The organism is Pseudomonas sp. 14A (assembly GCF_018132745.1).
Classification (GTDB): Bacteria; Pseudomonadota; Gammaproteobacteria; order Pseudomonadales; family Pseudomonadaceae; genus Aquipseudomonas; species Aquipseudomonas mercuritolerans.
Window position 1 is genome coordinate 341914 of sequence record NZ_JAGRQJ010000018.1, and the last position, 457217, is coordinate 799130.

Annotated in this window: 418 protein-coding genes, 1 other RNA gene, 6 pseudogenes and 2 riboswitches (2 of these 427 only partly in view); of the genes and pseudogenes, 176 read left to right on the forward strand and 249 right to left on the reverse strand. The window is 59.5% G+C overall.

The genetic code is table 11. The annotated features are described in order from the left end of the window. From PS14A_RS24145 to PS14A_RS26675, 7 genes and pseudogenes are all read right to left on the reverse strand, one after another. Window positions 1-136 carry the start of an ABC transporter permease subunit gene (locus PS14A_RS24145; protein ID WP_178083722.1) on the reverse strand. 746 nt of this gene lie to the left of the window's left edge, so the window shows 136 of its 882 coding nt (coding positions 1-136); the start codon lies at window positions 134-136; its stop codon lies beyond the left edge, outside the window. Between the two features lie 35 nt (window positions 137-171). Then, window positions 172-1314 carry a polyamine ABC transporter ATP-binding protein gene (gene potA / locus PS14A_RS24150; RefSeq protein WP_016772662.1) on the reverse strand — a complete coding sequence of 381 codons (1143 nt, stop codon included), beginning with the start codon at window positions 1312-1314 and terminating at the stop codon, window positions 172-174. A 63-nt stretch (window positions 1315-1377) separates the two neighbouring features. Next, complete coding sequence (locus tag PS14A_RS24155) at window positions 1378-2475, reverse strand: polyamine ABC transporter substrate-binding protein (protein ID WP_212617397.1); 1098 nt, start codon at window positions 2473-2475, stop codon at window positions 1378-1380. Between the two features lie 186 nt (window positions 2476-2661). Then, a complete protein-coding gene (locus PS14A_RS24160) occupies window positions 2662-3774 on the reverse strand; it encodes a polyamine ABC transporter substrate-binding protein (protein ID WP_039757472.1) in 1113 nt (370 codons plus the stop codon). Between the two features lie 171 nt (window positions 3775-3945). Then, window positions 3946-5310 (reverse strand): aspartate aminotransferase family protein, encoded by a 1365-nt coding sequence (locus PS14A_RS24165; protein WP_071172173.1) that lies wholly within the window; start codon window positions 5308-5310, stop codon window positions 3946-3948. 56 nt (window positions 5311-5366) lie between these two features. Continuing rightward, window positions 5367-6725: a glutamine synthetase family protein gene (locus PS14A_RS24170; RefSeq protein WP_016772658.1), complete on the reverse strand. Its 1359-nt coding sequence runs from the start codon at window positions 6723-6725 to the stop codon at window positions 5367-5369. A gap of 333 nt (window positions 6726-7058) precedes the next feature. Next, window positions 7059-7175 (reverse strand): annotated as a pseudogene (locus PS14A_RS26675) (gamma-glutamyl-gamma-aminobutyrate hydrolase family protein); the annotation flags it as partial. A 278-nt stretch (window positions 7176-7453) separates the two neighbouring features. On the opposite strand from PS14A_RS26675, the gene PS14A_RS24175 reads away from it, so the two are divergent. Next, window positions 7454-8830, forward strand: a complete 1377-nt coding sequence (locus PS14A_RS24175) for a glutamine synthetase family protein (protein ID WP_039757469.1) — start codon at window positions 7454-7456, stop codon at window positions 8828-8830. 301 nt (window positions 8831-9131) lie between these two features. After that, window positions 9132-9764, forward strand: coding sequence for a TetR/AcrR family transcriptional regulator (locus PS14A_RS24180; protein ID WP_095181294.1), 633 nt, complete (start codon window positions 9132-9134; stop codon window positions 9762-9764). A 160-nt stretch (window positions 9765-9924) separates the two neighbouring features. On the opposite strand, the gene PS14A_RS24185 is transcribed toward PS14A_RS24180, so the two are convergent. The 8 genes from PS14A_RS24185 to PS14A_RS24220 all read right to left on the reverse strand — a co-directional run bounded on the left by PS14A_RS24185 (window position 9925) and on the right by PS14A_RS24220 (window position 17277). Next, complete coding sequence (locus tag PS14A_RS24185; protein WP_003229256.1) at window positions 9925-10140, reverse strand: TOBE domain-containing protein; 216 nt, start codon at window positions 10138-10140, stop codon at window positions 9925-9927. Between the two features lie 106 nt (window positions 10141-10246). Then, the gene (gene ssuB, locus PS14A_RS24190) at window positions 10247-11053 is read right to left on the reverse strand and encodes an aliphatic sulfonates ABC transporter ATP-binding protein (RefSeq protein WP_130912673.1); all 807 of its coding nucleotides are present in this window, start codon (window positions 11051-11053) and stop codon (window positions 10247-10249) included. Continuing rightward, window positions 11050-11832 (reverse strand): aliphatic sulfonate ABC transporter permease SsuC, encoded by a 783-nt coding sequence (ssuC, locus tag PS14A_RS24195; RefSeq protein WP_003229260.1) that lies wholly within the window; start codon window positions 11830-11832, stop codon window positions 11050-11052. Before ssuC ends, ssuB begins: the two co-directional genes overlap by 4 nt. A gap of 9 nt (window positions 11833-11841) precedes the next feature. Then, window positions 11842-12990 carry an FMNH2-dependent alkanesulfonate monooxygenase gene (ssuD, locus tag PS14A_RS24200; RefSeq protein ID WP_024014723.1) on the reverse strand — a complete coding sequence of 383 codons (1149 nt, stop codon included), beginning with the start codon at window positions 12988-12990 and terminating at the stop codon, window positions 11842-11844. A 25-nt stretch (window positions 12991-13015) separates the two neighbouring features. Next, window positions 13016-13990, reverse strand: a complete 975-nt coding sequence (locus tag PS14A_RS24205; RefSeq protein ID WP_130912671.1) for a sulfonate ABC transporter substrate-binding protein — start codon at window positions 13988-13990, stop codon at window positions 13016-13018. 89 nt (window positions 13991-14079) lie between these two features. Then, window positions 14080-14673, reverse strand: a complete 594-nt coding sequence (gene ssuE / locus PS14A_RS24210; protein WP_212617398.1) for an NADPH-dependent FMN reductase — start codon at window positions 14671-14673, stop codon at window positions 14080-14082. 314 nt (window positions 14674-14987) lie between these two features. Then, the gene (locus PS14A_RS24215; protein WP_024014725.1) at window positions 14988-15626 is read right to left on the reverse strand and encodes a peroxiredoxin; all 639 of its coding nucleotides are present in this window, start codon (window positions 15624-15626) and stop codon (window positions 14988-14990) included. 292 nt (window positions 15627-15918) lie between these two features. After that, a complete protein-coding gene (locus PS14A_RS24220; protein WP_137214357.1) occupies window positions 15919-17277 on the reverse strand; it encodes an OprD family porin in 1359 nt (452 codons plus the stop codon). Between the two features lie 364 nt (window positions 17278-17641). Between PS14A_RS24220 and tauA the strand changes: the two genes are divergently transcribed. Further along, window positions 17642-18631: a taurine ABC transporter substrate-binding protein gene (gene tauA, locus PS14A_RS24225; RefSeq protein WP_212617587.1), complete on the forward strand. Its 990-nt coding sequence runs from the start codon at window positions 17642-17644 to the stop codon at window positions 18629-18631. Between the two features lie 137 nt (window positions 18632-18768). Here tauA and argA read toward each other — a convergent pair whose 3' ends face one another. Together argA and argE are read right to left on the reverse strand one after the other, a co-directional pair. Beyond that, window positions 18769-20070, reverse strand: coding sequence for an amino-acid N-acetyltransferase (gene argA, locus PS14A_RS24230; RefSeq protein ID WP_016772647.1), 1302 nt, complete (start codon window positions 20068-20070; stop codon window positions 18769-18771). 256 nt (window positions 20071-20326) lie between these two features. Continuing rightward, window positions 20327-21472 (reverse strand): acetylornithine deacetylase, encoded by a 1146-nt coding sequence (gene argE / locus PS14A_RS24235; protein ID WP_137214359.1) that lies wholly within the window; start codon window positions 21470-21472, stop codon window positions 20327-20329. A 156-nt stretch (window positions 21473-21628) separates the two neighbouring features. Here argE and PS14A_RS24240 point away from each other — a divergent pair, with 156 nt between their 5' ends. After that, window positions 21629-22999, forward strand: coding sequence for a CYTH domain-containing protein (locus PS14A_RS24240; RefSeq protein ID WP_039757448.1), 1371 nt, complete (start codon window positions 21629-21631; stop codon window positions 22997-22999). Between the two features lie 157 nt (window positions 23000-23156). On the opposite strand, the gene PS14A_RS24245 is transcribed toward PS14A_RS24240, so the two are convergent. Further along, window positions 23157-23621 carry an Lrp/AsnC family transcriptional regulator gene (locus tag PS14A_RS24245; protein WP_024014730.1) on the reverse strand — a complete coding sequence of 155 codons (465 nt, stop codon included), beginning with the start codon at window positions 23619-23621 and terminating at the stop codon, window positions 23157-23159. 126 nt (window positions 23622-23747) lie between these two features. Between PS14A_RS24245 and PS14A_RS24250 the strand changes: the two genes are divergently transcribed. The 3 genes from PS14A_RS24250 to PS14A_RS24260 all read left to right on the forward strand — a co-directional run bounded on the left by PS14A_RS24250 (window position 23748) and on the right by PS14A_RS24260 (window position 26348). After that, window positions 23748-24086: a hypothetical protein gene (locus PS14A_RS24250; RefSeq protein WP_212617399.1), complete on the forward strand. Its 339-nt coding sequence runs from the start codon at window positions 23748-23750 to the stop codon at window positions 24084-24086. Between the two features lie 92 nt (window positions 24087-24178). Then, on the forward strand, window positions 24179-25963 hold the full coding sequence (locus PS14A_RS24255; protein WP_024014732.1) for a GspE/PulE family protein: 1785 nt from the start codon (window positions 24179-24181) through the stop codon (window positions 25961-25963). Between the two features lie 64 nt (window positions 25964-26027). Further along, complete coding sequence (locus PS14A_RS24260) at window positions 26028-26348, forward strand: DUF2388 domain-containing protein (protein ID WP_172667868.1); 321 nt, start codon at window positions 26028-26030, stop codon at window positions 26346-26348. A 186-nt stretch (window positions 26349-26534) separates the two neighbouring features. Here PS14A_RS24260 and gcvP read toward each other — a convergent pair whose 3' ends face one another. From gcvP to PS14A_RS24305, 9 genes are all read right to left on the reverse strand, one after another. After that, window positions 26535-29408 carry an aminomethyl-transferring glycine dehydrogenase gene (gene gcvP / locus PS14A_RS24265; protein WP_212617400.1) on the reverse strand — a complete coding sequence of 958 codons (2874 nt, stop codon included), beginning with the start codon at window positions 29406-29408 and terminating at the stop codon, window positions 26535-26537. Window positions 29409-29608: 200 nt separating this feature from the next. Next, window positions 29609-29992, reverse strand: coding sequence for a glycine cleavage system protein GcvH (gene gcvH / locus PS14A_RS24270; protein WP_125916753.1), 384 nt, complete (start codon window positions 29990-29992; stop codon window positions 29609-29611). 47 nt (window positions 29993-30039) lie between these two features. Beyond that, window positions 30040-31122, reverse strand: coding sequence for a glycine cleavage system aminomethyltransferase GcvT (gcvT, locus tag PS14A_RS24275; RefSeq protein WP_137214362.1), 1083 nt, complete (start codon window positions 31120-31122; stop codon window positions 30040-30042). 155 nt (window positions 31123-31277) lie between these two features. Then, a complete protein-coding gene (locus PS14A_RS24280) occupies window positions 31278-32894 on the reverse strand; it encodes an iron ABC transporter permease (protein ID WP_212617401.1) in 1617 nt (538 codons plus the stop codon). Between the two features lie 244 nt (window positions 32895-33138). Next, window positions 33139-34143 (reverse strand): extracellular solute-binding protein, encoded by a 1005-nt coding sequence (locus PS14A_RS24285; RefSeq protein WP_122506180.1) that lies wholly within the window; start codon window positions 34141-34143, stop codon window positions 33139-33141. Between the two features lie 220 nt (window positions 34144-34363). Next, window positions 34364-35581: a 2-octaprenyl-3-methyl-6-methoxy-1,4-benzoquinol hydroxylase gene (locus tag PS14A_RS24290; RefSeq protein WP_212617588.1), complete on the reverse strand. Its 1218-nt coding sequence runs from the start codon at window positions 35579-35581 to the stop codon at window positions 34364-34366. Window positions 35582-35690: 109 nt separating this feature from the next. Next, window positions 35691-36878 (reverse strand): 2-octaprenyl-6-methoxyphenyl hydroxylase, encoded by a 1188-nt coding sequence (gene ubiH / locus PS14A_RS24295; protein ID WP_212617402.1) that lies wholly within the window; start codon window positions 36876-36878, stop codon window positions 35691-35693. Beyond that, complete coding sequence (gene pepP, locus PS14A_RS24300) at window positions 36875-38209, reverse strand: Xaa-Pro aminopeptidase (protein WP_212617403.1); 1335 nt, start codon at window positions 38207-38209, stop codon at window positions 36875-36877. Before pepP ends, ubiH begins: the two co-directional genes overlap by 4 nt. A gap of 27 nt (window positions 38210-38236) precedes the next feature. Next, window positions 38237-38797: a YecA family protein gene (locus PS14A_RS24305; RefSeq protein ID WP_016772633.1), complete on the reverse strand. Its 561-nt coding sequence runs from the start codon at window positions 38795-38797 to the stop codon at window positions 38237-38239. Between the two features lie 125 nt (window positions 38798-38922). On the opposite strand from PS14A_RS24305, the gene PS14A_RS24310 reads away from it, so the two are divergent. From PS14A_RS24310 to PS14A_RS24325, 4 genes are all read left to right on the forward strand, one after another. Then, a complete protein-coding gene (locus PS14A_RS24310) occupies window positions 38923-39132 on the forward strand; it encodes a TIGR02449 family protein (protein WP_007911197.1) in 210 nt (69 codons plus the stop codon). Then, complete coding sequence (locus PS14A_RS24315; RefSeq protein ID WP_042607079.1) at window positions 39129-39446, forward strand: cell division protein ZapA; 318 nt, start codon at window positions 39129-39131, stop codon at window positions 39444-39446. The genes PS14A_RS24310 and PS14A_RS24315 overlap by 4 nt, the downstream gene beginning before the upstream one ends. Window positions 39447-39476: 30 nt before the next feature. Continuing rightward, window positions 39477-39655, forward strand: a non-coding RNA gene (gene ssrS, locus PS14A_RS24320) — 6S RNA. Window positions 39656-39735: 80 nt separating this feature from the next. Next, window positions 39736-40341 carry a 5-formyltetrahydrofolate cyclo-ligase gene (locus tag PS14A_RS24325; protein ID WP_212617404.1) on the forward strand — a complete coding sequence of 202 codons (606 nt, stop codon included), beginning with the start codon at window positions 39736-39738 and terminating at the stop codon, window positions 40339-40341. Between the two features lie 35 nt (window positions 40342-40376). Here PS14A_RS24325 and PS14A_RS24330 read toward each other — a convergent pair whose 3' ends face one another. Continuing rightward, the gene (locus PS14A_RS24330) at window positions 40377-40532 is read right to left on the reverse strand and encodes a hypothetical protein (protein ID WP_024014743.1); all 156 of its coding nucleotides are present in this window, start codon (window positions 40530-40532) and stop codon (window positions 40377-40379) included. Window positions 40533-40729: 197 nt separating this feature from the next. Here PS14A_RS24330 and PS14A_RS24335 point away from each other — a divergent pair, with 197 nt between their 5' ends. Then, window positions 40730-41203 (forward strand): EVE domain-containing protein, encoded by a 474-nt coding sequence (locus PS14A_RS24335; RefSeq protein WP_130911325.1) that lies wholly within the window; start codon window positions 40730-40732, stop codon window positions 41201-41203. A 119-nt stretch (window positions 41204-41322) separates the two neighbouring features. Here the strand turns inward: PS14A_RS24335 and PS14A_RS24340 are convergent, their stop codons facing one another. Next, the gene (locus PS14A_RS24340; RefSeq protein WP_056791694.1) at window positions 41323-41730 is read right to left on the reverse strand and encodes a flagellar basal body-associated protein FliL; all 408 of its coding nucleotides are present in this window, start codon (window positions 41728-41730) and stop codon (window positions 41323-41325) included. Window positions 41731-41880: 150 nt separating this feature from the next. Between PS14A_RS24340 and PS14A_RS24345 the strand changes: the two genes are divergently transcribed. After that, window positions 41881-42858, forward strand: a complete 978-nt coding sequence (locus PS14A_RS24345) for an NADPH:quinone oxidoreductase family protein (protein WP_212617405.1) — start codon at window positions 41881-41883, stop codon at window positions 42856-42858. A 257-nt stretch (window positions 42859-43115) separates the two neighbouring features. Then, window positions 43116-44465, forward strand: coding sequence for a glycerol-3-phosphate transporter (gene glpT / locus PS14A_RS24350; protein WP_024014747.1), 1350 nt, complete (start codon window positions 43116-43118; stop codon window positions 44463-44465). On the opposite strand, the gene PS14A_RS24355 is transcribed toward glpT, so the two are convergent. The 6 genes from PS14A_RS24355 to PS14A_RS24380 all read right to left on the reverse strand — a co-directional run bounded on the left by PS14A_RS24355 (window position 44441) and on the right by PS14A_RS24380 (window position 50746). Further along, window positions 44441-45109, reverse strand: coding sequence for a gamma-glutamylcyclotransferase (locus tag PS14A_RS24355; protein WP_042607082.1), 669 nt, complete (start codon window positions 45107-45109; stop codon window positions 44441-44443). The genes glpT and PS14A_RS24355 overlap by 25 nt on opposite strands. A 298-nt stretch (window positions 45110-45407) precedes the next feature. Then, window positions 45408-46376 (reverse strand): CDP-6-deoxy-delta-3,4-glucoseen reductase, encoded by a 969-nt coding sequence (locus PS14A_RS24360; protein WP_212617406.1) that lies wholly within the window; start codon window positions 46374-46376, stop codon window positions 45408-45410. Beyond that, window positions 46376-47842, reverse strand: a complete 1467-nt coding sequence (ubiD, locus tag PS14A_RS24365; protein WP_212617407.1) for a 4-hydroxy-3-polyprenylbenzoate decarboxylase — start codon at window positions 47840-47842, stop codon at window positions 46376-46378. Before ubiD ends, PS14A_RS24360 begins: the two co-directional genes overlap by 1 nt. A gap of 238 nt (window positions 47843-48080) precedes the next feature. Then, the gene (gene rho, locus PS14A_RS24370; RefSeq protein WP_003229334.1) at window positions 48081-49340 is read right to left on the reverse strand and encodes a transcription termination factor Rho; all 1260 of its coding nucleotides are present in this window, start codon (window positions 49338-49340) and stop codon (window positions 48081-48083) included. Between the two features lie 248 nt (window positions 49341-49588). Further along, entirely contained in the window at window positions 49589-49918 is a 330-nt protein-coding gene (gene trxA / locus PS14A_RS24375; RefSeq protein ID WP_003206727.1) for a thioredoxin TrxA, read from the reverse strand. A gap of 120 nt (window positions 49919-50038) precedes the next feature. Then, window positions 50039-50746 carry a FadR/GntR family transcriptional regulator gene (locus tag PS14A_RS24380; protein WP_073471078.1) on the reverse strand — a complete coding sequence of 236 codons (708 nt, stop codon included), beginning with the start codon at window positions 50744-50746 and terminating at the stop codon, window positions 50039-50041. A gap of 256 nt (window positions 50747-51002) precedes the next feature. On the opposite strand from PS14A_RS24380, the gene PS14A_RS24385 reads away from it, so the two are divergent. The 5 genes from PS14A_RS24385 (at window position 51003) to ppx (ending at window position 55559) form a co-directional block, all read left to right on the forward strand. After that, window positions 51003-51788, forward strand: coding sequence for a transporter substrate-binding domain-containing protein (locus tag PS14A_RS24385; RefSeq protein WP_016772623.1), 786 nt, complete (start codon window positions 51003-51005; stop codon window positions 51786-51788). Window positions 51789-51809: 21 nt separating this feature from the next. After that, window positions 51810-52478 carry an amino acid ABC transporter permease gene (locus PS14A_RS24390; protein WP_212617408.1) on the forward strand — a complete coding sequence of 223 codons (669 nt, stop codon included), beginning with the start codon at window positions 51810-51812 and terminating at the stop codon, window positions 52476-52478. Beyond that, window positions 52475-53125: an amino acid ABC transporter permease gene (locus PS14A_RS24395; RefSeq protein WP_016772621.1), complete on the forward strand. Its 651-nt coding sequence runs from the start codon at window positions 52475-52477 to the stop codon at window positions 53123-53125. Before PS14A_RS24390 ends, PS14A_RS24395 begins: the two co-directional genes overlap by 4 nt. Then, on the forward strand, window positions 53112-53849 hold the full coding sequence (locus PS14A_RS24400; RefSeq protein WP_212617409.1) for an amino acid ABC transporter ATP-binding protein: 738 nt from the start codon (window positions 53112-53114) through the stop codon (window positions 53847-53849). Before PS14A_RS24395 ends, PS14A_RS24400 begins: the two co-directional genes overlap by 14 nt. 207 nt (window positions 53850-54056) lie before the next feature. After that, window positions 54057-55559 (forward strand): exopolyphosphatase, encoded by a 1503-nt coding sequence (gene ppx / locus PS14A_RS24405; protein WP_212617410.1) that lies wholly within the window; start codon window positions 54057-54059, stop codon window positions 55557-55559. A 261-nt stretch (window positions 55560-55820) separates the two neighbouring features. On the opposite strand, the gene ppk1 is transcribed toward ppx, so the two are convergent. Beyond that, window positions 55821-58046 carry a polyphosphate kinase 1 gene (gene ppk1, locus PS14A_RS24410; protein ID WP_016772619.1) on the reverse strand — a complete coding sequence of 742 codons (2226 nt, stop codon included), beginning with the start codon at window positions 58044-58046 and terminating at the stop codon, window positions 55821-55823. Window positions 58047-58064: 18 nt separating this feature from the next. After that, entirely contained in the window at window positions 58065-59078 is a 1014-nt protein-coding gene (gene hemB / locus PS14A_RS24415) for a porphobilinogen synthase (RefSeq protein WP_016772618.1), read from the reverse strand. A gap of 207 nt (window positions 59079-59285) precedes the next feature. Between hemB and PS14A_RS24420 the strand changes: the two genes are divergently transcribed. Both PS14A_RS24420 and elbB read left to right on the forward strand, forming a co-directional pair. Then, window positions 59286-59945 carry a DedA family protein gene (locus PS14A_RS24420; protein ID WP_212617411.1) on the forward strand — a complete coding sequence of 220 codons (660 nt, stop codon included), beginning with the start codon at window positions 59286-59288 and terminating at the stop codon, window positions 59943-59945. A 167-nt stretch (window positions 59946-60112) separates the two neighbouring features. Further along, window positions 60113-60781 carry an isoprenoid biosynthesis glyoxalase ElbB gene (elbB, locus tag PS14A_RS24425; RefSeq protein ID WP_016772616.1) on the forward strand — a complete coding sequence of 223 codons (669 nt, stop codon included), beginning with the start codon at window positions 60113-60115 and terminating at the stop codon, window positions 60779-60781. Window positions 60782-60908: 127 nt separating this feature from the next. Here elbB and PS14A_RS24430 read toward each other — a convergent pair whose 3' ends face one another. Both PS14A_RS24430 and PS14A_RS24435 read right to left on the reverse strand, forming a co-directional pair. Next, a complete protein-coding gene (locus tag PS14A_RS24430) occupies window positions 60909-61364 on the reverse strand; it encodes a YaiI/YqxD family protein (RefSeq protein ID WP_042607095.1) in 456 nt (151 codons plus the stop codon). 102 nt (window positions 61365-61466) lie between these two features. Further along, window positions 61467-63365, reverse strand: coding sequence for an FTR1 family protein (locus PS14A_RS24435; RefSeq protein ID WP_212617412.1), 1899 nt, complete (start codon window positions 63363-63365; stop codon window positions 61467-61469). A gap of 168 nt (window positions 63366-63533) precedes the next feature. Here PS14A_RS24435 and PS14A_RS24440 point away from each other — a divergent pair, with 168 nt between their 5' ends. The 5 genes from PS14A_RS24440 (at window position 63534) to PS14A_RS24460 (ending at window position 68300) form a co-directional block, all read left to right on the forward strand. Next, on the forward strand, window positions 63534-64937 hold the full coding sequence (locus PS14A_RS24440) for a hypothetical protein (protein ID WP_212617413.1): 1404 nt from the start codon (window positions 63534-63536) through the stop codon (window positions 64935-64937). 206 nt (window positions 64938-65143) lie between these two features. After that, window positions 65144-66538: a hypothetical protein gene (locus tag PS14A_RS24445; RefSeq protein ID WP_056791673.1), complete on the forward strand. Its 1395-nt coding sequence runs from the start codon at window positions 65144-65146 to the stop codon at window positions 66536-66538. Window positions 66539-66554: 16 nt separating this feature from the next. Next, window positions 66555-66926, forward strand: a complete 372-nt coding sequence (locus PS14A_RS24450) for a YcfL family protein (RefSeq protein ID WP_016772611.1) — start codon at window positions 66555-66557, stop codon at window positions 66924-66926. A gap of 36 nt (window positions 66927-66962) precedes the next feature. Continuing rightward, entirely contained in the window at window positions 66963-67550 is a 588-nt protein-coding gene (lpoB, locus tag PS14A_RS24455) for a penicillin-binding protein activator LpoB (RefSeq protein WP_016772610.1), read from the forward strand. A gap of 3 nt (window positions 67551-67553) precedes the next feature. Then, on the forward strand, window positions 67554-68300 hold the full coding sequence (locus tag PS14A_RS24460) for a penicillin-binding protein activator LpoB (protein WP_212617414.1): 747 nt from the start codon (window positions 67554-67556) through the stop codon (window positions 68298-68300). 218 nt (window positions 68301-68518) lie between these two features. Here PS14A_RS24460 and rhtB read toward each other — a convergent pair whose 3' ends face one another. From rhtB to PS14A_RS24475, 3 genes are all read right to left on the reverse strand, one after another. Further along, window positions 68519-69151: a homoserine/homoserine lactone efflux protein gene (gene rhtB, locus PS14A_RS24465; RefSeq protein ID WP_212617415.1), complete on the reverse strand. Its 633-nt coding sequence runs from the start codon at window positions 69149-69151 to the stop codon at window positions 68519-68521. A gap of 192 nt (window positions 69152-69343) precedes the next feature. Next, window positions 69344-69925, reverse strand: a complete 582-nt coding sequence (locus PS14A_RS24470; RefSeq protein ID WP_024014760.1) for a mechanosensitive ion channel family protein — start codon at window positions 69923-69925, stop codon at window positions 69344-69346. Further along, window positions 69925-71835: an ATP-binding cassette domain-containing protein gene (locus tag PS14A_RS24475; RefSeq protein WP_212617416.1), complete on the reverse strand. Its 1911-nt coding sequence runs from the start codon at window positions 71833-71835 to the stop codon at window positions 69925-69927. Before PS14A_RS24475 ends, PS14A_RS24470 begins: the two co-directional genes overlap by 1 nt. A gap of 50 nt (window positions 71836-71885) precedes the next feature. Here PS14A_RS24475 and PS14A_RS24480 point away from each other — a divergent pair, with 50 nt between their 5' ends. Continuing rightward, the gene (locus tag PS14A_RS24480) at window positions 71886-72347 is read left to right on the forward strand and encodes a TIGR02444 family protein (protein WP_130910604.1); all 462 of its coding nucleotides are present in this window, start codon (window positions 71886-71888) and stop codon (window positions 72345-72347) included. On the opposite strand, the gene PS14A_RS24485 is transcribed toward PS14A_RS24480, so the two are convergent. Further along, window positions 72344-73537 carry an AlgP family protein gene (locus PS14A_RS24485; RefSeq protein ID WP_212617417.1) on the reverse strand — a complete coding sequence of 398 codons (1194 nt, stop codon included), beginning with the start codon at window positions 73535-73537 and terminating at the stop codon, window positions 72344-72346. The genes PS14A_RS24480 and PS14A_RS24485 overlap by 4 nt on opposite strands. Window positions 73538-73729: 192 nt before the next feature. Here PS14A_RS24485 and PS14A_RS24490 point away from each other — a divergent pair, with 192 nt between their 5' ends. Next, a complete protein-coding gene (locus tag PS14A_RS24490) occupies window positions 73730-74395 on the forward strand; it encodes an FKBP-type peptidyl-prolyl cis-trans isomerase (RefSeq protein ID WP_016772603.1) in 666 nt (221 codons plus the stop codon). A gap of 58 nt (window positions 74396-74453) precedes the next feature. On the opposite strand, the gene PS14A_RS24495 is transcribed toward PS14A_RS24490, so the two are convergent. The 8 genes and pseudogenes from PS14A_RS24495 to PS14A_RS26690 all read right to left on the reverse strand — a co-directional run. After that, on the reverse strand, window positions 74454-74912 hold the full coding sequence (locus PS14A_RS24495; protein WP_016985889.1) for an Rsd/AlgQ family anti-sigma factor: 459 nt from the start codon (window positions 74910-74912) through the stop codon (window positions 74454-74456). Between the two features lie 180 nt (window positions 74913-75092). Then, on the reverse strand, window positions 75093-75644 hold the full coding sequence (locus PS14A_RS24500) for a disulfide bond formation protein B (protein ID WP_137214377.1): 552 nt from the start codon (window positions 75642-75644) through the stop codon (window positions 75093-75095). A gap of 216 nt (window positions 75645-75860) precedes the next feature. Further along, complete coding sequence (locus PS14A_RS24505; protein ID WP_212617418.1) at window positions 75861-77099, reverse strand: heme biosynthesis protein HemY; 1239 nt, start codon at window positions 77097-77099, stop codon at window positions 75861-75863. Beyond that, window positions 77096-78238: a uroporphyrinogen-III C-methyltransferase gene (locus PS14A_RS26680; RefSeq protein WP_349251729.1), complete on the reverse strand. Its 1143-nt coding sequence runs from the start codon at window positions 78236-78238 to the stop codon at window positions 77096-77098. Before PS14A_RS26680 ends, PS14A_RS24505 begins: the two co-directional genes overlap by 4 nt. Before the next feature lie 36 nt (window positions 78239-78274). Further along, window positions 78275-79021, reverse strand: a pseudogene (locus PS14A_RS26685) (uroporphyrinogen-III synthase); the annotation flags it as partial. After that, window positions 79018-79959 (reverse strand): hydroxymethylbilane synthase, encoded by a 942-nt coding sequence (hemC, locus tag PS14A_RS24515; protein ID WP_137214380.1) that lies wholly within the window; start codon window positions 79957-79959, stop codon window positions 79018-79020. The pseudogene PS14A_RS26685 and the gene hemC, both read right to left, overlap by 4 nt. A 137-nt stretch (window positions 79960-80096) precedes the next feature. After that, a complete protein-coding gene (locus PS14A_RS24520) occupies window positions 80097-80843 on the reverse strand; it encodes a LytTR family DNA-binding domain-containing protein (protein ID WP_016772598.1) in 747 nt (248 codons plus the stop codon). Then, window positions 80840-80992: pseudogene (locus tag PS14A_RS26690) on the reverse strand (sensor histidine kinase); the annotation flags it as partial. The pseudogene PS14A_RS26690 and the gene PS14A_RS24520, both read right to left, overlap by 4 nt. A gap of 320 nt (window positions 80993-81312) precedes the next feature. On the opposite strand from PS14A_RS26690, the gene argH reads away from it, so the two are divergent. Continuing rightward, the gene (gene argH, locus PS14A_RS24525; RefSeq protein ID WP_137214382.1) at window positions 81313-82707 is read left to right on the forward strand and encodes an argininosuccinate lyase; all 1395 of its coding nucleotides are present in this window, start codon (window positions 81313-81315) and stop codon (window positions 82705-82707) included. A gap of 130 nt (window positions 82708-82837) precedes the next feature. Here the strand turns inward: argH and PS14A_RS24530 are convergent, their stop codons facing one another. Further along, entirely contained in the window at window positions 82838-83497 is a 660-nt protein-coding gene (locus PS14A_RS24530; RefSeq protein ID WP_212617420.1) for a glutathione S-transferase, read from the reverse strand. A gap of 123 nt (window positions 83498-83620) precedes the next feature. Between PS14A_RS24530 and PS14A_RS24535 the strand changes: the two genes are divergently transcribed. The 3 genes from PS14A_RS24535 (at window position 83621) to PS14A_RS24545 (ending at window position 87373) form a co-directional block, all read left to right on the forward strand. Next, window positions 83621-83908: a hypothetical protein gene (locus PS14A_RS24535; protein WP_130912466.1), complete on the forward strand. Its 288-nt coding sequence runs from the start codon at window positions 83621-83623 to the stop codon at window positions 83906-83908. A gap of 200 nt (window positions 83909-84108) precedes the next feature. Continuing rightward, on the forward strand, window positions 84109-84354 hold the full coding sequence (locus tag PS14A_RS24540; protein WP_016772594.1) for a TIGR02647 family protein: 246 nt from the start codon (window positions 84109-84111) through the stop codon (window positions 84352-84354). 181 nt (window positions 84355-84535) lie between these two features. Continuing rightward, window positions 84536-87373, forward strand: coding sequence for a class I adenylate cyclase (locus tag PS14A_RS24545; protein WP_212617421.1), 2838 nt, complete (start codon window positions 84536-84538; stop codon window positions 87371-87373). 9 nt (window positions 87374-87382) lie between these two features. Here the strand turns inward: PS14A_RS24545 and rnk are convergent, their stop codons facing one another. From rnk to cyaY, 3 genes are all read right to left on the reverse strand, one after another. Further along, on the reverse strand, window positions 87383-87802 hold the full coding sequence (gene rnk / locus PS14A_RS24550; protein ID WP_039757397.1) for a nucleoside diphosphate kinase regulator: 420 nt from the start codon (window positions 87800-87802) through the stop codon (window positions 87383-87385). A gap of 254 nt (window positions 87803-88056) precedes the next feature. Further along, complete coding sequence (locus PS14A_RS24555) at window positions 88057-88278, reverse strand: DUF1289 domain-containing protein (protein ID WP_130912469.1); 222 nt, start codon at window positions 88276-88278, stop codon at window positions 88057-88059. Between the two features lie 3 nt (window positions 88279-88281). Next, on the reverse strand, window positions 88282-88614 hold the full coding sequence (cyaY, locus tag PS14A_RS24560) for an iron donor protein CyaY (RefSeq protein WP_041476930.1): 333 nt from the start codon (window positions 88612-88614) through the stop codon (window positions 88282-88284). 313 nt (window positions 88615-88927) lie between these two features. Between cyaY and PS14A_RS24565 the strand changes: the two genes are divergently transcribed. The 6 genes from PS14A_RS24565 to PS14A_RS24590 are packed head-to-tail and all read left to right on the forward strand — an operon-like array spanning window position 88928 to window position 93534. Then, window positions 88928-89098 carry a lipoprotein gene (locus tag PS14A_RS24565; protein ID WP_016772589.1) on the forward strand — a complete coding sequence of 57 codons (171 nt, stop codon included), beginning with the start codon at window positions 88928-88930 and terminating at the stop codon, window positions 89096-89098. Between the two features lie 9 nt (window positions 89099-89107). After that, the gene (gene lysA / locus PS14A_RS24570; protein WP_056791636.1) at window positions 89108-90355 is read left to right on the forward strand and encodes a diaminopimelate decarboxylase; all 1248 of its coding nucleotides are present in this window, start codon (window positions 89108-89110) and stop codon (window positions 90353-90355) included. A 3-nt stretch (window positions 90356-90358) separates the two neighbouring features. Then, on the forward strand, window positions 90359-91189 hold the full coding sequence (gene dapF, locus PS14A_RS24575; RefSeq protein WP_212617422.1) for a diaminopimelate epimerase: 831 nt from the start codon (window positions 90359-90361) through the stop codon (window positions 91187-91189). A 13-nt stretch (window positions 91190-91202) separates the two neighbouring features. Next, window positions 91203-91928: a DUF484 family protein gene (locus PS14A_RS24580; protein WP_212617423.1), complete on the forward strand. Its 726-nt coding sequence runs from the start codon at window positions 91203-91205 to the stop codon at window positions 91926-91928. Window positions 91929-91930: 2 nt separating this feature from the next. Next, entirely contained in the window at window positions 91931-92830 is a 900-nt protein-coding gene (xerC, locus tag PS14A_RS24585; protein ID WP_024014773.1) for a tyrosine recombinase XerC, read from the forward strand. Continuing rightward, window positions 92827-93534, forward strand: a complete 708-nt coding sequence (locus PS14A_RS24590) for an HAD family hydrolase (protein ID WP_212617424.1) — start codon at window positions 92827-92829, stop codon at window positions 93532-93534. Before xerC ends, PS14A_RS24590 begins: the two co-directional genes overlap by 4 nt. A 189-nt stretch (window positions 93535-93723) precedes the next feature. Here PS14A_RS24590 and sutA read toward each other — a convergent pair whose 3' ends face one another. The 4 genes from sutA to glnK all read right to left on the reverse strand — a co-directional run bounded on the left by sutA (window position 93724) and on the right by glnK (window position 96506). After that, on the reverse strand, window positions 93724-94050 hold the full coding sequence (gene sutA / locus PS14A_RS24595; protein ID WP_016772583.1) for a transcriptional regulator SutA: 327 nt from the start codon (window positions 94048-94050) through the stop codon (window positions 93724-93726). Between the two features lie 101 nt (window positions 94051-94151). Then, window positions 94152-94577 (reverse strand): secondary thiamine-phosphate synthase enzyme YjbQ, encoded by a 426-nt coding sequence (locus PS14A_RS24600; RefSeq protein ID WP_130912471.1) that lies wholly within the window; start codon window positions 94575-94577, stop codon window positions 94152-94154. 215 nt (window positions 94578-94792) lie between these two features. Then, window positions 94793-96130, reverse strand: coding sequence for an ammonium transporter (locus PS14A_RS24605; RefSeq protein ID WP_041476939.1), 1338 nt, complete (start codon window positions 96128-96130; stop codon window positions 94793-94795). 37 nt (window positions 96131-96167) lie between these two features. After that, window positions 96168-96506 (reverse strand): P-II family nitrogen regulator, encoded by a 339-nt coding sequence (glnK, locus tag PS14A_RS24610; protein ID WP_002555808.1) that lies wholly within the window; start codon window positions 96504-96506, stop codon window positions 96168-96170. Window positions 96507-96900: 394 nt separating this feature from the next. On the opposite strand from glnK, the gene PS14A_RS24615 reads away from it, so the two are divergent. The 3 genes from PS14A_RS24615 to PS14A_RS24625 all read left to right on the forward strand — a co-directional run bounded on the left by PS14A_RS24615 (window position 96901) and on the right by PS14A_RS24625 (window position 100069). Next, window positions 96901-97161: an accessory factor UbiK family protein gene (locus PS14A_RS24615; protein ID WP_007920416.1), complete on the forward strand. Its 261-nt coding sequence runs from the start codon at window positions 96901-96903 to the stop codon at window positions 97159-97161. Window positions 97162-97433: 272 nt separating this feature from the next. After that, complete coding sequence (locus PS14A_RS24620; protein WP_349251725.1) at window positions 97434-97979, forward strand: N-acetyltransferase; 546 nt, start codon at window positions 97434-97436, stop codon at window positions 97977-97979. Window positions 97980-98575: 596 nt separating this feature from the next. Then, window positions 98576-100069: a YifB family Mg chelatase-like AAA ATPase gene (locus tag PS14A_RS24625; RefSeq protein WP_212617425.1), complete on the forward strand. Its 1494-nt coding sequence runs from the start codon at window positions 98576-98578 to the stop codon at window positions 100067-100069. On the opposite strand, the gene PS14A_RS24630 is transcribed toward PS14A_RS24625, so the two are convergent. From PS14A_RS24630 to PS14A_RS24640, 3 genes are all read right to left on the reverse strand, one after another. Continuing rightward, window positions 100066-101280 carry an aldose 1-epimerase family protein gene (locus PS14A_RS24630; protein ID WP_212617426.1) on the reverse strand — a complete coding sequence of 405 codons (1215 nt, stop codon included), beginning with the start codon at window positions 101278-101280 and terminating at the stop codon, window positions 100066-100068. The genes PS14A_RS24625 and PS14A_RS24630 overlap by 4 nt on opposite strands. Window positions 101281-101475: 195 nt before the next feature. Next, on the reverse strand, window positions 101476-103452 hold the full coding sequence (locus tag PS14A_RS24635; protein ID WP_016772578.1) for a methyl-accepting chemotaxis protein: 1977 nt from the start codon (window positions 103450-103452) through the stop codon (window positions 101476-101478). A gap of 187 nt (window positions 103453-103639) precedes the next feature. Beyond that, window positions 103640-104560: a LysR substrate-binding domain-containing protein gene (locus PS14A_RS24640; RefSeq protein WP_024014781.1), complete on the reverse strand. Its 921-nt coding sequence runs from the start codon at window positions 104558-104560 to the stop codon at window positions 103640-103642. A gap of 159 nt (window positions 104561-104719) precedes the next feature. Here PS14A_RS24640 and PS14A_RS24645 point away from each other — a divergent pair, with 159 nt between their 5' ends. Further along, on the forward strand, window positions 104720-106114 hold the full coding sequence (locus tag PS14A_RS24645) for a NorM family multidrug efflux MATE transporter (protein WP_130912476.1): 1395 nt from the start codon (window positions 104720-104722) through the stop codon (window positions 106112-106114). Window positions 106115-106192: 78 nt separating this feature from the next. On the opposite strand, the gene PS14A_RS24650 is transcribed toward PS14A_RS24645, so the two are convergent. After that, entirely contained in the window at window positions 106193-107863 is a 1671-nt protein-coding gene (locus tag PS14A_RS24650) for a bifunctional diguanylate cyclase/phosphodiesterase (RefSeq protein WP_016772575.1), read from the reverse strand. A 272-nt stretch (window positions 107864-108135) separates the two neighbouring features. Between PS14A_RS24650 and rep the strand changes: the two genes are divergently transcribed. Both rep and PS14A_RS24660 read left to right on the forward strand, forming a co-directional pair. Next, complete coding sequence (rep, locus tag PS14A_RS24655) at window positions 108136-110145, forward strand: DNA helicase Rep (protein ID WP_016772574.1); 2010 nt, start codon at window positions 108136-108138, stop codon at window positions 110143-110145. 57 nt (window positions 110146-110202) lie between these two features. Then, window positions 110203-110775 (forward strand): xanthine phosphoribosyltransferase, encoded by a 573-nt coding sequence (locus tag PS14A_RS24660; RefSeq protein WP_016772573.1) that lies wholly within the window; start codon window positions 110203-110205, stop codon window positions 110773-110775. Between the two features lie 132 nt (window positions 110776-110907). On the opposite strand, the gene PS14A_RS24665 is transcribed toward PS14A_RS24660, so the two are convergent. Next, window positions 110908-112830, reverse strand: coding sequence for an acetyl-CoA hydrolase/transferase family protein (locus PS14A_RS24665; RefSeq protein WP_212617427.1), 1923 nt, complete (start codon window positions 112828-112830; stop codon window positions 110908-110910). 296 nt (window positions 112831-113126) lie between these two features. Between PS14A_RS24665 and PS14A_RS24670 the strand changes: the two genes are divergently transcribed. The 3 genes from PS14A_RS24670 to PS14A_RS24680 are packed head-to-tail and all read left to right on the forward strand — an operon-like array spanning window position 113127 to window position 115602. Beyond that, window positions 113127-114005 carry an ABC transporter ATP-binding protein gene (locus PS14A_RS24670; RefSeq protein WP_212617428.1) on the forward strand — a complete coding sequence of 293 codons (879 nt, stop codon included), beginning with the start codon at window positions 113127-113129 and terminating at the stop codon, window positions 114003-114005. Window positions 114006-114032: 27 nt separating this feature from the next. Next, window positions 114033-114890: an ABC transporter ATP-binding protein gene (locus tag PS14A_RS24675; protein WP_212617429.1), complete on the forward strand. Its 858-nt coding sequence runs from the start codon at window positions 114033-114035 to the stop codon at window positions 114888-114890. After that, a complete protein-coding gene (locus PS14A_RS24680) occupies window positions 114883-115602 on the forward strand; it encodes an AAA family ATPase (RefSeq protein WP_130912482.1) in 720 nt (239 codons plus the stop codon). Before PS14A_RS24675 ends, PS14A_RS24680 begins: the two co-directional genes overlap by 8 nt. 54 nt (window positions 115603-115656) lie before the next feature. Here PS14A_RS24680 and PS14A_RS24685 read toward each other — a convergent pair whose 3' ends face one another. From PS14A_RS24685 to dadA, 5 genes are all read right to left on the reverse strand, one after another. Continuing rightward, on the reverse strand, window positions 115657-116070 hold the full coding sequence (locus PS14A_RS24685; RefSeq protein ID WP_130912302.1) for a c-type cytochrome: 414 nt from the start codon (window positions 116068-116070) through the stop codon (window positions 115657-115659). A gap of 181 nt (window positions 116071-116251) precedes the next feature. After that, window positions 116252-116800 carry a cupin domain-containing protein gene (locus tag PS14A_RS24690; protein WP_016772566.1) on the reverse strand — a complete coding sequence of 183 codons (549 nt, stop codon included), beginning with the start codon at window positions 116798-116800 and terminating at the stop codon, window positions 116252-116254. Between the two features lie 88 nt (window positions 116801-116888). Further along, window positions 116889-117962, reverse strand: coding sequence for an alanine racemase (alr, locus tag PS14A_RS24695; protein WP_212617430.1), 1074 nt, complete (start codon window positions 117960-117962; stop codon window positions 116889-116891). 92 nt (window positions 117963-118054) lie between these two features. Continuing rightward, window positions 118055-118408, reverse strand: a complete 354-nt coding sequence (locus PS14A_RS24700; RefSeq protein ID WP_016772564.1) for a RidA family protein — start codon at window positions 118406-118408, stop codon at window positions 118055-118057. Then, window positions 118380-119684, reverse strand: coding sequence for a D-amino acid dehydrogenase (dadA, locus tag PS14A_RS24705; RefSeq protein WP_071172120.1), 1305 nt, complete (start codon window positions 119682-119684; stop codon window positions 118380-118382). The genes PS14A_RS24700 and dadA overlap by 29 nt, the downstream gene beginning before the upstream one ends. 153 nt (window positions 119685-119837) lie before the next feature. Here dadA and PS14A_RS24710 point away from each other — a divergent pair, with 153 nt between their 5' ends. Further along, window positions 119838-120326, forward strand: a complete 489-nt coding sequence (locus PS14A_RS24710; RefSeq protein ID WP_010465173.1) for an Lrp/AsnC ligand binding domain-containing protein — start codon at window positions 119838-119840, stop codon at window positions 120324-120326. A 113-nt stretch (window positions 120327-120439) separates the two neighbouring features. Here the strand turns inward: PS14A_RS24710 and PS14A_RS24715 are convergent, their stop codons facing one another. Beyond that, window positions 120440-120793: a YkgJ family cysteine cluster protein gene (locus PS14A_RS24715; RefSeq protein ID WP_123441968.1), complete on the reverse strand. Its 354-nt coding sequence runs from the start codon at window positions 120791-120793 to the stop codon at window positions 120440-120442. Window positions 120794-120939: 146 nt separating this feature from the next. Between PS14A_RS24715 and PS14A_RS24720 the strand changes: the two genes are divergently transcribed. Then, entirely contained in the window at window positions 120940-122250 is a 1311-nt protein-coding gene (locus PS14A_RS24720) for an FAD-binding oxidoreductase (RefSeq protein WP_212617431.1), read from the forward strand. A gap of 133 nt (window positions 122251-122383) precedes the next feature. Here PS14A_RS24720 and PS14A_RS24725 read toward each other — a convergent pair whose 3' ends face one another. Further along, the gene (locus tag PS14A_RS24725; RefSeq protein ID WP_130912043.1) at window positions 122384-122626 is read right to left on the reverse strand and encodes a DUF1127 domain-containing protein; all 243 of its coding nucleotides are present in this window, start codon (window positions 122624-122626) and stop codon (window positions 122384-122386) included. 175 nt (window positions 122627-122801) lie between these two features. Between PS14A_RS24725 and PS14A_RS24730 the strand changes: the two genes are divergently transcribed. Both PS14A_RS24730 and PS14A_RS24735 read left to right on the forward strand, forming a co-directional pair. After that, a complete protein-coding gene (locus PS14A_RS24730; protein WP_137214396.1) occupies window positions 122802-124223 on the forward strand; it encodes a PLP-dependent aminotransferase family protein in 1422 nt (473 codons plus the stop codon). 61 nt (window positions 124224-124284) lie between these two features. Further along, on the forward strand, window positions 124285-125853 hold the full coding sequence (locus tag PS14A_RS24735) for a phospholipase D family protein (protein WP_212617432.1): 1569 nt from the start codon (window positions 124285-124287) through the stop codon (window positions 125851-125853). A gap of 104 nt (window positions 125854-125957) precedes the next feature. On the opposite strand, the gene PS14A_RS24740 is transcribed toward PS14A_RS24735, so the two are convergent. Both PS14A_RS24740 and PS14A_RS24745 read right to left on the reverse strand, forming a co-directional pair. Further along, window positions 125958-127103, reverse strand: a complete 1146-nt coding sequence (locus PS14A_RS24740; RefSeq protein ID WP_130912046.1) for an MFS transporter — start codon at window positions 127101-127103, stop codon at window positions 125958-125960. Between the two features lie 260 nt (window positions 127104-127363). Continuing rightward, window positions 127364-128857 carry an aldehyde dehydrogenase gene (locus PS14A_RS24745; protein WP_016772556.1) on the reverse strand — a complete coding sequence of 498 codons (1494 nt, stop codon included), beginning with the start codon at window positions 128855-128857 and terminating at the stop codon, window positions 127364-127366. 236 nt (window positions 128858-129093) lie between these two features. Here PS14A_RS24745 and PS14A_RS24750 point away from each other — a divergent pair, with 236 nt between their 5' ends. Continuing rightward, window positions 129094-129456, forward strand: a complete 363-nt coding sequence (locus PS14A_RS24750) for a cupin domain-containing protein (protein WP_016772555.1) — start codon at window positions 129094-129096, stop codon at window positions 129454-129456. A 160-nt stretch (window positions 129457-129616) separates the two neighbouring features. Here PS14A_RS24750 and rpmG read toward each other — a convergent pair whose 3' ends face one another. Together rpmG and rpmB are read right to left on the reverse strand one after the other, a co-directional pair. Beyond that, window positions 129617-129772, reverse strand: a complete 156-nt coding sequence (gene rpmG / locus PS14A_RS24755) for a 50S ribosomal protein L33 (RefSeq protein WP_016772554.1) — start codon at window positions 129770-129772, stop codon at window positions 129617-129619. An 11-nt stretch (window positions 129773-129783) separates the two neighbouring features. After that, a complete protein-coding gene (rpmB, locus tag PS14A_RS24760) occupies window positions 129784-130017 on the reverse strand; it encodes a 50S ribosomal protein L28 (RefSeq protein ID WP_007920377.1) in 234 nt (77 codons plus the stop codon). A gap of 446 nt (window positions 130018-130463) precedes the next feature. Here rpmB and PS14A_RS24765 point away from each other — a divergent pair, with 446 nt between their 5' ends. Then, window positions 130464-132050: an ABC transporter substrate-binding protein gene (locus tag PS14A_RS24765; RefSeq protein ID WP_212617433.1), complete on the forward strand. Its 1587-nt coding sequence runs from the start codon at window positions 130464-130466 to the stop codon at window positions 132048-132050. Between the two features lie 146 nt (window positions 132051-132196). Here the strand turns inward: PS14A_RS24765 and radC are convergent, their stop codons facing one another. Then, window positions 132197-132871: a DNA repair protein RadC gene (radC, locus tag PS14A_RS24770; protein ID WP_042608121.1), complete on the reverse strand. Its 675-nt coding sequence runs from the start codon at window positions 132869-132871 to the stop codon at window positions 132197-132199. A 133-nt stretch (window positions 132872-133004) separates the two neighbouring features. Between radC and coaBC the strand changes: the two genes are divergently transcribed. The 7 genes and pseudogenes from coaBC (at window position 133005) to PS14A_RS24805 (ending at window position 138649) form a co-directional block, all read left to right on the forward strand. Next, a complete protein-coding gene (gene coaBC, locus PS14A_RS24775; protein WP_130912053.1) occupies window positions 133005-134213 on the forward strand; it encodes a bifunctional phosphopantothenoylcysteine decarboxylase/phosphopantothenate--cysteine ligase CoaBC in 1209 nt (402 codons plus the stop codon). 5 nt (window positions 134214-134218) lie between these two features. Then, a complete protein-coding gene (gene dut, locus PS14A_RS24780) occupies window positions 134219-134674 on the forward strand; it encodes a dUTP diphosphatase (protein WP_016772550.1) in 456 nt (151 codons plus the stop codon). Window positions 134675-134913: 239 nt separating this feature from the next. Beyond that, window positions 134914-136317: pseudogene (locus tag PS14A_RS24785) on the forward strand (phosphomannomutase/phosphoglucomutase); the annotation flags it as partial. Window positions 136318-136334: 17 nt separating this feature from the next. Beyond that, complete coding sequence (gene argB / locus PS14A_RS24790) at window positions 136335-137240, forward strand: acetylglutamate kinase (protein ID WP_016772548.1); 906 nt, start codon at window positions 136335-136337, stop codon at window positions 137238-137240. Between the two features lie 208 nt (window positions 137241-137448). Then, complete coding sequence (locus tag PS14A_RS24795; RefSeq protein WP_016772547.1) at window positions 137449-137679, forward strand: hypothetical protein; 231 nt, start codon at window positions 137449-137451, stop codon at window positions 137677-137679. 18 nt (window positions 137680-137697) lie between these two features. Beyond that, window positions 137698-138270, forward strand: coding sequence for a hypothetical protein (locus tag PS14A_RS24800; protein ID WP_016772546.1), 573 nt, complete (start codon window positions 137698-137700; stop codon window positions 138268-138270). Further along, window positions 138257-138649: a hypothetical protein gene (locus PS14A_RS24805; RefSeq protein WP_212617434.1), complete on the forward strand. Its 393-nt coding sequence runs from the start codon at window positions 138257-138259 to the stop codon at window positions 138647-138649. Before PS14A_RS24800 ends, PS14A_RS24805 begins: the two co-directional genes overlap by 14 nt. 88 nt (window positions 138650-138737) lie before the next feature. Here PS14A_RS24805 and pyrE read toward each other — a convergent pair whose 3' ends face one another. Further along, the gene (gene pyrE / locus PS14A_RS24810) at window positions 138738-139382 is read right to left on the reverse strand and encodes an orotate phosphoribosyltransferase (RefSeq protein ID WP_027616815.1); all 645 of its coding nucleotides are present in this window, start codon (window positions 139380-139382) and stop codon (window positions 138738-138740) included. 82 nt (window positions 139383-139464) lie between these two features. On the opposite strand from pyrE, the gene PS14A_RS24815 reads away from it, so the two are divergent. Next, window positions 139465-140244, forward strand: a complete 780-nt coding sequence (locus tag PS14A_RS24815) for an exodeoxyribonuclease III (protein ID WP_016772543.1) — start codon at window positions 139465-139467, stop codon at window positions 140242-140244. A 65-nt stretch (window positions 140245-140309) separates the two neighbouring features. Here the strand turns inward: PS14A_RS24815 and gltS are convergent, their stop codons facing one another. The 3 genes from gltS to rph form a co-directional block, all read right to left on the reverse strand. Then, window positions 140310-141518: a sodium/glutamate symporter gene (gene gltS, locus PS14A_RS24820; RefSeq protein ID WP_122506223.1), complete on the reverse strand. Its 1209-nt coding sequence runs from the start codon at window positions 141516-141518 to the stop codon at window positions 140310-140312. A 370-nt stretch (window positions 141519-141888) separates the two neighbouring features. Next, window positions 141889-142257: a DUF4870 domain-containing protein gene (locus PS14A_RS24825; protein ID WP_016772541.1), complete on the reverse strand. Its 369-nt coding sequence runs from the start codon at window positions 142255-142257 to the stop codon at window positions 141889-141891. A gap of 24 nt (window positions 142258-142281) precedes the next feature. Beyond that, window positions 142282-143004 (reverse strand): ribonuclease PH, encoded by a 723-nt coding sequence (rph, locus tag PS14A_RS24830; protein ID WP_024014799.1) that lies wholly within the window; start codon window positions 143002-143004, stop codon window positions 142282-142284. Window positions 143005-143272: 268 nt separating this feature from the next. On the opposite strand from rph, the gene PS14A_RS24835 reads away from it, so the two are divergent. The 6 genes from PS14A_RS24835 (at window position 143273) to PS14A_RS24860 (ending at window position 148574) form a co-directional block, all read left to right on the forward strand. Then, on the forward strand, window positions 143273-144136 hold the full coding sequence (locus PS14A_RS24835) for a YicC/YloC family endoribonuclease (protein WP_016770639.1): 864 nt from the start codon (window positions 143273-143275) through the stop codon (window positions 144134-144136). Between the two features lie 11 nt (window positions 144137-144147). Then, window positions 144148-144768, forward strand: a complete 621-nt coding sequence (gene gmk, locus PS14A_RS24840; RefSeq protein ID WP_039757364.1) for a guanylate kinase — start codon at window positions 144148-144150, stop codon at window positions 144766-144768. A 168-nt stretch (window positions 144769-144936) separates the two neighbouring features. Continuing rightward, window positions 144937-145200: a DNA-directed RNA polymerase subunit omega gene (gene rpoZ / locus PS14A_RS24845; protein ID WP_008030604.1), complete on the forward strand. Its 264-nt coding sequence runs from the start codon at window positions 144937-144939 to the stop codon at window positions 145198-145200. Window positions 145201-145257: 57 nt separating this feature from the next. Further along, the gene (spoT, locus tag PS14A_RS24850) at window positions 145258-147363 is read left to right on the forward strand and encodes a bifunctional GTP diphosphokinase/guanosine-3',5'-bis pyrophosphate 3'-pyrophosphohydrolase (protein ID WP_007920338.1); all 2106 of its coding nucleotides are present in this window, start codon (window positions 145258-145260) and stop codon (window positions 147361-147363) included. A 24-nt stretch (window positions 147364-147387) separates the two neighbouring features. Continuing rightward, complete coding sequence (locus PS14A_RS24855) at window positions 147388-147768, forward strand: RidA family protein (protein WP_014340863.1); 381 nt, start codon at window positions 147388-147390, stop codon at window positions 147766-147768. A gap of 65 nt (window positions 147769-147833) precedes the next feature. After that, on the forward strand, window positions 147834-148574 hold the full coding sequence (locus PS14A_RS24860) for a hypothetical protein (RefSeq protein WP_071172109.1): 741 nt from the start codon (window positions 147834-147836) through the stop codon (window positions 148572-148574). A 140-nt stretch (window positions 148575-148714) separates the two neighbouring features. Here PS14A_RS24860 and PS14A_RS24865 read toward each other — a convergent pair whose 3' ends face one another. Next, window positions 148715-149572, reverse strand: coding sequence for an SDR family oxidoreductase (locus tag PS14A_RS24865; RefSeq protein WP_073470912.1), 858 nt, complete (start codon window positions 149570-149572; stop codon window positions 148715-148717). Window positions 149573-149760: 188 nt separating this feature from the next. On the opposite strand from PS14A_RS24865, the gene exbB reads away from it, so the two are divergent. The 6 genes from exbB to PS14A_RS24895 all read left to right on the forward strand — a co-directional run bounded on the left by exbB (window position 149761) and on the right by PS14A_RS24895 (window position 156664). Then, window positions 149761-150714, forward strand: a complete 954-nt coding sequence (exbB, locus tag PS14A_RS24870; protein WP_024014803.1) for a tonB-system energizer ExbB — start codon at window positions 149761-149763, stop codon at window positions 150712-150714. Window positions 150715-150720: 6 nt separating this feature from the next. Beyond that, window positions 150721-151149 carry a TonB system transport protein ExbD gene (gene exbD / locus PS14A_RS24875; RefSeq protein ID WP_016772535.1) on the forward strand — a complete coding sequence of 143 codons (429 nt, stop codon included), beginning with the start codon at window positions 150721-150723 and terminating at the stop codon, window positions 151147-151149. Continuing rightward, entirely contained in the window at window positions 151146-151892 is a 747-nt protein-coding gene (locus PS14A_RS24880) for an energy transducer TonB (RefSeq protein WP_024014804.1), read from the forward strand. The genes exbD and PS14A_RS24880 overlap by 4 nt, the downstream gene beginning before the upstream one ends. 277 nt (window positions 151893-152169) lie before the next feature. Next, on the forward strand, window positions 152170-153099 hold the full coding sequence (locus tag PS14A_RS24885; protein ID WP_016772533.1) for a hydrogen peroxide-inducible genes activator: 930 nt from the start codon (window positions 152170-152172) through the stop codon (window positions 153097-153099). 9 nt (window positions 153100-153108) lie between these two features. After that, entirely contained in the window at window positions 153109-155184 is a 2076-nt protein-coding gene (gene recG / locus PS14A_RS24890) for an ATP-dependent DNA helicase RecG (protein WP_137214408.1), read from the forward strand. A 79-nt stretch (window positions 155185-155263) separates the two neighbouring features. Then, entirely contained in the window at window positions 155264-156664 is a 1401-nt protein-coding gene (locus PS14A_RS24895; protein WP_212617435.1) for an aminoacyl-tRNA deacylase and HDOD domain-containing protein, read from the forward strand. Window positions 156665-156723: 59 nt separating this feature from the next. On the opposite strand, the gene PS14A_RS24900 is transcribed toward PS14A_RS24895, so the two are convergent. Then, the gene (locus PS14A_RS24900) at window positions 156724-158067 is read right to left on the reverse strand and encodes a hypothetical protein (protein ID WP_212617436.1); all 1344 of its coding nucleotides are present in this window, start codon (window positions 158065-158067) and stop codon (window positions 156724-156726) included. A 153-nt stretch (window positions 158068-158220) separates the two neighbouring features. Then, window positions 158221-158607, reverse strand: a complete 387-nt coding sequence (locus PS14A_RS24905) for a helicase (RefSeq protein ID WP_212617437.1) — start codon at window positions 158605-158607, stop codon at window positions 158221-158223. A gap of 368 nt (window positions 158608-158975) precedes the next feature. On the opposite strand from PS14A_RS24905, the gene PS14A_RS24910 reads away from it, so the two are divergent. Next, the gene (locus tag PS14A_RS24910; RefSeq protein ID WP_186568800.1) at window positions 158976-159338 is read left to right on the forward strand and encodes a DUF6124 family protein; all 363 of its coding nucleotides are present in this window, start codon (window positions 158976-158978) and stop codon (window positions 159336-159338) included. Between the two features lie 57 nt (window positions 159339-159395). Here the strand turns inward: PS14A_RS24910 and PS14A_RS24915 are convergent, their stop codons facing one another. From PS14A_RS24915 to PS14A_RS24955, 8 genes are all read right to left on the reverse strand, one after another. Next, a complete protein-coding gene (locus tag PS14A_RS24915; RefSeq protein ID WP_095119799.1) occupies window positions 159396-159827 on the reverse strand; it encodes a hypothetical protein in 432 nt (143 codons plus the stop codon). Between the two features lie 66 nt (window positions 159828-159893). Continuing rightward, entirely contained in the window at window positions 159894-160967 is a 1074-nt protein-coding gene (locus PS14A_RS24920; RefSeq protein WP_212617438.1) for a tetratricopeptide repeat protein, read from the reverse strand. Window positions 160968-161134: 167 nt separating this feature from the next. Next, window positions 161135-161680 carry a hypothetical protein gene (locus tag PS14A_RS24930; RefSeq protein WP_186568797.1) on the reverse strand — a complete coding sequence of 182 codons (546 nt, stop codon included), beginning with the start codon at window positions 161678-161680 and terminating at the stop codon, window positions 161135-161137. Between the two features lie 4 nt (window positions 161681-161684). After that, complete coding sequence (locus tag PS14A_RS24935; protein WP_212617590.1) at window positions 161685-162140, reverse strand: hypothetical protein; 456 nt, start codon at window positions 162138-162140, stop codon at window positions 161685-161687. Window positions 162141-162226: 86 nt separating this feature from the next. Then, on the reverse strand, window positions 162227-162736 hold the full coding sequence (locus PS14A_RS24940; protein WP_349251726.1) for a hypothetical protein: 510 nt from the start codon (window positions 162734-162736) through the stop codon (window positions 162227-162229). Continuing rightward, window positions 162733-165183 carry an alpha/beta fold hydrolase gene (locus PS14A_RS24945; RefSeq protein WP_212617439.1) on the reverse strand — a complete coding sequence of 817 codons (2451 nt, stop codon included), beginning with the start codon at window positions 165181-165183 and terminating at the stop codon, window positions 162733-162735. The genes PS14A_RS24940 and PS14A_RS24945 overlap by 4 nt, the downstream gene beginning before the upstream one ends. A 9-nt stretch (window positions 165184-165192) precedes the next feature. Beyond that, entirely contained in the window at window positions 165193-166587 is a 1395-nt protein-coding gene (locus PS14A_RS24950) for a TIGR01777 family oxidoreductase (RefSeq protein ID WP_212617440.1), read from the reverse strand. 86 nt (window positions 166588-166673) lie between these two features. Then, entirely contained in the window at window positions 166674-167138 is a 465-nt protein-coding gene (locus PS14A_RS24955; protein ID WP_130911199.1) for a hypothetical protein, read from the reverse strand. Window positions 167139-167282: 144 nt separating this feature from the next. Here PS14A_RS24955 and PS14A_RS26695 point away from each other — a divergent pair. Then, window positions 167283-167536: pseudogene (locus tag PS14A_RS26695) on the forward strand (hypothetical protein); the annotation flags it as partial. A 3-nt stretch (window positions 167537-167539) separates the two neighbouring features. On the opposite strand, the gene PS14A_RS24960 reads toward PS14A_RS26695, so the two are convergent. From PS14A_RS24960 to tssA, 26 genes are all read right to left on the reverse strand, one after another. Further along, window positions 167540-168964, reverse strand: a complete 1425-nt coding sequence (locus PS14A_RS24960; RefSeq protein ID WP_330221310.1) for a lysozyme inhibitor LprI family protein — start codon at window positions 168962-168964, stop codon at window positions 167540-167542. Further along, on the reverse strand, window positions 168954-170081 hold the full coding sequence (locus PS14A_RS24965; RefSeq protein WP_130911198.1) for a hypothetical protein: 1128 nt from the start codon (window positions 170079-170081) through the stop codon (window positions 168954-168956). Before PS14A_RS24965 ends, PS14A_RS24960 begins: the two co-directional genes overlap by 11 nt. A 109-nt stretch (window positions 170082-170190) precedes the next feature. Then, window positions 170191-170877: a hypothetical protein gene (locus PS14A_RS24970; protein ID WP_349251727.1), complete on the reverse strand. Its 687-nt coding sequence runs from the start codon at window positions 170875-170877 to the stop codon at window positions 170191-170193. 83 nt (window positions 170878-170960) lie between these two features. Further along, window positions 170961-174125, reverse strand: a complete 3165-nt coding sequence (locus tag PS14A_RS26700) for a glycoside hydrolase family 19 protein (RefSeq protein ID WP_249121398.1) — start codon at window positions 174123-174125, stop codon at window positions 170961-170963. Window positions 174126-174143: 18 nt separating this feature from the next. Further along, window positions 174144-175163: a sel1 repeat family protein gene (locus tag PS14A_RS24980; protein ID WP_130911196.1), complete on the reverse strand. Its 1020-nt coding sequence runs from the start codon at window positions 175161-175163 to the stop codon at window positions 174144-174146. A gap of 5 nt (window positions 175164-175168) precedes the next feature. Next, entirely contained in the window at window positions 175169-177205 is a 2037-nt protein-coding gene (locus PS14A_RS24985; RefSeq protein ID WP_212617442.1) for a type VI secretion system tip protein VgrG, read from the reverse strand. Window positions 177206-177233: 28 nt separating this feature from the next. Next, window positions 177234-178235, reverse strand: a complete 1002-nt coding sequence (locus tag PS14A_RS24990; RefSeq protein WP_212617443.1) for a serine/threonine-protein kinase — start codon at window positions 178233-178235, stop codon at window positions 177234-177236. After that, window positions 178232-178960, reverse strand: coding sequence for a PP2C family serine/threonine-protein phosphatase (locus PS14A_RS24995; RefSeq protein ID WP_042608097.1), 729 nt, complete (start codon window positions 178958-178960; stop codon window positions 178232-178234). Before PS14A_RS24995 ends, PS14A_RS24990 begins: the two co-directional genes overlap by 4 nt. Then, window positions 178960-182499, reverse strand: coding sequence for a type VI secretion system membrane subunit TssM (tssM, locus tag PS14A_RS25000; RefSeq protein ID WP_016772512.1), 3540 nt, complete (start codon window positions 182497-182499; stop codon window positions 178960-178962). The genes PS14A_RS24995 and tssM overlap by 1 nt, the downstream gene beginning before the upstream one ends. A gap of 14 nt (window positions 182500-182513) precedes the next feature. After that, window positions 182514-183389, reverse strand: coding sequence for a type IVB secretion system protein IcmH/DotU (gene icmH / locus PS14A_RS25005; protein ID WP_016772511.1), 876 nt, complete (start codon window positions 183387-183389; stop codon window positions 182514-182516). Between the two features lie 5 nt (window positions 183390-183394). Next, window positions 183395-184726 (reverse strand): type VI secretion system baseplate subunit TssK, encoded by a 1332-nt coding sequence (gene tssK, locus PS14A_RS25010; RefSeq protein ID WP_212617444.1) that lies wholly within the window; start codon window positions 184724-184726, stop codon window positions 183395-183397. A 2-nt stretch (window positions 184727-184728) separates the two neighbouring features. Next, window positions 184729-185229, reverse strand: coding sequence for a type VI secretion system lipoprotein TssJ (gene tssJ, locus PS14A_RS25015; RefSeq protein ID WP_122603446.1), 501 nt, complete (start codon window positions 185227-185229; stop codon window positions 184729-184731). Between the two features lie 5 nt (window positions 185230-185234). Then, window positions 185235-186431: a type VI secretion system-associated FHA domain protein TagH gene (gene tagH, locus PS14A_RS25020; protein WP_016772508.1), complete on the reverse strand. Its 1197-nt coding sequence runs from the start codon at window positions 186429-186431 to the stop codon at window positions 185235-185237. An 18-nt stretch (window positions 186432-186449) separates the two neighbouring features. Then, entirely contained in the window at window positions 186450-186590 is a 141-nt protein-coding gene (locus PS14A_RS25025) for a hypothetical protein (RefSeq protein WP_003229566.1), read from the reverse strand. Window positions 186591-186887: 297 nt separating this feature from the next. Continuing rightward, complete coding sequence (locus PS14A_RS25030) at window positions 186888-188408, reverse strand: sigma 54-interacting transcriptional regulator (protein WP_212617445.1); 1521 nt, start codon at window positions 188406-188408, stop codon at window positions 186888-186890. Window positions 188409-188418: 10 nt separating this feature from the next. After that, entirely contained in the window at window positions 188419-191076 is a 2658-nt protein-coding gene (tssH, locus tag PS14A_RS25035; protein WP_076564577.1) for a type VI secretion system ATPase TssH, read from the reverse strand. An 11-nt stretch (window positions 191077-191087) separates the two neighbouring features. Then, window positions 191088-192095: a type VI secretion system baseplate subunit TssG gene (gene tssG, locus PS14A_RS25040; RefSeq protein ID WP_056790879.1), complete on the reverse strand. Its 1008-nt coding sequence runs from the start codon at window positions 192093-192095 to the stop codon at window positions 191088-191090. Beyond that, a complete protein-coding gene (gene tssF / locus PS14A_RS25045; protein WP_039757337.1) occupies window positions 192059-193846 on the reverse strand; it encodes a type VI secretion system baseplate subunit TssF in 1788 nt (595 codons plus the stop codon). Before tssF ends, tssG begins: the two co-directional genes overlap by 37 nt. A gap of 69 nt (window positions 193847-193915) precedes the next feature. Further along, entirely contained in the window at window positions 193916-194338 is a 423-nt protein-coding gene (locus PS14A_RS25050) for a hypothetical protein (protein ID WP_042608089.1), read from the reverse strand. A 7-nt stretch (window positions 194339-194345) separates the two neighbouring features. Further along, window positions 194346-194759 carry a hypothetical protein gene (locus PS14A_RS25055; RefSeq protein ID WP_064365134.1) on the reverse strand — a complete coding sequence of 138 codons (414 nt, stop codon included), beginning with the start codon at window positions 194757-194759 and terminating at the stop codon, window positions 194346-194348. 52 nt (window positions 194760-194811) lie between these two features. Continuing rightward, on the reverse strand, window positions 194812-195741 hold the full coding sequence (locus tag PS14A_RS25060; protein ID WP_064365135.1) for a DUF6402 family protein: 930 nt from the start codon (window positions 195739-195741) through the stop codon (window positions 194812-194814). Window positions 195742-195753: 12 nt separating this feature from the next. Then, entirely contained in the window at window positions 195754-196278 is a 525-nt protein-coding gene (locus PS14A_RS25065; protein ID WP_212617446.1) for a PAAR domain-containing protein, read from the reverse strand. 11 nt (window positions 196279-196289) lie between these two features. Next, entirely contained in the window at window positions 196290-196697 is a 408-nt protein-coding gene (gene tssE, locus PS14A_RS25070) for a type VI secretion system baseplate subunit TssE (RefSeq protein WP_007920274.1), read from the reverse strand. Between the two features lie 9 nt (window positions 196698-196706). After that, a complete protein-coding gene (gene tssC / locus PS14A_RS25075) occupies window positions 196707-198182 on the reverse strand; it encodes a type VI secretion system contractile sheath large subunit (RefSeq protein ID WP_016772499.1) in 1476 nt (491 codons plus the stop codon). A 25-nt stretch (window positions 198183-198207) separates the two neighbouring features. After that, window positions 198208-198711, reverse strand: a complete 504-nt coding sequence (tssB, locus tag PS14A_RS25080) for a type VI secretion system contractile sheath small subunit (RefSeq protein ID WP_016772498.1) — start codon at window positions 198709-198711, stop codon at window positions 198208-198210. 32 nt (window positions 198712-198743) lie between these two features. Continuing rightward, entirely contained in the window at window positions 198744-200306 is a 1563-nt protein-coding gene (tssA, locus tag PS14A_RS25085; RefSeq protein ID WP_056790892.1) for a type VI secretion system protein TssA, read from the reverse strand. A gap of 700 nt (window positions 200307-201006) precedes the next feature. Here tssA and tssI point away from each other — a divergent pair. The 6 genes and pseudogenes from tssI to PS14A_RS25115 form a co-directional block, all read left to right on the forward strand. Further along, on the forward strand, window positions 201007-203031 hold the full coding sequence (gene tssI, locus PS14A_RS25090; protein WP_212617447.1) for a type VI secretion system tip protein TssI/VgrG: 2025 nt from the start codon (window positions 201007-201009) through the stop codon (window positions 203029-203031). Next, the gene (locus tag PS14A_RS25095) at window positions 203028-203876 is read left to right on the forward strand and encodes a DUF4123 domain-containing protein (protein WP_212617448.1); all 849 of its coding nucleotides are present in this window, start codon (window positions 203028-203030) and stop codon (window positions 203874-203876) included. The genes tssI and PS14A_RS25095 overlap by 4 nt, the downstream gene beginning before the upstream one ends. Beyond that, entirely contained in the window at window positions 203873-204664 is a 792-nt protein-coding gene (locus tag PS14A_RS25100; RefSeq protein ID WP_212617449.1) for a hypothetical protein, read from the forward strand. Before PS14A_RS25095 ends, PS14A_RS25100 begins: the two co-directional genes overlap by 4 nt. Further along, window positions 204661-206991 carry a lipase family protein gene (locus tag PS14A_RS25105; protein WP_212617450.1) on the forward strand — a complete coding sequence of 777 codons (2331 nt, stop codon included), beginning with the start codon at window positions 204661-204663 and terminating at the stop codon, window positions 206989-206991. The genes PS14A_RS25100 and PS14A_RS25105 overlap by 4 nt, the downstream gene beginning before the upstream one ends. Before the next feature lie 26 nt (window positions 206992-207017). Then, window positions 207018-207638, forward strand: a complete 621-nt coding sequence (locus tag PS14A_RS25110; protein ID WP_130910094.1) for a hypothetical protein — start codon at window positions 207018-207020, stop codon at window positions 207636-207638. Window positions 207639-207682: 44 nt separating this feature from the next. Further along, window positions 207683-207844, forward strand: a pseudogene (locus PS14A_RS25115) (phosphatidate cytidylyltransferase); the annotation flags it as partial. Window positions 207845-207947: 103 nt separating this feature from the next. Here PS14A_RS25115 and PS14A_RS25120 read toward each other — a convergent pair. The 3 genes from PS14A_RS25120 to PS14A_RS25130 form a co-directional block, all read right to left on the reverse strand. After that, window positions 207948-208223, reverse strand: coding sequence for an HU family DNA-binding protein (locus PS14A_RS25120; protein WP_003213368.1), 276 nt, complete (start codon window positions 208221-208223; stop codon window positions 207948-207950). Between the two features lie 190 nt (window positions 208224-208413). After that, window positions 208414-209562 carry an FAD-dependent oxidoreductase gene (locus PS14A_RS25125; RefSeq protein ID WP_212617451.1) on the reverse strand — a complete coding sequence of 383 codons (1149 nt, stop codon included), beginning with the start codon at window positions 209560-209562 and terminating at the stop codon, window positions 208414-208416. A gap of 20 nt (window positions 209563-209582) precedes the next feature. Continuing rightward, complete coding sequence (locus PS14A_RS25130) at window positions 209583-209750, reverse strand: rubredoxin (protein ID WP_003177199.1); 168 nt, start codon at window positions 209748-209750, stop codon at window positions 209583-209585. 201 nt (window positions 209751-209951) lie between these two features. On the opposite strand from PS14A_RS25130, the gene PS14A_RS25135 reads away from it, so the two are divergent. Together PS14A_RS25135 and ubiA are read left to right on the forward strand one after the other, a co-directional pair. Then, window positions 209952-210512, forward strand: a complete 561-nt coding sequence (locus PS14A_RS25135) for a chorismate lyase (RefSeq protein ID WP_212617452.1) — start codon at window positions 209952-209954, stop codon at window positions 210510-210512. Next, window positions 210512-211402 carry a 4-hydroxybenzoate octaprenyltransferase gene (gene ubiA / locus PS14A_RS25140; protein WP_212617453.1) on the forward strand — a complete coding sequence of 297 codons (891 nt, stop codon included), beginning with the start codon at window positions 210512-210514 and terminating at the stop codon, window positions 211400-211402. The genes PS14A_RS25135 and ubiA overlap by 1 nt, the downstream gene beginning before the upstream one ends. Window positions 211403-211519: 117 nt before the next feature. On the opposite strand, the gene PS14A_RS25145 is transcribed toward ubiA, so the two are convergent. Next, window positions 211520-211903: a hypothetical protein gene (locus PS14A_RS25145; protein WP_130910098.1), complete on the reverse strand. Its 384-nt coding sequence runs from the start codon at window positions 211901-211903 to the stop codon at window positions 211520-211522. Between the two features lie 151 nt (window positions 211904-212054). Between PS14A_RS25145 and phoB the strand changes: the two genes are divergently transcribed. The 3 genes from phoB (at window position 212055) to PS14A_RS25160 (ending at window position 215633) form a co-directional block, all read left to right on the forward strand. Then, a complete protein-coding gene (gene phoB, locus PS14A_RS25150; RefSeq protein ID WP_007896474.1) occupies window positions 212055-212744 on the forward strand; it encodes a phosphate regulon transcriptional regulator PhoB in 690 nt (229 codons plus the stop codon). Window positions 212745-212882: 138 nt separating this feature from the next. Beyond that, window positions 212883-214169 carry a phosphate regulon sensor histidine kinase PhoR gene (gene phoR, locus PS14A_RS25155; protein WP_221264854.1) on the forward strand — a complete coding sequence of 429 codons (1287 nt, stop codon included), beginning with the start codon at window positions 212883-212885 and terminating at the stop codon, window positions 214167-214169. Between the two features lie 123 nt (window positions 214170-214292). Beyond that, on the forward strand, window positions 214293-215633 hold the full coding sequence (locus PS14A_RS25160; RefSeq protein WP_016772486.1) for a hemolysin family protein: 1341 nt from the start codon (window positions 214293-214295) through the stop codon (window positions 215631-215633). A gap of 172 nt (window positions 215634-215805) precedes the next feature. Here PS14A_RS25160 and PS14A_RS25165 read toward each other — a convergent pair whose 3' ends face one another. From PS14A_RS25165 to PS14A_RS25200, 8 genes are all read right to left on the reverse strand, one after another. Next, window positions 215806-216702: a M23 family metallopeptidase gene (locus PS14A_RS25165; protein WP_122506249.1), complete on the reverse strand. Its 897-nt coding sequence runs from the start codon at window positions 216700-216702 to the stop codon at window positions 215806-215808. 208 nt (window positions 216703-216910) lie between these two features. Continuing rightward, complete coding sequence (locus PS14A_RS25170; protein WP_130910101.1) at window positions 216911-217843, reverse strand: response regulator; 933 nt, start codon at window positions 217841-217843, stop codon at window positions 216911-216913. A 177-nt stretch (window positions 217844-218020) separates the two neighbouring features. Further along, window positions 218021-218782 carry a phosphate signaling complex protein PhoU gene (phoU, locus tag PS14A_RS25175; RefSeq protein ID WP_016772483.1) on the reverse strand — a complete coding sequence of 254 codons (762 nt, stop codon included), beginning with the start codon at window positions 218780-218782 and terminating at the stop codon, window positions 218021-218023. A gap of 119 nt (window positions 218783-218901) precedes the next feature. Beyond that, the gene (pstB, locus tag PS14A_RS25180; RefSeq protein ID WP_016772482.1) at window positions 218902-219735 is read right to left on the reverse strand and encodes a phosphate ABC transporter ATP-binding protein PstB; all 834 of its coding nucleotides are present in this window, start codon (window positions 219733-219735) and stop codon (window positions 218902-218904) included. A 114-nt stretch (window positions 219736-219849) separates the two neighbouring features. Further along, complete coding sequence (gene pstA, locus PS14A_RS25185) at window positions 219850-221520, reverse strand: phosphate ABC transporter permease PstA (RefSeq protein ID WP_212617454.1); 1671 nt, start codon at window positions 221518-221520, stop codon at window positions 219850-219852. A gap of 16 nt (window positions 221521-221536) precedes the next feature. After that, entirely contained in the window at window positions 221537-223822 is a 2286-nt protein-coding gene (locus PS14A_RS25190; RefSeq protein ID WP_212617455.1) for an ABC transporter permease subunit, read from the reverse strand. Window positions 223823-224074: 252 nt separating this feature from the next. Beyond that, window positions 224075-225073, reverse strand: coding sequence for a phosphate ABC transporter substrate-binding protein PstS (locus PS14A_RS25195; protein WP_016772480.1), 999 nt, complete (start codon window positions 225071-225073; stop codon window positions 224075-224077). Window positions 225074-225308: 235 nt separating this feature from the next. Then, complete coding sequence (locus PS14A_RS25200; protein ID WP_073470879.1) at window positions 225309-226607, reverse strand: MFS transporter; 1299 nt, start codon at window positions 226605-226607, stop codon at window positions 225309-225311. Window positions 226608-226984: 377 nt separating this feature from the next. On the opposite strand from PS14A_RS25200, the gene PS14A_RS25205 reads away from it, so the two are divergent. Next, a complete protein-coding gene (locus tag PS14A_RS25205) occupies window positions 226985-227389 on the forward strand; it encodes an acyl-CoA thioesterase (RefSeq protein WP_003229628.1) in 405 nt (134 codons plus the stop codon). Window positions 227390-227446: 57 nt separating this feature from the next. Further along, window positions 227447-228346 carry a D-hexose-6-phosphate mutarotase gene (locus PS14A_RS25210; protein WP_212617456.1) on the forward strand — a complete coding sequence of 300 codons (900 nt, stop codon included), beginning with the start codon at window positions 227447-227449 and terminating at the stop codon, window positions 228344-228346. A gap of 83 nt (window positions 228347-228429) precedes the next feature. Here PS14A_RS25210 and PS14A_RS25215 read toward each other — a convergent pair whose 3' ends face one another. From PS14A_RS25215 to PS14A_RS25235, 5 genes are all read right to left on the reverse strand, one after another. Next, on the reverse strand, window positions 228430-228966 hold the full coding sequence (locus tag PS14A_RS25215) for a DUF3299 domain-containing protein (RefSeq protein ID WP_130909917.1): 537 nt from the start codon (window positions 228964-228966) through the stop codon (window positions 228430-228432). Window positions 228967-229059: 93 nt separating this feature from the next. Then, a complete protein-coding gene (locus tag PS14A_RS25220) occupies window positions 229060-229305 on the reverse strand; it encodes a GlsB/YeaQ/YmgE family stress response membrane protein (RefSeq protein WP_016772475.1) in 246 nt (81 codons plus the stop codon). 111 nt (window positions 229306-229416) lie between these two features. After that, on the reverse strand, window positions 229417-230499 hold the full coding sequence (locus tag PS14A_RS25225) for a 5-(carboxyamino)imidazole ribonucleotide synthase (protein ID WP_041476593.1): 1083 nt from the start codon (window positions 230497-230499) through the stop codon (window positions 229417-229419). Between the two features lie 10 nt (window positions 230500-230509). Then, a complete protein-coding gene (purE, locus tag PS14A_RS25230; RefSeq protein WP_007920220.1) occupies window positions 230510-231001 on the reverse strand; it encodes a 5-(carboxyamino)imidazole ribonucleotide mutase in 492 nt (163 codons plus the stop codon). Between the two features lie 334 nt (window positions 231002-231335). Then, window positions 231336-232244, reverse strand: a complete 909-nt coding sequence (locus PS14A_RS25235; protein WP_073470875.1) for a LysR substrate-binding domain-containing protein — start codon at window positions 232242-232244, stop codon at window positions 231336-231338. A gap of 180 nt (window positions 232245-232424) precedes the next feature. On the opposite strand from PS14A_RS25235, the gene aspA reads away from it, so the two are divergent. The 7 genes from aspA to PS14A_RS25270 all read left to right on the forward strand — a co-directional run bounded on the left by aspA (window position 232425) and on the right by PS14A_RS25270 (window position 245211). After that, window positions 232425-233849 (forward strand): aspartate ammonia-lyase, encoded by a 1425-nt coding sequence (gene aspA, locus PS14A_RS25240; protein WP_016772472.1) that lies wholly within the window; start codon window positions 232425-232427, stop codon window positions 233847-233849. A 484-nt stretch (window positions 233850-234333) separates the two neighbouring features. Beyond that, on the forward strand, window positions 234334-235782 hold the full coding sequence (locus tag PS14A_RS25245; protein ID WP_016772471.1) for an alanine/glycine:cation symporter family protein: 1449 nt from the start codon (window positions 234334-234336) through the stop codon (window positions 235780-235782). A 171-nt stretch (window positions 235783-235953) separates the two neighbouring features. Then, complete coding sequence (locus PS14A_RS25250) at window positions 235954-236958, forward strand: asparaginase (protein ID WP_212617457.1); 1005 nt, start codon at window positions 235954-235956, stop codon at window positions 236956-236958. 245 nt (window positions 236959-237203) lie between these two features. Further along, window positions 237204-238196, forward strand: coding sequence for an AraC family transcriptional regulator (locus PS14A_RS25255; RefSeq protein WP_212617458.1), 993 nt, complete (start codon window positions 237204-237206; stop codon window positions 238194-238196). A gap of 153 nt (window positions 238197-238349) precedes the next feature. Then, window positions 238350-239375: a histone deacetylase family protein gene (locus PS14A_RS25260; protein ID WP_212617459.1), complete on the forward strand. Its 1026-nt coding sequence runs from the start codon at window positions 238350-238352 to the stop codon at window positions 239373-239375. Then, a complete protein-coding gene (locus PS14A_RS25265) occupies window positions 239372-240466 on the forward strand; it encodes a polyamine ABC transporter substrate-binding protein (protein ID WP_122705509.1) in 1095 nt (364 codons plus the stop codon). Before PS14A_RS25260 ends, PS14A_RS25265 begins: the two co-directional genes overlap by 4 nt. A 140-nt stretch (window positions 240467-240606) precedes the next feature. Beyond that, a complete protein-coding gene (locus PS14A_RS25270) occupies window positions 240607-245211 on the forward strand; it encodes a DUF6543 domain-containing protein (protein WP_130912147.1) in 4605 nt (1534 codons plus the stop codon). Here the strand turns inward: PS14A_RS25270 and PS14A_RS25275 are convergent. Then, a complete protein-coding gene (locus PS14A_RS25275; RefSeq protein WP_212617460.1) occupies window positions 245168-246721 on the reverse strand; it encodes a PLP-dependent aminotransferase family protein in 1554 nt (517 codons plus the stop codon). The genes PS14A_RS25270 and PS14A_RS25275 overlap by 44 nt on opposite strands. A gap of 93 nt (window positions 246722-246814) precedes the next feature. Here PS14A_RS25275 and PS14A_RS25280 point away from each other — a divergent pair, with 93 nt between their 5' ends. From PS14A_RS25280 to PS14A_RS25290, 3 genes are read left to right on the forward strand one after another with little or no spacing between them, the layout of a single operon-like run. Continuing rightward, window positions 246815-247438 (forward strand): FMN-binding negative transcriptional regulator, encoded by a 624-nt coding sequence (locus tag PS14A_RS25280; RefSeq protein WP_130888957.1) that lies wholly within the window; start codon window positions 246815-246817, stop codon window positions 247436-247438. A 10-nt stretch (window positions 247439-247448) separates the two neighbouring features. Further along, window positions 247449-247895, forward strand: a complete 447-nt coding sequence (locus PS14A_RS25285; protein WP_212617461.1) for a GNAT family N-acetyltransferase — start codon at window positions 247449-247451, stop codon at window positions 247893-247895. A 12-nt stretch (window positions 247896-247907) separates the two neighbouring features. Further along, complete coding sequence (locus tag PS14A_RS25290; RefSeq protein WP_212617462.1) at window positions 247908-248579, forward strand: GNAT family protein; 672 nt, start codon at window positions 247908-247910, stop codon at window positions 248577-248579. A gap of 106 nt (window positions 248580-248685) precedes the next feature. On the opposite strand, the gene PS14A_RS25295 is transcribed toward PS14A_RS25290, so the two are convergent. After that, window positions 248686-249588: a homocysteine S-methyltransferase family protein gene (locus PS14A_RS25295; RefSeq protein ID WP_212617463.1), complete on the reverse strand. Its 903-nt coding sequence runs from the start codon at window positions 249586-249588 to the stop codon at window positions 248686-248688. A gap of 113 nt (window positions 249589-249701) precedes the next feature. Between PS14A_RS25295 and PS14A_RS25300 the strand changes: the two genes are divergently transcribed. Together PS14A_RS25300 and PS14A_RS25305 are read left to right on the forward strand one after the other, a co-directional pair. After that, window positions 249702-250520: an ABC transporter substrate-binding protein gene (locus PS14A_RS25300; protein WP_212617464.1), complete on the forward strand. Its 819-nt coding sequence runs from the start codon at window positions 249702-249704 to the stop codon at window positions 250518-250520. Beyond that, entirely contained in the window at window positions 250517-251353 is an 837-nt protein-coding gene (locus PS14A_RS25305; RefSeq protein WP_016772457.1) for an amino acid ABC transporter permease, read from the forward strand. The genes PS14A_RS25300 and PS14A_RS25305 overlap by 4 nt, the downstream gene beginning before the upstream one ends. A gap of 7 nt (window positions 251354-251360) precedes the next feature. Here PS14A_RS25305 and PS14A_RS25310 read toward each other — a convergent pair whose 3' ends face one another. Both PS14A_RS25310 and PS14A_RS25315 read right to left on the reverse strand, forming a co-directional pair. Then, window positions 251361-251639 (reverse strand): helix-turn-helix transcriptional regulator, encoded by a 279-nt coding sequence (locus tag PS14A_RS25310; RefSeq protein ID WP_122506266.1) that lies wholly within the window; start codon window positions 251637-251639, stop codon window positions 251361-251363. Further along, window positions 251636-252985 carry a HipA domain-containing protein gene (locus tag PS14A_RS25315; RefSeq protein ID WP_212617465.1) on the reverse strand — a complete coding sequence of 450 codons (1350 nt, stop codon included), beginning with the start codon at window positions 252983-252985 and terminating at the stop codon, window positions 251636-251638. Before PS14A_RS25315 ends, PS14A_RS25310 begins: the two co-directional genes overlap by 4 nt. 368 nt (window positions 252986-253353) lie before the next feature. Here PS14A_RS25315 and PS14A_RS25320 point away from each other — a divergent pair, with 368 nt between their 5' ends. Further along, entirely contained in the window at window positions 253354-255591 is a 2238-nt protein-coding gene (locus PS14A_RS25320; protein ID WP_249121399.1) for an autotransporter outer membrane beta-barrel domain-containing protein, read from the forward strand. Window positions 255592-255801: 210 nt separating this feature from the next. On the opposite strand, the gene oadA is transcribed toward PS14A_RS25320, so the two are convergent. Together oadA and PS14A_RS25330 are read right to left on the reverse strand one after the other, a co-directional pair. After that, window positions 255802-257610, reverse strand: coding sequence for a sodium-extruding oxaloacetate decarboxylase subunit alpha (gene oadA, locus PS14A_RS25325; RefSeq protein WP_130888962.1), 1809 nt, complete (start codon window positions 257608-257610; stop codon window positions 255802-255804). Between the two features lie 101 nt (window positions 257611-257711). After that, window positions 257712-259127: an acetyl-CoA carboxylase biotin carboxylase subunit gene (locus PS14A_RS25330; protein WP_024014853.1), complete on the reverse strand. Its 1416-nt coding sequence runs from the start codon at window positions 259125-259127 to the stop codon at window positions 257712-257714. Window positions 259128-259316: 189 nt separating this feature from the next. Here PS14A_RS25330 and PS14A_RS25335 point away from each other — a divergent pair, with 189 nt between their 5' ends. Continuing rightward, the gene (locus PS14A_RS25335; protein WP_130911480.1) at window positions 259317-260279 is read left to right on the forward strand and encodes a LysR family transcriptional regulator; all 963 of its coding nucleotides are present in this window, start codon (window positions 259317-259319) and stop codon (window positions 260277-260279) included. On the opposite strand, the gene PS14A_RS25340 is transcribed toward PS14A_RS25335, so the two are convergent. The 3 genes from PS14A_RS25340 to PS14A_RS25350 form a co-directional block, all read right to left on the reverse strand. Then, the gene (locus PS14A_RS25340) at window positions 260221-260424 is read right to left on the reverse strand and encodes a hypothetical protein (RefSeq protein WP_081932351.1); all 204 of its coding nucleotides are present in this window, start codon (window positions 260422-260424) and stop codon (window positions 260221-260223) included. The genes PS14A_RS25335 and PS14A_RS25340 overlap by 59 nt on opposite strands. 231 nt (window positions 260425-260655) lie before the next feature. Further along, window positions 260656-261522 (reverse strand): transcriptional regulator HexR, encoded by an 867-nt coding sequence (gene hexR / locus PS14A_RS25345; RefSeq protein WP_007962240.1) that lies wholly within the window; start codon window positions 261520-261522, stop codon window positions 260656-260658. Window positions 261523-261649: 127 nt separating this feature from the next. Then, entirely contained in the window at window positions 261650-264523 is a 2874-nt protein-coding gene (locus tag PS14A_RS25350; protein WP_212617466.1) for a GGDEF domain-containing phosphodiesterase, read from the reverse strand. Between the two features lie 257 nt (window positions 264524-264780). Here PS14A_RS25350 and uvrD point away from each other — a divergent pair, with 257 nt between their 5' ends. From uvrD to PS14A_RS25365, 3 genes are all read left to right on the forward strand, one after another. Then, a complete protein-coding gene (gene uvrD, locus PS14A_RS25355) occupies window positions 264781-266964 on the forward strand; it encodes a DNA helicase II (RefSeq protein ID WP_064365169.1) in 2184 nt (727 codons plus the stop codon). A gap of 300 nt (window positions 266965-267264) precedes the next feature. Continuing rightward, a complete protein-coding gene (locus tag PS14A_RS25360; RefSeq protein WP_016772449.1) occupies window positions 267265-268140 on the forward strand; it encodes a Tim44 domain-containing protein in 876 nt (291 codons plus the stop codon). A gap of 136 nt (window positions 268141-268276) precedes the next feature. Continuing rightward, the gene (locus PS14A_RS25365; protein ID WP_038359443.1) at window positions 268277-268684 is read left to right on the forward strand and encodes an SMI1/KNR4 family protein; all 408 of its coding nucleotides are present in this window, start codon (window positions 268277-268279) and stop codon (window positions 268682-268684) included. A 21-nt stretch (window positions 268685-268705) separates the two neighbouring features. Here the strand turns inward: PS14A_RS25365 and PS14A_RS25370 are convergent, their stop codons facing one another. Beyond that, on the reverse strand, window positions 268706-270469 hold the full coding sequence (locus PS14A_RS25370; protein WP_212617467.1) for a cation:proton antiporter: 1764 nt from the start codon (window positions 270467-270469) through the stop codon (window positions 268706-268708). A 278-nt stretch (window positions 270470-270747) separates the two neighbouring features. On the opposite strand from PS14A_RS25370, the gene PS14A_RS25375 reads away from it, so the two are divergent. Continuing rightward, on the forward strand, window positions 270748-271230 hold the full coding sequence (locus tag PS14A_RS25375; protein ID WP_016772447.1) for an acyl-CoA thioesterase: 483 nt from the start codon (window positions 270748-270750) through the stop codon (window positions 271228-271230). A 101-nt stretch (window positions 271231-271331) separates the two neighbouring features. Here the strand turns inward: PS14A_RS25375 and pdxY are convergent, their stop codons facing one another. After that, on the reverse strand, window positions 271332-272204 hold the full coding sequence (gene pdxY, locus PS14A_RS25380; RefSeq protein ID WP_042608042.1) for a pyridoxal kinase PdxY: 873 nt from the start codon (window positions 272202-272204) through the stop codon (window positions 271332-271334). A 117-nt stretch (window positions 272205-272321) separates the two neighbouring features. On the opposite strand from pdxY, the gene PS14A_RS25385 reads away from it, so the two are divergent. Further along, window positions 272322-272735 carry a DUF3301 domain-containing protein gene (locus tag PS14A_RS25385; protein WP_038861179.1) on the forward strand — a complete coding sequence of 138 codons (414 nt, stop codon included), beginning with the start codon at window positions 272322-272324 and terminating at the stop codon, window positions 272733-272735. 67 nt (window positions 272736-272802) lie between these two features. On the opposite strand, the gene PS14A_RS25390 is transcribed toward PS14A_RS25385, so the two are convergent. Then, on the reverse strand, window positions 272803-273774 hold the full coding sequence (locus tag PS14A_RS25390; RefSeq protein WP_212617468.1) for a CobW family GTP-binding protein: 972 nt from the start codon (window positions 273772-273774) through the stop codon (window positions 272803-272805). Window positions 273775-273815: 41 nt separating this feature from the next. Between PS14A_RS25390 and PS14A_RS25395 the strand changes: the two genes are divergently transcribed. After that, complete coding sequence (locus PS14A_RS25395) at window positions 273816-274172, forward strand: NADH:ubiquinone oxidoreductase (protein WP_212617469.1); 357 nt, start codon at window positions 273816-273818, stop codon at window positions 274170-274172. Window positions 274173-274176: 4 nt separating this feature from the next. Here PS14A_RS25395 and PS14A_RS25400 read toward each other — a convergent pair whose 3' ends face one another. Together PS14A_RS25400 and zigA are read right to left on the reverse strand one after the other, a co-directional pair. Next, complete coding sequence (locus tag PS14A_RS25400) at window positions 274177-274827, reverse strand: DUF1826 domain-containing protein (RefSeq protein ID WP_212617470.1); 651 nt, start codon at window positions 274825-274827, stop codon at window positions 274177-274179. After that, complete coding sequence (gene zigA / locus PS14A_RS25405) at window positions 274827-276032, reverse strand: zinc metallochaperone GTPase ZigA (protein ID WP_212617471.1); 1206 nt, start codon at window positions 276030-276032, stop codon at window positions 274827-274829. Before zigA ends, PS14A_RS25400 begins: the two co-directional genes overlap by 1 nt. Before the next feature lie 207 nt (window positions 276033-276239). On the opposite strand from zigA, the gene PS14A_RS25410 reads away from it, so the two are divergent. From PS14A_RS25410 to PS14A_RS25430, 5 genes are all read left to right on the forward strand, one after another. Then, on the forward strand, window positions 276240-276617 hold the full coding sequence (locus PS14A_RS25410) for a glutamine synthetase (RefSeq protein WP_212617472.1): 378 nt from the start codon (window positions 276240-276242) through the stop codon (window positions 276615-276617). Between the two features lie 83 nt (window positions 276618-276700). Next, complete coding sequence (gene folE2 / locus PS14A_RS25415; RefSeq protein ID WP_212617473.1) at window positions 276701-277597, forward strand: GTP cyclohydrolase FolE2; 897 nt, start codon at window positions 276701-276703, stop codon at window positions 277595-277597. Beyond that, window positions 277594-278262, forward strand: a complete 669-nt coding sequence (locus PS14A_RS25420; RefSeq protein WP_212617474.1) for an ATP-binding cassette domain-containing protein — start codon at window positions 277594-277596, stop codon at window positions 278260-278262. Before folE2 ends, PS14A_RS25420 begins: the two co-directional genes overlap by 4 nt. Then, on the forward strand, window positions 278262-279131 hold the full coding sequence (locus PS14A_RS25425) for a metal ABC transporter permease (protein WP_071171361.1): 870 nt from the start codon (window positions 278262-278264) through the stop codon (window positions 279129-279131). Before PS14A_RS25420 ends, PS14A_RS25425 begins: the two co-directional genes overlap by 1 nt. 11 nt (window positions 279132-279142) lie before the next feature. Next, window positions 279143-280018, forward strand: coding sequence for a metal ABC transporter substrate-binding protein (locus tag PS14A_RS25430; RefSeq protein ID WP_212617475.1), 876 nt, complete (start codon window positions 279143-279145; stop codon window positions 280016-280018). A gap of 84 nt (window positions 280019-280102) precedes the next feature. Here the strand turns inward: PS14A_RS25430 and PS14A_RS25435 are convergent, their stop codons facing one another. Continuing rightward, window positions 280103-280621 (reverse strand): DUF3617 domain-containing protein, encoded by a 519-nt coding sequence (locus PS14A_RS25435; RefSeq protein WP_016772436.1) that lies wholly within the window; start codon window positions 280619-280621, stop codon window positions 280103-280105. 131 nt (window positions 280622-280752) lie between these two features. On the opposite strand from PS14A_RS25435, the gene cls reads away from it, so the two are divergent. After that, the gene (cls, locus tag PS14A_RS25440) at window positions 280753-282192 is read left to right on the forward strand and encodes a cardiolipin synthase (protein WP_137214463.1); all 1440 of its coding nucleotides are present in this window, start codon (window positions 280753-280755) and stop codon (window positions 282190-282192) included. 10 nt (window positions 282193-282202) lie between these two features. Here the strand turns inward: cls and cfaB are convergent, their stop codons facing one another. From cfaB to PS14A_RS25465, 5 genes are all read right to left on the reverse strand, one after another. Then, the gene (gene cfaB / locus PS14A_RS25445; protein ID WP_212617476.1) at window positions 282203-283390 is read right to left on the reverse strand and encodes a C17 cyclopropane fatty acid synthase CfaB; all 1188 of its coding nucleotides are present in this window, start codon (window positions 283388-283390) and stop codon (window positions 282203-282205) included. A gap of 177 nt (window positions 283391-283567) precedes the next feature. Continuing rightward, a complete protein-coding gene (locus PS14A_RS25450; RefSeq protein ID WP_212617477.1) occupies window positions 283568-285478 on the reverse strand; it encodes a cation-translocating P-type ATPase in 1911 nt (636 codons plus the stop codon). Further along, window positions 285475-286524 carry a protease modulator HflK gene (locus PS14A_RS25455; RefSeq protein WP_212617478.1) on the reverse strand — a complete coding sequence of 350 codons (1050 nt, stop codon included), beginning with the start codon at window positions 286522-286524 and terminating at the stop codon, window positions 285475-285477. The genes PS14A_RS25450 and PS14A_RS25455 overlap by 4 nt, the downstream gene beginning before the upstream one ends. After that, window positions 286521-287561, reverse strand: a complete 1041-nt coding sequence (locus PS14A_RS25460; protein ID WP_137214467.1) for a protease modulator HflC — start codon at window positions 287559-287561, stop codon at window positions 286521-286523. The genes PS14A_RS25455 and PS14A_RS25460 overlap by 4 nt, the downstream gene beginning before the upstream one ends. After that, window positions 287558-289519 carry a protease modulator HflK gene (locus PS14A_RS25465; protein ID WP_212617479.1) on the reverse strand — a complete coding sequence of 654 codons (1962 nt, stop codon included), beginning with the start codon at window positions 289517-289519 and terminating at the stop codon, window positions 287558-287560. Before PS14A_RS25465 ends, PS14A_RS25460 begins: the two co-directional genes overlap by 4 nt. Before the next feature lie 202 nt (window positions 289520-289721). On the opposite strand from PS14A_RS25465, the gene lpdA reads away from it, so the two are divergent. Further along, complete coding sequence (gene lpdA / locus PS14A_RS25470; RefSeq protein WP_137214469.1) at window positions 289722-291122, forward strand: dihydrolipoyl dehydrogenase; 1401 nt, start codon at window positions 289722-289724, stop codon at window positions 291120-291122. An 86-nt stretch (window positions 291123-291208) separates the two neighbouring features. Here the strand turns inward: lpdA and PS14A_RS25475 are convergent, their stop codons facing one another. Continuing rightward, window positions 291209-291682 (reverse strand): Lrp/AsnC family transcriptional regulator, encoded by a 474-nt coding sequence (locus PS14A_RS25475; RefSeq protein ID WP_024014870.1) that lies wholly within the window; start codon window positions 291680-291682, stop codon window positions 291209-291211. A gap of 145 nt (window positions 291683-291827) precedes the next feature. On the opposite strand from PS14A_RS25475, the gene PS14A_RS25480 reads away from it, so the two are divergent. After that, window positions 291828-292457 (forward strand): LysE family translocator, encoded by a 630-nt coding sequence (locus PS14A_RS25480; protein WP_212617480.1) that lies wholly within the window; start codon window positions 291828-291830, stop codon window positions 292455-292457. On the opposite strand, the gene PS14A_RS25485 is transcribed toward PS14A_RS25480, so the two are convergent. From PS14A_RS25485 to PS14A_RS25510, 6 genes are all read right to left on the reverse strand, one after another. Continuing rightward, on the reverse strand, window positions 292454-294589 hold the full coding sequence (locus tag PS14A_RS25485) for a hypothetical protein (protein WP_212617481.1): 2136 nt from the start codon (window positions 294587-294589) through the stop codon (window positions 292454-292456). The two genes, PS14A_RS25480 and PS14A_RS25485, sit on opposite strands and share 4 nt — an antisense overlap. Beyond that, on the reverse strand, window positions 294576-295760 hold the full coding sequence (locus PS14A_RS25490) for a DUF3142 domain-containing protein (RefSeq protein WP_212617482.1): 1185 nt from the start codon (window positions 295758-295760) through the stop codon (window positions 294576-294578). Before PS14A_RS25490 ends, PS14A_RS25485 begins: the two co-directional genes overlap by 14 nt. A 141-nt stretch (window positions 295761-295901) precedes the next feature. Beyond that, window positions 295902-296741: a class I SAM-dependent methyltransferase gene (locus PS14A_RS25495; RefSeq protein WP_212617483.1), complete on the reverse strand. Its 840-nt coding sequence runs from the start codon at window positions 296739-296741 to the stop codon at window positions 295902-295904. Beyond that, on the reverse strand, window positions 296735-297889 hold the full coding sequence (locus PS14A_RS25500; RefSeq protein ID WP_212617484.1) for an acyltransferase: 1155 nt from the start codon (window positions 297887-297889) through the stop codon (window positions 296735-296737). The genes PS14A_RS25495 and PS14A_RS25500 overlap by 7 nt, the downstream gene beginning before the upstream one ends. Continuing rightward, window positions 297886-299187 (reverse strand): glycosyltransferase, encoded by a 1302-nt coding sequence (locus tag PS14A_RS25505; RefSeq protein WP_212617485.1) that lies wholly within the window; start codon window positions 299185-299187, stop codon window positions 297886-297888. Before PS14A_RS25505 ends, PS14A_RS25500 begins: the two co-directional genes overlap by 4 nt. After that, window positions 299181-300758: a glycosyltransferase gene (locus tag PS14A_RS25510; protein WP_212617486.1), complete on the reverse strand. Its 1578-nt coding sequence runs from the start codon at window positions 300756-300758 to the stop codon at window positions 299181-299183. The genes PS14A_RS25505 and PS14A_RS25510 overlap by 7 nt, the downstream gene beginning before the upstream one ends. 427 nt (window positions 300759-301185) lie before the next feature. On the opposite strand from PS14A_RS25510, the gene PS14A_RS25515 reads away from it, so the two are divergent. Genes PS14A_RS25515 through PS14A_RS25550 form a run of 8 tightly spaced genes read left to right on the forward strand, consistent with a single transcriptional unit; the run spans window position 301186 to window position 310174 of the window. After that, on the forward strand, window positions 301186-302100 hold the full coding sequence (locus tag PS14A_RS25515) for a GDP-mannose 4,6-dehydratase (protein ID WP_212617487.1): 915 nt from the start codon (window positions 301186-301188) through the stop codon (window positions 302098-302100). Then, window positions 302097-303068, forward strand: a complete 972-nt coding sequence (gene gmd, locus PS14A_RS25520) for a GDP-mannose 4,6-dehydratase (protein WP_041476547.1) — start codon at window positions 302097-302099, stop codon at window positions 303066-303068. The genes PS14A_RS25515 and gmd overlap by 4 nt, the downstream gene beginning before the upstream one ends. A gap of 3 nt (window positions 303069-303071) precedes the next feature. Continuing rightward, the gene (locus tag PS14A_RS25525; RefSeq protein WP_212617488.1) at window positions 303072-304514 is read left to right on the forward strand and encodes a mannose-1-phosphate guanylyltransferase/mannose-6-phosphate isomerase; all 1443 of its coding nucleotides are present in this window, start codon (window positions 303072-303074) and stop codon (window positions 304512-304514) included. Continuing rightward, window positions 304515-305312, forward strand: a complete 798-nt coding sequence (locus PS14A_RS25530; protein WP_130911456.1) for an ABC transporter permease — start codon at window positions 304515-304517, stop codon at window positions 305310-305312. Then, window positions 305312-306565 carry an ABC transporter ATP-binding protein gene (locus tag PS14A_RS25535; protein ID WP_212617489.1) on the forward strand — a complete coding sequence of 418 codons (1254 nt, stop codon included), beginning with the start codon at window positions 305312-305314 and terminating at the stop codon, window positions 306563-306565. The genes PS14A_RS25530 and PS14A_RS25535 overlap by 1 nt, the downstream gene beginning before the upstream one ends. Beyond that, window positions 306562-307929: a glycosyltransferase family 1 protein gene (locus tag PS14A_RS25540; RefSeq protein WP_212617490.1), complete on the forward strand. Its 1368-nt coding sequence runs from the start codon at window positions 306562-306564 to the stop codon at window positions 307927-307929. Before PS14A_RS25535 ends, PS14A_RS25540 begins: the two co-directional genes overlap by 4 nt. Further along, window positions 307913-309043, forward strand: a complete 1131-nt coding sequence (locus PS14A_RS25545) for a glycosyltransferase family 1 protein (protein WP_137214479.1) — start codon at window positions 307913-307915, stop codon at window positions 309041-309043. Before PS14A_RS25540 ends, PS14A_RS25545 begins: the two co-directional genes overlap by 17 nt. Continuing rightward, window positions 309044-310174, forward strand: a complete 1131-nt coding sequence (locus tag PS14A_RS25550; protein WP_212617491.1) for a glycosyltransferase family 4 protein — start codon at window positions 309044-309046, stop codon at window positions 310172-310174. A 54-nt stretch (window positions 310175-310228) separates the two neighbouring features. Here the strand turns inward: PS14A_RS25550 and PS14A_RS25555 are convergent, their stop codons facing one another. The 5 genes from PS14A_RS25555 to PS14A_RS25575 form a co-directional block, all read right to left on the reverse strand. Continuing rightward, complete coding sequence (locus PS14A_RS25555) at window positions 310229-310855, reverse strand: glutathione S-transferase (protein WP_137214481.1); 627 nt, start codon at window positions 310853-310855, stop codon at window positions 310229-310231. A gap of 104 nt (window positions 310856-310959) precedes the next feature. Further along, window positions 310960-311886 (reverse strand): LysR family transcriptional regulator, encoded by a 927-nt coding sequence (locus PS14A_RS25560; RefSeq protein WP_212617492.1) that lies wholly within the window; start codon window positions 311884-311886, stop codon window positions 310960-310962. A 261-nt stretch (window positions 311887-312147) separates the two neighbouring features. Further along, window positions 312148-312825, reverse strand: a complete 678-nt coding sequence (locus tag PS14A_RS25565) for an antitoxin Xre/MbcA/ParS toxin-binding domain-containing protein (protein WP_212617493.1) — start codon at window positions 312823-312825, stop codon at window positions 312148-312150. A 167-nt stretch (window positions 312826-312992) separates the two neighbouring features. Further along, entirely contained in the window at window positions 312993-314213 is a 1221-nt protein-coding gene (locus PS14A_RS25570) for a hypothetical protein (protein ID WP_212617494.1), read from the reverse strand. A gap of 2 nt (window positions 314214-314215) precedes the next feature. Continuing rightward, window positions 314216-315340: a nucleoid-associated protein gene (locus PS14A_RS25575; RefSeq protein ID WP_212617495.1), complete on the reverse strand. Its 1125-nt coding sequence runs from the start codon at window positions 315338-315340 to the stop codon at window positions 314216-314218. Window positions 315341-315746: 406 nt separating this feature from the next. On the opposite strand from PS14A_RS25575, the gene PS14A_RS25580 reads away from it, so the two are divergent. After that, window positions 315747-317534 (forward strand): AAA family ATPase, encoded by a 1788-nt coding sequence (locus tag PS14A_RS25580; RefSeq protein ID WP_212617496.1) that lies wholly within the window; start codon window positions 315747-315749, stop codon window positions 317532-317534. After that, entirely contained in the window at window positions 317531-318808 is a 1278-nt protein-coding gene (locus PS14A_RS25585) for an ATP-dependent helicase (protein WP_212617497.1), read from the forward strand. The genes PS14A_RS25580 and PS14A_RS25585 overlap by 4 nt, the downstream gene beginning before the upstream one ends. A 17-nt stretch (window positions 318809-318825) precedes the next feature. Here the strand turns inward: PS14A_RS25585 and PS14A_RS25590 are convergent, their stop codons facing one another. From PS14A_RS25590 to arsQ, 8 genes are all read right to left on the reverse strand, one after another. Beyond that, entirely contained in the window at window positions 318826-319653 is an 828-nt protein-coding gene (locus tag PS14A_RS25590; protein WP_212617498.1) for a winged helix-turn-helix transcriptional regulator, read from the reverse strand. A 368-nt stretch (window positions 319654-320021) separates the two neighbouring features. Further along, a complete protein-coding gene (locus tag PS14A_RS25595; RefSeq protein ID WP_212617499.1) occupies window positions 320022-320414 on the reverse strand; it encodes a hypothetical protein in 393 nt (130 codons plus the stop codon). A 102-nt stretch (window positions 320415-320516) separates the two neighbouring features. Beyond that, window positions 320517-321062: an arsinothricin resistance N-acetyltransferase ArsN1 family B gene (locus PS14A_RS25600; RefSeq protein WP_212617500.1), complete on the reverse strand. Its 546-nt coding sequence runs from the start codon at window positions 321060-321062 to the stop codon at window positions 320517-320519. A gap of 102 nt (window positions 321063-321164) precedes the next feature. Next, a complete protein-coding gene (locus PS14A_RS25605; protein WP_212617501.1) occupies window positions 321165-321875 on the reverse strand; it encodes an MIP/aquaporin family protein in 711 nt (236 codons plus the stop codon). A 69-nt stretch (window positions 321876-321944) separates the two neighbouring features. Next, window positions 321945-322994 carry an arsinothricin biosynthesis methyltransferase ArsM gene (arsM, locus tag PS14A_RS25610; RefSeq protein ID WP_212617502.1) on the reverse strand — a complete coding sequence of 350 codons (1050 nt, stop codon included), beginning with the start codon at window positions 322992-322994 and terminating at the stop codon, window positions 321945-321947. 16 nt (window positions 322995-323010) lie between these two features. After that, window positions 323011-323892: a methyltransferase type 11 gene (locus PS14A_RS25615; RefSeq protein ID WP_212617503.1), complete on the reverse strand. Its 882-nt coding sequence runs from the start codon at window positions 323890-323892 to the stop codon at window positions 323011-323013. An 11-nt stretch (window positions 323893-323903) separates the two neighbouring features. Then, on the reverse strand, window positions 323904-325178 hold the full coding sequence (arsL, locus tag PS14A_RS25620; RefSeq protein WP_212617504.1) for an arsinothricin biosynthesis radical SAM protein ArsL: 1275 nt from the start codon (window positions 325176-325178) through the stop codon (window positions 323904-323906). 72 nt (window positions 325179-325250) lie between these two features. After that, window positions 325251-326456, reverse strand: a complete 1206-nt coding sequence (gene arsQ, locus PS14A_RS25625; RefSeq protein WP_212617505.1) for an arsinothricin export permease ArsQ — start codon at window positions 326454-326456, stop codon at window positions 325251-325253. Window positions 326457-326652: 196 nt separating this feature from the next. Between arsQ and PS14A_RS25630 the strand changes: the two genes are divergently transcribed. The 9 genes from PS14A_RS25630 to PS14A_RS25670 all read left to right on the forward strand — a co-directional run bounded on the left by PS14A_RS25630 (window position 326653) and on the right by PS14A_RS25670 (window position 333989). Beyond that, window positions 326653-327150, forward strand: a complete 498-nt coding sequence (locus tag PS14A_RS25630; protein ID WP_212617506.1) for a MarR family transcriptional regulator — start codon at window positions 326653-326655, stop codon at window positions 327148-327150. Window positions 327151-327242: 92 nt separating this feature from the next. Beyond that, window positions 327243-328889 (forward strand): TniQ family protein, encoded by a 1647-nt coding sequence (locus PS14A_RS25635; protein WP_212617507.1) that lies wholly within the window; start codon window positions 327243-327245, stop codon window positions 328887-328889. A 182-nt stretch (window positions 328890-329071) separates the two neighbouring features. Beyond that, window positions 329072-329494, forward strand: a complete 423-nt coding sequence (locus PS14A_RS25640; protein WP_212617508.1) for an arsenate reductase ArsC — start codon at window positions 329072-329074, stop codon at window positions 329492-329494. Continuing rightward, window positions 329491-329847: a metalloregulator ArsR/SmtB family transcription factor gene (locus PS14A_RS25645; RefSeq protein WP_169858144.1), complete on the forward strand. Its 357-nt coding sequence runs from the start codon at window positions 329491-329493 to the stop codon at window positions 329845-329847. The genes PS14A_RS25640 and PS14A_RS25645 overlap by 4 nt, the downstream gene beginning before the upstream one ends. A 26-nt stretch (window positions 329848-329873) precedes the next feature. Further along, the gene (locus PS14A_RS25650) at window positions 329874-331157 is read left to right on the forward strand and encodes an arsenic transporter (RefSeq protein ID WP_212617509.1); all 1284 of its coding nucleotides are present in this window, start codon (window positions 329874-329876) and stop codon (window positions 331155-331157) included. A 15-nt stretch (window positions 331158-331172) separates the two neighbouring features. Continuing rightward, the gene (locus PS14A_RS25655) at window positions 331173-331643 is read left to right on the forward strand and encodes an arsenate reductase ArsC (RefSeq protein WP_212617510.1); all 471 of its coding nucleotides are present in this window, start codon (window positions 331173-331175) and stop codon (window positions 331641-331643) included. A 29-nt stretch (window positions 331644-331672) separates the two neighbouring features. Then, window positions 331673-332386 (forward strand): arsenical resistance protein ArsH, encoded by a 714-nt coding sequence (gene arsH, locus PS14A_RS25660; RefSeq protein ID WP_212617511.1) that lies wholly within the window; start codon window positions 331673-331675, stop codon window positions 332384-332386. Window positions 332387-332396: 10 nt separating this feature from the next. Next, window positions 332397-332885 (forward strand): cyclin-dependent kinase inhibitor 3 family protein, encoded by a 489-nt coding sequence (locus PS14A_RS25665; RefSeq protein WP_212617512.1) that lies wholly within the window; start codon window positions 332397-332399, stop codon window positions 332883-332885. A gap of 30 nt (window positions 332886-332915) precedes the next feature. Beyond that, window positions 332916-333989 carry an ArsO family NAD(P)H-dependent flavin-containing monooxygenase gene (locus PS14A_RS25670; RefSeq protein ID WP_212617513.1) on the forward strand — a complete coding sequence of 358 codons (1074 nt, stop codon included), beginning with the start codon at window positions 332916-332918 and terminating at the stop codon, window positions 333987-333989. A 333-nt stretch (window positions 333990-334322) separates the two neighbouring features. Here PS14A_RS25670 and PS14A_RS25675 read toward each other — a convergent pair whose 3' ends face one another. From PS14A_RS25675 to mnmG, 30 genes are all read right to left on the reverse strand, one after another. Continuing rightward, window positions 334323-334748 carry an EamA family transporter gene (locus PS14A_RS25675; protein WP_212617514.1) on the reverse strand — a complete coding sequence of 142 codons (426 nt, stop codon included), beginning with the start codon at window positions 334746-334748 and terminating at the stop codon, window positions 334323-334325. 108 nt (window positions 334749-334856) lie between these two features. Then, window positions 334857-335387: an inorganic diphosphatase gene (gene ppa / locus PS14A_RS25680; RefSeq protein ID WP_212617515.1), complete on the reverse strand. Its 531-nt coding sequence runs from the start codon at window positions 335385-335387 to the stop codon at window positions 334857-334859. A 357-nt stretch (window positions 335388-335744) separates the two neighbouring features. Continuing rightward, complete coding sequence (gene eno, locus PS14A_RS25685; RefSeq protein ID WP_212617516.1) at window positions 335745-337028, reverse strand: phosphopyruvate hydratase; 1284 nt, start codon at window positions 337026-337028, stop codon at window positions 335745-335747. A gap of 73 nt (window positions 337029-337101) precedes the next feature. Beyond that, complete coding sequence (locus tag PS14A_RS25690) at window positions 337102-337443, reverse strand: hypothetical protein (protein ID WP_212617517.1); 342 nt, start codon at window positions 337441-337443, stop codon at window positions 337102-337104. 103 nt (window positions 337444-337546) lie between these two features. Next, window positions 337547-337813, reverse strand: a complete 267-nt coding sequence (locus tag PS14A_RS26705; protein ID WP_249121401.1) for a hypothetical protein — start codon at window positions 337811-337813, stop codon at window positions 337547-337549. Window positions 337814-337855: 42 nt separating this feature from the next. Continuing rightward, window positions 337856-338179 carry a DUF190 domain-containing protein gene (locus tag PS14A_RS25695; protein ID WP_212617518.1) on the reverse strand — a complete coding sequence of 108 codons (324 nt, stop codon included), beginning with the start codon at window positions 338177-338179 and terminating at the stop codon, window positions 337856-337858. Between the two features lie 84 nt (window positions 338180-338263). Beyond that, the gene (locus PS14A_RS25700) at window positions 338264-338629 is read right to left on the reverse strand and encodes a hypothetical protein (protein WP_212617519.1); all 366 of its coding nucleotides are present in this window, start codon (window positions 338627-338629) and stop codon (window positions 338264-338266) included. Continuing rightward, window positions 338626-339972: a voltage-gated chloride channel family protein gene (locus tag PS14A_RS25705; protein ID WP_212617520.1), complete on the reverse strand. Its 1347-nt coding sequence runs from the start codon at window positions 339970-339972 to the stop codon at window positions 338626-338628. Before PS14A_RS25705 ends, PS14A_RS25700 begins: the two co-directional genes overlap by 4 nt. A 78-nt stretch (window positions 339973-340050) precedes the next feature. After that, a riboswitch (Fluoride riboswitch) is annotated at window positions 340051-340123 on the reverse strand. Window positions 340124-340219: 96 nt separating this feature from the next. Continuing rightward, the gene (locus tag PS14A_RS25710) at window positions 340220-340543 is read right to left on the reverse strand and encodes a DUF190 domain-containing protein (protein WP_212617521.1); all 324 of its coding nucleotides are present in this window, start codon (window positions 340541-340543) and stop codon (window positions 340220-340222) included. 10 nt (window positions 340544-340553) lie between these two features. Beyond that, window positions 340554-340937, reverse strand: coding sequence for a fluoride efflux transporter CrcB (gene crcB / locus PS14A_RS25715; RefSeq protein ID WP_212617522.1), 384 nt, complete (start codon window positions 340935-340937; stop codon window positions 340554-340556). 138 nt (window positions 340938-341075) lie between these two features. Further along, window positions 341076-341137, reverse strand: a riboswitch (Fluoride riboswitch). 212 nt (window positions 341138-341349) lie between these two features. Then, window positions 341350-343047, reverse strand: a complete 1698-nt coding sequence (locus tag PS14A_RS25720; RefSeq protein WP_212617523.1) for a TnsD family Tn7-like transposition protein — start codon at window positions 343045-343047, stop codon at window positions 341350-341352. Window positions 343048-343061: 14 nt separating this feature from the next. Then, window positions 343062-344528, reverse strand: coding sequence for an ATP-binding protein (locus PS14A_RS25725; protein WP_212617524.1), 1467 nt, complete (start codon window positions 344526-344528; stop codon window positions 343062-343064). Next, window positions 344525-346714: a Mu transposase C-terminal domain-containing protein gene (locus tag PS14A_RS25730; protein WP_212617525.1), complete on the reverse strand. Its 2190-nt coding sequence runs from the start codon at window positions 346712-346714 to the stop codon at window positions 344525-344527. Before PS14A_RS25730 ends, PS14A_RS25725 begins: the two co-directional genes overlap by 4 nt. Before the next feature lies 1 nt (window position 346715). Beyond that, window positions 346716-347573, reverse strand: a complete 858-nt coding sequence (locus tag PS14A_RS25735; RefSeq protein WP_249121402.1) for a TnsA endonuclease N-terminal domain-containing protein — start codon at window positions 347571-347573, stop codon at window positions 346716-346718. Between the two features lie 293 nt (window positions 347574-347866). Beyond that, window positions 347867-349699, reverse strand: a complete 1833-nt coding sequence (glmS, locus tag PS14A_RS25740) for a glutamine--fructose-6-phosphate transaminase (isomerizing) (protein WP_212617527.1) — start codon at window positions 349697-349699, stop codon at window positions 347867-347869. A 2-nt stretch (window positions 349700-349701) separates the two neighbouring features. Then, on the reverse strand, window positions 349702-350478 hold the full coding sequence (locus PS14A_RS25745; RefSeq protein ID WP_016772409.1) for a DeoR family transcriptional regulator: 777 nt from the start codon (window positions 350476-350478) through the stop codon (window positions 349702-349704). Window positions 350479-350683: 205 nt separating this feature from the next. After that, entirely contained in the window at window positions 350684-352051 is a 1368-nt protein-coding gene (gene glmU / locus PS14A_RS25750) for a bifunctional UDP-N-acetylglucosamine diphosphorylase/glucosamine-1-phosphate N-acetyltransferase GlmU (RefSeq protein ID WP_130911449.1), read from the reverse strand. A gap of 118 nt (window positions 352052-352169) precedes the next feature. Continuing rightward, window positions 352170-352595: a F0F1 ATP synthase subunit epsilon gene (locus PS14A_RS25755; RefSeq protein ID WP_016772407.1), complete on the reverse strand. Its 426-nt coding sequence runs from the start codon at window positions 352593-352595 to the stop codon at window positions 352170-352172. A gap of 45 nt (window positions 352596-352640) precedes the next feature. After that, entirely contained in the window at window positions 352641-354020 is a 1380-nt protein-coding gene (atpD, locus tag PS14A_RS25760) for a F0F1 ATP synthase subunit beta (RefSeq protein ID WP_016772406.1), read from the reverse strand. A 27-nt stretch (window positions 354021-354047) separates the two neighbouring features. After that, complete coding sequence (gene atpG, locus PS14A_RS25765) at window positions 354048-354908, reverse strand: F0F1 ATP synthase subunit gamma (RefSeq protein WP_007911960.1); 861 nt, start codon at window positions 354906-354908, stop codon at window positions 354048-354050. 50 nt (window positions 354909-354958) lie between these two features. Then, complete coding sequence (gene atpA / locus PS14A_RS25770; RefSeq protein ID WP_016772405.1) at window positions 354959-356503, reverse strand: F0F1 ATP synthase subunit alpha; 1545 nt, start codon at window positions 356501-356503, stop codon at window positions 354959-354961. A gap of 21 nt (window positions 356504-356524) precedes the next feature. Beyond that, complete coding sequence (locus tag PS14A_RS25775; protein WP_016772404.1) at window positions 356525-357061, reverse strand: F0F1 ATP synthase subunit delta; 537 nt, start codon at window positions 357059-357061, stop codon at window positions 356525-356527. A 12-nt stretch (window positions 357062-357073) separates the two neighbouring features. Next, window positions 357074-357544 carry a F0F1 ATP synthase subunit B gene (locus PS14A_RS25780; protein WP_016772403.1) on the reverse strand — a complete coding sequence of 157 codons (471 nt, stop codon included), beginning with the start codon at window positions 357542-357544 and terminating at the stop codon, window positions 357074-357076. A 58-nt stretch (window positions 357545-357602) separates the two neighbouring features. Then, window positions 357603-357860: a F0F1 ATP synthase subunit C gene (atpE, locus tag PS14A_RS25785; RefSeq protein WP_003097235.1), complete on the reverse strand. Its 258-nt coding sequence runs from the start codon at window positions 357858-357860 to the stop codon at window positions 357603-357605. 133 nt (window positions 357861-357993) lie between these two features. Continuing rightward, the gene (atpB, locus tag PS14A_RS25790; protein WP_016772402.1) at window positions 357994-358863 is read right to left on the reverse strand and encodes a F0F1 ATP synthase subunit A; all 870 of its coding nucleotides are present in this window, start codon (window positions 358861-358863) and stop codon (window positions 357994-357996) included. 16 nt (window positions 358864-358879) lie between these two features. Continuing rightward, entirely contained in the window at window positions 358880-359287 is a 408-nt protein-coding gene (locus PS14A_RS25795) for a F0F1 ATP synthase subunit I (RefSeq protein WP_090287824.1), read from the reverse strand. Window positions 359288-359435: 148 nt separating this feature from the next. Next, window positions 359436-360308, reverse strand: coding sequence for a ParB/RepB/Spo0J family partition protein (locus PS14A_RS25800; RefSeq protein WP_212617528.1), 873 nt, complete (start codon window positions 360306-360308; stop codon window positions 359436-359438). Window positions 360309-360317: 9 nt separating this feature from the next. Further along, a complete protein-coding gene (locus tag PS14A_RS25805) occupies window positions 360318-361115 on the reverse strand; it encodes a ParA family protein (RefSeq protein WP_016772400.1) in 798 nt (265 codons plus the stop codon). 18 nt (window positions 361116-361133) lie between these two features. Further along, entirely contained in the window at window positions 361134-361778 is a 645-nt protein-coding gene (rsmG, locus tag PS14A_RS25810) for a 16S rRNA (guanine(527)-N(7))-methyltransferase RsmG (protein ID WP_122698777.1), read from the reverse strand. Continuing rightward, entirely contained in the window at window positions 361775-363673 is a 1899-nt protein-coding gene (gene mnmG, locus PS14A_RS25815; RefSeq protein WP_212617529.1) for a tRNA uridine-5-carboxymethylaminomethyl(34) synthesis enzyme MnmG, read from the reverse strand. Before mnmG ends, rsmG begins: the two co-directional genes overlap by 4 nt. A gap of 567 nt (window positions 363674-364240) precedes the next feature. Between mnmG and PS14A_RS25820 the strand changes: the two genes are divergently transcribed. The 3 genes from PS14A_RS25820 to PS14A_RS25830 all read left to right on the forward strand — a co-directional run bounded on the left by PS14A_RS25820 (window position 364241) and on the right by PS14A_RS25830 (window position 368248). Further along, complete coding sequence (locus PS14A_RS25820; protein ID WP_212617530.1) at window positions 364241-364747, forward strand: sigma-70 family RNA polymerase sigma factor; 507 nt, start codon at window positions 364241-364243, stop codon at window positions 364745-364747. Further along, on the forward strand, window positions 364747-365697 hold the full coding sequence (locus PS14A_RS25825) for a FecR domain-containing protein (RefSeq protein ID WP_212617593.1): 951 nt from the start codon (window positions 364747-364749) through the stop codon (window positions 365695-365697). Before PS14A_RS25820 ends, PS14A_RS25825 begins: the two co-directional genes overlap by 1 nt. A 115-nt stretch (window positions 365698-365812) precedes the next feature. Beyond that, the gene (locus tag PS14A_RS25830; protein ID WP_212617531.1) at window positions 365813-368248 is read left to right on the forward strand and encodes a TonB-dependent siderophore receptor; all 2436 of its coding nucleotides are present in this window, start codon (window positions 365813-365815) and stop codon (window positions 368246-368248) included. Window positions 368249-368289: 41 nt separating this feature from the next. Here PS14A_RS25830 and mnmE read toward each other — a convergent pair whose 3' ends face one another. The 5 genes from mnmE to rpmH all read right to left on the reverse strand — a co-directional run bounded on the left by mnmE (window position 368290) and on the right by rpmH (window position 372214). Then, window positions 368290-369657 carry a tRNA uridine-5-carboxymethylaminomethyl(34) synthesis GTPase MnmE gene (gene mnmE, locus PS14A_RS25835; RefSeq protein WP_212617532.1) on the reverse strand — a complete coding sequence of 456 codons (1368 nt, stop codon included), beginning with the start codon at window positions 369655-369657 and terminating at the stop codon, window positions 368290-368292. An 81-nt stretch (window positions 369658-369738) separates the two neighbouring features. Next, entirely contained in the window at window positions 369739-371421 is a 1683-nt protein-coding gene (gene yidC / locus PS14A_RS25840; RefSeq protein ID WP_212617533.1) for a membrane protein insertase YidC, read from the reverse strand. Between the two features lie 2 nt (window positions 371422-371423). Beyond that, window positions 371424-371669 carry a membrane protein insertion efficiency factor YidD gene (gene yidD, locus PS14A_RS25845; RefSeq protein ID WP_027901580.1) on the reverse strand — a complete coding sequence of 82 codons (246 nt, stop codon included), beginning with the start codon at window positions 371667-371669 and terminating at the stop codon, window positions 371424-371426. Then, window positions 371662-372063 carry a ribonuclease P protein component gene (gene rnpA, locus PS14A_RS25850; RefSeq protein WP_024014946.1) on the reverse strand — a complete coding sequence of 134 codons (402 nt, stop codon included), beginning with the start codon at window positions 372061-372063 and terminating at the stop codon, window positions 371662-371664. The genes yidD and rnpA overlap by 8 nt, the downstream gene beginning before the upstream one ends. 16 nt (window positions 372064-372079) lie before the next feature. Then, window positions 372080-372214, reverse strand: a complete 135-nt coding sequence (gene rpmH / locus PS14A_RS25855) for a 50S ribosomal protein L34 (protein WP_003213577.1) — start codon at window positions 372212-372214, stop codon at window positions 372080-372082. A 566-nt stretch (window positions 372215-372780) separates the two neighbouring features. On the opposite strand from rpmH, the gene dnaA reads away from it, so the two are divergent. From dnaA to gyrB, 4 genes are read left to right on the forward strand one after another with little or no spacing between them, the layout of a single operon-like run. After that, window positions 372781-374304, forward strand: a complete 1524-nt coding sequence (gene dnaA / locus PS14A_RS25860) for a chromosomal replication initiator protein DnaA (protein WP_212617534.1) — start codon at window positions 372781-372783, stop codon at window positions 374302-374304. Between the two features lie 39 nt (window positions 374305-374343). Beyond that, window positions 374344-375447: a DNA polymerase III subunit beta gene (gene dnaN, locus PS14A_RS25865; RefSeq protein ID WP_016772390.1), complete on the forward strand. Its 1104-nt coding sequence runs from the start codon at window positions 374344-374346 to the stop codon at window positions 375445-375447. Between the two features lie 14 nt (window positions 375448-375461). Continuing rightward, complete coding sequence (gene recF / locus PS14A_RS25870; RefSeq protein ID WP_016772389.1) at window positions 375462-376565, forward strand: DNA replication/repair protein RecF; 1104 nt, start codon at window positions 375462-375464, stop codon at window positions 376563-376565. Between the two features lie 5 nt (window positions 376566-376570). Beyond that, a complete protein-coding gene (gyrB, locus tag PS14A_RS25875) occupies window positions 376571-378988 on the forward strand; it encodes a DNA topoisomerase (ATP-hydrolyzing) subunit B (protein ID WP_024014948.1) in 2418 nt (805 codons plus the stop codon). Between the two features lie 71 nt (window positions 378989-379059). Here the strand turns inward: gyrB and PS14A_RS25880 are convergent, their stop codons facing one another. Next, window positions 379060-380346 (reverse strand): glycosyltransferase, encoded by a 1287-nt coding sequence (locus PS14A_RS25880; RefSeq protein WP_249121403.1) that lies wholly within the window; start codon window positions 380344-380346, stop codon window positions 379060-379062. Continuing rightward, window positions 380300-381019: a response regulator transcription factor gene (locus PS14A_RS25885; RefSeq protein WP_130911441.1), complete on the reverse strand. Its 720-nt coding sequence runs from the start codon at window positions 381017-381019 to the stop codon at window positions 380300-380302. Before PS14A_RS25885 ends, PS14A_RS25880 begins: the two co-directional genes overlap by 47 nt. A gap of 164 nt (window positions 381020-381183) precedes the next feature. On the opposite strand from PS14A_RS25885, the gene PS14A_RS25890 reads away from it, so the two are divergent. Next, window positions 381184-382719, forward strand: coding sequence for a HAMP domain-containing sensor histidine kinase (locus PS14A_RS25890; protein ID WP_130911440.1), 1536 nt, complete (start codon window positions 381184-381186; stop codon window positions 382717-382719). A 170-nt stretch (window positions 382720-382889) separates the two neighbouring features. Here PS14A_RS25890 and PS14A_RS25895 read toward each other — a convergent pair whose 3' ends face one another. The 4 genes from PS14A_RS25895 to glyQ all read right to left on the reverse strand — a co-directional run bounded on the left by PS14A_RS25895 (window position 382890) and on the right by glyQ (window position 387302). Then, on the reverse strand, window positions 382890-383669 hold the full coding sequence (locus PS14A_RS25895; RefSeq protein ID WP_137214499.1) for a lysophospholipid acyltransferase family protein: 780 nt from the start codon (window positions 383667-383669) through the stop codon (window positions 382890-382892). A gap of 84 nt (window positions 383670-383753) precedes the next feature. Next, a complete protein-coding gene (gene gmhB / locus PS14A_RS25900) occupies window positions 383754-384293 on the reverse strand; it encodes a D-glycero-beta-D-manno-heptose 1,7-bisphosphate 7-phosphatase (protein WP_164488352.1) in 540 nt (179 codons plus the stop codon). A gap of 4 nt (window positions 384294-384297) precedes the next feature. Beyond that, window positions 384298-386352: a glycine--tRNA ligase subunit beta gene (glyS, locus tag PS14A_RS25905; RefSeq protein WP_212617535.1), complete on the reverse strand. Its 2055-nt coding sequence runs from the start codon at window positions 386350-386352 to the stop codon at window positions 384298-384300. Then, window positions 386349-387302: a glycine--tRNA ligase subunit alpha gene (gene glyQ / locus PS14A_RS25910; RefSeq protein ID WP_003187265.1), complete on the reverse strand. Its 954-nt coding sequence runs from the start codon at window positions 387300-387302 to the stop codon at window positions 386349-386351. The genes glyS and glyQ overlap by 4 nt, the downstream gene beginning before the upstream one ends. Window positions 387303-387383: 81 nt before the next feature. Between glyQ and tag the strand changes: the two genes are divergently transcribed. Both tag and PS14A_RS25920 read left to right on the forward strand, forming a co-directional pair. After that, window positions 387384-387941: a DNA-3-methyladenine glycosylase I gene (tag, locus tag PS14A_RS25915; RefSeq protein WP_212617536.1), complete on the forward strand. Its 558-nt coding sequence runs from the start codon at window positions 387384-387386 to the stop codon at window positions 387939-387941. Window positions 387942-387982: 41 nt separating this feature from the next. Next, on the forward strand, window positions 387983-388870 hold the full coding sequence (locus PS14A_RS25920; protein ID WP_024014955.1) for a lysophospholipid acyltransferase: 888 nt from the start codon (window positions 387983-387985) through the stop codon (window positions 388868-388870). A gap of 51 nt (window positions 388871-388921) precedes the next feature. Here PS14A_RS25920 and PS14A_RS25925 read toward each other — a convergent pair whose 3' ends face one another. The 5 genes from PS14A_RS25925 to def all read right to left on the reverse strand — a co-directional run bounded on the left by PS14A_RS25925 (window position 388922) and on the right by def (window position 393614). Further along, window positions 388922-389236: a tetratricopeptide repeat protein gene (locus PS14A_RS25925; RefSeq protein ID WP_212617537.1), complete on the reverse strand. Its 315-nt coding sequence runs from the start codon at window positions 389234-389236 to the stop codon at window positions 388922-388924. Window positions 389237-389385: 149 nt separating this feature from the next. Next, complete coding sequence (gene trkA / locus PS14A_RS25930) at window positions 389386-390762, reverse strand: Trk system potassium transporter TrkA (RefSeq protein ID WP_016772381.1); 1377 nt, start codon at window positions 390760-390762, stop codon at window positions 389386-389388. A gap of 21 nt (window positions 390763-390783) precedes the next feature. Further along, window positions 390784-392094, reverse strand: a complete 1311-nt coding sequence (rsmB, locus tag PS14A_RS25935) for a 16S rRNA (cytosine(967)-C(5))-methyltransferase RsmB (protein ID WP_130911435.1) — start codon at window positions 392092-392094, stop codon at window positions 390784-390786. Next, window positions 392091-393050, reverse strand: a complete 960-nt coding sequence (gene fmt / locus PS14A_RS25940) for a methionyl-tRNA formyltransferase (RefSeq protein WP_212617538.1) — start codon at window positions 393048-393050, stop codon at window positions 392091-392093. The genes rsmB and fmt overlap by 4 nt, the downstream gene beginning before the upstream one ends. Window positions 393051-393107: 57 nt before the next feature. Then, window positions 393108-393614 carry a peptide deformylase gene (def, locus tag PS14A_RS25945; protein WP_095182315.1) on the reverse strand — a complete coding sequence of 169 codons (507 nt, stop codon included), beginning with the start codon at window positions 393612-393614 and terminating at the stop codon, window positions 393108-393110. Between the two features lie 159 nt (window positions 393615-393773). Here def and PS14A_RS25950 point away from each other — a divergent pair, with 159 nt between their 5' ends. The 4 genes from PS14A_RS25950 to PS14A_RS25965 all read left to right on the forward strand — a co-directional run bounded on the left by PS14A_RS25950 (window position 393774) and on the right by PS14A_RS25965 (window position 397525). Then, entirely contained in the window at window positions 393774-394799 is a 1026-nt protein-coding gene (locus PS14A_RS25950) for a LysM domain-containing protein (RefSeq protein ID WP_133335465.1), read from the forward strand. Between the two features lie 84 nt (window positions 394800-394883). Further along, on the forward strand, window positions 394884-395981 hold the full coding sequence (gene dprA / locus PS14A_RS25955) for a DNA-processing protein DprA (protein WP_212617539.1): 1098 nt from the start codon (window positions 394884-394886) through the stop codon (window positions 395979-395981). Between the two features lie 55 nt (window positions 395982-396036). Beyond that, window positions 396037-396594: an L-threonylcarbamoyladenylate synthase gene (locus tag PS14A_RS25960; protein WP_137214509.1), complete on the forward strand. Its 558-nt coding sequence runs from the start codon at window positions 396037-396039 to the stop codon at window positions 396592-396594. Window positions 396595-396757: 163 nt separating this feature from the next. After that, window positions 396758-397525, forward strand: coding sequence for a hypothetical protein (locus PS14A_RS25965; protein WP_241662912.1), 768 nt, complete (start codon window positions 396758-396760; stop codon window positions 397523-397525). Between the two features lie 179 nt (window positions 397526-397704). Here PS14A_RS25965 and PS14A_RS25970 read toward each other — a convergent pair whose 3' ends face one another. Next, the gene (locus PS14A_RS25970; RefSeq protein ID WP_212617540.1) at window positions 397705-398682 is read right to left on the reverse strand and encodes a quinone oxidoreductase; all 978 of its coding nucleotides are present in this window, start codon (window positions 398680-398682) and stop codon (window positions 397705-397707) included. Between the two features lie 150 nt (window positions 398683-398832). On the opposite strand from PS14A_RS25970, the gene hemF reads away from it, so the two are divergent. Both hemF and aroE read left to right on the forward strand, forming a co-directional pair. After that, on the forward strand, window positions 398833-399747 hold the full coding sequence (hemF, locus tag PS14A_RS25975) for an oxygen-dependent coproporphyrinogen oxidase (RefSeq protein ID WP_071173933.1): 915 nt from the start codon (window positions 398833-398835) through the stop codon (window positions 399745-399747). Window positions 399748-399756: 9 nt separating this feature from the next. Next, a complete protein-coding gene (gene aroE / locus PS14A_RS25980) occupies window positions 399757-400578 on the forward strand; it encodes a shikimate dehydrogenase (RefSeq protein ID WP_212617541.1) in 822 nt (273 codons plus the stop codon). 75 nt (window positions 400579-400653) lie between these two features. On the opposite strand, the gene PS14A_RS25985 is transcribed toward aroE, so the two are convergent. From PS14A_RS25985 to betC, 3 genes are all read right to left on the reverse strand, one after another. Continuing rightward, a complete protein-coding gene (locus PS14A_RS25985; protein WP_212617542.1) occupies window positions 400654-402222 on the reverse strand; it encodes a SulP family inorganic anion transporter in 1569 nt (522 codons plus the stop codon). Window positions 402223-402476: 254 nt separating this feature from the next. Next, window positions 402477-403397: a choline ABC transporter substrate-binding protein gene (choX, locus tag PS14A_RS25990; RefSeq protein ID WP_212617543.1), complete on the reverse strand. Its 921-nt coding sequence runs from the start codon at window positions 403395-403397 to the stop codon at window positions 402477-402479. A 15-nt stretch (window positions 403398-403412) separates the two neighbouring features. Beyond that, a complete protein-coding gene (betC, locus tag PS14A_RS25995; protein WP_212617544.1) occupies window positions 403413-404927 on the reverse strand; it encodes a choline-sulfatase in 1515 nt (504 codons plus the stop codon). 114 nt (window positions 404928-405041) lie between these two features. Between betC and PS14A_RS26000 the strand changes: the two genes are divergently transcribed. Continuing rightward, window positions 405042-405992 carry a LysR family transcriptional regulator gene (locus tag PS14A_RS26000; RefSeq protein WP_212617545.1) on the forward strand — a complete coding sequence of 317 codons (951 nt, stop codon included), beginning with the start codon at window positions 405042-405044 and terminating at the stop codon, window positions 405990-405992. A gap of 23 nt (window positions 405993-406015) precedes the next feature. On the opposite strand, the gene PS14A_RS26005 is transcribed toward PS14A_RS26000, so the two are convergent. Further along, window positions 406016-406681 (reverse strand): NAD(P)H-binding protein, encoded by a 666-nt coding sequence (locus PS14A_RS26005; protein ID WP_212617546.1) that lies wholly within the window; start codon window positions 406679-406681, stop codon window positions 406016-406018. An 81-nt stretch (window positions 406682-406762) separates the two neighbouring features. Between PS14A_RS26005 and PS14A_RS26010 the strand changes: the two genes are divergently transcribed. The 10 genes from PS14A_RS26010 to PS14A_RS26055 all read left to right on the forward strand — a co-directional run bounded on the left by PS14A_RS26010 (window position 406763) and on the right by PS14A_RS26055 (window position 418015). Then, the gene (locus tag PS14A_RS26010) at window positions 406763-407089 is read left to right on the forward strand and encodes a DOPA 4,5-dioxygenase family protein (RefSeq protein WP_212617547.1); all 327 of its coding nucleotides are present in this window, start codon (window positions 406763-406765) and stop codon (window positions 407087-407089) included. Window positions 407090-407492: 403 nt separating this feature from the next. Further along, a complete protein-coding gene (locus PS14A_RS26015) occupies window positions 407493-408800 on the forward strand; it encodes a CitMHS family transporter (protein ID WP_039757164.1) in 1308 nt (435 codons plus the stop codon). A gap of 85 nt (window positions 408801-408885) precedes the next feature. Further along, window positions 408886-409653: a TerC family protein gene (locus PS14A_RS26020; RefSeq protein ID WP_071173939.1), complete on the forward strand. Its 768-nt coding sequence runs from the start codon at window positions 408886-408888 to the stop codon at window positions 409651-409653. 327 nt (window positions 409654-409980) lie between these two features. Further along, complete coding sequence (locus PS14A_RS26025; protein WP_212617548.1) at window positions 409981-411639, forward strand: Na/Pi cotransporter family protein; 1659 nt, start codon at window positions 409981-409983, stop codon at window positions 411637-411639. A gap of 175 nt (window positions 411640-411814) precedes the next feature. Next, window positions 411815-413209 (forward strand): insulinase family protein, encoded by a 1395-nt coding sequence (locus PS14A_RS26030; protein ID WP_212617549.1) that lies wholly within the window; start codon window positions 411815-411817, stop codon window positions 413207-413209. 211 nt (window positions 413210-413420) lie between these two features. Then, window positions 413421-414449: a DUF5924 family protein gene (locus PS14A_RS26035; RefSeq protein ID WP_024014974.1), complete on the forward strand. Its 1029-nt coding sequence runs from the start codon at window positions 413421-413423 to the stop codon at window positions 414447-414449. A gap of 54 nt (window positions 414450-414503) precedes the next feature. Beyond that, window positions 414504-415652, forward strand: coding sequence for an ABC transporter permease (locus PS14A_RS26040; protein ID WP_130910438.1), 1149 nt, complete (start codon window positions 414504-414506; stop codon window positions 415650-415652). Then, entirely contained in the window at window positions 415649-416452 is an 804-nt protein-coding gene (locus tag PS14A_RS26045; protein WP_122506332.1) for an ATP-binding cassette domain-containing protein, read from the forward strand. Before PS14A_RS26040 ends, PS14A_RS26045 begins: the two co-directional genes overlap by 4 nt. Window position 416453: 1 nt before the next feature. Then, window positions 416454-417392 carry an MlaD family protein gene (locus PS14A_RS26050; RefSeq protein WP_130910437.1) on the forward strand — a complete coding sequence of 313 codons (939 nt, stop codon included), beginning with the start codon at window positions 416454-416456 and terminating at the stop codon, window positions 417390-417392. Beyond that, window positions 417389-418015: an ABC-type transport auxiliary lipoprotein family protein gene (locus PS14A_RS26055; protein WP_212617550.1), complete on the forward strand. Its 627-nt coding sequence runs from the start codon at window positions 417389-417391 to the stop codon at window positions 418013-418015. Before PS14A_RS26050 ends, PS14A_RS26055 begins: the two co-directional genes overlap by 4 nt. Before the next feature lie 115 nt (window positions 418016-418130). Here PS14A_RS26055 and PS14A_RS26060 read toward each other — a convergent pair whose 3' ends face one another. The 5 genes from PS14A_RS26060 to PS14A_RS26080 all read right to left on the reverse strand — a co-directional run bounded on the left by PS14A_RS26060 (window position 418131) and on the right by PS14A_RS26080 (window position 422600). Then, the gene (locus PS14A_RS26060; protein ID WP_130910435.1) at window positions 418131-419360 is read right to left on the reverse strand and encodes a spore maturation protein; all 1230 of its coding nucleotides are present in this window, start codon (window positions 419358-419360) and stop codon (window positions 418131-418133) included. A gap of 202 nt (window positions 419361-419562) precedes the next feature. Beyond that, complete coding sequence (gltP, locus tag PS14A_RS26065; RefSeq protein ID WP_039757150.1) at window positions 419563-420894, reverse strand: glutamate/aspartate:proton symporter GltP; 1332 nt, start codon at window positions 420892-420894, stop codon at window positions 419563-419565. Between the two features lie 715 nt (window positions 420895-421609). Then, window positions 421610-422074 carry an inhibitor of vertebrate lysozyme family protein gene (locus PS14A_RS26070; RefSeq protein WP_016772356.1) on the reverse strand — a complete coding sequence of 155 codons (465 nt, stop codon included), beginning with the start codon at window positions 422072-422074 and terminating at the stop codon, window positions 421610-421612. 2 nt (window positions 422075-422076) lie between these two features. Beyond that, on the reverse strand, window positions 422077-422241 hold the full coding sequence (locus PS14A_RS26075) for a DUF1328 domain-containing protein (protein WP_003177151.1): 165 nt from the start codon (window positions 422239-422241) through the stop codon (window positions 422077-422079). A gap of 74 nt (window positions 422242-422315) precedes the next feature. Further along, window positions 422316-422600 (reverse strand): hypothetical protein, encoded by a 285-nt coding sequence (locus PS14A_RS26080; protein ID WP_212617551.1) that lies wholly within the window; start codon window positions 422598-422600, stop codon window positions 422316-422318. A 428-nt stretch (window positions 422601-423028) separates the two neighbouring features. Here PS14A_RS26080 and algB point away from each other — a divergent pair, with 428 nt between their 5' ends. Beyond that, window positions 423029-424375, forward strand: a complete 1347-nt coding sequence (gene algB / locus PS14A_RS26085) for a sigma-54-dependent response regulator transcription factor AlgB (RefSeq protein ID WP_024014980.1) — start codon at window positions 423029-423031, stop codon at window positions 424373-424375. Window positions 424376-424385: 10 nt separating this feature from the next. Further along, complete coding sequence (locus PS14A_RS26090) at window positions 424386-426176, forward strand: ATP-binding protein (RefSeq protein ID WP_212617552.1); 1791 nt, start codon at window positions 424386-424388, stop codon at window positions 426174-426176. On the opposite strand, the gene PS14A_RS26095 is transcribed toward PS14A_RS26090, so the two are convergent. The 7 genes from PS14A_RS26095 to PS14A_RS26125 form a co-directional block, all read right to left on the reverse strand. Then, window positions 426173-427786, reverse strand: a complete 1614-nt coding sequence (locus PS14A_RS26095; protein WP_212617553.1) for an EAL domain-containing protein — start codon at window positions 427784-427786, stop codon at window positions 426173-426175. The two genes, PS14A_RS26090 and PS14A_RS26095, sit on opposite strands and share 4 nt — an antisense overlap. A gap of 75 nt (window positions 427787-427861) precedes the next feature. Next, a complete protein-coding gene (locus PS14A_RS26100) occupies window positions 427862-428644 on the reverse strand; it encodes an N-acetylmuramoyl-L-alanine amidase (RefSeq protein WP_130910431.1) in 783 nt (260 codons plus the stop codon). 101 nt (window positions 428645-428745) lie between these two features. Next, a complete protein-coding gene (locus PS14A_RS26105; protein WP_212617554.1) occupies window positions 428746-430761 on the reverse strand; it encodes a GGDEF domain-containing protein in 2016 nt (671 codons plus the stop codon). After that, window positions 430758-431636 (reverse strand): endonuclease/exonuclease/phosphatase family protein, encoded by an 879-nt coding sequence (locus tag PS14A_RS26110; RefSeq protein ID WP_024014985.1) that lies wholly within the window; start codon window positions 431634-431636, stop codon window positions 430758-430760. The genes PS14A_RS26105 and PS14A_RS26110 overlap by 4 nt, the downstream gene beginning before the upstream one ends. A gap of 14 nt (window positions 431637-431650) precedes the next feature. Then, complete coding sequence (locus PS14A_RS26115) at window positions 431651-432292, reverse strand: thiol:disulfide interchange protein DsbA/DsbL (protein ID WP_137214536.1); 642 nt, start codon at window positions 432290-432292, stop codon at window positions 431651-431653. A gap of 199 nt (window positions 432293-432491) precedes the next feature. Continuing rightward, window positions 432492-433103, reverse strand: a complete 612-nt coding sequence (locus PS14A_RS26120) for a c-type cytochrome (RefSeq protein ID WP_122506337.1) — start codon at window positions 433101-433103, stop codon at window positions 432492-432494. A 30-nt stretch (window positions 433104-433133) separates the two neighbouring features. Next, on the reverse strand, window positions 433134-433439 hold the full coding sequence (locus tag PS14A_RS26125; protein ID WP_212617555.1) for a c-type cytochrome: 306 nt from the start codon (window positions 433437-433439) through the stop codon (window positions 433134-433136). Between the two features lie 191 nt (window positions 433440-433630). Between PS14A_RS26125 and yihA the strand changes: the two genes are divergently transcribed. Further along, window positions 433631-434275, forward strand: a complete 645-nt coding sequence (yihA, locus tag PS14A_RS26130; protein WP_110644670.1) for a ribosome biogenesis GTP-binding protein YihA/YsxC — start codon at window positions 433631-433633, stop codon at window positions 434273-434275. 409 nt (window positions 434276-434684) lie between these two features. On the opposite strand, the gene polA is transcribed toward yihA, so the two are convergent. After that, window positions 434685-437489, reverse strand: a complete 2805-nt coding sequence (gene polA, locus PS14A_RS26135) for a DNA polymerase I (protein WP_212617556.1) — start codon at window positions 437487-437489, stop codon at window positions 434685-434687. A gap of 74 nt (window positions 437490-437563) precedes the next feature. On the opposite strand from polA, the gene PS14A_RS26140 reads away from it, so the two are divergent. Both PS14A_RS26140 and PS14A_RS26145 read left to right on the forward strand, forming a co-directional pair. Next, on the forward strand, window positions 437564-437854 hold the full coding sequence (locus PS14A_RS26140) for a DUF2782 domain-containing protein (RefSeq protein WP_024014988.1): 291 nt from the start codon (window positions 437564-437566) through the stop codon (window positions 437852-437854). 58 nt (window positions 437855-437912) lie between these two features. After that, window positions 437913-438866 carry a homoserine kinase gene (locus PS14A_RS26145; protein ID WP_110644676.1) on the forward strand — a complete coding sequence of 318 codons (954 nt, stop codon included), beginning with the start codon at window positions 437913-437915 and terminating at the stop codon, window positions 438864-438866. A gap of 128 nt (window positions 438867-438994) precedes the next feature. Here the strand turns inward: PS14A_RS26145 and PS14A_RS26150 are convergent, their stop codons facing one another. Continuing rightward, the gene (locus tag PS14A_RS26150; RefSeq protein WP_212617557.1) at window positions 438995-439915 is read right to left on the reverse strand and encodes a zinc ABC transporter substrate-binding protein; all 921 of its coding nucleotides are present in this window, start codon (window positions 439913-439915) and stop codon (window positions 438995-438997) included. A gap of 66 nt (window positions 439916-439981) precedes the next feature. On the opposite strand from PS14A_RS26150, the gene PS14A_RS26155 reads away from it, so the two are divergent. The 4 genes from PS14A_RS26155 to PS14A_RS26170 are packed head-to-tail and all read left to right on the forward strand — an operon-like array spanning window position 439982 to window position 442781. Next, on the forward strand, window positions 439982-440464 hold the full coding sequence (locus tag PS14A_RS26155) for a Fur family transcriptional regulator (protein ID WP_024014990.1): 483 nt from the start codon (window positions 439982-439984) through the stop codon (window positions 440462-440464). Then, entirely contained in the window at window positions 440464-441249 is a 786-nt protein-coding gene (znuC, locus tag PS14A_RS26160) for a zinc ABC transporter ATP-binding protein ZnuC (protein WP_024014991.1), read from the forward strand. Before PS14A_RS26155 ends, znuC begins: the two co-directional genes overlap by 1 nt. Continuing rightward, complete coding sequence (gene znuB / locus PS14A_RS26165) at window positions 441242-442030, forward strand: zinc ABC transporter permease subunit ZnuB (protein WP_016772340.1); 789 nt, start codon at window positions 441242-441244, stop codon at window positions 442028-442030. Before znuC ends, znuB begins: the two co-directional genes overlap by 8 nt. Window positions 442031-442067: 37 nt before the next feature. Next, window positions 442068-442781, forward strand: a complete 714-nt coding sequence (locus PS14A_RS26170) for a PA5502 family lipoprotein (RefSeq protein ID WP_212617558.1) — start codon at window positions 442068-442070, stop codon at window positions 442779-442781. Window positions 442782-442875: 94 nt separating this feature from the next. On the opposite strand, the gene katE is transcribed toward PS14A_RS26170, so the two are convergent. After that, the gene (gene katE / locus PS14A_RS26175) at window positions 442876-445017 is read right to left on the reverse strand and encodes a catalase HPII (RefSeq protein WP_212617559.1); all 2142 of its coding nucleotides are present in this window, start codon (window positions 445015-445017) and stop codon (window positions 442876-442878) included. A 262-nt stretch (window positions 445018-445279) separates the two neighbouring features. Between katE and PS14A_RS26180 the strand changes: the two genes are divergently transcribed. The 3 genes from PS14A_RS26180 (at window position 445280) to PS14A_RS26190 (ending at window position 447797) form a co-directional block, all read left to right on the forward strand. After that, window positions 445280-446287 carry a methionine ABC transporter ATP-binding protein gene (locus tag PS14A_RS26180; RefSeq protein ID WP_016772338.1) on the forward strand — a complete coding sequence of 336 codons (1008 nt, stop codon included), beginning with the start codon at window positions 445280-445282 and terminating at the stop codon, window positions 446285-446287. Beyond that, on the forward strand, window positions 446287-446961 hold the full coding sequence (locus PS14A_RS26185) for a methionine ABC transporter permease (protein WP_016772337.1): 675 nt from the start codon (window positions 446287-446289) through the stop codon (window positions 446959-446961). The genes PS14A_RS26180 and PS14A_RS26185 overlap by 1 nt, the downstream gene beginning before the upstream one ends. Window positions 446962-447026: 65 nt before the next feature. Next, entirely contained in the window at window positions 447027-447797 is a 771-nt protein-coding gene (locus tag PS14A_RS26190; RefSeq protein ID WP_212617560.1) for a MetQ/NlpA family ABC transporter substrate-binding protein, read from the forward strand. 253 nt (window positions 447798-448050) lie between these two features. On the opposite strand, the gene PS14A_RS26195 is transcribed toward PS14A_RS26190, so the two are convergent. From PS14A_RS26195 to PS14A_RS26215, 5 genes are read right to left on the reverse strand one after another with little or no spacing between them, the layout of a single operon-like run. Further along, the gene (locus PS14A_RS26195) at window positions 448051-448686 is read right to left on the reverse strand and encodes an SCO family protein (RefSeq protein WP_024014996.1); all 636 of its coding nucleotides are present in this window, start codon (window positions 448684-448686) and stop codon (window positions 448051-448053) included. Next, window positions 448683-449582: a heme o synthase gene (cyoE, locus tag PS14A_RS26200; protein WP_212617561.1), complete on the reverse strand. Its 900-nt coding sequence runs from the start codon at window positions 449580-449582 to the stop codon at window positions 448683-448685. Before cyoE ends, PS14A_RS26195 begins: the two co-directional genes overlap by 4 nt. Then, window positions 449570-450649 (reverse strand): COX15/CtaA family protein, encoded by a 1080-nt coding sequence (locus tag PS14A_RS26205; RefSeq protein ID WP_125927302.1) that lies wholly within the window; start codon window positions 450647-450649, stop codon window positions 449570-449572. Before PS14A_RS26205 ends, cyoE begins: the two co-directional genes overlap by 13 nt. A 10-nt stretch (window positions 450650-450659) precedes the next feature. Then, entirely contained in the window at window positions 450660-451253 is a 594-nt protein-coding gene (locus tag PS14A_RS26210; protein ID WP_056791251.1) for a hypothetical protein, read from the reverse strand. After that, window positions 451219-451959 (reverse strand): SURF1 family protein, encoded by a 741-nt coding sequence (locus tag PS14A_RS26215; protein ID WP_212617562.1) that lies wholly within the window; start codon window positions 451957-451959, stop codon window positions 451219-451221. The genes PS14A_RS26210 and PS14A_RS26215 overlap by 35 nt, the downstream gene beginning before the upstream one ends. A 70-nt stretch (window positions 451960-452029) precedes the next feature. Between PS14A_RS26215 and PS14A_RS26220 the strand changes: the two genes are divergently transcribed. After that, window positions 452030-452233 carry a twin transmembrane helix small protein gene (locus PS14A_RS26220; protein WP_130911866.1) on the forward strand — a complete coding sequence of 68 codons (204 nt, stop codon included), beginning with the start codon at window positions 452030-452032 and terminating at the stop codon, window positions 452231-452233. A gap of 90 nt (window positions 452234-452323) precedes the next feature. Here PS14A_RS26220 and PS14A_RS26225 read toward each other — a convergent pair whose 3' ends face one another. The 4 genes from PS14A_RS26225 to coxB form a co-directional block, all read right to left on the reverse strand. Continuing rightward, a complete protein-coding gene (locus tag PS14A_RS26225) occupies window positions 452324-453211 on the reverse strand; it encodes a cytochrome c oxidase subunit 3 (protein ID WP_090287980.1) in 888 nt (295 codons plus the stop codon). Window positions 453212-453236: 25 nt separating this feature from the next. Next, window positions 453237-453788, reverse strand: coding sequence for a cytochrome c oxidase assembly protein (locus PS14A_RS26230; protein WP_071173968.1), 552 nt, complete (start codon window positions 453786-453788; stop codon window positions 453237-453239). A 126-nt stretch (window positions 453789-453914) separates the two neighbouring features. Then, entirely contained in the window at window positions 453915-455501 is a 1587-nt protein-coding gene (gene ctaD / locus PS14A_RS26235) for a cytochrome c oxidase subunit I (RefSeq protein WP_016772327.1), read from the reverse strand. Between the two features lie 82 nt (window positions 455502-455583). Beyond that, window positions 455584-456711 carry a cytochrome c oxidase subunit II gene (gene coxB, locus PS14A_RS26240; RefSeq protein WP_212617563.1) on the reverse strand — a complete coding sequence of 376 codons (1128 nt, stop codon included), beginning with the start codon at window positions 456709-456711 and terminating at the stop codon, window positions 455584-455586. 370 nt (window positions 456712-457081) lie between these two features. Here coxB and PS14A_RS26245 point away from each other — a divergent pair, with 370 nt between their 5' ends. Then, on the forward strand, window positions 457082-457217 hold the beginning of the coding sequence (locus PS14A_RS26245) for a hypothetical protein (protein WP_212617564.1). Its footprint extends 515 nt past the window's final position; only the first 136 of its 651 coding nucleotides appear in the window; the start codon lies at window positions 457082-457084; its stop codon lies off the right edge, out of view.

Genomic DNA, 457217 nt, shown 5'->3' on the forward strand with positions numbered 1-457217 from the left:
AGATCTCGGTGTATGGCGGGATCGCCACGTCGGCTTCGGCGAAACTGATCTTCAGAACGATGAAGAACGGCAGCATGAAGAACAGGAACAGCCAGATGAACGGCACCCCGATGACCATTTGCCGGCCATTGGGGATGATTCGGTTCATGCGGCGTTTGAATTTGCGCATGTTCATGAGCGAAGTACCACGCCGCTGTCGTCTTCCCACCACACGTAGACCTGATCGCCCCAGGTCGGACGCGCGCCGCGACGTTCGGCGTTGGCGACGAACGACTGCACCAGTTTGCCGCTCGGCAATTCGACGTAGAACACCGAGTGCCCGCCCAGATAGGCGATGTCGTGGACCTTGCCGCTCGACCAGTTGTATTCGCAGGTCGGCATGTCGGCAGTGACCAGCAGCTTCTCGGGACGAATCGCGTAGGTTACGGACTTGTCCTGCACCGAGGTGCTGATGCCGTGGCCGACGTAGATCTGCCGGTCGAGGTCCTTGCAGGTGATGGTCGCGTGGCCTTCGGCGTCGTCGATCACTTCGCCTTCGAAAATGTTGACGTTGCCGATGAATTCACAGACCAGACGGCTGGTCGGGGTTTCGTAGATGTCGATCGGGCTGCCGATCTGGGCGATCCAGCCCAGGTGCATGATCGCGATGCGCTCGGCCATGGTCATGGCCTCTTCCTGGTCGTGGGTCACCATCACGCAGGTCACGCCGACGCGCTCGATGATTTCCACCAGTTCCAGCTGCATCTGCGAACGCAGTTTCTTGTCCAGTGCGCCCATCGGTTCGTCGAGCAGCAACAGCTTCGGCCGCTTGGCCAGCGAACGGGCCAGGGCCACGCGCTGACGCTGGCCGCCGGACAGTTGATGCGGCTTGCGCTTGGCGTACTGGCTCATCTGCACAAGTTTGAGCATCTCGGCCACACGGGCGTCGATCTCGGCCTTGGGAATCTTGTCCTGCTGCAGGCCGAAGGCGATGTTCTGCGCCACGGTCATGTGCGGGAACAGGGCGTAGGACTGAAACATCATATTGATCGGACGGTCGTACGGCGGCATGTCGGTGATGTCGACGCCGTCGAGGAAAATCCGCCCTTCCGTGGGCCGTTCGAAGCCTGCCAGCATCCGTAGCAAGGTGGATTTGCCCGATCCCGAACCGCCGAGCAGGGCGAAAATCTCGCCCTTCTTGATTTCCAGGGACACGTCGTCCACGGCAATCGTCTCGTCGAACTTCTTCGTGACCCGGTCGATTTTGACCAGCACCTGTTTTGGTGTCTGGTCGCCCTCGAGGGCTTTCTTGTAGGCGCCGGAGGCAACTGCCATTTACGAAACTCCCAACAGAAGCAGCAGTTCGCCACGCAAGACGAACCCTGGATAGTTTGTGCGTTATTTGCCCGACTTGACCTTGGTCCAGTTGCGGGTCATCAAACGCTGAATATTGGCTGGCAACTCGGTCGACACGTAGGTCTTGTCGAGGACTGCTTGCGGTGGGTAAACCGCTTCATCGGTGCGAATGGATTGTTCCATCAGCTTGTCCGAACCCGGGTTGGGGTTGGCGTAACCGACGTAATCACTGACCTGGGCGATCACCTCAGGTTTCAGCAAATAATTGATGAAGGCGTGGGCTTCCTTGACGTTGGACGAGTCCTTGGGGATCGCCAGCATGTCGAACCACAGCGCGCCGCCCTCTTTCGGAATCGAGTAGGCGATGTTGACGCCCTTCTTCGCTTCCTCGGCACGGTTCTTCGCCTGGAAGATGTCGCCGGAGAAACCGATGGCCACGCAGATGTCGCCGTTGGCCAGATCGCCGATGTATTTCGAGGAGTGGAAATAGGTCACGTATGGACGCACCGCGAGCAGCTTGGCGGTGGCTTTTTCGTAGTCCTTGGTGTTGGTGCTGTTGGCGTTCAAGCCCAGGTAATTGAGCATGGTCGGCATCATTTCATCAGCCGAATCGAGGAACGCGACACCGCAGCTGTGCAGCTTCTTGATGTTTTCCGGTTCGAACAGCACGGCCCAGGAATCGATCTTGTCGATGCCCAGCACAGCCTTGACCTTGTCGACGTTGTAGCCAATGCCGTTGGTGCCCCACAGATACGGCACGGCGTAGAGGTTGCCGGGATCGTTCTGCTCCAGGCGCTTGAGCAGCACCGGGTCGAGGTTGGAATAATTGGGCAGCTGCGCCTTGTCGAGCTTCTGGAACGCGCCCGCCTTGATCTGCTTGCCAAGGAAGTGGTTCGACGGCACGACCACGTCGTAACCGGTGCGCCCGGCGAGCAGCTTGCCTTCCAGGGTTTCGTTGGAGTCGAAGACGTCGTAGACCGGTTTGATCCCGGTCTCTTTCTCGAAGTCGGCCAGGGTCGACTCGCCGATGTAATCGGACCAGTTATAAATATGCACCGTACCGGCGGCCTGGGCTCCGACAGCGATTGTCAGGCCGGCAGCGGCCAGCAGGGCTTTGCGCAAAGAAGAAAATACAGGCAAGTGGAGGTCCTCTAAATTGATTGGGCCCAAGTTGCCCCGCGCTGCATGACAGCCATGGCTGCCCGACAACAAAACCGGCGCGCAACTTACCCTCGAAAAACCGATCCAGCAAAACTTTCTGTCATTTAATTATCCACTGGCCGCCGTCGCGGCGACGACGGCCAGTGGTTGTGGCGACAAACCGGCTTATTTGCCCGATTTGATCTTGGTCCAGCTGCGGGTGATCAGGCGCAGCGTGGCGGCGTCCAGATCGCTGATCGCATAGAGCTGCTTCTTCACTTCAGCCGACGGGTAGATGCTCGGGTCGCTGGTGATGTCCTTGTCCACCAGAGGCGTCGCCGCCTTGTTGCCGTTCGGGAAACGCACGGCGTTGGTGATGCCGGCCATCACTTGCGGCTCCAGCAGGTAGTTCATGAACTTGTAGGCGGCTTCGACGTTTTCGGCATCCTTGGGAATGGCGACCATGTCGTAGAAAGTACCGGCGCCTTCTTTTGGAATGGTGTAGGCCAGTTTGACCTTGTCACCGGCTTCCTGAGCGCGGGTCTTGGATTGCTCCAGGTCACCCGAGTAACCGACGGCGACGCAGATGTTGCCGTTGGCAAGGTCGGAGATGTACTTGGACGAGTGGAAGTAGGCGACCGAAGGACGGATCTTCAGGAACAGGTCTTCGGCGGCTTTCAGATCAGCCTTGTCCTTGCTGTTGGTCGGCTTGCCCAGATAGTGCAATGCCGCCGGAATCATTTCGGTCGGCGCATCGAGGAAGCTCACGCCGCAGCTTTTGAGTTTCTCGATGTTTTCCGGCTTGAACACCACGTCCCACGAATCGATCTTGTCGATGCCCAGTGCAGCCTTGACCTTGGCCGGGTTGTAACCGATGCCGATCGAGCCCCACATGTACGGGAAGGCGTGCTTGTTGCCCTGGTCGCTGGCATCGCCAACGGCCTTCAGCAGGTCTTCGTCGAGGTTTTTCCAGTTAGGCAGCTTGGACTTGTCCAGCTCCTGGTAAACGCCGGCCTTGATCTGCTTGGCGAGGAAATTGTTGGAAGGCACCACGATGTCATAACCGGACTTGCCGGCCAGCAGCTTGGCTTCCAGGGTTTCGTTACTGTCGAAGACGTCGTAGACGACTTTGATCCCGGTGGCTTTTTCGAAGTTGGCCACGGTGTCCGGCGCGATGTAGTCGGACCAGTTGTAGACGTGCAGCACCTTGTCGTCCGCGTGCACCGCACCCGCCATCATGCCCGCCATGGACAGCGCGAGCAGAGTCTTGCCAGCTAGCTTTTTACCTAATGCCTTCATGCGTCATGCTCCAAATTTTTCTTTTTTGAACCACTTTGTTCAGCGGCCGAACCCGGACAACTGGAACCGCGGCTAGTCTGGCAAGATCCGAGGCGGTCTTTCAACAAAAGACCAGCCTTTCTGACAGCTTTGAGCGAGTGCGCCGCAGCTCCCCCGCTCAAAGCCTAGCACCTAGGCCTGCAGCGCACCGAGGGTCAGGTCCAGACACTTGCGTGCCTTTGTAACCAGCTCATCGATCTCCGCTTTGCTGATCACCAGCGGCGGCGCGATGATCATGGTATCGCCCACCGCGCGCATGATCAGGCCGTTGTCGAAGCAGAACTGCCGGCAGATCATGCCCACGCCCTTGCCTTCGTAACGCTTGCGCGTGGCCTTGTCCTGCACCAGTTCGATCGCCCCCAGCAGGCCGACGCCACGAACTTCACCCACCAACGGGTGATCGTTCAGCTCGCGCAGACGTTTCTGCAAATACGGTGCCGTTTCGTTGTGGGCGTTCTCGATAATTTTTTCATCGCGCAGGATGCGGATGTTTTCCAGGCCCACCGCGGCTGCCACCGGGTGGCCGGAGTAAGTGAAGCCATGGTTGAAATCGCCGCCTTCATTGAGCACGGCCACCACCGAATCACGCACGATCAACCCGCCCATCGGGATGTAGCCGGAGGTCAGGCCCTTGGCGATGGTCATCATGTGCGGCTTGAGGTCGTAGAAATCGCTACCGAACCACTCACCGGTACGGCCGAAGCCGCAGATCACTTCGTCGGCGACGAAGAGGATGTCGTACTTGGCGAGGATTTCCTTGATGCGCGGCCAGTAGGTATCGGGCGGGATGATCACGCCGCCGGCGCCCTGGATCGGCTCGGCAATAAAGGCACCGACGTTGTCGACGCCGACTTCGAGAATCTTTTCTTCGAGCTGATTGGCCGCCCAGATGCCGAACTCTTCCGGCGACATGTCGCCGCCTTCGGCAAACCAGTACGGCTGCGCGATGTGGACGATGCCCGGGATCGGCAAATCGCCCTGTTCGTGCATGTAGGTCATGCCGCCGAGGCTTGCGCCGGCCACGGTAGAACCGTGATAACCGTTCTTGCGGCTGATGATGACTTTCTTGTTCGGCTGGCCTTTGATCGCCCAGTAGTGGCGAACCATGCGCAGCATGGTGTCGTTGCCTTCGGAGCCGGAGCCGGTGAAGAACACGTGGTTCATGCCTTCTGGCGCCACGTCGGCAATCGACTTGGCCAGTTCCAGTGCCGGCGGGTGTGCGGTCTGGAAGAACAGGTTGTAGTAAGGCAGTTCGCGCATCTGTTTCGCGGCGGCATCGGCCAGCTCATCGCGACCGTAACCGATCGCCACGCACCAGAGGCCGGCCATGCCGTCGAGGATCTTGTTGCCTTCGCTGTCCCACAGATAAACGCCCTTGGCGTTGGTGATGATCCGCGGGCCTTTCTCTTTCAGTTGCTTGAAGTCGCTGAACGGTGCCAGGTGGTGATCGCTGCTCAGCGCTTGCCACTCACGGGTTTGCGGGTTGTTGCTGGTCATGCCAATTCTCCTTGTTATCGGTGAAGGCGCGACGGCTGGCCGCCGCGCCCGGCGCATCAGACGGCGAAGAGCAGGTACTCACGCTCCCAGGAACTGATCACGCGCTTGAAGTTTTCATGCTCGGCCCGCTTGACCGCGACGTAGCCGGTGATGAAGGTCTTGCCGAGGTACTTCTCGATGGTCGCGCTGTTTTCCATACGCTCCAGCGCGTCCTCGATGGTCAGCGGCAGGCGCAGGTTGCGGCGCTCGTAACCACGGCCGACCACAGGCGCGCTCGGGTTCAGGCCCTCGACCATGCCGATGTAACCGCAGAGCAGGCTCGCGGCAATCGCCAGGTACGGGTTGGCGTCGGCGCCCGGCAGACGGTTTTCCACGCGGCGGTTCTGCGGGCCGGCATCCGGTACGCGCAGGCCGACGGTACGGTTCTCTTCGCCCCACTCGACGTTTACCGGTGCCGAAGTGTCCGGGAGGAAGCGGCGGAACGAGTTGACGTTCGGCGCGAACAGCGGCAACAGCTCGGGGATCAGTTTTTGCAGACCACCGATGTGGTGCAGGAATAGTTGGCTCATCGTCCCGTCTTCGTTGGAGAAGACGTTCTTGCCGGTCTGAATGTCGATGATGCTCTGGTGCAGGTGCATGGCGCTGCCCGGCTCACCGGTCATTGGCTTGGCCATGAACGTCGCCGCTACGTCGTGCTTGAGCGCGGCTTCGCGCATGGTGCGCTTGAACACCAGAATCTGATCGGCCAGCGACAGAGCGTCACCGTGACGGAAGTTGATTTCCATCTGCGCCGTGCCGTCTTCGTGGATCAGCGTATCGAGATCCAGCTCCTGCAATTCGCACCAGTCGTAGACGTCCTCGAACAGCGGATCGAATTCGTTGGCCGCTTCAATGGAGAACGACTGCCGACCGATTTCCGGACGGCCCGAGCGACCAATCGGCGGCTGCAACGGATAGTCAGGGTCGTCGCTGCGCTTGGTCAGGTAGAACTCCATCTCCGGCGCCACGATTGGCTGCCAGCCCTTGTCGGCATACAGCTTCAAGACTTTCTTGAGGACGTTGCGCGGCGACAGCTCGATCGGGTTGCCTTGCTTGTCGTAGGTGTCGTGGATCACCTGCGCAGTCGGCTCGATGGCCCAAGGCACCAGGTACACGGCGTTCTGGTCGGGGCGGCAGATCATGTCGATGTCGGCCGGGTCGAGCAGTTCGTAATAGATGTCGTCTTCGACGTAGTCGCCGGTCACGGTCTGCAGCAGCACGCTCTCCGGCAGACGCATGCCTTTCTCGGCGATGAACTTGTTGGTCGGCGAAATCTTGCCCCGGGTAATACCGGTCAAGTCGCCGATCATGCATTCGACTTCTGTGATCTTGCGGTCTTTCAACCAATCGGTGAGCTGGTCGAGGTTGTTACTCATAAATGCCTCTGGGCTGAGTCTCCTGACGCGATGTCAGGCAATTTTGACGCTTGCGGCGTCGCGTTGAAGGGGGCTTGCTCGCGCAGTGCCGGCTTACGCCTGGCACCGCGCATAGACAATGAAAGAGGAGCTTACCTGCCCTTGACGCTGGCGTTGCATTTCCCGTGCACTTTGCAAACGTGCAGAATCACAAGCATGACGCTGAGTGCGGCACGGGCTTTGGGAGGGAAAGAGTTCTATAGTGGAAGGAGACGCCATAAAGCGGATGCTGTGCCCGACGTCCAGAATATCGGACGCTGCCGTTTTGCCGGATGTTGACGAGCGTGTCGTCGACAGGCTGCGCGCCTTGCTGGCTGCGCTACGGACGGATTGATCGCCACTGATGTGATGAGCATGCAGACCGGACTGTTGCGAGCAGTCGGTGATGCCGATTAACGGCAGGCGAGACATGAAGCACCCCGGTATTATTGCTGTTATGGGTTTGACCGGAGCTTAGCCTTGTTCATTTTTTTACACAACACCCCCGTAAAAAATACAACACGGCCTGCTCAAGCCCGCAGCTGAGCAACGTTCAAGGTTTGAAAAAACGCCCCAAAGTGCCCCATAAATGCCCTCAAAGCGCTTTTTCGGGGCAAAAAAGGCCTCGCTTGACTTCGGCAGGCCGTTCGGGTTGACTGAAACCAGAAAAGATCAATGATTGATATTTTTAACAACAAAGGTGTTGCATCATGTCGGTACCCCCGCGTGCCGTTCAGCTTAACGAAGCGAACGCGTTCCTTAAGGAACATCCTGAGGTTCTGTACGTTGACCTTCTGATTGCGGATATGAATGGTGTGGTGCGCGGCAAGCGCATCGAACGCACCAGCCTCCACAAGGTTTACGAGAAAGGCATCAACCTGCCGGCCTCTCTATTTGCTCTGGATATCAACGGCTCCACGGTGGAAAGCACCGGCCTGGGCCTGGACATCGGCGACGCCGATCGCATCTGCTATCCGATCCCCGATACCCTGTGCAACGAGCCATGGCAGAAGCGCCCGACCGCGCAGCTGTTGATGACCATGCACGAACTCGAAGGCGATCCGTTCTTCGCCGATCCCCGTGAAGTGCTGCGCCAGGTGGTGACCAAGTTCGACGAGCTCGGCCTGACCATCTGCGCCGCCTTCGAACTCGAGTTCTACCTGATCGACCAGGAAAACGTGAACGGCCGTCCGCAGCCGCCACGCTCGCCGATCTCCGGCAAACGCCCGCACTCGACGCAGGTCTACCTGATCGACGACCTCGACGAATACGTCGACTGCCTCCAGGACATTCTGGAAGGTGCCAAAGAGCAAGGCATCCCGGCCGATGCGATTGTCAAGGAAAGTGCCCCGGCGCAGTTCGAAGTGAACCTGCACCACGTCGCCGACCCGATCAAGGCCTGCGACTACGCCGTCCTGCTCAAGCGTCTGATCAAGAACATCGCCTACGACCATGAAATGGACACCACCTTCATGGCCAAGCCGTATCCGGGCCAGGCGGGCAATGGTCTGCACGTACACATTTCGATTCTGGACAAAGCCGGCAAAAACATTTTTGCCAGCGAGGATCCCGAGCAGAACGCCGCGCTGCGTCACGCGATCGGCGGTGTGCTCGAGACCCTGCCGGCGCAGATGGCTTTCCTCTGCCCGAACGTCAACTCCTACCGTCGCTTCGGCGCGCAGTTCTACGTACCGAACTCGCCGTGCTGGGGCCTGGACAACCGCACCGTGGCGATCCGCGTACCGACCGGCTCTGCCGATGCCGTACGTATCGAGCACCGCGTGGCCGGCGCGGACGCCAACCCGTACCTGCTGATGGCTTCGGTACTGGCCGGCGTGCACCACGGTCTGGTCAACCAGATCGAACCGGGCGCGCCTGTCGAAGGCAACAGCTACGAACAAAACGAGCAGAGCCTGCCGAACAACTTGCGCGATGCCCTGCGCGAGCTGGACGACAGCGAGGTGATGGCCAAGTACATCGATCCGAAGTACATCGATATCTTCGTCGCCTGCAAGGAAAGCGAGCTGGAGGAGTTCGAACACTCCATCTCCGACCTTGAGTACAACTGGTATCTGCATACCGTTTAAGCGGATTGCAGCTTCAGGAAAAACGCCGTTGGCTGATTCAGCCAGCGGCGTTTTTTTATGGCCGAACACAAAACCTGTGGCGAGGGGATTTAGCGAAACGTCGCACCGCCCCGTTCGGTTGCGAAGCAGCCCCAAATCCATCCCACTCGGTGTGTCAGGAATACCCGGCTCTCAGGGTTTACGACTGCTGCGCAGCCGAACGGGGCGGTGCGACGTTTCGCTAAAGCCCCTCGCCACGGGGTACTGGCAGACAACACCTGAACCGCCTCGTACAATGCCCGCTGCCCCGCAGGAGACTTCCATGACGCGTCCCGCCACCGTTCGCAAACCCCGTGCCCGCAGCCAGGCGCGGATCGATTCGATACTCGATGCCGCGCGCACGCTGCTGGCGGCCGAGGGCGTGGCCAGTCTGTCGATCTACAGCGTCGCCGAGCGCGCGCAGATTCCGCCCTCCTCCGTGTATCACTTCTTCGCCAGCGTACCGGCGCTGCTCGAAGCGCTGACCGCCGATGTCCACGCAGCCTTCCGCGCCTGCCTGCAAGCGCCGATCGATCACGACGCGTTACGCGACTGGCGTGATCTGTCGCGACTGGTCGAACAGCGCATGCTCGAGATCTACGACCAGGATGCGGCCGCGCGGCAATTGATTCTGGCGCAACACGGCCTGACCGAAGTGACCCAGGCTGACCGCCAGCACGATCTGGAACTGGGCGACCTGATGCACAAGTTGTTCGACCAGCATTTCGAATTGCCGAGGCTGCCGGACGATGTCGATGTGTTTGCCCTGGCGATGGAGCTGGGCGACCGGGTTTATGCTCGTTCGGTGCAGCAGCACGGGCAGATCACCCCGCGCATGGCCGAGGAAGGGATGCGCGTATTTGATGCCTATATCGGGTTGTACCTTCCGCCATATTTACCCAAAAGAAATCTCTAGCGCATGCACCGGCCCTTTCGCGAGCAGGCTCGCTCCCACATTTGAAATGCGTTCCCCTGTGGGAGCGAGCCTGCTCGCGAAAGCCGCGCCGCCGAATCCGCGACAGGCACAAAAAACCCCGCAGGGCTCACACCCTCCGGGGTTGTTTTTGCTCACCGACTTACAACTTGGCGATCGATACCTCGGTGGATTTCACAAAGGCGATCACTTCGCTGCCGACCACCAGCTCCAGCTCTTTCACAGAGCGGGTGGTGATCACCGAAGTGACGATGCCCGAAGCGGTCTGCACGTCGATTTCCGACAGCACGTCGCCGAGGACGATTTCCTTGATCGAGCCTTTGAACTGGTTGCGCACGTTGATGGCTTTGATAGTCATGGCATTTCTCCTAGGATCGAAATGAGCTGCAAGCGGCAAGCTATAAGCTGCAAGTAAAAGCACCAGGCTTGTTCTTGCGGCTTGTAGCTTGAAGCTTGCAGCTGCTTCATTGCGCCCAACGCAATTGCGCAGGCAGGGGTGAAACGGGTTCCGGCGCCGGCGGTTCGCCGGGCAGGGACAGAACACGGTTGAGCACTTCGGTTTCCAGTGCGGCGAGGCGATGCGAGCCACGCACCCTGGGGCGCGGCAGATCGACGTGCAGGTCGAGGCCAACTTCGCCGTCCTCGATCAGAATCACCCGATCGGCGATCGCCACCGCTTCACTGACGTCATGGGTCACCAGCAGCACGGTAAAACCGTGTTGCTGCCACAGCCGTTCGATCAGTTGCTGCATCTCGATGCGGGTCAGGGCATCCAGTGCGCCGAGCGGTTCGTCGAGCAGCAGCAGACGCGGCTGGTGAATCAGCGCCCGGGCCAGCGCCACGCGCTGCTTCTGGCCACCGGACAATGCCGCCGGCCACTCATTGGCGCGATCAGCCAGACCCACTGCTTCCAGTGCATCCAGCGCTTGCTGGCGCCAGTTGCCCTTGAGGCCGAGACCGACGTTGTCGATGATCCTTTTCCACGGCAGCAGCCGCGCTTCCTGGAACATCAGCCGCGTATCGTCGCGCGCCTGGCTGAGCGGCGCGGAGCCGGCCAGCAGCTCGCCGCCAGTCGGTTGATCGAGGCCGGCGAGCAAGCGCAAGAACGTGCTCTTGCCACAACCGCTGCGCCCGACCACGGCGACAAACTGCCCCGCCGGAATGTGCAGATCGATGTCGCGCAGCACCTGCCGCGCGCCGAAGGTTTTCTGCAGGTTGCGCACCGCCAGCGGAATTCCGCGCAGCAGGCGTGGAGGTTGTTGAGCGGTCATGCCGCACCTCCTTTGGCAACCTGATAGGCCGGATGCCAGCGCAGCCACACACGCTCAAGTCCACGGGCGGCAAGGTCGGCAAGTTTGCCGAGCACCGCGTAAAGCAGGATCGCCAGCACCACCACGTCGGTCTGCAAGAACTCGCGGGCGTTCATCGCCAGATAGCCGATACCGGAGCTGGCCGAGATGGTTTCAGCGACGATCAGCGTCAGCCACATGAAGCCCAGGGCGAAGCGCACGCCGACCAGAATCGACGGCAGCGCACCCGGCAGAATCACCTGCCAGAACAGGCTGAAACCGCTCAGACCATAACTGCGCGCCATCTCCACCAGCGCCGGGTCGACGTTGCGGATGCCGTGGTAAGTGTTGAGGTAGATCGGGAACAAGGTGCCCAGCGCCACCAGAAAAATCTTGGCTGATTCGTCAATGCCGAACCACAGGATCACCAGCGGAATCAGCGCCAGATGCGGCACGTTGCGGATCATCTGCACCGAGCTGTCGAGCAGGCGCTCGCCCCATTTCGACAGGCCGGTGATGAAGCCCAGCACCAGGCCGATGCTGCCGCCGATGGTAAAACCGAGTGCCGCGCGCCAGCCGCTGATCGCCAGGTGCGTCCAGATCTCGCCGCTGCGCACCAGACTGACGCCGGCCTCGATCACTGCCACCGGTGCCGGCAGAATCCGCGTCGACAACCAGCCGGCCGACACCGACAACTGCCACACCGCCAGCAGCAATACAGGCAACGCCCAGGGCGCGAGGCTGTGGATAATTTTCTTCATGGCCGCGCCTCAGCTCTGCGACGCGGCTTTGGGCAGGATGTCGTTGGCGACCATCTCGCCGAACGGGCTGACATAACCGGCGCTCTTCGGCAGTTCCGGGCGTTCAACGTCGAGGTGCGGGAACAGCAGCTCGGCCACCCGATACGACTCTTCAAGGTGTGGATAACCGGAGAAGATGAAGGTGTCGATGCCCAGATCGGCATATTCCTTGACCCGTGCTGCCACAGTCGGGCCATCGCCGACCAGCGCGGTACCGGCACCGCCACGTACCAGACCCACGCCAGCCCAGAGGTTCGGGCTGACTTCGAGGTTGTCGCGGCTGCCGCCGTGCAGCGCGGCCATGCGTTGCTGGCCGACCGAGTCGAAACGCGCCAGCGACGCCTGGGCACGCTGGATGGTGTCGTCGTCCAGATGCGAGATCAGCCGGTCCGCAGCCTGCCAGGCTTCGGCGTTGGTTTCACGCACGATCACATGCAGACGAATGCCGAAGCGCACGGTACGGCCGAGTTTGGCGGCTTTGGCCCGGACTTGTGCGATCTTCTCGGCAACCGCTGCCGGTGGTTCGCCCCAGGTCAGCACCATCTCGACCTGCTCGGCGGCCAGATCCTGCGCCGCTTCCGAAGAGCCACCGAAATACAGCGGCGGACGCGGTTGCTGGATCGGCGGATACAGCAGCTTCGCGCCCTTCACGCTGATGTGCTCGCCCTCGTAATCGACGGTTTCGCCTTCCAGCACACGGCGCCAGATGCGGGTGAATTCCACCGAGGCTTGATAGCGTTCCTCATGGTTGAGGAACAGACCGTCGCCGGCCAGTTCTTCCGGATCGCCACCGGTGACCAGATTGAACAGCGCACGCCCGCCGGACAAACGATCCAGCGTCGCTGCCTGCCGCGCGGCGACCGTCGGGGAGATGATCCCGGGGCGCAGGGCGACCAGAAACTTCAGGCGCTGGGTCACCGGAATCAGCGAGGCTGCCACCAGCCATGAGTCTTCGCAGGAACGCCCGGTCGGAATCAGCACACCGCCAAAACCCAGGCGATCCGCCGCTTGCGCGACCTGTTGTAGATAGCCGTGATCAACCGCGCGGGCGCCTTCGGCGGTGCCAAGGTAATGGCCGTCGCCGTGGGTTGGCAGGAACCAGAAGATATTGAGGCTCATGGAGTGGTCTCCTTGTGGATTCGAATTACTGGGCTTGGGAGCTTTGGGCCACAGCGGCCGGCGGGGTCCAGATCACATCCTTGATGCTCAACGGCTTGGGAATCAGCTTGAGCTGGAAGAACGTGTCGGCGATTTTCTGTTGCGCGGCGACCACTTCCGGGGTCAGGAACAGCGCGCCGTAGCCCTGGCGTTTCACCGAGGTCAGGGTGATGTCCGCCGGCAGGCCAAGCAGTGGCGCGACCTGTTGCGTCACGTCTTGCGGATTGGCTTTAGACCACTCGCCAACCGCGCGCACTTCTTCGACGAGGGTCTTGATCACCTCGGGATTTTTCTGCGCGTAAGGTTTGGTCGCCAGATAGAACTGGTGGTTGTCGACGATGCCTTTGCCGTCACGCAGGGTGTGCGCTTGCAGTTGTTTCTCGGCGGCGGCCTGGTACGGATCCCAGATGACCCAGGCGTCGACACTGCCACGCTCGAACGCAGCGCGGGCATCGGCTGGGGGCAGGAATACAGTCTGGATGTCGCTGTACTTGAGGCCGGCGTCTTCCAGTGCGCGCACCAGCAGGTAGTGAACGTTGGAACCTTTGTTCAGAGCGACTTTCTTGCCCTTGAGGTCGGCCACCGATTTGATCGGCGAGTCTTTCGGTACGAGGATCGCTTCGCTGTTCGGTGCTGGCGGTTCGTAGGCAACGTAGAGCAGATCAGCGCCGGCGGCCTGGGCGAAAACCGGTGGGGTTTCGCCGGTCACGCCGAAATCGATCGAGCCGACGTTGAGGCCTTCGAGCAGCTGCGGGCCACCAGGGAATTCCGTCCATTGCACGTCGACGCCTTGCGCGGCGAGGCGTTTTTCCAGCGTGCCTTTGGCTTTGAGCAGCACCAGCGTGCCGTACTTCTGATAACCGATCCGCAATGTCTCGGCTTGAGCTTGGGTGATGGCGCCGAAGGTGACAGCCGCAGCAAACAGAGCGACCAGACCACGACGCAAAAATACAGTGCGCATTGCGCTCTCCTTTTTGCTGTTGGGTTTTGGCTGCACCTGCTTGCCCGTTGGCGGGCGAGTAAGGCCAGTACTTCAAATTTCGATGGGACTTAAATGCTCCAGCGAGCACTCAACAAACGTTCGTTCAACAGGCCCGGCTCCAGCGGTTTCGGCCGGCGCGCCATGGCGCCGATGAACTGGTCCAGGGCCTCGTGTAACCGTTGCTCGAGGGCCGACGCCAGTTGCGCGGCGGCACTGCCTTCGCCGTAAGCGATCTGGCTGTCCTCGGCGAAAATGCCCTGAAGCATTTCCTGCGCTTTGAGTGCCGACAGCACAGGCTTGAGCGCGTAATCGACCACCAGCATGTGGGCAATGCTGCCGCCGGTAGCCATCGGCAAGACAATCTTGTGATTCAAGGCACGCTCGGGGAGCAGATCCAGCAGGGTCTTCAGCGCTCCGGAAAACGAGGCCTTGTACACCGGCGTGGCGATCAGCAGGCCATCGGCGTTTGCGATCTGTTGCAGCAGGTCGAGGACCTTCGGGCTGTCGAAGCGCGCGTGGAGCAGATCCTCGGCCGGGAAGTCCCGCACCTGATAACTCACCACTTCCACCCCTTGCTGTTGCAACCAGCGTTGCGAGCGCTCCAGCAGCACCCCGGAACGGGAGCGCAGGCTGGGGCTGCCACCGAGTGAGACGACCAGCATTGCAGATTCCTTTAAGCGTTACAGGCGATTCGCAGGCTGCGATCTCGCTTCAATGGCAGTGACCTTACCAGCTGATTTATATATCCATAAATCATATTTATTCATTTGGTTATGCGTTTAAGAGATATACCGCTGAGCAGAAGCCAGGCGAAAAAAAGGCCGTCGAAACGGCCGAAATTCCCCTGCGTTGTGATTTTGGATTCTCAAGTGCCTGGGCTGACGCCTTCGCGAGCAGGCTCGCTCCCACAGGGGAATGCATTGCAAATGTGGGAGCGAGCCTGCTCGCGAAAGCGGCAGTGACGACACCGCAAATCTTATTTGTTCGGCTGCGGCGTCAGGCGCAGGTACGGCTTCACCGCGCGATAGCCTTTCGGGAAGCGCTGCTTGATCTCGTCCTCATCCTTGAGCGACGGCACGATCACCACCTCTTCACCGTCCTGCCAGTTGGCCGGGGTGGCCACCTTGTAATTGTCGGTGAGCTGCAGCGAGTCGATCACCCGCAGGATCTCGTGGAAATTGCGCCCGGTGCTCGCCGGGTAGGTAATGGTCAGGCGGATCTTCTTGTTCGGATCGATGACGAACAGTGAACGTACGGTCAGGGTGTCATTGGCATTCGGGTGGATCAGGTCGTAGAGATCGGAGACCTTGCGATCGGCATCGGCCAGGATCGGGAAATTGACGATAGTGTTCTGGGTTTCGTTGATGTCCTCGATCCACTTGTGGTGCGAGTCCACCGGGTCGACCGACAGCGCGATGGCCTTGACGCCACGCTGGCTGAATTCATCCTTGAGCTTGGCGGTGAAGCCCAGCTCGGTGGTGCACACCGGTGTGAAGTCCGCCGGATGGGAAAACAGCACGCCCCAGCTATCGCCCAGCCATTCGTGGAAACGAATCTTGCCGGCGCTGGAGTCCTGTTCGAAATCGGGGGCGATGTCGCCGAGTCTGAGGCTCATGGTGCTGCTCCTGATGAGGGATGGGAGACAACAACTGTAGCTCGGGATCAATCAGTGTGAAAAAGAATAAATAACTAGATATCTAGATCATTAGTGAATATTAAACATCTGTTCATTGGACACCAGACGGCATCGCGACGAACATCCAACACAAGGTTCGAGAAGGCCTTGAGTTGCAGCAAAGAGGGAAATCGAGAAAGGCTTACGGGGGTGAGCCTGACTCGAAACGCAAAAGCCCCGCCCGGCGCGATGCCGGACGGGGCTTTTTTTTGCTTCAGTTGCTCAAGCGCTATTACAACAGCGGGATCGAGTAGCTGAGGATCAGGCGGTTTTCGTCCTGGTCGCGTTGACCAGCGATGTCGGTGCGCCAGGTAGCGTTTTTCCACATCACGCCGACGTTCTTCAACGGGCCTTCCGGAACAACGTACGCCACGGTCAGATCGCGTTCCCACTCGGAAGCGCCATTGGAGGTTTGCACACGGCTCGCGTAGGTATCGACGTTGTCGCCACGCAGGTAAACCATGCCTGCGGTCAGGCCAGGCACGCCAACCTTGGCGAAGTCATAGGAGTAACGTGCTTGCCAGGTGCGCTCGCCGGCACGGTTGAACTTCTGGATCTGCATGTCGGTGATGGTGTAGTTCGACGAACCATCGCCCTGGTTCAGCCAAGGGAAGTCGCTGCTACCGTTGGAAACCTGGTAACCGCCACCGAAGGTATGACCAGCAACGGTGTACAGGAACAAGCCGCTGTACAGATTGTTGTCGACCTTGCCTTTGCCGTTACCCAGCGAACTGTTGCCGTAGGCACCGTTGCTGAAATAGGCAGATTCATCGCCATTACGACCGTCGTCGGAGCTATTGAAGTAACGGAAGTCGGACTTCAGCACGCCAGGGCCGATCGACCAGTTATGCACCAGACCCAGGAAATGCTGCTTGTAGAAGTTTTCCAGGTTGCCGTAGTAGTACTGGGCCGTCAGGTCTTTGGTGATCTTGTAATCGCCACCGGCATAGATGAACTTGTTGCTGTTCGCGGTGCGCGCGTTTGCACCACCGATGGACAGCTGTTCATTGTTGCTGGAGTTACGACCTTTCACGTGCTCGATCTGGCCACCGACCAGAGTCAGGTCCTTGATCTCGCCGGAGGTGATCTGGCCACCCTGCCAGGTTTGCGGCAACAGACGACCATCGTTGGTGACGATGACCGGGTTCTTCGGCTGCAGAGTACCCAGCTTCAGTTCGGTCTGGGAGATCTTGGCCTTGGCCGTCAGACCCAGGCTGGAGAAGTTATCAACAGCTTCGCCATTGGATTCGCTTGGGAAAACAGTGCCGCCGTAAGCAGTGCCTGGGCCACCGCCGGAGGCAACGTTACCGTTGGTGCCGCCGCCCGAATCCAGACGTACGCCCAACAGGCCGATGGCATCGATACCGAAGCCGACAGTGCCTTGGGTGTAGCCGGAAATGAAACGCAGATCGAAGCCTTGGCCCCATTCTTCGTTGCGACTTGGTTCGGCGTTGCCGTTACGGTTATCAGTGTTGATATAGAAGTTACGCAGACCCAGAGTAGCCTTGCTGTCTTCGATGAAACCGGCGGCGCCTGCCTGCTGCGCCATAACCCCAACGGCCACAGCCAGGGCCAAGGTGGACTTGTTCATGTATCGCTCCTCTCGTTCTAATTCTTGTGTTCCTGGTTCGGGGTCGATTTGCCCTGAATCCTAAGATTCGCGATTAGCGCCAGACCGTGACTGCCAAGTCAATCGTAACCTTGTATGTCTACGACCATCGTCTAATCGCTAGTGATTTGGTCCCTGCAGCGTAAAGACTTCCTGATAATCCCAAAAAGAATTTATTCATTCTTTTTCATACCATTCGGGTATATGGCCCATTAATGGCCATACGCGCCGGGAAACAGCGTATCGGCGCCTAAGCTCATTCCTAAATGGTATTTGTTGACCTTTTTTTAGATCGATTAGCTTTGCCGTACTCCCAACACGGCAAATCCCATCGAAAAGGCGACGCATCATGGCGAAACGCGCACTATCAAGTCAATTTGTTACAGTTTGTGTGTCGGCACTGTTTTGTTTTTCCGCACAGGCCGCCGGTCTGACTGTGGGCTATCAAACCGGCATCGACCCGAGCAAGGTGCCGCAGGCCGATGGCGTCTACGAAAAAACCATTGGCGAGAAGATCGACTGGCGCCGCTTCAACAGCGGCCCGGAAGTCGTCACAGCCATTGCCTCCGGCGACGTGCAGATCGGCAACCTCGGCTCCAGCCCTCTGGCTGCGGCGGCCTCACGTAATCTGCCCATCGTGGCGTTCATTGTTTCGGCGCAGATCAATGCCGCCGAAGCCCTGGTGGTGCGCAACGGCAGCGGCATCGACACGCCGCAGGACCTGATCGGCAAGACCATCGCCACGCCGTTCGTGTCGACCTCGCACTACAGTCTGCTTGGGGCGCTGAAGCACTGGGGCCTGAATACTTCGCAAGTCAAAGTGGTCAACCTGCAACCGGCGGAAATCGCCGCCGCGTGGAAGCGTGGCGACATCGACGGGGCGTTTGTCTGGTCGCCGGCGCTAGGCGAGATCCGCAAGACCGGCAAGACCCTGACCGACGCCGCCCAGGTCGGCCAGTGGGGTGCGCCGACCTTTGAGGTATGGGTAGCGCGCAAGGATTTTGCCGAGAAGCATCCCGAGGTCGTGGCCAGGTTTGCCAGGGTCACCCTGGAGTCGTTCGCTCATTACGCCGCACACAAAGACAGCTGGACGGCCGACTCGGTGCCTGTGCAGAAAATCGCCAAACTGACCGGTGCCAACGCGGCAGATGTGCCGGAACTGCTGGCCGGTTCGGCGTTCCCGGATGCCAAGGCGCAGCAAAGCACGGCGCTGCTGGACGGCGGCACCGCCAAGGCCATTGCCGAAACGGCGAAATTCCTGAAGGAACAGGGCAAGGTCGAGACGGTGCTGGCGGATTATTCGCCGTACGTCAGCGCCAAATTCATCACTGACTGAATGCAACCCCGTGGCGAGGGGATTTATCCCCGCTGGACTGCGCAGCAGTCCCCTTGCGTTTCCAAGTGAAAACATAGGGGGCCGCTATGCGACCCAGCGGGGATAAATCCCCTCGCCACAGGACACCTCGCTGTTGTTCAGAGGGTCTTTTCGAAGATCTTCGAATTACGCTGATAGTTGTACAACGACGCCCGAGCCGCTGGCAGGCGTTCGACGCTGCTTGGCTCGAACCCGCGCTCGCGGAACCAGTGCGCAGTGCGCGTAGTGAGTACGAACAGGGTTTTCAGACCCTGCGCCCGCGCCCGGGTCTCGATGCGTTCGAGCAATTCGTCGCCCCGACCGCCGTGGCGGTATTCCGGGTTCACCGCCAGACACGCCAGCTCGCCGGCATCGGAATCGGCAATCTGATACAGCGCCGCACAGGCGATGATCATCCCTTCACGCTCGACCACGCTGAACTGCTCGATCTCGCGCTCCAGCACTTCCCGCGAACGGCGCACCAGAATGCCCTGCTCTTCCAGCGGACTGATCAGGTCGAGCAGGCCACCGACGTCTTCAATCGCCGCCTCGCGCACCAGTTCGAACTGCTCCTGCGCCACCAGCGTACCGCCACCGTCACGGGTGAACAGTTCGGTCAGCAGTGCGCCGTCTTCGGCGTAACTGACAATATGACTGCGCGCCACGCCGCCACGGCAGGCTTCGGCGGCGGCATCGAGCAACTCCGCTTGATAGTTGCTCATGCCCAGACGCTGCAAATGTGCCGGCACTTGCTGCGGGCGCAGTTCGCGCACCAGTTTGCCGTTCTCGTCGATCAGGCCGAGCTCGGCGCCGAACAACAGCAGCTTGTCCGCGCCCAGATCAATCGCGGCGCGGGTGGCGACATCTTCGCAGGCGAGGTTGAAGATTTCGCCGGTCGGCGAATAGCCCAGCGGCGACAGCAATACGATCGAGCGTTCATCGAGCAGGCGATTGATGCCCTTGCGGTCAACCCGCCGCACTTCACCGGTGTGGTGATAGTCGACACCTTCCAGCACACCGATCGGCCGCGCGGTGACGAGGTTGCCGCTGGCCACGCGCAGGCGCGAGCCCTGCATCGGCGACGAAGCCATGTCCATCGACAGGCGCGCTTCGATGGCGATGCGTAACTGGCCGACCGCATCGATCACACATTCCAGGGTCGCGGCATCGGTGATGCGCATGCCGTGATGGTAATGCGGGGTCAGGCCACGGGCGGCGAGGCGGGTTTCGATTTGCGGGCGCGAGCCGTGCACCAGCACCAGACGCACGCCCAGACTGTGCAGCAAGACCAGGTCGTGGACGATGTTGCCGAAATTCGGATGCTCGACGCCGTCGCCGGGCAGCATGACGACGAAGGTGCAATCGCGGTGGGCATTGATGTAAGGGGACGCGTGGCGAAGCCAATTGACGTATTCGGGCATGAACCTGGGCCTGTAATAAAGAGCAGCCGAAAAAAGGGGCGAAACGAAAAACGCACAGCGGGCTGATGGTTATCGTCGGAACAGGCTTGGCGACACGCGCGCTCTCCTCATGAATACGGGTTGGATACCCGCTAATTTAACTGTGCCCTGTAGGAGCTGCCGAAGGCTGCGATCTTTTGATGTTGCTTTGAAGATCAAGATCAAAAGATCGTCCGAACGCGGCCCGAGCCTTCGGCAGCACCTACAGGGCATGCGTTCAATCCTTCAGGCAGTAATGTTCAATCAACTGCCGAATCAGATGCACGGTAGGCTGCAAACGTGACATTTCAAGGTACTCGCCGGGTTGATGCGCGCAGGCAATGTCGCCGGGGCCGAGGACGATGGTTTCGCAGCCGAGGCGCTGAAGATAAGGCGCTTCGGTGCCGAACGCTACTGCTTCGGCGCGATGGCCGGTGAGCTTTTCAGCGATGCGCACCAGTTCGGCATCCTCGGACTGTTCGAACGGCGGCACTTCCGGGAACAGCGGCTTGTAGTCGATCTTCACCTTATGCCGCTCGGCCACCGGGTTGAGCTTGCGCAGGATTTCCGTGCGCAGCAGATTCGGGTCCATGCCCGGCAGCGGCCGCAGGTCGAACTCCAGCGAACACTGGCCGCAGATGCGATTGGGGTTGTCGCCACCATGGATGCAGCCGAAGTTCATCGTCGGTTGCGGCACGCTGAATTGTGGATTGCTGAATTCGCGCTGCCACAACAGGCGCAGGCCGCGCAGTTCGCCGATGGCATCGTGCATCGCTTCAAGGGCGCTGTGGCCCAGACGCGGATCAGACGAGTGGCCGCTCTGCCCGAGGATGTCGATGCGCTCCATCATGATGCCTTTGTGCATGCGGATCGGCTTGAGCCCGGTAGGCTCACCGATCACCGCCGCGCGGCCCAACGGTTGCCCGGCCTCGGCCAGCGCGCGGGCGCCGGACATCGAGCTTTCTTCGTCGCAGGTGGCGAGGATCAGCAGCGGTTGCTTGAACGGCTGATCGAGCAGCGGCCGTACGGCTTCGATGATCAGCGCGAAGAAGCCCTTCATGTCGCAGCTGCCCAGCCCGACCCAGCGGCCATCGACTTCAGTGAGCTTCAGCGGGTCGGTCTGCCACAACGCGTCGTCATAAGGCACGGTGTCGCTGTGCCCGGCCAGCACCAGGCCGCCGGGGCCGCTGCCGATACTGGCGAGCAGATTGAATTTGCCGGGGCTGACCTGCTGGATATCGCAGCTGAAACCCAGGTCACCGAGCCAGCCAGCGAGCAGATCAATGACGGCGCGGTTGGACTGGTCCAGGTTCGGTTGGGTACAGCTGACCGATGGCGCGGCAATCAGCGCGGCGAACTGGTCTTGCATGGACGGCAATGGCATCACTGACTCCAGGTCCCGGATTGAGGCCCACTATAGAACCATCCGGCGCGCGGAATAAACCGCCGCAGGGCGTAGGAAGTTTGACTCCTGTACACTGCACGGCCTTGGCAGCCACCCATTCCCCCGGCTGCGCTCCCGATTCTGGATGTTCCGGCCATGCAAAAAGAAACTGAAATCAAACTCCGCGTCAGCCGCGAAACCCTCGCAGCCCTGCGCGAGCACCCGCTGCTGAAGAAACGCAACAAAAGTGGCTGGGAACGCCGTGAGTTGATGAACCAGTACTTCGACACCCCCGAGCGCGACCTCGCCCAGGCCAAAGTCGCCCTGCGCCTGCGCAAGGACGGTGACGAAGTGATTCAGACCCTCAAGACCCGTGGCCAAAGCGTCGCCGGTCTGTCCGAGCGTAACGAGTACGACTGGAAACTCCCGAAAGCCAAGCTCGACGTAAAGAAACTCGACGGCGAATGCTGGCCCGAGGCACTGGCCGAGCTGGACAAGAAAACCCTCAAGCCGATCTTCACCACCGATTTCGTTCGCGAGCGCGCCGAAATCGCTTGGGGGCGTGGCAAGACCAAAGTGGTCATCGAAGCCGCGCTGGACCTCGGTCACGTCGTGGTCGGCAAGCAGAAGGAAGAAATCTGCGAGCTGGAACTGGAACTGCGCGAAGGCGAGCCTGCCGCGCTGCTGGAACTGGCTGCCGAACTGGCCGAAACCCTGGCGCTGATGCCGTGCGATATCAGCAAGGCTGAGCGCGGTTATCGTCTGCACGACGCCAACAGCTACTCGCTGAGCCTGCCGGCGCCGCAACTGACTACCGAAACCCGCCTCGACGACGCCTTCGCCGCATTGAGCTGGCATTTGCTCGGCAGCAGCCAGCGTCTGGCCGAACAATATCGTTTCAACGGCCACTGGCGCCTGTTGCAGGACTGGGTCGAGAACCTTGCGGAAATGCGCGCCCTGCTCAGCAGCCTCGGCCAGGCCGCGCCGCGTCAATCGACTCACGACCTGCGCGTGGCCCTTGATGCCTTGCTGGAAGACTGGCGTCCGCTGGTACAGGTCGGCATCGAAGACGAAGACGTGCGCAAGGCCGCGCCGGAGCAGTTCCTCGAAGAGCTGGAAGACCCGCGCTGGGGCCAGTTCTCGCTGAACGCTTCACGCTGGCTGTTGGCCCGCACCTGGACCGCCGACCGCAACACCCGTGGCAACCGTCAGGGTGACGCGCAACTGCACAGCTGGCTGCCGCGTCTGTTGGGCGAAGAAGCCACCGCTCTGCAGCTGCAACGCTATCAGCAGCAACCGGAAGACCTCGCCGAGCAACTGCCGCGTATCGAACGCATTCAGGTCTGGTTGCACCACGCGCGCAACGTGCTGGACATCCCGGAAATGGATCGCCTGTACGGTGAGCTGAACAAACTGGCGCAACTGGCCAACGAGCCGACCATCACCGACGAACTGCTCGATGCGCGCAAGCATCAGGCGATTGCGGTGTACCAGAACCGCGCCTGGAAAATCCTTCTGCGCATGTGATGCCCCTGTGGCGAGGGGATTCATCCCCGCTGGGTCGCAAAGCGGCCCCGCTCTTGAAAAAGCGGGGACTGCTGCGCAGTCCATCGGGGATAAATCCCCTCGCCACAGTAAATACCCCCGCCACAGTAAAATTCCCTCGCCACAAAGGCCATCCGCACTAGACCGGCAGGCTGGTGGTGGACTTGATCTCCGACAGCGCCACGATCGAATTCACTTCCTGTATCCCCGGGACCAGCGACAGCTTCTCGAAGAAGAATCGCTCGTACGCCTCGATGTCCGCCGCGACAATGCGCAGCATGAAATCCACCGCGCCCATCAGCACATAACACTCCAGCACTTCCGGAAAGCCGCGGATCGCCTCGGTGAACTCAGTGAAATTCGAACGCCCGTGAGCGTTGAGTTTGATCTCGGCGAAGATCTGCGTGTTCAGGCCGATCTTCTTGCGATCCAGCAAGGTCACCTGACCGCGAATGATGCCCTCCTCCTTCATCCGCTGAATCCGCCGCCAGCACGGCGATTGCGACAGGCCCACCTGCTCGGCGATCTGCGCGCTCGACAGCGAAGCGTCTTCCTGGAGCAAGGCGAGAATCTTGCGGTCGTAGGCGTCCAGCTCGCTGTGCATAAAAAATCCTCAAAGATCGACTTCAGCGAATCATATCTTTCGATATTTCGCTTTGGACGCCGATCATAGCCAAGAAATACCCCACGCCGAATGTAAAAATTTCTCCAGTGACTTTGGAGACTCGCCATGCCGCACCTTGAAGCCGTGAACAGCCCCGCCGCCCGCGCTGATGTCTGGAACGTCAATAACGCCCACTGCCGGGCGCAGTACCAGATCCTCGCCGAGGCGGAGCCGGATCTGCTGGTGCGGGTGCTGAATCTGTTCGCCTTGCAGTTTCTGACGCCGGAGCAAGTGAGCGTCCAGCGCCAGGACGATCTGCTGTCGATCGATCTGCTCATGACCGGCCTGAGCTGGCATCGTGCGCAAGTGATCGCGGAAAAACTGCGCAACCTGATCAGCGTCTGCGCGGTGGACCTGCACAACGCCGACGCGGCGTGGCAAGCGCCCGCACAGGCTGCCGGCTGACAAATCCGGCAACGGCTTCGTCGGGTAGTGGCCCAACGGTCAGCGGGGCCACGACTATCCTTTTGCGCATGACGCTTAAAAAGGAAAGCCGCATGTCCGTTCAATTTGTCACTCAGGACCGCTGGCTGGACCTCAATGATGTGTTACGGGAACTGGTCGCCCAAGGCTTCATCTGCCAGGACGCGGCGGAACAGGCGCTCAATGCCCGCCGTCGCCATGCTGCTCACGGGCAGATGCATCCGCTGGAATTCATCGCCAGCCAGCAACTCGACGACCTCAGCCGTCCGGGCAAACATCTGGATCTGGAAAGCCTGACCCTGTGGCTGGCGCAACAGGCCGGTCAGCCGTATTTGCGCATTGATCCGCTGAAAATCAATGTCGCGGCGATCACGCCGCTGATGTCCTATGCCTTCGCCCAGCGCCACAAGATTCTCGCCGTCGCCGTGGACCGCGACTCGGTCACCGTGGCCAGCGCTCAGCCCTACGTCAGCGGTTGGGAAGCTGACCTGACCCACGTATTGAAGCTGCCGATCAAACGGGTCGTGGCCAACCCGGTCGACATCCAGCGCTTCAGCGTCGAGTTTTTCCGGCTGGCCAAATCGGTCAGCGGCGCCAGCAATGCCGACGCCCAGGGCGGCAATCTCGGCAATTTCGAACAACTGCTCAATCTCGGTGCCAGCGATCAGGAGCCGGACGCCAACGACGCGCACATCGTCAACATCGTCGACTGGCTGTTCCAGTACGCCTTCCAGCAGCGCGCCAGCGATATCCACATCGAACCGCGCCGTGAGCACGGCACCGTGCGCTTTCGCATCGACGGCGTGCTGCACAACGTCTATCAATTCCCGCCGCAGGTGACCATGGCGATCGTCAGCCGCCTGAAAAGCCTTGGCCGCATGAACGTCGCGGAAAAGCGCAAACCCCAGGATGGCCGGGTCAAGACCAAGACCCCGGACGGCGGCGAAGTGGAGCTGCGGCTATCGACCTTGCCGACAGCGTTCGGCGAAAAAATGGTCATGCGGATTTTCGACCCGGAAGTGCTGCTGAAGAATTTCGACCAGTTGGGTTTCAGCGCCGACGACCTGCGCCGCTGGCAGGACATGACCCGCCAGCCCAACGGCATCATTCTGGTCACCGGGCCGACCGGTTCGGGCAAGACCACGACCCTGTACACCACGCTGAAAAAACTGGCGACGCCGGAGGTCAACCTCTGCACCATCGAAGATCCGATCGAAATGGTCGAGCCGGCCTTCAACCAGATGCAGGTGCAGCACAACATTGAGCTGACTTTCGCCGCCGGGGTGCGCGCGCTGATGCGGCAGGACCCGGACATCATCATGATCGGCGAGATCCGCGATCTGGAAACGGCCGAAATGGCGATTCAGGCCGCGCTCACCGGGCACTTGGTTCTGTCGACGCTGCACACCAACGACGCGCCAAGCGCCATCAGCCGTTTGCTCGAACTGGGCGTGCCGCATTACCTGATCAAAGCCACCGTGCTCGGCGTCATGGCTCAGCGTCTGGTGCGCACCTTGTGCCCGCATTGCAAGGCGCCGCTGACGCTCGAGGATGAAGACTGGCAAACCCTGACCCGGCCCTGGCAAGCGCCACTGCCGAGCAATGCGCAACGGGCGATCGGGTGCCTGGAATGCCGCGATACCGGTTATCGCGGCCGCGCCGGGGTCTACGAAATCATGCAACTGAGTGACAGCCTCAAGGCGCTGATCACCCCGGATACCGACCTCACCGCGATCCGCCGCCAGGCCTTCAAGGAAGGCATGCGCAGCCTGCGCCTGTCCGGCGCGCAGAAAGTTGCGGCGGGGCTGACCACGGTGGAGGAAGTGCTGCGGGTGACACCGCAAAGTGAGTTGAAATGAGTCGGCACGGAACTGGATTGGGGATCGGCTATCCAACGCCGTAGTCAATCCCAGGAGTCACCTCATCATGCGTCTCAAACTCGCTGTCGCCACCTTGGCCCTGCTGTCGCTTCCCGTTGGTTCGGCCATGGCGGACAGCTTTTGGCGTAACGTCATCTCCTCCGGTGCCACCACCGGTTCGACCTACCTGACGTTCAAGGATCACAAGCTGATCGTCGCCGCCCAGGACGACGCCGGCAGCTTCGTCGCCAGCGACGGCGGCATCCGTGGCCCGTACCTGGAAGCAGCCATGCAGAAAGTCCGCGCCGACAACCCGGGCCTGCAGGCTTCGGACATGGAACTGGCGAACGCAATCCTGGCGAAGAACGCCGTGGCTTCCGAGTAAGGCTCGCGCCATGAAAAATGCCGCTCGATCGAGCGGCATTTTTTTGCCCGGATTACCGCCTCACCACCATCCCTTGTGGGAGCGAGCCTGCTCGCGAAAGCGGTGAGCCAGTCACCGAAAATGCTGGCTGGACGATTGCTTTCGCGAGCAGGCTCGCTCCCACACGGACGGTGGTGGATTTAGAGATCAGCGGTAATCCTCCACCGGGACACAGGCGCAATACAGATTGCGATCGCCATAAACGTTATCCACCCGATTCACCGCCGGCCAATATTTGTGCAATCGAGTGTGCGCATCCGGGGTGATGCCCTGTTCGATGCTGTAGGGCCGTTCCCAGATTCCAGTGACATCGGCCAGGGTATGCGGCGCGCGTTTGAGCGGGTTGTCTTCGCCCGGCCAGTTGCCCTTCTGCACTTCATTGATCTCGGCGCGAATGCTCAGCATCGCCGCGATGAAACGGTCGAGTTCTGCCTTGGATTCGCTCTCGGTCGGCTCGACCATCAACGTACCCGGTACCGGGAAGGACATGGTCGGCGCGTGGAAGCCGTAATCCATCAGCCGCTTGGCAACGTCTTCCTCGCTGATGCCGGTCTGCGCCTTCAGTGGGCGCAGATCAAGAATGCACTCATGGGCCACGCGGCCATTGCGCCCGGTGTAGAGCACCGGGAACGCGCCGGATAAATGCTGCGCCAGATAATTCGCCGCCAGAATCGCCACCTCGCTGGCGTCCGCCAGTTGCGGGCCCATCATGGCAATGTACATCCAGCTGATCGGCAGAATGCTCGCACTGCCCCACGGTGCTGCGCTGACTGCGCCGTTCTGTGCCAGCGGTCCGTCAATCGGCACCACCGGATGGTTGGCGACGAACGGCGCCAGATGCGCGCGAACGCCGATCGGGCCCATGCCCGGCCCGCCGCCGCCATGGGGAATGCAAAAGGTCTTGTGCAGATTCATGTGCGACACGTCGGCGCCAATGTCCGCCGGCCTGGCCAGGCCGACCTGGGCATTGAGATTGGCGCCATCCATATACACCTGGCCGCCATGCTGATGGATCACTGCGCAGATTTCGCTGATGCCTTCCTCGTAAACGCCGTGGGTCGACGGATAGGTTGCCATCAGGCACGACAACTTGTTCCCGGCCTCGGCGGCTTTCAGCTGCAAATCATCCAGATCAACGTTGCCCGCCTCATCGCATTCGACAATGACCACACGCATCCCGGCCATCTGCGCCGAGGCCGGGTTGGTGCCGTGGGCCGACGACGGAATCAGGCAGATATCCCGCGCGCCCTCCCCCCGGCTCTCGTGATATTTACGGATCGCCAGGAGCCCGGCGTATTCGCCCTGGGCGCCGGAATTGGGCTGCATGCAGATCGCATCGAAACCAGTGATCGCGCAGAGCCAACGCTCAAGTTCTTCGATCATCAGTGTGTAACCGACAGCCTGCTCCCTCGGCACGAAGGGATGCAGATTGGCGAACTGCGGCCAGGTGATCGGGATCATCTCGCTGGTGGCGTTGAGCTTCATCGTGCACGAGCCCAGCGGGATCATCGATTGGTTGAGCGCCAGATCCTTGTTTTCCAGCTGTTTGAGGTAACGCAGCATCTCGGTTTCGCTGTGGTGAGCGTTGAACACCGGATGGCGCAGGTACGGTGTGCTGCGCTGAAGATGCTCTGGGATTCCACAAGCCATGTCTTCGCCATCCAGCGCATCGACGTTCAAGCCGTGATCAGCCCCGAGCAGCACGTCGAACAGCTTCGCCACGGTGTGCTCATCACAGGTCTCGTCCAGACTCAGACCGACGCGGCCGCGACCAAGAATGCGCAGGTTGATCTGCGCTGCCTGAGCGCTTTCGATGATCGCCGTTTGCGCACCGCCGACCTCCAGCGTCAGCGTGTCGAAGAACTGCTCGTTGAGCCGTTTGATGCCGTTGCGCTCGAGGCCCGCGGCGAGGAGGCAGGTCAGGCGATGCACGCGCTGGGCGATACGTTTCAAGCCCTCGGGGCCGTGATACACCGCATAACAACTGGCGATATTGGCCAGCAGCACCTGCGCGGTGCAGATGTTCGAATTGGCTTTCTCGCGGCGAATATGTTGCTCGCGGGTTTGCAGGGCCATGCGCAGCGCCACGTTGCCGCGAGCATCTTTCGACACACCGATGATCCGCCCCGGAATCGCTCGTTTGTATTCCTCGCGGCTGGCGAAGAACGCCGCGTGCGGGCCGCCATAACCCATCGGCACACCGAAACGCTGGGACGAACCGAGCACCACATCGGCACCCAACTCACCCGGCGGCGTCAGCACCAGCAGGCTGAGCAAATCGGTGGCGACACAGGCCAGCGCCTGTTGCGCGTGCAGGTGGTTGATCAAGGGTTTGAGATCGCGGATTTCGCCGTGGGTGTCGGGGTATTGCAGCAGCGCGCCGAATACCTCGTGCTGCGCCAGGTTATCCACCGCGTCGACGATCAACTCGAAGCCAAAACCTTCGGCGCGGGTCTGTACCACGGAGAGGGTTTGCGGATGGCAGTTTTCATCCACAAAGAACAGATTGCTCTTCGACTTCGCCACGCGCTTGGCCAAAGCCATGGCTTCGGCCGCTGCGGTAGCCTCATCGAGCAGCGAGGCGTTGGCCAGTTCCAGGCCGGTGAGGTCGATGGTCAGTTGCTGAAAATTGAGCAACGCTTCGAGCCGGCCCTGGGCGATCTCTGGTTGATATGGGGTGTACGCGGTGTACCAACCGGGATTTTCCAGCACGTTGCGCAAGATGACGGTCGGCGTGACAGTGCCGTGATAGCCCATGCCGATCAGGCTGGTGAACAGCTGATTCTGCTCGGCATAACCGCGCAGTTTCGCCAGCGCAGTCTGTTCGTCGAGGGCCGGCGGCAGATCCAGTGCGCGATTGAAGCGAATGCCCGGCGGCACGGTCTGCTCGATCAGCTCGGCGCGACTGCCAAGGCCAAGGCTGTCGAGCATCGCCTGCTGCTCGGCGGCATCCGGGCCGAGGTGGCGGCGCAGAAAGGCTTCGGGATCGCGTAACTGGCTCAGGGACGGCGACTGGGACATGACGGGCTCTCCTGGCTGGCGCTTGGCGTCAATCGACACGGTCAAACCAGCATAGCAGTGCCCTCGAAGATCAAAAAATCGCAGCCTTCGGCAGCTCCTACCTTTGGAATACGTTCCCCTGTAGGAGCTGCCGAAGGCTGCGATCTTTTGACTCTGAAAAAAAACCCCGACGAATCGGGGCTTTGGGTCTGGCCGGCAAGTTACTCGCCGATGGCAGCCTTGTAAGCCGCAGCATCCAGCAGCTTGTCCAGCTCGGCCTTGTCGCTTGGCTTGAGCTTGAAGATCCACGCGCCGTACGGGTCGGAGTTCAGCAGTTCGGGCGAGCCGCTCAGGTCTTCGTTGATCGCGATGACCTCACCGCTGACCGGGGCGTAGATGTCGGAAGCGGCTTTCACCGACTCGACTACGCCGGATTGATCACCGGCAGCGAACACTTTGCCGACTTCGGTCAGCTCGACGAACACCACGTCGCCCAGCGCTTCCTGCGCGTGATCGCTGATGCCCACGGTGACGGTGCCGTCGGCTTCCAGACGCGCCCATTCATGACTTTCGGCAAAACGCAGTTCGGCAGGGATATCGCTCATCTTCGGTTCCTCGGAAATTGGTCAGCGGTCATGCCCGCCAGAAAAGGTTAGATCAAGGTTTTGCCATGGCGCACGAAGGTCGGTTTGACCACCCGTACCGGGTACCACTTGCCACGGATTTCCACTTCGGCGCGGTCGGCGGTTGCCATCGGTACACGCGCCAGGGCAATCGATTTGCTCAGCGTAGGAGAGAAACTACCACTGGTGATCTCCCCTTCGCCAACATCGGCGATGCGAACCACTTGGTGAGCGCGCAAAACGCCGCGCTCTTCCAGCACCAGACCGACCAGTTTGTGCGCCACGCCGGCGGCTTTTTCCGCCTCCAGCGCCGCGCGGCCGATGAACTGGCGCGAGGCCGGCTCCCAAGCGATGCTCCAGGCCATGTTCGAAGCCAGCGGCGAAACGTCCTGGTGAATATCCTGACCGTACAGGTTCATTCCGGCCTCGACGCGCAAGGTGTCGCGAGCACCGAGGCCGATTGGCGAAATACCCGCACCGACCAAGTCGTTGAAGAAACCCGGCGCCTGACTCGCTGGCAGGCAGATTTCCAGGCCATCCTCGCCGGTGTAACCGGTACGCGCGATGAACCAGTCGCCGTCGATGGCGCCTTCGAAAGGTTTGAGTTGCTGGATCAGCGTGGCGCGCGACTGGGTGACCAGTTCGGCGATCTTGTGCCGGGCCTGCGGGCCTTGGATGGCGAGCATCGCCAACTCGGAGCGCTCGTGCAGTTGCACCTCGTAATTGCCGAGCTGGGCGTTCATCCAGGCCAGATCCTGATCGCGGGTCGAGGCGTTGAACACCAGCCGGTACGCGTCGTCGAGGCGATAGACGATCATGTCGTCGACGATGCCGCCACGCTCATTGAGCATGGTGCTGTACAACGCCCGGCCGGGGCGGTGCAGACGTTCGACGTCGTTGGCCAGCAAATGCTGGAGCCAGGCTTTGGCCTGGGCGCCGGTGACATCGATCACGGTCATATGGGAAACATCGAACACCCCGCAATCGCGGCGCACTTCGTGGTGCTCCTCGACCTGCGAGCCGTAATGCAATGGCATGTCCCAACCGCCAAAATCGACCATCTTCGCGCCGAGCGCGAGGTGCAGGTCATACAGAGGCGTACGCTGTCCCATGGGTTTCTCCTTCCGGGCGTGGCGAGGGTGCGGACCGCCGCTATACGGCTGCAAGCCTTGATGGACAAGGCTTGCAGCCGATTCCAGCGCACGGGTCTGTCAGACGAACCGCACCGAATGCCGCGCATTGTAGCCGCATGATGTAGGACTCACTACTAAGTGTTTCGGTGCGCCGAACGTCGAATCAATCCGATCACCGGCAACAACCCGACCAGCACCAGCGTCAATGCCGGCAAGGACGCCCTCGCCCATTCGCCTTCACTGGTCATTTCAAAAATGCGCACCGCCAGCGTGTCCCAGCCAAACGGGCGCATCAGCAGGGTCGCAGGCATTTCCTTGAGCACATCGACGAACACCAGCAACGCGGCGCTCAAGGTGCCGGGCAGCAGCAGCGGCAGATACACTTTGAAAAACAGTCGCGGCCCACTGACACCCAGGCTACGTGCCGCTTCGGGCAAAGATGGCCGTATACGCGCCAGACTGCTTTCCAGCGGCCCATACGCCACGGCAATGAAGCGCACCAGATACGCCATCAGCAACGCCGCGAGACTGCCAAGCAACAACGGTTTGCCCGCACCGCCGAGCCATGACGAAAGCGGAACCACCAGCTCACGATCCAGATAACTGAAGGCGAGCATGATCGACACCGCCAGCACCGAACCGGGCAAGGCGTAGCCGAGATTGGCCAGACCGACGCCGGAGTTGATGGCTGGGGTCGGCGCCAGACGCCGGGCGAACGCCAGCAACAGCGCAACGCTGACGGTGATCAGCGCCGCCATCGCGCCCAGATACAGCGTGTGCAGGATCAGCCCGGCGTAGCGCTCATCCAGATCGAAACGCCCACGCTGCCAGAACCACACGATCAATTGCAGCACCGGGATGACGAAGGCGCAGGCAAACACCAATCCACACCAGCCTGTCGCCGCGAACGCTTTGAGCCCGCGCAGGTGATACAGCGCTTTCACCCGTGGCCGCTCGTTGCCGGCCCGATTCGCCCCGCGCGCGCGGCGCTCGCCGTAGAGCACCAGCATCACCACCAGCAGCAACAGACTGGCCAGTTGCGCAGCGCTGGGCAGGCTGAAGAAGCCGTACCAGGTTTTATAGATTGCCGTGGTGAAGGTGTCGAAGTTGAACACCGACACCGCGCCGAAATCGGCCAGGGTTTCCATCAGCGCCAGCGCCACGCCCGCGCCGATCGCCGGACGCGCCATCGGCAACGCGACCCGCCAGAACGCCTGCCACGGCGACTGCCCAAGCACCCGCGCCGCTTCCATCAAACCTTTGCCCTGGGCCAGGAACGCGGTACGCGCCAGCAGATAAACGTAGGGATAAAACACCAGCACCAGTACCACGATCACCCCACCGGTGGACCGCACTCGCGGCAGGCGCAGGCCGCTGCCGAACCATTCGCGCAGCAGCGTTTGCACGGGGCCGGCGAAATCCAGCAGGCCGACGAAAACGAACGCCAGTACATAGGCAGGGATGGCGAAGGGCAGCATCAGCGCCCAGTCGAGCCAGCGCCGACCGGGGAATTCGCAGAGACTGGTCAGCCACGCGAGGCTGACGCCAAGCAGGGTTACACCGACACCGACGCCGAGGATCAGCGTCAGGGTATTGCCGAGCAGACGCGGCATCTGGGTTTGCCACAGGTGCGACCAGATCTGCTGATCGATGGTCTGCCACGACAGCAGCAGCACGCTCAGCGGCAACAGCACCAGCGCGGCGATGGCGAAGACGATGGGGTACCAGCGGCGTTGGGCGGGGTGGGCCACTTTTGGGTCTCTGGAGGGATTGGGGTGTTCTTGGATTGCGTATTTCAGGTTGGGATTGCTGCCCTCACCCTAGCCCTCTCCCGGAGGGAGAGGGCTAGGGTGAGGTGCTCATGCAAACTACATCGACCTGAGATATTGAGTCGAACTCAAGTTTCGAAAGAAACACAAGTTGGCTCCCTCTCCCTCCGGGAGAGGGCTGGGGTGAGGGAGCGATCTTGAAAGATCAACAGTTACACGAAACGCCTCAGTTCCACCCCGCCCGATCCATCATCCGGATCGCCTCAGCCTGACGTTTGCCCGCCACTTCTACCGGCAAGGTATCAGCAATGAACTTGCCCCACGCCGCCACTTCTTCCGAAGGCGCCACCGCCGGGTTGGCCGGGAATTCCTGGTTCACATCGGCAAAAATCTTCTGTGCCTCAGGCGTGGTCATCCATTCAACCAAAGCCTTCGCGGCTTCCGGGTGCGGCGCGTGTTTGGTCAGGCCGATGCCCGACAGGTTCACATGCACACCACGATCGGCCTGATTTGGCCAGAACAGCTTCACCGGCAGTTCAGGCTTCTGCTTATGCAGGCGACCGTAATAGTAAGTGTTGACGATGCCGACGTCGCACTGCCCGGCGTTGATCGCTTCCAGTACTGCAACGTCATCGGAGAACACGTCGGTGGACAGGTTGTTGACCCAGCCCTTGAGGATTTTCTCGGTCTTCTCGGCGCCGTGAACTTCGATCATGGTCGCAGTCAGCGACTGGTTGTAGACCTTCTTCGCCGTGCGCAGGCACAGGCGGCCTTCCCAATTCTTGTCGGCCAGCGCTTCGTAAGTGGTCAGTTCGCCCGGTTTCACCCGCTCGGTGGAATAGGCGATGGTCCGCGCGCGCAGGCTCAGGCCGGTCCAGGCGTGGGTGGACGAGCGATACTGCGCGGGAATGTTGGTGTCGATGGTTTTCGAGGTGAATGGCTGGAGGATGCCCATCTGCTCGGCCTGCCACAGGTTGCCGGCATCGACGGTGAGCAGCAGGTCGGCGGTGGCGTTTTCACCTTCGGCCTTGATGCGCTGCATCAGCGGCGCTTCCTTGTCGGTAATGAACTTGATCTTCACCCCGGTCTTGGCGGTGTAGGCATCGAATACCGGTTTGATCAGCTCATCGATACGCGACGAGTAAACCACCACCTCATCGGCGGCCTGGGCAGTGGTGCTGCCGATCAGGGTCAAGGCCAGTGCGGTCAGAAGACGCTTGGGTGCCAACATGGGAGTGGTCTCACGGTCGGGAAAGGTGGGCCAAATGATAAGGACTCACATTTACCACCACAATCGAACACTGGGGGAAGGCGTTACCAGATGTTGCACGGCTCAAAACTGGGGTAAGTGGGCGGACGCTTTCGCGAGCAGGCTCGCTCCCACATTGGAATGCATCTCAACAGTGGGAGCGAGCCTGCTCGCGAAGGGGCCATCAGCCTCAATGAGGCGGTCAGGGCTTTGCCAGAGCTGGAAGATCACCGGTCAAACCGAGGGCTTCACGCACAAACAACGCCTTCGCCTCGGGCATCTGCTCGACCAGTTTCAACCCGGCATTGCGCAACCAGCGCAGTGGCAGCGGGTCGGCCTGGAACAACCGCTCGAAGCCTTCCATTGCCGCCATCAGCGCCAGATTGTGCGGCATGCGCCGGCGCTCATAACGGCTCAACACTTTGACATCCGCCAGTCGCTCACCACGCTCATGCGCTTGCAGCAGCACTTCCGCCAGCACGGCGGCATCGAGGAAGCCAAGGTTCACACCCTGCCCCGCCAACGGGTGAATGGTGTGCGCTGCATCACCGATCAACGCCAGGCCCTCTGCGACATAACGCTTGGCGTGACGCTGACGCAGCGGTACGCACAACCGCGGATCAGAGCTGATGACCTCACCGAGGCGTCCCTCGAAGGCTCGCTGCAGCTCAGCGCAAAACGCAGTCTCTTCCAGCGCCATCAAGCGCTCGGCTTCAGCCGGTGTGGTCGACCAGACGATCGAGCACCAGTCCTGCTGACCATCACGCTCCAGCGGCAAAAACGCCAATGGCCCGTGATCGGTAAAGCGCTGCCAGGCGGTTTTGCGGTGCGGCTGGCTGCAGCGCACGCTGGTGACGATGGCGTGATGCAGATAATCCCACTCGCGGGTCGCCACCCCAGTGAGACGGCGCACCGCTGAATTGGCGCCGTCCGCCGCGATCACCAGCGGCGCGCGCAAGGTGCGGCCATCGGCCAGGGTCAGCAGCCAGTCGTCGCCGGAGCGACGCATCTGCTCCAGCCGCGCATTGGCCAGCATGCCGAGGTCGCAGTCATGCAAACGCTCGAGCAGCGCATCCTGGACCACGCGGTTTTCGACGATGTGGCCGAGCACCTCGGCATGTACGCTGCTCGCCGAGAAATGAATCTGCCCGGTGCCGCTGCCGTCCCAGACGTGCATGTCGGTGTACGGGCTGCTGCGCCGTTGGGCGATGCCGTCCCAGACGCCGAGGCGTTCGAGGATGCGCTGGCTCGCCGCCGACAATGCACTGACGCGCGGTTCGAACGCCGCTTCGGCATCGAACGGTTTCACGCTCAACGGGCTACCGTCGAGCAGCAGCACTTCCAGCCCACTGTCCTGTAGCGCCAGCGCCAGGGCGCTGCCGACCATTCCGGCTCCGACAATCAGCAGATCTGCGCGCATTTCCATGCTTTAGGCCTGTCTCGCTTGCGGCTTGCGCCGCATGTAAAGGGTTTTACCGAGCGCGCCTGTTGGTGGCGCGATCCTGAAAATGAAAATGCCGGCCAGCCACTCAAGCATCCGGACGGGTTCCCAGACCCATCGCCTGCCGCGCGAACCAGCGCTTGGCCGGTGGCAGCAGGTCGAGGCCGAGCAGGCCGAGGTTGCGCCCCAGCGACACAAGCGGTTGGCTGCTGCCGAACAGGCGCGTGACTTGGTCGGAGAAGCCGACGGTCAGGTCCTGATCGAGGCGCTGCCGTTCGCGATAGGCCTGCAACGTGGCGAAGTCGCCCAGCGGCTTATCACTCGCAAGCAGCGCGGCAGCCAAGGCATCGGCGTCACGCAGCGACAGGTTGAAGCCCTGGCCGGCGATCGGGTGCAGGCTGTGTGCGGCGTTGCCGAGCACGGCCAGATGCGAGCGCACCTGTTCTTCAGCTTCGATCAGTGACAGGGGATAAAGATGCCGTGCGCCGACCTGTTTCAAAGTGCCGAGGCGGTAACCGAACACGCCTTGCAGCTCGCTGAGAAAATCACGCTCGCTTAATTCAGTCAGACGCTGCGCGTCCATGCCCAGCCGCGTCCACACCAGTGCGCAGCGATTGTCCGGCAACGGCAGCAGGGCCATCGGGCCTTCGTCGGTAAAGCGCTCGAAGGCCATGCCGTTGTGCGCTTCACTCGGGGTGATGTTGGCAATCAGCGCGCTCTGGTTGTACGGGCGCGTGCGCACGTTAATGCCCAACTGTTCGCGCAACCCGGAGCGGCCGCCATCGGCGAGTACCGCGAGGTCGCATTCCAGTGTGGTTTCGTCGTTGAGGGTCAGGCGGTAGCCATCGGCCAACGGTTCCATGCGCGTGACTTCCGCCGGGCAGCGCCACGTGATCACGTCTTTGTCGAGGTGTTGCCACAGGCACTGGCCGAGCCAAGCGTTTTCCACCACGTAACCGAGCGCTGGCACACCCTCTTCCATCGCCGACAAACGCGCGGTGGAGAAACGGCCACGGTCGGAGACGTGAATCTGTTTGATCGGCTCGGCGCGGCGGGAAATTTCCTGCCACACGCCCAGACGCTGATAAATCTGCCGCGAGCCGAACGACAGTGCCGAGGAGCGGGCGTCGTAGCTCGGTTGCCAGCTGTCGCCGGGGGCGAACGGTTCGATCAGGACGATCTTCCAGCCCTGCGCCTTGGCCCCGGCCTGCAACGCCAACGCCAGACTGGCGCCGACCAGACCGCCACCGATGATTGCCAGATTGACTCGACTCATGCTGCGTGTGTCCTTGCTTGTGCCATCAGCGCTTCGATCTCGGCGACGGTTTTCGGCACGCCACTGGTGAGGATCTCACAGCCGGACCGGGTCACGACCACGTCATCCTCGATGCGCACGCCAATGCCACGCCATTTCTTCGCCACGTTCTGATTGTCCGCCGCGATGTAGATGCCCGGCTCCACGGTCAGCGCCATGCCGACCTCCAGCACGCGCCATTCGCCGCCGACCTTGTACTCGCCGACGTCATGCACATCCATGCCCAGCCAGTGGCCGGCACGGTGCATATAAAAAGCCTTGTAGGCTTCGCTGGCGATCAACTCGTCAACCTCACCCTGCAACAAGCCAAGCTTGACCAGACCTGCTGTGATCACCCGCACCGTGGCTTCGTGCGCCTGATTCCAGTGCTTGTTGGGGGCGATGTCGGCAAACGCCGCTTCCTGCGAAGCCAGCACCAACTCGTAGATCGCCTTCTGCTCCGGCGAAAACTTGCCGTTGACCGGCCACGTACGGGTGATGTCGCTGGCGTAGCAGTCGATCTCGCAACCGGCGTCAATCAGCACCAGATCGCCATCCTTGAGCAGCGCGTCATTCTGCTGGTAATGCAGGATGCAGCTGTTGCGCCCGGCGGCGACGATCGAACCGTAGGCCGGCATCTTCGCCCCGCCCTTGCGGAATTCGTAATCCAGTTCGGCTTCGAGGCTGTATTCATGCAGCCCCGGACGACTGGCCTGCATCGCGCGGATATGCGCTTGCGCCGAGATCCGCGCGGCTTCGCGCATCACCTTCACTTCTGCCGCCGATTTATACAGGCGCATGTCGTGCAGCAGATGATCCAGGGCAACGAATTCATTCGGCGGCTGCGCGCCGAGGTGCGCCTTGGAGCGGATCACGTTGATCCAGTCCATCAGGTGCCGATCGAATTCGGGATTGCTGCCCATCGCCGAATACACGCGGTCGCGGCCTTCGATCAGGCCCGGGAGAATGTCGTCGATGTCGGTAATCGGAAAAGCATCGTCGGCGCCGTACTCGCGGATCGCGCCTTCCTGCCCTGCGCGCAGGCCATCCCACAATTCGCGTTCGGCGTTGCGTTCACGGCAGAACAGGATGTACTCGCCGTGCTCGCGGCCGGGCATCAGGACGATGACGGCTTGTGGCTCGGGAAAACCGCTGAGGTACTGGAAGTCGCTGTCCTGACGGTAGACATGCTCGACGTCGCGGTTGCGGATGGCCACCGCGGCGGCGGGCAGGATCGCGATGCTGTTGGGTTCCATCTGCGCCATCAGGGCCTTGCGGCGACGGCTGTATTCCGCTTTGGGGATATGGGTCATGGGCAGATGGCTTTCCCTGGCACGCGATTAATGCAACGACGGCTTGGCGGCTGGCGGCACATCGGCTTTTTTGGTTTCCGAGAACAGCAGCAACGGCGCGACGCGCAGGTATTCCATGACTTCCATGTAGTCGGATTCGCCGTCTTCGGATTCTTCCAGCGCGTCCTGCACCTGGGAAATGGCTGCCAGATCCTGCAGCACTTCGGTGGCTTCGGTGCTGAGCATGCTGCTGTCGCGGCAGTTCAGGCCGAAACCGCTGAGGAAGCCCTGGCACCACTCGCCCAGTGCAGCAGCGCGGTCGGCCAGCGGTGCATCGTCGGTCGGCAGCAGCAGAACGACAGTGACGTCGTCGCCGGTCAGCTCGCCTTTGACCATCTCCTGCAGGCCGATCAGGGCGTTGCGGACGTTGTCCTGGATATCGCCTTCGAGCAGTTCGGCGGCGTCGATCAACCAGCCTTCGTGATCGAAGCCGGCCCCGGCGCAACTGCGCCCGAGCAGCACGCCGTGCAGTTCGGCAGGCGAGACGTTGTGGCCGCTGGCAGTCAGCAGGGTGGCAAAGGCTTGGTACGGGGAATTCGCAATGGTCATGGGCAGCTAGGCGCCAGACGGCGCTATGTCTAGAATGAAGGCCTTGTATCCTACATCGACAGCCCCGCCAAGACCATTAAAGGCTGTCCGCCAGTCACCACCCATCAGACGAACACGTGGACCCAATGGAAGACACCGACCTGCAAGCGCTGATGGCCAGACTCGAACTGCTGATTGGCCGAGTCGAGCAACTTAAGAGTCAAAACGCACTCTTACTAGCTCAGGAAAAAACCTGGCGCGAGGAACGCGCTCACCTCATTGAAAAAAACGAAATCGCCCGGCGTAAGGTCGAATCGATGATTTCGCGCCTCAAGGCCCTGGAGCAAGACTCATGAGTTCAAGCAATAGCGTTACCGTGCAGATCCTCGACAAAGAGTATTCGATCATCTGCCCGCCGGAAGAACGCAGCAATCTGGTCAGCGCCGCCCGCTACCTGGACGGCAAGATGCGCGAGATCCGCAGCAGCGGCAAAGTCATCGGCGCCGACCGCATTGCCGTGATGGCCGCGCTGAACATCACCCACGACCTGTTGCACAAAGAAGAGCGCCCGGACATCCAGGCCAGCGGTTCGACCCGCGAACAGGTGCGCGACTTGCTTGATCGTGTCGATCTGGTCCTGGCCGACGATCAGAGCACCGCCAAGGGCTGATTCGACTGGCAGCTTGAGGTATACTCGCGGCACTCCCTGGGGTGCTTGCCAGTTGACGATGTCCCGGAGCCGATTCGCACTACCCTGGAAGTTGCACGTTGGGCTGGTGTGCATGTCCGCTAGACGGAAAGCCTTAAAGTCTACTGCTTCTTCCACCTTGAACTTTCGGGTTCAAGGGCTGAGTTGACAGCGGTTCATCCGGGGAGCCTGATTCGAATCCGATGTCGGTGTATGCCGACATCGGATTTTTTATGCGTACGTTTTTGCATCCACCTGCCGAAGCCGAACCATGACCGAACCCGCGCTGCTGCCCCGCCCGCAACTCCGCCGCCTGCTGCGCAAGGCGCGCCGCGCACTGACGCCGGGCGAACAACGCCAGGCTGCCAAAGGCCTGTTCCGGCAATTGGCGCAAGACCCGCACTTTCGCCGGGCGAAACATATTTCCCTGTACTTGCCCACCGACGGTGAAATCGATCCGCGCCTGCTGCTGCGCGAAGCCCAGCGTCGCGGTAAGGCGACTTATCTGCCGGTACTCAGCGCGTGGCCACGAACGAAAATGGTCTTCCAGCGCATCCGCCCCGGCGAAACGCTCACGCCCAATCGTTTCCGCATCCTCGAGCCTCGGGCCAATCTGGCTCGGCAACGCAAGGTCTGGGCGCTGGATCTGGTGCTGTTGCCGCTGGTGGGGTTTGACGATGTCGGCGGGCGCCTGGGCATGGGCGGCGGATTTTATGACCGCAGCCTCGCCTATCTGGCCCGGCGCAAGAACTGGCGCAAGCCGACGCTGCTGGGCCTGGCCCATGAATGTCAGAAAGTCGAACGTCTGGCGCAGGCGAGCTGGGATGTGCCGTTACAAGGAACGGTCACCGACAAGGCGTGGTATTTCGCAGAGTAGACGCCGCAGGGAATAGCGGCGTCGAAAAGACAGGTTCAGCGTTTGAAAGCGGTCGACTGTTGCACCTGTTGCGCCACTTCAATCGGCGCATCGGTCTTGTTGGCCCACAGGCTCTGCGCGTAACCGGTGGTTACCACGCCCAGGCCAAACAAAATTACCAAAGTCCATAGCAAATCCGGTTTGCGTTTCATCGATTGCCCCCCTCAAGGCACATCATCACGATGACAGCAGCGGTTTCCGTTCGTAGGCCGTGCAGCAGCGTCAAGCTTTAAAGGCCGGCATTTTGCGGCAACGTGAACCTGTGCGCAAACGCTGACGTCAACCGACTGTCGGTTTGTCATAAAATTGCCCGACAACCTGCCCAATGACAGCTTCAGGAGCACAACACATGGCCTATTGGCTGATGAAATCAGAGCCCGACGAACTCTCGATCAAGGGCCTGGAAAAGCTCGGCAAGGCGCGCTGGGACGGGGTTCGCAACTATCAGGCACGCAATTTCCTACGGGCGATGGCGGTGGGTGACGAGTTCTTTTTCTACCATTCCAGCTGCCCCGAGCCGGGGATTGCCGGGATCGGCAAGATTATTGAAGCGGCCTATCCCGATCCGACGGCGCTGGAGCCGGACAGCCATTACTTCGATCCGAAGGCTACAGCAGAAAAAAATGCCTGGAGCGCGATCGATGTCGAGCATGTCGAGACGTTCAAACGGGTGTTGAAGCTGGATTATCTGAAGCAGCAGACGGCGCTCGCGGAGCTGCCACTGGTGCAGAAGGGCTCGCGGTTGTCGGTGATGCCGGTCACACCAGAACAGTGGGCGGCGGTTATCGGGCTCAAACCTGATTCATTTTTGCCTGATAAATAGCTTTCGCGAGCAGGCTCGCTCCCACAGGGTTATTCGGTGAATGCAAAAATGTGCATCACCACCAATCCACTGTGGGAGCGAGCCTGCTCGCGAAGAGGCCTGCCCGGACAGCGAATGACTTACTGAATGATCAGGTTGTTGAACAACAGATCCTCAACAACAGGCTTGCCGGTCTCGTCATTCATGACCTGCTGGGTCTGCTTCAACGCTTCCTGACGCAGCTTTTCCTTGCCCTCGATGCTGCCCATCGCCTCGGTCGACTGTTGAGTGAACAACGCCACCAGCTGATTGCGGATCAGCGGCTCGTTGGCCTTGACCAGTTTGGTCGCCTCTTCACCGGTTACGCGCAGGGCCACATCGGCCTTGTAGACCTTGAGCTTGGCGGTGCCGTCGAGGCCATAGTTGCCGACGAACGGCGGGCTCAGGGTGATGTAATTGACCTTCGGCGCCTCGCCTTCTTTGGCTTCTTCGGCCAGTGCTGCCACAGGCAGAGACAGGGCCAGCAACAACATGATCCACGCTTTCACAATTCGCTCCTTATCCGGTTTGCGGCCTAGCATAACGACCCGCCGCGCAAGCACAAGCTTATGGCTGACTATCAGGGCCGGGCATGCTCGTTGACCCGTTGATTCACACACCTACACTTATCGGCCATCACTCCCAAAGGAATAGCCCTGATGAAAGCCGTGCTGTGCAAAGCCTTCGGCCCTGCCGAATCGCTGGTGCTGGAAGACGTCGCCAGTCCTGTCGCCAAGAAGAATGAAATCCTGCTGGACGTGCACGCTGCCGGAGTCAATTTCCCGGACACGCTGATCATCGAGGGCAAATACCAGTTCAAACCGCCCTTCCCGTTTTCGCCAGGCGGTGAAGCGGCGGGCGTGGTGCGCGAAGTCGGGGAAAAGGTCAGCCATCTGAAAGTCGGCGACCGGGTCATGGCGCTGACCGGTTGGGGCAGTTTTGCCGAGCAGGTGGCGGTGCCGGGCTACAACGTCCTGCCGATTCCGCCGTCGATGGATTTCAACGTCGCCGCTGCATTCAGCATGACCTATGGCACGTCGATGCACGCGCTCAAACAACGCGCCAACCTGCAAGCGGGCGAAACCCTGCTGGTGCTTGGCGCATCGGGCGGCGTCGGCCTCGCCGCAGTGGAGATCGGCAAAGCCATGGGTGCCCGCGTGATCGCTGCCGCCAGCAGCGCCGAAAAACTCGCGGTGGCCAAGGCTGCCGGCGCCGATGAGCTGATCAACTACAGCGAAGCCAGTCTGAAGGACGAGATCAAACGCCTCACCGATGGCCAGGGCGCCGACGTGATCTACGACCCGGTCGGCGGCGACCTGTTCGACCAGGCCATTCGCGCCATCGCCTGGAACGGCCGCCTGCTGGTGGTCGGCTTCGCCAGCGGACGCATCCCGGAACTGCCGGTCAACCTCGCCCTGCTCAAAGGCGCGGCGGTGCTCGGCGTGTTCTGGGGCTCCTTTGCCCAGCGCCAACCCCAGGACAACGCAGCAAACTTCCAGCAGCTGTTTGCCTGGTTTGCCGAGGGCAAACTCAAACCGCTGGTGTCGCAGGTGTATCCGCTGAGCAATGCCGCGCAGGCGATCGATGATCTTGGCCAGCGCAAGGCTGTGGGCAAGGTTGTCGTTCAGGTTCGTTAACAACATGGAGCGATCCGGAGCAACCATCCGGATCGCTTTACCGTTGAGGTCTGCCTCTTCCATACGTCAAACCGCAGAAACCCACCCGAGCCACCATCCCCTCAGCGCCGCCTTCTTATCTCAGAGCGACATGTTCATAAAGGAACGCTCATCTGCCCAAATTTCCGCTGTTTTGCCGACGTGAAGCGATGCTATTTTCGGTAACGAAACTGTAACATTCGCATCCGCAGTCAAAACAAGAAAACTGGAGCTCTTGAATGTTTGCTTTCTTTCGTCCTGCCGCACATCAGGCTCCATTGCCTGAAGAAAAAATAGACAGCACCTACCGCCGCCTGCGCTGGCAGATCTTCGCCGGTATCTTTATCGGCTACGCCGGTTACTACCTGCTGCGCAAGAACTTCTCCCTGGCCATGCCGTACCTGATCGACGAAGGCTACAGCCGTGGCGACCTCGGTCTGGCGATGTCGGCGATCGCCATTGCTTACGGTCTGTCGAAGTTCCTCATGGGCCTGGTGTCCGACCGTTCCAACCCGCGCTTCTTCCTGCCGTTCGGTCTGCTGGTCTCGGCCGGGGTGATGTTCATTTTCGGTTTCGCGCCGTGGGCAACGTCCAGCGTGACGATGATGTTCATTCTGTTGTTCATCAACGGCTGGGCGCAGGGCATGGGCTGGCCGCCGAGCGGGCGGACCATGGTGCACTGGTGGTCGCAGAAGGAACGCGGCGGCGTGGTGTCGGTGTGGAACGTGGCGCATAACGTCGGCGGCGGTCTGATCGGCCCGCTGTTCCTGATCGGCATGGGCCTGTTCAACGACTGGCACGCGGCGTTCTACGTCCCGGCAGCGGTCGCGCTGGGCGTGGCGGTATTCGCCTTCATCACCATGCGTGACACCCCGCAATCGGTCGGCCTGCCGCCGATCGAGCAGTACAAGAACGACTACCCGGAAGGCTACGACGCCAGCCACGAAGACGAATTCAGCGCCAAGGAAATCTTCGTCAAATACGTGCTGCGCAACAAAATGCTCTGGTACATCGCTCTGGCCAACGTTTTCGTCTACTTGCTGCGCTACGGCGTGCTGGACTGGGCGCCGACGTACCTGAAGGAAGCCAAGGGCTTCACCGTGGATAAAACCTCGTGGGCCTATTTCTTCTACGAGTGGGCGGGCATTCCGGGCACGCTGCTGTGCGGCTGGATGTCGGACAAGATCTTCCGTGGCAACCGTGGTCTGACCGGCATGGTGTTCATGGCCTTGGTGACTGTCGCGACCCTGGTTTACTGGCTGAATCCGGCCGGCAATCCGATGGTCGACATGATCGCCCTGCTGTCGATCGGCTTCCTGATCTACGGCCCGGTGATGCTGATCGGCCTGCAAGCGCTGGAACTGGCGCCGAAGAAAGCCGCCGGTACTGCAGCGGGCTTCACCGGTCTGTTCGGTTATCTGGGGGGTTCGGTCGCGGCCAGTGCGGCGATGGGCTACACCGTTGACCACTTCGGCTGGGATGGCGGTTTCGTGCTGCTGGTCGGCGCTTGCCTGCTGGCGATGGCCTTCCTGGCGCCAACGCTGTGGCACAAGCAAGTCGCCAGTCAGAGCCGTGAAGCGGTCGCCTGATCGCTGTGTGATTTACAGCGCTTGAGCCGCGCCTCCAGATTTCGATCCGGCATGGCGTGGCTGCGCAGGGCGTGCACGGTCTGCTCGACATAATCGCGAGTGGTGCCGTACCGCCCGCTGGCGCTGGCGAACACCTGGCTGAGCACATGATCCGGCAAGTTGCCGGCATAGCTCGGCAGGTGACGCTCCAGCACGAATCCCAAGGCCTGCACCTGAGTGCCATCTTCGAGCCGGCAATTGAGCCAGTGCGGACGGTACGACGGAAACGGCATCTCACGTTTCCATAGCGCATACAGCGCGGTATCGAGATTGTCTTCCGGCAAGCGGTAGGCAAAGCCACTGCACGAACCGCCGCGATCCAGACCGAATACCAAACCGGGCATCTCCGGCGTACCGCGGTGCTCGTGGGACCACAGGTACAAGCCGCGATGGTAGCCGTGCACGCGACCGCGCATGCGCTCGACTGCCGTGCACTCAGGCCGCCAGATCAGCGAACCATACGCGAACAGCCACACCGGCCCGCCCTTGTGGCGCGCCATGGTCGATTGCATGGAAGCGAGAAGTTGTTCGTGCGTCAGCTGCGGCCCAAGATCGAGCCGCGGAGGGTAAGCCAGGTTCAGAATTGCGTTTTCAATGGCGCTCATGGCGAATAGCGTTCAGCTCCCCGCGGGTGAAGAATTACTTAATAGAACGCACCGCTGTAACAATAAGGCACATATGTTTTAAGGCAAATTAAGTGCCATCACACCGGCGGTGATTAATTGCCTGATTGATATATAACCTAGCGGTATTTATTCAATTACATAAATACCGATCGGCTATAAGCGGAGTTATAACGCATAAAACCAATGTGGGAGCGAGCTTGCTCGCGAAAGCAATCTGTCAGGCGACGTCAATGGTGACTGAAAAACGGCATTCGCGAGCAAGCTCGCTCCCACATTTTCAAGAGCGCGGCGCATAGGCGAACACATCGGCGCGCATCTGATGCGCATCCATGCCCGCCTCGACCAGCGCATCCAGGGTGCCGTAAACCATCGCTGGCGAACCGCTGGCATAGACATGTAGCGGCTTCAGATCGGGGAAATCCTCGCAAACCGCCTCGTGCAGCATGCCGCAGCGCCCTTCCCAGCCGCACTGGTCACTGACCACTTTGTGCAGGAACAGATTGGGCAGCTTCAGCCATTCGTCCCAGTGTTCGATCTGATAAAAATCTTCCGGGCGGCGCACGCCCCAGTACAGATGCACCGGATGCTTGAAACCTTCAGCGCGGCAATGCTCGATCAAGGCATGAATCTGGCCCATGCCGGTGCCAGCGGCGATCAGCACCAGCGGACCGTCAGGCAATTCGGCCAAGTGGGTATCGCCAAAGGGCAGCTCGACACGCACCAGCGGGTTGCGTTGCAGCTGTTCGATCAGGCTCAACGCACTGGCTTCGCGCGCCAGCACGTGAATTTCCAGATCACGCCCGCCGTGGGGTGCCGAAGCCATCGAGAAGGCGGATTTCTCGCCGCTCTCGCGCTCGATCATCAAATACTGCCCGGCGTGGTAACGCGGCGGCTTGCCGGCCGGTGCACGCAGACGCACGCGCCAGGTGTCGCCACCGACCTCGCGACACTCGATGACCTGACACGACAGGCTGCGCACCGGCAGCTCACCCAATGCGAGCACGCCATCCCACAGCAGCACGCAGTCTTCCAGCGGTGCGGCGATGCAGGTGTAGAACTCGCCATGATCGTGGATTTTGCCGGCCTGCTCAACGCGGCCCTCCACCAGCAGCGCTGCACACACGTGGCAATTGCCGTTGCGGCAGCTTTGCGGGCAGTCATAGCCCAGGCGCCGCGCACCGTCGAGAATCCGCTCACCGGGCTGTATCTCGAGCACTGCTCCGGAAGGCTGCAGGGTTACACGCATCAATCTATTCCTAACTGGTTCCAGATGGCATCGATCCGTTGGGTGACGGCGGCGTCCTTGACGATCACGCGGCCCCACTCGCGGGTGGTTTCGCCCGGCCACTTGTGGGTGGCATCCAGACCCATTTTCGAGCCCAGGCCGGAAATCGGCGAGGCGAAGTCGAGGTAGTCGATCGGCGTGTTGTCGATCATCACCGTGTCGCGCTTGGGGTCCATGCGCGTGGTGATGGCCCAGATCACGTCGTTCCAGTCGCGGGCGTTGATATCGTCGTCAGTGACGATAACGAACTTGGTGTACATGAACTGTCGCAAAAACGACCAGACGCCGAGCATCACGCGCTTGGCATGCCCCGGATACGACTTCTTCATCGTCACCACAGCCATGCGGTACGAGCAACCTTCCGGCGGCAGGTAGAAGTCGGTGATCTCCGGGAACTGCTTCTGCAGGATCGGCACGAACACTTCGTTCAGCGCCACGCCGAGAATCGCCGGCTCATCCGGCGGACGGCCGGTGTAAGTGCTGTGATAGATCGGTTTGATCCGGTGAGTAATGCGCTCGACGGTGAACACCGGGAAGCTGTCGACTTCGTTGTAGTAACCGGTGTGGTCGCCATACGGGCCTTCGTCGGCCATCTCGCCCGGATGAATCACGCCTTCAAGAATGATTTCGGCGGTGGCCGGCACTTGCAGATCGTTGCCACGGCACTTGACCAGTTCGGTGCGGTTACCCCGCAGCAGACCGGCGAAAGCATATTCCGAAAGGCTGTCCGGCACCGGCGTCACGGCACCGAGAATCGTCGCCGGATCGGCGCCCAGGGCCACGGACACCGGGAACGGCTGGCCCGGGTGCTTCTCGCACCACTCGCGGAAATCGAGGGCACCACCACGGTGGCTGAGCCAGCGCATGATCACCTTGTTGCGGCCGATCACTTGCTGGCGGTAGATACCGAGGTTCTGGCGTTCCTTGTTCGGACCTTTGGTAACGGTCAGGCCCCAGGTGATCAGCGGGCCGACGTCGCCGGGCCAGCAGGTCTGCACCGGCAACATCGCCAGATCGACATCGTCGCCTTCGATGACCACTTCCTGGCACACCGCGTCTTTGACGACTTTTGGCGCCATCGAAATGATCTTGCGGAAGATCGGCAGTTTCGACCACGCGTCCTTCAAGCCCTTCGGCGGCTCCGGCTCCTTGAGAAAGGCCAGCAGCTTGCCGATTTCACGCAGCTCGCTGACCGACTCGGCGCCCATGCCCATGGCCACGCGCTCGGGGGTGCCGAACAGATTGCCGAGCACCGGAATGTCGTAACCGGTGGGCTTCTCGAACAACAGTGCCGGGCCTTTGGCCCGCAGCGTGCGGTCGCACACCTCAGTCATCTCCAGCACCGGCGAGACGGGAATCTGGATGCGTTTCAACTCTCCGCGCTGCTCAAGCTGCTGCACGAAATCCCGAAGATCCTTGAATTTCATTGACGATGGCACCCTCAAAATAGGCGTACATCCTACCTGCTCTGACGGGCAAACAGCAGCCCGTCATCGCTCGATTGTGGCCCCCGCGCTGCGGTGAAGGGGCAAGCCCGGGACTCAGCAGTGCGCCGCCGACGCCGCAGAATCGGCCCATCAACAGATATCCGTGATGGCCGCGAGATTTTTCGGGGCAAAAAAAACGCCCCCTTGCGGGAGCGTCCTTTGTTGAAACGCCAGCGTATTACTTGCGCTTCATCGACAAGAAGAACTCGTCGTTGGTCTTGGTCGTTTTCAGCTTGTCGACCAGGAACTCGATGGCGGCAACTTCGTCCATCGGGTGCAGCAGCTTGCGCAGAATCCACATGCGCTGCAGTTCGTCGTCGGCGGTCAGCAACTCTTCGCGGCGGGTGCCGGAGCGGTTGATGTTGATAGCCGGGAACACACGCTTCTCGGCGATCTTGCGATCCAGAGGCAGCTCCATGTTGCCGGTACCCTTGAACTCTTCGTAGATCACTTCGTCCATCTTCGAGCCGGTTTCAACCAGCGCGGTGGCGATAATGGTCAGCGAGCCGCCTTCTTCGATGTTACGCGCGGCACCGAAGAAACGTTTCGGCTTCTCGAGGGCATGGGCATCGACACCACCGGTCAATACCTTGCCGGAGCTCGGGATCACGGTGTTGTAGGCACGGGCCAGACGAGTGATGGAGTCGAGCAGGATCACCACGTCTTTCTTGTGTTCGACCAGGCGCTTGGCCTTCTCGATCACCATTTCAGCAACCTGCACGTGACGGGTCGGCGGCTCGTCGAAGGTCGAGGCAACCACTTCGCCGCGCACGGTGCGCTGCATTTCGGTCACTTCTTCCGGACGCTCGTCGATCAACAGCACGATCAGGTGAACTTCAGGATTGTTACGGGCGATGTTCGCTGCGATGTTCTGCAGCATGATCGTTTTACCGGCTTTCGGCGGTGCGACGATCAGGCCACGCTGGCCTTTGCCGATCGGCGCGCACAGGTCGATCACGCGACCGGTCAAGTCTTCGGTGGAACCGTTGCCGGCTTCCATCTTCATGCGCACGGTCGGGAACAGCGGCGTCAGGTTCTCGAAGAGAATCTTGTTTTTCGCGTTCTCCGGACGATCGAAGTTGATCGTGTCGACCTTGAGCAGGGCGAAATACCGCTCGCCTTCCTTCGGAGGGCGGATCTTGCCAACGATGGTGTCACCGGTGCGCAAGTTGAAGCGGCGGATCTGGCTCGGCGAGACGTAGATGTCGTCAGGGCCGGCGAGGTAGGAAGCGTCTGCGGAGCGCAGGAAGCCGAAGCCGTCCTGGAGAATCTCCAGCACGCCATCACCGGAGATTTCCTCGCCGCTTTTCGCGTGCTTTTTCAGCAGGGAGAAAATCACGTCCTGCTTGCGCGAACGGGCCATATTTTCTATGCCCATCTGTTCGGCCAATTCGAGCAGTTCGGTAATCGGCTTTTGCTTGAGTTCAGTCAGATTCATATAGGAATGACGTAATCATTTATGGAGGGGGGGAAATTAAGCTTTTGGCTTAATGAGGCCGCGCCGCGGAGAAGGCGACAGGATCGCGAACTAATTCGAAAAGGAGTGCGTCGGCGACGGCTAGCAGGGGGCATTGGAGAAACCAGTGCGGGGCCGAATGTACCACCTGAGTTTCGGAGCGTCTAGCCCTGAATACGCAAAAAGCCCCGCGATTTGCGGGGCTTTTTTTCAGCGCTTTACTGCGACGCTCAGATGTTGGCGTCGAGGAAAGCCGCCAGCTGCGACTTCGACAGTGCGCCGACCTTGGTCGCTTCAACGTTGCCGTTCTTGAACAGCATCAGCGTCGGGATACCACGCACGCCATGCTTGGCCGGGGTTTCCTGGTTTTCGTCGATGTTCAGTTTGGCGACGGTCAGCTTGCCTTTGTAAGTCTCGGCAATCTCGTCCAGAACCGGTGCGATCATTTTGCAAGGGCCGCACCATTCAGCCCAGTAGTCGACCAGGACAGCGCCTTCGGCCTTGAGTACGTCGGCTTCGAAGCTAGCGTCGCTAACGTGTTTGATCAGATCGCTGCTCATGGAATTCTCCAGGTTGTAAGCAAAAAAACGTGGCCCATCATAGCCGCCCTTCCCTTGTTCAGGAAGCCGCAGATGATTGAGTGTTGCTATGGCCCTTGATGAGTTTGGGTATAGCTCAACTCACGCCGTGGCGGGAGCGATGAAGGCGATTCCGGTACGCAGGGCGGCGTTGCGCACATGTTCCTGCATGGCTTTTTGCGCTGCTCCCGACGCACGGCGGGCCAGGGCACGGAGGATCTTGCGGTGTTCCTGCCAGGTTTCCATGGCGCGTTCGGCGCGGATGAACGGCAGTTTCTGGCTCTCGAGGAAGATCTCGGCGCTGGCGGTGAGGATGCTCAGCATCGCCTGATTGCCGCTGGCCAGCAGGATCCGTCGATGAAATTCGAAGTCGAGTTTCGCCGCCGCTTCGAAGTCGCCGAGCTTCAATTGCTCGCGCATGGCCGCAACGTTGTCTTCCAGCGCATCCAGATCGAACGTGCTCAACGTCACCGCCGCCAACCCTGCTGCAAACCCTTCGAGCGCATAGCGCAATTGAAAGATATCCAGCGGCGATGCCTGCGCCGCAAACGACCAGCCTGGCGCGTTGTCGCCGCGCGACAATTCGACCGGCGACTGCACGAACACGCCTTTGCCCGGCTGGATGCTGACCACGCCCAGTGCACTGAGCGACGACAGCGCTTCACGCAACGATGCCCGGCTGACGCCCAATTGCAGCGCCAGATCCCGTTGCGAAGGCAACGCATCGCCGGCGCCGAAGCCCTGTTCGGTGATCAGTTTGCGGATCGCTTGCAGCGCCACTTCGGGTACGGCGCGGGAGATCGAATTCATGATGTGCGGACGCGTCAGGGCCAAGGTGCGGCTAGTTGTAAAGCTATTCGTCGAGTCCGGCAAGTCGTGCCCCAGCGGGGTTCGGCGCGTGCAGCCGATGCGCCATCGCAGTGCGAAAACCGAGTTGACTGTTCAGACCAGTAAGACCGAACGAAGCCGCTGCTACTGCGGCCTGCCGGGGCGAAATCCGCCTGTTGGCACGGCCCATGCTCTGTTCGATCGCAGCAACCACTTCCCGCCGATCCGGAGATTGTCCATGACCCAGCGTTACAGCGCCCTCCTCGCTTCCCTGTTTGCCGGCCTGCTGCTGTGCCAGGCCCCCGCTCACGCCGACGGTCTGGACGACGTGGTCAAACGCGGCACGCTGAAAGTCGCCGTGCCCCAAGACTTCCCGCCATTCGGCTCGGTCGGCCCGGACATGAAGCCGCGCGGCCTGGATATCGACACGGCGAAACTGCTCGCTGACCAACTCAAGGTCAAACTCGAACTGACCCCGGTCAACAGCACCAACCGCATCCCGTTCCTCACCACCGGCAAGGTCGATCTGGTGATCTCCAGCCTCGGCAAAAACGCCGAGCGCGAGAAGGTCATCGACTTTTCCCGCGCCTATGCGCCGTTCTACCTCGCCGTGTTCGGTCCGCCAGACGCCGCGATCACCAGCCTCGACGACCTCAAGGGCAAGACCATCAGCGTCACCCGCGGCGCCATCGAAGACATCGAGCTGAGCAAAGTCGCCCCCGAAGGCGTGACCATCAAACGTTTCGAAGACAACAACTCGACCATCGCCGCTTACCTGGCAGGCCAGGTCGATCTGATCGCCAGCGGCAACGTGGTGATGGTGGCCATCAGCGAGAAAAACCCCAAGCGCGTACCGGCACTGAAAGTGAAGCTCAAGGATTCCCCGGTCTATGTGGGCGTGAACAAGAACGAAGCGGCGTTGCTGGCCAAGGTCAACGACATCCTCAACACCGCCAAGGCTGACGGCGCACTGGAAAAGAATTCGCAGACCTGGCTGAAAGAGCCGCTGCCGGCCGATCTCTGATCGACTGCGCGGGAGACCTTCATGGCTTATCAGTTCGATTTTTTGCCGGTGGTGGAAAACACCGACCTGCTGCTGCGCGGCGCACTGTTCACGCTGGAGCTGACCGCCATCGGCGCGCTGCTCGGGGTCGGCGTCGGGATTATCGGCGCGCTGGTGCGGGCGTGGCAGATTCGCCCGTTCTCGGCGATCTTCGGCGTCTACGTCGAGTTGATCCGCAACACGCCGTTTCTGGTGCAACTGTTCTTCATCTTCTTCGGCCTGCCGTCGCTCGGCGTGCAGATTTCCGAGTGGCAGGCAGCGGTACTGGCGATGGTGATCAACCTTGGCGCCTATTCGACCGAGATCATCCGCGCCGGCATCCAGGCGATTCCGCGCGGGCAACTGGAAGCGGCTGCGGCACTGGCGATGACGCGCTTCGAAGCGTTTCGCCACGTCGTCCTGCTGCCGGCGCTGGGCAAGGTCTGGCCGGCGCTGAGCAGCCAGATCATCATCGTCATGCTCGGTTCGGCGGTGTGTTCGCAGATCGCCACGGAAGAATTGAGCTTCGCCGCCAACTTCATTCAGTCACGCAACTTCCGCGCCTTTGAAACCTATGCGCTGACCACCCTGATCTACCTGTGCATGGCGCTGCTGATCCGCCAGTTGCTCAACTGGTTCGGCCGGCGGTTCATTGCGAGGAGCAGCCAATGAGCGATTTCACTTTCTGGGACATCCTGCGCAACCTGCTCACCGGCCTGCAATGGACGCTGGCGCTGTCGCTGGTGGCATTCATCGGCGGCGGCCTCGTCGGCCTGCTGATTCTGGTGATGCGCATTTCGAAGAACACCCTGCCAAGCAGCATCGCCCGCACCTGGATCGAGCTGTTTCAGGGCACGCCACTATTGATGCAACTGTTTCTGGTGTTCTTCGGTGTGGCGCTGGCCGGGATCGAGATTTCGCCGTGGATGGCCGCCGCGATCGCTTTGACCTTGTTCACCAGCGCTTATCTGGCGGAGATCTGGCGCGGTTGCGTTGAGGCCATTCCCCACGGTCAGTGGGAAGCCTCGTCGAGCCTGGCGCTCAATCCGCTGGAGCAGTTGCGCTACGTAATTCTGCCGCAAGCGCTGCGCATCGCCGTGGCGCCGACCGTGGGCTTCTCGGTGCAAGTGGTCAAGGGCACAGCGGTGACCTCGATCATCGGCTTCACCGAACTGACCAAGACCGGCGGCATGCTCGCCAACGCCACGTTCGAACCGTTCATGGTCTACGGCCTCGTCGCCCTCGGCTACTTCCTGCTCTGCTACCCCTTGTCCCTCAGTGCGCGCTACCTGGAAAGGAGACTGCATGCCTCTGCTTAGAATTTCCGCCCTGCATAAATACTACGGCGATCACCACGTACTCAAAGGCATCGACCTCAGCGTCGAGGAAGGTCAGGTCGTGGCGATCATCGGCCGCAGCGGCTCGGGCAAATCGACCCTGTTGCGCACGCTCAATGGCCTGGAGTCGATCAACGACGGTGTGATCGAAGTCGACGGCGAATACCTCGACGCCGCCCGCGCCGATCTGCGCAGCCTGCGACAGAAGGTCGGCATGGTCTTTCAGCAGTTCAACCTGTTCCCGCACCTGACCGTCGGGGAGAACGTCATGCTCGCGCCGCAAGTGGTGCAAAAAGTACCCAAGGCCAAGGCAGCCGAACTGGCGCGGGAAATGCTCGAGCGAGTCGGGCTCGGGGGGAAATTCGATGCCTTTCCGGATCGCCTGTCCGGCGGGCAGCAACAGCGGGTGGCGATCGCCCGGGCTTTGGCGATGTCGCCGAAGGTGCTGCTGTGCGATGAAATCACCTCGGCGCTCGACCCTGAGCTGGTCAATGAAGTGCTCAGCGTGGTTCGGCAACTGGCCAAGGAAGGCATGACGCTGATCATGGTCACCCACGAGATGCGCTTTGCCAGGGAGGTGGGGGACAAACTGGTGTTCATGCACCATGGCAAAGTGCATGAAGTGGGCGATCCGAAGGTGTTGTTTGCCAATCCGCAGACGGCCGAGCTGGCGAACTTTATTGGCACGGTGGAAGCGACAGCCTGAAGATTTTCTGAAGCAGTGATGCCCTCTTCGCGAGCAGGCTCGCTCCCACAGGGGAATGCGCTCATCTGTGGGAGCGAGCCTGCTCGCGAATGGCCGCGCCGCGATCCCCAGACTTTCTGCGCTGAATCAACGGTTTGAACCATGCGCGTTGGCGCCAGCGTTTGATCGTGGCACGATGTCGGGGTTATCGACCGAGACCCCCTGACCATGCCGCAATCCCAAGCCAAGAATCTGTCCCTGATCGCCGCAATCGACCTGGGCTCCAACAGCTTTCACATGGTCGTGGCCAAGGCCCAGAACGGCGAAATCCGCATTCTCGAGCGCCTCGGCGAGAAGGTGCAACTGGCCGCTGGCATCGACGATGCGCGCCAGCTCAACGAAGAATCGATGCAGCGCGGCCTCGATTGCCTCAAGCGCTTTGCGCAACTGATCAACGGTATGCCGCTCGGTGCCGTGCGCATCGTCGGCACCAACGCCCTGCGTGAAGCGCGCAACCGTGGCGAGTTCATCCGCCGCGCCGAAGAAATCCTCGGCCACACGGTAGAAGTCATCTCCGGCCGTGAAGAAGCGCGCCTGATCTATCTCGGTGTTTCGCACACGCTCGCCGATACCCCGGGCAAACGTTTGGTCGCCGACATCGGCGGCGGCAGTACCGAATTCATCATCGGCCAGCGCTTCGAGCCGTTGCTGCGCGAAAGCCTGCAAATGGGCTGCGTGAGTTTCACCCAGCGCTACTTCAAGGACGGCAAGATCACCCCGGCGCGCTACGCCCAGGCTTACACGGCGGCGCGCCTGGAAATCATGAGCATCGAGCACGCCCTGCATCGCCTGACCTGGGATGAAGCCATCGGCTCCTCCGGTACGATTCGCGCCATCGGCCTGGCCCTGAAGGCTGGCGGCCACGGCAGCGGCGAGGTCAACGCCGAAGGCCTGGCATGGCTCAAGCGCAAGCTGTTCAAGCTGGGCGACGCCGACAAGATCGATTTCGAAGGCATCAAGCCTGATCGCCGCGCGATCTTCCCGGCGGGCCTGGCGATCCTCGAAGCGATCTTCGACGCCCTCGAACTGCAACGCATGGATCACTGCGAAGGCGCGCTGCGTGAAGGCGTGCTGTATGACCTGCTCGGACGTCATCATCACGAAGACGTGCGCGAACGCACCCTGACCTCGCTGATGGAGCGCTATCACGTCGATCTGGAACAAGCGGCGCGGGTCGAACGCAAGGCCCTGCACGCGTTCGATCAGGTTGCCGTGGACTGGGAGCTGGACGACGGCATCTGGCGCGAACTGCTCGGCTGGGCGGCGAAAGTCCACGAAGTCGGTCTCGACATCGCTCACTATCACTATCACAAGCACGGTGCCTACCTGATCGAGCACTCCGATCTGGCCGGCTTCTCCCGCGAGGATCAGCAGATGCTCGCGCTATTGGTGCGCGGGCACCGGCGCAATATTCCCAAGGACAAGTTCGCCGAATTCGGCGATGACGGCATCAAACTGATTCGCCTGTGCGTGCTGCTGCGGTTCGCCATTCTGTTCCATCACATTCGCGGAACCCAGGCGATGCCGCAGGTAGTGCTGCATGCCAGTGGCGATCATCTCGATGTGGAATTTCCGGAGAACTGGCTGGATGAGAACCAACTGACCCAGGCGGACTTTGGCCTTGAGGCCGATTGGCTGACGCGGGTGGGGATTGTCCTCACGGTGCACTGAGTAACTGGCTGGCACAAAAAAGGCGATCCGTTAGGATCGCCTTTTTATTGGGTTTGGTTTGAGGAACTGCGTGAGCCTTGCCCCTCACCCCAGCCCTCTCCCGAGGGAGAGGGAGAGGGAGAGGGAGCCGATTTGTGGGCTTTTCGAATCCTGAAATCGACTCGGTATTGCGAGTCGGCGTAACCCTGACATCCACCTCGGTCAGTCCCCTCTCCCTCCGGGAGAGGGCTAGGGTGAGGGGCTTTTGCTCTTGGCTTTGCTTTAGCTGCTGACAGGCAGTATCGGGCTACCCAGCCGCTCCAGCAACGTCGCCTGCGCACTGCGCGGGTTCTGGTTGCCGGTGGGTGTGTTGCGGATGTAGCGGCCGTCCGACTGCAGACTCCAGCTGTGGGTGTTGTCGGTCAGGTACAGCTCCAGCTCTTTCTTCACTCGGGTCAGCAGCTTCTTGCCTTCCACCGGGAAGCAGGTCTCGACACGCTTGTCGAGGTTGCGCTCCATCCAGTCGGCGCTGGAGAGGAACATCTGCTCGTCGCCGCCGTTGAGGAAGTAGAACACCCGCGTGTGCTCGAGGAAGCGGCCGATGATCGAGCGCACATGAATGTTGTGCGAGACCCCGGCGATGCCCGGACGCAGGCAGCACATGCCGCGCACCACCAGATCGATGCGCACGCCGGACTGGCTGGCCTTGTACAGCGCGCGGATGATCTTCGGATCGGTCAGCGAGTTGAACTTGGCGATGATGTGCGCCGGTTTGCCTTCGAGGGCGAACTGGGTTTCGCGGGCAATCATGTCGAGCATGCCCTTCTTCAGGGTGAACGGCGCATGCAGCAGCTTTTTCATGCGCAGTGTCTTGCCCATGCCGATCAACTGGCTGAACAGTTTGCCGACGTCTTCGCACAAGGCGTCGTCGGAGGTCAGCAGGCTGTAGTCGGTGTAGAGCTTGGCGTTACCGGCGTGGTAGTTGCCGGTGCCAAGGTGCGCGTAGCGGACGATTTCGCCAGCCTCACGGCGCAGGATCAGCATCATCTTGGCGTGGGTCTTGAAGCCGACCACTCCGTAGATCACCACCGCACCGGCCGCTTGCAGACGGCTGGCCAGTTGCAGGTTGGATTCTTCGTCGAAGCGCGCACGCAGCTCGATCACCGCGGTGACTTCCTTGCCGTTACGCGCGGCGTCCACCAGTGCATCGACGATCTCGGAGTTGGCCCCGGAGCGGTACAGCGTTTGCCGTACGGCGAGTACGTGCGGGTCTTTCGCGGCCTGACGCAGCAGGTCGACCACCGGCGTGAACGACTCGAACGGGTGCAGCAGGAGGATGTCCTGCTTGCTGACCACACTGAAGATGTTTTCGCTGTTCTGCAGCAGTTTCGGGATCTGCGGGGTGAACGGCGTGTATTGCAGCTCCGGATGGCTGTCCAGACCGGTGATGCTGAACAGGCGCGTCAGGTTGACCGGGCCATTGACCTGATACAGTTCGGTCTCGCTCAGGTTGAACTGCTTGAGCAGGTAGTCCGAGAGGTGTTTCGGGCAGGTGTCGGCAACTTCCAGACGCACCGCGTCACCGTAGCGCCGCGAGAACAACTCGCCACGCAGAGCGCGGGCCAAGTCTTCTACGTCCTCGGAATCGAGCGCCAGGTCGGCGTTGCGGGTCAGGCGGAACTGGTAGCAGCCTTTTACCTTCATGCCTTGGAACAGGTCATCGGCGTGGGCGTGGATCATCGACGACAGGAATACATAGTTGTCGCCGGCACCGCCGACTTCTTCCGGGACCTTGATGATCCGTGGCAGCAGGCGCGGCGCCGGGATGATCGCCAGACCGGAGTCGCGACCGAAGGCGTCGATGCCTTCGAGCTCGACGATGAAGTTCAGGCTCTTGTTCACCAGCAACGGGAACGGGTGCGTCGGGTCGAGGCCGATCGGGGTGATGATCGGCGCGATCTCGTCGCGGAAATAGCGCCGGACCCAGGTCTTGAGCTTGGTCGTCCAGTTGCGCCGACGGATGAAGCGCACCTGATGCTTTTCCAGCTCCGGCAGGAGGATGTCGTTGAGGATCGCGTACTGGCGGTCGACGTGACCGTGGACCAGCTCGCTGATCCGCGCCAGCGCCTGATGCGGCTGCAAGCCGTCAGCGCCGGCCTGTTCGCGGGCGAAGGTGATCTGCTTTTTCAGCCCGGCGACGCGGATCTCGAAGAATTCGTCGAGGTTGCTGGAGAAGATCAGCAGGAACTTCAGCCGCTCCAGCAACGGGTAGGACTCGTCCAGCGCCTGTTCCAGCACGCGGATGTTGAACTGCAATTGCGAAAGCTCGCGGTGGATGTACAGGCTGCTGTCATCCAGGCCGGGAATGGCGATCGCCGGTACCGCCACAGCGGTTTCGGCAACCGGCGCGGGTGGCGCAGGCTCCAGTTCCGGCGGGGTTTCGGTGATTTGCTCGACCACCGGCTGAGCTTCTTTTACGGCAACTTCAGTGAGTCCTTCGGTATTCATGGAATGTTCCTGGGAGGGCTATTTCTGCTCTCGTAACAATTGAGCGGCACGAACGGCAAAGTAAGTCAGGATGCCATCTGCACCGGCACGTTTAAAGGCGGTCAGTGACTCGAGGATCACCGCTTCGCTCAACCAGCCATTCTGGATAGCGGCCATGTGCATGGCGTATTCGCCACTGACCTGATAGACGAAGGTCGGCACCTTGAAGGCATCTTTGACCCGAAAAAGAATGTCCAGGTAGGGCATGCCCGGCTTCACCATGACCATGTCCGCGCCTTCAGACAAGTCGGCACCGACTTCATGCAGCGCTTCGTCACTGTTGGCCGGGTCCATCTGATAAGAAGCCTTGTTGGCCTTGCCCAGGTTCGACGCCGAACCCACCGCATCGCGAAAAGGCCCGTAATAGGCGCTGGCGTACTTGGCCGAGTAGGCCATGATGCGCACGTTGACGTGGCCGGCGATTTCCAGCGCCTCACGAATCGCCTGGATGCGACCGTCCATCATGTCCGATGGCGCCACCACCTGCGCGCCGGCTTCGGCGTGGGACAGCGCCTGACGCACCAGCGCATCGACAGTGATGTCGTTCTGCACGTAGCCGTCTTCGTCGAGAATGCCGTCCTGACCGTGGGTGGTGAACGGGTCCAGCGCGACGTCAGTGATCACGCCCAGCTCCGGGAAGCGCTCACGCAACGCGCGCGTGGCGCGCTGGGCGATGCCTTCGGGATTCCAGGCTTCGGCGGCATCGAGGGATTTCAGCTCAGGCGGGGTGACCGGGAACAGCGCCAGCGCCGGGATGCCCAGCTCGACCCATTTCGCCGCTTCTTCAAGCAGCAGATCAATGCTCAGTCGCTCGACGCCCGGCATCGAGGCCACGGCTTCGCGGCGGTTTTCACCGTCGAGCACGAACACCGGCAAGATCAGGTCATCGACCGTCAATACGTTTTCACGCACCAGGCGCCGCGAAAAATCATCACGACGATTGCGGCGCAGACGAGTGGCAGGGAACAGACGATTGGCGGGGGTAAAGCTCACGGCAGACTCCTGAGCCCGGGCAAACGGGCGAGCGTGACAGTTATAGACGGCCATTATGACTAACAGATGACAGTTATGTGTGCTCTGTGACAGGTAGCCGCAATCCATTGTCGATGTAGGAAATGTTCACGTCGAGACACATTTGGACACTTTCATGAATGTGCCCGAAGGGTTAGGCTGCGCGTTCATTTCGCCAGCACCCAGACAATGCTCCAACAATTTCTGCACGACTTTGGCTACTTTGCCCTGTTTCTCGGCACGTTCTTCGAAGGCGAAACCATTCTGGTGCTCGCAGGCTTCCTTGCGTTCCGTGGATACATGGACATCAACCTGGTGGTGGTCGTGGCGTTCTTCGGCAGTTATGCCGGTGATCAGCTGTGGTACTTCCTGGGGCGCAAGCACGGGCGCAAATTGCTTGCGCGCAAACCGCGCTGGCAGATGATGGGCGACCGCGCACTGGAGCACATCCGCAAACATCCGGACATCTGGGTCCTGAGCTTCCGCTTCGTTTATGGCCTGCGCACCGTGATGCCGGTGGCGATCGGCCTGTCCGGTTATCCACCGGGACGTTACTTGCTGCTCAACGGCATCGGCGCGGCGATCTGGGCCACCGCCCTGGCTGCGGCGGCTTACCACTTCGGCGCAGTGCTGGAAGGCATGCTCGGCAGCATCAAGAAGTACGAGCTGTGGGTGCTCGGCGCATTGCTGATCCTCGGCCTGGGCCTGTGGCTGCGGCGCCGCTTCAAGAATGCGCAACTGGCGAAGAAAATCTATCAGGACGAGCAACTCGCCAAGGCCGCCGAGGCAGAGCAGATGCGCCAGGCCGAAGCGCCCCCTCCTGCCGGCCCGAAAACGCCAGCCGAATAAGCCATTCGCTGGCGGCTGCCATGCGCAGTCCAGGCAAATAATGAACACCCCGCCGCCGTTGCGATCCATTGAGAGAGCGCTCTGTTCCCGCGCGCGTCAGCCATGCCCCTATGGCCACGCGCGACAATTTAAGGGACATTGAGCGCCATGAATCTGGAGAGAAGCCCATGAGCAAAAAAGTTGCAGTGATCCTGTCCGGCAGTGGCGTGTACGACGGCGCCGAAATCCAGGAAAGTGTCATCACCCTGCTGCGCCTCGACCAGCGCGGCGCACAGGTGCAGTGCTTCGCGCCGAACATCGCGCAATTGCATGTGATCAATCACCTGACCGGCGAAGAAATGCCGGAATCGCGCAACGTGCTGGTGGAGTCAGCGCGCATTGCCCGGGGCAACGTCAAGGATATCCGCGATGCCGACGTCGAGGACTTCGACGCACTGATCGTGCCCGGCGGTTTCGGCGCAGCGAAGAACCTGTCGAACTTCGCCATCGAAGGCGCCGGCTGCACCGTGCAACCCGAAGTGCTGGCCCTGGCCGAAGCATTTGCCGAAGCGGGCAAACCGGTCGGACTGATCTGCATCTCCCCGGCGCTGGCGGCGAAAATCTATGGCCCGGGTGTGACCTGCACCATCGGTAACGACGCCGACACCGCTGCGGCCATGAACAAGATGGGCGCCACCCACGAAGAGTGCGCCGTGACCGAAATCGTCGAAGACAAGGCGCGCAAACTGGTCACCACCCCGGCGTACATGCTGGCGCAGACCATCAGTGAAGCAGCTTCGGGGATCAACAAACTGGTCGACCGCGTGCTCGAACTGACTCACGAAAACGACGCTTGATCCCTCGCCGTACGTGAAACAAATGTGGGAGCGAGCCTGCTCGCGAATGCGTTGTATCAGCCAACATCAGGTTGTATGACACACAGATTTCGCGAGCAGGCTCGCTCCCACAGCGATTGTGCAAGACTCAGGGCTTGCGAGTGAGTCGGGTCAGAATCCGATCCAGCGCATTGGCAAACGCCTGCTTTTCACGCTCGCCAAACGGCGCCGGGCCGCCGCTCATCTGGCCCTGCTCCCTCAGATCGGTAAACAGGTTACGCACCGCCAGGCGTTCGCCCATGTTCTGCGCATCGAACTCCTTGCCGCGCGGATCCAGCGCCGCCACGCCCTTCTTCACCAGCCGATCGGCCAGCGGAATATCGCTACAGATCACCAGCTCGCCCGGCACCGCATGCTCGACCAGATAATCATCCGCCGCATCCGGCCCGCTCGGCACCACAATCAGTTTGACGATCGCCAGCCCCGGCTTGATCTGCGGCTGCCCGGCCACCAGCACCACTTCGAACTGGCGCTTTAACGCGAACTTCACCACCAGATCCTTCGCCGCCCGCGGACAGGCGTCGGCATCGATCCATACACGCATGTTCTTGCCTCCAAAAAATTCGCGAGCAGGCTCGCTCCCACAGGATACATACCGAACCTGTGGGAGCGAGCCTGCTCGCGAATATGAGCGCAGCGAATGCCTTTATGCAGCCGAAACCCGGCGCTTCTCCGCCACCCAACTGCGCCCATACAGCACAGCAATCGCCACAATCGCCACCACCTGCGCGGTCAGCGAATAGGCATCGGCATGGATCCCCAGCCAGTCGAATTCAAAGAACGCCACCGGCCGTGTGCCGAAGATCCCGGCTTCCTGCAAGGCCTTCACACCATGCCCGGCAAACACCACTGACAACGCGCACAGCAGCGCGGCGTTGATGCTGAAGAACAGCGTCAGCGGCAATTTTGCCGAGCCGCGCAGAATCACCCAGGCCAGGCCGACCAGCAGCACCAGCGCCGTGGCACCGCCAGCCAGCACGGCGTTGTGCCCGGCAGGCCCGGCCTGCAGCCACAGGGTTTCGTAGAACAGGATCACTTCAAACAACTCGCGATAGACCGAGAAGAACGCCAGGATCGCAAAACCGAAACGACCACCGCCGCCGACCAGGCTGCTCTTGATGTAATCCTGCCAGGCCGCCGCGTGACGGCGGTCATGCATCCACACGCCGAGCCACAACACCATGACGCTGGCAAACAGCGCGGTGGCGCCTTCGAGCAACTCACGCTGCGAACCGCTGACATCGATGACATACGCCGCCAGCGCCCAGGTGCCCAAGCCTGCCAGCAAGGCCAGGCCCCAACCGACGTTGACGCTGCGCACCGCCGATTGCTGGCCAGTGTTACGCAGGAAGGCGAGGATCGCCGCCAGCACCAGAATCGCTTCCAGACCTTCGCGTAGCAGAATCAACAGACCGGAGATGTAACTCAGCGACCAGCTCAGACCATCGCTGCCCAGCAGGCCTGCGGATTCCTTGAGTTTGGCCTTGGCCGCGTCCAGACGCTGCTCGGCCTGCTCGACGGGCAGACCGTCCTGCAGCGACTGCCGGTACGCCATCAGTGATTTTTCGGTGTCCTTGCGCACCTTGGCATCGACGTTATCCAGCGAGCTTTCGACCAGTTCGAAGCCTTCCAGATACGCCGCTACCGACAGGTCATAGGCCTGATCATGTTCACCGGCGCGGTAGGCCGCGAGGCTCTTGTCCAACGTGGCGGCGGTGTAATCGAGCAACTGCGCTGGACCGCGCTTGACCTGCGGCGGTTGCGCGCGCTGAGCCCGGAACGTTGCCGCGACCTCTGCGCCCTCGGCAGCCTGCACTTCGGCCGGGGTCTGGCGGGCCAGGTCGGCGATGTTGTAGACCTTGTCGGACTTGGCGGCCGCCGCATCGGCACTGAAGCCGGCGATGTAGGTGGCCAGATCCCAGCGCTGGCGATCATCGAGCTGATCGGCGAACGCCGGCATGTCGGTGCCTTCGACGCCCTGGCCGAGGGTGCTGTAGATCGCGTACAGGCTCAGGTGATCCATGCGCGCCGCATCACGAAGGTTGGCAGGCGCGGGGGTCAGACCGACACCGGCCGGGCCGTCGCCAGCGCCAGTGTCGCCATGGCACACCGAGCAGTTCTGCGCATACAACGGCGCGCCGCGTGTCGGGTCTGGAGTGATGATCGGTGCCTGACTGACTTCATAAGCCACCGCCAGTTTCGCCCCCAGCTGTCGGGCCTGACGGGCGACATCAGCACCGTCCTGCTTCGCACTGATGGCTGCGTGCAAAGACTCCACGCCCTGTTCCAGCGCGACTTTTTCCGGTTTGGCTGGCAATGCCGTGATCAAGCCTTGCAGGACCTGGGTGAATTCCAGCTGCTCGCGGTATTCGCCGTCGTCGATGACTTTGCCTGCCGCGACCGTCGGCGGGTAGTCGGCACTGATGTAATCGAGCAGGTGCAACGCTTGCGGCGCGCCTTCCACGGTATCGGCCAGCAGCGGCAGGCTGCTCAGGGACAATAACGGGAACAGCAGCCAGGCCAGCAATCGGGACGAGGCAGTCATGAACGAATCTCAAATGGAAATGCGAAGTTACATATTGTTCACTTCGCAGACGTTTCTCTCAAGCTTTGTCGGTGTCGGCAGGGAGTGATTCATATCGTTGAAGCGATGTGCCACCATCGACTCCAATAACGTGAATACTCCCCATTTGCTCAAGGAAGCCCCCTTTCAATGCGCCACTGCCTGCTGCTTCCCCTGCTGCTGACCACCATTACACAACTGGCGGGTTGCGCGGCTTATCGCAATTACGATCTGGAGCTGGAACAGACCACCGAGCAATTGAAGCAAGGCAATGTCGCCGGCTCACTGGCTTTGCTTGAAACACATAACCCGGACGAGCAAAAGGATCTGCTCTATTACTTCGAGAAAGGTGCGGTGTTGAGTGCGGGCGGCGAACTGCCCCAGAGTCAGGCGGCATGGCGCAGTGCCGAGCAAATGGTGGTCGAACGCCAGGACACCATTGAAACCACCGGCGACAAACTCTTGGCCGCCATGGGTAATCACTGGGGCAGCATCATCAATGACAAGCTGCGCCGCTACGACGGCTATGACTATGAAAAAGTCATGCTGACCACGCAGATGGCCCTCAACCAGCTGGCCGTGAACGACTTCGACGGCGCCCGCGCCGACATCAAGAAAACCCATGAGCGCGAAGCGCTGATCGCTCGGCAGCGCGAGCTCGAATATGAGCGCGTCGAAGAGGTAGCGAAAAAGCAGGGTGTGCGCGTGCATTACAAGGATTTGCAGGGTTATCCGGTAGTCATGCTGGACGCGCCGGCGGTGATCGCCTTGAAGAACGGCTACCAAAGCGCGTTCAGTCACTACCTCGCGGGCTATACATATGAAGCGCTCGGGGAAAAGAATCTCGCCGCGCCAGGCTATCGCCAAGCCATCGAATTACGCCCGGATCTGCCGTTCTTCCAGCAGGCATTGCGTGACCTCGACAGTCCCGGCCTCAAGAGTGACGAAAGCGACGTGCTGATCATCGTGCAAAGCGGCCTCGCTCCCGCACGCAGTTCGCTGCGTGTGCCGTACCCGGTGAAGCTGGCAGACGGTCAGGTCATTGTCGCCAACATCTCGTTCCCTGTGATGGTGCCCGACACTTCAACGCCGTCGTTCAATCAGATCGGCATCGATGGACGGCAGAAGAAACTGATACCGGTCAACAGCATCACCGACATGTCCTTGCGTACGCTGCGCGATGACATGCCCGGCATCATCCAGCGCACCACCTACCGAGCCTTTCTGGCCGCCGATGTGCAAGCCACCGACAACCGACGCGACCCGAGCAAAGCATCGTGCGTGACCCATTGGGATGGTTTCGAACAAGCCGATACGCGTACCTGGCGCACCCTGCCCAATCTGACTCAGGTAATGCGCCTGCGCCTGAAGAAAGGTGAACATGCGATCACCCTGCCCCACGTCAATAACGCCGCGCCGCTGACTATCCGGATCGATCAGAACCGCCAGGTCATCACCCTGCGCGCCCTCGGCGATCGAGTTTTCGCCAATGGCAGCGCGTTCGCGCCCGGCAAAACAGCGGCCGAACGCGTCGTGAACAACTTGACCAAATGATGGCACGAGCCTTCGTTAGGCCACTAAAAAGACATTACATCGCCATCACCCCGCGCTTATAATGCCGCGCCCTCGCCCAGCGAGCCGGCATCAAAAGCTCCTCACCCATGAGGAATTGGCAGGAGGCCAGCGCCGCCGTCGATAGGTCACACCAGCCCGACCAGCACACGCGGCTGCAAGTTTTGTTACTCAGGGAAGAAGTACCCATGGCATTCCGCGCTCCCATGCTGCTCGCGCTCAGCGCCGTCACGCTGCTGTCCGGCTGCGCAGCGTTTCGCAACTACGATTCCGAACTGGCCCAGACCAATCAGCAACTGGCTTCCGGCAACGTCGACGCGGCGCTGACCCTGCTGGAAAAGAACAACACCGGCACCGACAAAGACCTGCTCTATTACTTCGAGAAAGGTGAACTGCTGCGCGCCAAGGGCGATCTGTCGGGCAGCCAGAACGCCTGGGGCAGTGCCGACCAGGTAGTCGGTCAGTGGGAAGACGCGGTCAAGCTCGACTCGGCCAAGTACCTGGCACAGTTCGGCAGCTTCATCGTCAACGACAAGGTGCGTCGCTACGAAGGCTATGACTACGAAAAAGTCATGCTGACCACGCAGATGGCCCTGAACCTGTTGGCAGTCAACGATTTCGATGGTGCCCGCACGGCGATCAAAAAGACCCACGAACGCGAAGCGGTGATCGCTGACCTGCGCGACAAGGAATACCTCAAGAGCGAAGAACAGGCCGAAAAAGAAGGCATCAAGACCCAGTACAAGGATCTGCAGGGTTATCCGGTGGCCAGCCTCGACGCGCCGGAAGTGGTCGGCCTGAAGAACAGCTACCAGAGTGCGTTCAGCCATTACCTGGCCGGTTTCGTTTACGAAGCTTTGGGCGAGAAGGATCTGGCCGCGCCGGGTTATCGCAAGGCTGCCGAACTGCGCCCGAACACGCCGCTGCTCGAGCAGGCGCTGGTCAATCTCGACAAGCCTTCCAAATCCGATGACAGCGACATTCTCATCGTCGTGCAGAGCGGTCTGGCCCCGGCCCGCGACTCGATTCGTGTGCCGCTGCCGCTGCCGATTTCCAACAACGTGGTGATCACTCCGCTGTCGTTCCCGATCATCAAACCGGACACCTCCACCGCGCCGTTTGCGCAGATCGGTGTCGACGGCAAGCAGGTCGACCTGACCGCGCTGAACAGCACCACCGCCATGTCCCGCCGCGCCCTGCGCGATGACATGCCGGGGATCATCGTGCGCACCACCGTGCGCGCGATCACCAAAGGTGTGGCGCAGAAACAGATCAACGAAACCAACCCGCTGGCCGGTCTCGCCGTGGGTATTTCTTCAGCGGTGCTTGAAGGTGCCGATACCCGTACATGGCGCACCCTGCCGGACAACACCCAAGTGGTGCGTCTGCGCCTGAAAAAAGGTGAGCATCAGGTTACCCTGCCGAGCGCCGTCGGCGGCTCGGTGGTCAAGGTCACCGTCGACCAGCGCTACCAAGTGATCAGCCTGCGTGCCGTAGGCAACCAGGTATTCGCTGGCGGCATCGCTGCTCACGTAATGCCGAGCGCTGCCGCGACCAACGTCGCCAGCCTCAAACAACCTTAAGAACGGAGTCTTTGCAATGCGCTTGAAGATCATCGCCGTCGCCGCCCTCGCCTTGCTGGCAGGCTGCGCCACCCCGCCACCGCCGGAGCCGGGCAGCGCCGCGAGCAAAGTCGTGGCCATGGGCCCGCAGAAACACATCGTCGTCGGCGCCATGCGCGTGGCTCGTGAAAACGGCTTCATGACCGTCAACGTGCAGTTGAGCAACACCCTCAACAGCAACAAGATTTTCTACTACCGCTTCGCCTGGCTTGGCGCCGAAGGTTTCCCGGTTGCCGAAGAAGAAGTGTGGAAAAGCCAGATGATGTACGGCGCCCAGACCAGCTTCATTCAGGCCATCGCGCCGACCCCGAAAGCCGTGGATTTCCGTCTGGAAATCAAGACGCCGTAAACCCGCCACCCTATTTCTGATTGAGAGAGCTTTCTCATGTTTGCACGCTTTTCCTGCATCGCCGTCATCGCCCTGCTCGCCTCCGGTTGCGCCAACACCTCGCCGACCCTGGGCAGCAAGAACATCAGCTACGGCGACACCAAAGCGGTTGAAACCGTGACCAACGAATTCGGTTCGACCGACCTGCAAATGATCGCCGAGTCGATGACCCGCTCGCTGGCCCAGTCCGGTATCCTGCAGGGCCGTCCGGTGGTTCAGGTCTACGATGTGAAGAACAAGACCAGCGAGTACATCGACACCCGCGAAATCACCACCAGCATCAAGACTCAGTTGATGAAGACCGGTGTTGCGCGCTTCGCCAGCGACAACAATGCGATGCAGAGCCAGGTTGACCAGCTCAAGCTGCAAAACCAGAGCGGCCTGTACAAGAAAAGCACCGTGGCCAAGACCGGCAACATGGTTGCCGCCAAGTACCGCATCGAAGGCTCGATCAGCTCGATCGTCAAGCGCAGCAGCGACTACAAGGACGTCTTCTACAAATTCAGCCTGCAGTTGATCGACGTCGAAAGCGGTCTGGCCGAGTGGATGGACGAAAAAGAGATCCGCAAAACCACGGAGCGTTAATCGATGCGCACATGGATTGGCATGATGGCCCTGGCTTGCGCGTTCAGCGCGCAGGCGGCCCCGAAGGTAGCGGTGACGGATCTGGCGTATCAGGAGCGCGTGGAGCAATACATCCACATCGTTTCGGCGCAGAGCAATCACCGCGAGAGTTACTACAGCGCCAGCGGTTCTTCGAGCTACAACGAGATCGAAGCGACCACCAGCTATATCGAACAGGGCGAGTTGCGCAAATTCACCGGCGACATCAAGGGTGAAATCCTGCGTACCGGCATGTTCCAGCTGGTGCAGGGCACGCCTTATACCGCCTCATCCAAAGGCGATGTGTATGACGTGATCAGGCGCATCAAGGCCGGCAACTTCAAAGGCGCCGACTACGTGCTGTTCGGCACCGTGTCCGATATCGACTTCACCCAGGACATCAACGAGCTGGCGCAGACCGACAGCTACTCGGCGGTACTGGGCCTGACGCTGGTGGCGGATTTCAGTCTGATCAACACCAAGACCTACGAGATCACCTCGGCCTTCACGGCGATGGGCGAAGCGCAGGACACCAAACTGGTGAACCATCGCGACATCAAGATCTCGCTGAACCGTCCGCGGGTGGTGCGTGAGGTGTCGAAGGCCTTGGGCGAAGACGTGGCCGGGCAACTGAGCATGCAGCTCGGTGGTGGTGACGGTTATGAGCAGCCGCGTGAAGCGCCGCAGCGCAACAATCTGCCGCGTGACACGGCGCCGGTGATTTTACGCTGAGCCGGATCTGACAACTTTTGTGGCGAAGGGCTCTGTGGCGAGGGGATTTATCCCCGTTGGGTCGCGAAGCGGCCCTCGCTATTGATGCAAGACGATTGGGACTGCTGCGCAGTCCAAAGGGGATAAATCCCCTCGCCACAAAAGCTCGCTTGCCCCGATGTCTCGGTAGACATGAAAAAGGCGACCTCTTGAGGTCGCCTTTTTTGTGCCCGAGCGGTTTACCCCGCCGCTTTGCGCAACGTCGCCATGAATGCCGCCGCGCCGATGAACAGCCCGGCAAAGGTGCGGTTCATGCGTTTCTGCTGCTTGGGCGTGCGCAACAGGCGCAGCACCTTCGACGCCAGTCCGGTGTAGCCGGCCATGACAATCAGGTCGACGAACACCATGGTCACGCCGATCACCAGATACTGAATCAGCAGCGGCGCATGGGGATTGATGAACTGCGGCAACACCGCGAGCATGAACACCAACGCCTTGGGGTTGCTGATGTTCACCAGAAAGCCGCGAAACACCAGGGCCAGTGGCTTGCCGATCGGCCGCACTGCGGCGTCATCGCTCATGTCCATGGGCAGCGCGCGCCATTGCTTGATCGCTAGGTAAACCAGATAGGCGACACCGAACCATTTGATCGCATGGAATGCCGTGGCCGAAGCAGTGAGCACAGCGCCAACACCCGCGCCGACAAGCGCGATCTGCACCGCCAGACCGATCTGCAGGCCCAGTGCGTTCCAATAGCCGCGCCAGAATCCGTATTGCAGACCGCTGGACATCGACGCGATGGCGCCCGCGCCCGGGGACAGGCTGATCACCCAGCAGGCGGCAAAGAATGCCAGCCATGTTTGAAGCTCCATCGCATACCTCGGCCGATGCTTGTGACAAATGCCTAAGCTAATGCGGCTTCGTGTGGATGACTACCAGTTTTTTGCTAAATATTGCGGGAAGCTGAGGGCCCCTTCGCGAGCAGGCTCGCTCCCACAGGAGGAACGCATTCCAATGTGGGAGCGAGCCTGCTCGCGAAGGCGTCGGAACAGACGACGTAGAAATTACTTCTCAAACCCGCTGGAAGGAAACACATCGGTCCCGCGCCAACGCCGCACCGAACGCTGGAAGAACAGGCTGTTCGGCACCTGCACCATGGCGCTGCCGGTACCGAGTTCTTCGGCCTCGACCAGCGTGGTGTAGAGCAGATTGATCGCGATCACCCGGCCTTTGACGCCAGGCTTGTCGGTGGTGTCCACCAGCTCGACCACGTCGCCGAGGCGGAACGGCCCGACGGTGAAGATCAGAATCGCGCAGAGCAAATTCGACAGCACACTCCACATCGCAAAGAACGCCACCGCCGCCACCGCGACAAATCCCGACAGCGCCGTCCACAGCACCGTGGCCGAAACACCGAGGCGCTCGAGCACGAAGAGCAGCGCGCTGCCCATGATCAGCCAGCGCAACACGCCGCGCAGCGGCATCAGCAACTGCGGTGGAAACGGATAGCGCTCACCCAGACGAGTCAGGCCTTTGGCGACGAAACGCTGGGTCAGGTAACCGGCCAGCAGGATCAGCAGAATCTGCGCGGTGAACCAGAGCGGCTCGACCCACACCGCCGCAAAGGGCAGCTTGAAGGCTTCCATCAGGACAACGCCTCCAGCTCCGCCTGCATGCTTTCCAGGGTTTCCAGCGCTTCCATCCAGGCTTCTTCCAGCTCGGCTTCACGAACCTTCAATTTCGCCTGTTCGGCCAACAGATCACGCAGTTCATTCTTGCGCGCCGGCTCGTAGATATCGCTGTCACCGAGGCTGGCATCGACCTTGGCCAGTTTCTCGTGGAGCTTGCCCAGTTCAGCTTCGAGTTTGTCGGCCTCGCGCTTGTGCGGCGCCAGTTGCTGACGCAACGCTGCCGCCGCTTGGCGCTGAGCTTTCTTGTCGGTTTTGTCCGGGTTGACCGGCGTGTTGCTGACCGGCGTATTGCGCTGGCGGTATTCCACCAGCCAGCGCGCGTAGTCTTCGAGATCGCCATCGAACTCTTCGACCTTGCCGTCAGCAACCAGATAGAAGTTGTCGGTGGTGCTCTTGAGCAAGTGCCGATCGTGAGAGACCACCAGCACCGCACCGCTGAATTCCTGCAGGGCCATGGTCAGCGCCAGGCGCATTTCCAGGTCGAGGTGGTTGGTCGGTTCGTCGAGCAGCAACAGGTTCGGCCGCTCCCAGGCGATCAGCGCGAGGGCCAGACGGGCCTTCTCGCCACCGGAGAAATTCAGCACCGGCTCATCGATGCGTGCGCCACGGAAGTCGAAGCCGCCGAGGAAGTCACGCAAGGTCTGCTCGCGCTCACCCGGCGCCAGACGCTGCAAATGCAGCAACGGGCTGGCCTTGGAGTCCAGCGAGTCGAGCTGATGCTGAGCGAAGTAGCCGACCACGGTGTTTTCGCCACGGGTCAGGCGCCCGGCCAACGGTTCGAGCTCGCCGGCGAGGTTCTTGATCAGCGTCGATTTACCCGCGCCGTTCGGCCCGAGCAGGCCGATCCGCGCACCCGGGGTCAGTTGCAGCTTGACCTTCTCGAGGATGGTCTTGTCGCCATAACCCAAGCGCGCATCGGACAGGTCGATCAGCGGACTGGAGATCTTGGTCGACTCGCGGAAGACGAAGTCGAACGGCGAATCGACGTGGGCCGCCGACAATTCTTCCATGCGCTCCAGCGCCTTGATCCGGCTCTGCGCCTGGCGGGCCTTGGTCGCTTGCGCCTTGAAGCGAGCGATGTAGCTTTCCATGTGCGCACGCTGCGCCTGCTGCTTCTCGTAGGCCTGTTGCTGCTGGGCCAGACGCTCGGCGCGGGCGCGCTCAAACGCGGTGTAGCCGCCCCGGTACAGGGTCAGTTTGCGCTGATCGACATGGGCGACGTGATCGACCACTTCGTCGAGGAAATCCCGGTCGTGGGAAATCAGCAGCAAGGTGCCCGGATAACTCTTCAGCCACTCTTCGAGCCAGATGATCGCGTCGAGATCCAAGTGGTTGGTCGGTTCATCGAGCAGCAGCAGATCCGACGGGCACATCAGTGCCTGCGCCAGATTCAGACGCATCCGCCAGCCACCGGAGAAATCGCCTACTTGACGATCCATCTGCTCATTGGTGAAACCGAGTCCGGCGAGCAACTTGCGCGCCCGCGCATCGGCGGTATAACCGTCGGCGCTGTCGAGTTCGGCATGCAGGCGCGCCAGTGCGGTGCCGTCGTGGGCCTCCTCGGCGGCGGCAAGCTCGCGTTGCACCTCACGCAGACGCAGGTCGCCATCGAGCACATAATCGACCGCCAGGCGTTCGAGGGTGTCGACCTCCTGGCGCATATGCGCGATACGCCAGTCGGCCGGCAGCAGGCAGTCGCCCGAGTCCGGGTGCAACTCGCCGCGCAGCAGGGCGAACAGGCTGGATTTGCCGGCACCGTTGGCGCCGATGAGGCCGGCTTTGTGGCCGGCGTGCAGGGTCAGCTCGGCGTCTTCTAGCAGACGTTGCGGGCCACGCTGTAAAGTCAGGTTCTGAAGTCGGATCATAATGGCGGCGGAGTCTACCAGCTTCGCTCACAACTGGCGCGAGTAGCACGATGTCCTCTGACCTGTGGAGCTTTGCCCTTGATGTCTACGCCCGACCGGGCGTGGAAGATGCCTGCCTGCAATTGCAAACGGCGGGCGCCAATGTCTGCCTGTTGCTTTGCGGTTTATGGCTGGAGCAGCGTGCGGTGACCTGCGATGAACCGCGCGTGCGCTTGCTCAGGGCCTTGACCGCGCCGTGGGATGTCGAGGTGGTGCAGCCTCTGCGAACCCTGCGCATGCAATGGAAAGCGCGGGCCGTCGATGATGCGGTGGTGGCAGGCATGCGCGAGCAGATCAAGTCACTGGAGCTTGAAGCTGAGCGAACCTTGCTGTCACGGCTGGAAGGTGTGGCGCAGGAGTGGACGCGCAACGATGCAGGTTCGGTGACCTGGCTTGAGGGCTTGGCCGGCAATGCCGCCAGCCTGAGCCGCGACGCGCTGCAAGTGCTGCGCGTCGCGGCGACCGGCACTTAGGAAGCGCTGGTCGGGGTGCTGCTGACATTCGACGAGGCGGCTGGCGCTGGCGCAGTCGAAGGGGTCGAGTGAGTGGCGGACGACGGTGCCGACGTAGCTGGAGCAGCCGGGGTGGCGGCAGTGGCAGGCTTGGCTGCTGGAGCGGCAGCCGGTTTGGTCGCGGCTGGCTTGGCAGCTGCAGGCTTTTTCACCGCTGGTTTTGCGGCTGGCTTGGCGGCCGGTTTTGCAGCAGCGGTCGCAGGCTTTGCAGCAGCGGGTTTCGCAGCTGGCTTGGCGGCCGGTTTCGCAGCGGTTTTTGCCGCAGGTTTTGCCGCCGATGTTGCGGCTGGTTTGGCAGCCGGTTTTACCGCCACTTTCGCAGCAGGTTTGGCGGCGGCCGGCTTGGCCGCAGCTTTGGCAGCAGGCTTCGCAGCGGCAGTCTTGGCAGCAGGTTTTGCTGCTGGTTTCGCTGCTGCTTTGGCAGCAGGTTTGGCGGCTGCGGTTTTTGCCGGTGCAGCTTTGCTCGCGGCCGGTTTTGCCGCGGCTTTGGCAGGGGTGGCTTTCACTGCTGGCTTGGCTGCAGCAGGTTTGGCTGCGGTGGTTTTAGCCGCCGGTTTTGCCGCGCTCGCCGCCGGCTTCTTCGCTGCAGTTTTTGCCGCTGGTTTGGCAGCCGCTTTCACTGGCGCCTTGGCCGCTGGTTTGGCGGCGGTTTTCGCAACAGCAGGTTTCGCCGCAGCGGTCTTCGCCGGGGCTTTGCTTGCAGCAGGCTTGGCAGCGACTTTCTTCGCTGGTGCTGCTGCCGGTTTGGCCGAACGCGACGACAGAACCTTGCCCACTGCTTCCTGCACGCGACCAACACCTTGGGCCAGTTTCAGGCTTTCCTGGGCATCGCGCTTGAGCTGCAGAATGTAGCTGCGGGTCTCGGACTGACGATCTTTCAAAGCGTCGAGCAAGTCTTCGAGTTCTTTCACGGCAGCCTTGGCCTTGTTCTGTGCCTTGGCTTTGCCGGCGGTGGCGGCGTCCTGCAATTTGGTGCGCGATTTGTGCAGTTTTTCCTGCGCCTTGCCACGCTGTTTTTCCAGCTTGGCGAGCAGTTTTTCAGCATCAGCCAAGGCTTGCGAGCAAGCGTTTTCCAAATGCTCGAGCAGGCTGCCCGACAACTGTTGGAGTAAGTGCAACGGAGTATTTACAGGCTTCTTGGTGGCCGACATGGTTTACCTCCTGGCTGACGTGAGTGCGGCTCATACTAGACCTCTGCTGATACCGCCGCTAGGGCATGTTGACAGTATCTGCACCGTTGCGTTGCACCGAAGCCGAAATGTTCTGCGCGCGGGAAAAAGCAGTTCACCGATGCAGACGTTTGCACTGGCATAATCCCCCGCATCCCAGGTCGGAGAGTGCCCATGTCGCGCTACTTTATTTTGTCCCTCTGCGTGTTTTTTTCGACGGCGTATGCCGATGAAAAAAACACGGCGAACGATGCTCATGATCTGGCTTACAGCCTCGGTGCCAGCCTCGGCGAACGGCTGCGCCAAGAGGTGCCGCAGTTGCAGATCCAGGCGCTGATCGAAGGTCTGCAACAGGCGTATCAGGGCAAGCCGCTGGCGCTGAGTGAAGCGCGTATCGAACAGATTCTGGCCGACCACGAATCGCGCAATGCCGAGCAGGCATCACGGCAATCGAGCGACGCGGCGATGGAAAACGAGCAACGCTTTCTCAGTGCGGAAAAAGCCAAACCGGGAGTGAAGGAACTGGCCGATGGCATCCTTCTGACTGAACTGGTTCCGGGCACTGGCGCCAAGGCCGGCCCGGACGGCAAAGTGCAGGTGCTGTATGTCGGCAAGCTGCCGGACGGCACCGTGTTCGATCAGAACACCCAGCCGCAATGGTTCAACCTCGACAGCGTAATCGCCGGTTGGCGCACCGCACTGCAGAACATGCCGGTGGGGGCGAAGTGGCGACTGGTGATTCCATCGGATCAGGCCTATGGCGCCGACGGTGCCGGCGACCTGATTGCGCCATTCACGCCACTGGTTTTTGAAGTGGAATTGCGCGGCGCGACGAGCTGATCAGGCATAAAAAAACGGTGCGCTTTCGGGCGCACCGTTTTTTCATGAAGGACGTGGATCAGGCCTGAACCGGATCTTCTTCCTTGTGTGCCGTGTGCAGCACTTCGATCAGGCAATCTTCAAGTTCAAAACGCTCGTGCAACAAGCCGCCCAATTCCTTGAATTTCTCCGCAACGCATTTGCCTTCGTCGCACAGGTCGTTGAACGCGAGTAGCTTCTCGGTAATGACGTCAATGCGCGGGTAGATCGTTTCGGCGAGCTCCAGACCGCGCTTGTCGTTGAACGCCTTGGCTTCGCCAGTCAGCTGTTCATAGATTTCGAAGTGCCCCGCCGATACGTAATCGACCAGCACGCCGCAGAATTCCTGCAAAGGCTTGCGGCTCTCGGACAGCGACTCAGGCTGCGCACCGAGCTTGTCGTAGGCGCCGATCAGCTCTTCACGCTCCTGCAACCAGCGGTCGATCAGCAGATGAACCCCACCCCAACGTTCCTGAGCATTCTGACAACTTTCGAGCATGGCGATCTCTCTTCCCTTGTGGGTCATGCTGCTCTACACCCGCGCCCTGTTCTGATTTGACTGGTGGACGATCGGGCAGAGCGTCATCGAGCAACATAAATCCAATGACACGTGCCGGCCAGATTATGCCCGCACGCCTATGGCTTCAAGGTACGCAGGAGATAAAGTTCATACAAGTGTTTAATCCCTGACCAGCATGTGGTGCGACGCTTCGTCGCTGACCGGTCGTTGCAGAGCGCTCCAGATCAGACGCAACAACTGACAAACAGCAAGAATCGACACGCCGACAAAAAACAGCAGACTCCATTCAGGGATGCTCAAATCGAACAGCGTCCAAGAGATGTCCGCACAATCGGCGCCGCCGTTGAACATCCGTTGTAATGCGCAGATCCACGGCAAACCACTGAAGAGTGACTCCACGGTTGGCGAGCATCTGACCAGTTGCAGCATGGAGTCGCTCTGGATCAGAACCTGCCGCCACGCAGCGGTGGTTCCGCCCAGACTGGCGCCCAGCGCAAACAGCCAGTACCACCATAATCCGCCGCGCCGGGGGCCATGCACCGCCGCCACGCCGCAGCCAATGCACAGCAGGGTGAGGAACAACCGCTGCACCAGGCACAGACTGCAAGGCGTCAGGCCGACTGCGTATTCGAGGTAATAGGAAGCTCCCAGAGCAAAGGCCCCCGCAATGAAAGCCATGAAGAACAAGGAGCGTGAGCAGGCCAACGACATGGCTTTTCCGTAACAGTAGAGACAGACGGTTACGGTAGAGGAAAGCGTGTCAGCCTTTCAAGGCAAGGACCTGCCGACAGTTCACCACAGGTGTAGGGAAAACCCGACAGGCTCGATAGGAAATGGTGAAGCGCTCTGTAGGACTTTGTCTCTTGAGCGCAAAGAAGGGGAATTTTCGGTCATCGAAGTTCGCGAGGGAGCATCCTCCCCCGCCCTTCAGACCTTCGCCACAACCGGCAAAGGCGCCGCCAGCAAGCGTTCATCCAGCAGCCCGAGACCTTCCTGAAACAACTGGTTGCTGCGCTCGGTATCGCCAAGCTGAGCAAGCAGGCGGGCCAGTTCCGCACAGGTCTCCGGATTGCGCTGCACACGCAGACTGCTTTCCAGATAGTCACGGGCCTTGCCCCACAGACTGGTTTGCAGACACAAACGGCCCAGGGTCAGCAACAGGCTCGCATCGGCCGGATGCTCCTTGAGCCAGCCTTCGGCAATCTGCAACTGACGCGCAGGATCACTGCCACGAACCAGACCATAAAGCCGCGCCAGATGGCTGTCGTACTTGCGCTTGAGCGCTGTGCGCAGCACTTCTTCGGCTTCGACCTGAGCGCCCAACTGGCGCAGTTGCTCGGCATAGGCCAGTACCAAAGGTGCTTCCTGACGCTGCGCCGAAGTCAGCTGTTCCCACGCCCGCTTGAGCGATTGTAGACCCACGGTACCGTCTTCTTCGCGTTGCGCTGCCAGGGACAGATTCTCACCCCAGGCGCGACGCTCGAGTTCAGCCAGTTCAGCCGGCGGTAGAACCTTGTCTTTGCGCAGTTCCGGCAACAGACGAATCACCGCCGACCATTCGCCACGCTGCTGATGCAGACGTTGCAATTGACGCAATGTCTGCGCGCTGCGCGGATGCCGTTCATGCATCGCCTGCAAGGTCACCAGCGCACCGTCGGTGTCGCCACGATCGGTCTGCAACTGTGCGTGACTGAGGGCGATTGCCAATTCGGCTTGCGGCTGACGCTCCAGCGCGCGTTCAAGCAAACGATCACTTTCTTCGTACTGGCCTTGCTCGTTCGCCGCACGGGCGGCGCCGAGGTAATACAGCAGCGGCTGACGCTCGGCTTCCGCTGCGCGGGTCAGATGCCGTTGCGCGCTGGCCCAGCGACCTTCAGCCAGATCCAGTTGTCCGTGTTCGATCGCCACTTGCACGCGGCGGCTGCGATTGCGTCGCGACCACGGATTGACCACGCCGGTGGAGGTCATCACCAGCTCGACCAGCACCTTGATGCCCCAGAACAGCAGCCACAGCACCGCTATCACCGCCAGTGTCGCCCACAGGCTCGATTCGTAGCGGAAGCTCTTGTACGCCACCAGCACGTAACCGGAATGCTCGGCAATCGCCAGGCCCAGTGCTGCCGTCGCGGCGATGACCAGAAACACGATTACATAGAGGCGCTTCATGGGGTCGCCTCCTGCGCAGCATTGGCGGCAGGCTTGGCGAACGGTTTCACCGATTCCTCGGCATTGACGTTACGTCGCTCCAGATATCCCTGCACCGCACTCAAGGTGCCGGTCAGATCCGGAGTCTTGACGGTGACCGGTTCCTTGCTCAGCTCGGCGACCTGTTCCAGCATGACTTTGCTTTGCGGGTTGTCCGGATTGAAATTGCCCTTGAGCACATCGCGCGCCTCGGCCAACGCCTGGGTGTATACCGGCGCCTGACCGTTGAGCGCGGCCCACTGCGCCTGCTCCAGCGCCAGGCTCAGGGCCAGGCGCACCTGGCTCAGGCTCTGTCCGGCCAGCAACGGTTTGACGTTCTTGTCAGCATTGAAGTCGATGCGGATATAGCGCGAAACCTTGTCCCACCACTGCGCCCAGCGACTGGCGCCATCGCCATCGCTGGTCAGGCCCAGCAGCGACTCGCCGCGATCCTTGTACTCCGGCGCCAGCTCGGTGAGGTCGATGACTTGATCGCGCAGCGCGCCGAGACGCAGGAACAGCCCGGTGCGATCAGGCTGTTCGGTGCTGCGCAAGGCGACCAGGGTTTTCGCCACTTGCTCGCGCGCGGCGAAGGAGCCCGGATCGTTCTGTTCACGGAGAATTTCATCGGCGCCCTGCACCAGTGCCTGCGCACTGCTGATGTCCTGCAACGCTGAAAGGCGCAGGCTGGCCAGACGCAGCAAGTGTTCGGCCTCGGCCAAACGCCAGTCCTTGCGGCTGGCGCCGAGGACGGTTTCCAGACGTTGATTGAGGCGCTGCTGATCGCCCTGCAATTGCGTGACCAGACGCTGGCGCTCGGCGAGCTCGTCAGCACCGGGCAACTGCGCCAGACGCTCGGTCAGACGCTGTTCGTTGAGCTTCAGACTCTGCGCCTGATCGTTCAACGCCTGCACCTGACTCGACTGTTGCTGCGTGTTGTTCTGCAGGTGGCGCACCTGCCAGACACCCCAGCCACCGATGGCGACACCGGCAGCACCGAGCAGCAAGGCGACAATCGCCAGTCCATTGCCTCGGCGCGGCTCTTTGGCCGGTGGTGGAGTTTCAACCTGGGCATCGAGCGCAGGCTGGACGTCATCTTTTGGCAAGGCTGTTTCGCTCACGTATCCATCCTTTGCATTAGAAAACGGCACGGGAAATTCCCGTAACGCCGTCAGCAAAGCCGCGGCACTCGCGCCGCGGCAATCCACAACTGTTTGAGCCCCGGCGGCACGTGCCAGCTCGGCGACCCTCGGGCTTGGAACAAACAACGGCAAGTGCGCGATCTTCGGCCAGGCATCGCCGGCCATCTGCCGCAGGTGCTCGAAACCCTGTCCACTGCTGACCACCAGCCCGTTCAAGCGTTCCGCTTCGATCCGCCGTGGCAGCTCGTTTGGCGGGTAGGCTGGCAGGTCGCGGCGATACAACTCCAGATACTCGACACTAGCACCAAGCGCGCGCAGGCGCTCGGCGAGCAGTTCACGACCACCCTCGCCGCGCAGGATCATCACCTGCGCACCGGGCTGGCTCACCGCCTCGCGCAGACGCGGCAATTGCAGCAGGGCTTCACTGTCATCGCCATCAGCCGGGAAGCTGACATCGAGACCATGCTCGCGAAGAATGCCTGCGGTCGCCGCGCCGACGCTGAACCACGGCATGCTCAATGGCGCCGTGCCTGCGGACTTGAGCAGATCCACCGCAATCCGTGCCGCCGGTTTGCTGACCACAATCACCGCGCTGCAAGCGGGCAATCGCGAAATCGCCTGGCGAATAGTCTCAGAGAGCGGCAGCGGAACGATGTCCAAAAGCGGCAGACAACTGCTGAAAATCCCGTGCCCGGCCAACTGTTCGGCCAGCGCCGCGCAGTCGTCTGCCGGGCGCGTCAGCAGCAGGCGCCAGGCCGTCACTCGTGACCCGCCTCGCCGTACACCGCTTTGAGAATGTCGTCGGCGCCTTGCTTGAGCAGGTCTTCAGCGACCTGCACGCCCAAGGTCTCAGCGTCCGCGCGCGGCGCGCGGGCTTCGGCACTGAGCAGCCTGCCGCCGCTCGGCTCACCGACCAGGCCGCGCAACCACAGTTGCTCGCCTTCGAGCACCGCGTAGCAGGCGATGGGCACTTGGCAGCCGCCGTTCAAGTGTTTGTTGAGGGCGCGTTCGGCGTTCACCCGCGAAGCGGTATCGGCGTGATGCAAAGGCGCGAGCAAGGCGTGAATTTCGTGGTCGGCGCTGCGGCATTCTATGCCGACCGCGCCCTGGCCACCGGCCGGCAAGCTGTCATCGACACTGATCGCCGAAGTGATGCGATCCTCGAAACCGAGGCGGATCAAACCGGCGGCGGCGAGGATGATCGCGTCGTACTCGCCGGCGTCGAGTTTGGCCAGACGGGTGTTGACGTTGCCGCGCAGGAAACGGATCTGCAGGTCGGGACGCCGCGCCAGCAATTGCGTTTGCCGACGCAGGCTCGAAGTGCCGACGATGGCCCCGGCAGGCAGCGCTTCAAGACTGGCGTAGGTGTTGGAGACGAAAGCATCGCGCGGGTCTTCACGCTCACAGATGCAGAACAGACCCAGGCCTTGCGGGAAGTCCATCGGCACGTCTTTCATCGAATGCACGGCGATATCGGCTTGATTTTCCAGCAGCGCGGTTTCCAGTTCCTTGACGAACAGGCCCTTGCCGCCGATCTTCGACAGTGGCGAGTCGAGCAGCTTGTCGCCGCGACTGACCATGGGCACCAGCGTCACCAGCAGGCCCGGGTGGGCCGCTTCCAGACGGGCTTTAACGTATTCGGCCTGCCAGAGGGCCAGCGCACTTTTACGGGTGGCGATGCGGATTTCGCGAGGGGACATGGAACAATCCGTACTGAATAGATACGGCGGATAATAACAGCTCAGTCAATTTCACTTTGACCTGAATCAGAACCGGCGCGGCCTCCCTGGCCTGCCATGCCGGATAAAAGAACACGAAAAGGCCGGTGAGGACTGGGTCAAAGCCCCTGCATCATCTTGCGCACACCGGCAACATGCCGACGGCTGACAATCAGTGCGTCGCCATTGAGGCCTTTGAGGAACAACTGGAAATGTCCCAGCGGTGTGCGCTGCAATCGCTCGATGCGGTCGCGGGCGACCAGCGCATTGCGGTGGATACGCACAAAGCGTTCGCCGAATTCGTCTTCAAGGGCTTTGAGGGGTTCGTCGAGCAGCACCTCGCCGGCTTCGTGACGCAGGGTCACGTATTTGTGGTCGGCGATGAAGTAGACCACCTGATCCAGCGGAATCAGCTCGATGCCTTTACGGGTCCGTGCGCTGATGTGGCTGCGTGGGCCGTTGCCACTTTCGGCAGCGGGACGGGTCAGGGCCGAGAGTTGCGCCCGGTTGGGACGTTCAGCCCGCTTCAGGGCTTCATTCAAGTGTTCGGTTCGCACAGGTTTCACCACATAGCCCACGGCGCTGGCCTGCAGGGCTTCCACGGCAAATTCATCGGGACTGGTGCAAAACACCACGGCCGGCGGCGTCTCTCGTTCGCACAGTCGGGCAGCAACCTGCAGGCCATCGAGGCCCGGCATGCGGATATCGAGCAGCACGATATCCGGCTTGTGGCTGTCGATCAGCGCTAACGCCTCCTCGCCATTCGTGGCACTGGGCTCCAGGACTGTGTAACCCTCGAGCTCGCTCACCATACGGCTTAGGCGCTCGCGAGCCAGGGGTTCGTCATCAACGATCAGGACATTCATATTGCGCTGGATTCCTGCGTGAGTCTCGCACAAGGATAGCGTAGACAGGTGTAGTGACCTGCGTCACCGCGATCCACGCTAAGACTAGCCCGAGCGCCAAAAAGTGCCGTACGTCGGCCAGCAATATTTGCCAGCGTCCGGGTCGTACCGCTCAGAGCCCACTGTTTCCTGCGTTTCTCACGGTGGTTGGCCGTTGGACAACTCACCCGCCCCCTCTTCTTATAGTCGGTGGCCAGACCTTTGCATGATCCGCAATCGCACCGACCCTTATGTCCACTGTAGACGTTCGTCGGAACGATATTGCTCAATCAAAAAATATCCTTTTGTAAATTCCTTGCAGACCGCGCCGGACATGCCTGACACATCCGCGAAAAAACGTATCGACCGGTGTCAGCGACAGGATTGGCAACCCTGTTATTATCCGCGCCAGCGTTTCACGCCATTTCTTCAAGCCGATACGAGCGAATTCATGAGCACTGACAAGACCAATCAGTCCTGGGGCGGCCGCTTCAGTGAACCCGTCGACGCCTTCGTCGCCCGCTTCACCGCCTCCGTCACTTTCGACCAGCGCCTGTATCGCCACGACATCATGGGCTCGATCGCCCACGCCACCATGCTGGCCAAGGTCGGCGTGCTGACCGATGCCGAGCGCGACAGCATCATCGATGGCCTGAACACCATTCAGGGCGAAATCGAGGCCGGCCAGTTCGACTGGCGCGTCGACCTCGAAGACGTGCACATGAACATCGAAGCGCGCCTGACCGACCGCATCGGCGTCACCGGTAAAAAGCTCCACACCGGGCGCAGCCGCAACGACCAGGTCGCCACCGATATCCGCCTGTGGCTGCGCGATGAAATCGACCTGATCCTCGCCGAGATCACCCGCCTGCAAAAAGGCCTGCTGGAGCAAGCCGAGCGTGAGGCCGCGAGCATCATGCCGGGCTTCACTCACCTGCAGACCGCACAGCCAGTGACCTTCGGGCACCACATGCTGGCCTGGTTCGAAATGCTCAGCCGCGACTACGAGCGTCTGGTCGACTGCCGCAAGCGCACCAACCGCATGCCGTTGGGCAGCGCCGCGCTGGCCGGCACCACTTACCCGATCGACCGCGAATACACCGCGCAACTGCTCGGCTTCGACGCCGTCGGCGGCAACTCGCTGGACAACGTTTCCGATCGCGACTTCGCCATCGAATTCTGCTCGGCCGCGAGCATCGCGATGATGCACCTGTCACGTTTCTCCGAAGAGCTGGTGCTGTGGACCAGCGCGCAGTTCCAGTTCATCGATCTGCCGGATCGTTTCTGCACCGGCAGCTCGATCATGCCGCAAAAGAAAAACCCCGACGTGCCTGAGCTGGTGCGCGGCAAGACCGGCCGCGTGTTCGGCGCGCTGATGGGCCTGCTGACCCTGATGAAAGGCCAGCCACTGGCCTACAACAAGGACAACCAGGAAGACAAGGAGCCGCTGTTCGACGCCGCCGATACCCTGCGCGATTCGCTGCGCGCGTTCGCCGACATGATCCCGGCGATCAAGCCGAAACACGCGATCATGCGTGAAGCGGCACTGCGCGGTTTCTCCACTGCGACTGACCTGGCTGACTACCTGGTGCGCCGTGGCCTGCCGTTCCGTGATTGCCACGAAATCGTGGGCCACGCAGTGAAATACGGCGTCGACAGCGGGAAGGATCTGGCCGAGATGAGCCTGGAAGAACTGCGTCAGTTCAGCGATCAGATCGAGCAGGACGTGTTTGCCGTGCTGACCCTCGAAGGCTCGGTGAATGCCCGGGACCATATCGGCGGGACTGCGCCGGCGCAGGTCAAGGCTGCGGTGGCGCGCGGTCAGGCGTTGATCGCCAGCCGCTAGAAGCCAAAAAAGCTTCGCGAGCAGGCTCGCTCCCACAGGGATTCTGGATGTTCACAAAATTTGTGTTCACCACCGGCTCAATGTGGGAGCGAGCCTGCTCGCGAAGGCTTCCTTCAGAGCGCTACAAAATTCACTTCTTGGCAGCAATCATTGCCAAAAACGCCGGCATCGCCGCGTCCTTGTCCGCCGCAATCTTCTGCACGTGCGGATTCTGCTCAAGCCGCTCCAGCAGCGCTCTCGCCTGCGGCATCTCGCCCAGCAGATCGATCCCGAACAGCTTCTGCCCGACCGCACAGGCCAGCGGCACGCTGTAGAGGAAATACAAATCGGCAATGCTCAGGCTGTCACCCGCCACGTACGGAGCGAACTTGCCATGACGGCCCAGCGCGGCGAAGCCCAGCAGCAGCTCGGTCCGGGTCTTCTCCTTGATCGCCTCCGGCAATGTCATACCGAAAAACGCTTCGCCATAGCAGGCACGCCCCGGCAACTCGATGTACAACTCGATCTCCTTGGCAATCGCCAATACCTGCGCGCGCTCGAACGGATCGCTGGGCAGGAGCGGCGTGCCCTTTTGTGATTGTTCGAGGTATTCGAGGATGATCGCGGTTTCGTTGATGTAACCGGCGTCGACACCCAGCACCGGGACCTTTCCGCGCGGGCTGATGGCCAGTGATTCCGGGGTTTGTGTCGGGTAGAAGGTCACCTCTTCGAAGGCCAGGCCTTTTTCCAGCAGTGCCAGTTTGACCATGTTGTAGTAGTTGCTGACAGCGAATCCGTAGAGCTTGAACATCACAGAGCCTCCAGGCCGTGCGGGGTGGGCAGTGCCTGTTTATAGATCGCCGCGGCGTTTCCCGCCAGCAGCATCACGCCGCTGAATGCGGGTAAACTGGCGCCTTTCCCTGAGGAGCCTGCAATGAGCGAGCCGACAGATATCGTCAACGATGACGACGAAGAAGCATTCACCGAAGCGACCCTGATCGAAGCCATCGAGAACCAGATCGAAAGCGACAACCCGCCGGCGGCCAAAGCGACGTTGAACAAGCTGACTTTGGTCGGCATGGACCGTGAGGAGATCCTCAACCTCATGGCTCACGTGCTTGCCTATGAGATTGACGCGATGCTCGATGAAGACCGCCCGTTCGACACCGAATGGTACGAAACGGCATTGCGCAAGCTGCCAGAGCTGCCACCGGAAAAATAATAAAATCAAAAGATCGCAGCCTTCGGCAGCTCCTGCACCAATCTCTCGTAGGAGCTGCCGAAGGCTGCGATCTTTTTTATGCGGACTACACTGGAATTCGCCTCAAGATAAAATCCCCTGATCTGAGCACTGGACATGCCGCACCAGCGGGTTCACCTTAGGGGCGCTGTCGTCCAATTCCTAGAAAGTCTGGAGTCCTTATGTCGCTTACCCCTGAGTTGGTTGCCGAACTGGAAGTCCTTGCACTCTTCAACCTGGACAGTTCCCAGGAAGGTCTGAAAATTCATCAGACCGCTGCCCCGAAACACATCGCTGCTGCCCAGCGCCTCTTTGAAAAAGAACTCACCGACCAGCCCGATGGCGGTTATCTGACCAGCCTCGGTCGCGATGCCGCGCAAAACGTGCAGACCGTACTGACGATTTTGAAAGAACAGGAAACCGCCTGATTTCTCTGACTTTGCCCACGGAAACTCCTGCCACGGGATTTCCGCGGGCCAGCCTGAACGCTGTCGATAAAAATCTGCCGTCAAAAAACAAATTCAGCTTAAACGTCCTGCTGCGCAGAGGCTAAACTGCGGCCAATCCGAGACCCTCTACATCCGAGCCTGCAAGCCGGTTTGAGCTGACATGACGCGCACCCACGAAATCCGCCCCGACCTGGACGAAGGCATCGACCGCAAGGTACTCAGCCAACTGCGCGCACGTTTTCTCAAACTCAATGAAGGCCGCCTCGGCCGCGCCCTCGAAGGCTTGTCGACGCGCCAGCAAAGCGTGCTGACGCTGTTGCCGCTGTTCTTTCACGTCAATCATCCGTTGCTGCCTGGCTATGTCTCGGGCAGTACGCCGGCGGGTCTCTCGAATTATGAGCCGGACGCCAGTGCGCTGACTGAGGCGCAGCGCCTGACTCGCTCGTTTTCCTACAAACCGCGCCACGGCAGTAACCCGCCGCGACCGATCCACGGCCTGTTCCTGATGGGCAGCCTCGGCACGCTGGCCCAGGCCGATCAGAGCGATATGGACGTGTGGGTCTGCCATGGGCCGGATCTGAGCGAGAGCGAGCTCGCCGAGCTGAGCAAGAAGTGCCAATTGCTGGAAGCCTGGGCTGCGAGCCAGGGTGCCGAAGCGCATTTCTTCCTGATCGACCCGGCGCGCTTCGTCAAAGGCGAACGCGATTCCAAGCTCAGTTCGGACAACTGCGGCAGCACCCAGCACTATCTGCTGCTCGACGAGTTTTATCGCACGGCGATCTGGCTGGCCGGGCGCACGCCGATCTGGTGGTTGGTGCCGGTCTATGAAGAAACAGCCTACGACGCGTACACCCACACCCTACTGTCCAAGCGCTTTATTCGCGCCGACGAAACCCTCGATCTCGGGCCGATGGCAACCATTGCGCCCGGCGAATTCATCGGTGCCGGGTTGTGGCAGTTGTTCAAAGGCATCGAGTCGCCCTACAAGTCAGTGCTTAAACTGCTGCTGACCGAGGTGTACGCCAGCGAACATCCGCACGTGCAATGCCTGAGCCTGCGCTTCAAGAGAGCCGTGTTTGCCAATCAGCTCGATCTCGATGAGCTCGACCCGTACATGGTCGTGTATCGGCGTATCGAGGAATACCTGATTGCCCGTAACGAGCCGGAACGCCTGGAGCTGGTGCGCCGCGCGCTGTATCTGAAGGTCAACCGCAAGCTCACCGGCAACAGCCGCAGCCAGGGCTGGCAACGCACACTGCTTGAACGCTTGGCCGGCGAGTGGCACTGGGATCAGCGCCAATTGGCGCTGCTCGACAGCCGCAGTCAGTGGAAAGTCCGCCAGGTCAGCGCCGAACGTCGCGCGCTGGTCAACGAACTCAATTACAGCTATCGCTTCCTGACGCAATTCGCCCGCAACGAACAGACTGTCAGCCTGATCAACAAGCGCGACCTCAATGTGCTCGGCCGGCGCCTGTACGCGGCGTTCGAGCGCAAGGCCGACAAGGTCGAATTCATCAATCCGGGCATCGCCCCGGACTTGGCCGAAGACACCCTGACCTTGGTGCAATCGCCGAACAAAAAAGAGCCGGGGCAGACCCAGTGGGGTTTGTACAACGGCAGCCTGACGGCGCTGGAGTGGGAACACTTCGCGCCAATCAAGCGCAGTCGCGAGCTGCTTGAACTGCTGACCTGGTGCCACCGCAACGGCGTGATCGACAGCAGTACGCGTCTGGCCCTGCATCCGGGCACCAGCGACTTGAGCGAGTTCGAGCTGTTCAACCTGCTCGGCAGCCTGCAGCAGTGCATCGCCCTGCCCTTGTCCACCGTCGCCGAAGAGCCCTTGCTGCGCGCCGCCGTGCCCAGCGAAGTGCTGATGCTGATTAACGTCGGCGTCGACCCGCTCAAGCATCATCGCGATCTGAACATCCTGATGACCACCGAGCGCACCGACTCGCTGAGCTATGCCGGCGTGCGCGAAAACCTGGTGCTGACCCTCGATCAGGTCACGCTCAACAGCTGGAACGAAGTGCTGGTCAATCGTTTCGACGGCCCGCATGCGCTGCTCGATTGCCTGCGCGATTACCTCAACAACCTGCCGCGCGGGCCTGTGCAGCCATCCCTGAAAGTACGCTGCTTCTGCCACAACCGCGCGCAGTTCATTGCCCGCCGCGTCGAGGAAATCGTCGACACCGCGCAGACCCTGTTGCTCAGCAATTTGAATCATCGCTACCTGATTCAAGTGCAGCAGCACTATCACGTGCTGGAGCTGGTTCCGGGTCAGGTCAACCATGTCGCCCTCGCCACTCTGCCGGCACTGCTTGATTATCTGGGCGAAGAACAACCGCGCTACAGCCCGCTGCACCTGGACCCGATGGCACTGGAAGATCACGACCTGGCGCTGATCCTGCCGATGGGTCAGCCGGAGTGCATTCAGGTGTTCTACCGCATCAGCGAGCAGCAGGCCGAGCTGTACGTGCTGGATGAATTCAATGCGCTGTGGCAGCAGCAACTGCCGTACCACGACGAGCAGAGTTTGCTGGTACCGCTGCAGCGTTTTCTGCAATCGATCCAGTACCGCCGTGAAGCGCAATTGCCGATGGACGGTGGCCCTGCGGGCAGCCCCGAGACTTTGTATTACCAGCTGTCAGGCCCGGGGCGCTCACGCAGGGTCGAAACCCGGCCAGCACCGCAGACACCGGTGAACAAACCGTTCTATGACGTACAGGCGATCATCGGCAAAGCCGCGCCGGGCGAAGTGCAGGTCACCTTGTATTGCAATCAGCGCGAATTCAGCGAGCTGGAGCATGGCGACCAGTTGTTCAGCGTGGTCGCCCGGGAGATCGTCGAGCAGCGCCGCGAGACCGAGCGCTATCGCTGCTACATCACAGACCTCGATCTCTCGGGGCTGCTCGGTGACGGGCACAGTTCAAGCAATCTCTATCTGCGCTACAAGGCCGACTTGGAGCGCTCGTTGAATGAAGCGCTCGAACAGGTTTGAAGCGGGGATTTATTCGGGAAAGGCGCCGCCGTTGACCGGTTGCGATTCCACTTCCAGCAAGGTCAGTTTCAGCGACTTGCCGCCCGGCGCCGGCCAGTCGATGTGCTGACCGACCTTCAGGCCCAGCAGCGCACTGCCGACCGGTGCCAGGATCGAGATCTTGCCCTCGTCGGCGTTGGCGTCCTTGGGATAGACCAGCGTCAGGTGGTAATCCTTGCCACTGCCTTCTTCACGGCAATGCACGCGGGAATTCATGGTCACGACATCGGCGGGCACTTCATCGTGGCCGACCACGGTATCGGCGCGGTCCAGCTCGGTTTGCAGCGCAATCACGCCCGGCGCAGCCTGGTCTTTCTCGCTCAGGCTGTCGATCAGGCGCTCCAGACGTTGCACGTCCAGACGGGTAAGGGTGATGGAAGGTGCGGTCATGATCCAGGCAGACTCCTTTCTTCTGCACAAAAAAAGCAAAACCCCGCCAAAAAAGACGGGGTTTTCACCGTGCCTCGGTGGTTTGAGGCGTTCGCGGACACTATCACAGCTCAAAAAATATACAAGTCACGCCCTTTTTTGCCTGGGTGAAACCCTTGTGGCGAGGGGATTTATCCCCGTTCGGCTGCGCAGCAGCCGTATAGATTTTGGGGCCGCTACGCGACCCAACGGGGATAAATCCCCTCGCCACGATATCAACAGGCTTGGGATTTTCGTGCGGCAGCCTGCTGGCATATCACCCGGCGCCGCTGATCATCCGCCGAGCGCCATTCGCGAATGTCTTCGACGTGGCGCGCGCAGCCGAGGCAGACCTTCTGCTCGTCCAGACGACAGACGCCCGTGCACGGCGAAGGCACCGCCGGGCTGACGTTGCTGTAGAGCGGTTTCGGCGGGCGAACAGGCGCTGCATCAGCCACGAATCACAGACCTTCGAAATCGAATTCGGCGCCAGCCTGCTGTTTGACGAGGCGCTGAAGCATTTCGCCCAATTGCTCTTCGCTCTTGTCGCACATCCAGCGCTCGCTTTCTTCGTCGTAGTCGAAGTGGAAACCACCGGACACGGCCGCCAGCCACAGCTGACGCAATGGCTCCTGGCGGCTGAAGATCAACTGGCTGCCGTTTTCGAATTTGACCGTCAGCACGCCGGCCGAGCTTTCCAGATCGATGTCCAGATCGCTTTCGTCAAATATGTCTTCCAGTTTTTCCTGGGTTTCATCGACCAGATCGTGGAAACGGGCTTCGGACAAACTCATTGCGGCAACCTCAAAAATGTCTGATCAGGCTCAAGCGCCGAAAGATACGGACGCTGCCGGCCGATTGCAAAGATTAACGACCAAGCACCTGTCGCCTATTCAACACCGCCCCTGTGGGAGCGAGCCTGCTCGCGAAAGCGGTGTGTCAGGCAACGAGCCTGTTGAATTTGCCGACGCCTTCGCGAGCAGGCTCGCTCCCACAGGGATGATGCGCATCACAGGAGCCCCGCCGGACGGGAACCCCCTCGCATAGGCAAGCTGCCGGGTGGCCGGTATACTCCGGCGCAATTAACGCATTTTCAAGGATTTCGCCATGAAGCGCCTGATCTCTTCCCTTGCTGCGCTCGTCGCGGTTGCCTGCCTGGTTTCGGCCTGTGGTCAAAAAGGCCCGCTGTACCTGCCCGATGACGACCAGGACCCGGCCGAACAAGCCCAGTCCTCGCAAAAGCAGCCATCCAAGGCTCACAAGCACGACGTTTACTAAGGGATCGCCATGGACGCTTTTAACTACCGTGGCGGGGAGCTGTTCGCGGAAGGTGTGGCGCTGTCCGCCATCGCCGACCGCTTCGGCACGCCCACCTATGTCTACTCGCGCGCCCACATCGAAGCGCAGTATCTGGCCTACGCCGATGCGCTGGCCGGCATGCCGCATCTGGTCTGCTTCGCGGTCAAAGCCAACTCCAACCTCGGTGTACTGAATGTCCTGGCCCGTCTCGGCGCCGGTTTCGACATCGTTTCCCGTGGTGAGCTGGAACGTGTACTGGCCGCTGGTGGCAGCGCCGACAAGATCGTTTTCTCCGGCGTCGGCAAGACCCGTGACGACATGCGTCGCGCCCTCGAAGTCGGCGTGCACTGCTTCAACGTCGAATCCACCGACGAGCTCGAGCGCCTGCAAGTGGTCGCCGCCGAGCTGGGTGTTCGCGCCCCGGTTTCGCTGCGCGTGAACCCGGACGTCGATGCCGGCACCCATCCGTACATTTCCACCGGTCTGAAAGAGAACAAGTTCGGCATCGCCATTGCCGACGCCGAAGACGTGTACGTGCGCGCCGCGCATCTGCCGAACCTGGAAGTGGTCGGTGTCGACTGCCACATCGGTTCGCAACTGACCACCCTGCCGCCATTCATTGATGCACTGGATCGCTTGCTCGATCTGGTCGACCGCTTGGGCGATTGCGGCATTCACCTGCGCCACATTGATCTCGGTGGCGGCCTGGGCGTGCGTTATCGCGATGAAGAGCCGCCGCTGGCTGCCGACTACATCAAAGCCGTGCGCGAGCGTCTCGACGGGCGTGATCTGGCGCTGGTGTTCGAGCCGGGCCGCTTCATCGTCGCCAATGGCGGCGTGTTGCTGACCCAGGTCGAATACCTCAAGCACACCGAGCACAAGGATTTCGCCATCGTCGACGCGGCGATGAACGACCTGATCCGCCCGGCGCTGTATCAGGCGTGGATGGATGTCACGGCGGTGAAGCCGCGCGACAGCGCTGCACGCAAGTACGACATCGTCGGCCCGATCTGCGAAACCGGCGACTTTCTCGCCAAGGACCGCGAGCTGGCGCTGGAAGAAGGCGACTTGCTGGCGGTGCATTCGGCCGGAGCCTACGGTTTCGTCATGAGCTCCAACTACAACACCCGCGGCCGTGCCGCCGAGGTGCTGGTGGATGGTGATCAGGTTTTTGAAGTGCGTCGCCGCGAAACCGTGGCCGAGCTGTTTGCCGGCGAAAGCCTGCTGCCGGAGTAACCCATGCTGCTGCGTTTTACCAAAATGCACGGCCTGGGCAACGACTTCATGGTTCTCGACCTGGTCAGCCAGCACGCGCACATTCAGCCCAAACACGCCAAGCAATGGGGCGATCGCCACACCGGGATCGGTTTCGACCAGTTGCTGATAGTCGAAGCGCCGAGCAACCCGGATGTGGATTTCCGCTACCGGATCTTCAACTCCGACGGTTCGGAAGTGGAGCAGTGCGGCAACGGTGCGCGCTGCTTCGCCCGCTTCGTGCTCGACAAACGTCTGACTGCCAAGCGGCAGATCCGCGTCGAGACCAAGGGCGGCATCATCGAACTGGACGTGCGTAACGACGGCCAGATCGGCGTGAACATGGGCGCGCCGCGCCTGGTGCCAGCGGATATTCCATTCCAGGCGCCAGCCCAGGCCAGCAGTTATCAGCTGGACGTCGAAGGCGCCACGGTCGAGCTGGCCGCCGTGTCGATGGGCAATCCCCATGCGGTCATACGCGTGGATGACATCAACAGTGCACCGGTGCATGAACTGGGGCCGAAGATAGAACACCATCCGCGCTTCCCGGCGCGGGTCAATGTCGGTTTCCTTCAGGTCATCGACCGCCATCGTGGGCAACTGCGCGTATGGGAACGCGGCGCCGGGGAAACCCAGGCCTGCGGCACCGGCGCCTGTGCGGCAGCGGTGGCGGCCATCAGTCAGGGGTGGATGGATTCGCCGCTGTTGATCGACCTGCCCGGCGGGCGTCTGTCCATCGAGTGGGCCGGCCCGGGCGAACCGGTGTTGATGACCGGTCCGGCAGTGCGTGTATACGAAGGACAAGTGCGTCTTTGAGCGAGCAGAAATCATGACCGACAAGCCACAGGTACCCGCCCGACCAGTCGACGAATCAGCGTCCGAGAGCCTTGAGGCAGCCGCGGTTGCCGCCTACCTGGAGGCTCATCCGGACTTCTTCGTCGAGCACGAAGAACTGCTGCCGTCGTTGCGCATTCCGCACCGACGCGGCGACACCGTGTCGCTGGTCGAGCGGCAGATGACCATCCTGCGCGATCGCAATATCGAGATGCGCCATCGCCTTTCGCATCTGATGGACGTGGCCCGCGACAACGATCGCCTGTTCGAAAAGACCCGCCGCCTGATCCTCGCGCTGATGGATGCATCGACCCTGGAAGACGTGGTCATCAGCGTTGAAGACAGCCTGCGTCAGGATTTCCAGGTGCCCTTCGTCAGCCTGATCCTGCTCGGCGACAACCCGGCCCCGGTCGGCCGCTGGGTAACCCACGCCGACGCGCAAACCGCGATTGGCGGCCTGCTCACCGAAGGCAAAAGCGTCAGCGGCAGCCTGCGTGAACATGAGCTGGATTTCCTTTTCGGCGAAGAACAGCGCCAGCAGATCGGCTCGACCGCCGTGGTTGCCGTCAGCCATCAGGGCATTCACGGCATTCTGGCCATCGCCAGCCGTGACCCGCTGCATTACAAGAGCTCGGTCGGCACCTTGTTCCTCAGTTACATCGCCGAGGTCATGGGCCGCGTGCTGCCACGGGTCAACAGCTCGCTGCGCTCGGTACGCTGACCATGGAACGACAACTGGACGCTTACTGCGAACATCTGCGCAGTGAGCGACAGGTGTCGCCGCACACCCTGTCGGCTTATCGCCGCGACCTCGATAAAGTCCTCGGCTGGTGCATCAAGCAGAACATCGGCAGTTGGGCCGCGCTGGACATCCAGCGTCTGCGCAGCCTGATCGCCCGGTTGCATGCGCAAGGCCAGTCCTCGCGCAGCCTCGCCCGCCTGCTGTCAGCGGTGCGCGGGCTCTATCACTACTTGAATCGCGAAGGCCTGTGCGACCACGACCCGGCCACCGGCCTGGCCCCGCCAAAAGGCGAACGGCGCCTGCCGAAAACCCTCGATACCGACCGCGCCTTGCAATTGCTGGAAGGTGCGGTCGAGGACGATTTTCTCGCCCGGCGCGATCAGGCGATTCTCGAGCTGTTCTATTCCTCTGGCCTGCGCCTGTCCGAATTGACCGGGCTCAATCTCGATCAACTCGACCTCGCCGACGGCATGGTTCAGGTGCTCGGCAAGGGCAGCAAGACCCGGCTGTTGCCGGTTGGCACCAAGGCCCGCGAAGCCTTGGAACACTGGTTGCCGCTTAGAGCCATGACCAACCCGGCGGACGATGCGGTGTTTGTCAGCCAGCAAGGTCGGCGTCTCGGCCCGCGCGCGATTCAGGTGCGGGTCAAACTGGCTGGCGAGCGCGAGCTGGGGCAGAACCTGCATCCGCACATGCTGCGGCACTCGTTCGCCAGCCATTTGCTCGAGTCTTCACAGGATCTGCGCGCGGTGCAGGAATTGCTCGGTCACTCCGATATCAAAACCACACAGATCTATACCCACCTCGACTTCCAGCATCTGGCGGCGGTCTACGACAGCGCCCATCCCCGGGCCAAACGCATGAAAGGCGATGATTCATGAGCATTCAGTTGATCACCTTCGACCTCGACGACACTTTGTGGGATACCGCGCCGGTGATCGCCAGCGCTGAGACCGTGTTGCGCGAATGGCTGAGCGAGCATGCGTCGAACCTGGGCGCGGTGCCGGTGGAGCATTTGTGGTCGATTCGCGAGCGAGTGCTGGCGGGCGAACCGGGCCTCAAACACCGCATCAGCGCGCTGCGCCGACGTGTGCTGTTCCATGCGCTCGAAGAAGCCGGGTATGCCCACGGCGAAGCGTCGGAGCTGGCTGACAAGGCTTTTGAAGTGTTCCTGCATGCGCGGCATCAGATCGAAGTGTTCCCGGAAGTCGAGCCGCTGCTGGAGCTGCTCGCCAATCACTATGCCCTCGGCGTGGTCACCAATGGCAATGCCGACGTGCGCCGGCTGGGGCTGGCGGATTACTTCAAGTTCGCCTTGTGCGCCGAAGACATCGGCATCGCCAAACCTGATGCGCGGCTGTTTCATGAAGCGTTGCAGCGCGGTGGTGTGGGTGCTGAAGCGGCGGTGCATGTCGGCGATCATCCTGGCGATGACATTGCCGGGGCACAGCAGGCAGGCTTGCGCGCGGTGTGGTTCAACCCGACGGGCAAGGTCTGGGAGGCGGAGCGCTTGCCGGATGCGGAAATTCGCAGCCTGACCGAATTGCCCGCCGTCCTCTCCCGCTGGAATGCTTCCTCGAACTGATCTACAGCCCTGTGGGAGCGAGCCTGCTCGCGAATGCGGTGTGTCATCCAACATGTATGTCGGCTGACATGCCCTCTTCGCGAGCAGGCTCGCTCCCACAGGGGACTGCATTTGTTTTCAACGGATTTATTTCAGACATGAAAAAGCCCGCAGCGACGGCGGGCTTTTTCAGCAAGCGAGCGACGCGCCTCAGATAGGGCGGCTGCCGTACTTGTTGTCCGGCTTCTTGGGCGGATCGGCGACCACGTTGGCCTCCACTTCCTGCACCTTGCCGCCGCGCGCAAGGAATTCTTCCATGGCCTTGGCCAGGGCGTCACGCTCCTTGTTCTTGGCTTCGATGCTCGGCAACTCGTCGACCGAGACCGCAGCCTTGGCTTTGCCTTTGGCAGCCGGGGCCGGCGTGTCGTCACCGCCATCATCTTCGGCAACGTCTTCCGCTGCCGCTTCCAGGCCTTCCTCGGCCTCGTCTTCGTCGCCTACTTCGAGGTCGTCGTTTTCCAGATCATCGTCGCTCATGTTCTACCTCATGACTTGCCAAAAGCAGATTAGTTATAGACCAGCTTTGGCGGCTGTCGAAGCCGCCGTTGAAAAATCTTCTGCCGCTGCCCGGCAGCGGCTCATGCCTGTTCACCGTGCAAGGTGGCGAGGACTTTACGGGCACCGCCATGATCACGGTGCTCGCCCAGATAAATCCCTTGCCAGGTACCCAGGGCCAGCCGCCCTGCCGCAACCGGCAGACTGATCTGGCAACCAAGCACGCTGGCCTTGAAGTGCGCCGGGAGATCATCCGGGCCTTCGTCGTTGTGCTCGTAGCCGTCCGTTCCTTGTGGGATCAGACGATTGAAAAATCGTTCGAAGTCGCGACGAACTGCCGGATCGGCGTTCTCGTTGATGGTCAACGACGCCGACGTGTGCTGCAGCCACAAATGCAACAGACCGACCCGACAGGTCTTGAGTTCAGGCAAGCCTGTGAGCAACTCGTCCGTCACCAGATGAAAGCCCCGGGGCCTTGCCCGCAGGGTTATCAGAGTCTGTTGCCACATACAGTTCTCCGCTCGTTCGGGGCGCATTCTAGCGTGCTCTGAAAAAAAACAAAGGCCCTAATATTCCTGCAGCGATGTAAGCGATTGCCCGCAGAAAAAGCCTCGTCGTAAAGACGACCAAAGCCGTAAGAAAAATCCTTTCAGCCGCTCCCTGAATGACAAATCCCGGACAAAAAAATGCCCGGCGAACCGGGCAATTTTTTTATCGCGCGTACTTACAGGTTGTAGCCGCGTTCGTTGTGTTGTGCCAGATCGAGGCCGACCGACTCTTCTTCCTCGGTTACGCGCAGACCCATGACGGCGTCCAGCACCTTGAGGATGATGAAGGTGACGATCGCGGTGTAGATCACCGTGAAGCCGACGCCTTTGATCTGGATCCAGACCTGCGCGCCAATGTCAGTCACGGTGCCGAAGCCGCCCAGTGCCGGTGCGGCAAACACACCGGTGAGGATCGCGCCGAGGATACCGCCGATACCGTGCACGCCGAAGGCGTCCAGGGAATCGTCATAGCCAAGTTTGCGTTTCAGGGTGGTGGCGCAGAAGAAGCACACCACGCCTGCGGCCAGACCGATCACCAGTGCCCCCATCGGGCCCACGGTGCCAGCGGCCGGAGTGATCGCAACCAGACCGGCGACCACACCCGAAGCGATGCCCAGTGCGCTTGGCTTGCCGTGGGTGACCCACTCGGCAAACATCCAGCCCAGTGCCGCAGCGGCAGTGGCGATCTGGGTAACCAGCATGGCCATACCGGCAGTGCCGTTGGCGGCAGCAGCGGAACCAGCGTTGAAGCCGAACCAGCCGACCCACAGCATCGCCGCGCCCATCAGCGTGTAGCCGAGGTTATGCGGAGCCATTGGTGTGGTCGGGAAGCCTTTGCGCTTGCCCAGCACCAGGCACGCGACCAGACCGGCGATACCGGCGTTGATGTGCACCACGGTGCCGCCAGCGAAGTCGAGCACGCCCCAGTCCCACATCAGGCCGCCGTTACCGGACCAGACCATGTGCGCGATCGGTGCATAAACCAGCGTGAACCAGATGCCCATGAAGATCAGCATCGCGGAGAACTTCATGCGCTCGGCGAACGCACCGACGATCAGCGCCGGGGTGATGATCGCGAAGGTCATCTGAAAGGTAATGAACACAGCCTCAGGGAACAGCGCCGCCGGGCCGGTAATGCTCGAAGGCGTGACACCGGCGAGGAACGCCTTGCCCATGCCACCGAAGAACGAATTGAAGTTGACGACGCCCTGCTCCATGCCGGTGGTGTCGAAGGCAATGCTGTAGCCATAAATGACCCACAGGATGCTGATCAGACCGGTAATGGCGAAGCACTGCATCAGCACGGAAAGAATGTTTTTCGAGCGAACCATACCGCCGTAGAACAGCGCCAGGCCGGGAATGGTCATGAACAGCACGAGCGCTGTCGAGGTGAGCATCCAGGCGGTGTCGCCGGAATTGAGGACTGGCGCTGCCACTTCGTCTGCCGCCATGGCGATGCCGGGCATTACGATGGACAACAGGGCGCCTAGCCCTGCGAATTTACGCAGAGTCATATTGTTTTCTCCTGGGGCGTTGGGTTTGTGGCGGCGCTTAGATCGCGTCGGTATCGGTTTCGCCGGTACGGATGCGGATCGCCTGTTCCAGATTGACCACGAAGATCTTGCCGTCACCGATCTTGCCGGTGTTGGCCGCTTTGGTTATCGCCTCGATAACCCGATCCAGATCCTTGTCGTCGATGGCCACGTCGATTTTCACCTTGGGCAGAAAATCGACCACATATTCCGCGCCGCGATACAGCTCGGTGTGACCCTTCTGCCGGCCGAAGCCTTTGACTTCAGTGACGGTAATGCCCTGCACGCCGATTTCGGACAGCGACTCGCGCACGTCGTCCAACTTGAACGGCTTGATGATGGCAGTGACTAGCTTCATGAAACTCTCTCCCGAATTGGTGGACTTGCCCCAGGAAAACAAACCCGTCTCAAGTCTAAGCGCAGTGCCTGGCTTTGTAACGCATCGTTGACGCCAGCTAACCGCATCAGACGAAACTCCCCGCTTCGTCTGCCGCACTGCATTCGTCACAGCGACTGCATCAGTGCATGGGTCGAGGGTGACTAAGCAGAAACCTTGCCAGCTCGGCAAAAACCCTGCATTTCAATCTCTTGGCCCCTGTTGCACGCGCTCGGGCAGAAAAGCTTTTGCCGATACGCACAACAACGGTGCGCCACCGTCTGTCCCCCTGCGCGAAAAGCGTGCATCCGTGCAACGGGATTGGCTATAGACACTGCGTGATACACTGCCGACCATTGTTTCCAGGACATTTCCCATGCTCGCGCCCAAAGACTTCCTCGACGCCCTGAGCGGCACCGCCTCCCGCCTGTTCAGCGGCGATACCCCGCTGCCGAAAGCCGAAATCGAAAGCCAGTTCAAAATGCTGCTGCAAAGTGCCTTCAGCAAACTCGATCTGGTCAGCCGGGAAGAGTTTGATAGTCAGATGGTGGTGTTGGCTCGCACGCGGGCACGGCTTGAGAGTCTTGAAGCCAAAGTCGCCGAGATGGAAGCGAAGCTGACACCGCCCGCGGAATAATCCGCTGCTATCCCCTGTGGGAGCAGCTAGCCTGCTAGCGACTGAAGGTCGGCACTACCTTCAGCTTCATGTGTATGAATTAGCGCAGGCTGCGATCTTTTGATGCACAGCCCTGCAACAATCCCCACTGAAATGACCTTTTTGTGTCTTCGTTCCCCACCCTGCTCCGAAATCCTCCACTCACAGAAGTAACGTCCTACAAAACGCGTCCGCCACGTCTGATTTCGCTGCCCCCTCTCTGCTGGCTATCTTCTGCGACCAGATCCAAACAGATGAAAACAATGAGAAGAAAAGGCAAAGCAACGGATCTTCGTAACCAGACATTCAGATCAAATTCGCGAAAGATCGCCTACAAATTCTTTCTCAAGGACATTGCCCCGAGAATCCCAAATATTGATGCAGCAGCGGTCAAGTTTGAGCCAATTACCCCAGCAGCGATAAAGCAATACTTTCTCTGGGAGGGGCCAACAATTTTCCCTTGGGATGACGTTGCAGACTGGAAAAGTAAAGATGCGAAAGGTCTGGATTTGGCGATATGGTACAAACAGATTCTTTGCGGCATGTGCTATGCGACCCCGCGCGCAAGCTCTATCTGCTTAAAGATTGTTTTGTTGGAAGGGCATCCGGATAGCGCGCACCCGCTTCGCGGCAGGATCGCGCCGATTGCTCTGCTTGTCGCAGATCACTATGCGCGAGCGCTAGGATGCAAAGAAATCGAGATCCAGGATCCTGATCCGAATGTTGTTCTTTACTACCGGAAACTGGGGTTCGAGTTCGACCACACCAACCGGCTTGTCATTTCTGTGAACGGTCAATAACATCGAAATCAACAACCCAATCGCACGAGGTGCGTATGAGCCCAAAAAAGCGAAAGGAAAAGCTTCTTCAGATTGTTGAACTACATCTCGAAGCACTCCGGTTGGCTGGGGACATGTCAGCCAACCAACGGCGATTTATTGAAGTTGCTGTTACGTGTGGGCCAGAGCTTGAGCCAAGCGGCCCGCTGGCCGGTAGAAGATCCTGAGTCAAAAATAAAAAGGCGTCCATAGGACGCCTTTATTGTGTTTGGAGGAGTAGTCGCAGCGATTCTTTAGCTCTTGGCTTCGCCGCCATGGGTTCAGAATCCGACGAGTCGGCCCGTCGTCACTACTTCAGAGAAACCAGCTTTCTCTGCTGCCAAAAATGCGGGGGAGCTTTTACTGGTGCCCAGTCCCGACGAATGCGCAGTTGCAGTCCTCGAGCGGGAGGATCCGTCAATGCCGGGCGAGAGTCAACGCTTCAATTCAGGCAAACAGTGACAGCCAATCGGGTCTGGATACGTCTTGTAAACCTCTATTTCAGCACTGAAGCCCGGCTCAACTACCCTTCAAAAACCCGCAGGAAGCGGCTCCCCGATTCAGCTCAAGGAACGACCATGTCCCTCTCCATTGTCCACAGTCGCGCCCAGATTGGCGTGGAAGCCCCAACCGTCACTGTCGAAGTCCATCTGGCCAACGGTCTGCCGTCGCTGACCATGGTCGGCCTGCCTGAAGCGGCGGTGAAGGAGAGCAAGGATCGGGTGCGCAGCGCGATCATCAATTCCGGGCTGCAATTTCCGGCGCGGCGGATCACCTTGAATCTGGCGCCGGCGGACCTGCCCAAGGATGGCGGGCGCTTCGATCTGGCAATTGCCTTGGGGATCTTGTCGGCCAGTGTGCAGGTGCCCTGTCTGACGCTGGACGAGGTGGAATGTCTGGGTGAGTTGGCGCTGTCGGGTGCCGTGCGGCCGGTGCGTGGCGTGCTGCCGGCGGCATTGGCGGCGCGCAAGGCCGGGCGGGCGTTGGTGGTGCCTCGGGCGAATGCGGAAGAGGCGTGCCTGGCCTCGGGCCTCAAGGTGTTTGCGGTCGATCATTTGCTGGAAGCGGTGGCGCATTTCAATGGGCACACGCCGGTCGAGCCTTACGTTTCCGATGGTTTGATGCACGCCGCCAAGCCCTATCCCGACCTCAACGAAGTGCAGGGTCAGACGGCCGCCAAACGCGCACTGCTGATTGCCGCAGCGGGGGCGCATAACTTGCTGTTCAGCGGGCCACCGGGAACCGGCAAGACATTACTGGCCAGTCGTCTGCCGGGTTTGCTGCCGCCGCTTTCCGAATGTGAGGCGCTGGAAGTAGCAGCGATTCAATCGGTCGCCAGCGGGGTTCCCTTGACTCACTGGCCGCAGCGGCCGTTCAGGCAACCGCACCATTCGGCTTCAGGGCCGGCATTGGTCGGTGGCAGCTCGAAACCGCAACCCGGCGAAATCACCCTCGCCCACCATGGCGTACTGTTTCTCGATGAGTTGCCGGAGTTTGATCGCAAGGTTCTGGAGGTGCTGCGCGAGCCGCTGGAGTCCGGGCATATCGTCATCGCCCGGGCCAAGGATCGCGTACGTTTCCCCGCGCGGTTTCAATTGGTGGCAGCGATGAATCCGTGTCCCTGTGGATATCTTGGCGAACCCAGTGGCAAATGCTCGTGCACACCGGACATGGTCCAGCGCTATCGCAACAAGCTCTCAGGGCCGCTACTCGACCGGATCGATCTGCACCTGACCGTGGCGCGTGAAGCGACCGCATTGAATCCGGCAGCCAAGCCCGGCGAGGACAGCGCCAGCGCTGCGGCGTTGGTCGCCGAAGCGCGGGAACGCCAGCAGAAACGTCAGGGCTGTGCCAATGCGTTTCTCGATCTGCCGGGGCTGAAGCATCACTGCAAGTTATCCACAGCCGATGAAAAATGGCTTGAAGCGGCCTGCGAGCGACTGATCCTGTCGCTGCGCTCGGCGCATCGCCTGCTCAAGGTCGCGCGCACGCTGGCGGATCTTGAACAGGCCGATGCGATTACCCGCGAGCATCTGGCCGAGGCACTGCAATACCGGCCGGCGACACCTTAATGCTCAGTCAGATCAACCAGCGGTGCCTGGCGCACTTCGGTGTCGCGCCCGGCCTGGATATCGGTCACGCGCTTCAACGCGTTATCCACCGCAGCTTTGTCGGCCAGCAGGCTGTAGCTGATCTGGAACTGTTTATGTTCTTTCGGCGCAATGGTCGGCACCAGATTCAACGGCCGCTGATAGCGACGGTTGTAGGAAAAACTGGTTCCCGGCTCCAGCCCGGTGACGTAGCCCTGCCCTTGGGTGTCGGTGTTTTTCCACAGCGAAAAAACTGGCAGTTGCTGAGTATTGAAGCCAACGGATACGCCGAGGCTACCGGCCTTGTTGTGCAGCACGGTCAAGGTATCTCCTTTGGCGTCCGCATACGGCACGACGTTGTAGACAGTTTCGTCGTAGTCCTTGGTTGGCCCGCGATAGGTCTGCCAGTCGGGCAGGTCACCCTTGGCCTTCTCGTTGAACGGCGACACCTGCTTCACCGGCGCAGCGAATTTCGCTCCTTGCTCAAGAAACGGCGTGCTGAAGTTGCTGTGATACAGCGCCTGGTATTCCTTTGGATAGTCGCCGTTGTTGGTCAGAGTGTCGTTGAGGGCAAAGCGTGCACTGCCCGGTTCGGTGACCAGTTCGGTCGCTACCGAGAAATCGACTTTCTTGAATGCCTGCTCTTTCAACTCGCCACGCAGCGTGATGGCATACGGCGGCTTCTCGTCGATGTGCAAAGTGACGGTGCTGGCCGGGATGTTGGCGGCGCGACCGTGCAAGGTCAGCAATTCGCCGTTGTCCATGCCGGGATGGCCAACCCACTCATAGCCGCAACGGGTGACCAGTTCATTGAAGCCTTCCAGCCAACCCAGGCCACCGCGACCGTTGAGCTCGATAAAGGCCGGATTGACCACGTCCTTGACCGGCGAGTCCCAGCCCATCCGCACGTCGCCCACCGAAGCCTGCAACACATTCATGCCACGGGTCGGCACTACCGAGAGTTTCATCGTGCCGTTATCGATATCGACAATGCTGACGCCCTCCTGACGACCGCCATGCAGGGTACGCAGGGCCACGGAAAACGGTTTGGCAGTTTTTACGCCGAGTTGCTCACTGGTGATCGTCCAGTTTTTTGCCGGAGTGTTGGCGTCGAGCAGGACATAGTCCCAAGCCATGGCATGAGAAGCGGCAGAGAATGCGCCGAGGGCGACGAGGAGTTTGAGCGGGGTCATGGCAGCAGCCTTTATTGGAGTTGTGCCATTTTTATAGCGCTGCGGAAACGTTTCAGCAAGTCCAAAGAAGCGGTGGCAGAAAAGCATTCGCGAGCAGGCTCGCTCCCACAGGGATTTCGGGCCTTCACAATATTTGTGAATTACGCCGACTACTGTGGGAGCGAGCCTGCTCGCGATAGCTGTTTCAAAGATGCATCAACGGAAGCGATCAACCTCGGAACGCAGATCCGCCGCCAGCTTCTCCAGCTCTTTCGCGGTGACAGCCAGGTTCGACACCACCTCACGCTGCTCGCTGTTGGCCAAGGCGATGCTCTGCAAATTGCTGCTCAGCAACGTCGCAGTGCTGCTTTGTTCCTGAGTGGCGGTGGTGATCGCAGCAAACTGCTGGCCTGCCGAACGGCTCTGCTCATCAATCCGCGCCAGCGCCGAGGCGACGTTGGCGTTGCGCGACAGGCCTTCCTGCATCAGCACATTGCCCTGCTCCATGGTGCTGATCGCGTTGCCGGTTTCCTGTTGGATGCTGTGGATCATGCTGGAGATTTCATCGGTCGCCTGGCGGGTACGCGAGGCGAGGCTGCGCACTTCGTCCGCGACCACGGCAAAACCGCGACCTTGTTCACCGGCACGCGCGGCTTCGATGGCAGCGTTGAGTGCCAACAGGTTGGTCTGCTCGGCGATCGAAGTGATCACGCCGACAATCCCACCGATTTCCTGCGAGCGCTGCCCCAGCGTGTTGATCACGCTGGCGGTGCTGTTCAGCGCGCCAGCGATCTGCTCCAGCGACGACGACGCTTCTTCCATCGAGCTGCGGCCAATCTGGGTTTGCTGCGCGTTTTCCTGCGCCAGGCGCTGGGTCGCGCCCATGTTGTCGGCAATGTTCAGCGAGGTGGCGCTGAACTCTTCCACGGCGCCGGCCATGCTGGTGATTTCGCCCGACTGTTGCTCCATGCCTTCATACGCACCGCCGGACAAACCGGACAGCGCCTGCGCACGGCTGTTGACCTCTTCCGAAGCGCGGCGGATGTGCTCGACCATGGTCGACAGCGCCTGGCTCATCTGGTTGAACGCGCGGGACAGCTGACCGATTTCATCGTGGCTCGATACGTTCAGCCGTACGCTCAGATCACCCGCGCCCAAGGCTTCGGCCTGACGCACCAGATCGCCCAGCGGTGCGAGTTTGCTGCGCAGCAGCCAGACCACGGAACCGACCGCGAGCAACATCGCCAGCAGGCTGCCGATCGCCAATTGCGTACCGACGCTCCAGGTCACCGCGCGGATCTCGGCTTTCGGCATGCTCGCCACCACCGACCACGGGCCACCTTCGAACGGCACGGCGATGCTGTAGAAGTCCTCACCCTTGTCACTCCAGAACTCACCCTTGCCCGGGGTCTTCACCAGGTTGTTGATGGTCGGGGCGGCTTGATCCAGGTTTTCGACGCCGGCAATCGGCACCAGCCATTTGTTCTGCTCGTCGAGCAGGGCCAGCGAGCCTGTCTTGCCAATGCGGAAGCGCTTGAGATTGGCGAACTGCGCGTTCTGCGCATCGGTGTAATCGAAGCCGACGTACAGCACGGCGATGATCTTGCCGCCCGCATCGCGCACCGGTGTGTACTGCGACATGTAGTAGCGCTCGAACAGCAACGAGCGGCCGACATAACTCTGCCCCGCCATCAACTTCGCGTACGCCGGGTTGGCGTGGTCGAGCACAGTGCCGATGGCACGGGTGCCGTCCTGCTTGCTGACGTTGGTGCTGACGCGAATGAAGTCTTCGCCGCTGCGCACGAATACCGTGGCCACGCCGGCGGTCATCTGCTTGAACTCGTCAACTTCCTTGAAGTTGTTGTTCAGCACCTCGTTGCCCAGATGCAGGCCCGGGGTCTGCACGCCGGCCACGGTCACTGGCTGATCCGGGTGCACACTCAAACCACTGCCGAAGCGTTTTTCGAACAGCCCGCTCAAACGCAGGGTGCTTTCGCGCAGCGTACCGTGAAAGGTGCTCAGTTGATCGGCCAGCAGCCGGGCCTCACTGGCCAGATGCTCTTCACGGGTGGCGAGGTTGGCGGAATCCAGCGAACGCAAGGCAAAAACCGTACTGCCGCTGATGACTATCGCCAGTATCACAGCAAGGGCAAGGCCCAGCTGCGAGGCGATCCGAGCACGAGGTTGAGACATGAACAGCTCCTGGCCGAGCCACCGAATCCTCCTTGATCGCGGTAATTGCCCGGAAAATATTCTAATAATGGGGGTAGCGCGGAACCGGCACGACGGTTCCACATGCTCGTAGTCGGCGGAAAATCCGAATACTTGAGCGGATTGCGTGGGTATGGCGCAGTAGTGGCATTGTGCCGGCTCGAACGTTTCAGCTCAAGCGCTCTACCGCCGGCAATTGCATGGCGCGGACTTCGCCTTGGAGAAAATCGCTGAGGCGGCGCAAACGTTCACCTCCCGGACGCGGTTTCGGCCACACCAGGTAATAATTCAGGCCACTGGCGACGGCGGTTGGCCATGGCAGGCTCAAGCGCCCTTGCGCGACATCTTCGGCGACCATCAACAGATCACCCATCGAAACGCCGTAGCCGCGCGCCGCGGCGATCATGCCCAGTTCCAGCGTATCGAACACTTGTCCGCCCTTGAGCGAGACCTGATCGGACAGGCCCATGCGCTCCAGCCAACTGCGCCAGTCACGGCGATCCGGGGTCGGGTGCAGCAGTTCAGCCGTCGCCAGACGCGCTACATCCCAAGGTTGATCATTGAGCAGGTTCGGCGCGCCGACCGGAATCAATTCCTCGGGAAACAGCAGGCTCGCTTCCCAGTCCGGCGGGAAATGCCCGTCACTGAGCAAAACTGCGCAATCGAATGGTTCGTTGTTGAAGTCCACCGAATCGATATCCATCCATGCGCTGGTCAGTTGCACCTCATTGCCCGGCTGCAAATGGCGGAAGCGACTCAACCGCGCCAGCAGCCAACGCATGGTCAGGGTCGATGGCGCTTTCATGCGCAGGATGTCGTCCTCGGCGCGCAAGGTATTGCAGGCGCGCTCAAGGGCGGCGAAGCCTTCGCGGATACCGGGTAACAGCAGCCGCGCCGATTCGGTCAGTTGCAGGTTGCGCCCGCTGCGATGAAACAGCCGGCAGGCGAAGTGTTCTTCAAGAGTGCGCATGTGCCGACTGACCGCGCTCTGGGTGATCGACAGTTCTTCCGCCGCGCGGGTGAACGAGCTGTGTCGCGCTGCCGCTTCGAATGCGCGCAGGGCATACAACGGCGGAAGGCGTCGGGACATACACAAAGCTCCAATAGCGGGGATACAGCCAATTCGGCAGGACGATTCAGGATGAGTATTAATCATGCAACCCATCCTTTTTATCCCTTTGTGCAAAGCCTGCCAAGCGCCGAGAATCGACGCTCTTCTGCGTTCTCTGATATTTGGGTGGTGATGACCATGCAGCATCCTGTGCGTACCGAACTCTGGGCCATTCTGCGGTTGGCGGGGCCGCTGATCGCTTCGCAGTTGGCGCACATGCTGATGGTGCTGACCGACACCTTGATGATGGCGCGCCTCAGCCCCGAAGCGCTGGCCGGTGGCGGCCTCGGTGCCGCGAGCTACTCGTTCGTGTCGATTTTCTGCATCGGCGTGATTGCAGCGGTCGGCACACTGGTGGCGATCCGTCAGGGTGCCGGCGACATCATCGGTGCCGCGCGCCTGACCCAGGCCGGGTTGTGGCTGGCCTGGCTGATGGCCCTCGGCGCCGGGCTGTTGTTGTGGAACCTCAAACCGGTGTTGCTGCTGTTCGGCCAAACCGAAACCAACGTCAACGCCGCCGGGCAATTTCTCATCGCCCTGCCCTTCGCCCTGCCCGGCTACCTGAGCTTCATGGCCCTGCGCGGTTTTACCAGTGCAATCGGCCGGGCGACGCCAGTGATGGTCATAAGCCTCGCCGGTACGGGGGCCAACTTCCTGCTCAACTACGCGCTGATCACCGGCATGTTCGGCCTGCCGCAACTGGGTCTGACCGGCATTGGTCTGGTCACGGCGATTGTCGCCAACTGCATGGCACTGGCGCTGGCCTGGCATATCCGTCGGCATCCGGCGTATGACGCTTATCCGTTGCGCGCCGGCCTGTCGCGGCCAAACCGGCAATACCTGAAAGAACTGTGGCGTCTGGGCCTGCCGATTGGCGGCACCTATGCGGTGGAAGTCGGGCTGTTTGCCTTTGCCGCGTTGTGCATGGGCACCATGGGCAGTACGCAGATGGGCGCGCATCAAATCGCCCTGCAGATCGTGTCGGTGGCCTTCATGGTCCCGGCCGGGATGTCTTACGCCATCACCATGCGCGTCGGCCAACACTATGGCGCCGGGCAACTGGTCGATGCGCGGATGTCGGGCCGTGTCGGCATCGCCTTCGGCGCCGTGGTGATGCTCGGCTTTGCCCTGGTGTTCTGGCTGTGGCCGAACCAGTTGGTCGGTCTGTTCCTCGACCATAATGATCCGGCGTTTGCCGAAGTGATCCGTCTGGCGGTGAGCCTGTTGGCAGTAGCGGCGTGGTTCGAACTGTTCGACGGCACGCAGACGATTGCCATGGGCTGTATTCGCGGGCTCAAGGATGCCAAGACTACGTTTCTGGTGGGGCTCGCTTGCTATTGGCTGATTGGCGCACCGGCGGCGTGGTGGATGGCGTTTCACCTCAATTGGGGGCCGACGGGCGTCTGGTGGGGTCTGGCGCTGGGGTTGGCCTGCGCGGCGGTGAGCCTGACGCTGGCCTTTGAATGGAAGATGCAGCGGATGATTCGGCGCGAGCCGGTTTCAGAGAGGTTCGAGGCCATCGGCGCGGATTAAGATCAAAAGATCGCAGCCTTCGGCGGCTCCTACAAGGGAACACATTCCAGGGTAGGAGCTGCCGAAGGCTGCGATCTTTTAAATGGCTTCCACCGAAGCCTGCTGACTGGCTCCAAAGGTCAGATACTCCACCAACTCATCCAACGGCAGCGGTCGGCTGATCAGGTAACCCTGCACCTGATCGCAGCCGAACCCGCGCAACAACTCCAGTTGCTCCGGCGTCTCGACCCCTTCCGCGACTACTTCCAGGTGCAGGTTGTGCGCGAGGTTGATCATCGCGTGCACCAGTTTGCGGTTCTCTTCGCGCTGTTCCATGCCGCCGACAAAACTCTTGTCGATCTTCAGCAAGGTGATCGGCAGGCTGTTGAGGTGCACGAACGAGGAAAACCCGGTGCCGAAATCGTCCAGCGAGAAGCGCACACCGAGGCGACCGAGGGCGTCCATGGTCTGTTTGACCAGATCGCTGCGCCGCATCACGGCGGTTTCGGTCAGTTCGAATTCCAGCCACTGCGCCTCGACGCCGCGCTCGGCAATCAGGCGGCTGAGCGTCGGCAGCAACTGGCTGTCCTGAAACTGGCGGAACGACAGGTTGATCGCCATGTGCAGCGCCGGCAGCCCCTGCTCGCGCAAGGCCTGCATATCGCGCAAGGCGCGGGAAATGACCCAGTAGCCCAGCGGCACGATCAGACCGCTCTGCTCGGCCAGCGGCACGAATTCGCTCGGTGGCAACAGACCGCGCTCGCCATGACGCCAGCGCACCAGCGCTTCGAGGCCGACAATCTGGCCGTCTTCAAGATTCAGGCGTGGCTGGTAATGCAGTTCCAGCTCATCGCGGCGCAAAGCCCGGCGCAGTTCGCTTTCGAGGTCGGCCATGCTTCGCGCGTTGCGGTTGATGCGTTCGTTGAAGATATGAAAGGTGCAGCCCTGTGTGCTCTTGGCCTGCTGCATGGCTATATGGGCGTGCCACATCAAAGGATCGGCACCGCCATTGGCGCGGGCGTGGGCGATGCCAAGACTGGAGCCGATCAGCAGGCTTTCGCCGTCAACCCAATAAGGTTCGGCCAACGCCTCAGTAATGCGTTCGGCCATCCACTCGGCGCGTTGCGGTGCACGGCGGGTATCGATCAGCAGGGCGAATTCATCACTGCCCAGCCGTGCCAGTTGATCGCCGGCCTCCAGCTGACTTTTCAGCCGCGCGACGACCTGCAGAATCAGACGATCCCCGGCCTGATGCCCGAGGGCGTCGTTGGCATGGCGAAAATTGTCGAGATCGAGATGGCCGAGGGCGAGACCGCGACCGTCGCCTTCGGCAAGGCGCGCCGTGAGCAGAGTCTGGAAGCCCTGACGGTTGGCGATACCGGTCAGCGGGTCCTGTTCGGCGAGGCGCTGAAGAGTGTTTTCCAGCACGCCGCGCTCGCGCACATGGCGCAGGCAACGCTGGAGCATGCCGGCGTCGAGGGCGTCGAACACCAGCCAGTCGCTGACACCGACCGGCGCGGTGGCCGGCTCGTGCTCCAGCAGCAGAACGGTCGGCAGGCTGCAACGCCCGGGCGGCGGCTGCAACGCTGGCAGGGTCAGCAGTACCGCGTGGCGGTTGTCTTCGAACAGGCGGCTGACCGAATCCCAGTTCGGCGCGCTGATCAGCACCGCCGCGCTCCCCATCGGAGCCAGACACTCACGCAACAACGCTGTCCACGCTGGCTCTTCGGCCAGTAGCAGCAAACGCAAGGGTTCGACAGGCGTAGACAAGCTGACTCCCTAGACTCTGCAATGATGTAGGCGGGGCATTATGCCGGTGTGCTGAACAATGACCAATGCGTTGTCTGATGACAACGGCATCGAAACGTTATTTTGTGTCACGAATGAGAACATTAGCCGCAAAATCCCCGCGTATCCTGCGTGAAAGTAACAAAACCGGCAAATCTGAATCGCGCGCTGCGTCACAAGTCGGACAGAGCAGCAGAAATCGCTGAGCCTGTTAAAATGCCGGCCCATTTCGTCAACGACTCCCGAATTTTCGTATGTCCCGACTCAATCCCCGGCAGCAAGAAGCCGTGAACTACGTCGGCGGCCCTCTATTGGTGCTCGCCGGTGCTGGCTCCGGCAAGACCAGCGTGATCACGCGCAAGATCGCGCACCTGATCCAGAACTGCGGCATTCGCGCCCAGTACATCGTCGCCATGACCTTTACCAACAAGGCCGCGCGCGAGATGAAAGAGCGGGTCGGCACCCTGTTGCGTGCCGGCGAAGGGCGCGGCCTGACCGTCTGCACCTTCCACAACCTGGGCCTGAACATCATCCGCAAGGAGCATGCGCGGCTGGGCTACAAACCCGGTTTCTCGATCTTCGACGAGACCGACGTCAAAGCCCTGATGACCGACATCATGCAGAAGGAATACGCGGGCGACGACGGCGTCGACGAGATCAAGAACATGATCGGCGCCTGGAAAAACGACCTGATCCTGCCCGCCCAGGCCCTGGAAAACGCGCGCAACCCGAAGGAGCAGACCGCCGCCATCGTCTACACCCACTACCAGCGCACGCTCAAGGCGTTCAACGCGGTGGACTTCGATGACCTGATCCTGCTGCCGGTAAAGCTCTTCGAAGAACACGCCGACATTCTCGAAAAGTGGCAGAACAAGGTGCGGTACCTGCTCGTCGACGAATACCAGGACACCAACGCCAGCCAGTACCTGTTGGTGAAGATGCTCATCGGCAAGCGCAACCAGTTCACCGTGGTGGGCGACGATGACCAGTCGATCTACGCTTGGCGTGGCGCACGTCCGGAAAACCTGATGCTGCTCAAGGACGACTATCCGTCCCTGAAAGTGGTGATGCTCGAGCAGAACTACCGCTCCACCAGCCGCATCCTGCGCTGCGCCAACGTACTGATCTCGAACAATCCGCACGAATTCGAAAAACAGTTGTGGAGCGAGATGGGCCACGGCGACGAGATCCGCGTGATCCGCTGCCGCAACGAGGACGCCGAAGCCGAGCGCGTGGCCATGGAAATCCTCAGCCTGCATTTGCGCACCGATCGCCCTTACAGCGATTTCGCCATTCTTTATCGCGGCAACTACCAGGCCAAGCTGATCGAATTGAAGCTGCAACACCATCAGGTGCCGTATCGCCTGAGCGGCGGCAACAGCTTCTTCGGCCGGCAGGAAGTGAAGGACCTGATGGCCTACTTCCGCCTGATCGTCAACCCGGATGACGACAACGCCTTCCTGCGCGTGATCAACGTGCCGCGTCGCGAGATCGGCTCGACCACCCTGGAAAAGCTCGGCAACTACGCCACCGAGCGCAAGATCTCGATGTACGCCGCCACCGACGAAATTGGCCTCGGCGAACATCTCGACAGCCGCTTCACTGATCGCCTGGCGCGCTTCAAGCGCTTCATGGACAAGGTCCGCGAGCAGTGCGCCGGCGAAGATCCGATCTCGGCGCTGCGCAGCATGGTCATGGACATCGATTACGAGAATTGGCTGCGCACCAACAGCTCCAGCGACAAGGCGGCGGACTACCGCATGGGCAACGTCTGGTTCCTGATCGAGGCGTTGAAAAACACCCTCGAGAAAGACGAAGACGGCGAAATGACCGTCGAAGACGCCATCGGCAAACTGGTGCTGCGTGACATGCTCGAGCGCCAGCAGGAAGAAGAGGACGGTGCCGAAGGTGTGCAGATGATGACGCTGCATGCGTCCAAAGGGCTGGAATTTCCCTACGTGTTCATCATGGGCATGGAAGAGGAAATCCTCCCGCACCGTTCCAGCATCGAAGCCGACACCATCGAAGAAGAACGCCGCCTGGCCTATGTGGGCATCACCCGCGCCCGCCAGACCCTGGCCTTCACCTTCGCAGCCAAGCGCAAGCAGTACGGTGAAATCATCGACTGCGCGCCGAGTCGCTTTCTGGATGAACTGCCGCCGGACGATCTGGCCTGGGAAGGCAACGACGACACCCCAACTGAAGTCAAAGCCGTGCGTGGCAATAGCGCATTGGCCGACATACGCGCGATGTTAAAGCGCTAGAATCGACTACTTTTTAATCTACCTTCGGCGCCCATCGCGCCAACAGAGGAAGCTGTTGTGGAAGCACTGCACAAAAAAATCCGCGAAGAAGGCATCGTGCTTTCCGATCAGGTCCTGAAAGTCGACGCTTTCCTGAACCACCAGATCGACCCGGCCCTGATGAAGCTGATCGGTGACGAATTCGCCGCGCTCTTCAAGGATTCGGGGATCACCAAGATCGTCACCATCGAAGCTTCGGGCATCGCCCCGGCGATCATGACCGGTCTGAACCTCGGCGTGCCGGTGATCTTCGCCCGCAAGCAACAGTCGCTGACCCTGACTGAAAACCTGCTCTCGGCGACCGTCTACTCGTTCACCAAGAAGACCGAAAGCACCGTGGCCATCTCCCCGCGCCACCTGACCAGCAGCGACCGCGTGCTGATCATTGACGACTTCCTGGCCAACGGTAAGGCCTCGCAAGCGCTGATCTCGATCATCAAACAGGCCGGCGCCACCGTTGCCGGCCTGGGCATCGTGATCGAGAAGTCGTTCCAGGGCGGCCGCGCCGAACTGGACTCGCAGGGCTACCGCGTCGAGTCGCTGGCTCGCGTGCAATCGCTGAAGGATGGCGTCGTCACCTTCATCGAGTAACCAGCGGCACCGAGTTACCCCTGTGGGAGCGAGCCTGCTCGCGAATGCATTGTGTCAGTCACCCTGTTGAGTGAATGACACACCGCTTTCGCGAGCAGGCTCGCTCCCACAGTGGGTTCTGGGGGTGGTCAGTTATTGCGCGGTAGCTTTGAGGCCTGTGAGCAGCAGGCGTTGGAAAAGGTCCTCCTTCAGGCCCTCCGGGTTTGTGAGCTGCATCCGCTCAAGATGTTCCGGGAACGCTGAGGCCTCCGGCGCATCCAGCGCTGCCTTGCCCAGCTCCAGAATCTCGGTCAGCTTGAACTTGCTCTTCAGCCAGTTCAGCGCCCGCAGCAGATCCCGTTCAATCGCAGTGAAATCACAGCCCAGCGGATACTCCGGAAACAGGTTCGGATGTCGCGCGGCAATCGCCTGCAAGCGTTGCGGTGTGTTGTCGGCAAACCGCGGATCGATACGGAAATCCTTTGGCAGCTTGCCGACTTTCTGCGCCTGTTCGATCAGCCCTGGCTGGAACCGCGAGTCGCTGATATTGAGCAACGCTTCGATCACCGCTGCGTCGGATTTTCCGCGCAGGTCGGCGATGCCGTACTCGGTGACGACGATGTCGCGCAGGTGCCGCGGGATCGTGCAGTGGGCGTAGTCCCAGACGATATTGGAGCTGACCTCGCCGCCGGACTCGCGCCAGCTGCGCAGGATCAACATCGATCGCGCGCCTTCCAGCGCGTGGCCCTGAGCAACAAAGTTGTACTGCCCACCGACACCGCTGAGCACGCGTCCGTCTGCCAATTGATCAGCCACGCCGGCGCCGAGCAGAGTCATGGTGAACACGGTGTTGATGAAGCGCGCATCGATGCGCTGCAAGCGCTTGAGCTCTTCCTGGCCGTACAGCTCGTTAATGTAGCTGATGCGGGTCATGTTGAATTCAAGCAGCTTGCTTTGCGGCAACTCGCGCAGCCGCTCATAAAAACTGCGCGGGCCAAGGAAGAAGCCGCCGTGCACCGAGATACCGTCGGGCTGCGCGGCTTCGTCGAGGGTACCGGCATTGGCCTGCTCCTGGGTCGGCACATCCGCATAGACCTTGCGCCGAATGATCCCGGCATCCGCCAATACCAACAGCCCGTTGACGAACATCTCGCTGCAACCGTAAAGGCCTTTGGCAAATGGCGCGGTGCCGCCCTCGCGCTGGATCAATTGCGCCCATTGGCTGAGGTTGATGTCATCGAGCACCGCCTGATAGCCGGCGTTATCGGCCTGCCGCGCGAGTAGCGCAGCAGTCAACGCATCGCCCATCGAGCCGATACCAATTTGCAATGTGCCGCCATCGCGCACCAGCGTACTGGCGTGCAAGCCAATGAAATGATCCTGAAAGCCCACCGGCATGTTCGGCGTTGAAAACAGCGTGCTGCTGTCCTTTTCGTCGATCAGCAGATCAAACGTGTCGATGTCGACTTCCGCATCGCCGGGCATGTACGGCAGATCCGTATGCACCTGGCCGACCAGCACAATGGTCTCCCCCGCCTCGCGGCGCTTGGCAATCATCGGCAACAGGTCGAGGGTGATGTCCGGGTTGCAGCTCAGGCTCAAGCGATCAGGGTGTTCGCTGCTGCTGGCGAGCAATTGCGCCACCAGATTGAGACCCGCTGCGTTGATGTCGCGGGCGGCATGGCTGTAATTGCTGCTGACGTAATCCTGCTGCGCCGGCGCGCTGTTGAGCAGACTGCCAGGCTGCATGAAAAACTGCTGGATACGGATGTTGGCGGGCAGGCTGTCGCGCTGCAGATCGGCGAGGAAATCGAACTCCGGATAATCACCAAACACCCGCTCTACAAAGGGCTCGATAAAGCGCTTCTGCAAGCCATCGCCCAGATTCGGCCGACCGAGGCACAGCGCGGTATAGATCGTCAGCTGCCGCTCGGGCAGGTCCTTGATGCGCCGGTACAGCGCGTTGACGAAGTGATTCGGCTTGCCCAGCCCCAGCGGCAAGCCCAAGTGGATGTGCGCAGGCAAGCGCGCCAGTACGTCGTCCACCGCCTGTTCGATCGAACACAACTGCACCATCTGAAGCCTCCCGCCCGTTCCGTTGATAGGGGTAGACCGAGATTGCCGGGGAATTACTTCCGGGGGAAGGTGATTGGTGCGAAAAAAGGGCCAAAGTTTCGACTGAGGGCGAATCACCGACTGTTAAGTCGGCAAGACGAACCGCCTCACAAACGCACAACTCTTTTCCTACATCACCTGTAATTCAATCACGCGCAACTACCAGACACGTCTCAATTGTACTTATTGCCTACACAGGTAGCCTTGGAGGCAGGATTCAAAAGCTCTGCAAAAAAGAACCTCTCTCCGGACCTCTAATGAAAAGCAACCTGATACTCTGCTGCTTTGGTGTAGGCATTGCGATTCTTACAAGCGCATCACCCTATTTAATAGGCAATTCAATCAACCTATACTTGGCAAGTGACAGTTTATATTTATACGCGCTCGCGGGCGCTTCGTTCCTCCTCATCGCCACGCCCCCATTAAAACTGGCAGCCAACATCTATCTACAAAAAACCGCGTCCAAAACAAGATTTATTTTGAAGAAGGCAATCCTGAATCACCTACTAGACAGAAGCTTCGAGCATACGCAAAAACCAGGCGAGCGGATCGAACTGATCGATGGCGACGTTGATGGCTCGATGTATTTGTATCACTCAATTTATTTGGATGTATCGGTGAACTGCAGCATCATTATCGCTGCGCTCCTGGTGACTGCCCACTATCATCCACTTCTGGCACTCGCACCACTTACCGGCGTCGTTTATGCTATTACGGCATACCTTATAACTCGAAAAAATAGCAACTCACTGTTTGATGAGTATATTCAAGAGAACACCTTAACAATAGGCGCCCTCTGTGAACTTTTAGTTACTGCAAAGCCATACACCAACAGGACCAAGGTCGATATAAAAAATATCGAGCGCCTCGCTTTTCGCTCAAGCCTCAAAGCCACAACATTCGAATCAATGTCAGGTACATGTTATCCGATAGCGATAGTGGTCTTATTACTGCTATCGGCCCATCTGCTAAGCGTTGGCGAAGCGACTATAGGCTCAATTTTTGCCTCAGCCATCTATCTTGAACGCGTTCTGAGCCCCACGATGTCACTGATATCTATCTACTACTCGAGCAGAGAGGCATCTTATAGACGTAGCCGAATTCGTAGCTACGAACTGCAGCACGAGGGGCATTGAACTATGTTTATATGCTTGCGAAATAACATGACCGTTTATCTGCTTTCGGTTATTTGCCTTACCGTAGCAAGTATATGTCAATTGTTAATACCATCAGTCGTCGCAAAGAGCCTGTCGGCTCTTACTACTGGCTCCATTAACGCTGAATTTTATTTCACTCTTGTCGCTGTTTTTCTAACCAAGCTATCAAGCCAAGCTCTGGGCAGTTCCTTGGCAACGCTCATGGAAGCAAGATCCCGTTTTCTACTTATCAACTTCATTGTGCATGATAAACGCCCCTCTCCATTATGTTCTCGGGTGACATTGATAAAAGAAGACGCGGAAAAAATTGCTTCCGCCATTCATGACACAATCCATCTCATAGGCTCTTGCATTTTGACGGTTTCCGCAGCCTATATTCTGCTCCAAGAAAACATCTATTTCTTCCTGCCCATCGCTTTAATTATTGTGTTGACGTGTGTGCAATTAAGATTTGCCAAGCCTGTAATCCAGCGGTTATATGCAGCAGAAATGTCGAAGGAAGATTTGTACAAAGAGTCGCTTATCAGCGCTTTCAACGTTTCCAGCGATGGCAAGCAAAGTAAAATGCAACTCATCAGAAGCTATGGATATTTGGAGGACACGGTAAGAGCACGCTACAAGTATCTGAAAGCAAGCGCCATACAATCCTTCTGGCCGGAAATGGCTATATCGGCGGGGACGGTATCGGTCATTTTCTTCAGTGCCGCTGCCACGCCGGAATTATTTGGCGAGCGTCTTATTGCCTGTCTCGGTTATATCGGAATTTTTACCATGGCCAGCACGGGTTCGATAAGACTCGGCATAACGATGATTGGCGTGAAGGTATCCGTCGATAGAATCTTCAGAAGGCATCGATATGAATGATCTGTTTATCCAGCAAATACGCCTGAAGCCAGACATGACGGTGGGTGACCGGCTACAAAACCTCTTCCCGCTTGAGCTCAGCAACTCGATAACGGTTTTTATTGGCGAAAATGGTGCTGGGAAATCCACATTACTCGAAGCCATTGCCATCAAGTCAGGCTGCAATCCAGAAGGCGGTGGGAAGAATTTCAATTTCTCGACGGAGAACACGCATTCAAAACTGCACGAAAGCCTGACGCTCTCAAAAGGCTACCGAAGGGAGAAGGACGTTTTTTTCTACAGGGCAGAAACCTTCTACAACTTGAATACTGCAATTCGCAAGCTTGATGCAGAGGCGAGCTTTGATCCCGAAATAAAGACCTATTACGGCGGCGTGGATATGCATTGCCTGTCGCACGGTGAAGCCATGGAGGCGTTGTTTCAACATCGATTCAAAGCCCAAGGTCTGTATGTGCTCGACGAGCCGGAAGCATCGTTATCCCCGTTGAGGCAATTGGTTTTTATCAACCGGATAATGGAGCTGTCGCGCGGCGGCGCGCAGTTCATCATCGCTACTCACTCTCCCCTCATCATGTCGATCCCGGGATGTGATCTTAGGCAGATATCAGGAGGGCGCTGCGAGCAAATAGCGCCTGAAGATACCGATGCTTACGCCGTGTACAAAGCGGTGCTCAATTCTGCCGGCGCCTACATCACGAAAAACATGCAGTGAGATTGCAGGCGCAAAAAAACCGTCCGAAGACGGTTTTTTCAAAGCCGCCGCTGATTACAGACCGGACATCTCTTTGATCGCACCCTTGAGCTCTTCATCGGAGCAATCGGCGCAGGTGCCTTTTGGTGGCATGGCGTTGATGCCGGTGATGGCCTTGGCGAGGATGCCGTCCAGACCACCCTGGTGATCGGCCCGCTCCTTCCAGGCTGCCTTGTCGCCGATCTTCGGCGCGCCAAGCAGGCCCGTGCCGTGGCAAGCGTTGCAGTGTTTGGCGATCACGTCTTTAGGGGCCTTTGCTCCGCCGCCACCGCCAGCGGTAGCAGCCACTTCCATACCCTTGCATTCCTGCCCTTGAACACACACCTGGCCGACGGGCTCAAGGCGTTTGGCGATGTCGTCATTTGTCGCAGCTTGAGCGCTGACAGCCCATAGGGCCACTACGGTTGCTGGTGCAGCCAGCATTTTCATAATTAGGTTCACGCGTTCACCCTCAATGGTGGCTATTCACGCCTGCGGCGACGGTTCGCAGGCGGGCGCAAGTATAGCGGGTAGGCCGCTGTACTGAAACAACCCCATGGTTAGAGGGGTCTTGTTGCCCATCGGTAAAACGGTTCGGGTGCCTTCGCCGTAATGGCCTGGCGCCTTCTGCTTAAAAATTCGCCGGTGTGGCTGCGCTGATTAGTCGCGCCGGCACGTCGAACGGGTTACGGAAACGATGCGGCTTGGTACTTTCAAAATAGTAGCTGTCGCCGGCTTCGAGGATAAAAGTTTCCAGCCCCACCACCAGCTCCAGGCGACCTTCCACCAGAATCCCGGTTTCCTCGCCCTCGTGGGTGAGCATTTCTTCGCCGGTGTCGGCGCCCGGCGGGTAGATTTCGTTGAGGAAGGCGATGGCGCGGCTCGGGTGGGCGCGGCCGACCAGTTTCATGGTCACGGCGCCGTCGGAGATGTCGATCAGCTCATTGGCCTTGTAGACGATCTGAGTCGGTTGGTCCTGCAGGATCTCTTCGGAAAAGAACTCGACCATCGACATGGGAATGCCGCCGAGCACCTTTCTCAGCGAACTGATCGAAGGGCTGACGCTGTTCTTTTCGATCATCGAAATGGTGCTGTTGGTGACGCCCGCGCGTTTGGCGAGTTCACGCTGGGAAAGCCCTTTGAGCTTGCGGATCGATTGCAGTCGTTCACCGACGTCCAAGGCGGGAGCCTCCTGATGTTGTAAGAATATTGAGCGTTATCATGGCGACAGCGTTCAGTATTTACAACACTTGCCCCCCGCAGCGGCGTCAACCCTCGGAATAGAGCCTTGGCACACGTTTCAGGTTGCAGAAGATCTGATACGGGATGGTCTCGGCCCACTTCGCCACGTCGCTGGCGAGAACATTTTTACCCCACAGCTCGACAGTTGAACCAAGCCCCGCTTCCGCTACGTCGGTCAGATCGATGCAGAGCATGTCCATCGACACGCGCCCGAGCAGGCGGCTGGGTTTGCCCGCCACCAGCACGGGTGTGCCGGTCGGTGCCTGGCGCGGGTAGCCGTCGGCGTAACCCATGGCGACCACGCCGATGCGCATCGGCTTGTCGGTGATGAACCTGGCGCCATAACCGATCGGCTCGCCGGCCGGCAATTCACGCACACTGATGACTTTCGACTCGAGAGTCATCACCGGTTGCAGGCGTTCAGCGACGGCGTTGGCTTCTTCGAACGGGGTCGCGCCATAGAGCATGATGCCCGGACGTACCCAGTCGCTTTGGATTTCAGGCCAACCGAGCACAGCTGGCGAGTTGCGCAGGCTGACTTCCGCCGCCAGACCCTGACGCGCCGCTTCGAACACCGCCACCTGCTCGGTACTGCTCTGCGCGTGCAGTTCATCAGCGCGGGCGAAATGGCTCATCAATACGATTTTCGCCACTTTGCCGCTGGCCAGCAGACGCTGATAGGCCGCTGGATAATCTTTCGGATGCAGGCCGACGCGGTGCATGCCGGAATCGAGCTTGAGCCATACCGTGATCGGTTTGCTCAGGACTGCCTGCTCGATCGCTTCGAGCTGCCACAGCGAATGCACCACGCACCAGAAATCATGCTCGACGATCAGCGCTAGCTCGTCAGCTTCGAAGAAGCCTTCCAGCAGCAATACCGGTGCGCGAATCCCGGCGGAACGCAGCTCCAGAGCTTCTTCGATACAAGCCACGGCAAAACCATCCGCCTCGGCTTCCAGCGCCTGGGCGCAACGCACCGCGCCATGGCCGTAGGCGTCCGCCTTGATCACCGCAAGCGCCTTGGCGCCGGTGACTTCACGGGCAATTCGGTAGTTGTGACGCAGGGCTTGAAGGTCGATCTGGGCACGGGCAGGACGCATGGCGGCAACTTCTGGGCGGTCATGGGAAGAAAAACCGGCGCTGACTGACGACGTGAACCGCCAACAGCACCGGGAGAGGGATCTTGGGAACGTTATGGCAGCGCGGCGACGATGGAGATCTCCACCAGAATGCTCGGCTTGGCCATCTTCGCTTCGACGGTGGCGCGGGCCGGCGCGGCGCCTTTGGGCAGCCACTGGTCCCACACCGCGTTCATCCCGGCGAAGTGCGCTTCGATGTCATTCAAATAGATCGTTGCCGACAACAGATGCTGTTTGTCCGTCCCGGCCAGATCGAGCAGACGTTCGATATTGGCGAGCACGTCGCGGGTCTGCTGTTCAATTCCGGCGTCGAAGTCGTCGCCGACCTGCCCGGCCAGATACACGGTGCCGTTGTGGCTGACGATCTGACTCATGCGCTCATTGGTGAGCTGGCGCTGGATTGACATGTTTTGCGGACTCCTGGGTCTGGTTGCCGTAACGGGAAATATCGAGGCCTTCAGCGCTGATCTGCGGCTTTTTCTTCGCCATCAGGTCGGCGAGCAAACGGCCGGAACCGCAGGCCATGGTCCAGCCAAGCGTACCGTGACCGGTGTTGAGGAACAGATTCTTGAACGGCGTGGCGCCAACGATCGGCGTACCGTCCGGCGTGGTCGGGCGCAGGCCGGTCCAGAAACTCGCTTCGGCCAGATTGCCGCCCTGAGGATAAAGGTCGTTGACGATCATCTCCAGGGTTTCGCGCCGACGCGGGTTCAGCGACAGGTCAAAACCGGCGATCTCGGCCATGCCGCCGACGCGGATGCGGTTGTCGAAACGGGTGATCGCGACCTTGTAGGTCTCGTCGAGAATGGTCGACGTCGGCGCCATGTCCGGGTTGGTGATCGGCACGGTCAGCGAGTAGCCCTTGAGCGGATACACCGGGGCCTTGATGCCCAGCGGCTTGAGCAGTTGCGGCGAGTAGCTGCCGAGCGCCAGCACGTAGCGGTCAGCGGTTTCCAGCTTGCCGTCAATCCATACCCCGTTGATGCGATCACCGGCGTAGTCGAGCTTCTGGATGTCCTGGCCGAAACGGAATTCCACACCAAGCTTGCGCGCCATTTCGGCGAGACGGGTGGTGAAGATCTGGCAGTCGCCGGTCTGGTCATTGGGCAGACGCAGCGCGCCAGCGAGAATGTCAGTCACGCCTGCCAGCGCCGGTTCGACGCGGGCAATGCCGGCGCGGTCGAGGACTTCAAAGGGCACGCCGGATTCTTTCAGCACGGCGATGTCTTTGGCGGCGTTATCCAGTTGCGCCTGAGTGCGGAACAACTGCGTGGTGCCGAGGCTGCGGCCTTCGTAGGCGATACCGGTTTCGGCGCGCAATTCATCGAGGCAGTCACGGCTGTACTCGGACAGACGCACCATGCGCTCCTTGTTCACCGCGTAACGGCTGGCGGTGCAGTTGCGCAGCATTTGCGCCATCCACAGGTATTGGTCGATATCGGCGGTGGCCTTGATCGCCAATGGCGCATGGCGTTGCAGCAACCACTTGATGGCCTTGAGCGGCACGCCCGGCGCGGCCCACGGCGAGGCGTAACCCGGCGAGACCTGGCCGGCGTTGGCGAAACTGGTCTCCATGGCCGCAGCAGGCTGCCGGTCGACTACCACCACTTCGAACCCGGCACGGGCCAGATAGTAAGCACTGGCGGTACCGATGACGCCGCTACCCAAGACCATGACGCGCATTTTCAATCCCTCATCGCGGCTTTTCGCCGAACTGTTTGTTAGAGCAATGATGGGCGCAGTGTAAAAAAGAAATGCCAGTGCTTTTCACTATATAAGCGCCTATATTTGGCGACAATTCTCGGCAAAAACCCTTTTCACGGAGGCGCATCCCCTATGCGTACCAACACTCAGACCAAACGTGAGCTGGACAAGATCGACCGCAACATCTTGCGCATCCTGCAGGCGGACGGGCGGATTTCCTTCACCGAACTCGGAGAAAAGGTCGGCCTCTCGACCACGCCGTGCACCGAGCGCGTGCGACGTCTGGAGCGCGAGGGGATCATCATGGGCTACAACGCCCGGCTCAATCCGCAGCATTTGAAGGGTAGCCTGCTGGTGTTCGTCGAGATCAGCCTCGACTACAAATCCGGTGACACATTCGAAGAGTTCCGACGCGCGGTGCTGAAGCTGCCGCATGTGCTGGAGTGTCATTTGGTGTCAGGGGATTTCGACTATCTGGTGAAGGCGCGGATTTCCGAGATGGCCTCGTACCGCAAGCTGCTGGGCGACATTCTCTTGAAGCTACCGCATGTGCGTGAATCGAAGAGCTATATCGTCATGGAAGAGGTGAAAGAGAGCCTGTGCCTGCCGATTCCGGACTGAAATCGGCGGCGTCCCCTTCGCGAGCAGGCTCGCTCCCACATTTGAAATGCAATCTCCTGTGGGAGCGAGCCTGCTCGCGAAGAAGTCGACTCGGTCTGAACTGAACGCAACGGCTAAACCAACACCTGCCGATTCGCCGCCATGTACTCGAAAATCTGCTTCTCCACCCGTGGATGAATCAACTCCACCGGCCGCCGCTCGTTCGGGCATGGCAGCGTCTTGGTGGTACCAAACAAGCGGCAGATCAGCGGTCGCTCTTCATACACCGTGCAGCCATTCGGCCCCAGGTGCACACAGTTGAGTTCTTCCAGCGCGGCATCCTGCTCGGCGCGGGTCTTGCGCGGCAGCCGGGCCATTTCCTCGGGCGAAGTGGTCACCGGCCCGCAGCAGTCGTGGCAGCCCGGCACGCAGTCGAACGTGGGGATCTGCTGACGCAGGTTGCGGATTTTCTGGCTGTTGCAGCTCATCGATACGGTGACCAAAGTGGCGGGATAACGATTGTGCCGCAAAAGCCCGGATCCAGACACCGCAGGCCGACCGATGTTGCCCACGTTCGGGCGTGCGGCTTATGCTCCGTCAAATTTTCTCGACACTCAGCCGTTGGATGATGCCCATGACCGCCCGCGCCCAGACCACCGCGAGCCAACCCCACGTTGCCTCTTATTACGCCGCCAGCAGCCTGCCACAGCCTGATCACCCCGTGCTGCAAGGCGAGGTGGTGGCTGATGTCTGCGTGGTGGGCGGCGGCTTTTCCGGGTTGAACACGGCATTGGAACTGGCCGAGCGCGGTTTCAGCGTGGTGTTGCTGGAAGCGCACCGGATCGGCTGGGGCGCCAGCGGCCGCAACGGCGGGCAGTTGATACGCGGTGTCGGTCACGGCCTTGATCAGTTCGCCAATGTCATCGGTGCCGAGGGCGTGCGCGAGATGAAACTCATGGGCCTGGAGGCGGTGGAGATTGTTCGCCGGCGCGTCGAGCGTTTCGGCATTGCCTGCGACCTGACCTGGGGCTATTGCGATCTCGCCAACAAGCCTTCCGATCTCGACGGTTTTGCCGAAGATGCCGAAGAGTTGCGCGGCCTCGGTTACCGCTACGAAACCCATCTGTTGCAGGCCAGTGAAATGCACACCGTGGTCGGTTCCAAGCGCTATGTCGGCGGCTTGATCGACATGGGCTCCGGACATCTGCATCCGCTGAATCTGGCGCTGGGCGAAGCGGCAGCGGCGCAGCAACTGGGCGTGCAGTTGTTCGAGCGTTCGGCGGTGACGCGCATCGATTACGGCCCTGAAGTGAAGGTGCACACGGCGCAGGGATCGGTGCGGGCAAAGACGCTGGTGCTGGGCTGCAATGCCTATCTCAATGACCTCAACCCGCAACTGAGCGGCAAGGTGCTACCCGCCGGCAGCTATATCATCGCCACCGAACCGCTGAGCGAAGAGCAGGCGCACAACTTGCTGCCGCAGAACATGGCGGTCTGCGACCAGCGGGTGGCGCTGGATTACTACCGGCTCTCGGCGGATCGACGTTTGCTGTTCGGCGGCGCGTGTCATTACTCGGGACGCGATCCGAAAGACATCGGCGCCTATATGCAGCCGAAGATGCTTGAAGTGTTCCCGCAACTGGCCGGGGTGAAAATCGATTATCAGTGGGGCGGGATGATCGGCATCGGTGCCAACCGCCTGCCGCAGATTGGCCGGCTCGCCGAGCAGCCGAACGTGTATTACGCCCAGGCCTACTCCGGGCATGGGGTGAATGCCACCCACCTGGCCGGCAAGCTGCTGGCCGAAGCGATCAGCGGGAAGCATGGCGGCGGCTTTGATCTGTTCGCCAAGGTGCCGCACATCACCTTCCCGGGCGGCAAGCATTTGCGCTCGCCGTTGTTGGCGTTGGGGATGTTGTGGCATCGGCTGAAAGAGTTGGTCTGAGGGTATCTCGGCGGCCCTTGATCCGCTTTCGCGAGCAGGCTCGCTCCCACAATAAACGCGTTTATTCAGGCAGAACGCGGTCACTGTGGGAGCGAGCCTGCTCGCGATGAGGCCCGCAAGAACAATACATATCTCAGATCCGCCAAAACGGCTTCAACCCCTCCTCCCTTGCCTGCTCCCGCGTCAGCCCGACATCCTTGAGCTGCTCCGGCGTCAGTCCCAGCAACGCTTTGCGCGTGTGCAGACGATGCCAGAACAGATCCCAGCGACTGAGGCCGGATGGTGCGTTACGCAGCAGATTGCGCGCGCTGTCCTTCTGCCCTGCCGCCAGTTCCTGACTGTGTAACGTCAGCCGCACATCGCTCAAGCCGTTCATTTTCGTTGCTCCTGTTTACTTGGGTAGCCAGAGATTCCATGATGCGCGGGCGGGAAAAACCATTACAGACTCAACGAACCTGTATTAACTCCATACAGATTTGCCGATTCACTGACTGAATGACTGATTTTTGCCGCATCTGTACTGGTTTCCACCAAGACGCACCGAGGCCGTCATGACTCTGTATGTAAACCTCGCCGAATTGCTCGGCACTCGCATCGAACAAGGCTTCTATCGCCCCGGCGATCGTTTGCCGTCAGTGCGCGCCTTAAGCGTCGAACATGGAGTCAGCCTGAGCACGGTGCAGCAGGCGTATCGGGTGCTTGAAGACAGCGGCCTCGCCACGCCAAAACCCAAGTCCGGCTATTTTGTGCCGGTCAGTCGCGAACTGCCGGAATTGCCCGCGGTCGGCCGTCCGGCGCAACGGCCAGTGGAGATTTCGCAGTGGGACCAGGTGCTGGAATTGATCCGCGCCGTACCGCGCAAGGACGTCGTGCAATTGGGCCGTGGCATGCCCGATGTTGGCTCACCTACCATGAAGCCGCTGCTGCGCGGACTGGCGCGTATCAGTCGCCGGCAGGACATGCCTGGTCTGTATTACGACAACATCCACGGCAACCTCGAACTGCGCGAACAGATCGCACGGCTGATGCTCGATTCCGGCTGTCAGTTGAGCGCCAGCGATCTGGTCATCACCACTGGCTGCCACGAAGCGCTGTCCACCAGCATCCACGCGATCTGCGAGCCGGGTGACATCGTCGCGGTGGACTCGCCGAGCTTCCACGGCGCCATGCAGACCCTCAAAGGCCTGGGCATGAAAGCCCTGGAAATCCCCACCGATCCGCTCACCGGCATCAGCCTCGACGCCCTGGAACTGGCGCTGGAACAGTGGCCGATCAAGGCCATTCAGCTCACGCCCAACTGCAACAACCCCCTCGGATACGTCATGCCCGAATCGCGCAAACGCGCCTTGCTGACCCTGGCCCAGCGTTTCGACGTGGCGATCATCGAAGACGATGTGTATGGCGAGCTGGCCTACACCTATCCGCGCCCGCGCACGATCAAATCCTTCGACGAAGATGGCCGCGTGTTGCTCTGCAGCTCGTTCTCCAAGACCCTCGCGCCGGGGCTGCGCATCGGCTGGGTGGCGCCGGGCCGATATCTCGAGCGAGTGCTGCACATGAAATACATCAGCACCGGATCCACCGCGCCACAACCGCAGATCGCCATCGCCGAATTCATCAAGGCCGGCCATTTCGAGCCGCACTTGCGGCGCATGCGCATGCAGTACCAGCGCAACCGTGACGCGATGATCGATTGGGTGACGCGCTACTTTCCCGCCGGCACCCGCGCCAGTCGCCCACAGGGCAGCTTCATGCTCTGGGTGGAGCTGCCGGACGGTTTCGACACGCTGAAACTGAATCGCGCGCTGCACGATCAGGGCGTACAGATTGCTGTCGGCAGCATCTTTTCCGCCTCGGGCAAGTACCGCAATTGTCTGCGGATGAACTACGCTGCCAAACCAACAGCGCAGATCGAAGAAGCGGTGCGCAAGGTCGGCGCTGCGGCAATCAAACTGCTCGCTGAGACCGACTGACCTTTTTTGCGCGCCCGGCGTCCAAATTGCCGACCCCAGCCGCCAACCGGAACGATCCTACGTGAGCTTCAGACAGCCCTTACTCGCTTCACTGATACTCGCCTCGTTCCTCAGCGGCTGCGCCAGCCTCGATGTGCCGCGCGAACCAAGCCAGGCCCTGCCGGCGTCGGACTCCAGCTTCGGCCGTTCGATTCAGGCTCAGGCCGCGCCCTACAAAGGGCAGTCGGGGTTTCGCCTGCTCTCCGACAGTGGCGAGGCGTTTACCGCCCGGGCCGAGCTGATTCGTCATGCCCAGGTCAGCCTCGATTTGCAGTACTACATCGTCCACGACGGCATCAGCACGCGGATGTTGGTGGAGGAAGTGCTCAAGGCGGCCGACCGTGGCGTGCGCGTGCGCATCCTGCTCGACGACACCACCAGCGACGGCCTCGACCAGATCATCGCGACCCTGGCGGCGCATCCGCAGATCCAGATTCGTTTGTTCAATCCGTTGCACCTGGGGCGCAGCACCGGCGTAACGCGCGCGGCCGGACGACTGTTCAATCTGTCCGTGCAGCACCGGCGCATGCACAACAAACTGTGGCTGGCGGACAACAGCGCGGCCATCGTCGGCGGGCGCAATCTGGGCGATGAATATTTCGACGCCGAACCCAACCTGAATTTCACCGACATCGACATGCTCAGCATCGGCCCGGTGGCCGAGCAACTCGGACACAGCTTCGATCAGTACTGGAACAGCGCGCTGAGCAAGCCGATCGACGAATTCCTATCCAGCCAACCGACCGCCGCCGACCTGCAAAACACGCGCACGCGCCTGGAAGAATCGCTGGAAGAAACCCGCAAGCAGAACCACGCGTTGTATCAACAGTTGATGAAATTCACTACCGACCCGCGCATGGACATCTGGCGTAAAGAGCTGATCTGGGCCTGGAACCAGGCCCTGTGGGATGCGCCGAGCAAGGTCCTGTCCAAAGGCGAACCCGATCCGCACCTGCTGCTGACCACGCAACTGGCGCCGGAGCTGACCGGTGTCAGCAAAGAGCTGATCATGATTTCCGCGTATTTCGTGCCGGGCCAGCCAGGGCTGGTCTACCTCACCGGGCGCGCCGATGCCGGGGTCTCCGTGAGCCTGCTGACCAATTCGCTGGAGGCCACTGACGTGCCGGCGGTGCATGGTGGTTACGCGCCCTATCGCAAGGCGTTGCTTGAACACGGGGTGAAACTCTATGAACTGCGCCGCCAGCCTGGGGATAACTATGGCAGCGGGCCGCGAGTGTTCTACAGCCGCTCGTATCGCGGCTCGGACTCCAGCCTGCACAGCAAGGCGATGATCTTCGACCGGCGCAAGTCGTTTATCGGCTCGTTCAACTTCGACCCGCGCTCGGTGCTGTGGAACACCGAAGTAGGGGTCCTGGTCGACAGCCCGGAACTGGCCGAGCACGTGCGCGCACTGGCACTGCAAGGCATGGCGCCGACCCTGAGCTATCAGGCGAAACTCGAGGACGGCAAGGTCGTTTGGGTCACCGAGGACAACGGTCAGATGCACACCCTGACCAAGGAACCGGGGAGCTGGTGGCGGCGCTTCAACTCGTGGTTCAGCACCAGCGTTGGCCTGGAGCGGATGTTGTGATCCTTTGTGGGAGCGAGCCTGCTCGCGAAAACGGTTTCACATCCAGCAAATGAGCTGACTGGTGCACCGCTTTCGCGAGCAGGCTCGCTCCCACAGGGATGCGCTCAGACTGCTTCGGCCGATGTGCCAAAGGCCCCTTGGCGCAACAACAAAAGCACCAGGCCAAACGCCCCCGCCGCCATCAACAGTGGCAACGCATGCCCATTGATCCACTGACTCCCCGCCCCTGCTGCCAACGGCCCGACCAGACAACCGACACCCCACAACTGCGCGATATGCGCATTGGCGCGGACCAGCGCATCGTCTCGATAACGCTCTCCAATCAGGATCAGCGACAGGGTAAACAAGCCGCCGGCACTGGCGCCGAACAGCACCCACAACGGCCAGATCAGCAGCGTGTCGAGCAACATTGGAATGGCCAGACTCGACAGCATCAACACCACCGCGCAACCAGCAAACAGCGTGCGCCGCGACAGGTAATCGGCCAACGCGCCGATCGGCAATTGCAGCAGCGCATCGCCGACCACCACCGTGCTAACCATGGCCAGCGCAATTTCGGCGGTGAACCCTTGTTGCAGGCAGTACACCGGCAGCAGCGTCAGAATCATCGCCTCGAACGCGGCGAACAACGACACCGCCCAGGCAATCGCCGGCAGCTCGCGGGCGAAGCCCCACAGATCGCCAAACGTGACGCTGTTGGCTTCACTGCTCGGCGCACCGCTGCGCCCCAGCAGCAGAAAGGGCGAAAGCGTCAGCAGACCGACCCCGACCCAGAAACCGTAATCATGCTCGGTACCGAGCGCCCCCAGCAGCAGCGGACCAGACAGTTGGCTCAACGCATAGCTGCTGCCATACAGCGCGACCAGTCGCCCACGCCACTGCTCGACCACCAGTTGATTGATCCAGCTCTCGCCGAGGATGAACACGATGGTCAGGATCACCCCGATCAGCAGGCGCAGCAGCAACCAGATCGGATAACTCGGCAACAGCGCCAGCAAGCCGATCGACAATGCTCCGGCCCACAGGCACAGGCGCATCAAGTTCGCCGTGCCGAAATACGCGGCGAGATGGCTGGAAATCTTCGCCCCCAGCAACACGCCAATCGCCGGCATGGCTGCCATCACACCGATGGCGAACGAGCCGTAACCCCAGCCCTCCAGACGCAACGACACCAACGGCATGCTGACCCCCAGGGCCAGGCCGACACTCAAGACAGACGCCAACACGGCGAAATACGTCGCCCACCGCATGTTCCACGCTCCTGTGGATATTCTTTTTGTGTTCACCCAAAACACTGTGGGAGCGAGCCCCTGTGGCGAGGGGATTATCCCCGTTGGGTCGCGCAGCGGCCCCAAAACCTGCATCCACGATGTACCAGGTACACCGCGTGCAATGGTTTAGCGACTGCTTCGCAGCCGAACGGGGATAAATCCCCTCACCACAGAGGCTCGCTCCCACAGGGGATCTCTGTAGGTTCGAGAGCCTGATTAACTCAGGCTCTCTTAATGAATTACAGCTTGATCCACGTCGCCTTCAGCTCGGTGTACTTGTCGAAGGCATGCAGCGATTTGTCGCGACCGTTGCCCGACTGTTTGAAGCCACCGAACGGCGCGGTCATGTCGCCGCCATCGTACTGATTGACCCACACACTACCGGCGCGCAAAGCCTTGGCGGTCAGGTGTGCCTTGGAGATGTCCTGGGTCCACACCGCTGCGGCCAGACCATATGGCGTGTCGTTGGCGATCTGGATGGCTTCTTCGGCGCTGTCGAAAGCGATCACCGACAACACCGGACCGAAAATCTCTTCCTGGGCAATCTTCATCGCGTTGCTCACACCATCGAAAATGGTTGGCTCGACGTAAGTGCCACCGGTCTCCTGGAGGATGCGCTTGCCGCCGGCGACCAGTTTGGCGCCATCGCTATGGCCGGATTCGATGTACGACAGCACGGTGTTCATCTGCTGGGTATCGACCAGCGCACCGACGTTGGTCGCCGGGTCCAGCGGATTGCCCGGCTTCCAGGCTTTCAGCGCCTCGATCACCATTGGCAGGAATTTGTCCTTGATCGAACGCTCGACCAGCAGGCGCGAACCGGCGGTGCACACTTCGCCCTGGTTGAAGGCGATGGCACTGGCGGCGGATTCGGCGGCGGCCTGCAGGTCCGGCGCATCGGCGAAGACGATGTTCGGGCTCTTGCCACCGGCTTCCAGCCAGACGCGCTTCATGTTCGATTCGCCGGCATAGACCATCAACTGCTTGGCAATCTTGGTCGAGCCGGTGAACACCAGCGTGTCGACATCATTGTGCAGACCCAGCGCCTTGCCCACGGTGTGGCCATAGCCCGGCAGTACGTTGAGCACGCCTTTGGGGATCCCGGCCTCAATGGCCAGCGCAGCGATGCGGATGGCGGTCAGCGGCGACTTTTCCGACGGCTTGAGGATCACCGAGTTACCGGTCGACAGCGCCGGGCCGAGTTTCCAGCAGGCCATCATCAGCGGGAAGTTCCACGGCACGATAGCGCCGACCACGCCCACCGGCTCACGGGTTACCAGCCCCAGTTGATCATGTGGAGTCGCGGCGACTTCGTCGTAGATCTTATCTATCGCTTCACCGCTCCAGCTCAAAGCCTGCGCCGCACCCGGTACGTCGATGTACAGCGAATCGCTGATCGGCTTGCCCATATCGAGTGTTTCCAGCAGCGCCAGTTCTTCGGCGTGCTGTTTCAGCAGGCTGGCGAAGCGGATCATGGTGGCTTTGCGCTTGGTCGGCGCCAGGCGCGACCAGACGCCGGAATTGAAAGTGGCGCGGGCGTTTTCCACGGCACGGTCGGCATCAGCGGCATCACAGCTGGCGATCTTGCCGAGCAGACGGCCATCGACCGGGCTGATGCATTCGAAGGTTTCGCCGGAGACGGCGTCGGTGTATTCGCCATTCAGGAAGGCGCGGCCTTCGATTTTCAGATCGCGGGCGCGTTGTTCCCAGTCGGCACGAGTCAGGGTGGTCATTCGGGTGTCCTCCTCTTATTGAATACGAGCACCGCAAGCGCTGCGGCGCTGTTCAAGAATTCTGCCCGGCCAGCCTGCACTTTCGGCCCAAGGCACCCGCCACCCTAAACCAGCGACCGGGTTTGTTTCAATATATTTGACATAAGCTGGCCATACGGCCTTGCGGTGTTCATTTTAATAAACATAGACTTTGGCCCATTCCAGCCAACGCGCCGTCATTAGCGGAGAAAACAACAATGAACATCCAGAACGTCGTCGACATCAGCCTCGCCAGCAGCGAAGCCGAGCGGTATCGCCCGGACCCGGCGAAGGTGCTCAAGGGCGATCCTGAGCAGGCGGTGTTTCATCAATACGACAGCCCTTGTGGGCAAATGGGCGTGGGTGTGTGGGAAGGCGCGGTGGGTCAGTGGACGGTGAATTACACCGAGCATGAGTACTGCGAGATTCTGCAGGGGGTTTCGGTGTTGCGTGACAGCGATGGCAATGCCAAGACCTTGCGCGTTGGCGATCGCTTCGTGATTCCGGCGGGGTTTCGCGGAACCTGGGAAGTGCTGGAGGCTTGTCGCAAGGTTTATGTGATCTTTGAACAGAAGGCTTGAGTCTTTGCGCTGATTTTACCGGCCTCTTCGCGAGCAGGCTCGCTCCCACATTCGAACGCATTCCATTGTGGGAGCGCAGGACAGGCAACACCAAATCCACGGCAAACAAAAAAGGCCCGTATCTCACGATACGGGCCTTTTTCGCAGTCAGGAAAATCAATTACTTGATTTTGCCTTCCTTGTACATCACGTGCTTGCGAACAACCGGATCATATTTCTTGATCTCGATTTTGTCCGGGGTAGTACGCTTGTTCTTGTCGGTAGTGTAGAAGTGACCAGTACCGGCGCTCGAGATCAAACGAATCAATTCACGCATGATTAGCTCCCTTAAATCTTGCCATCGCGGCGAAGTTCGGCGAGCACGACAGTGATGCCACGCTTGTCGATGATACGCATGCCTTTGGCAGATACGCGCAGACGCACAAAACGTTTCTCTTCTTCAACCCAGAAGCGGTGATGCTGCAGGTTCGGCAGGAAACGACGACGGGTTTTGTTGTTTGCGTGGGAAATGTTATTCCCAGTCACCGGACCCTTACCGGTAACTTGACATACTCTCGACATGCCTCAGCCCTCTAAAACCACATGCCCAACCCGGCATGGGTTGGCCGCTTAATCTCTCAGTCATTTGGCGCCAGGCGCCGCGTTTCTTTAGAGGTCTTACCGGCTACACCTACAGTGAAGGAACCGGGCCCCTAGAAAAGAGCGCTGCTTTATACCAGAAAGACCGGGGTGCAACAACAATCGGTGTGCAATCAATCGGCAAAAGGGCGATTTTTTCCGCCGCAGACGCCTTGGATAAAGGCTGTGGCCAGTTTTGACCACTCGTCGCGGAAATCCCGTCCAACAGGCGATTCAGACTTTTCATCTGGCTGCCCACGCTCGAAACCGTGCAAGAGTGCGCCTGAAAATGCAAAAAGGGGATAGTCATTTGCAATTCAGAGCTCTAGGGTAGGACTTTTCCAGACTGCACTTGCAGATGGGCCTTCGATCTGTAAAGGAAACCGACCATGCGCCTCGCTGCCCTACCCCTGTTGCTCGCCCCGCTCCTGCTGAGCCCCCTCGCCCAGGCCGCCGCGCTGAGCGTGTGTACCGAGGCCAGCCCCGAAGGGTTCGACGTGGTGCAGTACAACTCGCTGACCACCACCAATGCTTCGGCCGATGTGCTGATGAACCGTCTGGTGGATTTCGACACTGCCAGTGGCAAGGTCATCCCAAGCCTCGCCGACAGCTGGGAAGTCAGCACCGACGGCCTGACCTACGTGTTCAAGCTGCACCCGCAGGTGAAATTTCATACAACCGACTACTTCAAACCGAGCCGCGAGCTGAGTGCCGAAGACGTCAAGTTCAGCTTCGACCGCATGCTCGACCCGGCCAACCCGTGGCACAAAGTCGCCCAGAGCGGCTTCCCCCATGCGCAGTCGATGCAACTGCCGAGCCTGATCAAGAAGATCGACGCCCTCGACCCGCTGACCGTGCGTTTTACCCTCGACCATCCGGATTCGACCTTCCTCGCGACCCTGAGCATGGGCTTCGCCTCGATCTATTCCGCCGAATACGCTGACAAACTGATGAAGGCCGGCGCGACCGACAAACTCAACAGCCAGCCGATCGGCACCGGCCCGTTCGTGTTCAATCGCTTTCAGAAAGACGCGGCGATTCGCTACAAGGCCAATCCGGACTATTTCCGTGGCAAGCCTGCGGTCGACCCATTGATCTTCGCCATCACGCCGGACGCCAACGTGCGCCTGCAAAAGCTGCGGCGCAATGAATGCCAGATCGCCCTGTCGCCAAAACCACTGGACGTACAGGCTGCGCTGAAGGAGCCGACGCTGAAAGTCGAAAAGACTGACGCGTTCATGACCGCTTTCGTGGGCATCAACAGCCAGCATCCGCCACTGGACAAGCCGGAAGTGCGCCAGGCGATCAACCTCGCTTTCGACAAGGCCAACTACATCAAAGCCGTGTTCGAAGACACCGCCGAAGCGGCCAACGGCCCGTACCCGCCGAACACCTGGAGCTATGCCAAGAACCTGCCGGGCTATCCACACGACGTGGCCAAAGCCAAGGCGCTGCTGGCCAAGGCCGGCTTGAAGGATGGCTTCCAGACCACAATCTGGACGCGGCCGTCGGGCAGCCTGCTCAACCCGAACCCGAGCCTCGGCGCGCAGATGCTGCAATCGGATCTGGCCGAGATCGGCATTCAGGCTGAGATCCGTGTGATCGAATGGGGCGAGCTGATTCGACGCGCCAAGGCCGGCGAGCATGACCTGCTGTTCATGGGCTGGGCCGGCGACAACGGCGACCCGGACAACTTCCTCACGCCGCAATTTTCCTGCGCAGCAGTGAAGTCCGGGACCAACTTCGCACGGTACTGCAACGCCGACCTGGACAAGCTGATCAGCGCCGGCAAGACCACCAGCGAACAAGGCGTGCGCACCAAGCTGTATGAACAGGCCCAGGCGCAGATCCAGCAGCAGGCATTGTGGCTGCCACTGGCGCACCCGACGGCCTACGCTTTGACGCGCAAGGATGTTCAGGGTTATTCCGTCAGCCCGTTTGGCCGGCAGGATTATTCCAAGGTCAGCCTCAAATAACCTGTCTGACACAAACCGGTGGATGTAAACAATCTGTGGGAGCGAGCTGCTCGCGAAAGCGGTCTGTCAGCAAACAATGATGCTGACTGATACAACGCCTTCGCGAGCAGGCTCGCTCCCACAGGGTCCAGAATTGGCGCCGAGAACTACATCCAGCCACACTCCGCCATCGACAGCGGTTCGCCGTCTCCGACGATGAAATGATCGAGCACTCGCACGTCGATCAACTCCAGTGTCTTCTGTAGCCGTTTGGTCAGCAGCCTGTCCGCCTGACTCGGATCGGTGTTGCCGGACGGATGGTTGTGGCAGAGGATCACTGCCGCCGCGTTATTGGCCAGCGCGCGCTTCACCACCTCCCGGGGGTGCACGCTGGTGTTGTCGATCGAGCCGCGAAACAGCGCCTCGAAATTCAGCACCTGGTGCTTTGAATCGAGAAACAGGCAGCCGAATACCTCGTGCGGCTCATGCCGCAGCATCGCCTTGAGGTAATCGCGGACGACCTGAGGGTTCTCCAGTGCCGGTTTCTGTCGTGAGCGTTCGGCCAGATGGCGCTTGCTCATTTCCTGCGCGGCTTGCAGCTGGGCGAACTTGGCCGGGCCGAGGCCCATTTGTTTGCTGAATGCGTCCTGGTCGGCCTCAAGCAGCAAACGCAGGCCACCGAATTGCGTCAGCAGATGTCTGGCGAGGTCCACGGCGCTCTTTCCGGGCAATCCGGTGCGCAGAAAAATCGCCAACAGCTCAGCGTCCGAAAGACTCCCTGCGCCGTGTTCCAACAGCCTTTCCCGCGGCCGTTCCGCCGCCGGCCAATCGCGAATACTCATAGCACCTCCTTGTCTGTGGGCGCCGCTGTTCCGTAGCGGTCGCTGTGATATCGTAGCCCATCTTTTTGGCGGTCGATTCAACCCTGGGGAGGGGCATCGCGCCGCCGTCATCAACGAAATGAAAGGCAGACCTATGCAGCGGCTGTATCGGAAACGCATCGTTCTGGGCGTCGGCGGCGGCATTGCGGCCTACAAGAGCGCCGATCTGGTTCGCCGCCTGATCGACCAAGGTGCCGAAGTGCGCGTGGTCATGACCCATGGCGGCGCCGAATTCATCACCCCGCTGACCATGCAGGCCCTGTCGGGCCATCCCGTTCACCTCGACTTGCTCGACCCTGCCGCCGAAGCCGCCATGGGCCATATCGAGCTGGCGAAATGGGCCGATCTGGTGCTGATCGCCCCGGCCACCGCCGACCTGATCGCCCGCCTGGCCCAAGGCATTGCCAACGATCTGCTGACCACATTGGTGCTGGCCACCGACGCCGTGGTTGCTGTCGCGCCAGCAATGAATCAGGCGATGTGGCGCGACCCGGCGACCCAGGCCAACCTGCAACTGCTCGAAAGCCGTGGCCTGAAGACTTTCGGCCCGGCCTCGGGCAGCCAGGCCTGCGGCGACGTCGGCATGGGCCGCATGATGGAAGCCACCGATCTGGCGCTGCTCGCCGCTGATTGCTTCCAGCGCCAGGCCCTGACCGGCAAGCATGTGGTGATCACCGCCGGTCCGACTCAGGAAAACATCGACCCGGTGCGCTACATCACCAACCACAGCTCCGGCAAAATGGGTTTTGCCCTCGCCGAAGCAGCCGTGGAAGCCGGCGCCCGTGTCACGTTGATCAGCGGCCCGGTGCACCTGCCGACGCCGGATCGCGTGACGCGGATTGACGTGGTCAGCGCCCGCGACATGCTCGCCGCCTGCGAATCTGCCATGCCTTGCGATGTGTTCATCTCGTCGGCAGCGGTGGCGGACTACCGCCCTGAAGTCGTCGCCCCGCATAAACTCAAGAAAGATCCTACGAGCGGTGACGGCTTCGTCCTGCAAATGGTGCGCAACCCGGACATCCTTGCCACCATCGCGACCCGTACCGACCGTCCGTTCAGTGTCGGCTTCGCTGCCGAAACCGAACACCTGCTCGACTACGCTGCACGCAAGCTGAAGGACAAGAATCTCGATCTGATCGTCGCCAACGACGTCGCCAACCCGAGCATCGGTTTCAACAGCGAAGAAAACGCCTGCAGCGTCATCGACCGTGAGCTGCACGCCACGGTTTTCGCCCAGACCAGCAAGAGCAAGATTGCTCGCCAACTGGTCACTTTTATCGCCGAACGTCTGAACCAGGTTTAATTTACATGCACGCTTTGCAAGCCAAGATCCTCGACCCACGCATCGGCACCGAATTCCCGCTGCCGCAATACGCCACCCCGGGCTCCGCCGGCCTCGACCTGCGCGCCATGCTGGAACAGGACATCGTGATCAAACCGGGTGAAACCGTGCTGATCCCCACCGGCCTGTCGGTGTACATCGGTGACCCGAATCTCGCCGCGCTGATCCTGCCACGCTCGGGCATGGGCCACAAACACGGCATCGTGCTGGGCAATCTGGTCGGCCTGATCGACTCCGACTACCAGGGCCCGCTGATGGTCTCCTGCTGGAACCGCGGCCAGAGCGACTTCACCATGACCGTCGGCGAACGCTTGGCGCAATTGGTGCTGGTGCCGGTGGTGCAGGCGCATTTCGAAATGGTTGAAGAGTTTGTCGAGACCGAGCGCGGTACCGGTGGTTTTGGCCATACCGGCACCAAATAACCGGATAGAAATTATTGTGGTGAGGGGGCTTATCCCCTCACCACAAAAAATGCACTACATCGGCAGCAGGTTTTAACACCGTAAATCAAGGTTTTGCTGGTCGCGAGCCCGGTCCGCCGAGGCATCATGGCCCTTTCATAGCACGAACTCTCTGTGGAAAACGCCGTCATACCCTTCAGTTTGAGCCTGCCGTCGAACATTTCGTCGGTCTGTCCCGCCCTTTTCGAGATGGAGCATGTCCACAGATGAGCACCCCCGCCAAGATCGCCCCGAAGCTGCCTGACAGCATTTTCCGCGCCTACGACATTCGCGGCACCGTGCCGGAATACCTCAACGGTGAAACCGCCTACTGGATCGGCCGTGCCATCGGCTCGCAGAGCCTGGCCCAGGGCGAACCGAATGTTTCGGTCGGTCGCGACGGTCGCCTGTCCGGCCCGGAGCTGGTCGCGGAACTCATTCGCGGCATCGCCGAGAGCGGTTGCCACGTCAGCGATGTCGGTCTGGTGCCAACGCCAGCGCTGTATTACGCCGCCAACGTGCTGGCCGGCAAGTCCGGGGTGATGCTCACCGGTAGCCACAATCCGTCGAACTACAACGGTTTCAAAATCGTCATCGCCGGCGACACCCTCGCCAACGAGCAGATTCAGGTGCTCCACGAGCGCATCAAGAACAATGACCTGAGCAGCGGCCAGGGCAGCGTCACTCAGGTCGAAATCCTCGACCGCTACAACACCGAAATCGTCCAGGACATCAAACTGGCCCGCCGCCTGAAAGTCGTGGTCGACTGCGGCAACGGCGCGGCCGGCGTGATCGCCCCGCAACTGATCGAAGCGCTGAACTGCGAAGTCATCCCGCTGTTCTGCGAAGTCGACGGCAACTTCCCCAACCATCACCCGGACCCGGGCAAACCGGAAAACCTCGTCGACCTGATCGCCAAGGTCAAGGAAACCAACGCCGATATCGGTCTGGCCTTCGACGGTGACGGCGACCGCGTCGGCGTGGTGACCAACACCGGCAGCATCGTCTACCCGGACCGTCTGCTGATGCTGTTCGCTCGCGACGTAGTGGCGCGTAACCCGGACGCGGAAATCATCTTCGACGTCAAATGCACCCGTCGCCTGGTGCCGCTGATCAAGGAATACGGCGGTCGGCCGCTAATGTGGAAGACCGGTCACTCGTTGATCAAAAAGAAAATGAAACAATCCGGCGCGCTGTTGGCCGGCGAAATGAGCGGGCACATCTTCTTCAAGGAGCGCTGGTTCGGTTTCGACGACGGCATCTACAGCGCCGCACGTCTGCTGGAGATCCTCAGCAAGGAAAAATCCACTGCGGAAGAGCTGTTTGCGACCTTCCCGAACGATATTTCCACGCCGGAAATCAATATCCATGTGACCGAAGAGAGCAAATTCAGCATCATTGATGCACTGCACGATGCTCAGTGGGGCGAAGGCGCCGACCTGACCACCATCGACGGCGTGCGGGTCGATTACGCCAAAGGCTGGGGCCTGGTGCGCGCATCCAACACCACACCGGTGCTGGTGCTGCGCTTCGAGGCCGATGACGAGGCTGAACTGCAGCGCATCAAGGATGTGTTCCACGCCCAACTGAAACGCGTTGCACCTGATCTCCAATTACCGTTCTGATCCACCCGGAGCCCTGAATGACCCTCGAACGCGAAGCCGCCGCCAACACTGCCAAGGTCCTGTCCGAAGCACTGCCTTACATCCGACGTTATGTCGGCAAGACCCTGGTGATCAAATACGGCGGCAACGCGATGGAAAGCGAGGAGCTGAAAACTGGCTTCGCCCGCGACATCGTGCTGATGAAAGCCGTGGGCATCAATCCGGTAGTCGTGCACGGTGGCGGCCCGCAAATCGGTGATCTGCTCAAGCGCCTGTCGATCGAAAGCCATTTCGTCGACGGCATGCGCGTCACCGACGCGGCGACCATGGACGTGGTGGAAATGGTCCTTGGCGGTCAGGTCAACAAAAGCATCGTCAACCTGATCAACCGCCATGGCGGCAGCGCCATCGGCCTGACCGGTAAGGATGCCGGGCTGATTCGCGCGAAGAAGCTCACCGTTTCCCGCCAGACCCCGGAGATGACCCAGCCGGAAATCATCGACATCGGCCACGTTGGCGAAGTCGTCGGCATCAACACCGAACTGCTGAACCTGCTGGTCAAAGGCAACTTCATCCCGGTCATCGCGCCGATTGGCGTCGGTGAGAACGGCGAGTCGTACAACATCAACGCCGACCTGGTGGCGGGCAAGGTTGCCGAAGCGCTGAAAGCTGAAAAGCTGATGCTGCTGACCAACATTGCCGGCCTGATGGACAAGTCGGGCACCGTGTTGACCGGCCTGAGCACGCAGCAGGTCGACGACCTGATCGCCGATGGCACGATCTACGGCGGCATGCTGCCGAAGATCCGCTGCGCTCTGGAAGCGGTTCAGGGTGGCGTAGGCAGTTCGTTGATCATCGACGGTCGTGTGCCGAACGCGATTCTGCTGGAAATCTTCACCGATACTGGCGTGGGCACGCTGATCAGTAATCGCAAGCGTCCTTGATGGCTGATCGCTGAAAGCAAAAGATCGCAGCCTTCGGCAGCTCCTACAGGGATTTCGCACACGCGAGAATCCGCTTTGTAGGAACTGACGAAGGCTGCGATCTTTTTTGTGCGCGCAGGAAAAGCCTGACTCGACACAGCGAAACGTCCGACATCCCTTCAGAATAAATCTCCCTAGGATCTTCCTCTCATCCAACGGAGATTCACTCATGCAGAAAGATTACGTTCCCTACGGCAGCGATGTTTCAGCAGGCACCTACGAATGCGTGGACTGCGGACATCGTTATTCCAATCAAGCCAAAACCTCTATGCCGCCCTGCCCGCAGTTCAGGAAAACGGCGCATGTCCTGAACGGTTGGAAAACCCTCACCGGCCAAGGTGACGCCCCACAAGATCCGTACCCGGAAAAATCCGAAAAGCCGGCTGCCAGCAAAAAATAATCCCGGAGCGCCTGAGCCATGCAGATCTCGTTCACGATCGACGCCGATGCTTTCGAGCAGGAACAAAAGGAACCGGTAAAAAAGACCTTGCGCATCGGCGACGCTGAAATCGCCCATGCGCTGGAGCGCATCGCCAAAGCCAGCCTGACCGAATACCTGAAAATGCTGGTCGAGGGCGGCATGCCCAGCCGGGCCGACGAAGCCAAGCAGGATCGCCTGCTGTATCTGATTCAGAGTTACTTCGGGCAAACCCTGCCGACCGAATCGCAGATCTCGACGATCTTTCAACTGACCCAGAGTCAAAGCAAAACCCTGCTGAAAAACACCGTTTCGCGTTTTCGCAATCAGCTCGACGACATCCTGCAGCACAGCATGCGCGCAGTGATCCAGTCCGCCGAGCATGCGCAAAACGTGTTTCTGGTGGTGATCAGCTCGGACGTGATCCGCGATGAATTGAACATGCTCATCACCCAGAACGAGCCGACCTTCAAACCCATCACCAAACGCAAGGGCAGCGCCGGGCAGTTCGAGATCAGCGAAGATTCCCATGCATTGCTCTGTGCAACGCTGGGTCTGAATGCCGTTCAGTGACATCGTCGCGGTCAGTGGCTTGCTGCTGACCCTGACCACGTTCATGTTCAATCTGGCGTGGCCGGCGCTCAATGAAGCGCTGGCTGAGGATGAATTTCAAAAAGGTTCGCAGGCCCGCAAGCGCAGTCGAGACAAGGTGATGGCTGCTTTCTACTGGCGAGCATTGCCATTGACGTGCGCTTTCGTGGCGCTGTTTTACGTTAACTTGCCGGCAGCAGTCGGGATCATGCGCAGCAGCACGCTGGACCTTTGGGATTTCGATGTGGATCGCACGTTGTACGTGATGGTGGTTGTTGCGCTATTGGTGTTTGCGCTGGTCAATGTCGGATTCGCGCTGAGACTGCTCAGGAAATGGCAAAAACTGCGTAGACCACTGTAGGAGCTGCCGAAGGCTGCGATCTTTTGATCTTGATCCTGAAAAACAAGATCAAAAGATCGCAGCCTTCGGCAGCTCCTACAGGTATGGATCACACGCCAAATTGCGCGCGGTACGCTTCCACGGCTGGCAAATGCTGTTTGAGCTGCGGATCATCGGCGAGGAATTCCAGCACCTGATTCAGCGAGACGATGCTGATCACCGGGATGCCGAAGTCGCGCTCGACTTCCTGGATCGCCGACAACTCGCCGTTGCCACGCTCCTGGCGGTTCAGTGCGATCAGCACACCGGCGGCTTTGGCGCCGTCCTGGGAAGCGATGATCTGCATCACTTCACGAATGGCGGTGCCGGCGGTGATCACGTCGTCGATGATCAAGACTTCGCCGGTCAACGGTGCGCCGACCAGGCTGCCGCCTTCGCCGTGGGCCTTGGCTTCCTTGCGGTTGAAGCACCATGGCAGGTCACGATCGTGATGCTCGGCCAGCGCAACGGCGGTCGTGGCCGCCAGCGGAATGCCTTTATAAGCCGGGCCAAACAGGACGTCGAAGGAGATGCCGCTTTCGGCGATGGCGGCGGCGTAGAAACGCCCCAGCTGCGCCAGGGCCGAACCCGAGTTGAACAGGCCGGCGTTGAAGAAGTAGGGACTGGTGCGCCCGGACTTCAGGGTGAACTCACCGAAGCGCAAAACGCCGCGATCGATGGCAAAACGAATGAAATCGCGCTGATACGCTTGCATGAAAAAAACCCCAAATACCACGGATTTAGCTAATTAGCTTGACGCCGTGTATCATACACGCACGCGATTTTTGGGGCCATTTATGCGGATCATCAGTGTGAACGTCAATGGTATTCAGGCGGCAGTCGAGCGCGGTTTGCTCAGTTGGCTGCAAGCCCAGAATGCCGACGTCATCTGCCTGCAGGACACCCGTGCCTCCGCCTTTGAACTGGATGACCCAGCCTTCCAACTGGATGGCTACTTCCTTTATGCCTGCGATGCTGAAGTCCCTGCCCAAGGCGGCGTGGCTTTGTATTCGCGGTTGCAACCGAAGGCTGTCATCAGCGGTCTCGGTTTCGAGACGGCCGACCGCTACGGGCGCTACCTGCAAGCAGATTTCGACAAAGTCAGTATTGCCACCTTGCTGTTTCCTTCGGGGATGAACGGCGATGAAGACTTGAACCAGAAGTTCAAGCTCATGGACGATTTCGGAAAGTACCTGGACAAACAGCGACGCAAACGTCGCGAGTACATTTATTGTGGCTCGCTGTACGTTGCGCAGCAGAAACTCGACATCAAGAACTGGCGCGACAGCCAGCAATCTCCAGGCTTCCTGGCGCCGGAGCGCGCCTGGATGGACGAGATTGTCGGCAACATGGGCTATGTCGATGCGCTGCGCGAAGTCAGCCGCGAAGGCGACCAGTACAGCTGGTGGCCGGATAACGAACAGGCCGAGATGCTCAATCTGGGCTGGCGTTTCGATTATCAGATCCTGACCCCGGGCCTGCGTCGCTCGGTGCGCAGCGCACGCCTGCCGCGTCAGCCACGGTTTTCGCAGCACGCGCCGTTGATCGTCGACTACGACTGGACGCTGACCATCTAAGCGTCCTCGCAGCCAAAAAAATGCCCGCATCGTGAGATGCGGGCATTTTTTATGCGCCGTGCTTTCTAGACGGCAGCGAAGAATGGCAAGGTCAGGTACAGCTTGATCACAATGACGTTGACGATATCGATGAAGAACGCTCCTACCATCGGCACTACCAGAAACGCGATCTGCGATGGCCCATAGCGCTGCGTCACCGCTTGCATGTTGGCAATCGCCGTCGGCGTGGCGCCCAGACCGAAGCCGCAATGCCCCGCAGCGAGCACGGCGGCATCATAGTTGCTCCCCATCACCCGGAACGTTACGAAAATCGCGAACAGCGCCATGACCAGCGCCTGCACGGCCAGAATGATGAAGATCGGCAATGCCAACGCCGCCAGATCCCATAATTTCAGCGACATCAGCGCGATCGCGAGAAACAACGAGAGGCTGACATTGCCGAGCACGGAAACTTCACGCTCGAACACCTGATACAAGCCAAGTGCTGACAGACTGTTGCGCAACACCACACCCACAAACAGCACGCAAACAAACGTCGGCAGTTCGAATGCAGTGCCGTGCAACAAACCATTCAAAAGATTGCCAACGAGCAGGCTGACGGCAATCAGCGCCAGCGTCTCGACGAACGAAAACGGCGTGATCGAGCGCTCCTTGTTCGGCTGCTCAAAACCTCTTGGCAGTCGCGGCGCTTGCTGGGGACTGCAGCCCGGCACTTGCACGCGCTTGATCAGCAACCGGGCGACGGGCCCACCGATCAACCCGCCCAGCACCAGACCGAACGTCGCTGAGGCCAGCGCCAGCTCCGAAGCCGAAGCCAGGCCATATTTCTCGCTGAACACCGCGCCCCATGCAGCGCCAGTGCCGTGGCCGCCAGCGAGCGTGATCGAGCCTGTCAGCAAGCCCATCAAAGGATCGAGTCCGAGCAAGGTTGCCAATCCGATGCCCATGGCGTTCTGCACCACCAGCAAGCCAATGACCGCCAACAGGAAGATGCCGACGATGCGCCCGCCCTTTTTCAGGCTGGCAAGGTCGGCACTCAAGCCAATCGTGGCAAAGAACGCCAACATCAACGGTGTTTGCAATGATGTATCGAAGCGGACTTCAATATCGAAAGTGCGCAATATCAACAAGAGCAAGGCAACCACCAGGCCGCCCGCTACCGGTTCAGGAATATTGTAACTTCGCAGAAAGCCGACACGCGTAACAAGCCCGCGTCCGAGCAGTAGTACTAAAGAAGCGGCCACGAGCGTGCCGTAGAAATCGAGCTCAATCATGTGGATTATTCTTGGCTAAGTATTCACGAGGCGAGCGTTTACCTGGGCTCGACGGGTGAACCGGCTGATTTTATCAACACTGATTACTGGGGAATTCAAGTGCCATCGATGGCTTGAACATATCGGAATGTTTCAACCGAAACATTACATCGGGCAACTTTAACAACCAGCTCGCGCCAATAACAAGAACGAGAATAAGCACGCGGTCGATCAGTTGTGACCAAAGATGTAATAGAGAAATATCAGCAAATAAATGCCAAACCGCACATCGACAACAGACTAGTCCTACAACAAAAAACAATTATTGAGTTGCACAAATAAAAATGCCCCGGTAAGCCGGGGCATTTCCATATAGCGATACAACAGACTGTTACTTGATCAGTCGCCAAGTGAACGGATATCTGTATGGGAAACCTTCGTTGGCTTTGACCCCTGCAATGATCGTCAGGACCAGTGCCGCGATTGCCAGCAAGCCAAACAGGAAGAAACCGATGATCAGCAGCATGAGCAGGAAGCAGATCATTGAGGCTATCGCCACCGTGATCTGAAAATTCAGTGCTTCTTTGCCCTGTGCATCGATGAACGGGTCCTTCTCGCGCTTCATCTGCCAAAGGATCAGCGGCCCGATCAGATTGCCGAACGGAATCCAGATCCCCAGCAAGGCGGACAAGTGACAGAACATCGCCCACTGGCGAACCTCCTGGCTCGGTTTGGGCAGCAACTCTTGCTCGTCACTCATCACGTCCTCCTTGTGGTCAAAATCTCAGTCGGCCAGCGCAGCCTTCTGCAATTCGAAGATTTCGTTCATGCCCTGCTTGGCCAGTTCCAGCATGGCATTGAGCTCGTCAGGCTGGAACGGCGCGCCTTCTGCGGTGCCCTGCACTTCGATGAAACCGCCCGTGCTGGTCATTACTACGTTCAGGTCGGTTTCAGCAGCGGAATCTTCAAGATAGTCCAGATCCAGCACCGGCTCGCCCTGGTACATGCCCACCGAGACTGCACCGATCATCTGCTTGAGCGGGTCACCGCCTTTCAGGCCGCCGCGCTTCTTGATCACTTTCAAGGCATCGACCAGCGCAACCATGGCGCCGGTGATGGACGCGGTGCGAGTACCGCCATCGGCCTGGATCACGTCGCAATCGACGTACAGGGTCACGTCGCCGAGCTTGGACATGTCCAGCGCTGCGCGCAGGGAACGGCCGATCAGACGCTGGATTTCGAGAGTACGACCGCCCTGCTTGCCACGACTGGCTTCACGCTGGTTACGCTCGCCGGTGGCGCGCGGCAGCATGCCGTACTCGGCAGTCAACCAGCCCTGGCCCTGACCTTTGAGGAAACGCGGCACGCCATTTTCGACGCTGACGGTGCAGATGACTTTGGTATCACCGAATTCGACCAGTACGGATCCCTCGGCGTGTTTGGTGTAGTTGCGGGTGATGCGGATCGAGCGGAGCTGATCGGCAGCGCGACCACTTGGACGTTTCATAGGGATACCTGTACTGAGGACGGAAAACTGCCGAGCATTATAGAGCGCTGCACCGCGAGTGGGCACTGGTTAAAACCGCCGGCCGACGACCGAAGCCCCTCAAGCGCGCATAACCGACGGGCTGCAGCGGTTTGTCACACCGTGTGTTTGGGCGCATTCGCCGCACTGCGCTACAATCCTGCGCTTTTGCTGCCAGTCGGCTTAAATTCATTGAAATCGCGCCTGCGAAACAGCGTTTCGCGCCGATCTGCATTGCGAGGTCACCGCCATGGTGCACAGCATGACCGCCTTCGCCCGCGTCGAGAAAGCCGGCGTTCAGGGCACCCTGAGCTGGGAACTGCGCTCGGTCAACAGCCGCTATCTGGAACCGCACCTGCGCTTGCCCGAATCGTTCCGCGACCTCGAAGGCGCCGTGCGTGAAGCGCTGCGTCAGGGCCTGTCGCGGGGCAAACTGGAATGTACGCTGCGCTTCACCGAAGAAAGCACCGGCAAACCGCTGCAAGTGGACCGCGAGCGCGCCGCGCAACTGGTGGCCGCTGCGGAAACCGTGGCCGGGCTGATCAAGAATCCCGCCGCGCTGAATCCGCTGGAAGTGCTGGCCTGGCCCGGCGTGCTGGTGGCCGATGCGACCGACCCGCAAGCGCTGAACGCCGAAGCGCTGGCGCTGTTCAACCAGGGCTTGAAGGATCTGAAGGCTGGCCGCGAGCGCGAAGGCGCGGAGCTGGCTCGCTTGATCAACGACCGCCTGACGTCCATCGAAGAAGACGTGGTGACCCTGCGAGAACTGGTGCCGCAGATGCTCGCTACCCAGCGCCAGAAGGTCCTCGACCGCTTCGCCGACATGAAGGCCGAGCTCGACCCGCAGCGCCTGGAACAGGAAATGGTCATCCTCGCGCAAAAAAGCGACGTGGCCGAAGAACTGGATCGCCTGAGCACTCACATCATCGAAGTTCGCCGGGTGCTCAAGTCCGGTGGTGCCGCCGGGCGGCGTCTGGACTTCCTGATGCAGGAGCTCAACCGCGAGGCCAACACACTGGGCTCCAAAGCCTTCGACCCGCGCAGCACCCAGGCCGCCGTCAACCTCAAGGTGTTGATCGAGCAGATGCGCGAACAAGTGCAGAATATTGAGTAAGGCTACCTGACATGACCCAACACACCGGCACCCTGTACATCATTTCCGCGCCATCGGGCGCGGGCAAGAGCAGTCTGGTCAAGGCGTTGACCGACGCCGATCCGGAGATTCGCGTTTCCGTTTCGCACACCACCCGCGCCATGCGCCCGGGCGAAGTGGATGGCGTGAACTACCACTTCGTGACCCGCGAAGAGTTCGTGAAGATGGGCGAGCACGGCGACTTTCTTGAGCGCGCCGAAGTCTTCGGCAACTTCTACGGCACCTCGCAAAGCCGTTTGCAGCAGACCCTGGACGAAGGTCACGACCTGATTCTGGAAATCGACTGGCAAGGCGCCGAGCAAGTGCGCAAGCTGATGCCGCAGGCGCGCTCGATCTTCATCCTGCCGCCGTCGCTGCAAGCCCTGCACCAGCGCCTGACCAACCGCGGCCAGGACAGCGACGAGATCATCGACGGCCGCATGCGCGAGGCGGTCAGCGAGATGAGCCATTACGTCGACTACGATTACCTGATCATCAACGACGATTTCGCTCACGCGCTGGACGATCTGAAAGCGATTTTCCGCGCCAATCAGTTGCAACAGAAGCGCCAGCAAGTGCGTTTCGGCAAATTACTGGCTGAATTGCTCGGCTGAAACAGCACTTCCCAAAACGCCTGCAAGCGCTTTACATTGGTGCTTGCAGCGCGTTGAAGGGTCTGGTCAAAAAATCAGCGCTTCCCTAATCGCTGGTGATTTTTTAAACTGCTCAGTCCGCTCGCCCAACCGGGCAGCGCGCATATTGCATTCGCTCCGAGGAATACCATGGCCCGCGTAACCGTTGAAGACTGCCTAGAACACGTGGAAAACCGCTTTGAGCTGGTCATGCTCTCTACCAAGCGTGCCCGTCAACTGGCCACCGGCGGCAAAGAGCCATTGGTGCAGTGGGAAAACGACAAGCCGACTGTTGTCGCGCTGCGTGAAATTGCTGAAGGCCTGATGAGCTACGAGTTCATCGCCGAGCAGGAAATCGTCCAGGATGAACCGCTGTTCGCAGCGTTCGAGGACGAGTCGAACGAGGCCGTCTAAGCCTATGCCTGGTCGACGTAGCACGGCGCGGGGTCACAGCTTTCGGCAGGAATCATCATGCCGAGCATAGACGCCCTCGCCGATCGCTTATCGACCTACCTCGGCAACGACCAGGTCAACCTGGTCCGCCGAGCGTATTTCTACGCCGAACAAGCCCATGACGGTCAACGCCGTCGCAGCGGCGAGGCGTATGTCACGCATCCTCTTGCCGTGGCCAATATTCTTGCCGACATGCACATGGACCATCAGAGCCTGATGGCCGCGATGCTGCATGACGTGATCGAAGACACCGGTATCGCCAAGGAAGCGCTGCAAGCGCAGTTCGGTGAAACCGTGGCCGAACTGGTCGACGGGGTCAGCAAACTGACCCAGATGAATTTCGAGACCAAGGCCGAAGCCCAGGCGGAAAACTTCCAGAAAATGGCCATGGCCATGGCGCGCGACATCCGGGTGATCCTGGTCAAGCTCGCCGACCGTCTGCACAACATGCGCACGCTGGAAGTGCTGTCCGGCGAAAAGCGCCGACGCATCGCCAAGGAAACCCTCGAGATCTACGCACCCATCGCCAACCGGCTGGGCATGCACGCGATCCGCATCGAGTTCGAAGACCTAGGTTTCAAGGCAATGCACCCGATGCGTTCCGCGCGGATCTACCAGGCGGTCAAGCGCGCCCGGGGCAACCGCAAGGAAATCGTCAACAAGATCGAAGAGTCCCTTGGCCATTGCCTCGCCATCGACGGCATCCAGGGCGAAGTCAGCGGGCGGCAGAAACACCTCTACGGCATCTACAAGAAAATGCGCGGCAAGCGTCGGGCCTTCAACGAGATCATGGACGTCTATGCGTTCCGGATCATCGTCGACAAGGTCGATACCTGCTACCGCGTACTGGGTGCTGTGCATAATTTGTACAAACCGCTGCCCGGACGCTTCAAGGATTACATCGCGATCCCCAAGGCCAACGGCTATCAGTCGCTGCACACCACGCTGTTCGGCATGCACGGTGTACCGATCGAGATCCAGATCCGCACCCGCGAAATGGAAGAGATGGCCAACAACGGCATCGCCGCGCATTGGCTGTACAAATCCAGCGGCGACGAGCAGCCGAAAGGCACTCACGCCCGCGCCCGCCAGTGGGTCAAAGGCGTGCTGGAAATGCAGCAACGCGCCGGCAACTCGCTGGAATTCATCGAGAGCGTGAAAATCGACCTGTTTCCGGACGAGGTCTACGTGTTCACGCCAAAAGGCCGGATCATGGAGCTGCCGAAAGGCTCCACGGCGGTCGACTTTGCCTACGCGGTACACACCGATGTCGGCAACAGCTGCATCGCCTGCCGGATCAATCGTCGTCTCGCGCCGCTGTCCGAACCGCTGCAAAGCGGCTCCACGGTCGAGATCGTCAGCGCCCCCGGCGCACGGCCAAATCCGGCGTGGCTCAACTTCGTCGTTACCGGCAAGGCGCGCACGCACATTCGTCATGCGTTGAAACTGCAGCGCCGTTCGGAGTCCATCAGTCTCGGCGAACGTCTGCTGAACAAGGTCCTCAACGGTTTCGACAGCTCGCTGGAAAAGATTCCGGCCGAGCGCGTCAAAGCGATGCTTACCGAATACCGTCTCGAACTGATCGAAGACCTGCTCGAAGACATTGGCTTGGGCAATCGCATGGCCTACGTGGTCGCCCGCCGCCTGCTTGGCGAAGGCGAACAACTGCCGAGCCCGGAAGGCCCGCTGGCGATTCGCGGCACCGAAGGCCTGGTGCTCAGTTACGCCAAGTGCTGCACGCCGATCCCGGGCGACCCGATTGTCGGGCACCTGTCGGCGGGCAAAGGCATGGTCGTGCACCTGGACAACTGCCGCAACATCAGCGAAATCAGGCACAACCCGGAAAAATGCATCCAGCTCTCCTGGGCCAAGGATGTCACCGGCGAATTCAACGTCGAGCTGCGGGTCGAGCTGGAACATCAGCGTGGCCTGATCGCCCTGCTGGCCAGCAGCGTCAACGCGGCCGACGGCAACATCGAGAAAATCAGCATGGACGAACGCGATGGTCGCATCAGCGTCGTGCAGTTGGTGGTCAGCGTTCACGACCGTGTGCACCTGGCCCGCGTGATCAAGAAACTGCGCGCTTTGACCGGGGTGATCCGCATCACCCGCATGCGTGCATAACCTGCCTATTACAAGGAGTCCTACATGACCAAAACCGTCATCACCAGCGACAAGGCCCCGGCCGCCATCGGCACTTACTCCCAGGCGATCAAGGCAGGCAACACCGTTTACATGTCGGGCCAGATTCCTCTGGACCCGAAAACCATGGAACTGGTTGAGGGCTTCGAAGCCCAGACCGTCCAGGTCTTCGAGAACCTCAAAGCCGTGGCCGAAGCCGCCGGCGGTTCGTTCAAGGACATCGTCAAACTGAACATCTTCCTCACCGACCTGAGCCACTTCGCCAAGGTCAACGAGATCATGGGCAAGTACTTCGACCAGCCATACCCTGCCCGCGCCGCCATTGGCGTGGCCGCCCTGCCGAAGGGTGCGCAGGTTGAAATGGATGCCATTCTGGTCATCGAGTGATGCGCACGGCGCGGCCTCCACGCCGCGCCGACTGCTGCAAGAAAAGGTTTTGAAAGGATTCCACCATGCGCAAAGCGCTAGCTCTCTCGCTGCTCGCCCTGTTTCTCGGCGGCTGCGCCAGCGACCCTGCCGACCGTGACATCAGCGGCACCTGGATCAACCAGGTGGCGATCGATGCCGCCGCCAAGGGCGGTCCCCTGCGTGAAGCGCTGCAGGCTTACGGCCCGAATCTGGAATGGGACGTCAACACCAAGGCCGGTCAGGCCCGCTACACCAACGGTTTTGAGAACGTCGAAGGACGGCTGCTGGGCGAAGAGTCCGGCGCCTGGAAAGTCGACTTCTACGGCAGCTCCGCCAGCGAACTGAAACGCGATGGCGGGCGCCTGCAGCAAGCTGCCAGCGACAACGAACCCGAACAGCTTTTCGATCGCGCACAGATCCCGGTGCCGGAAGGCGCGCCAATCGGGGCCAGCTTCGAACGCGCGCTGTATTCGGCATATCTGGGCGGTAACTGGATCATCGCCAGCGGCCAGGGTGAAGGCGGCACCGTGCAGTTCCAGGCCGACGGCCAGGTGACCGGCCTGCCGGGCGTTGATCGTTATGCCTTGTGTCTGGCCGGCGATTGCGCGTCCATGAGCAATGGCAACGACAGCATGTGGCTGCAACTCAATGGCCAGGGCAACAACTGGATCTTTGTGCGCAAGGGCAAGGAGCTGGAGATTCTGCAGGCAGTGAACGCTGCGCTGGCGGATGAGCAACCGCAGTTCGCCGCAGGTGAGCGCAAGTGGTTGCTGGAGAAACAGTAACCTGCCTCCGAAATCTCAGAAGATCAAATGTGGGAGCGAGCCTGCTCGCGAACGCGGTGGGTCAGTCAAACTGATAATGACTGACATACCGCATTCGCGAGCAGGCTCGCTCCCACAGTGGTTTTTGTGTTGCTGGAAATTCAGCACTTACCTTCAAGAATCGCTGCATAGCCTTCGCGATAACTCGAATACTTCGGCACCCACCCCAACGCTTTCGCCCGCGCATTGCTGCAACGCTTGCTGCCGGTGCGGCGCACACTGGCGTCTTCGGCCCATTCAGTCACACCCAGGTATTCGCGCAACCAGCCCACCACCTCAGCCAATGGCGCCGGCGCGTCATCCACACCGATATAGAGCTGGTCCAGCTTGACCCCCTCGCGGTCTTTTTCCAGCAAGAACGCCAGCAGCCCCGCTGCATCATCGGCATGAATACGATTGCCATACAGCGGTGGCTCCGTAGCCACGCGATACCCGCGACGCACCTGAGTCAGCAGCCACTCGCGGCCCGGGCCGTAAATGCCGGTCAGGCGCAGCACACTTGCCGGGATGCCGCTATTGAGCGCGACCTGCTCGGCTTCGAGCATCAAGCGACCTGAATATCCGGCCGCGACCGTCTCGGAGGTCTCATCCACCCATGCTCCATCCTGCTGGCCGTACACGCTGCTGCTCGACACGAAGATCAGCCGCTCAGGCACTTGCCCATAGTCGTCCAGCCAGCTCAGCACGTTGTGCAATCCTTGCACGTAGGCCTTACGGTAGCCCTCTTCATCGTGGTCGGTGGCCGCAGCGCAATACACCAGATAATCCACGGCACCCACCGGCCAGGTCGCCGGGCATTCTTCGTTGAACAGATCGCCGGCGACGCCGATGACACCCTCCGGCAGCTTGGAAACGTCGCGGCGCAGGCCATGGACTTGCCAGCCAGCCGCCAGCAATTGCGTGGCCAGACGACTGCCGACATCACCACAACCGGCAATCAAAACAGAAGGCGCGGACATCAGAAAACTCCCATCGGAAAGGCACAGACTAGCTCTGGCACAGGACGAACGGCTAGCAATGAAGGAAAAAAAGTTACTCTATTACTTTTGTTAACAAGAATTACTTGCAATAATGCACGCCACTTTTGTTCTCGGCCTCACGAGGCCTGGAAGAGCAACAACGTTTTTCTATCTCAGGTCCGGCCAGCATGACACGTAATCAAACTCCCGCTTCGCCAACCACTCGACCTCGCGCCTGGAGCGCTGTCGCGGCTCTGTTGCTCAGCCTGATGCTGGCACCGACCGCCGCCTTCGCCGACGCCCAAGCGCCCGCCACCCCAGCCGCCACCGAGCAGAGCGCACCCGCTGCCGCTCCGGCTGCACCGGCCGCCACCGATCCGGTGCAGGCTGTCGACGCGGCCGACGCACCTGAAGTCCTCGAAGCCGACAACACCTTGGGCATGGCCCACGACCTGTCGCCGTGGGGCATGTACCAGAACGCCGACATCATCGTGAAAATCGTGATGATCGGTCTGGCCATCGCTTCGATCATCACCTGGACCATCTGGATCGCCAAAGGCTTCGAGCTGATGGGCGCCAAGCGTCGTCTGCGTGGCGAAATCGCTGCACTGAAAAAAGCCACCACCCTCAAGGAAGCCAGCGCCACCGCTGGTAAAGAAGGCACCCTCGCCAACCTGCTGGTGCATGACGCGCTCGAAGAGATGCGCCTGTCGGTCAACAGCCGCGAGAAAGAAGGCATCAAGGAACGCGTCAGCTTCCGCCTCGAGCGACTCGTTGCTGCCTGCGGTCGCAACATGAGCAGCGGCACCGGCGTCCTCGCCACCATCGGTTCGACCGCGCCGTTCGTCGGTCTGTTCGGTACCGTGTGGGGCATCATGAACTCGTTCATCGGCATCGCCAAAACCCAAACCACCAACCTCGCCGTCGTCGCACCGGGTATCGCTGAAGCCCTGCTGGCCACTGCACTGGGTCTGGTTGCGGCGATCCCTGCGGTGGTGATCTACAACGTCTTCGCCCGCTCCATCGCCGGTTACAAGGCGCAGGTCTCCGATGCCTCGGCAGAAGTCCTGCTGCTGGTCAGCCGCGATCTCGACCACCAGCCTGAGCGCAGCTCGCAGCCGCACATGGTTAAAGTGGGGTAATCGGCCATGGGCCTGCATTTGAAAGAAGGCGCAGACGACGATCTGGCCGAGAACCACGAAATCAACGTCACGCCGTTCATCGACGTAATGCTGGTGCTGTTGATCATCTTCATGGTGGCCGCGCCATTGGCCACTGTGGACATCAAAGTCGACCTGCCGGCCTCGACCGCCAAACCGGCGCCGCGGCCGGAGAAACCGGTGTTCCTCAGTGTCAAAGCTGACCAGCGCCTGTTCCTCGGTGACGACGAAGTGAAAGCCGAAACCCTCGGCGCCACCCTCGACGCCAAGACCCAGGGCAAGAAAGACACCACCATCTTCTTCCAGGCCGACAAAGGCGTGGATTACGGCGACCTGATGAGCGTGATGGACAGCCTGCGCGCCGCCGGTTACCTGAAGGTTGGTCTGGTCGGACTTGAGACGGCAGCCAAGAAATGATCACGACGCGCCATAAGCTGACGCGTTACAGCGGGAGCCTGGCCGTGGTGCTGGGCGTGCATGCGCTGGCCATCGCGCTGGCGCTGAACTGGACTGCCCGCCCGCCCATCGAATTGCCGCCGCAGGCAATGATGGTCGAGTTGGCCCCGTTGCCTGCCCCGCCACCGCCGGCTCCGCCGAAAGTCGTCACACCGCCGCAGCCACCGGCTCCGGTGGAAGAATTGCCGATTCCGAAACTGGCTGAAGCACCGAAAGCGGAAATCGCGGTACCGAAACCCAAGCCGAAGCCCAAGCCAAAACCGCCGAAGCCGGTCGAGAAAAAGCTGCCAGAGCCGCCGAAGGAAAAACCTTCCGAGGAGAAACCGGCCGATACGCAACCGACCCAGGCACCGACGGAGAAATCCGCCCAGCCGGCACCGGGCCCATCGCCAGCTCAAGTAGCGGCCAAGGCCAGTTGGCAAGGCGCCCTGCTCGCGCATCTGCAGAAGTACAAGAAGTACCCGCAGAGTGCGCAGTCGCGGGGCAAGGAGGGCTTGAATCGTCTGCGCTTCGTGGTCGATGGCGAAGGTAATGTACTGTCGTTCGAGCTGGTGGGCCGCTCTGGCAACGCTGATCTGGACCGGGCCACCCTGGACATGATCCGCCGCGCGCAACCGCTGCCAAAGCCGCCGGCCGACATGCTCAACAACGGCTCGATCGAAATTGTTGCGCCGTTTGTTTATTCGCTGGAACGTCGCCGCTAAGCAACACCGCAATACCTGTGGGAGCTGGCTTGCCAGCGATAGCGTTGTGTCAGAGAAGGATTTATTAGCTGACCCACCGCAATCGCTGGCAAGCCAGCTCCCACAAGGTTCTCCGCCAGCCGAGAGAACCAAGCCAGGAGGCACCGAAAGGTGCCTTTTGCGTATCTGCCAGCGGCAAACCTACCTCGACCGGTGTCGCACTCAGCCCGCAGTCTGATAACGTGCGTCTATCGATTGCAGCCGGTATGCTTGGCGCGCATCTTCATGGACGCTTGCTATGACCCTCACAGAATTACGCTACATCGTTACCCTCGCCCAAGAGCAGCACTTCGGCCATGCCGCCGAGCGTTGCCACGTCAGTCAGCCGACGCTGTCGGTGGGCGTGAAGAAACTTGAAGACGAACTCGGTGTGCTGATTTTCGAGCGCAGCAAAAGCGCCGTGCGCCTGACCCCGGTCGGCGAAGGCATCGTCGCCCAGGCACAAAAAGTCCTCGAACAAGCCCAAGGCATTCGCGAACTGGCCCAGGCCGGCAAGAACCAGCTGACCGCACCGCTGAAAGTCGGCGCCATCTACACCGTCGGCCCGTACCTGTTCCCGCACCTGATTCCACAACTGCACCGGGTCGCCCCGCAGATGCCGTTGTACATCGAAGAAAACTTTACCCACGTGCTGCGCGACAAACTGCGCAACGGCGAACTCGACGCCATCATCATCGCCCTGCCGTTCAACGAAGCCGACGTGCTGACCCTGCCGCTGTACGACGAGCCGTTCTACGTCCTGATGCCGGCCCAGCACCCGTGGACCAAGAAAGAATCCATCGACGCCGGCCTGCTCAACGACAAGAGCCTGCTGCTGCTCGGTGAAGGCCACTGTTTCCGCGATCAGGTGCTCGAGGCCTGCCCGACCCTGACCAAAGGCAACGACGGCGCCAAGCACACCACGGTCGAGTCCAGCTCGCTGGAAACCATTCGCCACATGGTCGCCTCCGGCTTGGGCATCTCGATCCTGCCATTGTCGGCAGTGGACAGCCATCACTACGCCCCGGGCGTGATTGAAGTGCGCCCACTGACCGCGCCGGTGCCGTTCCGCACCGTGGCGATCGCCTGGCGCGCCAGCTTCCCACGGCCGAAAGCCATCGAGATCCTCGCCGATTCCATTCGCCTGTGCTCGGTGGCCAAGCCAACGGCGCCGGTTACGGCCGGTTAAGCGAGCGTCATGACGGAGCTGTCGCAAGTGTCGGTGACGGCACTCAAGGGTGTCGGCGAGGCCATGGCCGAGAAACTGGCCAAGGTCGGCCTCGAGAATCTGCAGGACGTGCTGTTTCACCTGCCGCTGCGTTATCAGGATCGCACCCGCGTGGTGCCGATCGGCGCGCTGCGGCCGGGGCAGGACGCCGTGGTCGAAGGCACCGTCAGCGGTGCCGATGTGGTCATGGGTCGCCGTCGCAGTCTGGTCGTGCGCTTGCAGGACGGTACCGGCGGCCTGAGTCTGCGTTTCTACCATTTCAGCAACGCGCAGAAGGAAGGGCTCAAGCGTGGCACGCGGGTTCGCTGCTACGGTGAAGCCCGGCCCGGCGCCTCAGGCCTGGAAATCTATCATCCGGAATACCGCGCGATCACCGGTGATGAACCACCGCCAGTGGACGAAACCCTGACCCCGGTCTACCCGCTCACCGAAGGCCTGACCCAGCAGCGCCTGCGCCAGTTGTGCATGCAGACCCTGACGCTGCTCAAGCCGAGCACCCTGCCCGACTGGCTGCCGACCGAACTCGCCCGCGACTATCAACTGGCGCCGCTGGCCGATGCGATCCGCTACCTGCACAACCCGCCCGCCGATGCCGATGTCGACGAACTCGCCCTCGGTCATCACTGGGCGCAGCATCGCCTGGCCTTTGAAGAATTACTGACGCATCAACTGTCGCAACAGCGTCTGCGCGAAAGCATGCGTTCACTGCGCGCACCAGCGATGCCGAAAGCCACCAGGCTGCCACCGAAATACCTGAAAAACCTCGGCTTCAACCCCACCGGCGCACAACAGCGAGTCGGCAACGAAATCGCCTACGACCTCAGCCAGCACGAACCAATGCTGCGCCTGATTCAGGGTGACGTTGGCGCGGGGAAAACCGTGGTCGCCGCCCTCGCTGCGCTGCAAGCGCTGGAGGCCGGTTATCAGGTAGCGCTGATGGCACCGACCGAGATCCTCGCCGAACAGCACTTCATCACCTTCAAGCGCTGGCTCGAACCGCTGGGTATTGAAGTCGCGTGGCTGGCCGGCAAGCTCAAGGGCAAGAATCGCGCAGCCGCACTGGAGCAGATCGCCAGCGGCACGCCGATGGTGGTCGGCACCCACGCGCTGTTTCAGGACGAAGTGCAGTTCAAGAACCTTGCGCTGGTGATCATCGACGAACAGCACCGCTTCGGCGTGCAACAGCGTCTGGCATTGCGGCAGAAAGGCGTCGGCGGGCGCATGTGCCCGCACCAACTGATCATGACCGCCACGCCGATTCCACGGACGCTGGCGATGAGTGCCTACGCCGATCTCGACACCTCGATCCTCGATGAACTGCCGCCCGGGCGAACGCCGGTCAACACCGTGTTGGTCACCGACACCCGCCGCGTCGAAGTCATCGAGCGAGTACGCAGCGCCTGCGCCGAGGGCCGTCAGGCCTATTGGGTCTGCACGCTGATTGAAGAATCCGAAGAACTGACTTGCCAGGCCGCCGAAACCACGTTCGAAGACCTCACCGCCGCCCTCGGCGAATTGAAGGTCGGGCTGATTCACGGGCGCATGAAACCGGTCGAAAAGGCTGCGGTGATGGCCGAGTTCAAGGCCGGCAACCTGCAACTGCTGGTCGCCACTACAGTGATCGAAGTCGGCGTCGACGTGCCCAACGCCAGTCTGATGATCATCGAAAACCCTGAACGCCTTGGTCTCGCACAGTTGCACCAGTTGCGTGGTCGCGTCGGCCGGGGCAGCGCCGCCAGCCATTGCGTACTGCTCTACCATCCGCCGCTGTCGCAGATCGGTCGCCAGCGCCTGGGCATCATGCGCGAGACCAACGACGGTTTCGTCATCGCCGAAAAAGACCTCGAACTGCGCGGCCCCGGGGAAATGCTCGGCACCCGCCAGACTGGCTTGCTGCAATTCAAGGTCGCCGACCTGATGCGCGACGCCGACCTGCTGCCCGCCGTGCGCGATGCCGCCCAGGCTTTGCTGGAACGCTGGCCGACCCACGTCAGCCCATTGCTCGACCGTTGGCTGCGGCATGGGCAGCAATACGGCCAAGTGTGAGCACCGTCGCAGTTTGTGCAGGATCGTTCCTACAGAGCTGGTTATACTCCTGCCATTGTTTCAAAAACGGATACAGACCATGACCGAAGCTGCTCTCGTCCCCGAATCTCCGCAAGCTCCGTCTGTTATTCGGCTGCTGCTCAACAAGCTGGGCGTTGCCTACGAAGAAGTGCTCGACCACCACGGCCTCAATGCCTCGCGCAAAGTGCAGGCCGTGTTGCTGGATGACGCCGTGGGCGCGTTGATGGTGCTGTTTCCACAGAGCCAGTTGCTGGATCTCAATCGTCTCGCCGAACTCACTGGCCGCCGCCTCACAGCCGTGTCCACCGAGCGCCTGGAGAAGATGCTCGGCAAACACAATCTGAGCCTGCTGCCGGGCCTGCCGGCGCTGACCAGTTCGCCGTGCCTCTACGAAGAAAGCCTGCTGCGCGAGCCGAAGTTGCTGATCAACTCCGGCGAGCCGGGCCTGCTGCTGGAAATCAGCAGCGAAGACTTCAAATCGATGCTGACCAAAGCCAGCGCCGCCAACTTCGGCGAAGCCCTGAGCAGCATCCGCCCGAACCTCGACCGCCCGGACGATGACCGCGAGGAAATCACCCAGGCCGTGCAGGCGTTCACCGCGCGGCGCATTCAGCAGCGTCTGGAGGCGACCATCGAGATTCCGCCGCTGGCCGAGACTGCACAAAAAATCATCAAGTTGCGCGTTGATCCGAACGCCACAATCGACGACATCACTGGCGTGGTTGAAACCGATCCGGCACTGGCCGCACAAGTGGTGAGCTGGGCGGCGTCGCCGTACTACGCCTCGCCGGGCAAGATTCGTTCGGTGGAAGACGCAATCGTCCGCGTGCTCGGCTTCGATCTGGTGATCAACCTGGCACTGGGCCTGGCCCTCGGCAAGACCCTGAGCCTGCCCAAAGACCACCCGCAACACACCACGCCGTACTGGCAACAGTCGATCTACACCGCCGCCGTCATCGAAGGCCTGACCCGCGCCATGCCGCGCGCCCAGCGCCCGGAAGCCGGCCTGACCTATCTGGCCGGTCTGCTGCACAACTTCGGTTACCTGTTGCTGGCCCACGTCTTTCCGCCGCACTTCTCACTGATCTGCCGCCACCTGGAGGTCAATCCGCATCTGTGCCACAGCTATATCGAGCAACACCTGCTGGGTATCAGCCGCGAACAGATCGGCTCGTGGCTGATGCGCTACTGGGACATGCCCGATGAGCTGGCCACCGCCCTGCGCTTCCAGCACGACCCAAGCTACGACGGCGCCTACGCCGAATACCCGAACCTCGTCTGCCTGGCCGTGCGCCTGCTGCGTAGTCGCGGGATTGGCTCTGGGCCGGATGAAGATATTCCCGATGCGCTGCTTGAGCGTGTGGGTTTGACTCGCGACAAAGCCAATGACGTCGTCAGCAAAGTGCTTGAGGCTGAAGTGCTGTTGCGTGAACTGGCTTCGCAATTCAGCCAGGCATAAAAAAACCGCTCTCACTGGATCATTTCAAATCGGTGAGAGCGGGCTTTCATCCGTGGTTATCAAGAAAAGTAGCGAGCTATCCACCCGCCAACAGGAAGGCTAAGCTCGTCTTTATAAAGTTCACCGCAGATGACAATTTTGCCTTGCGACGTGATCACTGCATCCAAGGCAGACGCCATTCGATCGGGCTGACCGAAAGCCAACCAGCCCTTATCAGTGTTGAATGACTTATCGAGCGTACCGGTGAGTAAGTAACGTGCGCACACTGCCTGCGTATCGTAAAAAATATCTCCGCTGCCACTTGTGCCGACAACGATCAACTTACTGTCCTCCGCTCCGCCAAACGCGCAAGATTGCCACTGCTGACCTTTCTCAGGTGATAGCTTGGAATACAACGGTTTACCTTCGTTGAAAACTAGATTCGGAGACCCGTCCTCGTTGAGCACGACAATTACACCTGTACCCTCGGGAAAATTGTCTTCGAACTGACCTCCTACGATGGCAATCATCCCGTCCTTTTTTCTAACGGCAATATCGCGAAAACGGGGCATATAACGGGACGAAAGCATCACAGCGGGAAATTCTTCGTCTCGCACTCCATCCTCTTTGAAACGTACAACGTAAGTACCAGCGGTACCTGCATCAAAGTAACTGCCAAATACCACTAAACTACCGTCCGCCTGTGCAGCCACTCCACGCGCGGCATTATCACCAGCAATTCCCAACTCAACCCAGGTCGAACCGGTCTTGTTAAAGGTTTTGTCTAATGTTCCATCAGGATTGAGTCGTATAACCGAGCCTTTGGTCTGCGAAGGAGAAGGATCATAAGTAAAAGTAGCCAAGATAATTTTGCCGCTTGGCAACTCGATGCTGCGCACCCCAGAATTGTCGCCGCCCTGAACAACCGACTCGGCATCCTGGCCCGCACTTCGCCGTGCAGCACGCAACGCTCCTGTGCTGAGAGTTGGCACAACACGGTCTGGAAGAACAAGGACACCGCCCTTGCCAAACTTGTCGTTGAGACTGCCATCGTCCAGGAGTCGAACAACCAAAAGACCGTTTTCATTAGGTCGCCATGAGTACTCCAAGACAATCAGGAATCCGCCATCCCTCAGTAGGCTGGAACCTAAAATGCCATCAACGCTTTTCTCAGGAATCGTAATGCGCGCAAAACCTAGCTGTTCCTCTCCGAAGCCGGTGCCTGCATCGAGTTGCCCTTTTTCAGTGAGTCGCACGATCACGAAGCCGCGGGGATAACCCGGCTCATTCGCCACCGCAACCAGCCTGCCATCGGGCAGAGAAACAATGGCATGGGGAGCGATGCTGGCAAATTCAGGAAAATCCCAAATGCGTGCTCCGTTGTTACCAAACTCAATATCGGGCGTGCCAGGCTTGGTAGTCATGATAGTTATTCTCCAAACGGGTTCAGTCCCTTTACCGCTGGACCACCTCGTCATGAAGCACCACGACGCTAATAAAAACACCTGTCACTTCTGACAGGTACATATGGCATTTAGAGACAAATGACTGACTTGGCGAGCCAGCACCAGCTAATGTCAGTCATTTTTCGGTTTAACCTTGCGCGGCTTCAAATACTTCATCAACCCCTGAAACCACATCACCAGCGCCGGATTCCCCTTGAGCTGGATCGACTTGTCCTGGATCCCCTGCATAAACGCCAACTGCTTGTTCTTCGCCTGCATCGTGGCAAAGCCATAACCGGCGTCTTTAAACGCAATCGCAAACGCCGGCTCCGCCACCACGCCAGATTTGCTGGTGATGCGCTGATCCTTGACCACGAAATGCCGCGCCACTTTCCCATCCAGCGTCTGCAGCTGAAACACCAGATCCTTGTCACCCAACTGCTGCTGGAACGCAGGATTGGTCCGGCTGGCCTTACCCATCAACAAACCCATCATCCACAGGAGAAAACGAAATTTCATGCGCACAGCCTCAAAAGGAAAATGAACGGCCGGGGCAGTGTAAGGGATTCGGACGATAACGCCAGTATCTGACTCTGATGGAAGAGGATGCGGACTTTTTCCCGCACGATGACTGCCAAGTCACGATTCCGCAAGCAACGTCCTACACCTGTTGAAACACATCTCTGTAGGAGTTGGCGAAGCCTGCGATCTTTTGATCTTCCGGCCCGCAAATCTATGGGAAATTTCCTGCAAAGTGCGGTGCTGTTCATGAACTAGGCGAGCTTGAAGATCACCGATAGGCTTTCTGCGTCATCGGGTATTCGGTGACCGGATGTGCAAGTCCGAATTCGGGAGCAATTTCTTCTTACTCCAAGGGATTTACACTGATGACCAATTCAACGACCAACACCGAGGACACCTCACCCTACGAATCCTTCGATTCAAGAAAACTACATGAAGCCGCCGAACGCGCCCTCGATCACCACTTCGGCAAATCCGACCTCCCTCAGGCCTCGCGTCGCGAAGGCTTGTTCAGCCTGAACCCGGACATCGACGCCGAAGCCCTCCTGGCCAACGCCTCGGAAGACCTGCTATCCATCAGCATCATCGCTGCGGACCTTGCGGACGATATAGATGGCTCACGCCGCTCGGTTGCACTGGCATTGAGCAGAATGGCGGACGGGGTGAGATTGATGGTGGAAGGGACGCTCGACCAGATTGAAGTGCGAAGCGTGGCGGCCAAGCCGTAGCGAAGTCTGTGGATGAAAAAAGGGGACGTTAAGTCCCCTTTCTGAATATTCCCTGCTTCACCACTGGCAACCTGTTTCAGGTTTCGAATCCACGTTGTAATCGTTTTCAAACGAATACTTCTTTGCGGATTTGTAATTCGTATACGACATCGCATCAACCCGGCCACCCTGAGTGACCATCTGATACTCACCTGTCAGTGCGCCATCAACTACTTCAACCCAAGTTGTCGTGTACTGGTAGGGCCGGCCATACACGAGTTCTTCTTGTTCAGTACTGCGATGAACCAGCCCAATAGCCTTTTTTGACTTGCTGTATTTGACGCCAGCACCGCTCCACTTGGCGACAGAGTCGTAATAGGTTCGGAATTCAAAATTTATGGGTTTGCCTTCGTAGGAGCGGAAGCAAAAAACCTCGGTCGTGACCTCGCTATGAGCCGCCAGAGGAACGAAAACGAGCAACGCGGAAAACAATGCAGACGAAAATTTCAAACCGAATATTCCTTTAGCGGTTCATGGGTACAGAACACACAGTTACAGCAACTCAACGAGCTCTTGTCACGCCTCGGGCGCCACAGCGCTGCGCTCACCCACCCTCGCCGGGATTTTCGAAGCTTTTCCCGCTTCAGACATTCGCGATGCGTATTGCTTGTACGCCGCCACCGCCCGCTCTTTATCGTTCACGGCCCAATAACTGTCAGCGAGATTCAGGTAAGCAACCGTCCTATTTGGGTGGCTGGCAACCACTGCATCGAGCAACTCAATCGACTCAGCGTAGAAACCCGCCTCGCCCAGTAAAAACCCAAGGTCGTTGGACCAGCCGGGACGCTGCGGGTAGTAGTACTTTGCAACGATATAGCTATCCGGGGGACAAGTGTCATGCGAACCACCGCCCATCAACGCGTAGCTCATCGTATCCTTGAAGGAAGAGTCATCACCCTTTCGGTAGGCTGCCAGCGCCATATCCAGCAAATCAGCCGAATCGACGGTCATCAACTTCTTTCTAACGCCCTCAATACTGCCAGTACGAGCAACCTGCAGCTTCTGCAGCACTTCACGCCCATCGAAAGAAGCGAGAGCGATGGGGCCCAGTATCTGCACCGGCAACTCCACTATGCTAACAAGCGACCGGTCACAGGAGTCGTTGTTCGCCACTTCCAGCAGAGCTTTCAGCTCAAACTGCTTTGAACCTTTGTTGAAGGCGAACAACAGGTTGAAGTTGTAAACCGCGTTATCTTCCTCGCTGGTTACCAGCGCGATGTAATCCCCAGCCTCAACGAACGGTTGCTTGACCACAGCTTCCTCAGCCTGTGGATCAATGACGGTCATGACGCCAGGGCGACCTTTGAGTACATGGACGCTGAAGACACCCTGAAGAGCGGACGAGTACTGACTCTTGATCAGAGGCAGCGCCTTCGACGTATCGAGCAAAATTTCCTCATTACGTGCCTGCACCGGCGCGATCAACAACCGATTGGAGGCCTCGTCCGCATCCCCTGTCAGAACAAATACCTTTTGCCGTGATGCATCACCCAGCAAGCTAGCCGGAATTTCCTTCAGGACTTGTGGGGCAGCGAGTGCGTATGAAGTGGTTAGCAGCCCAAGGCTCAACACGATAAAGCGGAAGAACATATTTACTGTCTCAGTCCCTGAATTTCAGATCGCTCAACGACGCGTTGCGGAATCTTCTGCGCTTTACCGGCGGCACTCATCGCGTCGCGGTATCGCGGTAATAACGCTGCGCTTCTCTTGCCGAGACATTGGTAGCGCTGAACAAACTGCTGATCATCAACACCCATTTAAGGCTGGCCATAGACGATCCTCTTCACCGCCGGGCTTTCTGACATTAGCTGTCTCTTCGTAACGCCATAGGCCTTGATCAACTCTTCCCGAGATCCCTTCGAGCCAAACAAGCGTTGGTTATTATCGAAGCTGTATTGCTCCAATCGCCCTGCTGTCGAGTAATACCCATGCCACTCCGCGCAGGCACCGCAACCGCCATATCCGCCTATCGAAACAAGACTGCCATTGGTGCCTTCCACGCAATCCATCGCCACAACGACGTTGCTCAACATCTTCGTCTTCGCACCGTCGGAAGTGAGTTGTGAAACTTTGCTGATATCGCGACGAAGCACTTTGCTACCGATGTTGATGGTCTGGTCGGAGCAGACCGGGATGACGTGGGTTTGCGCACCATCCACCGTCACCGATCGGCAAGACGACACCAACACCACTTCAACACCGCCGCACTGCATGACATCGCGTTGGGTAAAGGCGTCCGAAGGCGCGGCGATAGCTGGCAGAGAGAGCAGCAGCGAAAGGCTGCCCGCGAGAAGACGGTTCATCCACTCACTCCTCATCCATCGGCGACGATTCCACGTCGGTCATGCTCAGCAGCCGGAATTCGTTGTTCACAAATTCGTAGTAACGGTCCCGGTTACCACTTTCCAAAGCACTCCCCTGCGCATCTTCTTCACCGTCGAGCGTGACGCCGGAGACGATGATCAAGCGGCTGTCGGGCTGGTAAACCATACCGAAGGTGCTGCCGTCGTAAGCATTCGGCAGACCGCCAACCACTTCACCGGTCTGGGCGTCCAGCACTTCGCCACAAATGGCGCTACCGCCACAGCCGAGCCTGTGCAGGATGTAATGGCCGGCGAAGTTGACCTTGCCTTTCAGGGCTTGCACCCGTGCCTGATCCATCTTTGGGCTGCTGTTTTCTTGCGGCACCAGCTTATGGCTGGGGCCGGTGAAAACTGGCGTGACGGTGTAATCCTTGAAGGCTGGATCGGCAGCGAATGCCATGGACGCGGCAGCCAATATCAAGCTGCCGAGAAGAACTGAAAATCCTTTCACGTAATAACTCCGTAAATGCAGTGGGGAGCATCGGCTTACTCAGACTGCCCTTCATAAAGCTGTGTTTGCGAGTTGAATTGCCATAGATGGGGTCGGGTCATGGCTTCTTTGCCCTTGTAGCGGATCTGGTCGCGCTTATCGCGGATGTAGGAGTAGATCTCGATGTCTTTTACATCGCCGCCGTTCTTGGGCGGACCGTCCAGAACCTTGACCTCGGCGAAATAATCGCCCCCTACATGCTTCAAGTAACCGTGGCACTGGATGAGAAAGGCGAAGGTCGAGTCACCCGCTGAACCACGGCTTGAGTAGGAGGTGAAAATGAAGTCCTCCTGACCGTCGTCATTGAGATCGCCGCGGTACACCACCTTGCCCTCCTCCAGACTGAATCCATCAGTTTGAAGACTTGAATGTATGTCCAAGACGTAATCGGATCTTTCCACCCATTGCGAGAGAAAGTTCTTCGTATCGGTCTCCGAATTGCACAGATCCGTCGCCATGCTCACCATCGGCAACCAGGTCAAACACATCAACAACAGTCGTTTCACTTCGCATCCTTCGAATTGATCAATTCCAACTCACCATCCCGATACAACACCTCACACCCCACCCATGCGGGGTCCACCTGCGGCATCACCGCCGACGGCTTTCGCAATTCGCGCAGCAACGTCGAGCCATGCGACAACCGCCCACCCATCCGCGCAATCACTGCCCGCGCTGTTTGGTAATGCGCGTGCCGCCCCGGATCGAGAGTGTCTTCCAGCAAGATGTCCTCGCCGAGGATGCCCCGCACTTGCCCCGGATAAATCATGAACCCGGTCGCCTGCTCCGCACCTTCGCGACCGTCCTGCCAGAAGCTGCCGTCTCGGGTGCGAACGTCGGGATGCGGTGCAAACCAGTGCTCGCGATCCGCCAGCGGCATCGCGTGATGCAGGCGGAAGAAGATGCGCATGAGGTTGTCGCGATACCACTCGCGTACTTGCAGGTAGTAACCGCGTAGGCCCGGCAGGCCGGTCGAATGCGCGAGGCGGATCAGTCCAGACCATTGCGGGAATGGCTGTAGCGGCAGATCGCTCGACGCGGGCCGAGGGGTGGCCGGATCGGTTTCCCACGGCAATCGATGCGGACTGTTTTCAAGGTTGTCGTAAGCAGTCGGCGGGCGACCCAGCCAATCGCCACCGCTGCTGGCCAGTGCCGTGGCGATGCACAGATTGCCTTGCACCACGAACACGTAAAACCGAGTGAACCAGTCTGCCAATTGCTGACCATCGGCAGCTTGGGCGACGAGTTCGGCCAGTTCCCGATCGAAGCGCTGCAAACCGTTTTCAAGATTCAGCAAATGGCCGCGAGCCTTGCGTTGCATACGCAAAAACAGCGGCAACGAACGGAGTATCTTCAGCGGTTGCCACGGCAGATGCGGGGTCGCGCCGCCGACTTCACCGGCGTAGTTAGCGGCGCTGATGCCCCAGTCGGCCAGCCGGGCGAGAAACAGATCATTGTTGATATAGGACGCGCCACCGAACACAGCGGTGAACGGCTCGTTGTCCTGCAACACTCGCGCATCCCAACGCGCCATGATCGCCGGGATACTCGCTGCCGCGCGGCGTTGGGCGTATTCCACCAACACGCTCGGTCGCGGCGGCAGGATCTCGGCGATGTTGGCGGCGGTAAGGTGGCGGCGCCAGCCGTAGTCGCTGATCGGCCGGTATTGCAGCAGCCACAATTGCGAGCCATCCCAGGCCCATTCGACGTCGCCCGGTACATAGTGAAAGACGCGCAACACGTCTTGCAGAAAGCGCCAGAGCAGGTCTTCGGTTAAGCCGGGGGATGGCGTGAACGTGCCGCTGCGCCAAGCATCGCCGAGCCGCGAAAGCGTTGCTCGCGAGGGGCTGACGTGACCGTCGGCCAGCGATTCGAGATGGCCTTCAACCCACTCCAGTTCTACCGAGAGATGGCGCACGAACGCGATCCCGGAAACTACCGGCGTGATGAAGCGTTGCACCACCACTTCCTCGACGCCTTCGGCCGTCAGCTCGGCGATGCGTTTCGGCACGTTGGCGGTCGGTTCGCGCAGATAGGTCGTGCTCAAACCGGCATTCGCCAAATCGGCCTGATCCTCGCCATAACTGGAGGAGCGCACCGCCCAGGTCACATCAGGTTGAGCAGCGAGAAATGCCGGCAGACATGGATCGCTGCAGTCGTTGAGCGTCATCGCCGCCGGCACCGCTTGCCGCGCCAGTTCAGCCAGGCGCAAACGCCCACCCTTGGTATGCGCGACAAACCCACGCTCGCCCGACTCCAGCCACTGTGCGAACTGCGCGGGCGAGTCGATCCATGGGTAATGACCCCAACCCGGTTTGAGGCTGATGGTCAGATCTGCACGAGCGAGAATCGCCGACCATGCCGCCGCTTGCTCGATACCGAGTACAGCGTCCTGATCGCCCCAGACCAACTCGACCGGATCGGTGATCCACTCCAGCAGCGGCAACGCGGTGTCGGCGCGAATCAGATCCCAGTGCGGCACAAACGCACGGCAGCGCGCATAGCCGGCGCCCATGCGCTGGTACTGCGCGGGCGTCCAGGTCTGGTTGGAAAACTTGCGCGCGAACAGCGTGGGTTTGTTCGACAGCAGCCAGTGGATGGTCTTGCGGATCGGCAGCGGTGACATCAGCGCCGGCAATCGACGCTGCCACAAAAATGCCCCAACCGGCGCCAACAGAACACTGCGGGAAAAGTGCCCGGGCCGACGTTGCAACGCGTGCAATACAAGCAAGGCATTGACCCCGACTGCCATGATCGCGCTGCCCTTCTGCGTCATCGCCAACAAGGTCTGCGCGTAGTCCGCCAGATCCTCGCAGGGTGGCAGCGGATTGGCGCCGAAGCCCGGCAACTCCAGCGGCACCACGTCGTAGCGCTTAAAGTGCGGCAACGCGTCGTCCCACCAATCAGCGGCGCTGCCGTTGCCGGCCAGCAGGTACATCATGGGCTTGCTCATGAACGATCCTCAGGTCAGATCGCGCAGAGCGGCGTCGAGTGTTGGATAACGGAACGTGTAGCCAGCCTCGGTCAAACGCTGCGGCACCACACGCTGACCGTCGAAGAACAGCTGCGCCATCTCCCCCGCCATTGCACGCACTGGCGCGGCGGGAATGTGCAACCACACCGGGCGCTCGAGGACCTTGCCGGCCTGCTCGGCGAACGCTGCCTGACTGACCGTTTCCGGCGCCACCATGTTGTAGGTGCCACGCAGAGTGTCGTCGTTGAAAGCCCGCGCGATCACCTGAAGCACATCGTCGCGATGCACCCAACTCATGATCTGCCGACCATCGCCCATGCGCCCGCCGAAACCCAGGCGGAACGGCAGCAGCAACGGCGTCAACGCACCGCCGGGGCCGAACACCACGCCGAGGCGCAGCACCACCTGACGCACGCCAAATTCCGTGGCCGGTTGCGCGGCGGCTTCCCAACGCGCACAGAGTTCGGCCATGAAACCGTCGCCCTTGCTGGCGTGTTCGTCGAGGTTTTCACTGGCGTCGCGCACGCCGTAGAAGCCGATGGCCGAGGCTTGAATCCATAGCGTGGGTTTGTGCTTGGTTTTCTTCAGCCAGGTCATCAACGCTTCGGTGGTGCCGACTCGGCTGGCGAGCAGTTGCGCCTGACGCTTGGGAGTCCAGCGTGGGCCGGCGACAGGGGCACCGGCGAGATTGATCACTACGTCGAAGGCTTCGTCGTGGCTAAGTTCGCTGAGCGAATGCACACAGCGGATGCGGCCGTTGAATAGATTGGCCGCGCTCAACGGATCGCGCGTCAGTACGCTGATGGAGTGGCCCGCGTCGAGTAATTGACTGACCAAGGCTTTACCGATAAATCCGGTGCCGCCGGTGATCAGCACACGTTTGAAAGCGCCACCGGCAAACGGGTTGGACAGGCTCGTTGTCTTTACTGCAGGAGACTTCCGGCGGTCATGCCGATACAGCCAGAACAGTGGCGGCAACAACACCAGCAACGCAAAACCGTCGAGCCACAGGTGCGACCAGACCTGTTGTTGCGCTGAGAGCCACATGTCCTGCGGCGCCCATAACAGGATGCCAGCGGTCAACCAGCCCCACATCGCCGGGGCTTTCAAGCGATTGCCCAAGTGCACCAGCGCGAGCATGTACAACGAATAACTTTGCAGCGTCGCGCCGAATAGCGCGAGCCACCAGACTTGTTGTTCGTGGCCGGCGGTGGGAACCGGATCGGCGCCCCAGAATGCGAGTTCGAGGGTGTGCAGATAGCCGTCGAGTAATCCGGAATGCCCGGCCCACGTCAGGGTGAGGCCGGCAAGAATGTGCACGATTGCGGCGGCGTATAGCCAGAGCACCAACGCTGGGCGAAGGGAGATCGAGGGGGCTGGCATTCCGTGTCCTGAGCGCGTTCCTTGGGGGTGGGGAGTTTAAAGGAAAATGGGTGTTTTCAGTCGCTCGAACACAATACGTTTTGTCGCTATCGCACTGAGTGAGCGTCAATCAAGACGAGCAGCTCCTTCAACCTAGCAATATCCTCCTCATAAAAGGCATTACATTGCGTCACCACCACATATTCATAGCCGGTCGCTTTTTCATGGGTGCTGCATACAATCCCCGGACCTTCCCCGCCATCCTGCCTTCCATACACGACATCCCGCGCATCCGTCAGCACCCAGCCTGACATTGCCAATTTCGTACTGGCTGATTCAGGAAGTCCATCGAAGTGCATGATTGCCTCAGCATTCGGCAGCTTGACAAGCAAGTTGTATGGCGACGATAAAGAACTCATTCCCACAGTTTTCGTGACTTCGGCGAGGTCCTTACCCCGCACGATAAACGTGGGGAGGCCGTCTAGATCACCTTCATAAGTTGACTGATGAAGTGGCGAAAGTTTCAGGACTGCAATTGCGCCCTTGCTGACACAGCTGACGAGCTCCAGCATTGGCTGAACGTCATGAAACTCGCAGGTGGAATCTTGAGCAAACAATGTCGGTGATAGAAGTGTCGTGCAGAATGCGAACACCCACCTCAAACAAGATTGGGGCAAGCTCAACTGAATGCCCCTGTACGCATTTCCATTCACTGAGTGCCACCTGCTCCAATACATTCAATTGAATCGCTGGAATCCAAGAAACTCCACAAAGCCGCCGAACGCGCCATAGACCACCACGTCAAACTGCCCACTGAACCAAACGCAACACGCGAGACCGGCCTCTTTAACCTCTCCCCGGCACCGACGCCGAAGCACTCATGGCCAACGCCTCCGAAGACCGCCTGTCCATAAGCGTCATTGCCTCAGACCTCGCCGACGACCTCCACGGCTCCCGCCGCTCGGTTGCACATTTAGTAGCATTTGCTCGGAGCTATTGGCTCAATCACTTCCGACCGAAGTCGCTTAGCAGCATCGAGACCTGACTCGTATCCCTTGTCGGCGGCTAGCTGATAGCAAGCCAAGGCACGAGGAATATCCTTCTCGCCGAGATCGCCACTCTTCCAGTAGTCACCAAGCGCGACAATTGCATGCGCTGACCCCATGGAGCCGGCACGAATAAGCTCTTTCTCAACATCAATTGGCCGCTGGCACGGTCCGCTTCCGGCCGTTTCATTGCCAAAACAATAGAAGCTTGCCAGACCCTCAGCGCCTCCTGGTGAATTCAAAGCTGCTGCTTTGAAAAGAGCCTCAACTTTGCTGTATTCCAACTGCGGAGCCATACCCGACAGACTCAGCCTAGCCGCAGACTCACTGGAAATAGGATCGCCTGAAGCAGCTGCACACAAGTAATTTTCCAAAGCCGCTTCAAAAAGCTCCACTGTGAGTCGATATTGCTCAAGACCACCCAAACTAATAAACCCTTGTGCACGCTGTGAGCAGAAATTTTCCTCACGACTCAATGAGCGCGTACTGGCTACAGAAAGCTCCTTTTCGGGAATCGACCAATCCTCAACCCCCTCAAGCGTCCAGCAGGCTTTACGCGAAAAGTTGAAGATCTTGATATTGCTGTTTCCGGCACGTTTATCCACAACGTCAACGTGACGATCATCTACCTTCTCGACTTCTATTCCTTCGACTTTCCCATCTGGCACCGCAGCCATTAAGGGAAACGCCATCTCGCGCCCCACCACTGCAGTGACGTGAGTCACTATCCGTCCTATATCCGACGTCCCCTTCAACACCAATAGCTTCACGGCCTGCGCAGTTAGTCGCTTCTGCGATTCGGCATTAGCGGAGAATGCTGGAAGAAACTGTGCAAAGTCTTGCGTAGGGCACGAGCCACGTCCAATTGTCGGGCCACTCCCGATATCGGACGCGATATTGTCCAAAAACACTGAACGGTCACGACTCATACTGGCGATGCAATTGTTCACCGCTGCCACATGCGCCGAAGAGCCCCGTTCCGCCTCCAACGCATCGACCTGGCAATCGGTATCGCGCAGTTTGATCCAGGCGCGCTGAGCCTCCTGAACCGTTGCCTTTTGGCTCGCCGCAAGAACTGGATCAGTTTGATACCCACCTTCGAGCCGAACCATCAGTTCTTGATAACTGGTATTCAACTGCTTATCTGCAGCAACCTTGGCACTCACAGAACATCTTTCCCTCTGAGAGTTCGTAGTGATATCGGCACATGCATCGTCAGCAAATGCATGTCCCCCCAACAGAGATAAACCACCAATCAGCACGGCGGGCAGCACCGGAATAAGATATTTACTCAAAGCAAATTCCAACAATATTTTGCGAAAGTGTATTTTTAATTCGAGCCTATTCTTCAAGGGAGATAGCCATTTTCAGAGTAGATCCATTCAGATAAACGACTGCTTCGCGCCCATTAATATCGACAGGGGTAGGATTCTGGATCATTCCTTCATCACTAGCCTTCGCAATTTTTGTTAACGTCTTATCCGCAACATTGGCACGCCAAATAGTTTCATCACCATTCTTGAAATAAAACGTCGGCCGTGACTTGCTCCAAATCGGAGCATATATATTCCAACCGGCCTCGGGCCGACCAGCCTGCGCTATCGTTTCATACCCTGAGATGTGCGAGTAGTACGCTTGCAATTTTCCATACTCACCACCCCAACCGAATGTCAAACCACTAACAGCATTTTCATCAGCATTTGGCCACTGCTGGAACAGCAAACTGCTTTCCAATGGCGGAGATTTTGAACCGAGCTTATAAACCATCCCCCGCAGCTGATTCTTAGAGAGCTGCTGTCGATAGTAAAACGCCCCATCCAAGATTCCCGCGAATCTTTTCCCTTCGTCGTTTGAACCCAAACTGAAAGCACCATCAAAACCGATATCTTTCGCAATCGTGTGCAATACCGGCCTGTCGTTGCGATCAACGTACTCATATAGATTACCCCGGTACGCAATCATCGCCGCATCAAAATGCCCTTCGAACACGATGACATGCAACATGCCTGAAATTGTTTCAGCGGAGATCACAAATCGTTCAACAGCCCCTTTTTCATTGGGAAGCCATGCTAAATCAATGACCTTCCATGAGCGTTCAAACTGTTTGTAAGGCTTATCCCCCAACATTAACTTAATATCTTTCTGAGTCGGCCTAGGCGCAATAGGAACCGGCGACAGAAAGCGTATCTGCCGAACATAAGAGTCCTCTAAACACTCCACTGACTCACAAGAGTTACGCTCCGACTCAAGCCATTCACTTTCGATTAATTGAAAAACCCGCCGATTTTTTATCGACTTGAATACTTCACTTAGCTTTTCATCCATTGCGGACAAGGAAGGAGAACGACAAATTTTCCTTTCTACGTCCGTTGAAGCTTTGCCACAGTCGGAACTCGCAGAAAATGCCACCGAACTGAAAAGCAAAAAAGCTAACGGTAAAAAGCTAGGGAGCGAATATATATTTTTCATTGATTCACGCTTTCAGGCATTGAACTTCGCAAAGCGGGTTGCGAGATGCTTGGGGCGTTCATTTATCCGCCGCTTCATTTGTTACCCTCTTTGCCAATGCTCGACGACATCAACATCCACCCGCATCGCCACACAAGATCCATCCGCGTATTTCTTTGCCTTTCGGTGTTTTAAACATAATCGAAAGCCAGCCAGCCTCAACAGCCTCCTGCTCAACCCTATCCCCGGAAACCAAATACATACGAGTGACATCGTCAAAAACTGGAGAGCTATAAATTGTAGCTTTTTTATTTATTGTCAGCTGAACCGGCACACCTTCATTCCATTTAGAAAACGCTGGAGTCGCAAGTTTATTACTAACAGACAATTGATCCTTGTAAGGAAATTCATACATTAGATTCTGGTAATCGTCTGCCAATATATCGCCACCCTCACCAAAATATTTGGAGACTCGCTCATCCCTTGAATAACCACTCTCGCTCTTTTTGTAAACATGCACGCTGTAATATTCACCAGAATATCTAACTCCGGTGTCTGAATGTATTCCCACACTGTGTATTACAAAAAGCTCTTTCTCGGAACTACCTTGAACATCAGAAAAAAATGCCGAGCGGACTTTTCCTGTGCCTGCCAAATACGGTAACTGCCCAACGAGCTTCTTAGATTTACTCAAACAATCAACATAGTTAACATCAATACCCACTTGATTGTTCGAATCTTCACTGCTCGCCTCATCCTCTATAGGAACGAGATCAAAAACAATCGCACCGTCTTTTGTCGGGATCGAATGGTACACTTTACTCTCAGGGACCTCGCAAGCTAGCGAAGCCACCGAAGACAGGCAAAATGAAACTAACAATGAAAATTTACATAAGCGCTTCATAACGAACAGCCCCCGAACACAACCTTGAATTTCTCAGCAACTTCTTTAGTAAACTTCTCTCGCTGATCAAGTTCTTTCAGCCCAGAGTTGATAATCCTAGTCACAGATTTAATCTTCGCATCTACATCAGGTGAACTTGCATCCGCAAGTGAACCAATACCTTTCGCCTTCCAAAACCATAGACCAGACTCTAATGCAACCCTCATATTGTCCTGTACCAGGTTCGGATTAGCATCGATATTCACACCTATCGCTACAGCACATTCACGATAGTTAGCATAGTGGGTCAAATGAAGAAGGCCTCTCCCCCTATAGTCGTTATGAGGGTACTGATTGCTACCAAAGCTATGTTTACCATACGCTGGATCGTTTGCAATCAGATGCTGATCTATATACTCAAGCTTCTCTTCTCTGGTTAGTGACATCCCCAGCCTTGCAAAACCATCATTAATAGCGGTTGGCGCCATTCTATATAGTTTCTCGGCTGTGTAGCTACGACGAGTGTAATTTAAACTTTCCCTAAACGCAGAAAATTGAAAAGTCTCGTGCTTACCCTGCCCCATTATATGAAATACCTGAGCACAGGTATTTACTCCATACTTAGGGAAAAGCTCGTTCGCCACCATGACAAACTCACTTACAAAAGTATCCGTTACGGAGGATGGACAAATACTCCGCATCAATGCATTTGTTAATGCTATATTACTGCCACACTTTTTGCAGACATTACTCCCGGACGATGGCATCATATTCCCAATGAGCGCGATTGGATGAAAATGCCATACAACTCCATCGCCTACCCCTTTAGATTGTATAGCTGGATCATCCCAAAATATTAAACTATCTATTCGTTCTTTTTCGTGCTTTAGAACAGATGGATAATTTTCTAGCATCGTGTCCAGCCGCGCCCATTTGGCAGAGTCCGACTTGGATTTCCACTCCGTAGGGTGATATGCAATTAGCTTTGACCAGTGATCTCTTAAATCCAGATTCTTAAGTGCAATCGGAAAATCCTCGGGAGTAACTTTTTGATCATTATTACCAAATCGATCCAAGCCCCTATATAAGTTCTGGAAGAACTCTGGCATATCATCAGGATCCAGAAAACCATCAGAATTTGAATTTAATTCCTTAACGATGCGAAAGCCTAGTTTTTCCCAGTCATGCTGACTAAGAAGCTCCGCGCCTTCTTTTTTGAGCAAACCTGATTTGCTCTCTGTATTATCAAATACGGTTACCTCATACCACTCTTCAGCGTCCTTATAGAGAACAGTTTTCCCGAGCTCTACAAATTTCTCATTCGAGATTGTCACGCTTTCGGTTACAGGAGGCTTACCTTTTAAGGTCGTATTTGCTGGCAAGTGTAAGTATTGCTTCCCTTGCTTCAAAGTTGCTTTATTTTTCAGAAAATCCTCAATTCTCGGATCTGCCGAAAAAATTTCAACGTGAACTTGATAATTTCTCGAAACCCCTCCATCAGGACCTGCTAATGTTTCATTCAAACCAAGAAAACCGATTATGTCACCTGCCTTAATTGCCGTGTCCATCGGCACAACCTTATCAAACTCCGTAGGAACCAACCCCAGCAATTGAACATAAGGCTTTTCAACACAAGCCCAAAAAGTTGCTGGGACAGGAGTAGAATGGCTTTTCAAACCGGTTGTAGCACTGGAAATACTTGGCACGAAGGAACATTCCGCCATTTTGTAAAGTTTAGAACCAATCTTCAGGTTAAAAACTTTTCCACTATCAAATTCTATTACGCTATTTGTACAAAGTACTAAATCTTCGTTTTGCCCCAGACTATTTACCTGTCTCATTGCAGCCCCAGCTACAGCGCCGTTACTCTGGGGTGAGGGGGCTACCCTTAAGGTAAGCCCAGAGCCGGAAACTATCGCTCTGACCTTGCCCTTCCAATAATCTGGCTTCTTCCGCTCCGGTGCAGTTATTGCTTTCCAGCTCGCACTGCCATCACCTCTTGGGTATGCAACACCGTTTTGCTTGTAGGCGAACCAGAAATCCTGTCCTGGCGTGCGTCCACCTACTGTACCTTTAATTAGTTTGCCTTTCGCGTGGATGTGATCAGAGTGCTCTTCAAGTATTTCAATTTCAGTTCCAGCAGAAATCGAACCATATTCGATGCAGCCAGTTACGCCAGCAACATCGCTTCGAGCTTTAAACCCACTTGCGATCATCTTTATTTTTTGAGGGCCCGTCTGTTCCGGTTCATCCGCGTACCTCTGATATGGCAGCAAATGCATATACAGGCTATAAAATACGAGTTCATTACTAGTATTGGGCACGACCTCTTTATTAGGTGGTGATTTATAGTCGTGCTTGACAAGGCAGAATGAATTTGAGTACTCCAATTCCTCTGTAGCACTCGAACCTTCAAACTCCGTCTTTAAATAATCCTCATTCAATCGATAGGCTACGACGACACCATCTCCAATACAACGAATAGGCTCATCTCTCACACACTGCGGAGCAGTCTTATGCGTGATATGAATACCGCCATGCCAAAATCCATGACTCCCAAGTAAAAAGTTACCTGCGCTTTCACTCTCAAGTGCTTTGAAGATTTCTTCAGCATCCTTAAATTGCGATCCATCCGCTTTTCTAAACGGGTACTGAAAGTTCATTAATGGTGTAGATTCTACCGGTGCAGGTGCAGGTGCAGGTGCAGGTGCGGATCCTTCCCCCGTCCGAGTCGACTCCTTAACCCTTAGAAACTTTGTAGGGACTGGCCAAAAATATGCTTTGCTATAGGCACCAAACTTTGCAGTAGCTGGACCGGAGCTTTGCGCCCCAAAAAACTCACCATATTGAGAGTCCAGCGTACTATCATAGTGTTCTACGATACCCGTATGATTTAGCGTTTTATTATCTCGATTAGAGATTACGTTAATCCAGAGTACGATATCTCCTCGCCTCACATTAGCAGGACTAATTACATCATAGTATTGAAGTGCGGCCGCACTATTTAGCCCCGCCGTGTTCTGGTAAGGAACTTGATATCCAGCACCTGTGAGCAACAGGTTTACCATATGAGAGCAATCGACGATTTTTTTGCCATTTTCTACGACAAAACCATCCCCACCTTCCTTATATCTATAGTTAGCACTCGTATAGTTACTTGATAAATCTAGTGGCTCTGTCATTTCTGCTTCCTGCAATAATCAGTAGCAATAGCTGGCTTTAGTAATTTCAGCGGTCTGTTTATTTAGACGTTCCAAATGTGCGATAGACCCTTTGCTGCCTTTTTTGGCAGCCACTTGGTAGCACGCAACCGCCCGGGACATGTCCTTCGTTACCAGCTCTCCAGTTTCAAAGGCACGCCCGAGTGCATTTATCGCAAAAGCACTTCCCATACGGGCCGCTTGCGTCAGCGCTTCCTCAGCCTGTGCTGGATGCTGGCAAGGGCCATTGGAGGAAATATTGTTTCCATCGCAATAGAACAACGAGAGGCTCATCGCCCCCTCAGGCAGAGTGGTCGCTGCTGCCTTGAATAGCTGCTCAACCTTCTCCGTTTGCAACTGCGGAGCCATTCCGGAAAGACTCAAGCTTGCTGCATTCAAACTAGCCTGGGGATCGCCGGAAGCGGCTGCGCATAGATAGTTTTCCAAGGAAGCTTCAAACAACTCACCTGTGAGTCGGTACTGCTCCAGCCCCCCTAGACCTCTAAAGGCCTCTGCACGTTGAAAGCAAAAATTCTCTGCCTCGCTCATGCGGGGCTTGCTCGTCTCTACGAGATCTTTCTCACTGATCGACCAATCTTCAACCCCCTCAAGCACCCAACACGCTTGGAGAGAAAAGTTAAAAATCTTGATGTTGCTATTACCTGCTCGCTTATCCACTACGTTGAAATGATTATCGTCAATCGCCTCAACCTCTACGCCTTCAGTCTTGTCCGCGCCTACAGGCGCCATCAACGGAAACGCTAAATTGGTGCTAGTAAGCCCCATCGTTTGAGGCTCAAAAACCCCATGATCTCCCACCGGTTTCAAAACCAGCGACTTCACCGTCATTGCAGTCCACCGCTGCTGAGTTTCGGCATTCGCAGAAAACGCTGGCAGAAACTGGGAAAAGTCCTCGGACGGACATTCATCCGCATAAGCGCTGCCATGAAACAGGCTCAACAGCGACGCGGTGAAAACCGCCATCGTGATGCCATTGCTCTTCTTCAAAACACCATTCATGTCGATCACTCAGAAAACACAAAAAAAGCCTTCGGCTTAACCTTCTCAGGCGGCGCATTCAACAACGCCTGATCCATCAAACTCCCCGCCTTATCCTTATCCGCCGCCCCTGGCAGCACCGGCGGTTTAATCCCGATGCCAGTCCCCGACCCAGCCGAGCCACCCGCATTGATCTTGATCACCGGCCCAACCACCGTAACTCCACCGCCATCGAGCTTAATAAAGCTCCCACCCCCAAGAATGGTCAGCTCCGTCCCCGCCTCAATAACGATCTTGTCCCCAGCCTTGAGGTGTATCTCTTTCCCGACACTGGTCAGCTGCGCAGTCCCGAGCTTCACATGCTGGTTCTGCCCAACCGTCAGGTGATCATCCAGCTTCGCTTCAATCTTGCGGTCGGAAATCGTCGTGCGGTGTTCTTCAGCCTTCAGCTCGGTGTAGGTGTTCTTAACCACCGTGTCATGACGCTCATTCCCGACCCGAATCTTCTGGTCGTGCTCAACGTTCTCATCCCAGTCGCGCTGCGCATGAATGTAGATCTGCTCCGCACCTTTCTTGTCTTCAATGCGCAGTTCGTTATACCCACCGCCACCCGGGGAGCTGAGCGTTTTGAACACGCTGCGCGTCTTGTTCGCCGGCAGTGCGTACGGCACCGGGTTTTCCTTGTGGTACAGGCAGCCGGTTACCAGCGGTTGATCGGGGTCGCCTTCGAGGAAGGTGACGAGGACTTCCATGCCGATGCGCGGGATGCTGATGGCGCCGTAGCGGTCGCCGGCCCAGGAGCTGGAGACGCGTAGCCAGCAGCTGGTTTTGTCGTCGGCCAGGCCTTCGCGGTCCCAGTGGAACTGGACTTTGATGCGGCCGTATTGGTCGCAGTGGATTTCTTCGCCTTTGGGGCCGGTGACCATGGCGGTCTGGCTGCCGAGCACGCGTGGTTTCGGGTGTTCGAGGGCCGGGCGGTAGAACACGTCCCACGGGGTGGCGAGGAAGGTGTTGCGGTAGCCTTGGTGGAAGTCGTCTTTGTTGTCGGTGGTGTCGCTGGTCACGCCTTCTTCGAGGACTTGCGGCTGTTTGCCTTCGTGGAAGATTTCCGTGAGCAGCCACAGGTCGTTCCACTCGCTGCGCGGGTGGTCGGACATTTCCATGAAGTGGCCGCTGACCAGTTTGGTCTGGTCGCCGCGACCTTCGGCCTGGCGGTAGTCGGCGCGGTGGCGTTCGAGGGCGCGCTGGCTGAGGAACTTGCCGCGCGCGCGGTCGATGAAGCGGCCGGGGTAGTCGTAGTCTTCGAGATCTGGCTCAGTGCTCTCGCCGTCAGGTTTGTATGCGGCTTCCATTCGCAGGCGCGGTTTTTCGAAATCGTAGTCGCGGCGCGTGGTGCGCGTGGTGCGGGTTTCCAGACGCAGTTTGAAGGCTTTGATCACCGGCTCGTCGGCGACCATACCGCTGCCCTGCACGTACGCAGTCGGCTGACCGAGATTCTGGAACACGGTCTGGTCGTCGCCGAACACCAGCAGGTGGGCTTTTTCGCTGTGCTGGAAGTGGTAGTGAATGCCTTCCTCTTCGCACAGACGCTGGACGAAATGCAGGTCGGTTTCGTCGTACTGCACGCAGTAGTCGCGATCCGGGCACGGCTGGCTAAGCTGGAAGCTGTAGGCGTTGCTCTTGATGCCGTGCTCTTCGAGGATCAGCGCAATGATTTTCGGCGCGGACATCTGCTGGTAGATACGCTGGTTGGTGCGGTGATGCAGGTATTGCAGTTGCGGCACGATCGAGACTTTGTAGCGGGTCAGGCGCTTGCCGGCATCGCCCTGGGCGACGCGGTAGATCTGCCCGTGAATGCCCGAGCCCTGTGGATCGAATGCCAGAAACGCCTGCTTGTGCAGCAGTTGTTCGAGGTCCAGATCGGGGTTTTCGCTGACCAGTTCGAGGTCGAAGCGATACGCCTGGCTGATGCCTTCGGTGCCGGTGAACGACAGCACTTGCAGGTCGCCGACGTAGTCTTCGACCTTGAGGCTGAAGTGGGTTTCGTTAGCTGAGTTGAACATCGTGTGCTCCCTGTTCGAATGTCATCCGTTACGCCCGAAGTCGCAGACGTTGCAGCCAGGACGAAGTGGCGCCCAAGGCGTCACGCAATTGTTGGGCAGTGATGGTGCGTTCTGCCGGGTTGAAGCTCAGCGCGGTTCGCAGCGCTTGCCAGCCGTGCTGGGGTAGATTCGCTGGGGCGCGCAGCTCGCGCTCCAGGTGCTCGTCGCGGGCCTGGGTCGAGGGCAAGCGGCGGAACGGGTGTTTGCCGCTCGCCAGTTCATAGATCACGCAGGCCACGCCGTACACGTCCGCGCTGGCCGACAACGGTTGGCCCTCAAGCAGTTCGGGGGCGGCGTAGCCCGGGGTCCAGGCATTGAAGCGCTCGCGGCTCAGGTGCGGCAGGCCGGGCAAGATGCCCTCCTCTGCCTGTCCCAGACCGAAGTCGAACAGGCGCAGGCCGTCTTCGCTGAGCATGACGTTGCTCGGTTTCAGATCACCGTGCAGCACGCCGCGACGGTGGGCGTAGGCCAACGTGTCGAGCAGCGGCAGGACGATGTCGCGCAATTCTTGCCACGGCAGGCCGAGGGGCCGCTCGCAGAGCAATTTGTCCAGGGTCAGGCCACGCATGTATTCCATGGTGATGAAGGCCCGCTGGCAGTCGGTGTCGACTTCAAAGGTGTGTGCACGCACGACGTTGTCGTGGCGCAGGCGTCGGGTCAGGGCGAACTCGCTGTAGAGCAAGGCACTGGCGTCCGGCGATTCGGCAAATTCTTCGCTGAGGAGTTTCAGCGCAATGTAAGGATCGGGATCGCCGAACTGCTCATGCAGCAGATCCCGCGCCCGGTAAACGGCGCCCATGCCACCGGCCCCGAGCAGACGCTCGAGGTGGTAGCGACCGGCGAGTACATCCGGCAGCGCACCGATGCTGGCCTTGGTCGGCGCCAGCAACGGTTCGGCCTTGTTGCCCTTGGCGAAGGCGAAGTAGGTCAGGTTGCTGGCCTGCTCTTCGCTGATCAGCAGGTCATCGATGGGCGATTCGAGTTCACTCATTGGCGGATCACCACGGCAGTCAGGTTGTCCCGCGCGGCGCCCCGCAGAGCGCCGTCGAACAAACGTTCCAGCGCCACGTGCGGCGCGCTGAGGCTGAGGGCGTTGCCGAGGGCGTCGCTGCTCAGGCCCTGATACAAACCATCGCTGCAGAGCAAAAACACATCGCCCGGATAGACCTCGAGTTCAAGCACATCCAGGGTCAGTGTCTCGGCGGCGCCGACGGCTCGGGTGAGTGCCTGAGCCGCCGGGTGCGCTGCCGCCTGTTCGACGCTCATTTGCTGTTCGTCGATCAGTTGCTGTTGCAGCGAATGGTCCTTGGACAGCTGATACAACCGCTGCCCGCGCCACATGTAGCAACGACTGTCGCCGGCCCAGATGCAGGCCGCGCGATTGCCTTCCACCAGCAGCGCGACGACGGTGCTGCCCATGATGCTGTCGTGACGCCCGGCGGTGACGGTCAACTCCTGCCCCAAACGCCGGTTCAGCCAGTGCAGGCACTGGCGGATGGCTTTGAGGCGTTCGTCGAAGTCCTCGTGTTGCGGCAACTCAGCCAGGCTGGCGACGATCAACTGGCTGGCGATGTCGCCACCCTGATGACCGCCCATGCCGTCCGCGACCACCCACAGCCCGTGCTGCGGCGAGTCGAGGAAGGCATCTTCGTTGCGCGCCCGCACCTTGCCCGGGTCGGTACGCGCCGCGCTGCGCCAGGGACTGGCCACCAGCATCAGAGCTGCACCGGCATACGGAAGGTACGCAGGACGCCCATATCGAACGGGTTCGGCGTGCGCTGGCTGGTCAGCAGGTAGTTGGCGCGCAGACCGCCTACGTCCGCCTTCAGCACCAGCACGTCGCGACCGTTCAGGTACTCGGTCTGCATCAGGTCGAACAGACGGAACAGCGACCATGGGCCGGAGTTTTTCTCGATCCCGATCGGACGCCCGGCCATTTTGTCCATGACCAGACTGGTGCGACCGTCTTCAGCATCGGTCGGCCACTTGAAGGTCATTGGCAGGATCGGGCCGTGACGGTATTCCATGGTCTTGTCGCCGAACTTGAATTCGGAACGGCTGACCGCCGGATCGAGGGTGTACGGCTCGAGCTTGAACTGCACGGTCGGCTCGGCCGGGTTGATCGAGAAGAAGCTCTGGCGAATGGTCTGCGCCGCGGCCATCTGATCGAGGTAGACCTTCGATACCGGCAGGCTGTGGCCGTCGACGCTGCGCATGCGGTAGTTGCCCGGATCGCCGCTGACGAACGGACGCATGTAGCTGTCGAAGAAGCGGTCGACGGTACCTTGAGCACGGAAGAACTCGCGGAAGTCGCTGATCGCCACGTCGCTGGTGCTGCTGGCGCTGAACGGATAGCGCTTGCTGATGGTTTTGCCGTACACGCTGTACAGCTCGTTCTGATAACGGCCGTTCAGGTATTGATAGGCATCGTTGAGCACCAGACGCCACGAGTCTTCGGCCAGCACGTTGAACCACACGCTCAGCGGACGCGGCAAACGACCGGAGGCATTGCGCAGGTTGGTCAGCGCATCACGCTGGCCGCTCATGCGCGTCTTGGCCATCTCGAACGCGGCTTGCTCCGGCGTGCTGGAACGGGCCAGGCCGGCCAGTTGCAGTTGCAGGTCGTTGAGCGCGCTGAACGCTGGCGTCAGGTCAGCGCCCGGGCCGTTGTTGTCATCGAGCAGACGATGCAGCGGTTCGAAGCGGCGTTGCAGGGATTTCTTCGCGGTGTCCGGCAGGTTCTTCGCGACGTTCAGCGCCGAAGCCTTGTCGGCGGCAGCCGCGGCGAGTTTGCCGACCTTGCCCAGTTTGCCTTTCTGCCCGGCCAGCGCATCGGCAGCTTCGCCGGCTTCATCGACCGGATCAGCCGCGGCTTCGAAGCGGGTGTTTTCACGCACTTCGGTGAGCAATGCGAGGACCGGCGAGTTGGCCGAAGTCAGGCCCGCCAGTTGCTCGGCGCCTTCGCCAGCGTCGCTGATTGGTGGCAGTGCGACCTGGCCAACGGCTTCGCTCCAGTAGTTGGCGTAGTCGCGGAAGTACAGCTGCTCGAGTTCGACCATCAGGCGACGCAAATCCATGTCGCTGATGCCCGCGCCTTCGCCCAGCACCCAGTTGTCACGCAGGATATCGGTGACCAGCGCCGCGCCCTGCACCGAGAAATACTGCTGATAACCCTGCTGGGTGTAGAAACCCGGGATCACGTATTCCGTGCCGATGAACAACGAACCTTGCGGGCCGAGGTGCTGACTGAAGCGGTAGTCCGGCAGGTTGCGCGCCTGCTCGCGGAGCATGCGATAAACCACATTGGCCAACGATTCGCTGCGCAGAACCTGACGCGCTTGCGTGACCAGTTGATCGTTCAGCGGGTAGATGAACGGCTGCTTGAGCAAGCGCTCGAGGTGCGTATTCAAACCGTTCTGCACCGCGGTGTTGCCGGTGTAGCGCTGCGACCAGTCAGTGGCGACCCAGTCCTTGAGCCACGCCGCGTCGCGACGATCCTTCATGTTCAGCATCAGGTACGCGCGCAGGCTGTTGAGCAGGCGATCGCGGTCCTTCATGTTGGCGCGGATCTGCCCTTCGAGCATGGTCGCCACCCGTGGCAGCAACTGCGCTTCCAGCTCGCGCTCGTAGGCGGTTTTCACCACCGGGTTGATCTCTTCGCCCTGATACAGGCCGCCACGCTCGTGGTACGAGACGTCGCCCTTGCTCGGGAACACCTGGGTCGCAGCGTAGCTGGTGTCGAGCACTTTCAGCACGCCCATGGCGTCATCGCGCGGCGTGACGGCCGAGCGTTGCTGGGTCCAGTTCTGCGCCAGCGTGCGCAGGTTTTCCAGCCGCTCGTAGTTGGCCGAGAAACCACCGGCCCAGAGCATGCCGAACAGTGCCAGTGCCGCCAGTGCACCGACGTACAGCGCCCGCTGGCCCCAATGAATGCGGCTGCGCTCGCGCTTGTCCAGACCGGCCAGATCGGCTTCGGGGAAAATCACCTGGCTGAGCAAGTGGTGGATGAACCGCGAACGGCCGCTGCGCAGAGTCGGCAGCACGCCGGCGTTCATGCCCAGGCTGGCGCCGATGCCGGCGGTGGTCGAATCCATTTCCTGGGTCAGGTGCGGTGCGCTGGTCAGGTAGAAGCCGCGCAGTTGCGTGGCGCGCTGATAACGGTTGCCGGTGAACGCCATGTCGACGAACAGGCACAGACGCTCGCCGATCTGCCCCAACTGATGCGGGAAATCGAGAATGCGGCCACGGCGCTGAGTATCGCGCTCGGAGTGCATGCGCATGATCACTTGGCTGTTCAGGCGGCGCAGCAGCTCTTCGAACTCGTTGCGCAGGACCGTGACGTCGGTGCCGACCTGATCCTTGCGGAAACTGGTGCCGAGCACCTGATCGCTTTCTTCGCGGGTCAGTTGATCGAAGAACTCGTCGAAGCCGAGCAGCTTGTCAGCCTTGCTCAGGACCAGATACACCGGCACGTCGACGTGCAGTTTCTGATGCACGTCCTGCAGACGGCTGCGCACCTGGCGTGCGAGAGTCTCGATGTCCTGCTCGCTGCCGCCGGTGAGGGTTTCCACCGGAATGGTCACCAGCACGCCGTTCAACGGACGGCCGCGACGACGCTTGCGCAGCAGCTCCAGCAGGGTGGTCCAGGCGTTGCCGTCGACTTCCGCGTCCGGTTGAGTGGTGTAGCGCCCGGCGGTGTCGATCAGTACACCGTGATCGGCGAAATACCAGTCGCAATGACGGGTGCCGAGGGTGTCGCGGGTCAGCTTGCGGTCGATCTTGTTGATCGGGAATTCCAGACCGGAAAAGTCCAGCAGGCTGGTCTTACCCGAGGCCTGCGGACCGATCAGCAGGTACCACGGCAAGTCACTGCGCCAGCGCTCGCTGCGACCGCGATACAGGCTCGACGTCTTCAGGGTTTTCAGCGCGTCCTTGAACCGCGCCTTCAACTCTTTCTGTTCTTCGTCGATCAGCTCTTCGCGGCGGATACGGTCCTGGCCGTCCTCGCTTTCCTCCTCGGCTTTCTTGCGGATACCCGCGCGCCAGCTGACGAAGACCATGGTCAGGCCCCAGATCAGGAACAGCACGCTGATTGTCAGCAGGCGCGAGGTCGCGCTTTCCCAGAACTTGTAATCATCGACCGCCAACAACGGGCCGACGAACCACACCAGCAGCGCCACGAACAGCACCAGCAGCAAAGTCCACACCCAGGTCTGGCGCAGGAAGGCGCCGACTTTCTTGAAAAACTTTTTCATCACACGTCCCTGTTTTACGGCTGCGCCTGCGGTTGCACCGCGGCTGGATCAAGCGGCTGATAAGGATGCAGAACGGTGTCGCGTTGTTCGCTCAGGACCCAGGCGAAGCCCGAATACATCACCACCAGGCAGACCAGAGTAAAGAGCACCACCATCCACGCCGGCACGATGCGCACCAGGTTGCGGCGCTGATCGTTGAGGCCTTCCCAGTGCGGCGACAGTTCGCGCGGCACGTCGCCACGCAACTGACGGATCTGCCGGTACAAGGCGTCGCGGATGCCTTCAAGCTCAAGCATGCCGCGCGCCTGCACGCGGTACTTGCCCTCGAAACCGAGGGACAGGCACAGGTACATCAGTTCGAGCATCGGCAGGTGCTTGACCGGGTTTTTCGACAGCCGATCGAGCAGCTGGAAAAACTTCTCGCCGCCGAAGGTTTCGTTGTGGAAGCTGCTCAGCAGGCTCATCTGCGACCACTCGCTTTCGTTGCCCCACGGCGTGGTCACGACGGCTTCGTCGACCACGGTGCAGAGCACGTAACGCGCGGCCATCACCTGGCTGCTTTCGGCGCCGTTGTGCAGGGCGCGCACTTCAAACAATTTCAGCCCGGCGGTCAGCCGCTCATTCAGCGCATACAGGTCTTCGCGGGTTTCGCTGTGCTTGAGACGCACCACTTCCGAGAGCAGATCGGACGAGGCCGCGACCAGCGAGTTGAGGCTGATGTTGAACGCCTCCGCCGGACGCAGGCGCGCGGCGTAGATCATGCGTTCTTCCAGTTGCTCGAAACGCGGCGGCGCGGCGAAGTCGGTCAGCGGACTCGATGCCGGTCCGTGGCCCTGACGGTCGAGCAGAACGGTTTTGTCGTCCTGGTTGTAATCCGTTTCCTTGATCATGTCGGTCAGTTCCTGATGGCCCAGAATTTCAGTTCAAGCTCGGCGAATTCGCCGGACACGTGGAACGCGAAACCGCCGGAGCGCTCGAGTTGTGCCAGGTCTTCGGAACTGAGTTCGAGGATGAAATAGGTTTTGTTCGAATGGAACGCGATCTGCCGTGGGGCCACCGGCAACGGTTTGACCTTGATCCCCGGCAAGTGCAGGTTGACCAGTTGGCGGATGCGCTCCACCGGGCCGACCTTGAGGTGCTGCGGCAAACGCTGACGCAGTTCTTCGGAGTCGCAGTTGGCACTGGCTGCTAGCACGAACGAGGCCGAGCCGAGCAGTTTGTGATCGTGCAACGGCGAGACGATGATGCCGTACTGACGCGCCTGCAAGATCAACTCGATGGCGTGCTGTTCGAGCACCATCGACAGCACCTGACGAATCGCTTCCATCAGTTTGCGGAAGCTTGCGCCCTGATCGGCGTGGGAATAGCGGCTGTCCAGGCGCGGGCGTTTGCTCTCGCCGGAGAAAGTCGCCAGATCGCCGAGCATGGTCAGCAGCGTGCGATACAACTCTTCCGGATGCACTTGTTCCAGACCGAGGTAATGACGCAGCAGCAGTTCGGTGCGGTTGATCAGTTGCAGCATCATGAAGTCGCCGACTTCAGCGCCGCCGACCTTGCCGTTGGAGCGAATCCGCTCGGCGATGGTGTCGCCACGGTGGCTGAGCATGCTGATGACTTCTTTCAGGCACGACAGCAGGTAGCTGGAGGCGTGGGCCTGAATGTAGGTCGGGACGAAATCCGGGTCGAGGCTGATCACGCCGTCGGGCGTGGTGTCGAGCACGTCGCAGATTTTCAGCTTCACGTAGGCCTGATCGCTCTGCTGCTCGCCGAGCAACAGTTTGAAATCCGGGCGACCGCAGCTGACCTGACTGACGGAATCGTCGCCGGCGTTGGAGTCGGCGACTTCGGCGTCATAGGCGGTGTAGCGCGCGAGCACGTCGGATTGCTCCGGGCGCCGGGCCTCGATGTGGTTGCCGGTGACCAGCGGCAGCGCCAGATAGATCGGCGTGTTGCCGGTGTTCGGCGGCACGTCCAGCGCCAGCGGCTCAGTGTTGCCACCGAGTTCGAACAGACTGCCGTCCGGCAGAATCCCCGAGGCTTCACTGATCACCAGTTTGCCCATGTTGAGGAACTGCAAGTCGATTTCCAGATTGAGAAAACCCCAGGTGTAGCCACCGAGCAATTGCGTGCGGGTTTTCATCTGGTGATCGTAGTAACGATCGTTGTGCTGGAAGTGCTGCGGGCGCAGCAACATGCCTTCCTGCCAAATGACTTTATGGGTATTCATGATCAGTCATCCGCCTTGGCGAGCACTTGTTGGGTGTTGCGGATACCGGCCTGATCGAGGGTCAGATCAGCCTCGGTGAGTTCCAGCGGAGTGATCTGCACGGTGTGGCGCCATTGCGTATCCGGCAGGTCGCGATAAGCGGCGAGGATGCCCACGTAACGGCTGCCCTCCTCCACGCTGAGTTTCAGTTCCACGGTTTCACCCGGGCGCAGTTCGAGTTCTTCGCTGGCCACCAGATCCGGGTTGAGGGATTCCTTGGCGCGTTCGTAGAGGCTGAAGAAATCAGCGTTCTCGAAGGTCACCGGGTGCTTGAGTTCGAACAGGCGCACGACGATCGGCGACGGCCGCCCGTTGAGGTCCGGGTTGAGCTGATCGCTGCCGGTCAGTTTCAGATTGATCTTGGTCACTTTCGAGTACGGCGACAGCGACGAGCAACCGGCTAGCAACACCAGCACGGTGAGCGCAGTCAGCGTCTTGAGAAAAGCGGTCGAGCGGCGAGACATGCGCATCATCCTTGGTGGTCGGTGTGGAGGGTGGAGATCAGGCGAATCTGTTCTTCGTAGGCCTGGGCAAAGTCGCGGGCCAGCAGACGCTCGCTCCAGTCATCGTCCTGACGCAGTGCCTGGTGGTAGCGGCCGAATGCTCTCCAGCGCCCGCCCGAAGTGGCGATCAATGGCTTGCTGTCGCGCTCGAAACGCAGGGTCAGTTGCTCCGGCGAGAAGTGCTCCAGCGTGCCACGCACAGCGGCGCGACTGGCGGTCAGCAGAGCCACTTGGTGCGCCTGCAAATCACGGAATGCGCGGGAGATCGCCTGCTCGGCGGGCAGGTGCCCAGGCTTGCTTGGCTGCAACAGAATCTGCAGTGCTTCGCTCGGATCGACGGCGAATTTCAGCGGGTTCTTGTTGGTGCCTTGCACGGTGGTCTGGGCCAGACGCAATTCGTTTTTCAGCTCGGAGCGGGTACGCAGGCTTTGCTGCAAACCGCCGATGCTCTGGCGCAGCAGGCGCGCAGCGTTGAGCGCCAGCGCTTCGCGTTCGTCGTGGCTGAGGCCTTTGACGTCGACGCCGAGCGCCGCGCCGAAGTGCTCCCAGAAACCTTCGCTCTGACGCTCGACAGCTTTCGGCGCAGGCGCCGGCTCAGGTTCGACCGGGGCGGCAATCAGCTCCGGGACCATCAGGCTTTCCATGTCGATGCGCGCGTAGTCGGCACGTTGACGGGAGTCTTCCGGCTTGGCGGTAGGCGACAGCAGTTCGTCGATTTCCGAGTACACGCGCTCTTGCTGTTCGAGCGCATTGAGCGGGTCGAGGTCGAGGAACGCGTCATCCGGAATGATGCTGCCAGCGGCACGCGGGCGGCCGACTTCGCCGTCGAACGTGGCCGGGTCGCGGACCAGCCGCGCACGGATCTCGAAGTCGCCGAGAATGTAGGTGCTGCCGTGCTCGATACGCACCGGCTCGCCCTTGTGCAGGCGCGCGCCGCTGCTGCCGTCCTGGACACCGTTGCTGCTGGTGTCGGTAAGGAAGAACGAGCCCTCGCGGTAGCTGACAATCGCGTGATGATTGGACAGGTGCCGCTTGCGGTCAGGGATGATCCAGTCGCAGTCCTCGCCGCGCCCGATCACGCCGCCGGCCTGCTTGAAGGTCCGCTGGCACAGCTCGGTGGGCACGAACTGCTTGGTGTTCAGCATTTCGAAAACCAATTCCATGTTTGATGCTCCTTGCGGTCACTTGCCGCGATTGACCGCTTGCGGATCACCCAACGGGCGATAGTCGTTGTCGTTGAATTTGTAATTGCCGCTACAGCCGCCAAGGCCGCATAGAACGACGAGGGTCAGCAGGACAGCGTGCCAGTGACGAACAGACATCAGAGAGTCTCCAGGTGTAGACAAAGCACAAAGCGCCGACCCTTGCGGGCGGCGCTGAAATAAGTTTTTGAGGTGGGCTCGAAGCCTCTAGATCGAGGCCTTGCGCCATAGCCTGGAGGTACGGCGACCTCCCGTGGCGAGGGGACTTGTCCCCGTTGGGGTGCGCAGCGCCCCCATAACCTGCCAGCGCGATTTCTCAGTGAAACCGTATTTGCCGGACTGCGACTGCTGCGCAGCCGGACGGGGATAAATCCCCTCGCCACAGGGTATGTGTTGGGTTCGAAGAAGTGCTGTAGCTCAACCATCAAAGTCACCCAAATTGATATTCAGGCGCCCGAGGCGGTACAGCAGCGTACGCCGTGGCAGGCCCAATTCGCGGGCCGCGAGGGTCTGGTTGCCGTCGTTCTTGCGCAGGCAATCGAGGAGCAAAGTGCGCTCGACCTGCTCGAGGCGTTCGCGCAGATTCAGCCCGCTGTTGTCCTCGGGCATCGGTTCCAGGCGCAGGGAAAAATGCTCGGCGAGCAGCTCGCCACCCTCGCAGAGCAACACCGCGCGCTCGACCAGCGCCTTGAGTTCGCGAACGTTGCCGGGGAAGTTGTAGCCGCACAGATGCTCCAGCGCCGAATCCGACCAGCGCACCGGGTCACGCTGCAAAAACGTGCAGGTCTTCTCGGCGAAATGCCGGGCCAGATCGAGGATGTCGCCTTCGCGCTGACGCAGGGCCGGCAGCTCGATCGGGAATTGTGCGAGGCGGTAGTACAAGTCCTCTCGGAACTTGCCTTCGCTGACCAGCGCCGCCAGATCACGGTGCGTTGCGGCGATGATGCGCACGTCGATCTTGTGCGTGTCGTTAGAACCCAGCGGACGGATCTCGCCTTCCTGCAACACGCGCAGAATCTTCGCTTGCAGCGACAACGGCATGTCGCCGATTTCATCGAGCAGCAGCGTGCCGCCATTGGCCGCGTCGAACAGCCCTGCGCGATCTCGATCGGCGCCGGTGAAGGCGCCCTTGCGATAGCCGAACAGTTCGCTTTCCAGCAGGTTTTCCGGGAACGCCGCGCAGTTCTGCACGATGAACGCCTGGGAGCGACGCGGGCCGCAATCGTGGATCGCCCGCGCCACCACCTCCTTGCCGGTGCCGGTCTCGCCACGCAACAGCACGGTGTACGGGCTGTGGAGGATCTTGCTGATCAGCGAGTAGGTCTGGCGCATCGCCGCGCTTTTGCCGATCAGGCCGTAGCCGCTGATGCTCGGCACGCTGCGAGTGGTGGTCGCCGATTCGGCCGGCGGCTGGCGCAGGCGTTGCAGCAGATGCAGCTGGCCGAGCACAAACGAACCGAGCTGGCCGAGGGAGTCGGCGAAACCTTGCAAGTCGGTGCGACGACGACTGGCACACAGCAACAAGCCCTCAACCGACTTGTGCTGATTGACCAGCGGCACGCACAACAGCGACTGCCACGGCGTGCTCGTCGCCGGCAGAAAACTGGTTTCGTGCAGGCTGCCGGTCAGGTCGTCGAGGCACACCACGCGGTTCTGGCACAGGGCGAATTGCAGCAGTTGTTCACCGTTGTAATCCGCCGGCAGGCTCGCCGCCTGACGCGGTTGCAGCGCGCCGTCGAGGCACTCGGCATTCATCCCCAGGCAGGTGTGGGTGGCGTCGAGCAGGTACAGCTGCGTCAGTTCGCAGCCGCTCAGCTCGGCCAGACCACGGACGAATTCACCCAGCAGCGCAGCACTGTCCGCCGCCCGCGACAGACTGGCGAACTGCGCCAGCAACGCTTCGGCATAGACCAGTGGCTGCGGCACTTGAGTGAACATCACGCCCACCTCAGACGAACTCGCAGGTCACGCTGGAGTTGCCGTCGAGCGTGGCATGCACACGCTTGAGGCTTTCGCCGGTCGCCATCGCATCGAGCAGACGATCAGCCACCAACGGCAGCACGTGTTGATCGAGCAGATGATCGATCAGGCGCGCACCGCTTTCGCTTTGCGTGCAACGCTCGGACAGGTGATCGACGAGGTTCTGGCACCAGCTGAAGTCCAGCTGACGACGGTTCAGGCGCTCGCCGAGACGGCCGAGTTTGATCTCGATCAGCTCGCGCAGCACCGGGCCGCCCACCGGGTAGTACGGCACCACTTTCATCCGCGCCAGCAGCGCCGGTTTGAAGTGTTTGCTGAGCACCGGGCGAATGGTTTCTTCGAGCACTTCGGCGGTCGGCCGCGCGCCGTCTTCGCAGAGTTCGCTGATCTTGTCGCTGCCAAGGTTCGAGGTCATCAGGATCAACGTATTGCGGAAGTCGATCTCGCGACCTTCGCCGTCGTTGGCCACGCCTTTGTCGAAGATTTGGTAGAACAGGTTGAGCACGTCCGGGTCGGCCTTCTCGACTTCATCGAGCAACACCACCGAATACGGCTTCTGACGCACGGCTTCAGTGAGCATGCCGCCCTCGCCGTAACCGACATAGCCCGGTGGCGCACCGATCAGACGCGAGACGGTGTGCTTTTCCTGGAACTCGGACATGTTGATGGTGGTGATGAAGCGGTCGCCGCCGTACAGCAGGTCCGCCAGGGCCAGCGCGGTTTCGGTCTTGCCGACGCCGCTCGGGCCGACCAGCAGGAACACCCCGACCGGCGCATCAGGCTTGTTCAGACCGGCAGCGGTCGCGCGCATCGAACGATCCAGCGCGTGCACGGCTTGCTCCTGACCACGGATGCGTGTGCGCAGATCGGTGGCGAAACTGGCGACCTTGGCGTTGTGCTCGCGGGCCAGTTGCGCCAATGGCACGCCGGTCCAGGCGCTGATCACTTCGGCGACCAGACGCGGGCACACTTCGAAGCTGACCAGGCGTTCTTTGACTTGCGCGGCAGTCAACGCGGCGTGGGTTTCATGCAGCTGGGCTTCCAGCGCTTCGACGCTCTGGCCTTCTTCGACTTCGGCGACCACGGTTTCAATCACGGTGCCTTCGGCGTCTTCTTCCACGCTGACGGTCGGCTCGACCGCTGCGGCTTCGCGGGCCTTGGCCAGTTGCTGACGCAGTTCCAGCAGACGCTCAGCCAATTCTTTTTGCTCAGTCCACAAAGTCTCGAGCGCAACCATCTCGCTTTCGGCTTCGTCCAGCCGCGCCTCCAGTGCTTCCAGCGCTTCGTGGTCGATCAGCAGACCGGCTTCGGCATCGCGACGCAGCGCCTGACGCTGACGGCCACCTTCCGCCAGTTCGCCACGCAGGCGCTCGAGGCTTTCCGGGGCCGCAGCGAGGCTGATGCGCACGCGGGCGCACGCGGTGTCGAGGACGTCGACGGCCTTGTCCGGCAGTTGCCGACCGGCCAGGTAACGCGCGGACAATTCAGCAGCGGACACCACCGCGTCATCGCGCAGGTAGATGCCGTGGCTCTTCTCGTAGACCTGAGCCAGACCACGCAGAATGGTCACCGCTTCGCTCACGGTCGGTTCGTGCAATTGCACAGGCTGGAAGCGACGGGCCAGCGCCGGGTCTTTCTCGAAGTATTTCTTGTACTCGGCCCAAGTGGTCGCGGCGATGGTGCGCAGTTCGCCACGGGCCAGCGCCGGCTTCAGCAGGTTGGCCGCATCGGAACCGCCAGCGTTGCCGCCAGCACCGATCAGGGTGTGGGCTTCGTCGATGAACAGGATGATCGGTTTCGGCGAGGCTTTGACTTCATCGATCACGCCTTTCAAACGACGCTCGAATTCACCTTTGACGCTGGCGCCGGCCTGCAACAGGCCCATGTCCAGCGACAGCAGTTCAACGCCTTTGAGCACTTGCGGCACTTCACCGGCAGCGATGCGCGAGGCCAGACCTTCAACGATCGCGGTTTTACCGACACCGGCCTCACCGACGACGATCGGGTTGTTCTTGCGGCGACGGGCGAGGATGTCGACCATCTGCCGGATCGCGCCATCGCGGCACAACACCGGGTCGAGTTTGCCGTCGCGGGCCTGTTGGGTCAGGTTGTGGGTGAAGCGCTGCAACAGCGATTCGCCCTGCGCCGCCGGTTTGCCGTTGGCCGCCGGTTGCTCCTGTTGCGACAGGGCAAATTCCTTCAGGCGATCAATATTCAGTTTGGCGAGCAGCGGTTGATAGCGGCTGCCGGCATAACGCATCGGGTTGCGCAGCAACGCCAGGATCAGCGCGGCGTCTTCGACCTGGGTCTGGCCCAGCTCGAGGTTGGCCACCAGCAGCGCGTCTTGCAGCCATTGCACCAGTTCCGGAGCGAATACCGGGTTGCGCGAGGCGCTGTGTTCGACCCGCGATTGCAGTGCAGCGGTCAGTTCACCGGCGTCGACGTCAGCATCCTGCAACGCGCGCGACAGCAAGCCGTTCGGACGCTCGAGCAAGCCCAGCAGCAAATCTTCGACAAGAATCTTGCTGCCGCCACGGGCGACGCAACGCTCGGCCGAACGCTCCAGATCACGACGGGTTTCGGCGTCCAGCGCCTGGATGAGTTGTTGCAGGTCTACGTTGATCATGGCTCACGTCCTTAATGAATTTTGCTGCCCAGGGTCACCACGCCGTCCGCTTTTTCGCGGCCCAGCCAACTGGTCCAACCGAGGCGACAGGCGTTCTGCTCACCGATGCGCAGTTCGCGGATTTCTTCCTGGCGCAGGACCAGGCGAATGTCGTAATCGAGCGGGTCACGCAGGGTGAACCGCACCAGCGCGCAGAGCGGCTGGTAGCCGAAACCGATCGGCAGGAATTCATGGAATCGCTGCCAGTCGAGTTCGGTGATGTGAATGCGGAATTTGCCGCTGCGATCGCGCACGTGCTCGCCCAGTACCAGGTCTTCGCCAAGTACGCTGTTGGCGCGGCCCAAACGATTGCGCTGCTCGTCGAGAATTTCCACGCGGCGCTCGATGCACTGCTCGATGACCAGGTCTTCGTGCTTGAAGTAGTAACGCAGCACGGCTTCGATCAGCGCCGCCGAGTGCGCGCGCAAACTGAGCAGGCCGAGGTACGGCAGCAAGCGTTTCCAGTTGAGTTCCTTGGCCTTGCGGATCTCGTCGCCGCCCAGGCCGATCAGCGCAAAAAGTTGCGCCGAGAACGGATCGATCGCGCCGCTCTGGAAGCTCGCGCGGTAGCGGTACTTGCGCCAGATCGGCAGCATCAGCCGTTGCAGGCGATGGTGGAACAGGTCGAGAAAATTGCGCGTCGGGTTGCCGTCTTCGCTGTCGCCCAGAGCCTGTTCGCCGTAGAACGCCGGCAGCGGCGAACCGGAGCCGACCAGACCGATCAGGTTGAAACGCATGCGCGCGCGCATCTTGCCGTGTTCTTCGAAAAACTCGACGCGATCGACGTCGCTGCGCGGAAAGCCCAGGCTCGGGTTGGCCTGGAACTCGACCTGATCGTACAGATCGTCTTCGCTCAGATGCGGGTGTGCCTCGCGCAGCCGGTCGATCACCAGCAGCACGGCCTGAAACAGCGAGTACTCGCGTATTACCTTGGTCAGCCCGCTTAAAGCAGGGGCTGCAGGCCCATACGTGGTGTCCATTGGTACACCTCTCCCTGTGTGCTTTTTACCCGCAGCTCATGGAATGAATTGAGACTGGCGTAAAGCGCGAAAAACTCGTTGAGAACCGAAGCGAAGACGAACAGGTCGCCTTCGCCGATATAGCCTTCCGGGTCGATGGTCAGTTCGGTGCGCAAACCGCGTACCGGCAGACCACGATGCAGTCGGTCGACGTGGTGATGCTTGATGTGCTTGAGGCCGCCGAGCAGGCGCTTGCTGACCTTCTCCGCGTGCTGGTCGTAGTAGCGCGGCAGGTCGTAGGTTTCCAGAATCACCTTCAACGCATTGACGTCGGCCAGCGACAGATAGTTAAGCGACATGTTGCTGATCAGCTTCCACAGGAAGTCACGGTTCAGCGGCGGCGCGAAGCTCGACGTGGCCGGGGTGATGTTGCGGAAACTGAGGAATTCCGGGGTCTGCTCGCTGGCCATGCAGATGTCGCCGAGCTTGAGCTTTTTCGGCAGGTTCTGGTTGGTGCACATCAGCTCGATCGACAGGGTTTCGTGGGCTTCGGTATGGCGGATGCCGAAGCTCAGGTAGGTGTCGAGGCCGTCATGCAACAAGGACGAACGCTGGCGAATGCTGTAATGCGGACGGCTGTTGGGCACGTCGAAACTCGGGTCGTGCTCGAAGGATTCGAACGGCACGTACTCCTGATAACCGAGGCCGCCGGGCTTCCAGCCAGTGACGGTCTCCACCGAGAACACACCGCAGTTTTCCAGGTCGTATTCCGCCGGCAGCAGCAGGTACTCGTCCTGCTTGCCGTCGAGACGGATCGGCAGCGCGTCGTGCTCGAACAGATTGACGATCGGCGTGCAGAACAGCTTCACGTTATCGAGCGTCGGGCGCATGCGCATGATGCCGCTCTTGCGGATGTCGAAACGCAATTCGAGGCCACGCATCTGCTTGAGGGTGTCTTCCGGCAGCGCCTTGAGAATGTCCAGACCGTTGACGTCGACGAACAGGAACTTGTCCTGGAAGGCGAAATATTCCTGCAAGTAGCGATAGCCACGGAAGGTGTTCAGCGGATACGGGATCAACGCTTCTTCTTCGGCAAAACCCACCGGTTTCACCCGGTCGCCGGGAATCTTGAACGCCATCGGCTTGCCGCTGACGCCATCAATCGGCTTGCCGGCGCCGTCGAGCGGGATCAGTTCGATGCCGTCGAGGTTGCGCAGCAGGCTCAGATAAAGCATCTGGCTGATGTAGCGCTCGCCGGCAAAGTGCAGGCGCAATTTGCTCAGTTCCAGTTCGCCGAGGTGGCCGTCAGCGCTCATCTCCAGACGCAGGCTGAGCAGCGAGCCATCGCCCTTCACCGAGTAATTCAGCGCGGCCAGATCCAGCGGCAACACCTCGGTCGGGTAGCACGTACGGAAGCGGCAGCGCACGTCTTCGATCGGCTTGCTCTCGATCGGCGTATCGCGCTCAACCAGCAGCGCCGGCCCGGAACGCTTGAGCGGATCGAACTGCAAAATGCTGAACGCCGGCAGCGGGCGCATGTAGTTTGGCCACAGCAGCTGCATCAGCGAATGGCTGAGCTCCGGCAGCTCGTCATCGAGCTTCTGACGCAAACGCCCGGTCAGAAACGCAAAGCCTTCGAGCAACCGCTCCACATCCGGATCCCGCCCGGCCTGGCCCAGATACGGTGCCAGCGCCGGACTACGCTCGGCGAAACGGCGACCGAGTTGGCGCAGTGCGGTGAGTTCGCTTTGGTAGTAGTGGTTAAAGGACACGGGGTACCTTCCTGGTAGTGGAGCTCATGGAATTACCGACCTGTGAATTACGTTCAACGCCCGACTTGGTCATTGGATTGCACCTGCAGGCCGACTTGGCTGAATGCGACCTGTGATGTTTCGCAAAGCCCAGCGCAACTCGATGACTTGAGTGGTGAGGATCGCCAGCAACGTGACGCAACCTTGGGCCACGCCGTAGAACAGGGCTCTTAACGGGTTGTCGGGTAGCATCCAGAGCAGGATGAAGCCCACCATCAGAAAAAGGATGACCAGCTTGGCAACCAGATTTGGAGTCAGCGCAACGATCAGATTGACGCCCAGAAAAATGTAAAACAGTGAGTAAGTCGCAATTCCGATGGCGACGCCATGGGAGGTAAATCCGCCGTTAAAAAGCTTGTAAGCATGCACAACCGCGTAATTCAAAAATGCATAAGCCACGCATCCGAGGGCGTGGGTTAATAAACATAGGTCGAGACGGACGTAGCTGTTCATACTGCTATCAGTTTTCCAGAATCTCGTAGGGTGTATTACTGATGAAAATATTCAGCCAGCTTTCTTCCCATTGCGGCATGGAAATTACAAAAGCCTTATCTTTCTTTTCGAAGGAGATCCAAGTAATTCCAACCTCAGCATCATCTTCAAATGTACGCATATCCAATGACTGAGTATCATACAACGGGGTTCGATATACCTTTTCTGGCTCTTTTGAATCGATAACTCTTAAATACGCCATACCACCAAGCATGAAGATCCTGCCGACACGTACATTCTCAATTGTGTAGCGGCCCGAGGGACTAGCTGTAGTTGTACTTGCAGGATAATCCAGCATTGCGTTCAAGCAATAAACGAGCAATGCAATAAACACCAAGAGCAAACTGATAGGCACTAGCCATTTCTTTTTAAGCGTAGTCATTTTTTCGCCACACCCAGTTCGACAGCGGATTGTACACGAGTAAAAATGCGCATCATTTATTCCAAACATTAATAACTGTCACGGGAACGTTTTGATATTGAACATCAGACAAAACCTGGAAATCACCGCCTTTTTTAAATTCCATCCGATATTTTACAAAGTGAGAATTTGTAATATAGAAATAACGCGAGCTTTCTATTTCCCTAAACATCGCCTGAGAATCTTCCGCACTGATATAGGGGTTTGAAGCGATGTCTGACTTCATCTGCGCTGCACCGGTATTTGCGGTGGCCGCATAGGCAGGGTTGGCTATACCATCAAAGTTCCAGAACCCCAATGGCTGACTGAAATTGTCATCCGGTGAGTCATTGAAGTCATACGCGTCCTCAGCATAAAACCCAATTCGCTCCACAAACAGCTGAATGCTATCTACGGAAATCACCAGTTTTCCTTCTGGAAATACGCGGACATTAAAGTTTGCCAGCGCAGCTCGCAACTCATCAGTCTTGTCTATCAGGCCAAATTTAACTGCTCGACTATTACTGTATCCAAACTCTTCAACCTTCCTGGCGCTCGCAAACTTAAAAGGATAGACACCCGGCGCCGAGCCAAGATACTTATCTTTAATCTTCTTGCTTATATTATTACGACCTGCAGTATTATCCCAAGCAGACTTAAGCTCTTCAATGACAGCTTTCGCAGGTTCAAACTGCATCAACCAGTCCATTTTTACGATAGTGTCATTCACGTAGGCGATGTCAGCAAGAGCAATATGGTCTTTGACCTCTTTACTCATCGCACCATCGGCGGTTGGCCATGGCGCGCCATCAAACCAGTGGCGCATAAGCTTCGCAGCAACTGGCCATTTCATCTTATCCATCGCATCAGGTATATCTGTGATTTTGAATTGACGGACAGCTGCAGACTTACCAGTTTGGTTACTGGCCGGCGTCAGACTTGATGCTATTTTCGTATCCGCCATAACAAAATCCTTTTATCCAATTACGACTTCAGATTGCTGTTCAATAGTCAACTCATAGGACTCCGCTATAGAGGACGAGATTTTTTGCGTCTTCCCGTCGGCTCCCGTGACCCCACTGATAACTTTCCCCGAGGCTGTTTTGAAGCTGTATGCCACTCCCGCCAGTGGCTTCCCAGAGTCCTGACAATTGATGACGTAGTGCTCGTTAAACGGCCATTTGATCTCCACCGGCAACGGCGGAACAAACGGCGCCGGCGAATGCGAATTGCCAATAATCACCGTGCCGGATCCAGCCGTAACCTTGTTGCCATGGGTCCCCACCGAATCAACCGTCGCGGCAGGTTTGCCGTTAATCAACACAGTGGTCGCCAAGCCGCCGGACATCGCACCGCCACACGCCGAGGCATCGCCTTGGCGGGCGGCCGCGAGGCCGTCGAAGAATACGTCGCCGGAACCGGCGGCGATCGGGTTGGTGCCGTGGCCGGGGAGCGGGCAAGCGGTGGGGTCGGATACGCGTGCTGCGGGTTTGCCAGACATCGGGGATCTCCTTAGGTGACCTTGACTTGACCGCTGCCATCCAGGCGCGCGGAGAAACTGACCTGACGCTTGAAACCCTCGACTTCCAGCAGGCCTTCGATACTGAAGGCCAGGCGCAGTTGATCGTGGTCACGCGGCAGGGAAATGACACGCACGTTGCTCAGGCGCGGCTCGTAGGCTTCGATGAAGTTTTCGATAGCCAGACGGGCCTGACTCAGCGAGTCGTGCAGGCTCAGGCGCATGTCATTGAGATCGGGCAACCCGTAGTCGGCCAGCGTTTGCACGCTGCCGGCCCGGGTGCTGAGCATTTTGGCCAGATGGGCAGCCACTGACGCCATGGCACAAGCCTCAAGGCTGTTGCCCTTGCGTAGTTGTGCGTCGCCGTTGAGGCGTTCGAACAGGCTGCCGTATCCGTCCATGAGTCGCTCTTACTCTTTGTCCAGCTTGCCAACCAGCGACAGGGTGAAATCGGCACCCATGTACTTGAAGTGCGGACGCACGTTCAAGCTCACGCGGTACCAGCCCGGCTCGCCTTCAACGTCGCTGACGATCACTTGCGCAGCACGCAGCGGACGACGGCCACGGACTTCGGCGCTCGGGTTTTCCTGGTCGGCCACGTACTGACGGATCCACTTGTTCAGTTCCAGCTCGAGGTCGGTACGCTCTTTCCACGAACCGAGTTGCTCGCGCTGCAGCACTTTCAAGTAGTGAGCCAGACGGTTGACGATCATCATGTACGGCAGTTGGGTGCCGAGCTTGTAGTTCAGCTCTGCCGCCTTGCCTTCTGCGCTGATGCCGAAGAACTTCGGCTTCTGCACTGAGCTTGCGGAGAAGAACGCCGCGTTGTCGGAGCCTTTGCGCATGGTCAGGGAGATGAAGCCTTCCTCGGCCAGTTCGTATTCACGACGGTCGGAAACCAATACTTCAGTAGGAATCTTGGTTTCGATTTCGCCCATGCTTTCGAAATGGTGCAAAGGCAGGTCTTCAACCGCGCCACCGCTCTGCGGGCCGATGATGTTCGGGCACCAGCGGAATTTGGCGAAGCTGTCGGTCAGCTTGGTGCCGAACGCGTAAGCGGTGTTGCCCCACAGGTAGTGCTCGTGGCTGTTGGCAACGGTTTCCTTGTACACGAACGACTTGACCGGGTTTTCTTCCGGATCGTACGGGTTACGCAGCAGGAAACGCGGCACGGTCAGACCAACATAGCGAGAATCTTCCGAGGTACGGAAACTCTGCCATTTGGCGAATTGCGGGCCTTCGAAGTGGTCTTTCAGATCTTTCAGATCCGGCAGGCCGGTGAAGCTTTCCAGGCCGAAGAATTTCGGGCCGGCGGCAGCGATGAACGGCGCGTGGGACATGCACGAAACGCTGGCCACGTACTGCATCAGCTTGACGTCTGGCGAGCTTGGCGACATGTAGTAGTTGGCGATGATCGCGCCCACCGGCTGACCACCGAACTGGCCGTATTCAGCGGTGTAGATGTGCTTGTACAGGCCCGACTGCATGACTTCCGGCGAATCTTCGAAATCGTCCAGCAGGTCTTCTTTGGAGACGTTGAGGATTTCGATCTTGATGTTTTCGCGGAAGTTGGTGCGGTCGACCAGCAACTGCAGACCACGCCACGACGATTCCAGCGCCTGGAAATCCGGGTGGTGCAGGATCTCGTCCATCTGACGGCTGAGCTTGGCATCGATCTCGGCGATCATGCGGTCAACCATGGCTTTCTTGACCGGCTCACCGTTGTTCTGCGGTTTGAGCAGCTCTTCGATGAACGCCGACACGCCACGCTTGGCGATGTCGTAGGCTTCGTCGTCCGGGGTCAGACGGGTTTCGGCGATGATGCTGTCGAGAATGCTGTATTCGCCGCTGGCGGCGCTCTTCTCTTGTGCTGCGCTAGTGCTCATTGTGTTGGCTTCCTTGGCAAGAGTCTCAGGCGTCCGGGGCTGCGGCGTTCAGGCCCAGCTCACCGAGTACGCGACCGCGGGATTCGTCGTCGGCGAGCACGCCTTCGATCGCTTTACGGAACGCAGGTGCGTTACCCAGCGGGCCTTTGAGGGCCACCAGCGCATCGCGCAGTTCCATCAGTTTTTTCAGCTCAGGCACTTGCTCGACCAGGCTGGCCGGGTTGAAGTCCTTCATCGAATTGACGCGCAATTGCACGGCCAGCTCTTCAGCCTCGCCATCTTCCTGCAGACGGTTCGGCACGCTCAGCGTCAGACCCAGCTCTTGCTTGGCCAACACTTCGTCGAAGGTCATCTTGTCGATGCTGATCGGCTTGCGATCTTCGATTTTGCGATCGTCCTTGCGGTGGGTGTAGTCACCGATTGCCAGCAGCTTCAGCGGCAGTTCAATCTCTTCCTGAGCTCCGCCGGTGGCGGGTTTGAAGGTGACGTTGATGCGTTCCTTGGGGGCTACCGAGCCTTCTTTGGCCATGGCTTTTCTCCTTGCGGTTGTGGCCCTGGGGCCTATTCGAGTACCACTTCGAGGTCGAGGTGGCACAGCCTGCGATAAATCTCTTCCTTGCTTTCACGTACGGCGTGGTTCTGCGGCAACAACTCGCAGCAACTGTGCAGCAGGTGCAGCACTTGCAATGCAAGATCGGGCTCCCAGGCGTGCAGGCCTGAGTCCTGTAATGTCTGATCGAGGGTTTCCAGCTGGTTCTTGGCCAGTTCGTATTTCTTGGCCAGGAAGCACAGCCGGGCGAGGGTGAACTGCCAGAAGAAGCGTTCACGGCCACCGTGGGCCGATTGCAGGCCCTGCTTGAGAATCTGCACGGCCGGCTTCAAGCCTTCCTTGCGCAGGATCGGCTGGACTTCCTCGAGGGCTTTTTCCCAGGCGGGCTGGGTTTCGACGTTCTCGCTTTCGACCTTGCGCGGCGCGCTGGCGCTTTGCAGGTGCGGCATGACGTTGGCGGCTATCCACGCCCGGGTGGACGGATCGGCAAACGGCGCGCCGTCATGGAAGCGCAACTCGATGATGCCCGGCAGGCGCTGAATCAAAAGCGCGAAGTGGATTTCCACTTCGCGCATTGCCAATTCGGCGTTGAGGTTCTGGAGACATTCCCAGACCATCCTCTGGCCATCGAACCAGAAAGGCGCCTTCGCCAGGCTCGCCTCCAGTTCCACCAGCAGGTCGGCGTATTTGCCCTGATCGAAACGGTCCTGATAGAGCTTGAGTTTTTCCAGCGGCAGGCCGCGCAGCACGGTGATCTGCTCGGCGTTGCGCTCGGGCACCGCGTCGATAGTCATCCACAGCAGCGTGCGATTGAGGCGCAGGGCACGCAGGTCGGTGGCTTTCTGTTTCAGCCACCAGGCACACAATGGCCGGGCGCTGTCCTGCTGGGCGCGCAGGGCTTTGTGCGCATCCCGCTCGTTGTCGATCGGCGCGCCAGGGGTGAGCAGTTGGGTCGCGGCCTGCTTGACCTGCGCTACCGCCGCGCCCACCACACCGGGTGCCGGCTGGTTGTCGGCGGCGCGCTGAATCATGGTTTTCAGGCGGCGGGAGATCGGCAGCAGCAGCGGCGCGTCATCGCCCAGGTGTTCAGTGCACGCGGCCTCAAGACCGGCCAGGTGCTCGGAGAGCTGCCGGAACATCGGCAACTGCTCTTTGATCGCAATATTTTCGGTGATGACCTGCTCGAGACGCGGCACCAGCCAGCCGATCGCGGCGGCACGGGTACGGGGTTTGAGCGGGTGGACGTCGGCCCAGTTGTTTTCCGACAGATGGTGCAGCAGACCGAGGCCGGCCAGCAGCCCGGGGAAGGATTCGCGCTGGTACAGCGACCAGGTCAGCCAGGCGCCGACACGCAGATCCTTGGATTGGGTACGCAGCAGATTTTCGCTGTTTTCGCGGATTTTCAGCCAGTCGATCTGCCCGCTTTCGTGCATCGACGAAGCCTTGGCCAGCTCACTTTCCAGCGCCTCGAATTCGCTCGAAAAACGAACGTCTTCGCCCGCAAAATTCTCTTTGGAAACAGAGACTTTTGCGAGTTCGAGGTAATGGGCGGAAAGTTTGCTTGAGTAGGACATCCATGGCCTTTATTAAGGATTACAGTCATGCGCGCGAATGGAGTTTCAGCAACGCGGGACAGTACCGAAGAGCAGTTCAGCGACTCATCCAATTGAGATGTGCTCTTTCAAGTGGGCGCATCGTAATCACAATGATGGCCACTAGCAAGCATCTGATTAAACAACAAGACGAACTGTTCGTTGAGGTCTGTAGGAGATCGCCCTATATGTCGCAGGGGTTTCCCTGAGGCCGATTAATACACGACGAATTTTCCATGACCCTGTCAAACCCTTGACCCAGAGCCCTGCGCCACGGCCGGGCGAGTTTACCTTACGCTCGTACCCCCAAGCGGCGTGCAGCATGCCAAATTCAAAAAAAAATAGAAGTAGGACACTTCCGAAAATGACTGGTTTGCTTCAATAAGTTCTCCGCGACAACGATCAACGCAGAAAGTGCCACTATAATGATGGCATTTCATATTTCTGAAAACTTCCGAAATCCTTCATACATTGCAAACTCGATAGTTATCGAAGCCGCGTCCTTCAGATACTTCTCGCATCACGACCAAGACTTCCACACCGGAATACTCTGACAAATTTCAGGGATACTTCTTACATCAATTAGTTTGCCACGCCGCTAGCTTGCCCTGGCCACTTTTCATGCGCGGCGATCAGGGAGGACGGTATCGCGCTTTGACTCACTTTGCTTAAGGACAAGCCCATGTTCGGCAAAGGCCACTGCGCGCCATTCTCATTGCACATCCCGGCCATTCGTCACGACTTCAAGGTGCTCGCGTTCACGGGCACTGAAGCCATCAGTCAGCTGTACGCATTTCGCATCGAGCTGGTGAGCGAGCACGCGGATTTCGATCTGGAAAGCCTCCTCAGCCAGCCCGCGTTTCTGCAGTTCGGATCAGCGGGCGAAGGCATTCACGGGCGGATCGAAAACGTCATGCTCGGCGAATCAGGCAAGCGCCTGACCCGTTATGAACTGACACTGGTACCGGCGCTGCATTATCTGCAACTGAGCCACGACCAGCGGATTTTCCAGCAACTGACCGTGCCGCAGATCGTCGCGCAAGTCCTCAAAGGGCATGGCATCCAGGCCGATGACTTCACGTTCAATGTCGCCGCCGGTGAGCATCGTGAGTACTGCACGCAATACGGCGAAAGCGACTTCCTGTTCATCCAGCGCCTGTGCGCCGAAGAGGGTATCGCCTGGCACCATCAACATTCGCTCGACGGGCACTTGCTGGTGTTCAGCGACAGCCCGGTGTTCGCACGCAAATTGGGTACGACAGACTTTCGGGTTGATAGCGGCATGGTTGCCGAACACCCGGTGGTCAACCACCTGACCATGGGCTTCAACACCCGTACCAGCACCGTCACCCGCCGTGACTATGACCTCAAGCGGCCAAGCCTGCTGCTGGAAAGCCGCTTCACCGCAGAGTTCACGCCGGCTCTGGAGGAGTATCGCTATCCACTGTTGATGAAGTCCGAGAAGCACGGCAAACAGCTGGCGCGTCAGGCCTTGGAGCGCCATCGCAGCGACTATCAATGGATTGAAGGCAAAAGCGATCAGGCGATTTTGCGCAGCGGTCACCTGTTCGAGCTGAGCGAACATCCCAGGGCCGAGTGCAACGAGTTGTGGCTGTTGGTCAGTCTCAGTCACGAAGGCAAGCAACCGGCAGTGCTCGAAGAGGCTTTCAGCAGCGAGGCGAAACCTGCCGATGGTTTTTCCCAGGGCTATCGCAATACCTTCAGGGCCATTCCCGCAGAAGTGGTTTTCCGCCCGCCTTTGCCCGCGCCAAGACCCTTGCTGGTCTGCCAGACCGCGCGCGTTACCGGGCCTCCCGGAGAAGAGATCTTCTGCGATGAGTACGGCAGGGTTCGTGTCGAGTTTCCTTGGGATCGCGCTGAACGCAACAGCGAAAAAAGCAGCTGCTGGTTACGCGTAGCGTCCAGTTGGGCAGGTGACGGATTCGGTGCGGTGACCATTCCCCGGGTCGACATGGAAGTGGTCGTGACCTTCCTGGAAGGCGACCCGGACCAACCGCTGATTACCGGCTGCATCGCCAACAAGGTCAATGCCGTCGCCCATCCCTTGCCGGCGAGTAAAACCCGCACGGTATTACGCAGCCAGAGCTCACCGCGCAATGGCGGCTACAACGAACTGTCGATCGAGGATCGCGCCGGGCAGGAGAAGATCTACCTGCGCGCGCAGCGCGACCTCGAGCAACTGATCCTCAACGACAGCCGCAGCCTGATCACTCGCGACCGCCATGAGCATGTCGGCAATGACAGCACCAGCCTCATTGAGGGCAGGGATTCGCGCACTCATCAAGGGCTGCGCAGCACCGTGATCAACGCCGATGACTTGTTGCAGGTCAGCGGCACCAGCAGCCAGACCCTGGGCGCCCTGGTGATCCAGGCCGGCCAGCAGGCGCATGTCACGGCAAGCAACGTGGTGATCGATGCCGGCATGAGCTTGACGCTGTCAGCGGGCGGTCATCACATCGTGATCAATGCCGGCGGGATTTTCAGCAGCGTGCCCATCGTTCAGGGCGGAGCGCCACTACCGGGGCTCGCACCGCTACAGCCGCTACAGGCAGAGGCTGGCCTGGTTCTTCCGAACAGCGCCACGCCGCTATCGATCGTCAACAGTGCCCGCCAGCAGGCAGCGGATTTTTGCCCGCTGTGCGAAGCCTGCGCAGCGGGTCTGTGCGAGCTGGGAGAAGTCGCATGAGCCCGGTCGAACAATGGTTGCACGCTCAGTCCCGCGCCGGCTGCGAACTGTATCTGATGCTCGACACCGACGGCCAAAGCGCAGAGCACGCTGCGTTGACCCGCGACCTCGGCACCGAGCGGTTTCGTCCGCTCTACAGCGGCACGCCGGCCGAGTCGCTGGTGCCGACCGGCCCGCTGCTGTTGCAGATCGATACGGCGCAGCATCCAGCCATCCAGACCTTGCTCGCCAGGCCCGAGCGCAATTGGGGCTGGCTGGCCAGTGCCCGTCACGTCGAACTTGACGCGCTGGCGGCGCATTGGCGTGAGCGCCTGATAACCGGCGAACGCCCGAATCAGGCGGTGTACCGCATGCATGACAACCGGGTTCTGGGCCGTGCGCTGGCGCACCTGCAACCCCAGCACCGCGCGGCGTTTCTCGGGCCATTCAACAGCGTCTGCTATTGGCACGCAGAGCGATGGAACGCGATCGACAACCCGGACCCCGGCCACCACCCGCTGCCGATGGATCCGCCTTGGCTGCACACGCCGACCCCGGAGCTGATCTACGCCAACGTGCTGTTCGACAACACCCGCCGTTACCTGGTCGGCGAACACACCGAAGCCATGGCCACGCTGGCCGAACAGCTCGACGTCGATGAGTGGCTGTGGGGCCTGATTCAACTGACGCAATTGTGGGGCTGGCAACAACCGGAGCAAGTGCATTTCTTGCTGACCCGCAGTTTGCAGTTACCGGGATATCGGCCAGGCAAATCATGGCTGCCCAAACCCGGTGAAGATCCGGCGATGCATTTTGAGCGGGTATATCAGGAAGCGTTGTATTGGCAGGGAGAGGTAGGTCGATGAGGAACTTGAAACGAGGGTTGCTGCTGAGTGGTTGCCTGGGATTGCTGGTGGGTTGTACGACGGTGAAGACCCCGAACACGTTTACGTTTGTTCCGGATTTTCCACCTGGATTCAAATATGAGCTGAAGGCTATCTACCTGCCCGCAGCGGGTGAAACCTGCCGCGTGCCAGGAAAGCCGGATTTCTGGGTGAGCTTCAATAAACCCACCATGGAATATGTAAGCACTGCGGAAATCGAGTTGTACAAAACCGTCAGCGATTGTCCGTTGGCGCTCAACAAAGTGGAAATCAAGCTCATCGGTTTTTATGGAAAAGGCCGAAGCAACTTCAGCATGGACTACGCCTCGATTTTCGTGCGTCCAGAGTTGCTGGAACGACTAAAGGGCACTTTCAACGAGGACGGCCTGGGTGAGTTTACAGGCGAATGCATGTGGTTTTTTCGGACAGTCAGCCCCAAGCGTAACCTAATAAAAATGTTGAGATGTAAAGGAATGGATCAAGAAGGAAATGTAGCCCGGAGCCGCCCTCATGGCGCGTACACACTGGATCAACTACCAGGAAAAACCGTGAGGTTGAAAATAAACCTAGCGAATGAAGAGCAACCTGGTTGGGGGGACACTTGGGTCCAGGTTCCTGGTGGCTGGAAGCGCTGTATGGGGGAAGGCTATGAGGACCAGCGTGGTTATTGCAATGGAAATTATGAAGACTTCAGCACCTTCAGAATGGTGGATGGACGGATTTGCACCATCTATCCAAGTTGCAACGAAAACACGGACGAGACTCCATGAACGCTGAATCCTTACCGACAAGCGTTACCACCTTCATGCAAGGTGATATCCACGCCTGCCCGATGCGCGGGCATTCGACCAGTTTTCAATTGGTGAATGAGTTCGGAGATGGCACACCCTACGCCGGCTTGGCATATGAGATCACCGACTACGAAGATACCGTTCATACTGGAAAACTGGATGCGAAAGGCTGGGCAAAGGTAAACAACCACCATTGTGGCCCGGTAGTGCTCAAGCTGAATAAGCCTTTTCAAGGAGCAGAAGCGCTGTATCGAGACTTGAGAAAAAGACTGGACTACCCCCTTCCCATCACCGAACTCCAAGTCCGCGCCGAAAAAACCCGCTTCTTCCACAAAACAGGCACTCGCACCCAGGCAAACCCCGCCAAGGACCTGCCCGAAACCGACGCGTACTGTCAGGTCGAAGTCAGTGAACTGGTAAAGCACATCGCCCACCTGCCACCACTGGTTGCTCGTCGCGACCCTCCGAAGAGGGCGGCGCACAAGCTCATGCGATCGGCGGCGAAGTCCAGAGACTTCACGCTCGTCGATAAAACTTCTGCGGATGGCGGACTGCACACAATCTTGAGTGCGGCGGAGATGGCCACCGTCGAACTGGGGTTTTCCCCGCCGCCGCCCAAGGGCGTCGCACTGCTGCCGAACAAACACCATGTGCTGGAAGTACGGCCGATGAGAGCGCTACGGCCAATGCTGTCGACAGGCGACGCGTTCTGCGCGCTCAACCTTTATCAGCTGTCGGTGATGGCGACGCTGAGCTACACCGATTTCGGACAGGAACCCAACACTCAACCGGTGCAGACCGACACGGTAAGCTTTCCGGTACAGCCCAGCAGCGGCAACTGGTTCGGCCACGCGCTACCGCAGTTCGACGAGTTGTGGAAGGTCGATGACTCGCAAACGCAGAAATACTACCCACTGTACGAAGACGTGCCGTATTCGAAACGCCTGGAAGTGGTGCCGTTCGACCCGAACCTTTACCCCGAAGTGAATGACCCCGCGTTGGGCGACGAACAAGAACACCCGGCCAAGTTGCACTGTCTCGATGACCGTAACAAAGACAACAGTACTGATACCCAAGCTTTCATCTGCCACCACAACGAACTGATCCTGATCAGCGTGCGAGGTACCAGTGAGTTCTGGCCCGACGGCTTGCGTGACGGGGATGCCTATCAGGTTCCCTTTGCCGAAGGCGAAGGCAAAGTGCACCGCGGTTTCTACGGTGGCGCCTTGGCGGCTTATCCATTTATCGTGACTTATCTGGAAAAATTCTACAGCGGGCAAAAGCTTCTGATCACGGGTCACAGTCTGGGCGGTGCAGTTGCACTGATCCTGTCCGAGATGCTGAGACGCAACCTGGAGTTCTCCCCGCAAATCGTGCTCTACACCTACGGCGCCCCCCGCGCCGGCGACACCACCTTCATCGAAAGCGCCAGATCGCTGGTGCATCACCGCATCGTCAATCAGAACGATCCGGTACCGAGCGTGCCGGCGACCTGGATGAACACCTTTGCCAAGCCTGGGCCGATGTACGCAACCAACGCCGTGGTGCTGGGCTTCAACCCGGTCGCCGGCCTCGGCCTGCTGATCTGGGGAATCATCAATTTCTTTGGCGACGACTATGGGCATCACGGTGCTTTGCGCCATTTCATGCCCGTTGAGTTCGACAAGGACCACCGATCCTCCCTTCTCTGGGAGCCGGGTTGCAGCACGATCGTCGATCACGGCTGCGCCAAGGCCCTGCGCGCTACCAACGGCTTGCCCGAACGCGGATCGTTTCTGCGGCAGTTGTTCGACCGGGGTCACCACTCAATGGTCGGCAGCTACATCCCCGGCTGCTGGGCCAGCTTGCGCCGTTGGCAGGAAGCACTGCAGCTCAAGCGTTCGCTGGTGACCAATCGCGAATTCGAGTGGATCAGCAGCGCGCTGGAGAATATTCAGCAACAGCTGCGGGCCATTAAGCGCGATCTGCAAAACAACCACCGTTCTTACGTGCGAGAGCAGGAGCGCGTGCACAAGACGCTGATGCTCAATCAGGAAATAGACAAGATCAGCATGACCAAGGCCCGCCTGACAGCGCTGCGCAGTCAACGGGTCACTGAGACCGACGTTTACGGCAGCTATGCCGACCAGCCCGAATGGGTCGAGGAAAGTTTGCTGCGCTGGAACGCCCACCCTGAAAACCTGGTTCAGGAGCAACTGGCGATGATCCCGCCAGCCGCTGAAGACCACGACGCCGCTATCGCCGCGATGACCGGTGGACATGCAGTTGGCGCGCCGTTTCAGCTGGATATTGATTCGTTCATTTAACTTAATCAGTCAACAAGGAAGTACCGATGCTCTCGTTATCCCCCAAGTTAAACTTCGCGACTGCAACGCACTCGATCCGCGCTTTGTTATTGGCCAGCTTCATAATATTTGGAACTGGATGCAACTCGTTCTCCAGTTCGGCGACACTGAACATGGACATCCCTGCGAATTTTAGCGTCACCGCCGAAGCGTACTATCAGCCGTTTTCCCCATATTACTGTTACGCGCCAGAAAACTACGCAAGAGACCCCAACCTTGGAGTCAAAAAATTTAAACAACCTTGGCAACCCACTGCGCAGACCGCCAAGTTCAACGTCAAATTACTTCCCAGCATTGGGGGCTGTCTCACGCTCCTCAGCGAAATCAAAATCTGGATCATGGACATGACCGAGGATCCAGAGAAACTTGGCTTAAGCGCCGTCTGGATACATATTAATGACCTGGCAGATGAACCACTGGACGAGCATGGGTCGAACGAGAACTTGCTTTCAGTCGAGTGTAAATATGCGGACTCCCGGTTAAGTAAAGTCTTCAAATATGAATTGGTATGCAAAGGGCAGAGTACGAACGATGAAATTCTGGGCAGGCTACGAATTGAGCAATTCCAGGATAAGCCATTGCGATTAACAGTTCGGATGACCGAGTAGTCGGCGTGCTGCCCGACGCTTAAGTCCCAATGACTGCCGCAAGCTGGCTAGGCAGCGTGGTCATGTCCGCTATCAAACGCAGTCTGAGCGCGAAGGACTGGGGCACAATGATCAAAGGTCACGGCGGAATCCTCGATTGGATGGACTCGATATGCTTCGCGGCACCGCTCTTCTTTCACCTGACGCGTTACTTCTTCTCCGTCTGATCTAGACGAATGCTCCAACCACAAAAAATGGGCACCCGACCGCAATCGGTGTGCCCATTTCTCATTTGCGGCTCTCCCCGTCATTCAGGGGAGCACGCCGCCATCAAGGATTGACGCTGTCTTTCAACGATTTGCCTGGCTTGAATGCCACGGTGTTGCTGGCCTTGATCTTGACCGGTTCGCCGGTCTGCGGGTTTTTGCCGGTGCGGGCGCCGCGGTGGCGTTGCAGGAAGGTGCCGAAGCCGACCAGCGTCACGCTGTCCTTGCGGTGCAGGGCGCCGGTGATTTCTTCGAGGACGGCGTTGAGGACGCGGTTGGCCTGTTCTTTGGTCAGGTCTGCCTTTTCGGCGATTGCAGCGGCGAGTTCTGGTTTACGCATTAGTGAAGCCCCTTTGACGGTTTTTTGTTGTTATGTCCGTGCTGTTCTCGTTGGAACAGCGCCCAAGGCGCCGCAGGCTCTACTCTGCGGCAGACGGGAGTGAGAATGGCACGCCGCCAACGGCGGCGCCAGTCTCCCCAAGACCTTTGTCGGGGCAAAAGAGCGGTGTTTGCGACAGAACGACCGGCATTTACGCCAGCAGCGGCGGCAGCTGTTTGTTCAGGGCCAGTTTTTCCATGACCGCCCCGCCGGTCAGGGCGTAACCGAGCAACTGACCGTCGGCACCGTGGCACAGCGCTTTGACGTCGGCGCCCTGCCCTTCGACGCTCCAAACGCCTTCGCTGCCCCGTGGCGGCGGCGACACCACCAGCGGGCACACCGGGGTTTTCACGGTGATCGGCATCGGCCCGTAGCTGACCGCGGTCGGGTTACCAGCGAGGGTTTGCGCCAATGCGCGGGCGCAGCTCATCAGCGGCATCACGTAGAGCAGATTGAGCCCGTCGACTTCGGCGCAATCGCCCAGGGCGTAGATGTTGGCGTGGGAGGTTTTCAGGTAACGATCGACCATCACGCCGCGATTGACCTGCACGCCGGCAGCTGCCGCCAGATCGATGCGCGGGCGCAGGCCGATCGCCGAGACCACTACATCGCAGGGGATGATCTGGCCATCGGACAGGTGCGCTTCCAGGCCATCGGCGACTTTCTCCAGGCGGGTCAGCACCGGGCCGAGGTGAAACTTCGCCCCGATACTTTCCAGCCCGGCCTGCACGGCCGCCGCAGCGGCGGGATGCAAGAGCATCGGCATGACCTGTTCGCACGGCGCGACCAGTTGCACTTCGTAGCCGCCGAGGATCAGGTCATTGGCAAATTCACAGCCGATCAGCCCGGCGCCGAGCAACAACACCCGCCGCTTGCCCGCCGCTGCGGCACGGTACCGCGCGTAGTCTTCCAGATCGTTGATCGGGAACACCAGTTCCGCGCCGTCGCCTTCGATCGGCACACGCACGGTTTCCGCGCCCCAGGCCAGAATCAGGTCGCGATAGGACACGGCTTCTTCGCCGATCCACAAGCGTTTGTGGCCAGCGTCGATGCCGCTGATGCGCGTGTGGGTGCGCACTTCGGCCTTCAACTGCTCGGCCATGACGCCGGGCTCGGCCATGCTCAGGCCGTCGGCATCCTTGTTCTTGCCGAAACCGGTGGAGAGCATCGGCTTGGAGTAAGAGCGGCCGTCATCGGCGGTGATCAGCAGCAGCGGGGTTTCGCTGTCGAGCTTGCGAAACTCGCGGGCCAGGTTGTAGCCCGCAAGCCCGGTGCCGATGATGACGACTGGTGCGCTCATGCCTTACTCCTCTGATTTGCTTAGTTGATTTCGATCATTTCGAAGTCCATTTTGCCGACGCCGCAGTCGGGGCACAGCCAGTCTGCCGGTACGTCTTCCCAGCGGGTGCCCGGCGCGATGCCGTCATCCGGCCAGCCATCGGCTTCGTTATAGATCAGGCCACAGACGATACATTGCCACTTCTTCATTCAGGTACTTCCTCAGGGTTCAGGCGTAGTGCCGGCGCGGACGGTCGATGGGTGCTGCGTTGCCATCCGGCTCAGGGCGTTTTGTACTGAGGGTGCCGCGCAGATGCAAGCCTGTTCGGCGCAACGGCGGCCGGCGCCGCTCAATCCTGTCGCCCGCCATGGTAAGCTCGCCGCCTCATTTGCGGCCAATAATGACTCATTGTGCAACATTCAAATGCCTGCCCCGCCCCGCTCTGGCTGACCCAAGACCGCCTGACGCCCCGCCCCGATCCGTTGACCCTCGACTGGTTGTTCGACGAAGGCTCGCTGACCCGCCGTTTGACCCGTTTGTCCGAGGACGGCTTCAGCGTGTCGCCGCTGTTCGAAGGCTGGGACACCTTGCGCGCTGATGAATGCGCGGCACTGGAGCTGGCCGAGGGCAGCGAAGGCTGGGTGCGTGAGGTGTATTTGCGCGGCCACGGCGAGGCCTGGGTGTTTGCCCGCAGCGTTGCCTCGCGGGCGGCCCTGCAAGGCGATGGCTTGCACATGGATGAACTGGGCAGCCGCTCGCTGGGCGAATTGCTGTTTTGTGATCGCGCATTTCAGCGCCGCGCCATTGAAGTCTGCCGCTACCCCGAGCAATGGTTGCCGCCAGTGGTGAAAACCCCTGAGCTGTGGGGCCGGCGTTCGCGTTTCGACCGTGGCGCGCTGAGCGTGCTGGTCGCGGAAATCTTCCTGCCGAGCCTGTGGGACGCCGCCCGCGCCCATCCGGAGAACTGCTGATGTATCAGAGCCTGCTAAAGTCCCTCAACCGTCTGAACCCGCGCGCCTGGGATTTCGTGCAGTTGACGCGCATGGACAAGCCGATCGGTATTTACCTGTTGCTGTGGCCGACGCTGTGGGCGCTGTGGATTGCCGGCAAGGGTTCACCGTCGCTGGCCAACATCGTCATTTTCGTCCTCGGCGTGGTGCTGACCCGCGCCGGCGGCTGCGTGATCAACGACTGGGCCGACCGCAAGGTCGACGGCCACGTCAAACGCACCGCGCAACGGCCGCTCGCCGCTGGCCGGATCAGCTCGAAGGAAGCGCTGGTGTTCTTTGCCGTGCTGATGGGCATCAGTTTTCTGCTGGTGCTGTGCACCAACGCGCCGACGATCTGGCTGTCGCTGGGTGGTCTGGCGCTGGCATTCACTTATCCGTTCATGAAGCGCTACACCTACTACCCGCAAGTGGTGCTGGGCGCGGCGTTTTCCTGGGGCATGCCAATGGCCTTTACCGCTGAGACCGGCGAGTTGCCAGCAGCGGCGTGGTTGCTGTGGATCGCCAATCTGCTGTGGACGGTGGGTTATGACACTTATTACGCGATGACCGATCGGGATGACGACCTGAAGATCGGCGTGAAATCCACGGCGATACTGTTTGGCGAAGCGGATCGGGTGATCATCCTCAGCTTGCAGGCATTGTCGCTGGCCTGCCTGATTCTGGCCGGGTCGAAGTTCGAGCTGGGGATCTGGTTTCACCTCGGTTTGCTGGTGGCTGCGGGATGTTATGCGTGGGAGTTCTGGTACACCCGCGATCGCGACCGCATGCGTTGCTTCAAGGCGTTCTTGCATAACCACTGGGCAGGGTTGGCGATCTTTGTCGGGATCGTGCTGGATTATGCACTGCGCTGATGCATGACACCTGTGGGAGCGAGCCTGCTCGCGAAGGCGTCATGTCAGTCACCTCTGCAATAGCTGACACACCGCTTTTCGCGAGCAGGCTCGCTCCCACAGTCTTGTGCGTCGTGGTTATTTGGCCTTGGCAACTTTCCACGCGCCGTCCATTTTGCCGTCGCCGGTCATGTCGCCGGCCTTCTTGTCCATCACGAAGGTGTACAGCGGCATGCCCTGGTAGGCCCACTGCTTGCTGCCATCATCACGAGTGATTACCGTCCAGTCCCCCATCGACTTGTCATTCGCTGTCGCCATTAGCGGCGGCCAGTTTGCCGCGCACGTGTCATTGCACGCGGACTTGCCAGCGGAGTCCTTGGCGAAGGTGTACAGGGTCATGCCCTTGTGGTCGGTGTACATGCCGTCCTTTTCCATCGCCGGATCGGCCGCCATGGCCAGCCCCGGTAATGTCAGGGCGGCGGCCATCAGCAGGGCTTTGAACGAAGCAGTCATCTGAGTCATGGAAACCTTCTTTTGTGGTTGTCAGGATTCGGACTTGGAGCTTAGTTCAGGATCAGCACAAACGCCGCCACTCTGAAATACTGTCACACGACTGCAATAATTCCGTTATCTAATGCGGCGCAAGACAGTTAAATGACAAGAGGATTAAGGCATGGTTGGCAGGAGCATTCTGATCGTCGACGACGAAGCGCCCATTCGCGAAATGATCGCCGTGGCGTTGGAAATGGCCGGCTATGACTGCCTCGAGGCAGAGAACTCGCAGCAGGCCCACGCCATCATCGTCGACCGCAAACCGGACCTGATCCTGCTCGACTGGATGCTGCCCGGCACCTCGGGCATCGAACTGGCCCGGCGCCTCAAGCGTGACGAGCTGACCGGGGACATCCCGATCATCATGCTCACCGCCAAGGGCGAAGAGGACAACAAGATCCAGGGCCTGGAAGTCGGCGCCGACGATTACATCACCAAACCTTTTTCGCCGCGTGAACTGGTCGCCCGCCTCAAGGCTGTGCTGCGCCGCGCCGGACCGACCGATGGCGAAGCGCCGATCGAAGTCGGCGGCCTGCTGCTCGACCCGATCAGCCACCGCGTGACCATCGACGGCAAACCCGCCGAAATGGGCCCGACCGAATACCGCCTGCTGCAATTCTTCATGACCCATCAGGAACGCGCCTACACCCGTGGCCAGTTGCTCGACCAGGTCTGGGGCGGCAACGTCTATGTCGAAGAGCGCACCGTCGACGTGCACATCCGCCGCCTGCGCAAGGCCCTCGGCGACGCTTACGAAAATCTGGTACAAACCGTGCGCGGCACCGGTTATCGGTTCTCCACAAAAGCATAAAAGCTGCTGCAAGTTTCTAGCTACAAGCGGCAAGTGAAAGCCGATCCGCGTTAGCTTGGTGCTTGCGACTTGAAACTTGAAACTGCGGCTAAGGACGCCTCTGTGAATCAAAACTGGCATGGCACCCTGATTCGCCACATGCTGTTGCTGGTCACCGCCTGCCTGGTGATCGGCCTGATCACCGGCTATTACGGCTGGAGCCTCGCAGCGGGTCTGGGGCTTTATCTGGCCTGGACGCTCAAGCAACTGCTGCGTCTGCACGAATGGCTGCGCCAGCATCAACCCGACGAAGCACCGCCCGATGGCTATGGTCTGTGGGGCGAGGTGTTCGACAGCATCTATCACCTGCAACGCCGCGACCAACGGGTGCGCGGACGTCTGCAAGCGGTGATCGACCGGGTGCAGGAATCCACCGCCGCGCTGAAAGACGCGGTGATCATGCTCGACAGCGACGGCAACCTCGAATGGTGGAACCGCGCCGCCGAAACCCTGCTCGGCCTGAAGACTCCGCAGGACAGCGGCCAACCGGTGACCAACCTGGTGCGCCATCCGCGCTTCAAGGAATACTTCGAGCAGGACAGCTTCGCCGAGCCATTGGAAATCCCTTCGCCGACCAACGATCGCGTGCGCATTCAGCTGTACCTGACCCGCTACGGCAACAATGAACACCTGATGCTGGTGCGCGATGTCACGCGCATTCATCAGCTGGAACAGATGCGCAAGGACTTCATCGCCAACGTCTCCCACGAGCTGCGCACACCGCTGACGGTGATCTGCGGCTATCTGGAAACCCTGCTCGACAATGTCGAGGAAGTGAACCCGCGCTGGAGCCGAGCCCTGCAACAGATGCAACAACAGGGCGGGCGCATGCAGACGCTGCTCAACGACCTGTTGTTGCTGGCGAAACTGGAAGCCACCGACTACCCGTCGGACAACCAGCCGGTGCAGATCGACACGCTACTGCAATCGATCACCAGCGATGCGCAGCAGTTGTCGGGAGCGAAGAACCAGCGCATCAGCCTCGAGGCCAATGCCGGAGTGCTGCTCAAGGGCAGCGAGGCCGAACTACGCAGTGCGTTTTCCAATCTGGTGTTCAACGCGGTCAAGTACACCCCGGCCGAGGGCAACATCCGCATTCGCTGGTGGGGCGACGATCAGGGCGCGCACCTGAGCGTGCAGGATTCCGGCATCGGCATCGACAGCAAACACTTGCCGCGCCTGACTGAACGTTTCTACCGCGTCGACTCCAGCCGCAACTCCAACACCGGCGGCACCGGCCTCGGCCTGGCAATCGTCAAGCACGTGCTGCTGCGCCACCGCGCACGCATGGAGATCAGCAGCGTGCCCGGTCACGGCAGCACCTTCACCTGCCATTTCGCCCCGGCCCAGGTGGCCAGCGCACGGGCGATCAGCGCCACCGAGTGATGCCGCCCGGCACACGCCACTAGGCAATCGCACGGTCAGCCGCTACATTGGCTGACTTGTGCCTGCCTTTCAGGCGCTGTTTCTCCCTACTTTCGAATCACACGGAACCCGCAAAACTCCATCATGGACCCTTCCCCTGGCTTGTCCCTCGCTACCATTTTCGCCGACTTCGGCATGATCCTTTTTGCTCTGATCCTGGTGTTGCTCAACGGCTTTTTCGTTGCGGCGGAATTCGCCATGGTCAAACTGCGCTCGACCCGGGTCGAGGCCATCGCTGAACAACACGGCTGGCGCGGGCACATCCTGCGCACCGTGCACAGTCAGCTCGATGCCTACCTGTCGGCGTGCCAGCTCGGCATCACCCTCGCCTCCCTTGGCTTGGGCTGGGTCGGTGAACCGGCATTTGCGCATATTCTCGAACCGCTGCTGAGCGCGGTCGGCGTCGACTCGCCCGAGATCATTAAAGGCGTGTCGTTCTTCACCGCGTTCTTCATCATTTCGTACCTGCACATCGTGGTCGGCGAGCTGGCGCCCAAGTCGTGGGCGATCCGCAAACCCGAGCTGCTGTCGCTGTGGACGGCGGTGCCGCTGTACCTGTTCTACTGGGCGATGTACCCGGCGATCTACCTGCTCAATGCCAGCGCCAACGCGATTCTGCGTATCGCCGGGCAAGGCGAACCCGGCCCGCACCATGAACACCATTACAGCCGCGAAGAACTGAAACTGATCCTGCACTCCAGCCGTGGCCAGGATCCCAGCGATCAGGGCATGCGCGTATTGGCCTCGGCCGTGGAAATGGGCGAGCTGGAAGTGGTCGACTGGGCCAACTCCCGCGAAGACCTGATCACCCTCGAATTCAATGCGCCGCTGAAGGAAATCCTGGCGATGTTCCGTCGCCACAAGTTCAGCCGTTATCCGGTGTACGACAGCGAGCGCCAGGAGTTCGTCGGCCTGCTGCACATCAAGGATCTGCTGCTGGAACTGGCCGCGCTGGACCACATTCCCGAGTCGTTCAACCTGGCCGAGCTGACCCGCCCGCTGGAGCGCGTATCGCGGCACATGCCGCTGTCGCAACTGCTGGAGCAGTTCCGCAAGGGCGGCTCGCACTTCGCCGTGGTCGAGGAGGCTGACGGCAACATCATCGGCTACCTGACCATGGAAGACGTGCTGGAAGTGCTGGTCGGCGACATTCAGGACGAACACCGCAAGGCAGAGCGCGGCATCCTCGCCTATCAGCCGGGCAAGTTGCTGGTGCGTGGCGATACGCCGTTGTTCAAGGTCGAGCGCCTGCTCGGCATCGATCTGGATCACATCGAAGCGGAAACCCTCGCCGGGCTGGTCTACGAAACCCTGAAACGGGTGCCGGAAGAGGAAGAAGTGCTGGAAGTCGAAGGCCTGCGCATCATCATCAAGAAAATGAAAGGGCCGAAGATTGTCCTGGCCAAGGTGTTGATGCTGGATTGATGGGAGTTTGGGGAGCTCTTGTGGCGAGGGGATTTATCCCCGTTGGACGGCGCAGCCGTCCCAAAACCATTGAATGCAGTCAGTTAGTACAGAGTCGCAATATTTGGGGCCGCTTCGCGGCCCAACGGGGATAAATCCCCTCGCCACAAAAACCCTCAACACCCTATCGCGCCTACTGCTTGCCCAACGCAAAGTTGGGCAACGCCCCCAGCGGCTGGTTGAACTGATAGGGAATCGACACCAGCCCTTCTCCGGTATTGCGCTGCACCACGAAGTGCAGGTGCGGGCCGCTGCTGTTGCCGGTGTTGCCGGACAGCGCCAGCGGGCTGCCGACCTTCACCCGTTGTCCTTCGCGCACACTCACCGAACCCTGTTTCAGATGCAGGTACACGCCCATGGTGCCGTCATCGTGCAGCACCCGGACGAAGTTGCCGGAGGCGTCGGTGCCGCGTCCGCTCTGGGAGTTCTCGGTCTTGACCACCACTCCCGCTCGCGCGGCGATGATCGGCGTGCCCACCGGCATGGCGATGTCCATGGCGTAGCGGTTCTTCGGCCCATAGTGGCTGTACTGGCCGTTGGCGCCCTGACTCAGGCGAAACGGCCCGCCACGCCAGGGCAGCGGATAGCGATAGCTCTGCGCGGTGCCTGCGGGGTCGCCCAGCGAATACTGGAACTGCGGCGAGTACACCAGCGGCTGGTCGCGGCTGATCGCCGTCAGCAGCGCCAGCCGCGTATTGCTGCGCGGTGGCAGCACGCGACGGATCGCCTGCGCTGGCGCGCCACGCACATTGCTCGTGCCGATGAAGGCCAGGGCAACCTCGACCGGCGCGTACAGATCGTTGCGCGCAAACACTACATCAACGCCCTTCTGCTTCTTGATGTCCAGGTACACCTGGCGGTCGAGGCGCTCGACCATGCGATCCTGAAACACGAACACCTTCGCGCCTTTGCTCGGGCGGTCACTGTACGAGACCACGCCATTGGCATCGGTGGATTTGTAGATGGTCATGGCCATCGCCAGCTGGGAGGCCAGGCAGAGACCGCAGAAAAACAGCAGGCGCGCGAGCATGGGCAAAAGTCTGTCGATGGAAGGCCTGGGAATCAGCCTAGCAGCTGAGACAGACCAGGCTAGTCGACAGATGTTTCAAATTGCCCAGCGCGGGAGATGGGTGGTGTTTCGGCTGGCCCCTTCGCGAGCAGGCTCGCTCCCACATTTGGAATGCGTTCCAGGGTGGGAGCGAGCCTGCTCGCGAAGGCGGCCTATCGGGCGACGAAGCTTACGCGCCGGGTACGAAGTGCTTCTGCGCCGTGCCCCGGGCGATCAGGCGCGAGATGTAGTCGAGCTTCTGCGCATCCTGGTCGACGAAGCGGAAGGTCAGTTGCAGCCAGTCGCTGTCGGCTTTCTGCTCGTGGGCGACGATGGCGTGCAGGTAACCATTGAGGCGCGCGATCTCGGCGTTATCGCCCTGCTCCAGATCGAGCACGGCGCTGTCGAGGATCTGCGGCAGGGTTTCGGTGCGCTTCACTACCAGCAGGGCTTCCTTGATGCTCAAGGCCTTGATCACGCATTGCTGATTGCCGCTCGGCAACCGCAGCTGGCCCTGCCCACGACCGCCCACCGGCGCCTTGGATGCACCGGGCGCCTGAACTGGCGGGCTGTTGAGCAAACCGCGCGACGGTGCAGCGGCTGGAGCGGGTGCAGCAGCGGCAGGCCTGGCCGCAGCGCCGCCGACCACGGCAGGCTTGCCGCCGGTCAGGGCGCTCAGGGAATCGTTGCCGAACGCCGAATTCATCTTGGTCGGCGCGCTGTTCATCAAGGTGTCGAGCTTGCCGACCTTGTTCAGTGCCTGCTTGACCTTGGTCAGCAGTTGCTCGTTGGTGAACGGCTTGCTGACGTAGCCGGAAACGCCGGCCTGAATCGCCTGCACGACGTTTTCCTTGTCGCCGCGGCTGGTGACCATGACGAACGGCATGGTCTTGAGGTTGTCCTGCTCGCGGCACCAGGTCAGCAGTTCGAGGCCGGACATTTCCGGCATTTCCCAGTCGCACAGCACCAGGTCGAAAGCCTCTTTGGCCAGCATGGCCTGGGCCTTCTTGCCGTTGATAGCGTCCTCGGTGCGGATCCCCGGGAAGTAATTACGCAGGCACTTTTTCACCAGGTCACGAATGAACGAAGCATCGTCCACGACCAATACACTGATCTTGCTCATCCAACACCCCTATTAAAATCCCGGCAAGCATAACGCTGGCTGATGGCACATTGCCAAAACTCTTCAGTCACGCCGGGACTTTTCGTTCGCGGGTGCTGCTTTTTAATTCGATCTGCCTTGTGAAAAGCACAAACAAAAACGCCCGGCCAGAGGGCCGGGCGCTTTTCTCAGGCAATCTTACTTATCGTCAGCTTCGCCCGGAACATTAGCGGTTTCAGCGCTTGTGCCTTCAACTTCTTCCTTCATGCGCTTGAGGCCCATGTGGCGCACGTCGGTGCCGCGCACCAGGTAGATCACCAGTTCGGAGATGTTGCGCGCATGGTCGCCGATACGCTCCAGCGAACGCAGGACCCAGATGATGCTCAGCACCCGCGAGATAGAGCGCGGGTCTTCCATCATGTAGGTGGCCAGCTCACGCAGGGCGGTTTTGTATTCGCGGTCGATGATCTTGTCGTACTGCGCCACCGACAAAGCCAGATCGGCGTCGAAACGGGCGAACGCGTCCAGCGCATCGCGCACCATGTTGCGTACCTGGTCGCCAATGTGGCGCACCTCGACGTAACCACGCGGCGCTTCGCCTTCTTCGCACAACTGGATGGCACGACGGGCGATCTTGGTGGCTTCATCGCCGATACGCTCGAGGTCAATCACCGACTTGGAAATGCTGATGATCAAACGCAGGTCGGACGCCGCCGGCTGACGACGGGCGAGAATGCGCAGGCATTCTTCGTCGATGTTGCGTTCCATCTGGTTGATCTGGTCATCGATCTCACGGACCTGCTGAGCCAGGCCGGAATCGGCCTCGATCAGCGCGGTCACCGCGTCGTTGACCTGCTTCTCGACCAGCCCGCCCATGGCCAGGAGGTGGCTGCGCACTTCCTCAAGCTCGGCGTTGAACTGCGCAGAGATGTGATGGGTAAGGCCTTCTTTAGAAATCATTATTCGCTCCGCGAAAGTTGCAAGCTTCAAGCTGCAAGCTTCAAGCAGTTATGTGTAAGTCCTGATATCGCACCGCATCTTTCTTGCCGCTTGAAGCTTGAAGCTTGCGGCTGCCCCAATCAGCCATAGCGACCGGTGATGTAGTCTTCGGTCTGCTTCTTCGCCGGATTGGTGAACAGGGTATCGGTATCGCCGAATTCCACCAGTTTGCCCATGTACATGAACGCGGTGTAGTCGGACACCCGTGCCGCCTGTTGCATGTTGTGAGTCACGATGACGATGGTGAACTTGGACTTCAGCTCGTAGATCAGCTCTTCGACTTTCAGCGTCGAGATCGGGTCGAGAGCAGAGCACGGCTCGTCGAGCAGCAACACCTCCGGCTCGACCGCGATGGTGCGGGCGATGACCAGACGCTGTTGCTGACCACCGGACAGGCCGAGGGCCGAGTCGTGCAGGCGATCTTTGACTTCATCCCACAATGCCGCGCCTTTCAACGCCCACTCAACGGCTTCGTCGAGAATGCGTTTCTTGTTGATGCCCTGGATACGCAGACCGTAGACCACGTTTTCGTAAATGGTCTTCGGAAACGGGTTGGGCTTCTGGAACACCATGCCGACGCGACGACGCAGCTCGGCAACGTCTTCGCCCTTGCGATAGATGTTGTTGCCGTACAGGTTGATCGCGCCTTCGACGCGGCAGCCGTCGACCAGATCATTCATCCGGTTGAAGGTACGCAGCAGCGTCGACTTGCCGCAGCCGGACGGGCCGATGAACGCGGTCACGCGCTGCTTGGGGATGTTCATGCTGACGTCGAACAGTGCCTGTTTCTCGCCGTAGTACAGGCTCAGGCCCGGCACTTCGATGGCAACGGTTTCCTGCGCCAGGTCCAGGCTCTGCTTGTCGCGGCCCAGGGCAGACATGTTGATGCCGTGGCTGTGTGTTTCGTGCTGCATGGGGTTCTCACTCCGTTCGTAGCTGCAAGCTTCAAGCTGCAAGCTGCAAGTTTTGAGCAAAGCGGCGAGCAGCACTTTCTTGCCGCTTGTAGCTTGCCGCTTGTGGCTTATCGGTTAGCTATCCAGTGCTTTGTATTTTTCACGCAGGTGGTTGCGGATATACACCGCCGACAGGTTCAGCGTTGCGATCACCAGCACCAGCAGCAGCGCGGTGGCGTACACCAGCGGGCGGGCTGCTTCGACGTTGGGGCTTTGGAAGCCGACGTCATAGATGTGGAAGCCCAGGTGCATGATTTTCTGGTCCAGGTGCAGGTACGGGTAGTTGCCGTCCACCGGCAGCGACGGCGCCAGCTTCACCACCCCCACCAGCATCAGCGGCGCCACTTCACCGGCGGCACGGGCCACGGCGAGGATCATGCCGGTCATCATGGCCGGGCTGGCCATCGGGATAACGATTTTCCACAGCGTTTCCGCTTTGGTCGCGCCGAGGGCCAACGAACCTTCACGCACAGTGCGGGGAATCCGCGCCAGACCTTCTTCGGTCGCCACAATCACCACCGGTACCGCCAGCAGAGCGAGGGTCAGCGAAGCCCAAAGCAGGCCCGGCGTACCGAAGGTCGGCGCCGGCAGTGCCTCGGGGAAGAACAAGCGGTCCACCGAACCACCCAGCACGTAGACGAAGAAGCCCAGACCGAACACGCCGTAGACGATCGCCGGTACGCCGGCGAGGTTGTTCACCGCGATGCGGATGATCCGGGTCAGAGTGTTCTGCTTGGCGTATTCGCGCAGGTACACCGCCGCCAGCACGCCGAACGGGGTGACGATCATCGCCATGATCAGGGTCATCATCACGGTGCCGAAGATCGCCGGGAAGATCCCGCCTTCGGTGTTCGCTTCACGCGGGTCGTCGGAGAGAAATTCCCAGATCTTGCTGAAGTAGAAACCGACTTTGGTCAGCGTGCTCATCGCGTTCGGCTGGTAGGCGTGCACGACTTTGCCCAGACCGATTTCGATTTCCTTGCCGTTGGCATCGCGAGCAGTCAGCGCATCGCGGTTGAACTGAGCATGCAAATCAGACAAACGTGCTTCGATGTCCTTGTAGCGCGCATCCAGCTCGGCGCGCTCGGACTCCATGTCCGCTTGTGCGGTGGCGTCGAGCTTGCCTTCCAGCTCGAGTTTGCGGCCATGCAGACGGATGCGTTCGAGGCCGGCGTTGATCGCGCCGATGTCGGTTTTTTCCAGCGTCTTCAGTTGAGCCGCGAGATCGTTCACACGGTCGATGCGCGCTTGCAGTTCAGGCCATGCGGCCTCGCCCTCGGCGATGACCTTGCCGTCCTGTTTGACGTTGACCAGGTAACCGTAGAAGTTACCCCATTCACGACGCTCGATCGCCATCAACTCCGGCGGCGTGGTCTGCTTGGTCAGCCACTCGCCGACGATCCACGTGAAGTCGTTGCCGTTCAGGTCACGGTTGCCTACCTTGATCAGCTCGCGGGTCATGAATTCCGGACCTTCGTCAGGCACTGGCAAACCGGCGCTCTTCAGACGTGCGCGCGGCACTTCTTCTTTCTGCACCACTTCGCCGATCACCAGGTGATTGGCCTGGCCCGGCACGTCGTAATGCGCGTGGATCAGATCCGCCGGCCAGAAGTGACCGAGACCGCGCACGGCAATCACCGCCAACAGGCCAATGGTCATGATGACCGCGATGGACACCGCGCCACCGCTGATCCAGACGCCCGGGGCGCCGCTCTTGAACCATCCTTTCAGGGAGTTCTGTTTCACAGACTTCTACCTTTGCTTAAAGCGACGAGTATTTCTTGCGCAGACGCTGACGAATCAGTTCTGCCAGGGTGTTCATGACGAAGGTGAACAGCAGCAGCACCAGCGCCGAGAGGAACAGCACGCGGTAGTGGCTGCCACCGACCTCCGACTCGGGCATTTCCACCGCGACGTTGGCGGCCAGGGTGCGCAGGCCTTCGAACAGGTTCATCTCCATGACCGGGGTGTTGCCGGTGGCCATCAGCACGATCATGGTTTCGCCGACCGCACGGCCCATGCCGATCATCAGCGCCGAGAAAATCCCCGGGCTGGCGGTCAGGATCACCACGCGGGTCATGGTCTGCCACGGCGTCGCACCGAGGGCCAGCGAACCCAGGGTCAGGCCGCGCGGCACGCTGAACACGGCGTCTTCGGCGATCGAGTAGATGTTCGGGATCACCGCGAAACCCATGGCCAGACCGACCACCAGAGCGTTGCGCTGGTCGTAGGTGATGCCCAGGTCGTGGGAGATCCACATGCGCATGTCGCCACCGAAGAACCAGTTCTCCATGAACGGACTCATGTACAGCGACAGCCAGCCCACAAACAGGATCACCGGAATCAGCAGCGCACTTTCCCAACCGTCCGGGACTTTCAGGCGGATCGATTCAGGCAGACGACTGAAGGTGAAACCGGCGACCAGAATGCCGATCGGCAGCAACATCAGCAGACTGAAGATGCCCGGCAGATGGCCCTCTACGTATGGCGCGAGGAACAGACCGGCGAAGAAACCGAGGATCACCGTCGGCATCGCTTCCATCAACTCGATCACCGGTTTGACCTTGCGGCGCATGCCGGGGGCCATGAAGTACGCGGTGTAGATCGCCGCAGCGACGGCCAGTGGCGCGGCCAGCAGCATGGCGTAGAACGCGGCTTTCAGGGTGCCGAAGGTCAGCGGCGAGAGGCTCAGTTTCGGTTCGAAATCGGTGTTGGCGGCGGTCGATTGCCAGACGTATTTAGGCTCGTCGTAGTTCTCGTACCAGACCTTGCTCCACAGCGCGCTCCACGATACTTCCGGGTGCGGGTTGTCGAGCAGCAGCGGTTGCAGCTTGCCGCCGGCTTCGACGATCACCCGGTTGGCGCGTGGCGACAGACCGAACAAGCCCTGGCCTTCAACCACCTGATCGACCAGCAACGTACGGTGCGCGGTGCTGTGGAACACGCCGAGCTTGCCGCTGGCATCGAGGGCGAGGAAACCTTTGCGGCGTTCTTCGGCAGCGATTTCAACGATCGGCGTGGTGCCCATCTGGAAGGTGCGGATCTGCTTCAGACGCTGCTCGCCATCGGTATCGCGGGCCATGAACCACTGGGCCAGACCGCCCTTGGAATCGCCGATGATCAGCGAGATACCGCCGACCAGCTGCGCGGTGGCGGTGACTTGGGCGTCAGCGTTTTCCAGCAGTTTGTAGCGCCCGTTGAGGCTCTTGTCGCGCAGGCTGAATACGTCGGCCTGAGCACGACCGTTGACCACGTACAGCCACTGCTGGCGCGGGTCGACGAAGATGTTTTTCACCGGCTCGGTCATTTGCGGCAGATCGATGCGCGTCTGCTCGTTGGTGACTTCGCCGGTCATCATGTTTTCTTCGCTGGTCAGCGACAGCACATTGAGTTGCGAGCCGGTGGAGCCGACCAGCATCAGCGTCGAATCGGTGGCGTTGAGGCTGACATGCTCCAGCGCGCCGCCGCTTTCGTTCAGTGCGATCGGTGCCTCGCCATAGGGATATTCGATGGCCGGGCTGATGGTTTTCTTGCCATCGGGGTAGCTGACTTTATAGGTGTGACGGAACACCAGCGCCTGACCGTTGGACAGACCCACGGCCACCAGCGGATGACCCGGCTGGTCTTCGCCAATAGACGTCACGGTGGCGCCCGCAGGCAGCGGCAGATCGACACGCCTCAATTCAGCGCCACTGTCGAGATCGAAGAACAGCGCCTGGCCCTTGTCGGACACACGCATGGCTACCTGATTCTGCTCTTCGAGCGAGATCATCAGCGGCTTGCCGGCGTCCTGCATCCAGGCCGGGGTGATCGAGTCTTTCGCGGTCAGGTCGGCACCTTGAAACAGGGGCGCAACAACGTAAGCGAGGAAGAAGAAGATCAGGGTGATGGCCGCGAGCACCGCCAGGCCGCCGACGAGGACGTACCAACGGGTGAAGCGATCCTTGAGCGCGCGAATGCGGCGCTTGCGTTGCAGCTCAGGCGTATTGAAATCAATGCGCTTGGGGGGGGAAGTCGTAGTCATTGGGGAATTGGCCAGATCATTCATGCGCACACCCTAGCGATCCTGTATGACAGAAAGATGACAATGCAGTGACGCAGCAAATCCGCCACCAGCGGAGACTGGAGGAGGAATCGAGAATTCGAGTTGTGGAGCCTGTGTAGGAGCTGACGAGGGAACCGAGGCTGCGATCGTTTGATCTTGCGGTCAGAGGCCAGATCAAAAGATCGCAGCCTCGTTTTACTCGACAGCTCCTACAGGGGTTCCTGCAGATCCGGGGGTTAGCCCGGATCTACGGGGTTACTTCTTGGCGACAGCGCCGCCTTCCTGCAGACCGAGGTCAGCCAGTGCTTTGGCAGCAACCTTGGCTGGCAGCGGGATGTAACCGTCTTTCACTACCACTTCCTGGCCCTGCTTCGACAGCACCAGCTTCACGAACTCGGCTTCCAGCGGGGCCAGAGGCTTGTTCGGGGCTTTGTTGACGTAGACGTAGAGGAAGCGCGACAGCGGATACTTGCCGTTCAGGGCGTTTTCTTCGGTGTCTTCGATGAACTCGCCGCCTTCTTTCTTGGCCAGGGCGACGGTTTTCACGCTGGCGGTCTTGTAGCCGATGCCCGAGTAGCCGACGCCGTTAAGCGAGCTGCTGATCGACTGCACCACCGACGCCGAACCTGGTTGTTCGTTGACGTTTGGCTTGTAGTCGCCTTTGCACAGGGCTTCTTCCTTGAAGTAGCCGTAGGTGCCGGACACCGAGTTACGGCCGAACAGCTGGACTGGCTTGTTGGCCAGGTCGCCAGTCACGCCCAGGTCGCCCCAGGTCTTGACGTCAGCTTTGGCACCGCACAGGCGCGTCGAGGAGAAGATCGCATCGACTTGGGCCATGGTCAGGTGCTTGATCGGGTTGTCCTTGTGCACGAACACGGCCAGGGCATCCACGGCAACCGGAATCGCCGTCGGCTTGTAGCCGTACTTCTGTTCGAAAGCCTGCAGCTCGTTGTCCTTCATCTTGCGGCTCATCGGGCCCAGGTTGGCGGTGCCTTCGGTGAGTGCAGGTGGCGCGGTGGAGGAACCGGCAGCCTGAATCTGGATATTGACGTTCGGGTATTCTTTTTTGTAGTTCTCAGCCCACAGGGTCATGAGGTTGGCCAGGGTATCGGAACCGACGCTGGACAGGTTGCCCGACACACCAGTGGTCTTGGTGTAGCTCGGGATAGCAGGGTCAACAGCGGCGAACGCGTTGGCAGTCGCAACGCCAGCAGCGACAAAAGTCATTGCCGCCATCAAACGCTTCAGTTTCATGCCTTACTCCTAGCAGATAGGGTGTGTTAAGTCGGGGCCAAGTATCAGCAGGCCGTGTGAACACTCTATGGCTGAAATATGACAATTGGATGAAAGGCCAGCATCCGGCTTTTACTGGATGATTTTTGGTGCCCCCATTCGCGAGCAGGCTCGCTCCCACAATTGAAATGCATTCCAACTGTGGGAGCGAGCCTGCTCGCGAAGTGGCCGGTATTGGTGGAGTAGATCCTGGGCTTTAGCGCCCCTTCTTCCACAGCCACGCCCCGACCACAATCCCCATCCCGCACAGCACCGCAACATAGTAAGCCGGCCCCATCGCGCTTTCCTTCAGCAGCAGGCTCACCACCATCGGGGTCAAGCCACCGAAGATCGCGTACGCGACGTTGTAGGAAAACGACAGGCCACTGAAGCGAACCACCGGCGGGAACGCTTTGACCATCACGTACGGCACCGCGCCGATGGTACCGACCAGCAAACCGGTCAGTGCGTACAGCGGGAACAGCCAGTCCGGGTGGTCGGCGAGGCTGTGGTAGAAGGTCCAGGAGCTGATCAGCAGGCCCAGGCAACCGAACACGAATACACGGCCGGCGCCGAAGCGATCGGCCAGCGCGCCGGCACCAATGCAGCCGAGGCTGAGGAACACGATGGCCAGGCTGTTGGCTTGCAGCGCCGTGGTCGGCGAGAAGTGGTAGACCGTTTGCAGCACGGTCGGTGTCATCAGAATCACTACGACGACGCCGGCCGACAGCAACCAGGTCAGCAGCATCGAAATGGCGATGGCACCGCGATGATCACGCAGCACCGCGCGCAACGGCACTTCTTCGGCCAGAGCCTTGCGCAATTGAAGTTCGGCGAACACCGGTGTCTCGTGCAGCCAGCGGCGCAGGTACACCGAGAACAGGCCGAACACGCCGCCGAGCAGGAACGGGATCCGCCAGGCGTAATCCGACACTTCGGCTGGCGTATAAATGCTGTTGATCGCCGTGGCGACCAGCGAGCCGAGGAGGATGCCGGCAGTCAGGCCGCTGGTGAGCGTGCCGCAGGCATAACCGATGTGCTTTTGCGGTACGTGTTCGGAAACGAATACCCACGCCCCCGGCACCTCACCGCCAATCGCCGCACCCTGGATCACCCGCATCAGCAGCAGCAGGATCGGCGCCCAGATGCCGATCTGCGCGTAGGTCGGCAGCAGGCCCATGATCAGCGTCGGCACGGCCATCATGAAAATGCTCAGGGTGAACATCTTCTTGCGCCCCAGCAGGTCACCGAAGTGCGCCATGACGATGCCGCCCAGCGGCCGCGCCAGATAGCCGGCGGCGAAGATGCCGAACGTCTGCATCAAGCGCAGCCACTCTGGCATGTCGGCCGGGAAGAACAGCTTGCCGACGACGGTGGCGAAGAACACGAAGATGATGAAATCGTAGAACTCCAGCGCCCCGCCGAGGGCGGACAGCGACAGAGTCTTGTAGTCATTGCGGGTCAACGGTCGTGCGGGTTGCTCGGGCTGCGCGAGGCTCGAAGGCGCTGTGGTCATGGCAAGGGCTTCTCTTATAGTCGAATCTGTCGCCACAACAACGCTGGCGGTGGCTTGGACAGGTTCGGCACCATAGCAAATTGTTCGAAAAAGCACATAGAGGCGCGTAATTGACGGTCGAAATCAGAACCGGGTGGTCGTCGCGGGGTCTATCGACCGATATACTCGCCACCTGCGCAGGATTTGTAAGAGATTGCTGTGCGAAAACGTTGTTGGCCCGTCCTTTGCTCGGGATTTAGCCTTTTTCGCAGAGTTTCCCTTTAGGCGCCTGATGGAAAACGTGACGAACGCAGTGTGTTCGGTGTTGAATCGTTTTTCTTGAAGACGGCTACCACTCGCAATACCCACGAAGAGTCATGGGTCAGAGGCCCCTCGGCATGATAGAGCTCGAACAAGAAGATCCGATCCCACAGGGCGACCTGGCCCTGCAAATCACCGCACTTCCCCGCGAAACCAACGGCTTTGGCGATATTTTCGGCGGCTGGCTGGTCGCGCAGATGGATCTGGCCGGCACTGCCATGGCCAGCCGGGTGGCCGGCGGCCGCGTTGCCACTGTCGCCATCGACCGCATGGCGTTTCTCGTCCCGGTCGCGGTCGGCGCGCAGTTGTCCTTTTATACCCAGACCCTGGAAATCGGCCGCAGCTCGATCCAGATGATGGTCGAAGTGTGGAGCGATGACCCACTCTCCAGCGAATGGCGCAAGGTCACCGAAGCGGTTTTCGTCTTCGTCGCCATCGACGGCAGCGGTCGCACCCGCTCGGTGCCGCCACGCGCACGTTAAACCTCGCGGCCGTTTTGCGGTCGATAGTCGTCCCCAGTGTCTGATCGAGAGTTGCCCATGAACACGCCCAACGTTGAAGCCGTGAAACAGGATGAACTGAACTGCTGGCGCATCCGCCACGGCAAGGCCGAAGTGCTGGTGGCCCAGCAAGGCGCGCACATCCTCAGTTATCAGATCGACGGCCAGCCGCCGATCATCTGGCTCAACGACAAGGCCGAGTTCAGGACCGGCAAAAGCATCCGCGCCGGCGTGCCGGTGTGCTGGCCGTGGTTCGGCAAATTCGAACGCAACCCGAGCAGCGTGCAGGCGATGTACACCGGCGCGCAACCGGCTCCCGCGCACGGTCTGGTACGGGCGATGGACTGGGAGTTGGGCGGCATCGAATCAGAGGCTGACGGCATCAAGGTCGAGTTCAAGCTGCCCTACCCGGAAGGTGGCCTGCCGGGCTGGCCCCACGAGGTCGACCTGACCCTGACCCTGCATCTGGCGGATCAGTTGCATTACAGCCTTACCAGCCATAACCGGGGTACTGACAGCGTTACGCTGAGTCAGGCGCTGCACACCTATTTCGCCGTGAGTGACGCGCGCAATGTGCATGTCGACGGCGTGGCCGGGCTCAACTACATCGAGACCCTGGATGACTGGAACACGGCCAGCCAGAGCGGCGATCTGCATTTCGCCGGCGAGACCGACCGCATCTACCTCGATGTTCCGCCGCAACTGAGCATCGTTGATCCAACCTGGGAACGACGCATCGTGCTGACCTCTACCGGCTCGCGCACTGCGGTGATCTGGAACCCGTGGATCGACCGCGCCGCCGCCCTGCCGGACATGGACAACGATGGCTGGCAGCGCATGCTGTGCATCGAGACGGCCAATGTGATGGATGACATCGTCACGCTGGCGCCGGGGGAGAGCCATACCTTGGGCGTTAGCGTGGCCAGCAAACCGCTTTAAGATCAAAAGATCGCAGCCTTCGGCAGCTCCTACAGGAAAATGCATTCCAATGTAGGAGCTGCCGAAGGCTGCGATCTTTTGCTTTAGAGGTCAGCTTCCTCCACCACCCGCACCTTCTCCGCCTCCAGCGCATACGCTGCATCCGCCAGATCATTGCTGACCTTTTCGATCTTCAGCGTGCCGGTCACCCATAGCGGTGTGTAGATGTCCTCCAGCTTCAACCCTTTCGGATAACGCACCAGCACCAGTTGATTGGGCGGCGGTGGCGGCACGTGGATGCAGGCGCCGGGATACGGAACGAGGAAGAACAGCGTGCTGCGGCCCTTGGCATCGGACTCCAGCGGCACCGGGTAACCACCGATGCGGATGTGCTTGTCGTTCATCGACGCCACGGTTTTCGTTGAATACATCACCGCTGGCAGACCTTTGGCCTGCTTCATCCCGCCCTTCTCGGTGAAGGTGCCGCTGGCTTCGGGAGAGTTGTGGTCGATTTCCGGCATGGCCTCGAGGGCCTTTTGATCCGACTTGGGCATCAGTTCCAGCCAGTCGGTTTCCGGCAGTTCGCCGGCGTGGGCGAGATAACTGCCCAGCAAGAAGAGAGTCAACAGAAGACGGCGCATGAAGGTGCTCGGCAGGCAAAGGAATGGACGGTGAGTCGCCGCGCATTCTAGCCCTCCCGGCCGCGCTGGCCGAGAGGGCTTTGTCGCTTTCGATCAGTTCTTTTTGATCAGACCGTAGATCACCAGCAACACGACAGCGCCGACCAGTGCGCCGAGGAAACCCGCGCCCTCGCCCGCCTGATAGATGCCCAGAGCCTGGCCGCCGTAGGTGGCTGCCAGCGAACCGCCGATACCGAGCAGGATGGTCATGATCCAGCCCATGCTGTCATCGCCCGGTTTCAGGAACCGAGCCAGCAGGCCGACGATCAAGCCGATAAAGATGGTTCCGATAATTCCCATGGCATTTCCCTCTGATTTGGTAGATATGCCAAAGCCTAGACAGACTTTGGCATCCTGCCATGAGAGAACGGCGGCCCCTGAATGGTTCCGCCGCTGCCACATGAAACTGGTTTACTCGGCGATCAGCGCTTCGACCTTGATGATCTGCGCCTGCAGCGTGGCCATGTCGGCGCAGCGCAGGTTGGCATGGCCGACCTTGCGTCCGGCCTTGAAAGCTTTGCCGTAGTGATGCAGATGGCAGTCTTCGATGGCGATGACTTTTTCCACCGGCGGCACTACGCCGATGAAGTTGAGCATCGCGCTCTCGCCGACCTTGGCGGTCGAACCCAGCGGCAGGCCGGCCACGGCACGCAGGTGGTTTTCGAACTGGCTGCACTCGGCACCTTCGGTGGTCCAGTGCCCGGAGTTGTGCACGCGCGGGGCGATTTCGTTGGCTTTCAGGCCACCGTCGACTTCGAAGAACTCGAAAGCCATCACGCCGACGTAGTCGAGGTGTTTGAGCACACGGCTGGAATAATCTTCGGCCAGCGCCTGCAACGGGTGATCGGTGCTGGCGACGGACAGCTTGAGGATGCCGCTGTCGTGGGTGTTGTGCACCAGTGGATAGAACTTCGTTTCGCCATCGCGGGCACGCACGGCGATCAGCGACACTTCGCCGGTGAATGGCACGAAGCCTTCCAGCAGGCAGGCAACGCTGCCCAGTTCGGCGAACGTACCGGCAACATCTTCCGGCTTGCGCAGGACTTTCTGGCCCTTGCCGTCATAACCCAGGGTGCGGGTTTTCAGCACGGCCGGCAGACCGATCGAAGCGACGGCGGCGTCCAGGTCGGCTTGCGACTGGATGTCGGCGAAGGCCGGGGTCGGAATGCCGAGGTCTTTGAACATGCTCTTTTCGAACCAGCGGTCACGAGCGATGCGCAGGGCTTCGGCGCTCGGGTAGACCGGCACGAATTGCGAAAGAAACGCCACGGTTTCGGCCGGGACGCTCTCGAATTCGAAGGTCACCAGATCGACTTCATCGGCCAGTTGGCGCAGATGATCCTGATCGCCGTAATCGGCCCGCAGGTGTTCGCCCAACGCAGCGGCGCAAGCGTCCGGCGCAGGGTCGAGAAAAGCGAAGTTCATCCCCAGCGGAGTGCCCGCCAGGGCCAACATGCGACCCAACTGGCCGCCACCGATTACACCGATCTTCATCTCAACAACCTCAGGCAATACGTGGGTCTGGATTGTCCAGGACGCTGTCTGTCTGCTCGGCACGGAAGGTTTTCAGTACCGCGTGAAATTGCGGGTGCTTGGCGCCGAGGATGCTTGCCGAGAGCAGTGCGGCGTTGATCGCGCCAGCCTTGCCGATGGCCAGGGTGGCAACCGGAATGCCCGCCGGCATCTGCACGATCGACAGCAGCGAATCGACGCCCGAGAGCATGGCCGACTGCACCGGCACGCCCAGCACCGGCAGGTGGGTCTTGGCCGCACACATGCCTGGCAAGTGGGCTGCGCCACCGGCACCGGCGATGATCACCTCGATGCCACGGCTTTCAGCCTCTTCGGCGTACTGGAACAGCAGATCCGGGGTGCGGTGGGCGGAAACCACCTTGACCTCGTACGGGATGCCGAGCTTTTCCAGCATATCGGCGGTGTGGCTAAGGGTGGACCAATCGGACTTGGAGCCCATGATCACGCCAACCAGTGCACTCATCGTCGCGCCTCTTCTCTCTGGAGCGCCCGCAGGCGCGTCATAAAACAACAAGCCACGCAGGTTGCGTGGCTTGATTGTACGAAAAATGGCCGGACGTGCCGGCCGAAGGCCGCGCAGTATACCGCAAAGAAAGCAATAAACAGCCCCCGAAACGACCATCTGTCAAATGAGCGAAAGGCCCGGTTTTATTGACCTTGAGGTCAGCGAAAGAACAGCGCAAAAATCCCCCTGTGGGAGCGAGCCTGCTCGCGAAAGCGTTGTGTCAGACGTGCCTCAGCGCCTGACACTGCGCATTCGCGAGCAGGCTCGCTCCCACATTCGATCTTCATCAGCTTCAAGCGTTTTGGGCAGCACCGCCTTCAAGCTTGCGCCACAGCAACCGCACGTTGGCCTTGCGTACCAGGGCGCAGCGGTACAAACGAATCTCCAGCGGCACATGCCATTGCGGGCCGCCGCACACCACCAGCTCACCGCGCGCCAACTCTGCGCGTACGCTCAGTTGCGGCACCCAGGCAATGCCGAGGCCTTCCAGCGCCATGCTTTTCAGGCTGTCGGCCATCGCGGTTTCGTAGATCGTGGTGAAGCGCAACTGGCGCTGGCGCAGCAAGCCGTTCACCGAACGGCCGAGAAACGCCCCGGCGCTGTACGCCAGCAACGGCACGCTCGCCTCGCCTTCCAGATCGAACAGCGGTTTGCCATCCAGATCTGCCGCGCACACCGGCAGCATTTCGGTCTGGCCCAAGTGCAGCGACGGGAAGATTTCCGGGTCCATCTGCATCGCCGAATCCGGGTCGTAGAACGCCAGCATCAGATCGCAGCCACCTTCACGCAAAGCGTGCACGGCGTCACCAACGTTGGTCGCCACCAGCCGCGTGGCGATGTTCAGCCCTTCGTTGCGCAACTGGGCGATCCAGCGCGGGAAAAAGCCCAGCGCCAGCGAGTGTGCCGCCGCCACCTGCATCACCTCGCCCTGCCCGCCTTCCAGATGATGCAGATGGCGCAGCACTTCGCCGAGCTGTTCGACCACGGTGCGCGCGGTCACCAGGAACAACTGCCCCGCCGCCGTCAGTTCGACCGGCGTGCGCGAGCGATTGACCAGGGTCAGCCCCAGCGCCGCTTCGAGGCTGCGGATCCGCCGACTGAACGCCGGCTGAGTCACGAAGCGCCGTTCGGCTGCCTGCGAGAAGCTGCGGGTGGCGGCCAGGGCACTGAAGTCCTCGAGCCATTTGCTTTCCAGATTCATCACGTCCTCCCGGACACGCACCAAAACAGGTCACACGTCTGCCGCACAGGCGGCGTCACATGGGCATTATGCCGAATGTGCATAGGGCAGTGCTGAACAGCATTGGCCCAAAAATCCCCACAAGCCTAGCATTCGCAGCGTTCCGGCACAGACCGGGTCCTTATCGAGATGATTTCTATCATGTCCTCCGCTGCATCTTTCCGCACAGAAACCGACCTGCTTGGCGCCCTCGAAGTACCGGCCCATGCGTACTACGGCATCCAGACCCTGCGAGCGGTGAACAACTTCCGCCTCTCGGGCGTTCCGATTTCGCATTACCCGAAACTGGTTGTGGGCCTGGCGATGGTCAAACAGGCCGCCGCTGACGCCAACCGCGAGCTGGGTCACCTGAGCGAAGCCAAGCACGCTGCCATCAGCGAAGCCTGTGCGCGATTGATCCGCGGCGATTACCACGAAGAGTTCGTGGTCGACATGATTCAAGGTGGCGCCGGCACGTCCACCAACATGAATGCCAACGAAGTGATCGCCAACATTGCTCTGGAAGCGATGGGCCACGAGAAAGGCGAATACCAGTACCTGCACCCAAACGACGACGTGAACATGGCGCAGTCGACCAACGACGCCTATCCGACGGCGATCCGTCTGGGTCTGCTGCTGGGTCACGACGCGCTGCTGGCCAGTCTCGACAGCCTGATCCAGGCCTTCGCGGCCAAGGGCAAAGAGTTCGACCACGTCCTGAAAATGGGCCGTACCCAACTGCAAGACGCCGTGCCGATGACCCTCGGCCAGGAATTCCGCGCGTTCGCCACCACGATGGGCGAAGACCTCGCGCGTCTGAAGACGCTGGCCCCGGAACTGCTGACCGAAGTCAACCTGGGCGGCACCGCGATCGGCACCGGCATCAACGCCGACCCGCGTTATCAGGCACTGGCTGTTCAACGTCTGGCATTGATCAGCGGCCAACCGCTGGTACCGGCCGCCGACCTGATCGAAGCGACCTCCGACATGGGCGCGTTCGTGCTGTTCTCCGGCATGCTCAAGCGCACCGCGGTCAAGCTGTCGAAGATCTGCAACGACTTGCGCCTGCTGTCCAGCGGCCCACGCACCGGCATCAATGAAATCAACCTGCCGGCGCGTCAGCCAGGCAGCTCGATCATGCCCGGCAAGGTCAACCCGGTGATCCCGGAAGCCGTGAACCAGGTCGCGTTCCAGGTCATCGGTAACGACTTGGCGCTGACCATGGCAGCCGAAGGCGGCCAGCTGCAACTGAACGTGATGGAGCCGCTGATCGCTTTCAAGATCCTCGATTCGATCCGCCTGCTGCAACGTGCCATGGACATGCTGCGCGAGCACTGCATCGTCGGCATCACCGCCAACGAAGCGCGCTGCCGTGAACTGGTCGAGCATTCGATCGGTCTGGTCACCGCACTGAACCCGTATATCGGCTACAAAAACGCCACCCGCATCGCCCGTATCGCCCTTGAAAGCGGCCGTGGCGTGCTGGAACTGGTGCGCGAAGAAGGTCTGCTCGACGAAGCCATGCTCGCCGACATCCTGCGCCCGGAAAACATGATTGCCCCGCGTCTGGTTCCGCTCAAAGCCTGAGCCGACGCGAACTTGTAGCACCGCTCACCAGGTCGAGGGACTAGACACCTCTCACCTTTTGAGGGCTTGGGGATTTTGTCCCCGAGCCCTTTTTTTTAACTTCTTTGCGGGCAGGACGTTAGATGCTTTGTGTATTCGATACCGCCAAGATCGCAGCCTTCGGCAGCTCCTACAGGATTGACGTGCACCTGTAGGAGCTGCCGAAGGCTGCGATCTTTTGATTTGCAGCAACCTCGTTTCGTCGCTTGCACCACTACCGTGCAGACGGGCGCGCCACTGATCGGTATAGTGCCGCCCCTCTTCGCGTGAGCGGTCGTCGGTAACGAGGCCATCACCCATGCGAAACCCGAACTAATAACAAAACCCGCGATATGGATCCGGGACGAAACCTTCGCCTCACCCGTCGTGCCGCGTGCATGCCGGTGTAACACGATGTTTCTCCGATCCAGCATTTGCACCCACAAAAAACAGCGAGGATAAATCCATGCTCGAAGTCATCAACGACTTCCTCTCAGGGAAAGTACTGATCGTGCTCATTGTCGGGCTCGGTAGCTACTTCACGATTCGCTCGCGTTTCGTTCAACTGCGTCATTTTTTCCACATGTTCGCGGTGTTCCGCGACAGCCTCAAAGGCAGCGCCGGGCAACTCAGCTCGTTCCAGGCCTTGATGCTCAGCCTCGCCGGCCGCGTCGGTGCAGGCAACATTGCCGGTGTCGGCATCGCCGTGACCCTCGGTGGTCCGGGTGCGGTGTTCTGGATGTGGGTGACCGCACTGGTCGGTATGTCCAGCAGCTTCTTCGAGTGCACCCTGGCCCAGGTCTACAAGCGCGCCGATGGCGACGGCCTGTACCGTGGTGGCCCGGCGTATTACATCCAGCACGGGCTCAAGCTCAAAGGCATGGCGATAGTCTTCTCCGTTCTGCTGCTGGTCACCTACGGCTTCGCCTTCATCGGCCTGCAGTCCTACACCGTGACCCACTCGCTGCAGAACGCCTTTGACTTCAACCCACAACACACCGGTATCGTCCTGGCGGTGCTGCTGGCCATCACCTTTATCGGCGGGATCAAGCGCATCGCTTCGGTCTCCGACCTGCTGGTACCGATCAAGACCCTGGCCTATATCGGCGTGACCCTGTACGTGATCGGCACCCAGATCGAACACGTACCGGCCATGCTGGAAACCATCTTCAAGAGCGCCTTCGGCCTCGACCCGGCCTTTGCCGGCCTGCTCGGCAGCGCCATTGTCATGGGCGTGAAGCGTGGCGTGTTCGCCAACGAAGCGGGCCTGGGCAGTGCGCCGAACGTCGCCGCTGTGGCCGCCGTCAAGCACCCGGGCGCGCAGGGCGTGGTCCAGGCTTTCAGCGTGTTCCTCGACACCTTCGTGATCTGCACCTGCACCGCGCTGCTGATCCTGCTGTCGGGCTTCTACACCCCGGGCTTTGAAGGTGACGGTATCGTCCTGACCCAGAACTCGCTGGCTGCCGTGGTCGGTGACTGGGGTCGCATGTTCGTCAGCGTCGCGCTGTCACTGTTCGTCTTCACATGCATCCTCTACAACTACTATCTGGGCGAGAACAGCTTGCAGTTCCTCAGCCGCAACCGCGCCCTGCTGATGCTGTTCCGCGGTCTGGTGCTGGCGCTGGTGGTGTGGGGTTCGATGCAGGACCTGACGACAGTGTTCGCCTTCGCCGACATCACCATGACCTGCCTGGCCTTCGTCAACCTCGTGGCCCTGGCCATGCTGTTCAAGGTCGGCCTGCGGGTGATGCGCGACTACGATGAGCAGCGTCGCGCCGGCGTCAAACAGCCAGTGTTCGACTCGAGCAAATTCGCCGACCTGGATCTGGATCGCAACGCCTGGCCGGTCAACCCGCCAGCAGCGGCGGGCCAGACTGAAACTGCGCCGCAAGGCGTACCTGCAGCGCAACGCTGACAGGTGAATGACGGGCGCATCCCCTGCGCCCGTCAGTTATTGTGATGCAATAACCTGCAGGATTGAGCCTGCTCGCGATGGCGGACTTTCAACCAACATCAGTGTTGAATGACACACCGCTTTCGCGAGCAGGCTCGCTCCCACAGGACCCTCATCGTTTCGGAGAATCCTATGAGCTCGTCGACCTATCCCGCCGCTCAACACGTCATGGTGCTCTACACCGGTGGCACCATCGGCATGCAGGCCAGCGCCAACGGGCTGGCCCCGGCGTCCGGTTTCGAAGCGCGGATGCGCGACTACTTGCACAGCCAGCCTGAGCTGGTAGTGCCGCAGTGGCAGTTTCGGGAAATGTCTCCGCTGATCGACAGCGCCAACATGACCCCGGCCTACTGGCAGCAACTGCGCGAAGCGGTAGTCGATGCCGTGGACGTGCAAGGCTGCGACAGCGTGCTGATCCTGCACGGCACCGACACGCTCGCGTACAGCGCGGCGGCGATGAGTTTTCATTTGCTCGGCCTGCATGCCCGCGTGTGTTTCACCGGCTCGATGTTGCCGGCGGGCGTGACCGACAGCGATGCCTGGGAAAACCTCGGCGGCGCGCTGGTCGCCCTCGGCCAAGGCCTGGCGCCGGGCGTGCACCTGTACTTCCACGGCGAACTGCTGGCGCCGACCCGCTGCGCGAAAGTGCGCAGCTTCGGCCGCCATCCGTTCAAACGCCTGGAGCGTCAGGGCGGTGGTGTGAAGGCGCCGTCGATTCCAGTCGCGCTGAACTACAACCAGCCGAAGCAACTGGCAAAAGTGGCGGTGTTGCCGCTGTTTCCCGGGATCAGTGCCGAGGTTCTCGATGGTCTGCTCGACAGCGGCATTCAAGGTCTGGTGCTGGAATGCTACGGCAGCGGCACAGGGCCGAGCGACAACCCGCAATTCCTCGCCAGCCTTGGCCGCGCACGGGATAACGACGTGGTGGTGGTCGCGGTCACGCAGTGCCATGAAGGGGGCGTTGAGCTGGATGTGTATGAAGCGGGCAGTCGTTTGCGCGGTGTCGGCGTGTTGTCCGGTGGCGGTATGACGCGCGAGGCGGCGTTCGGCAAGTTGCATGGGTTGCTGGGGGCCGGGCTGGAAACGGCTGAAGTTCGTCGATTGATCGAACTGGATTTGTGTGGTGAGTTGATCTGAGCACGGCGCTGGATTGCCCCTCACCCTAACCCTCTCCCAGAGGGAGAGGGAACTGACCGTAGTGTCTTGCGCGATACACCGACCTGATAAACAGTGTCGATTATGGATTCGGCGGCGGTGTCTCACGTCGGTGTATTTCTGCAATATCCCCCGTTCGGCCCCCTCTCCCTCTGGGAGAGGGCTGGGGTGAGGGCCTGCGGCATGCAACTTGCTGCGTTCCAGCCACCTCCAGGCTGGAAGATCCCATGCTCCACTCCCACCTCACCACCCTCAACGCGGTCTCGCTGATCCTCAACACGTTCAAGGCCGAAGGCCTGTCGAGTGAGGCGCTGCTGGCTGGCAGCGGCATCGTGGCGGCGGATCTGCAGCGTGCCGATACGCGCATCACCACCCATCAAGAGATGCAGGTCTGCACCAACGCGGTCGCGCTCAAACGTGACATCGGCCTTGAGTTGGGCCGGCGCATGCACGTGTCCTGTTACGGCATGCTCGGTTACGCCCTGCTGACCTGTGCCACCTTCGGTGACGCTTTGCGGCTGGCGATCCGTTATCCGGCGCTGTTGGGCACGTTGTTCGAACTGAGCCTGGAAGACGATGGCGAGCAGGTCTGGTTCGTCGCTGCTGATTACCGTGAAAGCCCGGCGATGGCGGTGTTCAACGCCGAATTCTGTCTGGTTTCGCTGAAGGTCATCTGCGACGACTTGCTCGGCCATCCGCTGCCGCTACGCGCCACGCGCTTTGAACATGCAGCGCCGGACTATCGCGCCAGCTACGCCGAACCCTTCAACTCGCCGCTGCACTTTTCGGCCAAGGACAACGCCTTCGCCTTCGACCGCCACTGGCTCGATCAGCCGCTGCCGCTGGCCGACGCGATCACCCATCAGGCCATGGCAGAGCGCTGCCGCAAACAGAATCTGGAGTTCACCGGACGCCAGGCCTGGCTGGGGCGGATTCGTCAGTTGCTCAGCGCGCAATTGAACGCTGCGCCGGGCCTGGAGGGGTTGGCGCAGCAGATGAAGTGCTCACCGCGCACCCTGCGTCGGCATTTGAAAGACATGGGCAGCAGCTATCAGGAACTGCTCGATGAACTGCGCTTCGAACGGGCCAAGCAGATGTTGTGTGAAGACCAGTTGCCAATCTATCGGATCGCCGAGACGCTGGGCTTCAGCGAGACCGCGAGTTTCCGCCATGCGTTTGTGCGCTGGAGTGGCGTGGCGCCGAGTCAGTTCAGATCCTGAAGATCAAAAGATCGCAGCCTTCGGTTGTTAGGGGCGAATTGCGGTCAGAGCTTTTGGCCATATCGATCCCCTTTTGGCCGCTCCCGACGTTCTCCGATTCAACTTGCGCCGCAACACTGAAGACCACCGAATCAGCCTTGCGGAGAACAACAAATGCTGACGATCTACTCAGACGATCACCACTTGCACCATGGCCGTTGCGAACTTATCGATGGCCAGCTCAAGCCGTGCTTCGAGATGCCGTCGCGTGCCGACCATGTGCTGCAACGCGTGCACAAGCAAAACCTCGGTGCGGTCGAAGCGCCGACGGATTTCGGCGTGGAGCCGATCGCGCGCATTCACAGCCGTGACTATCTGGAATTTTTCAAAGGTGCATGGCAACGCTGGACCGAGTTCAACACTGACGGCGACTTGCTGCCCTACACCTGGCCGGCGCGCACGCTGCGTGCGATCAAACCGACCAGCCTGCATGGCCAGCTCGGTTATTACAGCTTCGACGGCGGCGCGCCGATTACCGCCGGCACTTGGCAAGCAGCCTACAGCGCGGCGCAAGTGGCGCTCACCGCGCAAGCTGAAATCCAGGGTGGCGCACGCGCAGCCTTCGCCCTCTGCCGTCCGCCGGGACATCACGCCGCCAGTGATTTGATGGGCGGATATTGCTACCTCAACAACGCCGCGATAGCCGCGCAGGCCTTCCTCGATCAGGGCCACCAGAAGGTCGCGATCCTCGACGTCGACTACCACCATGGCAACGGCACCCAGTCGATTTTCTACGAACGCAGCGACGTGCTGTTCACTTCGATCCACGGCCATCCAGAAGCGGAGTTTCCATTCTTCCTCGGTTACGACGACGAGCGCGGCGAAGGTGCCGGTGAAGGCTTCAATTTCAACTATCCGCTGCCGGCCGGTTCCGGCTGGGATGTGTGGAGCGCGGCGCTGGATCAGGCCTGCGACGAGATCGACAGTTACGGCGCGGACATCATCGTCGTCTCCCTCGGCGTCGACACGTTCAAGGACGATCCGATCTCGCAGTTCAAACTCGACAGCCCGGATTACCTGGCCATGGGCAAGCGCATCGCCGCCCTCGGCAAGCCGACCCTGTTCGTCATGGAAGGTGGCTACGCCGTTGAAGAAATCGGCATCAACGCGGTGAACGTGCTGGAAGGTTTTGAACAATGAAAAAGCGACTGATCGCCTCGGCGCTGTGCGCGGCTCTGCTAAGCGCTGGCGCCCACGCCGAAGAACGCACGCTGCGCGTCTATAACTGGTTCGACTACATCACGCCCAAGGCGCTGGACGACTTCAAGGCACAGAACAGCCAGACCAAACTGATCTACGACATCTTCGACACCAACGAAGCACTCGAGGCCAAGCTGCTCACCGGCAACTCAGGCTATGACGTGGTGGTGCCGTCCAACGTGTTCCTCGCCAAGCAAATCGAGGCCGGGGTGTTCCAGCCGCTGGATCGCAGCAAATTGCCGAACTGGAATCACCTCGATCCGAAACTGATGAAGCTGATCGAGGCCAATGATCCGGGGAACAAGTTCGCCGTGCCGTACATGTACGGCACCATCCTGATTGGTTTCAACCCGGCCAAGATCAAGGCGGCCCTGGGCGACAACGCGCCGGTGGACAGTTGGGACCTGATCTTCAAAGAGGAAAACATCAGCAAGCTCAAGCAGTGTGGCGTCGCCCTGCTCGACTCGCCGTCGGAGATTCTGCCGCTGGCTCTGCAACACCTCGGCCTCGACCCCAACAGCAAGAAGCCAGCGGATTACGCCAAGGCCGAAGCGCTGCTGATGAAAATCCGCCCTTATGTGACGTACTTCCATTCTTCCAAGTACATGGCCGACATTGCCAACGGCGACATCTGCGTGGCCGTCGGCTATTCCGGCAGCTTCTCGCAGGCGGCCAACCGCGCCAAGGAAGCGAAAAACGGCGTGGTGGTCGATATGCGCTTGCCCAAAGAAGGCGCACCGATCTGGTTCGACATGCTCGCGATTCCCAAGGGCGCGAAGAACACCGAAGACGCCTACACCTTCATCAACTATCTGCTGCAACCTGCGGTGATTGCCCCGGTCAGCGACTTTGTCGGTTATCCAAACCCGAACAAGGACGCCACCGGGCTGGTCGATCCAGCCATTCGCAACAACCCGAACCTGTATCCGACCGATGCGGCAATGAGCACGCTCTACACCTTGCAGCCGCTGCCTCGGGATGCCGAACGGGCGCGCACGCGGGCCTGGACCAAAATCAAATCCGGGACCTGACACCCGCCCCTTGCACGGAGACCCGCACATGCGGGTCTTTTTTTGCCTGACAGATCTATGTACCGCACGCCCAAGCGGCGCGCCTTTTACCTTGCGCTGATCCGTCGCCCTTCCGGCGCGCCGACAGAGCAGGAATCGCCATGCCCGAAATCCCTAAAGCCAGTGCCGTCGATATCGTCACCCAACTGGTCACCGGCCCTTCGCTTCGCGAAGTCGCTACGAAAACGCTGCGCCAGTCCCTCAGAACCCTGTATCCGAACCTGGACATTGACCCGCGCCTGACCATGGTCGTGCAGCCTGCGTGGATCATCGAGGGCGAGGAAGTCGTCTCCGGTCGCCCGAAGGTCGAATCGCTGACCGATGCACTGGTGCGTCTGGGTCTGTCCGGCACGACCGTAACGTACCTTGATGGTGAAGATTATCTGACCCAGCAACCCGGTTGGCCGGCAGCCGTGAAACTGCCGGTGCGGATCGATGCCATCGGGTTGCTGCTCAATGAACTGGCACCGCTACTGTTCATTGCTTACAAGGAACAGCACGTTGATTACTGGGACGAGTTCACCTATCCCGGGCAGCCGCGCTGGCAACAGCTGTCGCAAGCGTTGCGCAACTTGTGGCAGCCGGATTCAAGCCTTGGCTGGGACGCCGATCAGATCGCCATGGCTCTGGCGGTGTACACCGAACCCGATCCGCAACAGCGGCTGGCGCCCGCCCCATATGCGGTCCGAGCATGCCTGATTGATCTTGACCGGGGAGACGGCGATCAGCGGGAGCACTGTGCCCTGCTCGACACAGCGGTCCTGATCGGCACGGTTGCACAGCGCACGCTGATCCTCACCTACGCCGTGACCCAGGGTTTTCAGCACTTCGACTCGCTGCAAGAGCTCGGCGCAGATCTGCTGCAACGTTTCGGTTCAACTACAGCGGGCGAAGACCTCAAATGGCGACTGGTCGAACCGCAGGGCAATTTCTTCGACCATCAGGCCTGCGCCCTGATTTCACTGGAGGCCGACGCTCTGGGCGAGATCAGTTTTTTCCAGGATTCGCCGCTCAACCGGGTCTATCCGCATACCGGCACGGCCGGCAAACCCGCGCAACCGCCAGCGCGCCTGGAACCACACTTCGAACGTCTGCGTCCGATGCTGCCGGACTGGCTGAACGACGCTTTGCCCATGGACCAGACCCGCTACAGCCGACACCTGCTGAACCTGACAACGGTGCATCACGAAAACCACGGCAAGTCCTTTCAGGATGAGGTCGTCAGCCTGCAGACCTTCGCCCGTAACGCCCTCAAGCAGCAGCTGCTCAAGGAACAGCCAGGCGCGAAAGACATCAAGATCGATGACATTGAAATCACCATCACCAGCCTGGTGGTCTGGGGCACGTTCGTGTTGCCGGGTCACACTCAGACGCAAACCCTGACCCTGCTGGAACTGGCCTTGCAAAACCTCGCAGGACTGCCACTGGGCAACAAGACCGTGCGCTACAAGAGCGGCGGCGCCTTGCCCGACTGGATGACGGTGGCCTGCCTGGAAAAGCTGGTCAGCACTGTCGACATTGGCAAGACCTACCCGGCGCACTTGAAGGCGCTGCTGATCGACGACGCAGAACAAGCATCGGCGCTGCAAACGCTGTACACCAGCCAGCTGCGCATCGAGCTGCCGCTGCTGGCGTTGCAACACAAGATTCAGCACAAGGCCGGCATTGATGAAACGGGTTATCGATACGTAGTGGCAGCACTGGCCACGACGGATGCGGAACGCCATGTCGACGGCGAGGAAATCGTCATTCGGCCGTTGGCGTTCATTGCTCGTCGCAGCAGCTCGACCGCTGACCGCGTCGCCAACATGTACGTCATCGGTCCGCGCGAAGCGAACAAAGGGCCATGCGTGCTCTATCGCCCATTGTTCGACATGGCACTGCTGCAATATCCGGGGCACGCCAATCTGCTCTATGCGATCCAGCACTCGCGGCATTTGCGCGACTCGGTATTGGCCTGGCTGCCGGAAGACGTACGCTTCAACTACAGCCAGTTCGTCTTTACCGCGAGGCTGCCGTCGGTGTGGACGATCCCGCAATTACTGGTCAATCCCACCACCGCGCTCGATATGTCCGGCCCCGTCGAGCTGGGCACTGAGGTGATAGCCCGCGATGTACCGGCGACGTTGCATGAAAACAACGTACAGGCCCTCATTACGCAGGCCGACCGGCAATCGGTCTCCGATGCCGAGGCTCGCTGGGCAACGCTCAAACAGGGCGGCTGGTTGATGCTCAACGCCGCCCTGCCATTCCTGGGCCGCAGCGTCGGCGCGGCAGCGTGGATCTGGCAGATCATGGACGATTTGCAGGAAGTCACTGACGTGGCCAATGAATCGTCCGGCAAGATCGCCTGGACTGCGATTGCCGACATCCTTCTCGCGTTGGGCATGGTCCTGGCGCACCGTGCGGCGGTCAGCGCCGCACCGGAATTGAAATCCATCGCTGCGATAGAGGAACCAACGACCACGGTGAATCCCGTCGGCAAGGTTGTCAAAGCGTTGCGCCTGCCAGACCTGGCCAGCGGCGAGTTGCCCAGCGCCCACACCACGTCCATCGACATCGTCACCGCACTGAAACGTTCCCCGGCAGCGCTTGCCGCGCTTCTCGACGCGTTCAAGGTCGACAAACCCAAAGGCCTGGGCGCAGCCGCCCGCGAAGGTGCGCATCGAGGCCTGTATGAACTCCAGAAAAAATGGTTCGCACAGGTTGGCGAGCGGTGGTTCGAAGTCACGCGCAATGAGCAGGGTCAGGTACAGATCATCGATTCAGGCCGGCAACCACAACGTGCCGGCCCGACACTGGCGCGTACCGCCGGCGGTGAATGGGTCATAGATCTGCGTCTGCGCCTGCGTGCTGGTGGTCTGGAGAGCGTTCGCCGGGTAGCGCGAGGAAGCCGGGAGAAAGATGCGAAAGCTTTATACGACAAAAACATCGTGTTCGAAAAAATCCTGCCAACCAGGCAAACCCGTCTCGAAGCGGATCGCACCGCTCTGCGCGAAGCGTCCTCACAGGATCAGGTAGAGGCTCGCAGCCGTTATATCGACACCCTGGAAGCGCAACACAAGGAATACGCAGCCAACATCCAGTTGATCAAGGAGCTCAATCTCAAGGAGCCCATTCCCAACTATCGCACCGTGATGAGCGAGCGCCTGCAGATGCAGCTGCTAATTGGGCATGAGTGGCTTGAGCAGCATTCAACGGATTTTCAGCGGCGCGTCCTGGCGATGCAGACCATGGCCGGCGTCGACACCGGATCAGGATCAGATGCATCTGTTCGGCCTTACCTGGAAATGTCTGATATCACCGAAGGCATCATCGAAAAAATGGAGGCGGCACAGAGCTGCTTCAATGACATGACCCTGTTGGGAAAAGAAGCCGTCGAGGCAATGCGCGACTATAAGGACGCCTGGCCGGATTACTCGGTGACCGAGCTCAAGCAATTGCAGATCAGTCTGGGTCAGGAAGTCTGCATCAAGCCCGGCGACACCCAGCTCCACACGGACGCCTATCATGCACTGGCCAACGTGATCGCCGATGCCGCGCTCAATATCCAGAGTTCGCTTGACCTGAGCGCTGATGAAAGCCTGAGCAATCTGCGAGATCGCATCGACGCCCTGAGTAACGTCAGCGAACAGTTCTCCGCCGTCGACCGGCGCTTCGATGATCTGCTCATCGAGTACCCTGAACACATTTACCTGGACCGACTCAAGCGAGTGCAGACGCGCGTGCTCGCGTTCAAGGCCAGCGCTGACAGCAAACTGGCCGAGCTGCTGCGCTACCGGCATCTGCTAGTGCCGCAGGCCGGCTCGTCGCGACCCTCGGCGTCATCCTCGAATCGACGGATCATTCAGACCCGATCAAGGGGTACGCTGGTTGGCGAACGAAAAAAGAGTCTCGACGGACACGACACCGATCTGATCGAAGTACGCTCCAGCCTGACAGGCGTCATCGCTACGTTCGAAGAGCAAACCCCCGGTCTCTGGGTGGAGCAACGCACGGCGCCAGCGACACCGCCGACAGTCGCGGTAAGCCTGAGTAAAGCCGTAACCGAAGGTCAGGCGCTGATTGACGGTCTGGCCGCATTTCACCGGCGCATCGAGGCGCGCCTCAAACGTGGCTCGCGGATTCCCGTGGAGGTCGAAGAGGAATATCACAACCAGGCCGCGCTGCTGCGCAAAGCCAATGCCGCGATCGATGAGGCGCTGACCGCCAGCAACCTCACCGCCAGCCTGCGTGAACCCTCTGAAACGCTCAACCACGCGCTCGACAAAGCGGCAAAGACGCTGGAGGAAAAAGGCACCAGCACGCGTATCCGGCTGGTCAAGCAGCAACCGCCGACGGCGGCCGGGGTCCAGTGGCTCAAGGACAAGGGGGAAGTGAAGATCTCCAAAATCCTGACCCGACGTCGTCTGCGCCGCCATGAGCATGACTTTCTCGACGAATATGAGGTTCGTGATGCTCACACCGCCAAGGTCCTTTGCTACGCGCACTTCCACTACAGCAGCGTCGGCGCCACCGTTGGAGCCTTCGTGCGCGGACACATGAAAACAGTCGCTCAACAACGAATGGGTGGCGCTTACGCGCCGGGTCTTCTGGATAATCAGGCGCTGATCCAGATCCATCGCAGCGAGATTTCCAGTCGCTCGGCCGAGGCACTGTTCTTCACTCCCGCCACGCCTGTCGCAACCGCGTCAGCGCCGTTCTGATCGCAGGCTCCGGCACGGCGGCAAAACCCAGCACCAGTCCCGCGCGCTGATCCATGGCCGTGGACGAATCCGGCAGCCAGTAACTGCTTAAACCGTTGATCTCGACATCGACATCTGCGGCTTGCGCAATCAATTGCTGCTCGCGCTCGATGCTGTCCACGGCGACGGTCAGGTGCAACCCGGCAGACACGGCAGGCAACCGGCCGACACCGGCGATCGCTGTCGGCCAGCCTTCGAGCAGGCAGTTGCGTCGGCTCAGCGCAGCCCGGCGCATGCGGCGGATATGCCGCTGAAAATGCCCGGCAGCCATGAACTCGGCCATCACCGCTTGCGTGCTGACTTCCGAGTGCCGCACATCCACCGCGCGCCGTTGCGAGAACGCGTCGACCAGTGCTGGCGGCAACACCAGGTAGCCTAGACGCAGCGCCGGAAAGGCGACTTTGCCAAATGTGCCGACATAGAGCACGCGGCCCTGACGATCAAGCGACGCCAGCGGCGCTAGCGGTGCGCCGCTGTAGCGGTATTCGCCGTCATAGTCATCTTCGACGATCCAGCCGCCGACACGCTCGGCCCAGGCGAGTAATTCAAGGCGCCGGGCCAGACTCATGACCACACCGGTCGGGTACTGATGCGAGGGTGTGACGTAGACCACGCGGCAGTCAGTGAGTCCAGCCATTGCGCTGCAATCGATACCGTCGCTGTCCACCGCCACGCCATGCAGTTTCGCCCCCGCTACAGCGAAGGCATGCCCAGCGGCGCGATAGCCCGGATTCTCGATCGCCACGCCATCTCCCGGCTCGACCAGCAGCTGTGCACAAAGGCTGATGCCCTGCTGCGCGCCACTGGTGATCACAATCTGCTCAGCCGTACACTGCATGCCACGCGAACTGCGCAAATAAGCAGCGATCATGCCGCGCAGTCGAGCATCACCCGCTGGATCGCCGTAACACAGTTGCTGCAAATCCGGTTTGCGCCAGAAAGCCGCGTTCAGCTTGGCCCAGACCTCGAACGGGAACAGATCGAAAGCCGGAACACCCACGCGAAAAGCTCGTGGCGGACCACTCGGAGGTCGGGCCAAATGGTGCTTTTCAATACGAGAAAAACCGCCACTGTGGATAACTTTACTGGATGAATTCACAGGCAAATCCAGCCAATTTGTGGATAAGGCTGTGGGTAAGCCTGTTGACAAGCCTGTGGATGGATTTGTGGATAGTTTTTTCTTTGGTGTCGATGCCTGAGCCAGTTGCGCGACATAAGTGCCGTCACCCACTCGCCCCTCGATAAAGCCCTCGGCATACAACTGATCGTAGGCGCGCACCACACTGTTGCGAGAAATTCCAAGTGCCGAGGCCAAGTCACGGCTGGCCGGCAATCTTGTTCCACTGGCCAGACGCCCATCGAGTACACGCAGGCGCAACGCTTGATAAAGCTGGCGGCTCAAGCCTTGACGGCGATCAAGCTCGATCCCGGCCGGATTGAAAGGCATCGACAGCGGTGGCAGATCAGGCATGGCGAATGGACCTATGAAATGGCTCGACAATGGCTCTTACAACGGACCAATAGCCTGCCTACGATGCAGGCATTCGCCAAGGAAAATCTGTCCATGTACACGCCACGCGCCTTTGCCATCGAAGACCTGTCCCAACTGCACGAACTGATCCTCGCCACTCGCCTGGCCATTCTGGTCAGCCACGGTGAGAGCGGATTGCAAGCCAGTCATGTGCCGGTGCTGCTGCATCGCGAACAGGGCGAATACGGCACGCTCTACGGCCATCTGGCCAAGGCCAATCCGCAGTGGAAGGACCTGCGGGACGGCGCCGAGGCGATGCTGATCTTCGCCGGCCCGGACGCCTACGTCAGCCCAAGCTTGTATCCGAGCAAGGCCGAACACGGCAAGGTCGTGCCGACCTGGAACTACATCGCCGTGCACGCCTACGGCCAGGCCGAGACCTTCAGCGATGGCGGCCGGTTGCTCGACATCGTCAGCACCCTCACCGACCGTCACGAGGCAGGCCGTGCCCAGCCGTGGTCGGTGGACGATGCGCCGGCCGATTACATCGACACCATGCTCAAGGCCATCGTCGGTTTTGCCATTCCCATCGACCGCCTCGAGGGCAAACGCAAGCTCAGCCAGAACCGCAGCGCCGAAGATATTGCCGGGGTGCGCGAAGGCCTTGCCGCCAGCCCCGACGCCAACGATCAAACCCTCGCCCGCCTGATGCGCTAAGGAAATCCGCATGACTCAGATCGACATTCGCCCGGTCAGCGCCAACGACCACGCCGCTTGGCTGCCGCTGTGGCAGGCGTACCTGCGCTTCTACAACACGGAACTGCCGGGCGCCGTCACCCAAAGCACCTGGCAGCGTTTTCTCGACCCGAATGAACCGACCCACGCCGCCCTCGCGTGGGCCGATGGCAAAGCGCTGGGCATGGTGCATTACATCTATCATCGCTCGAACTGGAGCATCGAAAATTCCTGCTATCTGCAGGATCTGCTGGTGCTGCCGGAAGCCCGTGGCACCGGTGTCGGCCGGCTGTTGATCGAGCATGTCTACGCTACCGCCAAGGCTGATGGTTGCTGCAAAGTCCACTGGCTGACCCATGAAACCAACGCCACGGCGATCCAGCTCTACGAGCGCATTGCCGAACGTCCGGGCTTCATCCAGTTTCGTAAAGCCCTTTAAGGAGACGCGCACATGACCGCTTCACTCGCTGACTGGAAAGGCGTCCCCGCCCCCTCCGCCACCCTGCTTGAAGGCCGTTTCATTCGTCTGGAAAAACTCGACCCGGCGCGTCATGGCGATGAGCTTTACGCCGCCCTCGAAGGGCCGGGTGCCGATCCGAAGCTCTGGGATTACTTGCCTTACGGTCCGTTTCGCGAGCGCAGCGCATTCAACGACTGGCTGAACAATCATGCGGCCAACAGCGACCCGTATTTCTTCAGCGTCATCGACCGTGCGACTGGTCAGGTGCAAGGCATCCTCAGCCTGATGTCGATCGTCCCGGCGCAGGGTCGCATCGAGATCGGCCACGTCACTTTCGGTGCGCCAATGCAGCGCTCGCCGAAAAGCACCGAGGCGGTGTACCTGCTGGCCAAGTATTCGTTCGAGCTGGGTTACCGGCGCCTGGAATGGAAGTGCAACAACGGCAACGCCCGCTCCAAATACGCGGCCGAGCGTCTGGGCTTCAGCTTCGAAGGGGTGTTCCGCCAGCACATGGTGGTCAAGGGCCAGAACCGCGATACCGCGTGGTATTCGATTCTGGATTCGGAATGGCCAGCGATTGGCGCCGGGTTCGAGCGCTGGCTGAGCGATGAAAACCAGACGCCTGATGGCCAGGTGAAAGGCTTGGCCGAGTGCCGTAGCTGATCATCACAAAGCGCCTGCTCGCGAAGGCGCTGTGTCAGTCACTGAAATATTGACTGACTGACCGCTTTCGCGAGCAGGCTCGCTCCCACAATTGGCGGGGTTTTTCTTAACGACGCAGTTCTTGCGCCAGCACCGCAATGTGCTCCGGGCCGATCCCGCAGCAGCCACCCAGATGGCTGGCGCCGCGCTGTTGCCAGTCCAGCGCCCAGTGCAGATACCCTGGCGGATCGAGGTCATCACGCAGCGGGTCGAGCCCGTCATTGGCCGTGGCTTCTTTCGGTTGCGGAGGAAACGCGTTGGCATACGCGCCGATGTTGATCGTGACGCCGAGACGCTCAAAGGTTGCGCGCGCCGCGTCGATGGCCGCGCCTATCACTTCAGGCTGACTGCAGTTGAACAGCAACGTTTCGACGCCCAGCTCAGCGGCCGCCGCAGCCGCCTCTGCGACGGGCTCACCGGAGCGCAGGCGCGGCACTTCATCGCTGTCTTCATCTTTCAAGGTGAACGACAGCCAGAACGGTTTGCCGTCCTTCGGCAACCCGGCGTGAATGGCGCGAGCCTCGATAATCGAACTCTGGGTTTCCGCCAGCCACAGATCAACATGCGGGGCCAGCCCCTTGACCAGCGGCGTCAGCAGCTCGGTCACGCGATCCGCTTCGAACAGATCCGGACGATACGAACCAAACAGCGGCGGCAACGAACCGGCAACACGCACTGACTTGCCGGATGCCTGCACCGCCCGCCGTGCCAACTCCCCCGCCAGTGCCGCAAGCGCCTGGCCTTCAGCCGCAAATCGCGCTTCGCCAATGTGAAACGGCACCACCGCGTAACTGTTGCTGGTGATCACGTCCGCGCCGCTGTCGATGTAAGCGGCATGCACCGCTTCGACCGCTTGCGGCGCTTCGCTCAGCGCCAGTGCCGACCACTCCGGTTGGCGAAACGGCGCGCCGGCGCGTTGCAACTCGCGGCCCATGCCGCCATCGAGAATGACCCTGTTCGCTGCGCCCATATGCTTTTCACTCATATGCTTATGAAAATAACTCACTATCAGAGTCGTTCTTATAACTATTTAATACGCACCACTCGGTTAATAACAACCTCTTTTTTCTACAGGGATCGACTGTGAAACTCCAACCGCTATTGGCCCTGGGCCTGACCATTCTGGCCTCCACCCAAGCCTTCGGCGGCGCGACGCTGGACCGCGTCGAGCAGAAAAAAGAACTGGTCGGCGTGCTCATGGAAAGCTATCCACCCTTCTCGTTTCTCAATGAGCAGAATCAACTCGACGGTTTCGATGTCGACGTTGCCAAAGCAGTGGCGGATAAGCTCGGCGTCAAGCTGCGTCTGGAAACGCCGTCCTGGGACGTGATCGCCGCCGGCCGCTGGAGCGGGCGCTATGACATCTGCATCTGCTCGATGACCCCGAGCAAGGCCCGCGCCGAAGTATTCGACTTCCCGGTCGAGTATTACGCTTCGCCAGCGGTGATCGTGGTCAACGCCAAGGACGATCGCATCCACAGCGCCAAGGATCTGAGCGGCAAAAAGGTCGGCCTGACCAGCGCCTCCAGCTACGAAAGCTACCTGAACAAGAATCTGATCATCGAAGGCGCCGAGGATACGCAGTTGCAGTATCCGTTCGAGGATGTGCAGATCGCTCCGTACGACACCGACAACGTCGCCTTCCAGGATCTGGGCCTGGGCGCCGGCGTGCGCCTGGATGCGATCCTCACCAATCTGGTCACCGCGCAGCCGCGCCTGAACCAGGACCAGCGCTTCAAACTGGCCGGCGAACCGCTGTACTCGGAACCCAACTCGGTGGCCATCGAAAAGGGTGACCCGCAATGGGACGCCAAGGTGCGCGAGGTGTTTGCCCAGCTGAAACAGGACGGCACCCTGAGCAAGCTGTCGCAGAAATGGATCGGCGCCGATATCAGCCAATGACTTCCTTTCCGACCCCGCCACAGCCACCGCAACCGGTGGCTGAAACACGCCTGCAAAAGCTCTTTGGTTTCCGCACGCGCCTGTACCTGACGTGGGCGGCGCTGTTCTGCCTGTTCGCCGGATTCTTCCTCAGCTTCGACCTGAAGTTCGCGATCATCCTCGATAAGCTGCCCAACCTGGTTGGCCTGAAGCTGGCGCCGAACGGCTTCCTGCAAGGCGCAGCGCTGACGCTGTTTCTCTGCGCCTGCTCGATCATCGCCTCGTCGCTGCTCGGTTTCATCACCGCGCTGGCGCGCCTGTCGAACAGCGCCGTGGCGTTTGGCATCGCCAGTTTCTACACCTCGTTCTTTCGCGGCACGCCACTGCTGATCCAGATCCTGCTGATCTACCTCGGCCTGCCGCAACTGGGCATCGTCCCCGGCGCCATCGTCGCCGGCATCATTGCCCTGTCGCTGAATTACGGCGCCTACCTGAGCGAAATCTTCCGCGCCGGGATTCTCGGCGTCGATCACGGCCAACGCGAAGCATCCCTGGCGCTGGGCCTGCGCGAAAGCGTGATCTTCTGGCGCATCACCCTGCCCCAGGCCATGCGCACAATCATTCCGCCGACCACCAACCAGTTCATCTCGATGCTCAAGGACTCGTCGCTGATTTCGGTAATGGGCGTCTGGGAAGTGATGTTCCTCGCCCAGTCCTACGGCCGCTCAAGCTATCGCTACATCGAAATGCTCACCACGGCGGCGATCATCTACTGGCTGATGTCGATCGGGCTGGAGCTGATTCAGGCAAGGATGGAGCGGCATTACGGCAAGGCGTATGTGCGGCGTGGCTGAAGGGTATTCAAACGGTGTCCCGGCGGATTCGCACAACGCCCATTTTCATGCCGAATGGGCGGAACACCGCGTTCAGCGACTTCAGTGTCTGATTGCCTTCGCCATGTTCGATATGCACCAGCGTGCGCACTGAAATCTTGCACATCTTCGCGAACTGAGTCTGATGCAGACCGGTGACTTCGACCCGTAAACGGCGCACGGCGTCACCGATTTCCAGAGTGCCTTGGGTCAGTGATTGCTGAATGCTTTCGATGAGCGCCGTGCGCTCGAGGACGGTCAGACTCATTGCAGGTCCCACTCTTTCAAACGTTGCTCGAGGTTTTTCAGGTGAACGCTCGGGTGATTCATGGTTCTGGCGGGCAAACCGCTGGCCGCAAGAATATCCGGCAGTGCGGCCAGACGGCGGGCATCCGCGCGCAGGCCTTCGAACAGCGCCGAGGCATCCAGCCCCGCCAACGAATCGTGCGGATCTGCGCTATCGGCCAATACGCGGCAGACACCTCGCCAATCGACATCTCCCGCCCGCTCCAACTCTCTTGGCCATTTGGTCGTACGAGTCACGCCTTCGTCATCCATGACCATCGGGGCGAGGTCATAAATCGGCGCGAGCTGGAAAGCGTTCTCTTGACGGATGATCGCCGTGTTACGACCGTGGTTATCGGAGTTTCCGAGGATTTTATTGATTAGGTCGCGACGCAGATAATCGGCGACGAGGCCGGGAATCTGGCTGGCCTGACCCGCTTTGCGCCAGAGCCCGGCGAGCATGCGGATCACGTCCAGATGATTCATGGCGCTGCCTGGCGTCGTCACTTCAGCCAGCGAATAAATCGATTCGACCGCAAAACGCGACACCGCTCCATCTTTCACTTGTCGATCAAAACGCCGCATCCACAAACTCGGTTTGTTCGCCTCTTCCAAGGCCAGGCCTTCTGCCGCGACCGTTTCGATGCCCAATGTCTGCAGCGCTTTGTAGTAATGGAATTCGCTGCGCAGGATGTCCTGGTCGGTCTGCCCGCCCCTGTTTCTGGCGAATTTCACGACCCAGTGCTGTCGCACTTCTTCATCGTCCAATACCGCATCGGGATACAGAAGCCCGGCGCTGTTCTCTTCCAGTAATAGCTTCGGAGCTTCACCACCTGCCCCCGTCGCGCCACCGATGGCCGCGCCCAGCTCGTAGGCATATTCGAGAAAGCGGTTGTCGCGGCTAATGACCTCCTCGCGCATGAATCCGATCGGCTTCCTCTCATCGACTGCTTCCGCCGATTCCTTTATTCGCATGTTGCCAATGGGAGCCGGTGTACTGCGACCCAGCAGAAACAGATCGGCGCTGATCTCGGCGGGTCTTTCCTGACCCAGGCGGGCGAGCAGAAACCGCTTGGCTGCGCCTGCCGGTGCGATATCGTGGACAAAGGCTGGTGTCTTCGCGCGCCGACCTTCCCAATCCAGCGGATACAGGGCACTCACGGCCTGGGAAAAAGGCGACCCGATCAACTCGATATTTTCGACCAGATAGCCCGCTTCATAGCCAAAACTGCAGCGGCTTTCGAAGCCCTTTTCCGGATCATCGAAATCAAGAGTCATCGCGTCGTGCCATTGCCCGGCAGTGAAGATCTGGAGTGTCAGGTTGTACATGTTGATTCCGTATGCATTTAAATGCAGCTCAACGCGAAAAAACTGTCAATAAACGCAATATAGTGCATTCGCGGAGTTTCAGCTGCAGGATATCTGCAACAAAATGCAGTTCTATCTTAGCCATTGGCAAGGTGCATGCAAAATAATGCAGGTAAGCGCCTGACCTCATTCCGATAAGAATGCGCCAACAGTACCAAGCCGTAGGAAAAAGAACCGGCGATGCTGCGTAAAAGCTCTGTTTGCGAAATCCCGTGAGGATTTTCGACAGAACGATCCGACGTAGCCTGCACAGCATCAGGAACCGACCGACATCGTTTTTTTCAAGGCAGCAATAGAGTTGAGCCTTTCATACAAGGAGGTTGAACTTGATGCCTGCCCTACACAAATACCGTCCCCATCACCTCGCTCTGGCGATCGCGCTGACCATCGGATCTGCCGAGGCGTCCATCGAACAACTACCTGACGTCCAGGTTTCTGCAGAGATCAGCGAAGACAAAACCGCCAAGCCTCGAAAGAAGAAAACACCCGCGCCGAAAGCGGATCCTGATGACTTGTTTGCGATCAAGGAATTCATCGGCCCGCTGGAGCACACTTCTCCGTCGCCCAGGCCGGCCTCTGACGCGCCTTCGGTCGATGCCGTACGCGCGACGGTTGCGATCGAGGATTTCAGTCCGGCTTTTTATGAAGGGTTGGAGTTTCCGGAGTTCGTGGTGGAGGAAACCGGCGATGAGGAATTCGATCTCGTCGACCCGTTTGAACGCGACATGTTGGCGGTCACTACGCAGCGCTCTTTTGTCTCGAGCCCGCTCGAGAATGTCGGCGGCGTATCCCTGCAACTGGGCCATGGAGATGACTTGCTGGTGATCAATAAGGGCGCCCGTTGGGACGGTCTACTGGACGGCGGCGAAGGTGCGAACGGGCTGTTGTTCAATGCTGCGGAGGGCGGCGAGATCGGCAAAACACGCAATTTCTCGGCCATGCGAATCGCACGTGGGCAGTGGACCCTGCGTCACGCTTTCGAGGGTGATGCCGACGTCAAAGCGGACGCAGTGCTGCTCAACTACGCATCGATCAATGGTGTCGATGTCGACCCGGGAGCGGTGTTTGGCGGTTATGGACACGTGACGGGGCTGTATGTTGCAGGAACACTGCTTGCCAGCCAGCAACACGGCTCTCCGAATATCAAAGGCAATCTGACGCTCCATGAGGACGCTGTGTTTTCTTACGCCGTATCTGCCGACCGCGGCTCAGATCCCGTGCATGTTCAGGGCACCGCGAGCCTGGGAGGTGCGCGTGTCGAGATTTATGGCGTACCGGGCGACTACGCTCGTATCAATGAGTACCGGCTGCTGTCTGCAAACGTCATTGATGGCGAGTTCGGAGAGGTCACCACCAATCTGGCCTACATGAAGCCCACGCTTTCCTATGAGCCAAACGCCGTGAAGCTGCACTACGTGCGCAACGCTGTAGGGTTCGAAGACCTGGCCCAAACGCGCAGTGGTCGTTCGATTGCGCAGAGCATGGATAATCGAGGGGCTTCCACTCGAGCTTTCGATATCGGCACCAACAGGGCCGTCGCCGCACTGCTGACCAGCGATAAAACCACCGCGCCCATCGCCCTCGATCAACTTGCCGCAGGCAGCAATGCCAACCTTGTCAAAGCCACTTTGAGCAGTGTCACGCCGGTCAGTGCGAGCATGCTCTCGGCGATGCGGCAACTGGACAAGCATTCCGGCTCGACCTACGGCTCGCGCGGTTCACCGCGTCAGGCCGCAGGCAACGAAGACTCTGGGCGGGTGTGGATTCAGGCGTTGGGCCTCGGCGGCAAGGTTGATCGCGACGCTGACGGTATCCTCCAACATGCCACGCAAGGTCTGGTAATGGGCGCTGACTGGCGACTCGACGAGCACTGGCATGTCGGCCTGCTCGGCGGTAAATCGCAGACCAAACTCGATGCCCGCCAGTACGACGGCGACCTCGACAGCTGGCACTTGGGCGCCTACGCTGTGCGCCAGCACGGTCCGCTGTCGTTGCGTCTCGGCGTCACCTACGCCAGCCATGACGGCAGCAGCACACGACGGGTCGCGTTCAAGGGTTTCAACGATCGCCTGAAGGGCAACTACGACGCCAATACTCAACAGGCATTCGTTGAAGCCGGGTTCGATTTGGGCCGGGATAGCGTAACCCTCGAACCCTACGCCAGCCTTGGCTATCAGCACTATCAACGCGACAGTTACAACGAAAAAGGTGGCGACGCCGCGCTGAAAATCCATGGGCAGACCCGCGACAACTTCAGCAGCACTTTTGGTCTGGGGCTAGCGCAGGTCAACTCGCTGGATAACGGCATGCATTTGACCCCGCGATTGAGCGCAGGCTGGAAACATACCTTCGGCACGATCGACAACGACACCCGCCAACAACTGCGCAAGGGCGGCAAGCCTTTCGAAGTGACCGGCGCGGCGCTGGATCGGAATAGCCTGTCAGTAGATGCGGGGCTGGATCTTGGGCTGTCGGCGGCGCACACATTGGGCATGGGCCTAACGGGTGAGCTGGGCAATGACAGCCGAACGTACGGCGTAGCGGGACAATGGCGCATGGCGTTCTGACGGGCTGAACACCACTCCTGTGGGAGCGAGCCTGCTCGCGAAAGCGGTGGAACACTCGAAGATGATGTTGGCTGACTTGACGCATTCGCGAGCAGGCTCGCTCCCACATGTGATCCCTGGCAATGACCTGACAAGGTCGAAAATCACAGGCAAAAAAAAGGGGAGCACATGCTCCCCCGAGGTTTAAAGCGTTGGATCGCGACTGTTATCTCAGCCTTCGATCTCGATGAGGATTTCGCCCGGGTTGACCCGGTCGCCCTTGGCCACATGAATCGCGGTGACCTTGCCGGCAATGGCGGCCTGGACTTCGGTTTCCATCTTCATCGCTTCGGTGATCAGTACCGCCTGGCCAGCCTTGACGCTGTCGCCCTCCTTGACCAGCACATCGACGATGTTGCCGGGCATGGTGGTGCTGACGTGGCCTGGTGCCGAGGCCTGTTTGCGTTTGCTGCTGCCGCCGCCAACGAATTCGTTGAGCGGTTCGAACACCACTTCTTCCGGCATGCCGTCGATGGACAGATAGAAGTGGCGCTTGCCTTCAGCCTTGACGCCGACACCGGTGATATCGACGCGATAGGTCTCGCCGTGCACATCGATGACGAACTCGGTCGGCACGCCTTCGCCGCCGGCCGAGGCAACGGCGCCCGCTTCCGGGATTGGCAACAGCACTTCCGGCGTGAGGGTGCCGGCGGCACGCTCCTCGAGGAACTTGCGGCCGATGTCCGGAAACATGGCGAAGGTCAGCACGTCTTCTTCGGATTTGGCCAGTGCGCCGATATCGGCACGCAACTTGGTCATTTCCGGCTTGAGCAGATCGGCCGGGCGCACGTCGATGACGTCTTCGCTGCCGATCGCCTGACGCCGCAGTTTTTCATTGACCACGCCCGGTGCCTTGCCGTAGCCGCCCTGCAGATACAGCTTCACTTCGTTGGTGATGGTCTTGTAGCGTTCGCCGGCCAGTACGTTGAAAAATGCCTGGGTGCCGACGATTTGCGAGGTTGGGGTCACCAGCGGCGGGAAGCCGAGGTCTTCACGCACGCGCGGGATTTCTGCGAGCACTTCGCTCATGCGGTTCAGAGCGCCCTGCTCTTTCAACTGGTTGGCGAGGTTGGAAATCATCCCGCCCGGCACCTGGTTGACCTGCACACGGGTGTCGACGGCGGTGAATTCGCTTTCGAACTGGTGGTACTTCTTGCGCACGGCATAGAAGTACAGGCCGATTTCCTGGAGCAGTTCCAGATTCAGGCCGGTGTCGTACTCGGTGCCTTTGAGCGCGGCAACCATCGACTCGGTGCCTGGGTGGCTGGTGCCCGAGGCGAAGCTGGAGATTGCGGTGTCGATATGATCGGCACCGTTTTCGATCGCCTTGAGCTGGCACATGGCGGCCAGGCCAGCAGTATCGTGCGAGTGGATGAACACCGGCAGCGACTGCTCGGCTTTCAACGCGCGAACCAGTTCACCAGTGGCGTACGGGGTCAGCAGACCGGCCATATCCTTGATCGCCACCGAGTCGCAACCCATGGACTCCATTTGCTTGGCCTGGGTGACGAAAGCATCGATGGTGTGCACCGGACTGGTGGTATAGGCGATGGTGCCCTGTGCGTGTTTGCCGGCAGCCTTCACCGCTTCGATGGCCACGCGCAGGTTACGCACATCGTTCATCGCATCGAAAATGCGGAACACGTCGATGCCGTTCACCGCTGCTTTGGCGACGAAAGCTTTGACCACGTCGTCGCTGTAATGGCGATAGCCGAGCAGATTCTGCCCGCGCAGGAGCATTTGCAGACGGGTGTTGGGCAGTGCGGCGCGCAGTTGGCGCAGGCGCTCCCACGGGTCTTCCTTGAGGAAGCGCACGCAGGCGTCGAACGTCGCGCCGCCCCAGCATTCCAGCGACCAGTAGCCGACCTTGTCGAGCTTGTCGCAGATCGGCAGCATGTCTTCGGTGCGCATGCGGGTGGCGAGCAGCGATTGGTGAGCGTCGCGCAGGATGGTGTCGGTAACGAAGATCTTCTTAGTCATTGGTATCTCCTCATAGCGGCAAGCTTCAAGCTACGAGCTGCAAGAAAAAGCCAATCTGCTTTTACTTGCCGCTTGCAGCTGAAAGCTCGCAGCTGCTTCATTCATAGGCCTGCGTGGGCGGCGATGGCGGCGGCGATGGCCAGGGCCAGCTCTTCGGGTTTGCGCTTGATCGAGTAGTTGGTCAGTTCCGGGTGGCTTTCAACGAAGCTGGTATTGAACTGGCCGCTACGGAATTCCGGGTTGCGCAGGATTTCCTGGTAGTAGGCGGCGGTGGTCTTCACGCCTTGCAGACGCATGTCGTCCAGCGCCCGCAGACCACGGTCCATCGCCTCTTCCCAAGTCAGCGCCCAAACCACCAGTTTCAGGCACATCGAGTCGTAGAACGGCGGAATGGTGTAGCCGGTGTAGATCGCCGTGTCGGTGCGCACGCCCGGGCCGCCGGGGGCGTAGTAACGGGTAATTTTGCCGAAGCTCGGCAGGAAGTTGTTCTTCGGGTCTTCGGCGTTGATACGGAACTGCAACGCAAAGCCACGGTGCTGGATGTCTTCCTGCTTTACCGAAAGTGGCAGGCCGGAAGCGATGCGAATCTGTTCGCGGACGATGTCGATGCCGGTGATTTCTTCGGTGATGGTGTGTTCCACCTGCACCCGCGTGTTCATTTCCATGAAGTACACCTCGCCCTCGGCGAGCAGGAACTCCACGGTGCCGGCATTCTCGTAACCCACAGCCTTGGCCGCACGCACCGACAGGTCGCCGATGTAGGCGCGTTGTTCCGGGGTCAGCTGCGGGCTGGGCGCGATCTCGATGAGCTTTTGGTTGCGGCGCTGGATCGAGCAGTCACGCTCGAACAGGTGCACGACGTTGCCGAAGCTGTCGCCAAGGATCTGCGCTTCGATGTGCTTGGGATTGACGATGCATTTTTCCAGGAACACTTCCGCCGAACCGAACGCCTTGGTGGCTTCGGAGATGACCCGGGGGAAGTTCTGTTCGAGTTCTTCGCGGCTGTTGCAGCGACGGATACCGCGACCGCCACCACCGGAGGTGGCCTTGAGCATTACCGGGTAACCGATGCGGTCGCCCTCAACCAAGGCTTCTTCGATGCCGGAGACGTTGCCCTCGGTGCCGGGTGTCACCGGTACGCCGGCCTTGATCATGCTGCGCCGCGCTTCGGTCTTGTCGCCCATGCGCCGGATGACTTCCGCCGACGGGCCGATGAATTTGATGCCGCGCTCAGCGCAGATTTCCGCCAGCTCGGCGTTTTCCGACAGGAAGCCGTAGCCGGGATGCAGCGCATCGCAGCCGGTTTCCACGGCCAGGTTCACCAGCTTGCGCGGGTTCAGGTAGCCGGCCAGTGGCTCGGCACCCACGCTGTGGGCCTCGTCCGCACGCTTCACATGCAAGGCATGGCGATCGGCATCGGAGAAAATCGCAACCGAGCGTATGCCCATTTCGGCGCAGGCTCGTACGATGCGTACGGCAATCTCACCACGGTTGGCGATCAGGATCTTTTTTATCACTTGGAAATTCCCTTGAGCCGGTGGCACCACGACCTGCTGGAGCCAGGTCGACGCGTGACCAAATGTTTCAATTCAGTCGCAGGCCACACTAGCGCTGCTGAGGGATTAACAAAAATGAATAAAAATTGGGTCAGGCATAAGTAAACACTTATAGTCGACTCATCTGACCGCCAACCGAGCTTGAATAAAATGCGTAAGTCATTGATGCGTATGACATTGCGTCAGTTGCAGATCTTCAATGAGGTGTGTGATTTACGTTCCTACAGCCGCGCCGCCGAGGAAATGTCCCTCACACAACCGGCAGTGAGCCTACAGATTCGGCAGCTTGAAGAGCTGATCGGTCAGCCGCTGTTCGACTATGTCGGCAAAAAACTCTACATGACCGAGGCGGCCGAAGCGCTTCAGCGTGCCAGTCGCGACATTTTCGGGCGGCTGGAAAACCTCGATATGCAACTGTCGGACATGCAGGGTTCGCTGCAGGGTCAGCTGAAACTGGCAGTGGAATCAAGCGCCAAATATTTCGTGCCGCATCTGTTTGCTGCGTTCAAGCGCCAGCATCCGGAAGTCAATTTGCAGCTGACCGTGGTCAACCGTGGCCAGGTCATCCGCCGCCTCTCGGACAACCGCGATGATCTGGTGATCATGTCGATGGTGCCGCAGGACATGGGCCTGGAATTTCTGCCGTTTCTCAACAATCCGATTGTCGCTGTGGCGCGTCCGGATCACCCGCTGGCGCACATGGGCCCGTTGCGCTTGCAGGATCTGGAGCCGTATACGCTGCTGATCCGCGAGCCGGGTTCTGGCACGCGTCTGGCCTGCGAGGAATACTTCAAGGAAAAGCGCGTGCATTTCACCCAGACCCAGGAAGTAGCGTCCGCCGAAGCCCAGCGCGAATGCGTGGTGGCGGGTCTGGGCCTGGCGCTGTTGACGCGCCACGCCCTGAACCTGGAGCTGGCGACCGGCGGCCTGGTCGAGCTGCCGGTCGAAGAGTTGCCGCTGCTGCGCAGCTGGTGCCTGGTGCAGGCCAAAGCCAAGCGGCTGTCACCGGTGGCGCACGCCTTCCTGGCGTTTATCCGCAGCGAGCGGGCGCAGATTATTGCGTTGGTTGAGCGTTTCGACGGGAAGCTGCGGGCGTCGCCTGCCAGTGAGTGATCTCGGGAAAATCGCCGATCTCGGCCTGAAGCTGGCGAAGTTCGAAGCGATCCTCGATTGCGCGGCGGAATTCCATGCGGCGCTGATCTTCCTGCTGACGCCGGGTTTTCGCGGCGCTGTTGCGTTCTTCGTAGGGCTGAGCCATTTCGAGTCTCCCAGGGCGAGTACGGGAGTTTTACGATAAGCGTGGAGGATGACGGTTTGGCTGCGTCAGGGTTACAGACTGATGAAAATTTCAAATGTGCGGTGTTTGCAGGTGCGCCTTCGCGAGCAGGCTCGCTCCCACATTTTGATCTCCGGCAGACACAGAATTTGTGTTTACAGCAGAACTCTGTGGGAGCGAGCCTGCTCGCGAAGAGGTCGGCAGACCTTGGACTTAGTCGTCCAGCGCTTTCACGGCCTTGGGCGACAAGCGCAGACTGCGCAAGCTGCGCTTCACGCTCTTGAGGTGATTGACCAGGCTCGGCCCGCGCGCCATGGCTACGCCCATCGCCAGCACGTCGATCACCACCAGGTGGGCGATTCGCGAGGTCAGCGGCGTATAGATCTCGGTGTCTTCATGCACATCGATCGCCAGATTGACGGTCGACAGTTCGGCCAACGGCGTCTGGCTCGGGCACAGAGTGATCAACGACGCCCCGCTCTCGCGAACGAGGTTAGCGGTGATCAGCAAATCCTTGGAGCGCCCTGACTGGGAAATACAGATCGCCACATCGGTGGGCTTCAGCGTCACAGCCGACATCGCCTGCATGTGCGGATCGGAATATGCCGCCGCGGTCAGCAGCAAACGGAAGAACTTGTGCTGTGCATCCGCGGCCACCGCACCAGACGCACCGAAGCCGTAGAACTCGACACGCTGCGCCTGGGACATCAGCGTCACCGCGCGCTGCAGCTCCACCGGATCGAGCTTCTCGCGCACTTCCATCAAGGTGTGCAGCGTGGTGTCGAAAATCTTCAGGCTGTAGTCGGCGACGGAGTCGTCTTCGTGGATTGCGAACTGGCCGAAGCTGGCGCCGGCGGCCAGGCTTTGCGCCAGTTTCAGCTTGAGGTCCTGAAAGCCGGAACAACCGATCGCGCGGCAGAAACGCACGATGGTCGGCTCGCTGATGCCGACGCTGTGAGCCAGGTCGGCCATGGAACTGTGCATCACTGCCGCAGGGTCAAGCAGCACGTGGTCGGCGACCTTGAGCTCCGACTTGCGTAACAGGTGACGTGACTGGGCGATGTGTTGCAGCAGATTCAAGGGGCTGGACTCTTCTTGTGGGCAAGGATGTAGCAAGCTTGTAGTTATACTACATGAATGGGCATTTTGCCTGCTCAATGCGTAACTCGATGTCCCGGCGTCAGGCACGCTGAGGAGCATGTAGCCCTTACTGCGGATTTTTCTGATCACGCAAAAGCCCGGCCAGACAAGCAGCGTCTACCGGCCGGCTGATCAGATAACCCTGCACTTCGTCGCAGTGTTCGGCGCGCAGAAATGCCAGTTGATCCTCACGCTCGACACCCTCCGCCACTACTTTCAGCGCCAGTCCGTGGGCCATGGCGATGATCGCGCGAGTGATCGCCGCGTCCGCACTGCCCTCGCTCAAGCCGCGAATGAATGCCTGATCGATTTTCACGTAGTCCACCGGGATGCGCTTGAGATAACTCAACGAGGAATAACCGGTGCCGAAATCATCGATCGCCAATTTCACCCCCAGATCGCGCAACTGCTGGAACGTCGCAATGATGTGTTCGACGCTGTCGAGCAAATGGCTTTCGGTCAATTCGAGCTCAAGGCAGTGCGGCGCCAGCCCGGTTTCTTCCAGCACCTGCCGCACCAGACTGACCAGCTTGCCCTGGCGCAGCTGATGCACCGACAGGTTCACCGACACGCGGATCGGCGCCAGGCCCTGGCGCTGCCATTCGCACGCTTGCCAGCACGCCTGACGCAAAACGAATTCGCCGATCGGCCCGATCAGACCGGTCTCTTCGGCCAGGCCAATGAAATCCGCAGGCGGCACCTGGCCCATGCTCGGATGATCCCAGCGCACCAGCGCTTCAGCGGCATTCAGGCGACCGGTTTGCAGGCACAGTTTCGGTTGGTAGAACACCGTCAGTTGCTGTTCTTCAATAGCTCTGCGCAGGTGGTTTTCCAGCTGCAAACGTTCGAGTGTGCTGGCTTGCAGGCTGTCGGTGTAGAACTGGAAATTGTTGCCGCCCAGATGTTTGGCATGTTGCATGGCCATGTTCGACTGGCTGACCAGCGCCGAGATTTCCCGCGCGTTGTCCGGCAACAGGCTGATGCCCATCGAAGCGCTGACTACCAATTCATGCCCGTCGACACTCAGCGGCAAACGCAGCTTGGCCGACAGCCGCGTCGCTACCCGAGCCAGGCTCGACAGATTGCCGTAGGCATCGAACAGCACGGCAAACTCGTCACCGGACAAGCGCGCAATGGTGTCGGCTTCCGGCAAGGCATTGACCAGCCGCCGGGCCATTTTCTGCAGCAACTGATCTGCGACTTCATGGCCGAGGCTGTCATTGAGCAATTTGAAGCGATCGAGATTGATGTGCAGCAACGCCAGACTGCGGCGCCCGCCCTGGCGCACCCGCTGATGGGCTTCGTGCAGGCGCTCGCGGAACAGTGAACGGTTGGCCAGGCCGGTGAGCTCGTCGTAATGGGTCAGATAGCGCATACGCTCTTCCGAGGCCCGCCGCGCCGAGAGATCGGCGAAGAAGCCGACGATATGGCTGACATTGCCACGGCTATCACGCACGGCATTGAGTTGCAGCCATTGCGGATACAGCTCGCCGTTCTTGCGCGTCTCCACCAGCTCGCCCTGCCAGCTCCCATGCTGCTCCAGCGCATGACGGATCGCCACGTAGTGACGACGGGCATCGCGGCTGCACGGCAACTCTACGACGTTGCGCCCGAGCATGTCGTCGATCTCGTAACCGGTAACCCGGCTGAACGCTTGGTTGATCGCAATCAGCGCGTAGTCCGGGTCGAGAATCACGATGCCTTCGCTGGCCGCTTCGAACACCGTGGCCGCCAGCCGCTGCTGCTCTTCAAGGCTTTTGCTGGCGCTGATATCGCGGCGAGTGCCGACCATGCGGATCACCCGGCCGTTGGCGCTGCGTTCTACGGCGCGGCCACGGTCCTCGATCCATACCCAATGGCCATCGCCGTGGCGCAGGCGATATTCGACCTGATAATCCTCGGTGCGCCCCTTCAGATGCTCGACCAGGGCGAACTTGAGTGACGGCACATCTTCAGGATGCAGTCGTGGCTTGAGGTCGCGCAGCAGCGCGGTGACGTATTCCGGGGCGAGGCCGAACAGTTCCTGAATCTGTGTGTGGTGGACTTCGTCGGTCTGCAGGTTCCAGTCCCACAATCCGAGCTCACTGGCCTTGAGCGCCAGCGCCAGGCGCGCTTCGCTTTTGCTCAGGGCCTGATTGGCCGCGTCCAGTTCGCGGCTGCGCTGGGCCACGCGATCTTCGAGGTCGACCTGCGCTTCACGCAATTGCGCTTCGGCACAGCGGCGCTGTTCGATCTCTTTACCAAGCTCCTGATTGAGTTGTTCGCTGCGCGTTTGCGCTTGCTGCAAATGCTCGATCAGGTGCTGATTCTGGAAGCGCCGCAGCAATCCGCGGTCAATCAGCCGATTGACCTGCCACGCCACCACACTCAGCGAGCCGAGCAGGATCAAGCCCAGCCAGCCCCAGCCTCGTGCCTGATCGTCGCCGCCCCAGAACAGGTAGCCGATCGCTGGCAGCAGGCACGGCAAGGTAAACGACAGGAACGCCGGCAGGCTCACCGCGTAGGCGACGCTGGCGGACAGTGTTGCCGCGCCGATCAGGCCGAACACCCAGGCTTGCTGCATGAAGTTGTCAGCGGGAACGAGCGCAATGCCGGCACCGGCGAGGGTCAGGCCGGTCATGGTCGAACCGAGCAGGAACATGCGGAACCAGATCGGCTGGGCCTGGCGATCGGGAATCGCCGAATCGAACGCGGCTACCTGAATCACCCGCAGCGCGACCAGCGACAGCAGCCACACCAGCCAGACGCTGACCACGAAGTAGCGCTGCGGGCTCCAGAGCAAAGCGGCGCAGACCAGACCATTGATCAACATGAACAGCGTGGGCAACAACGAGCCCTGATACAGCAGACGCGTGCGCTCCACCGCCATTTCGACGGCATAGTGCTTGCGGATCACCCGGGGGTCCATGGAGGGCCCCGACAGTTCGGCGCTGAGGATCATGGGCAACGTTCTTGTTCTTATAAGGAGGGCGTGCGCCCGAAACGTGCACGGAGCATACACAAGCCGATCCCGATGCCAAACTGCTGCCGATCACAATTGCGGGGAAATTTTCCGCCGCTTGCGCACCGCTGCAACCCCTCAGGCGAGACGGGCCGAAGCCTGCAGCCAGTGACCGACCGGTCGTCATCGGCAGCACTTTCATCGGCTAATGCAACGCACGGTTTGCCCGGGCCTGCGGCGCACCCTAGAATGCCCCGATGCGCGATGATCTCTCCCTTCTGCTGAACTCCCTCAACGATGCCCAACGCCAGGCCGTAGCAGCCCCCGTTGGCCGTCAGTTGGTCCTGGCCGGCGCCGGTTCCGGTAAAACCCGAGTGCTGGTGCACCGTATCGCCTGGTTGATCCAGGTCGAAAACGCCTCGCCTCACTCCATCCTGTCGGTGACCTTCACCAACAAGGCCGCTGCCGAGATGCGCCATCGCATCGAGCAGTTGCTGGGCATCAACCCGGCCGGCATGTGGGTCGGCACCTTCCACGGCCTCGCGCACCGCTTGCTGCGGGCGCACTGGCAGGAAGCGGGCCTGAGCCAGACCTTCCAGATTCTCGACAGCGATGACCAGCAGCGTCTGGTCAAGCGGGTGATCCGCGAGCTCGGTCTGGACGAGCAGCGCTGGCCGGCGCGTCAGGCGCAGTGGTTCATCAACGGCCAGAAAGACGAAGGTCTGCGGCCGCAACACATCCAAGCCAGCGGCGACCTGTTCCTGGCCACCATGCGCGGCATCTACGAAGCCTACGAGGCAGCGTGCCTGCGGGCCGGCGTGATCGATTTCTCCGAACTGCTGCTGCGCGCCCTCGATCTGTGGCGCGATCACCCCGGCCTGCTGGCGCACTACCAAAAGCGCTTCCGGCATATTCTGGTCGACGAATTCCAGGACACCAACGCCGTGCAGTACGCCTGGTTGCGCCTGCTCGGCAAGGGCGGCGACAGCCTGATGGTGGTCGGCGACGACGACCAATCGATTTACGGCTGGCGCGGGGCGAAGATCGAGAACATCCATCAGTACTCTTCCGATTTCCCGGACTCCGAGACGATTCGTCTGGAGCAGAATTACCGCTCCACTGCCGGCATCCTCAAAGCCGCTAACGCGCTGATCGCCAACAACACCGGGCGTCTCGGTAAAGAGCTGTGGACCGACGGTGGCGACGGCGAAGCGATCAATCTGTACGCCGCGTTCAACGAGCACGACGAAGCGCGTTACGTGGTGGAAACCATCGAAAGCGCTTTGAAAACCGGTCTGGCCCGTAGCGATATCGCCATTCTGTACCGCTCCAACGCCCAGTCGCGGGTGCTCGAAGAAGCCCTGCTGCGCGAGCGCATCCCGTACCGCATCTATGGCGGGCAGCGCTTCTTCGAACGCGCAGAAATCAAGAACGCCATGGCCTACCTGCGCTTGCTTGAAGGTCGCGGCAACGATGCGGCGCTGGAACGGGTGATCAACGTGCCGGCCCGGGGCATCGGCGAGAAAACCGTCGAAGCCATTCGCGAGCATGCGCGACACAGCGACGTGTCGATGTGGGAAGCGATGCGCCAGCTGGTTGCCAACAAAGGCCTGACCGGTCGCGCCGCGAGTGCGCTCGGTGCGTTTATCGAGCTGATCGAGAACCTCGCCGCCAAGTGCGCCGAGATGCCGCTGCACCTGATGACGCAAACCGTCATCGAGCAGTCCGGCCTGATCGCTTATCACGAAGCGGAAAAAGGTGAGAAAGGCCAGGCCCGGGTGGAAAACCTTGAGGAACTGGTCAGCGCCGCGCGCAACTTCGAGAACACCGAAGAAGACGAAGAACTGACGCCACTGGCGGCGTTCCTCGGCCACGCATCGCTGGAGGCCGGCGACACTCAGGCCGACGAGCACGAAGACAGCGTGCAACTGATGACCCTGCACAGCGCCAAAGGTCTGGAATTTCCTTACGTGTTCCTCGTGGGCATGGAAGAAGGCCTGTTCCCGCACAAGATGAGCCTGGAAGAACCGGGGCGTCTCGAGGAAGAACGACGTCTGGCTTATGTCGGTATCACCCGGGCGATGCAGAATCTGGTGATGACCTACGCCGAAACCCGGCGCCTGTACGGCAGCGAAACCTACAACAAGGTATCGCGTTTCGTCCGCGAAGTGCCGAAAGGCCTGATTCAGGAAGTGCGTCTGTCCAACAGCGTCAGCCGACCGTTCGGCGGCAACCAGTCGATGAGCGGCAGCAATCTGTTCAGCGGCAGCGAGATTCCGGAAACCGGTTTTGTGCTCGGTCAGGCCGTACGTCACTCGATCTTCGGCGAGGGCGTGATCCTCAACTTCGAAGGCTCCGGCGCCCAAGCCCGGGTGCAGGTGAACTTCAGCGAAGGCAGCAAGTGGCTGATGCTCGGCTATGCCAAGCTGGAAGCCATCTAACTACCAGCACTGAACTCATGTGGGAGCGAGCCTGCTCGCGAAAGCGCTGTCACATCAAGCAATCATTTGCCTGACACGACGCCTTCGCGAGCAGGCTCGCTCCCACAGGTTATGCGGCGCAAGTGCATCAATCCCTCTGAACCTATCGTCTTTTCCTACAGACAAAAGTACATCGGCTGATTGCCTCGCCAAGCTGAACGCGACCTGTCAGGCAAAAGCCCGAAACACTCTCTCGCTAGCCAGTAACACTTCAGCTGTGCAACATGGCGCGCGTGTCTCCACAAAACGGGAATACCCTTTATGAAACGTTTTCTTAGCATCGCCATGGCGTTGTGCATCGGCCTGACGATGAGCCTCGACGCCAACGCCAAGCGCTTTGGTGGTGGCAAAAGCGCCGGCGCTGCGCCGACGCACCAGACCAGCCAGATGGCTCCTTCTTCTCCTGGCGTGGGCGGCGCAGCAGCGACCGCTGGCGCTGCCGGTGCTGCTGGCGCCGCGGCCAAGGCCGGCGGTGCTTCGCGCTGGCTCGGCCCTCTGGCGGGCATCGCCGCCGGTGGCCTGCTCGCGTCGATGTTCATGGGCGACGGCTTCCAGGGCATGCAGATCTTCGACATCCTGATCATGGCCCTGATCGCGTTCGTGATCTTCCGCTTCATCGCCGCCCGTCGTCGCAAGCAGCAGGAGCAATTCGCTCCGGCCGGCGCGCCGATGCAGCGTGAAGTGTTCGAGCAGAAGCCTGCCGCCATGGGTTCGATCTTTGGTGGTTCGGCCGCTCCGGCTGCTGCCCGTCCGGTGATCAATGCACCGGCCTGGTTCAACGAAGAGCGCTTCCTTGAAGCCGCGCGTAGCCATTTCCAGTCGCTGCAGCAGCACTGGGACGCCAACGAAATGGACAAGATCGCCGAGTTCGTGACCCCGCAAATGCTTGAGTTCCTCAAGCGTGAGCGTGCGGATCTGGGCGACGGCTTCCAGTCGACCTACATCGACAACCTGCAGGTGCAGCTGGACGGCGTCGACGATCGTGCCGACAAGACCATTGCCACCCTGACCTTCACCGGCGTGTCGAAAACATCGCGTTTCGACCAGGGCGAAGTGTTCAGCGAAAGCTGGAACATGGAACGTCCGCAGGGCGACAACCAGCCTTGGCTGGTCGCCGGAATCCGCCAGAACGGCTGATCCCTGCTGCGCTTCACTTGCGGTAACAGAACCCCGGCCTCGGCCGGGGTTTTTCATTTCACGGTTGCATCTATGGCGAGCTACTGTATAAACCGGCCCATATAAACCGCGCCATTCAAGCAAGAGGATCCCGGACGTGGAAGAAATCATCGAACAACTGCGCGAAGCCAACGAACCCGTACCGGTTCCTTTGGAATTGCCTGACGAAGACCTACTGGTAGAAATCGAAGAACAACTGTTCATCGACATTCCATTCGTCTTCAAAGAATTTTTGCTGACCGTCAGCGATGTGGTCTACGGCAGCCTCGAGCCGGTGACCGTCACTGATCCGCAATCGCACACCTACCTGCCGGACGTGGCAGCCAATGCATGGGATGTGGGTGTTGATCGCAGCTTGATCCCGATCTGTCAGGACGGCGATGACTACTACTGTGTCGAAGAAGACGGCACCGTGGTGCTGTGGCAGGCCGAAGAAGAACTGATTGCCGAAGAAACCTGGGAATCGGTGTGGCACTGGGCGCGGGACGTCTGGCTGGAAAGCTGATCCGCCACACGCCCCGGCAGGTCAATGCCCCGACGACTCCTTGTGGTTGTCGAGGGTTTCCAGCAAGGCCACCTGCATCCGCGTATGCACGCGGATGAACCAGCGCCAGAGCAGCGCCGCTACGGCGGCCGCCACGACGGCGATCAGCACCAGCAGCTTGTTGGTCGGCAGGATACTGGCCGACAAGGCTGCCAACAGCAGGAAAATCACCAGCAGCGAGAGAATCGGGATCACTTCGGCGATCACCCGGCGCACTCGCTGCGTGTGACGCCCGGCCATCTCCGGCTTGACGCCCATTTCCGCCAGCAGCATAGACAGCGCCTTGAGCTTGCGATAAGCCGCGATCAGGAACGGTAGCGAGACCAGCAGCGCCCCGCCCCAGATCAATGCCTTCTGCCAGCTCGGATCGCTGATCCAGTCCTGCAACCACAACGACATGCGCTCGGCGAAGTATGCGCCGGCGAAGAAGATCGCGATCACCAGCGCCAGATTGATCCCGACCTGCAAGAGGATCCGCCGGATCATCGACGCCAGTAGCGCGCCCTCGCCCTGCGGCTGGATGCTGCGCAACCATTCGCCATACATGCCCAGCACACGCCCGAGACGCTTGGGCACGACTGCCGAGAGCTTGATCGAAAGCGGATCCGCCGCGCGGATCAGATACGGTGTCAGCAGTGTGGTGATCACCGACACGGCTACAGCGACCGGATAGAGGAAGTTGCTGGTCACCTGCAAGGTCATGCCCAGCGCGGCGATGATGAAGGAAAATTCGCCGATCTGTGACAGACCCATGCCGACCCGCAGTGAGGTCCGTCCGTCGTTGCCAGCGATAAACGCACCGAGGCCGCAGGACAACATCTTGCCCAGCACCACGGCGACGGTGATCACCGCGATCGGCCAGGCGTATTCAATGAGAATCAGCGGGTCGAGCATCAGCCCGATGGCGACAAAAAAGATCGCACTGAACAGGTCGCGAACCGGCTCGACCAGCCGTTCGATTTTCAACAATTGCCGCGACTCGGCCATGATCGCGCCGATCAGGAAAGCGCCGAGCACCATGCTGTATTCAAGCTTGACCACCAGCAGGCAGAAGCCGAAACACAGGCCGAGTACGGTGATCAGCAGCATCTCGTTGCTTTCGAATTTCGCCACATAAGCCAGCAGACGCGGCACCAACAGAATGCCGATGACCAGCGCGACGATCATGAACAGCGACAGCTTGCCGACCGTGGAAAACACTTCCCCCGAGCTCACCGTGCCGCTGACGGCGATGCTCGACAGCAGCGCGATGATGCCGATGCCAAGGATGTCCTCGACAATCAGCACACCGAAGATCAACTGCGCAAAGCGCTCGTTCTTCATCTTCAGGTCATTCAGCGCTTTGACGATGATGGTGGTTGAGGAGATCGCCAGAATCGCGCCGAGGAACAACGAATCCATGGTGTTCCAGTCGAACCAGCGACCGATTTCGTAACCGATCCAGATCATCAGGGTGATTTCGAGAAACGCGGCAATGAACGCCGTCGCCCCGACCTTGAACAGCTTGCGCAGGCTGAACTCCAGGCCAAGGCAGAACATCAGGAAGATCACCCCGAGTTCGGCCAGGGTCTTGATGGTTTCTTCGTCGTGAATCAGGCCGAACGGCGGCGTATGCGGGCCGATGATGAAGCCGGCGACGATGTAGCCGAGCACCACCGGCTGCTTGAAACGATGAAACAGTACGGTCACCACGCCTGCGACCAGCATGATCACTGCCAGATCCTGAATAAAACTGATGGCATGCATGGCGTGGGCTCCTTGATGACAAGGCGCGCGGACAGACGTCAAAAGGTCTGCGCGAGCAGGGTAAAAATCCGCTTTTAATGTAGGAATTGCCCTTGGGCAGGGCTTTTGCAGGTTAACACCGCGACTTCGCTCTGGAAGCCGGTGCAATATATGGAAACAGATCGCTACCGGCGTGACGGCGGCCCCCCGCGCGGCGTCCCGATAACGGTGCTTTTCGAAAAGCCACCAGGTGCCCGCAGAGGCGCTTCCTGAAATCAGCCTTGATCCGTGAGAACGTTATGGAACCCGGAAACGCCCAGCTGTCGATGACGGTACTGATGACCCCCGACATGGCCAACTTCTCTGGCAATGTCCACGGCGGTACCCTGCTCAAATACCTCGACGAAGTGGCCTACGCCTGCGCCAGCCGTTATGCCGGGCGCTACGTGGTAACCCTGTCGGTGGATCAGGTGATTTTCCGTGAGCCGATTCATGTCGGCGAACTGGTGACGTTCCTGGCCTCGGTCAACTACACCGGCAACACGTCGATGGAAGTTGGCATCAAAGTGGTCACCGAAAACATCCGCGAACGCTCGGTGCGCCACACCAACAGCTGTTTCTTCACCATGGTCGCGGTGGATGATCAGCGCAAACCGGCCGCCGTGCCGCCGCTGCAACCGCAGAACAGCGAAGACAAGCGCCGCTTCATGCAGGCGCAGCAGCGTCGGCAGATTCGCCAGGAGTTGGAGAAGCGTTATCAGGAGATCAAGGGCGACGCCTGATCAGCCTTGATTGATTGCTTTCGCGAGCAGGCTCGCTCCCACATCTGGAATGCATTCTTCCTGTGGGAGCGAGCCTGCTCGCGAATAAAGACGACCCGGTCTCAGAGACTGATCGCTGTAGCCTCGAACTTCACCCGCGGATGCGCAATGCGATCCTGCGCCCGCACCAGTTGCAGCTCGTAACTGGCGCACGCCTGGGTTTCCAGCAACACCTCATGCACTGCCGCTGCGGTGAATTCGAACGCTGCCAGTAGGCTGTCGCCCAGCAGCACTCGCGCCAGGAACAGGCCGGATGTCAGATCGCCCACGCCCACCGGCTGGCGCGGAAACGCCAGCAGTGGACGGCGCAAATGCCAGCTGCCCTCGGCGGTCACCAACAACATTTCGAAGCCATCCGCCGGTTTGCCCGGATAATCCAGATGCTTGACCAGTACCGCTTTCGGTCCGCGCGCCAGCAGCGCCCGTGCCATCGCCAGGCAATCGAACAACGACTGCGGCTTGCGCCCGGAAAAACTGTCCAGCTCCAACTGGTTCGGGCACATGATGTCCGCCACGGCCGCGGCCTCATCAAGGAGGAAATCGCTGACCTCGGTGGGCACGCTGCAACCCTTCTCCGGATGGCCCATCACCGGATCACACAGATACAGCATCTTCGGATTGACCGCTTTGATCCGCGCCACACCGCTGAGAATCGCCCGTCCCTGCGCGGCGCTGCCGAGGTAGCCGGACAGCACCGCGTCGCAGTTGCCCAGCTCGCCAATCGCGGCGATGCCTTCGATCAGCTCGGGAATCTGCTGCGGCGCCAGCACTTCACCGGCCCACTGACCATACTGGGTGTGGTTGGAGAACTGCACGGTGTTGAGCGGCCAGACATTGACCCCGACGCGCTGCATCGGAAAAACCGCAGCGCTGTTGCCGGCGTGGCCAAACACCACGTGGGACTGGATGGCGAGCAGATGAGGCGTACGTTTCATTCGGGTCATTCCGTAAAACGATTGAAATTCAAGCCGCGCAGTATGCGACGAAACACAGCCTGTACGACAGACCGGCGAGACAGTTAAGCTGACGCCATCATTTGGAGTTCGATGTCGATGCTGACCCTGGAAAACATCTTCGTGCTGATGCTGTTCGCCGCCGCTGGCGCCTGGCTATGGCACAACCACGGCTTGCGCGAGCGCGCGCTGGAGCGGGTCAAACAGCATTGCACCAACGTCGGCGTGGAGCTGCTGGACGGTAACGTCGCGCTGAAAAAGATCGGTCTGATCAGGGATGCCAACGGTCGCCGACGACTGGCGCGGGTCTACAACTTCGAGTTCACCGTGACTGGCGAAAGCCGCCACAACGGCACCGTCACCCAGTTCGGCGCGCACAGTGCGCAGATTGAGCTGGCACCCTACCCGGCGCCGTTCGACGACACGCCGCCGGTGGTCGAAGTGCACAAGCCTCGCGCGGAAGTCATCGAGCTGAGCCAGTGGCGGCAGGAACATACCAAGTGGAAGCCTTGAAACGCCACCACACCGGCGCGTACATCCACGTCCTGTAGGAGCTGCCGAAGGCTGCGATCTTTTGCTTCTAAAGCTTTCGGCAGGCAGCGAGCCCCGCCTGAAGCACTTCAACTTCCTCAAGACCACTGAAAATCAGCTCGATCCGCGAATCTTTTCGCCATTCACTTACCTGCCAGTCCAGCTCGGCATTCTCCAGTGCATTGGCCGACATCCAGCCATTCGCGCTGTGGATAACCAGTTTCGCGCGCTTCCAGTTCATACCGCTCAGCCAATCGGCGATGCGTCCTTGATCAAATACCTGCCCCGGATGCCAGCGCCAACCGATGCTCCACCCACCCTCCTGTAACTGGCTCAGGCAGATCGGGGCGGCCGGATCGCTCCAGACCGCTGGCAGCTGTGCCAATCCAGTGGGCAGCGGCAGATGCCCCGCGCCTTCGTTCGCTTTTGCTTTTGCTTTCAGCCCCGGAAGCTCGCTCAGAGGCAGTTGCGCTTGCTGCGTCCAGATCAGCCTGACGGGCGGCAACTGGCTGGCGATTTTCTCTCGAACCGCTTCATCGAGATCTTCGGCCTTGTTCAACAACAGCAAACCCGCGCTGGCCAACGCTTGCTGCTGAGCGTCCGGCAGGGTTCTACCCGCGTGCAATGCCTGAGCGTCCAGAACCAGCACACATGGCTGAACCGCCAGCACGCCCAGCCACGGCGCTTCGTTCAATTGCTTGAGCAACTGCACCGGATGGCCCAGCCCGGATGGCTCGATAAACAGTCGATCCGGTCCGGCCTTGCGCAGCAGGCGGCCGAGGCCGATCTGGAATGGCGCACCATTGACGCAACACAGGCAGCCCCCGGCCACCTCACCCAGTGCGATACCATCGGCGTCATTCGTCAGCAGTGCAGCGTCCAGACCGATCTGGCCGAACTCGTTGATCAGCACCGCCCAGCGCTCCTGCGCCGGCCGCTGCGCCAGCAACTGGCGAATCAGGCTGGTCTTGCCGGCGCCCAACGGGCCAGCGATGACGTGGGTCGGAATGTTCTGCAACATGGTGGGCACTTTTCTGCGGACTGTTATTGAGGAGATCGAAGATGCGCTGGTCGGGATGGTCGTTGCTGTTGGCGCTGCTGTCGAGTGAAGCGTGGGCCCAGGCCTGCGTGGTGCACACACAGGGCGAACGGCTCGACGTCAAAGTCTGTCAGCAGAACCGGACGATTCCGCAAAAATTGTTCAATGACGGCTTCTGCCAACCGACGCTGGCCGGGCAGAAGGTCGAGGTGCAATACGTCGACCAGTGCCCGAGCGGCGCTTTCGGCGTGTGCAGCAACGCGCAAGTCGCCAATATGCCCTATCGCCAGGATATCCACTATTACGGCGTGGCCACTGATGCGGCGTATCTCAAGCCGTATTGCGAAGGCCAGAGCCAGGGCGTCTGGCGCAAGCCCTGATGTGTCAGCCGAGCCAGTCGAGGGTCAGCAGCAGACGGCGTTCACCGGGTGCCGGTTGCGGCGAACGATGGATCAGGCCGAAGCCTTCATTGCCGTGCCATTTTTCGCCTTTGAGCAACGCGACGTCGCCGCTGTTGAGCTGGCGAATCGACGCTGCACCTTGCGGTTCGGCATTGGCCTGGCCAAGTTGCAGGCGATCCATCGCGCCCTCCTCAAGCCATTGGCTGCCGATGCCAGCGTAAGTTGTGATCAAGCGCACCGGCACGTGATCGACGTGGAAGCGCGGACACATGGCCTTGTCCAGCACACGCAAACGCACGCCGATACGCCGCGCACCGAGCAGGCAGGCGAAGGCACTGATCAGCCATTTGAGATCGCTCATGAAACCTTCGAAACCCTGCAGATCACGCAGCCCTGCAGCCAGACCGGCGAGATCCGGTTCGGCATCTTCGTCGGGCAATTCCAGACACAGCGACTCGGCCAAGGGCTCGTTGAGCGACAGCACCAATTGCGCAAAATCGGCAATGTGCACGGGCAGCTGACGTTGCCAGACGGCCAGATTGGTCTGGTCTTCGAGGATGCGCGTCAACGTTTCCGGGGTCACGCCCTGGTGCTGATGACGGGTAAGAAGCGGCTGATCCTTGAGTGCGAGCATCAGGCGGCCTCTTCGCGCCAAGGGCCGAATGGATCAGGCAGCGAACGCCAGCCTTCTACACCCATGGCCATTTCTTCGTCGGTCAGCAGACAGGCATCGAGTGCGGCGGAGAGCTGTAGGAAATCTATGTTCTGACCGATGAAAACCAGCTCCTGGCGGCAATCTCCTACGCTTGGAATCCAGTTTCCCATGATCGCCTGGGCGCTTTCCTGATCTTCGGGCCATTGATTCTTTGGCACGAAACGCCACCAGCGACCGGCGAATCCGTGACGCATCAAGCCACCGGCCTGGGACCAGCTACCGGCATCGGTGGGTTTGCTGGCGAGCCAGAAGAAGCCTTTGGAGCGCAGCAGCTTGCCGTTCAGCCAAGGCCGATCGATGAAGCTGAAGAAGCGTTGCGGGTGAAATGGCCGGCGCGCGCGGTAGGCCGTCGAGGCGATGCCGTATTCCTGTGTCTCCGGGACGTGCTCACCGCGCAATTCCTGTAGCCATCCGGGCGCTTGTGCGGCCTGATCGAAATCGAAACGACCGGTGTTGAGGATTTTCTCCAGGGGGATTTCGCCCATCACCATTGGAATGATTTCAGCCTGGGCATTGAGGCGCTTGAGGATGGCGGTGAGTTCTTCACGCTCGTGCTGGCTGATCAGGTCGATTTTGCTGATCAGCAGGACGTCGGCGAACTCGATCTGCTCGATCAACAGATCGGTGATGGAGCGCTCGTCTTCTTCACCGAGGATTTCGCCGCGAGAGGCAAGGCTTTCGGCAGCCTGGTAATCGAGCAGGAAATTCACACCGTCGACCACGGTGACCATGGTATCGAGGCGAGCAATGTCGGCGAGGCTTTGCCCCTGATCATCGCGGAAGGTGAAGGTTTCAGCGACCGGAAGCGGTTCGGAAATGCCGGTGGATTCGATCAGCAGGTAATCAAAACGATCCTCGCGGGCGAGTTTGCTGACTTCTTCAAGCAGGTCTTCGCGTAACGTACAGCAAATGCAGCCGTTGCTCATCTCAATGAGCTTTTCTTCCGCGCGGTTCAGGCTGACATCGCGCTGGACTTCACTGCCATCGATGTTGATCTCGCTCATATCGTTGACGATCACCGCAACGCGCAAGCCGTCTCGGTTACGTAGTACGTAATTCAAAAGCGTACTTTTTCCGGCACCGAGAAATCCTGAAAGTACGGTGACGGGCAATTTGGCTGACATTGGATAATCCTCATAAACGGCAGCCGATTTGCGCTTTGAGGTGCGCTTGGCGTGTTGCGCTTCATTTAACCGGGTCAAAGAAGGCATACGATTGTGATCGGCAGCTCAGGCTGGTTGCGATTTATGTTATAGTATAACAACTTGATTTTGCCAGTCCGGCAGAGGAGATTTCGCAAATTGCTGCACCACCGATCGTGGAAATTCTCAATGAACAATGGGTTGAAGCACCTGCTTTTGAGCTTTGCTATGTCGCTGGCCGGCCAAGCCCAAGCGCATATGCCGGGGCCAGCGCACTGCACACGCAGCGCTAACCTGCTGGCTTGCGTGGACGCCGACGGCAATGCCTATAGCGTCAATACGGTCGGCACCACGCTTTACCTGCGCGGATTCGAGAAGGATGGCCATCGCTATTGGGCACAGACCAATAGCCGCTTCGGCCAATTGACCTTTTTTACCGGCATCGCCTCCGATGGCGAGGCTTGGGTTGGCTACACCCGTCGTGTCGGCTGGACAACCATCAACCGCTTCTCCAGCTCGGGCGGTAGCAGCGCAAGGTTCACTTGCAGCCGGATGACGGGCTGCTAGTGAAAACCTTTTCATGAAAAAAGCATCGCTGAATGGATTGTTATAATGTAACGTAAATAGAGATCAATACGACGGTCTCAACCATGAATGCTCTTACTCTCCCGGATATCGCCGCCCAATCTGCACGCTTGGCACTGCCACTCGATTGGGTAGGCATGCGTGGGATTGCCCTACCCGTTGTGCTCGAAAGCCATCGCCTCAGCGCCAGAGTCGACGCTGGCGTGAGTCTCGATGATGGTGAAGCGCGTGGTATTCACATGTCGCGCTTGTATCTGGCACTCGAAGCGCTCGAACAGCGGAGTCTTTCTCCCGCTTTGCTGCATCAGGTACTCAAGTGTTTTTTGACTAGCCATCAAGGTCTATCCGCCTGCGCGTATCTGAGTATTCACACCGACTTGTTGCTGAAACGACCCGCGTTGGTCAGCCCCTTGGCAGGCTGGAAATCCTATCCGGCAACCATCTCAGCAAGCCTGAAACAGCAAATGTTCCACGTGGAACTAAAAGTCGAGGTGCCTTATTCCTCGACATGCCCGTGCTCCGCAGCCTTGGCAAGGCAATTGATCCAGCAGCAGTTCGTCGATGATTTCGCCAACAAATCTCTGCAACATGCCGATGTTTTGGCATGGCTTGGCTCAACCAAAGGGATCGTAGCGACACCGCACAGCCAGCGCAGCTATGCGCAACTGCACCTGCATCTCGACAATTTCATCGACAAGATACCGCTGACCGCGATCATCGATGACGCTGAAGCAGCCCTCGGCACCGCCGTGCAGACCGCAGTAAAGCGACCCGACGAGCAAGCATTCGCTCTCGCCAATGGGCAGAACCTGATGTTCTGCGAAGACGCCGCCCGCCGCCTCAATCTGGCACTGCAGCGCACGCCCGGCATCAACCAATTCCACATTCGCGTGATCCACGCCGAAAGCCTGCATGCCCATGACGCCGTCGCCGAAAGCAGCTGGCGACGGGAGAAACAATGATCCGCTGCCAATCCTTGGTCTGGGGCGCTCCCGGCCAACCGCTGACGACGCCCCTGAGTCTTGAGTTCGAGAGCGCCAGCCTGACCGCCATCATTGGGGCTAATGGCTGCGGCAAAAGCAGTCTGCTGAAAGCCATCGCCGGTTTGCAGAGGCCCTTGGCCGGCAAGGTGGAAATGGCTGTTCCACGCCAAAGCGGCATTTCCTTTCTGCCGCAACAGCAGCACTTGGATCGGCAGTTTCCAATCAGCCTCGAAGAGCTCATCGCCGCAGGTTTCTGGGGCCGTAGACTCTCGACACAACTGCGCACGCAGCGACTGAAAAACGCATTGGAAGACTGGCATTTGACTGGACTCGAACAGCGTCCGTTGATGGCCCTGTCCGGCGGTGAGCTACAACGTGCCCTGCTCGCGCGACTGAGCCTCGCTGACGCCCCGGTGCTGTTGCTCGATGAACCGCACGCTGCACTCGACGAACTCGGCCAGCAATTGCTCTGGCAACACATTCACCACTGGCATGCCGAGGGCCGGACACTGGTCGTGGTCTGCCACGACCTGGCGGCTGTCCGCCAACACATTCCGAATACCCTGCTGATCAAAAACGGCCACTGCGTGTACGGAACCAGCAAAGAACTGATCCAGCCGACACCGCACATGCAGGTCGCCTGATGCTCGCCACTGTCAGCCATTTCTGGCAGCCGTTCAGCGAATTTGTGTTCATGCGCCGCGCCCTGCTCGGTGGCTTGGTGCTGGCGTGCAGCACGGCGCCCTTGGGTGTTTTTCTGATTCTCAGACGTATGAGCTTGATCGGTGACGCCGTCGCCCACGGCATCCTTCCGGGCGCTGCATTGGGATTCTGGTTTGCCGGTTTGAGTCTTCCCGCACTCACCCTCGGTGGCTTGGGAGCCGGTCTGAGCATGGCCGGACTTGCAGCCTGGATAACCCGGCGTACGGGTTTGCGCGAGGACGCCAGTCTCGCCGCGATCTATCCGATTTCACTCGCCAGCGGCGTGCTGATTCTCGGTATTGCCGGCAAACGCCTCGACCTTTTGCATTTGCTGTTCGGCTCAGCGTTGGCCGTAGACGGGCCAACACTGACCGGCATGCTTTGGGTCTCGGCCATCAGCCTCATGGCCATGGCCGCGATCTACAAACCCCTGCTGTTGGACACACTCGACCCGCTGTTCTTGCGCACGGTCAGTCGCCTCGGGCCGCTGGCTCATGGGGTGTTCCTGACTCTGGTCGTGCTGAATCTGGTGATCGGCTTTCAGGCCATCGGCGCACTGATGGTAGTCGGGCTGATGATGCTTCCGGCTGCCGCGTCGAGATTCTGGAGTCGCCGTCTGCCAATACTGATTGCCGTCGCCGCCGTCATGGGCTGCGTGTCTGTGTGGCTCGGCTTGCTGCTGTCGTTCTACTACTCGCTGCCCAGCGGCCCGGCCATCGTGCTGGTCGCGGGGGTCGGCTATCTGCTGTCGGTGGTGTTGGGACCGGTTCACGGTTTGCTGCGCCGCCCGCCTTTGCTCACATCCCAATGAGGTGTTTCCCGATGCGCGCTCTACTCGTGCTGTTCAGCCTGATGCTGTCGATGTCATTGTCGGCCGCCGAAAAACTGCCGGTGGTCACCAGCTTCAGCATCCTTGCCGACATGGTTCATCAGGTCGGCGGCGAGCATGTGCAGATCACCAACATGGTCGGCGCGGATGCCGATGCGCACACCTACGAGCCGACCCCTGACGATGCCAAGGCGCTGCTCAAAGCCAAAGTGATCATCAAGAACGGCCTCGGTTTCGAACCTTGGCTGGATCGCCTGGTGACCAGCACCGACAGCAAGGCAACGGTGATCAGTGCCAGTCGCGGGGTGATTCCACGTTCGCTCGATGAAGATGGCGAAACCGTTCCGGATCCACACGCCTGGCACAATCTGGCGAACGCTGAGTTGTACGTCGCCAACATCACCAAGGCGCTGATCGCCGCCGACCCGGCCAACAAGGCTGACTACGAGCGCAACAGCCAGACCTACCTCAAGCAGATCTATGCCCTGCTCGCCGAAGCCAAAAACAAACTCGGCGCGCTGCCGCCGGGCAATCGCAAGATCGTCACCAGCCACGATGCCTTTGGCTATCTGGGTCAGGCCTATGGCATCGACTTTATCGCGCCACAGGGTTTGTCCACCGAACGCGAACCCTCTGCCGCCGAAGTGGCTGCGCTGATCACGCAGATTCGCCAGGCCAAGGTCAAAGCGGTGTTCATGGAAAACATCAAGGACGCGCGCCTGCTCAAGCAGATCGCGGATGAAAGCGGCGCGCACATTGGCGGCACGCTGTACTCGGATGCACTGGCGGCGAGCGGACCGGCGAGCACCTTTACTGGGCTGTTCGAATACAACCTCAATACGCTGTACAAGGCGCTGCGTCAGCCATGACTTGAGGCGAACTTCCGATCTTTCGCGAGCAGGCTCGCTCCCACAGTTTGAATGCGTTTCAACTGTGGGAGCGCTGCGAAGGTTTCAAGCGCGGGGTTTTACCGTGCCGCAATCCTGACCCAGCCACACGGCACGGGTTTCCAGGCTGCCCTTCTGGTTGATGCCGATGGCGTTGAAGGTGCCATTGGCAACGGTGGTGAATTCGCGGTCACTGAGGAACGTCGCCACGCCTGTGCCCTGGGCTTTCGGGCAGCTGAAGCGGAATTTCCACTGGTTGCCGGTGCGCTCGGTGATCTGCTGCTTGCAGCCCGATTGCGGGTCGGCCAACGGGATGTCGTTGGTCGCCACCTGCTGCGGCGTCAGGCAAGCGCGGATGCCTTTGCCGCCGATGTTGATGCCGTTCTTCTCCAGCGCCGCGCGCTGCTGCGGGGTGATCTGGCCTTGAATCTGGCCAAGGATCGATTGCACATCCATGGCCTGATCATCGACCTTCAGATTGCTCGAAGACATTTCCCACAACCCCGGCTGCAGCATCTGCGCCTGCGCAACTACCGGCAATGCCAAACCCAGGCCCAGCGCCAAACCCAGCAGACGAACGTTCATCGAGAAACTCCTGATCAGTTGTGGCCGTTAGACGCCGGCCGATTGCGTCGGTTCATGCACCGATTAAATAGAGACATTCGCGGCAGAACATGGTCTGTTAAGCATTGCATCTCGCGGAGCAAGGCTGCCCCATGGATTTTTTCGGACCGCACATTTTCGGTTACCTGATCGCCCTTTTGCACACACTCGGTTCGATCGCTGCAATCCATGCGGTGCTCACCGTACGCACCGCGCAAGGCTCGATCGCTTGGGCATTGTCGCTGATCTTCATTCCCTACCTCACGCTTATTCCATATCTGGTATTTGGTCGCAGCACCTTCGATGGCTACATCAAGGCGCGGCGCCAGGCCAACGAGCAGATGCGCCTGGCCATTTCCGAATTGAACTGGCGCCCGTGGGTGGAAGAAGCCTTGGCCGCTCGCGCGTCGAGTGCCTACGCCTCACTGCGCGCAATGCCGAAACTGGGGCGCATGCCGTGCCTGGCGAACAACGAGGTGCAACTGCTGGTGAACGGCACCGCGACTTTCGATGCGATTTTTCAGGCGATCGAACAAGCGAAGGAAGCCGTGCTGATCCAATTCTTCATCATTCACGACGATCGGCTCGGCCAGCGCTTGCGTGATTTGCTTTTGCAGAAAGCCGCTGAAGGCGTATCCATCCATTTGCTCTACGACCGTATCGGCAGCCATGCCCTGCCCCATCATTACGTGCAAGCGCTGCGTGATGCCGGCGTCGAGGTCAAAGCCTTTGCCACACGCAGCGGCTGGCTCAACCGCTTTCAGGTCAACTTCCGTAACCACCGTAAAATCGTCGTGGTCGATGGCGTGGTCGGGTTTGTCGGCGGGCATAACGTCGGCGATGAATACATGGGTGAGAAGCCACCATTGGCGCCGTGGCGTGACACCCACGTCAAAGTCCGCGGGCCGGTGGTGGCCTGCATGCAGGAATCGTTCGCCGAAGATTGGTTCTGGGCTGCTCGTACTTTGCCGCCGTTGATCCTTCCGGATACATACCCGGAGGATGGCGTGCTTTGCCAATTGCTCGCCAGCGGCCCGGCGGATGCCTACGAAACCTGCTCGCTGTTTTTCGTCGAAGCCATTCACGCAGCAACGCAACGCGTATGGATTACCAGCCCTTACTTCGTCCCGGACGAAGCAGTGTTCGCGGCATTGAGGCTGGCAGTTTTGCGTGGTGTTGATGTGCGCCTGCTGTTGCCGTCACGGCCTGATCATCGCATCGTCTACGCAGCGTCCAGCCTGTATGCCTTCGAGGCGGTGCGTGCCGGCGTGCGGGTGTTCCGCTATCGACCGGGTTTTCTGCATCAGAAAGTGGTGTTGATCGACAGCGAAATCAGCGCCATCGGCAGCGCCAATCTGGACAATCGCTCGTTCCGCCTGAATTTCGAAGTGATGTTACTGACCGTCGACAGCGAGTTCGCTGCCGCTGTGGAACACATGCTCAATGACGATTTCGCCCTGGCCGATGAAGTGGCCAAAGAAGAAAGCCGGGAGATCCACCGCCTGCAACAGGTCGGCATGCGGATCGCCCGGCTGATTTCGCCGATACTCTGAGCGCCCCGTTTCAGGGGTGGTAGATGTCGTCGCGGGTCCAGGGCAGTTCGTGGCTGCCATCCGGATGCGCTTTCACGGCGAGGATCTGATGCAAATTGATCCAGCCCCGCGCAAAGGCATACGCGCAACCGGCCAGATACAGACGCCAGATACGCAGTGCTTGCTCAGGCACCAGTTTCGCCGCAGTTTCGAGGTTATCCTCCAGTCGCTCACTCCAGTGATCGAGCGTGCGCGCGTAGTGCAGGCGCAAGCTTTCGACATCGACGATTTCCAACCCGGCTTCACTGATCTCGGCTGAGATCATCGCCAGATGCGGTAGCTCGCCGTTGGGGAACACGTATTTTTCTATGAAGTCGCCAGCGCCTCGTCCAACCGGGCGGCCATCGGTGTGTTTGGCGGTGATGCCGTGGTTCATCACCAGGCCGCCCTCCTTCACCGCGCCAAACAGCATTGCGCAATACTCGGCGAGATTGGCATGACCAACGTGTTCGAACATGCCGACGCTGACAACCTTGTCGAAGCGGCCGTCCTGCGGCAGATCGCGATAGTCGAGCAATTGCAATTCGACCTGATCTTCCAGAGCTTCGGCCTTGACCCGCTCCTGCGCCAGCACCAACTGTTCCTTGCTGAGGGTGATGCCGAACACCTTCACGCCGAACTCTCGTGCTGCAAACCGCGCCAGACCACCCCAACCACAACCGACGTCCAGCAGATATTCGCCCGGCTGCAAGCGCAGCTTGCGGCACAGATGGCGGAATTTGGCTTGCTGCGCCTGTTCGAGGGTCTCGCTGCCGGTTTCGAAATACGCGCAGGAATACACCATGTCGCTGTCCAGCCAGAGCTGGTAGAACGCGTTCGACAGGTCGTAGTGGTAGGAAATGGCTTTGGCGTCGGTGTCCTTGTCGTGATGCGCACGCACCGGCTGACTGCCTTCGTCCTCGTCGAGCAGCGCACTGCTCAACTCATCGCAGACCCGGATGACTTCGCTGATCGAGCCCTCAAGCTCCAGCTTGCCTTCGACGAATGCCGCACCCAGCGCATCCAGGCTTGGGTGGGTGAACTGAGTGACCATCTGCGGGTCCTTGACCACGATGGTGACGCTGGGCGTCGGCCCCAGATTGAACTCGTGGCCGTCCCAGAGTCGCAGGCGAAGCGGTAGCTGCAGGTTCTGCAAGGCCGGTGGAAGTTGCGCGAGCATGGAAAATCCCCCCTTGTTTCAGACGTCTGATCTGAGGGTAGACCAACCTGGAAAAATAGCAGGCTATCGATTCGATCGGCCTTGTCTATCGTGATCGGCACATCGGCTGAACGCCACAGACGACGCGCCTTACGATAGATGACTGCCTGCGCACTCGGCGGTTCGATGAATTTTCTTTCATTTAGCGTGAGCGTCGAGCCTGAGCAATGGCTCCTGAAAGCGCAGCAAACGTCCGGCGTTGCCCAATACCAACAAGGTACTCAGGTTATGCAGCAGCGCTGCAATCATCGCCCCGGCGGCGCCAAGCCAACCGAAAGCCGCGAAGACCACGATCGCCAGCGTCCAGCCAAGGCCGATAATCACGTTGACCTGCAAAGTACGCCGACACTGACGACTCAAGCGCACGCAGGTACCGAGGCGACGCAGATCGCTGCCGATCAACACGATGTCCGCCGACGCCAGGGCAATGTCGGCGCCGCCAGCGCCCATCGCCACGCCGACCACGCCGGCCTTGAGCGCGAGCGAATCGTTGATGCCGTCGCCTACCACCATCGGGCGGAAGCCGTGGTCGATTTCCTTGAGCACGCGATTAAGTTTGTCCTCCGGGAGCGCTTGCGCTTGGACTTCGTTCAGCCCGACTTCCTGCGCCAGGGTTAGAGCAACGCTCTGACGATCACCGGTCAACAGGAGTTGGCGTCCCAGCCCCAGTTCTCGCAATTCGTTCAAGGCGAAGCGCGCTTCCGGTTTGATGCTGTCTGCCAGCAGCAGCCAGGCGAGGAATTCACCGTTCAAAGCCAGGCCGGCAATCGGGCCATCATGTTCAGGAACAAGGGTTGTTGTGATACCCAGTTGCGTGAACAACTCTGGACGACCGAGCGCAGCTTCGCCCTTCTCTGTCGTCGCCACTACGCCCAGGCCTTGGCGCTCATGGATGTTGGTCAGAGGCCAATACGCTTCCTGATCAACCAGCCCAGCGAGTGCCCGGCTCACCGGATGACTGCTTGCCGCGCCAAGACTGGCGGCCAGTGTCTGCACTTCGGCGGTTTCCGCATTCAGGCTGTCGATCGACTGCAAACGCAAGGTGCCGTACGTCAGCGTGCCGGTCTTGTCGACCACCAGCGAGGTCAGATCGGCGAGTTCTTCGAGGAACGCCGAGCTGCGAATCAGAATCCCGTGACGCGCGGCGACGGCGACACCGGCAATCGCCGTGGCCGGCGCCGACAGCACCAGCGCACACGGACACGCCGCCACCAATACCGCGAGCATTGCTTGCGCATCATGGGTGACGAACCAGGTTACCGCCGCCAGCAACAAGACCAGCACCATGTAGCTGCCGGCATAGCGTTCGAGCAATCGCGTGATCGGCGGTTTCGAGCGCTCGGCGTTTTGCATCAGGGCGATGACTTTGCCCAAGGTGGATTCGCCGCCGGTGCGGGTGACTTCGACGCGCAGCAATCCATCGAGGTTGATCGCGCCGCCGAACACCAGCATGCCGACGCCCGCTTCCACCGGTACCGACTCACCGGTAATCGACGCCGTATCGAGACTCGCCTGGCCGGACAATACCCGACCGTCCGCCGGCACCCGATCACCGGCCCGCACCTCGACAACATCGCCAGCGCTGAGCGTGCCGTTGTCCACTTCGATGATCGAACCGTCTGCTTGCAGCTTGCGCGCATGGCTGCGGGTCAACTGGCCAAGCGCATTGATCGCTTCCTGGGAGCCGATCACGCTGCGCTCCTCGAGCACATGGCCGAAGATCATGATGATAGGCAACAACGCGGCGGTGAGCAGATCGCCGGTCGCCCACGCACCGAGCATGGCCAGCGCGATCAACTGATCGGTGATGCCGTGCAGGCTCGGATAACGCAGGCTGTACCACGCCGAACGCATCACCGGGACCGCCACCAGCAACGAGGCGAAACCGAGCAGCAATTGGCTGACGCCGGTTTGCTCCGGAAGTATCCAGCGCCAGAGCAAGCCCAGACCCAGCAGTCCGAGCGCAAGCATCGCCAGGGTCAACTGGCGCGCGGCACGGCGTTGTTCGGCCGAGGACAACAAACCTGGAGCAGCGGTGTTCGCCATCATTGAGTGGCTCCTTGGATGATCAACCGGGAATCGTCCTTCGGGTTGACGGTGGTGACCGACCCGGCCTGACCGAGAATTTTCGGCAGGCGTTCGCGATACAGACGCAGGAGCATTTGCGGGTCGGCAGACTTGGCCAGACTCGTGACGGTTGCGGTATCGGCCGAGGCTTTTGCAAGACGCTCGCCTGCCTGCGCGTGAGCCACTTGCAGGGTGCGGTCAGCCTGTTCGTTGGCAGCTTGAGTGAGTTTTTCCGCCTCGGTACGCGCATTGGCCACCGCCTTATCGGCTTGCTGACTGGCGGTCAGAACCGCGTTGAAGGCACTGACCGCCGGCTCCGGCAGACTTGATTGCACATCCACCCGCGACACCTCGATGCCGATGCCCTGCCCGCTCGCCTTCAGTTCAGCGAGACGCGCGTTGATGCCTTGCACCAGATCACCGCGCAATCGCTCACGGCGCTCGGCCGCCCGATTGTCGGCGCCGATCAATTCCGGGCGAGCGACCAGAATGGTGTCGAGATCTCGCGCGGCGGTCAGGGCCACGGCGCTGCGCGTCACTAGCCGATCGAGTGCCGGCAGCACATGCTCGCCTTGCAACACGAATTCGTAGGGATCGGAGACTTGGTAAAACACTCGCACGTCCAGTTGCACTACACCGGCGTCACCGGTCAATAAATAACCAGATCCGGCGAGTGCATCGCTCAACGGAGTGGCGAAAGACGCCACCCGATCAGCCTTTAGCGCTTCATCGCTGCGCAACAGATTTTCCACCCGACGCTCGATCACCCGGTCCGCCGCCGGCAATAGAACTACCTGCTCAAAAGGTTGCGGCCAAGCCCATAACAGTCCAGCACTCTGAACGCGATCCAGCGCGCCGAAGTGCAGCACCACGGCGCGGTTCTGTGGATCGATCTGCCGCACATTGGAGAACGCCCATGCCAGCGCCGCCAACACGGTGATCGCATACAGAGAGATGAATGTAAGACGTCCCGCCTGAATCCACGGACTGTTCAACGCATGTGTTCCACGTGGAACTTCTTTATTCATGGCTGCGATCCGGACTTGCTGTCGAGGTTCGGCGGGCCATCGACGAGCACGCGGAACGGCGCGGCATCGGTGCGCAGAATCAGTTTGGTTTCCGGCGTGACGATGGTGCCGAGGGTATCGAGCGAGCGCAGCAGGTTGTACAGCTGCGGCGAACTGGCGTAGGCGCGACCATAAATCTGCGCAGCCTCGACCCGTGACTGTGCTTCGATATCGGCGGCTCTCACCGTCGCATCGGCCTGGACGATCCGCGCATCGCGCTCGGCGGCGGAGCGGATTTGCGCCGCCTCGCGTTTGCCAACAGCCGTGCGTTCGGTAGCAATGGTTTCACGCTCGGCGCGCATGCGGTCGACCGTGGCGCTGAGCGTGACCGAGGGCAAAGTCAGCCGCTCGATACCGACCTGCACCACGCGCACGCCATAAGTAGCAAGCAACTGTTGATCGATCTGCTGACGCAACTGCGCTTCAAAACCAGCGATGCGCACTTGTTTGGCATCAGTGTTGACCAGATTGGCCAGGTCGAAACTGCTGGCCGTGGTCTCCAGTGCCGAGCCGACAAAAGTGCGAATCTGCCGCGCCGCTTCGTCCGGCTGATTCTGCACGGCACGCATGAAACGCTGCACGTGTTCAGGATCACCCTGCACCTGCCACGCGACGTAGGCCTGAACGATGATGCGCAAACCGTCCTTGGTGCCGACGTCCTGCAAACCACTTGAGGTGGTACGTAGACGCAGGTCCACCGGGATTGCCGCTTCGAACGGTGCCGGCCAGCGCCAGCTCAAACCGGGATCAAGCAAGACCCGCGACGGATTTCCGAAACGGGTGATGACCGTGGCTTCACCGGAGCGCACTTGCACCAGACTCGCGGCGGCAATGGCAAATGCCACCAGCAACGCAGCCCAGCCCATACGCCGCCATGGAAATGGCCCGGCCTCTTGCGGATCGCCGTGATGGTGATGATGACCATGATGGTGATGCCCGCCGTGGCCGTGATCGTGGCCGCTGTGGTCGTGAACGTCATGAACAGGCGACTGGCTCAATGGGTGGCTCCTGGTTGAGCGGTGGTACGGGCGGGCGACGGATCAGCCGGCAACGTAAAAGTTCGCAGATCGATGGTTGGCGCATGCGCACTGCCGCCGAGTCGATGGTCGAGCACCAGCAACCTGGCCTTACTCAAGCCCTGACTGAGCTGGCTGAGATATTGCTCCAGCACGAAGGCTTGGCCGGCACTGGCGAAGGCTTTCTGTTCGGCGCTGAATTTCAGGTCGGCGGCTTGCGCGGCGGCATTGATCTCCCGTGCGTTTGCCGTTGCCCGGTCGCGCGCCGTGCTCGCCTGCAACTGCGCTTCATTACTGGCCTGCGCAGCCGCCCCGCGTTCGCGAGCGATCAACGCCTGCGCGCCGATCTGCGCCGCTTGCACACTGTGATAGGCATTCGCCGCGCCGGCCGGTGGATGAATCGCTTCGACAACTGTGGCGAGGATTTCCACGCCACTGTTCAATCTGTTCAGATCATTTTGCACTGCGCGACCGATTTCCTCAGCCAGCCCTGCCCTGTCATCGCCGAGCAGACCGTCGAGGGTGCGCGAGGCAAAATCGTGAACCAGGATGCGGCTGGCGGTGCTGCGAATCAGCGTCGGTACATCAGCGCTGTTGTAGGTCGCGGCAAGTGCCGCTTCGTCGTTCAAACCGATGCGATAAACGAAGCGCACGTCCATGTTGACGATTTGCAGGCCCTGTTGCGCGCCGCGGCGGCTGGCGATGACCTGGGATTTGTCGTTGACGTGGCTGGCGTCCCACAAACGGTTGGCGGTCAGCGGCGCCGGGCCTTCAGCGGAATCGGACTGCACAGCGACTGGCTTATCGCCGACGCTGGTTGCCAGTTCGTGGACTACGCCGTTCTCAACGCTCAGCACACGCCCCAACGGCCAAGGTAATCCGACGTGCAAACCTGGGCCGAAAACCGTTTCCGGTTTACCGAAGCGCTCGTAGATGCCGCGACCTTGCAGGGAAATTTCATTTACGCCGGTCAGCAGCCAACCGCTCAGTGCCACCACTGCCAACACGGGTAACAAAGCCCGGCGCATGTAACTGAACGCCCAGATCTGGCGCAGATCGATGCCGAACCGATTGTGCATTTCATGCTGCAACGCCAGCCACGGCTGCGGCGGCCAGCGCAGCATATCGGCGATAAAACTGCGCGCCAGCAGGGTCGGTTCCAGTTGCTCACGCCGCGGGCTGAAGACAGACAGTAACGCGCGCAACAACAGTTCGCCGGCAACCAACGTTGGCAGGACTGCGCTCAGCACCGCCACGCGTACCGGCCAGACTGCGCTTTCGCTGACAAACAATAGACACAGCGCACCGATCAACAGGGTGATGATCACCACCCGGGTCAGTTGCGCCAGCGTAGCCGCTTCCGGCCATTGCGCCGGCGGTTCCTGCGCCAGGTGCCGCTCCAGCACCAGCAGGGCAAACGCCAGCAACAACGCCAATGCCGCACCGATGCTTGCCGAAAGTCCCAAGGCCGCCGCAGGCAACGTGAGATTCCACACCTGCTCAATACCAAGCAGAACCAGCAACGCCCAGCCGCCGAGCCACAACGTCGGCGCGCCGATGTGCCCCAGCAGATGGCGGCTCTGCTGACTCAAGCGCTCCAGCAGCCTTTCGTACCAGCCCTCGGCTGCAGCGCCCTCCTCCACAACGGTCGGTTGCGAAGCTGGCGCATGCATCACCCGCGCGCGCCACTGCGTCACCCACCACGCCGATTGCAGACCGGCGACCAGCACCAGCAACGCTGCGCCCTGATTGACCAACAACGGCAACCACAGGGACTGCGGCACAAACAGGCCGACGAAAAACGCCAGCACCCAGCCCGACGCGGCCACTGCGCCGAGTCCATACGCCAACCGACGCAATTTGCGTGACTGCGCGGCTGCCTGCTGAAAGCGCGGCAGCCCGGTGACTGGCGTGACGTCCAACTCAAGATCGACTTGCATAACACCCCGGCGAAATAGTCTTAGCGTTACGATATAACAGAGACTGTGAAATATTCGTACACAATTGCCTTTATTCAAAGTCGCCGCAGCTGTCGCTTGCCTGAAGCCTTGACCGAAATGTCTGACAACGCTCATATTACGCACGTAATTTTTATCGCGACTAATCTTGGCTATCCCCCATAGAGCAATCTGGAGCAAGCGCATGAGCAACTATGACGTGGTGATTCTGGGCGGCGGCCCCGGCGGTTATAACGCAGCGATCCGCGCGGGCCAGCTCGGGCTCAAGGCCGCTTGCGTCGAAGGACGTGCGACCCTCGGCGGCACCTGCCTGAACGTTGGTTGCATGCCGTCCAAGGCCTTGTTGCACGCCTCAGAGCTGTACGCCGCTGCGGTGGGTAAGGAGTTCGCCAATCTCGGCATCGAGGTCGAACCGAAGCTGAACCTTGCGCAGATGATGAAGCAGAAGGACGAAAGCGTCGCCGGCCTGACCAAGGGCATCGAGTTTCTGTTTCGCAAGAACAAGGTCGACTGGATCAAGGGTTGGGGTCACATCGACGGCCCGGGCAAAGTGACGGTGACCGACGCTCAAGGCAACAAGAGCGAGCTCAGCGCCAAGGACATCATCATCGCCACCGGTTCCGAGCCCACTCCCCTGCCCGGCGTCGAGATCGACAACCAGCGCATCCTCGATTCCACCGGCGCGCTGTCATTGAGTGAAGTACCCAAACATCTGGTGGTCATTGGTGCCGGGGTGATCGGCCTGGAGCTGGGTTCGGTGTGGCGGCGACTCGGCGCGCAGGTCACCGTGGTCGAATACCTTGATCGTATCTGCCCCGGCGTCGATGGCGAGGCCGGCAAGACCTTGCAGCGCGCGCTGAGCAAGCAAGGCATCGCCTTCAAACTGAGCTCGAAGGTCACCAGTGCCACCAGCTCCGCCACAGGCGTGCAGCTTAGCGTCGAGCCTGCCGCCGGTGGCACGGCTGAGCTGATCGAAGCCGACTATGTGTTGGTAGCCATCGGGCGCCGGCCGTACACCCAGGGCTTGGGGCTGGAGAACGTCGGCCTGAGTACCGACAAACGCGGCATGCTCGCCAACAAACAGCATCGCACCGAAGCCGCCGGGGTCTGGGTGATCGGCGACGTCACGTCCGGGCCGATGCTCGCGCACAAGGCAGAAGACGAGGCCATGGCCTGCGTCGAGCAGATCCACGGCAAGGCCGGCGAGGTCAATTACGCGCTGATCCCCAACGTCATCTACACCCAGCCGGAGCTGGCCAGCGTCGGCCAGACCGAAGAACAGCTCAAGGCCGAGGGCCGTGCCTACAAGGTCGGCAAGTTTCCCTTCACCGCCAACAGCCGGGCGAAGATCAATCACGAAACAGAAGGCTTTGCCAAAGTCCTCGCCGACGAGCGCACGGACGAAGTACTCGGCGTGCACCTGGTCGGGCCGAGCGTGAGCGAGATGATCGGCGAATTCTGTGTGGCGATGGAGTTCAGCGCCTCGGCCGAGGACATTGCCCTGACCTGCCATCCGCACCCGACGCGTTCGGAAGCGTTGCGTCAGGCGGCGATGAATGTCGAAGGGATGGCGACGCAGATGTAGGTTCAAACCTTGCCGCCGTCTTCGCGAGCAGGCTCGCTCCCACTTTGGAATGCGTTCCCCCCTGCTCGCGAATGGCGCCACCCGGTCTACAGCGGCAGATGGCCTAACGGCAGCGCCCCCGGCGCTTTCACCGTGTGAATGGCAAAGTTGCTGCGAATATCGCTCACCCCCGGCAGTTTCAGCAGGTGCGCGCTGACAAAGCGGTCATAAGCGCGCAAGTCAGGCACCACTACCTGCAACAAAAAGTCCGATTCGCCGGACACCAGAAACGCTGAGACCACCTCAGGCAGCGCAGTAACAGCGGCATAAAAAGCCTCGGCGCGTTCTTCGTTGTGCCGCTCGACCTTGACCCCGACAAACACCGTCAGCCCCAGCCCGACTTCATCGCGATCCAGATTGGCCTGGTAGCCTCGGATCACCCCCGCCTCTTCCAGCATGCGCACCCGGCGCAGGCACGGCGAGGCCGACAGGCCGATTTCTTCTGCCAGCTCGACATTGCTCAAGCGTCCGTTGCGCTGCAGCGCGGCGAGAATCTTGCGGTCATAGGCGTCGAGTTTCATCATTGGCAGATCCCGATAGTCTGACGGTTGAAAACCAGCAGGTTATGCCAAAACCGCCATGGTTTGAAGCTGACTACGCAAGCACCTGTCCTGCTCTCTCGCTCTAGACTGGCCCGAGCAAATCGACATCAAAAAGGGGTGTGATGTGGCAAGTCTGTGGCTGTTTATCCTGACGCTGGCTGTGGTTCTGCTACTGCCGGGACCGGACATGATCCTGCTGTTGCAAACCGGTGCGCGGCAAGGTCGAGGCGCGGCGCTGGCCACGGCGTTGGGCCTGGCCATCGCCCGCGCCTGCCACGTGGCACTGGCGGCATTGGGGCTGGCGGCGTTGTTCAAAACCGCGCCGTGGACATTCGATGTGGTACGCATCGCTGGCGCGGCCTATCTGTTGTGGATCGGTATCCAGTGTTTTCGCAACTCGCTGGTGCCGAGCCTGCAAACCCACGAGCAGGCACCCGCCCACGGCCAGTGGCGCGATGCGATCCGGCGCGGTTTGCTGACCAACCTGCTCAATCCCAAGGCGTTGCTGTTCTGCTCGGTGCTGTTGCCACAGTTTATCGTCAGCGACGGCGCGCCGGTGCTGACGCAGTTCGCCGTGCTCGGCCTGGTGCTGGTCTGCATCGGCCTGCTGTTCGACAGTGTTGTCGCCATGACCGGCGCGGCACTGGGCCGTTGGCTGCAACACAGTCCAACCGCCCAGCGCGTTCAGCAATGGCTGTTCGGCAGCCTGTTGATTGGCTTCGCCGTACGCCTGAGCTTCATTCAACAGGCCTAGCCTTTGCGCACCTTGCGCTGACGGCGGGTGATCAGCAGTAACGCAGCAACAGCGACCAGGATGACCGCGCCGATCTGCACCGGCCACTTGTACGGCCGCAGCGTTTCACGCACGGCATCGGTCACCTGGGTGACGTAGCGCTTGTCGGCATTCTCAAAATCCGGATACGGGCATTGATGGCCAAAGTCCGCCGCCCACGTTACGTAAGGGCCTTCCTTGACGTAGCGCTGATACAGCGCACTCTGGTCTTCAAGGCTGCTGTTCCAGCCGGCGGCGTTGCACAACACGGCGGCAAATGCCTGACTGGTGTGCGGCAGGTTATCGGCGGCGCGACCGGCCAGTGCCGTGGCGACAAAACGATAGTGATAACGCTGATCCGGTTGCGCGGCGCTGGCCTGCTGGCGCTGCACTTCCGCCGCTGAAATCAGCGGGCCGACATCCAGCTTCGTGCTCTCCAGCGTGTAGTTGCCGCCGAAGGTGGCGTAATCAGGGGCCATCTCATAACCGAGGATGTCCATGCCCCAATCACGAGCCGTCCACGCGGCATTGTACAAGGCACTGGCGCGTTTGCTCGGCCACCACGCCGACTCGGCCTTGAGCCGTTGCTCGCCATACAGCCGGGCCTTGTGCTGAAGATCGTCACTGGCGAAATAAGCGACCGCTTCCTCGTAACGCCCCTCACGCAGCAGGCGCCGACCGAGCAGATTGCGCAGATTGGCGGCCACCGACAGCGGCACATAGTTGTCGCGCTCCTGCTGCGTCAACGGCGGCGGCGCCGGCACGTTCTCATCGACGTACTGCTTGAGCTCGTCGACCGTCAGCACCCGCTCGGCAACGGTGGCAGCATCAAACCAGTAAAGGCTGTTGCTGCGATACAGCTGCACGAAAGCTTGCAGGTATTCGCCACGTTGCAGCGCCAGGATCGCGCTTTCGCCGTCGACACGGCATTTCGGCTGTACCGTTTCAAACGCCCAGTCCGGCGTGCGCCGATATCCCCAGTCTTCGTTTTGCGGAAAAGCCTGGGCGGCTTTGGCGTAGGCGGCGGCAGCGGCAGTCGTGTCGCCGTCACGCACTGCCAGTTTTGCCCGCAGCCACCAGGCCAGCCCGCCGTCCCCGGCATTCTCAAGAAACGCCTTGGCGGACGCGTAGTCGCCCTGTTGATAACTCATCGCCGCCAGTCGATCGGCATTGTCGAGGCTGCCACGGGTGCTGTTTTGCAGGAGTGTGACGAGTTTCTTTTCATTCGGCGGCTGCTCACCAAATGACCAGCCCTGACGGCTGACCAGCGATGCCGTGACCAGTTGCTGCACTGCTGGCTGCTGCAGCAGTTTGGCCAACTGAGATTCCGGCAATTCGGCCAGTTCGTTCATCAGTTGCTTGAGCGAGGTGCAACCGACGGCCGAACCGTGCAGGTTCTGTGCTTCGTACAATTCGATGGCGCCGCTCCAGTCGCCCGCGCTGCGCAACACCCGCGCCTCCTCACCAAGGCTGGCAACGCCCAGTTCCAGCGGATCGCTGAAGCCGTCGATGCTCAGTTGCCGGGCCTGACGAAAGGCATCCCGCGCCTGCTCCAGCGCTTCGATGCGGTCGTGCGCCTCACTGCTCATTGCAAAGGCGATGCGCCCCAGGGAATACGCAGCCCAGGTGCTGCGCAACGGACGCTGCTCTGCCGGCAGCGCCAGCACCTTGTTGAAATACTCCGTGGCCAATTGATGATCGCCGGTGGCAAAGGCCACGGCGCCGGCGACGTAAAAGCGGATTTCCACTGGCAGACCGGCGCCCTGCTCCTCGGCCTGCCGTGCATCGCTGAGCCCGCGCAGGTGCTTGACCACAGCGTATTGCTCGGCGCTCAGGCCAACCTGCTCAGCCTGTTCCCGCGCGAGCTGAGCCGCGTTGTCTTCGGCATAGTCGTTGGGGTTATGGGTCGCTGCGGTGGCATTTTTCAGCCCGGCAATGGTTTTACCGAGGCGACTGATTTCGAAGCTGAAACTGCCTTCGGGCAGATCGGCCAAGGTCTGCGCGCGGTTGTCGAGCAGGCGCATCGGGAAGTCCGGGCCGCAGGCCAGCGCCGAACCCAGCGGCAGGCTGAGGCTCAGGCAAAGCAGATGGCGGGGCCAGTTACGGGTCAACATGCGAACCTCCTTGATCAATATGTGCACAACGCGCCCAACCGACAGCGCGCTGCCCGCCCGCCGGCAAGCGACCGTCACGCAGGCGGGTGAAGGTAAGCAGATTGGCACTTTGTTGCAACGAGTAACCGGCGAGCGCATCGGCGCCTGCACAATCCCGCGCCTTCAGCGAGATTTGCGCGGGCCACGGGCTGTCGAGATTGCCGCGGTTTTCGAGCTGGATGTCATAGAGACCGCCCTGCTCTTTGAATGACAGGCGCAACTGACTGTTCAGCACATCGCCGCGAGCCACTGCGCGCAAAGTAGTCAGGCTCCAGGCGCGAAGATCGTTGGCCAGCGGCAGGCGAAACCAGATCAATCCAGCCAGATGCTCGGGCGGATCCTCACGCAAGGTCTGGCTCAGTTCGCTGAGTTGCAGCGGATCGGCGAGCAACTCCCGGCGCTGCCCGCCGCGCTCCAGTTGCACTTCGCTTTCCACCACGGGCGCGCCGCCGTCAGCGTCCAACAGCGCAACGCCGTAGGCCGGCAGCGCCAGATAGAACGGTTTGTCGCTGATGCGTGCCCAGGCCTTGGCCCATTTCAACGCCTGCTCGGGATCAAACAGACCCAGTCGCGGATCGCTCACGGCGTGGACTTGCAGCACGCTGCTGTCGACGCTTTGCAACAGCGCCGGCAACTGCGCGCTATCGAGCCAGGCCGGCAGCGCGGTGATGCTCAAAGGCAACGATGGCGGCAAGGCCGTGCGCAAATGTTTGAGGAATTCAGCGTACGCGGGCAGCCGTGCGTTGCCGGCATCGTGGTCGATTTCGATACCGTTCAGCGTGAGGCCTTGCGCTTGCCAATCGGCAATGACCTGGAGAATCTGCGCGGTGACCTGCTGCTGATCCAGCGACTGTAACTGGCCATCAAGGCGAATCACTGCAATCAAAGGGCGGCCATCCGCTTTCAACAAGTCTGGATCAACCCGCGCCCTGCTCCACCGCTCGCCGGGAAAGGCCTGCAATGCCAGCACGCGCAGTGTCGAGAAGTCGTGACGACTGTCGCGCAATGCCAATTCATGCGCAGACGTCCACTGGCGTTGCCAGACATAGAGTTGCTGGTCGAGTGGAGGCGCGACGGGTTGCTCGCACCCCGCAAGCAACACGCCGAGAAACAGACCCGCAATAAACCGCATACCTGGAAAATCCCCGAGACCACAGGCCGCAAGGTTACACAAAAACCGCGTAGGAGCTGACGAGTGAAACGAGGCTGCGATCTTTTGATCTTGATCTTGCTTCAAGACTCCAGATCAAAAGATCGCAGCGTACTGCAGCGCCTACAGGGATGCCGCAGGTTTGCGCGCGATGATCACCTGACTCTTGGCCACCACCGCATCCAGCGCCTGCTTGATTTGCGCACCGCGCGGGGAATCCAGCACCGCTTGCCAGGTGTTGGCCCAGTGCTCGAGCATCGGGTGATCGGGGTTGCTGAACTCGACCTTGGCCTCCCAGAACAGCATCATCCACATCGACCAGTAGAAGCCATATTGACTGTGGCTGACGATTTCCAGCCCGGCCTCGCTGACCATGGCCTTGAACTGGTCTTCGCTGATGATGCGTATGTGATTGGGTTTCTGGAAATACTCCGGCGCGGCAATGTCCTTTTGCAGCTCCTCGGAGCTGGGATGCGGCACGCTCAGCAGATACAACGCACCCGGTTTGCCAACCCGCACCAGTTCGGCAAGAAACTGCGCAGGATCGTCAACGTGTTCGATGACTTCGGTACACACCACACGCGTCGCCGTTGCGTCGGCAATCGGTAGCGGGTTGCAGTCGGTAACGTGGCATTCGATGTCCCGGGCCGGCGTGTCGCTCAGACGCTGGCGCGTGGCTTCGACCTTGGCCGCATCGATGTCGGCAAGAATGATCTTCGCTCCACGCACACCGCAGAAGTGCACGTTGCCGCCATCACCGCAACCGACATCAAGCAATGTGTCGTCGGCACTCACAGGGAATCCCGTATACAGCTCGTGGGTTTGCTGGTTGAACCAGCCGCTGAGCTTCGCATCGTAAAGGCCGAGCATGTACGGATCGACTTTGTCGGCAACCGCAGCGACCGGTTCTGCCGCAGTTTGCGCAGGCGTTGTCGCCGAGAGTTTCTTCAAAAAGCTCAGCATGAGGTGGCTCCGGTTGAGGTAACAGCGGTTCGGGAGGTGTCGAGGCGCCTGACCAGCGCAGCACCGCGATTGCGCATCGGCACTTCGATCAAGCGATAGTTGAGTTCGCTGAGCAGCGCAATCAGGCCGAAGGCAATCAGCACCGTAAGGATGGGATGACCGGCCGGGCTCGGCAGACCGCTGCTCTGCAAGCGAAAGATCAGCTCACGCAGCAGCAGATAGGCGGGGATGTGGATCAGGTAGATGCCGTAGGAGCGGCTGCCGATCCAGGCCAGGCAGCGCTGAATGCGTCCGGCAGGCATGAGGTAGTCACGGTTGTACGAGGCGATCCAGACCAGCAGCGCACTGAGCACGGCGATCGAACCGATGCGGAAACTGGCCAAGGTAAAACGGTCGGTGGCCATGAAGCTCAACAGCGCTGCAATGACAATCAAGGCTGAAATGCCAAGCCATGGTCGGCGCAAGAACGAGGGCTGCCAGCGCTGAAAACCCGGCTGCGCACTCCACATCGCCAACAGCACGCCAAGGGCCAGCGCATCGGTGCGCACTACCATCAGCAACGGCGTGCGTACGGCCAGAATCTGCACCGCGACCAGCGCCAGCAATGCCCAGACCAGGTGTCGGCGAAACAACAGGATCAGCAACGGAAAAAGCAGGTAGAACTGCTCTTCCAGCGCCAGGCTCCAGTAAACGAAACTGCTGCCATATTCGTAGTGGAGGAAGCTGTCGGCAAAGCGGAAATTGGCGTATTGCAGTACCCCGGCCAGGGTCGCCTGAAGATTGGCGGATAGCGTGCCGAACGCACCGGATCGATTGAAAAACATACAGGCCAGCAGGATCAGCGCCAGCCACAGCCAGGCTGAAGGCAGCAACCGAAAAGCCCGGCGCAGCCAGAAATGGCGTACCTGTCGCCAGCGCTCCTGGCCCGTCGTGCAGCCTTGCAACAGCGGGATCAGGCTGCGGGCGATGACGAACCCGGAGATGGCGAAAAACAGGTCGACGCCCCACCACGTCTGCGCCCATTCGTGGATCCGGGCCAGCGACGGCACCGGGTCGCTGAACAGATTGTCCGGCAAATGGTGAAACAACACTCCAAGCACCGCGACCGCACGCAGGACCTCAATGTCCATAATGCGCTTGGCACTCATGCTTCTGGGGCTTCCAAAGCAGCCGCACGATGCTCGAACAACTGCGTCAGAAACCCTCGCAAACGCTGTTCCGCCACAGCCTGGCTGCAGAACGCCTGCAAGCTTTCGACTGCCTGCGCGGACATCTCGGCATAGCGCTGCGGCTGGTTTTTCGCGACGTCGTAACTGGCCCGATAGGCCTCGCACAACGAGGTCCAGTTGGTCACGTAGCGCAGGGTTCGGAACGCCTTGCGCGGGTCGTGGGGCCAGGCTGTCAGCTCGTCGGTGGACTCGATGAGAAAGGCATTTTCCGTGCTCAGGTAATCGATCATCGCCGTGGTACGCGGCGCCACCGCCGGCTTGCCGCAGGACATGAACTCCATCAGCGGCAGGCACTGGCCTTCACCGTAGGAGGTATTCACCACGTAGCGGGTGGCCTGCACCAGCTGCTCGTAGTCCGGATCGGCTAGGTAGCCGTAGATCAGAACGATGCGGCAGCGGTAAGACTGGTTCTTGTACAAGTGGTGGAGGATATCGCTGAGTGCTTCTTCGGCGTCATGGTGAGTGAGCTTGAGCACCAGCGTCGCGTCTTCGACATCGCGGAAACACACACAGAACGCGCTGAGCATGTCTTCCCAGTTCTTGCGCCCGTCACCGGGATTGAACACCGAGGTGTAAACCACGCCATCAAGCACCAGCGTCTGCTCGCAGGCCGGCGCGGCGAAGTCGATGCCGTCGCCGCTGCGCAGGTGCGCCGGCCCGAATGCGTTCAGATTGAGGGTGCGGCTGTCCGCGACCAGGCCTTTGATCGTCAGGCTGTACGCGGCGGCCAGCGCTTGCTCGGGCATTTTCGCGCCACGGGCAGCAAAACGGTCCCAGACCGGCGCCGGCACCGCGACGATCGGGTATTCGACACCCATCGCCTCGTGCACGGCGTTGACCGTATAGCTGGAGTGGGTGATCGCTGCGCCACAGGCATGCAAGACGCTACGCCAGTCGTTGCGCGGCTCTCCGGCGAAGGGCTCGTTGGGGATCGTGCTGAACTCCCACGCAAATACCGGCAGCGTCGGACAGGCCAGGTGAACGGGGGTGCGATGCGGCGGCGAGAACGATAGAAACACGCAAGGCTCGCCACGGCTCAGGCATTCCAGATACAGCGCATCGACTTCTGTCTGCGGATCGGCCACTTCCACCACTTGGCCGATGCGTTCGAGCACCGGGCGATATTCCTTGAGCACGAAGTAATAGCTGTACTCCGAACGCCCGAGGTTCTGCGCAATGGTGTGCCGGTTGGTTTCCGAATGAATGATGATCAGCATGAGGCGTTATCCGTCACTGGCGCAGCATCGGTGGGACCTGCTGTCAGCGCAAAGAACTCCGCGAGGCGTTTGCGCACCGGCGCGAAGGCGCAGTATTGCTGCATGCGCTCGACGGCGGCGGCAGACATCCGCTGATATTCCTGCGGCTGGGCCTTGGCCATTCGATAGCTGTTTTCGTAGGCGTCTTTCAGCGAGCCCCAGTCGGGGCGGTGCCGCAGCGTGCGGTAGATGATCCGCGTGTCCTGCGGCCAGATCGTCAGCTCTTCACTGGACTTGACCACGAACGCCACCGACTCATCGATGTAGTCTTTCATCGCCGTATGGTCTGGAGCGATCACCGGTTTGCCGCTGGACATGAACTCCATCAACGGCAGGCACAACCCTTCGCAACGTGACGCGTTAACGTAGAAACTGGCCGCCTGATAAAGCCTGGCGTACTGCGCGTCGTCGAGGTAACCGTGCATCACCACGACCCGACAGGCGAACGGCGTGAGTTGCGCCAGCAGGGTCATCAATTCGCTGTAATAGGACGCCAGATCATTCTGGGTAATCTTGAGCACCAGCGTCGCGTCGGGCGTTTCGCGGAACGCCCAGCAGAATGCGCTGATCAGTCGATGCCAGTTCTTGCGGCCATCCCTGGGGTTGAATACCGAGACATACACCACACCCTCAACTGTGGTTTCGACCACAGATGAGGTGTCCGGCAGATCGAGTGGCGCCGGTTCGATCACCGCCACCGGCGCAGCGCCGCACACCTCAGGCCAACGCTGTTGCAGCCAGCCATGCAAAGCGTCCGGCAGCAGATCGCGAATGCCCTCCCAATACCAGTTGTGGAGAAATTTCACCCGTGGCACTGGTTCCGCCTGCTCGTGTCCCAGATCCAGTACCCACAGGCGCAGATAATGTCGAGCGATGACCAGTCGGCGTTTGAACGTCAACGGTGGCGGGCGCGCGGCTTCAATTGCTGCGGCCAGTGCGGCCTGCTCTTCAGGGCTGATTGGCGTCGGGATCAGCGCATCGGCGGACAGGCCGAGGGTGCGCGAATCGAATATGCAGCCCTTGATTGCCAGTGCAGTGCCCGGGTTGACCGGCATGGGTTGGTGTTGCTGACGAATCGTCGCGAAGCTGTCCCACAACGGCGTCGGCAAAACCAGTACCGGGAACGCTTCGCCCATGGCGCGGCGAATGGCCGTTGCCGTGTGGCTCGACAGGGTGATGACCCGGCCGTGGCGCGCGAGCATGCGCGTCCAGTCCTGACGCGGATCGTCGTCCCACTGTTCATCGGGGATAGAATCGAACTCCCAGGCCACCACGCAAATCGTCGGGCATTGGAGGTCGACCGGAGTTTTCTGCGGTGGGGTGAAGGACAGGAACACACTGTCTTCGCCAGCGGCGAGCAATTGCCGGTAAATCACATCGACGTCGGTGACAGATCCGGCCACGTGCACGCGCCCCAGGCTTTCCAGCACCGGGCGATAGGCTTTGAGGACAAAGTAATAGCTGTATTCCGGACGCCCGAGACTGGCACTGATGGAGCTGTCGTTGACGTCCGAATAGAGAATGAAATTCATGGCATCCCACGATGAAGCGCCATCCCGGCTACTTCATGCTATGACGGCCGGGCGTCGGATCGGGTCGGCAGGGCCGTTACTCGTCCGGCATCATCGGGCACGTCTTCGTTCTTGTTTTAGTGGTCAGTTTCACCCTGCGTCGCGGCGCCCTGAAAATCACCGGCCAACTCGCGACGAGGGCCATTCTAAACACATCCATCACGAGTCCGGGAACCGCCCGGCGAGAATAAATCGGACTACGCTGATGAGAACTGGCCAGTCACGATCTGCCCTGTTGAAATTGCCGAGCAATTGGCACAGATTGGCAACCAAACAACTACAACAACGGCTTCGCCTGCTGTTCCACCGGATATTTCCTCCGGTCTGACAGGGCTTTCCTCAAAGCGTGTAAGGAAAGCGGCGCAAGTCATGACCAAGGGGTCGCTGTTTGAAAAAACGTCTGTTCGTCACGGGCCTTACCGGCTTCGTGGGACAACACATTCAGTCTCGTCTGGCTTCGCCGGGATCGTCGTGGGAGCTGCTGCCTGCCGCTTCGGCCTACGACCTCACGGACGCCGACAGTCTCGTCGACCTTTGGTCTGAGGTACCGGATGCGGTCATTCATCTGGCCGGCCAGACCTTTGTGCCGGAAGCCTTTCGTGACCCGGCCCGCACTTTCGACACTAATCTTTTCGGCACCCTCAATCTGTTGCAGGCACTCAAGGCGCGCGGTTTTGCCGGCACTTTCCTGTACGTCAGCTCCGGCGACGTTTACGGGCAAGTCGCCGAAGAGCATCTGCCAATCACCGAGCAACAACCGCCGCTGCCGCGCAATCCGTACGCGGTGAGCAAACTTTCAGCGGAATTTCTAAGCCTGCAATGGGGCCTGAGCGAAGGCTGGCCGGTGCTGGTCGCGCGCCCGTTCAACCACATCGGCACCGCGCAGAAAGACAGCTTCGTCATCGCCAGCGCCGCCCGGCAGATCTGCCGAGTCAAACAGGGTCTGCAAGCGCCGCAACTGCAAGTCGGCGATATCGACGTTACGCGGGATTTTCTTGATGTCGGCGATGTGATCGCAGCGTATTTCGCCCTGCTGGAAAACGGCACACCAGGGCAGGTCTACAACATCTGCTCGGGCCGCGAGCAACGCATTCGCAGCCTGATCGAGCAACTGGCCGATCTGGCCGAAGTCGACGTTGAACTGGTGCAGGATCCGGCGCGCATGCGTCGCGCCGACCAGCGCCGCGTCTGCGGCAGTCATGCAAAACTGGCCAACGCCACAGGATGGGCGCCAGCCATCACCATACAACAATCCCTGCGGGCGATCCTGTCCGACTGGGAGACGCGAGTACGACAAGAATGACAAAAAGTGCATTGATTACCGGGATCACGGGCCAGGACGGCGCCTATCTGGCCAAACTGCTGCTGGACAAGGGTTACAAGGTTCACGGCCTCGTCGCCCGGCGCAGCAGCGACTCGCGCTGGCGCTTGCGCGAAATGGGCGTCGAAGCCGATATCGTTTACCTCGACGGCGACATGGCGGATGCCTGTTCGGTGCAGCGTGCGGTAATCAAATCGGCACCGGACGAGGTCTATAACCTTGCCGCACAGAGTTTTGTCGCCGCTTCCTGGGATCAACCGGTCACCACCGGCATCGTCGATGGGCTGGGCGTGACCCACTTGCTCGAAGCGATCCGTCAGTTCAGTCCGCACACGCGTTTTTATCAGGCCTCGACCAGCGAAATGTTCGGCCTGATCCAGGCCGAGCAGCAGGACGAGAACACGCCGTTCTATCCACGCAGCCCTTACGGCGTGGCCAAGCTTTATGGCCACTGGATCACCGTCAATTACCGCGAAAGCTTCAACCTGCACGCCAGCAGCGGCATCCTCTTCAACCATGAATCACCACTGCGCGGCATCGAATTCGTTACCCGCAAGGTCACTGACGCCGCTGCGCGCATCAAGCAGGGCAAGCAGCACGAGTTGGCACTGGGCAACATCGACGCGAAACGCGATTGGGGCTTTGCCGGCGATTACGTCGAAGCCATGTGGCTGATGCTGCAGCAGGACAAACCCGACGACTTCGTGGTCGCCACGGGCGTCACCACCACGGTGCGCGAAATGTGCCGCATCGCCTTCGATCACGTCGGCCTCAACTACCGCGATTACGTGAAGATCGACCCGGCGTTCTTCCGCCCGGCCGAAGTCGAAGTGCTGCTCGGCAACCCGGCCAAGGCTCAGCGGGTGCTGGGCTGGAAACCGAAAACCGACCTGGACAGCCTGATCCGCATGATGATGGATGCGGACATGAAACGCGTCGCCAAGGAGTAGGCCATGCTGATTCCCGTGATTCTGTCCGGCGGTGCCGGCACCCGTTTGTGGCCGGTGTCCCGCGAGGGCCATCCCAAGCCGTTCATGACCCTGCCCGACGGCCAGTCGCTGCTGGGCAAGACCTACCAGCGTGCGGCGGCGCTGCTGGACGGCTGGGGCGACATCGTCACGGTGACCAATCGCGAGTACTACTTCCAAAGCAAGGACCACTATTGCGCAGCCCAGGTTTCACGCCATCGCGGGCACTTTCTGCTCGAGCCGAGCGGGCGTAACACCGCACCGGCGATCGCGGCAGCAGCGTTGTCGTTGCAGGCTCTGCATGGCGACGACGCCATCATGGTGGTGATGCCGGCCGATCATCTGATCGTCAATCAGGACGCCTTGAAAAGTGCGGTCGAGCACGCGGTTCAGCTGGCGAAGGACGGCTATCTGGTGACCTTCGGCGTGGTACCAACCGCGCCGGAAACCGGCTTCGGCTATATCGAGACCGGCGCACCGCTGGACGCCAGAGGCGCAGCCAAGGTACAGCGCTTCGTCGAGAAACCCGACTTGCAGACCGCCACGCATTACCTGGAGAGCGGCAACTTCCTGTGGAATTCGGGGATGTTCTGCTTCACCACCGCGACCCTGCTCACCGAGCTGCAACTGCACGCACCCCAGTTGTTGGAACAGACTCGCGCCTGCATGGCTGCCAGTGCCCCGGTGGAAACGGTCGGCTGCCTGCAACAGGAGCTGTCGCCGACGCTGTTTGCCGAGATCACTGACATTTCGATCGACTACGCGCTGATGGAGCGCTCGGACAAAGTCGTGGTGGTGCCCGCCGGTTTCGACTGGAGCGATATCGGTTCGTGGAGTGCGGTCGCGGCGCTGACTCCCGCCGATGCCGACAACAACCGCGCCAGCGGCGAAGCGATCTTCATCGACAGCCACAACAACTTCGTACAGAGCGAAGGTCGGCTGGTGGCGACCGTCGGTGTGGATAACCTGATCATTGTCGACACCGCCGATGCGGTGCTGGTCGCCCATGCCGACCGCGCACAAGACGTACGCCGCGTGGCCAAGCAGCTCAAGGACAAGTCCCACGAAGCCTATCGCCTGCATCGTACGGTCAGCCGTCCGTGGGGCACCTACACCGTTCTGGAGGAAGGTCCGCGTTTCAAGATCAAGCGCATCGTGGTCAAACCCGGTGCCAAGCTGTCATTGCAAATGCACCATCACCGCAACGAACACTGGGTCGTGGTCGAAGGCATGGCCAAGGTCACCAACAACGGTTCCGGCACCACCTTGGTAGCCAAGAACGAATCGACGTTCATTGCCGCCGGCCACAAGCATCGCCTGGAGAACCCCGGGGTGATCGATCTGGTGATCATTGAAGTACAGAGCGGCGAATACCTGGGCGAAGACGATATCGTTCGCTTCGAAGATCAATACGGCAGGACGGTCTGAATGCTGCTTTCCCTGTACCGCTCGCTGCACAACTACCGTGGGTTCATCCTCGGCAGCGTGCAGCGAGAGTTTCAAGCGCGTTATCGCAATTCGTTGTTCGGCGCGCTGTGGCCGATCTTCAATCCGCTGTCGATGATCATCGTTTACACGGTGATCTTTTCCCAGATCATGCGCGCGCGTTTACCGGGTGTGGACGACAGCATGGCCTACAGCGTCTACCTGTGCGCAGGTCTGCTGGCCTGGGGGCTGTTTTCCGAAATCACCCTGCGCAGCCAGAACATGTTTCTGGAAAACGCCAACCTGCTGAAGAAAATCAGCTTCCCGAGGATCTGCCTGCCAGTGATCGTGCTGATCAACGCCGGGATCAATTTCGCCATCATCATCAGCCTGTTTCTCGGTTTTCTGCTGATCACCGGGCGCTGGCCGGGGATGGCGCTGCTGGCGCTGATTCCGCTGATCGCCCTGCAAATGATGTTCTGCGCCGGGCTGGGCATGATCCTTGGGGTGCTGAACGTGTTCTTTCGCGATGTCGGTCAACTGTTCGGCATCTGCCTGCAGTTCTGGTTCTGGCTGACGCCGATCGTTTACCCGATCACGATCCTGCCGGAATGGGTGCAGCGTTTGCTGCAACTCAATCCGCTGACCAACCTGTTCAGCAGTTATCAGAACCTGTTTCTCTACGGTCAGTGGCCGGTATGGAGTTCGCTGCTGCCGGCTTTCATTGCCGGCGTGGCGTTCTGTCTGATGGGCCTGCGGCTGTTTCGCCAGCGCGTGGGCGAAATGGTGGATGAACTCTGATGGGACATATTCGCGTCACCGGCCTCGGCAAGGCCTATAAGCAATACCCAAACCGCTGGGCACGGCTGGCCGAGTGGCTGATTCCGTTTTCGCCGATCCGCCATCAACAGCACTGGGTACTGCAAGATGTCGAATTCGAGATTGCTCCGGGAGAAGCGGTAGGCATCGTCGGCGCCAATGGCGCGGGCAAAAGCACCTTGCTGAAAATGATCACCGGCACTACCCAACCCACCTGCGGCAAGATCGAACTGCATGGACGCGTCGCTGCACTGCTGGAGCTGGGAATGGGTTTCCATCCGGACTTTACCGGTCGGCAGAACGCAATCATGGCGGGTCAGTTGCTGGGCATGCAGCTCGAAGAAATCGAAGCGCTGCTGCCCGACATCGAGCATTTCGCCGAAATCGGCGATGCCATTGACCACCCGGTCCGTACTTACTCCAGCGGCATGCAGATGCGCCTGGCGTTCAGTGTCGCCACTGCCCGGCGTCCGGACATCCTGATCGTCGACGAAGCGCTGTCGGTGGGCGATGCCTATTTCCAGCACAAGAGCTTCGAACGCATCCGCAGCTTTCGCAAATCCGGCACGACGTTATTGATCGTGTCCCATGATCGTTTCGCGATTCAGTCGATCTGCGACTCGGCGATCCTGCTCAAGGACGGGCACGTGGCCATGCGCGGCAAACCGGAGCCGGTTCTGGATTATTACAATGCGCTGATGGCCGAACGTGAGGGCCAGGTCGTGCGTCAGGAAACGCTCGCCGGCGGCGAGGTGCAAACGGTCTCCGGCACCGGCGAGGCGGCGATTCTCAGCGTACGCCTGCTCGATGAAAACCAGCGCAGCATTAAGGCTGTCGAAGTCGGCCAACCGGTGGTGCTCGAAGTGCAGGTCGAGGTACGCGAGGACATCGAACGGCTGGTGCTGGGCTTCATCATCAAGGATCGCCTGGGCCAGATGATGTATGGCATCAATACTCACCGACTGAACAAGGCGCTGACCGACCTGCGCGCCGGCGAGCGCTTCACTTACCGCTTCGCCTTCGTCATGGGCCTGGGCAAAGGCAATTATTCGGTATCGCTGAGCCTGTCGCGCCTGGACTCGCATCTGGATCGCAATTTCGAGTGGCGTGACTACGGGCTGGTATTTCACGTGATCAACAACCGTCAGGAAGATTTTGTCGGTTGTGCCTGGCTGGACGCCCGGACCACCGTCACCTGTGAAACCGAGACCCGGACTGTCGAGCGCGCGCCATGACCCGCCTGTTGGTCGAATGCACCCACGTATTCAAGCACCCGATGGTCAACTCGGGGATTCAGCGCGTGGTGCGCAACGTCATCAAGCAATTGCCAGCCAGTGCGCAAGGGGTCGAGTGCCTGCCAGTGGTGGTGATCAACAGCCAGCTCTATCGTGTACTGAGGCTGGCGCCGCTCGACACGCCGTTCCTGAATGCTCTGCAAACCTTCGGCGAACGCCTGGAGCGCCTGGCACATCGCTTCTGGCAGTGGCACCAGCGCCGCGATGCGCGATGCACTTCGAAACTGTCCCGAGGGCTGCTGTATGTTGCCTATCAATTCACCCAGATCGGCGTATTCGGCTTGCCGATACGGTTGATCCGACAGATCAATCGCAGGCAGTTGCTCAAACGCTGCATCCCCCTGCAGCACCAATCAGGCGATCAACTGGTGCTGCTGGATTCATCATGGCACTCGGATTTTTTCGCCCACGTCGAACAGCTCAAACGCGACGGCGTCGGTGTGATCGCGGTGGTTTACGACCTGATTCCGCTGACACATCCACAGTTTTACGACACGCGTCTGGTCGAGGTTTTCAACGGATGGTTCGAGTGGATCACTCGCACCGCTGACGGCTACATGGCGATTTCAGCCACCGTGCGCGATCAGGTACGTGGCGAATTGCAGCGCAGGATCGGCGCTGACCAGACTGACAGTCGCTGGTTTGATTTCTTCCATCTGGGTTCCGAACTCGATCTGCATCACAGCGCAGCATCGGTCGAACCACGCCTCAAGAATCTGTTCGCGGCGCCCGGAGCGGTGTTCCTGATGGTCAGCACCATCGAGCCGCGCAAGAACCATGCGTATCTGCTCGACGCCTTCGACCGCGCCTGGGCCGCCGGCTCGACGGCACGCCTGTGCATCGCCGGGCGCATCGGCTGGAAATGCGACGCGCTGCTCGAGCGAATTCGCAATCATCCGGAACTGAACCGGCGCCTGTTCATGTTCAATGACTTGAGCGACACCAGCCTCGAATACGCATACGCGCAGGCCAGCGCGCTGGTCTTCCCCTCGTTCGTCGAAGGCTTCGGCCTGCCGCTGGTGGAAGCGATGCAGCGCGGGTTGCCGGCAATGGGCAGCGACATCGCGGTATTCCGCGAAATCGGCGGCGAGTTCATGGCGTATTTCGATCTGCTGGATCCACAAAGCCTTGCCGATCTGATCGATACCTATCAGCGCAATGGGCAGTTTCCTGCCGCCCGCGACGTCGCTGACTGGCGCTGGATCGGCTGGCGTGAAGCCAGCGAGCAATTGGCTACACGCAGCCTTGACCATGTCCAGCAGGCCCCGCGCGTGCCAGCGAGGCCCCATGCGCATTGCTCTTAACGCTCGCATCCTGCAAGCACCGCGCACCGGTATCGGCCATTACGTCGCTGAACTGGTCAACGCCCTGCGTAGCGAACCCGACGTGGACGTAACCCTGTTTCATGGCTGGGGCTGGAATCCGGCCCTGCCGGACGCAGCCATGCCCGGTTATTCGCGGATGACGCCGCTGCTGCGGCAAATACCCGGAGCCTATCAGGCACGGCGCTGGCTGGAGCAGAAACGTTTTGATCAGGTGCGTACACAAAAGATTGATCTTTATCACGAGCCAAGCCTGTGGCCGCTGGCCTTCGACGGCCCGACCGTAATCACTTTGCATGACCTGACGCACCTGCATTTTCCTGACACTCAACCGCCGGCACGTTTGAGAGAGATCGAACGTCGCCTGGCCGCAGGTGTTCAGCAGGCGCGGGTAATTCTGACCGACTCCCAGGCAATCGCCGACGAGGCGCAGGCTTATTTCAGCCTGCCTGCGCAGCGATTCGTGGTGGCGCCATTGGGTGTGGCCGCGCGCTTTCGTCCTCGGCAAACCGAAGAAATCGACAGCGTGCTCAAGGCTCACGCCGTGCAGGCACGGGAATATTTCCTCTGTGTCGGCACCCTCGAGCCGCGCAAAAACCTGAGCCTGGCGCTGCGGGCCCACGCCCTGTTGCCAGATGCGGTGCGCCAGCGCTTTCCCTTGTTGATTGCGGGAATGGCCGGTTGGCAGCGCGAACAGTTCAACGAGCCGCTGCGTCAGGCATTGGCGAGTGGCCATGTGTGCCTGCTTGGCTATCTGCCAGATGAGCAATTGGCGCAACTGCTGGCCGGCGCCCGGGCGCTGATATTTCCATCGCTGTATGAGGGCTTTGGCTTGCCGGTGCTGGAAGCCATGGCCAGTGGCACGCCGGTGGTGACGACCGGTTCTTCGGCAATGCCGGAGGTGGCCGGCGCGGCTGGCAACTATATTGAAGCGGACGATGCCGAGGGCCTGCGCGATGCGCTGAGTCGTCTCATTGACGATCCGCTGCATTGGCAGGCATGCCGCGAAGCAGGATTGCTGAGGGCTGGTTTTTTTTCCTGGCAACGTTGTGCACAGGTCACGGCCGGTGCCTACCGCCAGGCCATGGGAGGTTGAATGCGCGTTCTTCATTTCTTCAAGACTTACCTGCCCGACTCATTCGGTGGCATCGAACAAGTCGTCTTCCAACTCTGCGAAAGCGGCGTTCAGCACGGCATCGAAGCGCAGGTCCTGACCCTGAGCGCGGATCCGACACCCCGGGTAATGCAGTTGGGCCAACATGAAGTGCATCGGGCCAAACTGGATATCCAGTTCGCCTCGACCGGGTTTTCCTGGAGCGTGTTCAAGCAGTTCCGCGAACTGGCCGCCGAGGCCGACGTGATCAACTATCACTTCCCGTGGCCATTCATGGACCTGGTGCACTTCGCCAGCGCCTTGAACAAACCCAGTGTGGTCACCTATCACTCGGACATCATTCGGCAAAAACACCTGCTCAAATTGTACCGACCGCTAATGGAGCGCTTCCTGGCCAGCGCCGACCGAATCGTCGCCGCGTCGCCTAACTACCTGCATACCAGCGATGTGTTGCAGCAGTTCCAGGAAAAGACTCGCGTCATCACGTACGGCTTGAACAAGGCAGGTTATCCACAACCCAACGGTCAGCGGATGAACCGTTGGCGCCAGCAACTTGGGGATAAGTTTTTCCTCTTCGTTGGGGTGATGCGTTATTACAAGGGCTTGCATATCCTGCTTGACGCGCTCAAACAAGCGGATTATCCGACAGTCATCGTCGGCGCCGGCCCGCTGGAGCTGAAGCTGCGCGCTCAGGCCGCCGCACTTGGCTTGCGCAACATCCATTTCGTCGGACGCCTGGACGATGAAGACAAAGTCGCGTTGCTGCAATTGAGCTACGCGTTCGTCTTCCCTTCGCACTTGCGCTCCGAGGCCTTCGGTATCTCGTTGCTAGAGGGCGCGATGTACGGTAAGCCGCTGATTTCGAGCGAGATCGGCACCGGTACCAGTTTCATCAATATTCACAACGAAACCGGTCTGGTGGTGCCGCCCAGCAATCCACAGGCGTTCAGCGAAGCCATGCGCACGTTATGGGAAAACCCCGAGCGTGCAGCCGCCATGGGCGTCAAGGCAGAAGCGCGTTATCGGCAGTTGTTCACCGCCGATGTAATGGGCCGCAAATGGACTGAGTTGTATCAGGAATTACTGGCAGAAAAGGCGCTGTCCTACGCGTGAACATGACCCGCCTTCAGAGGCCGCGAATTGGCTCGCGTCTGCGAAGGCTGAGTACTACGCGGTCTTCTGCAAGCCGGCGACAGTGCGCGGCATCGCAACAAAACCCGGCAAGGCTTCGATCCGTGCCAGCCAGGCGCGAACGTTGACGTATTCATCCAGCGAGACATTGCCCTCCGGCGCATGCGCGATGTAACTGTAGGCAGACACGTCAGCGATGGTCGGCTCTTCGCCCGCCAGATACGCTGTCTTGCCCAATTCCAGCTCCATCACCTTGAGCAGATTGTGCGCTCGGCCAATGACTTCCTCGGCATTCAGTTGCGCACCGAACACCGTGATCAGGCGTGCCGCCGCCGGGCCAAATGCAATCGGTCCCGCCGCAGTCGACAACCAGCGCTGCACATTCGCTGCGCCCACCGGGTCGGTCGGCAGCCAGCGACCGTTGCCATACTTCTGCGCCAGATAAACCAGAATCGCGTTGGAATCGGCCAACACCACGCCGTTGTCATCAATCGCCGGCACCTGACCAAAGCTGTTGATCGCCAGGTACTGCGGCTGCTTGTGCTCACCCTTGGCGAGGTCGACGAAGATCAGCTCGGTCGGTAGTTGCAGCAGCGACAGCATCAACTCGACGCGGTGGGCATGGCCGGAACGGGGAAAGTTGTAGAGTTTGATCGCTTGCATGGTCGACTCCGCTGGAAAGTGACGTCGCTACGGGGATGAGCGCGCCGATGGAGTCATCATCTATGGGTTGCCGGAACAACAGAATAACCAGCCGCTGCAATCGATTATTTCATCTCGTGCAATAACGCCGCAGCGCTCAAGGCCGGATGCTCACGCAGCGCCTTCACGGCGAAGTCGACAAAGCTGCGGATCCGCGCCGGCGCCTTGCGCCCGCCCTGATACACCACATGGATCGGCAACGGCGGCAATTCAAACTCGGCGAGGACGATTTCCAGTTCGCCCGCCGCAACCTTGTCCGCCACTTGATAGGACAGCACTCGCGTCAGGCCCAGGCCTTTGCGCGCGGCAGTAATCGCCGACTGATTGGCCGTGACGGTCAGGCGCGGTTCGGTGCGCACGCTGAGGGCTTCACCGCCGTCGAGAAACGGCCAGTTGCGTTGTTGCCCGATCGCCGACGTCGCCACCACCGGCAACCCGGCCAAGGCCTGCGGATGCTCCGGTCGGCCGTGTTCAGCCAGAAACGTGGGCGAAGCGCAAATCACCCGTCGCACTTCCCCGACGCGAATCGCATGCTGATTACTGTCCGGCAGTTCACCGATGCGCACCGCGACATCAATGCCCTCCTCGACCATGTTGACGACCCGGTCCAGCAACAGCGCGTTGATCGACACATCCGGATAACGACAAAGGTAATCGGCCATCACTGGCGTCACGAACAGATCGCCAAACAGTACCGGCGCAGTAATCGTCAACTGCCCGCGCGGCAAGGCATGGCTGCCTGCCGCCGAATCCTCGGCCTCCTGCACCTCGGCAAGAATCCGCCGGCAGTCATCGCAGTAACGCTGCCCGGCTTCAGTCAGATGCACGGTGCGCGTGGTGCGCACCAGCAACTGCGTACCGATATGCTGCTCCAGCGCCGCCACCGCCCGGGTAACACTCGCCGCCGACAAACCCAGACGCCGCGAAGCCGCCGAAAAGCCTTGCTCCTGGGCGACGACAACGAAGATCTGCATTTCCTGAAAGCGGTCCATCGAATTCCTCCGGGCGGATACGACAATCGCAGCCGAGGCTGCGATTGTGGGAGAGCTGGTGCTGAACAAAATATTTTGACACCAACAGCTGAGTAAACACTGGGGCAACCGGCTCAACAGCGTGCGCCAGCTGATTGAATATTTTGACAGTTACCAGTCAATCTGACTAAACCGACCCTGATTTTCAACAATATATTTTGACACTGTGGGCCACTCAACGAGTAATCATATTGTGATGGTGTTTGGTTAGCTGCAACCGCCTCAAAATGACATGCCTTCAGTTGCCTGAATCAGCATTTCCTCGACCCGATGTGTACCTTGAGTAGTAGAAAGCATCGCATATGGACTGGAGCCCGAAAAACGGGCTTTTGGTGTTGAAAGCCAGTGTTTGGATTTCCCAGCGTCCCCGAAGACTACCTCTGCCATGGCGTTAATGTGTGCGACGCGAAAAAGTCGATCGCTCTCGCTCAAAGTTAACCGTTGATTACTGGCCAATTTTGATTTCAGTGTTTTGAGCGGAATGATTCTGTCGCGCTCTTCAGCACTTATGGTTCCTGACTCGCCAAGCGCGCTTATCAGGTTGGCTGGAAACCCCGCTTCGATAATCTCGTGAATATCCTGATCTGAAGCATCCAAGGGGATATGAAGAGACGCCTCAAGGCGGATACGGTAGGCTTGATAAGCATCATCGCGCAGGGCTCCAGCAAACGCGGTGAACAGTGATGCTGTGCTACGGGTAGGCCTTAACACGATTGCATCCTTCGTTTTTGTGATTGTCAGATCGTCCCCGACTTCCAACCCGAGCTTGGCAAGCAGCTCTGGAGGTAAATCGACGATGACATCACCGCTACCGTCCCCGGCATCTTGGCACCTGACTGTCCAGCGCTCGCTTTCATTCATGATGGTCCGGCTCTCATTTCGTGAATAGAGAAGACGCATCTGTATGCTCTCGCGCGCCGCAGATTCCGTCATTGGATAACCGTTTTTTGGGCCAACCTATGCCGAACATTGCGACGAGCGGCTCTCACCGTGAGTGAATCGGCGAATCGTTAGCGCCCCCCTGATGATCCATACAGAGGCATTCCGGGATCCGAGACCTTACTGGTTCAGACAACGTGAATAGTCTTCAAAAGGCAAACGATGCCGTCCCAGTACTTGATCATTGCCAACACTAAAGCTCCAAGAATTGGTATCAAGGACAGCCCCTTCAGCAGCCGAAAGGTTCTGGTCAGTGTCAGGCCCTGCTTGTCCACCTGATCGATGGTGATCCTAAGCAGGCGTTGGAGCTTTGGTGGGTAGGTTTTTATCTTGTCTTTGAATTCATCGAAGATGACATTGAAGCTATGAAGCAGGCGCTCCGTTTGCAGCATTTGATTGTGCAAGATCGCAAGCAGAACCACCGAGACCACAGCCAGGCCGAGGACAAGGATAAAACCTTCGAACTTTGAAGTGGTTTTCTCCAGCGCTACCAAACCGGCTAACGATATCGGGAGGGCGAGCATCTTGCCGGCAATGTCACCCAACACTCCACTCAGCTTGGTGCCATAGTCGATTTCAGCTTGGGCCACTTCACGACGAACCCGCTCAAACGAGAAGCTATAGACATACGTTTGGAGGTTGGCGCGGTAAGTGGCCAAGACCTCTCGCCACTCCCGCACAATCACCAGAAGCAAATTCGGCTCGCTTTCGAACTTCTCGATGACGCTCGCGACGGCCATCCGAATCATCAGCTTGCGTTCAGAGAGGTGAGCTTTATTTTCATTTTTTCGATTAAGAATTTCTTCCAACAAGCTCAAGTGGTTGAGTTCATAATCGAGCACTTTGACATCGACCTGAGTAGGTAGCAGAAATGTCCTCGGGGGCTTGGCCCCGTCAGGTGGTAAGGCAAAAAAAAGGTTATAGCCGTCCGGGCTACTGTCTCTGTCAACGCCGATCGCTAATAGCGCAAGCAACTCAATTAACCGACAGACGCGCCTGAGAGACTTGATCTCCGGGGGTTCAATATCATCGCTGTCTGCCCAGCGAAGCTCAGTAATGTAAACATTGCTCGGAAATTGTCCCTTGCCCAACGAACCATTTCGCGCGACAAACTCGGCCAGGCTGCTGTAAAAATGGCCCGACTCATTCGATGGCAAGCGAAATTCAATTTCAAGAGAGTCTGCCTCTTCAGAAAGATGCTCAAACTTTCCATAGGCAGCCGGTAACTCATCACACATTCGTAATGCGCTAATGATCCCGGCCGTTGGCGCTCCCTCGTAACTGACGACCCCGTCGTGAATGGTGGGCGCTCCAAGGGCACGGTAGAGAGCTACCACATGAGAGAACATTCTCAGCCGCTCCTTGCCAGCAGTTCTTTCTCGATCACATCAATCAGCTCGGTCGTCATGTTGGACAGGGTCAACTTCTTCCGACCTTCATCGTAATAGACATCTGCGGCGGGATCCTTTCCAAGCGCTCCGCGTTCGAACTGCAATGACCAATTGGAGGCATCTCCTTTGATCCGAGTCTTCTCCTTCAGTGTCTTAGCGTTGACCGTAAAGTCGTCAGGAACCTTATTTTTTTCACTGTTCAAATAATCTTTCAGGCCTGCGATTTCATCAACCAGGTCAGCAGGAACATGAGCGACGGCGGCGTGAACAATGGAATCCAATCGTGCTGACTTGCCTGCTGCCAACTGCGTTTCAAGATACTTGATGACCGCCTCTTTAGCCCTGTAGCCAAAGCTTTTTAACGACTTTTTGTCGCGAAAGAACTTGGCTACGTTATCGATGGCGTTTTTTGTAGCACGGCCCGAAGCCACTCCCTTTGCACAACCCAGTGCGGAGATGAAGTAGTCAGATGCCTGACTGTCGCGGCCGCGGCTAATGAAGCATAGATAGGTTGAGTCGGCCTCCTCTACTGCCTCACTTTCCACCGTTTGGGGCTGTGCAGTAGCCATAGCCTGAATGGCCACAAAGCTACCCAGATTGATCCTGGCGGCTTGCTGAACTTTGCTCAGGTCTACTTCCTGAATCTCTTTAGGCACATAGTTTTCGTCCAACTGAATTCCACCACGCTCCTTCATGCTAGCGACAAGGAAAAAGTTGGAAGCTCCAGAAGAGTACTGAGCACACAGGATATGCCCACCAGTCGACAGCACCTGAAGACCGGCCTGTTCGACCAATTGATCCATAGCCAAGTGAGTCAGATCGATGAATTGATCCTCATCATCCTGGGTGGCTACGAATTCGGTAAAACGTCTCGGAAATGGACCTTGCCGTTCATCATTGGCGAACTGACCGTAGACCACACTGTTACCTTCTTTTCCGATGAGACCGTGAATGCCATTCACCAGAAATTGTAACGCCGGATTTTCGGTGTTGAGCACCACATCCTTTTTCACCACGTCGGAGATAAAGCTCGTCTTCGCCAGTTTTTTGAAACTGTGAATGATGGCGGTTTTCAGTGTAATCATGGGTCGAATTCCGTTCCGATAGCATCAATATGGAATCACTGAAAATACCACCTTACCCAACAAACTTCAGGGCTTATCTCAACGGGTTCAAGCGCTGAAGGGAGTCCTTGCCTACCTACTGAGCGTAGTCGAGATTGCCATATAACTGTACATTCATACAGTACAATTATCCAGTCCGTTCGTCCTCTCTGAATAAGGCAACACCCACAAGCTCATTTCAGAGCCGAGGTGACCGGCAAACGTTACGTCCGTGAAATCGATTCAGACACCTTCCCCCAAAATGATCACCAATTGCGGACAGGGCCATTCCGAATCTCTCCTATATTGACTACTCCGGGGGTCGGCATGGCTCGACTGCCGGAAAGGAAATTTTCTCTGTTAGCTCGTTCAGTCCAAAGGAAATGTGATGAGAGTAGCGATCTTGGATATCCAAAATTTCCGCGGTATCCGTGCAGGAAGCGTTCACTTTAAAGACCATCCTGTGCTGATCGGGGCTAACAACACCGGCAAAACTACGGTGATAGAGGCACTGACGCTTCTTCTAGGAAGGGAGCGGATGATTAGGGAACTCACCGAACATGACTTTTATGGTTCAGATCCCCAGCCTACCGACCGGATAAAGCTTGTAGCCACAATCACAGATTTTTCTTCCGAAGACCCTTATCAAAATACCGATTGGTTTAGAGACGGTAGAGGCGTGCCTAAATGGCTGGACGAAACCAACGGTACGATCAGCGCGGTTCGCACAGAACAAGCTTCGAGGCTTTGCTGCCAGATTGGCGCTCAAGCTTATTTTGACCGCGACTCGCTGTCGGTCGAGGTGGTTCGTTACTTCCACGATCACGAAAATCCGATGGATCCCTTCGCCGAGGACTCGCCTGTAGGCGTTCCTCCACGATTGATAAAAGAAATTGGGTTTTATCTCGTACGAGCGAGCCGAACCTGGGACAAAGTTTTTTCATGGGGGAGTGAGCTGTTCCGGCGCACGCTGCAAGCAGCCGCAGCCCAACCGTCCGAGGCCATTTTAGCTGAGCGTGATCGGCTCAGAAGCCCGGAAGCCCCGATCGAGAACGACGATCGAATTTCACCACTGATCCAGAACGTCAACGCTGAATTAGCGAGATGCATACCGAATGCGCCTCTTGTTCAACTGCGGGTGACGAGCACTGATAGCCGATCGCTTCTCGACTCTGTCGCTGCACATTTCGCTGTCGTCGGAGGACTGGGCGTGCCCGCCGCCAGACAAGGCAGCGGTTTGGTGTCTCTGCAAGGTTTGTTACTACTTCTGGAACTAGGTCGAGGGCGTGCAGCAGCGGGTGAGGGATTTCTAATGGCCCTGGAGGAGCCTGAGCTTCATTTGCCCCCAGCAGGACAGCAGCAGTTGGTGCAACGAGTGCAAGCGCTTTCAACCCAGACCTTCATAACTACGCATTCGCCATTGATTGCAGCGGTATCGGATCCTACCTCTGTATTGATTCTGCGAAATATTGACGGCCAACTCTCGGCCCTTCCTTTTTTGGCGGAGCCGTTGCAACCAGATGCTCAGAACTGGAAGAGGAAGTTTTTTCAACAAAGTCGTGTGGATGTCCTGTCGGCTTTAATGCACCCGTGTGTATTGGTGCCTGAAGGCCGTGCTGATTTCCAATTACTGAAAACGGTGCTGCGGCCGTTGATGTTGACCGAGGGTTGGTCCACGAGCATGCCATCTATGTTTGGGCTGGAGGTCGGAGTCGTTCCCACTGAGGATGCCAAAGTGGTAGAGACGTTCCAGTTGCTATCAGCTACCCATCACAACGTCTGCTGTCTGGTGGACGGTGACAGAGACGGTAAGCGCTACATCACGAACCTTCTGGCAGAGTCCACTGCTCCCTCATCAATAATACGGTGGGCAGACGACGAAATGATCGAAGACGCCATCGGCTGGATTCTGGCTGCGGATGGAGACCAAGTTGTCGAGAGGCTTACGGAGTTGACGGAGGTTGCTCCCTCGACGGTATCTGACATCGTCACCCATTTAAAAAATAAGAAAGTGGACGTGATCTGCTATGAGTCGGTGGCAGACGCAATAGTTAACTCACCTCTCTGTCGCGCCAGAGCAGCAGAGTTGTTCAGCTGTTTAGCTATGGCCTGCGCGGGAACTGCTAGCGCCCATTTCGCCGCCGACCCAGAGGGTGTCTGGGTATTCCAACCATGACAATTCAATCTTTTTCCGGCGCGGCGGGTTGTGGAAAGACTCATCAGTTAATGGCAAACCTAGCAGCAAGATTGGAAAGACAGCCTCTACAGGCGTTTCAAAAAGTTTTGGCGTTGACCTTTATGCATGGGTCGCGGAGGCGTTTGGACGATCGATTGGGCGATGTCGACCTTCTACGTCGGCAGTACGAGTGCACAACAATCGATGGATTCGCTTGGCGAATCGTCAGTAGATGGCAAGCACTCATCACCAGATTGGAAATGGGATATCCAAAAGTTAATGATTATGAAGCGGTGTGCCAAGTCGCAGCGGATCTTCTGTCTCACGATATGGTTGTCCGCTGGATAGCCGCGACGTATCCCATCGTGGTAGTGGATGAAGCTCAAGATCTCACGCCAAACCGACTGCGAATAGTGCAGTCAATGGCTACCCATGTTGACCTATTGATCGCAGCAGATGAGTTTCAATGCCTGATTGAGGAGCTCCGTCCTAACCCAGCCTGCGAATGGTTAACTGCTATTGGCCAAGACGCACTTTTGCAGCAGCCTAGGCGTACCTCAGATCAAAACCTCCTTGCCGCCGCCGGCGCTATCCGATCAGCACAGGCTCCAGAGCCAAACGGGCTCTTCAAGATTTACCCAACTCCCAAGGCAGCCCTCGCAGCGTCTTTTGTTTCCAATGGCATAGCTTGGAATACAAGGGGGAATCGGGTCGCGATTATTACTCCAACAATGGGGCAATTTGCTCTCGATATCCTCGAGTGGGTCACTACCAAAACGACAGGGAAAGGCAACGGTCCCTACAACATCATTCTGGAAGAGTCTGAGACTAAGCTCGCGGACGCATTCATTGCCGGCCTGGGTTTGCCTGACCAATCCACACTGGCAGAAGCATACACGTTGATGGAGGGAAAACCTGCCGCAATCACTCAAGACTTTGTACGTTGGCTAGAGAAGCAGCGTCGGGCTAAGGGAAAGACTCATGTCCATCGCGAAGAAATGGAGGATACGATACGGCACTCGTTTTCAAACCAACGACGGTTAAGCTCGCGGGATGGGCCTGGTATTAGAGCGCTCACCGTTCATGGCGCAAAAAACAGAGAATTTGATTTCGTCATAGTGCTTTGGCCTGCCGCAATTCGTGGAAATGACGAGCAAAAGAGGCGGCTACTCTACAATGCAGTCACCAGAGCAAAACACCAGTGCATCGTATTGGTGCAAGTGCCAAGAGCAATGACGCTTCCCCCATTCTCCGGCCGAGCGGAGTTTGCTTGAATGAGAGTTCGCGCTCACTACTGTGTGCCCTTTGTTGCGGTAGAAACAAAGTCGTTAGCCGCCGCAATGCCAGCAGCACTTGGACGACTTTTATGGGCGGAGCTTTGAGGTATCTCAAATTCGTCTGCTTGAGGCCAGTGAACTCCCAAACCTCGAACTAGGTAGCGGTTCGTACGGGAGAAATCAGATTCTTCCGAAAAATTACCCTGCCTGAAGGAGATCATTCGCAGATCGTAGAGTCGGGTGATTGCGTCTGCAATGTGGTGTCTTTTAACCCCAGTAATCAGCACTAACTTGTCGTAGGAAAGCACTGCGATCCCACCACGTTTTGAATCCCTGTACGCAAGCAAGGCGATGTAAATCTTTAATGCCGACAATGACGCTCTGCTGAAATTAAACTCAGTGAGCATCAGAATTTTGCCGCCGAGCGATCCATCGTAAAGCCAGCGTTTCGGGATTTTCGCCCAGCCTTTATTTTCCAGCCAGCCGCAAATCTGGATGCTCGATCCCTTCCTGAGAGCCTGTGCTTTTCGCTGAATGAGTTCCTCCGTCTCCAGTCGTTTCAACGCTTTCGCAACGGTTGGGCGTGACAAACCTGTGAGCCGAATCAGCTCCTCATAAGTCACGCTCGCATTCCCCGTGGGGAAATCTGCTCGGCAGCACAGTGCCAAGTAAAGCTTGAGCGAAGAAATGCATACATTTCTAGCTGACTTGTCCTCCGTCATCCACAAGGACTTTAGCGAGTAGGACTCATCTTCAAACTTGCCGAGTCCACCTTCACGTATCCAGTCGATAGGCAGCTTGGCCCAATCCGAGACGGGACGGCTCACTTCAATTTTGCTCATTTCGACCTCCAGGTGTGCACTAGTAAACCAGCGCTCAGAAGCAAGATACAGCACAACGCCAGCGTCAACGGATCAGCCGAAAGCGCCTTATCAATTACAAACAGTATGGAATTCATTGCCTGAAACCTCAGAAAAAATGGCTACAGGGGAAACGTTAACGCTAAGTGCAGCTTGCTATCTAGATATAGGCGTCCAGCAAAAACAACCTAACTATATGAAAAATAAGGTAATATGTTATTTTTTATTAGTTAATATGAGATTTTTTTAACATACGTTTTTCTGTATATTTTTTGATCAACTCAAGCTCAATTTCATATTTACATATGAAGCGTTCAGCAGACTGTTTCGCACACACTTTTTTTCTTAGCTCAACGCATGCTGAGTGCGGTATCCAGATCTGTGCGCAGCCTTCGGCCCGGACCCATCAATACATAAATCGTATTTTTCGTCTCAAACAGACACCCATGAGTGAAGGAAACCGCCAACGTAGAGCTGACCCAATCACCAGGGCGGAAGCGGCTTTTGCTATCTTCGATGACCGTCAGGGCGTTCATCAAAGCAGGGATTAGCCCTCTATCGGCAATTGTTTGTAGTTGAGCGGGAGTAACGTCGATGTCCAAAATTGCCCAATCAGAAACGAGGCAATAAGGACGCGAAGGAAAATGCAGATTGGCGAAAGCCACTGCATCTGAATCGGCGAGCCGACAGCCATTGAGGCTCTCACCCGCGGAAAGCAGAGAAATTAAGCCTGCCAAATTCATTCGTTCCTCCGGTCTATCAAAAAACCGATTTGAACGAGAAGCCTCCTTCAGCATAGCCCCCACGGAATCGCCAGGTATCGATACCGACGAGCAACCGCATTATTAGCCTTCCTGTACGTTACGGAAGGGCGTGACTTCGATTGGCGGCGTCACCGCACAAAGTGGTTTGCGCCAATAGCCAACGCTGTGCCATTGACCGTGCTTGAACCCAACCTCGGGGTAAGTGCCGATATGGGTAAACCCGAGCGCTTCATGAATACCTATGCTCCCCGCGTTGGGTAAGGCGATGCCGGCATAGGCTGCATGAAACCCCTGTTTTTCAAGGAGCGGTAGAAGTCGCTGATAAAGCGCGCGACCAATCCCTTTGCGGTGAACAGCCGGGTCGATGTAGACGGTGACATCTACCGACCAGCGATAAGCTTCCCTGGCTCGATGCTGACTTGCATAAGCGTATCCAACGACCCTGCCATCCAGTTCCGCTACCAGGTAGGGGTACATCGGCAGCGTTGCCGCTATACGTTCCGCCATCTCGTTGACAGTTGGTGGGATCAGCTCAAACGAGATGACTGTGTCCAAAACCATTGGTGCATAGATAGCCTGGATGTCAGGGGCATCAGCGGGTGTAGCAACCCTCACTTTGTAGTCCATGTCTCTCCTTGCTGCCCCCGTAAAGAGGCGTGATTGAAGGGTTGTCCCGTACATCAGGATGTCGCGCTTGATCCGCGTACTTCGCCTCGAAGAGAGGACGGCTCACTGAATTGGGAGCTTTTGCTCTTGGAGACCAGGTTGCGGGATATCCACAACAACCTCTTTACCGGCGAGAACCTTGGCCAGAAATAGCGCCGTCAGCCCACCAAAAAACTGCGAAATAATGAACGGCGCTGCATCTGAGATTCGAATCCCGGAGAACGTATCGGTGAACCCACGGGCAATCGTCACAGCCGGATTCGCGAAGCTTGTGGAGGACGTGAACCAGTAGGCTGCGACAACATATGCGGCAACCACTTGAGGCACTTTTGCCTTGTGATATTTATCGCACAGCAAAATTGTCAGCACCAATCCCGACGTGGCAAGGTACTCACTGAACCACTGCGAAGGGCCGGTGCGAACGTGGTGGGAGAACTCAACCAAAGGCAGCTCGAACATGAAGTGCGCGGCGAATACACCGAATATCGCACCCGTCGTTTGAGCCGCCACGTATGGACCCAGATGCTTACTGCTCAGCCCTCCGCGCAAGTAGTCGACAACAGAGACCACCGGGTTGAAGTGCGCGCCTGAGAAAGCGGAGAAGCACAGGATCAACACATACAAGCTCGCACCAGTGGCCAGCGCATTGGCAAGAAGCGCTAGCGCATCGTTACCGTTCGCCAGGCGCTGACCCATGATTCCAGAACCAACTACGGTGCAAAGCAGAACCGCTGTGCCAAGAAACTCAGCCAAGATCTTCCTTGAAGTACTCATTGGGTAGGCTCTATGAGTGGAGATGTGAGGAGGAACGGCTACTGACCAAGCCAGTAGCCGCAGGCGTCATTAAGAGCAGCAGGACTTGGGCTTAACGGGCTGAATTCCCTCTACGACATACAGTGCTTCGTCTGCGGAAAGGTAGGCATCCTGTGAAGCCAGCTCCGTGGGTACGCCGCGCTTGTAAACTCGGCCACTATCTCCGGTGAGTTCGCGGCCAGGCCCTCGGTAGATCACCGTCGCAGGTGCCCCATTCTGAACTTCGGGTTTGGTACCGGTGACAGTGACGGAATAGAACCGGACAGAGCCAATTCGCTTGGTGGAGGCGTCGTTTCTGGCTTCAATCTTTATTCCCGTCAGACCGACCTCCTGAAGCTGTTGATAGAACTCCTGCTCCTGAAGCACGCCTGAGTAGCAGGCCGACCACAGCTTGGTGTCCTGTTTCAGCTCATCAGGAATGGCGATATCTGAAACGTTGTCAGATATCGCGAAACGTCCACCTGGTTTCAGCACTCGATAAATCTCAGCAAAAACGTTTTGCTTTTCGGTCTCGCCAACCAGGTTGATCACGCAGTTCGAGATCACCAGATCCACGGACTGGCTGTCTACAAGAGGCTTGGACTGGGCGCTTTCACTGATGAACTGCTCGAAGTTTTTCCACGATGCCCAATCAGAACAGGGTTCCGAAAGCAGGCGCTCTTCGGCGAGCTCTTGGTCGACTTTCAGGTTGCTCGCGGATGCCTTGTAGAAGTGCAAAGGTGCACTATTCGTTGCCTTCTCAAAGGCCTTCGCTTCTTCACGAGCGATCTGCAACATGCTTGGGTTGATGTCGATACCAAAGACGGCACCGTTACTGCCGGCGATTTGGGCAGCGACGTAGCAATTCAGACCGGCCCCTGACCCCAAGTCCAAGACGACATCACCTTCGCGCACATACTTGGTCGGATTACCGCACCCGAAGTTGGCTTCGATGATTCGCTTTGGAATGTTCTTCAGGTACTGGGCACCGTAAGCGTCGCTGCAGCAGCTTTCAGTCAGCTGCGATTCAAGGACAACGTTGCCGTTGCTCAACGCCTCGGTGTAGTCCGCGATGATTGTGTTTTCAATTGCAGAAGTCATTACTCACATCTCCCGTTTAGCAGCACGAAGTACCATCAGCGCAGCACGATTCCTCGGCAGAGCCTGCGATGGGCACAAGCCCTTTGGTGACCTTGGGATCCCGGATTGAAGGCGTGTTGCAGTCGAAGAAGCCGCTCTTCTCCAAGGCTGGCTCGACATAGCAACGCACGGGGATGAATTGGCCTTGGTAAGGCGCTGACATCAGCAGGTTGAAGGTTTTCTCACACACCGCTGTACGGACGCCACGCTGGTAGGTATGGCCGTCGTCGTCGACCGTATGCTTCCAGGGACCTTTGTAGATAACGGCATGCCCCTGGTCGAGGCAAACGCCGGCCTTACCTTTGTATGCGCTCACGGTGAACAGTCGGAACTCAATGCCATCCTGAATGGAGACAGGCACTTCGGATGCCAGCTCATAAGTGATGCCATGAAAACCCGCTTCGCAAAGCTGCTCAGCAATAGCAGACTCTGTGAGCACGTTGCTGCACTCCAACCCCTCAACTGTGAAGGCCCTGAGCGATACGGCTTTCTCATCAGACAGAATCGCCGGGAATACCAGTCGACCATGACGTTGCAATCGCTCGTAGAGCGATTGCGCGATTCGGCCAAATTCGGGCTCAGCATTGAACCCTTCCCAGTAAATGTTCGCGAACACGGCCGCGGCGGGATCGGCTCCATTCGCACTCGAACTGAACGCTACGCCATCAGCCTGCCCCAACTGGGCTCTGAGTTCGTCATAGCGGCTCGCGGAGCAGATGAACAGAGTGTCTTTGCCATCCTTCAGCGACCTGTTCAATGCCTCGTTATGCGCGCGCCAGGCAATATGGCCCGGCACCTGGAGACCATCAGTTTGGTTGGCCAGCCTGAGAGCTGCCTGCAACAAAGTAAGTGACGACATCTGTTATCTCCTTAGCATTTCAGGCAGCAACGTTTGAACACACCTTCTTCTGGCGGTGTGACCGAGTCCATGAAGAGCTTGTCCAGGCGGGAGTCCGAATGCTGCCAGTCGAAGTGAAACTCGTGCTCCTCCAACTGCAACTCCTTCACCGTGTCGTTGTTGAGCAGCGGTGAGCCTTTATAGAGATGCAGCCGAGTCTCAAACTGGATGGGGTCGACGATGTTCTCCAACTCGTTGCGAGCAATGAAATCGTGCAGCTCGGCCATGTCTTCAAGGCTCACCCAAGGGTTGAACGTGATGAAGGTCGGGTTAACCTTGACGCCGGCCTCCTTCAGAAACGCCAACGCCTCCTCGATCATGGGCACGTTCATTTCCTTGAAGACTTGGTCGAGAACTTCCTGCTTGGGGAACTCCAACGCGGTGGTGATGAAAGCAAGCCCGAGCTGCCCCATTTCCTTGATGGCGTCTTTGTTCTCCAGAATATGATCCACGCGAGTGGTGAAGTCGTACGTGAGGTCGGGGAATTGCGAATGCAGAGTCCGGATGATTTTCAAACCGTGCTTCTTGGCATTAAAAAAATCGGCATCCGTGAAGGTGAGGTGAGTCATTCCCTGTGCGACGAGGTTCGCCACGTCGCGCTCTACAAGATCGTCAGAGACCAAAAGCACCTTGCCGTCGTAGGCTGCATACACGGAACAGTAGGAGCACTTGTGGTGACATCCGCGTGACCCTTCCACTCCACCCACAACTTTCTTTTCGCCGAGCAGCTTCTCCAGCTGAGGTTGTGGGTATTTGTGTAGAGGCGGTGCCAAGTCCCTGCGCGGCAGGCGGAACCCGTCACGGATCAACTGAGGCACAACAATCTCACTGGAAAGGCCGCGAGTCCGATCGATCACTCCGCGCAGATCTTGTCCCTGTTCGCCACTCAGGTGTTTAGCCAAGCTGACAATGGGTTTTTCCCACTCGCCGGCGATCGCATAGTCACCGTATTTGGAGGCCAGGCTTTTTGCATTGATGGTCGCGTATTGACCGAAGAAGCAAATTTTCTGGGTGGGCTTCGCTTCTTTAAGCTGCTTGGCCAGCTGCGTTCCCGCAGTCAGAGAGTCAAAAAGCGGTACGCAGATGAAGACCAAATCTGCGTCGCTAAATCTCTCTAGGGAAAGCCCTTCAACGTAGATATCGATCAGCTGCGCGTCGATATCTGCATCGAGTAGAGCTGTGATTGCAGATATCGCGTTGAGCGGTTGATACCCCCCTTCGAATGTACTTGCGACCAGGTACTTCATTCTCTTTCTCCTTGAGCTCAGGCACGACGATTCGGTGACTGGAGTCACTGATGGTTTTGTAGGAATTCGAAGTTAAAGCGAGATCAGCAGAAGGACTGCCAAGCCTATCAATGCTTGTAGGACTGAGCCGGCGGTCACTAGGCGCATGTACCTGCCGGTGCTGTATTCGGGAAAGGCGTCGGTTTTGACCAACCAGTAATAGCTGTCGTTAGGGAGAATGGCGACGAAGGATCCCAGGCATACGGCGAACGTGACGCTCATCAAATCCACTCCGCTCGACGCCAAGATTGGCGAGAGAACAGGTGGGATGGCAGCAAAGGTCGCAAGCGAAGAACCATTCAGTGTTTTGAATACCGCTGCCAGCAGGAAGACCCCAACCAAAATATGCGTGGTGCTGCCCGACGTGCTGAATGCCTGCTGAATCAGATCCTTGGGAAGCACCATACCGAGGGCTTGGCCCAACGCAGACGCACAACCTATGGTGAACAATAACGAGCTGGTTCTACGCATTGCTTTGGACAGCAGATCTTGAACCTCGCCAGATTTGCAGCTAATTGCGATCAATAACGATGTGGCGATCAGCGCACCGGCGGGAGTAGTGAAGAACTCGATTACGGAGTGTTGATTCTTTGGGATGGTGTACCCGGCGATCAGGAGCACGAAAAATACAGCCAGAGGCAGAATTACTTTGATAACCGAGTCCTGAGAATCGGTTGGATCAGTCGGATCACTGGGGGATGAAAAGTCCGAGCGGGTCGTCCAGTAAGTCCAGATCGTTCCGGTAATCCACGTGACGACGGTGAGCAGCAACCCTAGATACAGAAACTTTGGGTCATGAGTATTGGCTCCCAGCCCAATCCCGATGATCAGCGGGCCTGCGGGCATCAGAAGCTTGAACCCTGAGTAACATCCGATCGCGATGTACTTCCTGTGTTGCCCCGCAATGGGAGCAAGAGAGGCGTAGGCCGTATCGGGACAAACCATTCCAGCGCCCAGCAGGGGTGAGAGAGAGATACCGAATTTTCCGAAAGACGCACTTCCTTGCGTCGAGATCCACCCTGCAATGAAAAACGCGCTCAGGATGACGATGGCGAAATAACCGAGATTGCTCCCGAAGCCTTTGCTCAGCGATTGGAATACGTCCCCGCTGCTACTGCCGGCAAGAAGTGGGATCAGAATCGCGCCCAGTAGCATCGCGACAGGGAGAGGAATGGAAACGCTGCTCCATAGGTTCCGTAACCGGGAGCCTGTTTTCGTCCTAAGCGCTTCTACCAACATCCTTGTACCTCCAAGCGTTACCGCAACCGCCTCTGAAAGGCCCGCAAGCCATACCTCCAATTCACAATCGCAAAATACGTTGCGCATCGCAACTAATATCTTGGAACAATTTCGTCGACCCTTATGCCCAAAAAATGTGTCGCTACGACTGCTAAGGTGGTATTAGCGTTTTCCCCGGAATTGCGAGCCGAGTGCTATGCCAAAGATTGATCAGATCGACCAGGATGCCGAACAGCTCTACGAAGCGCTGAGTCACTTGGTTCGCGTCTACCAGTTTCGTGACAGAGACCGCAGCTGCTGCGAAGGACTGTCCGTCACTCAATGCTACGCGCTAGAGCATGTGATCAAGGCTGGGCCTGTTCGGGTTCAATCGCTGGCCAGCGAGCTTTTTCTCGACAAGAGTAATGCCAGCCGGCTGGTCGATTCGCTTGCCAAACAGGGCTTGGTTCAACGCGTACCGGACGCAAGTGACGGCCGTGCGCTTGCAATCACCGTGACGCCCGAAGGCATGGCCATCTACGAAAGCATTCGGTCGGACTTGGTGGGAGAAGCTCGTAATCTAGCCTGCGACTTATCGAAAGAAGCACGTGCTGGCGCGATCGAAATGCTACGCCGCTTCGCCAAAGCCACCGAACAACGCTGCGGCCTGAAAGACCTTAGTCGTGACGAATATCTACCAAGCAAATGCTGCTGAAATAGCAAAAGCTATCCTTCTCCCGAAAAATCGCACCGTCTCTAGACCTGTAAAGTCTGAGAAAAAAGTGACCATCACCTAAAGTCTTACGAATGTCTCAAAAAATTCTGTTCTTCCCAATGTCCATGCCCGACGAGACCTTTCACTCACGAGTTACCCGATATCATTTACTTTCGGGAAATAGAACTGAGCGTGAGACTTTTAAAGATCTTTTTGGTGCCGAACCATTTGTTATCAAAATTATCCCTAAACGAATCGAAGACCTTGCGGAGAAGCTTCCTGGCGACAGGAGCGATAATCTAAATGAGTTGCTTGCGTGCAACACCATTCTTCCTGCTTACAAGCCGTTTTTAGGCATCTCCAAAGTCAATGATGGCAATAGCACCTCGCTCGTATCCAGACTTCCTCGTAGAGAGGTAAGTTTTCATAGCATGGCTAAGATTTGCCTTTCCTGCGTCCAATCGGATCTTATTGAGACGGGGCATTCGTACTGGCACCGATCTCATCACATTCCGGGCGTAACAGCTTGCTGGAGACACGGTGAGACTTTATTGCAGGCCTGTCCAACTTGCACTCATCCGTTTTACCGAAAAAACAAGCTATTACCTATGTTAACCAGTTCCTGCGTATGCGGCTGGAGACCATTAGTCTCACACTCTCCTTCGAGAGTGCCGGAAATCGAGCAAAAATTTGCGCAGTTCGCAAAGGACCTTCTGCATAGCGACTTGCCGGCAGTTCCATCTGGGGTATTAGCCGCATGCTATCGTCGACAAGCCAAGAAAAATGGGTTTGCTCGTGGAAACCTAATGGCGACGACGCAAATGTTCGAAAGTATCCAATCAAAATTTGGTCATGATTTTTTGTCGAGAATTGATAACGCGTACGCGTCAGGCAAGTACCATCAGTGGATAAGAACCACCACTGTTAATGATCAGCTAGATATGCCCATCACCCGACACCTCATCATTTCTCTTCATTTATTTGGGGACGTGAAGACATTTAAAAAGAGAATCACGGAAGAGCTAATACTATTTACTGGAACAAAGTCCAGAAAACCATACAACAAAACAACCCCTAACACTACCAAGGCACTTCATCGCCTGAAAGTTAACAACATCATAGAAGCCCGCACGGGAGCAACCTTGGATTACTTATGGAAACATGCGTATCAAGCTACCCTTTGGCTCACAGCAAACGATAAAAAATGGCTTTTCGGAGTACTCTCAAAAAAAGTAAATTCTGCGTTAACAGAAGAATCAAAAACCAATAAACTCGACAGTGAATACGCAGACATCATTAAAAACGGTGTTAATGAGCTTTATAAAATCAGCAAAACGCAGATCCGCGTTAATCTTGGAAACATGCTTGCATTGCTACCAAAGAGAATAGCAGGCGTCCCTAAACGAAATAGCCTATTTCCCCTCGTATCCGAACAGCTCGAAACTAATTTTGAATCAGTGTGGCACTTCCGTTTGCGCAGAATTATTTCAGTGCTATCAGAAATGCACCGTCTGAAATTAACTCCCACTATTACGAACCTGGTTCAACTGTCGTCTTTGCCTAATCAAGCTTGGCGCGCACTCATTAGCTACTTCGAATGGGATGTGGAAAAAATGGTGAGCGAAGGAATAGATGTTGAAAAAGAATTGGCCAAAGCATGCGTCACCCGCCAATGGGAAGGCCCTCCTGGGTACCAAATGTCCCTCGGAGGACGATCCTACACCAAGCAAAAAAGTTAACTAGCCACCTTTCTAGGCCTGCATTCCCTTCGCTTACATGGGGAAATTTAGCGATTCCGGCAAGCGATCCTCGGCCTGACCTTCTTCACTGGAGGGTGACGCATCTAACCACCCAGCACATTCGCTTTACCGTATATTCGAATTATCGTATATTCGATTTCCCATATGCGTGAGGTGTGGTCATGAGCGCCCCCATCAAAGTGCTTTTTATCTGCGTTGCTAACTCCGCTCGATCTCAGCTGGCCGAAGCACTGCTTAGACACAGCGACGCGCGTTTCGAAGCGTTCAGTGCAGGTTCCGAACCGACTGATGTTGATCCTCGAGCCGTTGCCGAACTGGCCCACGTCGGCATTGGCGCCGAAGGCCTGCGTAGCAAGTCCATCGAAGAGTTTCGTGACGAGCATTTCGACTACGTGATCACCCTCTGTGACAAATCTGCGCGTGAATGTCTGGCGATGCCCCAGGCAGGTGAAGTACTCGCCTGGGACTTTGAGGACCCAGTGAGCAGCTCTCACCCGGACGCCTTCAAACACGCCCTTCACGATATCCACGAACGCATCAAACTATTTGTATTGGTTAAAACCAAGCACCTGGAGGACTCATGAGCGAGGTAATCACCCCTACCGTTTTGTTCAAAAGCCTGGCAGATGACACCCGGACCCGAATCACGCTGCTAATCGCCCGCGAAGGTGAACTCTGTGTATGCGAGCTGACTGCCGCTCTGGAGCAGAGCCAACCCAAAATATCTCGGCACCTGGCGTTGCTGAGATCCTCGGGGTTACTGGCGGATCGCCGGCAGGGCCAATGGGTTTACTACCGGCTCCATCCGGAGCTGCCGACCTGGGTCATCGAAGTGCTCAAAGGTGTCGTCGATGCCAACCAGCATTGGTTGAACACAGAAACAAAGCGGCTCTGTGAAATGAATGATCGTCCAGTCAATCAGGCCGTGTGCGACTGATCCAACCTTCGAAACGAGTCGCTCGCATGCTAATCGCTCTACTCATTTTCATTGTCACAATCGTTCTGGTCATCTGGCAGCCTAAAGGGCTAGGTGTTGGCTGGAGTGCCTCATTGGGTGCCGCCCTTGCTCTGTTGAGCGGCGTAGTTAGCCTTGGCGATATCCCGGTGGTATGGAATATCGTTTGGAACGCCACGGCGACGTTCATCGCCGTGATCATCATCAGTCTGCTGCTCGATGAGGCAGGTTTCTTCGAGTGGGCAGCTCTACATGTCGCTCGCTGGGGAGGCGGCAGCAGTCGCAAGTTGTTTGCCTTCATCATCTTGTTGGGAGCAGCTGTGTCGGCCCTGTTCGCCAATGACGGTGCGGCGCTGATCCTTACTCCTATCGTGATCGCCATGTTGCTGGCCCTGCGCTTTTCACCCGCAGCGACTCTGGCATTTGTGATGGCCGCAGGATTCATTGCTGATACAGCGAGTTTGCCGTTGGTGGTTTCCAACCTGGTGAATATCGTCTCGGCCGATTACTTCAACATCGGCTTCAGCGAGTACGCGGCAATCATGGTGCCGGTCAACCTGGTCAGCATCGCTGCAACGCTGGGAATGCTCCTGTGGTTTTTCCGAAAAGACTTACCCAAGACTTATGACCTGACGCAGCTCCATGCCCCTGAGGATGCGATTCGAGATCGCGCAACGTTCGTGGCTGGATGGTGGGTGTTGCTCGCCTTATTGGTCGGATTCTTCGTTGTAGAACCCCTGGGTATCCCAATCAGTGCCCTTGCTGCTGTCTGTGCACTGGTTCTCTACGTTATCGCCGCCAAGGGTCACGCTATCAACACCAGCAAGGTCCTCAAGGGTGCCCCGTGGCAGGTCGTTATTTTCTCGCTGGGCATGTACCTGGTGGTCTATGGCTTAAAGAACGCCGGCCTGACGGACTACATTGCTCAGTTGCTCAACGTGTTCGCCGGCTACGGCATTTGGGGGGCTTCGCTGGGCACAGGTCTTCTGACTGCCGTGCTGTCTTCAATCATGAACAACATGCCAACGGTGCTGGTCGGCGCTCTTGCGATCCATGCAGCGGACGTTACTGGCGTCGTTCATCAGGCAATGGTCTACGCGAACATTATTGGTTGTGACCTCGGCCCGAAAATCACCCCTATTGGCAGCTTGGCCACTTTGCTCTGGCTGCATGTGTTGGCCAAAAAAGACATCACCATCAGCTGGGGTTACTACTTCAAGACGGGTGTTGTGATCACGCTTCCAATCCTCATTGCCACCCTGAGCGCCTTGGCTTTGCGCCTCAGCTTTTGAATCCAGGAGATCGCTATGAAAGTCCTATTCATGTGCACCCACAACAGCTGCCGAAGCATCTTGTCCGAGGCAGTTTTCAACCACCTTGCCCCTGAAGGCATGGAAGCAGTCAGCTCCGGAAGCTTTCCAAGTGGCCGGGTAAACGCACGAGCGATTCAAACACTCAACGCTGCCGGCATTCCTACGGAAGGCCTGAGCAGTAAAGCGTCCGACGCCTTTGAAGGATCGCCACCAGACATCGTGATTACCGTGTGCGATCGCGCTGCCGGCGAAGCCTGCCCGATCTTCTTCGGCCCGGCGCTCAAAGCCCACTGGGGGCTGGCAGATCCCTCCGAAGCTACCGGATCGGAAGAGCAAATCGAGGCAGCGTTCCAGAAAACCCTGAGCAAAATCCAGGAACGGGTCAAAGCCTTCCTTTCTTTGCCTTTCGCTACGTTGAGCAAAGACGACCTCAAAGCTGAGCTTTCCCGCATCGGCACGTTGTAAGCCAAGTGCCGCAGGGGCCAGGAGTCACTATGAAAGACCATTTCCCAAACATCGAAGCAGACCTCATCGACGTCCCAAGCCTGGAACGACTTACCCCGCGTGAGCCTTCCACGCACAAGCCGCGGATCCTTCTGATCTACGGTTCGACGCGCGAGCGCTCGTTCAGTCGACTTGTTGTCCAGGAAGCCGCTCGGCTGCTGGAGCACTTCGGTGCCGAAACACGAATCTTCAACCCGTCAGGATTACCACTGCCTGATGATGCTCCGGATACCCACCCCAAAGTCGCGGAACTCCGAGAGCTAATGCAGTGGTCTGAAGGGCAGGTGTGGTGTTCTCCGGAGCGTCATGGATCGATGAGCGCCGTTTTTAAAGCTCAGATCGATTGGGTGCCTTTGGCGATGGGCGCAGTACGTCCAACCCAAGGTAAAACTCTCGCAGTAATGCAGGTTTGCGGCGGCTCTCAGTCTTTCAACGTGGTGAATCAGTTGCGAGTTCTGGGTCGCTGGATGCGGATGGTGACAATACCCAATCAGTCCTCAGTGCCCAAAGCGTTTACCGAATTCGACGAGGATGGGCGTATGAAGCCTTCGTCCTACTACGATCGCCTGGTCGACGTGATGGAGGAGCTGATGAAGTTCACCCTGCTATTGCGTGACCGTCAGGATTACCTGGTAGACCGTTACTCGGAACGCAAAGAGTCGGCTGAAGAGCTGTCGAAACGAGTGAATCAGCGCTCCATCTAAGGATCTCATCATGTCTCACCCTTTCTCGATCCTAGCAATGCCAGACGGTGCGGGCTCTCTCATCTTTACCCCGTGTCCGGGCACTCAGGATGAGGCGCTCCAGCAAGCGCTCGGCACTCTGAAAAACGCAGGCGCCAGTGCCATCGTCAGTCTGATGTCCGACGCCGAACTCACTCACAACGGTGTTGGTGAGTTAGGTCAGCAAGTCCAAGCGGCAGGGCTCGCGTGGTACCAGCTACCGATTGAGGACGATGAGGCTCCTGACGCTGAATTGGAGACCCGCTGGCAGAAGGTTCTCCCTGCGTTGTCGAAGCTTCTGGACGCAAACCAGGCTATTGCGATTCATTGCAAAGGTGGGTCGGGACGTACTGGGTTAGTCGCCGCAAAACTCATGATCGACAGAGGGGTGCCGCGTACCCGAGCTGTTGAGTTGGTCCAGCAACTGCGACCGCGAGCCATCCAAAAACCTTCGCACGTCGCTTACATCGAGCGACTTTGAAAGCTTTGTCTTAGCCGGAGGTAGTAGTTAATGGGCACTCAAAACACACTGCTGGATGTGGTGGTCATTGGAGCAGGTCAGGCTGCGCTGACAACGGCTTACTTCCTCAAACGCACTGGCTTGTCGTTCGTTCTGTTAGACGCAGAACAAGGCCCGGGCGGTGCGTGGCGTCACGGATGGGATTCATTACAGCTGTTCTCACCGTCTGCCTGGAGCTCAATCGCAGGGTGGCCCATGCCACCGGTGACTGATGGCAATCCCGGTCGAGATCATGTTGTTGATTACCTGGCACAGTACGAAAGCAGGTACGGGTTTCCCATCGTACGTCCCGTAGAGGTCACGAACGTTGAGCCTATGAGTTTCGGTCTGCGGGTCCACTCAGAAACTCAGCATTGGGATGCCAAAGTCGTAATCAGCGCGACCGGGACTTGGAGCAATCCCCGCATTCCTCATTACCCGAAGAGCGAGCTTTATCAAGGTCAGCAGATTCACTCAGCGCACTACCGTTGCGCCGAGTCGTTCCAAGGCAAACGGGTGCTGGTTATCGGCGGTGGTAACTCAGGTGCCCAGATCTACGCCGAGATATCCAAGGTGGCGGACGCTACCTGGGTGACCCTGGACGACCCAATGTATTTGCCTGATGACGTAGATGGCCGTGTGCTTTTTGAGCGTGCCACTGAGCGTCTGAAAGCCCACCAGGAAGGACATGACATACCCCAACCAACCGGCGGATTGGGTGACATCGTCATGGTGCCGTCGGTGAAAGAAGCACGTGAACGTGGTGTTTTGAAAGCTGTACGACCATTTGAGTTTTTTACGCCAGACGGCGTTGTCTGGAAAAATGAAGATGAAACCAGGGTTGACGCCATTATTTGGTGCACTGGTTTCGCTCCCTCCTTGAACCACCTGCGCGGGCTCAACGTGGTCAACTCACTGGGGCGAGTCGACGTTCACGACAACCGCTCATTAATCCAACCTCGGCTTTGGCTAATTGGTTACGGCGACTGGACTGGCTTGGCCTCCGCAACGTTGATTGGGGTGACACGCACCGCCCGTAACGTCGTGAAGGAGATACAGCAATATTTGGCTCAAGAGATAACCTGAACGGCTTTCCATCACTATTGCGAAATTGCACTCCACTTGGCCACCTGATTGCATAGCTTCTGACCACTCGTTAGCATTGAATTGCTGCCGGTGGTGACAGGAACAAATCGGCCAAAAGCAGTCATTCCGATGCATACGAAACTAGTGCCGATTCAAATTGATTAGTAATCCATGGCGGTACAACCGCCCACGTAGCCTTGGCTCCTGCGACTCATTACCCAGAGTTTTTACTCGCTGGTCTTCGTATGGATGATTTACATCCTCAGCGCTTGAGATCTCGCGTGACTGGAGCGCACGATGTTTCTGACCGCCCAAAATTGAATGATTGAGAACCTACGGCTTTTTGGCGATCACCAGCAGCCCTGCTACGATCAGGCCTGCCCCGGCGATCATGCGGATTGTGATGACCTCTCGAAGCACCAGACCGGCGAGCAGCATGGCAACGAACACGCTACCTTTATCGATCAGTGCCACGGTGGCGACATCCCCGACCTTCAGTGCCTTGTAGTAGAAGATCCACGACAAAGCAGTGGTAACGCCAGACAGTCCTAGCCAATACAGATTTCGGCTTGTGATGCTGGTCACTTCCTGTGTCGGAACAGCCCAGGCTGCGAATACGAGTACAAAGGCACACACGAAGAGGGTGCGAACTGTTAGACCAAGCTCACCTGAAATCCCTGCGAGTCCCATCTTGGCGATCACAGAAGTAAACCCGGCAAAAAACATTGAGATGAAGGCATAAGCCACCCATTTTTCCATGTGTGTGTTTCCCTGAACATTTGATGTTGTAAACACTGAGAGGCCAATCGCAAATCACTTGCCCCTCAGTACCTACTTCTGGCTGACGCAGCCAGTCTGGCGGCGGACTTATTTCGGGACGTACGCCGCTACCGACTTGCGAATCTCTTCCCGTGCTTCATCTGCGCTTCCCCAGCGGCCCATCTTTACCCACTTACCAGGCTCCAATGCCTTGTAGTTTTCGAAGAAGTGCTGGATCTGTGCGAGGAGTAACGCTGGGAGGTCAGAGCATTCCTTTACGTTGCTGTACATAGAGCTGAGTTTTTCATGAGGCACTGCGATCACCTTCGCATCCGCACCAGCTTCGTCAGTCATGTACATCACACCAACCGGGCGACTGCGAATGACAACGCCAGGCGATACCGGGTAAGGGCAAATCACCAGAACATCCAAAGGATCGCCATCATCGCTCAACGTATTTGGAATGAACCCGTAGTTGGCCGGGTAGAACATCGGTGTGCTGAGGAAGCGGTCGACGAAGATCTGCCCACTTGGCTTGTCCACTTCGTACTTGATCGGAGAGTGGTTTGCGGGAATCTCGATAACGGTGAAAAAATCATCAGGGATCGCTTTACCTGCTGGAATGTCCGTGTAGCTCATGCTCATATCTCCAGGTGTCTAGGTAGGGCTAAGGCCGCTGACGTTTTTGCCAACGGATACACGTGATTCGATTTTTTACGCTGACCAAACCAACAGATTTAGCGGCTGTAAGGCGAATGACTTTCTGATTGCATCCAAGTCAGTCCAAGGTTGCGAAAACTGCGAGCTGACCTCACCACAGCCAAAGCCGTGGGCGAACGGTTGATGACTCAATGTCTCAGGCTGCTGCGCCGCGCACTGTCGACAAATGACAATGCCGCTCTGGATTCTCCATCTCTTGTTCCAGTCGACTAGCTTCTCTGACGGGGTCATTACGTCTCTCTCACTTCAAACTGGCGGGCCTCAAATCGGTGGATATCACCGCACAAACGCATCATGTCCTGCATAGATGGCACGGCTTCCCAGGTGCTCTTCTATTCGCAGAAACTGATTGTATTTCTCGACACGCTCGCCCCGGCATGGAGCTCCGGTCTTGAGATGGCCAGTCCCCATGACAACGGTCAGATCAGCGATGAAGCTGTCCACAGTCTCGCCGCTACGATGAGAAACCATCGCCCCCCAATTTGCCCCGTAGGCCATTTGGATGGCGGCTTTGGTCTCAGTTAAGGTTCCGATTTGATTGGGTTTGATCAGTACGGCATTTGCGACGTTTTCTGTGATGCCTCGCTGAATTCGTTCGACGTTGGTGACGAACAGGTCATCTCCCACCAACTCGATCCGATCACCCAATGCAGCATTCAATTGCTTCCAACCCGACCAATCGTCTTCCGCGAGGCCATCTTCCAGTACCGCAATCGGGTACTTATCGACCCATGAGGAATAGAGGCTAATCAGCTCTTGGGCATCAACTTTGCGGCCTTCCGAGCGTAGGTGGTAAAGGCCGCTTTCATAGAAACCGCTGGATGCAGGATCGATAGCGATCTCGATCTGAGATCCAAGGGTATAACCAGCCCTTTCAATTGCCTTAATGATCAGCTCGATGGCGTCTGAGTTTTTCTTGAGTGCCGGCGCAAAGCCGCCCTCATCTCCGACCGCTGTTGAATAGCCGGCGTCCTTAAGCACCGCTTTCAGCTCGTGGTACACCTCAGCGCCCCATCGCAAGGCTTCCTTAAAACTGCCAGCCCCTGTAGGTGCAATCATGAATTCCTGAAAGTCAGGGCCCTGCCAGTTGGCGTGAACACCGCCATTGAGAATATTGAACATCGGAACGGGCATTCTTGCTGCTTGCTCGCCGCCCAGATATTGGAACAAGGGCACGTTCATCGCCGAAGCCGCCGCTCTGGCAGCGGCTAGGCTTACGCCCAAAATAGCGTTTCCTCCAAGCCTAGATTTATCAGAGGTTCCATCGAGCTTAATCATCAGATGATCAATCTGTTCCTGGTCAACCGCATCCAGGCCTCTCAAAGACTCGAGTATTTCGGTATTCACATTGCTAACCGCCTTTAACACTCCTTTGCCGGAATACCGCTGGATATCTTGGTCGCGCAACTCAACTGCTTCGTGAGCGCCTGTAGAGGCACCGGACGGCACTGAAGCCCGGCCCTGGGCTCCGCACTCCAAGGTGACGTCGACTTCAACGGTTGGGTTGCCGCGTGAGTCGAGAATTTCACGTGCGTGAATAGCTTGGATTTGTGTTTTCATTGCTCTTCTCCAAGGAACGATTCGGGAAGGTTATTAACCATGTGAATACGCTGAGAGGTCTCTGTGTCGGGCGTCAGCTCTCCCTGAGTATCCTGAACAGCTGCACGGTCGACGCCGCAATTGCGGGAACCAAGAACCCTCCAATAATTAGTTCGGGAATCTCTCCCACCAAGGGCATGAACTGCCCTCCCTTTGCCATCTGGAAAAGCTCCAGCATTTGTTTTGACGCAACCATCACGGAGCAGCAGTACGCAGTCTGGGCTTGTAGCCTGGCCCGCCTTTGATTAAGCAGATGAAAGGTCAGCAACGACACGCCAATGCTTACGATGAATAGCACGGCGAATTCATAGACGGATCCTGTAAAAACCCTGCCCATCACAAGCCCGAATACGATGCTCAGCATCACTGCGCTCATGTGGTCTCCCAATTTTCTAAAGTGGTTTTGATGAGCCGACGTCGGTGAGCTCCATTTCGCAATCTCATCTTTGGATTACCCGCCGCCATCGCGCTCATTACGCTCAACGTTGCTGTGCTCTCAGCTCGTAGCCCGGCACGCAGGTGTGGGCTACGTCGGCTTTGCAGGACTTCTCACTGGGCATGCGCATCGTTACTAAGGCGCCTTCGAGGGTGTTGACGATGTACCACCCCTCGCTGGAGACCCTTTGGCTGCCCGCAATCCCCGCCAGAAAAAGTGACCAAAAAATTAGTCCTACGAGGAGCCGCCTGTTGGTATGAGCCCAGCCAGCGAGAGCAGGTTGTGGACGCAGGTTATAAACTCGGTACATGGCGTTTATCCTTTTTTGTTAGCTGTCCAAATCGGTGTGTTTTTAGTTTTCCGCTTGGCCGACTCGACCGTACTCAATGGGCAATTTGAGATAGCTCAGCGAAAACGACTCCTTGGCCAACGCCTCCAGCAACTTGTCGCACCCAGGCTCATCAGTGGATATCGTCACCGTGACCGGATGATCGGCACCGCTGAGGAAATGCGCGGTATGCAAATGCCCCAAATGATCCAGCCCCTCGGTACCGCTCACCAACGTCGCACCCAGCACACCCTCTCGTTTGGCGAACTCGACCAACCACTCACCCAGTGGAAGGTGCTGGTAGTTGCTACTCTGCTCAGTGAAAAACGTCAGTTGAAAACCATTCATGGCAACATCCTCTGATGTGGCGAGAGCGACCAACGCTTGGTTGGCCATGCCTCTTCATTTGCGAATTGTTTCTTCAAAACTGAATTACAGAGCGTCACTGAGCGGTAACTCGCATAACAGGAGAACTGCTCGCACCTTGCGTAACTCGTCAGCGTGGTCGCGCAGGAATGTGCGCAGCTTGCCCTCTGTATCCAGCAACTCCAGACACTGGGGATGACGCATATTGCCAAGCTCCGGGTGATGATGTGAGATGCGATGGCCCGGCAAATAGCCTGCAGAAATCGGCTTGAGCATGACCTGCTCAATCTTGGCTTTTTGGGCGACTTTAAGAAGGTGTTGGGCAAGCGCGGGCGCACTCAGGTGATGCCAGAAATTTGTAACTCGAGCCCGGCTAGCGCCAGGAAAATAGAGTTGCAAAGCTGTCAGGCGATCTTGGTGATGTTCGGTCATTTCTCTTCCCCCACAAGAGTCACTTTCCGCTCGCTGGCGGATTCACTTTGAGCATGAAATTGCTTGATATCAGAGAGTCGGATTTCCTCCGGCAGAGGACGGTGATGCTTGCTGTGACCGACGCGCTGGGCGTGATAGATCCCGGTGTGTCCGGATACGAGGTAACTGGCGATACAGGCAATGGCCGCAAGCGGAGCGATTTCAGGTCCGAACAATTCCATGGCCATGACGATGGTTGCCAGCGGCGTATTAGCTGCACCGGCAAAGACGGCGACAAAGCCGATACCCGCCAGCATGCCGAAGGGAAGGTGCAAGAGGGGGGCCAGCGCATTCCCTAAGGTGGCTCCGATGTAAAACAGCGGTGTCACTTCACCGCCTTTGAATCCAGTGCCCAGGGATACAACGGTAAACACCATTTTTCCAAGCCAATCCCAAGGAGCCATTGGCATTTGAAAGGATTGGACGATGCTCGGAATGCCCAGTCCGATGTACTTATCGACATCGATGTAATGGTTACTACCGACCGCCCACACTGCGACTGCGATCAGCAAGCCACCGACGAAGGGTCTTAATGGGGAATAGGTGATAAGCCGTTTAACGAACGCCCCGAGCTTATGGGTGGCCGTCGCGAATAGCAGGCCAGTGAGGCCGAAGATAATCCCTGCGGCCACCAAAGCCATGACGCTCCAGAGCTGTACCGGAACAACTTCGCCAATTACGTAATGCGTGTGAACGACTCCCCAGGCTTGCCCCACCTGGTCAGCAACGATTGCCGCAACCACGCAAGGGAAAAGCGCGTCGTAACGCATACGTCCGATGGCCAAGACTTCAAGTCCGAACAACGCCCCGGCAAGAGGGGTTCCGAAGACGGACGCAAAGCCAGCGCTGATACCGGCCATGAGAATCACCCGGCGATCTTCACGGCGCAGCCGAAAGACATGCGTCAGTTGATCGGCAAGAGCGCCGCCCATCTGCACCGCCGTTCCCTCACGTCCCACAGATGCACCGAATAGGTGGGAAACCACGGTTCCGATCAGCACCATCGGCACCATGCGCAAAGGCACGATCTTCTTAGGATTATGGATCTCATCGATGATCAGGTTGTTTCCGGCATCAACAGGTTTGCCTATCAAGTGATACGCAAGTCCCACAGCGAAGCCAGCCACTGGCAGGAGCCAGATCATCCAAGGATGGGTTTCTCGCCACTGGGTGGCATGATCCAAAGAAAGGAGGAATAACGCAGAGGCAGAGCCTGCCAAAAGAGCTACAAGACCTGCAAGCGCAAGCCATTTCGCTATGTAGGGCAGTAAGTCGAGTTGTTCAGGTCGTCGAAATTTAGACATTTGGCCAGCCACAAAAAGTTAGTGGGCCTGACCAAAAAGGGATTCTGAGCGCGAACGCCTACAGACCTGATTGATCAGGTTTCTGTAGGCATCATCAGCTGCTACGGGCGCAGCGGTTGGTTAATGGAGGAATGCCATCTCCAATCAGTCGATCTTAGCTAGCTCCGCTCAAAATGTAAAATCATGTTACGGAGGCAGTAAGCGCAGGAAGATCTCCTGAAGCCTTGCCTGGTAAAAGGATGCCGGACTAGGTGGTTTTTTTGCCGACGAAGCCCATTTCAATTGGAGTCTTTATGTAGAACACAGAGATTTCCTCAAGCTCCAATCGCTTGAACAACCGTTCAGATTCGTCCTCGGTGATCGCCATGCGAATTTCGGTTGGCTGATCCGCCAGTTCAAAAAAATGCGATGAGTGCAGCCGACCGGTATGCCCAAAACCCTCGATACCCGTAGATAGGGTTGCACCACGTAGTCCCATTTCTTTCGCCAAATCTACGATCCAGTCGCCGAGCATCTCTCCCTGATAACGACGGTTCTGTTGGGTAAAGAAAATCACCAGAAAACCTTTCATTCTCATCTCCTCAGCGCGTACCAATCATTTGATAGGACAGAAGCCCGGCAGCCGTCATCGCCAGCGAGCCTATGACGTGTAATGAAACCGAAGCGAGCGCCCACAGCAGCTTGCCTTCCTGGATCAGGGCAACTGTTTCTGCCGAAAACGTAGAAAAGGTCGTAAGCCCGCCACAGAAACCCGTGATGATCAGCAGACGCCACTCAGGACTCAGGGTGGGGGATGCGGCTAAAAACGCGATAGCTACACCAATGATGTAGCCCCCAACCATGTTTGCAACCACTGTGCCTGGGGGAATCGTAGGGAACAGAGCGTTTAGCTTCATGCCAAAGAGCCAGCGCAACCAGGCACCAAGTGACGCGCCAACGGCGATAACTACAAGTGATTTCAACATGGCGGGCTCACCTCGTCAGACCTAGGCCAAACATGTAGCAGGTAAGCAAAACGCGAGAGTGGCGACTGGGGTAGTAGGATCATAATCCTGTCCTAGATTGGGGACAGGAAGCGGATAGACCTACGCGCCCTGTCCAGGGTTCACGTAGGCATCATCAGCACGAAGGCGGTTAAAGGAGGAATGCCATCTCCTGATTACAATCTAGCAGCAAAATGGCGAAACGCGGCATCTCATGACTAACCACATTCGATCCATTTCAGCCAATGTTGACCGGCGACAATGTATGTTCCCGGCCGGTCGTCACTACGGCGTGTGCTGGTCAAGTCGAATGCAATCGGTGGTCTGCACAGATGCGATTGACTGGTCAGTGGCAATAGAAATGGATGGTCAAGACCATACAATTACACAACAGTCAAACTACTGGCGGTCTGATCGAGGCGGCTCTGTATATTGCAGCGCGCGTGATTGGCCTTCCAAGTCGCCCAAGCTTTTCCGTTGCCCATACCAAGCGGCGGCGATGAAAATCTTCGGTACTTTCACACACTGAGGTCAATGCATCGGCACAAAGCGGAAGCCGATCCAACTGCTTCTCAAACCGAGATAAGGCATCGAGTTCGCGGCCGATCCGTGTTTTGCTGACACGTACCGGTTTACCGGATAGTGATCGAATTGAAAGTGCGCACCCGATGATTTTTTCTGCGAGTAACGTATCCAACTCAGTGAACAGGTTGCTTGGTTCCCGGTGTCTTTTATCAGCTCCATTCTTGCCTAAATGAGCCATTAACCAATGACGATCGTTGCGGTACAACCAACTGTAATCTGGGCACTCATGTGCAAGTGAGCTCAGGTAGTGACGCGAAAAACGCTCACGCCTCGTGTCGCGCTCCTTCATGACTTTCACCTGTTTCCACCTATGTGCACCTCCTGAAACAGCCCTGATCGAACGGTAGACTGAAGCGACCGACAATTTTAGTGAGCGCGCTATCTCCTCGGCGCCGGCTCCTGTAATGGCTTTCTCCCAAACGGCCTCCTCAGTTTGCTTTGAAACATGCGGGCGTTGTATCGATTGCTTTGCTGGCTTTTCAGTGACGCTGGCATAAATCTGCACAGCGCATGGCGCTACCTTTTGACGCCTTGGTGGGATACATGACGGAACTCCACTGGTACGTAGAACTCTGGACAGGTCCAGACCGAAAGCATCCGCCAGCATCAAATATTTGAGGGGATGATGTGTTCCCCTCGGCTTGCGCAAAATCTTGGTCACCCAACACGCAGGCGGGCTATCCAACTCACTTTTCAATGTAAGGAACTCTCCGCTCGCGGGGAACGCTTCAATATGCCTATGTAAAAAGTGGGCTAATTCACTGAGGCATAGCCGGCCAGACGGAGAGGCGAGACCTCGCTCAATGACCACGTTTAACAATGCCTGGCGAATCAGCGCGGCTGGTTGAGGCGGAGCGTTGACGTCAAGTAGATGTAGAGAGCTTCGGGCAAGAGCAAGCAGGGCTTGGTGCTGACGCTTGTTCACCAAAAACCGAGATGAATGTGCTTGGACGTCCTCATCCTGTGGCAAAGAAAGCTTCCTAAGCCCTTTGGCTAGCCAGTGATGATCGACTACTGAAAGAGGCACCTGACAGCGGGGGCAGATCCACACTCCAGGCAATTGGTGTACGCGATGCCAATACGCCGTTCCGTAATCACGGTTATCTGTTACCAAACAAATTTGGCAAAACCGCGTTCTGGACGTTGCTTCCAGTCGGCTAGCGATGATTCCGAGTTTAGTTTTAAGGCCAATCCCTCCCCGATAGGACATCTGAAACTGGGCGTCGGCCAGTTGCTGCTCGGTGAGGAAGGGTTGGTAGTACGGCAGTAGCGTATGCCTGGAAATGATTGAATCGAGTCTGAGATTCGCGCCCGATGGCAACGCTTGCACCAGATCAATCAAATGGCAGGGGAATGGAAGGTCGCGCGCGAAACTTCCGTCACCTTGGGCTGCGTTGAATACCGCAGCCCAAGATCCTAATCCAGATAGGCGAACATACCTCGATAAAAGGCTATGCAGCGTTTCATCGGGACAGGCAGCAGGAAAGAAATGAAATTCATGATCCATTTCAACCTCACGAACTACACCTTCCGATGCAGAGGAGAAAATTCGAACACATCAGTGTTCAACCAACCTTCCTCTCTTAACCTCTGCAATGGATCTTCATCTTGCGCAATTACAGTTGCTTTCGTTGGTGAACGTTTAGCATCGACCTGAACCGGACTGGCTTTCGGTGTGCTGGAAACTTTCTCTGAGGGCGCCTCCATCCGAGGGACTGGCGTAATACTGCGCAATAAAGCCAGTCGATCCATTACTTCATTAGCGTTCAGAGTCATCATGCTTTGGAGCTGATCATCTATCGGTAGCAGATCTTCAAAGCGGCTTAGTTGACGCGGATCTCGGCTGCGTAGAGCCGAAAGCGCCGGCTTGAGTATCTGCATTTTTTTGTCAGAAACCCGCCTGAACGTACTGGGTGTAAGCCGATCCTCTCCACTCTGGATCGCAAAGCGCTGCCCAAGAATCAGCAGTTTCACCAAAAAGTCAGTGACTCCTTGAGTCAAGTCATAGAGCACATCAAACAACTCATCCGACAGTGGGCTGAACTCACGACACCACTGATACTCCCACAGGGACTCAACCAGCATTCTCCACACCGGATCCTCTTTTTCGAATCTCTGAAATTCCGTGACGCCCAGGCCACATCCTCGCCTGGCGTTTCTCAGAACATCAGAGAAGAGGCTGATCATCGAATTGGTGCCGATGAAGACGACCGGGATGCCAATGGAGTTGATCAGGTTTACGAAAAAATTGAGCATGTTGTCTTTACCGCCAGTCCGGGCAGAGCGTAAATGCTGAATTTCATCGATCAGTAGGGCACCGACAAAGTAGGTACTCGCCACCTGTTCCATGCGCTGGATGAGGTCAGGTAATCCATTCCGCGCACGATAGCTGTTCGCATATCGATCTTGGCCGATCGCTTGGTCGACAGCTCGGAAAAACGCACGGCATAAACCGCTGAGCGATCCATCAAATGGACAATCCAGTTTCAACCAGGTGATCTGCGTCTGCACAAAGGATCGACCTTCATAACGCTGATGAACGATCGTTTGCGGATAGAGCCGAAGAATTGACTCAAGAGCGGTGGACTTCCCGATTCCGCTCAACCCTACAAGGCTGAAAGTAGTCGCCGTTGAACGAAATCCATCAGAACCTCCTGGTGCCGACAGCGAGTGCAAATGTCTTACGGTGGCAGTAGACATCGGGTTCCGCCCTACATAACCACTACGCAGCAGCGAGGAAAATGCAGACTCCAGCTCAAGATGAATTGGTAGTGGTTGAACAACTGAACGCAGACGATCGATGCAATGGAGCCTGACAGACTTATCGTGCTGTCGCTCTTCCTCGACCACAGGAGGAAAGTGCGAGATCAGCGATGCCGCATCACTCTCAGAGAGAATTGGAGGTAAAGCCTCAATCAACGGATTACCTTGAAACTCCAGAACGGGAGATTCATGGTATTTCGCGAAATCCTGGGCACTTCGATTCATTTGCTACCTCCCGGGCGGAAGCGACTGAGCAGATCAATAACTTCAGCACTACGGGTACCAGCGTAATTTTCAGCTACGCCAAGACCTGTGTTGAGGGCTTGAGAATTCTGATTTGAAGTAGCGGCTCTCAAGTCCTCAGGCACTACCGACTCCGACCGCTCCTGCATGCGTTCGAGAGACCTATTGGTCCGAATGTCACCAAGCTTCTGCGATTTCGAGCCTGACTCCATCGTCGCCTTCTTTTCCTTCACAGCGTTCGACACTACGCCCGAGATTGTTGCGTCCAGCGCGACACGACTCGCCAACTTTGTGTACTTGAGCTCAGGAGACTCCTGCTTGACGATTGCCAACATGTCGATCACCTCCTCAAACCGGACACCACGATAACGCTCCTCAGAGTTTCGTAGGTCACAACGTATGAAGTGCCGATCTGGGCCTTGAATCCAGATATGTTGAGTACTATTTGGGTCGTACCAGCAGACGATGCTGCTAATCCCGCGATGTCGGGCACGTGCAAACCAGTTCTGTTCTATAGCCCAGTCGCAAACGTAGTACATCCCCTTGAATTTGATCCCGCCTTTCTGCACCGAACCAGTATCCCGAGGCAGCAGATGTAAATAGATCGACTCCTCCGTCTGGGTATTGGACTCGATTCGATCATTCTTCAGTGCCCAACTCCATATCCCCATAGGGGTTGGATCGACCTGATCAGCAATCATCTCCTTATTGAGTCGAGCTGGCTGTCGATTCTGGCTGTTGTAGTAAAGGATTCCCTCAATAATGATCTTGGTGAACTCAGCAAGATTCAACGTGGCGTCGAGTCGGTAGTCACGCTCACCCCTCTCTAGAATTCGCTTACGCACAGCTCCTGGAATCCAGTGAATTTGCGTCGTGTTATTCAGCACTTTGAATGAGCTTTCCACGATCGCTTTCCAATCTGGACGATAGGGAGGCGCAATACCCAAATTTATGCGCAAACCGGAGGCAAGCCCCTCGGCTGCCTGTCCAAGCATCTCACCACGATCTGCAAAAACCTCGTGCGGTAGGTGATGACAAGGCCAGTCGGCATCTTCGATATCCACGCCGTTGGCAGCGCAGAATTCCACTTTTGAGGTGAATGCGTTGTAAAGCGCTTGCCGGGCACCATTCCAGCTTGGCCCCTCCAGCCCAACGAACACCCCCGTGATCATTCCCGAAAAAGTGTCGATAACGACATACACAACTGGACGGCCGATGATCCAATTGCGGTTGTAACGACTAACGAGATAGACATCTGCAATGGTGGCGTCGATTTCAAATAAATGGCCTGGCCCGCGCAGATTTTCCCGAACAGTGCCGCTCAGAGGGCGATGGTCTTTTTGCCAATTGCGCTCACCACTACGGCCCCTCAAAACCGCAATGTCATCAAAGGCTTTGTGTCCCCAGTAAGCAAACTGCCTAGCTGTCGGCAGCTCATAGGCTGGAAGCAATGGGGTATCTTCAACGACGTCCCCAGGAATTGACTTCACGGTATAAAAGCGGCGCAGCATCTTGATGTAAGCATCAGATATGGTTCCTACGGAACCTTTTGCAAACAACGCAAAACCAGTCTTGATGCAGCTTTTATCGGCCTCATTGAGCACCTTCGATTGGGTCGAAGCCTTCACTCCCTGAAATACAGCCGGCCGTCCTGGCTTCTGTCCTTCACGATATTGTCGAGGCTTGCCCGGGGCTCCGGCATTAACTCGATCCGGAAGCAACGCGTTACGCACCTGCCCGCTCACCCAATAGCGATATAGCAAGCGGTAGAGGGTCTTTTTCGGTATTTCTAGTTTTAAAGCCTGATCACTGACCATCCGCCCCATAGAACCAGGCTGAAAAATCTCATCAGGGGGATCAGTGTCGACCAGCGGTTGAATACGAGCCCAGTTGTTATCCCGGAAAGTCTTCTCTTTATCCGACAGGCCATCCTCCACCTTCAACATGTAGGTTGGGGACGAAATCGTGATGGTCTTGATATCGCCGGCGCTCAACCAGGTCTTCAAATCAGACAAACGCATGACCCAAGGCCGCTTTGGCGATGGCTCAATCGTAATCAGCACAATCTGATCACTTCGCCGATCAACCCACAGAACCCTCACCATGCCCCTCAGTAGAGCAGGTTCTGTCACAGCCTGAAGGACATCGTTCTTTCCGAGATCTGCCATTTCAACCGACCTTCAGTTCGTGGTCATGATTGGTGGAAGGCCATACGACCCTGAATGCCGGCACCGCGCTCTTCATTGAAAGACGCTCGACAGTCAGATCCAAGAGGATCTGTTTGTGCCATACCAAATGCATGAACATAGCTTTGGCATCGGCGTAGGGAATGAACAAGACACCAGCTATGTGCCGCAATGCGCGCTCAAGTGACCACGGGTACTCCCGCACGCGAGTTATCTCTTCCAGAAACGACTCGATCAGTGGACGTTGCTGAAGATGTCGTTGGAGGGTCGCTGACTTACGTAGCCAGTCAAGATTCAGAATCAGAGGGGTAGGGAGATCTTTCTCCGTAACAATGTTCCAGTCCACCCCTCGATCGGTCCAGTAGGCTCGTTCGATCTGAAACTTTTCCAAGGTGCGTTCAAGTCCTTTACTAGGCTTCAACGACTCGGTGTATTTGATCGTACGCGCTGCCAAGCGCGTGCTTCCATCTGGCTGCTTGATGGTGAGCAGAAAATCCGTCGTCATCACAAAGGGAACCTTGGTGCCTAGATAAACGGGATAACGAATACTCAAAGCATGAGCAATCGACTGAAGGGTTGGTACCGGCAGCAGGGGAAATTGCTCACGGATATCCAAAACCTCTGGGGAAAACTCGGCAACGAGCAAATACCCGTATTCAAGATCTGACAGCAGATGATGAAGCCTATCAACCTTTACTCCGTGGACCTTACGTGAGCGACCGTGAGATGGAACGTCCTGCACGCGCAGCCATGGCACATACAGCTCCTGACTTCCTTGCCCAAAGCCATTTTCGATATGCCGATCGATATCGGACTGCGTCTTGAAGCTACGACCACGCAAGCCAACCTCCCATGCCTTCTGCAGCCTCCACATATCCTCAGAATGGAATGTGCACAAAAAAGTCCTAGGAAATAATCTGCCCTGTGAATAAGTCTGATCACTGGTACCAGACTAAACCTTCAGCAGAATCACAATCCAAAATCGGACATATGGTGGAGGACGTAAAATAGAAAAGCCCCTGAAATCAGGGGCTTTGAGCATTGTGTCAAAATCTATTGTCTGGTGTCAGAATATTTTGTCTGTTGTCAAAATCTATTGTCTGAAACCAAGAGCTTAGATCAACGGTGGATAACTTATTCCACGGTGACCGATTTCGCCAGGTTGCGCGGTTGATCGACGTCGGTGCCCTTGAGCACGGCGACGTAGTACGACAACAGTTGCAACGGGATCGTATAAAGGATCGGCGAGAGAATGTCGTGGATGTGCGGCATTTGCACCACGTGGGTACCTTCGCCGTTGGTCATCGCAGCCTTCTCATCCGCGAACACGATCAACTCGCCGCCGCGAGCGCGGACTTCCTGCAAGTTGGACTTGAGCTTCTCCAGCAGTTCGTTGTTCGGCGCGACGGTCACCACCGGCATATCGTTATCCACAAGTGCCAGCGGACCGTGTTTCAGCTCACCAGCCGGGTAGGCTTCGGCGTGGATGTAGGAGATTTCCTTGAGTTTCAAGGCACCTTCCATCGCCACCGGGAATTGCGCGCCACGGCCGAGGAACAAGGTGTGGTTTTTCTCGGCAAACAGCTCGGCGATCTTTTCCACGGTGCTGTCCATCGCCAGCGCTTCGCCGAGACGGGTCGGCAGACGACGCAGCTCTTCGACCAGCGTGGCTTCAACGCCGTTGGCCAGAGTGCCGCGCACCTGACCCAGCGACAGGGTCAGCAGCAACAGGCCGACCAGTTGCGTGGTGAAGGCTTTGGTCGAGGCCACGCCGATTTCGCGGCCGGCCTGGGTCAACAGGGTCAGATCGGATTCGCGCACCAGCGAGCTGATGCCGACGTTGCAGATCGCCAGGCTGGCGAGGAAGCCCAGCTCCTTGGCATTGCGCAACGCGGCGAGGGTGTCAGCGGTTTCGCCGGATTGCGAAATGGTCACGAACAGCGTGTCTGGCTGCACCACCACTTTGCGGTAACGGAATTCGCTGGCGACTTCGACCTGGCACGGAATACCGGCCAGTTCCTCGAGCCAGTAGCGCGCGACCATGCCGGCGTGATAACTGGTGCCGCAGGCGACGATCTGCACATTGCGCACTTTGGCGAACAGCTCGGCGGCTTGCGGACCGAAGGCCTCAACCAGCACCTGATTGTTGCCCAGGCGACCTTCGAGGGTGCGCTGGACCACGGTCGGTTGCTCGTGGATTTCCTTGAGCATGTAATGGCGGAACTCACCCTTGTCGGCGGCTTCGGCACCGTCGGTGTACTGCACGGTCTGGCGCTCGACAGCGTTGCCGTTCACGTCCCAGATCTGCACGCTGTCGCGACGGATTTCAGCGATATCGCCTTCTTCCAGGTACATGAAGCGATCAGTGACCTGTCGCAGCGCCAACTGGTCGGAGGCGAGGAAGTTCTCGCCCAGACCGAGGCCGATCACTAATGGACTGCCACTGCGCGCGGCGACCAGACGATCCGGTTGCTGTGCGTTGATCACTGCCAGACCGTAGGCGCCATGCAGCTCCTTGACGGTCGCTTTGAGCGCGGCAGTCAGGTCCGGTTGTTCCTTGAGCTTGTGGGTCAGCAGGTGCGCGATGACTTCGGTGTCGGTGTCCGAGCTGAACGCATAGCCCAGCGCTTTCAGCTGTTCGCGCAGGGCTTCGTGGTTCTCGATGATGCCGTTGTGCACCACCGCAATGTCACCGGAAAAATGCGGGTGGGCATTGCGCTCGCACGGCGCGCCATGGGTAGCCCAACGGGTGTGGGCGATACCGAGGCGCCCGGCCAGCGGCTGTTCGGCCAGCGCGGTTTCCAGTTCGCTGACCTTGCCCGGACGGCGCATGCGTTCCAGGGTCTGGTCGTTGGTATAAACCGCCACACCGGCGCTGTCATAGCCGCGGTATTCGAGGCGCTTCAGGCCTTCGAGAAGGATGGCGGTGATATTACGTTCAGCTACTGCGCCGACAATGCCACACATGGTTATTTCTCCTGACTGACAGCCGCACAGATCAAGGTGATCCCGCGGGCCTGAAGCTGATCGCGTGCCTCGACAGACAGGCGATCATCGGTAATGAGGGTATGGATGCTGCTCCAGGGCAGCTCCAGGTTGGGAATCTTGCGACCGATCTTGTCGGCCTCGACCATGACGATCACTTCTCGCGCAACGTCGGCCATCACCCGGCTGAGACCGAGCAGTTCATTGAAGGTGGTGGTGCCGCGCACCAGATCGATGCCGTCGGCGCCGATGAACAGTTGGTCGAAGTCGTAAGAGCGTAGTACTTGCTCGGCGACCTGGCCCTGAAAGGATTCCGAGTGTGGATCCCAAGTACCGCCGGTCATCAGCAGCACTGGCTCGTGTTCCAGTTCGCTCAAGGCATTGGCAACGTGCAAGGAATTGGTCATCACCACCAGGCCCGGTTGCTGGCCCAGTTCGGGAATCATCGCGGCGGTGGTGCTGCCGCTGTCGATGATGATGCGCGCGTGCTCGCGGATGCGTTTGACCGCCGCGCGGGCGATCGCCTGCTTGTACTTGGAAATACTCTGCGCTGTTTCCGCGACCAGCTCTTGCGGCATGGTGATCGCACCGCCGTAACGACGCAGCAACAGACCATGGGTTTCCAGCGCCGCGAGATCCTTGCGAATCGTAACTTCGGAAGTTTCAAAGCGCTTGGCCAGCTCATCGACACTGACTTCGCCCTGCTCGTTGAGCAAGGCGAGGATGTTATGACGACGCTGGGGCGTATTGCGCTTGGACATGGCGGCTTAAGTTTCGATTCGAAAGATAACGTAAGCAATGAAACTCTATCGAAAGGTTGCCGTCAAGACGCAGGGAGAAAAATTCAGAAAGGTTGAGCTGTGTGGGGAGCGAGCGTGTTCGCGAAAGCGGAGTCGGTGACTGGACATGTCACTGAAATAAAGCATTCGCGAGCAGGCTCACTCCTACAGGGGTGGTGTGGATAAGTCAGGATTTGTTGATCTTTTCCGGGCGCTTCCAGCCGTCGATATTCTTCTGTCGCGCTCGGCCAACCGCCAATTGGGCGTTATCCACATTCTGGGTGATGGTCGAGCCGGCTGCGGTCGTCGCACCGTTGGAGATATCCACAGGGGCAACCAGCGAATTGTTGGAACCGATGAATACATCAGCGCCCAACACCGTCTTCCACTTGTTGGCGCCATCGTAGTTGCAGGTGATGGTGCCGGCGCCGATGTTGGTGCGTGCACCGATTTCGGCATCGCCCAGGTAGGTCAGGTGGCCAGCCTTTGCACCTTCGCCCATGTGCGCATTTTTCAGCTCAACGAAGTTGCCCACATGAGCGCGAGCCTCGAGCACAGTGCCTGGACGCAGACGCGCGAAAGGACCAGCGTCGCTGCCCTCACCGAGAATGGCACCTTCGATATGACTGTTGGCCTTGATCACCACGCCTTTGCGCAGGGTGCTGTCCTTGATCACGCAGTTCGGGCCGATCTGTACGTCGTCTTCAATGATCACCTTGCCTTCGAGGATCACGTTGATGTCGATCAGCACATCGCGGCCGACGCTGACTTCGCCACGCACATCGAAACGCGCCGGGTCGCGCAGGGTAACGCCTTGAGCCATCAGACGACGGCCGGCGCGCAACTGGTAATGACGCTCCAGTTCAGAGAGCTGCTTGCGATCATTGGCGCCCTGCACTTCCATCGGGTCGTGCGGTTGTTCGGTAGCCACGACCAAACCATCGCTGACCGCCATTTCGATCACGTCGGTGAGGTAGTACTCGCCCTGCGCGTTATTGTTCGAGAGGCGACTCATCCAGTCAGCCAGACGATCGGCCGGCACAGCGAGGATGCCGGTGTTGCCTTCGGTGATCGCACGTTGCGCTTCGCTGGCGTCCTTGTGCTCGACGATTGCCGCGACCTTGCCGTCAGCATCACGCACGATGCGGCCGTAACCGGTCGGGTCATCCAGCTCGACAGTGAGCAAACCCATCTGGCCCGGTACGACATGCTTGAGCAGACGTTGCAGGGTTTCGACTTCGATCAGCGGCACATCACCGTAAAGAATCAGCACGGTGTCGGCATCAATGAACGGCACCGCCTGGGCGGTGGCGTGGCCAGTGCCCAGTTGCTTGTCCTGCAACACGAAATTCAGGTCATCAGCTGCCAGCCGCTCACGCACCACATCGGCACCGTGACCGATCACCACGTGAATGCGTTGTGGATCAAGTTGCCGAGCGCTGTGGATAACATGGCCGAGCATGGAGTTGCCGGCAATCGGGTGCAGCACCTTGGGCAGCGCCGAGCGCATGCGAGTGCCTTGACCGGCCGCGAGGATAACGATTTCGAGAGACATGACTGGCTACCAATCCTGGGTGGTCAGCAACTGCGACCGGGTTGTGGGAATTCGGAAAAGAAAAAAGGGTAGCCGAGGCTACCCTTTTTTATCAATCGCACAACAAGCAGCTGGCGGATTAACCGCCAAACTTCTTGCGGATCTGCTGGACGGTGCGCAGCTGGGCTGCAGCCTCGGCCAGACGAGTGGCAGCGGCGCCGTAATCGAAGTCCGCGCCTTTTTCGTTCAGGGCATTCTCGGCAGCCTTGAGAGCTGCCTGAGCCTGAGCTTCATCCAGGTCGGCGGCACGTTGCACGGTATCGGCAAGTACCTTGACCATGTTCGGCTGAACCTCGAGGAAACCACCGGAGATGTAGAACACCTCGGCTTCCCCGCCTTGCTTGATCAGGCGGATCGGACCCGGCTTGAGATTAGTGATCAGCGGCGCGTGACCCAGAGCGATACCAAGATCACCCAGTGCACCGTGCGCAATCACCATCTCGACCAGGCCGGAAAAGATTTCCCCTTCCGCGCTGACGATATCGCAATGGACTGTCATAGCCATCTGATTGCCTCAACCTAAATTAGCGCCCGTTGCCGGGCGCCGGGATTACAGTTTCTTGGCTTTCTCGATCGCTTCTTCGATGCCGCCAACCATGTAGAACGCTTGTTCTGGCAGGTGGTCGTAGTCACCGTTGAGGATGCCTTTGAAGCCAGCAATGGTGTCTTTCAGGGAAACGTATTTACCCGAAGCACCGGTGAAGACTTCAGCCACGAAGAACGGCTGCGACAAGAAGCGCTGGATCTTACGAGCACGGTTAACCAACTGTTTGTCGGCTTCCGACAGCTCGTCCATACCCAGGATCGCGATGATGTCTTTCAGCTCTTTGTAACGCTGCAGAACATACTGAACGCCGCGAGCGGTGTCGTAGTGGTCCTGGCCGATCACGTTCGGGTCCAGCTGACGCGAAGTCGAGTCCAGTGGATCTACCGCCGGGTAGATACCCAGGGAAGCGATGTCACGGGACAGAACGACGGTGGCGTCCAAGTGGGCGAAGGTGGTCGCTGGCGACGGGTCGGTCAAGTCGTCCGCAGGTACGTATACCGCTTGGATCGAGGTGATCGAACCTTCCTTGGTCGAAGTGATACGTTCTTGCAGAACGCCCATCTCTTCAGCCAGGGTCGGCTGGTAACCTACCGCCGAAGGCATACGGCCCAGCAGTGCGGATACTTCAGTACCGGCCAGGGTGTAACGATAGATGTTGTCGACGAACAGCAGAACGTCGTTACCTTCGTCACGGAACTTCTCGGCCATGGTCAGGCCGGTCAGTGCTACGCGCAGACGGTTTCCCGGCGGCTCGTTCATCTGACCGTAAACCAGTGCCACTTTGTCCAGAACGTTGGAATCCTTCATCTCGTGGTAGAAGTCGTTACCCTCACGAGTACGCTCACCCACACCTGCGAACACGGAATAACCGCTGTGCTCGATGGCGATGTTACGGATCAGTTCCATCATGTTTACGGTTTTGCCTACACCGGCACCACCGAACAGACCGACTTTACCGCCCTTGGCGAACGGGCAAACCAGGTCGATAACCTTGATGCCGGTTTCCAGCAGGTCGTTGCCGCCTGCTTGCTCGGCGAACGAAGGTGCTGCGCGGTGGATGCCCCAGCGCTCTTCGGTGTCGATCGGGCCAGCTTCGTCGATCGGGTTACCGAGGACGTCCATGATCCGGCCCAGGGTCGCTTTACCGACCGGTACGGAGATGGCTGCGCCAGAGTCGGTGACTTCCAGACCGCGCTTCAAGCCCTCGGTGGAACCCATCGCAATGGTACGCACCACGCCGTCGCCCAGCTGCTGCTGAACTTCCAGGGTGGTTGCGGCCGCGCTTTGTACAGTCAGCGCGTTGTAGATGCTCGGTACGCTGTCGCGTGGAAATTCCACGTCGATAACGGCGCCGATGATTTGAACGATACGTCCGCTACTCATAGCTGGATCCTCTGAATATTTGAACCGTTAAACCGCGGCAGCGCCGCCGACGATTTCCGAGATCTCTTGGGTGATCGCAGCCTGACGCGCCTTGTTGTAGATCAGCTGCAAATCGCTGATCAAATCACCGGCGTTGTCGGTAGCGTTCTTCATCGCGATCATCCGCGCAGCCTGTTCAGCCGCGTTGTTCTCGACCACCGCCTGGTAGACCTGCGACTCGACGTAACGGACCATCAAGCCGTCAAGCAGCTCTTTGGCGTCCGGTTCGTAGAGATAGTCCCAGTGGTGCTTGAGATCCTGATCCGGGGTTGCCACCAGTGGAATCAACTGCTCCACGGTAGGCTGTTGCGTCATGGTGTTGATGAACTTGTTGGACACCACGGACAGGCGATCGATACGGCCGTCCAGGTAGGCATCCAGCATCACCTTGACGCTGCCGATCAGATCATTGATCGACGGCTCTTCACCCAGGTGGCTGATAGCTGCAACGACGTTACCGCCGAAGTTGCGGAAAAAGGCCGCACCCTTGCTACCGACTACACACAGATCAATCTCGACGCCGTTTTCGCGGTTTACCGCCATGTCCTTGACCAGGGCCTTGAACAGGTTGGTGTTCAAGCCGCCGCACAGACCACGGTCACTGCTCACGACGACATAACCGACGCGCTTGATTTCGCGGTCGATCATGAACGGGTGGCGGTATTCCGGGTTGGCGTTGGCCAGATGCCCAATTACCTGGCGGATACGCTCCGCATAAGGACGGCTAGCAGCCATGCGCATTTGTGCCTTGCGCATTTTGCTGACCGCCACTTTTTCCATGGCGCTGGTAATCTTTTGCGTGCTTTTGATGCTCGCAATCTTACTGCGAATCTCTTTTGCGCCTGCCATGTAACACCTATCAGGTTAGCAAGCGGGAGCCTCGCGGCTCCCGCTGCGGCTTACCAGGTTTGGGTGGCCTTGAACTTCTCGATACCGGCTTTCATGCCAGCGTCGATTTCGTCATTGAAGTCACCTTTAACGTTGATCTTGGCCATCAAATCGGCGTGATCGCGGTTGAAGAAAGCGATCAGCGCTTGTTCGAAGCTGCCGACCTTGGCGATTTCAATGTCAGTCAGGAACCCACGCTCAGCGGCATACAGCGACAGCGCCATGTCAGCGATCGACATTGGTGCGTATTGCTTCTGCTTCATCAGCTCGGTAACGCGCTGACCATGCTCAAGTTGCTTGCGGGTCGCTTCGTCCAGGTCAGAAGCGAACTGGGCGAATGCCGCCAGTTCACGGTACTGAGCCAGAGCGGTACGGATACCACCGGAGAGCTTCTTGATGATCTTGGTCTGAGCGGCACCACCCACACGGGATACCGAAACACCGGCGTTCACTGCCGGGCGGATGCCCGAGTTGAACATGGCCGATTCCAGGAAGATCTGACCGTCGGTGATGGAAATCACGTTGGTCGGAACGAACGCGGAAACGTCGCCAGCCTGGGTTTCGATGATCGGCAGTGCGGTCAGGGAACCGGTTTTGCCGGTCACTGCGCCGTTGGTGAACTTCTCTACGTATTCTTCCGAAACGCGGGATGCGCGCTCCAGCAGACGGGAGTGGAGATAGAACACGTCGCCTGGGTAAGCTTCACGGCCTGGTGGACGGCGCAGCAGCAGGGAGATCTGGCGGTAAGCCACTGCCTGCTTGGACAGATCGTCATAAACGATCAGCGCGTCTTCACCGCGGTCGCGGAAGAATTCACCCATGGTGCAACCGGAGTACGGTGCCAGGAATTGCAGCGCAGGAGATTCCGAAGCACTGGCAGCCACGATGATCGTGTTGGCCAGGGCGCCGTTTTCTTCCAGCTTGCGAACCACGTTGGCGATGGTCGATTGCTTCTGACCGATGGCTACGTAGACGCAGAAAATGCCGCTGTCTTTCTGGTTGATGATCGCGTCGATCGCCAGAGCGGTCTTACCGATCTGACGGTCACCGATGATCAGCTCACGCTGGCCACGGCCGACAGGGATCATGGCATCGACAGCCTTGTAGCCAGTCTGTACAGGCTGGTCTACCGACTTACGCCAGATCACGCCTGGAGCAACTTTCTCGACCGCGTCGGTCTCGGTGTTGCCCAGTGGACCTTTACCGTCAACAGGGTTACCCAGAGCATCGACTACGCGGCCCAGCAATTCCTTACCAACAGGAACTTCGAGGATGCGGCCGGTGCACTTGGCGCTCATGCCTTCAGCCAGCGACTGGTAGGAGCCCAATACCACGGCGCCTACGGAGTCCTGCTCCAGGTTGAGGGCCATACCGTAGACGCCGCCCGGAAACTCGATCATCTCGCCGTACATGACGTCGGCCAGACCGTGAATCCGCACGATGCCGTCAGATACGCTGACGACAGTGCCTTCGTTACGGGCTTGGGAGGTCACATCGAGCTTGTCGATGCGGCCCTTGATAATTTCACTTATTTCGGAAGGATTGAGTTGCTGCATTGCTCTGCTGCCCCTTCAAACTCAAGATTTCAATGCTTCGGCAAGTTTCGCGATTTTGCCGCGAATCGAGCCATCGATAACCAGGTCGCCGGCGCGGATCACGACACCACCAATCAAGGCAGCGTCCTCCGCAACTTGCAGGCGCACTTCCCGGTTGAGTCGTGCACTGAGAACCTTGGCGAGTTTGTCTTGCTGTTCTTGGTTCAATGCAAATGCACTGGTTACTTCAACGTCTACCGATTTCTCTTGTTCGGCCTTGTACAGGTCGAACAGAGCGGCGATCTCCGGCAGAAGCAGGAGACGGTCGTTCTCGGCAACGACGTTGATGAAATTGCGTGCCTTTTCATCAAACTTGTCGCCGCACACGTCAATGAACGTGGCGGCCTTTTCTGCGCTCGTCAGTCGCGGGGCCTTGAGCACGCGCTGCAGGGTGTCGTCTTGCGACACCGCTGCTGCCAGGCCGAGCATGGCTGACCAATTGGCCAGTTGCTGGTGGGCCTGAGCGTGCTCGAAGGCCGCCTTAGCGTAAGGTCGGGCCAACGTGGTCAGTTCTGCCATGATCGCCCTCGCTTAGATTTCAGCAGCCAGTTGGTTAACCAGCTCTGCGTGCGCGTTTTGATCGATTGTGGCACCCAGGATCTTCTCGGCGCCGCCAACAGCCAGCAAGCCCACTTGGGCACGCAGCTTGTCTTTGACGCTGTTCAGTTCCTGTTCGATCTCGGCTTGAGCCTGAACCTTCACACGGTCAGCGTCGATACGGGCTTTTTCAACAGCCTCTTCGACGATCTGGTTACCGCGTTTCTTGGCTTGCTCGATGATTTCAGCTGCCTGAGCTTTCGCTTCGCGCAGTTGCTGACCCGCTTTCTCTTGGGCCAACTCCAGGTCGCGAGCCGCACGGCTGGCAGCGTCCAGACCATCAGCGATCTTCTTTTGACGTTCGTGCAGAGCAGCGATGACCGGAGGCCATACATACTTCATGCAGAACAGTACAAAAATCAGGAACGCAACGGACTGGCCAATCAGGGTCGCATTAATGTTCACGCCAACACCTCGCAGTTACGTTGTCCATCACACCAAATTACCCGGAAGATCCGAGTAATCAGCCAGCGATCTGACCAACGAACGGGTTCGCAAAGGTGAAGAACAGAGCGATACCAACACCGATCATGGTTACGGCGTCGAGCAGACCGGCAACGATGAACATTTTCACTTGCAGCATTGGAACCATTTCTGGCTGACGCGCTGCGCCTTCCAGGAACTTGCCGCCCAGCAGGCCGAAACCAATTGCGGTACCCAGTGCGCCCAGGCCGATCAACAGTGCAACAGCGATAGCGGTTAGACCAACTACAGTTTCCATCTTTCCTCCCGACTTTTACGTCGTATGGTTTAGGTTTTTTAGATTAAAGCGGTAAAACAAATCGTTTCAGCTGCCCCGCAAGGAGCTCCCTCCCGTTTGACCGGGAGGAACATCAGACTAGTCGAGACTGGTCTTAATGGTTTTCTTCGTGCGCCATCGACAGGTAGACGATGGTCAGCATCATGAAGATGAACGCCTGCAGGGTGATGATCAGGATGTGGAATACAGCCCACGCCCACTGCAGAACAACGCCCAGGCCGCTGAGCCAGAGCAGGCCGCTGCCGAACATCACAGCGATGAGAATGAACACCAGCTCGCCGGCATACATGTTGCCGAACAGACGAAGAGCCAGAGAGATCGGCTTGGCGATCAGGGTGACGAATTCCAGCAGGAAGTTCACCGGGATCAGCAGGGCCTGAACGAAGATGTTCTTGCTGCCGAACGGGTGCAGGGTCAGTTCGCCGATGAAGCCGCCGATGCCCTTGACCTTGATGCTGTAGAAAATGATCAGTGCGAAAACCGAGAACGCCATGCCCAGGGTCGCGTTCGGGTCGGTGGTCGACACGGCGCGGAACGGGATGTGGGCATCGCCGGAAATCAGGATGGCCAGTTGAGGAATCCAGTCGACCGGTACCAGGTCGACGGCGTTCATCAGGAACACCCAGACGAAGATGGTCAGTGCCAACGGTGCGATCACCGGGCTACGGCCATGGAAGCTGTCTTTCACGCTGCCATCGACGAATTCGACCAATACTTCAACGAAGTTCTGCAAGGCACCCGGCTGACCCGACGTCGCTTTCTTTGCCGCCATGCGGAAAAGAAGAACGAAGATCAGACCCAGCGCGACCGACCAGCCGAGGGTATCGACGTGGAAAGCCCAGAAGCCCATTTCCTTGGCCTCTGCTGCGGTGTGGGCAAAGCCCCAGCCGCCGTTGGGTAGCTGACCGAAAGTCAGGTTCTGCAAGTGGTGCTGGATATAGCCCGAAGCGGTTGTCTCTGCCATGGTTGCCTCAAACGCCCTAAGGTCTCGAAAGTCTTGTTCTCATCAGCAGGGGAGCGAACCAGCTGACCGACTGCGTCAGCACGAACACGCCGAATACTGCGATCGGCGCCAGTGGCTTCACACCTGCGAACACCAGTGCAAACAGCACTGCCGTCAAAATAAGTTTGCCTGCCTCGCCGGCATAAAAAGACCGGACGATGGACTGGGCTGCTCGGGCGCCGGAAAACCGAAATGCCCTGTGAGCGAAATAAACATTGGGCAGCAAGGCTATCAGGCCTCCGCAAAGTCCCGAGTATCCGGCAACGACTCCATGCCATTGCCAGAGCGCCAAAGCGGCAATGAGCAAAACGACAAATTGAGCCATCAGCACCGGAAAAACTGCCAGGCGATGGAAGGGCAGGCGGTTTGGCTTGCGGGTTTCCATCACGTTTGCTCTCCAATGGTCGGCTGCCGAAATTCAATAACTTGGCATAATTTGTGCCGACAAAATGCGCGCAGAGTATAGGGGCGGTTCTGCCCCTATTCAACTGTCAGGTAGTGATTTCCGACTGCGCGCTACATGAGGAAATGTTTCAGCGGATGTGTGCGAGCACACCTTGAAGCTCGTCGAGCGAGTTATAACCAATCACCAATTGGCCTTTGCCCTTCTTGCCATGGCGAATCTGCACCGCAGAGCCTAGGCGCTCGGCCAGGCGCTGCTCGAGGCGAGCGATGTCCGGGTCGGGTTTTGCAGCTTCCACAGGCTCCGGTTTGCCACTCAACCACTGACGAACCAGTGCCTCGGTTTGGCGCACAGTCAGCCCTCGTGCGACAACATGTCGCGCCCCTTCGACCTGCTGATTGTCCGGCAGACCGAGCAACGCACGCGCATGACCCATTTCCAGGTCACCGTGCGACAGCATTGTCTTGATCACTTCAGGCAGTGCAATAAGTCGCAACAGGTTAGCCACAGTCACCCGCGACTTACCCACAGCCTCGGCAACCTGCTGCTGAGTCAGCTGGAATTCCTGCTGCAAGCGCTGCAAGGCGAAGGCTTCTTCGATCGGGTTGAGGTCTTCACGCTGGATGTTCTCGATCAGCGCAATCGCAATGGCGGTTTCATCCGGCACATCGCGAACCATCGCCGGGATGGTTTCCTGCCCGGCCTGCTGACTGGCACGCCAGCGGCGTTCACCGGCAATGATCTCGAAGCGACCGCCGCCGATCGGGCGCACCACGATCGGCTGCATCACGCCCTGGGCCTTGATCGACTGCGCCAGTTCTTCCAGGGCCTGCGGATCCATGTCGCGGCGCGGCTGATATTTGCCGCGCTGCAGCAGGTCGAGCGGCAGATGTTGCAGTTCGCGGGTGTCAGCCTGCGCGGCTTGTTCTTCCAGCGCGCTGACCGTCGGACCACTCAGCAGTGCATCCAGTCCACGTCCGAGACCTCGTTTCTTGACGGCCATGGGGATTCCTTAAGTTGGCTGAGCAGCAGCAATGCGTGAATTTTTGCGCTGACGACGAACCATCTCGCCCGCCAGAGCCAGATAGGCCAGGGCGCCACGCGATTGCTTGTCGTAAGCCAGCGCCGGCATGCCGTAGCTCGGTGCTTCGGCCAGGCGAATGTTGCGCGGGATCACCGTGTCGTACAGCTGGTCGCCGAAGTGTTCCTTGAGCTGCGCCGAAACATCGTTCATCAGGCTCAGGCGCGGGTCGTACATGGTCCGCAGCAGGCCTTCGACCTTCAGGTTCGGATTCAGCAGCTCGGCGATGCGCTTAATGTTATCCACAAGGTCGCTCAAACCTTCCAGCGCGAAGTATTCGCACTGCATGGGGATAATTACCCCGTCAGCGGCGACCAGTGCGTTGAGCGTGAGCATCGACAGTGACGGCGGGCAGTCGATCAGAATGTAGTCGTAGTTGTCACGGATTGGCGCCAGCGCACTGCGCAGACGGCTTTCCTTCATCTGCATTTCCAGCAGCACGACTTCGGCCGCGGTCAGATCGCGGTTGGCCGGCAGCAGTTGATAACCGCCGTGCTCGGAGAAGTGCATGGCCTGGCCCAGGTCGCATTCACCGATCAGCAGATCGTAGACGGAGTTTTCCAGACCATGTTTATCCACACCGCTACCCATGGTGGCGTTGCCCTGTGGATCGAGATCGATCAACAGCACCCGGCGCTTGGTCGCGACCAGGGATGCTGCGAGGTTGATGCAGGTGGTGGTTTTGCCCACACCACCCTTCTGGTTCGCTATCGCGAATACCTTAGCCATTCTTGCTTGTGTTCCCAATCATGCCGTGCGGCGCAGTATCAGCAGATGGCGTTGGCCTTGGCAACCGGGGACGGCCAGGGCGTGTTCGCTATCGAGTTTGAAATCTGCCGGCAATGCTACCAGCTCATCGGCCGGATGAACGCCCTTCATTGCCAGCCAGCGTGTATCGGCATCGCCCAAGTGGCGCGTCCAGTTGGTGAAGTTTTCCATGCTGCTGAATGCCCGGGAAATGATCCCGTTGAATGGCTGCGCAGGCTGGAAGGCTTCGACGCGACTGTGGATAACTTGCAGGTTATCCAGCTTCAGCTCCAGTTTGACCTGAGTCAGGAAGCGGGTTTTCTTGCCGTTGCTGTCCAGACAGGTCACCTGCGAGCCCGGATACAGGATCGCCAGCGGGATACCAGGCATGCCACCGCCACTGCCGACATCGAGCCAGCGACCGTTTTCGATGAACGACATCACGCTGAGACTATCGAGCAAGTGCCGCGAAACCATTTCGTCTGGATCGCGCACGGCGGTCAGGTTGTAGGCCTGGTTCCATTTGATCAACAGGGCCAGATAACCCAGCAGCAATTCATGCTGGGTTTCTGTGAGATTGACACCGAGCTCGCGGGCTCCTGTGGATAACTCTTCGGCGTGTTGCGAAGTGACCTTGGCACTCAAGCGCTTTGCTCCAACTGACGGCCCGCGCCGCGTTTTTTCAAATGAATCATCAACAGCGAAATCGCTGCCGGGGTCACGCCCGGGATCCGCGAAGCCTGGCCCAGCGTCTCGGGACGTGTGGCACCGAGCTTGCTCTGGATCTCCTTGGACAGACCGGAAATGTTGGTGTAATCGATATCCACAGGCAATTTCGTGTCTTCGCTGGCGCGCAGACGGGCGATTTCGTCCTGTTGGCGGTCGATGTAACCGGCGTATTTGGTCTTGATCTCAACCTGCTCGGCGACCTGTGGATCTTCGGCGCCCTGCCCGGTCACTTCGACCAGACCGGCGTAATCGATTTCCGGACGGCTCAACAGGTTGAGCAGGTTGTATTCGTGAGTCAGCGGTGTGCCGAATTTCTCGGCAATCGCATCGCCCTGCGGGGTGTTCGGCCGTACCCAGGTGCTTTTCAGGCGCTGCTCTTCAAGCTCGATGCTTTCGCGTTTCTTGCAGAAGGCCGCCCAGCGCGCGTCATCGACCAGACCGAGCTCGCGACCTTTTTCGGTAAGACGCAGGTCGGCGTTGTCTTCGCGCAGAATCAGGCGGTACTCGGCGCGGGACGTGAACATGCGGTACGGCTCTTGGGTACCGAGGGTGATCAGGTCGTCGACCAGAACGCCGATGTACGCTTCATCGCGGCGCGGACACCAGGCGTCTTTGCCCTTGGCCCGCAGCGCAGCGTTGGCGCCGGCGAGCAGACCTTGAGCGCCAGCTTCTTCGTAACCGGTGGTGCCGTTGATCTGCCCGGCGAAGAATAGACCGCCGATGACTTTGGTTTCCAGGCTGTACTTCAGGTCGCGCGGATCGAAGTAATCGTACTCGATCGCATAACCCGGACGCACGATGTGCGCGTTTTCCATGCCGCGGATCGATTGCACGATCTGCAATTGCACGTCGAACGGCAGGCTTGTGGATATCCCGTTCGGATACAGCTCATGAGTGGTCAGACCTTCCGGTTCGATGAACACCTGATGGCTTTCCTTGTCGGCAAAGCGATGGATCTTGTCTTCGATCGACGGGCAGTAGCGCGGGCCGACGCCTTCGATTTCACCGGCAGCCGAGTACATCGGCGAGCGATCGAGGTTCGCCGCGATGATTTCGTGGGTACGGGCGTTGGTGTGAGTGATCCAGCAACTGACCTGGCGCGGATGCTGTTCCTTGTTGCCCATGAACGACATCACCGGGATCGGCGTATCGCCCGGCTGCTCGGTCATCACCGAGAAATCCACAGACTTGCCATCGATACGCGGCGGCGTGCCGGTTTTCAGGCGCCCGACACGCAAGGGCAATTCACGCAAACGATGGGCGAGAGCAATCGACGGTGGATCGCCGGCGCGACCGCCGGAGAAATTCTGCAAACCAATGTGGATAAGTCCGCCGAGGAAGGTACCGGTGGTCAACACCACGGAATCGGCGAAGAAGCGCAGACCCATCTGTGTAACCACACCACGGACTTGCTCCTGCTCGACGATCAGGTCGTCAGCAGCCTGTTGAAATATCCACAGGTTCGGCTGGTTTTCAAGAATTTCGCGGACAGCTGCCTTGTAAAGAATCCGGTCGGCTTGCGCACGGGTGGCCCGTACGGCCGGACCCTTGCGGCTGTTCAACACGCGAAACTGGATGCCGCCCTTATCGGTAGCCATGGCCATCGCGCCGCCGAGGGCATCGATTTCCTTGACCAGATGGCTTTTGCCGATGCCACCGATGGCCGGGTTGCAACTCATGGCACCGAGGGTTTCCACGTTATGCGTCAGCAACAGGGTCTTTGCCCCCATGCGTGCTGACGCCAGTGCTGCCTCGGTACCGGCATGACCGCCGCCGATGACGATCACTTCAAAACGGGAAGGGAAATCCACCACGCACCTCGTGCCTGCTTAAGTAGGTCATTCAGGAAATAGTTGAGCTCAGGTTTCTGGACCTGGTCGGCAAGTATAGGGACTTCGCCCTTTCTAAAGAACCCTTTGCACAAAATTTAACCAGCTGTGGAGAACTCGAGGTTAAAAGAATAAAAAAGAGAGAAATTTATAAAACCTTTGTTTTTATGTTTATTCTTACTGAGCCACGTTTCTGTGGATAGATCTCTATAAGCCTTATATTACGGTGTGTACAGAGTTTCAAAACCCTGTGCCCAGGTAACGATGAGGCCCTTGGATAACCGGTGTAAGCCTGTGGATTAAAGTGCTGCTTATCCACAGGGCAGGTTATATCCAGTTTTCAGGCCCTCTTATCAACTGGCCTTAGCACCAGTTACTCACAGGGCTTAATCCACAGAAATTTGCTCGGAAGGCGTTTTCCAGGCGGAAAAAAAGCGCCAGCGAAGAATCGGTGACGGGGAAGCCAGTGGCAGGAAGTGAAAAGGCTATTGTGAGACCACGTAGCAGAGGCTAATAATAGCCATTATCATTAACTGACCAGTTTCTCCCATGTCCCTACCCGCCCACACCGCTGCGATCGAGCAAATCTACGAGCAACACCACTCGTGGCTGTATGGCTGGCTCAAGGCCAAGCTGCACAACACCAGTGATGCAGCCGATGTGGCACATGACACGTTTTTGAGAATTCTCGCGGCGCGCAATGCCGCTCATATTCGCGAGCCGCGGGATTACCTGGCGACCATTGCGCGCGGCCTGGTCATTGATCGTTATCGACGGTGTGCGATTGAAACCGCTTATCTGCAGACCCTCGCAGCTCGGCCGCAAGCAACGGTCATCAGCGAAGAAGACAGAGCACTGATCATTGAAACCCTGATTTCTGTGGATAAGGCACTGGCCGGCCTGGGCGCGCGAACCCGGCAGATCTTCATGCTTTCGCAAGTCGAAGGACTGACTTATCAACAGATTGCCGGGCAATTGAAGGTTTCGCTGACCACGGTAAAGAAACACATGATTCGCGCCCTGACTGAATGCGCCCTGATCATGGCGCAACCATGATGGCCGCCGCTGCAGACCGTCAGGTATTCGAAACTGCAGCCAGCTGGTATGTGCAGTTTCAATCCCAACCACCGAGCCTTGCCGAACAAAAGGCCTGGCAGCTGTGGATAGACAGCGATCCAGCGCATCTGGCGGCGTGGAACAAGATGGAACAATTGCAGCGCCACCTCGGTACGCTGCCGCAGGATCTGAAACGACGTGCGCTCAATAGCGGCCAACAAAGACGCCAGGTACTCAAACTGCTGTTGCTTGCAGCGGGAACAGGTTTCGTTGGCTGGAACGTTCAACGACACACATCCCTGGGCAACGTCTGGGCCGACTATAAAACCGGTGTGGGCCAGCGTCGGACTGTCAGCCTGGCCGATGGCAGCCAGATCCAGCTCAACACCGACTCCGCGGTCGACGTGTCTTTCGATGCAGCGCAACGCATGATTCACCTGCGCTGCGGTGAGATTCTCGTTCAGACCGGCAAGCTCGGGGATCCGCGACCCTTTTATGTGCAAACCCGTGACGGGCGGATTCAAGCATTGGGCACCCGCTTCTCGGTGCATCAGCTGTCGAGCGCAACCCGGGTCGGCGTGCTGGAGGATCGAGTCAGCGTTCAACCTGCGCAGTTATCCACTGCTGCGCTCATCCTGAAAGCAGGCGAAGGCGCGGATTTCGACAGTCGGCATATCGGCCTCAGTCATCCCTTCCAGGCATCAGAAGTGGCCTGGATCAACGGCCAGTTGATCGTACTCGATGCGCGCCTGGGCACTGTCCTCGAAGAGTTGGGCCGCTATCGCAGCGGTGTATTGCATTGCGATCGCAGCGCCCGGGATCTGCGGGTCTCCGGGACTTTCCGGCTCGATTCAACCGACGCAGTGCTGGCCAACCTTCAGGCTTCGTTGCCGATCAATGTGCGTTATTTCAGCCGTTACTGGGTGTCGATCAGCCACAGCGTTGACTGAAATATGGCCCGGGGAAAAATAATCGCAAACAGGGTTATCTTTTTTCGCCCTGGTCCGGCCCTACAGGTAATCGCGATCAACGCGGCTCTTCGCCACCTTCAGGGCTAATCCACACATGCGTCTTCCCACTTTCCGTCAGCGTTTTTCTCCTCATTGCATTGCCTACAGCTTATTGATGGCCAGCGCTGCGTCCTGTCTGGTGATCAGCAACAGCGCCTTCGCGGCGTCGACATCCCAGCGCTTCGCCATTGCCGCCGGCCCGCTGGATAGTGCGTTGAGCCAGTTCGCCGCTGCCGCCAATGTAATTCTGTCGTTCTCGCCGCAACAGACCAGCCGCCTGCGCAGTGCCGGGTTGAACGGTGACTACAGCGTCGAACAAGGATTCGCTCAACTGCTGCAAGGCTCGGGTTTACAGGCAGTGCCACAAGCACCCGGCAGTTACATTCTGCAGAAAGTGCCCAATGGTGACTCCCTGGAACTGGCGCCGACCAACATCAATGCGCAGTTGGCCAGTCCGATGGACCTCGATTACGCCGCCGACGTCGGCTACAAGGCGCAAAACAGCCGGATCGGTACGAAAACCAGTACGCCGCTGTCGGAAACACCGCGTTCGGTGTCAGTGGTGACCGGCCAGCGCATCAAGGATCAGAAATCCCAGACACTCACCGACGTACTCGGCTACGTGCCGGGGATCTTCGCCCCACCTTTTGCCGCCGGCGACAGCTTGGCTGGCGACCTGTTCTATATCCGTGGTTTCAACGCCACCGATTACGGCTACGGTTTGCTGCGCGATGGACTGCGCGTGCAGGGCAATCGCTATGACACCAGCACCGAGCCGTACGGACTTGAGCGGGTCGAGGTGTTCCGTGGCCCGTCTTCGCTGCTGTATGGCGAAAATGCGCCAGGCGGTCTGGTCAATCTGGTCAGCAAACGCCCGACCGCCGCGCCTCAGGGTGAAGTGCAACTGGGCTATGGCTCGAACAATCGCCGGCAAATCGGCGTAGATGTCTCCGGCCCGCTCAATGACAGCGGCAACGTTCTCGGACGCGTGGTGATGCTGGGGCGCAAATCCGATACCCAGACCGATCACGTGCCTGACGACCGTATTTATATCGCCCCTTCGCTGACCCTGAATTTCGACGATTTCAATACGCTGACGCTGCTGGCCAACTATCAGAAAGACCACACCAACATGGAGCTTGGCCTGCCGGCCGCCGGCACGTTGCTGAGCAATCCCAACGGCCAGCTATCCAAAGACACCATGCTCGGTGACCCGGACTGGAATACCTTCGAACGGGAAACCTGGAGCACCGGCTACGAGTTCAGCCACTCGTTCAACGATGACTGGCAGTTCCGCCAGAACTCGCGCTACATGCAGTCGCGCATCACCCGCCACGAAACCTGGCCGGGCAATCTGAACAACGCCGGTTTCGGCACGCGGTTGAACGTGACCGCCTACGATCGCTTCAACAAATCCATGGTGTATTCGCTGGATAACCAGCTGGAAGGCAAGTTCGAGGCAGGCGAGCTGGAAAACACCGTGCTGTTCGGCGCCAGCTACGATCGCACCTCGTTCAATCAGGACTGGAATGCCGGCGTTGTCGGGCCGATCAATGTGTATAACCCGGTCTACCTGCGTGATCCGACCACTCCGATCGCTGTGCAGAACACTTTGCTTGAGCAGCAGATGAAAGGTGTTTATGCACAGATCCAGAGCAAGTACGACAACTGGCTGTTTCTGCTCGGCGGTCGCCAGGACTGGGTCGACAGTGACTTCCGCGACAAGGTGGCCCGAGGCAGCAACATCAGCTCCGAGGACAAGAAGTTCACCTATCAGGGCGGCGTGATGTATCAGTTCGACAACGGCATGACGCCGTATGTCAGCTACTCCACGGCGTTCGTGCCGGTGCAGCAGATTTCCAACGCCGGAGCGCCGCTTGATCCGATCACCAGCAGCCAGTACGAAGTGGGTTTGAAGTACGAACCGATCGGCTGGGACACCGCGTTCACCGCTTCGGTATATGACCTGCGCAAGAAGGACGACACCTATTTCGATGCAACGACTTCGACCTATCGCCAAGTGGGTGAAAGCCGCGCCAAGGGCGTCGAGCTGGAACTAAACAGCAACCTGACGCAGAACCTCAATGTCACGGCGGCCTATACCTACACCGACGCGAAGATCACCAAGGATGCAGCGACATCGCTGGTTAAAGGCCATCAAATGACCGGCGTGCCCCGCAATCAGGCTTCGGTCTGGGCGAAATATCGCTTCCTCGATGGTGATTTGAAAGGTTTGTATGTGGCCGGTGGTGTGCGTTATTTCGACAGTGCGTTTGCCTACACCTCGCCTTCGTTATACGGAAAGCTGGATGCCGGCGACGTGACGTTGGTCGATGCGGCTGTTGGTTACCAGATTGATACACACTGGAGTGTCGATCTGAACGCGAAGAATCTGTTCGACAAGGAATATGTGTCGGGATGCAACGATGCCGGCCGTTGCTATTGGGGCGAAGATCGCACGCTGCTCGGTACGGTGTCCTATAACTGGTGAACAAAAAGGGGCTGTGGGTGAATTATCCACAGCCCCTTCTTTTATTTGCCGATGCAGAAGCTGGAGAAAATCCTCCCCAGCAAGTCATCTGAGCTGAATGCACCGGTAATTTCACCCAGGGAATGCTGAGCCTGGCGCAGATCTTCGGCGAGCAATTCGCCTGCCCCGGCCAGGGTCAGTTGCGCGCGGCCATGTTCCAGTGCCGCGCTGGCGTGACGCAGTGCTTCCAGATGCCGGCGACGTGCGCTGAAGCTGCTTTCCGAAGTCTGCTCGTAACCCATGCACGCCTTGAGGTGGTCCCGCAGCAGATCGAGGCCTTCGGCGGATTTGGCGCTGAGACTGATGGTCACGTGGCCGTCGTCACTGGTTTCCAGAGAAACCGCTTCACCGGTCAGATCGGACTTGTTACGAATCAGCGTCACTTTCGCCGGATCCGGTCGAGACTCGAGGAATTCTGGCCACAAGGCAAAAGGATCCAGTGCCTCTGGTGCGGTCGCATCGACCACCAGTAAAACCCGATCCGCTTCACCAATGGCTTTCAAGGCCCGTTCAACACCGATCTTTTCCACATGATCATCGGTGTCACGCAGGCCTGCGGTATCGACAACGTGTAACGGCATGCCGTCGATGTGGATATGTTCGCGCAGGATATCCCGCGTGGTGCCGGCAATCTCGGTAACGATGGCAGCCTCGCGACCGGCCAAGGCATTCAACAGGCTGGATTTACCGGCATTCGGCCGGCCTGCGATGACGACGGTCATGCCATCACGCAATAACGCGCCCTGCCCCGCTTCGCGCATCACTGTGGATAACTCATCGCGTACTCTGTCGAGCATGCTCAGTACATGGCCGTCGGCGAGAAAGTCGATTTCCTCTTCCGGGAAGTCGATGGCGGCTTCAACGTAGATACGCAAACCGATCAGTTGCTCGGTCAGGTTATGCACACGCTGGGAAAACGCACCCTGCAATGAACGCAGCGCATTGCGTGCAGCCTGGGCAGAACTGGCTTCGATCAAATCGGCGATTGCCTCGGCCTGGGCCAGATCGAGTTTGTCGTTGAGGAAAGCGCGCTCGCTGAATTCCCCCGGACGGGCCAGACGACAACCCAATTCCAGGCAACGCTTGAGCAACATGTCCAGCACGATCGGGCCACCGTGGCCCTGCAATTCCAGGACGTCTTCGCCGGTAAACGAGTTCGGCCCCGGAAAATACAGAGCCAGACCTTCATCCAGCACTTGCTGATCGTCACTGAAAAACGGCCCGTAATGGGCGTAACGCGGTTTCAGTTCTCGGCCGCTGATGGCTTTTGCCGCGACGCTGGCCAACGGCCCGGAAATACGGACGATGCCCACACCGCCGCGCCCTTGAGCAGTGGCGACAGCAGCGATGGTTTCACGGGGTGTGCTCATAAAGCGGCATCCAGACAAAAGTGGCAGATAGCAAAACGCCCCACTAGGGGGCGTTTTGAGTGGTGTTATCCACAGTGCAAGTTACGCCTCGGCTTTTTTCGTCGCCGCTTCGATCTTACGCGTGATGTACCACTGTTGTGCAATCGACAGGCAGTTGTTCACAACCCAGTACAGCACCAGACCAGCAGGGAACCACAGGAAGAAGAAGGTGAAGATGATTGGCATCATTTTCATCACTTTCGCCTGCATCGGATCCGGAGGAGTCGGGTTCAACTGCTGCTGGATGAACATGGTTGCGCCCATGATGATCGGCAGAATGAAGAACGGATCCTTGATCGACAGGTCAGTGATCCACAGCATGAACGGCGCCTGGCGCATCTCCACGCTTTCCAGCAGAACCCAGTACAGCGAAAGGAAGACCGGCATCTGCACGAGGATCGGCAAGCAGCCGCCCAGTGGATTGATCTTCTCTTTCTTGTACAGCTCCATCATGGCTTGCGACATTTTCTGCCGGTCATCGCCATGTTGCTCTTTCAGCGCAGCCAGTTTCGGTGCCACGGCACGCATGCGCGCCATCGATTTGTAGCTGGCAGCCGACAGCGGGAAGAAAATCCCTTTGATCAGCATGGTCAGGAAGATGATCGACCAGCCCCAGTTACCGACAATGGCGTGGATATGTTGCAGCAGCCAGAAGATCGGCTGGGCAATGAACCACAGAATGCCGTAGTCGACGGTCAGTTCCAGACCTGGGGACAACTCTTTCAGCACAGCCTGGCTTTTCGGACCGGCGTACAGCACAGCGCTGGTTTCAACTTTTGCACCTGGAGCAGCGGTCAAGGTAGGACCGGTGTAACCGATGATGTAGTTGCCTTTGCTGTCTTTACGGGTCTGGACGATGTTGTTTTCGCCCTTGGCCGGAATCCATGCGGTCACGAAGTAGTGCTGCAGCCAGGCAACCCAACCACCGGTGACGGTTTCCTTGAGCTGCGCCTTGTCCATGTCCTTCATCGACACTTTCTTGTACGGCTCGGAACTTGTCCACAGGGCAGCGCCCAGGTAAGTCGCGGTGCCGGTAGCAGTGGTCGACGACGGATCAGCGCTGGCGTCGCGCTTCAACTGGGCAAACATTGCGCCGTTCCAGGGCTGAGCGCTCTGGTTATCCACAATGTAGGAGACAGCGACGTCGTACAGGCCACGTTTCAGGGTGAAACGCTTGATGTAGTTGACGCCGTCCTTGCTGAACTTCAGGTCAACGACGAGTTGATCCTGACCGTCAGCCAGTTGGTAAACCTTCTTCTCCGAGGAATAAACCGGACGACCGGCCGGGTTTGCATCCGGGCCGTTGGTACCGATCAGACCGCTTTGCGCCAGATACACACGTTCGCCGCCGTTATCGAACAGCTGGAACGGCACATCAGGACGATCCTGACGACGTGGATACAGAGGCAGAGTCAGTTGCGCAACATCGCCACCCTGTGGATCGATCGCCAGATCGAGCACATCGGTCTTGACCTGAATCAGGTCCTTGCTGGCGGCGACCGGCGTTTCGGCTGGTGCGCTGGTATCGCTGGCGGCGCGCGGAATATCGTCACTGGCGGCAGCATTGGTGCCAGTGGCGGTGTCCGGCAAACCGGATGTAGTCGTACTGGAAGCAACATTCTGAGTCGGCAGGGCAGCCTGGCCATAATCCTGGTTCCATTTAAGAACCATGACGTAGGACACGATTGCCAGGGCGACGATCAGGATCGTGCGTTTGATATCCATGATTACTCGGCCATCGAAGAAGAACGGGAGGTAGGGACAGGTGGAACCGGGTCATAACCACCGGGATTCCACGGATGACAGCGACCTAAACGACGAAAGGTCAGCCAGCCACCGCGCAGAAGGCCATGATTTTCAATGGCTTCATACGCGTAGCAGGAACAACTGGGGTAGAAGCGACAGTGGCTGGCCATTAAAGGACTAATGGCATAGCGATAAAACTGGATCGGAACGAGGGCCAGTTTACGCATCGGTACTGTCTACCCCTACAGTTTCGGTTTTGACTGCCGGAACGGGCTTGTTGCGTGCCAGACGCTTCCAGAGTTTGCCGAAATGCTGAATCAATTCGGGGTTTTCTACATCACCCAAACCTTTGCGCGCGACGATAACGATGTCCCAGCCGACCAGTGAATCCTGGTGCAGACGGAACGATTCGCGCATCAGACGTTTGAGGCGATTGCGCTCAACGGAGAGCTTTACGCTCTTTTTCCCGATAACCAGCCCGAGACGGGGGTGATCAAGATCGTTGTTGCGTGCAAGGAGCAGGAGATTTTTCCCCGGAACCTTGCCGGTAGGGGAGTCAAAGACTGCCTTGAAATGCCGGGGGGTAAGCAGACGCTTTTCCCGACTGAAGTCCTGACTCACCTCCAGTACCGGATTATCAAACTGCCAGACGCGCACGACCTTTGGCGCGACGACGCGACAGGACTGCGCGGCCGTTCTTGGTAGCCATGCGAGCACGGAAACCGTGGGTACGAGCGCGTTTGATAGTGCTTGGTTGGAAAGTACGTTTCATGTCGTGTTACCTGGTTCGTCCACAACGGGCCGGAATGGCCCCCGTTTTAAGAGACCGGGGATTCTAGAGAAAGCAAGCCTTCAGGTCAATTTCCAACCAGCGTTTACTTATAAATAGATCCGGGCACGGTTTTAGCTTGAAAGCCTGTCCGCCAGATATAGAAATAAAGAAGGGAATTATTTAAAGCTTTTCTGTAAAGCTTGTAAAAGCTAGGCACGCCATCTTCTGTGGATAACTGCCATGGAGCCTTATTCCACGGGATGTACAGAGAATGACAACTACAGTGGAAAACCGTGTTCAGCCTGTGCTGCGCTATCGGATAAGCTGTGCGTGGAATGGGCTGTTATCCACAGGCTGGTTATCCACCGGGTTTAGCCCCTAGTTGTCCAGTGCCCTCAGAGGCGTTTATCCACAGGGCTTATTCACATGCCGTTGGTCGCCTTTTAATGCGTTAACGCGTTGATAAATGATGGTGACGAACCTACCTGCATGTGGATAAGTGAATCGCTCGCCGCTACAATGGCCGCTTGTTTTTGCCTCACCGGCTTTCAACTTAGGGGATATCCGTGTCAGTGGAACTTTGGCAGCAGTGCGTGGAGCTTTTGCGCGAAGAGCTGCCTGCCCAACAATTCAACACCTGGATCCGTCCACTACAGGTCGAAGCCGAAGGCGACGAGTTGCGCGTCTACGCACCGAATCGTTTCGTGCTGGACTGGGTCAACGAAAAGTACCTGGGCCGCGTCCTTGAACTGCTGGATGAGCGCGGCAATGGCTCGACGCCGGCGCTGTCCTTGTTAATAGGCAGCAAACGCAGCTCGGCACCTCGCGCCGCACCCAATGCACCACTGGCGGCCGCGCAGGTTGCTCAGGCGCAGGCGAATAATGTGCCAGCGAGCAATCCGGCACCGACGCCAGCCCCTGCTCCGGCCAAACGTTCCACACAGAAGGCCGCTGAAGTCAGCGAAGAACCTTCCCGCGACAGCTTCGACCCGATGGCCGGCGCCGCTTCGCAGCAGGCCCCGGTTCGCGCGGAGCAGCGCACCGTGCAGGTAGAAGGTGCGCTCAAGCACACCAGTTACCTGAATCGCACATTCACCTTCGAGAATTTTGTTGAAGGTAAATCCAACCAGCTCGCCCGTGCGGCGGCCTGGCAGGTGGCGGACAATCCCAAGCACGGTTACAACCCGCTCTTCCTTTATGGTGGCGTCGGCTTGGGTAAAACCCACTTGATGCACGCGGTGGGCAACCATCTATTAAAGAAGAATCCGAATGCCAAGGTCGTATACCTGCATTCCGAGCGCTTTGTGGCCGACATGGTCAAGGCGTTGCAACTGAACGCCATCAACGAATTCAAGCGTTTCTACCGTTCGGTGGACGCCTTGCTGATTGACGATATTCAGTTCTTCGCTCGCAAGGAGCGTTCCCAGGAAGAGTTTTTCCACACCTTCAACGCGTTGCTTGAAGGTGGTCAGCAGGTCATTCTCACCAGTGACCGCTACCCGAAAGAAATCGAAGGCCTTGAGGAGCGCCTCAAATCCCGCTTCGGCTGGGGCCTGACCGTTGCGGTCGAGCCGCCGGAGCTGGAAACCCGTGTGGCGATTTTGATGAAGAAGGCCGATCAGGCCAAAGTCGATCTGCCACATGACGCCGCATTCTTCATTGCACAGCGTATCCGCTCCAACGTCCGCGAGTTGGAAGGTGCGCTGAAACGCGTGATCGCCCACTCGCACTTCATGGGTCGCGACATCACCATCGAGCTGATTCGTGAGTCCCTGAAAGACCTGTTGGCATTGCAGGACAAACTGGTCTCTGTGGATAACATTCAGCGCACCGTCGCCGAGTATTACAAGATCAAGATCTCCGACCTGCTGTCCAAGCGCCGTTCGCGCTCGGTGGCACGTCCGCGTCAGGTGGCCATGGCGCTGTCCAAGGAACTGACCAACCACAGCCTGCCGGAAATCGGCGACGTGTTTGGCGGCCGCGACCACACCACCGTGTTGCACGCTTGCCGCAAGATCAACGAACTTAAGGAATCCGACGCGGACATCCGCGAGGACTACAAGAACCTGCTGCGTACACTGACCACTTGATGAACACCAGCGCAGCTTATTAAGGCAAGGGACGAGACCATGCATTTCACCATTCAACGCGAAGCCCTGTTGAAACCCCTGCAACTGGTCGCAGGCGTCGTCGAGCGCCGACAGACCTTGCCGGTACTGTCCAACGTGCTGTTGGTCGTCGAAGGCCAGCAACTGTCGCTGACCGGTACCGACCTGGAAGTCGAGCTGGTCGGTCGTGTGCAACTCGAAGAGCCGGCCGAAACCGGTTCCATCACCGTGCCGGCGCGCAAGCTGATGGACATCTGCAAAAGCCTGCCCAACGACGCGCTGATCGATATCAAGGTCGACGAGCAGAAACTGGTGGTAAAGGCCGGTCGTAGCCGCTTCACCCTGTCGACGCTGCCGGCCAACGATTTCCCGACTGTTGAAGAAGGCCCGGGCTCGCTGACCTGCAGCCTGGAGCAAAGCAAACTGCGTCGCCTGATCGAACGCACCAGCTTCGCCATGGCCCAGCAGGACGTGCGTTACTACCTCAACGGCATGCTGCTGGAAGTTTCCGCTGGTGTGATCCGCGCCGTGGCCACCGACGGTCACCGTCTGGCGATGTGCTCGATGCAGGCCGATATCGGTCAGCCTGATCGTCATCAGGTAATCGTGCCGCGTAAAGGTATCCTCGAGCTGGCGCGTCTGCTCACCGAGCCGGACGGCAATGTCAGCATCGTCCTCGGTCAGCATCACATCCGCGCCACCACGGGCGAGTTCACTTTCACCTCGAAACTGGTCGACGGTAAATTCCCGGATTACGAGCGCGTACTGCCGAAAGGTGGCGACAAACTGGTACTCGGCGATCGTCAGGCATTGCGTGAAGCGTTCAGCCGTACCGCGATTCTGTCCAACGAGAAGTACCGCGGTATCCGTCTGCAACTGGCCTCCGGTCAGTTGAAGATCCAGGCCAATAACCCGGAGCAGGAAGAAGCGGAAGAAGAAGTGGGCGTTGAATACAACGGCGGCTCGCTGGAAATAGGCTTCAACGTCAGCTATCTGCTCGACGTACTGGGCGTGATGACCACCGAGCAGGTTCGCCTGATCCTGTCCGACTCCAACAGCAGTGCGCTGGTGCAAGAGTCCGACAATGACGATTCGGCTTACGTTGTCATGCCGATGCGTCTGTAATCAGCAGATCCTGAATGTCGTTAAGTCGTGTTTCGGTCACCGCGGTGCGCAATCTGCACCCGGTGACCTTCTCCCCCTCCCCCCGCATCAACATTCTTTACGGCGCCAACGGCAGCGGCAAAACCAGTGTTCTGGAAGCCATTCATCTGCTTGGGCTTGCCCGTTCGTTTCGCAGCACGCGACTGTTGCCGGTCATCCAGTACGAACAGCTTGCCTGTACCGTTTTTGGTCAGGTTGAGCTGGCTGAAGGCGGACACAGTGCGCTGGGGATTTCTCGCGACCGTCAGGGCGAGTTCCAGATTCGCATCGATGGCCAGAACGCCCGTAGCGCTGCGCAGCTGGCGGAGATCCTGCCGTTGCAGTTGATCAACCCGGACAGCTTCCGTCTGCTGGAAGGCGCGCCGAAGATTCGCCGGCAGTTTCTCGACTGGGGTGTGTTCCACGTTGAACCGCGTTTCATGGCCACTTGGCAGCGTTTGCAGAAGGCGCTGCGCCAGAGAAACTCCTGGCTGCGGCATGGTACACTTGACGCCGTTTCGCAAGCGGTTTGGGACAGGGAACTGTGCCAGGCCAGCGCTGAAATCGATGAATACCGCCGCGCTTACATCACAGCCTTGAAACCGGTCTTCGAACAGACCTTGAGCGAACTGGTTGAGCTCGAGGGTTTGACGCTCAGCTATTACCGAGGCTGGGACAAGGACCGCGAATTGAGCGCCGTACTCGCCGGTTCCGTGCAACGGGACCAGCAGATGGGGCACACCCAGGCCGGACCGCAACGAGCTGATTTGCGTCTCAGATTGGGCGCACACAATGCCGCGGACATCTTGTCCCGGGGTCAGCAGAAGTTGGTGGTCTGTGCATTGCGCATCGCCCAAGGGCACCTGGTCAGCCAGGCCCGCCGCGGTCAGTGTATTTATCTGGTGGATGACTTGCCGTCCGAGCTGGACGAGAGCCACCGTCGCGCGCTATGCCGCTTGCTGGAAGACTTACGCTGCCAGGTGTTCATCACCTGTGTAGATCACGAATTACTGAGGGAAGGCTGGCAGACGGAAACGCCAGTCGCTTTGTTCCACGTGGAACAGGGCCGTATCACCCAGACCCACGACCATCGGGAGTGAAGGCATTGAGCGAAGAAAATACGTACGACTCAACGAGCATTAAAGTGCTGAAAGGCCTGGATGCCGTACGCAAACGTCCCGGTATGTACATTGGTGACACCGACGATGGCAGCGGTCTGCACCACATGGTGTTCGAGGTGGTCGACAACTCGATCGACGAAGCCCTCGCCGGCCATTGCGACGACATCAGCATCATCATCCACCCGGACGAATCCATCACCGTTAAAGACAACGGTCGTGGCATCCCGGTAGACGTGCATAAAGAGGAAGGCGTTTCCGCCGCTGAGGTCATCATGACCGTCCTCCACGCTGGCGGTAAGTTCGACGACAACTCCTACAAGGTTTCCGGCGGTCTGCACGGTGTAGGTGTTTCGGTAGTGAACGCACTGTCCGAAGAGCTGGTCCTGACCGTTCGTCGCAGTGGCAAGATCTGGGAACAGACCTACGTCCACGGCGTGCCTCAGGCACCGATGGCCATCGTTGGCGACAGCGAAACCACTGGTACCCAGATCCACTTCAAGGCGTCCAGCGAAACCTTCAAGAACATTCACTTCAGCTGGGACATCCTGGCCAAGCGCATTCGTGAACTGTCCTTCCTCAACTCCGGTGTCGGCATCGTCCTCAAGGACGAGCGCAGCGGCAAGGAAGAGCTCTTCAAGTACGAAGGCGGCCTGCGTGCGTTCGTTGAATACCTGAACACCAACAAGACTGCGGTCAACCAGGTATTCCACTTCAACATCCAGCGTGAAGACGGCATCGGCGTGGAAATCGCCCTGCAGTGGAACGACAGCTTCAACGAGAACCTGTTGTGCTTCACCAACAACATCCCGCAGCGCGACGGCGGCACCCACCTGGTGGGCTTCCGCTCGGCGCTGACGCGTAACCTGAACAACTACATCGAACAGGAAGGTCTGGCGAAGAAGCACAAAGTCGCCACCACCGGTGACGATGCCCGTGAAGGCCTCACCGCGATCATTTCGGTGAAGGTGCCGGATCCGAAGTTCAGCTCGCAGACCAAAGACAAGCTGGTGTCTTCCGAAGTTAAGACCGCGGTGGAACAGGAGATGGGCAAGTATTTCTCCGACTTCCTCCTGGAAAACCCCAACGAAGCCAAGCTGGTGGTCGGCAAAATGATCGACGCCGCCCGTGCCCGTGAAGCGGCGCGCAAGGCTCGTGAGATGACCCGCCGCAAAGGTGCACTGGACATCGCCGGCCTGCCGGGCAAACTCGCGGACTGCCAGGAAAAAGACCCGGCGCTGTCCGAACTGTACCTGGTGGAGGGTGACTCCGCGGGCGGCTCTGCCAAGCAGGGACGTAACCGCAAGACCCAGGCGATCCTGCCGTTGAAGGGCAAGATCCTCAACGTCGAGAAAGCGCGTTTCGACAAGATGATCTCGTCCCAGGAAGTGGGCACGCTGATCACCGCGCTGGGCTGCGGCATTGGGCGCGAAGAGTACAACATCGACAAGTTGCGCTATCACAACATCATCATCATGACCGATGCTGACGTCGACGGTTCGCACATCCGCACCCTGCTGCTGACCTTCTTCTTCCGTCAACTGCCGGAGCTGATCGAGCGAGGCTATATCTACATTGCCCAGCCGCCGCTGTACAAGGTCAAGAAAGGCAAGCAAGAGCAATACATCAAAGACGACGACGCCATGGAAGAGTACATGACGCAGTCGGCCCTGGAAGATGCCAGCCTGCACCTGAACGAAGAAGCCCCAGGCATTTCCGGTGAAGCGCTGGAACGTCTGGTGAATGACTTCCGCATGGTCATGAAGACGCTCAAGCGTCTGTCGCGCCTGTACCCGCAGGAACTGACCGAGCACTTCATCTACCTGCCGGCCGTCAGCCTCGAAACCCTCGGCGACCACGCGGCGATGCAAGAGTGGCTGGCCCAGTACGAAGTCCGCCTGCGGACCAACGAGAAGTCCGGCCTGGTCTACAAGGCCAGCCTGCGCGAAGACCGTGAACGTGGCGTCTGGCTGCCAGAGGTCGAACTGATCTCCCACGGCCTGTCGAACTACGTCACCTTCAACCGCGACTTCTTCGGCAGCAACGACTACAAAACCGTGGTCACCCTGGGCGCGCAGCTGAGCACCCTGCTCGACGAAGGCGCGTACATCCAGCGTGGCGAACGCAAGAAAGCCGTTACCGAGTTCAAGGAAGCCCTTGACTGGCTGATGGCCGAAAGCACCAAGCGCCACACTATCCAGCGATACAAGGGTCTGGGTGAAATGAACCCGGATCAGCTATGGGAAACCACCATGGATCCAAGCGTGCGGCGCATGCTGAAGGTCACCATCGAAGACGCCATCGGTGCAGACCAGATCTTCAACACCCTGATGGGTGATGCGGTCGAACCTCGCCGGGACTTCATCGAGAGCAACGCCTTGGCGGTTTCCAACCTGGATTTCTGATCCCTGTTGTTTGCCCGCCCATAAAAAACCCCGGCCAGTGCGCCGGGGTTTTTATGTCGGAGGGAACGAGATCAGTGATACCAGCGGCTGAACGCCCCCGGCTCACCGCGCAGCTCACTCTGCACCGTGGACAGCATGTCGCTCATGCGCTGCACAAAGGTATGATTTTGCGCCAATGTTGCCCGCCCGTGCCGGGCAATCGCCCTGCGCTCTTCATCGTGCTCAAGGTAATAGCCGCAAATTTCGATCAGATCCTGAGTGTCGCGATAGATCACCAGATCTTTGCCATCGGTGAACAGCTTGTGCAGGTCATCCTTATCGTTGCTGACAAGGAAGCCGCCGCAGCTGAGCACATCAAACACGCGCATCGGCAGGCCAGATTCCACGAACGAGCGGATGATGTTGAGGTTGATTTTCGAGCGCTGGAAAATCCCCGGCATCTCTGCGAAGTGGTCGGCATGTCCGACGTAGCTGCGGACTTGGGCTTGCCATTCATTATTGCCATACACGGCAACCCTGAAGCGTTCTTCAAGCTGTTGAATAACGTCGATGCGTTCTTGCCACGAATGCTCTCTGCCCAGCAGGTAAGCCAGCTTCTGCGCCACCGAAAGATAGTGATCGCCCAACAGCGGGTAGCTCGACTCTTGCTTGATCGTGCCGATAAGCTCTTCGCCCAACTGCGCCGACAGGTTCAAGAAACCCTCGGGTTGATCTAGCAAGTCGATCAGCCGCTGACACCGCTCGCCGGTCTGCGGCGAAAGGTGCGGCAACATCGAAGTCCGGTATTCGGTACGGGTCAGGTTGGCGACAAAACTGATGTCGTTTCCAAAAGACGAATCCTGCGAGAAACAATCGATCTGATCAATGCGCTCCAGGTTGGCAGCGACCGGCAGATGATAGACCTGCCGAACCCCGCTCTGCCTCAACCCGCGCGCAACTGACGCGTCATAGATGAAAGTAAAGCTGTGTGAATGATTGATCGCCTTGTCATAGATCGGATAGCACGGGGTATCGATCACCCAGGCCAGATAAGGAATTCTCAGCAGTTCGCAGACTTCACTGATGTACTGATTGAAGTTGATGGTGAGCACGTAGTCGGGCCGCATGCTCATCAGCGCCATGACGTTATCTTCATTCAGCGCCACAGGTGTCACGCGCAAACCCAAGGTCTGCAAAGCCTCGGCACAGTCACCCGAGATAACGCTGGCCTCGAACACCACAATGGAGGCAGCAGCTTTCGATTGTTCGTGATAAGCAGTCAATTCCCTGAGACCCTTTTTCATCGTTAGATAATCTTTCGATTGTCGTGGCTCAGTCGCCCCCTGTCGCCACACTCTCCAACCGATACCCATATCCATAAATCGTCAGCAACTGCCAACCGCGATCCGCCGTCAGCCCCAGCTTGTTGCGCAGCCGGTAGATGTGCGTATCCAGTGGCCGCGAGGATGTCGTCTCCTCGTTCGGCCAGAAGCGCTCATACAAATAGTCCCGCGACAGCGGCCGACCCAGATTGCTGAACAGACATCGCGCCAGGCGGTATTCGCGCTCGGTCATGAGGATCGGTTTGCCTTCACGGGTGACGGTCAGTTCGGCGTCGTCGAAAACCAGATCGTGAAACGTCTGCACTTCACCCGCTGCGCTGCGCGGCTGGCTATGCCGACGCAATACCGCTGCCACCCGCGCCTTCAACTCATTGGGGCGAAACGGCTTGCTGACATAGTCATCGGCACCGGCGTTCAGGGCTTGAACGATATCGCTCTCGCCATCGCGGCTGGTGAGCATGATTGCGGCGGGTGGCGCGTCCATGTGTTCGCGGGTCCAGCGTAGCAGTGCCAGGCCGGTCAGGTCCGGTAGTTGCCAGTCGAGGATCAGCAGGTCGAAAGTCTCCCGGCGCAACTGGCGCAACAAGTCTTCGCCGCGCTCGAAGCTGTGCAGTGACCACGGCTGTTCGCCAGCTTCAGCCATTTGCTCCAGGGTTTGCTCGACCCGGCGCAGTTCGGCGGGTTCGTCGTCCAGAATGGCAACGCGCATCGGCGGTGTTCCTTGTCGCTGGGGCTGGGATGTCGACAATAGCGACTCCTCGGCCGCGATGAAAGAAGCGGCCCGTCGCTGGCCGACGTCCGCTATGATTCCTCGGGTCTACGCCTCAGACCCGAGACCTATGAAACCATTCCCGCTGCCCTGCCCTTTGCCTTATGCGTAACCCTCAACGCCGACGTGAAAGTCGTGAGCCGAGCCAGGTCCAGCGTCTGTTCCGCCGGCTGGTGCGCGAGTGGTTGTGGATAAGTCTAGTGCTGTTGCCACTGACTGCCTTGTTGTCTTATCGCGCCCAGATCAATTTGCACAATCCGTCGCCAGCGCTCGGCGCGCTGCTGTCGGTGGCAATGGTCGCCTGTGTGCTGGGATTATTGCTGTGGCGACCGCGCTGGGCGCTGTGGGTCACCTTGATCGGTATGGCCTGTACGCTGATTGCCAGCGCCCTGCTCGCCGAGATCCGCTACTGGTGGTCGCCCACATCTGCCGCGCTGGGCATGTTGTTCGGTTACCTGATCTGGAACTGGAGACGCCTGAGTGTGGTGCTGACCTATTTCGGCTGGGAGCTGGCGCGTCTGGACAGTGAACCGAAAGTCTTCCCGGAACGACGCCGGACCCGCTTCACCGGTGCCGACCAGTTGCAAGGCCAGATCATGGCGCTCGAACAAGCCATGAGCCGCACCCGCGATACCCGGCGCTTCATTGCCGATGGCCTGGAATACCTGCCGGTGGCGACGCTGATCAGTGATCCGCAGGGCAAGATTCTGCTGGGCAATCGCAAGGCGCGCGAGCTGTTCGAGGATCCGCTGGTGGGCGATGACGTACTCGATCAACTGGCACGGCTCGGCTATCCGGAGTTGTCCACAGCGCCGCGACCGCCGCTGGCCACCCTGCCGCTGCTGGAATTTCGCGATCACAAGGAGCGCAGCCTGCGCCTGGAAAGAGCAGCGCTGCTGCCGGTCGACGGCGATACGCCGATCGGTTGGCTGCTCAGCCTGACGGATTTGAGTGCCGAGCGTGCGGCCGAGGAGCAGCGCGGCGTTCTGCTGCGCTTTCTCTCCCATGACCTGCGCGCGCCACATTCGGCGATTCTCGCCCTGCTGGATGTACATCGCCATCAGGCGGGCGCTGATGCGCCGTTGTTCGAGCAGATTGAGCGTCAGGTGCGCCGAGCGCTGGATCTGACCGATGGTTTCGTCTTGTTGGCGCGGGCTGAGTCCGAGACCTACCAGTTCCGCCCGACATTGTTCGCGATGCTGGTATTGGACGTCCTCGATCAGGCCCTGCCCATCGCTCAGCAGAAACATATCGAACTGTTGAATCAAGTCGATGAAGAATGCCAGGAGCGTCTGCTTCTGGCCGATCAGGGTTTGCTGACGCGCGCCCTGTTCAACCTGCTGGAGAACGCGATCAAGTACAGCCCGGCAGACACCACTGTGCAACTAAAGGTCAGTTGTCACGGACAGTGGCTGCGCTGCGAATTGACCGATCAGGGCAAGGGGATTTCTGCCGATGAATTGCCTGACCTGTTCAGCCAGTATCGGCGTTTCTCCTCCGCTCAGGGCATCGACGGCGTGGGCCTGGGTTTGTCGATGGTCAAGGCTGTGATCGACCATCATGGCGGGACGATCGAATGTCATAGCGTGGTCGATACCGGAACCACATTCCGCATCGAGTTGCCGCTGATTGCTGAATGAAAAAGGGGCACAAAAAAACCGGCTATAACGGCCGGCTTTTTTACATCCGAATAAAACTTATGCACGGATTTCGTTCAACTCATCGATTAATAAATATTGATTAAAATCAACAAGTTAGAAAACAATTACGGTCTTTTGAAGCAAAAGCGTACACAGGTTATCCACAAAATTCAGACAGCCAGTTGGTCACTAGCGGCCGGTGCCTGTGGCGCCGGTGGCAGTGAGCCCATTTCACGCTGGGTTTTCTCGTTCCACGCCTGCACACGGTCATTCAGATCAGCGATGGCGCGCGGCCCACTGCCTTCGGCATACATCGGTTCGCCAATGACCACGGTGATCACTCCGGACTGTTTACCCCAGCCGATTTTCGGCCAGAATTTGCCGGCATTGTGTGCAATTGGCAGCACCGGAAGCGCCGCATTCACAGCCAATGCGCTGCCACTGCGAGAGAACTTCCCAACGGTGCCGTACGGGACTCGTGTCCCTTCCGGAAAAATCAGCACCCAGACGTTGTCCTTGAGCAGCTCATCGCCTTTGGCCGCGACCTGTTTGAGCGCGGCTTTCGGGTTGTCGCGGTCAATGGCGATCGGGCGCAGCATGGCCATCGCCCAGCCGAAGAACGGCACGTAGAGCAATTCGCGCTTGAGCACTTGGCTCAATGGCGAGAAATAAGCGGAGAGAAAGAACGTCTCCCATGTGCTCTGGTGGTTAGATTGAATCACGCAGGGCCGGTCCGGCACGTTCTCCGCGCCTTTGATTTCGTAGCGGATGCCGAGGAAAACCTTGGTCAGCCACAGGGCGCAACGGCACCAGTACACGTTGATGAAACGATAGCGCGCCTTGAAGGACAGAAACGGCGCGATGAAAAAGCTCAGGCTGCACCACAGCAACGCTGTTGTGCCCAGCAGCAGATAAAAAACAAAGATTCTGAAGGCCCGCAGTATCGACATGGCGACGGTTACCGTTACGGGGCAATGCCCCGACTGTTCAAGCGCACTCCCGAGCAATCCCTGGCCAGGAAATTCAGAAGTACTCTAGTTGTGGATAAGTTCTGCGGCAATCGCCGCCAGATCGTCAAAAATCAGAGTGCCAACCGGCAGGGTTTTGCCCTGAGTCTTCTCGCCTTTCCCGGTCTTCACCAAAACTGGCTGTGAATCGACGGCTTTGGCGGCCTCCAGGTCACCAAGGCTGTCGCCGACGAACCAGACGTTGGTCAACGGCACCGTGTAATGCTCGGCAATGGTTTTCAACATTCCTGGTTTCGGTTTGCGGCAATCGCAACCCTCATCCGGGCCATGCGGGCAATACACGATCAAGCCAACTTCACCGCCCTGCTCCGCGACCAGCTCGCGCAGGCGCGCGTGCATGGCCTCGAGGGTGGCGAGGTCGTAATAGCCGCGAGCAATGCCCGACTGGTTGGTGGCCACCGCCACCGTCCAGCCGGCCTTGCTCAACTGCGCAATCGCTTCGATCGAGCCGGGCAGCGGAATCCACTCCTCCACCGACTTGATGTAGGCATCGGAGTCGTAATTGATCACGCCGTCACGATCGAGAATCAGCAGTTTCAACAGCAATCCCTCAACCCAGCAGCGAAATGTCGGCAACACCGAGGAACAGCCCACGCAGACGCGCCAGCAGCGCGTAACGGTTGGCCCGCACATTGGCATCGTCGGCATTGACCATCACTGCGTCGAAAAACGCATCGACCGGCTCGCGCAGGGCCGCCAGGCGCGCCAGCGATTCGTTGTACTGACGCGCCGCGGCCATTGGCTGCACCGCTTGATCCGCTTGCTGGATTGCCGAATACAGCGAGAACTCGTTGGCGTTGTCGAAATACTTGGCCTCGACCACGGTCGGTACCGAGCCTTCGACTTTGCTCAACAGGTTCGACACACGCTTGTTCACCGCCGCCAGCGCTGCCGCTTCCGGCAGTTTGCGGAAGGCCTGCACCGCCTGCACACGCTGGTCGAAGTCCAGCGCCGAGCCCGGCTTGAGGGCACGGACCGACAGGTAAGTGGCGACGTCGACGCCTTCGTCTTCATAACGCGCACGCAGGCGGTCGAAGATAAATTCCAGCACGGCTTCGTTGAGACCGGCAGCCTTGACCTTGCCGCCGAACGCATTCACCGCGAAAGCCACGGCGTCGTTCAGGTCCAGATCCAGTTGTTTCTCGATCAGGATACGCAGCACGCCCAGTGCCGCACGGCGCAGGGCATACGGGTCTTTGCTGCCGGTTGGCAGCATGCCGATACCGAAGATGCCGACCAGAGTGTCGAGCTTGTCGGCGATGGCGACGGCTGCACCGGTCAGGGTCGCTGGCAATTCGGCACCGGCACCGCGTGGCATGTACTGCTCGTTCAGTGCCAGCGCGACATCCTGTGGCTCGCCGTCATTGAGGGCGTAGTAGTAACCGGCGACACCTTGCATCTCCGGGAACTCGCCGACCATTTCGGTGGCCAGGTCGCACTTCGACAGCAGGCCTGCGCGGGCTGCCCACGAGGCGTTGCCGCCGATGCGTGCGGCGATGTACGCGGCCAGTTTCGATACGCGCTCGGCCTTGTCGTAGACGCTGCCGAGTTTTTCCTGGAACACCACGTTCTGCAGGCGCAGGTTGAACTCTTCGAGCTTCTGCTTCTTGTCCTGCTTGAAGAAGAACTCGGCGTCGGTCAGGCGTGGGCGCACCACTTTCTCGTTACCGGCGATGATCTGCTGCGGGTCTTTGCTTTCGATGTTGGCCACGGTAATGAAACGTGGCAGCAACTTGCCGTCGGCATCCAGCAGGCAAAAGTACTTCTGGTTATCCTGCATGGTGGTGATCAGCGCTTCCTGCGGCACGTCGAGGAAGCGTTCCTCGAACGAGCACACCAGCGGCACCGGCCATTCGACCAGCGCGGTCACTTCGTCAAGCAGCGCCGGCGGCACAATCGCCGTGCCTTCCTGACGCGTGGCCAGTTCTTCGGTGCGCTTGCTGATGATCTCGCGACGCTCGTTGGCATCGGCCAATACGTACGCGGCACGCAGGTCGGCGAGGTAGCTCGACGGCGAACCGATGCGTACGGCTTGCGGATGGTGGAAACGGTGACCACGGGAATCACGGCCAGCCTTCTGCGCGAGGATCGTGCAGTCGATGACCTGGTCACCGAGCAGCATCACCAGCCACTGGGTCGGACGCACGAATTCTTCCTTGCGTGCCCCCCAACGCATGCGTTTCGGAATCGGCAGGTCGTTCAGCGAGTCTTCGACGATGGTCGGCAGCAGGCTCGCGGTCGGCTTGCCGGCGATGTTCTGGCTGTAGCGCAGTTTCGGACCGCTCTGGTCGATTTCGCTTAGCTCGACGCCGCACTTCTTGGCGAAGCCCAGGGCGGCCTGAGTCGGATTGCCATCAGCGTCGAACGCGGCCTGACGTGGCGGGCCATCGAGGTTGATGCTGCGATCCGGCTGCTGAGTGGCCAGCGCAGTGATCAGCACGGCCAGACGACGTGGCGCGGCATAAACGGTTTTGCTTTCGTAGCTCAGGCCGGCGGCTTGCAGGCCCTTGTCGATACCGGCGAGGAACGCATCAGCCAAAGTGTTCAGGGCTTTGGGTGGCAGTTCTTCGGTGCCCAGTTCAACCAGAAAATCTTGCGCACTCATTGTGCAGCCTCCAGCTTGGCCAGTACTTCGTCACGCAGATCCGGGGTCGCCATCGGGAAGCCCAGCTTGGCGCGTGCCAGCAGGTAGGCTTGCGCAACGGAACGCGCCAGGGTGCGCACGCGCAGAATGTATTGCTGACGCGCAGTCACCGAGATCGCCCGGCGCGCATCCAGCAGGTTGAAGGTGTGCGACGCCTTCAACACCATTTCGTAGCTCGGCAACGGCAGCGGCTGGTCGAGTTCGATCAGGCGCTTGGCTTCGCTTTCATAGAAGTCGAACAGCTCGAACAGTTTGTCGACGTTGGCGTGTTCGAAGTTGTAGGTGGACTGCTCCACTTCGTTCTGGTGGAACACGTCGCCGTAGGTGACTTTGCCGAACGGGCCGTCAGCCCAGACCAGGTCGTAGACCGAATCGACGCCTTGCAGGTACATCGCCAGACGCTCGAGACCGTAGGTGATCTCGCCGGTCACCGGGTAGCACTCGATGCCGCCCGCTTGCTGGAAGTAGGTGAACTGGGTGACTTCCATGCCGTTGAGCCAGACTTCCCAGCCCAGACCCCAGGCGCCGAGGGTCGGCGATTCCCAGTTGTCTTCGACGAAGCGGATGTCGTGCACCAGCGGGTCAAGGCCGACATGCTTGAGCGAGCCCAGGTACAGCTCCTGAAAATTGTCCGGGTTCGGCTTCAGGACTACCTGGAACTGATAGTAGTGCTGCAGACGGTTCGGGTTTTCGCCGTAACGGCCGTCAGTCGGACGGCGGCTTGGCTGCACGTAAGCGGCGTTCCAGGTTTCCGGGCCGATGGCGCGCAGGAAGGTCGCGGTGTGGAAAGTGCCGGCGCCTACTTCCATATCGTAGGGCTGAAGTACCACACAACCTTGCTCGGCCCAGTATTGCTGGAGCGCGAGGATCAAGTCTTGGAAGGTACGCACGGCTGGCGTAGGCTGGCTCACGAAATTCACCTGTTTCTTGGGCTGCGATTTAAAGAGCGGGAGTATACCCGATTCGTTGCTGCGCACGCCCCCTGGAGCCTTATGCCACGCTGCTTTTGGTGTACCGAAGATCCGCTGTACATGGCTTATCACGATCAGGAGTGGGGCACGCCGCTGCGCGATGCGCAGGGTTTGTTCGAGTTGCTTTTGCTCGAAGGGTTCCAGGCCGGGCTGTCGTGGATCACGGTGTTGCGCAAACGTGAGCGCTATCGCCAGGTGCTGTTCGGCTTCGACGTGCAGCGCGTCGCGCAGATGAGCGATGCCGAAATCGACGAGCTCATGCTCGACCCGGGCATCATCCGCAATCGCCTGAAACTCAATGCTGCGCGGCGCAATGCTCAGGCGTGGCTGGCGCTGGAAGATCCGGTGGCGTTGCTCTGGTCGTTTGTTGGCGAGCAACCGATCATCAATCATTTCAAGGATCGCAGCGAAGTCCCGGCGATCACCCCAGAAGCGCTGGCGATGAGCAAGGCGCTGAAAAAAGCCGGCTTCACCTTCGTCGGTCCGACCATTTGCTACGCGCTGATGCAGGCCTCGGGCATGGTCATGGACCACACCCGGGATTGCGACCGCTACGCGCAGCTCGCCAACGCCGGTTAGAATGCCCGCCTCGCGCACAGCACAAAGATCAGGAGTGACCTGTGGAAAAGTTTAAAGGAGCCTTGCTGGTAGGCGCTCTGCGGCTGTTTGCCCTGCTGCCATGGCGAGCCGTGCAGGCCGTGGGTTCGGCGATCGGCTGGATCATGTGGAAAACCCCCAACCGTTCCCGCGACGTGGTGCGGATCAACCTCGCCAAGTGTTTTCCACAGATGGATGCGGCCGAACGTGAGCGCCTGGTCGGGCAGAGTCTGAAGGACATCGGCAAGTCGCTGACCGAAAGCGCCTGCGCGTGGATCTGGCCGGCGCAGCGCTCGATCGATCTGGTCCGTGAAGTCGAAGGCCTTGATGTGTTGAAAGACGCGCTGGCCTCGGGCAAAGGCGTGGTCGGCATCACCAGCCACCTCGGCAACTGGGAAGTGCTCAACCACTTCTATTGCAGCCAGTGCAAACCGATCATTTTCTACCGTCCGCCGAAGCTCAAGGCAGTGGATGAATTGCTGCGCAAACAGCGCGTGCAGCTGGGCAACAAGGTCGCAGCGTCGACCAAGGAAGGCATTCTCAGCGTCATCAAGGAAGTGCGTAAGGGCGGTGCTGTGGGCATCCCCGCCGACCCGGAACCGGCCGAATCCGCCGGGATTTTCGTGCCGTTCTTCGCCACTCAGGCGCTGACCAGCAAATTCGTGCCGAACATGCTGGCCGGCGGCAAAGCGGTCGGTGTGTTCCTGCATGCCCTGCGCCTGCCTGACGGCTCGGGCTACAAAGTCATTCTCGAAGCCGCGCCCGAAGCGATGTACAGCACCGATACCGCAGAGTCCTGCGCGGCGATGAGCAAGGTAGTGGAACGTTATGTTGCGGCGTATCCGAGCCAGTACATGTGGAGCATGAAACGCTTCAAGAAGCGTCCGCCGGGCGAGGCGCGCTGGTACTGAGCCGCCTCCATGTGGTGACGGTAAATGCAGACGCTTTGCGCTATCTGTAGCTCAAGGCGTCTGCCGCTCGAGCCTCCTCAGAAACACTGTCATCTCCTTCTCGGCCTGTTTGTCCCCATGAGCGCGGGCCGCTTCCAGGCCCTTTACCCAGGCCTGACGCGCAGCGGCGTGATCGCCTAACGCCAGCTGCGCCTTGCCCAGCAGCTTCCACGCCGCCGAGTATTTCGGATCGAACGCGACACAACGCTGAAAATGCTCGGCAGCCTTGGCGTTGTCACCCAAGTCCAGATAACCCTTGCCCAGACCGAAGCGCAGCAGAGCGTTATCCACACCCTTGGCGAGCATTTTTTCCAGGGATTCGAGCATTGGCGGATTCCTTTCTATTGTTCGTCAGAGAACCTGCGAGTCTGTCAGACCGCTTTCGCGAGCAGGCTCGCTCCCACAGTTGGAATGCATTCCACTGTGGGAGCGAGCCTGCTCGCGAAGGGGCAATTACGGGCAACGTTGTTTTCAGGTCAGAAAAAGCTCAACCCCACATGAAACAGCTTCTCCACATCGCGAATATGCTTTTTATCCACAAGGAACAGAATCACGTGGTCGCCCGCTTCGATCACCGTGTCGTCGTGAGCGATGATCACTTTCTCATTTCGGATCACCGCGCCGATGGTGGTGCCAGGCGGCAGGCCGATCTTTTCTATTGGCTTGCCGATCACCTTGCTGGATTTCGCATCACCGTGGGCAATCGCCTCGATCGCTTCCGCCGCGCCGCGCCGCAGTGAGTGCACGCTGACGATATCGCCGCGACGCACGTGGGCGAGCAAGGTGCCGATGGTCGCCAGTTGCGGGCTGATGGCGATATCGATGTCGCCGCCCTGGATCAGATCGACATAGGCCGGGTTGTTGATGATCGTCATGACCTTCTTCGCCCCCAGCCGTTTGGCCAGCAGCGACGACATGATGTTGGCTTCGTCATCGTTGGTCAGGGCGAGGAAGATATCGGCGTCGGCGATGTTCTCTTCCAGCAGCAGATCGCGGTCCGAGGCACTGCCCTGCAACACTACGGTACTGTCGAGGGTGTCGGAGAGGTAGCGGCAACGCGCCGGGCTCATCTCGATGATCTTCACCTGATAACGGCTTTCGATGGCCTCGGCCAGACGCTCGCCGATCTGCCCGCCGCCGGCGATGACAATGCGTTTGTAGGTTTCGTCGAGGCGGCGCATTTCGCTCATCACCGCGCGAATGTCCTCACGGGCGGCGATGAAGAACACCTCGTCATCGGCCTCGATCACCGTGTCGCCCTGGGGCAGGATCGGCCGATCACGGCGGAAGATCGCCGCGACGCGGGTTTCGACGTTCGGCATGTGCTCGCGCAACTGGCGCAGTTGCTGGCCCACCAGCGGCCCGCCGTAGTAGGCGCGCACCGCTACCAGTTGCGCCGCGCCTTCGGCGAAGTCGATCACCTGCAACGCGCCGGGGTGCTGGATCAGGCGCTTGATGTAATTGGTCACGACCTGCTCGGGGCTGATCAGCACGTCGACCGGAATCGCTTCGTTCTGGAACAGCTGTTCCTCGCGATTGAGGTACGACGCTTCGCGCACCCGGGCGATTTTGGTCGGCGTGTGGAACAGCGTGTGGGCGACCTGGCAGGCGACCATGTTGGTTTCGTCGCTGTTGGTCACCGCGACCAGCATGTCGGCGTCGTCGGCACCGGCCTGACGCAGCACCGACGGCAGCGAGCCCCGGCCCTGCACGGTGCGGATGTCGAGGCGGTCGCCGAGGTCGCGCAGGCGCTCGCCATCGGTGTCGACCACAGTGATGTCGTTGGCCTCGCTGGCCAGATGTTCGGCCAGCGAACCGCCGACCTGTCCTGCACCGAGGATGATGATTTTCATCCAGTCACTCCATGAATCCGTTTAGCCGCGCGCGGCGGCGATCTTGATCAGCTTGGCGTAGTAGAAGCCGTCATGCCCGCCCTGCTGGGCCAGCAACTGGCGACCATGGGGCTGCTTGATGCCGGCCGCGGTGGCCAGATCGAGTTCCCGCGCGCCGGGGGTGCGTTCGAGAAACGCAGCGATGACTTCGGTGTTCTCGGTCGGCAGCGTCGAGCAGGTGGCGTAGAGCAGGATGCCGCCGACCTCGAGGGCTTTCCACATCGCATCAAGCAGTTCGCCTTGCAGTTGCGCGAGCGCGACGATGTCGTCGGGCTGGCGGGTCAGCTTGATATCCGGATGGCGGCGGATCACCCCCGTGGCCGAACATGGCGCATCGAGCAGGATGCGCTGGAACGGTTTGCCATCCCACCATTTATCGATATCGCGACCGTCGGCGGCGATCAACTCAGCGTTGAGGCCGAGGCGCTCAAGGTTTTCCTTCACGCGCACCAGACGTTTGGCTTCAAGATCCACCGCCACCACCCCGGCCAGCGCCGGCTCGGCTTCGAGGATGTGGCAGGTCTTGCCGCCGGGGGCGCAGCAGGCGTCGAGCACCCGCTGCCCCGGCGCCAGATCAAGCAGGTCGGCAGCCAGTTGCGCGGCTTCGTCCTGCACGCTGATCCAGCCTTCGGCGAAACCCGGCAGGCTGCGCACGTCGGCAGCGGCTTCGAGGACGATGCCGTCGCGGCTGTAAACGCACGGCGTCGCGGCGATCCCGGCTTCGCCCAGCAACGCAAGATAAGCATCGCGGCTGTGATGGCGACGGTTGACCCGCAGGATCATCGGCGGATGCGCGTTGTTCGCTGCGCAGATCGCTTCCCACTGCTCGGGCCAGAAGGCCTTCAGGGATTTTTGCAGCCAGCGCGGGTGAGCCGTGCGCACCACCGGGTCGCGTTCCAGCTCAGCGAAGATCGTCTCGCTTTCGCGCTGGGCATTGCGCAGCACGGCGTTGAGCAGACCTTTGGCCCAGGGCTTTTTCAGCTTGTCGGCGCAACCGACGGTTTCGCCGATGGCGGCGTGGGCCGGGACGCGGGTGTAGAGCAGTTGATACAGACCGACCAGCAGCAACGCCTCGACATCGGCGTCGGCGGCTTTGAACGGTTTCTGCAGGAGCTTTTCTGCCAGCGCCGAAAGACGTGGCTGCCAGCGTGCGGTGCCGAAGGCCAGGTCCTGAGTGAAACCGCGATCGCGATCCTCGACCTTGTCCAGTTGCGTCGGCAGGGAGCTGTTCAGCGAAGCCTTGCCGCTGAGTACGGCTGCGAGGGCCTTGGCGGCGGCCAGACGCGGATTCATTGCGCGTCCACCGCAGCGCCGAGCACGCTGCCGACGGCGAATTTCTCGCGGCGGCTGTTGAACAGGTCGCTGAAGTTCAGCGCCTTGCCGCCGGGCAATTGCAGGCGGGTCAGGCACAGCGCTTGGGCACCGCAGGCGACGATCAGCCCGTCCTTGCTGGCGCTGAGGATTTCACCTGGGGCGCCATTGCCTTCGGCCACTGTCGCGGCCAGCACTTTCAACGCTTCGCCATTGAGTGTGCTGTGGGTGATCGGCCATGGATTGAAGGCGCGGACCAGACGTTCCAGCTCCAGCGCCGGACGGTTCCAGTCGATGCGTGCTTCGTCTTTGTTGAGTTTGTGTGCGTAGGTTGCGAGTTCGTCATTCTGCACCTCACCTTGCAGGGTGCCGGCAGCCAAACCGGCAATCGCCTGCACCACAGCGGGCGGCCCCATCTGGGCGAGGCGATCATGCAGGGTGCCGCCAGTGTCATCGGCGCTGATCGGGGTGACGACCTTGAGCAGCATCGGCCCGGTATCCAGCCCGGCTTCCATGCGCATCACGGTCACGCCGCTTTCGGCATCGCCGTGTTCGACCGCGCGCTGGATCGGCGCCGCACCGCGCCAGCGCGGCAGCAACGACGCATGGCTGTTGATGCAGCCCAGACGCGGAATATCCAGCACCGCTTGCGGCAGGATCAGACCGTAGGCGACCACCACCATCAGATCCGGCTTCAGCGCGGCCAGCTCTGCCTGAGCCTCGGCATTGCGCAAGGTCGGCGGCTGCAACACCTGGATATTATTTTCCAGGGCGAGTTGTTTGACCGGGCTCGGCATCAGTTTTTGCCCACGGCCGGCGGGGCGATCCGGCTGGGTGTAGACCGCGACGATCTCGTACGGGCTGCTCAGCAGGGCCTTGAGGTGTTCGGCGGCGAATTCCGGGGTGCCGGCAAAAACAATGCGCAGTGGCTCAGTCATGAAAGGCGTCTCATAAAAAGAAAAAGGCTTGCCGCAGCAAGCCTTTGAAGAGGGGCATCAAGCGTTCTGGCGGTGCAGCTTTTCCAGCTTCTTCTTGATCCGGTCGCGTTTGAGCGTGGACAGGTAATCGACGAACAATTTGCCGTTGAGGTGGTCGCATTCGTGCTGGATGCACACCGCGAGCAGACCTTCGGCGATCAGCTCATAGGGTTTGCCGTCGCGGTCCAGCGCCTTGATTTTGACCTTCTGCGGGCGGTCGACGTTTTCGTAGAAACCCGGTACCGAGAGGCAGCCTTCCTGATACTGGTCCATCTCGTCGGTCAGCGATTCGAACTCGGGGTTGATGAACACCCGTGGCTCGGTACGGTCTTCGGACAGGTCCATCACGACGATACGTTTGTGCACGTTGACCTGGGTCGCGGCGAGGCCGATGCCCGGCGCTTCATACATTGTTTCAAACATGTCGTCGACCAACTGACGCACTTCGTCGTCCACTACAGCCACTGGTTTGGCGATAGTGCGCAGACGCGGGTCCGGAAATTCGAGGATGTTTAAAATGGCCATAGGCTTCGATTGCTGCACACGTTGAGTAAAGTCGGGTCGATGGCCTGGCGGGTCCGAAGATGCAGGCTACCGTTGTGAAGCGTAGCTTCTGAAAAACAGAAGCGAGCCACGGGGGCTCTGACGATTCACGCGAATGCACATGATAAAGGGATTCACTGCATGAGGAAAACACTACTCGCCCTGCTGCTTCTGGCTTCGGCCGGCGCCGCACAAGGGCAAGTGCAACTCAGGGATGGTTTTCCACAGCAATACACGGTGGTTTCCGGGGACACGCTCTGGGACATTTCCGGCAAATACCTGCGCGAGCCGTGGCAATGGCCACAATTGTGGCGGGCCAACCCGCAGATCGAAAACCCCAATCTGATCTATCCCGGCGACACGCTGACCCTCAGCTACGTCAACGGCCAGCCGCAACTGACCGTCCATCGTGGCGAGTCGCGCGGCACGATCAAGCTCTCGCCACGGATTCGCACCAGCCCGGTGGCCGAGGCGATTCCGAGCATTCCGCTGAAATCGATCAACAGCTTTCTGCTGAGCAACCGCATCGTCGACAAGGCCGAAGACTTCGACAAGGCGCCTTACATCGTCGCCGGCGATGCCGAACGGGTGCTCAGCGGTACCGGTGATCGCATTTTCGCCCGCGGCCATTTCGATCCTGAGCAACCGGTGTACGGCATCTTCCGCCAGGGCAAGGTCTACACCGACCCGCAGACCAAGGAATTCCTCGGCATCAACGCCGACGATATCGGCGGCGGCGAGGTTGTTGCCACCGAAGGCGACGTCGCCACCCTCGCCCTGCAGCGCACCACTCAGGAGGTACGGCTCGGTGACCGCTTGTTCGGCGGTGAAGAACGTTCGATCAATTCGACGTTCATGCCCAGCGCGCCGAAGCGTTCCATCGACGGCGTGATCATCGACGTGCCGCGCGGCGTCACGCAGATCGGTGTGATGGATGTGGTCACCCTGAACAAGGGCAAACGCGACGGTCTGGCCGAGGGGAACGTACTTGCGGTGATGAAAACCGGCGAAACCGTGCGTGACCGGATCACCGGCCAGCCGCTGAAGATTCCCGATGAACGCGCCGGCCTGCTGATGGTGTTCCGCACCTACGACAAACTCAGTTACGGCCTGGTCCTCAATGCTTCACGCTCGCTGGCGGTGCTCGACAAGGTGCGAAATCCGTAAGCTTGCTTAACAAGTTACCAACAGAGTTATCCACAACTTGTTCCGAATGGTTCGGAGCATAGAACGATCAAGGATGATCCATTCATGTTGTCTGTCAGTACGGCCATTTCCCCGGCGGAACTGGAAGCGCGTCTGCGCCTGCACCGCATGCCGGATATCGGTCCCAAGCGTTTTGCCAAGTTGCTCGAAGCCTTCGGCTCGGCGTCCAAAGCCCTCAGCGCGCCGGCCAGTGCCTGGCGCTCACTCGGGTTGCCGGCGGCCTGTGCCGAAGCACGGCGTTGTCCGACGGTGCGCGACGGCGCCAGCCACGCAATGCGCTGGCTAGAGCGTCCCGATCAACATTTGCTGATGTGGGATCAAGCGGATTACCCAGCGTTGCTGGCGCAAATTGCCGATCCGCCGCCGCTGTTGTTTGTTGCCGGCGATCCTTCGATTCTGGAAAAACCGCAACTGGCGATGGTCGGCAGCCGCCGCGCTTCGCGCCCGGGCATGGATACGGCGGCGGCGTTTTCCCGCAGTCTGGCCGGGGCCGGTTTTGTCATCAACAGTGGTCTGGCGCTGGGCATCGATGCCGCTGCCCATCAGGCTGCTCTGGATGTTGGCGGCTTGACCGTGGGTGTGCTCGGCACGGGCCTGGAAAATTTTTATCCACAACGCAATAAACGCCTGGCTGAGGCAATGATTGCCTCAGGAAGCGCGGTGCTTTCCGAGTTTCCGCTGGACGCCGGGCCGAGCCCGAGCAACTTCCCCCGGCGCAACCGCATCATCAGCGGGTTGTCCCTCGGCGTGCTGGTGGTCGAGGCCAGCGTTGCCAGCGGTTCGTTGATCACCGCGCGGCTGGCAGCCGAACAGGGCCGCGAGGTTTATGCCATTCCGGGCTCGATCCATCACCCCGGCGCGCGCGGTTGTCACCAGTTGATTCGCGACGGGGCGGTGCTGGTGGAGACTATCGAACACATCCTCGAAGCCCTGCGCGGCTGGCAGCAGCCGTTGTTATCCACAGCGGCGGCGCAGGCCGATCACCCGTTGCTGGCGCTGCTGCACGCGGCGCCGCACACCAGCGAGGCCTTGGCCGCGAGCTGTGGCTGGGCGTTGCCGAAAGTGCTGGCAACGTTGACCGAGCTGGAAATCGAAGGCCGTGCGCTATGCGAAAACGGTCGCTGGCTGGCGCGGTCGAGCTAGGTTTTACGATGAAGATCGGTAAACTGCGCGAAACCTGTTTGTGGAGAGTTTTTTCATGGTCAACAGTTGGCGTGTGCAACAAGCCGCGCGTGAAGTTCGCGCCGGCGCGGTGATTGCCTATCCAACCGAAGCCGTTTGGGGGCTGGGTTGCGACCCGTGGAACGAAGACGCAGTGGACCGCTTGCTGGCGATCAAGAATCGCTCGGTGAGCAAGGGGCTGATCCTGGTCGCCGACAACATCCGTCAGTTCGATTTCCTCTTCGAGGACTTCCCGCAGGACTGGATCGACCGCATGGCCAGTACCTGGCCGGGGCCGAACACCTGGCTGGTGCCGCACCAGAATCTGTTACCGGAATGGGTCACAGGCGTGCATGACACCGTGGCGCTGCGGGTCAGCGATCACCCGCAGGTGCGCGACCTGTGCTCGCTGGTCGGGCCGCTGATTTCGACATCGGCCAACCCTCAGGGGCGACCGCCGGCGCGCACGCGTTTGCGCATCGAGCAGTATTTTCGTGGTCAGGTCGACCTGGTGCTTGGCGGCAGCCTTGGCGGGCGCAAGAACCCCAGCGTGATCCGCGACCTGGCGAGCGGTGACGTCATTCGTCCTGACTGACACCAATTCTTTTGTGTTTTGTGCGCACTCCTCGGCGGTATCGGCGAGGAGTTTTGCGCATGCCTGCAATTATTTCTGCAGCTGTTTAAAGCCTGTCTGTTGCAATTGTTCTTGCATGCGTCAGACGAATCTTTGAGTCTGAAATATCTGTAAGTTTTCACACGTGATTATCAGAACGCGTGCAGTGGCGAGATTTCCAAAAGCATCCATTCTTTCAATGTGCTTGAAGCAACTTCGAAATATTAATGGCTGCGGAGAAGTAATGGATATTACGGATTTACACCTCAAGGATTATCTGCAGGGCTTTCAGGAGACACTCAAGAATCAACAGGCCGACTATCGTGTGGCCATTCTTGAGGCAGGATCGGATGCCGGGGAATTTGAACGCTTCATCAATCGGCAGTTTCGCCTGCGATTGCAGCATTACATGCTCACCTCCAGAGCCCGGGCGCTGGAAACCCGCTTGGCGATCACCTCGCGCAGCACGCACTTTCTGTTGTATCAGCGTGATCAGCTTATTGCGGTGCTGCGGGCAACCCCGGCGCCCTTCGAATGGGCTTCACTGGCGCAGCATCATGTGTCTCCCACTGTGGCATTGGCGCGCCACGTCGAGTTCAGCCGCCTGATCACCCATTCCCAGCAGCACCGGCCGGTGTCGGTCAATGGTCTGCTTGCCACCGCTGCGGAATGGGCGATTGATCGTGGATATCAGGGAGTGACGGCCTTGTGCAGATCGCCACAGCGGCAACTGTATCAGCGCTTCGGCCTGACCCCGATCGCTTCGCAGGCAATGCATATCGAGCAACGTGCCCGTGGCGATTATTGGCTGTTGTCTGCCGAGTGGCGACAAATCCTCATGGCCCTGGATCAGCCGGTAAACATGAACGCGCATCAGCCGGAGTATCGTGATGTTTTTAACCGTCAGTATTGATCCGCCAGTGATTGAAGAGTGGGCTGAGAAATGGCTCGTATATGAATCGAAGAAGTTGCGCAGGAAGTTTGCCGGTCGCAGGCCTGCGGCGAAGAAACTTCACCGCAAGATGTACTTGATATAGCCACAAGAACCTCGGCGAACTCATGGAAGAGTTCGCCGAGTATCAACTTGAGGCGTTATGGCAGCAGAATTGTGGAACCGGTCGTGCGCCGTGCCGACAGTTCGGTTTGTGCTTTCGCCGCATCCGCCAGTGCATGGCGCTGGCTGATGTCGACCTTCAGTTTGCCACTGATGATCATCTCGAACAGCTCGTCGGCCATGCGCTGCAGGTTCTCGGCGTTGTTGGCGTAGGTCGCCAGCGTAGGCCGGGTGACGTAGAGCGAACCCTTGGCGGCGAGAATGCCCAGATTGACGCCATCTACCGCGCCCGAAGCATTGCCGAAACTCACGACCAGGCCCCGTGGTGCGACGCTGTCCAGGGATGTGAGCCAAGTGTCCTTGCCGACGCCGTCATACACCACCGGGACTTTCTTGCCGTCAGTCAGCGCCAGCACGCGCTCGGCAACGTTTTCATGGCTGTAGTCGATGGTCGCCCAGGCGCCGTTCGCCTTGGCCAGTTCTGCTTTTTCCTTCGAGCTGACGGTGCCGATCAGCTTCACGCCCAGCGCTTTGGTCCATTGGCAGGCCAGCGAGCCGACGCCACCGGCTGCGGCGTGGAACAGAATGGTTTCGCCGCCCTGCAGTTGGTAGGTCTGGCGCAGCAGGTATTGCACGGTCAGGCCCTTGAGCATGACCCCGGCGGCGGTTTCGAAACTGATTTCATCGGGCAGGTGCACCAGATTGTCCTGCGGCAGCACATGCAACTGGCTGTAGGCGCCGAGCGGGCCGCTGCCGTATGCCACGCGATCGCCAACCTTGAACCGGGTGACGTCGCTGCCCACCGCTTCGACCGTGCCGGCGCCTTCCGAACCCAGGCCGGACGGCAACGCCGGTGGCGCGTAGAGGCCGCTGCGGTAATAGGTGTCGATGAAATTCAGGCCGATCGCCTGGTTGGCCACGCGCACCTGATTCGGCCCGGGCGCAGCGGGTTCGTAGTCAACATATTCGAGCACTTCGGGACCGCCGTGGGCGCGGAACTGGATACGCTTTACCATCTGCCTGCTCTCCTTGGGTCGTTGCTAAGCCCTCTATCCAACTCCCCTGCTTGATCTTCGTCAACTGCGGCGCGCCGGTCTGCGATGGTATGCTACGCGCCCATTTGCGCCGCCCGCCTGCCCGGGCGCCGCCCGATTCAAGGTGAAGCCATGACGACCCGCACCGACGCCGTAAAGGCCTATCTGCTCGATCTGCAAGACCGCATCTGCGCTGCACTGGAAACCGAAGACGGCGGCAAATGCTTCGTCGAAGACGCCTGGACCCGGCCGGCGGGCGGTGGCGGGCGCACCCGCGTGCTGGAAAACGGTACGCTGATCGAAAAGGGCGGCGTCAATTTTTCCCACGTGTTCGGCAGCGGCCTGCCGCCCTCGGCCAGCGCCCATCGGCCGGAACTGGCCGGGCGTGGCTTCGAGGCGCTCGGCGTGTCGCTGGTGATTCATCCGCACAACCCGCATGTGCCGACCTCCCACGCCAACGTGCGTTTTTTCATTGCTGAAAAAGAAGGCGAAGAACCGGTCTGGTGGTTCGGCGGAGGTTTCGACCTGACCCCTTACTACGGCGTTGAAGAAGACTGCATTCATTGGCACCGCGTCGCCGAGCAAGCCTGTGCGCCGTTCGGTGCGGACGTCTATCCGCGCTACAAGGCCTGGTGCGACACCTACTTCCACATCAAGCATCGCCATGAGCCGCGCGGCATTGGCGGTCTGTTCTTCGATGATCTGAACGAGTGGGATTTCGACACCAGCTTCGCCTTCATGCGCGCCATCGGCGATGCCTATATCGAGGCCTACCTGCCGATCGTGCAACGGCGCAAGAACGACGCCTTCACCGCACAGCAACGCGAATTCCAGGAATTCCGCCGTGGCCGCTACGTCGAATTCAACCTGGTTTACGACCGTGGCACGCTGTTCGGCTTGCAGTCGGGTGGCCGTACCGAATCGATTCTGATGTCGCTGCCGCCGCAAGTGCGCTGGGGTTATGACTGGAAGGCCGAGCCGGGCAGCGCAGAAGCGCGCCTGACCGAGTACTTCCTGCAGGATCGCGACTGGCTGGCCGAGGCCTGAGGACGGGTGATGGATCGTTACGTTGTTTTTGGTAACCCGATCGGCCACAGCAAGTCGCCGATGATTCACCAGTTGTTCGCCGAACAGACCGGCCAACGCCTCGACTACAGCACGCTGCTCGCGCCGCTGGATGATTTTACCGGCTGCGCCACGGCATTCTTTCGCGAAGGCCGCGGCGCCAACGTGACAGTGCCGTTCAAGGAAGACGCTTACCGGCTGGCCAACAGCCTGACCGCCCGCGCGCAGCGCGCTGGTGCGGTGAACACCTTGAGCAAACTGGACGACGGTTCGCTGCTCGGCGACAACACCGATGGCGCCGGCCTGGTGCGTGATCTGACGGTGAATGCCGGGTTCAGCCTGACCGGCAAGCGCATCCTTTTGCTCGGCGCCGGCGGCGCGGTGCGCGGTGCGCTGGAGCCGTTGCTGGCAGAGAGACCGGCCTCGGTGATCATCGCCAATCGCACCGTGGACAAGGCTGAACTGCTGGCCGAGTTGTTCTGCGATCTCGGGCCGGTGTCGGCCAGTGGTTTCGACTGGCTGCGCGAGCCGGTGGACGTGATCATCAACGCCACCTCCGCCAGCCTGACCGGTGACGTGCCGCCGATTGCGCCAAGCCTGATCGAGCCGGGCCAGACCCTGTGCTACGACATGATGTACGGCAAGGAACCGACCGCGTTCTGCCGCTGGGCCACTGAGCACGGCGCGGCGCTGGCGATGGATGGTCTGGGCATGCTCGCCGAACAGGCGGCCGAAGCGTTCTACCTGTGGCGCGGCATACGCCCGGATACCGCGCCGGTACTCGCCGAGCTGCGCCGCCAACTGGCCCTTTAAGCGTTGCTCCCACATTGAAATGCGATCAATGTGGGAGCGAGCCTGCTCGCAAATCGCATCACCACCGATATCAGCTCAATCCTCAAACCTGATTGGGCACTTCTCCGCCCCCTCCAGCTTCCTCAACTCCTCCACCACCGGCGGCCGCGCCCGGCGCAAGGTCAGGCTGCGACCCTGGGCCAGCAGGCGCCGCGCTTCCTGATGCAGCATCTCTACCCCTGAATAATCGATGAAGTTGATCTGCTGTGCCTCAATCACCACCCGCGCGCCATGCAGGCGTTGCAGGCGCACTTGCAGGTAATGGCTGGCGCCGAAAAAGATCGAACCGCCCACCCGCAGCACATCGTCGTCACCGTCGCGCCAATGCTGCACCCGTGGTTGCGAGGTGCGCTTGAGGTAGAAAAACAGCGACGCCAGCACTCCGGCGTAGATCGCCGTCTGCAATTCCAGCAGCAAGGTCGCGAGGCAGGTCAGGGCCATCACCACGAACTCGGCGCGGCTGACCCGCAGCAAAGCGCGAATGCCCCGGTGATCGACCAGACCCCAGGCGATCAACAGGATGCTGCCTGCCATGGCGGGGATGGGAATGTGCGCGATCAGCCCCGCGCCGAACACCGCGAACAGCGCCACCCAGATTGCCGAAAATACCCCGGCCAGCGGCGAGCAGGCACCCGCCTCATAACTCAATCCCGAGCGGGTAAACGATCCGGCGGACAGCGACCCGGAAAAGAACGCACCGACAATATTCGACAGACCCTGTGCGCGGACTTCCTGATTGGCGTCGAGCAACTGTTGCGAGCGCGCCGATATCGAACGGGCGATCGACAGACTGGTCACCAGCCCGAGCATGCCCACCGCCACGGCGCTCGGCAGCAGGCGCAGGATCAACTCCGGATCCAGCGGCAAGGCGCTCAGGGGCGGCAGGCGCCCGACGAAAGCGCTGACCAGATGCACGTGACCAAACATCGCCGGCCAGATCCACACCAGCAGACTGGCCAGCACCAGCGTGAGCAACAGCGTCGGCCAGCGCGGCAGGAGTTTTTTCAGGGCCACACCGACGATTACCGTGGCGACGCCAAGGATCAGCGAAGGTTTATCCACAGCCCCCAGATGTCGCAGCAGATCCATCAGGCTGGCGAGCGCCGTGGTGTTGGCCGGCAACTCCAGGCCGAGCAAGTTGGGCAACTGCCCGATGGCGATGACCACCGCAGCACCGAGGGTGAAGCCGAGCACCACCGAATGCGAAACGAAATTCACCAGTGCGCCAAAGCGCAGCAAGCCGAGCAACCACTGGAAAATCCCGGCGAGGAACGTCAGCAGCAGGATCAGGGTGATGTAGTCCTCAGACGCAGGCACGGCGAGCGGGCTGACGCTGGCGTACAGCACGATGGAAATCGCCGCTGTCGGGCCGCAGATCAGATGCCACGACGAACCCCACAGGCAGGCGATCAATACCGGAATGATCGCCGCATACAGGCCGTATTCCGGTGGCAAACCGGCAATCAGTGCGTAGGCAATCGACTGGGGCAAGGCGAGAATTGCACCGCTGAGGCCGACGATCAGGTCCCGTCCGACGCTGGCGCGGGTTTGCCGTGGCAGCCAGGAGAGAAAGGGGAACAGTGAATGACGGCTGGGGAAGGCCATGGGTCCTCGCGGTTGGGGTTTTGTTCAAGGTTATCAGGGTGTCAGGTGTAAAAGCCCTCACCCTAGCCCTCTCCGTGAGGGAGAGGGGACTGACCGAGCTGTTTGTTGAAGATTCACCGACCTGCGATTTCGGCGTTGAACGCAAGTTTTGATTCAACAGCGATCGGCTCCCTTTCCCCCTCGCCCCTTGGGGGAGAGGGCTGGGGTGAGGGGGCAAAAATCTCCAGCCGAACGCTATTCCAGCAACCCTGAGATCAAAGCTTGGCCTTCACCGCCACCAACGCATCCTTGCCATCCACGGTCTTCACCCCATCCAGCCACTTGTCCAGCACCGCCGGATTCGCCTTGATCCATGCCTTCGCTGCTTCGGCATTGCTGATTTTCTTGTTCACCACCTCGGCCATGATGCTGTTCTCCATGTCCTGGGTGAACGCCAGATTGGTCAGCAACTTGCCCACATTCGGGCAGGCCTCGGCGTAGCCCTTGCGGGTCAGAGTGAAGACGTTGCCGGTGTCGCCGAAGTATTTTTCGCCGCCCTTGAGGTAACGCATTTTCAGCTGCACGTTCATCGGGTGTGGGGTCCAGCCGAGGAATGTGACGAATTTCTGTTTCTTCACCGCCCGCGACACTTCGGCGAGCATCGCCTGTTCGCTGGACTCGATCAGCTTCCACTGACCCATGTTGAAGTCGTTCTTCTTGATGATTTCCTGCAACGAAATGTTCGCCGGCGCGCCTGATCCGATGCCGTAGATCTTCTTGTCGAACTTGTCGGCGAATTTGTTCAGGTCGGTAAAATCATGCACACCCGCCTCCCAGACATAGTCGGGGACGGCGAGGGTGAATTCGGTGCCTTCGAGATTTTTCGCCAGTTGCGTCACATCACCGGTGGCGACGAACTTGTCGTAGAAGCCCTGCTGCGCCGGCATCCAGTTGCCGAGAAACACGTCAACCTGACCATCCTTCAATCCGCCAAAGGTGATCGGCACCGCAAGGGTGTCGACCTTGGCCTTGTAGCCCATGCCGTCGAGCAGAAATCCGGTGATGGCATTGGTCGCGGCGATGTCGCTCCAGCCCGGATCGGCCATTTTCACGATTTCGCAACTTTGCTCGGCGAAAGCCGAGGCGCTGCTCAATGCGATCAGGCCAACGGTGACAGCTGTGGATAACTTGCGCATGGACTTCCCCTTAACTTATTGGTTTTGGCAGGGTTGTGGATAACGGGCCTTGCGCTCCAGATCATCAAGGTCGATGTGGTTGCGCATGTACTGCTGACTGGCATCGACCAGCGGCTGGTGGTCCCAGCTCTTCAGCTTGCCGATGGTTAACGCATCGGCGACGAAACGGCGTCGGCGCTGGCTGGCCAGCACGTCCCGATGGATTGCCGGAATGTCCCACTTGGCCCGCGCTTCAGAGAGAAAGTCTTCGAACAGCTGACGATGTTGCGGCGATTGGCTCAGTTCCTCTTCTTCGCGCGGATCGTTATCCACATCGAAGAGTAGGCACGGGTCGCTTTCGCTGTAGATAAATTTGAAGGCGCCCCGGCGGATCATCATCAGCGGGCTGACAGTGCCTTCGGCCATGTATTCGCCGAACACCTCGTCATGCCCGCCCTGCCCTTGCAGGTGCGGCAGCAAGGAACGGCCGTCCAGTGGCAGGCCCGGCTCAAGCGTGCCACCGGCCAGATCCACGAACGTCGGCAGCAAGTCGGCGGTGGAAACCGCGGCGCTGACCCGGCCCGCCTCGAATTGTCCCGGTGCGCTGATCAGCAGCGGCACCCGCGCGGCCATCTCGAACCAGTGCATTTTGTACCAGAGGCCCTTCTCGCCGAGCATGTCGCCATGGTCACCGGAGAAGACGATGACGGTGTCGTCGATCAGCCCGGTTTCCTCAAGGGTTTGCAGCAGCTTGCCGACATTGGCGTCGATATAGCTGCAAGCACCGAAGTAGGCGCGACGGGCATCGCGGATCTTATCCACAGGCAGCGGCTTGTCCCACAGGTCGTAAACCTTGAGCAGACGTTGCGAGTGCGGATCGAGTTGGTCCTGGTTCAAGGCTGTAGGCAACGGGATATCGGCATCGTCATACAGATCCCAGAAAGCCTTGGGAATCGTGTACGGATCGTGCGGGTGGGTCATCGACACGGTCAGGCAGAACGGTTGCTCGCCGTCCTCGCGAATGTGATCGAACAGATATTGCTGCGCCTTGAACACCACCTCTTCGTCGAAATCCAGCTGATTGGTACGCACGCACGGCCCGGCTTGCAGCACGGAAGACATATTGTGATACCAGCTCGGCCGCACGTCCGGCTCGTCCCAGTTCACCGCCCAACCGTAATCGGCCGGGTAGATGTCGCTGGTCAGGCGTTCTTCATAACCGTGCAACTGGTCCGGCCCGCAGAAATGCATCTTGCCCGACAGTGCGGTGCGGTAGCCGAGACGCCGCAGGTAATGCGCGTAAGTCGGAATGTCGGCAGGGAAATCAGCGGCGTTGTCGTAGGCGCCGATCTTGCTCGGCAACTGGCCACTGACCAGGGTGAAGCGCGACGGCGCGCACAGCGGGCTGTTGCAATAGGCAGCATCGAACACCACGCCTTGGGCGGCGAGGCGGGATAGATTCGGCAGTTTGATCGGCGATGGGCCGTAGAACGGCAACATTGGCGCGGCCATTTGATCGGCCATGATGAAAAGAATGTTCTTGCGCTTCATGTGATCGCGGCATTCCATGTTGAATATTTATGCGAGAGTGCTGTGATCGAGGATGGATCCCATGCCTCCTTCGGTAAAGCCCGCGCCCGACAATGACTAGGATAAGCACAGCTTATGTATGACGCCCTCGGTGACCTGTCCCTAGATCTGCTGCGCGCTTTTGAAGCGGCGGCGCGCCATCGCAGTTTTACCGCTGCTGCGGTGGAGCTTGGCACCACGCAACCGGCTATCAGCCAGCAGATAAAACGTCTGGAGGAGCAGCTCGGTACACGCCTGTTCGATCGGATCTACCGGGGCATCGAATTGACTGAGGTGGGCAGCCTGCTTTTCGAGCAAGTTGCCCTAGGTTTGCAGAATATCGACGCAGGATTAAGCGCAATTAGCACTCAACAGCAGCATGAAGTGCTGCAGGTAGCCACCGATTTCGCCTTTGCCGCCTATTGGTTGATGCCGCGTCTGCATCGCTTCCACGAAGCCAATCCGCACATCGATGTCAGCCTGGTCACCAGCGAGCGCAACCACAACATGCTGCGCACCGACATCGACGTGGCGATCCTGTTTGGCGATGGTCGATTCAAGCAGGGCGAGAGCCACTGGTTGTTCAGCGAAGAAGTATTCCCGGTGTGCAGTCCGCTGCTGCTCAAGGAGCGTTCATTGCCGTTGCCCGCTCAGGCACTGCTGGAATTTCCGCTGCTACACCTGCGCGGCGAAAACAGCAGCAACTGGTTCGACTGGAGCGGGCTGTTCCGTCAACTTGGCCTGACTACGCCTCCAGCGCCGGGGCAATTGCGTTTCGACAATTACACCTTGCTGATTCAAGCGGCGATTGGCGGACAAGGCGTGGCGATCGGTTGGCGTCACCTTGTGGATAACTTGCTGGTGCAGGGTTTGCTGTGCCGGCCGCTGGCGGAAACCACTCTTTCGCGGCTTGGGTATTACGTGGTGTTGCCGCAACGCAAGCGTCGGGGTGCGTTGATTCAACTGTTCGTTGACTGGTTGATGGCCGAGCAGGCCAGCAGTGCGGAATCGTTGAACGGGTTGGCGTTGCCTTCTATTGCGGTATGAAGAGCAAAAGATCGGACGATCTTTTACGAATCAGAAGCCGCCACAAAATTCACATGCTGCCCCACATGCAGATTCAACCGCAGCTCATCGGCGATGCCCACCGCGACACGGTTCAGGCGCTCCAGCGGTTCGGCCAGCCCCGGTTCGAGATTGCCGCCGACCTGACTGAAGTGCTCGATGGTCAACCCGGCCACGCCATGCGGCGCATTGACCAAGGTCCAGCGCAGTGAGCTGCTTTGTACCGCCTCGAGGATTTCTTCGGCAGCATGACGCTGCAGACGCTCGTCATTTTCAGGCTCGTCGAGCACACCGAAGTTGCCGACCAGAAACAGGCGCGGCACGCTGGCCAGTTGCAAGCCTTCGACCAAGGCGTCGACTGCCAGCACTTGTTCCACCGGCCCCAGCGTCACCGAGCGCTCAACGTGGTCGCTGCTGAACGGCAACCCCGGAGCGTCCAGCAGGCAAATCACCGCCGAGCTTCCGGCGACGCTTTGATTGACCCGCTCGGCATCGAACAGATCGCCGGTCTTGGTGCGCAACCCCGGACGCGGCGCAAGTGCGGTGAGATCGTCGAGAATGGCGATGACTTCGTGTTGCCGACGGAGCAATTCAGCCATCAATGCACCGCCCAGGCTGGCCATGGCACCATAAAGCACCACTTTGAGCACTGGGGTCTCGGCATTTTTCATGGCTGTTTTCCTTATAGTTGTCCTATATGACCTGTGACGGTGGAAACAGCCAAGGGTTCGAACCGATTGAGAGGCGACACGATGCAAGGGATCAAGGGCTATCACGCCCATGTCTATTTCGACGCGCAAACCATCGACCAGGCGCGGGCCTTGTGCGAACAGGCCGCGCAGTTGTTTGCGCTGAAAATGGGCCGCGTGCACGAACGCCCGGTAGGGCCGCACCCCGACTGGAGCTGCCAACTGGCTTTCGGCCCCGAGCTGATTGGCGAGGTGCTGCCATGGCTGGCACTCAACCGCAGAGGCCTGGTGGTGTTCCTGCATCCGGACACGGGCGACGACTTGCTCGACCACACCGAACACGCGATCTGGATGGGCGCGGTGCGGCCGCTGGATCTGTCGATTTTTTAACCAGATGCTGACGCCGAACTGAAAACGGATATGTCCAGACTGCCAGCCGGCGCTGTCAGTGCGTTTACCCACATCGCTGCCAACCCCGTCTTTATTGGCCCTGGTCGCATCCGACCGCCGGTTGGCCGTTCATTCACCGCTTTCAATAGCGAAAGGTAGCTGAAAGCTTCCCCGATTAGGATCGCCTCACTCCCGGCAACAGACCGGTTGGCCCAAGACCTGTATTTGCTCCACAGGCCCGGCCCAATTAACAACAACAATGGTGATTCTGATGTCCTCTGCAACCCGCCGTTTCTCCCGCTTCCTGCTGGTCACTCCGCCCGTACGCCTCGCGCCTCCCGCTCTGCGCTGATCCCGCCCGATCCGCTCATTCCATTAGCCGCGCTACGCCTGGAGTATTCCCATGCTGACTTTCCTTGGCTTCGCCATGGTCATCACGTTCATGTTCCTGATCATGACCAAGCGCCTGTCCGCGCTGATCGCCCTGATCATCATCCCGATTTTGTTCGCTCTGTTCGGTGGTTTTGCGCCGAAGATCGGCCCGATGATGCTCGAAGGCATCACCAAACTGGCGCCGACCGGCGTGATGCTGATGTTCGCCATTCTGTATTTCGCCCTGATGATCGACTCCGGCCTGTTCGACCCGGCCGTGCGCAAGATCCTCAAACTGGTCAAGGGCGACCCGTTGAAAGTTTCGGTCGGCACCGCCGTTCTGGCGCTCGTCGTTTCCCTCGATGGTGACGGCGCGACCACTTACATGATCTGCGTGGCCGCGATGCTGCCGCTGTACAGTCGCATCGGCATGAGCCCACGAATCATGGCCGGTCTGATCATCCTCGCCGGTGGCGTGATGAACATGACCCCGTGGGGCGGCCCGACCGCTCGCGCAGCGAGTGCCCTGCATGTGGATCCGTCGGACATTTTCGTGCCGATGATCCCGGCGATGGCCGCCGGTGTCGTGGCGATCCTGCTGATTGCCTACTTCTACGGTAAACGTGAACGCGCCCGCCTCGGTGAACTGCACTTGGTCGGCGACGAGATCGATCACAGTGAAATCAGCGTCTCGCAATTCCCAGACGCACGCCGTCCGAAGCTGATCTGGTTCAACGCCGCACTGACTTTCGGCCTGATGTGCACGCTGATCGGTGGCCTGTTGCCGCTGCCGGTGCTGTTCATGGTGGCGTTCAGTATTGCCATGATCGTCAACTACCCGTGCCTGCAAATGCAGAAGGATCGCGTCGCCGCGCATTCCGGCAGCGTGCTGGCAGTGGTCGGGCTGATCTTTGCGGCCGGTATCTTCACCGGTATCCTGTCGGGCACCGGCATGGTCGATGCGATGTCGAAGAGCCTGTTGGCGGTGATTCCGGATTTCCTCGGCCCGTACCTAGCGGTGATTACGGCGCTGGTGAGCATGCCGTTCACCTTCTTCATGTCCAACGACGCTTTCTACTATGGCGTGTTGCCGGTGCTGGCCGAAGCGGCCAGCCACTATGGAATCACTGCGGTGGAAATGGCCCGTGCCTCGATTGTCGGCCAGCCCGTCCACTTGCTGAGCCCGTTGGTGCCGTCGACCTATCTGTTGGTGGCGCTGGCCGGCATCGATTTCGGTGATCACCAGCGTTTTACCCTGAAATGGGCGATCCTGGTGTGTATCTGCATTTTGATTGCTGCACTGCTGTTGGGGACTTTCCCGGTGTTCAGCACTCTATAAGCCCAAGACTCACCGTAACGGGTCCTGGCTTCGCGGTTTGAAGCCCGGACCTTTTTCGGTTTAACAATTGCTCAAAGGAATACACATGGATTGGCTGACCAACCCCGAAATCTGGGTTGCCTTCTTTACCCTGACCGCCCTGGAAATCGTCCTCGGTATCGATAACATCATCATGATTTCGATCCTGGTCAGCCGCATGCCCAAACACATGCAGCAGCGCACGCGGATCTTCGGTCTTGGCTTGGCCATGATCACGCGGATCCTGTTGCTGCTGTCGATCACCTGGGTCATGCGCCTCACTGCCGATCTTTTCGAAGTGTTCGGCCAGGGCATCTCCGGTCGCGACCTGATCCTGTTCTTCGGTGGCCTGTTCCTGTTGTGGAAGAGTTCGCAGGAGATGTACCACGCGCTGGAAGGTGAAGACGAAAGCGACGACGCGCCATCGGGCAAGGGCGGCAACTTCCTCTACACCATCATCCAGATCGCGATCATCGATATCGTCTTCTCGCTGGACTCGGTGATCACCGCCGTCGGCATGGTCTCCCACGTTCCGGTCATGGTCGCGGCGATCGTCGTGGCAGTGCTGGTGATGATGCTGGCGTCGGGCAAGATCAGCGAATTCATCGACAAGCACCCGTCGCTGAAAATGCTCGCCCTGTCCTTCCTGCTGGTGGTCGGTACCGTGCTGATCGCCGAATCGTTCGACGTGCACGTGCCAAAAGGCTACGTCTACTTCGCCATGGCGTTCTCGCTGGCGGTTGAGGCTATCAACATCAAACTGCGCGGCGCGATGGCCAAGAAGAGACAGCAACAGGATCCGGTGAAACTGCGCAAGGATGTTCCGGGCCAATAATCCGGTAGTCCCGGCAGCACGCTACACCCCTGTGGGAGCGAGCCTGCTCGCGAAGATGGAGTGCCAGTCGACAACAATGTTGGCTGGCCCACCGCTTTCGCGAGCAGGCTCGCTCCCACAGTTGTTTTGGGCAACAGAGGGAAAACGTGTCGGATTCGGTGAGTGGATGCATTTGTTTTGATGACACTTTTGTTTCAATCCACGCTTTAGCTGTGCAATGCTGGCGCCGAGACCGTTCGCCAACTACAGCTTAAGTATCAAGAAGGTAGAAACCGCGCGGTGCCGTCCACTTGCCCCTCTGGGGCGCCGCTACTACAGGGGGTCTGCATGCTCACCCTGCTCAATTTGCTGTCCGCCGTCGCCCTGCTGATCTGGGGCACGCACATCGTCCGAACCGGCATCCTGCGGGTTTATGGCACCAATCTGCGACATGTCATCGGCCAGAACATGTCGAGGAAATGGCTGGCGTTCATCGCCGGTATTCTCGTCACCGCCATGGTGCAGAGCAGCAACGCTACGGCGATGCTGGTCACTTCGTTTGTCGGGCAGGGTCTGATGGCGCTGACCCCGGCGCTGGCGACCATGCTCGGCGCAGACGTCGGTACCGCGTTGATGGCGCGGGTGCTGACCCTCGATCTGTCGTGGCTGTCGCCGCTGCTGATTTTCCTCGGGGTGATTTTCTTTCTGTCGCGCAAACAGACGCGGCTCGGGCAGATGGGCCGGGTGTCCATTGGTCTCGGGCTGATCATTCTCGCCCTGCAATTGATCGTCGAGGCCGCCGCGCCGATTACGCACGCGCAAGGGGTGAAGGTGATTTTCGCCTCGCTGACCGGCGACATTTTGCTCGACGCCCTGGTCGGCGCGTTGTTTGCGATGATTTCCTACTCCAGCCTCGCCGCCGTGCTGCTCACCGCCACGCTGGCCGGGGCTGCGGTGATCAGCCTGCCGGTGGCAATCGGTCTGGTGATCGGCGCCAACATCGGCAGCGGCATTCTCGCCTTCATGAGCACCAGCATGCAGAACGCCGCCGGCCGCCAGGTGGCGCTGGGCAGTCTGCTGTACAAACTGATCGGCCTGCTGCTGATCATCCCGGTGCTCGACCCGCTGGTGCACTGGATCGACAGCCTCGATTTCAGCCCGCAGGAAATGGTCATCGGCTTCCACCTGCTCTACAACACCGCGCGCTGCCTGATCCTGCTGCCGAGCGTCGGGCCGATGGCGCGGCTCTGTGCGTGGCTGCTGCCGGAGCGGCCGGAGGTCAACGGAACCGCCAAACCGCGCCATCTCGACCCGACCGCGCTGGTCACGCCGAGCCTGGCGCTGGCCAATGCCGCGCGGGAAACCCTGCGCATGGGCGATCTGCTCGACAACATGCTCGACGCCTCCCTCGATGTGCTGAGCGGCAAGCAGACCGCCGTCACTCAGGAGATGCGCCGACTGACCGACGACGTCGAGGCGCTGTACAGCGCGATCAAGCTGTATCTGGCGCAGATGCCCCGCGAAGATCTCGGCGAGCAGGACAGTCGGCGCTGGGCCGAGATCATCGAACTGGCGATCAACCTGAAACTCGCCGCCGACCTGATCGAGCGCATGCTGCGCAAGATCCAGCAGCAGAAGACTTCGCAACGGCGTTCGTTTTCCGAAGAAGGCCTGGAAGACCTCGCCGGGCTGCAGCAGCAACTGATTGCCAACCTGCGCCTGGGCCTGTCGGTGTTTCTCAGCGGCGACCGCGAGAGCGCGCGGCAGTTGCTGCGGGAGAAACGCCGCTTTCGCGCGCAGGAACGGCGTCTGGCCCATGCGCACGTCAGCCGGTTGCAACGCAAGATCGTGCAGAGTCTGGAGACCAGTTCGCTGCATCTGGAATTGATTGCCGACATGAAACGGCTCAATTCGCTGTTCTGCAGCAGCGCCTATGTCGTGCTGGAAACGGCGGACACCGGCGCGCTGGCGGTGGATGACATGGCCGACATTACGCATTCGCCTTGAACGTCTGGGGCTGGGGTCAGTCAGTTACAGTGGTTCAGCCTTGAGACCGTCATCGCTGGCAAGCCAGCTCCCACAGGGTTTTGTGAGCGCCGCAGATCCTTGTGGGAGCTGGCTTGCCAGCGATGGGGCCTGACTGACGACACGGATCTCCAAATCAGCCGTATGGAAGCCTGTTATGCGTTGCCTGTTGTTCGCCTGTCTGTTGCTCGGTTCCCTGCCCGCCTTTGCCCTGGATCGCTTTCAGGTCGAAGGCTATGCGCTGCCCAACGGTTTGCAACTGATGCTCAAGCCCGGCACCGAGCGTGGGCATGTGGCGATACGGCTGGTGGTCGGCGTCGGCCTCGATGATTTTGGCTGCGACGAGAAAGAGCTGCCGCATTTGCTCGAACACCTGCTGTTCAGCGGTATCGACGCCACCGGCGAAGGCGGTCTGGAAGAACGCATGCAGGCGCTGGGCGGGGACTGGAATGCGTTCACCAGCAATGCCGACACCACGTTCGTCATCGAAGCCCCGGCGAAAAACCAGCGCAAGGTGCTTGACCTGCTGCTCGCGCTGCTGACCCAGACACGCATCGACGACAACGCAATCAACGCGGCGAAACGGGTGGTCGAGCGTGAGGACGGCGGGCATTACACCAGGCTGCAACGTTTCCTCGACCGTCAGGACCTCGGTCATACCGCGAGCAATCAACTGGCTGTCGAGCTGGGACTGAAATGCCCGCAGCGTGCCGAAGTCGGCCATCTGACCCAAGAGCAATTGGAGAAGGTGCGCAAAGCCTGGTACGCGCCGAACAACATGACCCTGATCGTTGTCGGCGAACTCGACAAACTGCTGCCGGCCTATCTCGAGCGTACCTGGGGTGAGCTGGAGCCGGTCGAGCCTACCGAACACCGCGCGCTGCCGGACATCCGCACCAGCGCCGCCCATGAGCGCACCCTTACCCGTGGCTTTATCGGCGACAGCGCCAAACTGCACTGGCTGGTGCCGGAACCGGTGCTCGACGATCAGTACGACCAGACGTTCGACATTCTCAAGGATTACCTCGACTGGGCGCTGTACCGGCAGATTCGCCTCAACCACGGCTTGTCGTACGGGCCGTGGGCCGAGCGTGAAGTATTCGGCGGTGTCGGCTTCATGAGCCTCAACGCGGACCTGGATCGCGATGACGTCGACGAAGCCATCCAGGTACTCGATGACCTCAAAGCCGACCTGCTGAAAAACGGCCTCGACCCGAGCACTTTCGCCCGCATCAAACAAGCCGCCATTGCTCACCAGGCCTGGGCCGTGCAGGGCAACAGCGCGCTGGCGGACTATTACTGGAGCGCGCTGGCCGACTATCAGGATGGCCGCTTTGCCAATCCCGCGCGCGAGCTGCAAGGGGTGACGCTGGAAGCGGCGAACAAGGCGATGCGCGAGCTGTTGCTGCAGCCGGGGTATATCCGGATCGAGAAGCCGTTGATCAGTGATGATCAGGTGTTGTGGCTGGTCGCTGGTGGTGTCGGCGTATTGCTGCTGATCGTGATCGGCTGGCGCCTGCATCGCCGCCACAAAATTGCTGGAAGCCATTAATCCCGTGGTGAGTGAGCACTTGTGGCGAGGGGATTTATTCCCGATGGGCTGCGCAGCAGCTCCAATAAGGGCAGCTCGGTATATCCAGACAAAATTCGCTTGCAGGATCTACGACGGCGGCGCCGCCGATCGGGGATAAATCCCCTCGCCACAGGGGGCATGCGGCGTTAACCTTTCCGGGATTTTCCCCCTATCGTCGTGAACCGCCAAAATGCCAAAACTGACCCTCCTTATCCAGCGCCTTCTCGAGCTGATGAAGCGCTACCCCGGGTTGATCGCGGCGGGTGGTTTCATTTCCGGGGTCGGCAGTTTCATCCTCGTCGATCGCCAACAGGGGCTGGCCAGCTGGATCACGGTGATCATGCTGCTCAGCTGGATCTGGCTGATGCTGGAAAACACCCTGACCGGCCTGTTCACGAGAATCTTTAAACGCGAGATTCCCCAGCCGCTGCTGCGCTACGCGACGCAGATGATCCATCAGGAAAGCCTGTTTTTCGTCCTGCCGTTCTTCTTCATCACCACCACGTGGAACAGCGGCCAGTTTGTCTTCACGGGGCTGCTCAGCGTTGCTGCACTGATCTCTATCGTCGATCCGCTGTACTACAAATGGCTGGCGCCACGGCGCTGGGCGTTTCTCGCGCTGCACACCCTGACCCTGTTCGCCGCCCTGCTCACCGCGCTGCCAGTGATCATGCACCTGACCACCGCGCAGAGTTTCAAATGGGCGCTGGGGATTGCCGTGCTGCTGTCGTTCCCGAGCCTGGCGTCGATCTTCCCGATCCGCACGGTGCGCAATGCCCTGGCGATTCTGTTCATCACAGTCGGCATCGGCGGCGTCGGTTGGGCGCTGCGTTCGTGGGTGCCGCCGGCAACGCTGTGGATGACCGACGTAGCGATCAGCACGCAGCTGCAGGATCGCACCCCCGGCGCCAGCCTCGATACCGTCAGCGCCGAGCAGATCCGCAGCGGCGGGCTCTACGCCTACACTGCGATCAACGCGCCGCGCGGTCTCGACGAGCGGATTTATCACGTGTGGACCTTCAACGGCAAAGAGGTCGACCGCATCGCCCTCGACATCCATGGCGGGCGCAAGGAAGGCTACCGGGCGTGGACGCACAAACAGAATTTCCCCGGCAACCCGGCGGGCAAGTGGCAGGTGCGGGTGTTGACCGAGGACGGGCAGTTGATCGGCGTGCTGCGTTTCGCTATCACCGACAGCACACCGGCCAAAGAAAAGTAATCCGGTTCGTGCTATTACGTAGGATCTCGTAACGGCCGTACAAGCACGGAGCTTATGACCAGCAGCCCAACCCCCGGCAGTGCCCACCTGGACACCGCGTTCAGCCCTGCCCGCCTGCGGGTCAGCGGCGACTGGACGCTCGCCCATTACACCGCGCTCAAGCACCTGAGCGAAAAGCTCCATGGCCAGTACGACGCCAATACACCGATAGACCTCAACGACCTCGGTGCCCTCGACACCGCTGGCGCATCGTTGCTGGTCGAGCTGCTCGGTTCCGAACGCTTGGGCAAAACCGCCGAACACCCCGATTGCACCCTTTCAACTGCCGACCGCGCCTTGCTGCAAACCGTGTACTGCTCGCTGAGTGATTTCTGCGTGCCGATCAAGGAGCCGGAGGTCAGCGTCAGCGTGCAACTGCTGACGCGCATCGGCCGCGCAGTGGATACGGTGTGGAAAGACACGATGCAGCTGCTTGGCTTCGTCGGCCTGATTCTCGAAGTCATCGCCCGTGGTCTGTTGCGGCCCAAGCGCTGGCGCATTACACCGATGATCGCGCACATCGAGCAGACCGGTCTCGACGCCGCGCCGATCGTGGCCCTGCTGACGTTTCTGGTCGGCGCGGTGGTGGCGTTTCTCGGCGCCACAGTGCTGGCCAGTTTCGGCGCGACGATTTTTACCGTGGACCTGGTCGGCTTCTCGTTCCTGCGCGAATTCGGCGTGCTGCTCACGGCGATCCTGATGGCCGGGCGCACCGCCAGTGCCTTCACCGCGCAGATCGGCTCGATGAAGGCCAACGAAGAAATCGACGCGATCCGCACACTCGGCCTCGACCCCATCGAGTTGCTGGTAGTGCCGCGCGTGCTGGCGCTGCTGGTGGCGCTGCCGATGCTGACGTTCCTGGCGATGCTCTCGGGGATTGTTGGCGGCGGCGTGGTCTGCGCAGTGTCGCTGGACATCTCGCCGGCGATGTTCCTCTCGCTGCTGCAATCGGACATCGGCATTCAGCATTTTCTGGTCGGCTTGGTGAAGGCGCCGATCTTCGCCTTCCTGATCGCGGCGATCGGTTGCCTGGAAGGCTTCAAGGTCAGCGGCAGCGCCGAGTCGGTCGGCGCGCACACCACGTCCAGCGTGGTCCAGTCGATTTTCGTGGTGATCGTGCTCGATGCGGTGGCCGCGCTGTTTTTCATGGAGATGGGCTGGTGAGTCGTCTACCCCGCGCGCCCTCGGAGGCGGTGATCGAAGTCCGTGGCCTGTGCAATCGCTTCGGCCCGCAGAGCGTGCACGAGAACCTTGATCTGGACGTGTACAAGGGCGAAATCCTCGCCGTGGTCGGTGGCTCCGGCACCGGCAAATCGGTGTTGCTGCGCAGCATCGTCGGGCTGAATCGGCCCAGCGAGGGCATGGTCAAGGTCTTCGGCCAGAACCTGCCGAATCTGCCCGAGCATGAACGCTCATTGATCGAAAGGCGCTTTGGTGTGTTGTTTCAGAAAGGCGCGCTGTTTTCCTCGCTGACCGTGACCGAGAATGTCGCCCTGCCCCTTATCGAACACGCCGGCCTCAGCCGTCACGACGCCGAGCATCTGGCGGCGGTGAAACTGGCGCTGGCCGGGCTGCCGTTGTCGGCGGCGGACAAATACCCGGCGTCGCTGTCCGGCGGCATGATCAAGCGTGCGGCGCTGGCGCGGGCCCTGGCGCTGGATCCGGACATTCTGTTTCTCGACGAACCCACCGCCGGCCTAGATCCGATCGGCGCGGCGCAGTTCGATCAGTTGATCCTGACCCTGCGTGATGCGTTGGGTCTGAGTGTGTTCCTGGTCACCCACGATCTCGACACGCTGTACACCATCACCGATCGCGTGGCGGTGCTGGCGCAAAAGAAAGTGCTGGTTGCCGGCCCTATCGACGACGTCTCTGAAACCGCCGACGCGTGGATTCACGAATACTTCCACGGCCCGCGCGGCCGCTCGGCGCTGGACGCCGCCAAACTGCTCAACGAGGTCTGATATGGAAACCCGAGCCCATCATGTGTTGATCGGCCTGTTCACGGTGATCGTCGTGGCCGGCGCCCTGCTCTTCGGCCTGTTTCTGGCCAAATCCAGCGTCGACACCGAGTTCAAGGATTACGAAGTGGTATTCAACGAGGCGGTCAGCGGTCTGTCCAAGGGCAGCTCGGTGCAGTACAGCGGGATCAAGGTCGGTGACGTGGTCAGCCTGCGCCTTGATCCGCAGGACCCGCGCCGGGTGCTGGCGCGGATTCGTCTGGCGGGCGACACGCCGGTCAAGGAAGACACCCAGGCCAAACTGGCGCTGACCGGGATCACCGGCACCTCGATCATCCAGCTCAGTGGCGGCACACCCGAGAGCCCAAAACTGCGCGGGCATGACGGCAAGCTGCCGACGCTGATCGCCTCGCCCTCGCCTATTTCGCGTCTGCTCAATGACAGCAGCGACTTGATGACCGGCATCAGCGCCCTGCTGCAAAACGCCAACCACATGTTCTCCGCGGAAAACGTCGAGCGCGTGAGCAAGACCCTCGCCCATCTGGAACAGACCACCGGTACCATCAACGACCAGCGCGGCGACATCAAACAAGCCATGCAGCAACTGGCGACCGTCGGCAAACAGGCCGGCAGCATGCTCGAGCAGACCTCACTGCTGATGCGCAACGCCAACGGCCTGCTCAATGATCAGGGCAAACAGGCTTTGGGCAGCGCCGAGCAGGCGATGAAATCGCTTGAGCAAAGCAGCGTGACCATCAACGGTTTGCTCAGCAAAAACCAGAATTCCCTGGATAACGGCATGCAGGGCCTCAACGGCCTGGCCCCGGCGATTCGCGAGCTGCGCGAAACGCTGACCTCGCTGCGCGCCATTTCCCAACGCCTCGAGGCCAACCCCAGCGGCTACCTGCTGGGCAGCGACAAGAACAAGGAATTCACCCCATGAAGCTGACTCGAATCGCCCTGCTCGGCGCTGGCCTGACCCTGATCGGCGCGTGCTCGATCTTGCCCAAGTCGGAACCCTCGGACGTCTACCGCCTGCCTGCCGCACCGACGCACGCATCGGCCAGCCCGGCGACGGTTCAGCCGTGGTCGCTGCGCTTGAATAAATTGCAGGCCAGCGAAGCACTGAACCGGCCGAGCATTGCCGTGATCCCGCAGGGCGATGTGATCAGCAGCTACAAGGGCTCGCGCTGGAGCGATCCGGCGCCGGTACTGCTGCGCAATCGCCTGCTCGATGGATTTCAGCGTGATGGTCGGGTGACGCTGCTGAGCACCGACGACAGCAACTTCCAGGCGGACCTGGAACTGGGCGGCAGTTTGCAGGCGTTTCAGACCGAATATCAGGGCACCCAGGCCGGCGTCGTGGTGCGGGTCGATGCATTGCTGGTGCGCGGCTATGACCAGCGCATCCTCGCCAGCCGCCGTTTTGAAGAGCGCCAGCCGTTGAATGATGTGCAGGTGCCAGCGGTGGTCGCCGGGTTTGGTAAGGCCAGTGATCGCCTTACGGCCAAGGTTGTGGCCTGGGCCGTGGAGCAAGGCCAGAAACTCGCCCCGCAACCGCGCTGACACACCACAACTCCTGTGGGAGCGAGCCTGCTCGCGAAAGCGGTTTATCAGTCACTTAAGCGTTGACTGACACTCCGACTTCGCGAGCAGGCTCGCTCCCACATGGGAATTTTGCTCAGCCGAAGAACCAGTAGCAGACAGCGATAGCGCCGACCACACCAGCGAACTCCGCCAGCAACGCACACCCCACCGCGTGCCGTGCGCGTTGAATCCCCACCGCGCCGAAGTACACCGCCAGCACATAGAACGTGGTTTCGGTACTGCCCTGCACCGTCGCCGCGACCAGCGCCGGGAAGCTGTCGACGCCGGAAGTCTGCATGGTCTCGATGAGCATCGCCCGCGCCGCGCTGCCGGAAAACGGTTTGACCATCGCCGTCGGCAATGCATCGACGAAGCGCGTGTCCCAACCGGCCCACTCGACCAGATGGCGAATGCCGTCCAGGCCGAAATCCAGCGCACCAGACGCGCGCAGCACGCCAACCGCACACAGCATCGCGACCAGATACGGCAAAAGATTCTTCGCCACATCGAAGCCTTCTTTCGCGCCTTCGACGAACGCCTCGTACACCTTGACCTTGCGCATTGCGCCGATCAGCAGGAACAGCATGATCAAGCCGAACAGCGTGAGATTGCCGAGGATCGACGACAATCCCGCCAGTGCTGTCGCAGAAAGCGTACCAAGCAGGGCCATGAAGCCGCCAAGGATCAGCGCGCCGGGCAGCAGATAGGCGAGGACCACCGGGTCCCAGATGCGCAGGCGCTGCATGAAGGCTACGGAAAGAAAACCGACAATGGTCGAGCAACTGGTCGCCAGCAGAATCGGCAGGAACACCAGCGTCGGATCCGGCGCGCCTTGCTGGGCGCGGTACATGAAGATGGTCACGGGCAGCAGGGTCAACGACGAGGCATTGAGCACCAGAAAGAGGATCTGCGCGTTGCTGGCGATGGTGGCGCTGGGATTGAGCTCCTGCAACGCTTTCATGGCTTTCAGGCCGATCGGGGTGGCGGCGTTATCCAGGCCCAGGCCGTTGGCGGCGAAGTTCAGCGTGATCAGGCCGAGGGCAGGGTGACCGGCCGGTACTTCCGGCATCAGCCGCAGAAACAGCGGGCCGAGGACCTTGGCCAGCCATTCGACGATCCCGGCCTTTTCGGCGATGCGCAGAAAGCCCAGCCACAAGGTGAGGGTGCCGAACAGCAGGACCATGACTTCGACCGAGAGCTTGGCCATGGCGAAAATGCTTTCCACCATCGCCGCGAAGATCCCGGCGTTGCCGCCGATCAGCCACTGCGCCAGCGCCGACACGGCTGCCACGATGAAGAAGCCAAGCCACAGGCCATTAAGCATCAGTCAAATCCCCCGAAGAATGCGGCGAATGATAGCGGGGTCGCCAGAAACGACAAACCCCGGATTTCTCCGGGGTTCGTTGGTGGGGCTTGCATCAATCATTGTGGGAGCGAGCCTGCTTGCGAAGAGGCCGGAACATTCAACATCTCTGTAGATTGATACACCGTCTTCGCGAGCAGGCTCGCTCCCACAGGGTTTTGCATCAGTTCTTGGAAATCTCGCCCGCCGGCAGTTTTTCCTTGCTGCGCCAGTGCGGCAGGGAGTTCCAGTAGCGCTCGCCCTTGGCGTCGTCGTACATGCCTTCCCAGCGCGCGATCACCAGCACCGCCAGGGCGTTACCGATCACGTTCAGTGCGGTACGCGCCATGTCCATGATGCGGTCGACACCAGCGATGAACGCCAGGCCTTCCAGCGGAATACCCACGCTGCCCAGAGTGGCCAGCAGCACTACGAAGGACACACCCGGTACGCCGGCGATGCCTTTGGAGGTGACCATCAGGGTCAACACCAGCAGCAGTTGCTGGCTGATCGACAGGTCGATGCCGTACAGCTGGGCAATGAAGATCGCCGCGATCGACTGGTACAGGGTCGAGCCGTCGAGGTTGAACGAGTAACCGGTCGGTACCACGAAGCTGCAGATGGCTTTCGGCGCGCCGTAGGCTTCCATCTTCTCGATGACACGTGGCAGCACGGTTTCCGAGGAAGCGGTGGAGTAGGCCAGCACCAGCTCATCCTTGAAGATACGCATCAGCTTGAGCACCGAGAAGCCGAACAGCTTGGCGATCAGGCCCAGCACGACGAAGGCGAAGAAGGCGATGGCGACGTAAACCAGAATCACCAGTTTCGCCAGCGGCAGCAGCGAGGCGAAGCCGAAGTTGGCCACGGTCACCGCGATCAGGGCGAACACGCCGATCGGGGCGTAGTTCATGATCATGTGGGTGACTTTGAACATGCTTTCCGAAACGCCCTGGAACATCTTCACCAGCGGCTCGCGCAGGTCCGACTGCAGGCTCGACAGGCCGAGACCGAACAGCACGGAGAAGAAGATGATCGGCAGCATTTCGCCGCGAGCCATGGCCGCGAAGATGTTCGACGGGATCAGGTTGAGGATGGTTTCGATGAATGCATGTTCATGCTGCACTTCGGCGGCGGTCGCCTGGTACTTCGAGATGTCGACCGTGCCCAGAGTGCTCATGTCGATGCCGGTGCCCGGATGGAACACGTTGGCCAGCACCAGGCCGACAACGATGGCGATGGTGGTGACGATCTCGAAATAGATGATGGTCTTCAGGCCGATACGCCCGAGTTTCTTGGCGTCGCCGACGCCAGCGATGCCGACGATCAGCGAGGAAATGACGATCGGGATCACGATCATCTTGATCAGACGGATAAAGATATCGCCTGCCGGTTGCAGGACGTTGCTGATCCACCAGGCCTTTTCGGCGCTGAAGTGGTTGAGCAACGCACCCAGTGCAATCCCCAGAACCAGACCGATGAGGATCTGCCAGGCGAGGCTGATTTTTGCCTTCTTCATTATCTTTACCCTTACTTGCGTTTGACTCAGGCACATGCAGGAACTGGAACGCTCATCAGCGGAAAAGTCTGTGCATCTGCCTCCGTATAAGGTGCCCCGAAGCGCGTGTTTACGGCTCTTCGGCAGGCGAAAAAAGGCGCAACTATTCCGATGCAAGGTGGCGCCGTCTAATGCCGTAAACGCCTACCCTATGCCTAATCGGCATGAGCTTTTTCATTTGAAACTGGCGTCCCAAGCGGTTCGATTGTGACATTTGTGCCGGCATAAGTGCCGTGAACCGGCCGTTACAGCGTAGGCTGGTTATATTTTGCACAGGCAAAACCGGCAGAAATTTCCGGAAAAAGTCTGAATCGCAAGACTAGAAGTCACACGGAACGAGCGCGATCTTTGTCGATATACGGTCGCCAGGAAACACCACGAAATGTTTTCCTCGCAGTGTCGACGATTGAAAAAAGGAATTTGGCGTGCTGGATCAATGTTTTAGCTGATTCAAAGCCCAGCGCAGATTCGTCAGACCACCGGGTCGACGAACCTGCGGCGCAGCTTTTACCCTGACCCGGCCCTTGCGCAGGTACTCCCTGTACCCGTAGGTCACTCCGACCCTGTATCAGTCAGAACGTCCCGGCCCCCTGGTCATGCACCGACCCTCATCGGGCGGTGCAATGGAAAGCAGCGGGGCGCTGCTTTCGTGTTCGAAATCTTTACGCGTCCTGCATCAGTACCACTTCGGATCTTTCTTCAGGGTTTCCATCAGCAGATCCTGCATGCCCTGATCAGGTTTGCCGAAGAAGCGATAAGTCGCGTGTCGCGTCGGCGACTTGTCCTGCGGCAGACCTTCCGGCACATCGACCAGCATGGCGTAGGCGTCATCCTTGTCGAAGCTGAAGGCCACGATCAAACGGTGATTCAGACACTTGTCCTGACTCTCGCAGAGCGGGCCGACCAGATACTGATCGCCATCTTCCGTAACGGCATGCATCTGTTGTTCGGAGGTGCCGGACAGGTTGATCACCCATTCCGGTACGCGCTCTTCCTTTTTGATCACGCCTTCCCAGGTTTCACGGTACTGCGCGTCGGAGGCGAGCAGTTCGTTGACCCGGGTCTGGCCGTCATTGGCCGCCATGGCCATGGCACTGCCGCCCAGAAGCAGGGCGGCGGCCAATGTCTTGAGACCGATCATCGTTAACCTCGGCCGCGACGGCCAAAGAAGAAGGAAGCGATGAACATCACCAGGAACACGACAAAGAGAATCTTGGCGATACCCGTGGCAGTGCCCGCGATACCACCGAAGCCCAGAACGGCGGCGATGATGGCAATGATCAAGAATGTAATTGCCCAGCTCAACATGGTGATTCTCCTTACTTCTCTATTTAGGGGTGTTTCCGGTTTCCGGCGCTACGCGCCCGAATGTGTTCAAAGGCTTAGAAAACCCAGCGCTCTTCCCGTGGCAATTGATCCAGCGGTTGCGCCTGGTCGACATCGATCATGTGCATCGAAGCGTTTTCAGCTTGGCTGCTGCTCACGGCACTGAAGTGCGTTTGAGTGCTGTGCTGCATCGAAATCAGTGGCTCGGGCTTACGGCTGTTTTCCCAGCTCATGTACTGCTGGCAGACGATCAGGGTGATCAGCAACGCCAGTACACCGAACAGACCTTGCTGGATCTGCAGTGGCGAAATAGGTACTTGGGCGGCGATTGGGCGAGTCATCCTGTGTTCCTCACGCTTGTTCTGTTGGGGCAGTGCTGTTCTGCCCGGGCTGAGTGAGGTATTGCAGCCTGCATGCCAGTTTTTTGGTGTAAAAAATTATCAATAAAAACAACAGGTTACGTACTCTTCGGAAATTTCCTGCGACGCATCCTGCACGATGGCTCTTCTGCGGTCGTGCGCAATGCACGATTATTTCGTGGGAAATTTCGATGATATGGAATTGCTACCGGTACGCAGATGTCAGAAGAGGACGCAGGATCTGCCCTGCAAAACGCAGAAGGTTTTAAAACTCAACGAAATCAATGAATTGGCCGTTATGGCAGTAGAGAGCTACCCTCCTATGGCTGGTATCGTTCAGAATCAACCATGCAACTTGCCCGATTTTTCCGGGACTAACCCAAGACTAATCACTATGGAGCGTAGGAAAAATGGAATCTGCCACTGAGCAACAAGGCCGCATTCTGCTGGTGGACGATGAATCCGCCATCCTGCGTACGTTTCGTTATTGCCTCGAAGACGAAGGCTATACGGTAGCCACCGCCAATAGCGCGGCCCAGGCCGATGCTTTGCTGCAACGTCAGGTCTTCGATCTGTGCTTCCTTGATTTGCGCCTGGGCGAGGACAACGGTCTCGACGTCCTCGCGCAAATGCGCATTCAGGCGCCGTGGATGCGCGTAGTGATTGTCACTGCTCATTCAGCAGTCGACACCGCGGTTGACGCCATCCAGGCCGGTGCCGCCGATTATCTGGTCAAGCCGTGCAGCCCTGATCAACTGCGCCTGGCCACCGCCAAGCAGCTGGAAGTGCGCCAGCTCTCCGCGCGCCTTGAAGCGCTGGAAGGCGAGATCCGCAAACCGAAAGACGGTCTCGATTCCCACAGCCCGGCGATGAAAGTCGTGCTGGAAACCGCACGGCAGGTCGCAAGCACCGACGCCAACATTCTTATCCTTGGCGAGTCCGGTACGGGTAAAGGTGAACTGGCCCGTGCGATCCACGGCTGGAGCAAGCGCGAGAAGAAATCCTGCGTCACTATCAACTGCCCGTCGCTGACTGCCGAGCTGATGGAAAGCGAGCTGTTCGGCCATAGCCGTGGCGCGTTCACCGGCGCCAGCGAGAGTACTTTGGGTCGGGTCAACCAGGCGGACGGCGGTACGCTGTTTCTCGACGAGATCGGCGACTTTCCGCTGACGTTGCAACCCAAATTGCTGCGCTTCATCCAGGACAAGGAATACGAGCGGGTCGGCGATCCGGTCACTCGCCGTGCCGATGTGCGCATCCTCGCCGCCACCAACCTCAACCTCGAAGACATGGTCCGCGACGGACGCTTCCGCGAAGACCTGCTCTATCGCCTCAACGTCATTACCCTGCATCTGCCGCCATTGCGCGAGCGCGCCGAAGACATCCTGACCCTCGCCGATCGCTTCCTTGCACGTTTCGTCAAAGAGTACGCACGCCCAGCGCGCGGCTTCAGCGATGAGGCGCGCGAAGCACTGCTCGGTTATCGCTGGCCGGGCAATATCCGCGAACTGCGCAACGTGGTCGAGCGGGCCAGCATCATCTGCCCACAGGAACGCGTGGAAATCAGCCACCTGGGCATGGCCGAACAACCGGCCAACAATGCGCCACGGGTCGGCGCGGCACTGAGCTTGGACGAGCTGGAGAAAGCGCACATCGGCGCGGTGCTGGCCACCGCCGGCACTTTGGACCAAGCGGCGAAAACCCTCGGCATCGACGCCTCGACCCTGTATCGCAAACGCAAGCAGTACAACCTGTGAGCACTGCGCGATGAAACTGGCGATCAAGCTGCGCACGCGCCTGTTCCTGAGCATTTCTGCGTTGATCACCGTGGCCTTGCTCGGGCTCTTGCTCGGGCTGGTCAGCGTGATGCAGATGGCCGGGTCACAGGAAGCGCTGGTGCGCAGCAACTTCGTCACCCTGGATCTGGGCCTCAAGCTGCGCCAGACCCTGGGTGATCAATTGATCATCATGCTCGCCGAAAAACCCGATCCCGTTGCGTTCGAAGCGTCCAGGCAGCACTACTTCGAGTTGCTCGACCAAGGCATCGCCCAGCAGCCGGAGGGCGATGACCAGCCTTACGGTTTCCGCCAGGCCAAGGCCGACTACCTGAACTTCCTCGCCTCATTCGACGTGACCGCCGAAGCGGCGAAGAACGCGAGCACCAGCGCGGATTTCCGCGAGCGTTTCAATATTCTCCGTAACGGTTTGATCGCTGAGCACAAGCACGCGCTGGACAGTATCAATGAGGTGCAACACGCCGCTCGCGAACGTGCCTTGTTGATTGCCGGGCTGCTTGGTCTGGTCGGGCTGGCGGTGCTGATCATCGGTTTCGTCACCGCCCAAGGCATCGCCCGACGTTTCGGCGCGCCGATCGAAGCGCTGGCCAAGGCTGCCGACAACATCGGCCAGGGCAACTATGACGTGACCCTGCCGATTTCCACGGCCATGGAAGTCAACCTGCTGTCGCGACGCTTCGGCCTGATGGCCGAGGCGTTGCGCGAACACCAGGCGATGAATGTCGACGAACTGTTGGCCGGTCAGCAGCGCTTGCAAGCGGTGCTCGACAGTATCGACGACGGTTTGTTGATGATTGACCGCCAGGGTCAGCTCGAACACCTCAACCCGGTGGCTCAGCGCCAGTTGGGCTGGGAAGACGATCGACTGGGCCAAGGCTTGGGCACCGCACTTGGGCGCCCGGAGCTGGATGCGCAACTGCAATTGGTCCTGCGCGGCGGCACGCTGGAGCGTGCGCCGGAAGATCTGAGTATCGAAGTCGATGGCGAATCGCGCCTGCTGACCTACAGCCTGACGCCGGTCAGTCATACCCAGGGGCATATTCTCGGCGCGGTGATGGTGCTGCACGACGTCACCGAGCAACGCGCGTTCGAGCGCGTGCGCAGTGAGTTTGTCTTGCGCGCTTCCCATGAACTGCGCACGCCGGTCACAGGCATGCACATGGCCTTCGGGCTGTTTCGCGAGCGGGCGAAATTCCCGGCTGAATCGCGCGAAGCCGACCTGCTGGATACGGTCAACGAAGAAATGCAGCGCCTGATGCAATTGATCAACGACTTGCTGAATTTCTCGCGCTACCAGAACGGCCTACAGAAACTCACTCTGGCGCCATGTTCCATTGATGACCTGCTGGAGCAGGCGCAGCTGCGCTTTGCCGACGTGGCTGCGGCCAAAGGTGTTGCGCTGAACGTCGAGATTCAAGGGCCGCTGCCGAGGTTGCAGGCTGATCAGGCGCAACTCGATCGAGTCCTCGACAATCTGATCGACAACGCCTTGCGCCACACCGCCCGCGACGGGCAGATCCGTCTGCAGGCACGCCGCCATGGCGAGCGGGTCATCATCAGCGTCGAAGACAATGGCGAAGGCATCGCCTACGGCCAGCAGGGGCGGATTTTCGAGCCGTTCGTGCAGGTCGGGCGCAAAAAGGGCGGTGCCGGCCTTGGCCTGGCGCTGTGCAAGGAAATCGTCCAGCTGCACGGCGGGCGCATGGGCGTTTATTCGCGGCCGGGGCAGGGCACCCAGTTCTACATGGCGCTGGCCGTTTAGGCTTCGTCGTCCATACGCCGCGCGGCGAGGCGCCTGCCGCGGGTGATCAGTTCGATGAACTGCACGGCGCTCAGTGCGTGGGCGAACAGCCAGCCCTGACCGAACTTGACCCCCTCACTGCTGAGCAGTGCGGCTTGGGATTCCAGCTCGATGCCTTCGGCAATCACTTTCAGGTCCAGCGCCTGCGCCATATGAATGATGTGCGGAGCGACGCCGCTGCTCGCCGCGTCATGGCCGAGCGCATCGATAAACGCCTTGTCGATTTTCAAACAGTCCACCGGCAAGGTCTGCAGATAGGCGAGGCTGCAATAGCCGGTGCCGAAATCATCGATCAGCACCTGATGGCCAACGTCGCGCAAGGCTTGCAGGTTCTCCCGCGCCACCACCACATCAATCAGGCCGCGCTCAGTGACTTCGAAGGCTATCTGCCGCGCGGCGACACGGTGCAGCGCGAGCAGCCGCGCCATGACCTGGCCGATGCGCGGCACCATGACATCGCAGGCTGCGAGGTTCACCGAGATATACAGCTGCGGATTGGCGCGCAGTAACTGGCCCAGTTGTTCGAGCAGACGCTGCAAGACGAAGTCGGTCATCTGCCGGATCTGCCCGGTGTTCTCCGCCATGGGAATGAACAGGTCGGGGCTGGTCAGCGTGCCGTCCGGGCGCCGCCAGCGCAGCAGCGCTTCGGCGCCGACGCAGTTGCGGCTGTCGAGATCGAAGATCGGCTGATACAGCACCTGCAACTCACCCCGGCGGATCGCCCCGTGCAGCTCGGCATCCAGCGACTGGCGCTGACGCACCAGTAGCAAGGTCAGAAAGCCGACAACGGCGCCGGCGATCAGGCACACCGGCAACAGCCACCACCACACCGCCGGGACGTGCATGCCCGTGCGCGGCGTAATCAGCACCAATTGATATTCCGGGTTGTCGGTGGGCATGCGATAGATCAGCCGCGTTTGCGTGACTTGCAGCGCATCACGGCTCTTCGGTGGCCAGGGTTCGGTCGGTGGCCAGGTCTGTGCTGTGCCGAGCACCGGAATCGCGCGAGTGCCGTGATCGAGCACCACCAGCAGGCTGCTGCCTGGCGACAGATCGACCATGTCGGTCAAATGTCCGCGCGAGGTAGCGACACGAAAGTTACCGCGACCGAGCATCAGCGCCGCGCGGTTTTCATCGGGTTCGGTGGTGGTGTTCAGCCAATAGCTGTAGGTAGGGCCCTGAATGTCCGGCGCCCGCACCAACGACAGACCTTCCTGGCGCGGGCGGTTGGAGCAGAACCGCGAGGCGTCCATGTAGGCGGCTTCATAGACAAAGCGATAGTTGAAGGTGACTTGCTGCAACGTCGCGATCATTTCTTCGTCGCAGCCGCGCAAGGGCTGGGCTTCAAGGTCGTCGAGACTTTCGCGCAACTGGCCGAACAATTGTTCGAGGCGCGCGAGGAAACGTTCGCCCTGGGCGTTCATTTCCTGGCTCTCGCGCATTTCCATCTGGCGCATCGCCACGAACATACCGCCGGCGATCAACAGGCTGGCGCTGAGGACAGCCGCGATCATCGCCAAAAAAACAGGGCGATAAAACCAGCTACGCAGCGTCTCTCGGGTCGCAGCCATCAGGGATTTTCCGAAGAATTACCATGAGTTATAGCTGCTGATTGCGATTTCGCCCTGACCGTCGGGCGGGCGTCATTATTTTGTCTGGTTGAGAACCAGAAGAAGTGCTGCGGTTTGTGCATCCGGCGTGCCGTCAAAGCGGGCAGGGCGGTAATGCATCTGGAACGCGGCGAGGACGTGGCGCGTGGCGACGTCCAGCTCGCCGGTCTGCGGTGTGTCGTAACCCAGGCGCGCGAGTTGCGCCTGGAACCAGCCGATCTCCGGCAACGGGTTGCTGTTGAAAACCGCCTGCTGACGCGCCACTGCTTGCTCGTTCGGCCACAGGCCAAGGCCTTCGGCGGCGAGACGTTTCCAGGGGAACAGTGGCCCCGGATCAAGCTTGCGCAACGGCGCGATGTCGCTGTGACCGATGATGTGCCGCGGGCTGATGCCGTTGCGTTTGCTGATGTCCTTGAGCAGGGCGATCAACGACTGGATCTGCGCTTCGCTGTACGGATACCACAGGCGCCCGGTCGGGGTGTCCTTGTAGCCGGGATTGACGATTTCGATGCCGATGGAACTGGAGTTGAGCCAGGTACGGCCCTGCCACTGACTTTCGCCGGCGTGCCAAGCGCGCTGGTTTTCGTCCATCAGCTTGTACACGGTGGCGCTCTTGTCATCGCCGATCAGGTAATGGCTACTGACGTCGCCATGGGTCAGCAATTGCAGCGAACGCTCCAGCGACGCGGAGGTGTAATGCACCACAACGAACTGGATGCGGCTGTCGTAATTGGCCGAAGGGTGGCTGGTGTCATAGCGCGGACCGCTGGCGCAACCAGCGAGGACGAGCAGCGAGGCAACAAGGGCAAGGAATTTCATGGCAGAGGACGATACGCTGAAAACGATAATGCAACAGTGTAACGTACGGATTTGCTTAGAGTCCGCCAGCGGGCGGATTTAAACAAAATGGAACAATTGCCTTAGCCGAGCTCGACTCGGTTGCGCCCGGCGTTTTTTGCTCGGTACAGCGCCTGATCGGCTCTTTTCAGCACCAGATCGCTGTGTTCTCCCACCCGGAATGACGCGAGTCCCATGGAAATGGTGATAGTCACTCGCTCGCCCTTGAAATGAAATGGGCAGGCTTCGATCGCCGCGCGCAGGGTTTCCAGCAGTTTCGCGCCCACCGCTGGTGGCGTCGCGGGCAGCAACAGCACGAACTCTTCACCGCCGAAACGGGCGATGAAATCCGTGCCGCGCAGGCGTTTGCGCAACACCGTGGCGATGATCTTCAGCACTTTGTCGCCGGCCAGATGGCCGTAGCTGTCGTTGATCCTCTTGAAGTGATCGAGGTCGAGCATGGCCAGGCTCAAGGTGTTGCCGTGCTGCTGCCATTGCTGGATTTCATGCTCGAGGCGTTCACTCCACGCTGCGCGGTTGGGCAGACCGGTGAGCGGATCGATCAGGGCTTTCTGCCGCTGTTCCTCGAGGTGTTCGCGGAAACCCAGGGCTTCCTGTTCCATATGCGCCACCCGCTCCGACAGGCTCTTCAACCTGGCGGCGACTTCCTGCTCGCGGGCGTCGCGCTGCTTCTGGTGCTGATCCATCGTTCCCAGCAGGCCTTCCAGATGATTCTCCAGCACATGCTTGAGGTCATCGAGGTCCGCCGCTTGCTGGACGCTGCTCTGCAAGCCGTCGACCTGCTCGCGAATCTGCGTGTCCATGGCCCGCGCCGCCGAGCTATTGTCGGCATGCCCTTCGCTGGCCGCTTGCAGGTTGCTCTGAAACGCTTCGAGGCGTTCGTTGAGCTGTTGCAGATACGCTTCGAATTCATGCTGACCGCTGTCGGTAATCGCCAGCATCAAGGTTGCGAGATCGTCGAGGATCGGCAGCAGTTCGTACCAGTTCAACCCGTGTTTGAGTCGTTCGCGCATGGCTTCGGCTTGCGGCCGGTGACGCTCGGGCAGGGTCAGGTCGTCGAGGAGACCGATCAGCGTGTCTTCGATATGTCTGGCCACGGAGCTGTAGGACGGCTCCGGAGAATCCGGCAGCGCGAAGAGGATGTCGTGCTCCGACTGCTCCGGGTCGATGGCGGCCAAGGCCTGAGCGATAGGCTCCGGCAGGGGCAGGCTGTCGAGAGTCAGCGGGAAGGGATCGCCAGGGTGGCTCAGTTCGTCGGGGTTGAGTGCCTCGGTGGCAAGCGCTGGCGCAACGGGGCTTGGTGCGGCGGGAGCGGCTGGCTCAACCGGCGTGGGCTCCGCTTTGACTGTGACAGCAGGTGTAGCGAGCGCTGCGGTTTCGGGTTCGGGTGCTTCCAGCACAGGCGCCTCGACGGCGGCGGGAGTAACAATCGCCGGCTCAGCGTCTGCGACCGGTGCCATTTGCGCAGGCTCCGGTTCAGGTTGCGCGGTGGCAACCGGCTGCGGCGCTGAAGTTACTGATGCCTCTGCCGTTGGAGCAGTGTCTTGCTCACTGTCACGACTACCGAACAAACGTTGCAACAACCCCGGCCGGCCCGGCTCGGCCGGCGTCTCCAACTGACTCAAGGCCTTGCCCTGCAAGCCACTGAGTTCGCTCAACAGCAGCGGCATTTCCCGTGCCTGACCGACGCGACTGTCCAGTTGTTTGGCGAATTTCTTCAGCGGTTGCGCGACTTCGCGTGGCAATGGCAAGGCCTGCAACTGGGTGACCAGCGCGGTCAGCGCGGTGCTGACCTGATCGATGCGGGTCTCGCGGCGCTGCTCGGAGTCGAGCACGGCTTTTTCCAGACGCGGCAGCAGGGCGGCGAGGCCGGCGTCCATGTCATCGGTGCGCACCACTTCGCGCATTTCCTTCATGCACTGATCGACGACCTTGTCGGTGCCCTCGGCCGCCAGCGTGCTGCGCACCAGACCGCGCCGCAGCAGGTCGAGTCGCGCGGCCCAGCGGCGTTCGAGCTTGTCCTGCTGTTCGATGCTCTTGAGGTACTTCTCTTTCCAGCGCTGGGCGTCGTCGCTCATTCACAGGTTCCGCGAGGGGCAGGGCTCAACGCGGGCAATGCGTCGGCCGTGAGCGAACCCGGCAGACGAATTTCCACCGCGACCGGCAGGTGATCGGAAATGGGCTGGGCCAGCACCTCGACCTTTTCCAGGGTCAGGGTCGGGCTGAGCAGAATATGATCAAGGCAACGCTGTGGGCGCCAGCTGGGGAAGGTCGCTTCCACCTGCGGGGCCAGCAGGCCGAGATCGCGTAATGGCGAGTGTTCGAGCAGGTCGCTGGCATGGGTATTCATGTCGCCCATCAGCACCTGATGCTTGTAGCCGCTGATCAAGTCACGAATGTAGGCCAGTTGCAGGCTGCGCGTCCGTGCGCCGAGGGCCAGGTGCATCATCACCACCACCAGTGCCTCCGGACCTTCGCCGAAGCGCAGCAGGATCGCGCCGCGACCTTTCGGGCCGGGCAGCGGGTGATCCTCGATCGCCCACGGCTTCAGGCGACTGAGCACGCCATTGCTGTGCTGGGCCAGTCGACCGAGGTTGCGATTGAGTTGTTGATACCAGTAGGGAAAGGCGCCGAGGTGGGCCAGATGTTCGACCTGATTGACGTAGCCCGAACGCAGGCTGCCGCCATCGGCTTCCTGCAGCGCGACCAGATCGAAGTCGCCGAGCAGGTCACCGATCTTCTGCAGATTGCCGGAACGCCCGGTGTGCGGCAGCAGATGCTGCCAGCTGCGGGTCAGGTAATGCCGATAGCGCTCGGTGCTGATGCCGACCTGGATGTTGAAACTGAGCAAGCGCAGACGCTGGTCTGCGGGCAGGCCCGTAGACGCCAGGTGATGTTCGTTGACCTGCGGATCATGCAGGCCAACGATGCGTTCGGACTTCCAGCGGCGCATGGCGAATGCCGCGCTTAGTTGGCAGCCGCCTTGTTAGCCGCTCGCTCTTTGGCGACCAGATCATCAGCCAGTTTCAGCGCTTGCTCGGCACCACCGGCAGAGCCGATGTCGAAGCGGTATTTACCATTGACGATCATGGTTGGCACGCCAGTGATTTCATACTTCTTGGCCAGTTCACGGGCCTTGACGATCTGACCCTTGATGGCGAACGAGTCGAAGGTGGCGAGGAACTTGTCCTTGTCCACGCCTTGAGTGGCGAGGAAGTCGGCCATGTCGTTCTTGTCGGTGAGCTTCTTGTGTTCTTTCTGAATGGCGTTGAATACCGCAGCGTGAACCTTGTGCTCGACACCCATGGCTTCCAGAGTCAGGAACATCTGCCCGTGAGCGTCCCATGGGCCGCCGAACATGGCGGGGATGCGTACGAAATTGACGTCGGACGGCAGTTTTTCAACCCATGGATTGATCACGGGTTCAAAGGCGTAGCAATGCGGGCAGCCGTACCAGAACAGCTCGACCACTTCGATCTTGCCAGGCACTGCAACCGGGACCGGGTTGGCCAGTTCGACATACGGGGCGGCAGGGGCTTCAGCGGCCTGGGCGGTGACGCCGAACAGGCTGGCAGCGACGAGGGCGGCGCTGATGATCAGATTACGCATGCTTTACTCCTGAACAATTTGGGTCGCCTCGCTCGACCTGTTTCGACACAGATCCTGGCGGGCATGAGTGCTGTAGTGTAACGGCAGCGGCCACAAAAAAGGGCGGCCAAAGCCACCCTTTTTATACTTGCTGCGAAGGATTAATCGAGCGTTAACGTGGCCGGCGCTGCGCGCCTCGTTCAGCCCTCGATTCAGGGCCTCAGTGCAGGCCCTGGATGTAGCTGGAAACCGCAGCGATGTCTTCGTCGCTCAGCTTGCGTGCGATGGTGCGCATGGTCATCGCGTCGCCGTCGTTGGCGCGACCGCCTTCTTCCTTGCGGAAATCGGTCAGTTGCTTGGCGATGTATTGCGCATGCTGGCCACCCAGATGGGGGAAGCCTGCTGCAGCATTGCCGGCGCCGTTCGGCGAATGGCAGCCGGTGCAGGCTGGCAGACCTTTTTCCAGATTGCCGCCACGGAACAGCGCTTCACCGCGAGCGACGATCTTCGGATCGGCGGCGCCGACGCTGCCTTTCTGACTGGCGAAGTACGCGGCGATGTCGGCCAGATCCTGGTCATTCAGGTTGGTCAGCAGCCCGGTCATTTCCAGCACCACGCGCTTGCCCGATTTGATGTCGTGCAATTGCTTGTCGAGGTAGCGTTCACCTTGACCGGCCAGTTTCGGAAAGTTTGGCGCCATGCTGTTGCCGTCCGGGCCATGGCAGGCTCCGCACACGGCAGCTTTGGCCTGGCCTGCTGCGGCATCGCCGGCAGCATGGGCGACACCTGAAATTCCCACGGTCAACAGCAGACTCACGATCAATTTGTTCATCAGCTAATCCAACTACGGCTAAGGGTTAAGTTATGGACCGGGCTTACTCTCGCTCATCCAAAGGATGATGGCCTGGTAATCCTCGGCACTGCAGTCCATGCACAAACCACGCGGCGGCATCGCCTTGAAACCCTGGGTCACGTGTTGCACCAGCGTCCCCATACCTTTCGCCAACCTCGGCGTCCAAGCTTCCTGATCGCCTCTTGCGGGCGCCATGGGTAGTTGGCCGGAATGACAGGCACCACAAACACGGTTGTACACAGCTTCCGGATCCTGTGTAGCCTGTGCGCTGTAAAGCGGCATCAAGACTCCGGCAGCCACCAGCCATTTCGTCATAAAACGACCTTTTCAGGGTTGAGAGCGTTCTGCGTTCTAATGCGCAATCAAAGTCTGTCGCTCTCGTGAACTTCATCCTTCGCTGGGACAAAGCACACACAAAATCTGCGGCATTATATACTGGCGTCACTGAAACGGAAGCGACACCGCGTTCCGCGCCCAATCCCGGCGCCGCCCACATCGGAAATCCCATGCAACTCAAGAATCCCATCCTCGGCCTGTGCCAACAGTCCACGTTCATGCTCAGTGCCGCCAAAGTCGATCAATGCCCAGACGACGAAGGCTTCGAAGTGGCGTTTGCCGGTCGTTCCAACGCTGGCAAATCCAGCGCGCTGAACACCCTGACCCACGCCAGCCTGGCGCGCACCTCGAAAACTCCGGGTCGCACACAGCTGTTGAACTTCTTCAAGCTAGACGAAGATCGCCGTCTGGTCGACCTGCCGGGCTACGGTTATGCAAAAGTACCGATCCCGCTCAAGCAACACTGGCAGCGCCACCTCGAGGCTTACCTCGGTGGTCGGGAGAGTCTGAAAGGTCTGATCCTGATGATGGACATCCGCCATCCGATGACCGACTTCGACCTGCTGATGCTCGACTGGGCCGTCGCCGCCGGCATGCCGATGCACATCCTGCTGACCAAGGCCGACAAGCTCACCTACGGCGCAGCCAAGAACACCCTGCTGAAAGTACAGTCGGAAATCCGCAAAGGCTGGGGCGACTCGATCACCATCCAGTTGTTCTCCGCACCAAAACGCATGGGCCTGGAAGAGGCCTACACTGTACTGGCCAACTGGATGGAACTGGCAGACAAAGGCGCCGAGGCGGCAGCCGAGTAAGACAATTTCAAAACTGACTGTGGTGCTGTCAGGCAAGGCGAAAGCACCGCTAAAAAGCGGAGTTTAGGGTACCTAAATGAGCATTTTTAGCGGTGCTTTTAACGCAGCATGACGGCATCACAGCCAGTTTTGGGGCAAAAAAAGCCCCGGACTTCATTGGGGAGGGAGAAGTTCCGGGGTTCAAGTTCCGAACCGCTAGGGCGGGGTTCAGATATCTGCCAACACTTAACACAACATAGGAGCATCGAAGGGCTTCACCAGCCATTCAGTACCTCTGAGTGTTCCGCCGGCAGATTAGTTCAGATTTTTTTCAAAAAGCTTTGGAATAGCCTAAAGCGTTTTTCGATCTAAGCCGGATTTCGGCCGTTGCCGCGACGGCAGGTCGCGGCGACGGTTGCGCAACAATGACTCAGTGCGCCTCATCCCAGTTGTTGCCCACGCCAACTTCCACCAGCAGCGGCACATCCAGTTTCGCCGCTTCGCTCATGTGCGTACGAATCTCGGCGCTGACCTGCTCGACCAGATCCTCGCGAACCTCCAGCACCAGTTCGTCGTGCACTTGCAGGATGACCCGGGCGTCCAGACCCGACGTCGCCAGCCAGTTATCCACAGCCACCATGGCTTTCTTGATGATATCCGCTGCCGTGCCCTGCATCGGCGCGTTGATCGCTGTGCGTTCTGCTGCAGCGCGTTCCTGCGGCTTGTTCGAGTTGATCTCCGGCAAGTACAGGCGACGGCCGAAGAAAGTTTCGACGTAACCCTGATCCGCCGCTTGCGCGCGGGTACGCTCCATGTATTCGCGCACGCCTGGATAACGGGCGAAGTAGGTATCGATGTAAGCCTTGGCGGTCTTGGTGTCGACGCCGATGTCCTTGCCGAGCTTCTGCGCGCCCATGCCGTAGATCAGACCGAAGTTGATCGCCTTGGCGCTGCGACGCTGGTCGGAGGTCACTTGATCAAGCTCGACCTTGAATACTTCGGCAGCGGTTGCAGTGTGCACGTCGAGGTTGTTGCGAAAGGCGTTCATCAGGCCTTCATCGCGGGACAGGTGGGCCATGATCCGCAGTTCGATCTGCGAATAGTCCGCCGCCAGCAGTTTGTAGCCTTTGGGTGCGACGAACGCCTGACGAATGCGTCGGCCTTCGGCGGTGCGCACCGGAATGTTCTGCAGGTTCGGATCACTGGAGGACAGGCGCCCGGTTGAAGCCACGGCCTGATGATACGAGGTGTGGATGCGCCCGGTGCGCGGGTTGATCTGCTCCGGCAGGCGATCGGTGTAGGTGCTTTTCAGCTTGCTCATCGAGCGGTGCTCCATTAGCACCTTCGGCAAGCGGTGATCGTCTTCGGCGAGTTTCGCCAGCACTTCTTCAGCGGTGGACGGCTGGCCCTTGGCGGTTTTCTTCAGCACCGGCAGGCCGAGCTTTTCATAAAGAATCACGCCCAGCTGCTTCGGCGAGCCGAGGTTGAATTCTTCCCCGGCGATTTCGAAGGCTTCACGCTCCAGCGCGACCATTTTGTTGCCCAGCTCAATGCTCTGAATGCCCAGCAACTCGGCATCGACGAACGCACCCTGGCGTTCGATGCGCGCCAGCACTGGCACCAGCGGGATCTCAATGTCGGTCAGCACGCTGGCCAAGCTCGGAATCGCGCTGAGCTTGTCGAACAGGGTCTGGTGCAGGCGCAGGGTGATGTCGGCGTCTTCGGCGGCGTAGGGCCCGGCCTGTTCCAAGGCGATCTGGTCGAAGGTCAGCTGCTTGGCACCTTTGCCGGCGATGTCTTGGAAACTGACTGTGGTGTGGTCGAGGTACTTCTGCGCGAGGCTGTCCATGTCGTGACGGGTCGCGGTGGAGTTGAGCACGTAGGACTCGAGCATCGTGTCGAAGGCAATGCCGCGCACGCTGATGCCTTCACTCTGATCGCCGCCAATGGCGCAGTTGGCCAGAATGTTCATGTCGAACTTGGCGTGCTGGCCGACCTTGAGTTTGTTCGGGTCTTCCAGAATCGGCTTGAGTGCGCGCAGCACGGTGTCGCGATCCAGCTGCTCCGGCACGCCGATGTAGGAATGGGTCAGCGGGATGTACGCAGCTTCGTTGGCCTGCACCGCAAACGACAGACCGACCAGTTGCGCCTGCTGCGCGTCGATGCCGGTGGTTTCGGTGTCGAAGGCGATCAGTTTGGCGTTGCGCAGTTTTTCCAGCCAGACGTCGAAGCGCGCCTGGTCTAGGATGGTTTCGTATGCGGCCTCGACAGGAGCAACAGGTGCCTCGGCTTGCGGGGCGCTGAACAGATCGCCCGCCGGCGCAGGTTCGGCCGCCGCGCTCAGTTCCAGACGCTTGGCATCGCGATCCAGATCATTGAGCCAGCTCTTGAATTCCAGCAGGGTGTACAGCTCGTAAAGTTTGGCCGGATCCTCCTGGCCCATCTGCAGATCATCGAGGCCGATATCCAGTGGCACGTCGACCTTGATGGTCGCCAGTTGATAGGACAGGAAAGCCATCTCCCGGTGCTCTTCGAGCTTGGCCGGCAAGGTTTTTGCGCCACGGATCGGCAGGGTCGGCACGATATCGAGGTTGGCGTACAGCTCGGTCAGACCGCCGTTGACGCCGACCAGCAGGCCGGACGCCGTCTTCGGGCCGATGCCCGGCACGCCCGGAATGTTGTCGGACGAATCGCCCATCAGCGCCAGATAATCGATGATCTGCTCCGGTGCGACGCCAAATTTCTCCTTAACGCCCTCCACATCCATCGAGCTACCGGACATGGTGTTGACCAAGGTAATGTGGCCATCGACCAGTTGCGCCATGTCCTTGTCACCGGTGGAGATGATCACCGGGCGATCGGCGGCCGCGCTGCTGCGGGCGAGGGTGCCGATCACATCGTCGGCCTCGACGCCGTCCACGCACAGGAGCGGGAAGCCGAGGGCGATCACGCTCTGGTGCAGCGGCTCGATCTGCACGCGCATGTCATCGGGCATGCTCGGCCGGTTGGCCTTGTATTCGGCGTACATCTCATCGCGAAATGTCCCGCCCTTGGCGTCGAACACTACGGCGAAGGGGCTGTCCGGGTACTGCTTGCGCAGACTCTTGAGCATGTTCAGCACGCCTTTGACCGCACCGGTCGGCAGGCCTTTGGACGTGGTCAGTGGTGGCAGTGCATGAAAGGCGCGGTACAGGTAAGACGAACCGTCCACCAGGACGAGGGGGGCTTGGCTCATGAGCAGGATCAACCTTTTCGGCGGGTCCGGGGCTAGAATAGCGGGACCGTTGACGACAAAGGGACAAGGTTATCATGCGTACGTTAAATCGCTTGCTGCTGGTCGGGTTGATCGCTGTCTCACCACTGGCCGCGATGGCGGCGGATGATGCGCCGGGCGGCGACCCCGAGGTCACCATTCGCACGGAGGGGGACAAAACCATTCAGGAGTACAGCCGGAATGGCTTCGTCTATGCGATCAAGGTCACGCCCAAGAAGGGCAAACCGTATTTCCTGGTGCGCGCCGATGGTTCGGACGCCAATTACATCAGATCCGACCAGCCGGATATGCTGATTCCGTCGTGGGAAATCTTTACCTGGAAGTAAGCTTCCCGATTTTTAATCGGCGTCGCCTGACTGCGGCGCCAAAACTGAGCAGTTTTCAATGTCTGTGTTCACTCCCCTGGCTCGGCCCGAGCTGGAAACCTTTCTCGCCCCTTATGGGCTCGGCCGTCTGCTTGATTTCCAGGGGATCGCCGCAGGCAGCGAAAACACCAATTTCTTCATCAGCCTGGAGCAGGGCGAGTTTGTCCTGACCCTGGTCGAGCGCGGCCCGGTGCAGGAGATGCCGTTCTTCATCGACCTGCTCGATGTGCTGCACGAAGCCGAACTGCCGGTGCCTTACGCCCTGCGCACCACCGACGGCTTGGCCCTGCGTGAGCTCAAAGGCAAACCGGCGCTGCTGCAACCGCGCCTGTCCGGCAAGCACATCAAGGTCGCCAACGCCCAGCACTGCGCCCAGGTCGGCGAGTTGCAGGCGCATCTGCACTTGGCGACCCAGGGCGAGCGCATGATCAAGCGCAAGACCGATCGTGGTCTGGACTGGATGCTGGAGGAGGGCACTGAATTTCTCTCGCACCTGAGCGATGAGCCGCGTGCCTTGCTGCAAAAGGCGCTGGATGAGATCACTGAGCGCAAAGACAAGATCCTTGCACTGCCTCGGGCGAACATTCACGCCGACCTGTTCCGCGACAATGCGATGTTCGAAGGCACTCACCTGACCGGGCTGATCGACTTCTACAACGCCTGCTCGGGGCCGATGCTGTACGACGTGGCGATCGCGTTGAATGACTGGTGTTCGGACGAGGAGGGCGTGATCGATGGCCCGCGTGCGCGTGCGTTTCTCGGTGCCTATGCGGCGCTGCGCCCGTTCACCGCGGCGGAAGCCGAATTGTGGCCAACGATGCTGCGTGTGGCCTGTGTGCGGTTCTGGCTGTCACGCTTGATCGCCGCCGAGCAGTTCGCCGGGCAGGATGTGTTGATTCACGATCCGCAAGAGTTCGAGCAGCGCCTGGCGCAGCGGCAGAAGGTCAATACACCATTGCCCTTCGCCCTCTGAGTAGATTCGCCAAGCAAACATGAACCTGTGGGAGCGAGCCTGCTCGCGAAGGCGGCGGCCCGTTCAGCATTTTTGCTGACTGACCCACCGCTTTCGCGAGCAGGCTCGCTCCCACAGGGTTTGTGTTGTTACAACGATTCTAGGCATCCGGCCAGATCATTGCCGAGTTTTTCCAGGACCTGCTCATATCCCTGAGCGGTCGCCGGCGTATAACCACCCAGCGCATCCAGCTCGGCCAGTTTCACTGGCAAACCGGCCACCAGTGTTTCTGCCAGGCGCGGACGCAACGGTGGCTCGCTGAACACACAGGTCTTGCCCGTTTCCTGCAAGCGCTTGCGCATCGCCGCGACATGCTGGGCGCCGGGCTGGACTTCGGCGGCCACCGCGAACACGCCCGCGTGCTTCAGGCCGTAAGCGTCTTCGAAATAATCAAATGCTTCATGAAAGACGAAGTACGGCTTGCCTTCGACATTGGCCAGGCGCTTCTTCAAACGCTGATCGAGCGCATCCAGACGTTCATCAAAGGCTTTGGCATTGCTCTGATAACGCTGGGCATTGGCCGGGTCGGCGGCGCTGAGGTCGGCGGCCATTTTGTCGGCGATCACCCGCGCATTGACCGGTGACAGCCACAAATGTGCATCCAGCGAGCCGGGGCGATGATCGTGATCATGCTCGTCGGCTTCTTCGGAATGGGAATGGTTGTCCGCGCCAAAATGCCTCAGCTTCAGGCCTGGCAGATCCTGCACCGCGACGCTCGGCAGGCTGCGACCGCCGAGTACGCGCGGCAGGAAACCTTCCATGTCCGGGCCGATCCAGTAGAGCAGATCGACCGACTGCACCTTCCGTACGTCGGACGGGCGCAGGGCGTAATTGTGCGGCGAGGCACCCGGTGGCAGCAGCACCTCGGGAATCGCCACGCCGTCCTGCACGGCAGCGGCAATCAACTGCAACGGTTTGATGCTGGTGAGCACTTTGACCTCGGCCTGAGCCGTACCGATCAGCAGAAAACTGGCAACAAAAGCCACAAAAACAGAAAAAAGTCGGGACACGATGACCACTCAAGGAAGCGAGAACGGGTAACATAATAACGTCTCCAGCAAATCTCGTCGCCGCTCATGCCTATTACGCCGATTGCCAGCCGTCCCCACGACCACTCCCATTGCGTGCACAGCGCTTTGTCCGAGGCCGATACCTTGTGCGCGCAAAAGGGCTTGCGTCTGACTGCCCTGCGCCGCCGCGTGCTGGAACTGGTCTGGCAAAGCCACAAGCCGCTGGGTGCCTACGATATCCTCGCTGTGCTCAGCGAACAGGACGGCCGCCGCGCCGCGCCGCCAACGGTGTACCGCGCGCTGGATTTCCTGCTGGAAAACGGCTTGGTTCATCGCATTTCGTCGCTCAACGCCTTCGTTGGCTGTGTACACCCGGAACACGCGCATCAGGGCCAGTTCCTGATCTGTCGCGAGTGCCACGCCGCTATCGAACTTGAGCAAAAAGTGATCAGCGACGCGATCATCAGCAGCGCCAAAGACGTCGGTTTCATCGTCGAAGCGCAGACCGTCGAAGTGGTTGGCCTGTGCGCCGGTTGCCAGGGGGCCTGATGAGCAATGCGCTGATCCGTCTGGAACAGGTCGCCGTCACGTTTGCCGGGCAGACCGTGCTGGACAACATCGAGCTGAGCGTCGAGCCAGGGCAGATCGTCACCCTGATCGGCCCCAACGGCGCCGGCAAGACCACGCTGGTACGCGCCGTGCTCGGGCTGTTGAAGCCAAACAGCGGCAGCGTCTGGCGCAAACCGAAGCTGCGCGTCGGCTACATGCCGCAGAAGCTGCATGTCGACCCGACCCTGCCGCTGTCAGTGCTGCGCTTCCTGCGCCTGGTGCCTGGCGTCGATCGTTCGCGTGCCCTGGCCGCGTTGAAGGAAGTCGGCGCTGAACACGTAATCGACAGCCCGGTGCAGAGCGTTTCCGGCGGCGAAATGCAGCGCGTGCTGCTGGCTCGGGCGCTGCTGCGCGAGCCGGAGTTGCTGGTACTCGACGAGCCGGTGCAGGGCGTCGACGTCGCCGGGCAGGCCGAGCTGTACAGCCTGATTACCAGGCTGCGCGACCGCCACGGTTGCGGCGTGCTGATGGTGTCGCACGATTTGCATCTGGTGATGAGCACCACCGATCAGGTGGTCTGCCTCAACCGCCACGTCTGCTGCTCCGGGCATCCCGAGCAGGTCAGCGGCGATCCGGCATTCGTCGAGCTGTTCGGCAAGAATGCGCCGAGTCTGGCGATCTATCACCACCATCACGACCACGCCCACGACCTGCACGGTTCGGTGGTCAAAGGCCCGCTCGGCGGGCAACCTCATGTTCATGGAGACGGCTGCAAGCATGGCTGATTTTCTGTTGTATGCCCTGCTTGCAGGTCTGGCCCTGGCGCTGGTGGCAGGGCCGCTCGGTTCGTTTGTGGTGTGGCGGCGCATGGCCTATTTCGGCGACACCCTGTCTCACGCCGCGTTGCTTGGCGTGGCACTGGGGTTTTTGCTGGACGTCAGCCCGACCGTGGCGGTGACGGTCGGTTGCCTGCTGCTGGCGGTGCTCTTGGTGACGCTGCAACAGCGTCAGCCACTGGCATCCGACACGCTGTTGGGAATTCTTGCACCGAGCACGCTCTCTCTCGGCCTGGTGGTACTAAGCTTCATGCATGAAGTGCGGATCGACCTGATGGCCTATCTGTTTGGCGACTTGCTGGCGATCAGTCCGAGCGACCTGGCGTGGATTCTCGGTGGCACCGCGGCGGTGCTGGTGTTGCTGGTGACGCTGTGGCGGCCGCTGCTGGCGGTCACCGTGCACGAAGAACTGGCGCGGGTCGAAGGCCTTCCGGTTGCGGGTTTGCGCTTGGCGCTGATGCTGTTGATCGCGGTAGTGATCGCCGTGGCGATGAAAATCGTCGGGGTGCTGCTGATCACTTCGCTGCTGATCATCCCGGCGGCTGCGGCACAGCGTCACGCCCGTTCGCCGGAGCAGATGGCGCTGGGCGCGAGCCTGCTGGGCATGCTCGCGGTGTGCGGCGGGCTGGCGTTGTCGTGGTTCAAGGACACCCCGGCGGGGCCGTCGATCGTGGTGACGGCAGCCGCGCTGTTTCTGTTGAGTTTTGTTCTGCCCCGTCGTGGGGTGTAGACTTGGCCGCTTTTTGCGCAATTAGAGAGTCGCAGGAATGAAGCCGTTCGCCTCCCGTTATCTGCTCCTTGTCGCATTTTCAGTGCTGCTGGGCGCCTGCCAAAGCACGCCGCCGGTGGCTGAAGTCCCGGATGCGCGGGCTACGGCCATCGCACAGCTGGAGCAAAGCCTGGCCAGCAGCGAACTGGCCACCGCCGAAGACCAGTTGGCCGCGTTACAGGCCGACACCCCCAACGATCAATCCCTTGAGCAGTACCAGCGGCAGCTGGCCGAGGCGTATTTGCGCCGCAGCCAGATCGTCCTGCAGAAGGGTGATGTCAACGCTGCAGCCACTGCATTGAGCCGTGCTCGCGCCCTGATGCCCAAAGCGCCCGCGCTGACCGGCGGCGTCAACGGCGCGATCACCGAAGCGCGCAAGGCCGAGTTGGAAAAGGCTGAGGCCGCGCTGCTGGCTGCCGAAGCCAGGCCGAAAGCCAAGGTCATCGACCCGACCGCCGAGAGCACGACGGTTGCGTTGAACATCGGCGATATTCACAAGCTGCAACGACAACTCGACGCCATCGCCGCCGATGTGGTGAATTATGAGTGCGCTGTCAGTATCCAGGCCCCGCGCACCGCAGATTATCCGTGGCTGGCGACGTTGTTGAGCAAGCGAGTAAAGAAGCTTGATCCTGATTTTGATTTGCTGATCGAAAAGCAGATCTTGCGCACAGTGCCGGCGCAGATGGTTTTAAGCCCGCGCAAGCCATAAAACGCATCGCGAGCAGGCTCGCTCCCACAGGTGCAACAGCGTACCTGTGGGAGCGAGCCTGCTCGCGAAAACGTCCTCTCAGCCAATAAAGATCTTAAGCCGGAATCGCCTTGGCTTTAGGCTCGCGCGCCCACACCCGATGCTCGCCAATCGCGGCGAAGAACGGTTTGGTCAACGCACCCACATCCGCGCCCTGCAACAGCCCCGAATCCGCGTCGAGCTTCAGCAAGTCCTGCAACTGCTTGGCCTCGCCGTGCAGCGCGATCGCCTTCAGGTGCTTGTAGGCCTCCAGCAGATAATGCAGCGCCACGCCGTCACCGCTCAACGCAGTAATCGAAGCTGCACCACCCGGTACGAACACGGCGTCGAAAGCGATTGAAGGCATGCCTTCCATCGACGCATCCACCGGCAACGCCTTGCCGTCAGCTGTCTTGACTGGCGCCGAGGTCGGGCCAAGCAGTTTCGCATGGGCGCCTTCGGCTTCCAGCGCTTTCTTCATCGCATCGATGGCTGCAGCGTCAACACCATTGGCAGCAAGGATCGCCACCTTGCGCGTCTTGATATTGCCTGGCAGCAGGTTGGCCTGGCTCAGCGCTGGCGATTGCTCCAGCGAGGTCTTGCGCACTTCGATCGTGCCTTTGGCTGGCGCCGGCAAACCAAGGTTTTCCGCCACGCGTTTGGCCAGGGTCAGGTCGATATTGGCAAGGATCTCGTTCACTTCACGGGCACGAATGAACTCACGCTCGACCTTGCCCAGCTCGAAGCTGTAGGCAGCGATGATGTGTTCTTTCTCATGGTCGCTCATGCTGTTGAAGAACAAGCGGGCCTGGGAGAAGTGATCGCTGAACGACTCGCTGCGCTGACGGATTTTCGCTGCGTCGATGCGCTCCGGGTAGCTCTCGAAACCACCGTCCTGTGCTGCTGGCGGTGTTTCTTTTGGCCAGCCGCCATCGATCGAGTTCGGCTCGTAGGAGGCGCGCCCCTTGTCGATGGTGGTGCGGTGCTGCGCGTCGCGCTGGCCGTTGTGGAACGGCGCGACCGGGCGGTTGATTGGCAGCTCATGGAAGTTCGGCCCGCCGAGTCGGCTGATCTGCGTGTCGGTGTAGGAAAACAGCCGACCTTGCAGCAGCGGGTCGTTGGAGAAGTCGATACCCGGCACGATGTGGCCCGGGCAGAAAGCAACCTGCTCGGTTTCCGCGAAGAAATTGTCCGGGTTGCGATTCAGGGTCATTTTGCCCAGTGGCGTAATCGGCACGATTTCTTCGGGGATGATCTTGGTCGGGTCGAGGATGTCGAAATCAAAGTCGTGCTCGTTCTCTTCTTCGACGATCTGCACGCCCAGTTCCCATTCCGGGTAGTCGCCCATCTCGATCGCTTCCCACAGGTCGCGACGGTGGTAATCGGTGTCTTTACCGGCGAGCTTCTGCGCCTCGTCCCACACCAGCGAGCAGGTGCCGGCGGTTGGGCGCCAGTGGAATTTGACGAAGCGCGATTTGCCCTCGGCGTTGATCAGGCGGAAGGTATGTACGCCGAAGCCCTGCATGCTGCGCAGGCTTTTCGGGATCGCCCGGTCGGACATCGCCCAGATCACCATGTGCGCCGATTCCGGCACCAGCGAGACGAAGTCCCAGAATGTGTCGTGAGCCGAGCCGCCGGTAGGGATTTCGTTGTGCGGCTCGGGTTTCACCGCGTGGACGAAGTCCGGGAACTTGATCGCGTCCTGAATGAAGAACACCGGCATGTTGTTGCCGACCAGGTCGAAGTTGCCTTCATCAGTAAAGAATTTCACCGCAAAGCCGCGCACGTCACGCACGGTATCGCCGGAACCCCTTGGCCCCTGCACCGTGGAAAAGCGCACGAACACTGGGGTTTTCTTGCCCGGATCCTGTAGGAAACCGGCCTTGGTCAGCGCTGCATGGTTCTCGTAGGTCTGAAAGAAACCGTGCGCGCCAGTGCCGCGAGCATGGACGATGCGCTCCGGAATGCGCTCATGGTCAAAGTGCGTGATTTTTTCACGCATGATGAAGTCTTCCAGCAGCGACGGCCCGCGCGGCCCGGCTTTGAGGGTGTTCTGGTTGTCGGCGATCTTTACGCCCTGATTGGTGCGCAGTGCCTGACCGGTGGCGTCCGAACGGAATTCTTCCAGGCTGTCGAGCTTGGCGTTGGTGTTGGCGCGATCCGGGGTGTCGGTTCCGGCCATCTCGCTTTTATCGGGTGCAGGCTTTTTGATGCTCATCAGACGTAAACTCCTCGTTTGGCCCCGGATGCCTTCCGCAGACCCTTGAGTGATTCCCGGGCACGGCACCCAGGGTTTCAAGTCGCTTAAGTAGTGACTGATGAGCGTTTCAGCCGTTCCGTTTATCTGACCTTTGATCGCGTTATTGCCAAATTGAAGGTTAATTGCGAAATAAATGCTAAGAACCTCTATACGGACAGGCTAAAATGCGCGCCCGGCTAACCGCTGATCCTTTTCCAACGCGCCCCACAAGGTTCGCTACGTGATCGAGTTTCAAAACGTCCACAAGACTTACCGCGTTGCCGGTAAGGATATTCCCGCGCTGCACCCGACCAGTCTCGCCATCGAGAACGGTCAGGTGTTCGGCCTGATTGGCCATTCCGGTGCGGGCAAAAGTACCCTGCTGCGTCTGATCAATCGCCTGGAAGATTCCAGTGGCGGCAAAATCATCGTCGACGGCGAAGAAGTCACTGCACTGGACGCCAACGGCCTGCGCCGTTTCCGCCAGCAGGTCGGGATGATCTTCCAGCACTTCAATCTGCTCGCCTCCAAGACTGTCGCCGACAACGTCGCTTTGCCGCTGACCCTGGCCGGTGAGTTGTCGAGCAGCGAAATCAACCAACGCGTGGCCGAGTTGCTGGCGCGGGTCGGTCTGTCCGACCACGCGAAAAAGTACCCGGCGCAATTGTCCGGCGGTCAGAAGCAACGCGTCGGCATCGCCCGTGCGCTGGCGACCAAGCCGAAGATTCTGCTCTGCGACGAGGCCACCAGCGCCCTCGACCCGCAGACCACGGCATCGGTCCTGCAACTGCTGGCCGAAATCAACCGCGAACTGAAACTGACCATCGTCCTGATCACCCACGAGATGGACGTGATCCGGCGCGTCTGCGATCAGGTCGCGGTGATGGACGCCGGTGTGATCGTCGAGCAGGGGCCGGTGGCCGATGTGTTCCTGCATCCGCAGCACCCGACCACCAAGCGTTTCGTCCAGGAAAGCGAGCAGATCGACGAGAGCGAGCAGCGTGACGATTTCGCCCACGTGCCCGGGCGCATCGTGCGTCTGACCTTCCAGGGCGAAGCGACCTATGCGCCGTTGCTCGGTACCGTCGCCCGGGAAACCGGCGTCGACTACAGCATCCTCGCCGGTCGCATTGACCGCATCAAAGACATTCCGTACGGGCAACTGACCCTCGCTGTCACCGGTGGCGACATGGAGGCGGCGTTTGCCCGCTTCACCGCCGCTGACGTTCACATGGAGGTGTTGCGCTAATGGCTGACCTGATGAGTTTCTTCGCCAATATCGACTGGTACGAAATCTGGCTGGCGACTGGCGACACCATGCTGATGCTCGGCGGTTCGCTGCTGTTCACCGTGCTGCTCGGCCTGCCGCTGGGCGTGCTGCTGTTTCTCTGCAGCCCGCGTCAATTGCTGGAAAACCGTGGCCTCTACGCCGTGCTGTCGCTGGTGGTGAACATCTTGCGTTCGCTACCATTCATCATTCTGCTGATCGTGATGATCCCGTTCACCGTGCTGATCACCGGCACCTCGCTGGGCGTGGCCGGGGCGATCCCGCCGCTGGTGGTGGGCGCTACGCCGTTCTTCGCGCGTCTGGTGGAAACCGCGCTGCGCGAAGTCGATCGCGGCATCATCGAAGCGACCCAGTCGATGGGCGCGACCACGCGGCAGATCATCATGAACGCCTTGCTGCCGGAAGCCCGTCCGGGCATCTTCGCAGCGATTACGGTGACAGCGATTACACTGGTGTCCTACACGGCGATGGCCGGTGTGGTCGGCGCCGGTGGTCTGGGCGACCTGGCGATCCGTTTCGGCTACCAGCGTTTCCAGACTGACGTGATGATCGTCACCGTGGTGCTGCTGTTGATTCTGGTGCAAGTGCTGCAAATGGTTGGCGACCGTCTGGTCGTGCATTTCTCGCGCAAATAACGGGTTTCGATCATCTAGAGAGGCGCTGGCCAAGATGGCGGGCGCCCTGAACAGGAGTTAGCTGAATGAAAAAACTGATCGCTGCTTTCGCTGCCGTCGCTGCGTTTTCGGCCCACGCCGAGACCCTGACCGTTGCCGCCACCCCGGTGCCGCACGCGGAAATCCTCGAGTTCGTCAAACCGGCCCTGGCCAAGGAAGGCGTGGATCTGAAGGTCAAGGTCTTCACCGACTACATTCAGCCGAACGTACAGGTCGCGGAAAAGCGTCTGGACGCCAACTTCTTCCAGCACCAGCCGTACCTCGATGAGTTCAACAAGGCCAAGGGCACCAGCCTCGTCGCCGTGACCGGCGTGCACTTGGAGCCGCTGGGCGCTTATTCGAGCAAGCTCAAGGATCTGAAAGACCTGCCAGGCGGCGCCAACGTGGTGATCCCGAACGACGCCACCAACGGCGGCCGTGCGCTGTTGCTGCTGGACAAGGCTGGCGTGATCAAGCTCAAGGATTCGAAAAACATCCTGTCGACCCTCAAAGACATCGAGCAAAACCCGAAAGACCTGAAATTCCGTGAACTGGAAGCCGCGACCATCCCGCGCGTGCTGACCCAGGTCGATCTGGCGCTGATCAACACCAACTACGCGCTGGAAGCCAAGCTCGATCCGTCCAAGGATGCGCTGGTGATCGAAGGCAACGACTCGCCGTATGTGAACATCCTCGTGTCCCGCGCGGACAACAAGGACAGCGACGCGATGAAGAAACTGGCTGCTGCGCTGCACAGCCCGGAAGTGAAGCAGTTCATTACCGAGAAGTACAAAGGCGCGGTGTTGCCGGCGTTCTGATTCAGGTTGCTGCAATGAAAAAGGGGACGCCAATCGCGTCCCCTTTTTTGTGTCTGGTGCCTGGCTTGCGACCTGCCTTGAAGCTTCCCCTCACCCCAGCCCTCTCCCGAGGGAGAGGGGGCCGACCTTCAAGCTTTTCGAGCCTGAGTTCGACTCATAATTGCAGGTCGGCGCAATTCGAATAAACACCTCGGTCAGTCCCCTCTCCCTCTGGGAGAGGGTTAGGGTGAGGGGCTTTTTAGCTTTTGAACTGTCAATTGCGCTCAAGCATCGCCGGCAACTGCGCAACCAGCTTGGCATTGTTCAACGGCGCGCGGATAAACCCGCGCTGTGTGCCGTCCGGGCCGATCACGGCGAGATTGCCGCTGTGATCCACGGTGTAATTCGGCTTGCTGGTATCGGCGGGAATGAACGGAATGCTCACCGCGTTCGCCACCTTCTGCAGCTCCTCGATAGATGAAGGCGTCAGGCCAATGAACTGCGGATCGAAGTAGCCCAGGTACTGCTTCAACTGCTTCGGCGTGTCGCGGTTGGGGTCAACGCTGACCAGCACGATCTGCAATTTATCCACAGCCTCTTTCGGCAATTCACTCTTGATCTGCCGCAGTTGCGCCAGGGTGGTCGGGCAGATGTCCGGGCAGAAGGTGTAGCCGAAGAACAACAGACTCCACTTGCCTTTCAACTCGTCGATGGCAACTGGTTTGCCGTCCTGATCGGTCATGGTCACGTCCGGCAGGTTGCGGCTCTGCGGCAGCAGGATAATGCCGGCGTCGATCAGCGCAGTCGGATCGCCCTGGCCTTTGCCGTTCAGCACTTTATTCACGGTAAGCCCGAGGATCAGCGCGATCACGGCGACGAGGATGAAGACGGTTTTCTGGGTTCGGGTCATAGGTTCAACAGTAAGTAGTGGTCTACGAGCAGGGCGATGAACAACAGGAACAAGTAATAAATAGAGTACTTGAAGGTGTTGATCGCCGCGTGCGGCCGAGTGCCACGGTACAGCACCACGGCCCATTGCAGAAACCTCGCGCCCAACGCCAGCGCGCAGACCAGATACAGCACGCCGCTCATGTGAATCACGTACGGCAGCAGACTCACCGCCAGCAACGCAAAGGTGTAGAGCAGAATGTGCACTTTGGTGTAGTGCTCGCCATGGGTCACCGGCAGCATCGGAATCTCGGCCTTGGCGTATTCCTCCTTGCGATGAATCGCCAGCGCCCAGAAATGTGGCGGAGTCCAAGCGAAGATGATCAGCACCAGCAACAGCGGTTCGGCGCTGACATGGCCGGTGGCGGCGGTCCAGCCCAGCAGCGGTGGCGCGGCACCGGCGAGGCCGCCGATGACGATGTTCTGCGGCGTCGCACGCTTGAGAAAACCGGTGTAGACCACCGCGTAACCCAGCAGTGATGCGAGAGTCAGCCACGCGGTCAATTGATTGGTGAACGTCAGCAGCAGCGCCTGGCCGAGCAATGCCAGCACCAGGGCGAAGGTCAACGCCGCCGCAGGTGAGACCCGGCCTTCGGCCAGCGGACGTTTGTGCGTGCGCGCCATTACCGCATCGATGCGCCGATCGACCACATGATTGACCGCCGCCGCGCCGCCGGCGCACAAGGCAATGCCCAGATTGCCAAACACCAGCACTGTCCACGGCACGCCGGCGCGGGTAGCGAGGAACATGCCGACCAGCGAGGTGATCAGCATCAGCACCACGACTTTCGGCTTGGTCAGCTCCAGGTAATCGCGCCACAGCGCTTGCGCCGCACGCTGGCCGATCAGACTCGCCATGGTGTTTCTCCTTTCAATGCGATGGGCGCGACGACAGGTTTGTGCGCACTCAAGCGCCAGCGCGCCAGCACCGGTTGGTTCACCCGCAACAGGCTGGTGCGCGCGTGATAATTGACCAGCACCAGCGTCAGTAACAGCGCCGCGCCGCCAGCGTTATGCGCGACGGCCACTGGTAGCGGTAGATGAAACAGCACGTTGCTGATGCCAAGGGTGATCTGCGCGGCGAGGGCGATCAGCAGCAATCCGGCCAGTCGGGTCATGCCTACCGCTTTCAACTGCCAGGCCAGACCGAGCAGTACGACCGTCACCAGCAAAGCGCCGATGCGATGGGTCAGGTGAATCGCCGTGCGCGCATCGCTATCGAGTTGTCCGCCGAGATAATTCGGGCCGATGTGCTGGGTCAGGTGGAAGCCGTTGGCGAAGTCCGCCGGCGGCAGCCATTGGCCGTGGCAGGTGGGGAAGTCGATGCAGGCCACCGCTGCGTAGTTGGAACTGACCCAGCCGCCCAAGGCGATCTGGCCGATCACCAGCAGCAGCCCCGCCGTCGCCCAATATTGCAGGCGCTTGGGTACGGTCAGCGCCGGCAGCACGCCGGACAACCTCAGCGTCAGCAGGAACAGCAGACTCAACGTGGCAAAGCCGCCGAGCAAATGCCCGGTGACCACTTGCGGCCAGAGCTTGAGCGTCACCGTCCACATACCGAACGCCGCTTGGGCGATGACCACCGCCAGCAGAAACAGCGGCAGTTTCACCGGCTGGCCCGGATGGCGCCGGTTTACCCAGGCGCGCCCGGCCAAAACTGAAATCAGCAAGCCGAGGGTGCCGGCGAAGTAGCGGTGGATCATCTCGTTCCAGCCCTTGTGCGCCTCCACTGGCGCGTCAGGGAAGTGCAGTTCGGCATGGGCCAGTTGCGCCTCGCTTTTTGGCACGCTGATAAAGCCGTAGCAGCCTGGCCAGTCCGGGCAGCCGAGGCCGGCGTGGGTCAGGCGCGTATAGGCGCCGAGCAACACCACAATCAGTGCCAGCAGGGTGGCAAACAGCGCGAGGCGAAATCCAGGTTTGGCCATGACGATGCCCTTATCCGATGTTCGACAGTTTCAGCAGATGCCGCAGGTCGTTGAGCAGATCCTTGCCCTTCACATTCGGCTCGTAACGCAGCACCAGATTGCCGTGCGGGTCGACGATCCAAAGCTGCGGCACGGCTTTGTCGCCGGTGGTTCTGGCGAATACCCCGGCATCCAGCGGATAGCGCTGCAGCTGCGGATATTCACGGTCGAGTTTGGCGGCATAATCGGCGCTCAGTGGTTGCGCGGCGGCGAGGGCGTGGCTGGCGCGCCCGGCTTCGCGGCCGAGGCTGATCTGGATCTGCCGGGCCAGATAAACCAGTTGCTGACAATCGACTGCGCAGTCCTTTGGCGCCGTGACCAGAATCTGCCAGCGCTGCTCATCGGCCTGCACGCCGAGGTCGGCGCGAGTCTGGCCGTTACCGATCAGCTCGCCGTGATAGCTGCGTCCTTCCGGCACCCAGAACTGCAATTTGTACATGCCGGTGGCGAGCAGCATCGGCCCGACCACGCCAAGGACGATCAGCAACAACTGAATGCGCCCGCGCCGGCGGCTGGGAACGGGTTTGGCCTCAGACATGCTGGGTGGATTCATGGCGCTTCCCATGGCGTTTCTCCTTTGCGTTGTGCCAGCCGAAATAGAGGTAGAGCCCGAGCAACGCCGTGGCCATGGCGAACCATTGCACGGCATAGCCGAGGTGTTTTTCCGGGCCCATCGCGACCACCGTCCAATCGGTCTGGTAGCTGGCCGGGCCGGGTTCGGCGCGCAGCTCAAAGGCGAAACCGTCGCGCTCCAGGGTTTGCCACAATTTGCCCGGCTCGACGGCGGTGATGGTCTGCGGCCAGACACTGCTGACCGGATCGGCGTGCAACTGGAACGTTGCACCGGGGGCGACGTAGACCCAGGCGTCGAGCGTCAGCGCCTCGGCCGGTGTCGTGAACTGCGGCGGCACACGCCGATCGGGCCATGGCAGCCAGCCGCGATTGACCAGCAGCCACAGACCGCTGCGGTGATCCTGAAACGGTTGCAGCAATTCGACACCGACCTTGCCGCCACGCTGGCGGTTGTCCAGCAACAGCGTGTGGGCGGGGTCGAACTGGCCGTGCAGGCGCACGCGGCGGTAAGCCGGGTCGGCGTTGCCGGGCAGTTCACTGCTGGCCAGCGGTTCGGCCACGCGACGTTCGGCATAACTGGCCAGCAGCGCGGTTTTCTCCGCGCCCCGGCCCAGTTGCCAGAAGCCCAGCGCAACCATCAGCGGCAGCAACAGGGCGACCACTACGGTGGGGATCACGCCCGGGCGAAAGCGCTTCATGGGCGCGCCATAAAGTCAGTCATCGCGATCGCTATACTCAAGTGCATCGCCTGTCCCCCGGAGTCTTGCCATGTTCAAAGCAGCGATCGTCCTGATGCTGATTGCCACGGTCGTCAGCCTGTTCAGCGGCCTGTTTTTCCTGGTCAAGGACGACAGCAGCTCCAATCGGCTGGTCATCGCCTTGAGTGTTCGGGTGGCACTGGCCGTGATCACCGTCGGCCTGATGGCCTGGGGTTTCTACAGCGGCCAATTGGTGTCCCATGCGCCGTGGTAGACGCGAGCGGCAAGCTTCAAGCGGCAAGCTACAAGTTAGAGGCCATCCCGCTTTGACTTGAAGCTTGCAGCTCGCCACTTGCAGCTGTTTTCAGAGCACATAGACGAAGAAGAACAAGCCGATCCACACCACGTCGACGAAGTGCCAGTACCAGCTCGCCGCTTCGAAACCGAACTGGTGCTCGTTGTCGAAGTGGCCCTTCATGATGCGCATCAGCATCACGAACAGGATGATCGTGCCGATGGTCACGTGGGCGCCATGGAACCCGGTGAGCATGAAGAACGTCGCGCCGTAGATGCCCGAGCCGAGGGTCAGGCCCAGCTCTTTGTAGGCGTGGATGTATTCCTCGGCCTGGAAGCCGAGGAACGCGATGCCCAGCAGCACGGTGATCGCCAGCCACAGTTTCAGCGCGCCGCGATGGCCTTTCTTCAGTGCATGGTGGGCGATAGTGATGGTCACGCTGGAACTGACCAGCAGGATCGTGTTGATCAGCGGCAGGCCCCAAGGGCTGATGACATCCTTGGGCGGTGGGAACAGTTTCGGGTCGGGGTTGTTCAGCAACGGCCAGACATATTCGAAGTTCGGCCAGAGCATTTCCGACAGGCCCTTGCTGCCTTCGCCGGCCAGCCCGGGTGCCGACACGACGCGGATATAGAACAGCGCGCCGAAGAAGGCGACGAAGAACATCACCTCGGAAAAGATGAACCAGCTCATGCCCCAGCGGAACGAACGGTCCAGTTGTGGGCTGTACAACCCCGCGCGACTTTCCTTGATCACCGCACCGAACCAGCCGAACAGCATGTACGCCAGCAGCAGGCCGCCGACGAAAAAGATCAGCGGGCCGTGGGAATCCGGGCGTGCGGCCTTGAGATCGTTGAACCAGGTGGCGAGGCCGTAGACGGTGACGAACATCCCGAGCGTGGCGATGATCGGCCATTTGCTCTGGGCCGGGACGTAATAATGCTCATGAGTTGCCATTTATTGTTCTCCTTATCGGCCACGCTCAACCGCCAGTGTTAACAGCCACCGGCGGATGTCGGGCGGTGATATCGAACAGCGTGTAGGACAGCGTCAGGTGCTTCACTTCCTTGGGCATGTCGCGGTCAACGATGAAACGCACCGGCATTTCGATCTGTTCACCGGGCTGCAGCACCTGCTGGGTAAAACAAAAGCATTCGGTCTTGTGGAAAAACGCTGCGGCGTTGCTCGGCGCGATGCTCGGCACCGCTTGCGCGCTCATCGGCTTGTCGGTGGGATTGCGCGCGATGAACACCATCTCGTTGACCGCACCGGGATTGGCGGTCAGCTCGTCGTGCTTGGGATAAAAGTCCCACGGCATGTCGGCGGTGTTGGTCGAGAGAAACTGCACGCGCACCTGGCGCGAGGTGTCGACCACTTGCTCGCCTGAGTACTGGCTGCCGGTCTTGCCGTTGATGCCGAAGGCTTTGCACATCACGTCGTAGATCGGCACCAGGGCGAAACCGAAGACGAACATCGCCACCACCACTAGCAGCAGACGGGTGACGAGTTTCTTCAGCGAGATCGAGTCAGCCATGATTTTCAGCCTCCACATGAACCCTTGTGGGAGCGAGCCTGCTCGCGAAGCAGACGCCGCGGTGCTTCAGACACACCGCGTCAGCGTTCTTCGCGAGCAGGCTCGCTCCCACAAAGAACTCCATGTTCATTTCACTTCCGGCGGCGTGGTGAAGGTGTGATACGGCGCTGGCGACGGCACGCTCCACTCCAGCCCTTCGGCGCCGTCCCATGGTTTGGCCGGGGCCGGTGCGCCGCCACGGATGGTCTTGATGACGATGAACAGGAAGAAGATCTGCGTGGCGCCGAACATGAATGCGCCGATCGACGAGACCATGTTGAAATCGGCGAACTGCAGGTTGTAGTCCGGAATCCGCCGTGGCATCCCCGCAAGACCCACGAAGTGCATCGGGAAGAAGGTCAGGTTCATGCCGACGAACGACAGCCAGAAGTGCAGCTTGCCGAGGGTTTCGTCGTACATGTGCCCGGTCCACTTCGGCAGCCAGTAATAGGCCGAGGCGAAGATGCCGAAGATCGCCCCGGGCACCAGCACATAGTGGAAGTGCGCGACCACGAAGTAGGTGTCCTGATACTGGAAGTCCGCCGGGGCGATCGCCAGCATCAGCCCGGAGAAACCGCCAATCGAGAACAGGATGACGAACGCCACCGCAAACAGCATCGGCGTCTCGAAGGTCATCGAGCCCTGCCACATGGTGCTCGCCCAGTTGAACACTTTCACACCCGTAGGTACGGCGATCAGCATGGTCGCGTACATGAAGAACAATTCGCCCACCAGCGGAATGCCGACCACGAACATGTGGTGCGCCCAGACGATGAACGACAGGAACGCGATGCTCGCCGTGGCGTAGACCATCGAGGTGTAGCCGAACAGCGGCTTGCGCGCGAAAGTCGGGATGATCTGGCTGACCGCGCCGAACGCCGGCAGGATCATGATGTACACCTCGGGGTGGCCGAAGAACCAGAACACATGCTGGAACAGCACCGGGTCACCGCCGCCGGCAGCACTGAAGAAACTGGTGCCGAAGTGAATATCCATGAGCATCATCGTCACGCAGCCGGCGAGCACCGGCATCACTGCGATCAGCAGAAACGCGGTGATCAGCCAGGTCCAGACGAACAGCGGCATTTTCATCAGGGTCATGCCGGGCGCGCGCAGGTTGAGGATGGTCGCGACCACGTTGATCGCGCCCATGATCGAACTGATGCCCATCAAGTGGATGGCGAAGATAAAGAACGTCACGCTTTCCGGTGCGTAGGTCGTCGATAGCGGCGCATAAAAGGTCCAGCCGAAATTCGGCCCGCCACCCGGGGTGAACAGGGTCGAGACCAGCAGCAGAAACGCTGCCGGCAACAGCCAGAAACTGAAGTTGTTCATCCGTGGCAGGGCCATGTCGGGCGCCCCGACCATCAGCGGGATCATCCAGTTGGCGAGGCCGACGAATGCCGGCATCACCGCACCGAACACCATGACCAGACCGTGCATGGTGGTCATCTGGTTGAAGAATTCCGGCTGCACGATCTGCAGGCCGGGCTGGAACAGCTCGGCGCGAATGACCATGGCGAACGAGCCGCCGAGCAGGAACATGCAGAAGGCAAACCACAGGTACAGCGTGCCGATGTCCTTGTGGTTGGTGGTCAGCACCCAGCGCATCAGGCCTTTGGCGGGGCCGTGGGCGTGGTCGGCGTGACCGTGGTCATCGATGACAGCGCTCATGGCCGGTCTCCTTTACGAAAGTGGACGGGGCAGGCCGGGGCTCGCTGCCCCGACCGGTTCACTGAATACGCAATTGACCGGCTCATTTGCTTTCCGCCTGTTTCAGCTCCAGCACTTCTTTTGGCGTGATCATGTCGCCCTTGTTGTTGCCCCAGGCGTTACGTTCGTAAGTCACGACCGCTGCGATATCGACTTCCGACAGCTGTTTGCCGAACGCCGCCATGGCGGTGCCGGGTTTGCCGTGGTAGACGATGCTCAGGTGATCCTTGATCGGCCCGGTGGCGATTTTCGAGCCCTTGAGCGCCGGGAACATCGGCGGCAGGCCCTGGCCTTCAGCCTGGTGACAGGCCACGCAAGTGGTGTGGTAAACCTTGTCGCCGCGCTCCTTGAGCTCGTCGAGGGTCCATTCCTTGCTGGTCAGTTCTTTGAGCTGTGCGGCTTCGGCCTTGCGCTCGGCGAGCCATTTTTCGTAGTCGGCCTGTTCCTTGACCTCGACCACGATCGGCATGAAGCCGTGATCCTTGCCACACAATTCGGCGCACTGGCCACGGTAGAGGCCGGGCTTGTCGATACGCGTCCAGGCCTCGTTGACGAATCCGGGAATCGCATCGCGCTTGACCGCAAATGCCGGCACCCACCAAGAGTGAATGACATCAGCCGAGGTCACCAGAAAGCGCACCTTGGCGCCGATCGGCAGCACCAGCGGCTTGTCGACTTCGAGCAAGTAATGCTCGCCCTTGGCTTCTTTGTTGTGAATCTGTTCGGCGGGGGTGGCCAGGTTGCTGAAGAACTCGACGTCCTGGCCCAGGTATTTGTAGTGCCACTTCCACTGATAACCGGTGATCTGGATATCGATGTCCGGCTCGCTGGTGTCGTACATCTTGATCAGCGTTGCGGTGGCGGGCACGGCCATGGCTACCAGGATCAGCAGCGGCACGATGGTCCACATGATCTCGACGCCGGTGCTTTCGTGGAATTTGGCCGCGACCTGGCCGGTAGAGCGGCGGTGCACCATCATCGACCAGAACATGGCGCCGAAGACGATGATCCCGATCACCACACAGATCCAGAAAATGGTCATGTGCAGGTCGAATACTGCGTGACTGATTTCAGTCGCTCCAGGCGCCATATTCACAGTCCATGCCGCGTTGGCCGGGCTGAAAATCGACCACAACAGGAGGCCCATCCAGACATGTGGATGTCGCATCATTGCGGGTTCCCCTTATCGTTCTTGTTATCCCGCCGGCGTATCGCCTGCGGCAAGGGAGCGGCTGCATCAGACTACGAACTTGAATCGCCGGGCCTTGCTGCGGGTGCAGTCGGGCGTCATCAGCTAACTCCATTCATTGGCGAGTATAGACAGCGCCCGGGAATTGCAACCCGGGCACGTAAATGAGCTGAAACACCCGGCGCTTGCGTTCAAGTGCCCGAATGGAGAAGGATGCAGACGAGTGGTGGCAAATGGATATAACGCAGCTGCATCAAGGATGAAATAATTATGACAAATGCGTCTTAGCGTTTTTCGTAAGCCAGCTAAGTTATGTCTTCCCTATTTCATTGCCTTGTTTCCTGGAGTTTTCATGAACACCGCCGCATTGCGCGAGCAGATCCAAAAAGCCCAACAGCACGAAAAAGACACCGGCCTGCTGACCCGTCAGCTGGAAAGCAAGCTGCCTCACCTGCACCCGGCGATCCAGTTGCCGGAAGCCGACGCCC

What these genes read in the sequence shown, in the direction of transcription:
- potA (WP_016772662.1), bottom strand. Translation starts at nt 1,314, where the DNA reads ATGGCAGTTGCCTCCGGCGCCTACAAGAAAGCCCTCGAGGGCGACCAG.
- PS14A_RS24160 (WP_039757472.1), bottom strand. Translation starts at nt 3,774, where the DNA reads ATGAAGGCATTAGGTAAAAAGCTAGCTGGCAAGACTCTGCTCGCGCTG.
- PS14A_RS24165 (WP_071172173.1), bottom strand. Translation starts at nt 5,310, where the DNA reads ATGACCAGCAACAACCCGCAAACCCGTGAGTGGCAAGCGCTGAGCAGC.
- PS14A_RS24170 (WP_016772658.1), bottom strand. Translation starts at nt 6,725, where the DNA reads ATGAGTAACAACCTCGACCAGCTCACCGATTGGTTGAAAGACCGCAAG.
- PS14A_RS24175 (WP_039757469.1), top strand. Translation starts at nt 7,454, where the DNA reads ATGTCGGTACCCCCGCGTGCCGTTCAGCTTAACGAAGCGAACGCGTTC.
- PS14A_RS24180 (WP_095181294.1), top strand. Translation starts at nt 9,132, where the DNA reads ATGACGCGTCCCGCCACCGTTCGCAAACCCCGTGCCCGCAGCCAGGCG.
- PS14A_RS24185 (WP_003229256.1), bottom strand. Translation starts at nt 10,140, where the DNA reads ATGACTATCAAAGCCATCAACGTGCGCAACCAGTTCAAAGGCTCGATC.
- ssuB (WP_130912673.1), bottom strand. Translation starts at nt 11,053, where the DNA reads ATGACCGCTCAACAACCTCCACGCCTGCTGCGCGGAATTCCGCTGGCG.
- ssuC (WP_003229260.1), bottom strand. Translation starts at nt 11,832, where the DNA reads ATGAAGAAAATTATCCACAGCCTCGCGCCCTGGGCGTTGCCTGTATTG.
- ssuD (WP_024014723.1), bottom strand. Translation starts at nt 12,990, where the DNA reads ATGAGCCTCAATATCTTCTGGTTCCTGCCAACCCACGGCGACGGCCAT.
- PS14A_RS24205 (WP_130912671.1), bottom strand. Translation starts at nt 13,990, where the DNA reads ATGCGCACTGTATTTTTGCGTCGTGGTCTGGTCGCTCTGTTTGCTGCG.
- ssuE (WP_212617398.1), bottom strand. Translation starts at nt 14,673, where the DNA reads ATGCTGGTCGTCTCACTCGGTGGCAGCCCCAGCCTGCGCTCCCGTTCC.
- PS14A_RS24215 (WP_024014725.1), bottom strand. Translation starts at nt 15,626, where the DNA reads ATGAGCCTCAGACTCGGCGACATCGCCCCCGATTTCGAACAGGACTCC.
- PS14A_RS24220 (WP_137214357.1), bottom strand. Translation starts at nt 17,277, where the DNA reads ATGAACAAGTCCACCTTGGCCCTGGCTGTGGCCGTTGGGGTTATGGCG.
- argA (WP_016772647.1), bottom strand. Translation starts at nt 20,070, where the DNA reads ATGCCCGAATACGTCAATTGGCTTCGCCACGCGTCCCCTTACATCAAT.
- argE (WP_137214359.1), bottom strand. Translation starts at nt 21,472, where the DNA reads ATGCCATTGCCGTCCATGCAAGACCAGTTCGCCGCGCTGATTGCCGCG.
- PS14A_RS24240 (WP_039757448.1), top strand. Translation starts at nt 21,629, where the DNA reads ATGCAAAAAGAAACTGAAATCAAACTCCGCGTCAGCCGCGAAACCCTC.
- PS14A_RS24245 (WP_024014730.1), bottom strand. Translation starts at nt 23,621, where the DNA reads ATGCACAGCGAGCTGGACGCCTACGACCGCAAGATTCTCGCCTTGCTC.
- PS14A_RS24250 (WP_212617399.1), top strand. Translation starts at nt 23,748, where the DNA reads ATGCCGCACCTTGAAGCCGTGAACAGCCCCGCCGCCCGCGCTGATGTC.
- PS14A_RS24255 (WP_024014732.1), top strand. Translation starts at nt 24,179, where the DNA reads ATGTCCGTTCAATTTGTCACTCAGGACCGCTGGCTGGACCTCAATGAT.
- gcvP (WP_212617400.1), bottom strand. Translation starts at nt 29,408, where the DNA reads ATGTCCCAGTCGCCGTCCCTGAGCCAGTTACGCGATCCCGAAGCCTTT.
- gcvH (WP_125916753.1), bottom strand. Translation starts at nt 29,992, where the DNA reads ATGAGCGATATCCCTGCCGAACTGCGTTTTGCCGAAAGTCATGAATGG.
- gcvT (WP_137214362.1), bottom strand. Translation starts at nt 31,122, where the DNA reads ATGGGACAGCGTACGCCTCTGTATGACCTGCACCTCGCGCTCGGCGCG.
- PS14A_RS24285 (WP_122506180.1), bottom strand. Translation starts at nt 34,143, where the DNA reads ATGTTGGCACCCAAGCGTCTTCTGACCGCACTGGCCTTGACCCTGATC.
- PS14A_RS24290 (WP_212617588.1), bottom strand. Translation starts at nt 35,581, where the DNA reads ATGCGCGCAGATCTGCTGATTGTCGGAGCCGGAATGGTCGGCAGCGCC.
- ubiH (WP_212617402.1), bottom strand. Translation starts at nt 36,878, where the DNA reads ATGAGTCGAGTCAATCTGGCAATCATCGGTGGCGGTCTGGTCGGCGCC.
- pepP (WP_212617403.1), bottom strand. Translation starts at nt 38,209, where the DNA reads ATGACCCATATCCCCAAAGCGGAATACAGCCGTCGCCGCAAGGCCCTG.
- PS14A_RS24305 (WP_016772633.1), bottom strand. Translation starts at nt 38,797, where the DNA reads ATGACCATTGCGAATTCCCCGTACCAAGCCTTTGCCACCCTGCTGACT.
- PS14A_RS24310 (WP_007911197.1), top strand. Translation starts at nt 38,923, where the DNA reads ATGGAAGACACCGACCTGCAAGCGCTGATGGCCAGACTCGAACTGCTG.
- PS14A_RS24315 (WP_042607079.1), top strand. Translation starts at nt 39,129, where the DNA reads ATGAGTTCAAGCAATAGCGTTACCGTGCAGATCCTCGACAAAGAGTAT.
- PS14A_RS24325 (WP_212617404.1), top strand. Translation starts at nt 39,736, where the DNA reads ATGACCGAACCCGCGCTGCTGCCCCGCCCGCAACTCCGCCGCCTGCTG.
- PS14A_RS24330 (WP_024014743.1), bottom strand. Translation starts at nt 40,532, where the DNA reads ATGAAACGCAAACCGGATTTGCTATGGACTTTGGTAATTTTGTTTGGC.
- PS14A_RS24335 (WP_130911325.1), top strand. Translation starts at nt 40,730, where the DNA reads ATGGCCTATTGGCTGATGAAATCAGAGCCCGACGAACTCTCGATCAAG.
- PS14A_RS24345 (WP_212617405.1), top strand. Translation starts at nt 41,881, where the DNA reads ATGAAAGCCGTGCTGTGCAAAGCCTTCGGCCCTGCCGAATCGCTGGTG.
- glpT (WP_024014747.1), top strand. Translation starts at nt 43,116, where the DNA reads ATGTTTGCTTTCTTTCGTCCTGCCGCACATCAGGCTCCATTGCCTGAA.
- PS14A_RS24355 (WP_042607082.1), bottom strand. Translation starts at nt 45,109, where the DNA reads ATGAGCGCCATTGAAAACGCAATTCTGAACCTGGCTTACCCTCCGCGG.
- PS14A_RS24360 (WP_212617406.1), bottom strand. Translation starts at nt 46,376, where the DNA reads ATGCGTGTAACCCTGCAGCCTTCCGGAGCAGTGCTCGAGATACAGCCC.
- ubiD (WP_212617407.1), bottom strand. Translation starts at nt 47,842, where the DNA reads ATGAAATTCAAGGATCTTCGGGATTTCGTGCAGCAGCTTGAGCAGCGC.
- rho (WP_003229334.1), bottom strand. Translation starts at nt 49,340, where the DNA reads ATGAATCTGACTGAACTCAAGCAAAAGCCGATTACCGAACTGCTCGAA.
- trxA (WP_003206727.1), bottom strand. Translation starts at nt 49,918, where the DNA reads ATGAGCAGCGATCTGATCAAACACGTTAGCGACGCTAGCTTCGAAGCC.
- PS14A_RS24380 (WP_073471078.1), bottom strand. Translation starts at nt 50,746, where the DNA reads ATGAATTCGATCTCCCGCGCCGTACCCGAAGTGGCGCTGCAAGCGATC.
- PS14A_RS24385 (WP_016772623.1), top strand. Translation starts at nt 51,003, where the DNA reads ATGACCCAGCGTTACAGCGCCCTCCTCGCTTCCCTGTTTGCCGGCCTG.
- PS14A_RS24390 (WP_212617408.1), top strand. Translation starts at nt 51,810, where the DNA reads ATGGCTTATCAGTTCGATTTTTTGCCGGTGGTGGAAAACACCGACCTG.
- PS14A_RS24395 (WP_016772621.1), top strand. Translation starts at nt 52,475, where the DNA reads ATGAGCGATTTCACTTTCTGGGACATCCTGCGCAACCTGCTCACCGGC.
- PS14A_RS24400 (WP_212617409.1), top strand. Translation starts at nt 53,112, where the DNA reads ATGCCTCTGCTTAGAATTTCCGCCCTGCATAAATACTACGGCGATCAC.
- ppx (WP_212617410.1), top strand. Translation starts at nt 54,057, where the DNA reads ATGCCGCAATCCCAAGCCAAGAATCTGTCCCTGATCGCCGCAATCGAC.
- ppk1 (WP_016772619.1), bottom strand. Translation starts at nt 58,046, where the DNA reads ATGAATACCGAAGGACTCACTGAAGTTGCCGTAAAAGAAGCTCAGCCG.
- PS14A_RS24420 (WP_212617411.1), top strand. Translation starts at nt 59,286, where the DNA reads ATGCTCCAACAATTTCTGCACGACTTTGGCTACTTTGCCCTGTTTCTC.
- elbB (WP_016772616.1), top strand. Translation starts at nt 60,113, where the DNA reads ATGAGCAAAAAAGTTGCAGTGATCCTGTCCGGCAGTGGCGTGTACGAC.
- PS14A_RS24430 (WP_042607095.1), bottom strand. Translation starts at nt 61,364, where the DNA reads ATGCGTGTATGGATCGATGCCGACGCCTGTCCGCGGGCGGCGAAGGAT.
- PS14A_RS24435 (WP_212617412.1), bottom strand. Translation starts at nt 63,365, where the DNA reads ATGACTGCCTCGTCCCGATTGCTGGCCTGGCTGCTGTTCCCGTTATTG.
- PS14A_RS24440 (WP_212617413.1), top strand. Translation starts at nt 63,534, where the DNA reads ATGCGCCACTGCCTGCTGCTTCCCCTGCTGCTGACCACCATTACACAA.
- PS14A_RS24445 (WP_056791673.1), top strand. Translation starts at nt 65,144, where the DNA reads ATGGCATTCCGCGCTCCCATGCTGCTCGCGCTCAGCGCCGTCACGCTG.
- PS14A_RS24450 (WP_016772611.1), top strand. Translation starts at nt 66,555, where the DNA reads ATGCGCTTGAAGATCATCGCCGTCGCCGCCCTCGCCTTGCTGGCAGGC.
- lpoB (WP_016772610.1), top strand. Translation starts at nt 66,963, where the DNA reads ATGTTTGCACGCTTTTCCTGCATCGCCGTCATCGCCCTGCTCGCCTCC.
- PS14A_RS24460 (WP_212617414.1), top strand. Translation starts at nt 67,554, where the DNA reads ATGCGCACATGGATTGGCATGATGGCCCTGGCTTGCGCGTTCAGCGCG.
- rhtB (WP_212617415.1), bottom strand. Translation starts at nt 69,151, where the DNA reads ATGGAGCTTCAAACATGGCTGGCATTCTTTGCCGCCTGCTGGGTGATC.
- PS14A_RS24470 (WP_024014760.1), bottom strand. Translation starts at nt 69,925, where the DNA reads ATGGAAGCCTTCAAGCTGCCCTTTGCGGCGGTGTGGGTCGAGCCGCTC.
- PS14A_RS24475 (WP_212617416.1), bottom strand. Translation starts at nt 71,835, where the DNA reads ATGATCCGACTTCAGAACCTGACTTTACAGCGTGGCCCGCAACGTCTG.
- PS14A_RS24480 (WP_130910604.1), top strand. Translation starts at nt 71,886, where the DNA reads ATGTCCTCTGACCTGTGGAGCTTTGCCCTTGATGTCTACGCCCGACCG.
- PS14A_RS24485 (WP_212617417.1), bottom strand. Translation starts at nt 73,537, where the DNA reads ATGTCGGCCACCAAGAAGCCTGTAAATACTCCGTTGCACTTACTCCAA.
- PS14A_RS24490 (WP_016772603.1), top strand. Translation starts at nt 73,730, where the DNA reads ATGTCGCGCTACTTTATTTTGTCCCTCTGCGTGTTTTTTTCGACGGCG.
- PS14A_RS24495 (WP_016985889.1), bottom strand. Translation starts at nt 74,912, where the DNA reads ATGCTCGAAAGTTGTCAGAATGCTCAGGAACGTTGGGGTGGGGTTCAT.
- PS14A_RS24500 (WP_137214377.1), bottom strand. Translation starts at nt 75,644, where the DNA reads ATGTCGTTGGCCTGCTCACGCTCCTTGTTCTTCATGGCTTTCATTGCG.
- PS14A_RS24505 (WP_212617418.1), bottom strand. Translation starts at nt 77,099, where the DNA reads ATGAAGCGCCTCTATGTAATCGTGTTTCTGGTCATCGCCGCGACGGCA.
- hemC (WP_137214380.1), bottom strand. Translation starts at nt 79,959, where the DNA reads ATGTCCCCTCGCGAAATCCGCATCGCCACCCGTAAAAGTGCGCTGGCC.
- PS14A_RS24520 (WP_016772598.1), bottom strand. Translation starts at nt 80,843, where the DNA reads ATGAATGTCCTGATCGTTGATGACGAACCCCTGGCTCGCGAGCGCCTA.
- argH (WP_137214382.1), top strand. Translation starts at nt 81,313, where the DNA reads ATGAGCACTGACAAGACCAATCAGTCCTGGGGCGGCCGCTTCAGTGAA.
- PS14A_RS24530 (WP_212617420.1), bottom strand. Translation starts at nt 83,497, where the DNA reads ATGTTCAAGCTCTACGGATTCGCTGTCAGCAACTACTACAACATGGTC.
- PS14A_RS24535 (WP_130912466.1), top strand. Translation starts at nt 83,621, where the DNA reads ATGAGCGAGCCGACAGATATCGTCAACGATGACGACGAAGAAGCATTC.
- PS14A_RS24540 (WP_016772594.1), top strand. Translation starts at nt 84,109, where the DNA reads ATGTCGCTTACCCCTGAGTTGGTTGCCGAACTGGAAGTCCTTGCACTC.
- PS14A_RS24545 (WP_212617421.1), top strand. Translation starts at nt 84,536, where the DNA reads ATGACGCGCACCCACGAAATCCGCCCCGACCTGGACGAAGGCATCGAC.
- rnk (WP_039757397.1), bottom strand. Translation starts at nt 87,802, where the DNA reads ATGACCGCACCTTCCATCACCCTTACCCGTCTGGACGTGCAACGTCTG.
- cyaY (WP_041476930.1), bottom strand. Translation starts at nt 88,614, where the DNA reads ATGAGTTTGTCCGAAGCCCGTTTCCACGATCTGGTCGATGAAACCCAG.
- PS14A_RS24565 (WP_016772589.1), top strand. Translation starts at nt 88,928, where the DNA reads ATGAAGCGCCTGATCTCTTCCCTTGCTGCGCTCGTCGCGGTTGCCTGC.
- lysA (WP_056791636.1), top strand. Translation starts at nt 89,108, where the DNA reads ATGGACGCTTTTAACTACCGTGGCGGGGAGCTGTTCGCGGAAGGTGTG.
- dapF (WP_212617422.1), top strand. Translation starts at nt 90,359, where the DNA reads ATGCTGCTGCGTTTTACCAAAATGCACGGCCTGGGCAACGACTTCATG.
- PS14A_RS24580 (WP_212617423.1), top strand. Translation starts at nt 91,203, where the DNA reads ATGACCGACAAGCCACAGGTACCCGCCCGACCAGTCGACGAATCAGCG.
- xerC (WP_024014773.1), top strand. Translation starts at nt 91,931, where the DNA reads ATGGAACGACAACTGGACGCTTACTGCGAACATCTGCGCAGTGAGCGA.
- PS14A_RS24590 (WP_212617424.1), top strand. Translation starts at nt 92,827, where the DNA reads ATGAGCATTCAGTTGATCACCTTCGACCTCGACGACACTTTGTGGGAT.
- sutA (WP_016772583.1), bottom strand. Translation starts at nt 94,050, where the DNA reads ATGAGCGACGATGATCTGGAAAACGACGACCTCGAAGTAGGCGACGAA.
- PS14A_RS24600 (WP_130912471.1), bottom strand. Translation starts at nt 94,577, where the DNA reads ATGTGGCAACAGACTCTGATAACCCTGCGGGCAAGGCCCCGGGGCTTT.
- PS14A_RS24605 (WP_041476939.1), bottom strand. Translation starts at nt 96,130, where the DNA reads ATGACTCTGCGTAAATTCGCAGGGCTAGGCGCCCTGTTGTCCATCGTA.
- glnK (WP_002555808.1), bottom strand. Translation starts at nt 96,506, where the DNA reads ATGAAGCTAGTCACTGCCATCATCAAGCCGTTCAAGTTGGACGACGTG.
- PS14A_RS24615 (WP_007920416.1), top strand. Translation starts at nt 96,901, where the DNA reads ATGCTCGCGCCCAAAGACTTCCTCGACGCCCTGAGCGGCACCGCCTCC.
- PS14A_RS24620 (WP_349251725.1), top strand. Translation starts at nt 97,434, where the DNA reads ATGAAAACAATGAGAAGAAAAGGCAAAGCAACGGATCTTCGTAACCAG.
- PS14A_RS24625 (WP_212617425.1), top strand. Translation starts at nt 98,576, where the DNA reads ATGTCCCTCTCCATTGTCCACAGTCGCGCCCAGATTGGCGTGGAAGCC.
- PS14A_RS24630 (WP_212617426.1), bottom strand. Translation starts at nt 101,280, where the DNA reads ATGACCCCGCTCAAACTCCTCGTCGCCCTCGGCGCATTCTCTGCCGCT.
- PS14A_RS24635 (WP_016772578.1), bottom strand. Translation starts at nt 103,452, where the DNA reads ATGTCTCAACCTCGTGCTCGGATCGCCTCGCAGCTGGGCCTTGCCCTT.
- PS14A_RS24640 (WP_024014781.1), bottom strand. Translation starts at nt 104,560, where the DNA reads ATGTCCCGACGCCTTCCGCCGTTGTATGCCCTGCGCGCATTCGAAGCG.
- PS14A_RS24645 (WP_130912476.1), top strand. Translation starts at nt 104,720, where the DNA reads ATGCAGCATCCTGTGCGTACCGAACTCTGGGCCATTCTGCGGTTGGCG.
- rep (WP_016772574.1), top strand. Translation starts at nt 108,136, where the DNA reads ATGTCCCGACTCAATCCCCGGCAGCAAGAAGCCGTGAACTACGTCGGC.
- PS14A_RS24665 (WP_212617427.1), bottom strand. Translation starts at nt 112,830, where the DNA reads ATGGTGCAGTTGTGTTCGATCGAACAGGCGGTGGACGACGTACTGGCG.
- PS14A_RS24670 (WP_212617428.1), top strand. Translation starts at nt 113,127, where the DNA reads ATGAAAAGCAACCTGATACTCTGCTGCTTTGGTGTAGGCATTGCGATT.
- PS14A_RS24675 (WP_212617429.1), top strand. Translation starts at nt 114,033, where the DNA reads ATGACCGTTTATCTGCTTTCGGTTATTTGCCTTACCGTAGCAAGTATA.
- PS14A_RS24680 (WP_130912482.1), top strand. Translation starts at nt 114,883, where the DNA reads ATGAATGATCTGTTTATCCAGCAAATACGCCTGAAGCCAGACATGACG.
- PS14A_RS24685 (WP_130912302.1), bottom strand. Translation starts at nt 116,070, where the DNA reads ATGAAAATGCTGGCTGCACCAGCAACCGTAGTGGCCCTATGGGCTGTC.
- alr (WP_212617430.1), bottom strand. Translation starts at nt 117,962, where the DNA reads ATGCGTCCTGCCCGTGCCCAGATCGACCTTCAAGCCCTGCGTCACAAC.
- PS14A_RS24700 (WP_016772564.1), bottom strand. Translation starts at nt 118,408, where the DNA reads ATGTCAATCCAGCGCCAGCTCACCAATGAGCGCATGAGTCAGATCGTC.
- dadA (WP_071172120.1), bottom strand. Translation starts at nt 119,684, where the DNA reads ATGCGCGTCATGGTCTTGGGTAGCGGCGTCATCGGTACCGCCAGTGCT.
- PS14A_RS24710 (WP_010465173.1), top strand. Translation starts at nt 119,838, where the DNA reads ATGCGTACCAACACTCAGACCAAACGTGAGCTGGACAAGATCGACCGC.
- PS14A_RS24715 (WP_123441968.1), bottom strand. Translation starts at nt 120,793, where the DNA reads ATGAGCTGCAACAGCCAGAAAATCCGCAACCTGCGTCAGCAGATCCCC.
- PS14A_RS24720 (WP_212617431.1), top strand. Translation starts at nt 120,940, where the DNA reads ATGACCGCCCGCGCCCAGACCACCGCGAGCCAACCCCACGTTGCCTCT.
- PS14A_RS24725 (WP_130912043.1), bottom strand. Translation starts at nt 122,626, where the DNA reads ATGAACGGCTTGAGCGATGTGCGGCTGACGTTACACAGTCAGGAACTG.
- PS14A_RS24730 (WP_137214396.1), top strand. Translation starts at nt 122,802, where the DNA reads ATGACTCTGTATGTAAACCTCGCCGAATTGCTCGGCACTCGCATCGAA.
- PS14A_RS24740 (WP_130912046.1), bottom strand. Translation starts at nt 127,103, where the DNA reads ATGCGGTGGGCGACGTATTTCGCCGTGTTGGCGTCTGTCTTGAGTGTC.
- PS14A_RS24745 (WP_016772556.1), bottom strand. Translation starts at nt 128,857, where the DNA reads ATGACCACCCTGACTCGTGCCGACTGGGAACAACGCGCCCGCGATCTG.
- PS14A_RS24750 (WP_016772555.1), top strand. Translation starts at nt 129,094, where the DNA reads ATGAACATCCAGAACGTCGTCGACATCAGCCTCGCCAGCAGCGAAGCC.
- rpmG (WP_016772554.1), bottom strand. Translation starts at nt 129,772, where the DNA reads ATGCGTGAATTGATTCGTTTGATCTCGAGCGCCGGTACTGGTCACTTC.
- rpmB (WP_007920377.1), bottom strand. Translation starts at nt 130,017, where the DNA reads ATGTCGAGAGTATGTCAAGTTACCGGTAAGGGTCCGGTGACTGGGAAT.
- PS14A_RS24765 (WP_212617433.1), top strand. Translation starts at nt 130,464, where the DNA reads ATGCGCCTCGCTGCCCTACCCCTGTTGCTCGCCCCGCTCCTGCTGAGC.
- radC (WP_042608121.1), bottom strand. Translation starts at nt 132,871, where the DNA reads ATGAGTATTCGCGATTGGCCGGCGGCGGAACGGCCGCGGGAAAGGCTG.
- coaBC (WP_130912053.1), top strand. Translation starts at nt 133,005, where the DNA reads ATGCAGCGGCTGTATCGGAAACGCATCGTTCTGGGCGTCGGCGGCGGC.
- dut (WP_016772550.1), top strand. Translation starts at nt 134,219, where the DNA reads ATGCACGCTTTGCAAGCCAAGATCCTCGACCCACGCATCGGCACCGAA.
- argB (WP_016772548.1), top strand. Translation starts at nt 136,335, where the DNA reads ATGACCCTCGAACGCGAAGCCGCCGCCAACACTGCCAAGGTCCTGTCC.
- PS14A_RS24795 (WP_016772547.1), top strand. Translation starts at nt 137,449, where the DNA reads ATGCAGAAAGATTACGTTCCCTACGGCAGCGATGTTTCAGCAGGCACC.
- PS14A_RS24800 (WP_016772546.1), top strand. Translation starts at nt 137,698, where the DNA reads ATGCAGATCTCGTTCACGATCGACGCCGATGCTTTCGAGCAGGAACAA.
- PS14A_RS24805 (WP_212617434.1), top strand. Translation starts at nt 138,257, where the DNA reads ATGCCGTTCAGTGACATCGTCGCGGTCAGTGGCTTGCTGCTGACCCTG.
- pyrE (WP_027616815.1), bottom strand. Translation starts at nt 139,382, where the DNA reads ATGCAAGCGTATCAGCGCGATTTCATTCGTTTTGCCATCGATCGCGGC.
- PS14A_RS24815 (WP_016772543.1), top strand. Translation starts at nt 139,465, where the DNA reads ATGCGGATCATCAGTGTGAACGTCAATGGTATTCAGGCGGCAGTCGAG.
- gltS (WP_122506223.1), bottom strand. Translation starts at nt 141,518, where the DNA reads ATGATTGAGCTCGATTTCTACGGCACGCTCGTGGCCGCTTCTTTAGTA.
- PS14A_RS24825 (WP_016772541.1), bottom strand. Translation starts at nt 142,257, where the DNA reads ATGAGTGACGAGCAAGAGTTGCTGCCCAAACCGAGCCAGGAGGTTCGC.
- rph (WP_024014799.1), bottom strand. Translation starts at nt 143,004, where the DNA reads ATGAAACGTCCAAGTGGTCGCGCTGCCGATCAGCTCCGCTCGATCCGC.
- PS14A_RS24835 (WP_016770639.1), top strand. Translation starts at nt 143,273, where the DNA reads ATGGTGCACAGCATGACCGCCTTCGCCCGCGTCGAGAAAGCCGGCGTT.
- gmk (WP_039757364.1), top strand. Translation starts at nt 144,148, where the DNA reads ATGACCCAACACACCGGCACCCTGTACATCATTTCCGCGCCATCGGGC.
- rpoZ (WP_008030604.1), top strand. Translation starts at nt 144,937, where the DNA reads ATGGCCCGCGTAACCGTTGAAGACTGCCTAGAACACGTGGAAAACCGC.
- spoT (WP_007920338.1), top strand. Translation starts at nt 145,258, where the DNA reads ATGCCGAGCATAGACGCCCTCGCCGATCGCTTATCGACCTACCTCGGC.
- PS14A_RS24855 (WP_014340863.1), top strand. Translation starts at nt 147,388, where the DNA reads ATGACCAAAACCGTCATCACCAGCGACAAGGCCCCGGCCGCCATCGGC.
- PS14A_RS24860 (WP_071172109.1), top strand. Translation starts at nt 147,834, where the DNA reads ATGCGCAAAGCGCTAGCTCTCTCGCTGCTCGCCCTGTTTCTCGGCGGC.
- PS14A_RS24865 (WP_073470912.1), bottom strand. Translation starts at nt 149,572, where the DNA reads ATGTCCGCGCCTTCTGTTTTGATTGCCGGTTGTGGTGATGTCGGCAGT.
- exbB (WP_024014803.1), top strand. Translation starts at nt 149,761, where the DNA reads ATGACACGTAATCAAACTCCCGCTTCGCCAACCACTCGACCTCGCGCC.
- exbD (WP_016772535.1), top strand. Translation starts at nt 150,721, where the DNA reads ATGGGCCTGCATTTGAAAGAAGGCGCAGACGACGATCTGGCCGAGAAC.
- PS14A_RS24880 (WP_024014804.1), top strand. Translation starts at nt 151,146, where the DNA reads ATGATCACGACGCGCCATAAGCTGACGCGTTACAGCGGGAGCCTGGCC.
- PS14A_RS24885 (WP_016772533.1), top strand. Translation starts at nt 152,170, where the DNA reads ATGACCCTCACAGAATTACGCTACATCGTTACCCTCGCCCAAGAGCAG.
- recG (WP_137214408.1), top strand. Translation starts at nt 153,109, where the DNA reads ATGACGGAGCTGTCGCAAGTGTCGGTGACGGCACTCAAGGGTGTCGGC.
- PS14A_RS24895 (WP_212617435.1), top strand. Translation starts at nt 155,264, where the DNA reads ATGACCGAAGCTGCTCTCGTCCCCGAATCTCCGCAAGCTCCGTCTGTT.
- PS14A_RS24900 (WP_212617436.1), bottom strand. Translation starts at nt 158,067, where the DNA reads ATGACTACCAAGCCTGGCACGCCCGATATTGAGTTTGGTAACAACGGA.
- PS14A_RS24905 (WP_212617437.1), bottom strand. Translation starts at nt 158,607, where the DNA reads ATGAAATTTCGTTTTCTCCTGTGGATGATGGGTTTGTTGATGGGTAAG.
- PS14A_RS24910 (WP_186568800.1), top strand. Translation starts at nt 158,976, where the DNA reads ATGACCAATTCAACGACCAACACCGAGGACACCTCACCCTACGAATCC.
- PS14A_RS24920 (WP_212617438.1), bottom strand. Translation starts at nt 160,967, where the DNA reads ATGTTCTTCCGCTTTATCGTGTTGAGCCTTGGGCTGCTAACCACTTCA.
- PS14A_RS24930 (WP_186568797.1), bottom strand. Translation starts at nt 161,680, where the DNA reads ATGAACCGTCTTCTCGCGGGCAGCCTTTCGCTGCTGCTCTCTCTGCCA.
- PS14A_RS24935 (WP_212617590.1), bottom strand. Translation starts at nt 162,140, where the DNA reads ATGGCATTCGCTGCCGATCCAGCCTTCAAGGATTACACCGTCACGCCA.
- PS14A_RS24945 (WP_212617439.1), bottom strand. Translation starts at nt 165,183, where the DNA reads ATGAGCAAGCCCATGATGTACCTGCTGGCCGGCAACGGCAGCGCCGCT.
- PS14A_RS24950 (WP_212617440.1), bottom strand. Translation starts at nt 166,587, where the DNA reads ATGCCAGCCCCCTCGATCTCCCTTCGCCCAGCGTTGGTGCTCTGGCTA.
- PS14A_RS24955 (WP_130911199.1), bottom strand. Translation starts at nt 167,138, where the DNA reads ATGCTGGAGCTCGTCAGCTGTGTCAGCAAGGGCGCAATTGCAGTCCTG.
- PS14A_RS24965 (WP_130911198.1), bottom strand. Translation starts at nt 170,081, where the DNA reads ATGAAAAATATATATTCGCTCCCTAGCTTTTTACCGTTAGCTTTTTTG.
- PS14A_RS26700 (WP_249121398.1), bottom strand. Translation starts at nt 174,125, where the DNA reads ATGACAGAGCCACTAGATTTATCAAGTAACTATACGAGTGCTAACTAT.
- PS14A_RS24980 (WP_130911196.1), bottom strand. Translation starts at nt 175,163, where the DNA reads ATGAATGGTGTTTTGAAGAAGAGCAATGGCATCACGATGGCGGTTTTC.
- PS14A_RS24985 (WP_212617442.1), bottom strand. Translation starts at nt 177,205, where the DNA reads ATGTTCAACTCAGCTAACGAAACCCACTTCAGCCTCAAGGTCGAAGAC.
- PS14A_RS24990 (WP_212617443.1), bottom strand. Translation starts at nt 178,235, where the DNA reads ATGAGTGAACTCGAATCGCCCATCGATGACCTGCTGATCAGCGAAGAG.
- PS14A_RS24995 (WP_042608097.1), bottom strand. Translation starts at nt 178,960, where the DNA reads ATGCTGGTGGCCAGTCCCTGGCGCAGCGCGGCGCGTACCGACCCGGGC.
- tssM (WP_016772512.1), bottom strand. Translation starts at nt 182,499, where the DNA reads ATGAAAAAGTTTTTCAAGAAAGTCGGCGCCTTCCTGCGCCAGACCTGG.
- icmH (WP_016772511.1), bottom strand. Translation starts at nt 183,389, where the DNA reads ATGATCAAGGAAACGGATTACAACCAGGACGACAAAACCGTTCTGCTC.
- tssK (WP_212617444.1), bottom strand. Translation starts at nt 184,726, where the DNA reads ATGAATACCCATAAAGTCATTTGGCAGGAAGGCATGTTGCTGCGCCCG.
- tssJ (WP_122603446.1), bottom strand. Translation starts at nt 185,229, where the DNA reads ATGTCTCGCCGCTCGACCGCTTTTCTCAAGACGCTGACTGCGCTCACC.
- tagH (WP_016772508.1), bottom strand. Translation starts at nt 186,431, where the DNA reads ATGGAATTGGTTTTCGAAATGCTGAACACCAAGCAGTTCGTGCCCACC.
- PS14A_RS25025 (WP_003229566.1), bottom strand. Translation starts at nt 186,590, where the DNA reads ATGTCTGTTCGTCACTGGCACGCTGTCCTGCTGACCCTCGTCGTTCTA.
- PS14A_RS25030 (WP_212617445.1), bottom strand. Translation starts at nt 188,408, where the DNA reads ATGTTCACTCAAGTGCCGCAGCCACTGGTCTATGCCGAAGCGTTGCTG.
- tssH (WP_076564577.1), bottom strand. Translation starts at nt 191,076, where the DNA reads ATGATCAACGTAGACCTGCAACAACTCATCCAGGCGCTGGACGCCGAA.
- tssG (WP_056790879.1), bottom strand. Translation starts at nt 192,095, where the DNA reads ATGGACACCACGTATGGGCCTGCAGCCCCTGCTTTAAGCGGGCTGACC.
- PS14A_RS25050 (WP_042608089.1), bottom strand. Translation starts at nt 194,338, where the DNA reads ATGAACAGCTACGTCCGTCTCGACCTATGTTTATTAACCCACGCCCTC.
- PS14A_RS25055 (WP_064365134.1), bottom strand. Translation starts at nt 194,759, where the DNA reads ATGACTACGCTTAAAAAGAAATGGCTAGTGCCTATCAGTTTGCTCTTG.
- PS14A_RS25060 (WP_064365135.1), bottom strand. Translation starts at nt 195,741, where the DNA reads ATGGCGGATACGAAAATAGCATCAAGTCTGACGCCGGCCAGTAACCAA.
- PS14A_RS25065 (WP_212617446.1), bottom strand. Translation starts at nt 196,278, where the DNA reads ATGTCTGGCAAACCCGCAGCACGCGTATCCGACCCCACCGCTTGCCCG.
- tssE (WP_007920274.1), bottom strand. Translation starts at nt 196,697, where the DNA reads ATGGACGGATACGGCAGCCTGTTCGAACGCCTCAACGGCGACGCACAA.
- tssC (WP_016772499.1), bottom strand. Translation starts at nt 198,182, where the DNA reads ATGAGCACTAGCGCAGCACAAGAGAAGAGCGCCGCCAGCGGCGAATAC.
- tssB (WP_016772498.1), bottom strand. Translation starts at nt 198,711, where the DNA reads ATGGCCAAAGAAGGCTCGGTAGCCCCCAAGGAACGCATCAACGTCACC.
- tssA (WP_056790892.1), bottom strand. Translation starts at nt 200,306, where the DNA reads ATGTCCTACTCAAGCAAACTTTCCGCCCATTACCTCGAACTCGCAAAA.
- tssI (WP_212617447.1), top strand. Translation starts at nt 201,007, where the DNA reads ATGTTCGGCAAAGGCCACTGCGCGCCATTCTCATTGCACATCCCGGCC.
- PS14A_RS25095 (WP_212617448.1), top strand. Translation starts at nt 203,028, where the DNA reads ATGAGCCCGGTCGAACAATGGTTGCACGCTCAGTCCCGCGCCGGCTGC.
- PS14A_RS25100 (WP_212617449.1), top strand. Translation starts at nt 203,873, where the DNA reads ATGAGGAACTTGAAACGAGGGTTGCTGCTGAGTGGTTGCCTGGGATTG.
- PS14A_RS25105 (WP_212617450.1), top strand. Translation starts at nt 204,661, where the DNA reads ATGAACGCTGAATCCTTACCGACAAGCGTTACCACCTTCATGCAAGGT.
- PS14A_RS25110 (WP_130910094.1), top strand. Translation starts at nt 207,018, where the DNA reads ATGCTCTCGTTATCCCCCAAGTTAAACTTCGCGACTGCAACGCACTCG.
- PS14A_RS25120 (WP_003213368.1), bottom strand. Translation starts at nt 208,223, where the DNA reads ATGCGTAAACCAGAACTCGCCGCTGCAATCGCCGAAAAGGCAGACCTG.
- PS14A_RS25125 (WP_212617451.1), bottom strand. Translation starts at nt 209,562, where the DNA reads ATGAGCGCACCAGTCGTCATCATCGGCACCGGGCTTGCGGGCTACAAC.
- PS14A_RS25130 (WP_003177199.1), bottom strand. Translation starts at nt 209,750, where the DNA reads ATGAAGAAGTGGCAATGTATCGTCTGTGGCCTGATCTATAACGAAGCC.
- ubiA (WP_212617453.1), top strand. Translation starts at nt 210,512, where the DNA reads ATGTATCAGAGCCTGCTAAAGTCCCTCAACCGTCTGAACCCGCGCGCC.
- PS14A_RS25145 (WP_130910098.1), bottom strand. Translation starts at nt 211,903, where the DNA reads ATGACTCAGATGACTGCTTCGTTCAAAGCCCTGCTGATGGCCGCCGCC.
- phoB (WP_007896474.1), top strand. Translation starts at nt 212,055, where the DNA reads ATGGTTGGCAGGAGCATTCTGATCGTCGACGACGAAGCGCCCATTCGC.
- phoR (WP_221264854.1), top strand. Translation starts at nt 212,883, where the DNA reads ATGCTGTTGCTGGTCACCGCCTGCCTGGTGATCGGCCTGATCACCGGC.
- PS14A_RS25160 (WP_016772486.1), top strand. Translation starts at nt 214,293, where the DNA reads ATGGACCCTTCCCCTGGCTTGTCCCTCGCTACCATTTTCGCCGACTTC.
- PS14A_RS25165 (WP_122506249.1), bottom strand. Translation starts at nt 216,702, where the DNA reads ATGCTCGCGCGCCTGCTGTTTTTCTGCGGTCTCTGCCTGGCCTCCCAG.
- PS14A_RS25170 (WP_130910101.1), bottom strand. Translation starts at nt 217,843, where the DNA reads ATGAGCAAGATCAGTGTATTGGTCGTGGACGATGCTTCGTTCATTCGT.
- phoU (WP_016772483.1), bottom strand. Translation starts at nt 218,782, where the DNA reads ATGATTTCTAAAGAAGGCCTTACCCATCACATCTCTGCGCAGTTCAAC.
- pstB (WP_016772482.1), bottom strand. Translation starts at nt 219,735, where the DNA reads ATGCAGCACGAAACACACAGCCACGGCATCAACATGTCTGCCCTGGGC.
- PS14A_RS25190 (WP_212617455.1), bottom strand. Translation starts at nt 223,822, where the DNA reads ATGAATGATCTGGCCAATTCCCCAATGACTACGACTTCCCCCCCCAAG.
- PS14A_RS25195 (WP_016772480.1), bottom strand. Translation starts at nt 225,073, where the DNA reads ATGAAACTGAAGCGTTTGATGGCGGCAATGACTTTTGTCGCTGCTGGC.
- PS14A_RS25200 (WP_073470879.1), bottom strand. Translation starts at nt 226,607, where the DNA reads ATGACCACAGCGCCTTCGAGCCTCGCGCAGCCCGAGCAACCCGCACGA.
- PS14A_RS25205 (WP_003229628.1), top strand. Translation starts at nt 226,985, where the DNA reads ATGATAGAGCTCGAACAAGAAGATCCGATCCCACAGGGCGACCTGGCC.
- PS14A_RS25210 (WP_212617456.1), top strand. Translation starts at nt 227,447, where the DNA reads ATGAACACGCCCAACGTTGAAGCCGTGAAACAGGATGAACTGAACTGC.
- PS14A_RS25215 (WP_130909917.1), bottom strand. Translation starts at nt 228,966, where the DNA reads ATGCGCCGTCTTCTGTTGACTCTCTTCTTGCTGGGCAGTTATCTCGCC.
- PS14A_RS25220 (WP_016772475.1), bottom strand. Translation starts at nt 229,305, where the DNA reads ATGGGAATTATCGGAACCATCTTTATCGGCTTGATCGTCGGCCTGCTG.
- PS14A_RS25225 (WP_041476593.1), bottom strand. Translation starts at nt 230,499, where the DNA reads ATGAAGATCGGTGTAATCGGTGGCGGCCAGTTGGGTCGCATGTTGGCC.
- purE (WP_007920220.1), bottom strand. Translation starts at nt 231,001, where the DNA reads ATGAGTGCACTGGTTGGCGTGATCATGGGCTCCAAGTCCGATTGGTCC.
- PS14A_RS25235 (WP_073470875.1), bottom strand. Translation starts at nt 232,244, where the DNA reads ATGAATCTGGAAAGCAAATGGCTCGAGGACTTCAGTGCCCTGGCCGCC.
- aspA (WP_016772472.1), top strand. Translation starts at nt 232,425, where the DNA reads ATGTCCTCCGCTGCATCTTTCCGCACAGAAACCGACCTGCTTGGCGCC.
- PS14A_RS25245 (WP_016772471.1), top strand. Translation starts at nt 234,334, where the DNA reads ATGCTCGAAGTCATCAACGACTTCCTCTCAGGGAAAGTACTGATCGTG.
- PS14A_RS25250 (WP_212617457.1), top strand. Translation starts at nt 235,954, where the DNA reads ATGAGCTCGTCGACCTATCCCGCCGCTCAACACGTCATGGTGCTCTAC.
- PS14A_RS25255 (WP_212617458.1), top strand. Translation starts at nt 237,204, where the DNA reads ATGCTCCACTCCCACCTCACCACCCTCAACGCGGTCTCGCTGATCCTC.
- PS14A_RS25260 (WP_212617459.1), top strand. Translation starts at nt 238,350, where the DNA reads ATGCTGACGATCTACTCAGACGATCACCACTTGCACCATGGCCGTTGC.
- PS14A_RS25265 (WP_122705509.1), top strand. Translation starts at nt 239,372, where the DNA reads ATGAAAAAGCGACTGATCGCCTCGGCGCTGTGCGCGGCTCTGCTAAGC.
- PS14A_RS25270 (WP_130912147.1), top strand. Translation starts at nt 240,607, where the DNA reads ATGCCCGAAATCCCTAAAGCCAGTGCCGTCGATATCGTCACCCAACTG.
- PS14A_RS25275 (WP_212617460.1), bottom strand. Translation starts at nt 246,721, where the DNA reads ATGCCTGATCTGCCACCGCTGTCGATGCCTTTCAATCCGGCCGGGATC.
- PS14A_RS25280 (WP_130888957.1), top strand. Translation starts at nt 246,815, where the DNA reads ATGTACACGCCACGCGCCTTTGCCATCGAAGACCTGTCCCAACTGCAC.
- PS14A_RS25285 (WP_212617461.1), top strand. Translation starts at nt 247,449, where the DNA reads ATGACTCAGATCGACATTCGCCCGGTCAGCGCCAACGACCACGCCGCT.
- PS14A_RS25290 (WP_212617462.1), top strand. Translation starts at nt 247,908, where the DNA reads ATGACCGCTTCACTCGCTGACTGGAAAGGCGTCCCCGCCCCCTCCGCC.
- PS14A_RS25295 (WP_212617463.1), bottom strand. Translation starts at nt 249,588, where the DNA reads ATGGGCGCAGCGAACAGGGTCATTCTCGATGGCGGCATGGGCCGCGAG.
- PS14A_RS25305 (WP_016772457.1), top strand. Translation starts at nt 250,517, where the DNA reads ATGACTTCCTTTCCGACCCCGCCACAGCCACCGCAACCGGTGGCTGAA.
- PS14A_RS25310 (WP_122506266.1), bottom strand. Translation starts at nt 251,639, where the DNA reads ATGAGTCTGACCGTCCTCGAGCGCACGGCGCTCATCGAAAGCATTCAG.
- PS14A_RS25315 (WP_212617465.1), bottom strand. Translation starts at nt 252,985, where the DNA reads ATGTACAACCTGACACTCCAGATCTTCACTGCCGGGCAATGGCACGAC.
- PS14A_RS25320 (WP_249121399.1), top strand. Translation starts at nt 253,354, where the DNA reads ATGCCTGCCCTACACAAATACCGTCCCCATCACCTCGCTCTGGCGATC.
- oadA (WP_130888962.1), bottom strand. Translation starts at nt 257,610, where the DNA reads ATGACTAAGAAGATCTTCGTTACCGACACCATCCTGCGCGACGCTCAC.
- PS14A_RS25335 (WP_130911480.1), top strand. Translation starts at nt 259,317, where the DNA reads ATGCGTAAGTCATTGATGCGTATGACATTGCGTCAGTTGCAGATCTTC.
- PS14A_RS25340 (WP_081932351.1), bottom strand. Translation starts at nt 260,424, where the DNA reads ATGGCTCAGCCCTACGAAGAACGCAACAGCGCCGCGAAAACCCGGCGT.
- PS14A_RS25350 (WP_212617466.1), bottom strand. Translation starts at nt 264,523, where the DNA reads ATGATCCTCAGCGCCGAACTGTCGGGGCCCTCCATGGACCCCCGGGTG.
- uvrD (WP_064365169.1), top strand. Translation starts at nt 264,781, where the DNA reads ATGCGCGATGATCTCTCCCTTCTGCTGAACTCCCTCAACGATGCCCAA.
- PS14A_RS25360 (WP_016772449.1), top strand. Translation starts at nt 267,265, where the DNA reads ATGAAACGTTTTCTTAGCATCGCCATGGCGTTGTGCATCGGCCTGACG.
- PS14A_RS25370 (WP_212617467.1), bottom strand. Translation starts at nt 270,469, where the DNA reads ATGCATGCCATCAGTTTTATTCAGGATCTGGCAGTGATCATGCTGGTC.
- PS14A_RS25375 (WP_016772447.1), top strand. Translation starts at nt 270,748, where the DNA reads ATGGAACCCGGAAACGCCCAGCTGTCGATGACGGTACTGATGACCCCC.
- pdxY (WP_042608042.1), bottom strand. Translation starts at nt 272,204, where the DNA reads ATGAAACGTACGCCTCATCTGCTCGCCATCCAGTCCCACGTGGTGTTT.
- PS14A_RS25385 (WP_038861179.1), top strand. Translation starts at nt 272,322, where the DNA reads ATGCTGACCCTGGAAAACATCTTCGTGCTGATGCTGTTCGCCGCCGCT.
- PS14A_RS25390 (WP_212617468.1), bottom strand. Translation starts at nt 273,774, where the DNA reads ATGTTGCAGAACATTCCGACCCACGTCATCGCTGGCCCGTTGGGCGCC.
- PS14A_RS25395 (WP_212617469.1), top strand. Translation starts at nt 273,816, where the DNA reads ATGCGCTGGTCGGGATGGTCGTTGCTGTTGGCGCTGCTGTCGAGTGAA.
- PS14A_RS25400 (WP_212617470.1), bottom strand. Translation starts at nt 274,827, where the DNA reads ATGCTCGCACTCAAGGATCAGCCGCTTCTTACCCGTCATCAGCACCAG.
- zigA (WP_212617471.1), bottom strand. Translation starts at nt 276,032, where the DNA reads ATGTCAGCCAAATTGCCCGTCACCGTACTTTCAGGATTTCTCGGTGCC.
- PS14A_RS25410 (WP_212617472.1), top strand. Translation starts at nt 276,240, where the DNA reads ATGAACAATGGGTTGAAGCACCTGCTTTTGAGCTTTGCTATGTCGCTG.
- folE2 (WP_212617473.1), top strand. Translation starts at nt 276,701, where the DNA reads ATGAATGCTCTTACTCTCCCGGATATCGCCGCCCAATCTGCACGCTTG.
- PS14A_RS25420 (WP_212617474.1), top strand. Translation starts at nt 277,594, where the DNA reads ATGATCCGCTGCCAATCCTTGGTCTGGGGCGCTCCCGGCCAACCGCTG.
- PS14A_RS25425 (WP_071171361.1), top strand. Translation starts at nt 278,262, where the DNA reads ATGCTCGCCACTGTCAGCCATTTCTGGCAGCCGTTCAGCGAATTTGTG.
- PS14A_RS25430 (WP_212617475.1), top strand. Translation starts at nt 279,143, where the DNA reads ATGCGCGCTCTACTCGTGCTGTTCAGCCTGATGCTGTCGATGTCATTG.
- PS14A_RS25435 (WP_016772436.1), bottom strand. Translation starts at nt 280,621, where the DNA reads ATGAACGTTCGTCTGCTGGGTTTGGCGCTGGGCCTGGGTTTGGCATTG.
- cls (WP_137214463.1), top strand. Translation starts at nt 280,753, where the DNA reads ATGGATTTTTTCGGACCGCACATTTTCGGTTACCTGATCGCCCTTTTG.
- cfaB (WP_212617476.1), bottom strand. Translation starts at nt 283,390, where the DNA reads ATGCTCGCGCAACTTCCACCGGCCTTGCAGAACCTGCAGCTACCGCTT.
- PS14A_RS25450 (WP_212617477.1), bottom strand. Translation starts at nt 285,478, where the DNA reads ATGATGGCGAACACCGCTGCTCCAGGTTTGTTGTCCTCGGCCGAACAA.
- PS14A_RS25455 (WP_212617478.1), bottom strand. Translation starts at nt 286,524, where the DNA reads ATGAATAAAGAAGTTCCACGTGGAACACATGCGTTGAACAGTCCGTGG.
- PS14A_RS25465 (WP_212617479.1), bottom strand. Translation starts at nt 289,519, where the DNA reads ATGCAAGTCGATCTTGAGTTGGACGTCACGCCAGTCACCGGGCTGCCG.
- lpdA (WP_137214469.1), top strand. Translation starts at nt 289,722, where the DNA reads ATGAGCAACTATGACGTGGTGATTCTGGGCGGCGGCCCCGGCGGTTAT.
- PS14A_RS25475 (WP_024014870.1), bottom strand. Translation starts at nt 291,682, where the DNA reads ATGAAACTCGACGCCTATGACCGCAAGATTCTCGCCGCGCTGCAGCGC.
- PS14A_RS25485 (WP_212617481.1), bottom strand. Translation starts at nt 294,589, where the DNA reads ATGTTGACCCGTAACTGGCCCCGCCATCTGCTTTGCCTGAGCCTCAGC.
- PS14A_RS25490 (WP_212617482.1), bottom strand. Translation starts at nt 295,760, where the DNA reads ATGCGGTTTATTGCGGGTCTGTTTCTCGGCGTGTTGCTTGCGGGGTGC.
- PS14A_RS25495 (WP_212617483.1), bottom strand. Translation starts at nt 296,741, where the DNA reads ATGCTGAGCTTTTTGAAGAAACTCTCGGCGACAACGCCTGCGCAAACT.
- PS14A_RS25500 (WP_212617484.1), bottom strand. Translation starts at nt 297,889, where the DNA reads ATGAGTGCCAAGCGCATTATGGACATTGAGGTCCTGCGTGCGGTCGCG.
- PS14A_RS25505 (WP_212617485.1), bottom strand. Translation starts at nt 299,187, where the DNA reads ATGCTGATCATCATTCATTCGGAAACCAACCGGCACACCATTGCGCAG.
- PS14A_RS25510 (WP_212617486.1), bottom strand. Translation starts at nt 300,758, where the DNA reads ATGAATTTCATTCTCTATTCGGACGTCAACGACAGCTCCATCAGTGCC.
- gmd (WP_041476547.1), top strand. Translation starts at nt 302,097, where the DNA reads ATGACAAAAAGTGCATTGATTACCGGGATCACGGGCCAGGACGGCGCC.
- PS14A_RS25525 (WP_212617488.1), top strand. Translation starts at nt 303,072, where the DNA reads ATGCTGATTCCCGTGATTCTGTCCGGCGGTGCCGGCACCCGTTTGTGG.
- PS14A_RS25530 (WP_130911456.1), top strand. Translation starts at nt 304,515, where the DNA reads ATGCTGCTTTCCCTGTACCGCTCGCTGCACAACTACCGTGGGTTCATC.
- PS14A_RS25535 (WP_212617489.1), top strand. Translation starts at nt 305,312, where the DNA reads ATGGGACATATTCGCGTCACCGGCCTCGGCAAGGCCTATAAGCAATAC.
- PS14A_RS25540 (WP_212617490.1), top strand. Translation starts at nt 306,562, where the DNA reads ATGACCCGCCTGTTGGTCGAATGCACCCACGTATTCAAGCACCCGATG.
- PS14A_RS25545 (WP_137214479.1), top strand. Translation starts at nt 307,913, where the DNA reads ATGCGCATTGCTCTTAACGCTCGCATCCTGCAAGCACCGCGCACCGGT.
- PS14A_RS25550 (WP_212617491.1), top strand. Translation starts at nt 309,044, where the DNA reads ATGCGCGTTCTTCATTTCTTCAAGACTTACCTGCCCGACTCATTCGGT.
- PS14A_RS25555 (WP_137214481.1), bottom strand. Translation starts at nt 310,855, where the DNA reads ATGCAAGCGATCAAACTCTACAACTTTCCCCGTTCCGGCCATGCCCAC.
- PS14A_RS25560 (WP_212617492.1), bottom strand. Translation starts at nt 311,886, where the DNA reads ATGGACCGCTTTCAGGAAATGCAGATCTTCGTTGTCGTCGCCCAGGAG.
- PS14A_RS25565 (WP_212617493.1), bottom strand. Translation starts at nt 312,825, where the DNA reads ATGCGTCTTCTCTATTCACGAAATGAGAGCCGGACCATCATGAATGAA.
- PS14A_RS25570 (WP_212617494.1), bottom strand. Translation starts at nt 314,213, where the DNA reads ATGTTCTCTCATGTGGTAGCTCTCTACCGTGCCCTTGGAGCGCCCACC.
- PS14A_RS25575 (WP_212617495.1), bottom strand. Translation starts at nt 315,340, where the DNA reads ATGATTACACTGAAAACCGCCATCATTCACAGTTTCAAAAAACTGGCG.
- PS14A_RS25580 (WP_212617496.1), top strand. Translation starts at nt 315,747, where the DNA reads ATGAGAGTAGCGATCTTGGATATCCAAAATTTCCGCGGTATCCGTGCA.
- PS14A_RS25585 (WP_212617497.1), top strand. Translation starts at nt 317,531, where the DNA reads ATGACAATTCAATCTTTTTCCGGCGCGGCGGGTTGTGGAAAGACTCAT.
- PS14A_RS25590 (WP_212617498.1), bottom strand. Translation starts at nt 319,653, where the DNA reads ATGAGCAAAATTGAAGTGAGCCGTCCCGTCTCGGATTGGGCCAAGCTG.
- PS14A_RS25595 (WP_212617499.1), bottom strand. Translation starts at nt 320,414, where the DNA reads ATGAATTTGGCAGGCTTAATTTCTCTGCTTTCCGCGGGTGAGAGCCTC.
- PS14A_RS25600 (WP_212617500.1), bottom strand. Translation starts at nt 321,062, where the DNA reads ATGGACTACAAAGTGAGGGTTGCTACACCCGCTGATGCCCCTGACATC.
- PS14A_RS25605 (WP_212617501.1), bottom strand. Translation starts at nt 321,875, where the DNA reads ATGAGTACTTCAAGGAAGATCTTGGCTGAGTTTCTTGGCACAGCGGTT.
- arsM (WP_212617502.1), bottom strand. Translation starts at nt 322,994, where the DNA reads ATGACTTCTGCAATTGAAAACACAATCATCGCGGACTACACCGAGGCG.
- PS14A_RS25615 (WP_212617503.1), bottom strand. Translation starts at nt 323,892, where the DNA reads ATGTCGTCACTTACTTTGTTGCAGGCAGCTCTCAGGCTGGCCAACCAA.
- arsL (WP_212617504.1), bottom strand. Translation starts at nt 325,178, where the DNA reads ATGAAGTACCTGGTCGCAAGTACATTCGAAGGGGGGTATCAACCGCTC.
- arsQ (WP_212617505.1), bottom strand. Translation starts at nt 326,456, where the DNA reads ATGTTGGTAGAAGCGCTTAGGACGAAAACAGGCTCCCGGTTACGGAAC.
- PS14A_RS25630 (WP_212617506.1), top strand. Translation starts at nt 326,653, where the DNA reads ATGCCAAAGATTGATCAGATCGACCAGGATGCCGAACAGCTCTACGAA.
- PS14A_RS25635 (WP_212617507.1), top strand. Translation starts at nt 327,243, where the DNA reads ATGTCTCAAAAAATTCTGTTCTTCCCAATGTCCATGCCCGACGAGACC.
- PS14A_RS25640 (WP_212617508.1), top strand. Translation starts at nt 329,072, where the DNA reads ATGAGCGCCCCCATCAAAGTGCTTTTTATCTGCGTTGCTAACTCCGCT.
- PS14A_RS25645 (WP_169858144.1), top strand. Translation starts at nt 329,491, where the DNA reads ATGAGCGAGGTAATCACCCCTACCGTTTTGTTCAAAAGCCTGGCAGAT.
- PS14A_RS25650 (WP_212617509.1), top strand. Translation starts at nt 329,874, where the DNA reads ATGCTAATCGCTCTACTCATTTTCATTGTCACAATCGTTCTGGTCATC.
- PS14A_RS25655 (WP_212617510.1), top strand. Translation starts at nt 331,173, where the DNA reads ATGAAAGTCCTATTCATGTGCACCCACAACAGCTGCCGAAGCATCTTG.
- arsH (WP_212617511.1), top strand. Translation starts at nt 331,673, where the DNA reads ATGAAAGACCATTTCCCAAACATCGAAGCAGACCTCATCGACGTCCCA.
- PS14A_RS25665 (WP_212617512.1), top strand. Translation starts at nt 332,397, where the DNA reads ATGTCTCACCCTTTCTCGATCCTAGCAATGCCAGACGGTGCGGGCTCT.
- PS14A_RS25670 (WP_212617513.1), top strand. Translation starts at nt 332,916, where the DNA reads ATGGGCACTCAAAACACACTGCTGGATGTGGTGGTCATTGGAGCAGGT.
- PS14A_RS25675 (WP_212617514.1), bottom strand. Translation starts at nt 334,748, where the DNA reads ATGGAAAAATGGGTGGCTTATGCCTTCATCTCAATGTTTTTTGCCGGG.
- ppa (WP_212617515.1), bottom strand. Translation starts at nt 335,387, where the DNA reads ATGAGCTACACGGACATTCCAGCAGGTAAAGCGATCCCTGATGATTTT.
- eno (WP_212617516.1), bottom strand. Translation starts at nt 337,028, where the DNA reads ATGAAAACACAAATCCAAGCTATTCACGCACGTGAAATTCTCGACTCA.
- PS14A_RS25690 (WP_212617517.1), bottom strand. Translation starts at nt 337,443, where the DNA reads ATGAGCGCAGTGATGCTGAGCATCGTATTCGGGCTTGTGATGGGCAGG.
- PS14A_RS26705 (WP_249121401.1), bottom strand. Translation starts at nt 337,813, where the DNA reads ATGTACCGAGTTTATAACCTGCGTCCACAACCTGCTCTCGCTGGCTGG.
- PS14A_RS25695 (WP_212617518.1), bottom strand. Translation starts at nt 338,179, where the DNA reads ATGAATGGTTTTCAACTGACGTTTTTCACTGAGCAGAGTAGCAACTAC.
- PS14A_RS25700 (WP_212617519.1), bottom strand. Translation starts at nt 338,629, where the DNA reads ATGACCGAACATCACCAAGATCGCCTGACAGCTTTGCAACTCTATTTT.
- PS14A_RS25705 (WP_212617520.1), bottom strand. Translation starts at nt 339,972, where the DNA reads ATGTCTAAATTTCGACGACCTGAACAACTCGACTTACTGCCCTACATA.
- PS14A_RS25710 (WP_212617521.1), bottom strand. Translation starts at nt 340,543, where the DNA reads ATGAAAGGTTTTCTGGTGATTTTCTTTACCCAACAGAACCGTCGTTAT.
- crcB (WP_212617522.1), bottom strand. Translation starts at nt 340,937, where the DNA reads ATGTTGAAATCACTTGTAGTTATCGCCGTTGGCGCGTCACTTGGTGCC.
- PS14A_RS25720 (WP_212617523.1), bottom strand. Translation starts at nt 343,047, where the DNA reads ATGGATCATGAATTTCATTTCTTTCCTGCTGCCTGTCCCGATGAAACG.
- PS14A_RS25725 (WP_212617524.1), bottom strand. Translation starts at nt 344,528, where the DNA reads ATGAATCGAAGTGCCCAGGATTTCGCGAAATACCATGAATCTCCCGTT.
- PS14A_RS25730 (WP_212617525.1), bottom strand. Translation starts at nt 346,714, where the DNA reads ATGGCAGATCTCGGAAAGAACGATGTCCTTCAGGCTGTGACAGAACCT.
- glmS (WP_212617527.1), bottom strand. Translation starts at nt 349,699, where the DNA reads ATGTGTGGCATTGTCGGCGCAGTAGCTGAACGTAATATCACCGCCATC.
- PS14A_RS25745 (WP_016772409.1), bottom strand. Translation starts at nt 350,478, where the DNA reads ATGTCCAAGCGCAATACGCCCCAGCGTCGTCATAACATCCTCGCCTTG.
- glmU (WP_130911449.1), bottom strand. Translation starts at nt 352,051, where the DNA reads ATGTCTCTCGAAATCGTTATCCTCGCGGCCGGTCAAGGCACTCGCATG.
- PS14A_RS25755 (WP_016772407.1), bottom strand. Translation starts at nt 352,595, where the DNA reads ATGGCTATGACAGTCCATTGCGATATCGTCAGCGCGGAAGGGGAAATC.
- atpD (WP_016772406.1), bottom strand. Translation starts at nt 354,020, where the DNA reads ATGAGTAGCGGACGTATCGTTCAAATCATCGGCGCCGTTATCGACGTG.
- atpG (WP_007911960.1), bottom strand. Translation starts at nt 354,908, where the DNA reads ATGGCAGGCGCAAAAGAGATTCGCAGTAAGATTGCGAGCATCAAAAGC.
- atpA (WP_016772405.1), bottom strand. Translation starts at nt 356,503, where the DNA reads ATGCAGCAACTCAATCCTTCCGAAATAAGTGAAATTATCAAGGGCCGC.
- PS14A_RS25775 (WP_016772404.1), bottom strand. Translation starts at nt 357,061, where the DNA reads ATGGCAGAACTGACCACGTTGGCCCGACCTTACGCTAAGGCGGCCTTC.
- atpE (WP_003097235.1), bottom strand. Translation starts at nt 357,860, where the DNA reads ATGGAAACTGTAGTTGGTCTAACCGCTATCGCTGTTGCACTGTTGATC.
- atpB (WP_016772402.1), bottom strand. Translation starts at nt 358,863, where the DNA reads ATGGCAGAGACAACCGCTTCGGGCTATATCCAGCACCACTTGCAGAAC.
- PS14A_RS25795 (WP_090287824.1), bottom strand. Translation starts at nt 359,287, where the DNA reads ATGGAAACCCGCAAGCCAAACCGCCTGCCCTTCCATCGCCTGGCAGTT.
- PS14A_RS25800 (WP_212617528.1), bottom strand. Translation starts at nt 360,308, where the DNA reads ATGGCCGTCAAGAAACGAGGTCTCGGACGTGGACTGGATGCACTGCTG.
- PS14A_RS25805 (WP_016772400.1), bottom strand. Translation starts at nt 361,115, where the DNA reads ATGGCTAAGGTATTCGCGATAGCGAACCAGAAGGGTGGTGTGGGCAAA.
- PS14A_RS25820 (WP_212617530.1), top strand. Translation starts at nt 364,241, where the DNA reads ATGTCCCTACCCGCCCACACCGCTGCGATCGAGCAAATCTACGAGCAA.
- PS14A_RS25825 (WP_212617593.1), top strand. Translation starts at nt 364,747, where the DNA reads ATGGCCGCCGCTGCAGACCGTCAGGTATTCGAAACTGCAGCCAGCTGG.
- PS14A_RS25830 (WP_212617531.1), top strand. Translation starts at nt 365,813, where the DNA reads ATGCGTCTTCCCACTTTCCGTCAGCGTTTTTCTCCTCATTGCATTGCC.
- mnmE (WP_212617532.1), bottom strand. Translation starts at nt 369,657, where the DNA reads ATGAGCACACCCCGTGAAACCATCGCTGCTGTCGCCACTGCTCAAGGG.
- yidC (WP_212617533.1), bottom strand. Translation starts at nt 371,421, where the DNA reads ATGGATATCAAACGCACGATCCTGATCGTCGCCCTGGCAATCGTGTCC.
- yidD (WP_027901580.1), bottom strand. Translation starts at nt 371,669, where the DNA reads ATGCGTAAACTGGCCCTCGTTCCGATCCAGTTTTATCGCTATGCCATT.
- rpmH (WP_003213577.1), bottom strand. Translation starts at nt 372,214, where the DNA reads ATGAAACGTACTTTCCAACCAAGCACTATCAAACGCGCTCGTACCCAC.
- dnaN (WP_016772390.1), top strand. Translation starts at nt 374,344, where the DNA reads ATGCATTTCACCATTCAACGCGAAGCCCTGTTGAAACCCCTGCAACTG.
- recF (WP_016772389.1), top strand. Translation starts at nt 375,462, where the DNA reads ATGTCGTTAAGTCGTGTTTCGGTCACCGCGGTGCGCAATCTGCACCCG.
- PS14A_RS25880 (WP_249121403.1), bottom strand. Translation starts at nt 380,346, where the DNA reads ATGGATATGGGTATCGGTTGGAGAGTGTGGCGACAGGGGGCGACTGAG.
- PS14A_RS25885 (WP_130911441.1), bottom strand. Translation starts at nt 381,019, where the DNA reads ATGCGCGTTGCCATTCTGGACGACGAACCCGCCGAACTGCGCCGGGTC.
- PS14A_RS25890 (WP_130911440.1), top strand. Translation starts at nt 381,184, where the DNA reads ATGCGTAACCCTCAACGCCGACGTGAAAGTCGTGAGCCGAGCCAGGTC.
- PS14A_RS25895 (WP_137214499.1), bottom strand. Translation starts at nt 383,669, where the DNA reads ATGTCGATACTGCGGGCCTTCAGAATCTTTGTTTTTTATCTGCTGCTG.
- glyS (WP_212617535.1), bottom strand. Translation starts at nt 386,352, where the DNA reads ATGAGTGCGCAAGATTTTCTGGTTGAACTGGGCACCGAAGAACTGCCA.
- tag (WP_212617536.1), top strand. Translation starts at nt 387,384, where the DNA reads ATGCCACGCTGCTTTTGGTGTACCGAAGATCCGCTGTACATGGCTTAT.
- PS14A_RS25925 (WP_212617537.1), bottom strand. Translation starts at nt 389,236, where the DNA reads ATGCTCGAATCCCTGGAAAAAATGCTCGCCAAGGGTGTGGATAACGCT.
- trkA (WP_016772381.1), bottom strand. Translation starts at nt 390,762, where the DNA reads ATGAAAATCATCATCCTCGGTGCAGGACAGGTCGGCGGTTCGCTGGCC.
- rsmB (WP_130911435.1), bottom strand. Translation starts at nt 392,094, where the DNA reads ATGAATCCGCGTCTGGCCGCCGCCAAGGCCCTCGCAGCCGTACTCAGC.
- fmt (WP_212617538.1), bottom strand. Translation starts at nt 393,050, where the DNA reads ATGACTGAGCCACTGCGCATTGTTTTTGCCGGCACCCCGGAATTCGCC.
- def (WP_095182315.1), bottom strand. Translation starts at nt 393,614, where the DNA reads ATGGCCATTTTAAACATCCTCGAATTTCCGGACCCGCGTCTGCGCACT.
- PS14A_RS25950 (WP_133335465.1), top strand. Translation starts at nt 393,774, where the DNA reads ATGAGGAAAACACTACTCGCCCTGCTGCTTCTGGCTTCGGCCGGCGCC.
- dprA (WP_212617539.1), top strand. Translation starts at nt 394,884, where the DNA reads ATGTTGTCTGTCAGTACGGCCATTTCCCCGGCGGAACTGGAAGCGCGT.
- PS14A_RS25960 (WP_137214509.1), top strand. Translation starts at nt 396,037, where the DNA reads ATGGTCAACAGTTGGCGTGTGCAACAAGCCGCGCGTGAAGTTCGCGCC.
- PS14A_RS25970 (WP_212617540.1), bottom strand. Translation starts at nt 398,682, where the DNA reads ATGGTAAAGCGTATCCAGTTCCGCGCCCACGGCGGTCCCGAAGTGCTC.
- hemF (WP_071173933.1), top strand. Translation starts at nt 398,833, where the DNA reads ATGACGACCCGCACCGACGCCGTAAAGGCCTATCTGCTCGATCTGCAA.
- aroE (WP_212617541.1), top strand. Translation starts at nt 399,757, where the DNA reads ATGGATCGTTACGTTGTTTTTGGTAACCCGATCGGCCACAGCAAGTCG.
- PS14A_RS25985 (WP_212617542.1), bottom strand. Translation starts at nt 402,222, where the DNA reads ATGGCCTTCCCCAGCCGTCATTCACTGTTCCCCTTTCTCTCCTGGCTG.
- choX (WP_212617543.1), bottom strand. Translation starts at nt 403,397, where the DNA reads ATGCGCAAGTTATCCACAGCTGTCACCGTTGGCCTGATCGCATTGAGC.
- betC (WP_212617544.1), bottom strand. Translation starts at nt 404,927, where the DNA reads ATGAAGCGCAAGAACATTCTTTTCATCATGGCCGATCAAATGGCCGCG.
- PS14A_RS26000 (WP_212617545.1), top strand. Translation starts at nt 405,042, where the DNA reads ATGTATGACGCCCTCGGTGACCTGTCCCTAGATCTGCTGCGCGCTTTT.
- PS14A_RS26005 (WP_212617546.1), bottom strand. Translation starts at nt 406,681, where the DNA reads ATGAAAAATGCCGAGACCCCAGTGCTCAAAGTGGTGCTTTATGGTGCC.
- PS14A_RS26010 (WP_212617547.1), top strand. Translation starts at nt 406,763, where the DNA reads ATGCAAGGGATCAAGGGCTATCACGCCCATGTCTATTTCGACGCGCAA.
- PS14A_RS26015 (WP_039757164.1), top strand. Translation starts at nt 407,493, where the DNA reads ATGCTGACTTTCCTTGGCTTCGCCATGGTCATCACGTTCATGTTCCTG.
- PS14A_RS26020 (WP_071173939.1), top strand. Translation starts at nt 408,886, where the DNA reads ATGGATTGGCTGACCAACCCCGAAATCTGGGTTGCCTTCTTTACCCTG.
- PS14A_RS26025 (WP_212617548.1), top strand. Translation starts at nt 409,981, where the DNA reads ATGCTCACCCTGCTCAATTTGCTGTCCGCCGTCGCCCTGCTGATCTGG.
- PS14A_RS26030 (WP_212617549.1), top strand. Translation starts at nt 411,815, where the DNA reads ATGCGTTGCCTGTTGTTCGCCTGTCTGTTGCTCGGTTCCCTGCCCGCC.
- PS14A_RS26035 (WP_024014974.1), top strand. Translation starts at nt 413,421, where the DNA reads ATGCCAAAACTGACCCTCCTTATCCAGCGCCTTCTCGAGCTGATGAAG.
- PS14A_RS26040 (WP_130910438.1), top strand. Translation starts at nt 414,504, where the DNA reads ATGACCAGCAGCCCAACCCCCGGCAGTGCCCACCTGGACACCGCGTTC.
- PS14A_RS26050 (WP_130910437.1), top strand. Translation starts at nt 416,454, where the DNA reads ATGGAAACCCGAGCCCATCATGTGTTGATCGGCCTGTTCACGGTGATC.
- PS14A_RS26055 (WP_212617550.1), top strand. Translation starts at nt 417,389, where the DNA reads ATGAAGCTGACTCGAATCGCCCTGCTCGGCGCTGGCCTGACCCTGATC.
- PS14A_RS26060 (WP_130910435.1), bottom strand. Translation starts at nt 419,360, where the DNA reads ATGCTTAATGGCCTGTGGCTTGGCTTCTTCATCGTGGCAGCCGTGTCG.
- gltP (WP_039757150.1), bottom strand. Translation starts at nt 420,894, where the DNA reads ATGAAGAAGGCAAAAATCAGCCTCGCCTGGCAGATCCTCATCGGTCTG.
- PS14A_RS26070 (WP_016772356.1), bottom strand. Translation starts at nt 422,074, where the DNA reads ATGATCGGTCTCAAGACATTGGCCGCCGCCCTGCTTCTGGGCGGCAGT.
- PS14A_RS26075 (WP_003177151.1), bottom strand. Translation starts at nt 422,241, where the DNA reads ATGTTGAGCTGGGCAATTACATTCTTGATCATTGCCATCATCGCCGCC.
- PS14A_RS26080 (WP_212617551.1), bottom strand. Translation starts at nt 422,600, where the DNA reads ATGACTCGCCCAATCGCCGCCCAAGTACCTATTTCGCCACTGCAGATC.
- algB (WP_024014980.1), top strand. Translation starts at nt 423,029, where the DNA reads ATGGAATCTGCCACTGAGCAACAAGGCCGCATTCTGCTGGTGGACGAT.
- PS14A_RS26090 (WP_212617552.1), top strand. Translation starts at nt 424,386, where the DNA reads ATGAAACTGGCGATCAAGCTGCGCACGCGCCTGTTCCTGAGCATTTCT.
- PS14A_RS26095 (WP_212617553.1), bottom strand. Translation starts at nt 427,786, where the DNA reads ATGGCTGCGACCCGAGAGACGCTGCGTAGCTGGTTTTATCGCCCTGTT.
- PS14A_RS26100 (WP_130910431.1), bottom strand. Translation starts at nt 428,644, where the DNA reads ATGAAATTCCTTGCCCTTGTTGCCTCGCTGCTCGTCCTCGCTGGTTGC.
- PS14A_RS26105 (WP_212617554.1), bottom strand. Translation starts at nt 430,761, where the DNA reads ATGAGCGACGACGCCCAGCGCTGGAAAGAGAAGTACCTCAAGAGCATC.
- PS14A_RS26110 (WP_024014985.1), bottom strand. Translation starts at nt 431,636, where the DNA reads ATGCGCCGCTGGAAGTCCGAACGCATCGTTGGCCTGCATGATCCGCAG.
- PS14A_RS26115 (WP_137214536.1), bottom strand. Translation starts at nt 432,292, where the DNA reads ATGCGTAATCTGATCATCAGCGCCGCCCTCGTCGCTGCCAGCCTGTTC.
- PS14A_RS26120 (WP_122506337.1), bottom strand. Translation starts at nt 433,103, where the DNA reads ATGAACAAATTGATCGTGAGTCTGCTGTTGACCGTGGGAATTTCAGGT.
- PS14A_RS26125 (WP_212617555.1), bottom strand. Translation starts at nt 433,439, where the DNA reads ATGACGAAATGGCTGGTGGCTGCCGGAGTCTTGATGCCGCTTTACAGC.
- yihA (WP_110644670.1), top strand. Translation starts at nt 433,631, where the DNA reads ATGCAACTCAAGAATCCCATCCTCGGCCTGTGCCAACAGTCCACGTTC.
- polA (WP_212617556.1), bottom strand. Translation starts at nt 437,489, where the DNA reads ATGAGCCAAGCCCCCCTCGTCCTGGTGGACGGTTCGTCTTACCTGTAC.
- PS14A_RS26140 (WP_024014988.1), top strand. Translation starts at nt 437,564, where the DNA reads ATGCGTACGTTAAATCGCTTGCTGCTGGTCGGGTTGATCGCTGTCTCA.
- PS14A_RS26145 (WP_110644676.1), top strand. Translation starts at nt 437,913, where the DNA reads ATGTCTGTGTTCACTCCCCTGGCTCGGCCCGAGCTGGAAACCTTTCTC.
- PS14A_RS26155 (WP_024014990.1), top strand. Translation starts at nt 439,982, where the DNA reads ATGCCTATTACGCCGATTGCCAGCCGTCCCCACGACCACTCCCATTGC.
- znuC (WP_024014991.1), top strand. Translation starts at nt 440,464, where the DNA reads ATGAGCAATGCGCTGATCCGTCTGGAACAGGTCGCCGTCACGTTTGCC.
- znuB (WP_016772340.1), top strand. Translation starts at nt 441,242, where the DNA reads ATGGCTGATTTTCTGTTGTATGCCCTGCTTGCAGGTCTGGCCCTGGCG.
- PS14A_RS26170 (WP_212617558.1), top strand. Translation starts at nt 442,068, where the DNA reads ATGAAGCCGTTCGCCTCCCGTTATCTGCTCCTTGTCGCATTTTCAGTG.
- katE (WP_212617559.1), bottom strand. Translation starts at nt 445,017, where the DNA reads ATGAGCATCAAAAAGCCTGCACCCGATAAAAGCGAGATGGCCGGAACC.
- PS14A_RS26185 (WP_016772337.1), top strand. Translation starts at nt 446,287, where the DNA reads ATGGCTGACCTGATGAGTTTCTTCGCCAATATCGACTGGTACGAAATC.
- PS14A_RS26190 (WP_212617560.1), top strand. Translation starts at nt 447,027, where the DNA reads ATGAAAAAACTGATCGCTGCTTTCGCTGCCGTCGCTGCGTTTTCGGCC.
- PS14A_RS26195 (WP_024014996.1), bottom strand. Translation starts at nt 448,686, where the DNA reads ATGACCCGAACCCAGAAAACCGTCTTCATCCTCGTCGCCGTGATCGCG.
- cyoE (WP_212617561.1), bottom strand. Translation starts at nt 449,582, where the DNA reads ATGGCGAGTCTGATCGGCCAGCGTGCGGCGCAAGCGCTGTGGCGCGAT.
- PS14A_RS26205 (WP_125927302.1), bottom strand. Translation starts at nt 450,649, where the DNA reads ATGGCCAAACCTGGATTTCGCCTCGCGCTGTTTGCCACCCTGCTGGCA.
- PS14A_RS26210 (WP_056791251.1), bottom strand. Translation starts at nt 451,253, where the DNA reads ATGGGAAGCGCCATGAATCCACCCAGCATGTCTGAGGCCAAACCCGTT.
- PS14A_RS26215 (WP_212617562.1), bottom strand. Translation starts at nt 451,959, where the DNA reads ATGAAGCGCTTTCGCCCGGGCGTGATCCCCACCGTAGTGGTCGCCCTG.
- PS14A_RS26220 (WP_130911866.1), top strand. Translation starts at nt 452,030, where the DNA reads ATGTTCAAAGCAGCGATCGTCCTGATGCTGATTGCCACGGTCGTCAGC.
- PS14A_RS26225 (WP_090287980.1), bottom strand. Translation starts at nt 453,211, where the DNA reads ATGGCAACTCATGAGCATTATTACGTCCCGGCCCAGAGCAAATGGCCG.
- PS14A_RS26230 (WP_071173968.1), bottom strand. Translation starts at nt 453,788, where the DNA reads ATGGCTGACTCGATCTCGCTGAAGAAACTCGTCACCCGTCTGCTGCTA.
- ctaD (WP_016772327.1), bottom strand. Translation starts at nt 455,501, where the DNA reads ATGAGCGCTGTCATCGATGACCACGGTCACGCCGACCACGCCCACGGC.
- coxB (WP_212617563.1), bottom strand. Translation starts at nt 456,711, where the DNA reads ATGATGCGACATCCACATGTCTGGATGGGCCTCCTGTTGTGGTCGATT.